This window comes from Actinomadura rupiterrae (assembly GCF_024172125.1).
In the GTDB taxonomy this organism is placed as follows: Bacteria; Actinomycetota; Actinomycetes; order Streptosporangiales; family Streptosporangiaceae; genus Spirillospora; species Spirillospora rupiterrae.
Genome location: NZ_JAMZEA010000002.1, coordinates 228,544 through 682,109 on the forward strand (window position 1 = coordinate 228,544; position 453,566 = coordinate 682,109).

The 453,566-nt window shown below is 72.2% G+C and carries 416 protein-coding genes, 2 tRNA genes, 3 rRNA genes, 2 pseudogenes and 1 riboswitch (1 of these 424 running past the window's edge); of the genes and pseudogenes, 212 read left to right on the forward strand and 211 right to left on the reverse strand.

Annotated elements, in window-relative coordinates:
• Positions 1–164 precede the first annotated feature (164 nt).
• On the reverse strand, positions 165–611 hold the full coding sequence (locus FHU30_RS05560) for a group II truncated hemoglobin (protein WP_253872397.1): 447 nt from the start codon (positions 609–611) through the stop codon (positions 165–167).
• Positions 612–838: 227 nt separating this feature from the next.
• On the opposite strand from FHU30_RS05560, the gene FHU30_RS05565 reads away from it, so the two are divergent.
• Entirely contained in the window at positions 839–1,054 is a 216-nt protein-coding gene (locus FHU30_RS05565; protein WP_253872399.1) for a hypothetical protein, read from the forward strand.
• Between the two features lie 44 nt (positions 1,055–1,098).
• On the opposite strand, the gene FHU30_RS05570 is transcribed toward FHU30_RS05565, so the two are convergent.
• From FHU30_RS05570 to FHU30_RS05580, 3 genes are all read right to left on the reverse strand, one after another.
• Positions 1,099–3,342 carry a SulP family inorganic anion transporter gene (locus FHU30_RS05570; RefSeq protein ID WP_253872401.1) on the reverse strand — a complete coding sequence of 748 codons (2,244 nt, stop codon included), beginning with the start codon at positions 3,340–3,342 and terminating at the stop codon, positions 1,099–1,101.
• 507 nt (positions 3,343–3,849) lie between these two features.
• The gene (locus FHU30_RS05575) at positions 3,850–6,204 is read right to left on the reverse strand and encodes a hypothetical protein (RefSeq protein ID WP_253872402.1); all 2,355 of its coding nucleotides are present in this window, start codon (positions 6,202–6,204) and stop codon (positions 3,850–3,852) included.
• Between the two features lie 272 nt (positions 6,205–6,476).
• The gene (locus FHU30_RS05580; RefSeq protein WP_253872405.1) at positions 6,477–7,211 is read right to left on the reverse strand and encodes a YbhB/YbcL family Raf kinase inhibitor-like protein; all 735 of its coding nucleotides are present in this window, start codon (positions 7,209–7,211) and stop codon (positions 6,477–6,479) included.
• Positions 7,212–7,592: 381 nt separating this feature from the next.
• On the opposite strand from FHU30_RS05580, the gene FHU30_RS05585 reads away from it, so the two are divergent.
• Together FHU30_RS05585 and FHU30_RS05590 are read left to right on the forward strand one after the other, a co-directional pair.
• Positions 7,593–8,954, forward strand: coding sequence for an NAD(P)/FAD-dependent oxidoreductase (locus FHU30_RS05585; protein ID WP_253872407.1), 1,362 nt, complete (start codon positions 7,593–7,595; stop codon positions 8,952–8,954).
• A 125-nt stretch (positions 8,955–9,079) separates the two neighbouring features.
• The gene (locus FHU30_RS05590) at positions 9,080–13,111 is read left to right on the forward strand and encodes an AfsR/SARP family transcriptional regulator (protein WP_253872409.1); all 4,032 of its coding nucleotides are present in this window, start codon (positions 9,080–9,082) and stop codon (positions 13,109–13,111) included.
• Here the strand turns inward: FHU30_RS05590 and FHU30_RS05595 are convergent.
• Positions 13,108–14,604, reverse strand: coding sequence for an Lrp/AsnC family transcriptional regulator (locus tag FHU30_RS05595; RefSeq protein ID WP_253872411.1), 1,497 nt, complete (start codon positions 14,602–14,604; stop codon positions 13,108–13,110). The genes FHU30_RS05590 and FHU30_RS05595 overlap by 4 nt on opposite strands.
• A 114-nt stretch (positions 14,605–14,718) precedes the next feature.
• Here FHU30_RS05595 and FHU30_RS05600 point away from each other — a divergent pair, with 114 nt between their 5' ends.
• Positions 14,719–16,278, forward strand: a complete 1,560-nt coding sequence (locus tag FHU30_RS05600; protein ID WP_253872413.1) for an MFS transporter — start codon at positions 14,719–14,721, stop codon at positions 16,276–16,278.
• Here FHU30_RS05600 and FHU30_RS05605 read toward each other — a convergent pair.
• Both FHU30_RS05605 and FHU30_RS05610 read right to left on the reverse strand, forming a co-directional pair.
• Positions 16,262–17,071: an ABC transporter permease gene (locus FHU30_RS05605; RefSeq protein ID WP_253872415.1), complete on the reverse strand. Its 810-nt coding sequence runs from the start codon at positions 17,069–17,071 to the stop codon at positions 16,262–16,264. The two genes, FHU30_RS05600 and FHU30_RS05605, sit on opposite strands and share 17 nt — an antisense overlap.
• Positions 17,068–18,057 carry an ATP-binding cassette domain-containing protein gene (locus tag FHU30_RS05610; protein ID WP_253872421.1) on the reverse strand — a complete coding sequence of 330 codons (990 nt, stop codon included), beginning with the start codon at positions 18,055–18,057 and terminating at the stop codon, positions 17,068–17,070. Before FHU30_RS05610 ends, FHU30_RS05605 begins: the two co-directional genes overlap by 4 nt.
• Positions 18,058–18,468: 411 nt before the next feature.
• Between FHU30_RS05610 and FHU30_RS05615 the strand changes: the two genes are divergently transcribed.
• The gene (locus tag FHU30_RS05615; protein ID WP_253872424.1) at positions 18,469–19,002 is read left to right on the forward strand and encodes a PH domain-containing protein; all 534 of its coding nucleotides are present in this window, start codon (positions 18,469–18,471) and stop codon (positions 19,000–19,002) included.
• A 152-nt stretch (positions 19,003–19,154) separates the two neighbouring features.
• Positions 19,155–20,783: a PH domain-containing protein gene (locus FHU30_RS05620; RefSeq protein ID WP_253872427.1), complete on the forward strand. Its 1,629-nt coding sequence runs from the start codon at positions 19,155–19,157 to the stop codon at positions 20,781–20,783.
• A 48-nt stretch (positions 20,784–20,831) separates the two neighbouring features.
• Here the strand turns inward: FHU30_RS05620 and sepH are convergent, their stop codons facing one another.
• Positions 20,832–24,173 carry a septation protein SepH gene (gene sepH / locus FHU30_RS05625; protein ID WP_253872430.1) on the reverse strand — a complete coding sequence of 1,114 codons (3,342 nt, stop codon included), beginning with the start codon at positions 24,171–24,173 and terminating at the stop codon, positions 20,832–20,834.
• A 448-nt stretch (positions 24,174–24,621) separates the two neighbouring features.
• Here sepH and FHU30_RS05630 point away from each other — a divergent pair, with 448 nt between their 5' ends.
• Positions 24,622–25,755, forward strand: coding sequence for a PT domain-containing protein (locus FHU30_RS05630; protein ID WP_253872432.1), 1,134 nt, complete (start codon positions 24,622–24,624; stop codon positions 25,753–25,755).
• Positions 25,756–25,982: 227 nt separating this feature from the next.
• Here the strand turns inward: FHU30_RS05630 and FHU30_RS05635 are convergent, their stop codons facing one another.
• On the reverse strand, positions 25,983–27,293 hold the full coding sequence (locus FHU30_RS05635; RefSeq protein ID WP_253872435.1) for a D-arabinono-1,4-lactone oxidase: 1,311 nt from the start codon (positions 27,291–27,293) through the stop codon (positions 25,983–25,985).
• A 9-nt stretch (positions 27,294–27,302) separates the two neighbouring features.
• Positions 27,303–28,520 (reverse strand): MFS transporter, encoded by a 1,218-nt coding sequence (locus FHU30_RS05640; protein ID WP_253872438.1) that lies wholly within the window; start codon positions 28,518–28,520, stop codon positions 27,303–27,305.
• Between the two features lie 246 nt (positions 28,521–28,766).
• Here FHU30_RS05640 and FHU30_RS05645 point away from each other — a divergent pair, with 246 nt between their 5' ends.
• From FHU30_RS05645 to FHU30_RS05655, 3 genes are all read left to right on the forward strand, one after another.
• Positions 28,767–29,861: a lytic murein transglycosylase gene (locus tag FHU30_RS05645; RefSeq protein ID WP_253872442.1), complete on the forward strand. Its 1,095-nt coding sequence runs from the start codon at positions 28,767–28,769 to the stop codon at positions 29,859–29,861.
• A gap of 94 nt (positions 29,862–29,955) precedes the next feature.
• Positions 29,956–30,957 (forward strand): ferrochelatase, encoded by a 1,002-nt coding sequence (locus FHU30_RS05650; RefSeq protein ID WP_253872445.1) that lies wholly within the window; start codon positions 29,956–29,958, stop codon positions 30,955–30,957.
• Positions 30,954–31,760, forward strand: a complete 807-nt coding sequence (locus tag FHU30_RS05655) for an inositol monophosphatase family protein (RefSeq protein ID WP_253872448.1) — start codon at positions 30,954–30,956, stop codon at positions 31,758–31,760. The genes FHU30_RS05650 and FHU30_RS05655 overlap by 4 nt, the downstream gene beginning before the upstream one ends.
• Positions 31,761–31,991: 231 nt before the next feature.
• On the opposite strand, the gene FHU30_RS05660 is transcribed toward FHU30_RS05655, so the two are convergent.
• On the reverse strand, positions 31,992–32,168 hold the full coding sequence (locus FHU30_RS05660; protein ID WP_253872451.1) for a hypothetical protein: 177 nt from the start codon (positions 32,166–32,168) through the stop codon (positions 31,992–31,994).
• A 208-nt stretch (positions 32,169–32,376) separates the two neighbouring features.
• Here FHU30_RS05660 and FHU30_RS05665 point away from each other — a divergent pair, with 208 nt between their 5' ends.
• The gene (locus tag FHU30_RS05665) at positions 32,377–33,030 is read left to right on the forward strand and encodes a response regulator transcription factor (protein ID WP_253872454.1); all 654 of its coding nucleotides are present in this window, start codon (positions 32,377–32,379) and stop codon (positions 33,028–33,030) included.
• Positions 33,031–33,164: 134 nt separating this feature from the next.
• Positions 33,165–34,430: a sensor histidine kinase gene (locus tag FHU30_RS05670; RefSeq protein ID WP_301322817.1), complete on the forward strand. Its 1,266-nt coding sequence runs from the start codon at positions 33,165–33,167 to the stop codon at positions 34,428–34,430.
• A 326-nt stretch (positions 34,431–34,756) separates the two neighbouring features.
• Here FHU30_RS05670 and FHU30_RS05675 read toward each other — a convergent pair whose 3' ends face one another.
• The gene (locus tag FHU30_RS05675; protein ID WP_253872459.1) at positions 34,757–36,472 is read right to left on the reverse strand and encodes a serine/threonine-protein kinase; all 1,716 of its coding nucleotides are present in this window, start codon (positions 36,470–36,472) and stop codon (positions 34,757–34,759) included.
• A 656-nt stretch (positions 36,473–37,128) separates the two neighbouring features.
• On the opposite strand from FHU30_RS05675, the gene FHU30_RS05680 reads away from it, so the two are divergent.
• Both FHU30_RS05680 and FHU30_RS46885 read left to right on the forward strand, forming a co-directional pair.
• Complete coding sequence (locus FHU30_RS05680; protein WP_117404125.1) at positions 37,129–37,425, forward strand: DUF4193 domain-containing protein; 297 nt, start codon at positions 37,129–37,131, stop codon at positions 37,423–37,425.
• Between the two features lie 35 nt (positions 37,426–37,460).
• Positions 37,461–38,825, forward strand: a complete 1,365-nt coding sequence (locus FHU30_RS46885; RefSeq protein WP_308211205.1) for a hypothetical protein — start codon at positions 37,461–37,463, stop codon at positions 38,823–38,825.
• 315 nt (positions 38,826–39,140) lie between these two features.
• Here the strand turns inward: FHU30_RS46885 and FHU30_RS05690 are convergent, their stop codons facing one another.
• Both FHU30_RS05690 and FHU30_RS05695 read right to left on the reverse strand, forming a co-directional pair.
• Positions 39,141–39,773: a maleylpyruvate isomerase family mycothiol-dependent enzyme gene (locus FHU30_RS05690; RefSeq protein WP_253872462.1), complete on the reverse strand. Its 633-nt coding sequence runs from the start codon at positions 39,771–39,773 to the stop codon at positions 39,141–39,143.
• Positions 39,774–39,860: 87 nt separating this feature from the next.
• Positions 39,861–40,148, reverse strand: a complete 288-nt coding sequence (locus FHU30_RS05695; RefSeq protein ID WP_253872464.1) for a DUF4235 domain-containing protein — start codon at positions 40,146–40,148, stop codon at positions 39,861–39,863.
• A 128-nt stretch (positions 40,149–40,276) separates the two neighbouring features.
• Here FHU30_RS05695 and valS point away from each other — a divergent pair, with 128 nt between their 5' ends.
• The 3 genes from valS to FHU30_RS46890 all read left to right on the forward strand — a co-directional run bounded on the left by valS (position 40,277) and on the right by FHU30_RS46890 (position 45,196).
• Positions 40,277–42,829 carry a valine--tRNA ligase gene (valS, locus tag FHU30_RS05700; protein ID WP_253872467.1) on the forward strand — a complete coding sequence of 851 codons (2,553 nt, stop codon included), beginning with the start codon at positions 40,277–40,279 and terminating at the stop codon, positions 42,827–42,829.
• 103 nt (positions 42,830–42,932) lie between these two features.
• Positions 42,933–44,114: an acyl-CoA dehydrogenase family protein gene (locus FHU30_RS05705; RefSeq protein ID WP_253872469.1), complete on the forward strand. Its 1,182-nt coding sequence runs from the start codon at positions 42,933–42,935 to the stop codon at positions 44,112–44,114.
• Positions 44,111–45,196 carry an acyl-CoA dehydrogenase family protein gene (locus tag FHU30_RS46890; protein ID WP_253872472.1) on the forward strand — a complete coding sequence of 362 codons (1,086 nt, stop codon included), beginning with the start codon at positions 44,111–44,113 and terminating at the stop codon, positions 45,194–45,196. Before FHU30_RS05705 ends, FHU30_RS46890 begins: the two co-directional genes overlap by 4 nt.
• A 48-nt stretch (positions 45,197–45,244) precedes the next feature.
• On the opposite strand, the gene FHU30_RS05715 is transcribed toward FHU30_RS46890, so the two are convergent.
• The 11 genes from FHU30_RS05715 to FHU30_RS05765 form a co-directional block, all read right to left on the reverse strand.
• Positions 45,245–46,072 carry an SDR family oxidoreductase gene (locus FHU30_RS05715; protein WP_253872474.1) on the reverse strand — a complete coding sequence of 276 codons (828 nt, stop codon included), beginning with the start codon at positions 46,070–46,072 and terminating at the stop codon, positions 45,245–45,247.
• Between the two features lie 16 nt (positions 46,073–46,088).
• A complete protein-coding gene (locus FHU30_RS05720; RefSeq protein WP_253872487.1) occupies positions 46,089–47,369 on the reverse strand; it encodes a cytochrome P450 in 1,281 nt (426 codons plus the stop codon).
• A gap of 73 nt (positions 47,370–47,442) precedes the next feature.
• Positions 47,443–48,114 carry a YidC/Oxa1 family membrane protein insertase gene (locus FHU30_RS05725; protein WP_253872490.1) on the reverse strand — a complete coding sequence of 224 codons (672 nt, stop codon included), beginning with the start codon at positions 48,112–48,114 and terminating at the stop codon, positions 47,443–47,445.
• Positions 48,115–48,538: 424 nt separating this feature from the next.
• The gene (locus FHU30_RS05730) at positions 48,539–48,952 is read right to left on the reverse strand and encodes a PIN domain-containing protein (RefSeq protein ID WP_253872493.1); all 414 of its coding nucleotides are present in this window, start codon (positions 48,950–48,952) and stop codon (positions 48,539–48,541) included.
• Complete coding sequence (locus FHU30_RS05735; protein WP_253872497.1) at positions 48,949–49,263, reverse strand: CopG family transcriptional regulator; 315 nt, start codon at positions 49,261–49,263, stop codon at positions 48,949–48,951. The genes FHU30_RS05730 and FHU30_RS05735 overlap by 4 nt, the downstream gene beginning before the upstream one ends.
• A 44-nt stretch (positions 49,264–49,307) precedes the next feature.
• Positions 49,308–49,859 (reverse strand): hypothetical protein, encoded by a 552-nt coding sequence (locus tag FHU30_RS05740; RefSeq protein ID WP_253872500.1) that lies wholly within the window; start codon positions 49,857–49,859, stop codon positions 49,308–49,310.
• Between the two features lie 18 nt (positions 49,860–49,877).
• Positions 49,878–50,051: a hypothetical protein gene (locus tag FHU30_RS05745; protein ID WP_253872502.1), complete on the reverse strand. Its 174-nt coding sequence runs from the start codon at positions 50,049–50,051 to the stop codon at positions 49,878–49,880.
• Positions 50,039–50,596 carry a hypothetical protein gene (locus tag FHU30_RS05750; protein WP_253872505.1) on the reverse strand — a complete coding sequence of 186 codons (558 nt, stop codon included), beginning with the start codon at positions 50,594–50,596 and terminating at the stop codon, positions 50,039–50,041. Before FHU30_RS05750 ends, FHU30_RS05745 begins: the two co-directional genes overlap by 13 nt.
• Positions 50,593–51,063, reverse strand: coding sequence for a hypothetical protein (locus tag FHU30_RS05755; protein WP_253872508.1), 471 nt, complete (start codon positions 51,061–51,063; stop codon positions 50,593–50,595). Before FHU30_RS05755 ends, FHU30_RS05750 begins: the two co-directional genes overlap by 4 nt.
• A gap of 25 nt (positions 51,064–51,088) precedes the next feature.
• Positions 51,089–51,619, reverse strand: coding sequence for a MauE/DoxX family redox-associated membrane protein (locus FHU30_RS05760; RefSeq protein WP_253872511.1), 531 nt, complete (start codon positions 51,617–51,619; stop codon positions 51,089–51,091).
• Positions 51,619–52,314, reverse strand: coding sequence for a hypothetical protein (locus FHU30_RS05765; RefSeq protein ID WP_253872515.1), 696 nt, complete (start codon positions 52,312–52,314; stop codon positions 51,619–51,621). The genes FHU30_RS05760 and FHU30_RS05765 overlap by 1 nt, the downstream gene beginning before the upstream one ends.
• Before the next feature lie 143 nt (positions 52,315–52,457).
• Here FHU30_RS05765 and FHU30_RS05770 point away from each other — a divergent pair, with 143 nt between their 5' ends.
• Genes FHU30_RS05770 through FHU30_RS05780 form a run of 3 tightly spaced genes read left to right on the forward strand, consistent with a single transcriptional unit; the run spans position 52,458 to position 54,359 of the window.
• Positions 52,458–53,015, forward strand: coding sequence for a PaaI family thioesterase (locus tag FHU30_RS05770; RefSeq protein WP_253872518.1), 558 nt, complete (start codon positions 52,458–52,460; stop codon positions 53,013–53,015).
• Between the two features lie 45 nt (positions 53,016–53,060).
• Positions 53,061–53,531 (forward strand): dUTP diphosphatase, encoded by a 471-nt coding sequence (gene dut, locus FHU30_RS05775; protein ID WP_372503848.1) that lies wholly within the window; start codon positions 53,061–53,063, stop codon positions 53,529–53,531.
• A gap of 3 nt (positions 53,532–53,534) precedes the next feature.
• A complete protein-coding gene (locus FHU30_RS05780) occupies positions 53,535–54,359 on the forward strand; it encodes a DUF3710 domain-containing protein (RefSeq protein WP_253872521.1) in 825 nt (274 codons plus the stop codon).
• A 56-nt stretch (positions 54,360–54,415) separates the two neighbouring features.
• Here the strand turns inward: FHU30_RS05780 and FHU30_RS05785 are convergent, their stop codons facing one another.
• Both FHU30_RS05785 and FHU30_RS05790 read right to left on the reverse strand, forming a co-directional pair.
• Positions 54,416–55,024, reverse strand: coding sequence for a hypothetical protein (locus FHU30_RS05785; RefSeq protein WP_253872524.1), 609 nt, complete (start codon positions 55,022–55,024; stop codon positions 54,416–54,418).
• Between the two features lie 17 nt (positions 55,025–55,041).
• On the reverse strand, positions 55,042–55,641 hold the full coding sequence (locus FHU30_RS05790; protein ID WP_253872525.1) for a hypothetical protein: 600 nt from the start codon (positions 55,639–55,641) through the stop codon (positions 55,042–55,044).
• Positions 55,642–55,826: 185 nt separating this feature from the next.
• On the opposite strand from FHU30_RS05790, the gene FHU30_RS47600 reads away from it, so the two are divergent.
• Positions 55,827–55,907 (forward strand): 50S ribosomal protein bL37, encoded by an 81-nt coding sequence (locus tag FHU30_RS47600; RefSeq protein WP_372503855.1) that lies wholly within the window; start codon positions 55,827–55,829, stop codon positions 55,905–55,907.
• A 97-nt stretch (positions 55,908–56,004) separates the two neighbouring features.
• On the opposite strand, the pseudogene FHU30_RS05795 reads toward FHU30_RS47600, so the two are convergent.
• From FHU30_RS05795 to FHU30_RS05810, 4 genes and pseudogenes are all read right to left on the reverse strand, one after another.
• Positions 56,005–57,159: pseudogene (locus tag FHU30_RS05795) on the reverse strand (Cmx/CmrA family chloramphenicol efflux MFS transporter); the annotation flags it as partial.
• A 149-nt stretch (positions 57,160–57,308) separates the two neighbouring features.
• On the reverse strand, positions 57,309–58,121 hold the full coding sequence (locus FHU30_RS05800) for an aldo/keto reductase (RefSeq protein ID WP_253872530.1): 813 nt from the start codon (positions 58,119–58,121) through the stop codon (positions 57,309–57,311).
• 77 nt (positions 58,122–58,198) lie between these two features.
• The gene (locus tag FHU30_RS05805) at positions 58,199–58,885 is read right to left on the reverse strand and encodes a flavin reductase family protein (RefSeq protein WP_253872532.1); all 687 of its coding nucleotides are present in this window, start codon (positions 58,883–58,885) and stop codon (positions 58,199–58,201) included.
• Between the two features lie 80 nt (positions 58,886–58,965).
• Positions 58,966–59,454: a nitroreductase/quinone reductase family protein gene (locus FHU30_RS05810; RefSeq protein ID WP_253872535.1), complete on the reverse strand. Its 489-nt coding sequence runs from the start codon at positions 59,452–59,454 to the stop codon at positions 58,966–58,968.
• 126 nt (positions 59,455–59,580) lie between these two features.
• Between FHU30_RS05810 and FHU30_RS05815 the strand changes: the two genes are divergently transcribed.
• The gene (locus tag FHU30_RS05815) at positions 59,581–60,276 is read left to right on the forward strand and encodes a TetR/AcrR family transcriptional regulator (RefSeq protein WP_253872550.1); all 696 of its coding nucleotides are present in this window, start codon (positions 59,581–59,583) and stop codon (positions 60,274–60,276) included.
• On the opposite strand, the gene FHU30_RS05820 is transcribed toward FHU30_RS05815, so the two are convergent.
• Both FHU30_RS05820 and FHU30_RS05825 read right to left on the reverse strand, forming a co-directional pair.
• Positions 60,259–60,783 carry a GNAT family N-acetyltransferase gene (locus FHU30_RS05820; protein WP_253872555.1) on the reverse strand — a complete coding sequence of 175 codons (525 nt, stop codon included), beginning with the start codon at positions 60,781–60,783 and terminating at the stop codon, positions 60,259–60,261. The genes FHU30_RS05815 and FHU30_RS05820 overlap by 18 nt on opposite strands.
• Positions 60,784–60,818: 35 nt before the next feature.
• Positions 60,819–61,451, reverse strand: coding sequence for an alpha-ketoglutarate-dependent dioxygenase AlkB (locus tag FHU30_RS05825; RefSeq protein WP_253872558.1), 633 nt, complete (start codon positions 61,449–61,451; stop codon positions 60,819–60,821).
• Positions 61,452–61,533: 82 nt separating this feature from the next.
• Between FHU30_RS05825 and FHU30_RS05830 the strand changes: the two genes are divergently transcribed.
• Both FHU30_RS05830 and FHU30_RS05835 read left to right on the forward strand, forming a co-directional pair.
• A complete protein-coding gene (locus FHU30_RS05830) occupies positions 61,534–62,427 on the forward strand; it encodes a GNAT family N-acetyltransferase (protein ID WP_253872560.1) in 894 nt (297 codons plus the stop codon).
• Positions 62,428–62,469: 42 nt separating this feature from the next.
• Positions 62,470–63,417 (forward strand): LLM class F420-dependent oxidoreductase, encoded by a 948-nt coding sequence (locus FHU30_RS05835; RefSeq protein WP_253872563.1) that lies wholly within the window; start codon positions 62,470–62,472, stop codon positions 63,415–63,417.
• 58 nt (positions 63,418–63,475) lie between these two features.
• Here FHU30_RS05835 and FHU30_RS05840 read toward each other — a convergent pair whose 3' ends face one another.
• Both FHU30_RS05840 and FHU30_RS45840 read right to left on the reverse strand, forming a co-directional pair.
• Positions 63,476–63,865, reverse strand: coding sequence for a MerR family transcriptional regulator (locus tag FHU30_RS05840; protein WP_253872565.1), 390 nt, complete (start codon positions 63,863–63,865; stop codon positions 63,476–63,478).
• A gap of 11 nt (positions 63,866–63,876) precedes the next feature.
• Positions 63,877–64,869, reverse strand: coding sequence for a zinc-binding dehydrogenase (locus FHU30_RS45840; RefSeq protein WP_308211207.1), 993 nt, complete (start codon positions 64,867–64,869; stop codon positions 63,877–63,879).
• A gap of 259 nt (positions 64,870–65,128) precedes the next feature.
• Here FHU30_RS45840 and FHU30_RS05855 point away from each other — a divergent pair, with 259 nt between their 5' ends.
• The 11 genes from FHU30_RS05855 (at position 65,129) to FHU30_RS05905 (ending at position 80,502) form a co-directional block, all read left to right on the forward strand.
• Positions 65,129–65,479 carry a hypothetical protein gene (locus FHU30_RS05855; RefSeq protein WP_253872568.1) on the forward strand — a complete coding sequence of 117 codons (351 nt, stop codon included), beginning with the start codon at positions 65,129–65,131 and terminating at the stop codon, positions 65,477–65,479.
• A gap of 72 nt (positions 65,480–65,551) precedes the next feature.
• Complete coding sequence (kdpF, locus tag FHU30_RS05860; protein ID WP_253872570.1) at positions 65,552–65,641, forward strand: K(+)-transporting ATPase subunit F; 90 nt, start codon at positions 65,552–65,554, stop codon at positions 65,639–65,641.
• Entirely contained in the window at positions 65,642–67,303 is a 1,662-nt protein-coding gene (gene kdpA, locus FHU30_RS05865) for a potassium-transporting ATPase subunit KdpA (protein ID WP_253872573.1), read from the forward strand.
• Entirely contained in the window at positions 67,303–69,456 is a 2,154-nt protein-coding gene (gene kdpB, locus FHU30_RS05870) for a potassium-transporting ATPase subunit KdpB (RefSeq protein ID WP_301322748.1), read from the forward strand. Before kdpA ends, kdpB begins: the two co-directional genes overlap by 1 nt.
• A 1-nt stretch (position 69,457) precedes the next feature.
• On the forward strand, positions 69,458–70,366 hold the full coding sequence (locus FHU30_RS05875) for a potassium-transporting ATPase subunit C (RefSeq protein ID WP_253872576.1): 909 nt from the start codon (positions 69,458–69,460) through the stop codon (positions 70,364–70,366).
• Positions 70,367–70,383: 17 nt separating this feature from the next.
• Complete coding sequence (locus FHU30_RS05880) at positions 70,384–73,026, forward strand: sensor histidine kinase (protein ID WP_253872579.1); 2,643 nt, start codon at positions 70,384–70,386, stop codon at positions 73,024–73,026.
• Complete coding sequence (locus FHU30_RS05885) at positions 73,023–73,700, forward strand: response regulator (RefSeq protein ID WP_253872582.1); 678 nt, start codon at positions 73,023–73,025, stop codon at positions 73,698–73,700. Before FHU30_RS05880 ends, FHU30_RS05885 begins: the two co-directional genes overlap by 4 nt.
• 165 nt (positions 73,701–73,865) lie before the next feature.
• Positions 73,866–75,686 carry an APC family permease gene (locus FHU30_RS05890; RefSeq protein WP_253872584.1) on the forward strand — a complete coding sequence of 607 codons (1,821 nt, stop codon included), beginning with the start codon at positions 73,866–73,868 and terminating at the stop codon, positions 75,684–75,686.
• A gap of 189 nt (positions 75,687–75,875) precedes the next feature.
• Positions 75,876–77,426 (forward strand): Na+/H+ antiporter, encoded by a 1,551-nt coding sequence (locus FHU30_RS05895; RefSeq protein ID WP_253872587.1) that lies wholly within the window; start codon positions 75,876–75,878, stop codon positions 77,424–77,426.
• 96 nt (positions 77,427–77,522) lie between these two features.
• Entirely contained in the window at positions 77,523–79,499 is a 1,977-nt protein-coding gene (locus FHU30_RS05900) for an APC family permease (RefSeq protein WP_253872589.1), read from the forward strand.
• Between the two features lie 100 nt (positions 79,500–79,599).
• Entirely contained in the window at positions 79,600–80,502 is a 903-nt protein-coding gene (locus tag FHU30_RS05905; RefSeq protein ID WP_253872591.1) for a hypothetical protein, read from the forward strand.
• Positions 80,503–80,512: 10 nt separating this feature from the next.
• On the opposite strand, the gene FHU30_RS05910 is transcribed toward FHU30_RS05905, so the two are convergent.
• Together FHU30_RS05910 and FHU30_RS05915 are read right to left on the reverse strand one after the other, a co-directional pair.
• On the reverse strand, positions 80,513–81,484 hold the full coding sequence (locus FHU30_RS05910; RefSeq protein ID WP_253872594.1) for a L,D-transpeptidase: 972 nt from the start codon (positions 81,482–81,484) through the stop codon (positions 80,513–80,515).
• 260 nt (positions 81,485–81,744) lie between these two features.
• Positions 81,745–82,479, reverse strand: a complete 735-nt coding sequence (locus FHU30_RS05915) for a VC0807 family protein (RefSeq protein ID WP_253872597.1) — start codon at positions 82,477–82,479, stop codon at positions 81,745–81,747.
• A 92-nt stretch (positions 82,480–82,571) separates the two neighbouring features.
• On the opposite strand from FHU30_RS05915, the gene FHU30_RS05920 reads away from it, so the two are divergent.
• From FHU30_RS05920 to FHU30_RS05955, 8 genes are all read left to right on the forward strand, one after another.
• Entirely contained in the window at positions 82,572–83,348 is a 777-nt protein-coding gene (locus tag FHU30_RS05920; protein WP_253872600.1) for a PaaX family transcriptional regulator C-terminal domain-containing protein, read from the forward strand.
• Between the two features lie 36 nt (positions 83,349–83,384).
• Positions 83,385–85,946, forward strand: a complete 2,562-nt coding sequence (locus tag FHU30_RS05925) for a sensor histidine kinase (RefSeq protein ID WP_253872604.1) — start codon at positions 83,385–83,387, stop codon at positions 85,944–85,946.
• A complete protein-coding gene (locus tag FHU30_RS05930) occupies positions 85,943–86,617 on the forward strand; it encodes a response regulator (protein WP_253872607.1) in 675 nt (224 codons plus the stop codon). The genes FHU30_RS05925 and FHU30_RS05930 overlap by 4 nt, the downstream gene beginning before the upstream one ends.
• Positions 86,618–86,765: 148 nt before the next feature.
• On the forward strand, positions 86,766–88,772 hold the full coding sequence (locus FHU30_RS05935) for an APC family permease (protein ID WP_253872610.1): 2,007 nt from the start codon (positions 86,766–86,768) through the stop codon (positions 88,770–88,772).
• A 10-nt stretch (positions 88,773–88,782) separates the two neighbouring features.
• Positions 88,783–89,214 (forward strand): OB-fold nucleic acid binding domain-containing protein, encoded by a 432-nt coding sequence (locus FHU30_RS05940; protein WP_443612886.1) that lies wholly within the window; start codon positions 88,783–88,785, stop codon positions 89,212–89,214.
• 1 nt (position 89,215) lies between these two features.
• Complete coding sequence (locus FHU30_RS05945; RefSeq protein ID WP_253872612.1) at positions 89,216–89,905, forward strand: DUF3159 domain-containing protein; 690 nt, start codon at positions 89,216–89,218, stop codon at positions 89,903–89,905.
• Positions 89,906–90,282: 377 nt separating this feature from the next.
• Entirely contained in the window at positions 90,283–92,715 is a 2,433-nt protein-coding gene (locus FHU30_RS05950; protein ID WP_253873857.1) for a serine/threonine-protein kinase, read from the forward strand.
• On the forward strand, positions 92,715–94,238 hold the full coding sequence (locus tag FHU30_RS05955) for a GlnX family signal transduction membrane protein (protein WP_253872614.1): 1,524 nt from the start codon (positions 92,715–92,717) through the stop codon (positions 94,236–94,238). The genes FHU30_RS05950 and FHU30_RS05955 overlap by 1 nt, the downstream gene beginning before the upstream one ends.
• 239 nt (positions 94,239–94,477) lie before the next feature.
• Here FHU30_RS05955 and FHU30_RS05960 read toward each other — a convergent pair whose 3' ends face one another.
• Positions 94,478–95,137: a potassium channel family protein gene (locus FHU30_RS05960; protein ID WP_253872617.1), complete on the reverse strand. Its 660-nt coding sequence runs from the start codon at positions 95,135–95,137 to the stop codon at positions 94,478–94,480.
• Positions 95,137–95,802 (reverse strand): potassium channel family protein, encoded by a 666-nt coding sequence (locus FHU30_RS05965; RefSeq protein ID WP_253872620.1) that lies wholly within the window; start codon positions 95,800–95,802, stop codon positions 95,137–95,139. Before FHU30_RS05965 ends, FHU30_RS05960 begins: the two co-directional genes overlap by 1 nt.
• Positions 95,803–96,036: 234 nt before the next feature.
• Here FHU30_RS05965 and FHU30_RS05970 point away from each other — a divergent pair, with 234 nt between their 5' ends.
• Positions 96,037–98,103 carry an APC family permease gene (locus FHU30_RS05970; protein WP_253872623.1) on the forward strand — a complete coding sequence of 689 codons (2,067 nt, stop codon included), beginning with the start codon at positions 96,037–96,039 and terminating at the stop codon, positions 98,101–98,103.
• Positions 98,093–99,448, forward strand: coding sequence for a class I SAM-dependent RNA methyltransferase (locus FHU30_RS05975; RefSeq protein ID WP_253872626.1), 1,356 nt, complete (start codon positions 98,093–98,095; stop codon positions 99,446–99,448). Before FHU30_RS05970 ends, FHU30_RS05975 begins: the two co-directional genes overlap by 11 nt.
• Before the next feature lie 49 nt (positions 99,449–99,497).
• Here FHU30_RS05975 and FHU30_RS05980 read toward each other — a convergent pair whose 3' ends face one another.
• A complete protein-coding gene (locus tag FHU30_RS05980; protein WP_253872629.1) occupies positions 99,498–99,887 on the reverse strand; it encodes a DUF2178 domain-containing protein in 390 nt (129 codons plus the stop codon).
• On the reverse strand, positions 99,877–100,068 hold the full coding sequence (locus tag FHU30_RS05985) for a helix-turn-helix transcriptional regulator (protein WP_253872631.1): 192 nt from the start codon (positions 100,066–100,068) through the stop codon (positions 99,877–99,879). The genes FHU30_RS05980 and FHU30_RS05985 overlap by 11 nt, the downstream gene beginning before the upstream one ends.
• Positions 100,069–100,199: 131 nt before the next feature.
• Between FHU30_RS05985 and FHU30_RS05990 the strand changes: the two genes are divergently transcribed.
• Positions 100,200–101,120: an NADP-dependent oxidoreductase gene (locus FHU30_RS05990; RefSeq protein WP_253872633.1), complete on the forward strand. Its 921-nt coding sequence runs from the start codon at positions 100,200–100,202 to the stop codon at positions 101,118–101,120.
• A gap of 69 nt (positions 101,121–101,189) precedes the next feature.
• Positions 101,190–101,600 (forward strand): helix-turn-helix domain-containing protein, encoded by a 411-nt coding sequence (locus tag FHU30_RS05995; RefSeq protein ID WP_253872636.1) that lies wholly within the window; start codon positions 101,190–101,192, stop codon positions 101,598–101,600.
• On the opposite strand, the gene FHU30_RS06000 is transcribed toward FHU30_RS05995, so the two are convergent.
• Positions 101,572–101,925: a hypothetical protein gene (locus FHU30_RS06000; protein WP_253872639.1), complete on the reverse strand. Its 354-nt coding sequence runs from the start codon at positions 101,923–101,925 to the stop codon at positions 101,572–101,574. The genes FHU30_RS05995 and FHU30_RS06000 overlap by 29 nt on opposite strands.
• Before the next feature lie 59 nt (positions 101,926–101,984).
• Entirely contained in the window at positions 101,985–102,257 is a 273-nt protein-coding gene (locus tag FHU30_RS06005; protein WP_253872642.1) for a hypothetical protein, read from the reverse strand.
• 84 nt (positions 102,258–102,341) lie between these two features.
• Between FHU30_RS06005 and FHU30_RS06010 the strand changes: the two genes are divergently transcribed.
• Complete coding sequence (locus FHU30_RS06010) at positions 102,342–102,803, forward strand: MarR family winged helix-turn-helix transcriptional regulator (protein WP_253873859.1); 462 nt, start codon at positions 102,342–102,344, stop codon at positions 102,801–102,803.
• Positions 102,804–103,124: 321 nt separating this feature from the next.
• Here FHU30_RS06010 and FHU30_RS06015 read toward each other — a convergent pair whose 3' ends face one another.
• Positions 103,125–103,541, reverse strand: a complete 417-nt coding sequence (locus tag FHU30_RS06015; protein ID WP_253872644.1) for an organic hydroperoxide resistance protein — start codon at positions 103,539–103,541, stop codon at positions 103,125–103,127.
• 89 nt (positions 103,542–103,630) lie between these two features.
• On the opposite strand from FHU30_RS06015, the gene FHU30_RS06020 reads away from it, so the two are divergent.
• Positions 103,631–104,089, forward strand: coding sequence for a MarR family winged helix-turn-helix transcriptional regulator (locus FHU30_RS06020; protein ID WP_253872646.1), 459 nt, complete (start codon positions 103,631–103,633; stop codon positions 104,087–104,089).
• Here FHU30_RS06020 and FHU30_RS06025 read toward each other — a convergent pair.
• The 3 genes from FHU30_RS06025 to FHU30_RS06035 all read right to left on the reverse strand — a co-directional run bounded on the left by FHU30_RS06025 (position 104,086) and on the right by FHU30_RS06035 (position 108,211).
• Positions 104,086–104,694, reverse strand: a complete 609-nt coding sequence (locus FHU30_RS06025; protein ID WP_253872649.1) for a DUF6461 domain-containing protein — start codon at positions 104,692–104,694, stop codon at positions 104,086–104,088. The two genes, FHU30_RS06020 and FHU30_RS06025, sit on opposite strands and share 4 nt — an antisense overlap.
• A 34-nt stretch (positions 104,695–104,728) precedes the next feature.
• Complete coding sequence (locus FHU30_RS06030) at positions 104,729–107,743, reverse strand: NACHT domain-containing protein (RefSeq protein WP_253872651.1); 3,015 nt, start codon at positions 107,741–107,743, stop codon at positions 104,729–104,731.
• A gap of 156 nt (positions 107,744–107,899) precedes the next feature.
• Complete coding sequence (locus FHU30_RS06035; RefSeq protein WP_253872653.1) at positions 107,900–108,211, reverse strand: hypothetical protein; 312 nt, start codon at positions 108,209–108,211, stop codon at positions 107,900–107,902.
• Between the two features lie 200 nt (positions 108,212–108,411).
• Here FHU30_RS06035 and FHU30_RS06040 point away from each other — a divergent pair, with 200 nt between their 5' ends.
• The 4 genes from FHU30_RS06040 (at position 108,412) to FHU30_RS06055 (ending at position 112,716) form a co-directional block, all read left to right on the forward strand.
• On the forward strand, positions 108,412–108,801 hold the full coding sequence (locus FHU30_RS06040; protein ID WP_253872656.1) for a helix-turn-helix transcriptional regulator: 390 nt from the start codon (positions 108,412–108,414) through the stop codon (positions 108,799–108,801).
• A 186-nt stretch (positions 108,802–108,987) separates the two neighbouring features.
• Positions 108,988–109,236: a hypothetical protein gene (locus FHU30_RS06045; protein ID WP_253872660.1), complete on the forward strand. Its 249-nt coding sequence runs from the start codon at positions 108,988–108,990 to the stop codon at positions 109,234–109,236.
• A gap of 121 nt (positions 109,237–109,357) precedes the next feature.
• Positions 109,358–111,610 carry a hypothetical protein gene (locus FHU30_RS06050; protein WP_253872695.1) on the forward strand — a complete coding sequence of 751 codons (2,253 nt, stop codon included), beginning with the start codon at positions 109,358–109,360 and terminating at the stop codon, positions 111,608–111,610.
• A gap of 179 nt (positions 111,611–111,789) precedes the next feature.
• Positions 111,790–112,716, forward strand: a complete 927-nt coding sequence (locus FHU30_RS06055; protein ID WP_253872699.1) for an LLM class F420-dependent oxidoreductase — start codon at positions 111,790–111,792, stop codon at positions 112,714–112,716.
• Between the two features lie 53 nt (positions 112,717–112,769).
• On the opposite strand, the gene FHU30_RS06060 is transcribed toward FHU30_RS06055, so the two are convergent.
• Both FHU30_RS06060 and FHU30_RS06065 read right to left on the reverse strand, forming a co-directional pair.
• Entirely contained in the window at positions 112,770–114,497 is a 1,728-nt protein-coding gene (locus tag FHU30_RS06060) for an MFS transporter (protein ID WP_253872702.1), read from the reverse strand.
• A 341-nt stretch (positions 114,498–114,838) separates the two neighbouring features.
• Positions 114,839–115,678 carry a TIGR02452 family protein gene (locus FHU30_RS06065; RefSeq protein ID WP_253872704.1) on the reverse strand — a complete coding sequence of 280 codons (840 nt, stop codon included), beginning with the start codon at positions 115,676–115,678 and terminating at the stop codon, positions 114,839–114,841.
• A 118-nt stretch (positions 115,679–115,796) separates the two neighbouring features.
• On the opposite strand from FHU30_RS06065, the gene FHU30_RS06070 reads away from it, so the two are divergent.
• The 3 genes from FHU30_RS06070 (at position 115,797) to FHU30_RS06080 (ending at position 121,311) form a co-directional block, all read left to right on the forward strand.
• A complete protein-coding gene (locus tag FHU30_RS06070; protein ID WP_253872707.1) occupies positions 115,797–117,134 on the forward strand; it encodes a DUF3152 domain-containing protein in 1,338 nt (445 codons plus the stop codon).
• Between the two features lie 137 nt (positions 117,135–117,271).
• The gene (locus tag FHU30_RS06075) at positions 117,272–118,783 is read left to right on the forward strand and encodes a 3' terminal RNA ribose 2'-O-methyltransferase Hen1 (RefSeq protein ID WP_253872709.1); all 1,512 of its coding nucleotides are present in this window, start codon (positions 117,272–117,274) and stop codon (positions 118,781–118,783) included.
• Positions 118,780–121,311, forward strand: coding sequence for a polynucleotide kinase-phosphatase (locus tag FHU30_RS06080; protein ID WP_253872712.1), 2,532 nt, complete (start codon positions 118,780–118,782; stop codon positions 121,309–121,311). The genes FHU30_RS06075 and FHU30_RS06080 overlap by 4 nt, the downstream gene beginning before the upstream one ends.
• A gap of 85 nt (positions 121,312–121,396) precedes the next feature.
• On the opposite strand, the gene FHU30_RS06085 is transcribed toward FHU30_RS06080, so the two are convergent.
• The 4 genes from FHU30_RS06085 to FHU30_RS06100 all read right to left on the reverse strand — a co-directional run bounded on the left by FHU30_RS06085 (position 121,397) and on the right by FHU30_RS06100 (position 126,450).
• Positions 121,397–121,636, reverse strand: coding sequence for a TFIIB-type zinc ribbon-containing protein (locus FHU30_RS06085; protein ID WP_253872714.1), 240 nt, complete (start codon positions 121,634–121,636; stop codon positions 121,397–121,399).
• A gap of 51 nt (positions 121,637–121,687) precedes the next feature.
• Complete coding sequence (locus FHU30_RS06090) at positions 121,688–122,515, reverse strand: phosphotransferase (RefSeq protein ID WP_253872717.1); 828 nt, start codon at positions 122,513–122,515, stop codon at positions 121,688–121,690.
• Between the two features lie 88 nt (positions 122,516–122,603).
• On the reverse strand, positions 122,604–125,288 hold the full coding sequence (locus tag FHU30_RS06095) for a PQQ-dependent sugar dehydrogenase (RefSeq protein ID WP_253872719.1): 2,685 nt from the start codon (positions 125,286–125,288) through the stop codon (positions 122,604–122,606).
• A 430-nt stretch (positions 125,289–125,718) separates the two neighbouring features.
• A complete protein-coding gene (locus tag FHU30_RS06100) occupies positions 125,719–126,450 on the reverse strand; it encodes a TetR/AcrR family transcriptional regulator (protein WP_253872722.1) in 732 nt (243 codons plus the stop codon).
• A gap of 60 nt (positions 126,451–126,510) precedes the next feature.
• Between FHU30_RS06100 and FHU30_RS06105 the strand changes: the two genes are divergently transcribed.
• The 6 genes from FHU30_RS06105 to rrf all read left to right on the forward strand — a co-directional run bounded on the left by FHU30_RS06105 (position 126,511) and on the right by rrf (position 135,827).
• A complete protein-coding gene (locus FHU30_RS06105; RefSeq protein WP_253872724.1) occupies positions 126,511–127,992 on the forward strand; it encodes a carotenoid oxygenase family protein in 1,482 nt (493 codons plus the stop codon).
• 153 nt (positions 127,993–128,145) lie between these two features.
• Positions 128,146–128,544 carry a spore-associated protein A gene (locus FHU30_RS06110; protein ID WP_253872727.1) on the forward strand — a complete coding sequence of 133 codons (399 nt, stop codon included), beginning with the start codon at positions 128,146–128,148 and terminating at the stop codon, positions 128,542–128,544.
• 196 nt (positions 128,545–128,740) lie between these two features.
• Entirely contained in the window at positions 128,741–129,952 is a 1,212-nt protein-coding gene (locus FHU30_RS06115) for an FAD-dependent oxidoreductase (RefSeq protein WP_253872730.1), read from the forward strand.
• A gap of 562 nt (positions 129,953–130,514) precedes the next feature.
• Positions 130,515–132,043 (forward strand): 16S ribosomal RNA (locus tag FHU30_RS06120).
• Between the two features lie 407 nt (positions 132,044–132,450).
• Positions 132,451–135,563, forward strand: a 23S ribosomal RNA gene (locus FHU30_RS06125).
• A gap of 147 nt (positions 135,564–135,710) precedes the next feature.
• Positions 135,711–135,827: ribosomal RNA gene (gene rrf, locus FHU30_RS06130) — 5S ribosomal RNA — on the forward strand.
• The 16S, 23S and 5S rRNA genes sit together here, the layout of an rRNA operon.
• 103 nt (positions 135,828–135,930) lie before the next feature.
• Here the strand turns inward: rrf and FHU30_RS06135 are convergent.
• Positions 135,931–136,914: an aldo/keto reductase gene (locus tag FHU30_RS06135; RefSeq protein ID WP_253872733.1), complete on the reverse strand. Its 984-nt coding sequence runs from the start codon at positions 136,912–136,914 to the stop codon at positions 135,931–135,933.
• Between the two features lie 104 nt (positions 136,915–137,018).
• On the opposite strand from FHU30_RS06135, the gene FHU30_RS06140 reads away from it, so the two are divergent.
• Together FHU30_RS06140 and FHU30_RS06145 are read left to right on the forward strand one after the other, a co-directional pair.
• Positions 137,019–137,864: a helix-turn-helix transcriptional regulator gene (locus FHU30_RS06140; RefSeq protein WP_253872735.1), complete on the forward strand. Its 846-nt coding sequence runs from the start codon at positions 137,019–137,021 to the stop codon at positions 137,862–137,864.
• Positions 137,865–137,939: 75 nt separating this feature from the next.
• Complete coding sequence (locus FHU30_RS06145) at positions 137,940–138,761, forward strand: alpha/beta fold hydrolase (protein WP_253872738.1); 822 nt, start codon at positions 137,940–137,942, stop codon at positions 138,759–138,761.
• Here FHU30_RS06145 and FHU30_RS06150 read toward each other — a convergent pair.
• Positions 138,758–139,186 (reverse strand): ATP-binding protein, encoded by a 429-nt coding sequence (locus FHU30_RS06150; protein ID WP_253872739.1) that lies wholly within the window; start codon positions 139,184–139,186, stop codon positions 138,758–138,760. The two genes, FHU30_RS06145 and FHU30_RS06150, sit on opposite strands and share 4 nt — an antisense overlap.
• 214 nt (positions 139,187–139,400) lie before the next feature.
• Here FHU30_RS06150 and FHU30_RS06155 point away from each other — a divergent pair, with 214 nt between their 5' ends.
• The 3 genes from FHU30_RS06155 (at position 139,401) to FHU30_RS06165 (ending at position 141,010) form a co-directional block, all read left to right on the forward strand.
• Positions 139,401–140,141, forward strand: a complete 741-nt coding sequence (locus FHU30_RS06155; protein WP_253872741.1) for a DUF5753 domain-containing protein — start codon at positions 139,401–139,403, stop codon at positions 140,139–140,141.
• Between the two features lie 8 nt (positions 140,142–140,149).
• Positions 140,150–140,329 (forward strand): DUF397 domain-containing protein, encoded by a 180-nt coding sequence (locus FHU30_RS06160; protein WP_308211238.1) that lies wholly within the window; start codon positions 140,150–140,152, stop codon positions 140,327–140,329.
• A 123-nt stretch (positions 140,330–140,452) separates the two neighbouring features.
• Positions 140,453–141,010 (forward strand): dihydrofolate reductase family protein, encoded by a 558-nt coding sequence (locus FHU30_RS06165; RefSeq protein WP_253872744.1) that lies wholly within the window; start codon positions 140,453–140,455, stop codon positions 141,008–141,010.
• Here the strand turns inward: FHU30_RS06165 and FHU30_RS06170 are convergent.
• From FHU30_RS06170 to FHU30_RS45845, 3 genes are all read right to left on the reverse strand, one after another.
• The gene (locus tag FHU30_RS06170) at positions 141,007–141,570 is read right to left on the reverse strand and encodes a GNAT family N-acetyltransferase (protein WP_253872747.1); all 564 of its coding nucleotides are present in this window, start codon (positions 141,568–141,570) and stop codon (positions 141,007–141,009) included. The genes FHU30_RS06165 and FHU30_RS06170 overlap by 4 nt on opposite strands.
• Before the next feature lie 70 nt (positions 141,571–141,640).
• Positions 141,641–142,582, reverse strand: coding sequence for a hypothetical protein (locus tag FHU30_RS06175; protein WP_253872749.1), 942 nt, complete (start codon positions 142,580–142,582; stop codon positions 141,641–141,643).
• A 189-nt stretch (positions 142,583–142,771) separates the two neighbouring features.
• Positions 142,772–143,569 carry an AraC family transcriptional regulator gene (locus FHU30_RS45845; RefSeq protein ID WP_301322750.1) on the reverse strand — a complete coding sequence of 266 codons (798 nt, stop codon included), beginning with the start codon at positions 143,567–143,569 and terminating at the stop codon, positions 142,772–142,774.
• Between the two features lie 143 nt (positions 143,570–143,712).
• Here FHU30_RS45845 and FHU30_RS06190 point away from each other — a divergent pair, with 143 nt between their 5' ends.
• From FHU30_RS06190 to FHU30_RS06235, 10 genes are all read left to right on the forward strand, one after another.
• Positions 143,713–144,912 carry an MFS transporter gene (locus FHU30_RS06190; protein WP_253872751.1) on the forward strand — a complete coding sequence of 400 codons (1,200 nt, stop codon included), beginning with the start codon at positions 143,713–143,715 and terminating at the stop codon, positions 144,910–144,912.
• Between the two features lie 531 nt (positions 144,913–145,443).
• Positions 145,444–146,835 carry an iron-containing redox enzyme family protein gene (locus FHU30_RS06195; protein ID WP_253872753.1) on the forward strand — a complete coding sequence of 464 codons (1,392 nt, stop codon included), beginning with the start codon at positions 145,444–145,446 and terminating at the stop codon, positions 146,833–146,835.
• On the forward strand, positions 146,832–147,287 hold the full coding sequence (locus FHU30_RS06200; RefSeq protein ID WP_253872755.1) for a Rieske 2Fe-2S domain-containing protein: 456 nt from the start codon (positions 146,832–146,834) through the stop codon (positions 147,285–147,287). The genes FHU30_RS06195 and FHU30_RS06200 overlap by 4 nt, the downstream gene beginning before the upstream one ends.
• The gene (locus FHU30_RS06205) at positions 147,284–148,372 is read left to right on the forward strand and encodes a 50S ribosomal protein L11 methyltransferase (RefSeq protein WP_253872758.1); all 1,089 of its coding nucleotides are present in this window, start codon (positions 147,284–147,286) and stop codon (positions 148,370–148,372) included. Before FHU30_RS06200 ends, FHU30_RS06205 begins: the two co-directional genes overlap by 4 nt.
• Positions 148,369–149,757, forward strand: coding sequence for an iron-containing redox enzyme family protein (locus tag FHU30_RS06210; RefSeq protein WP_253872760.1), 1,389 nt, complete (start codon positions 148,369–148,371; stop codon positions 149,755–149,757). Before FHU30_RS06205 ends, FHU30_RS06210 begins: the two co-directional genes overlap by 4 nt.
• A 57-nt stretch (positions 149,758–149,814) precedes the next feature.
• Positions 149,815–151,047 carry an ATP-grasp domain-containing protein gene (locus tag FHU30_RS06215; RefSeq protein WP_253872762.1) on the forward strand — a complete coding sequence of 411 codons (1,233 nt, stop codon included), beginning with the start codon at positions 149,815–149,817 and terminating at the stop codon, positions 151,045–151,047.
• The gene (locus FHU30_RS06220) at positions 151,044–152,351 is read left to right on the forward strand and encodes an MFS transporter (protein ID WP_253872765.1); all 1,308 of its coding nucleotides are present in this window, start codon (positions 151,044–151,046) and stop codon (positions 152,349–152,351) included. The genes FHU30_RS06215 and FHU30_RS06220 overlap by 4 nt, the downstream gene beginning before the upstream one ends.
• Positions 152,348–153,613 (forward strand): ATP-grasp domain-containing protein, encoded by a 1,266-nt coding sequence (locus tag FHU30_RS06225; protein WP_253872768.1) that lies wholly within the window; start codon positions 152,348–152,350, stop codon positions 153,611–153,613. The genes FHU30_RS06220 and FHU30_RS06225 overlap by 4 nt, the downstream gene beginning before the upstream one ends.
• A 7-nt stretch (positions 153,614–153,620) precedes the next feature.
• Complete coding sequence (locus FHU30_RS06230) at positions 153,621–154,991, forward strand: hypothetical protein (protein ID WP_253872770.1); 1,371 nt, start codon at positions 153,621–153,623, stop codon at positions 154,989–154,991.
• A gap of 72 nt (positions 154,992–155,063) precedes the next feature.
• Positions 155,064–155,297, forward strand: coding sequence for a sigma factor-like helix-turn-helix DNA-binding protein (locus tag FHU30_RS06235; protein ID WP_253872773.1), 234 nt, complete (start codon positions 155,064–155,066; stop codon positions 155,295–155,297).
• A 64-nt stretch (positions 155,298–155,361) separates the two neighbouring features.
• Here FHU30_RS06235 and FHU30_RS06240 read toward each other — a convergent pair whose 3' ends face one another.
• Positions 155,362–156,243 carry a LysR family transcriptional regulator gene (locus FHU30_RS06240; protein WP_253872775.1) on the reverse strand — a complete coding sequence of 294 codons (882 nt, stop codon included), beginning with the start codon at positions 156,241–156,243 and terminating at the stop codon, positions 155,362–155,364.
• Positions 156,244–156,325: 82 nt separating this feature from the next.
• Between FHU30_RS06240 and FHU30_RS06245 the strand changes: the two genes are divergently transcribed.
• The 9 genes from FHU30_RS06245 (at position 156,326) to FHU30_RS06285 (ending at position 164,542) form a co-directional block, all read left to right on the forward strand.
• Complete coding sequence (locus tag FHU30_RS06245; RefSeq protein ID WP_253872778.1) at positions 156,326–157,165, forward strand: oxidoreductase; 840 nt, start codon at positions 156,326–156,328, stop codon at positions 157,163–157,165.
• Between the two features lie 195 nt (positions 157,166–157,360).
• Positions 157,361–159,241 (forward strand): glycoside hydrolase family 3 protein, encoded by a 1,881-nt coding sequence (locus FHU30_RS06250; protein WP_253872780.1) that lies wholly within the window; start codon positions 157,361–157,363, stop codon positions 159,239–159,241.
• Positions 159,242–159,586: 345 nt separating this feature from the next.
• The gene (locus FHU30_RS06255) at positions 159,587–160,834 is read left to right on the forward strand and encodes an MFS transporter (RefSeq protein ID WP_253872783.1); all 1,248 of its coding nucleotides are present in this window, start codon (positions 159,587–159,589) and stop codon (positions 160,832–160,834) included.
• A 22-nt stretch (positions 160,835–160,856) separates the two neighbouring features.
• Positions 160,857–160,929: transfer RNA gene (locus FHU30_RS06260), tRNA-Met, on the forward strand.
• 26 nt (positions 160,930–160,955) lie between these two features.
• Positions 160,956–161,028, forward strand: a tRNA-Arg gene (locus tag FHU30_RS06265).
• 94 nt (positions 161,029–161,122) lie between these two features.
• Complete coding sequence (locus tag FHU30_RS06270; RefSeq protein WP_253872786.1) at positions 161,123–161,584, forward strand: hypothetical protein; 462 nt, start codon at positions 161,123–161,125, stop codon at positions 161,582–161,584.
• 135 nt (positions 161,585–161,719) lie between these two features.
• Positions 161,720–162,460: a DUF6073 family protein gene (locus FHU30_RS06275; RefSeq protein ID WP_253872789.1), complete on the forward strand. Its 741-nt coding sequence runs from the start codon at positions 161,720–161,722 to the stop codon at positions 162,458–162,460.
• 5 nt (positions 162,461–162,465) lie between these two features.
• Positions 162,466–163,179 carry a hypothetical protein gene (locus tag FHU30_RS06280; protein WP_253872791.1) on the forward strand — a complete coding sequence of 238 codons (714 nt, stop codon included), beginning with the start codon at positions 162,466–162,468 and terminating at the stop codon, positions 163,177–163,179.
• A gap of 22 nt (positions 163,180–163,201) precedes the next feature.
• Entirely contained in the window at positions 163,202–164,542 is a 1,341-nt protein-coding gene (locus FHU30_RS06285; RefSeq protein WP_253872794.1) for an ABC1 kinase family protein, read from the forward strand.
• Here the strand turns inward: FHU30_RS06285 and FHU30_RS06290 are convergent.
• Complete coding sequence (locus FHU30_RS06290) at positions 164,509–165,720, reverse strand: aminotransferase class V-fold PLP-dependent enzyme (protein WP_253872797.1); 1,212 nt, start codon at positions 165,718–165,720, stop codon at positions 164,509–164,511. The genes FHU30_RS06285 and FHU30_RS06290 overlap by 34 nt on opposite strands.
• A 652-nt stretch (positions 165,721–166,372) precedes the next feature.
• Between FHU30_RS06290 and FHU30_RS06295 the strand changes: the two genes are divergently transcribed.
• Complete coding sequence (locus FHU30_RS06295; protein ID WP_253872799.1) at positions 166,373–168,223, forward strand: tetratricopeptide repeat protein; 1,851 nt, start codon at positions 166,373–166,375, stop codon at positions 168,221–168,223.
• Here the strand turns inward: FHU30_RS06295 and FHU30_RS06300 are convergent.
• Complete coding sequence (locus FHU30_RS06300) at positions 168,220–169,119, reverse strand: hypothetical protein (protein WP_253872801.1); 900 nt, start codon at positions 169,117–169,119, stop codon at positions 168,220–168,222. The genes FHU30_RS06295 and FHU30_RS06300 overlap by 4 nt on opposite strands.
• A gap of 46 nt (positions 169,120–169,165) precedes the next feature.
• Complete coding sequence (locus FHU30_RS06305) at positions 169,166–169,585, reverse strand: pyridoxamine 5'-phosphate oxidase family protein (RefSeq protein WP_253872804.1); 420 nt, start codon at positions 169,583–169,585, stop codon at positions 169,166–169,168.
• Positions 169,586–169,723: 138 nt separating this feature from the next.
• Here FHU30_RS06305 and FHU30_RS06310 point away from each other — a divergent pair, with 138 nt between their 5' ends.
• Both FHU30_RS06310 and FHU30_RS06315 read left to right on the forward strand, forming a co-directional pair.
• Complete coding sequence (locus tag FHU30_RS06310) at positions 169,724–171,079, forward strand: protein kinase domain-containing protein (RefSeq protein WP_253872806.1); 1,356 nt, start codon at positions 169,724–169,726, stop codon at positions 171,077–171,079.
• Positions 171,080–171,182: 103 nt separating this feature from the next.
• Positions 171,183–171,392, forward strand: a complete 210-nt coding sequence (locus FHU30_RS06315) for a hypothetical protein (RefSeq protein ID WP_253872809.1) — start codon at positions 171,183–171,185, stop codon at positions 171,390–171,392.
• A gap of 279 nt (positions 171,393–171,671) precedes the next feature.
• Here FHU30_RS06315 and FHU30_RS06320 read toward each other — a convergent pair whose 3' ends face one another.
• From FHU30_RS06320 to pdhA, 3 genes are read right to left on the reverse strand one after another with little or no spacing between them, the layout of a single operon-like run.
• Positions 171,672–172,991 (reverse strand): dihydrolipoamide acetyltransferase family protein, encoded by a 1,320-nt coding sequence (locus FHU30_RS06320; protein ID WP_253872812.1) that lies wholly within the window; start codon positions 172,989–172,991, stop codon positions 171,672–171,674.
• Positions 172,988–174,004, reverse strand: coding sequence for an alpha-ketoacid dehydrogenase subunit beta (locus FHU30_RS06325; RefSeq protein ID WP_253872814.1), 1,017 nt, complete (start codon positions 174,002–174,004; stop codon positions 172,988–172,990). Before FHU30_RS06325 ends, FHU30_RS06320 begins: the two co-directional genes overlap by 4 nt.
• A gap of 16 nt (positions 174,005–174,020) precedes the next feature.
• Positions 174,021–175,163: a pyruvate dehydrogenase (acetyl-transferring) E1 component subunit alpha gene (gene pdhA, locus FHU30_RS06330; protein ID WP_253872817.1), complete on the reverse strand. Its 1,143-nt coding sequence runs from the start codon at positions 175,161–175,163 to the stop codon at positions 174,021–174,023.
• A 157-nt stretch (positions 175,164–175,320) separates the two neighbouring features.
• On the opposite strand from pdhA, the gene FHU30_RS06335 reads away from it, so the two are divergent.
• Positions 175,321–175,992: a GntR family transcriptional regulator gene (locus FHU30_RS06335; protein WP_253872820.1), complete on the forward strand. Its 672-nt coding sequence runs from the start codon at positions 175,321–175,323 to the stop codon at positions 175,990–175,992.
• 60 nt (positions 175,993–176,052) lie between these two features.
• On the opposite strand, the gene FHU30_RS06340 is transcribed toward FHU30_RS06335, so the two are convergent.
• The 17 genes from FHU30_RS06340 to FHU30_RS06420 all read right to left on the reverse strand — a co-directional run bounded on the left by FHU30_RS06340 (position 176,053) and on the right by FHU30_RS06420 (position 197,068).
• Positions 176,053–177,885, reverse strand: coding sequence for a caspase, EACC1-associated type (locus FHU30_RS06340; protein WP_253872822.1), 1,833 nt, complete (start codon positions 177,883–177,885; stop codon positions 176,053–176,055).
• Positions 177,878–178,228, reverse strand: a complete 351-nt coding sequence (locus tag FHU30_RS06345) for an effector-associated constant component EACC1 (RefSeq protein ID WP_253872824.1) — start codon at positions 178,226–178,228, stop codon at positions 177,878–177,880. The genes FHU30_RS06340 and FHU30_RS06345 overlap by 8 nt, the downstream gene beginning before the upstream one ends.
• A gap of 131 nt (positions 178,229–178,359) precedes the next feature.
• Positions 178,360–180,060, reverse strand: a complete 1,701-nt coding sequence (locus tag FHU30_RS06350; protein ID WP_253872826.1) for an ATP-binding cassette domain-containing protein — start codon at positions 180,058–180,060, stop codon at positions 178,360–178,362.
• Positions 180,057–181,025 (reverse strand): Nif11-like leader peptide family natural product precursor, encoded by a 969-nt coding sequence (locus tag FHU30_RS06355; RefSeq protein WP_253872828.1) that lies wholly within the window; start codon positions 181,023–181,025, stop codon positions 180,057–180,059. Before FHU30_RS06355 ends, FHU30_RS06350 begins: the two co-directional genes overlap by 4 nt.
• Positions 181,025–184,240 (reverse strand): type 2 lanthipeptide synthetase LanM family protein, encoded by a 3,216-nt coding sequence (locus FHU30_RS06360; protein ID WP_253872831.1) that lies wholly within the window; start codon positions 184,238–184,240, stop codon positions 181,025–181,027. The genes FHU30_RS06355 and FHU30_RS06360 overlap by 1 nt, the downstream gene beginning before the upstream one ends.
• A 148-nt stretch (positions 184,241–184,388) precedes the next feature.
• Complete coding sequence (locus FHU30_RS06365) at positions 184,389–184,634, reverse strand: cinnamycin family lantibiotic (RefSeq protein ID WP_253872833.1); 246 nt, start codon at positions 184,632–184,634, stop codon at positions 184,389–184,391.
• Between the two features lie 43 nt (positions 184,635–184,677).
• Entirely contained in the window at positions 184,678–185,067 is a 390-nt protein-coding gene (locus FHU30_RS06370; RefSeq protein WP_253872836.1) for a DurN family substrate-assisted peptide maturase, read from the reverse strand.
• A 293-nt stretch (positions 185,068–185,360) separates the two neighbouring features.
• Positions 185,361–186,371, reverse strand: a complete 1,011-nt coding sequence (locus FHU30_RS06375) for a LacI family DNA-binding transcriptional regulator (protein WP_253872840.1) — start codon at positions 186,369–186,371, stop codon at positions 185,361–185,363.
• A gap of 157 nt (positions 186,372–186,528) precedes the next feature.
• On the reverse strand, positions 186,529–187,902 hold the full coding sequence (locus FHU30_RS06380) for a GH1 family beta-glucosidase (RefSeq protein ID WP_253872842.1): 1,374 nt from the start codon (positions 187,900–187,902) through the stop codon (positions 186,529–186,531).
• Positions 187,899–188,810: a carbohydrate ABC transporter permease gene (locus FHU30_RS06385; RefSeq protein ID WP_253872845.1), complete on the reverse strand. Its 912-nt coding sequence runs from the start codon at positions 188,808–188,810 to the stop codon at positions 187,899–187,901. The genes FHU30_RS06380 and FHU30_RS06385 overlap by 4 nt, the downstream gene beginning before the upstream one ends.
• Entirely contained in the window at positions 188,807–189,775 is a 969-nt protein-coding gene (locus FHU30_RS06390; protein ID WP_308211209.1) for a carbohydrate ABC transporter permease, read from the reverse strand. The genes FHU30_RS06385 and FHU30_RS06390 overlap by 4 nt, the downstream gene beginning before the upstream one ends.
• Before the next feature lie 88 nt (positions 189,776–189,863).
• Entirely contained in the window at positions 189,864–191,156 is a 1,293-nt protein-coding gene (locus FHU30_RS06395; RefSeq protein WP_253872847.1) for an ABC transporter substrate-binding protein, read from the reverse strand.
• Positions 191,157–191,339: 183 nt separating this feature from the next.
• Positions 191,340–192,359 (reverse strand): LacI family DNA-binding transcriptional regulator, encoded by a 1,020-nt coding sequence (locus FHU30_RS06400; RefSeq protein WP_253872850.1) that lies wholly within the window; start codon positions 192,357–192,359, stop codon positions 191,340–191,342.
• Positions 192,356–193,954: a glycoside hydrolase family 13 protein gene (locus FHU30_RS06405; RefSeq protein WP_253872852.1), complete on the reverse strand. Its 1,599-nt coding sequence runs from the start codon at positions 193,952–193,954 to the stop codon at positions 192,356–192,358. The genes FHU30_RS06400 and FHU30_RS06405 overlap by 4 nt, the downstream gene beginning before the upstream one ends.
• A 41-nt stretch (positions 193,955–193,995) precedes the next feature.
• Positions 193,996–194,811 (reverse strand): carbohydrate ABC transporter permease, encoded by an 816-nt coding sequence (locus FHU30_RS06410; RefSeq protein ID WP_253872855.1) that lies wholly within the window; start codon positions 194,809–194,811, stop codon positions 193,996–193,998.
• Entirely contained in the window at positions 194,808–195,779 is a 972-nt protein-coding gene (locus FHU30_RS06415) for a carbohydrate ABC transporter permease (RefSeq protein WP_253872858.1), read from the reverse strand. Before FHU30_RS06415 ends, FHU30_RS06410 begins: the two co-directional genes overlap by 4 nt.
• Positions 195,776–197,068, reverse strand: coding sequence for an ABC transporter substrate-binding protein (locus FHU30_RS06420; RefSeq protein WP_253872860.1), 1,293 nt, complete (start codon positions 197,066–197,068; stop codon positions 195,776–195,778). Before FHU30_RS06420 ends, FHU30_RS06415 begins: the two co-directional genes overlap by 4 nt.
• 180 nt (positions 197,069–197,248) lie before the next feature.
• On the opposite strand from FHU30_RS06420, the gene FHU30_RS06425 reads away from it, so the two are divergent.
• The 5 genes from FHU30_RS06425 (at position 197,249) to FHU30_RS06445 (ending at position 200,115) form a co-directional block, all read left to right on the forward strand.
• Positions 197,249–197,923, forward strand: coding sequence for a nucleotidyltransferase domain-containing protein (locus FHU30_RS06425; protein WP_253872862.1), 675 nt, complete (start codon positions 197,249–197,251; stop codon positions 197,921–197,923).
• Positions 197,920–198,678 (forward strand): nucleotidyltransferase domain-containing protein, encoded by a 759-nt coding sequence (locus FHU30_RS06430; RefSeq protein WP_253872865.1) that lies wholly within the window; start codon positions 197,920–197,922, stop codon positions 198,676–198,678. Before FHU30_RS06425 ends, FHU30_RS06430 begins: the two co-directional genes overlap by 4 nt.
• 18 nt (positions 198,679–198,696) lie before the next feature.
• Positions 198,697–199,491: an SAM-dependent methyltransferase gene (locus FHU30_RS06435; RefSeq protein ID WP_253872868.1), complete on the forward strand. Its 795-nt coding sequence runs from the start codon at positions 198,697–198,699 to the stop codon at positions 199,489–199,491.
• Positions 199,492–199,555: 64 nt separating this feature from the next.
• Positions 199,556–199,831 carry a motile sperm domain-containing protein gene (locus FHU30_RS06440; RefSeq protein ID WP_253872870.1) on the forward strand — a complete coding sequence of 92 codons (276 nt, stop codon included), beginning with the start codon at positions 199,556–199,558 and terminating at the stop codon, positions 199,829–199,831.
• Complete coding sequence (locus tag FHU30_RS06445) at positions 199,828–200,115, forward strand: hypothetical protein (RefSeq protein WP_253872873.1); 288 nt, start codon at positions 199,828–199,830, stop codon at positions 200,113–200,115. Before FHU30_RS06440 ends, FHU30_RS06445 begins: the two co-directional genes overlap by 4 nt.
• On the opposite strand, the gene FHU30_RS06450 is transcribed toward FHU30_RS06445, so the two are convergent.
• Together FHU30_RS06450 and FHU30_RS06455 are read right to left on the reverse strand one after the other, a co-directional pair.
• On the reverse strand, positions 200,116–200,724 hold the full coding sequence (locus FHU30_RS06450) for a Uma2 family endonuclease (RefSeq protein ID WP_253872875.1): 609 nt from the start codon (positions 200,722–200,724) through the stop codon (positions 200,116–200,118).
• Positions 200,725–200,821: 97 nt separating this feature from the next.
• Positions 200,822–201,235 carry an ATP-binding protein gene (locus FHU30_RS06455; protein WP_253872877.1) on the reverse strand — a complete coding sequence of 138 codons (414 nt, stop codon included), beginning with the start codon at positions 201,233–201,235 and terminating at the stop codon, positions 200,822–200,824.
• A 102-nt stretch (positions 201,236–201,337) separates the two neighbouring features.
• Here FHU30_RS06455 and FHU30_RS06460 point away from each other — a divergent pair, with 102 nt between their 5' ends.
• From FHU30_RS06460 to FHU30_RS46900, 4 genes are all read left to right on the forward strand, one after another.
• The gene (locus FHU30_RS06460; protein WP_253872879.1) at positions 201,338–202,165 is read left to right on the forward strand and encodes a Scr1 family TA system antitoxin-like transcriptional regulator; all 828 of its coding nucleotides are present in this window, start codon (positions 201,338–201,340) and stop codon (positions 202,163–202,165) included.
• Entirely contained in the window at positions 202,162–202,350 is a 189-nt protein-coding gene (locus FHU30_RS06465) for a DUF397 domain-containing protein (RefSeq protein ID WP_253872882.1), read from the forward strand. Before FHU30_RS06460 ends, FHU30_RS06465 begins: the two co-directional genes overlap by 4 nt.
• A gap of 80 nt (positions 202,351–202,430) precedes the next feature.
• Positions 202,431–202,679: a DUF397 domain-containing protein gene (locus tag FHU30_RS46895; RefSeq protein WP_308211210.1), complete on the forward strand. Its 249-nt coding sequence runs from the start codon at positions 202,431–202,433 to the stop codon at positions 202,677–202,679.
• On the forward strand, positions 202,676–202,870 hold the full coding sequence (locus FHU30_RS46900) for a DUF397 domain-containing protein (protein WP_308211211.1): 195 nt from the start codon (positions 202,676–202,678) through the stop codon (positions 202,868–202,870). Before FHU30_RS46895 ends, FHU30_RS46900 begins: the two co-directional genes overlap by 4 nt.
• A 193-nt stretch (positions 202,871–203,063) precedes the next feature.
• Here the strand turns inward: FHU30_RS46900 and FHU30_RS06480 are convergent, their stop codons facing one another.
• Complete coding sequence (locus FHU30_RS06480) at positions 203,064–203,480, reverse strand: nuclear transport factor 2 family protein (protein ID WP_253872885.1); 417 nt, start codon at positions 203,478–203,480, stop codon at positions 203,064–203,066.
• A 132-nt stretch (positions 203,481–203,612) separates the two neighbouring features.
• Here FHU30_RS06480 and FHU30_RS06485 point away from each other — a divergent pair, with 132 nt between their 5' ends.
• The gene (locus tag FHU30_RS06485) at positions 203,613–204,257 is read left to right on the forward strand and encodes a helix-turn-helix transcriptional regulator (RefSeq protein WP_253872887.1); all 645 of its coding nucleotides are present in this window, start codon (positions 203,613–203,615) and stop codon (positions 204,255–204,257) included.
• Positions 204,258–204,268: 11 nt separating this feature from the next.
• On the opposite strand, the gene FHU30_RS06490 is transcribed toward FHU30_RS06485, so the two are convergent.
• Entirely contained in the window at positions 204,269–204,553 is a 285-nt protein-coding gene (locus FHU30_RS06490; RefSeq protein ID WP_372503849.1) for a DUF6968 family protein, read from the reverse strand.
• A 171-nt stretch (positions 204,554–204,724) separates the two neighbouring features.
• On the opposite strand from FHU30_RS06490, the gene FHU30_RS06495 reads away from it, so the two are divergent.
• From FHU30_RS06495 to FHU30_RS06510, 4 genes are read left to right on the forward strand one after another with little or no spacing between them, the layout of a single operon-like run.
• A complete protein-coding gene (locus FHU30_RS06495) occupies positions 204,725–205,714 on the forward strand; it encodes a glycoside hydrolase family 6 protein (RefSeq protein WP_253872891.1) in 990 nt (329 codons plus the stop codon).
• Positions 205,715–205,719: 5 nt separating this feature from the next.
• Entirely contained in the window at positions 205,720–206,436 is a 717-nt protein-coding gene (locus tag FHU30_RS06500) for a response regulator transcription factor (RefSeq protein ID WP_253872894.1), read from the forward strand.
• 3 nt (positions 206,437–206,439) lie between these two features.
• Positions 206,440–207,828, forward strand: coding sequence for a sensor histidine kinase (locus FHU30_RS46905; protein ID WP_253872895.1), 1,389 nt, complete (start codon positions 206,440–206,442; stop codon positions 207,826–207,828).
• Complete coding sequence (locus FHU30_RS06510) at positions 207,825–208,862, forward strand: TAXI family TRAP transporter solute-binding subunit (RefSeq protein ID WP_253872896.1); 1,038 nt, start codon at positions 207,825–207,827, stop codon at positions 208,860–208,862. Before FHU30_RS46905 ends, FHU30_RS06510 begins: the two co-directional genes overlap by 4 nt.
• Before the next feature lie 344 nt (positions 208,863–209,206).
• Here the strand turns inward: FHU30_RS06510 and FHU30_RS06515 are convergent, their stop codons facing one another.
• A complete protein-coding gene (locus tag FHU30_RS06515; protein WP_253872899.1) occupies positions 209,207–209,881 on the reverse strand; it encodes a TetR/AcrR family transcriptional regulator in 675 nt (224 codons plus the stop codon).
• A gap of 91 nt (positions 209,882–209,972) precedes the next feature.
• Here FHU30_RS06515 and FHU30_RS06520 point away from each other — a divergent pair, with 91 nt between their 5' ends.
• Together FHU30_RS06520 and FHU30_RS06525 are read left to right on the forward strand one after the other, a co-directional pair.
• A complete protein-coding gene (locus FHU30_RS06520) occupies positions 209,973–210,761 on the forward strand; it encodes an SDR family oxidoreductase (protein ID WP_253872901.1) in 789 nt (262 codons plus the stop codon).
• An 83-nt stretch (positions 210,762–210,844) separates the two neighbouring features.
• Complete coding sequence (locus FHU30_RS06525) at positions 210,845–211,438, forward strand: DivIVA domain-containing protein (protein WP_253872904.1); 594 nt, start codon at positions 210,845–210,847, stop codon at positions 211,436–211,438.
• A gap of 145 nt (positions 211,439–211,583) precedes the next feature.
• On the opposite strand, the gene FHU30_RS06530 is transcribed toward FHU30_RS06525, so the two are convergent.
• From FHU30_RS06530 to FHU30_RS06555, 6 genes are all read right to left on the reverse strand, one after another.
• Entirely contained in the window at positions 211,584–212,219 is a 636-nt protein-coding gene (locus FHU30_RS06530; RefSeq protein WP_253872907.1) for a class I SAM-dependent methyltransferase, read from the reverse strand.
• Positions 212,220–212,281: 62 nt separating this feature from the next.
• A complete protein-coding gene (locus tag FHU30_RS06535; RefSeq protein ID WP_253872909.1) occupies positions 212,282–212,641 on the reverse strand; it encodes a hypothetical protein in 360 nt (119 codons plus the stop codon).
• Positions 212,642–212,744: 103 nt separating this feature from the next.
• Positions 212,745–213,749, reverse strand: a complete 1,005-nt coding sequence (locus FHU30_RS06540) for a WXG100 family type VII secretion target (RefSeq protein ID WP_253872912.1) — start codon at positions 213,747–213,749, stop codon at positions 212,745–212,747.
• Between the two features lie 2 nt (positions 213,750–213,751).
• Positions 213,752–214,093: a hypothetical protein gene (locus tag FHU30_RS06545; RefSeq protein WP_253872915.1), complete on the reverse strand. Its 342-nt coding sequence runs from the start codon at positions 214,091–214,093 to the stop codon at positions 213,752–213,754.
• On the reverse strand, positions 214,093–214,467 hold the full coding sequence (locus FHU30_RS06550; RefSeq protein ID WP_253872918.1) for a YbaB/EbfC family nucleoid-associated protein: 375 nt from the start codon (positions 214,465–214,467) through the stop codon (positions 214,093–214,095). Before FHU30_RS06550 ends, FHU30_RS06545 begins: the two co-directional genes overlap by 1 nt.
• 88 nt (positions 214,468–214,555) lie before the next feature.
• Positions 214,556–215,689 (reverse strand): ROK family transcriptional regulator, encoded by a 1,134-nt coding sequence (locus FHU30_RS06555; RefSeq protein ID WP_253872921.1) that lies wholly within the window; start codon positions 215,687–215,689, stop codon positions 214,556–214,558.
• Between the two features lie 238 nt (positions 215,690–215,927).
• Here FHU30_RS06555 and edd point away from each other — a divergent pair, with 238 nt between their 5' ends.
• From edd to eda, 3 genes are read left to right on the forward strand one after another with little or no spacing between them, the layout of a single operon-like run.
• Positions 215,928–217,754 (forward strand): phosphogluconate dehydratase, encoded by a 1,827-nt coding sequence (gene edd, locus FHU30_RS06560; protein WP_253872923.1) that lies wholly within the window; start codon positions 215,928–215,930, stop codon positions 217,752–217,754.
• A 25-nt stretch (positions 217,755–217,779) separates the two neighbouring features.
• On the forward strand, positions 217,780–218,739 hold the full coding sequence (glk, locus tag FHU30_RS06565) for a glucokinase (RefSeq protein WP_253872926.1): 960 nt from the start codon (positions 217,780–217,782) through the stop codon (positions 218,737–218,739).
• 28 nt (positions 218,740–218,767) lie between these two features.
• The gene (gene eda / locus FHU30_RS06570; protein WP_253872929.1) at positions 218,768–219,391 is read left to right on the forward strand and encodes a bifunctional 4-hydroxy-2-oxoglutarate aldolase/2-dehydro-3-deoxy-phosphogluconate aldolase; all 624 of its coding nucleotides are present in this window, start codon (positions 218,768–218,770) and stop codon (positions 219,389–219,391) included.
• Between the two features lie 73 nt (positions 219,392–219,464).
• Here eda and FHU30_RS06575 read toward each other — a convergent pair whose 3' ends face one another.
• Together FHU30_RS06575 and FHU30_RS06580 are read right to left on the reverse strand one after the other, a co-directional pair.
• Positions 219,465–220,100, reverse strand: coding sequence for a DUF1707 SHOCT-like domain-containing protein (locus FHU30_RS06575; protein WP_253872931.1), 636 nt, complete (start codon positions 220,098–220,100; stop codon positions 219,465–219,467).
• Between the two features lie 2 nt (positions 220,101–220,102).
• Positions 220,103–220,747 (reverse strand): PadR family transcriptional regulator, encoded by a 645-nt coding sequence (locus FHU30_RS06580; protein WP_253872933.1) that lies wholly within the window; start codon positions 220,745–220,747, stop codon positions 220,103–220,105.
• Positions 220,748–221,139: 392 nt separating this feature from the next.
• Between FHU30_RS06580 and acnA the strand changes: the two genes are divergently transcribed.
• Both acnA and FHU30_RS06590 read left to right on the forward strand, forming a co-directional pair.
• A complete protein-coding gene (acnA, locus tag FHU30_RS06585; protein ID WP_253872936.1) occupies positions 221,140–223,884 on the forward strand; it encodes an aconitate hydratase AcnA in 2,745 nt (914 codons plus the stop codon).
• A gap of 164 nt (positions 223,885–224,048) precedes the next feature.
• Positions 224,049–225,452: a pyridoxal phosphate-dependent decarboxylase family protein gene (locus tag FHU30_RS06590; RefSeq protein WP_253872939.1), complete on the forward strand. Its 1,404-nt coding sequence runs from the start codon at positions 224,049–224,051 to the stop codon at positions 225,450–225,452.
• Between the two features lie 3 nt (positions 225,453–225,455).
• Here the strand turns inward: FHU30_RS06590 and FHU30_RS06595 are convergent, their stop codons facing one another.
• Complete coding sequence (locus tag FHU30_RS06595) at positions 225,456–226,142, reverse strand: TMEM175 family protein (protein ID WP_253872940.1); 687 nt, start codon at positions 226,140–226,142, stop codon at positions 225,456–225,458.
• Positions 226,143–226,189: 47 nt separating this feature from the next.
• On the opposite strand from FHU30_RS06595, the gene FHU30_RS06600 reads away from it, so the two are divergent.
• The 4 genes from FHU30_RS06600 (at position 226,190) to FHU30_RS06615 (ending at position 229,360) form a co-directional block, all read left to right on the forward strand.
• The gene (locus FHU30_RS06600; protein WP_253872943.1) at positions 226,190–227,128 is read left to right on the forward strand and encodes an aldo/keto reductase; all 939 of its coding nucleotides are present in this window, start codon (positions 226,190–226,192) and stop codon (positions 227,126–227,128) included.
• Between the two features lie 70 nt (positions 227,129–227,198).
• Positions 227,199–227,921, forward strand: coding sequence for a sulfite exporter TauE/SafE family protein (locus tag FHU30_RS06605; protein ID WP_253872945.1), 723 nt, complete (start codon positions 227,199–227,201; stop codon positions 227,919–227,921).
• Positions 227,921–228,502, forward strand: coding sequence for a G/U mismatch-specific DNA glycosylase (mug, locus tag FHU30_RS06610; protein ID WP_253872947.1), 582 nt, complete (start codon positions 227,921–227,923; stop codon positions 228,500–228,502). The genes FHU30_RS06605 and mug overlap by 1 nt, the downstream gene beginning before the upstream one ends.
• A 198-nt stretch (positions 228,503–228,700) precedes the next feature.
• On the forward strand, positions 228,701–229,360 hold the full coding sequence (locus FHU30_RS06615; protein ID WP_253872949.1) for a hypothetical protein: 660 nt from the start codon (positions 228,701–228,703) through the stop codon (positions 229,358–229,360).
• A 61-nt stretch (positions 229,361–229,421) separates the two neighbouring features.
• On the opposite strand, the gene FHU30_RS06620 is transcribed toward FHU30_RS06615, so the two are convergent.
• From FHU30_RS06620 to idi, 7 genes are all read right to left on the reverse strand, one after another.
• The gene (locus FHU30_RS06620; RefSeq protein ID WP_253872952.1) at positions 229,422–229,856 is read right to left on the reverse strand and encodes an ASCH domain-containing protein; all 435 of its coding nucleotides are present in this window, start codon (positions 229,854–229,856) and stop codon (positions 229,422–229,424) included.
• Positions 229,857–230,034: 178 nt separating this feature from the next.
• The gene (locus FHU30_RS06625) at positions 230,035–230,631 is read right to left on the reverse strand and encodes a class F sortase (RefSeq protein WP_253872955.1); all 597 of its coding nucleotides are present in this window, start codon (positions 230,629–230,631) and stop codon (positions 230,035–230,037) included.
• A gap of 38 nt (positions 230,632–230,669) precedes the next feature.
• Positions 230,670–231,548, reverse strand: a complete 879-nt coding sequence (locus FHU30_RS06630) for a GVDTG sorting domain-containing protein (RefSeq protein WP_253872958.1) — start codon at positions 231,546–231,548, stop codon at positions 230,670–230,672.
• Positions 231,549–231,720: 172 nt separating this feature from the next.
• Entirely contained in the window at positions 231,721–232,590 is an 870-nt protein-coding gene (locus tag FHU30_RS06635) for a carbohydrate ABC transporter permease (protein WP_372503850.1), read from the reverse strand.
• A gap of 88 nt (positions 232,591–232,678) precedes the next feature.
• Positions 232,679–233,638, reverse strand: coding sequence for a carbohydrate ABC transporter permease (locus FHU30_RS06640; RefSeq protein ID WP_253872962.1), 960 nt, complete (start codon positions 233,636–233,638; stop codon positions 232,679–232,681).
• Positions 233,635–234,960 carry an ABC transporter substrate-binding protein gene (locus FHU30_RS06645; RefSeq protein WP_308211213.1) on the reverse strand — a complete coding sequence of 442 codons (1,326 nt, stop codon included), beginning with the start codon at positions 234,958–234,960 and terminating at the stop codon, positions 233,635–233,637. Before FHU30_RS06645 ends, FHU30_RS06640 begins: the two co-directional genes overlap by 4 nt.
• Positions 234,961–235,132: 172 nt before the next feature.
• The gene (gene idi, locus FHU30_RS06650) at positions 235,133–235,714 is read right to left on the reverse strand and encodes an isopentenyl-diphosphate Delta-isomerase (protein WP_253872965.1); all 582 of its coding nucleotides are present in this window, start codon (positions 235,712–235,714) and stop codon (positions 235,133–235,135) included.
• Between the two features lie 187 nt (positions 235,715–235,901).
• Here idi and dxs point away from each other — a divergent pair, with 187 nt between their 5' ends.
• On the forward strand, positions 235,902–237,842 hold the full coding sequence (dxs, locus tag FHU30_RS06655) for a 1-deoxy-D-xylulose-5-phosphate synthase (protein ID WP_253873874.1): 1,941 nt from the start codon (positions 235,902–235,904) through the stop codon (positions 237,840–237,842).
• Between the two features lie 23 nt (positions 237,843–237,865).
• On the opposite strand, the gene FHU30_RS06660 is transcribed toward dxs, so the two are convergent.
• The 9 genes from FHU30_RS06660 to FHU30_RS06700 all read right to left on the reverse strand — a co-directional run bounded on the left by FHU30_RS06660 (position 237,866) and on the right by FHU30_RS06700 (position 248,363).
• Positions 237,866–238,231, reverse strand: coding sequence for a hypothetical protein (locus tag FHU30_RS06660; RefSeq protein WP_253872967.1), 366 nt, complete (start codon positions 238,229–238,231; stop codon positions 237,866–237,868).
• Between the two features lie 175 nt (positions 238,232–238,406).
• A complete protein-coding gene (locus tag FHU30_RS06665) occupies positions 238,407–239,747 on the reverse strand; it encodes an FAD-dependent oxidoreductase (protein WP_253872970.1) in 1,341 nt (446 codons plus the stop codon).
• A gap of 49 nt (positions 239,748–239,796) precedes the next feature.
• On the reverse strand, positions 239,797–241,275 hold the full coding sequence (locus tag FHU30_RS06670; RefSeq protein WP_253872972.1) for an amino acid permease: 1,479 nt from the start codon (positions 241,273–241,275) through the stop codon (positions 239,797–239,799).
• A 257-nt stretch (positions 241,276–241,532) separates the two neighbouring features.
• Positions 241,533–243,623, reverse strand: coding sequence for a 3-hydroxyacyl-CoA dehydrogenase NAD-binding domain-containing protein (locus FHU30_RS06675; protein WP_253872975.1), 2,091 nt, complete (start codon positions 243,621–243,623; stop codon positions 241,533–241,535).
• Positions 243,620–244,822 carry a thiolase family protein gene (locus FHU30_RS06680; protein ID WP_253872978.1) on the reverse strand — a complete coding sequence of 401 codons (1,203 nt, stop codon included), beginning with the start codon at positions 244,820–244,822 and terminating at the stop codon, positions 243,620–243,622. Before FHU30_RS06680 ends, FHU30_RS06675 begins: the two co-directional genes overlap by 4 nt.
• 199 nt (positions 244,823–245,021) lie before the next feature.
• Positions 245,022–245,624 (reverse strand): phosphatase PAP2 family protein, encoded by a 603-nt coding sequence (locus FHU30_RS46910; protein ID WP_253872980.1) that lies wholly within the window; start codon positions 245,622–245,624, stop codon positions 245,022–245,024.
• 155 nt (positions 245,625–245,779) lie between these two features.
• On the reverse strand, positions 245,780–246,865 hold the full coding sequence (locus FHU30_RS06690) for a M56 family metallopeptidase (protein ID WP_253872984.1): 1,086 nt from the start codon (positions 246,863–246,865) through the stop codon (positions 245,780–245,782).
• Positions 246,866–246,908: 43 nt separating this feature from the next.
• Complete coding sequence (locus FHU30_RS06695; RefSeq protein WP_253872986.1) at positions 246,909–247,277, reverse strand: BlaI/MecI/CopY family transcriptional regulator; 369 nt, start codon at positions 247,275–247,277, stop codon at positions 246,909–246,911.
• Between the two features lie 210 nt (positions 247,278–247,487).
• Positions 247,488–248,363 (reverse strand): NAD-dependent epimerase/dehydratase family protein, encoded by an 876-nt coding sequence (locus FHU30_RS06700; RefSeq protein WP_253872988.1) that lies wholly within the window; start codon positions 248,361–248,363, stop codon positions 247,488–247,490.
• Between the two features lie 150 nt (positions 248,364–248,513).
• Between FHU30_RS06700 and FHU30_RS06705 the strand changes: the two genes are divergently transcribed.
• The 3 genes from FHU30_RS06705 (at position 248,514) to FHU30_RS06715 (ending at position 251,450) form a co-directional block, all read left to right on the forward strand.
• Entirely contained in the window at positions 248,514–249,077 is a 564-nt protein-coding gene (locus FHU30_RS06705; protein WP_308211215.1) for a MarR family winged helix-turn-helix transcriptional regulator, read from the forward strand.
• Positions 249,078–249,167: 90 nt separating this feature from the next.
• The gene (locus FHU30_RS06710) at positions 249,168–250,940 is read left to right on the forward strand and encodes an AMP-binding protein (protein WP_253872991.1); all 1,773 of its coding nucleotides are present in this window, start codon (positions 249,168–249,170) and stop codon (positions 250,938–250,940) included.
• A gap of 147 nt (positions 250,941–251,087) precedes the next feature.
• The gene (locus FHU30_RS06715) at positions 251,088–251,450 is read left to right on the forward strand and encodes a hypothetical protein (RefSeq protein WP_253872993.1); all 363 of its coding nucleotides are present in this window, start codon (positions 251,088–251,090) and stop codon (positions 251,448–251,450) included.
• 39 nt (positions 251,451–251,489) lie between these two features.
• On the opposite strand, the gene efeU is transcribed toward FHU30_RS06715, so the two are convergent.
• The 4 genes from efeU to FHU30_RS06735 all read right to left on the reverse strand — a co-directional run bounded on the left by efeU (position 251,490) and on the right by FHU30_RS06735 (position 255,032).
• Positions 251,490–252,356 (reverse strand): iron uptake transporter permease EfeU, encoded by an 867-nt coding sequence (gene efeU, locus FHU30_RS06720; protein WP_253872996.1) that lies wholly within the window; start codon positions 252,354–252,356, stop codon positions 251,490–251,492.
• A 220-nt stretch (positions 252,357–252,576) separates the two neighbouring features.
• Positions 252,577–253,833 carry an HRDC domain-containing protein gene (locus tag FHU30_RS06725; protein ID WP_372503851.1) on the reverse strand — a complete coding sequence of 419 codons (1,257 nt, stop codon included), beginning with the start codon at positions 253,831–253,833 and terminating at the stop codon, positions 252,577–252,579.
• A 112-nt stretch (positions 253,834–253,945) separates the two neighbouring features.
• A complete protein-coding gene (locus FHU30_RS06730) occupies positions 253,946–254,551 on the reverse strand; it encodes a DUF3000 domain-containing protein (RefSeq protein ID WP_308211239.1) in 606 nt (201 codons plus the stop codon).
• A 79-nt stretch (positions 254,552–254,630) separates the two neighbouring features.
• Entirely contained in the window at positions 254,631–255,032 is a 402-nt protein-coding gene (locus tag FHU30_RS06735; RefSeq protein WP_253872999.1) for a hypothetical protein, read from the reverse strand.
• A 413-nt stretch (positions 255,033–255,445) separates the two neighbouring features.
• Between FHU30_RS06735 and hemE the strand changes: the two genes are divergently transcribed.
• Positions 255,446–256,471: a uroporphyrinogen decarboxylase gene (gene hemE / locus FHU30_RS06740; protein ID WP_301322859.1), complete on the forward strand. Its 1,026-nt coding sequence runs from the start codon at positions 255,446–255,448 to the stop codon at positions 256,469–256,471.
• A gap of 136 nt (positions 256,472–256,607) precedes the next feature.
• On the opposite strand, the gene FHU30_RS06745 is transcribed toward hemE, so the two are convergent.
• Positions 256,608–257,537, reverse strand: a complete 930-nt coding sequence (locus FHU30_RS06745) for a DUF4349 domain-containing protein (protein ID WP_253873001.1) — start codon at positions 257,535–257,537, stop codon at positions 256,608–256,610.
• Positions 257,538–257,711: 174 nt separating this feature from the next.
• Between FHU30_RS06745 and hemG the strand changes: the two genes are divergently transcribed.
• Both hemG and hemQ read left to right on the forward strand, forming a co-directional pair.
• Complete coding sequence (hemG, locus tag FHU30_RS06750; protein ID WP_253873004.1) at positions 257,712–259,172, forward strand: protoporphyrinogen oxidase; 1,461 nt, start codon at positions 257,712–257,714, stop codon at positions 259,170–259,172.
• On the forward strand, positions 259,132–259,830 hold the full coding sequence (gene hemQ / locus FHU30_RS06755; RefSeq protein WP_253873007.1) for a hydrogen peroxide-dependent heme synthase: 699 nt from the start codon (positions 259,132–259,134) through the stop codon (positions 259,828–259,830). The genes hemG and hemQ overlap by 41 nt, the downstream gene beginning before the upstream one ends.
• Before the next feature lie 61 nt (positions 259,831–259,891).
• Here the strand turns inward: hemQ and msrB are convergent, their stop codons facing one another.
• The gene (msrB, locus tag FHU30_RS06760; RefSeq protein WP_253873009.1) at positions 259,892–260,293 is read right to left on the reverse strand and encodes a peptide-methionine (R)-S-oxide reductase MsrB; all 402 of its coding nucleotides are present in this window, start codon (positions 260,291–260,293) and stop codon (positions 259,892–259,894) included.
• 82 nt (positions 260,294–260,375) lie between these two features.
• Between msrB and FHU30_RS06765 the strand changes: the two genes are divergently transcribed.
• Entirely contained in the window at positions 260,376–261,053 is a 678-nt protein-coding gene (locus FHU30_RS06765) for an alpha/beta fold hydrolase (protein ID WP_253873011.1), read from the forward strand.
• 516 nt (positions 261,054–261,569) lie between these two features.
• Here the strand turns inward: FHU30_RS06765 and FHU30_RS47605 are convergent.
• A complete protein-coding gene (locus FHU30_RS47605; RefSeq protein ID WP_372503852.1) occupies positions 261,570–262,031 on the reverse strand; it encodes an ATP-binding protein in 462 nt (153 codons plus the stop codon).
• Between the two features lie 148 nt (positions 262,032–262,179).
• Between FHU30_RS47605 and FHU30_RS06770 the strand changes: the two genes are divergently transcribed.
• The 3 genes from FHU30_RS06770 to FHU30_RS06780 are packed head-to-tail and all read left to right on the forward strand — an operon-like array spanning position 262,180 to position 263,362.
• The gene (locus FHU30_RS06770) at positions 262,180–262,950 is read left to right on the forward strand and encodes a helix-turn-helix domain-containing protein (protein ID WP_253873014.1); all 771 of its coding nucleotides are present in this window, start codon (positions 262,180–262,182) and stop codon (positions 262,948–262,950) included.
• Entirely contained in the window at positions 262,950–263,150 is a 201-nt protein-coding gene (locus FHU30_RS06775; protein ID WP_253873017.1) for a DUF397 domain-containing protein, read from the forward strand. Before FHU30_RS06770 ends, FHU30_RS06775 begins: the two co-directional genes overlap by 1 nt.
• Positions 263,151–263,164: 14 nt before the next feature.
• Positions 263,165–263,362, forward strand: coding sequence for a DUF397 domain-containing protein (locus tag FHU30_RS06780; protein WP_253873020.1), 198 nt, complete (start codon positions 263,165–263,167; stop codon positions 263,360–263,362).
• Between the two features lie 91 nt (positions 263,363–263,453).
• Here the strand turns inward: FHU30_RS06780 and FHU30_RS06785 are convergent, their stop codons facing one another.
• Positions 263,454–264,023 carry a PadR family transcriptional regulator gene (locus FHU30_RS06785; protein WP_253873022.1) on the reverse strand — a complete coding sequence of 190 codons (570 nt, stop codon included), beginning with the start codon at positions 264,021–264,023 and terminating at the stop codon, positions 263,454–263,456.
• A 125-nt stretch (positions 264,024–264,148) separates the two neighbouring features.
• On the opposite strand from FHU30_RS06785, the gene FHU30_RS06790 reads away from it, so the two are divergent.
• Complete coding sequence (locus tag FHU30_RS06790) at positions 264,149–264,973, forward strand: SDR family NAD(P)-dependent oxidoreductase (protein WP_253873024.1); 825 nt, start codon at positions 264,149–264,151, stop codon at positions 264,971–264,973.
• Positions 264,974–265,049: 76 nt separating this feature from the next.
• Complete coding sequence (locus FHU30_RS06795; RefSeq protein WP_253873026.1) at positions 265,050–265,331, forward strand: hypothetical protein; 282 nt, start codon at positions 265,050–265,052, stop codon at positions 265,329–265,331.
• Between the two features lie 10 nt (positions 265,332–265,341).
• On the opposite strand, the gene FHU30_RS06800 is transcribed toward FHU30_RS06795, so the two are convergent.
• Together FHU30_RS06800 and FHU30_RS06805 are read right to left on the reverse strand one after the other, a co-directional pair.
• On the reverse strand, positions 265,342–266,088 hold the full coding sequence (locus tag FHU30_RS06800) for a phosphotransferase (RefSeq protein WP_253873028.1): 747 nt from the start codon (positions 266,086–266,088) through the stop codon (positions 265,342–265,344).
• A 254-nt stretch (positions 266,089–266,342) separates the two neighbouring features.
• Positions 266,343–267,191, reverse strand: coding sequence for a TIGR03619 family F420-dependent LLM class oxidoreductase (locus tag FHU30_RS06805; protein WP_253873031.1), 849 nt, complete (start codon positions 267,189–267,191; stop codon positions 266,343–266,345).
• Between the two features lie 65 nt (positions 267,192–267,256).
• Between FHU30_RS06805 and FHU30_RS06810 the strand changes: the two genes are divergently transcribed.
• Entirely contained in the window at positions 267,257–267,736 is a 480-nt protein-coding gene (locus FHU30_RS06810) for a MarR family winged helix-turn-helix transcriptional regulator (RefSeq protein WP_253873034.1), read from the forward strand.
• An 18-nt stretch (positions 267,737–267,754) separates the two neighbouring features.
• Here the strand turns inward: FHU30_RS06810 and FHU30_RS06815 are convergent, their stop codons facing one another.
• From FHU30_RS06815 to FHU30_RS06825, 3 genes are all read right to left on the reverse strand, one after another.
• The gene (locus FHU30_RS06815) at positions 267,755–268,288 is read right to left on the reverse strand and encodes a dihydrofolate reductase family protein (protein ID WP_253873037.1); all 534 of its coding nucleotides are present in this window, start codon (positions 268,286–268,288) and stop codon (positions 267,755–267,757) included.
• A gap of 73 nt (positions 268,289–268,361) precedes the next feature.
• A complete protein-coding gene (locus FHU30_RS06820) occupies positions 268,362–269,213 on the reverse strand; it encodes an alpha/beta fold hydrolase (RefSeq protein WP_253873040.1) in 852 nt (283 codons plus the stop codon).
• A complete protein-coding gene (locus FHU30_RS06825) occupies positions 269,204–269,803 on the reverse strand; it encodes a sigma-70 family RNA polymerase sigma factor (protein ID WP_253873043.1) in 600 nt (199 codons plus the stop codon). Before FHU30_RS06825 ends, FHU30_RS06820 begins: the two co-directional genes overlap by 10 nt.
• A gap of 97 nt (positions 269,804–269,900) precedes the next feature.
• Between FHU30_RS06825 and FHU30_RS06830 the strand changes: the two genes are divergently transcribed.
• Both FHU30_RS06830 and FHU30_RS06835 read left to right on the forward strand, forming a co-directional pair.
• Positions 269,901–270,287 carry a nuclear transport factor 2 family protein gene (locus FHU30_RS06830; RefSeq protein WP_253873046.1) on the forward strand — a complete coding sequence of 129 codons (387 nt, stop codon included), beginning with the start codon at positions 269,901–269,903 and terminating at the stop codon, positions 270,285–270,287.
• An 84-nt stretch (positions 270,288–270,371) separates the two neighbouring features.
• A complete protein-coding gene (locus FHU30_RS06835) occupies positions 270,372–270,803 on the forward strand; it encodes a hypothetical protein (RefSeq protein WP_253873049.1) in 432 nt (143 codons plus the stop codon).
• 58 nt (positions 270,804–270,861) lie between these two features.
• Here FHU30_RS06835 and FHU30_RS06840 read toward each other — a convergent pair whose 3' ends face one another.
• The 5 genes from FHU30_RS06840 to FHU30_RS06860 all read right to left on the reverse strand — a co-directional run bounded on the left by FHU30_RS06840 (position 270,862) and on the right by FHU30_RS06860 (position 274,269).
• Complete coding sequence (locus FHU30_RS06840) at positions 270,862–271,380, reverse strand: hypothetical protein (protein WP_253873051.1); 519 nt, start codon at positions 271,378–271,380, stop codon at positions 270,862–270,864.
• Positions 271,381–271,585: 205 nt separating this feature from the next.
• On the reverse strand, positions 271,586–272,065 hold the full coding sequence (locus tag FHU30_RS06845) for a hypothetical protein (protein WP_253873053.1): 480 nt from the start codon (positions 272,063–272,065) through the stop codon (positions 271,586–271,588).
• Positions 272,066–272,185: 120 nt separating this feature from the next.
• Positions 272,186–273,067 (reverse strand): 3-hydroxyacyl-CoA dehydrogenase NAD-binding domain-containing protein, encoded by an 882-nt coding sequence (locus FHU30_RS06850; protein ID WP_253873055.1) that lies wholly within the window; start codon positions 273,065–273,067, stop codon positions 272,186–272,188.
• A 62-nt stretch (positions 273,068–273,129) separates the two neighbouring features.
• Complete coding sequence (locus FHU30_RS06855; RefSeq protein ID WP_253873057.1) at positions 273,130–273,993, reverse strand: CbtA family protein; 864 nt, start codon at positions 273,991–273,993, stop codon at positions 273,130–273,132.
• Between the two features lie 15 nt (positions 273,994–274,008).
• Entirely contained in the window at positions 274,009–274,269 is a 261-nt protein-coding gene (locus tag FHU30_RS06860) for a CbtB domain-containing protein (protein ID WP_253873060.1), read from the reverse strand.
• A 35-nt stretch (positions 274,270–274,304) separates the two neighbouring features.
• Positions 274,305–274,424, reverse strand: a riboswitch (cobalamin riboswitch).
• A 113-nt stretch (positions 274,425–274,537) separates the two neighbouring features.
• Here FHU30_RS06860 and FHU30_RS06865 point away from each other — a divergent pair.
• Positions 274,538–275,617, forward strand: coding sequence for a DNA polymerase domain-containing protein (locus tag FHU30_RS06865; protein WP_253873062.1), 1,080 nt, complete (start codon positions 274,538–274,540; stop codon positions 275,615–275,617).
• Between the two features lie 28 nt (positions 275,618–275,645).
• Here the strand turns inward: FHU30_RS06865 and FHU30_RS06870 are convergent, their stop codons facing one another.
• Entirely contained in the window at positions 275,646–276,458 is an 813-nt protein-coding gene (locus FHU30_RS06870; RefSeq protein ID WP_253873065.1) for a helix-turn-helix domain-containing protein, read from the reverse strand.
• A gap of 149 nt (positions 276,459–276,607) precedes the next feature.
• Here FHU30_RS06870 and FHU30_RS06875 point away from each other — a divergent pair, with 149 nt between their 5' ends.
• From FHU30_RS06875 to FHU30_RS06890, 4 genes are all read left to right on the forward strand, one after another.
• A complete protein-coding gene (locus tag FHU30_RS06875; RefSeq protein ID WP_253873066.1) occupies positions 276,608–277,324 on the forward strand; it encodes an alpha/beta fold hydrolase in 717 nt (238 codons plus the stop codon).
• A 327-nt stretch (positions 277,325–277,651) separates the two neighbouring features.
• The gene (locus tag FHU30_RS06880; RefSeq protein WP_253873069.1) at positions 277,652–278,374 is read left to right on the forward strand and encodes a helix-turn-helix domain-containing protein; all 723 of its coding nucleotides are present in this window, start codon (positions 277,652–277,654) and stop codon (positions 278,372–278,374) included.
• A gap of 99 nt (positions 278,375–278,473) precedes the next feature.
• Positions 278,474–279,400, forward strand: coding sequence for a hypothetical protein (locus tag FHU30_RS06885; RefSeq protein ID WP_253873072.1), 927 nt, complete (start codon positions 278,474–278,476; stop codon positions 279,398–279,400).
• Positions 279,401–279,412: 12 nt separating this feature from the next.
• Positions 279,413–280,381, forward strand: a complete 969-nt coding sequence (locus tag FHU30_RS06890) for a DUF3761 domain-containing protein (RefSeq protein WP_253873074.1) — start codon at positions 279,413–279,415, stop codon at positions 280,379–280,381.
• A 38-nt stretch (positions 280,382–280,419) separates the two neighbouring features.
• Here the strand turns inward: FHU30_RS06890 and FHU30_RS06895 are convergent, their stop codons facing one another.
• Positions 280,420–281,121, reverse strand: coding sequence for an ankyrin repeat domain-containing protein (locus FHU30_RS06895; RefSeq protein ID WP_253873077.1), 702 nt, complete (start codon positions 281,119–281,121; stop codon positions 280,420–280,422).
• A gap of 7 nt (positions 281,122–281,128) precedes the next feature.
• Entirely contained in the window at positions 281,129–281,809 is a 681-nt protein-coding gene (locus FHU30_RS06900) for a glycoside hydrolase family 25 protein (RefSeq protein WP_253873079.1), read from the reverse strand.
• Between the two features lie 127 nt (positions 281,810–281,936).
• Between FHU30_RS06900 and FHU30_RS06905 the strand changes: the two genes are divergently transcribed.
• From FHU30_RS06905 to FHU30_RS06975, 15 genes are all read left to right on the forward strand, one after another.
• On the forward strand, positions 281,937–284,396 hold the full coding sequence (locus FHU30_RS06905; RefSeq protein WP_253873082.1) for a helix-turn-helix transcriptional regulator: 2,460 nt from the start codon (positions 281,937–281,939) through the stop codon (positions 284,394–284,396).
• Positions 284,397–284,607: 211 nt separating this feature from the next.
• Positions 284,608–286,026, forward strand: coding sequence for an MFS transporter (locus tag FHU30_RS06910; protein WP_253873085.1), 1,419 nt, complete (start codon positions 284,608–284,610; stop codon positions 286,024–286,026).
• A 72-nt stretch (positions 286,027–286,098) separates the two neighbouring features.
• Entirely contained in the window at positions 286,099–287,625 is a 1,527-nt protein-coding gene (locus FHU30_RS06915) for an FGGY family carbohydrate kinase (RefSeq protein ID WP_253873088.1), read from the forward strand.
• A 93-nt stretch (positions 287,626–287,718) separates the two neighbouring features.
• The gene (locus tag FHU30_RS06920) at positions 287,719–289,392 is read left to right on the forward strand and encodes a glycerol-3-phosphate dehydrogenase/oxidase (RefSeq protein WP_253873884.1); all 1,674 of its coding nucleotides are present in this window, start codon (positions 287,719–287,721) and stop codon (positions 289,390–289,392) included.
• Positions 289,389–290,945, forward strand: coding sequence for an FAD-binding oxidoreductase (locus FHU30_RS06925; RefSeq protein ID WP_253873092.1), 1,557 nt, complete (start codon positions 289,389–289,391; stop codon positions 290,943–290,945). Before FHU30_RS06920 ends, FHU30_RS06925 begins: the two co-directional genes overlap by 4 nt.
• Positions 290,946–290,979: 34 nt before the next feature.
• The gene (locus FHU30_RS06930; RefSeq protein WP_253873094.1) at positions 290,980–291,675 is read left to right on the forward strand and encodes a glycerol-3-phosphate responsive antiterminator; all 696 of its coding nucleotides are present in this window, start codon (positions 290,980–290,982) and stop codon (positions 291,673–291,675) included.
• The gene (locus FHU30_RS06935; protein WP_253873097.1) at positions 291,672–291,962 is read left to right on the forward strand and encodes a putative quinol monooxygenase; all 291 of its coding nucleotides are present in this window, start codon (positions 291,672–291,674) and stop codon (positions 291,960–291,962) included. Before FHU30_RS06930 ends, FHU30_RS06935 begins: the two co-directional genes overlap by 4 nt.
• 135 nt (positions 291,963–292,097) lie before the next feature.
• On the forward strand, positions 292,098–293,087 hold the full coding sequence (locus FHU30_RS06940) for a DUF1702 family protein (RefSeq protein WP_253873101.1): 990 nt from the start codon (positions 292,098–292,100) through the stop codon (positions 293,085–293,087).
• Between the two features lie 245 nt (positions 293,088–293,332).
• The gene (locus tag FHU30_RS06945) at positions 293,333–295,291 is read left to right on the forward strand and encodes a CRTAC1 family protein (protein ID WP_253873104.1); all 1,959 of its coding nucleotides are present in this window, start codon (positions 293,333–293,335) and stop codon (positions 295,289–295,291) included.
• Positions 295,288–296,292 (forward strand): enediyne biosynthesis protein, encoded by a 1,005-nt coding sequence (locus FHU30_RS06950; RefSeq protein WP_253873108.1) that lies wholly within the window; start codon positions 295,288–295,290, stop codon positions 296,290–296,292. Before FHU30_RS06945 ends, FHU30_RS06950 begins: the two co-directional genes overlap by 4 nt.
• 301 nt (positions 296,293–296,593) lie before the next feature.
• Positions 296,594–297,550: a DUF1702 family protein gene (locus tag FHU30_RS06955; RefSeq protein ID WP_253873110.1), complete on the forward strand. Its 957-nt coding sequence runs from the start codon at positions 296,594–296,596 to the stop codon at positions 297,548–297,550.
• On the forward strand, positions 297,547–303,351 hold the full coding sequence (locus FHU30_RS06960; protein ID WP_253873113.1) for a type I polyketide synthase: 5,805 nt from the start codon (positions 297,547–297,549) through the stop codon (positions 303,349–303,351). Before FHU30_RS06955 ends, FHU30_RS06960 begins: the two co-directional genes overlap by 4 nt.
• Positions 303,348–303,815, forward strand: a complete 468-nt coding sequence (locus tag FHU30_RS06965; protein ID WP_253873116.1) for an acyl-CoA thioesterase — start codon at positions 303,348–303,350, stop codon at positions 303,813–303,815. The genes FHU30_RS06960 and FHU30_RS06965 overlap by 4 nt, the downstream gene beginning before the upstream one ends.
• Positions 303,816–303,820: 5 nt before the next feature.
• The gene (locus FHU30_RS06970) at positions 303,821–304,348 is read left to right on the forward strand and encodes a flavin reductase family protein (RefSeq protein ID WP_253873886.1); all 528 of its coding nucleotides are present in this window, start codon (positions 303,821–303,823) and stop codon (positions 304,346–304,348) included.
• Positions 304,345–305,763, forward strand: coding sequence for a cytochrome P450 (locus tag FHU30_RS06975; RefSeq protein ID WP_253873119.1), 1,419 nt, complete (start codon positions 304,345–304,347; stop codon positions 305,761–305,763). The genes FHU30_RS06970 and FHU30_RS06975 overlap by 4 nt, the downstream gene beginning before the upstream one ends.
• A 96-nt stretch (positions 305,764–305,859) precedes the next feature.
• On the opposite strand, the gene FHU30_RS06980 is transcribed toward FHU30_RS06975, so the two are convergent.
• The 5 genes from FHU30_RS06980 to FHU30_RS07000 all read right to left on the reverse strand — a co-directional run bounded on the left by FHU30_RS06980 (position 305,860) and on the right by FHU30_RS07000 (position 311,714).
• Complete coding sequence (locus FHU30_RS06980; protein WP_253873121.1) at positions 305,860–306,633, reverse strand: helix-turn-helix transcriptional regulator; 774 nt, start codon at positions 306,631–306,633, stop codon at positions 305,860–305,862.
• Positions 306,634–306,933: 300 nt separating this feature from the next.
• Positions 306,934–308,028 carry a ParB/RepB/Spo0J family partition protein gene (locus FHU30_RS06985; protein WP_253873123.1) on the reverse strand — a complete coding sequence of 365 codons (1,095 nt, stop codon included), beginning with the start codon at positions 308,026–308,028 and terminating at the stop codon, positions 306,934–306,936.
• Between the two features lie 361 nt (positions 308,029–308,389).
• Entirely contained in the window at positions 308,390–309,448 is a 1,059-nt protein-coding gene (locus tag FHU30_RS06990) for a carboxymuconolactone decarboxylase family protein (RefSeq protein ID WP_253873126.1), read from the reverse strand.
• A 14-nt stretch (positions 309,449–309,462) separates the two neighbouring features.
• The gene (locus FHU30_RS06995; protein WP_253873128.1) at positions 309,463–311,148 is read right to left on the reverse strand and encodes an FAD-dependent oxidoreductase; all 1,686 of its coding nucleotides are present in this window, start codon (positions 311,146–311,148) and stop codon (positions 309,463–309,465) included.
• Entirely contained in the window at positions 311,145–311,714 is a 570-nt protein-coding gene (locus tag FHU30_RS07000; RefSeq protein WP_253873131.1) for a DUF5987 family protein, read from the reverse strand. Before FHU30_RS07000 ends, FHU30_RS06995 begins: the two co-directional genes overlap by 4 nt.
• Positions 311,715–311,918: 204 nt before the next feature.
• Here FHU30_RS07000 and FHU30_RS07005 point away from each other — a divergent pair, with 204 nt between their 5' ends.
• Positions 311,919–312,560, forward strand: a complete 642-nt coding sequence (locus FHU30_RS07005) for a ScbR family autoregulator-binding transcription factor (protein WP_253873133.1) — start codon at positions 311,919–311,921, stop codon at positions 312,558–312,560.
• A gap of 18 nt (positions 312,561–312,578) precedes the next feature.
• Here the strand turns inward: FHU30_RS07005 and FHU30_RS07010 are convergent, their stop codons facing one another.
• Complete coding sequence (locus FHU30_RS07010; RefSeq protein WP_253873136.1) at positions 312,579–314,171, reverse strand: tryptophan halogenase family protein; 1,593 nt, start codon at positions 314,169–314,171, stop codon at positions 312,579–312,581.
• A 193-nt stretch (positions 314,172–314,364) separates the two neighbouring features.
• Here FHU30_RS07010 and FHU30_RS07015 point away from each other — a divergent pair, with 193 nt between their 5' ends.
• Positions 314,365–319,704, forward strand: a complete 5,340-nt coding sequence (locus FHU30_RS07015; protein WP_253873138.1) for a type I polyketide synthase — start codon at positions 314,365–314,367, stop codon at positions 319,702–319,704.
• 83 nt (positions 319,705–319,787) lie between these two features.
• On the opposite strand, the gene FHU30_RS07020 is transcribed toward FHU30_RS07015, so the two are convergent.
• Positions 319,788–321,284 (reverse strand): MFS transporter, encoded by a 1,497-nt coding sequence (locus FHU30_RS07020; RefSeq protein WP_253873140.1) that lies wholly within the window; start codon positions 321,282–321,284, stop codon positions 319,788–319,790.
• A 178-nt stretch (positions 321,285–321,462) separates the two neighbouring features.
• Positions 321,463–322,008, reverse strand: a complete 546-nt coding sequence (locus FHU30_RS07025; RefSeq protein WP_253873143.1) for a dihydrofolate reductase family protein — start codon at positions 322,006–322,008, stop codon at positions 321,463–321,465.
• A gap of 164 nt (positions 322,009–322,172) precedes the next feature.
• Between FHU30_RS07025 and FHU30_RS07030 the strand changes: the two genes are divergently transcribed.
• Positions 322,173–323,393, forward strand: coding sequence for an RNA polymerase sigma factor (locus tag FHU30_RS07030; RefSeq protein ID WP_253873145.1), 1,221 nt, complete (start codon positions 322,173–322,175; stop codon positions 323,391–323,393).
• A gap of 28 nt (positions 323,394–323,421) precedes the next feature.
• Here FHU30_RS07030 and FHU30_RS07035 read toward each other — a convergent pair whose 3' ends face one another.
• From FHU30_RS07035 to FHU30_RS07045, 3 genes are all read right to left on the reverse strand, one after another.
• Positions 323,422–323,967 carry a dihydrofolate reductase family protein gene (locus FHU30_RS07035; protein WP_253873148.1) on the reverse strand — a complete coding sequence of 182 codons (546 nt, stop codon included), beginning with the start codon at positions 323,965–323,967 and terminating at the stop codon, positions 323,422–323,424.
• A 149-nt stretch (positions 323,968–324,116) separates the two neighbouring features.
• On the reverse strand, positions 324,117–325,148 hold the full coding sequence (locus tag FHU30_RS07040; RefSeq protein WP_253873152.1) for a methyltransferase: 1,032 nt from the start codon (positions 325,146–325,148) through the stop codon (positions 324,117–324,119).
• On the reverse strand, positions 325,145–326,314 hold the full coding sequence (locus tag FHU30_RS07045) for a cytochrome P450 (RefSeq protein WP_253873155.1): 1,170 nt from the start codon (positions 326,312–326,314) through the stop codon (positions 325,145–325,147). The genes FHU30_RS07040 and FHU30_RS07045 overlap by 4 nt, the downstream gene beginning before the upstream one ends.
• 209 nt (positions 326,315–326,523) lie before the next feature.
• Between FHU30_RS07045 and FHU30_RS07050 the strand changes: the two genes are divergently transcribed.
• The 3 genes from FHU30_RS07050 (at position 326,524) to FHU30_RS07060 (ending at position 329,933) form a co-directional block, all read left to right on the forward strand.
• Positions 326,524–328,170: a (2,3-dihydroxybenzoyl)adenylate synthase gene (locus tag FHU30_RS07050; RefSeq protein WP_253873158.1), complete on the forward strand. Its 1,647-nt coding sequence runs from the start codon at positions 326,524–326,526 to the stop codon at positions 328,168–328,170.
• Positions 328,171–328,228: 58 nt separating this feature from the next.
• Positions 328,229–329,470 (forward strand): cytochrome P450, encoded by a 1,242-nt coding sequence (locus tag FHU30_RS07055; RefSeq protein WP_253873162.1) that lies wholly within the window; start codon positions 328,229–328,231, stop codon positions 329,468–329,470.
• Positions 329,471–329,552: 82 nt separating this feature from the next.
• Positions 329,553–329,933 (forward strand): YciI family protein, encoded by a 381-nt coding sequence (locus tag FHU30_RS07060; protein ID WP_253873164.1) that lies wholly within the window; start codon positions 329,553–329,555, stop codon positions 329,931–329,933.
• Positions 329,934–330,057: 124 nt separating this feature from the next.
• Here the strand turns inward: FHU30_RS07060 and FHU30_RS07065 are convergent, their stop codons facing one another.
• On the reverse strand, positions 330,058–331,218 hold the full coding sequence (locus FHU30_RS07065; protein WP_253873167.1) for an epoxide hydrolase family protein: 1,161 nt from the start codon (positions 331,216–331,218) through the stop codon (positions 330,058–330,060).
• 232 nt (positions 331,219–331,450) lie between these two features.
• Between FHU30_RS07065 and FHU30_RS07070 the strand changes: the two genes are divergently transcribed.
• Positions 331,451–333,379 carry an acyltransferase family protein gene (locus FHU30_RS07070; protein ID WP_253873170.1) on the forward strand — a complete coding sequence of 643 codons (1,929 nt, stop codon included), beginning with the start codon at positions 331,451–331,453 and terminating at the stop codon, positions 333,377–333,379.
• 54 nt (positions 333,380–333,433) lie between these two features.
• Here FHU30_RS07070 and FHU30_RS07075 read toward each other — a convergent pair whose 3' ends face one another.
• Positions 333,434–334,783 (reverse strand): NAD(P)/FAD-dependent oxidoreductase, encoded by a 1,350-nt coding sequence (locus FHU30_RS07075; RefSeq protein ID WP_253873172.1) that lies wholly within the window; start codon positions 334,781–334,783, stop codon positions 333,434–333,436.
• Positions 334,784–334,826: 43 nt separating this feature from the next.
• Positions 334,827–336,245, reverse strand: coding sequence for an FAD-dependent oxidoreductase (locus tag FHU30_RS07080; RefSeq protein ID WP_253873175.1), 1,419 nt, complete (start codon positions 336,243–336,245; stop codon positions 334,827–334,829).
• A gap of 226 nt (positions 336,246–336,471) precedes the next feature.
• Between FHU30_RS07080 and FHU30_RS07085 the strand changes: the two genes are divergently transcribed.
• Complete coding sequence (locus tag FHU30_RS07085; RefSeq protein ID WP_253873177.1) at positions 336,472–336,681, forward strand: hypothetical protein; 210 nt, start codon at positions 336,472–336,474, stop codon at positions 336,679–336,681.
• Positions 336,682–336,775: 94 nt separating this feature from the next.
• Here FHU30_RS07085 and FHU30_RS07090 read toward each other — a convergent pair whose 3' ends face one another.
• On the reverse strand, positions 336,776–337,189 hold the full coding sequence (locus tag FHU30_RS07090) for an enediyne antibiotic chromoprotein (protein ID WP_253873179.1): 414 nt from the start codon (positions 337,187–337,189) through the stop codon (positions 336,776–336,778).
• Between the two features lie 52 nt (positions 337,190–337,241).
• Positions 337,242–337,700 (reverse strand): SgcJ/EcaC family oxidoreductase, encoded by a 459-nt coding sequence (locus tag FHU30_RS07095; RefSeq protein WP_253873182.1) that lies wholly within the window; start codon positions 337,698–337,700, stop codon positions 337,242–337,244.
• 188 nt (positions 337,701–337,888) lie between these two features.
• Between FHU30_RS07095 and FHU30_RS07100 the strand changes: the two genes are divergently transcribed.
• On the forward strand, positions 337,889–339,070 hold the full coding sequence (locus tag FHU30_RS07100) for an acyl-CoA dehydrogenase family protein (protein ID WP_253873184.1): 1,182 nt from the start codon (positions 337,889–337,891) through the stop codon (positions 339,068–339,070).
• Positions 339,071–339,211: 141 nt separating this feature from the next.
• Here the strand turns inward: FHU30_RS07100 and FHU30_RS07105 are convergent, their stop codons facing one another.
• Complete coding sequence (locus FHU30_RS07105; RefSeq protein WP_253873187.1) at positions 339,212–340,267, reverse strand: alpha/beta fold hydrolase; 1,056 nt, start codon at positions 340,265–340,267, stop codon at positions 339,212–339,214.
• A gap of 229 nt (positions 340,268–340,496) precedes the next feature.
• Here FHU30_RS07105 and FHU30_RS07110 point away from each other — a divergent pair, with 229 nt between their 5' ends.
• The 4 genes from FHU30_RS07110 to FHU30_RS07125 all read left to right on the forward strand — a co-directional run bounded on the left by FHU30_RS07110 (position 340,497) and on the right by FHU30_RS07125 (position 346,077).
• A complete protein-coding gene (locus tag FHU30_RS07110; protein ID WP_253873190.1) occupies positions 340,497–341,759 on the forward strand; it encodes a cation:proton antiporter domain-containing protein in 1,263 nt (420 codons plus the stop codon).
• Positions 341,760–341,809: 50 nt separating this feature from the next.
• Positions 341,810–343,486 carry an MFS transporter gene (locus tag FHU30_RS07115; protein ID WP_253873193.1) on the forward strand — a complete coding sequence of 559 codons (1,677 nt, stop codon included), beginning with the start codon at positions 341,810–341,812 and terminating at the stop codon, positions 343,484–343,486.
• A gap of 111 nt (positions 343,487–343,597) precedes the next feature.
• Positions 343,598–344,410: a TIGR03084 family metal-binding protein gene (locus FHU30_RS07120; protein WP_253873196.1), complete on the forward strand. Its 813-nt coding sequence runs from the start codon at positions 343,598–343,600 to the stop codon at positions 344,408–344,410.
• A gap of 125 nt (positions 344,411–344,535) precedes the next feature.
• Positions 344,536–346,077 (forward strand): acyl-CoA carboxylase subunit beta, encoded by a 1,542-nt coding sequence (locus tag FHU30_RS07125; RefSeq protein ID WP_253873888.1) that lies wholly within the window; start codon positions 344,536–344,538, stop codon positions 346,075–346,077.
• 127 nt (positions 346,078–346,204) lie between these two features.
• Here FHU30_RS07125 and FHU30_RS07130 read toward each other — a convergent pair whose 3' ends face one another.
• Complete coding sequence (locus FHU30_RS07130; RefSeq protein ID WP_253873198.1) at positions 346,205–346,858, reverse strand: TetR/AcrR family transcriptional regulator; 654 nt, start codon at positions 346,856–346,858, stop codon at positions 346,205–346,207.
• A gap of 155 nt (positions 346,859–347,013) precedes the next feature.
• Here FHU30_RS07130 and FHU30_RS07135 point away from each other — a divergent pair, with 155 nt between their 5' ends.
• Entirely contained in the window at positions 347,014–347,853 is an 840-nt protein-coding gene (locus FHU30_RS07135; RefSeq protein WP_253873201.1) for a maleylpyruvate isomerase N-terminal domain-containing protein, read from the forward strand.
• A 51-nt stretch (positions 347,854–347,904) separates the two neighbouring features.
• Positions 347,905–348,450, forward strand: a complete 546-nt coding sequence (locus FHU30_RS07140; RefSeq protein WP_253873203.1) for a flavoprotein — start codon at positions 347,905–347,907, stop codon at positions 348,448–348,450.
• Here FHU30_RS07140 and FHU30_RS46915 read toward each other — a convergent pair.
• From FHU30_RS46915 to leuA, 7 genes are all read right to left on the reverse strand, one after another.
• On the reverse strand, positions 348,447–349,415 hold the full coding sequence (locus FHU30_RS46915) for an AraC family transcriptional regulator (RefSeq protein ID WP_253873206.1): 969 nt from the start codon (positions 349,413–349,415) through the stop codon (positions 348,447–348,449). The genes FHU30_RS07140 and FHU30_RS46915 overlap by 4 nt on opposite strands.
• A gap of 35 nt (positions 349,416–349,450) precedes the next feature.
• Positions 349,451–350,590: an LLM class flavin-dependent oxidoreductase gene (locus tag FHU30_RS07150; protein ID WP_253873209.1), complete on the reverse strand. Its 1,140-nt coding sequence runs from the start codon at positions 350,588–350,590 to the stop codon at positions 349,451–349,453.
• Between the two features lie 129 nt (positions 350,591–350,719).
• Positions 350,720–351,031, reverse strand: coding sequence for a hypothetical protein (locus tag FHU30_RS07155; RefSeq protein WP_253873212.1), 312 nt, complete (start codon positions 351,029–351,031; stop codon positions 350,720–350,722).
• The gene (locus FHU30_RS07160; RefSeq protein WP_253873215.1) at positions 351,031–351,399 is read right to left on the reverse strand and encodes a hypothetical protein; all 369 of its coding nucleotides are present in this window, start codon (positions 351,397–351,399) and stop codon (positions 351,031–351,033) included. The genes FHU30_RS07155 and FHU30_RS07160 overlap by 1 nt, the downstream gene beginning before the upstream one ends.
• A 695-nt stretch (positions 351,400–352,094) precedes the next feature.
• A complete protein-coding gene (locus FHU30_RS07165; RefSeq protein ID WP_253873217.1) occupies positions 352,095–354,083 on the reverse strand; it encodes a Xaa-Pro dipeptidyl-peptidase in 1,989 nt (662 codons plus the stop codon).
• A 130-nt stretch (positions 354,084–354,213) separates the two neighbouring features.
• Positions 354,214–355,761 (reverse strand): MFS transporter, encoded by a 1,548-nt coding sequence (locus FHU30_RS07170; RefSeq protein WP_253873220.1) that lies wholly within the window; start codon positions 355,759–355,761, stop codon positions 354,214–354,216.
• A 160-nt stretch (positions 355,762–355,921) separates the two neighbouring features.
• Positions 355,922–357,571 carry a 2-isopropylmalate synthase gene (gene leuA / locus FHU30_RS07175; RefSeq protein WP_253873222.1) on the reverse strand — a complete coding sequence of 550 codons (1,650 nt, stop codon included), beginning with the start codon at positions 357,569–357,571 and terminating at the stop codon, positions 355,922–355,924.
• Between the two features lie 305 nt (positions 357,572–357,876).
• Between leuA and FHU30_RS07180 the strand changes: the two genes are divergently transcribed.
• The gene (locus FHU30_RS07180; protein WP_253873224.1) at positions 357,877–358,584 is read left to right on the forward strand and encodes a FadR/GntR family transcriptional regulator; all 708 of its coding nucleotides are present in this window, start codon (positions 357,877–357,879) and stop codon (positions 358,582–358,584) included.
• Positions 358,585–358,692: 108 nt separating this feature from the next.
• Positions 358,693–359,175 carry a tetratricopeptide repeat protein gene (locus FHU30_RS07185; RefSeq protein ID WP_253873227.1) on the forward strand — a complete coding sequence of 161 codons (483 nt, stop codon included), beginning with the start codon at positions 358,693–358,695 and terminating at the stop codon, positions 359,173–359,175.
• A 137-nt stretch (positions 359,176–359,312) separates the two neighbouring features.
• Here the strand turns inward: FHU30_RS07185 and FHU30_RS07190 are convergent, their stop codons facing one another.
• On the reverse strand, positions 359,313–360,680 hold the full coding sequence (locus tag FHU30_RS07190; protein WP_253873230.1) for an aldehyde dehydrogenase family protein: 1,368 nt from the start codon (positions 360,678–360,680) through the stop codon (positions 359,313–359,315).
• Between the two features lie 100 nt (positions 360,681–360,780).
• Here FHU30_RS07190 and FHU30_RS07195 point away from each other — a divergent pair, with 100 nt between their 5' ends.
• Positions 360,781–361,332: a TetR/AcrR family transcriptional regulator gene (locus FHU30_RS07195; protein WP_253873232.1), complete on the forward strand. Its 552-nt coding sequence runs from the start codon at positions 360,781–360,783 to the stop codon at positions 361,330–361,332.
• 97 nt (positions 361,333–361,429) lie between these two features.
• On the forward strand, positions 361,430–361,723 hold the full coding sequence (locus tag FHU30_RS07200; protein ID WP_253873235.1) for an ATP-binding cassette domain-containing protein: 294 nt from the start codon (positions 361,430–361,432) through the stop codon (positions 361,721–361,723).
• A 182-nt stretch (positions 361,724–361,905) separates the two neighbouring features.
• Here the strand turns inward: FHU30_RS07200 and FHU30_RS07205 are convergent, their stop codons facing one another.
• Complete coding sequence (locus FHU30_RS07205) at positions 361,906–362,166, reverse strand: hypothetical protein (protein ID WP_253873237.1); 261 nt, start codon at positions 362,164–362,166, stop codon at positions 361,906–361,908.
• 111 nt (positions 362,167–362,277) lie between these two features.
• Between FHU30_RS07205 and FHU30_RS07210 the strand changes: the two genes are divergently transcribed.
• From FHU30_RS07210 to FHU30_RS07245, 8 genes are all read left to right on the forward strand, one after another.
• Positions 362,278–362,688 (forward strand): DUF6011 domain-containing protein, encoded by a 411-nt coding sequence (locus FHU30_RS07210; protein WP_253873239.1) that lies wholly within the window; start codon positions 362,278–362,280, stop codon positions 362,686–362,688.
• A gap of 81 nt (positions 362,689–362,769) precedes the next feature.
• On the forward strand, positions 362,770–363,207 hold the full coding sequence (locus FHU30_RS07215) for a DUF6907 domain-containing protein (RefSeq protein ID WP_253873241.1): 438 nt from the start codon (positions 362,770–362,772) through the stop codon (positions 363,205–363,207).
• A complete protein-coding gene (locus FHU30_RS07220) occupies positions 363,204–363,428 on the forward strand; it encodes a hypothetical protein (protein WP_253873244.1) in 225 nt (74 codons plus the stop codon). The genes FHU30_RS07215 and FHU30_RS07220 overlap by 4 nt, the downstream gene beginning before the upstream one ends.
• 73 nt (positions 363,429–363,501) lie before the next feature.
• Positions 363,502–364,032, forward strand: coding sequence for a hypothetical protein (locus tag FHU30_RS07225; RefSeq protein ID WP_253873245.1), 531 nt, complete (start codon positions 363,502–363,504; stop codon positions 364,030–364,032).
• Positions 364,029–364,799, forward strand: a complete 771-nt coding sequence (locus FHU30_RS07230) for a DUF2637 domain-containing protein (protein WP_253873247.1) — start codon at positions 364,029–364,031, stop codon at positions 364,797–364,799. Before FHU30_RS07225 ends, FHU30_RS07230 begins: the two co-directional genes overlap by 4 nt.
• Before the next feature lie 141 nt (positions 364,800–364,940).
• Positions 364,941–365,207 (forward strand): hypothetical protein, encoded by a 267-nt coding sequence (locus tag FHU30_RS07235; protein ID WP_253873249.1) that lies wholly within the window; start codon positions 364,941–364,943, stop codon positions 365,205–365,207.
• A complete protein-coding gene (locus FHU30_RS07240) occupies positions 365,204–365,560 on the forward strand; it encodes a TraA-like protein (protein WP_253873251.1) in 357 nt (118 codons plus the stop codon). Before FHU30_RS07235 ends, FHU30_RS07240 begins: the two co-directional genes overlap by 4 nt.
• Before the next feature lie 2 nt (positions 365,561–365,562).
• Positions 365,563–367,536, forward strand: a complete 1,974-nt coding sequence (locus tag FHU30_RS07245) for a hypothetical protein (protein WP_253873253.1) — start codon at positions 365,563–365,565, stop codon at positions 367,534–367,536.
• A gap of 164 nt (positions 367,537–367,700) precedes the next feature.
• Here FHU30_RS07245 and FHU30_RS07250 read toward each other — a convergent pair whose 3' ends face one another.
• Both FHU30_RS07250 and FHU30_RS07255 read right to left on the reverse strand, forming a co-directional pair.
• Entirely contained in the window at positions 367,701–368,192 is a 492-nt protein-coding gene (locus FHU30_RS07250) for an NUDIX hydrolase (protein WP_253873255.1), read from the reverse strand.
• Positions 368,182–368,919 carry a helix-turn-helix domain-containing protein gene (locus FHU30_RS07255; protein ID WP_253873257.1) on the reverse strand — a complete coding sequence of 246 codons (738 nt, stop codon included), beginning with the start codon at positions 368,917–368,919 and terminating at the stop codon, positions 368,182–368,184. Before FHU30_RS07255 ends, FHU30_RS07250 begins: the two co-directional genes overlap by 11 nt.
• A gap of 425 nt (positions 368,920–369,344) precedes the next feature.
• On the opposite strand from FHU30_RS07255, the gene FHU30_RS07260 reads away from it, so the two are divergent.
• From FHU30_RS07260 to FHU30_RS07275, 4 genes are read left to right on the forward strand one after another with little or no spacing between them, the layout of a single operon-like run.
• Positions 369,345–369,908, forward strand: coding sequence for a hypothetical protein (locus tag FHU30_RS07260; protein WP_253873258.1), 564 nt, complete (start codon positions 369,345–369,347; stop codon positions 369,906–369,908).
• Entirely contained in the window at positions 369,905–370,114 is a 210-nt protein-coding gene (locus tag FHU30_RS07265; RefSeq protein ID WP_253873261.1) for a hypothetical protein, read from the forward strand. Before FHU30_RS07260 ends, FHU30_RS07265 begins: the two co-directional genes overlap by 4 nt.
• Positions 370,111–370,338, forward strand: a complete 228-nt coding sequence (locus tag FHU30_RS07270) for a hypothetical protein (protein ID WP_253873263.1) — start codon at positions 370,111–370,113, stop codon at positions 370,336–370,338. The genes FHU30_RS07265 and FHU30_RS07270 overlap by 4 nt, the downstream gene beginning before the upstream one ends.
• Positions 370,335–370,547: a hypothetical protein gene (locus FHU30_RS07275; RefSeq protein ID WP_253873265.1), complete on the forward strand. Its 213-nt coding sequence runs from the start codon at positions 370,335–370,337 to the stop codon at positions 370,545–370,547. The genes FHU30_RS07270 and FHU30_RS07275 overlap by 4 nt, the downstream gene beginning before the upstream one ends.
• Before the next feature lie 102 nt (positions 370,548–370,649).
• Here FHU30_RS07275 and FHU30_RS07280 read toward each other — a convergent pair whose 3' ends face one another.
• The 9 genes from FHU30_RS07280 to FHU30_RS07320 all read right to left on the reverse strand — a co-directional run bounded on the left by FHU30_RS07280 (position 370,650) and on the right by FHU30_RS07320 (position 377,314).
• The gene (locus FHU30_RS07280; RefSeq protein WP_253873267.1) at positions 370,650–371,354 is read right to left on the reverse strand and encodes a hypothetical protein; all 705 of its coding nucleotides are present in this window, start codon (positions 371,352–371,354) and stop codon (positions 370,650–370,652) included.
• A 4-nt stretch (positions 371,355–371,358) separates the two neighbouring features.
• Positions 371,359–371,907, reverse strand: coding sequence for a helix-turn-helix domain-containing protein (locus FHU30_RS07285; protein ID WP_253873269.1), 549 nt, complete (start codon positions 371,905–371,907; stop codon positions 371,359–371,361).
• The gene (locus tag FHU30_RS07290) at positions 371,904–372,134 is read right to left on the reverse strand and encodes a hypothetical protein (RefSeq protein ID WP_253873271.1); all 231 of its coding nucleotides are present in this window, start codon (positions 372,132–372,134) and stop codon (positions 371,904–371,906) included. Before FHU30_RS07290 ends, FHU30_RS07285 begins: the two co-directional genes overlap by 4 nt.
• 77 nt (positions 372,135–372,211) lie before the next feature.
• Positions 372,212–372,670 carry a hypothetical protein gene (locus FHU30_RS07295; protein WP_253873273.1) on the reverse strand — a complete coding sequence of 153 codons (459 nt, stop codon included), beginning with the start codon at positions 372,668–372,670 and terminating at the stop codon, positions 372,212–372,214.
• Between the two features lie 90 nt (positions 372,671–372,760).
• Positions 372,761–373,537: a hypothetical protein gene (locus tag FHU30_RS07300; RefSeq protein WP_253873275.1), complete on the reverse strand. Its 777-nt coding sequence runs from the start codon at positions 373,535–373,537 to the stop codon at positions 372,761–372,763.
• Positions 373,538–373,595: 58 nt separating this feature from the next.
• Complete coding sequence (locus FHU30_RS07305; protein ID WP_253873277.1) at positions 373,596–373,940, reverse strand: hypothetical protein; 345 nt, start codon at positions 373,938–373,940, stop codon at positions 373,596–373,598.
• On the reverse strand, positions 373,927–374,553 hold the full coding sequence (locus FHU30_RS07310) for a hypothetical protein (protein WP_253873279.1): 627 nt from the start codon (positions 374,551–374,553) through the stop codon (positions 373,927–373,929). The genes FHU30_RS07305 and FHU30_RS07310 overlap by 14 nt, the downstream gene beginning before the upstream one ends.
• Positions 374,550–376,724, reverse strand: coding sequence for an AAA family ATPase (locus FHU30_RS07315; protein ID WP_253873281.1), 2,175 nt, complete (start codon positions 376,722–376,724; stop codon positions 374,550–374,552). The genes FHU30_RS07310 and FHU30_RS07315 overlap by 4 nt, the downstream gene beginning before the upstream one ends.
• Positions 376,725–377,029: 305 nt before the next feature.
• On the reverse strand, positions 377,030–377,314 hold the full coding sequence (locus FHU30_RS07320) for a helix-turn-helix transcriptional regulator (RefSeq protein ID WP_253873283.1): 285 nt from the start codon (positions 377,312–377,314) through the stop codon (positions 377,030–377,032).
• 96 nt (positions 377,315–377,410) lie between these two features.
• Between FHU30_RS07320 and FHU30_RS07325 the strand changes: the two genes are divergently transcribed.
• Positions 377,411–378,058, forward strand: a complete 648-nt coding sequence (locus FHU30_RS07325; RefSeq protein ID WP_253873285.1) for a helix-turn-helix domain-containing protein — start codon at positions 377,411–377,413, stop codon at positions 378,056–378,058.
• On the forward strand, positions 378,058–379,401 hold the full coding sequence (locus FHU30_RS07330) for a tyrosine-type recombinase/integrase (RefSeq protein WP_253873287.1): 1,344 nt from the start codon (positions 378,058–378,060) through the stop codon (positions 379,399–379,401). The genes FHU30_RS07325 and FHU30_RS07330 overlap by 1 nt, the downstream gene beginning before the upstream one ends.
• A 45-nt stretch (positions 379,402–379,446) precedes the next feature.
• Here FHU30_RS07330 and FHU30_RS07335 read toward each other — a convergent pair whose 3' ends face one another.
• On the reverse strand, positions 379,447–380,898 hold the full coding sequence (locus FHU30_RS07335; protein WP_253873289.1) for an aldehyde dehydrogenase family protein: 1,452 nt from the start codon (positions 380,896–380,898) through the stop codon (positions 379,447–379,449).
• A 144-nt stretch (positions 380,899–381,042) separates the two neighbouring features.
• Positions 381,043–383,433 (reverse strand): HelD family protein, encoded by a 2,391-nt coding sequence (locus FHU30_RS07340; protein WP_372503856.1) that lies wholly within the window; start codon positions 383,431–383,433, stop codon positions 381,043–381,045.
• Between the two features lie 438 nt (positions 383,434–383,871).
• Here FHU30_RS07340 and FHU30_RS07345 point away from each other — a divergent pair, with 438 nt between their 5' ends.
• Positions 383,872–385,614: an alkaline phosphatase D family protein gene (locus FHU30_RS07345; RefSeq protein WP_253873291.1), complete on the forward strand. Its 1,743-nt coding sequence runs from the start codon at positions 383,872–383,874 to the stop codon at positions 385,612–385,614.
• Positions 385,615–385,864: 250 nt separating this feature from the next.
• Complete coding sequence (locus tag FHU30_RS07350) at positions 385,865–386,428, forward strand: hypothetical protein (RefSeq protein ID WP_253873293.1); 564 nt, start codon at positions 385,865–385,867, stop codon at positions 386,426–386,428.
• A gap of 70 nt (positions 386,429–386,498) precedes the next feature.
• On the opposite strand, the gene FHU30_RS07355 is transcribed toward FHU30_RS07350, so the two are convergent.
• The 3 genes from FHU30_RS07355 to FHU30_RS07365 all read right to left on the reverse strand — a co-directional run bounded on the left by FHU30_RS07355 (position 386,499) and on the right by FHU30_RS07365 (position 389,866).
• Positions 386,499–387,332, reverse strand: a complete 834-nt coding sequence (locus FHU30_RS07355) for a hypothetical protein (RefSeq protein WP_253873295.1) — start codon at positions 387,330–387,332, stop codon at positions 386,499–386,501.
• Positions 387,333–387,432: 100 nt separating this feature from the next.
• Complete coding sequence (locus tag FHU30_RS07360; RefSeq protein ID WP_253873297.1) at positions 387,433–388,656, reverse strand: SUKH-4 family immunity protein; 1,224 nt, start codon at positions 388,654–388,656, stop codon at positions 387,433–387,435.
• 109 nt (positions 388,657–388,765) lie between these two features.
• Positions 388,766–389,866, reverse strand: coding sequence for an ATP-dependent DNA ligase (locus FHU30_RS07365; protein ID WP_253873299.1), 1,101 nt, complete (start codon positions 389,864–389,866; stop codon positions 388,766–388,768).
• Positions 389,867–390,235: 369 nt separating this feature from the next.
• Here FHU30_RS07365 and FHU30_RS07370 point away from each other — a divergent pair, with 369 nt between their 5' ends.
• Positions 390,236–390,652 (forward strand): hypothetical protein, encoded by a 417-nt coding sequence (locus FHU30_RS07370; RefSeq protein ID WP_253873301.1) that lies wholly within the window; start codon positions 390,236–390,238, stop codon positions 390,650–390,652.
• An 18-nt stretch (positions 390,653–390,670) separates the two neighbouring features.
• Here the strand turns inward: FHU30_RS07370 and glgX are convergent, their stop codons facing one another.
• From glgX to FHU30_RS07390, 4 genes are all read right to left on the reverse strand, one after another.
• Positions 390,671–392,782, reverse strand: a complete 2,112-nt coding sequence (glgX, locus tag FHU30_RS07375) for a glycogen debranching protein GlgX (protein WP_253873303.1) — start codon at positions 392,780–392,782, stop codon at positions 390,671–390,673.
• Between the two features lie 383 nt (positions 392,783–393,165).
• Complete coding sequence (locus FHU30_RS07380; RefSeq protein ID WP_253873305.1) at positions 393,166–393,669, reverse strand: GNAT family N-acetyltransferase; 504 nt, start codon at positions 393,667–393,669, stop codon at positions 393,166–393,168.
• Positions 393,670–393,679: 10 nt separating this feature from the next.
• Positions 393,680–394,240, reverse strand: a complete 561-nt coding sequence (locus FHU30_RS07385) for a DUF4262 domain-containing protein (RefSeq protein WP_253873307.1) — start codon at positions 394,238–394,240, stop codon at positions 393,680–393,682.
• A gap of 15 nt (positions 394,241–394,255) precedes the next feature.
• A complete protein-coding gene (locus FHU30_RS07390; RefSeq protein ID WP_253873309.1) occupies positions 394,256–395,476 on the reverse strand; it encodes an ROK family transcriptional regulator in 1,221 nt (406 codons plus the stop codon).
• Between the two features lie 141 nt (positions 395,477–395,617).
• On the opposite strand from FHU30_RS07390, the gene FHU30_RS07395 reads away from it, so the two are divergent.
• Complete coding sequence (locus tag FHU30_RS07395) at positions 395,618–397,060, forward strand: carboxylesterase/lipase family protein (RefSeq protein WP_253873311.1); 1,443 nt, start codon at positions 395,618–395,620, stop codon at positions 397,058–397,060.
• On the opposite strand, the gene FHU30_RS07400 is transcribed toward FHU30_RS07395, so the two are convergent.
• The 7 genes and pseudogenes from FHU30_RS07400 to FHU30_RS07430 all read right to left on the reverse strand — a co-directional run.
• The gene (locus FHU30_RS07400; protein ID WP_253873313.1) at positions 397,048–398,358 is read right to left on the reverse strand and encodes a phosphatidylethanolamine N-methyltransferase family domain-containing protein; all 1,311 of its coding nucleotides are present in this window, start codon (positions 398,356–398,358) and stop codon (positions 397,048–397,050) included. The two genes, FHU30_RS07395 and FHU30_RS07400, sit on opposite strands and share 13 nt — an antisense overlap.
• A 398-nt stretch (positions 398,359–398,756) precedes the next feature.
• Positions 398,757–399,881, reverse strand: a complete 1,125-nt coding sequence (locus FHU30_RS07405) for a hypothetical protein (protein WP_253873315.1) — start codon at positions 399,879–399,881, stop codon at positions 398,757–398,759.
• A 23-nt stretch (positions 399,882–399,904) separates the two neighbouring features.
• Complete coding sequence (locus FHU30_RS07410; protein ID WP_253873317.1) at positions 399,905–400,480, reverse strand: SigE family RNA polymerase sigma factor; 576 nt, start codon at positions 400,478–400,480, stop codon at positions 399,905–399,907.
• 179 nt (positions 400,481–400,659) lie between these two features.
• Positions 400,660–401,091 (reverse strand): DUF3224 domain-containing protein, encoded by a 432-nt coding sequence (locus FHU30_RS07415; protein WP_253873320.1) that lies wholly within the window; start codon positions 401,089–401,091, stop codon positions 400,660–400,662.
• Between the two features lie 27 nt (positions 401,092–401,118).
• Positions 401,119–401,856, reverse strand: a complete 738-nt coding sequence (locus tag FHU30_RS07420; RefSeq protein WP_253873322.1) for a type 1 glutamine amidotransferase domain-containing protein — start codon at positions 401,854–401,856, stop codon at positions 401,119–401,121.
• A 36-nt stretch (positions 401,857–401,892) separates the two neighbouring features.
• Positions 401,893–403,389: a UbiD family decarboxylase gene (locus tag FHU30_RS07425; RefSeq protein WP_253873324.1), complete on the reverse strand. Its 1,497-nt coding sequence runs from the start codon at positions 403,387–403,389 to the stop codon at positions 401,893–401,895.
• Positions 403,390–403,446: 57 nt separating this feature from the next.
• Positions 403,447–404,010: pseudogene (locus FHU30_RS07430) on the reverse strand (UbiX family flavin prenyltransferase); the annotation flags it as partial.
• 83 nt (positions 404,011–404,093) lie between these two features.
• Between FHU30_RS07430 and FHU30_RS07435 the strand changes: the two are divergent.
• A complete protein-coding gene (locus FHU30_RS07435) occupies positions 404,094–405,104 on the forward strand; it encodes a LysR family transcriptional regulator (RefSeq protein WP_253873328.1) in 1,011 nt (336 codons plus the stop codon).
• On the opposite strand, the gene FHU30_RS07440 is transcribed toward FHU30_RS07435, so the two are convergent.
• The gene (locus FHU30_RS07440; RefSeq protein ID WP_253873330.1) at positions 405,097–406,125 is read right to left on the reverse strand and encodes a glycoside hydrolase family 113 protein; all 1,029 of its coding nucleotides are present in this window, start codon (positions 406,123–406,125) and stop codon (positions 405,097–405,099) included. The two genes, FHU30_RS07435 and FHU30_RS07440, sit on opposite strands and share 8 nt — an antisense overlap.
• Before the next feature lie 104 nt (positions 406,126–406,229).
• Here FHU30_RS07440 and FHU30_RS07445 point away from each other — a divergent pair, with 104 nt between their 5' ends.
• Positions 406,230–406,814: a TetR/AcrR family transcriptional regulator gene (locus FHU30_RS07445; RefSeq protein ID WP_253873331.1), complete on the forward strand. Its 585-nt coding sequence runs from the start codon at positions 406,230–406,232 to the stop codon at positions 406,812–406,814.
• On the opposite strand, the gene FHU30_RS07450 is transcribed toward FHU30_RS07445, so the two are convergent.
• Positions 406,807–409,785, reverse strand: a complete 2,979-nt coding sequence (locus tag FHU30_RS07450; protein ID WP_253873332.1) for an AfsR/SARP family transcriptional regulator — start codon at positions 409,783–409,785, stop codon at positions 406,807–406,809. The two genes, FHU30_RS07445 and FHU30_RS07450, sit on opposite strands and share 8 nt — an antisense overlap.
• A gap of 97 nt (positions 409,786–409,882) precedes the next feature.
• Here FHU30_RS07450 and FHU30_RS07455 point away from each other — a divergent pair, with 97 nt between their 5' ends.
• The gene (locus tag FHU30_RS07455; RefSeq protein ID WP_253873334.1) at positions 409,883–410,761 is read left to right on the forward strand and encodes an NAD(P)-dependent oxidoreductase; all 879 of its coding nucleotides are present in this window, start codon (positions 409,883–409,885) and stop codon (positions 410,759–410,761) included.
• A 106-nt stretch (positions 410,762–410,867) separates the two neighbouring features.
• Here the strand turns inward: FHU30_RS07455 and FHU30_RS07460 are convergent, their stop codons facing one another.
• The 3 genes from FHU30_RS07460 to FHU30_RS07470 form a co-directional block, all read right to left on the reverse strand.
• Positions 410,868–412,322 (reverse strand): sensor histidine kinase, encoded by a 1,455-nt coding sequence (locus FHU30_RS07460; RefSeq protein WP_253873336.1) that lies wholly within the window; start codon positions 412,320–412,322, stop codon positions 410,868–410,870.
• Positions 412,323–412,495: 173 nt separating this feature from the next.
• Entirely contained in the window at positions 412,496–413,227 is a 732-nt protein-coding gene (locus tag FHU30_RS07465; protein ID WP_253873338.1) for a hypothetical protein, read from the reverse strand.
• A 69-nt stretch (positions 413,228–413,296) separates the two neighbouring features.
• Positions 413,297–414,481 carry an MFS transporter gene (locus FHU30_RS07470; RefSeq protein ID WP_253873340.1) on the reverse strand — a complete coding sequence of 395 codons (1,185 nt, stop codon included), beginning with the start codon at positions 414,479–414,481 and terminating at the stop codon, positions 413,297–413,299.
• Positions 414,482–414,600: 119 nt separating this feature from the next.
• Between FHU30_RS07470 and FHU30_RS07475 the strand changes: the two genes are divergently transcribed.
• Positions 414,601–415,446, forward strand: a complete 846-nt coding sequence (locus FHU30_RS07475) for a helix-turn-helix transcriptional regulator (protein ID WP_253873342.1) — start codon at positions 414,601–414,603, stop codon at positions 415,444–415,446.
• A 49-nt stretch (positions 415,447–415,495) separates the two neighbouring features.
• Here the strand turns inward: FHU30_RS07475 and FHU30_RS07480 are convergent, their stop codons facing one another.
• Both FHU30_RS07480 and FHU30_RS07485 read right to left on the reverse strand, forming a co-directional pair.
• Entirely contained in the window at positions 415,496–416,368 is an 873-nt protein-coding gene (locus FHU30_RS07480; RefSeq protein WP_253873344.1) for an SGNH/GDSL hydrolase family protein, read from the reverse strand.
• A gap of 281 nt (positions 416,369–416,649) precedes the next feature.
• Positions 416,650–418,278 carry an acyl-CoA dehydrogenase family protein gene (locus FHU30_RS07485; protein WP_253873346.1) on the reverse strand — a complete coding sequence of 543 codons (1,629 nt, stop codon included), beginning with the start codon at positions 418,276–418,278 and terminating at the stop codon, positions 416,650–416,652.
• A gap of 187 nt (positions 418,279–418,465) precedes the next feature.
• Here FHU30_RS07485 and FHU30_RS07490 point away from each other — a divergent pair, with 187 nt between their 5' ends.
• Positions 418,466–419,089, forward strand: a complete 624-nt coding sequence (locus tag FHU30_RS07490; protein ID WP_253873348.1) for a DUF1707 SHOCT-like domain-containing protein — start codon at positions 418,466–418,468, stop codon at positions 419,087–419,089.
• Between the two features lie 64 nt (positions 419,090–419,153).
• Here FHU30_RS07490 and FHU30_RS07495 read toward each other — a convergent pair whose 3' ends face one another.
• Genes FHU30_RS07495 through FHU30_RS07505 form a run of 3 tightly spaced genes read right to left on the reverse strand, consistent with a single transcriptional unit; the run spans position 419,154 to position 421,850 of the window.
• Positions 419,154–419,414, reverse strand: coding sequence for a DoxX-related protein (locus tag FHU30_RS07495; protein ID WP_253873350.1), 261 nt, complete (start codon positions 419,412–419,414; stop codon positions 419,154–419,156).
• Positions 419,415–419,428: 14 nt separating this feature from the next.
• A complete protein-coding gene (locus FHU30_RS07500; protein ID WP_253873352.1) occupies positions 419,429–420,925 on the reverse strand; it encodes a flavin-containing monooxygenase in 1,497 nt (498 codons plus the stop codon).
• Positions 420,918–421,850 carry an SDR family oxidoreductase gene (locus tag FHU30_RS07505; RefSeq protein WP_253873354.1) on the reverse strand — a complete coding sequence of 311 codons (933 nt, stop codon included), beginning with the start codon at positions 421,848–421,850 and terminating at the stop codon, positions 420,918–420,920. The genes FHU30_RS07500 and FHU30_RS07505 overlap by 8 nt, the downstream gene beginning before the upstream one ends.
• Positions 421,851–421,947: 97 nt before the next feature.
• On the opposite strand from FHU30_RS07505, the gene FHU30_RS07510 reads away from it, so the two are divergent.
• Together FHU30_RS07510 and FHU30_RS07515 are read left to right on the forward strand one after the other, a co-directional pair.
• Entirely contained in the window at positions 421,948–422,580 is a 633-nt protein-coding gene (locus FHU30_RS07510) for a TetR/AcrR family transcriptional regulator (RefSeq protein WP_253873356.1), read from the forward strand.
• Between the two features lie 183 nt (positions 422,581–422,763).
• Positions 422,764–423,936: a beta propeller repeat protein gene (locus FHU30_RS07515; RefSeq protein WP_253873358.1), complete on the forward strand. Its 1,173-nt coding sequence runs from the start codon at positions 422,764–422,766 to the stop codon at positions 423,934–423,936.
• Here FHU30_RS07515 and FHU30_RS07520 read toward each other — a convergent pair.
• From FHU30_RS07520 to FHU30_RS07540, 5 genes are all read right to left on the reverse strand, one after another.
• Positions 423,908–424,615: an esterase/lipase family protein gene (locus tag FHU30_RS07520; RefSeq protein WP_253873360.1), complete on the reverse strand. Its 708-nt coding sequence runs from the start codon at positions 424,613–424,615 to the stop codon at positions 423,908–423,910. The genes FHU30_RS07515 and FHU30_RS07520 overlap by 29 nt on opposite strands.
• Before the next feature lie 147 nt (positions 424,616–424,762).
• Positions 424,763–425,515: a sirohydrochlorin chelatase gene (locus FHU30_RS07525; protein ID WP_253873362.1), complete on the reverse strand. Its 753-nt coding sequence runs from the start codon at positions 425,513–425,515 to the stop codon at positions 424,763–424,765.
• The gene (locus FHU30_RS07530; RefSeq protein WP_253873364.1) at positions 425,515–426,225 is read right to left on the reverse strand and encodes a phosphoadenylyl-sulfate reductase; all 711 of its coding nucleotides are present in this window, start codon (positions 426,223–426,225) and stop codon (positions 425,515–425,517) included. The genes FHU30_RS07525 and FHU30_RS07530 overlap by 1 nt, the downstream gene beginning before the upstream one ends.
• Positions 426,222–426,407: an Insertion element protein gene (locus FHU30_RS07535; RefSeq protein WP_253873366.1), complete on the reverse strand. Its 186-nt coding sequence runs from the start codon at positions 426,405–426,407 to the stop codon at positions 426,222–426,224. Before FHU30_RS07535 ends, FHU30_RS07530 begins: the two co-directional genes overlap by 4 nt.
• A 76-nt stretch (positions 426,408–426,483) precedes the next feature.
• Positions 426,484–428,163, reverse strand: coding sequence for a nitrite/sulfite reductase (locus tag FHU30_RS07540; RefSeq protein ID WP_253873368.1), 1,680 nt, complete (start codon positions 428,161–428,163; stop codon positions 426,484–426,486).
• A 713-nt stretch (positions 428,164–428,876) separates the two neighbouring features.
• On the opposite strand from FHU30_RS07540, the gene FHU30_RS07545 reads away from it, so the two are divergent.
• The 3 genes from FHU30_RS07545 to FHU30_RS07555 all read left to right on the forward strand — a co-directional run bounded on the left by FHU30_RS07545 (position 428,877) and on the right by FHU30_RS07555 (position 431,772).
• Positions 428,877–429,866 carry a YihY/virulence factor BrkB family protein gene (locus FHU30_RS07545; protein WP_253873370.1) on the forward strand — a complete coding sequence of 330 codons (990 nt, stop codon included), beginning with the start codon at positions 428,877–428,879 and terminating at the stop codon, positions 429,864–429,866.
• Positions 429,867–430,032: 166 nt separating this feature from the next.
• Positions 430,033–430,992, forward strand: a complete 960-nt coding sequence (locus FHU30_RS07550) for a phosphotriesterase family protein (protein ID WP_253873372.1) — start codon at positions 430,033–430,035, stop codon at positions 430,990–430,992.
• 120 nt (positions 430,993–431,112) lie between these two features.
• Positions 431,113–431,772: a phosphoribosyltransferase gene (locus FHU30_RS07555; protein WP_253873374.1), complete on the forward strand. Its 660-nt coding sequence runs from the start codon at positions 431,113–431,115 to the stop codon at positions 431,770–431,772.
• Positions 431,773–432,042: 270 nt separating this feature from the next.
• Here FHU30_RS07555 and FHU30_RS07560 read toward each other — a convergent pair whose 3' ends face one another.
• The 4 genes from FHU30_RS07560 to FHU30_RS07575 all read right to left on the reverse strand — a co-directional run bounded on the left by FHU30_RS07560 (position 432,043) and on the right by FHU30_RS07575 (position 435,758).
• Positions 432,043–432,339 carry a WhiB family transcriptional regulator gene (locus FHU30_RS07560; protein ID WP_253873376.1) on the reverse strand — a complete coding sequence of 99 codons (297 nt, stop codon included), beginning with the start codon at positions 432,337–432,339 and terminating at the stop codon, positions 432,043–432,045.
• A 190-nt stretch (positions 432,340–432,529) separates the two neighbouring features.
• Positions 432,530–433,450 (reverse strand): ferredoxin family protein, encoded by a 921-nt coding sequence (locus FHU30_RS07565; RefSeq protein ID WP_308211223.1) that lies wholly within the window; start codon positions 433,448–433,450, stop codon positions 432,530–432,532.
• 116 nt (positions 433,451–433,566) lie between these two features.
• Positions 433,567–435,117 carry a glycerol-3-phosphate dehydrogenase/oxidase gene (locus FHU30_RS07570; protein ID WP_253873891.1) on the reverse strand — a complete coding sequence of 517 codons (1,551 nt, stop codon included), beginning with the start codon at positions 435,115–435,117 and terminating at the stop codon, positions 433,567–433,569.
• 35 nt (positions 435,118–435,152) lie between these two features.
• A complete protein-coding gene (locus FHU30_RS07575) occupies positions 435,153–435,758 on the reverse strand; it encodes a TetR/AcrR family transcriptional regulator (protein ID WP_253873380.1) in 606 nt (201 codons plus the stop codon).
• 65 nt (positions 435,759–435,823) lie between these two features.
• Here FHU30_RS07575 and FHU30_RS07580 point away from each other — a divergent pair, with 65 nt between their 5' ends.
• From FHU30_RS07580 to FHU30_RS07615, 8 genes are all read left to right on the forward strand, one after another.
• The gene (locus FHU30_RS07580) at positions 435,824–437,473 is read left to right on the forward strand and encodes an FAD-binding oxidoreductase (RefSeq protein ID WP_253873892.1); all 1,650 of its coding nucleotides are present in this window, start codon (positions 435,824–435,826) and stop codon (positions 437,471–437,473) included.
• A 6-nt stretch (positions 437,474–437,479) separates the two neighbouring features.
• Positions 437,480–438,364: a diacylglycerol/lipid kinase family protein gene (locus tag FHU30_RS07585; protein WP_253873382.1), complete on the forward strand. Its 885-nt coding sequence runs from the start codon at positions 437,480–437,482 to the stop codon at positions 438,362–438,364.
• 482 nt (positions 438,365–438,846) lie between these two features.
• The gene (locus FHU30_RS07590) at positions 438,847–439,245 is read left to right on the forward strand and encodes a YccF domain-containing protein (protein WP_253873384.1); all 399 of its coding nucleotides are present in this window, start codon (positions 438,847–438,849) and stop codon (positions 439,243–439,245) included.
• A 183-nt stretch (positions 439,246–439,428) separates the two neighbouring features.
• Positions 439,429–439,986: a DUF485 domain-containing protein gene (locus tag FHU30_RS46920; RefSeq protein ID WP_308211224.1), complete on the forward strand. Its 558-nt coding sequence runs from the start codon at positions 439,429–439,431 to the stop codon at positions 439,984–439,986.
• Positions 439,983–441,641, forward strand: a complete 1,659-nt coding sequence (locus tag FHU30_RS07600; RefSeq protein ID WP_372503853.1) for a monocarboxylic acid transporter — start codon at positions 439,983–439,985, stop codon at positions 441,639–441,641. The genes FHU30_RS46920 and FHU30_RS07600 overlap by 4 nt, the downstream gene beginning before the upstream one ends.
• Before the next feature lie 181 nt (positions 441,642–441,822).
• Positions 441,823–443,337, forward strand: coding sequence for a metallophosphoesterase family protein (locus FHU30_RS07605; RefSeq protein ID WP_301322757.1), 1,515 nt, complete (start codon positions 441,823–441,825; stop codon positions 443,335–443,337).
• Positions 443,338–443,436: 99 nt separating this feature from the next.
• The gene (locus FHU30_RS07610) at positions 443,437–444,129 is read left to right on the forward strand and encodes a hypothetical protein (protein WP_253873386.1); all 693 of its coding nucleotides are present in this window, start codon (positions 443,437–443,439) and stop codon (positions 444,127–444,129) included.
• 50 nt (positions 444,130–444,179) lie between these two features.
• Complete coding sequence (locus tag FHU30_RS07615) at positions 444,180–445,838, forward strand: bifunctional 3'-5' exonuclease/DNA polymerase (RefSeq protein WP_253873388.1); 1,659 nt, start codon at positions 444,180–444,182, stop codon at positions 445,836–445,838.
• On the opposite strand, the gene FHU30_RS46925 is transcribed toward FHU30_RS07615, so the two are convergent.
• On the reverse strand, positions 445,820–446,206 hold the full coding sequence (locus FHU30_RS46925; protein ID WP_253873390.1) for an ATP-binding protein: 387 nt from the start codon (positions 446,204–446,206) through the stop codon (positions 445,820–445,822). The genes FHU30_RS07615 and FHU30_RS46925 overlap by 19 nt on opposite strands.
• Before the next feature lie 450 nt (positions 446,207–446,656).
• Here FHU30_RS46925 and FHU30_RS07625 point away from each other — a divergent pair, with 450 nt between their 5' ends.
• The 4 genes from FHU30_RS07625 to FHU30_RS07645 are packed head-to-tail and all read left to right on the forward strand — an operon-like array spanning position 446,657 to position 448,696.
• Positions 446,657–447,508 carry a helix-turn-helix domain-containing protein gene (locus FHU30_RS07625; RefSeq protein WP_253873392.1) on the forward strand — a complete coding sequence of 284 codons (852 nt, stop codon included), beginning with the start codon at positions 446,657–446,659 and terminating at the stop codon, positions 447,506–447,508.
• Positions 447,505–447,708, forward strand: coding sequence for a DUF397 domain-containing protein (locus FHU30_RS07630; protein WP_253873394.1), 204 nt, complete (start codon positions 447,505–447,507; stop codon positions 447,706–447,708). The genes FHU30_RS07625 and FHU30_RS07630 overlap by 4 nt, the downstream gene beginning before the upstream one ends.
• On the forward strand, positions 447,705–448,109 hold the full coding sequence (locus tag FHU30_RS46930; protein ID WP_308211226.1) for a DUF397 domain-containing protein: 405 nt from the start codon (positions 447,705–447,707) through the stop codon (positions 448,107–448,109). The genes FHU30_RS07630 and FHU30_RS46930 overlap by 4 nt, the downstream gene beginning before the upstream one ends.
• Positions 448,110–448,141: 32 nt before the next feature.
• A complete protein-coding gene (locus FHU30_RS07645; RefSeq protein ID WP_253873396.1) occupies positions 448,142–448,696 on the forward strand; it encodes a hypothetical protein in 555 nt (184 codons plus the stop codon).
• On the opposite strand, the gene FHU30_RS07650 is transcribed toward FHU30_RS07645, so the two are convergent.
• The 3 genes from FHU30_RS07650 to FHU30_RS07660 form a co-directional block, all read right to left on the reverse strand.
• Positions 448,697–449,341 (reverse strand): hypothetical protein, encoded by a 645-nt coding sequence (locus FHU30_RS07650; RefSeq protein WP_253873398.1) that lies wholly within the window; start codon positions 449,339–449,341, stop codon positions 448,697–448,699. It abuts the gene before it with no gap.
• A gap of 274 nt (positions 449,342–449,615) precedes the next feature.
• Positions 449,616–450,503: a methyltransferase domain-containing protein gene (locus tag FHU30_RS07655; protein WP_253873400.1), complete on the reverse strand. Its 888-nt coding sequence runs from the start codon at positions 450,501–450,503 to the stop codon at positions 449,616–449,618.
• Between the two features lie 109 nt (positions 450,504–450,612).
• Positions 450,613–451,050, reverse strand: a complete 438-nt coding sequence (locus FHU30_RS07660; protein WP_253873402.1) for a nitroreductase family deazaflavin-dependent oxidoreductase — start codon at positions 451,048–451,050, stop codon at positions 450,613–450,615.
• Between the two features lie 80 nt (positions 451,051–451,130).
• Between FHU30_RS07660 and FHU30_RS07665 the strand changes: the two genes are divergently transcribed.
• Both FHU30_RS07665 and FHU30_RS07670 read left to right on the forward strand, forming a co-directional pair.
• A complete protein-coding gene (locus FHU30_RS07665; RefSeq protein ID WP_253873404.1) occupies positions 451,131–451,466 on the forward strand; it encodes an ADP-ribosylglycohydrolase family protein in 336 nt (111 codons plus the stop codon).
• Positions 451,467–451,692: 226 nt separating this feature from the next.
• Positions 451,693–452,406, forward strand: a complete 714-nt coding sequence (locus tag FHU30_RS07670; RefSeq protein WP_253873406.1) for a hypothetical protein — start codon at positions 451,693–451,695, stop codon at positions 452,404–452,406.
• Positions 452,407–452,457: 51 nt separating this feature from the next.
• Here the strand turns inward: FHU30_RS07670 and FHU30_RS07675 are convergent, their stop codons facing one another.
• A protein-coding gene (locus FHU30_RS07675) for an alpha/beta hydrolase (RefSeq protein ID WP_253873408.1) crosses the window boundary here: on the reverse strand, positions 452,458–453,566 show its 3' portion. Its footprint extends 367 nt past the window's final position; 1,109 of the gene's 1,476 nt are visible here — the last part of the coding sequence; its start codon lies beyond the right edge, outside the window; its stop codon occupies positions 452,458–452,460.

Sequence of the window (453,566 nt, forward strand, 5' to 3'; positions counted from 1 at the left end):
AGCCGGGGTGGTTCGCCCCTTGAGCTGGCCCTTCTCCGCAATGCTGCTGGTACGCACGATGGCTGTTCCGGGTGATCACACTCCCCGGCTTACAGGCCGACTCGTCCGCCCCATCCCTCCCCGACCTGTGCCGCAGCCACGGTTGCTGCGTTGATGGCCGCTGCCTAGTCGTTGTCGCCTTCCCAGGTCCAGTGGGGGACTTCTCTTAGGGGGTGGAGGTCGGCTTCGGTTTTGGCTTGGGAGTTTTGCTGGGCTACGTGGGTGCCGAAGTCGATGTGTTCCTGGATGGCGCGGCGGAAGGGTTCGTCTTTGGGGAGGCCGGCTTCGTCCAGGGATTCCAGGTAGAGGTCGGCGAAGCGCTGGCGTTGCTCGTCGGTGATGTTCAGGCCGCGGTGGACGCGGATGAGGTGGTCGAAGCCGAGCTCGCGGGTGAAGCGGTCGGGGCCGCCGAAGCTTTCGGCCGTGAACCAGGTCAGGTTGCGGACATGGTGGGGCTGCCGCTTGGGGAACAGCGGGCGCAGGACGGGGTCGGCGAGGGCCTTGGAGTAGAAGAGCTCCTCCAGGCGGTGCAGCGCCTCGTCGCCGCCCGCGTGGTCGTAGAGGCTGGTCACGGGCTTGGTCCTCCGAGGGGTCGGGGCATGCCGGACGAGCCGACCGTAGGACGGTCCGGCGGTGTTGGGAAGGGCCGTCCGGCGTGGGTTCCGTGACTCAGGGAGATCGGGTCATGGGACACAGAGCGGGGCGATCGGGGCCTTTAACGTCCGAATTACGCAGCCTGATCTGGTTGGGGATCGGCGTGGCGGCGGGGCCCGGGAGGGTTCCGCGGAGAGGGGCGCTGATGATCATCGTGCTGGTGGCGGTGGTCGCGCTTTTCATGATCGTGGTGGCGCTGCTCTACCTGGTGGAGTTCGCCCGCGCCAGCAGGCGCGACTCGCTGTTCGCGCCGGCCGGGAGCCGGAGCGCGCGGCGGGCCCGCCGGGTGACCGGGATGTACATCAGGGGCAGCGACGACCTGGACGCCCGCGGCGGCGATGAGGAGCTGGTGGGTCGCTGACCGGCGGGACGGGCCGCCCCCTCGCCCGGGGGCGGCCCACCCGGTCAGACCGGCGTGCGGGTGTCCCCGGGGACGGGGGAGAAGCGTCCGGACGCCCTGTCCAGGTAGTGCACGTCGGCGGTCTCCAGGTCCAGGTAGAGGCCGACGAGTTCGAGTTCACCGGAGTCGACCAGGGCGCGCAGCCACGGGTAGGTCTCCAGGTTCTCCAGCTGCTGGACGACGTTGAGCTGGCAGAGCCGGGTCAGCGGCGCCTGGTCCGGTTCGGGGTCGGCCGCGACGAACCGGGCGAGGGTGGGTTTTCCGTGCTGGAGCCACTTGGTGAGGGAGGTCAGGTGCTCGACCTCCTTGCCGCCCGCCAGCAGGGCGGCCATCGCACCGCAGTTGGAGTGGCCGCAGACGGTGATCGTCCGGATGCCGAGCACCTCCAGCGCGTACTCGACGGTCGCGGCGACCGAGTCGTCCGGCAGGCCGGCGTGGTACCGCGGCACCATGTTGCCGACGTTCCGGTTGATGAACAGGTCGCCGGGGCCGGACGCGGTGATGATGTTCGGCACCACGCGCGAGTCCACGCAGGTGATGAACAGGTGCTCGGGCTTCTGCTCGAACGCGAGCTCGGCCATGATCGGGCGGACGAGGGCGGCGGTCTGCCCCTGGTACTCGCGGATCCCGGAGAGCAGCGCGGCGCTGGGCGTGCCCTGCGCGGCGGCCGGGACGGACTCGGGCGGACGGCGGCGGCGGTTCGCCCAGGGCGCCCACCAGCGGGAACCCGGGGGAGACTTGCGCTGACCAGACAAATCACCTGTCACGGCTCTTTCATACCAAGTCTCGTGAACCTCGTCGATGTCGACCCGGCCGCCGAGCCGCTCGTGCGCGAGCCGCCACTGGTGGACGGCGTCGAAGGCGGCATGGTCCATGAAGTCGACGTTCAGGTCGAGGTCGACGCCCGCGCCCGCCGGGACCGTCCCCAGCGCACGGGACAACCTCGGCACCCCGAGGAACGTCAATGTCCCCTCCACGACCACATGCCAGGTCGCCTGCCCGGGCCGCTCGTCGGGGCTCGGCACCGCCTCCTCGACCCGGACGGTCAGCGCGGTGAGCCGGCGCAGCGCCAGCACGCCCGCGAGCGCGATCCCGACCAGCACGCCCTCGCCGAGCCCGAGCAGGACCACGCCCGCCGCCGTCGCCAGGTGGACGGGGAGCTCCCGGTGGTCCCACAGGTCCCGCAGCCGGGCCGTGTCCAGCATCCGGAAGCCGAGCACCACCAGCAGCCCCGCCAGCGCGGGCAGCGGGATGCGCTCGACGACCGACGCGCAGCACACCGCCGCGGCCAGGATCCAGACCCCGTGCAGGACGGTGGACGCCCGCGACCGCGCGCCCGCCGCCGCGTTCGCCGTGCTCCGGACGATCACCCCGGCGACCGGCAGCCCGCCGAGCAGCCCGGACAGCGCGTTCGCCGCGCCCTGCCCGACCAGCTCGCGGTCCAGGTCGGCGCGCGGCACCCCGGCGGGACGCCGCCGGTCCATCGCGACCGCGCACAGCAGTGACTCCACCGCCGCGACGACCGCCACGGCCGCGACCGCCCCGACGATCTCGTGCACCGGCGCGTCCGGGAAGGCGGGCGGGCGCCATCCGGCGAGCAGCTGCCGCGGCATGTCCACGTGCGGGACGTCCCACCCGAGCGCCCACGTCCCCGCAGAGGCGATCAGGATGGCCGGGACCGCCGCGGGCATGCGCAGCACCCCTGCGAGCCGTCCTCGCCCGCCGTAGCGGCGCGCCGCGTACATCCAGAGCAGTAGGACGGCGATCGTGCCGAGGGCGACCAGCGTGGACGGTGCGTGCGCGCGCACGAGCTGCCTGGGCAGTTCCATCAGGTTCGTGACCGCCGACCCCTGCGGCCTGCCCCCGAGCACCACGTGCAGCTGCGACAGGACGAGCACCAGCCCGACCCCCGCGAGCATGCCGTGGACCACCGCGGGCGACACGGCCAGCGCCGCCCGCGCGACCCGCGCCGCGCCGAGCAGCGCCTGCACCAGCCCGGCGAGCAGCGTGACTCCGCAGGCCGCGCGCCACCCGTACGCGTGGACGAGCTCGGCGACGATCACGGTCAGCCCGGCGGCCGGCCCGCTGACCTGCAGCGGCGCCCCTCCCGCCAGCCCGCCGACCACACCGCCGACGATCGCCGCGACCAGCCCGGCCGCCACCGGCGCCCCGGAGGCCACCGCGATCCCCAACGACAGCGGCACCGCGACCAGGAACACCACGAACGAGGCGCCCACGTCATGGCGCACAACATCAGCATTGCGTGACGATATTCTCACGCTCCGCATCCAACCAGTTTCCGATCACCCCCGTCCCCGGAACGAGCCAGCCGCCCGAACAGCCCGCTCCCGGCGGTGGGCGAGTTGCGCGGGTTTCGCTGGCGCGCCGCGCTGCACGACCCGGAAGGGGATACGCGCGCGTCACTGGGAAGCCGGAGGCTGCGCGTCCCGGACGGGGAGCGTGCGCCTCTCTGGGAGCCGGAAGGCGCGCGACGCGGAAGCGGAACGCGTGTGTGTGCCCGCAAGGCGAAAGGTGCGCAACGCGGAAGGGGGGAGCGTACGCGTGTCGTGATGGCGGGGTGCGCGACCCGCAGAGCGGAAGCCGCGTGGCTCCGGAGGGGTGCGTGGCTTCGGGAGGACGTGTGGTTCCGGGAGGGTGCGTGGCTTCGGGAGGACGCGTGGCTTGGGGAGGGCGCGTGGCTTTGGAAAGCGGAAGAGGCCGCCCCGGGTGGTTGGGGCGGCCTCTTCGAGGTGGAGCTAGCGGCGGTAGTCGCGGTGGCTTTGCCAGTCGTCCTGCGCCTGGTCCTGGTTGTTGCCGTTGCCGTTGCCGTTGCCGCCGTAGGACGGGTTGTACGAGCCGTTGCCGTTCCCCGAGTCGTTGCCGGGGAAGTAGCCCGAGCCGTACGCCTGGGTGGAGTTCGGGTCGCTGAAGCCGCCGGTGGGGCGGGGGCCGGTGTCGTGGGACGGGAGCGGGTCGCTGGCGTTGTAGCTGCTGCCGCTGAAGCCGCCGTACCGTCCGGGTTCGCCGGTCGAGCCGGTCGCGGACTGGCCGCCCGCACCCGCGCCCGCGCCCGCGCCGAACGAGCCGTAGGAGTCGCGCCCCGAGGTCAGCGGGTCGTCATAGCGGGCGGACGAGTCGTTGAACGTCGGCGCGGCCTGGTAGCCGCCGGTGCCCTGGTCGCTCGACCACTGCCCGCCAGACGGCTGGGCGCCCGTCGAGCCGGTGTACGAGGGCGGCGCGCTGAGCGGGTCGCCGAGCGGGTCGCCGAGGGAGTTGCCGAACGGCTTGTCCGCGCCGATTCCGGAGCCGGACGCGCCGCCGGAGCCGCCGCCTTGCGCGCGCTGCCGGTCGCTCTGGATGCGCTGGAGCAGCTCGTCCACGGTCGGGAGCTTGGCCTCGCCCGTGTCGCCGCCGGACGCGCCGGTGGCGGCGGGCTGCGGCGCGGCGGGCGGCGGAGCGGCCGGCGAGTCCCAGCCGCCGGTGGCGGAGTCGGCGGACGGCGTGCGGTAGCCGGACGTGTCGTCGCCGAGGCCGCCGAGCGGCAGGCCCAGCGGGTCGGCGCCGGACGCGGCCGCCGGACGGTCGTAGTCGAAACCGTCGCCGGACGAACCGGTGCGCGATGCCAGCGGGTCGCTGCCGAACGGCGAGGTGTGCTCGGAGGTCCCGCCGTACGACGGCTGCTCCGAGGTGCCGTACGAGGGCTGGTCTGACGTCCCGTACGTGTCGGACGTCCCGTACGAGGACGTGTCGGACGTGCCGTACGACGGCTGCTCGGACGTCCCGTACGACGGCTGGTCGCCGGACGAGCCGAACTGGCCGTAAGAGGACGGCGTGTCGCCGCCCTGCCCGAAACCGGACCCGTCGTGCTGCCCGAAACTTCCGTCGTTCTTTCCGAAGGACGAACCGTCACCGAAACCGGAGCCCGCGCCCGAGGTGTCCCCGAAGCCCGATCCGTCGCCGAAGCCTGACGTGTCGCCGAAGCCGGAGCCCGGGCCCGCGCCGGGCGCGGCCGGGGTCTCGCCGTAGACGCGCGGGTCAGGAACGCCGGAGCCGAACGGCTGGTCGCCGGACGGTCCGAACGGCGACTGCGGGCCGCCGAGGTCGACCACCGGCAGCGGGTCGTTCGCGGTCGCGGACGGGTCGGACCCGAACGGTCCGCCCTGCGGCTCGGCCGACAGCGCGTTCGCGCCCGGCCCGAACGGGGACGGGAGGCCCTGCGGCCCGGTGCCCGCCGGGGCGCCGAACCCGCCGTCCGCGCCGAGCGTGACCGTCTGGTTCGGCTCGGCGGGCTCGTCGTAGCGGTCGCCCGCGAACTGGTCGTTCCCGAACTGGTCGCCCTGCGCGGGCGGCCCGTGCTGCGCGCCGGTGGCGTGCAGCGGGTCGGCGGACGGGTCGGGGACGTCCTCGCCGTCGCGCTTGTTCTGCCAGGGGAACTTGGGCTTGTCGAAGGTGATGGTCGCCCAGTAGTCGTCGTCGCCCATCTCGTCGCCGGACTGGCCGGACGGCGGGGGCGGGGGCGGCGCGGGCGCGGCCTGCGGCGGCGGTCCCTGCTGGACCTGCGGCGGCGGCCCGCCCATCCCGTTCGGACCACCAGGGCCGCCAGGGCCGCCGGGCCCGCCAGGCCCGCCCGGCCCGCCGGGGATACCAGGGCCACCAGGCCCACCCGGTCCGCCAGGGCCGCCGAGGCCGGGACCGGCCATGCCTGAACCGGCCATGCCCGGGCCCGCGAGGCCCGGGGCGCCGGCGAGGGCACCGGGCGGCGGGCCGGCCTGCGCGGCGGCGGGCGCCGCCATCGGGCCCGGGGCCGCGCCCGCTACCGGCATGTCGGCGTCGGGACCGGCCACGCGGCGGTCGAAGCCGGGCTCGAAGCCCTGCTGGCCGGCGCCGGCGCCGTCGTAGCCCTGGTCGTAGCCGTCGTCGTACTCGTTCTGGTGCGACTCCGGCGCGGCGCGGCGGCGGCCGCGGCCCCGGGCGCGCGGCTGCTCGTCGTCGGCCATCCAGTCGTCTCCGTCGCCCCCGCCGTCGCCGCGGGCCCGCAAACCCAAGACGACCAGGACGACCACAAGGACCACGACCAGCACGAGGCCGAAGACCACGATTGTAGAAGTCATGCCACCACCCAATGTCTTGGCCCGGCGTTGGTCGCCAGCGCGGACCGCGGGTCGGTCCCGATCATCGTGCGCGGTCGGTACCCGGCGGACCTCAACCGATTCTGTCCGACCGCTATGACCGTTGTCACACCTTTCGCGCACATAATCCCTCACCCGATGCGTACCGAAGGGCCGATGCGGACCGTCCGGTATGCCCCTTTATCTCGGCCCCCCGCGGGGTCCGCACTCCTCGGCGCCGCTCCGGCGACCCGGGGGTCTCCGTGGGAACGCCTCTACTTGTCGCCGAAGTTCCCCGTGATCCTGCCCCGGCCGACGGTGTGCTTGGCGATGTCGCCCAGCGCGTCCCGGAGCGAGATCCCTGTCGTGAAGGGAACCCTGGTGTCGAGCGCGTAGACGGTGAACCGGTACCGGTGCCTCTCGCCCTTCGGCGGACACGGCGGCGTGTAGCCCACCTTCTTCGCGGTGTTGCGCGCCTCGACCATGGTGCCGAGGCGTCCACCCTCGACCAGCTCGTGCTGCGCCTGGTCGATCCCGGCGACCACCCAGTGGACGTAGGTGCCGCCGGCGGCGTCCGGGTCGTCCACGACGATCGCGTAGGACTGGGCGGTCCGGATGCCGCCCGCCGACCAGCGCAGCGGCGGAGTCTTCCCCAGCGCGGCGGAACCAGAGTACGTCGCGCACGCGTACCGCGCGGGCAAGTCGCCGCCATCGCGGAACACGGGGCTGGTCACGGTGAACCACTCGGCCAGCTCGGCGCTCTTGTTCTGCGGCTGACCGATCAGCCCGCAGCCCGACAGGCCCGTGACCAGCACCGCCGCCGAAGCGGCCGCCCCGATCCCGCGCACCCGCGTCCCGGGCGTCCGCGTCCCGGGCACCCGCGTCCCGCGCACCCGCGCGGCGCGCCCGCCTACCGGACGCGCGCCAGTGCGCCGGTCCGCGTGCGGGTTGTGGTCCGTTAGAGGGCTCTGGTCCATAAGGCTGCGTCGCTTCGGAGAGATGCTGTTCATCGTCGATAGGCTCCCGGGCGAGATGCTACGCCGCGCTCCACCGCTTTTCCCTTCGTCTCGGCGGTGCGCGAGCCCAGGCCGGCGCCCCCTTCCACGTCCGGCCCCAACCCTAGGGGTTCCGGCGGGGTGGATCGGGTCTTTCGGCGCCGCCGGGACGGCGGGCCGCCGGCGCCGCCGGTGTGATCCCGCTCATGTGAGATGAGTCCCACGGGCACCAGCAGAGCGTAAAGACGTGACGAGTTTCACCACGTTACAACGCTCCAAGTTTGACTCCAGGGAAACAAACGACCTTCTTGCCGGGGTTGGACCTTCATGGCAGTGCAAACTCGGAGGTAGCTTGTGAATGTCTTCACAAGCCGACCGTGAAAGTAGGAGGCCGCGATGGCCAGGACAGCCGAGGGCACCCCTGGCGCTCCCCACATCCTGATCGTGGGCGGCGGCTACGTGGGTATGTACACCGCTCTGCGCCTGCAGAAGAAGCTCAAGCGGGAGCTGAAGCGGGGCGAGGTCAAGATCACGATCGTCGACCCCAACTCGTACATGACCTACCAGCCGTTCCTTCCCGAAGCCGCGGCGGGGAACATCTCCCCGCGGCACGTCGTCGTCCCGCTGCGCCGGGTGCTCCCCAAGTGCACCGTGCGCAAGGCGCGGGTCACCGAGCTGAACCACGACGACGGCTGGGCCATCGTGCAGCCGCTCGCCGGTCCCCCCGAGCGGATCAACTACGACTACCTGGTGATGGCCGCCGGCGCCGTCCCGCGGATCCTGCCCATCCCCGGCCTGGCCGAGGAGGGCTTCAGCCTCAAGACCATCGGCGAGGCCATCCACCTGCGCAACCACGTGCTGGAGCAGCTGGAGATCGCCGAGTCCACCGACGAGGTGGCGATCCGCCGCAAGGCGCTGACCTTCGTGTTCGTCGGCGGCGGGTTCGCCGGCGTCGAGGCGATCGCCGAGGTCGAGGACATGGTCCGGGACGCGACGAAGTACATGCGGAAGATCACCCCGCAGGACCTGCGCTTCGTGCTCGTCGAGGCCGCCGACCGGATCCTGCCGGAGGTCGGCCCCGACATGGGCAAGTGGACGGCCGAGCAGCTGCGCGGCCGCGGCATCGACGTGAAGATGAACACCTTCCTGCAGTCCGCGGTCGGCGGCGACGTCGAGCTGTCGGACGGCAGCCGGTTCGCCACCGGGACGCTGGTGTGGAACGCGGGCGTCAAGCCGTCCCCCGTGGTCAAGCACACCGACCTGCCGCTGGACGAGCGGGGCCGCGTCAAGGGCACCGAGTACCTCACCATCGAGGGCATGGTCCGCGCGTTCACCGCGGGCGACAACGCCGCCATCCCGGACCTCACCCAGGAGGGCATGTTCTGCCCGCCGAACGCCCAGCACGCGCTGCGGCAGTCCAAGGTGCTGGCGGCCAACATCGTCCGCTCGCTGCGCGGCAAGTCCCTGAAGCCGTACGTGCACGGCAACCTCGGCGCGGTGGCCGGACTCGGCCTGCACAAGGGCGTCGCGAACCCGCTCGGGTTCAAGCTCAAGGGCTGGCCGGCGTGGCTCTTCCACCGGACCTACCACGGCATGATGGTCCCGACCGTCAACCGGAAGATCCGGGTGCTGGCCGACTGGACGCTGGCGCTGTTCCTCAAGCGCGAGACCGTCTCCCTGGCCACCGTCGAGCAGCCGCGCGCCGACTTCGAGCTGGCCGCCCTGGACGACGCCAAGCCCAAGGAGAAAGCCTCCTGACCTCTCCCTCGACACCCCCGGCGCGACCCGCGCCGGGAGTGTCGCCGTTCCCGGACGCCTCGGTTGAGGCGCCGGTGCCGGGCGCGCCTTTCCCGGACGGCGCGTCGATCGGGGACAATCGGGGCGTGCGGATAGCGATTCTGGGGCCGGTCGAAGTCCGGAGCGACGAGAGCGGCCCCGGCGCGGACGTCCGTCCCCCGGCAAAGCCGCGGGACGCGGCGGCAGGGCGTCCGGCGGGGTCGTGGGACGCGGCAACGGAACGTCCGGCGGGGGCGTGGGACGCGGTGGCAGGGCGTCCGCTGGAGTCGTGGGACGTGGCGGCGGGGCGTCCGGTGGAGTCGTGGGACACGGCGGGGCGTTTGGTGGAGATCAGCGGGGCGCGGCTGCGCGTGCTGCTGACCCGGCTCGCGCTGGAGCCGGGCCGGATGATCCCAGCCGAGCGGCTGATCGACGACCTGTGGGAGGACGAGCCGCCCGCCGGGGCCCCGAACGCGCTGCAGTCGCTGGTCTCCAGGCTGCGGGCGGTGATCGGGCGCGAGGCGATCGAGTCCGGGCCCGGCGGGTACCGGCTCGCCGTCCCGCGCGAGGCCGTGGACGCGCACGTGTTCGAGACCCGCGTCCGGGCCGCGCGGACGATCACCGACGCGCGCACGCGGGCGTCCGCGCTGCGCGCCGCGCTGGGCCTCTGGCGCGGTCCGGCGCTGGCCGACGCGGCGCACCTGCCGTTCGCCGCCGCGCCGTCCGCCCGCCTGGACGAGCTGCGCCGCGCCGCCATCGAGGACCGCGCCGCGGCCGACCTCGAACTCGGCCGCCACCTGGACCTCGTCCCCGAGCTCCAGGCGCTCGCGGCCGCCGACCCGCTCCGCGAGCCGCTGCGCGCCCTGCTGATCCGCGCGCTCTACGCCGCCGGACGCCAGGCCGACGCGCTCACCGAGTACGAGTCCCTCCGGACGGCCCTCGCCGACACGCTCGGAGTCGACCCGTCCCCGGCGCTGGAGGAGCTCCACCTGGCCGTCCTGCGCCAGGACCCGTCGCTGAACGGCGTCCGCCCCGAGCCGGACCCCGTCCTTGAGGACGGTCCGACCCCGCCCGCCGGCAACCTCCGCGCCCAGCTGACCAGCTTCATCGGACGCGACGACGACCTGCGCCGTGTCGCCGGAATGCTCGCCCGGGGGCGCTTCGTCACGCTCACCGGCCCCGGCGGCGCGGGCAAGACGCGCCTGTCGCAGGAGGCGGGACGGCGCGCGACGGGACTCGTCCCGGACGGCGTCTGGTTCGTCCCGCTGGCCTCGGTGACCGACCCGTCCGAGGTGCCGTCCGCCGTCCTGTCGGCGCTGGGCCTCCGCGAGGTGACCTTGGTGGCCACCTCCTCCGGCTGGCTGACCGCCCACGACCCTCCCGAACCCACCCCCGACACCCCGCCCCGCCCCGCGGACCCCGCCGCGTCCCCTGCCGGCAATGCCGGGTTCTCTGCCGCAGGCGACGCCGCGCCCGGCCACACGCCTGCGGAAGCTGCGGGTCGTCCTGCGGGGGACGCGGCGCCCCGGTCGGCGGCGGATGCGACCTCGCGGCTCGCGGTGGCGCTCGCGGGGCGGCAGACGCTGATCATCCTGGACAACTGCGAGCACCTGCTCGACGCGGCGGCGCGGCTCGCGGACCGGCTGCTGGCCGCGTGCCCCGGCGTGCGGATCCTCGCGACCAGCCGGGAGCCGCTCGGCGTCACCGGCGAGGCGCTCTACCCCGTCGAGCCGCTGGAGCAGCCCCCGCCGGACGCCAGCGCGGAGCTCGCCATGGAGTTCCCGGCCGTCCGGCTCTTCGCCGACCGGGCCGCGGCGGTCTCGCCCGGCTTCGCGGTGACCTCGGAGAACGTCGCGGACACCGTCCGGATCTGCCGTGCCCTGGACGGCATGCCGCTCGCGATCGAGCTGGCGGCCGCCCGCCTGCGCGCGCTCACCCTCGGCCAGGTCGCCGACCGCCTGGACGACCGCTTCCGCCTGCTCCGCGCGGGCAGCCGGACCGCCCTGCCCCGCCACCGCACGCTCCGCGCCGTTGTCGAATGGAGCTGGGACCTGCTCGACGCCCGCGAGCGCGCCATCTGGCGCCGGCTGGCCGCCTTCCCCGGCGGCGCCGACCTCGAAGCGGCCGAAGCCGTCTGCGCCGACCAGGACGACGTCCCGCAGAGCCGAACGACGTCCCCCGACCGACGCGAGCCCCGGACCGTCCGGGACGAGGACATACGCGGCGTGTCGGCCGGCAACGGCGCGTCCGCCGCCGATCCTCGGAACGAGAGCGCGCCCGCCACGGGCCCCCGGCGCGAGAGCGCGGCTTCGACGAACCTTCCTCGCGAAGGCGAGCGCGCACGGCACCTACGCGACGAGACCGTCCCCGCGGGCCTGCGGGACGAGAGCGTCCCCGCGGACCTGCGGGACGCGGGCGTCCGCGAGGACCTGCGGGACGCGGGTGTGCCCACGGAGCGGCGGGACGAGAGCGTCCCCGCGAACCTACGGGGCGAGGGTGTGCCCACGGGCCTGCGGGGCGAAGGTGTGCGCGCGGGACTGCGGGGCGAGGGTGTGCCTGCGGCGGACGTGCTGGACGTGCTGGCCGCGCTTGTGGACAAGTCGCTCGTCGTCGTCACCGACGGCCCGGACGGCTCGCCCAGGTACCGGATGCTGGAGACGATCCGCGCGTACGGGCTGGAGCGGCTGGACGAGGCGGGCGAGGCGGAGCGGGTCCGGCGGGCGCACGCCGAGTACTTCGCGGGCTTCGCCGAGACCGCCGAGCCGCACCTGTTCCGGGCCGAGCAGCTCGAATGGGTGGCCCGCCTCAACGCCGATCAGGACAACATGCACGCCGCGCTCCGCTGGGCGGTCGACGTCGGCGACGCGACGCTCATGGTGCGGTTCGCCGCGGCGCTCGGCTGGTACTGGTTCCTGCGCGGCCGGGTGAACGAGGCCGTGGACGCGGTCATCGCGATCACCGAGCTGCCCGAGCCGCCGCCCGGCCAGACGACGGCGCGGGCGCTCGCGCTCGGCGTGATGGCGGTGTTCGACGGGGCTTCGCGCCCGGACGCCGACGCGACGCGCTGGCTGCTGCTGTCCCGGTCGCTCACCCAGGCCGTCCCGCCGGACGAGCCGCTGCACCCCGTCCTGCGGCTGATGCTGATCACCGTCGAGATGTACGTGGACGGCTGGAGCGAGCGGATGCTGACCAGCCTGGACCCGCTGCTGAACGACCCGGACCCGTGGGTGCGCGGCCTGGGCCGCTTCATCGCGGGCCACATCGAGCTGAACTTCGGCCGGAGCGAGGCGGGCGAGCGCTACTTCGCCGCCGCGCTGACCTCGTTCCGGGAGGCGGGCGACCGCTGGGGCCTGTCGTTCACCCTCACCGGGCAGGGCGAGCTGCTGGCCCGGCGCGGCGAGCACCGCGCCGCGGTCGCGCTGTACGAGGAGGCCGTCCGGCTGAACCACCAGTTCGGCGGCGGCCCGATGGTCGTCCTGCAGACCGAGATGCAGCTCGCCAACCAGCTCACCCTGCTCGGCGACACCGACCGGGCCGAGCGCATCCTGCGGACCGCGCGGCGCGAGGTCGAGCGGATCAACGCCGCCGAGGGGACGGCCGCCCTGAACCACGCGTCCGCCCTGCTCGCCCGGCGGCGCGGCGACCTCGCCGAGGCCGTCCGGCTCCTGGACGAGGCGGTCGACCTGACCGTCGGCCTGCCCGGCGCGCCGCAGTTCGGCGCCATGGTGATGGCGGCCCGCGCGTCCTGCGACCTGGCCGCGGGCGACCCCGACGCCGCCGGCCCCCGGCTCCTGGAGGCGCTCGGCCGCGCGGCCGAGGCCCCCGACTTCCCGATCGTCGCGACCGTCCTGTGCGGCCTCGCCGGTCTGGCCTGGCACGAGGACGACGCCGTCCGCGCCGCCGAGCTCCTCGGGCACGCGGACGCCCTGCGCGGCGGCCCCGACCTCTCCAACAGCGACGCGGTCGAGCTCACCGAGACCCTTCGCGACGCGCTGGGCGAGCCGTCCTACGAGGCCGCTTACGCACGCGGCCGCGCCCGGACGTTCGACGACCTCCGCGCCATCTACGACCTTCCTGACCCGAGACCCCTGGTCCGAGCCGCCCTCCAGCCCACCGACGCCCCCTCCGCCGGAAGTTAGATAGGCAGGGCCGTACCCGCGCGTTTCACCGTCCGGATGACCGGTGCAGTCTCGATGTCCCGGATGTCCTCCAGCGAGGCGACCCGTTCGGTGAGGTAGCGCGCGAGGTCGGCGGCGTCGCGGCACAGGACGGCCGCGACGAGGTTGGTCGGCCCCGTCGTCATCGCGACGAAGGACGACTCGGGATGCGCGGCCAGCTCCTCGGCGACATGCCTCAACCTGGACGGACGGACCGACATCCACAACCGCGCCTCCGCACGGAACCCGACGCGCTCGTAGGCGAGATCAAGCTGGTACGCGAGGATTCCCAGCTCACGAAGCTGGGACGCCCGACGCCGAGCAGTCGCCTCAGACCACCCGGCCGCGGCCGCGATCTCCGCATACGAAGCACGCCCATCCAGCGCAAGCACCCCAAGCATCGCCCAATCCGCCCCACCCAACACCCCCACACCCCCAGCCCCACCCGCCCGCCCCGGACCCGACGCCCGCTCCGCCGCGCCTGCGGGGGCCGCAGCGCTTGCAGAGTCCGCCGCGCCTGCGCGGTCCGAGGCGGTTGCCCGGTCCAGGCCGCGTGCGGAGCCCGCGGCGCTTGGGGGGGCCGCGGCGCTTGCAGGGACGGTCGCGCTTGCGCGGTGCGAGGCGGTTGCCCGGTCTGGGCCGCTTGCGGGGTCCGCGGCGCTTGCGCGGTCCGCGGCGCTTGCAGGGACGGTCGCGCTTCCCCGGTCCGCGGCGCCTGTGTGGTTCGGGGTGTCTGCGCGGTTCGCAGCGCTTGCCGAGTCCGCCGCGCTTGCGCGGTCGTAGTCGCTTGCCCGGTCCGGGGTGCTTGCCTGGTCAGCGGTGCTCGTGCGGTTGGCCGCGCTTGCGCGGTCTGAGGCGCTTGCGCGCTGCGGGGTGTCTGCGCCGCTTGATGTAGCCGTGCCTATGTGGTTCGGGGCGCCCGGACGGTCCTGGGCGCCGGTGCGGTTCGGGGTGGGTTTGTGGGGACGTGGGGGTGGTTGGTCGGGGTGGAGGGCGGTGGTCTGGTCGGGGGTGAGGATGTCCAGGCCCGTCCAGTCTTTGGGGAGTTTGGGGGAGCCGAGCAGCATGTGGGCGGACACGCCGAGGACGCGGCGGGTGCGGGGGAGGCGTTCTAGGAGCAGGGCGTCGCGCTCGCCCGCCGTGCCGGTCTGGGTGTTGCAGGAGATCTCCGTGCCGCCGGACAGCAGGTACACGTACGAGACGTCCGGACGGGTGGCGAGCGCGGAGGCGATGGCGCCCGCCGCGTCCGGGGTGCAGCGCAGCCGGATCGTCCAGGGCGTGTAGCCGAGGGACGCGCCGTTCACGGTGCCCGCGACCCGCAGTGTCCCGGCCGAGCGGAGGCGCCGGTAGCGCCGCGCGACGGTGTTCTCGGACACGCCGAGCACCTCGGCGATCCGCGCGAAGGGCGCGCGCCCGTCGATGCGCAGGGCGTGGACGAGTCCGCGATCGACGTCGTCCAGCGTGACGGATTCCATCACTTGAGCGTAGCCATTGACGGATTCGCGCGGTATTCGCGCTGTGGATGGAGGTGCAGGCCGCTCCGGCGCGAACTTGAGGGGCGTCCGAAAACCTCTTGAAGGAGTTGCTCAATGCGCGGATGGCTGCCGCTCGCCGCGGTCTGCCTCGGCTCGCTGATGTTCCTGCTGGACACCACGGTCGTCGCCGTGGCGCTGCCGGACGTCGCGCGCTCGTTCGGCGCGTCCCTGCGGGGGCTGCAATGGGTCGCGAACGGGTACACGCTCGTCCTCGCCGTCGCGATGCTGCCCGCAGGCGCGTACGCCGATCGCCTCGGGGCCCGGCGCGTCTACCTGACCGGCCTCGCGGTCTTCGCGCTCGCCTCGCTGGCCTGCGGATTCGCGCCGGACACCGGCGCGCTGATCGCGGCCCGGGCCGTCCAGGGCCTTGGAGGCGCGGCCCTCGCGGTCACGGCGTTCGCGCTGATCGCGCATATCTACCAGGGCCGCGCGATGGCGTCGGCGATGAGCGTCTGGGGCGCGGTCACCGGCCTCGGCGCGGCGGCGGGTCCCATGGTCGGCGGCGTCCTCACGCAGTACCTGGACTGGCGCGCGATCTTCTTCATCAACCTTCCGCTGACGCTCCTTGCCGTCGTCCTCACCCTGAAGTGCCTGCCGAACCCGTCCTTCGCCGAGGTCGACTCGCAAGACGGCCGCAGGCCAGGGGCGGAAAAGCGCGTCTCGAAGGCTTCCGGGCCGGTCGGGGCCACCTCGCGTGGACGGCTCGGGCCGATCGGGGCTGCCTCGCGTGGACGGGTTGTCGATCCGCTCGGGACGTTGCTGTTCGCGGTCGTCGCAGCTGGCCTCACGGATGCGCTGACCACGGCCGGGGCGGACGGCTGGGATCGGACGCGCGTCCTGCTCGGCCTCGGCGCCGCGTGCGTGGCGCTCGTGCTCTTCGTTGCCGTCGAACTGCGTCAGGAGCGTCCGCTTGTCGATCTCCGGTTGTTCACGCGGCCTCTGTTCGGCGTGGTTCTGGCGTGCGTGCTGGCGTCGTCGGTCGCGTTCGCGTGCCTGATCTACACGTCCGTGTGGCTCCAGACGGGGCTGGGATTGTCGCCCGTCCGCACCGGCCTGGCCCTCATGCCGATGGCGCTCGCGACCTTCGTGACCTCGACTGTCACGACGCGGCTGCCGCGGAGCCTGCCGCCGCGGTACGGGATCGCGGTCGGGCTGGTGCTCTGCGCGGCGGGCTGCGCGCTCCAGTCCGGGCTGGACGCGGGGTCCGGCGCGTCCTCGATCACGCTCGGGCTGGCGGTCACCGGAGTGGGTGTCGCCCTGCTGGTCCCGGCGTCCGGCGTCGTCCTCACGGTCGTGCCCGCGACCCGCCGGGGCATGGCGGCCGGTGCGTCCATGACCGCCCGCCAGCTAGGCCAGACGCTCGGCGTCGCGCTGCTGGGCGTCCTATACGCCACCTCAAGCAGGACGAGCGGGACGGCCACATCGAGCGGGTCGCACGCGTCGTGGGGCGAGGCGGCGGGCGGCGGCGGGAGCGCGTCCGCCGCCCATGCCCTCGATCACGTCTACCTCGCGGCGTCCGCCGTGAGCCTCCTCGGTGCCGCCCTGGCCCTCGCCGCACTCAACCCCATGCCGACACGGTCCCGTCTCGCGCGGTGGGTCAGGCGCGCTTTTTGAAGGCGCGGAGGGAGAGGGGGGCGAAGATCAGCGTGATGCCGAGTCCCCAGGCCAGGGCGACGACGGCGTGGCTCAGCACCGGGCCGCCGAGGAGCAGGCCGCGCATGGCCTCGACCAGCTGGGTGACCGGGTTGTTGCGGATCACCCAGGCCAGCCAGTCCGGGATGCCGCGGGTGGACTTGATGAACGCGGTGCTGAGGAAGCTCAGCGGGAAGATCACCACGAACCCGAAGATCTGCACCTTCTCCGGCTCGTTCACCTTCATCGCGATGAACACCGACGTCCAGGAGAACAGGATGGCGAAGCCGAGCAGCAGCAGGAACGCGCCGACCACCGCGATCGGGTTGGTGTGGATCCGGAAGCCGATCAGGAAGCCGACCGCGAGCAGGATGAACATCGACCACGCCTGCTTGGCCGTGTCGGCGATGATCCGTCCGGCGAGCGGCGCGGAGCGGGCGATCGGCAGGCTGCGGAACCGGTCGTACACGCCCTTGGTCAGGTCGCTGTTCAGCCCGAAACCGGTGCTCATCCCGGCGAACAGGGCGTTCTGCGCGATGATCCCGGGGATCACGACCGGCAGGTACGCCTTCACGCTTCCGGTCATGGACGGGCCGAACACGTAGGCGAACAGCAGCACGAACATGATCGGCTGGATGGAGAGGTCGACCAGCTCCATCGGGTTGTGCTTGATCTGCACCAGGTTGCGCCACGCCAGGGTGGCGGTGTGGCGCACCGCGGCGGCGGGGGACACCCGCTTGGTGAGCTGCTCCGGTGCGATGGCGGCGGTGGTCACGCGCGGGCTCCTTCCTGCTCGGCGCGGACGAGCTCGTCCGCTTCGGCGTCTACGTCGTCGGTGTGGTGGCCGGTGAGGGCGAAGAACACCTCGTCCAGGCTGGACCGGCGCAGCGACAGCTCGCCGACCGGCACACCCGCGTCGTCCAGCCGGCGGACGACCGCGGGCATCAGCGCGGCGTCGGTGATCGGCACCGTGACCAGGCCCTCCTTCACCTCGGGGACGGCCTCCGCGAGCTCGGCGACGATCGCGGTGACGGTCTCGGTGTCGTCCGCGCGGACCGCGCGCACCTCCAGCACCTGCCCGCCGACCTGCGACTTCAGCTCGTCGGACGTGCCGTGCGCGATGACCTGCCCGCGGTCGATGACGACGATGTCGTCGGCGAGCTGGTCGGCCTCCTCCAGGTACTGCGTGGTCAGCAGGACGGTCACGCCGTCGGCGGTGAGGCCGCGGACGATGTCCCACAGGCCGCCGCGGCTGCGCGGGTCGAGGCCGGTGGTCGGCTCGTCCAGGAAGAGGATCTGCGGGTGCCCGACCAGGCTCGCGGCCAGGTCGAGCCGGCGCCGCATGCCGCCGGAGTAGGTCTTGGCGGCGCGGCCGGCCGCGTCGGCGAGGTCGAACCGGTCGAGCAGCTCGGCGGCGCGCGCCTTGGACGAGCGCCGGGACAGCCCGAGCAGCCGGCCGATCATGACCAGGTTCTCGGTGCCGGTGAGCATCTCGTCCACCCCGGCGTACTGGCCGGTCAGGCCGACGAGCTGGCGCACCTGGTGCGCCTCCCGCACCACGTCGTAGCCGCCGACCGTGGCGTGCCCGCCGGACGGCTCGATCAGGGTCGCGAGGATCCGCGTGGTCGTGGTCTTGCCGGCGCCGTTCGGGCCGAGGACGCCCAGCACGGTGCCCGCCGGGGCGGTCAGCGACACGCCGGACAGCGCCCGCGTCTCACCGAACCGCTTCTCCAGGCCTTCGGCCTGGATGGCATAGGACATTTGAGATCTCCTTTGTTCTCGCATGCCGGACGTTCCGGGCCGAAAACCGCGGGATGGACCGCGGGCGAACAAGGTAGGCGGAGTCCGGGTCGATGCGCATCCAGTTTTTCCGGGCCCGCTGTCAGGACGCTGATCTCCCGCTGACAGCGCGCTTGTCGCCAAGCCGACCAAGTCCACCCTCGCATCCGGGTACGACAAAAGCCGAATCAGCCTCTGACCAGCCCGAACCCCGTGCATCCCTCCCAAGCCCCCCGCCTGCCCGGGACCGGAGCTTGAGGCGGATGCGCGCCGGGGGCGGGTTTGTCCCGGTGCTTCCGGTTCGGGGAGGGCTGTGCGGACGTGCGTGCCGGAACGGGGGGTTGGGGCGGGCGTTCCGCGGCGGGGGGACGTGCGGGCTCTAGACTGCAAGACGTGACGGCGCGGAGCACTTCGGCGGTGCGGCTGAGGGAGCCCGCGAACCGGGTGTCACCGCGCGCGATCGCGCACTGGGCGATCGAGTACCTGCTGTTCTGGGGCCTCGGCTTCGGCCTGGCCTGGGGCGTCGCCGCCTGGCTCGGTGACCGTCCGCGCGACGGCGTCCCGCGCTGGATCACCGCGCACGTCGGCTGGCTGCCCGTCCTGATCGGCACGATCGGTGTCCTGACCGTCACCGTCGCGCCCGTCTGGCGCTACCGCGTGCACCGCTGGGAGGTCAGCGCGGACGTCGTCTACACGCGGACGGGCTGGTTCAGCCGCGAATGGCTCCTCGTCCCGATCAGCCGCATCCAGAACGTCCACACCGAGCAGGGATGGCTCGAACGGCTGCTCGGCCTCGCGCGCCTGCGCGTCCACACCGCGTCCCACACGGGTTCGTCCGAGGTGTCCGGCCTACGCGTCCAGGTCGCCACCCGCCTCGCCGAAGACCTCGCCCACCGCGCCCACGACCTGAGCGACGACGCCACATGACCACCCCCGCCGAAGACCCCCCGCAAACCCCACCCGAACCCCCGGCTACGCCCGCCAACACCCCGACCGAGCGCCCCGGTACGCGCGCGAATGCTCCGACCGAGCGTCCCGGTACGCGCGCGAATGCTCCGACCGAGCGTCCCGGTTCGCGGGTGGACGCTTCGACTGAACTCCCTGCCCCGCCTGCGGACGGCTCGCCTGAGCGTCCTGTCCTGCGCGGGGCGGCTGGGGCCGAGCGTCCCGTCCCGCCTGCGGACGGTCCGGCGGAGCGCGTCGGGCCGTGGGTGGAGGACGGCGGCGAAGGCGGCGTTCCGCTTCAGGGGGAGGAGTTGCGGGGGCTGGTCGTTAGCGCGGGTGAGGAGGCGCGGCCGGACGGGCGGGTTCGGCGGTTGCATCCGCTGACGTTCGTCGTCGGGGCGGCGCGGGAGATGGCGGCGCTCGTCGGAGCGGGCGCCACGGGACTGCTCGTGGGCGGTATGTCCACGGCGTTCTACTTCGCGCTGATCGGGCTCGCGTTCGGGCTGGCATGGCACGTCGCGACGTGGGCGATCTTCACCTACCGCGTGCACGAGGACCGGTTCGAGTCGCGCAGGGCCCTGGTGGGACGGACGGTCAAGAGCATCCCGCGCGAACGGATCCGGGGTGTGGACATCTCGTCCACCCTGGGCCACCGGCTTCTGGGCCTCGCGATCGTGCACGTGGACGCGGGCGCGGACGGTGGGGAGATCGTCCTCAACGCCGTGTCGCTGCGCGAGGCCGAGCGGCTGCGGCGCGTCCTGCTCGCGCGCGCACGCGTGACGCCCTCGTCCGGACCGCGACGGCGCAGGCTCGCGCGCATCAGACGGCGGTGGTTCCTTTACGCGCCGCTGAGCGGTGCGTACCTGCTGACGCCGTTCGCGCTGGCGGGAAGCCTCCTCGGCACGCTCTACAACCTCGGCGACGACCTCGGCCTGATCACTCGCGACCGCGTGGAGCACCTCGGGCGGGACGCGGCGGGCCTTCCGACCGGCGTGGTCGTCCTGGTGATCCTGCTGTTCCTGACCGCGATGCCGATCGCGTCCGTGATCGTGTTCACCCTGTTCAACTGGGATTTCACCGTCTACGAGCGGGACGGGTCGATCGTCGCCGAGCGCGGCCTGGTCACGCGCCGCAGCGTCGCGCTGGAACGCCGCCGGGTGCGCGGCGTCGAGCTGTCCGACAACCCCTTCGAACGGCTCGCGGGGGTCGTCCGGCTGGGGGCGCTGGTCACGGGCCTGGGGGACGCGGCACACCGCGGCCGCCTGCTACCTGCCGCGCCGCGGGAGGTGGCTGTGGCGCTCGCTTCCGGTGTCCTCGGGCCGGTGCCGGGGCCGCTGATCACCCATCCGCAGGCCGCCCGCGACCGCCGGCTAGTGCGCGCGACGATGCCGCCGCTGCTGGCCGCCGCCGTATGGCTGGCCGTCGGGAACCTGTGGTTGACGGGGTTGTGCCTGGTCGCCGCCGTCGCGGCCGTCCCGTTGGGGCTGGACCGTTACCGGCAACTCGGACATGCGGATGACGGTGTCCGGCTGACCGTCCGGTCCGGGTCCTTGCGGCGGCGGCAGTACGTCGTCGAGCACGGCGCGATCGTCGGATGGCGCGTCCGCCGGACGCTGTTCCAGCGCCGCGCGGGCCTGGCCACCCTGCACGCCGCCGTGGGCGCGGGCGAGGGCGGCTGCGCGGCGGTGGACATGTCCGAATCGGACGCGCTCGCGCTGGCCGCGTCGATCACGCCGTCCTGGATCACCCCGTTCCTGGACTGAGCACACGAACGCCCGGCCCCCGCGGGGGAGCCGGGCGCCGATGCCGGACTATTCGGGCCGGCGGGCTCCGAACATGATCTCGTCCCAGGACGGCACGGAGGCCCGCTTGCCCTTCGCCTTCCGCCGCGCCCGCGCCGGACGCTGCGCCGCCGGAGCCTCGGCGGACTTGTCGGCCTGAGCGGCGGCGGGCATCGCCGGACGCGCCGCCTTCTTCGCCGCCGGACGATGCGCCCGAGGCGCCGGACGCTCGTCGTCGTCCTCCTCCTCGGCCTCCGCCTCGCGGGCATTCGCGGACGCCGCCGCAGCCGCCTTCCGCGAAGCCTCCTCCTGCTCAGCGGCCTGCTCCTCAGCGTCCCGAGCGGTCTTCCCCCGCCCCTCGGACGCCCTCAGCTCCTCCGCGTCCTCGCCGCGCGCACGCCCGTCGCCATCAAGACGCTCACCCCGCCCAGACGCCCCGCGGGAGCTTTCACCCTGGCGGGACGCCCCGACGGCCTCACTACGCTCGCTCGCACCGCCGCGCGCTGTCTCCCCATCGCGCAGCTCATCGTCGTCCGCGCGCGAGGACTCAACGTCGCTAGCGCGAGCACCCGCCCCGTCATGAGACCCCGCGCCCACACGCGCACTGTCCCTGTCACGAAGCTCGCCGTCCGCACGCACATCCTCCCGGTCGTCCCCGCGAGAACCCGCCCGCACGCTCTCACCGCGCCGGTCGTCCTCCGCGTACGCGTCGCCCCGGCGCCCCTCGCTCCCACGAGCACCCTTGCCGACGCGCACGTCCTCGTCACGCAGCTCGTCGTCGCGGTCGCGCCCCGCGTCGTCGCGAGAACGCCCCCCAACGCGTGCGCTGTCGTCGCGCCGCTCGTCATCCGCGTACGTGTCAGTGCGGCGGTTCTCGCTTCCGCGAGCACCCTTGCCTGGGCGCGCGTTCTCGTCGCGCAGCTCGTCGTCCGCGTGTGCGTCGTCGCGGTCGCGCCCGTCGTCGCCGCGAGAACCCGTTCCTGCCCGCACGCTGTCGTCGCGCCGGTCGTCGTCCGCGTACGCGTCACCCCGGCGGCCCTCGCTCCCGCGAGAACCCTTGCCAGCGCGCGTGTTGTCGCGCAGGTCGTCGTCGCTCGCGCGCACGTCGTCGCGGCCCCGACCCGCGTCGCCGCGAGAAGGCGCCCCAGCGCGTGCGCTGTCGTCGCGCCGGTCGTCGTCCGCGTACGTGTCAGTGCGGCGGCTCTCGCTTCCGCGAGAACCCTTGCCCGCGCGCGCGTTCTCGTCGCGCAGGTCCTCTTCCGCGCGTGCGTTGTCGCGGTCGCGGGCCTCGCTCTCGCGAGAATGCGCCCTCGCTCCCGCGCTGTCGTCGCGGAGGTCGTCCCCCGCGTAGGCGTCGTTGCGGCGGCCCTCGCTCCCTCGGGAGCCCTTGCCGACGTTGGTGTTGTCGCGCACGTCGTCGCTGCGAGAACGCGTCCCGGCGGGTGCGCTGTCGTTGCGCCGTTCGTCGTCCGCGTACGCGTCGGTGCGGCGGCCCTCGTTCTCGCGCGAACCCTCGCTCACGCGCGCGTTCTCGTCGCGCCGTTCGCCGTCCACGTCGCCGCGGCGGGCCTCGCTTCCGCGAGAGCCCTTGCCCGCGCGTGCGTTGTTGTCGCGCAGGTCGGTGTCCGCGTACGGGTTGTCGCTGCGGCCTTCGCTTCCGTGGGGGCCCTTGCCGACGCGGGTGTTGTTGTCTCTTAGGTCGTCGGCGTTTTCGTCATTGCGAGCGTCGCTCAGGCTGGAGCGTGCGCCCGAGCGCGCGTCGTCGCGTAGGTCATCTGCGCGCGAGTCGTCCTCGCGAGTGCTGCTCAGGCGGGTGCGTGCGGTGTCTCTGTCGCGCTGGTCCGCGCGCGAGTCGTCGCGGGTGTTGCTCGTGCCTGCGCTGGTGGTGTCGGTGTCGCGCTGGTCGTCCGCGTACGCGTTGTCGCGGCGGGCCTCGGTCCCGTGGGATCCCTTGGCCGCGCGCATGCTTTCGTCGCGCTGGTCGTCTGCGCGCGCGTTGTCGCGGCGGCCTTCCGTCCCGCGGGAGCTCTCGCCGGTGCGTGTGTTGTTGTCGCGCAGGTCGTCTGCGTATGCGTTGCTCGGGCGGGGGCTTGTGCCCGCTGTGGTGTTGTTCGTGCTTGTGCGCGAACCTGCGGGCGTGCGGGAGGGCTCGTTGCTCCGGCGGGGGGTGTTGGGGTCGGCCTCGCTGGCGCGGGAGGTGCCGGACGAGTCCGGAGTGTCGCGGTCCACCCGGTCGCGGGGGGCGGGGGTGCGGTCTTCGCGGGACGGGTCGCGTAGGGGCTCGACCGGGCGGGTGCGGCGGGACTCGGGGGCTTCGCGCATGCTCCCGGATGCGCGGCGGCCCTCGAAGGCGCGCGGGGGCTCGGACGTGCGGGACGTCTCGGCGTCCAGGTCGCGGGGCGCCGGCGGGCGGCGGACGGGGGCGTCGCGCTGGGACGTGAGGGAGTCGCTGTCGTGCGAGATCGCGGTGTCGCGGAGGATCGCGGCCTCGCGCGCGACGGCCTCGCGGGCGGCGATGTCGCGGGACGCGGCCTCCTGCGGGCGGCCGGGCAGCGCGGCCGGGGTGTCGGGCCGGGCCGGGAACTCGCGCGGGGCGCCGTCGAGGGAGCGCGGGGCGTCCTCGGTGAAGGCGGGGTCGAAGCGGCCGGCGGCGCGCAGCGGCTCGGCGTCGTCGGCGGCGGGCAGGCCGCGGCCGCGGGTGGGCGGGACGGGCACGGCGGAGTCGGAGACGACCTTCATCGCCGGACGCCGCGGGACGAGCGGGGTGACGGTGTCGGACAGCGCGTCGTCGTCGTCCCACTCGACGGACGTCAGCCGCGCGGCGACCTCGTCCAGCGGGGTGAGGAGCCGGCGGCGCGGGTCGAAGGACCACTCGGCGGCGTGCGGGCGGCCGCCCTCGAAGAACGACAGCCGGACGCGCCAGGTGCCGTCCTCGCACTTCCAGGAGTCCCACTCGACCTCTTCGAGGTCGACGCCGCCGCGGCCGAGCCGCTCCTCGACGGTCTCGCCGAGCGGCGGGCCCGGTGTGGACTCGCCCGGCCGGCGCACCGCGACCCGCTGCGCCTGCTGGGCCATGTACTCGCGCTCCTGCAGGACGGGTCCCTCGAACCAGCGGACGCGCTCGACGGGGATGCCCGCCGACTCGGCGATCTCCTCCGCGGTCTCGCCGGACCGGATGCGAGCCTGGATCTCCTTGGGACGCAAGGGACTCTCCACTTCGATCTCGAACTGGCCGAGGCGGGAGAAGTGCCCTCGCACGGCTGCGCGCAGCCGGTCGTCGACGGGCAGGGTGAACCGGGTGCCTCGGCCCGCGGTGGCCAGGACGAGGTACGTACCGTCCTCGCTGACCGCGACGAGGCGCAGCTCCTGCATGCGTGTCCTTCCTGCCCTGTCCCTACGGCACCGGAGGGGTGCCGAACCACACGCCCGATATCGAGTCCGCCTCCCCGCGCTCGCATCGGCCGGTCGTTCGGTCCCCACCAGGGGCGCATGCGTGCCCTTCCCCCGGATTCCCGAGTCTCTCTTTCGGACACACCTGCTGCCAGCACCGTACCCGGCATGTCCGAACATCGCCGCTCTCGAAGCCCTCGCCACCCGGGGTGAAGAGGGCACCCGACCAAGCTTGCCCGTCCCGTGCGCCCGCCGGGGGCGGACTACCCGATTCTTGTGGATCCTTTTCCACACTGTGCCTGACCGCGCCGCAGGGCTCCAGTCCTTTCGCGTTGCCAGCGTCACGTCCCGGATCGGAACAACGCCCGAGTTGCGGTGAGTTCCTGTTGTGGGGGTTTTCGGGATGTCACGGGACGAGGGGGAAGAGTCGATGGCGCAGCGGAAGCTGCCGGACCTGAGCGCCACACAACTGATCGCGAGCGGGGCGGCGACCATGATCGCCGCCTACGGGGCGTCCTACCTCGGGGTGTACGGGACGATCCTCGGCGCGGCGTTCATGAGCGTGGTGTCCACGGCGGCCTCCGTGGTCGGCAAGCACTACCTCGACGAGGGAAAAGAGCAGATCAAGGAGCGGACGGCCCTGATCCACGGCGAGCACGTCGCCGGGGTGGCGGCGGACGCGGCGACGGGCCTGGACGCGACGCGCGCGGCCGGGGCGTCCCCGATGGCGAACACCCGCGTGGCCGGGGCGCCGTCCGGATGGTCCCCGCCGCCGGGCCGCTGGGCCGGGGGTGATCCGAACCGCACTCGGGTGGAGGGCCCGTTCGGCCCGCTCGCCAACCGCTCCGGCGGCGGCGACCCCAACGCGACCCGCCTGGACCCGTCCACGCAAACCGCCCGGAACGCCCAGTCCGCCGCGAACGCGCAAGCTACCCGGAACGCCCAGAGCGTCCAGGGCATTCCGGATGCGCACGGAGATCCGAATGCGACGCGGTTCGACGCGTCCGCGCTGGATGTGACGCGCCTCGACCGGACGCCCGCCGAGACCGTCGCCGACGAGCTGGCGGCGGCGCAGGCGGGCCGCACCGGCGTGTCCTGGCGGGACGCGGTGGACGAGTCGCTCGTCTGGGCCCAGCAGCGCTGGAAGATGCTGACCGCCTCGGCCGTCGTGGTGTTCGTCGTGGTGATCGGCGGCATCACGCTCTACGAGTCGCTCACGGACAAGACGTTCGGCGGCGTGAAGGGCGGCGGCGGGACGATCGGCAACGTGTTCAAGGGGCAGAACGAGGGCGGGCAGCGGATGCCGTCGCACGCGCCGTCCCACACCCCGAGCGAGACGCCGACCACGCCGACGACCGGCGGCCCTGGGACGGGCAACCCGACGAACCAGCCGTCGAACCAGCCCTCCGGGGGCCCGACGGAGAAGCCGACCCAGACACCGACGACGCCGCAGTCACCCACACACGAGCCGACCAGCACGCCCACGCACGAGCCGACCACCGCCCCAAGCACCGGCGGCGCAACCGGCAACCCCGGAGGCCAGGCTCCCCCCAAGGCCAACTGAAGCCCCGCGACCACCCCGGCCACGCACCCGAACGCGTTACCAACGCCGGTGCCGCGAAGCCGAAGGCGAGCGGCACCGGCGTTGATCGCGAAGCGATGCCGCGTTCGCCCAGGCACGGTCACGGAGCGAGCCGCTAGGCGAGCGGAGTGGGCCGTGACTGCTTAAACACGCCGTGACTGCGTAAACACGCCGCTAGGCGAGCGCAGTGGGCCGGGATTTCAATGAGTTCAGTCGCCGAACACCTGGCGGGTGTAGGGGTTGGCGAAGCGGCGGTCCGGGTCGACGGCGTCCCGGACGGCCTGGAAGTCCTTGAAGCGCGGGTAGACCGTCTCCAGGTAGGCGGCATCGCGGGTGTGCATCTTGCCCCAGTGCGGGCGGCCGCCCATCTCGGTCAGGACGTCCTCGACGCCGCGGAAGTAGTCGGCGTGGTCGTCGCGGTGGTAGACGTGCACGGCGATGAACGCGCTGCGGCGGCCGTACGCCATCGACAGCCAGGCGTCCTCCTCCGGCAGCAGCCGGACCTCGATCGGGAAGCTGATCTTCCAGTCCCGCCGGTCGAACAGCCCGCGGACCTCGCGCAGCGCGTCCACCAGGTGCTCGCGCGGGATGGCGTACTCCTGCTCCTTGAACCGGACGGTCCGGGGGCTGGTGAACACCTTGTAGGAGGTGTCGGTGAAGCTGCGCGCGCCGAGCGCCCGCGCGGACACCTGGTTGACCGCGGGGGTGAGCGCCGGGACGGCGTGCGTGACCTTGTTGATCACCTCGAACAGCGAGTTGGACATGAACTCGTCGTCCAGCCAGCCCTTGAACCGCGACAGCGGCTTGGCCGGGCCCTCGACGCGGTTGTTGCGCTTGGTGAGGCAGCCCTCGGTGTGCGGGAACCAGTAGAACTCGAAGTGCTCGTTGGCGGCGTCGAACTCGTCCACCCGGGCGAGGACCTCGTCCCACTTCATCGGCTGCTCCTGCGCGTGCAGCAGGAACGCCGGGACGGTCTTCCAGGTGATCGCGGTCACGATGCCGAGCGCGCCGAGGCCCGCGCGGGCGGCGTCGAACAGGTCGGGCCGCTCGTCGCGCGAGCAGGTGACTACCGAGCCGTCCGCGAGGACGAGCTCCAGCGCGTGCACCTGGGACGCGAGGCCGGCGGCGTCGCGGCCGGTGCCGTGGGTGGCGGTCTGCAGGGCGCCGGCGACGGTCTGCTCCTGGATGTCGCCCATGTTGGCGAGGGCGAGGCCGTGCTCGGCGAGCGTCCGGTTGAACGCGTGCAGCGGCTGGCCCGCCTCGACCGTGACCAGGCCGCTCGCGGTGTCCACGGAGCGGACGGCGGTCAGCCCGGTCGGCCGGAGCAGCACGTCCTCGGCGACGGCCGCGCCGGTGAACGAGTGGCCGGTGCCGGTCATCCGGACGGTCTGCCCGTCGCCGGCCGCCGCGCGCACGGCGGCGGCGACCTCGTCGGTGCTGGTCGGGGTGGTGACGCGGCGCGGGGTGGCGGTCTGGTTCCCGGCCCAGTTCCGCCACGTCGGGGTGCTCACGGGGGACATGGCCGAACTCTACTCGGCGATTGTTTGTGAGGAAAGTTCACGTTTACTGATCGCCCGGATCCCGGCCGTGGCGACGACCGCGGCGACGGTCGCCGAGACCAGCGGGACGCCGAACGAGACCTTCGCGCCGTAGGTGTCCACCACCCGTCCCGCGAGCGACGCGCCCGCCGCGACGCCGATGCTGACCGACGTCGACACCAGCGCCAGGCCCTCGGTGAGCTGCCCCTCCGGGACGAGCCGCTCGACCAGCCCGTACCCCGGGATGATCGTCGGGGAGATCGCCAGCCCGGCCACGAACACCACCGGGAGCATCGGCCAGAACCCGTCCACCAGCAGCGGCGGGATCAGCAGCGCGGCCAGCAGCGTGATCCCGATGAGGAACCGCCGGTCCAGCGGCGACCGCCACTTCCGCGCGCCGTACCAGAACGCCGCGGACGCGCTGCCCGCCGCGTAGCAGCCGAGCAGCACCCCGGCGAGCGGCTTGTGCCCCTGCGACTCGGCGTAGGCGACGCCGCTGACGTCGATCGCGCCGAACACCACGCCCATGAGCAGGAAGATCGGCGTCATGATCCGGATCGCCGGGTTGGTGAGCACGCCGCCCCGGGGCGCCGCGCCGGGCGCGGGCGGACGCGGCGGAGGCTCGGTCCCGCGCAGCCGCGCGAACGCCAGCCCGCCCACCAGCGTGCAGGACGCCGCGACCGCCAGCCCCGCCGCCGGATGTACCCCGGTCGCCAGCGACGTCACCAGCATCGGCCCGGCGACGAAGATCAGCTCGTCCATCACGGCCTCGAACGAGTAGGCCGTGTCTATCGGGATCGCCGTGGCCCCCAGCACGTGCGACCAGCGCGACCGCACCCACGCGCCCATGGACACCTGGGTCAGCCCGGCGAGCGCGCCCGCCGGGTAGAGCGTCCACAGCGGCGCCTCGAACACCGCCGAGCCGATCAGGAAGCTGAACGCGACCGCGTTCGCCGAGACCAGCGGGACGAGCACCCGGCGCTGCCCGTAACGGTCGGCGAACCGGGCGCTGAGCGGCGCCCCGACCGCGTACGCGACCGACATCGTCGCGGAGACCGTCCCGGCGATGCCGTACGATCCGGTCACCGCGGAAACCAGGAGGACGATCCCGATTCCGACCATGGACATCGACATGCGCCCGACGAACCCCGCCGTGACGAACGCCCTGGCCCCCGGTACGGCCAGCAGCGTCCGGTAGGGACTGGCCAACGTGCTCCTTCCGGCCGCGACTGAATAGCCTGATCACGTTTGAATAGCCTGATCACGTTACCCGCGTGGTACGACAGAAATTTTCGGGTAACCGCCCCTTGGTGACGTTCGTTGGGAATGGTTGTGGTTGCACCTACACCTGAGCCGGCGCAGGCCCCGGAGCCCGCTGCCGAGCCCGCCCCGCAGGGCCCGCGGCCGAGTACGCCCAAGAAGCGGGGGCGAGGGGCGCGGCTCGCCATCGCCGGGGTGGGCGTGCTGGTCGCCGGGAGCCTCGCCGGAGGCGTGTACGGCGCGGTGACCGTCGCCGACCACGGGACCGACCGCAAGGACCCCGCCGCGGCCGTCCAGCCCGACCCGCTGCGGAACGGCCCGACCAACCTCGACACCTCGGGCGGCCAGGTCGCGCCGCTGCGCCGGGTCGTCCCGCCGGACGTGCTGGCCGTCGGCGGCAGGTCGATCACCCCGGCGCAGGTCGCGAAGATCTCCAGGATCGGGCACGTCAAGGACGTGATCGCGGTCTCCGGCGGCGCCGTCCAGCTCCAGGGGCGCCAGGTCAACGCGTTCGCCGTCGACCCGTCGGTGTTCCGGTCCTGGACGCCGCCCGGCACCGCCAAGCGCACCGAGCTGTGGAGCGCCCTCGCCGCCGACCAGTTCGTGGTGTCGGCCAACGCCGCCGACCAGCTCCAGCTCAGCCGCGGCTTCCAGTACCCGGTCGTCGGACGGACCGTCCCGAACCTGGTCCTCGGCGGGTCCGGAAGCCTCGGCCTGCCCGGCATCGACATGCTGGTCAGCAAGAAGTCCGGCACCGCGATGGGGCTGGTGGAGAGCATCGCCGTGCTGGTCAACGCGCCCGGCGCCAACCCCGGCAAGGTCGCCGCGCAGGTGAAGAAGATCCTCGGGGCGGGCTCCAGCTCGGTGAACCTGCACGAGAGCAAGTACCAGCCGTCCGGGCAGGGCGGGAAGCCCGGCAGCTACCTCGACCTCTACAAGCAGGCCGCCACCACGTGCCCCGGCCTGTCCTGGACGGTCCTCGCCGCGATCGGGCAGGTCGAGAGCGACCACGGGCGCAACCCCGGCCGGTCCAGCGCGGGCGCGCTCGGGCCCATGCAGTTCCTGCCGTCCACCTGGGAGACCTACGGCGTGGACGGGGACGGCGACGGCAAGGCCGACATCATGAACCCCTACGACGCCATCCCGGCCGCCGCCAAGTACCTGTGCGCCAACGGCGCGGGCAAGGGCGGCCAGTCCCTCTACCGGGCGATCTTCGCCTACAACCATGCGGACTGGTACGTGCAGAAGGTGCTTTCGCTGGCACGCGCGTACGCAGCTCAGTACCACTAGCCCGAACCCCAGCCCGAGATCACTGGCTCGACCCCGGCCCGAGAGGAGCAGGGCTCATCCCGACCATCCGCCGCCGCCTGGTTGGATTGACGGCATGAGCCAGGCGACGACGGCGGGCTATGACGCGCTGCTGCTGATCTCGTTCGGCGGCCCCGAGGGCCCGGACGACGTGCTCCCCTTCCTGGAGAACGTCACGCGCGGGCGCGGCATCCCGCGCGAGCGGCTCGCCAAGGTCGGCGAGCACTACCACCTGTTCGGCGGCGTGAGCCCGATCAACGGCCAGTGCCGCGACCTGAAGGCGGCCATCGAGGCCGACCTCGCCGCGAACGGCCTCGCGGACCTCCCGGTCTACTGGGGGAACCGCAACTGGGAGCCCTACCTCGCTGACACCGTCCGGCAGATGCGGGACGACGGGATCCGGCGCGCCGCCGCGTTCGTGACGTCGGCCTACGACGGGTACTCCTGCTGCGGCCAGTACCAGCAGGACATCGAGCGCGCACGAGCCGAGGTCCCCGGCGCGCCCGAAATCGACAAGCTGCGGGTCTACTACAACCACCCCGGGTTCGTGGAGCCGTTCGTGGAGGCCACCCGCGACGCCCTGGACAGCCTCCCCCGCGCGCTCGCGGACGAGGCGCACCTGGCGTTCAGCGCGCACAGCGTCCCGCTGTCCCAGCCGGGCCGGGAGCTGTACGTGGCCGAGCTGGAGGACGTCTCGGCCCTGGTCGCCGAGACCGCCGCACCCGGACGGCCCTGGAAGCTCGTCTACCAGAGCCGCAGCGGCCCGCCCACCCAGCCGTGGCTGGAGCCCGACATCGCCGACCACCTGGAGGACCTGCACGCCTCCGGCGTCCGGGCCGTCGTGAACGTCCCGATCGGCTTCGTCTCCGACCACATGGAGGTCAAGTACGACCTCGACGTGGAGGCCGCGAGGACCGCCGCCAAGCTCGGCCTGGAGTTCCGCCGCGCCAACACCCCCGGCACCCACCCCCGCTTCGTCGCCATGGTCCGCGAGCTCCTCCAGGAGCGCGCCGGGTCGCAGCGCCCGGCGCTCGGCTCGCTCGGACCCCGTCCCGACACCTGTGGAGAATGCCGATGACCGACCCGTCCGAGCTGCTGGACCTCGCGCTGGAGACGGCCCGCGAGGCGGCCGCGCTGCTGGTGGACAAGCGGCCCGCCGACCTCGGCATCGCCGCCACCAAGTCCAGCCCGACCGACGTGGTCACCGAGATGGACCGGGCGTCCGAGCGGCTGATCACCGAGCGGATCCTGGCCGCCCGGCCGCGGGACGCGTTCCTCGGCGAGGAGGGCGGCTCCACCGGCGGCGACAGCGGCGTCCGCTGGGTGGTCGACCCGATCGACGGCACCGTCAACTACCTGTACGACCTGCCCGACTGGGCGGTCAGCATCGCCGCCGAGCAGGACGGCGAGACCGTCGCGGGCGTCGTGCTGATCCCGCGCCGCGGCGAGACCTTCACCGCCGTCAAGGGCGGGGGAGCGCTGCTGCACACCGCCTCGGGCGTCCGCGAGCTGCGCGTCAACGACGGCGTCCCGCTCGACCGCGCCCTGGTCGCCACCGGCTTCGGCTACTTCGCCGAGCGGCGCGTCCACCAGGCGGACGTCCTGACCGGCGTCCTCCCGCGCGTGCGGGACATCCGGCGCGGCGGGTCCTGCTGCGTCGACCTCTGCTCCCTCGCCGCCGGACGCGTCGACGCCTACTACGAGCGCGGCGTCCAGGCCTGGGACATCGCCGCCGGCGCCCTCATCGTCCGGGAGGCCGGCGGACGCGTCCAGGGCCTCGCAGGAGCCCCCGCGGGCCCGGACCTGTGTATCGCCGCGGCCCCCGCCCTCTTCGACGCCCTGCACGCCGTTCTGGAGCCCCTGGACCCGGCCCGCGACTGACCCCCGGCCCCACACCGGCCGTCCGCCCGGCACGAGCGCTTGCTCGGGACGGGCTCCGGCGCGGCAGGGCCCTGAGCGGTCGCTCGGGCTCGTGCGAGTGCTTGCTCGGGGGGCGGACGTCCTGGGACGCGGACGTCCTGGGACGTTTCCGAGGGCCCGGGGACGCGGAAGGCCCCGGACGACGACGGGACGTCCGGGGCCTGGGTGCGTTCGTTCTCGCAGCGGGGGTTCTTACCGACAGCCGGACGCTTCGATGCCGATGTCGTTGTTCGCCGCGATCCGGCGCAGTTCCCTGATCTCCTCCTGGCGGATGTCCACCAGGTAGACGTCGCCTTCTGCGTGGGCGTGGCGAAGCGACTCGTAAGCATTGTCGAGACGCTGCTGGATCTGCCGTGACAACTCGCCCATGGGCCTCCTCCCGGATCGGACCGTCCTTACCCACGCCTACGCTGGACTCAAACCTGTTTCCGAGCGCGACTTCGCCGCGCGGCCCGGGGGCGGCAGGGGACGGGGCGGATCCGGCGCGATCCGTCCCCGGCGGCCCCTTACAGGGCTCTTACGAGCCGTGTGGCATACCGGAGGGGTAAGCGGCGGGCGCACAGCCTAGGGGGAGTTCGTGAGGGTTCTGGTCGTCGAGGACGAGCGGGTGCTCGCCGACGCCATCGCCACCGGCCTGCGCCGGGAGGCGCTGGCGGTGGACGTGGCCTACGACGGCGCCGGCGCGCTGGAGCGCACCGGCGTCAACGAGTACGACGTGGTCGTCCTCGACCGCGACCTGCCCAGGGTGCACGGCGACGACGTGTGCAAGCAGCTGGTCGCGCAGCGGTACCCGGCCCGGATCCTGATGCTGACCGCGTCGGGCGAGCTCGACCAGCGCGTCGAGGGGCTGTCCATCGGCGCCGACGACTACCTGCCGAAGCCGTTCGCGTTCACCGAGCTGATCGCCCGCGTCCGGGCGCTGGGGCGGCGCGCGTCCGCGCCGCTGCCGCCGGTGCTGGAGCGGTCCGGGATCACCCTCGACCCGTCCCGGCGGGAGGTCACCCGGGACGGCCGGCCGATCGAGCTGACCCGCAAGGAGTTCGCCGTCCTGGAGGTGCTGATGGGCGCCGAGGGCGCGGTCGTCAGCTCCGAGCAGCTGCTGGAGAAGGCCTGGGACGAGCACATCGACCCGTTCACCAACGTGGTGCGGGTCACGATGATGACCCTGCGCAAGAAGCTCGGCGACCCGCCCGTCATCGAGACCGTCCCAGGGGTGGGGTACAGGCTGTGAGCGCGTCGGAACCGGTCCATGACGAAGTGGCGGACGGATCGCAGCGGAAGGCGCGGGACGGGTCGCCCGTCCGGGAGCCGCAGGGCGAGCCGGCGGTGCGCCCGTCCGTGACGCCGCCCGGCGCGGCCGCGGGCATGCCGCCGGGGGACGGCCCGTCCGGAGGGCCCGCCGGGCCGTCCGGCACCGGGCCCGGCGGGCAGGTCGGGGTGGTGACCACCGGGTCGTTCGCGATGCCGGGGGAGCGGGGCGGCGACCGGAAGGACGGCGAGCCGTCCTCGCTGCTGGCCGACCTGCGCTCGCTGCCGAACCGGATCAGCGTCCGGCTGCGGCTGACCGTCCTGTACGGCGCGCTGTTCTTCCTGGCCGGGGTGCTGCTGCTGTTCGTCACCTACCTGCTGCTGCGGTCGGTGCTCGACTCGGTGTTCCCGGCCGGCACCGGCATCCGCTACCCGAACGGCAGCTACATCACGTCCGAGGACATCCGCGACCTGGCCATGCGCCGGATGCTGACCCGCTCGGTGCTCGCGCTGCTCGGCGTCGGGATCATCGCGGTCGTGATGGGCTACTTCGTCGCCGACCGGGCCCTGTCGCCGCTCCAGCGGGTCACCCAGACCGCCCGCCGGCTGTCGGAGTCCACCCTGCACGAGCGGATCGCGCTGGACGGCCCGGAGGACGAGATCAAGGAGCTCGCCGACACCTTCGACGCCATGCTCGAACGGCTCAGCGACGCCTTCGACGCTCAGCGCCGGTTCGTCGGCAACGCCTCGCACGAGCTGCGAACACCCCTGGCGATCAACCGGACGCTGCTGGAGGTCGCGCTCACCGATCCGGAGGTCTCCGACGACCTGAAGACGGTCGGGAAGACGCTGCTGGCCAACAACGCCCGGCACGAGCGGCTGATCGAGGGCCTGCTGCTGCTCGCCCGCAGCGAGCGCGAGCTGACCACCCGCACCCCGGCCGACCTGTCCGAGGTCGCCGCGACCGTCCTGACGAACGTCTCGCGCCGCGAGCAGCCGAACGAGGTCACCGTGCACCGCGAGCTGACCACCGGCACCACGCTCGGCGACCCCGTCCTGCTGGAGCACCTGGTCGGCAACCTGGTCGACAACGCGATCAAGCACAACTCCGACGGCGGCGAGGTCTGGGTCCGCACCGGCGTGCTGTCCGGGTACGCGACCGTCCAGGTGGAGAACACCGGGCCGCTCGTCCCCGCGTACGAGATCGAGCGGCTCTTCGAGCCGTTCCGGCGGCTGAACGCCGACCGGCTGGAGTCCGCCAAAGGCGCGGGGCTGGGCCTGTCGATCGTCCGGTCCGTGGTCCTGGCGCACCGCGGCCGCGTCTACGCCGCCCCCCGCCAGGGCGGCGGCCTGGTCATCACCGTCCGCCTCCCGCTCGCCTGAGCCGTCCGCCTCCCGCTCGCCTGAGCCGTCCGCCCGGACGGGCCAGGGGGTGTCCGTCCCGCGCTGAGCGTGGCCGCGCCGGGGGCGACCGGGCCGGCCCACACGCCGAGCGGCGCCGCCCGCCGGATCGCCCTCCGGCCGGCGGCGCCGCTCGGACCAGCCGCTCGGCGGCCGGGCTCGCGTGCCCCTGCGCTGCTCTCGCTCACCGCGTCCGCGCGCTGATCCTGCTCACCGCGTCCGCGCGCTGATCCTGCTCACCGCGTCCGCGCGCTGATCCTGCTCACTGCGCCCGCGCGCCGATCTTGCTCGGCGCGCGGGCGCGGCGCCTACTTGCTGACGGTGCCGAAGGCCGACGGGCTGCTGTCGGACAGCCTCTGCCGCCAGTCCCAGCGCATCGTCTTCAGCGACAGGATGTCGGAGCTGGTCGGGTAGAAGGTGACGTACCCGGCCGCGCACTTGGTCGTGTCGCTCGTCATCGGGGTCTCCTGGAAGACCGCCTTGCCGCTGGCCGCGTTGCCGGAGATCGCCGACAGCCGCGTGTAGCAGGTGTCCTTGCCGTCCGGGTAGGTGTAGGTGGCCGTGCCGGACGAGTAGATGATCGCGAACTTCGCCTGGAAGTTGCGCCGGCTGGAGTCGGTCACGGTCGGCTGCTGCGCCGGACCGGACCACACGCCCACGATCCCGGTGTTCACCGACCCGCCGGACGTCGGCGGCGTGTCCGACGTCGGAGGCGTGTAGGGCGAGTAGCTGAAGGTCGGCCGCGGGGTCGGGTCGTGCTTGCTGGCCGCCACCGCGACGATCACCACGACGATGATCGCGATGATCGCGAGCGCGCCGCAGCCGATACCGATGATGACCGGCGCGTTCGAGCCGCCCGACTTCGGCGGCGGGCCGTACGCCGGGGGCCCGCCGGCCGGTCCGGGCGGGCCGTAGGACGGCTGGCGCTGCGCCTGCTGCGGCGGCATACCGCCCTGGTACATCGGCATGGGCGGCGGCGTGATCGGCTGCGGGGGAGGCGTCACCGGCCCCGCACCGCCCTGGCCCTGGTAGCCGCCCTGGTGCATCGGCATGGGCGGCGGGGTGATCTGCTGCCCGCCGCCGTACGGGGACGCCGCCGGGCGCATCGGAGCCGGCGGCGGCGCCGGGGCGTCCAGCCGCGCGGCGATCCGGGTGCCCTGGTCGAGCAGCGCGCCGCCGCCCGCGGCGCCCGCGGGGGTCGCGTTGACGGACTGGAGCAGCTGGAGCAGCAGCTGCGGCGCGGGCGGGCGCAGCCCGGCGTCCTTGGACAGCGCGCGGCTCACCATGTCCCGGACGGGCCCGGCGGGCACCCCGGTGAGGTCGGGGTCCTCGTTCAGGATCCGGTTGATGATCACCGGCAGCGTGTCCGCCTCGAACGGGGACTGCCCGGTCGCGGCGAACACCATGGTCGCGCCCCAGGCGAAGATGTCCACCGCGGGTGTCAGCGGCGCGCCGGTGAGCTGCTCCGGGGCCAGGTAGCCGGGGGTGCCGACGACCATGCCCGTGGCGGTGACCGCGCTCTCCTGCGAGTTGACGGTGCGCGCGATGCCGAAGTCGACCACGCGCGGGCCGTCGCTCGCGAGCATGACGTTGTTCGGCTTGAAGTCGCGGTGCACGATCCCGGCCTCGTGGATCGCGGCGAGCGCGGTCGCGGTGCCGATCGCCAGGAGCAGCAGGTCCTGGGCGTTCATCGGGCCGTTGTGCGCGATCACGTCGTGCAGCGAGGCGCCGTCGATGAACTCGCTGATCACGTAGGGCTGCTCGCCCTCGACGTCGAAGTCGATCACCCGGGCGGTGCACTGCGGGTCGACCTTGCTGGCCGCGGTGACCTCGCGGGCGAACCGCGCCCGCGCCGCCTTGTCGTTCGCCATCTGCGTGTGCAGCAGCTTGACGGCGACGTACTCTCCCCCGGGGGCGCGGCCGAGGAAGACCGCGCCCTGGCCGCCTGCGCCGAGCCGTCCGACGACCTCGTACTGTCCCAGTGCCCGGGGATCGCCTGGCTCCAGCGGAGCGGCTTCCGGCATCAGACCCTCCCGTGACCCGCTAGTGCGGTGCGCTCGTGTGTGTGCTCATGTGCTGCGCTCATGTGGTGTGCCGCCGCACGATATCGCGTTAGTTCAGACGTTTCATCGACACGCTGGGTTCAGTGCCCGATCGCGGCTTTCCTGGCGATATGTGGCCGCCACTCCCGCCGCAGCGGGCACAGCGTCCCCAGTCCGGGGGCGGCGGCTTCCGTGGGCAGGGCGCGGCGGCTTCCTTGGGGCGCGGAAGGTGGCGTGGGCGGGTGGGAATTTACCTCCGGAACGGGATGTTGTGGGGCATCCGGAACGGGGTCCGGCGGCGTCCGGGAACGGTTCCGGAAGACGCGCCGGGGTCGCGCAGGGGCGGTCTGTGCGCGAGCGGCGGCGGGATGAGGATATGATCCCGCCGCCGTGGGTAGCGTCCCTGGGCGTCACGGCTCTGTTCCGTTGCGTATCAGCCGGCGGCTGGGTGACGTGCGCCACAACTTCGCGAGCCGGTGCGGGTGATCGGTGTCACTCGTGGGAACCGTCGCGCCTTGTGTGGCACAGCTCACCGCACGTGACAGAATTTCCCGCCCGGATCGGGCACAAGAACGGCCCCCCGAGCGTTAGATCCGCGCGACGGGGCGCATAAAGCATCGAGGGGGATGGAGACGAAGATGGCGACCGACTACGACAGCCCGCGCAAGACCGACGACGACCTGAGTGAGGACAGCCTCCAGGAGCTCCAGGCGCGCCGCGCCGACAAGGCCGCGAGCATCATCGACGAGGACCTGGACGCCGGCGAGGTCGCCGAGCTGCCGGGCGCCGACCTGTCCAACGAGGAGCTGACCTTCCGGGTCGTCCCGCGGCAGGCCGACGAGTTCACGTGCACCCGGTGCTTCCTGGTGCACCACCGCAGCCAGCTGGCCACCGAGAAGAACGGCCAGCCGGTCTGCCGCGAGTGCGCGGCCTGACCGAGCGGGACAGTTCCGACCCACGGGAGCCGCCGGTGAACGAGGTTCCGGAGTTCCACGAGCGGCGCGGTCCCTCCGGGGACCCCGCCGCCGAAGAAGTGCCCGTGCCGGGCGCGGCCTCCGCCGCGCCGGGCGCAGACCCGTCCTCATCCTCGTCGGCGCCGGGCCCGAGACCCGGCGCCAAGCACGACAGCAGTGAACCGGCTCCGGGTGGGACGCCCGGAAAGGCGTCCACCGCCACGCCCGGAGCCGGCGCAGCAACCCCCGACACGCCCGAACCGGAACCCGGTATCCCGGACGCGCCCGGCACGCCCGAAGCCCCGTCCGCCACCTCTGGACCGTCCGCCACCTCTGGACCGTCCGAGACCTCCGGACCGTCCGAGACCTCCGGACCGTCCGAGACCTCCGGACCGTCCGAGACCTCCGGACCGTCCGAGACCTCCGGACCGTCCGAGACCTCCGGACCGTCCGAGACCTCCGGACCGTCCGAGACCTCCGGACCGTCCGAGACGCCAAGTACCTCTGGGACGCCCGGTAGCTCCGAGGCGCCCGGTACTTCTGGGACGTCCGGTACTTCTGGGACGTCCGGTACTTCTGGGACGTCCGGTGCGGGGGCGGACGTGGTCGGTCCGGGGACCGACCGCGAGATCGGCGAGCTGGTGGGACAGCTGGCCGCCGACGACGGCATGGACCGCGAGACCCGCGGCCGCCTGCTCGCCCGGCTCGCCAAGCTGCTCGCCGCCAGCGCCCGCACCGCGGGAGCGAAGGGCGTGGCGCGCGGCCGCTGGCTGGCCGACCTGTTCACCGCGATCGTCCCGCACGTGCCGATCCGCGACCGCGCCACCCTGTCCGCGCACCACCGCGGCCTCACCGGCGAGGCCCTGGCCGACAACCTGGTGAAGGTCGCCGCCAACGCCACCACCGCCGTGGGCGCGGCGGGCGGGGCGCTGGCGGCCGTCGAGTTCGCCGCGCCGCCGCTGCTGCTGTCGGCGCCCGCCCAGATCGCCGCCGAGACCCTGGTGGTCGCGGCGATCGAGGTGAAGATGATCGCCGAGCTGCACGAGGTCTACGACGTGCGCGTGCAGGGGTCCGGCACCGCCCGGGCCGCCGCGTTCGCCACCGCGTGGGCCAAGCAGCGCGGCGTGAACCCGCTGGAGGCCGGCTCGCTCACCGGCGCGCTCGGCGCGGCCTCCAAGGCCGCGCTGCGCAAGCGGATGCTGCGCACCCTCGGCCGCAGCATGTCCACGATGGGCCCGTTCCTCACCGGCGCCGCCGCCGGTGCCGCGCTGAACCGCACCGCCACCAAGAAGCTCGCCGCGTCGATCCGCGACGACCTCCGCAACCTCGGCGGCCCCGCCCCCGAACTCCCCGGCGACCACCACCCCGGCATCGAGAACTGACCCCCGCCCCTCGGCGTCCAGCCCCCGCCTCGGGCATCGAGACCTGCCCCTCGGCGTCCAGCCTGGCCTTGGGCATCGAGACCTGACTCCGCCCCCCGACGTCTCGCCCGGTCTTCGGTATCGAGACCTGACTCCGGCCCCGGCGTCCAGCCTGGCCTTCGGTATCGAGAGCTGACTCCGGCCCCGGCGTCCAGCCTGGCCTTCGGTATCGAGAGCTGACCTCGGCACCGGCGTTCAGCCCTGCCTTCGGTGTTGAGGGGTGGCGTCCGTCCGGGTGTTCGGCGTCGTGAGGTGGACGAGTCGGGCGCGGCGGGGTCAGGAGAATTCGAGTTCGCCGGTCACCGCGTCGCGGCCGCAGAGCCACAGGCCCAGGGCCTCGCGGGTGCCGCGGACGGTGGGGCCGTTCTTGGCGCTCGGGAGGGCCACCGGGCGGTGGCCGTCGGTGGGCTCCAGGCGGTGCCGCAGGACGCGCCGGTTGAGCCACAGGCTGAGCTGCAGGCCCTCGCGGAAGATCGCGGTGGCCGTCCGGTCCGGGACGCGCCGGGTGAGGCCGAGGCCGCGCACCACGTCCTGGTGGTGGACGCCGAGGTCGCCGAGCAGGATCGGCGCGCCCACCCGGCTGGTGGCGGACGGGTTGTCGGCCCAGTGCCGGGCCCACTGCATGAGCCGCTCCCGGGAGACCGCGCGCGCCCGGTCGGCCTGGTTCTGGTTGGCGGCGTTGATCCGCGGCCCGTACGGCAGGTACGAGCTGAGGAAGTAGTCCAGCCCGATCACGTGCCCGAGGACGTCGCGCGGGGCCCACTCGCTGCACAGCGTGGTCCCGGCGTCGAAGTCGTCGCCGGACAGGCCGTCCAGCGTCTCGATCAGCCGGTGGCGCTCGGCGCGCAGCTCGTCCTCGAAAGGCAGGCGGATCCGGTCCAGCAGCATCGTGGTCGATCCCTTCGTCACCCGGGGACCGACCACGATACTGGACGGATCGTCCAATGCCCCGCCGGGGCCGCCCCGCCGAACCCGCCCGGTCCGGGCGGGCGGGTGTCAGGCGTCGACGCGTAGCTGGGCGGGGAGCTGGCCCGTCCCCTTGGCCCACTGCTGCGCCGCCGCGCGGGTGGCGAGCAGGCGCGCGACCTCCATGCCGACGCCCATGACCACGGCCCACGCGATCGCCTCGGTCAGCGCGACGTCCGGCGACTCGGGGTTGGTCGGCGGCTCCTTGCCGGTGCTCTTCTTCCACGCCATCGTGATGGCCTTCTTGGCGGCGAAGCCGCCGGCGAACGCCGCGGCGCCCGCCATCACCCGCCAGCCGATGTCGCCCTTGTCCGCCATCGAAACCTCCCAGTTCCTTGCCTCCCCCGACGCTATCGGACGGGCCGCCGCGCGAGGACGCCGCACGGCGCGACGCGGCGGCCGGAAAACCGAACCGATCTGCGCCCGGCTGTCAATAGGCTTGGGGGATGGACAACCAGCCGCGTATGCCGCACGTTCCCGACAAGCCCTCGCTGGACGGCTTGGAGGTCGCGTGGGTAGAGCGCTGGGAGGACGACGGTACGTACCGTTTCGACCGGACGCGCCCGGCGGACGAGATCTTCTCGATCGACACCCCGCCGCCCACGGTCAGCGGGTCGCTGCATGTCGGGCATGTCTTCTCGTACACGCACACCGACACGATCGCGCGCTACCGGCGCATGCGCGGTTACGAGGTCTTCTACCCGATCGGGTGGGACGACAACGGGCTGCCGACCGAGCGGCGCGTCCAGAACTACTTCGGGGTCCGGGGCGACGCGTCGCTGCCGTACGACCCGGCGTTCGAGCCGCCGGAGAAGCCCGACCCGAAACGCCAGGTCTCGGTCAGCCGCCGCAACTTCATCGAGCTGTGCGACCGGCTCACCGAGATCGACGAGAAGGCGTTCGAGGACACCTGGCGCCGCGTCGGCCTCTCCGTCGACTGGAACCTGCTCTACACGACCATCGGCGAGAACGCGCGCGCCGCGTCCCAGAAGGCGTTCCTGCGCAACCTGCGGCGCGGTGAGGCGTACCTGTCGGAGGCGCCGACGCTGTGGGACGTCACGTTCCGCACGGCCGTCGCGCAGGCCGAGCTTGAGGACCGCGAGCAGCCCGGCGCGTTCTACCGGCTGCGCTTCCACGGGGACGAGCGGCCCGTTTACATCGAGACGACGCGTCCGGAACTGCTGCCGGCGTGCGTCGCGCTGGTCGCGCACCCGGACGACGAGCGCTACCAGGAGCTTTTCGGGACGACCGTCCGGACGCCGCTGTTCGGCGTCGAGGTTCCGGTCCTCGCGCACCGGCTCGCCGAGCCGGACAAGGGCTCCGGTATCGCGATGATCTGCACCTTCGGCGACGTCACGGACGTCACCTGGTGGCGCGAGCTCGACCTGCCGACCCGCGCGGTCGTCGGCTGGGACGGCCGGTTCGTCGCCGAGCCGCCCGCGGGGGTTCCGGCCGACCGGTACGCCGAGGTCGCGGGGAAGACCGTCCACTCGGCGCGCGAGCGGACGATCGAGCTGCTCACCGCGTCCGGCGACCTGGACGGCGAGCCGCGGAAGACCACCCGCGCGGTGAAGTTCTACGAGAAGGGCTCCAAGCCGCTGGAGATCGTCACCACCCGGCAGTGGTACATCCGCAACGGCGGGCGCGGGCCGGAGCTGCGCGCCGAGCTGCTGGAGCGGGGCCGTGAGCTGGAGTGGTACCCGGCGTACATGCGCGCCCGGTACGAGAACTGGGTCGAGGGCCTGAACGGCGACTGGCTGATCTCGCGGCAGCGGTTCTACGGCGTCCCGATCCCGGTCTGGTACCGGCTGGACGCGTCGGGCGAGCCGGTCTACGGCGAGCCGATCGTCCCGGCCGAGGACGCGCTGCCGGTCGACCCGGCGTCCGACGTCCCGCCCGGCTTCACCGAGGACCAGCGCGGCAAGCCGAACGGCTTCACCGGCGACCCGGACGTGATGGACACCTGGGCGACGTCCTCGCTGACCCCGCAGATCGCGGGCGGCTGGGAGCGCGACCCGGACCTGTTCGGCCGCGTCTTCCCCTACAGCCTGCGCCCGCAGGGGCACGACATCATCCGGACGTGGCTGTTCTCCACGGTCGTCCGGGCGCACCTGGAGAACGGGTCGCTGCCGTGGCGCGCGGTTGCGCTGTCCGGCTGGATCCTGGACCCGGACCGCAAGAAGATGTCCAAGTCCAAGGGCAACGTCGTCACGCCGATCGGGCTGCTGGAGGAGTACGGCTCGGACGCCGTCCGGTACTGGGCGGCGAACGGCCGCCCGGGCACCGACACCGCGTTCGACACCGGCCAGATCAAGGTCGGTCGGCGGCTCGCGATCAAGATCCTGAACGCGTCGAAGTTCGTCCTCGGCTTCGCCGAGCAGCCGCTGGACGAGGGGGTGGACGCGGGTCGCGTCTGGTACCCGGGCGACCTGGCGATGCTGGCCGCGCTCCGCGCCCTCGTCACCGAGGCGACCGAGGCGTTCGAGTCCTACGACTACACCCGCGCGCTGGAGCGCACCGAGAAGTTCTTCTGGCAGTTCTGCGACGACTACCTGGAGCTGGTCAAGCAGCGCGCGTACGGCTCGGACGCGAAGGCCGCGTCCGCGCGGGCGGCGCTGAACCGCGCGCTGTCGGTGCTCCTGCGGCTGTTCGCGCCGGTCCTGCCGTTCGTGACCGAGGAGGTCTGGTCCTGGTGGCAGGACGGCTCGGTGCACCGCGCCCCCTGGCCCACGCCGGACGAGCTGCCTGCCGAAGGCGACGCGTCCCTGCTCGACGTCGCCGCCGAGGCGCTGCGCCAGGTCCGCAAGGCCAAGTCGGACGCGAAGCTCTCGATGCGCGCCGAACTCTCCCGCGCGTCCGTCACGGGCGAGCGCGCCGCCGACCTGTCCGAGGTCTCCGAAGACCTCCAAGCCGCAGGCCGCATCGCCGAACTCGCCCTGAACACCCACCCGGACAGCGGAGGATCCGGCCCCCTCAAGGTCACCGTCACCTTCGCCTGACCCGCTCCGACCGGGGTGACCGAATGGGGTTCGGGCGATAGCGTAAGTGAGTCCTGACTTGCGTGTCGCCGCAACCGCGCCGTCCCCCCGGAGGAGCCGCCACGTGACGGATCTCGACGAGTACCGCGACCAGGCCCGCGCCTGGCTGGCGGAACGGACCGCCGACCTGCCGCCCGACCCGGGCCTGGCCGAGTCGCGCGCGTTCATGGCCGACCTGTACGACGCGGGCCACGTGGGCATCACGTGGCCCGCCGAGTACGGCGGGCGGGGCCTGTCGGCGGCGGAGGAGCGCGCGTTCCAGCAGGCCGCGGCCGGGTTCACGCTCCCGGTCGGGGTGTTCGGCATCGGCCTCGGGATGTGCGGGCCGACCTTGCTGTCGCTGGGCACCGAGGAACAGAAGCGCCGGTACATCCGGCCGCTGCTGCGCGGCGAGGAGATCTGGTGCCAGATGTTCTCCGAGCCCGGCGCGGGCTCGGACGTGGCGTCCCTGCAGACCCGCGCCGTCCTGGACGGCGACCACTGGGTGGTGGACGGCCAGAAGGTGTGGACGTCGGTCGCGCGGCAGGCCGACTTCGGGCTGCTGATCGCGCGCACCGACCCGGACGTCCCGAAGCACCAGGGCATCACGATGTTCGTGGTCGACATGCACGCGCCCGGCGTGGACGTCCGGCCGCTGCGCGACATGACCGGCGAGTCGCACTTCAACGAGATCTTCTTCACCAGCGTCCGCGTCCCGGTGGAGAACGTGGTCGGCGAGGTGAACGGGGGCTGGTCGGCGGCCGTGACGACGCTGCTGCACGAGCGCGTCTCGATCGGGATGGGCGCGGCGCGCACCGAGCGCCCGGCGTCGTTCGCGGCGCTGCGCAAGGCCGCCCGGGAGCGCGGGCTGCTCGGCGAACCCGGCGTCACGGACCTGCTGCTCGACCTCTACCTGCAAGAACGCGCCTTCGACCTGCTCAACGCGCGGATGTCGCAGGAGGTCAAGGCCGGGATCATGCCCGGCGCGCGCGGCTCGGTGGCCAAGCTGCTGCTCGCCGACCTGACGCTGGCCGGAGCGGACGTCGCGAGCGAGATCCTCGGCCCCGAGAGCGTCACTGGGGACGGCCCGGTCCCGCGCGCCCTCGCCTGGGCGCCGGGCATGGCGCTCGGCGGCGGCACCAACGAGATCATGCGCAACATCATCGGCGACCGGGTGCTCGGCCTGCCGCGCGAGCCGCAGCTCGACCGGAACATCCCGTTCAAGGCGCTGAAGGTCGGCACGCAGGCGAAGGAGGACGGCGAGTGAGGCTCATCCCGACCGAGGAGCAGCGGGAGCTGGCCGCGACCGTGCGGTCCTTCCTGGCCGACCGGGTGCCGATGTCCCGCGTCCGCGAGATCGCCGAGTCGGACGAGCCGTTCGACCGGACGGCCTGGACGCGCCTCTCGGGCGAACTGGGCCTCACCGGCCTCGCGGTGCCGGAGGAGCACGGCGGCTCGGGCGCCGGGTTCGGCGAGGTCGCGGCCGTCCTGGAGGAGCTGGGCGCGGCGCTGACGCCCGTCCCGTACTTCTCGGCGGTCGTCGCGGCGGACCTGCTCGCCGCGCTCGACGCCAAGGACCTCCTGCCGGACGTCGCGTCCGGCGCGACGATCGCGATCCTCGCCCGTCCCGAGGGCGAGCCGCCGGTCGGGCGGATCATCGACCGGGGCGAATGGGTGCTGGAGGGCGCGGTCGAGCGGGTGCCGGACGCCGTGTCCGCCGACCTGCTGCTCGTCGTCGCCTCGACCGGGGAGGGCCGCCGGGGCGTGTTCGCGGTCGCGGCCGACGCGCCCGGGCTCGTCCGGACGCCGCTGACCACGCTCGACCTGACCCGTCCGCAGGCGCGGATCGAGCTGGGCGGCGCTCCGGCGCGGCTGCTGGGGCCGTCCGACGCGTCCGACGCGATCGACCGCTCCCTGGACGTCGCGTCCGTGCTGCTCGCCGCCGAGCAGCTCGGCGGGTTGCGCCGCTGCCTGGACGCGATCGTCGAGTACGCCAAGCTCCGCGTCCAGTTCGGCCGGTATGTCGGGTCGTTCCAGGGGGTCAAGCACAAGCTGGCCGACATGCACTGCACCCTGGAGCAGGCCGAATCGGTCGTCCGGTACGCGGTGTGGGCGGTGGACGAAGCGCCCGACGAACTCCCCGAGGCCGCCGCGCTCGCCGCGTCCTTCATGGGCCGCGCCTACTTCCAGGTCGCCAAGGACCACCTGCTCCTGTACGGCGGCATCGGGTTCACCTGGGAGCACGACGCGCACCTGTACTACAAGCGCGCCAAGGCCGACGAGGTCATGCTCGGCGCGCCCCGCACCCACCGGGCCCGCCTCGCCGCAGCCCTGGACCTGCCCGATTAAAGCGCCGGACGCCCCCGCCCGCGATCCCTGCGGGCGGGGGCGTCGCGTCTAGAAGGTCAGGGCGGTGGGGTGGGCGTCGGGGCGCATGGCGGCGTCGGTGCCGCCGTCCACGTACAGGACGGAGCCGGTCGCGAAGCGCGCCTCGGGCTTGAGGAACTGGTGCACCCAGAACGCGACGTCCTCGGGCTCGCCGAAGAACCCGAGCGGCATCGGGGTCGGGAAGTCGTCCGGGTCGCCCTCGGCCGCGCCGCCGGTCGAGTCGCGGAGCAGCGGCGTCAGCACCGCGCCCGGCGCGATCGCGTTGAGCAGCACGCCCTGCCGCGCCCATTCGGGCGTGACCGCCGTCCGCCGCACCCAGTGCGCGACGGCCAGCTTGGACGTCGCGTACGCGGCGATGCTCGGCGCGAAGTCGAGGATCTCCTGGGGCGCGGCGGCCTGCTCGGTGCGGGCCCGCTCGCGCGCGCCGTCCTCGTCCCCGGCGAGGGCGAGCGCGGCCAGCTCGGCGTCCACCAGCGGGACGGTGCTGGCGGAGTTGGAGCTCATCACCACCGCCCGGCCCGCCCCGGACGCCGCGAGCGCGCCGCGCAGCCCGGCCAGCAGCGCCACCGGCCCGAAGTAGTTGATCGACATGACCGCCGCGGCGTCCTTCATGCCGGGGCCGACGCCGGCGATCGCGGCGGCGCCGTCGAGCCGCCCGCCGCTGAGCGACAGCACCTCCTCGACCGCCCGCGCGCGCCCGTCCGGCGTGCCGAGGTCGGCTAGGACGTGCGCGTCGTGCAGGTCGACACCGATGACCGAGTGCCCGGCCCGCTCCAGGCGCGCGGCGGTGGCCGCCCCTATCCCGGACGCCGAGCCGGTGACCGCGTACGTGCCCATGCATGCCCTCCCGGGGTCAGTACGTGAAGGGCAGGTGCTTGATGCCGTTGATGAAGTTGGAGTAGAGCCGGTCGGGCTCGCCCACGCTGCGGATCGTCGGGACGCGCTCGAACAGCTCCCGGAACAGGACGGTGATCTCGCGGCGGGCCAGGTTCGCGCCCAGGCAGAAGTGCGGTCCCGGACCGCCGAAACCGACGTGCGGGTTCGGGGAGCGCAGGATGTCGAACCGGTCCGCGTGCTCGAAGACCGTCTCGTCCCGGTTCGCCGAGTTGTAGAACAGCAGCACCTTGTCCCCGGCGCGGTACCGGTTGCCGTTCATCTCGTAGTCCCGGGTCAGCGTCCGGCGGAACTGGATCACCGGCGTCGCCATCCGGACGATCTCCTCGACCGCGCCCGCGATCCGCCCGTCGAAGTCGGCCAGCAGCCGCGCCCGCTGGTCCGGATGCTCGGTGAGCAGCCGCAGCCCGTGCGACATCGCGTTCCGCGTCGTCTCGTTGCCCGCCACGACCAGCAGGATGAAGAACGACCCGATCTCCTGGTCGGTGAGCGACTCGCCGTCCACGTTCGCCGCGGCCAGCGCCGACACCAGGTCGTCGCCCGGCTCGCGGCGGCGCCGCCGGGCCAGCTTCATCGCCATGTGGTTCAGTTCGTACCCGGCGGTCATCGCGGCGGCCAGCCCGTACAGCACGCCGCTGCGGGTGATCCCCGACCGGACGAACTCGCGCCCGCCGGTGTACTCCGGGTCGCCGATGCCGAGGATCACGTTCGTCCGGTCGTACACCATCGCCCGGTCGTCCTCGGGGATGCCCATCATGTCGCAGATGACCTGCACCGGCAGCCGCGCCGCGACCTCGGTGACGAAGTCCCCGGGGCCGTTCGCGAGCAGGTCGTCCACGATCCTCCGGGCGCTGTCGCGCAGCCCGGCCTCGGTGCGGGCGAGCATCCGCGGGGTGAACGCCCGCGACACGATCCGGCGCAGCCGCGCGTGCCGCGGGTCGTCCATGTTGATCATCGAGCCGAAGTAGCGGGCCATGTAGCCGGGCAGGTCGGCGATGCTGTTCGAGCACGGCTCGCTGCTGAACACCTCGGGCGTGCGGCTCGCCTCCACCACGTCCGCGTGCCGGACGAGCGCGTGGTAGCCCGGACCGTGCTTGATGAACGGCAGCTTCAGCTCGGGGAAGAACACCGGCTCGTCCCGCCGCCTGAGCTCGGCGAACGCCGCCTCCCGCTCGCCTGGCGGACGCGCCCAGAAGGCAAGGTCGGACAGGTTGATGCCGGTCCGCAACGCCGTCGTCATCCCGCAACACCCCTGGCACCCGAGTCGCCCGAGTCGCATTCGGTTCTATCGAACTCGGCTGCCGGGGCTCCCGTCAACCGGCCGGGGTGAGGATCGTCCGCCGCAGCACCGCCCGCTCGACCGCCGTCCAGGACGCGGACGCCAGCAGGTACACCCCCGCCGCGAGCGGTACGAACGCCGCGACGGCCACCGTCCCGAGCGACAGCAGCCGCATCCACGCCTGCGGCGCGTGCCGCGACGACCACCAGCCCACCACCGCGAGCGCCACGAACAACCCCGCGAACACCAGCCCCGCCGGCGTCGCGGCCACCGAGACGAAGTTCTGCCCCAGCGGCACGGAGAACACCGCATGCGCCAGCAGGACGTTCTGGTGCCCGGCGATCATGCCCGACCGGAACAGCCGGTACATCACCATGAAGAACGGGAACTGGAGCAGCATCGGCCCGAACCCGGTCAGCGGCGACGCGCCCTCCCGCTCGTACAGCGCGGCCGTCTCCCGCCGCAGCCGCTCTGGGTTCCGGCCATGCCGCTCCCGCAGCCGCGCCAGCTTCGGCAGCAGCGCCGCCCGCGCCTTCTCTCCCCGCGCCGCCCGCACCGCGAGCGGCAGCATCAGCGCCCGCACCCCGAGCGTGAACAGCACGATCGCCAGGACGGCGGAGAACCCGCCCGCCACCGGCTCCAATCCCAACGTCAGCCCCTTGACCAGCGCATACGCACCGGCAACGGGCGCATCAAGCAAACCCACGACAACCTCCAGGAAGGGAACGATCAGTACGAGAACCTGATCGCCCGTCCTGGAGCCCTGGGCCGGGGCCGCCCCGCCGCGTCCGGATCGCACTGCGCGAGGAACGCCGTCCGAAGCGTCCGCTCCCGCAACCGCGTCCGAACCCGCCCGACGGCAACCGCACCGTCCGCGCACACGGCCCGCGTAGCGGCCAGCACCACCAGCCCCGCGACCGCGGCCAGCGAAGCCACCACCACCAACCGAGGCAACTCACCCTGAGCCAAAAGCCCCGGCGCCCCCGCAAACAACAAGGCAGGCAGAACAACCAGCCAAACCGCCCCCCGCGGCAGCCGTCCACCCATGCCAACCCCCATACCCAAACCGACGCCCCACCGCCCCACCCGGTTCCAGCCAATCCCCGCAAGGAGCGGGCGGGCGGCGGGCTTCAGATCTTGATGACGGCCGCGCGGTCCCCGCAGAGGGTCATGAAGTCGTCCGGGTCCGATGTGAGGATGACGGCGGGTTGGGAGGCGGCCAGCGCGGTCGCCGCGACGACGGCGTCGATCGCGTGCTTGTGCCCATGCCGGTCCGCCGCACGGAGCAGGCGGACGGCTTCGAGGGAGATCTCCCGGGTCACCGGGACGATCCGCAGGTGCGAGAGCGTCCAGTCCAGGGACTGGAGCCGGGTCTCGGGGTGGGTCGCCTCGACGATGCTCACGGCGCTGACGACCATCGGGACGTTCTCGTTGCGGGCGCCGGCGGCCCATTCGAACATCTCCCGGTCGCGCCGCACCAGCCGCGACAGCCCTTCGCAGTCGAGGACGACGGTAGGGGACGGCTTCAGGGGGGCACGCGTCATGCGACTCTTCCTGGCGGCTCGTGCTCGGTATGGACGGGTGCGGCGGTGTCCTGCCCCTCTGCGAGCCGGGCTCGGAGGTAGTCGGCGGCGACCCGCGCGATGATCGAACGCTTCTCGTCCACGGCCGCCGGGTCGAGCGGGCCGTGCTCCTCTTCGAATCCGGCGACGAGGTCGCCGAGGCGGTCGCGTTCGAGCTGCCGGGCGACCGCCGCCGTCACGTACGCGGACAGGTTTCCGTCACCCCGGACGCGTGCCTCCTCGGCGACGTCCTCGGGGATCGTGACGCTGTACTTGCGCGTGGTGTCGGCCATGCTTGTGATGCTACTCGCCATGCCACCGCCTGTCTCTCTGCTACTCAGTGGAGTATAGCGAGTGCAAAGAGTAGTGAAAGGGCGGTGAGGGTTTTGGTGGGGGGCATTCGGGTGGTTATTAGGGCGTCTCGGGTTTCTGAGCGGGACCAGTAGGTGAGGGCGGCGCTCAGGGAGCGGCCGGCGCCGAAGGTGGCGCCTGCCAGGAGGGTTGCGGGGGCGCTGAGGTGGGCCAGGAAGAGGCCCAGGGCGAGGACGTAGGGGGAGGACGCGCTGACGTAGGTGCGGACGCCGGTGCCCATTTCGAAGCCGAATTGGAGGGTGCCGGTGCGCAGGCGGTGCATGAGGACTTCTTGCGGGATCTGGCGGGAGTTCTGGGGCAGGGGGATTTTCAGCAGGCCGATGTCGCGGGCGGCGGCGAGTGCGGCGACGGCGATGATCAGTCCCGCGCGGACGGCGTGCGGGAGCGGGGCCGTGAGACCGGACGCGAGCCAGATCACCGCGGCGCTCAGGGTGCCCCCGAGCAGCAGCCCGAGGGAGAAGACGGCCAGGACCTCGCCCTGCCGTATAGGGGCCCGCCAACCTGGCGAGAACAGCACGGATTCGCTGTTGCGCGTTCAAACCGAGCCGGAGAGCGCGAAGCCGGCCAGGGCGCCGACCGCCGCCCAGCACAGGACGGTCGCGTCCAGCGCGGCGGCGGCGACGGCCAGCAGCGCCAGGGCCGCGACCGGGAGCAACGGCTCGGTCAGGGCCCGGCGCAGCTGTCCGGCCGGGGCGGTCAGTTGTAGCACGCGACCGCCTTGCGGCAGATCGTCTTGTACCAGCTGCCGCCGCTGGACTTCTTCCAGCCGTCGTGGCAGCGCCAGGTGACGCCGCGGCGGCAGTTCCCGCAGCTCTTGGACACCTTCCAGATCCAGCCGTCCCACTTGCCGCCGTAGCACTGGTTCGGGCGCAGCTTGTAGCGGTGCGGGTCGGACACGCCGGAGCGGTGGTAGCCCTTGTACTTGCCGCTCGTCCGGCAGCAGGACGAGCAGACCAGGCTCGGCCCGCAGCCCGGCGAGCAGCCGACGTGCGGCTCGCCCGGCGGGCAGTACGGGAGGATGTCGTAGTAGCCGCTGCTCAGGCTGAAGCCCTCGGCGAGGGCCTGCCGCGCGGGCGGCAGCACGCCGATCGCGTTCAGTCCGGCGGTGGCTCCGGCCGCCGCGAGGCCCGCGAGCAGCCCGCGCCGGGCCGGACGGAACCGGGCGCCCTCGTCCTCGGGCGGCCTGCGCCGCACGCGCTCGGTTCCGGCGGGCCTCGGCCCGCGCAGCGGCGGCACGTCCTCTAGTTCGATCACCGACCCACCTCCAGCTCCGGTTCCAGCAGTTCGCGCAGCGACTCCGGTGAGCCGACCGGGGCCGCCGCGGAGACGCGGCCGTCCTCCGTCAGGACGACCGCGAAGGGCGTGGCGGGGACGCGGTAGTCGTCGAAGAGCCCGGCGCTCTCGTGCGCGAGGACGGTCGCGTCCGCCGGGACCGTCCGGGGCGCGGGGCCCGCGAAGACCGCGCGCAGCGGGGTTCCGGCCGCGGCGAGCACCTCGTCGCAGACGCCGCAGTCGCGGTCGAGGAAGAGCACCAGGCCGGGGCCGAGCCGTCCGAAACCGGGTGCGGGGGCGCCGGGCTCCGGGCCCGGCGCGGGGTGCGCGGCGGTCGCGCGGCCCGTCCCGGACAGCGCGTGCACCTGCCGCACCAGGCCCGCGACGACCAGGGCCAGCAGCAGGATCGCCACCCAGGAGAGCAGCAGCGCACTGGTCTCGAAGCTCACCCCGTGCTCCTTTCGGGCTCGAAACTCACCCCATGCTCCTTTCGGGGACGTCCATGGCCCGGGGCAGGATCCACAGCAGCACGCCGAGCGCGGCCCCGGCGACGGCGCCGGCGAGCGTCTCGCCGCCCAGCGCGGGCGGGGACGCGAGCGCCCCGCCGAGGGCCAGGACGGCCAGCCCGGCGGCCCGCGCGGCGACCCACATCGACATCGGCGCGGAGGGATCGCCGCCGCACCCGCACGGCACCCGCCGGGCTCCGGCCTTCCGGGTCACGTAAGCCGCATAGGCGGCGTACAAGGCGAAGATCAGGGCGGCGGTGGCGAGCGCGCCGCGGGTCAGGTCCGTCCGGCGCAGGCCCAGGCCCAGCAGCAGGACGCCCAGCGCGGCGACCTCGGCGGTCACGGCCAGCGATGCCGCGGTCGGGCTCAGCCGGGACGGGATCGCGCCCTGGGCGCGCAGCGCCGCCGCGAGCCCGTGCGTGCGCAGGTGCCCGGCCAGGGACGGCACCAGGACGACCAGGACGGCGGAGGTCCCCGCGAGGGCGGCGAGCCCGCCCATCAGCGGACCGCTTCCACCGACAGCGAGGAGAGCCGCCCCGGGACGCTCCTGACCTGGTCCTCCTCCGGCAGGACGGTCACCAGCAGGCGGCTCAGCGCCAGCAGGAAGTAGGGGCCCTGGCCGTCCACGGTGTCCTGGAAGAGCTCCCCGCCCGCCACGGCCGCGCCGCGCCAGCCCGGCAGCCGCCGGCGCGTCTCGCTCGTCAGCGGCGTGATCTCCAGGAGGCCGAAGCCCGGGACCTCCTTCACCAGCTCAGCGGGTTCGGGCAGCGCGACGCCGCGGGCGGCGGGCGCGACCGTGATGCCGTCGTCGTGCTCGGTCAGGCGCAGACCGGACAGGAACGCCACGGCGTCGGCCGGACGTCCGCCGTACAGGTGGGTGAAGGCGGCGAAGCGGCGGCCTTCCCAGACGGCGGCGAGGACGGTGTCGCGCTGGCCGGTGTCGGGGTCGCGGGTGGACGCCGCGTGCCCCACCCGGAGCCGCCCGCCCTGGACGCGGAACTCCTCCTCGAACCTGGCGACGCCGACGTCCTCGGCCCAGGCCGCGGCGTCCGCGCGGGTGCCGCTGGAGATCTCGTGCAGCCGCGCGCCCGCGGTGACCCGGGCCACCGAGGTGAACGGGCGGCCGAGGTCGTGGTCGCCGCGGAGCCGCACGCGGGTGCCGTCGAGGGAGCGGTGGATGACCTGCTGTCCCATCGGGTGCGCCACCTTTCGCCGGTTGGTCCGTCTCGTGGCGGAACGAGAGACTCGTGACGTAGATCACAGTAACCGGACTCCCCGGCCGGGAGAGGTAAACGCGCCGGAAGTGGTCATGCCTTGGGGGAGGGTAGGGTCACGGCGTGAACCGCTCCAACCTGACCGTCCCGCCGGAGGGCGCGACCGTACCCGCGCCGCACCCGGACGCCCCCGCGGGCGCGCCGCTCGGCACGCACTACGCGCGGTGCTTCGGCTGCGGCCCCGACCACCCGACCGGGCTCCACCTGGAGGCCGTGAGCGAGGAGGACGGGCTCGGCGTCGCGGCCAAGTTCACCGTCGGCGACGTCCACCAGGGCGCGCCCGGTCTCGCGCACGGCGGCGTTTTGGCCACGGCGATGGACGAGGCGCTCGGTATGGTCGTCTGGCTGCTCCGCAAGCCGTACGTGACCGGCCGGCTGGAGACCGACTACGTGCTCCCCGTCCCGGTGGGCACGACCCTGTACATCCGCACCCGCTGCACCGGCGTCGTGGGGCGCAAGGCGTACCTGGAGGCCGAGGCCCGCATGGACGCCGTGGACGGGCCCGTCGCGGTGCGCGCGGCGGCGCTGTTCATCGAGGTGCCGATGGCGCACTTCGAGCGGCACGGCGACGCGGACGCGAGCGGCGGGGGCAGCGACGACGGCCGCCGGGTCAACCCCTGACCCCGGGCCGGCGAACCGACCCGTGACGAGAGTGGGGAGCGCGCCGTGAGCGTGGACGTCCTGTTGAAGCGGCTCGACCCCGGGCTGCCCGCGCCGTCGTACGCGCACGCGGGCGACGCGGGTGCCGACCTGTACGCCGCCGAGGACGTGGAGCTGGAGCCGGGGGAGCGGCGGGTCGTCCCGACGGGGGTGGCGATCGCCCTGCCTGACGGTTACGCGGCCTTCGTCCACCCACGGTCGGGTTTGGGCGCTAAGTTTGGGGTGACCATCGTCAACGCACCCGGTACGGTCGACGCCGGCTATCGGGGTGAGATCAAGGTGACCCTGCTGAACACCGACCAGCGCGCCGCCGTCCGGCTGCGCCGCGGGGACCGCATCGCGCAGCTGGTCGTCCAGCGGGTCGAGCACGCGGTCTTCCACGAGGTCGCCGAACTTCCCGGATCGTCGCGCGGAGCCAACGGTTTCGGCTCCTCGGGCGGGTTCGCGGACAACCAGCACAGTCGAGAAGGAGTGTGAGTCGTGGCTTTTGGACGCCGCCGGCGGGACGACGAGCCCGCGAACGGCGCGGAGAACGCCGCCGAAGAGGCCGTCGAAGCCGCTGAGGCCGAGGCCGAGGAGGCCGCCCCGGGCGGGGAGACCGCCAAGGGGGGCCCGTGGGACTCCGAGGACTCCCCGCCGGAGATGCAGCGCCTCGACTTCGGCGCCATGCAGATCCCGGTCGCTCCCGGGCTGGGCTTCCAGGTGAACTTCGAGGCGACCCAGGTGGACGAGGAGGGCAACCCGCTCGACGGGCGGCCCGTCGCGGTGCTCGTCCAGTACAACGAGAGCGCCATGCAGCTCCAGGTGTTCGCCGCGCCCAAGCGCAGCGGCATCTGGGAGGACGTCCGGCGCGAGACCGCGCAGGACATCACCGAGAACGCGGGCGGCCAGGTCCAGGAGGTCGAGGGCCCGTTCGGCGACGAGCTGCTCGCCATGGTCCCCGCCGCGCTGACCGAGGAAGTCCTGGCCGAGATGCCGGACGAGGTCAAGGAGCAGATCCCGCAGGAGTTCATCGAGCAGGGCTGGGCTCCGCAGATCATCCGCTTCGTCGGCGTGGACGGCCCGCGCTGGTTCCTCCAGGCCGTGGTGCAGGGCGCCGCGATCGAGGACGAGGAGCAGTGGCAGGTCCTGGAGGACGTGCTGAGCGGCGTCGTCGTCGTCCGCGGCGACTCGCCGATGCCGCCCCGCGACCTGCTGGAGCTCAAGATCCCGCAGGAGTTCCAGGAGGCCGGCGAGGACGACGAGGAGAACGTCGAGACGTTCAACCCTTTTGAGCGCGGCCCGGAGATCACCGAGGTCCGCTGACCCGAGCCTCGCGAAGGCCCGCCGAGCACTCCCGTGCCCGGCGGGCCTTCTGCTTGTCAGGCGACGGACGAGCGGAAGGCGGCCCGCAGGGCCTCCCGCGCCGTGTCGGCGTCCTGGGCCAGGTCGGCCGAGCACAGCAGCCGCCCGGGGCGGACGATCCGCCACCACGGCCCGCGCACCCGCAGCACGCCTACCGAGACGTCCAGCTCGTCCATGGGCACGCCGTCCGCGGCGACGTCCTCCGCCGCGTCCCGGACCATCTGCCAGGGGAGGGCGGGCCGGGGTGGGCCGTCGTCGGAGAGCACGTCCTCCCGCACCCGGGACGAGAAGCGCAGCGCCTCATCCGACACCGCGACCACCGCGTCCCGGAGTGCGGGCAGGCCGTCCAGGCTGGACCAGTACGGCGGGTCCAGGGCGTCCCGGACCTGGGACGTCAGGTCGGCTTCGGCGACGATGGCCCGCCACCACCGCGTCCACCCGGCCGCGGCCCCGTCCGGGTCCGCCCACCGATCGGACAGATCGGGCACGGTGAGGGCGAGCGGAGGCGGGACGAGCGGCCCACCCTCGACGGGGAGGCGCAGGACGTCCCGCAGGAACAGCGCGACGTGGGGCAGCCGCTCGACATCCTCGGCGAGCCGCCACGACTCGCCCCCGGCGAACCGCATCCGCCCTCCCCGCCGCGTCAGTGCACGTTCTCGGTGTCGGTCGGCCGGGCGATGGAGCAGATCCTGCCGTCCACGAGCATGACGTCCCCGGTCATGTAGGCGAAGACGGTGCCGGTCTTGGTGAAGTGCTTCTCCGAATGCCGCCAGGCCCAGCCGCCCGTGTTGGCCCACACCGCGAGGTGGAAGGAGCTCCGGCCGCCCTTGGACAGATTATGCCAATGGATGGTCGCCGAACCGTGGGACAGGTGCGAGGGTGTCGGCCATGCCCCGGCCGCGAAGACCGGATGGCCGCCGTTGTTCCAGTTCCGGATGAACAGCCCGGACGTCCCGCAGTTCCCGTGGACGTAGTTGGCGGCGCCCATGCCTCCGGCGGGGGCGGCGACGCCCGAGCCGCGCACACCGAGCCGGTGGCACAGGGCGGCGACGGACGCGTCGTCGGCCAGGTCGGCGGACGTGACGCGGCGCGGATCGGCGACGCGGCATTGGACGGTCATCGCCTGGCGTGCGACCGCCCCGGCGGAATCCGGGGCGGCCGGCGCGGCGGCGGCGGGAAGGGCCGTCGCCGCAGTACCGCCCGCGGCGAACAGGACGGCGAGAAAAGCGCGCTTGGTGAACATTCTGACTCCCAGAATCTCGTGTTCCTCTTCAGCGCGGCAGTGCGGGCTCCTTTCCGTCGAGGCCGCTGATCTTCCTGCCGGGGGACTGTAGGGACCGTGTCCCGTTCCAGGCCATACGGCTGACCGGCAGTGGACACCCGTCGGGAGCCCTTGCCGGAGCGACCGGACGGGCGGTTAATCGGGGCATGTCGAAGCGCACTCGCAAGCGTCGGAGCCGGAAGCGGAACAAGGCGAACAAGGGTCGGCGCCCCTGCGCGCGGCACTGACCGCCCGAGCGCCGCGCCCCGAGGTCAGCCGACCGAGGAGGCTGGTGTCCGCCCGGCCGCCGCGGACCGTGACCAGCCGGACGCCGAGGACCACGGCGGACGCGGCTAGCGCGGTGCTGACCCAGACGGGCGCGCGGTAGCCGAGGTCGCCGTCCATCGCCAGCCCGCCGAGGACGGGCCCGACGACCGCGCCCACGTTCAGCGCGGCCGTGGCGAACGCGCCCGCGAGCGTCGGCGCGTCCGAGGCCGCGTACAGGGCGCGGGCGATCAGCGTCGAGCCGACGCCGAACCCCAGCGCGCCCTGCGCGAACACCAGCGGGACGACCAGGGCCGGGACGTCCGCGAACGCCGCGAGTGCCGCCCACCCGGCGACCAGCGCAAGGCCGCCGCCCGCGAGGACCGTCCGCGGGCGGGTGTCGGCGAGCCGTCCGGACGCGGTGACCCCGGCGAACGAGCCGAGCCCGAACACCGCCAGCAGCACCGGGACCCAGCCGTCACCGAACCCCGCGACCTCGGTGACCAGCGGTGCGAGGTAGGTGAAGGCGCAGAACGTCGCGCCGTTGACGAGGGCGCCGACGGCGAGGACGAGCAGCACGTCCGGACGGCGCAGCACCCGCAGTTCGGGCCGCACACTCGTCCCCGCGGACGGCTCGTCCGGCACGGACGTCAGGATCGCGGCCAGCGCGGGCGCGGACAGCAGCGCCACGGCCCAGAACGCCGCGCGCCACCCCCACAGCCGGCCGAGCAGCGCGCCCGCCGGGACGCCCGCGACGCACGCGAGCGTGACGCCGCCGAGGAGCGTCGCGGTGGCGCGGCCCTTGGCGTCCGGCCGGACCATGGCGACGGCCGCCGCGACGGCGACCGCGAGGAACCCCGCGTTCGCGAGCGCCGCGACCACGCGGGTGCCGAGCAGCACCGCGAAGTCCGAGGTCAGCGCCCCGGCCACGTGGACGGCCAGGAAGGCGCCGAGGAAGAGCAGCAGCGCCCGGCGGCGCGGCCACCGCCGCGCGAGCACCGCCATCAGCGGCGCTCCGACGACCATCCCGGCGGCGAACGCCGAGGTCAGCGTCCCGGCCGTCCCGATCGGGACGCCGGTGTCGCGGGCGAGGTCCGGCAGCAGGCCGGACAGCATGAATTCGGACGTCCCCTGCGCGAACACGGCGAGCGCGAGGACGTAAAGAGCGAACGGCACGAATGACTCCGTCGAGGCTTCACGTAGGAGAAGCGGCCGCGCCCGAACGACGACGGCCACCGCGGAAGGGAAGATGCGCGGTGCCCAACAAGCCGGCGCGACAGCGCCGCTCAATACCCGACGAGCCAGCGGGAGTCGGGTGGGGTGTGGGCCACCGCGCTTGCGGTGGCTAGCGTCTTGAAGCCTCGGGGGAGGACATGCGCGACACCTTACGCGAGGCGTTCGAGTGTCGCCATGTCGTGGTCGTCCAGTTCCAGCCGGAGGGCGGCCATGTTCTGCTCAAGGTGGGTGAGCGAGGCGGTGCCGGGGATCTGGACGAGCGTGGGGGAGCGGGCCAGGCCCCAGGCCAGCGCGACCTGGTAGACCGTGGCGCCGTGCCGGAGGGCGACGCGCCGGAGGCCGTCGTCGGTGAAGCGGATGCGGCCGCCGCCGAGGGACGAGTGCGCCACGTAGGTGACGCCCGCGCGGGCGCACTCGTCCACCAGGGACGCGTCGCTCTGGTCGAGCACCCCGAACCGGTTCTGGACGGCCGATACCGGCGCGACCGTCCGGGCCTCGTCGAACTGGGCGCGCGTGACGTCCGCGACCCCGAGGTTCCGGACGAGTCCCTTGGCGCGCAGCTCCGCGAGCCGCGCGAACCGCTCGGCGAGCGCCTCTCCGGGACGTCCGGCCTGCACGTACACCAGGTCCAGCGCGTCCAGGCCCAGCTCGCCGAGGTTCTGCTCGACGGCGGCGCGGACGTCCTGGCCCGGGCCGACCTTCGTCGCGACGGTCAGGCCGTCCGGGTAGGGGCGCAGCGCGCGGCGCAGGATCTCGTTCGCGCTGCTGGAGCCGCGCGTGTAGAACGCGGCGGTGTCGATGTGCGCCACGCCCAGCTCGACGGCCCGCCGCGCCACCGCGACGGCCGTCGTGTGGTCCACCGGATGCCGCCCGGGCATGCCCGGCAGCCGCATCGCGCCGAACCCCAGCCGCCGGCGGGCCCCCGCCCGCCGGTCGGCCCCAGACCGGAATCCGCCCCCCATGGCAGACATCATCCCAGCATGTCGCCCGTCCGCCCGGACGTCCACCGGCCGCGCCCGCGCGCGGCGCGGCGGCGCGGTCAGTTCGCGTTGGCGGCGGCGGTGCGCGGGGCCCCGGCGGCGCGGGCGATGTCGGGGGTGCGGTAGAGGTGCTCGGGGATCTCGGCGAGGCGGGACGGATGGACCTGGTCGCCGAGGCCGTAGAACTTCTGGAAGCTCATGATCAGCGGGCGCCAGCGGTCCGGGTCGATGCGGTTCTCGTGGCCGTCCATGGTGATGGACGGGTGGACGTGCACGCGCTGCACGCGGGTCTCGAAGATCGTGATGTTGCCGCCCAGCTCGGCCGCGAGGGGACGGGAGTCCTCCACGACGGCCTCCATCGCGACCGGGCACTCGGCGACGCGCGGCGGCCGGACGGTCTCGGACGCGACCGGCGTGAGCCCGGCGACGCCGAACTTGTCGCGGACGTGCCGGTAGCCGCGTTCGAGCTTCGACGGGGAGACGGGGTCCGAGCCCGTGGTGCGGGCCAGCCGGTCGACGGCCCCGGCCTGCGCGGTGGAGGGCAGGTTGATCGTGCACTCGCCGGTGGCCAGCATGTTCTGCGCCGTCTTGGACGAGGTGGACATGCCGAGCACGCACCGCCAGCCCAGCCAGAACGCCGAGGACATCGGCCCGAGGTTGGGGTGGCCGTCGCGGCCGGCGGTGCCGAGGAGGACCACCGGGGTGCCGAAGTAGAGGATGGCGGGTTCGATGCCGATGTGCTCCATGCGTCCAGCCTCGGCGAGGTCCGCCCCCGCCGCTGGCGGGAAACCGACGTCGCGTTCGCCGGCGGCGGCCGCGCACGGCGTCAGTTGATGCGGAAGACGGGGACGCCCGGGGCGATGGCGTTGATCTGCTCGTCGGTGGCGTTCTTGGTCAGGCCGTCCATGAGGGCGGAGACCTCCCAGGCCCACTTCTTCATGTAGGCGCGGATGATCGGCAGCTTCACCGCGTCGTCCAGCTCGGTAGCGGTGAACTCCTCGACCTTGCGGCCGAGGCGCAGCTTGCCGCCGCCCGCGACGCGGATGTTGCGCACCCAGTGGGTCCGTCCGCGCGGGGAGATCAGGTAGCGCTGACCGTCCACGATCAGCAGGTTCACCGGGTTGCTGCGCCATTCGCCGGACTTGCGGCCGCGCACCGACAGCTCGCGGGAGCCCATGAGGCTGACGCCGTGCCGGGCGAGGAAGCCGATGAACTTGTTGAACTGGAGGGTCGCCTTGCTCCCGGGCGGGACGAGCCGGTTCCGCACGTCGTTCTGAGCGGCGTTCGAAACGGCGTTCTCGTGGAGGTCGTTCATCTCGGGCTCCTCAGTTTCGGAGAGCAGTGCTCTCGACTAAGAGCATCATGCGCGCATCGCCGTCCCGATGTCAAGAGCGGTGCTCTCGAAATTGTCTACCGCTCTGCTCCGTGCCAGACTGAGGGCATGAACGCGAGCCGCACCGCCCGCGAGCGGGCCAGGGCAGAACTCACCCGGGAGATCAAGGAGGAGGCGCGCCGGCAGCTGGCCGCCTCGGGCGCGCAGGGCCTGTCGCTGCGCGCGGTCTCGCGGGAGATGGGCATGGTCTCGTCCGCGCTCTACCGCTACTTCCCGAGCCGGGACGACCTGCTCACCGCGCTGATCGTGGACGCCTACGACGCGGTCGGCGAGCGCGCCGAGCAGGCCGACCGGGAGGCCGCGCAGGACGGACCGCGGGCCCGCTGGCGCGCCGTCTGCGCCGCCGTGCGCGGCTGGGCGGCCGAGCGTCCGCACGAGTACGCGCTGATCTACGGCTCGCCCGTGCCCGGCTACGCCGCCCCCGAGGACACGATCGCCCCCGCGACGCGCGTCCCGTTCGTCCTGCTGGGCATCGTGCAGGACGCCGCGACGTCCGGCCGGCTCGACGCGTCCGGCCCCGAGCCCGGCCCGGAGCTGACCGCCCAGCTCAAGATCATCAACGCGGCCGCCGCGCCGGACGTCCCCGCGCCCGCGACGGCCCGGCTGGCCGCGCACTGGGCCCAGCTCACCGGCCTGATCAGCTTCGAGCTCTTCGGCCAGTTCGCCAACACGCTCGACCCGGCCGACGAGTTCTTCGCCTACTCGGTCGAGCGCATGGCCGACGACCTAGGCTTCCCCGCCTGACCGCGGGATCTCGATGCGGTACCGGAGGTCCTGGTACTGCGGGCCCAGCCGGGACGGGACGGTCGTGCCGTCCGGGACGAACCCGTTCCGCTCGTAGAAGCCGCGCGCCCGGGCGTTCCCGTCGAGCACCCACAGCACCAGCGCTGGGACGTGCGTCGGGACGGCCTCGATCGTGCTCCGCAGCAGGGCCGTCCCGACGCCGCGCCGCCACGTGGACGGCCCGAGGTAGATCGCGTACAGCTCCCACGCGCGCCCGGCCACGAGATCCTCGTCCCGCGGCGGCCCGGAACTGGCGAACCCGACCAACCCGCCGTCGTCCTCGGCGACCAGGACGGTGACGGTCGAGCCGGGGGCGGTGCGCTCGCGCCAGTCGGCCACGCGGTCCTGCCAGCGGAGCGCGTCCAGCTCGGCGTCCGGGACGAACCCGCGGTAGGCGGTCCGCCATCCGGCGACGTGCACCTTCGCGATGGCCTCGGCGTCCTCGGGGGTGGCGTGCCGCACGTTCATAAGAACGATCTTGCCCGATCCGGACGCGCCGGGCGCTAGCGGACGCCGCGGGGGCGGAATTGGACGCTTATGCGGGGGCCTAGGGGGCGCGCGGATTTCGGGATGGCGTGCTCCCAGGTGCGCTGGCAGCTGCCGCCCATGACGATCAGGTCGCCGTGGCCGATGTCGTAGCGGAGTGTGGGGCCGCCGCCGCCCGCCGGGCGCAGGAGTAGGGGGCGGGGTGTGCCGAGCGAGATGATCGCGACCATCGTGTCCTCGGTGGCGCCGCGGCCGAGGCGGTCGCCGTGCCAGGCGACGCTGTCGCGGCCGTCCCGGTAGAGGCACAGGCCCGCCGTGCGGAACGGCTCGCCCAGCTCCTCGCGGTAGTACTCGCTGAGCATGTCGCGGGCCTCGTCCAGGACGGGCTCGGGCAGGCGATCGGACTCGCGGTAGTAGGCGAGCAGGCGCGGGACGTCCACGACCCGCTCGTACATGCGCCGCCGCTCGGCCCGCCACGGGACGCCCGCCATCAGCCGCTCGAACAGCGCGTCCGCGCCCGCGAGCCAGCCCGGCCGCAGGTCGACCCACGCGCCGTGCGCGAGCGGCGTGCGGCGCACGTGCCCGGCCAGCTCGCGCGGGCCGCTCTCCGTCCCGACGTCCAGCAGCGAACCCTGGAAAACACCGTCCATGCGTCCATCTTATCGAACCTTTGTTCGAGCGCCGTCGAAAAGTCGGTGGCGTGGCCCGGGGCCGTGACGGATCATGCGTGGAATGGACTCCGTACGGATCAGGCAGATGTTCCCGGACGACGTGCCCGCCGCCGCCCATGCCGAGGCCGCCGCCTTCCTGGAGGTCGACCGGATGGGCAGGCTGTGGAACGAGCCGGAGCCCGCGCCGCCGGACGAGGCGTCCCGCCGCCGCTGGATCGCCGGGATGGGCCACCACCTCGCGACCGACCCCGGCGGCTGCCGGGTCGCCGAGTCGGACGCGGGGGAGATCGTCGGTTTCGCGGTCTCGCAGAACCGCGGCGGCTTCTGGTACCTGGCCTCCTACGGCGTCGTCCCCGGCCTCCAGTCCAAGGGCGTCGGGACGAGGCTGCTGGACGCCGCCCTCGCGCACGCGGACGGCCGTCCCGGGATGATCTCCTCGTCCCCGCACCCGGGCGCGACCCGCCGCTACCGCCGCGCCGGTTTCACGATGCTTCCGGAGATGCGCATGACCGGACGCGTCGACCGCGCCGCCCTCCCCGCGCTTGACGGCCTCCGCGACGGACGCCGCGACGACCTCGAATGGATGGACGCCCTCGACGAGCGCCTGCGCGGCGGCGGACACGGCCCCGACCACGTCCACATGCTGGACGACCTGGGCCTGCGCCTGGTCGTCTCTGCTTCGCCCGCCGAGCGCCCCGGCTACGTCTACATCAACGAGGAGAGCGGCCACAGCGTCCTGCTGGCCGCCGCGGACGTCGAGACCGCGGAGAAGCTCCTGTGGGAGGCCCTCGCGCACGCGCACGAGGAGACGGTCATCAACCGCATCACGTCCGGAAACCAGTGGGCCATCGACGTCGGCCTGGACGCGCGGCTGGACCTCGGCCAGACGGGCTACCTCGCCCTGCGCGGCCTGCCCGAGCCGGTGCCCTACCTCGCCAGCGGTCATCATCTTTAAACTGACCGGAATAGTGGGAATATCGCGCGGGTTGTGCTGATCATGAACCTGGGAGTGGCTTTTCATTCCAGCACGTCCGGCACGGACAGCGCGTCCGGCAACGCGGTGGACCACGCGGTGGCCCTCGGACGGCGGGCGGCCGAGGCCGGCATCCGCTCGGCCTGGCTCGGCCAGCTGTTCGACCACGACGCGATCGGCCTCGCGGGGATCATCGCCCGCGAGGTGCCGGACCTGACCGTCGGGACGTCCGCCGTGCCGGTCTTCGGACGGCACCCGCTGCTGGTGTCCAGCCAGGCGCAGACCAGCCAGGCCGCCGCGCACGGCCGGTTCCGGCTCGGCCTCGCGCTCGGCACCCGGCACCTCACCGAGAGCGCCTTCGGCCTGCCGTTCGAGCGGCCGATCGCGCGGCTGCGCGAGTTCCTCACCGCGCTGCGCCCGCTGCTGGAGACCGGCACCGCCGACTTCCACGGCGAGCTGCTGACCGCGACGACGCCCTACAGCGCCGCCGTGGCGGGCGCGGAGCCGACGGTGCCCGTGCTGGTCGCGGCGATGGGCCCGCAGGCCCTCGACGTGACCGGCGAGCTGGCGGACGGCGCGCTGCCCTTCCTCGCCGGGCCGCGCACCCTCGGCGAGGAGATCGTCCCGCGCCTCACCGCCGCCGCCGAGCGTGCCGGACGCCCCGCGCCCCGCGTCATCGCGGCCGTGGCGGGCGTGGTCACCGACGACGTGGACGCGGCGCGCGAGAAGGCCGCCGAGACGACCGCCCTCTACGACCGCATCCCGTCCTACCAGCGCGTCATCCAGCTCGAAGGCCACTCGCGCGCGGCCGACCTCGTCGTGATCGGCGACGAGGACCACCTGGCGAAGGCGCTCCGCTCCTACTTCGACGCGGGCGCGACCGAGGTCTTCCTCACCCAGTCCGACCTGACCGGCGAGGACGACCGCCAGCGCACCTGGCGCCTCCTAGGCGAACTGACGACCACCGCCTAACCGCCCGCCAGGCCGCCTGGCCGTCTGGCCGCCTGGCCGACCGTCAGGCCGCGAAGACCTAGCCGACCGTCTGGTCGCCCTCCAGGCGGGCCGCGAGCCGGGCGCGGAGGTCGCTCAACCGGGCGATCTCCGCGTCCAGCGCCGCGAGCCGCGCGCTCGCGACCCCGCCGCCCGCCGCCGGGACGTCCCGGGAGCCGCACAGGGTGTCGCCGCCGCGCGCCGCCTCGGCCAGCTCGTCCAGCTGGGGCGCGACCCGGGCGAGGTCCTCGACGGTCAGGCCGAGCGAGAGCAGGTCCCGGACGACCCGGACCCGCTCGACGTCCCGCGTCCCGTACTCGCGCTGCCCGGACGCCGTGCGGACCGGCGGCGGCAGCAGGCCCCGCTCCTCGTAGAAGCGCAGCGCGCGCGGGGTGGTGCCCGCCGCCGCTGCCGCGTCGCCGATCCGCATCCGGGTCCTCCTCAGACGTCGACCACCACCGAGCCCAGGTGCTCGCCGGCCAGCAGTTCGTGCAACGCGCGCGGCGCGGATTCGATGCCCTGGAACCGGACGTGCGGGAAGGCGATCTCCCTTTCGCGCAGCCAGCCGCCGAACCGCCGCGTCCACTCCGCGCGCGTCTCCGCGTCCTGCGCCAGGACGCCGCGCAGCGAGACCCGCTTGCGGATCAGCTCGAAGACGTCCAGCTCGACCGGCGCGGACGCCCCCGACCCGCCCGGCGCGAGTTGCGAGGAGAGCGTCCCGACCAGCGCCACCCGGCCGTCCTGGTTCAGGGCCCCGACCGCCGCGCGCAGCTGGGCGCCGCCGACGTTGTCCACCACCACGTCGATCCCGTCCGGCGCGACCTTGCGGAGCCCCTCGGCCGTCGAGGCCTCCTCCCGCGACAGGGCGGCGTCGTACCCGAACTCCGCGACGAGCCGCTCGCCCTTCTGCGCCGATCCCGTCGTGCCGACGACGCGTCCCGCGCCCAGCAGCCGCGCGATCTGCCCCGCGAGCGACCCCACACCACCGGCCGCGCCCGTCACCAGCACCGTCTCGCCCGGACGCACCGGAGCCTCCCGCGTCAGCGCCGAGTACGCCGTGACGCCGGGCGCGAGGTAGGCCGCCGGATCAGGCAGTTCGCCGTCCAGGCGCACCAACTGCCCCTCGGGCACCAGCGCGTACTCCCGCCACCCGAGGAAGTGCGAAACCAGGTCGCCCGGACGCACCGACGCCCCGTCCGGCGCCGAAACGACCTCGCCCACGGCCGCCCCCATCAACGGGTCGCCCGCCGACAGCCGGGGCCAGGGCGTCTCGCCCTCCCCGTCGCCGACCAGCACCCGCAGCCCCGGGAACACGTGGAACACCGCGTTCCGGACGAGCACCCCGTCCCCCTCGGGCACCGGGACGTCCACGACCTCGAAGTTCTCCGGCCGCGGCAACCCGACCGCCCGCGCCACAAGCCTGATCTCACGCACAGCGCACCTCCACAAAGACGTCGAAAGCGCGCCGACGCTAACCCCTCACCCGCGCGTCAAGGTCAAGCCCCGCGCGGGCTCCCCAGCGCGCTGGAAGCACCGGCGAGCGCGCGCCGCCAGCCGTCCGTTAGGGGTCCGTTAAGCCGGTCGGGGGCCGCGCTAAGGAAGCGTCAATAGGGCCCAAGTAGGCATGTACCAGGCGTTTTACTCCTCGTGTGCCCCCGAAAAGCGGGGCACCCCGGACACGAGGAGGAGCGTGATGGAGCGTTTCGAGGAGGTCGCCTGGCCCGCCGCCGGCGGCGTCCTGGCCGCCTTCGTCCTCGCCGTGGTGCTGAAGTCCGCGCCCTGGCCCTGGGGGTTCGCCGCCGTCGCGGCGGCCGTCGGGGCGTTCGCGGCCCGGCTCCCGCTGCCGGCGGCCGCCGGCCTCGGCGTCGTGGGCTGGGCCTTCGTGACCGGCTTCGACGTGCGGGGGAGCGGCGACCTCGGCGTCTCCGGCCCGGCCGACGCCTGGCGCCTGGCCGCCCTCGCGGCCGCCGGCGCCACCGCCGCCCTCGCCGCCGCGCTCGTGGCTCCGAGATCTTCGATGAAGGAAACCGACAACGATGAGTGACGTCGAGTTCGTCCTGCTGACGCTGGTGGTGTTCGCCGTGCTCGGCCTGCTGGTGAAGGGCGTGGAGAAGCTGTGACCGCCGAGAACGCGGTCGGGCTCGTCCTGGCCGCCGTGCTGTTCGTCTTCCTCGTGGCCGCCCTGCTCTACCCGGAGAGGTTCTAGATGAGCACGACCGTCGCGGGAGTGCTGTTCATCGCCTCCCTCGCCGTCGCCCTCGCGGTCGTCTACCGGCCGCTCGGCGACTACATGTACCGGGTGTACTCGGGGACGCGGCACTCGCGGTTCGAGAAGGCCCTTTACCGGCTGATCGGGGCGCGTCCCGACTCCGAGCAGACGTGGGGTGTGTACGCGCGGAGCGTCCTGGCGTTCTCCGTGGTCAGCGTGCTGTTCCTGTACCTGATGCAGCGGGTGCAGAACCACCTGCTGCTGTCGCTCGGGTTCAAGCCGGTGGACGCCGACCAGGCGTGGAACACCGCGGTCAGCTTCGTCACCAACACCAACTGGCAGTCGTACTCGGGCGAGGCCACGATGGGCCACCTGGTGCAGATGGCCGGGCTCGCCGTGCAGAACTTCGTGTCGGCGGCCGTAGGCATGGCGGTGGCGATCGCGCTCGTCCGGGGTTTCGCGCGGAAGAAGACCGACCAGCTCGGCAACTTCTGGGTGGACCTGACGCGCGGCGTCGTCCGGATCCTGCTGCCGATCGCGTTCGTGGGCGCCATTGTGCTGGTCGCGGGCGGGTTGATCCAGAACTTCGGCTCCGGGCACGACGTCACGACGCTGGCCGGCCAGACGCAGCACATCACCGGCGGGCCGGTGGCCTCGCAGGAGGTCATCAAGGAGCTCGGGACGAACGGCGGCGGCTTCTACAACGCCAACTCCGCGCACCCGTTCGAGAACGCCGCGACGTGGACGAACTGGTTCGAGATCTTCCTGATCCTGTGCATCCCGTTCGCGCTGTGCCGGACGTTCGGCCGCATGGTCGGGCAGAACCGGCAGGGCTACGCGATCGTGTCGGTGATGGCGACGCTGGCGGTCGTCAGCATCGTCCTCACCAACGTGTTCCAGCTGATGCACCACGGGACGGTCCCGACCGCGGTCGGCTCGTCCATGGAGGGCGTGGAGACCCGGTTCGGGGTGTCGAACTCCGCGACATTCGGGGCGGCGACCACGCTGACCTCGACCGGGGCCGTGGACTCCTTCCACGACTCCTACACCAGCCTCGGCGGCATGATGACGATGTTCAACATGATGCTCGGCGAGGTCGCGCCCGGTGGTACGGGCTCGGGCCTCTACGGGATGCTCGTGCTGGCCGTCATCACCGTGTTCGTCGCGGGCCTCATGGTCGGCCGCACCCCCGAGTACCTCGGGAAGAAGATCGGCAGCCGCGAGATGAAGTTCGCGGCCCTGTACTTCCTGGTCACGCCGATGCTCGTGCTGTTCGCGACCGGCCTCGGGCTCGCGCTGGACGCGGGCAAGGACGGGATGCTCAACAGCGGCGCGCACGGCCTCAGCGAGGTCCTGTACGCGTTCACGTCGGCGTCCAACAACAACGGGTCGGCGTTCGCCGGGCTCTCGGCGAACACGCCCTTCTACAACACCGCCACCGGACTGTGCATGGCGTTCGGGCGGTTCCTGCCGATCGTGTTCGTCCTGGCGCTCGCCGGGTCGCTCGCCAAGCAGGGCCACACGCCCGAGTCGGACGGCACGCTCCCGACGCACCGGCCGCAGTTCGTCGGCCTGGTCGCGGGCGTGACGCTGATCCTCGTCGCCCTCACCTTCCTCCCCGCGCTGGCGCTGGGGCCGTTGGCCGAAGGAATCCACTGATGACCACACAGACCCTTGAGGCGCCCAGCCCGGCGCCCGAACCGCCGACCCCGGCGAAGCAGAAGGTCCAGGGCGGGCTGCTCGACCCGAAGCAGCTGCTGAGGTCGCTGCCGGACGCGATGCGCAAGCTCGACCCGCGGACGCTGTGGCGCAACCCGGTCATGCTGATCGTGGAGATCGGCGCGGTGTGGACGACGGTCCTGGCCGTCCTGCACCCGAGCTTCTTCGCCTGGGCGATCGTGGTCTGGCTCTGGCTGACCGTCGTGTTCGCCAACCTCGCCGAGGCCGTCGCCGAGGGGCGCGGCAAGGCGCAGGCGGACGCGCTGCGCAAGGCCAAGACCGACGCGATGGCGCGCCGCGTCCTGGACTGGAAGCCGGGCGCCGCCGAGCTGCGCGAGGAGGAGGTCGGCGCGCCGGAGCTCCGCCAGGGCGACGTCGTGGTGGTCGAGGCCGGCCAGATCATCCCCGGGGACGGCGACGTCGTCGAGGGCATCGCCTCGGTGGACGAGTCGGCGATCACCGGCGAGTCCGCGCCCGTCATCCGCGAGTCCGGCGGCGACCGGTCCGCGGTGACCGGCGGCACCAAGGTGCTGTCGGACCGGATCATCGTGAAGATCACCCAGAAGCCCGGCGAGTCGTTCATCGACAAGATGATCGCCCTGGTCGAGGGCGCGAACCGGCAGAAGACGCCGAACGAGATCGCGCTGAACATCCTGCTCGCGGCGCTGACCGTCATCTTCGTCATGGCCGTCGCGACGCTCCAGCCGATGGCGATCTTCTCCAAGGGCAACAACCCGGGTGTCGCCGACTCGCTCTCGCTGGACTCCCACGGCGTCACAGGTGTCGTCCTGGTGTCGCTGCTGGTCTGCCTGATCCCGACGACGATCGGCGCGCTGCTGAGCGCGATCGGCATCGCGGGGATGGACCGGCTCGTCCAGCGGAACGTCCTGGCGATGAGCGGGCGCGCCGTCGAGGCGGCGGGCGACGTCAACACGCTGCTGCTCGACAAGACCGGAACGATCACCCTCGGCAACCGGCAGGCGTCGGAGTTCGTCCCGGTCGCGGGCGTCACCGAGGACGGGCTGGCCGACGCGGCGCAGCTGTCCAGCCTCGCCGACGAGACCCCCGAGGGCCGCTCGGTCGTCGTCCTCGCCAAGGAGCGCTACGGCCTGCGCGAGCGGACGCCCGGCGAGCTGTCGCACGCCGAGTGGGTGCCTTTTACCGCCCAGACCAGGATGTCCGGCGTGAACCTGGACGACCGGCAGCTGCGCAAGGGCGCGGCGAGCGCGGTGGCGGACTGGGTGCGCGAGCAGGGCGGCGAGGTCCCGGCGGAGCTGGGCCGGATCGTGGACGGCATCTCCGCGTCCGGCGGAACCCCGCTGGTCGTCGGCGAGAGCGCGGACGGCGCGACCCGCGTGCTCGGCGTCATCCACCTCAAGGACGTCGTCAAGGCCGGCATGCGCGAGCGCTTCGACGAGATGCGCCGCATGGGCATCCGGACCGTCATGATCACCGGCGACAACCCGCTGACCGCCAAGGCGATCGCGGACGAGGCTGGCGTGGACGACTTCCTCGCCGAGGCCAAGCCCGAGGACAAGCTCGCGCTCATCAAGAAGGAGCAGGACGGCGGGCGCCTGGTCGCGATGACCGGCGACGGCACCAACGACGCGCCCGCGCTCGCCCAGGCCGACGTCGGCGTGGCCATGAACACCGGCACCTCGGCCGCCAAGGAGGCCGGGAACATGGTGGACCTGGACTCCGACCCGACCAAGCTCATCGAGATCGTGGAGATCGGCAAGCAGCTGCTCATCACCCGCGGCGCGCTGACGACGTTCTCGATCGCCAACGACATCGCCAAGTACTTCGCGATCATCCCGGCGATGTTCGTGGCGCTGTTCCCGGGCCTGGACGCGCTGAACATCATGCGGCTGCACAGCCCGCAGAGCGCGATCCTGTCGGCGGTCGTGTTCAACGCGCTGGTCATCATCGCGCTGATCCCGCTCGCGCTGCGCGGTGTCGCCTACCGGCCGAGCAGCGCGTCCAAGCTGCTCAGCCGCAACCTCTACGTCTACGGCATCGGCGGCATCATCGCGCCGTTCATCGGCATCAAGGCCATCGACCTTCTCATCCAGTTCCTTCCGGGGATGTCCTGACATGCGTATTCCAAGCTGGATCCGGCAGCACCTCGCGGCCGCCCGCGCGCTGCTCGTCCTCACGGTGGTGCTCGGCGTCGCCTACCCGCTCGCGGTGTGGGCCGTCGCCCAGATCCCGGGCCTGCGGGCGAACGCCGAAGGCTCCTACGTCTCGCGCGACGGGCACCGGGTCGGCAGCTCGCTGATCGGGCAGTCGTTCACCGACAAGCAGGGCGACCCGCTCAAGCAGTACTTCCAGAGCCGTCCGTCGGCGGCGGGCGACGGGTACGACCCGACCGCGACGAGCGCGAGCAACCTCGGGCCTGAGAGCATCGTGGACACGCTGCCCGACCCGAAGCTGAAGACCGATGACAACGCCAAGCCCAGCCTGCTCACGACCATCTGCTCGCGCAGCAAGGCGATCGGCGAGCTGGACGGCGTGGACGGCGGCCGCCCGTTCTGCACCAGGGACAGCGGCGTCGGCGCGGTGCTCGCCGTCTTCGGCGACCGCGACCGGCAGGGCAGGGTCCCGCACCCGACCCGCGTGGTCAGCGTGAACGAGCAGGCCGGGGTCGTGAAGGCGCCCTTCCTGCCCACGTACGAAGGCGTCAAGGTCGAGCTGGCCAAGTACGGCGAGGACTACTCGAAGGGCCTGATCGTCCCGGTCAAGGGCGACGCTCCGGCCAAGCCGGCCGTCCCTGCCGACGCGGTCACGGCGTCCGGCTCCGGCCTGGACCCGGACATCTCCCCGGCATACGCCGACATCCAGGTCAAGCGGGTGGCCGCTGCCCGCCACATCAGCGCGGACCAGGTCCGGAAGCTGCTCGACGAGAACAGGATGGGACGCGGGCTCGGGTTCCTGGGCGAGCCGCGGGTCAACGTCCTCCGGCTGAACCTCGCACTGGACCGGCAGTACCCGGTCAAGGCATAACGGAAGCGGGAGGACGCATGGGGCGAGGCCGGCTGCGGATCTACCTCGGGTCCGCGCCAGGGGTGGGCAAGACCTTCGCGATGCTGTCCGAGGGCGCCCGCCGCCAGGCGCGCGGCACCGACGTGGTGGTCGGCTTTGTCGAGACGCACGGACGGCCCCGCACCGCCGAGGCGCTCGACGGGCTGGAGGTCGTGCCCCGCCGGACCGTCGAGTACCGGGGCACGGCCTTCACCGAGCTGGACGTGGACGCCGTCATCGCGCGGCGTCCGGAGGTGGCGCTGGTGGACGAGCTGGCGCACACCAACGTGCCCGGCTCGCGCAACGCCAAGCGCTGGCAGGACGTCCGGGAGATCCTGGACGCCGGGATCGACGTGGTCTCGACCGTGAACGTCCAGCACCTCGACTCGGTGAACGACGTGGTGGAGCAGATCACCGGCGTCCCGCAGCGGGAGACCGTGCCGGACGAGGTGGTCCGCCGCGCCGACCAGATCGAGCTGGTCGACATGACCCCGGACGCGCTGCGCCGCCGGATGGCGCACGGCAACGTCTACGCGCCGGAGAAGATCGACGCCGCGCTCGGCAACTACTTCCGGGTCGGGAACCTGACCGCGCTGCGCGAGCTGGCGCTGCTGTGGCTCGCAGACAAGGTGGACGAGCAGCTCGACAAGTACCGCGCCGACCACGCGATCCGGCGGACGTGGGAGACGCGCGAGCGGGTCGTCGTCGCGCTGACCGGCGGGCCCGAGGGCGACACGCTCGTCCGCCGGGCGGCGCGGATCGCCGCCCGGACCAAGGGCTCGGACCTGCTCGCGGTGCACGTGGCGCGCAGCGACGGCCTCACCGACGCCGACCCCGCGACGCTCGCCCGCCAGCGCGCCCTCGTGGAGAGCCTCGGCGGCAGCTACCACCAGGTCGTCGGGGCGAACGTGCCGGACGCGCTGCTCGACTTCGCGCGCGGCGTGAACGCGACGCAGCTGGTGCTCGGCGCGTCCCGGCGCGGGCGGGTCGCGCAGCTGTTCTCGCGCGGCGTCGGCGTCACGACGACCGCGCAGTCCGGGGCGATCGACGTCCACCTGGTCACGCACGAGGAGGTCAACCAGGGGCGCCGGTGGAAGGCGCTGCGGTCCTCGTGGGGCGTGCCGGCGCGGCGGCGGAACGCGGGGTTCGCGATCGCGGCCGTGCTGTTCCCGCTGCTGACCTTCGCGCTGCTCCGGGCCCGCGGGGAGTTCTCGCTGGCCAGCGACATCCTGCTGTTCCAGGCGGCGGTGATCGGGGTGGCGCTGTTCGGCGGGCTCTGGCCCGCGCTGTTCGCCGCGATCGGCGGGTCGCTGCTGCTCAACTACTACTTCACGCCGCCGGTGCACGAGTTCACCATCAGCGAGCCGGAGAACCTCCTGCAGCTCGTCGTGTACGTCGTCGTCGGCCTGACCGTCTCGACCGTGGTGGACGTGACGGCGCGGCGCGGCCGGGAGGCCGGGCGGGCCCGCGCGGACGCCGAGGTGCTGTCCACGCTCGCCGGGGACATCCTGCGCGGCGCGGACGACGAGGCGCGCCCGCTCCCGGCCATCTTGGAACGGCTCCGTGAGACTTTCGGTCTGACTTCCGTGACGCTGCTGGAGAGGTCGGGGGAGCAGGACGGCCTGGCCGACCCGCGCAGCTGGGGGATCGTCGCGACCGCCGGTGGCGAGCCCTGCACGACGCCCGACGACGGCGAGTCGGACGTCCTGCTGGACGACGGCACGCTCGCGCTCGTCCTGCGCGGGCGGACGCTGCCCGCGAAGGACCGCCGCGTCGTGGAGGCGTTCGCCGCGCAGGCCGCGGTCGCGCTGAGGCAGCAGCGGCTGGCCGAGACCGCTGAACAGGTCCGTCCGCTGGAGGCCGCCGACCGGATGCGGACCGCGCTGCTCAACGCGGTCAGCCACGACCTGCGCACCCCGCTCGCGTCCGCCAAGGCGGCCGTCGAGTCGCTGCGCAGCCCGGACGTGACCTGGTCGATCGAGGACCAGGACGAGCTGGTCGGCACCGCCGCCGAGTCGCTCGACCGGCTGGACCGGCTGGTCGCGAACCTGCTCGACATGAGCCGCCTGCAGGCCGGGTCGCTCGGCATGTCGCCGCAGCCGGTCGCGGCCGAGGACGCCGTCCCGCGCGCGCTGGCCGACCTCGGCGACGTCCCGGTCGACATCAGCGTTCCGCCCGGTCTGCCCGAGCTGCTCGCCGACCCGGCGCTGCTGGAGCGGGTGCTGGTCAACCTGATCTCCAACGCCGTCCGGCACAGCCCGCCGGGCACCCGGGTGCTGGTCACCGCCAGCGCCCTCGGCGACCGGCTCGAACTGCGCGTGGTCGACCGCGGCCCCGGCATCCCGGACGAGGACCGCGACCGGGTCTTCGAGCCGTTCCAGCGGCTCGGCGACCGCGACAACCACACCGGCGTCGGGCTCGGCCTCGCGCTCTCCCGGGGACTGGCCGAGGCGATGGACGGCTCGATCACCATCGAGGAGACGCCGGGCGGCGGCCTGACCATGGTGCTCACCCTGCCCATCGCGCGGACGCACGAGGGGCGGCCCGCGGACGCGTCGGCCGCCGACCCGCTGATGCTGGACCGCGTCGCGTCCTTCCGCGAGGACCTGCGGGATCATTCGAACGAACGGGGGCAACGATGACGCGCGTCCTGGTGGTGGACGACTCGCCGCAGATCCTGGCGACGCTCCGGCTGAACCTGCGCGCCAGGCACTACGAGGTGACCGTGGCGACGGGCGGCGGCCAGGCCCTCACCCAGGCCGCCGACTGGCATCCCGACCTGGTCGTCCTGGACCTCGGCCTGCCCGACCTGGACGGCGTGGAGGTGATCCGCGGGCTGCGCGGCTGGAGCCGCGTCCCGATCATCGTGCTGTCCGGCCGCGCCGGCTCCAAGGACAAGGTCGACGCGCTCGACGCCGGCGCCGACGACTACGTCACCAAGCCCTTCGGCGTGGACGAGCTGCTCGCCCGCATCCGGGCCATCACCCGCCGGGCGCCGCTGGACGAGGACCACCCGTCCGTCCGGCTCGGCGGCCACACGGTCGACCTCGCGCGCAAGACCGTCACCGCCGCCGACGACTCCCGGACGCACCTCACCCCGACCGAGTGGGGCATCCTCGAACTGCTCGTCCGCAACCCCGGCAAGCTCATCCCGCAGCGCCAGCTGCTCGCCGAGGTGTGGGGCCCGAACCATGTCAAGGAGACGCACTACCTCCGCGTCTACCTGGCGTCCCTCCGCCGCAAGCTGGAGACCGACCCGTCCCGGCCCCGGCACCTCATCACCGAGCCCGGCATGGGCTACCGCTTCGAGCCCTGACCGGCTCGGCCCCTGGCCGCTTCCGGCTTCGGCGGGGCGCTGTGAAGGACGTGTCAGGACCGGCGTCCGGCGCGTTCGGAAGCCGTTAAGAACCGCCTCGCGAACCGCCCACCGGGTGCACGATCAGGACGAACCGGCAGAACTGGCCGGTAAGGAGAGTGCACGGTGGAGCTCGGGAGTGACGGTGCCGAAGAGCGGCACCGGCTCGGTGTGGTGGGCGGTCTGGCCGCCCTGTCGCTCGACGCGATGGCCTCGGTGGCGTACGGCCCGGAGGCCGTGGTCCTGGTCCTGGCGCTGGCCGGGGGAGCGGGGATGGGCTTCACCCTCCCCGTCACGCTCACCATCGCCGGGCTGCTGGCGGTCCTGACGGTCTCCTATCGGCAGGTGATCGCGGCGTTCCCCGAGGGCGGCGGCGCGTACGGGGTCGCCAAGCGCTACCTCGGCCGCCGGTCGTCGCTGGTGGCGGCCGCGTCCCTGGTCGTGGACTACGTCCTGAACGTCGCGGTGTCGGTCGCCGCCGGGGTGGCCGCGCTGACGTCGGCCGTCCCGGAACTGCTGCCGTACACGCTGTGGCTGTGCCTGGGCGTCCTCGCCCTGATCACGGCGGTCAACTACCGGGGCATCGCGCACAGCGCCCGGCTGTTCGTCGCGCCGACGGTGGTCTACATCGGCGCGATCCTGGCCGTGGTCGTCGCCGGGCTGTTCCGCGACCACGCGGTGGTGACCGAGCAGACCGTCCACGCGCAGGCGGACGGCCTGAAGACGGTCGGCGTCCTGCTGCTGCTCAAGGCCTTCGCGAACGGCTGCGCCGCGCTGACCGGCGTCGAGGCGATCGCCAACGCCGTCCCGTCGTTCAAGAGGCCGCGCGTGCGGCGCGCGCAGCACGCCGAGCTGGCGCTGGGCGGGCTGCTCGCGGTCATGCTGATCGGCATCGCGGTGCTGATCGAGCGGTTCTCCATCCGCCCGGTCGAGGGCGTGACCGTGCTGTCGCAGGTCACCGAGGCGGCGCTCGGCCACGGCCTGATGTTCTACGTGGTGCAGTCCGCGACCGTCGTGCTGCTCGCGCTCGCCGCCAACACCTCGTTCGGCGGGCTGCCCGTCCTGGCCCGGCTGCTCGCAGCCGACAACAACCTCCCGCACCTGTTCGCGCTACGCGCCCAGCGGCAGGTGCACCGGTACGGCATCGGCTTCCTCGCCGCCACCTCGGCCGCGCTGCTGGTCGCGGCGGACGGCGACATGAACACGCTCGTCCCGCTGTTCGCGATCGGGGTGTTCGTCGGGTTCACCCTGTCCCAGGCCGGGATGGTGCGGCACTGGTGGCACGACCGCCCGCGCGGCTGGCAGGGCAGGCTGGCCCTGAACGGGTTCGGCGCGCTGCTCACCGGCGTCGCCGCCGTGGTGGTCGCCGCGACCAAGTTCCTGGAGGGCGGCTGGCTGGTGCTGGTCATGCTGCCCGTCCTGGTGCTGGTCATGGAGCGCGTCCACCGGGCCTACGACCGGATCGGCGAGCGCCTCGGGCTCGGCCGCGTGCCGGCCCCGCCGCGGCCCGGCCGCGCGCTGGTCGTCGTGCCCGTGGCCGGGGTCAGCACCCTGACGCGGCAGGCGCTCGCCGCCGCGCTGAGCCTCGGTGACCGGGTGGTCGCGGTCCGGGTCGTCCACCCCGGGGAGGAGGACGACCGCGCCCGGTTCGTGGCGGAGTGGGAGCGCTGGAACCCGGACGTGGAGCTGGTCGTGATCTCCGACGCGCGCCGCCGGCTGGTCGAGCCGATCGTGGCGTACGTCCGCGGCGTCCCCGAGTCCCAGGTCTTCGTGCTGATCCCCGAGGTCGAACCCGAGCACGTCTGGGAGCGGGTGCTCCAGAACCAGCGCGGCGCCGTCCTCGCGCACGCGCTGCGCCGCGACACCGACAGCGTCATCTGCCGCATGCGCTTCCGTGTCGCCCCCCTGCCCGGACGGACGGGCCGCGCGGCCCAGCCTGTGCACTGAGGAGGAACGATGGTCGTCGAAGGCGCGGCGCCGGCCCTGGGCGGGCCACGCGGCCTACCGCGACCGCGCCCGCTGAGTTCGCCGGGTTTCTCCGGAACGACCTGCTGATACCGTCCTTGGAGGGGTGCCGGGAAGTCTGGTCGGCGTGTTTCAGCATGTCCGCCGCCAGGGACCGGAGGCTTCACCCGAATGCGCAGCGTCGAGATCGTCCTGGGGCTGGTCGTGCTCGCCACGGTGGTGGCGGTCAGCGCCCGGCGGCTGCGCGTGCCCGCGCCGTCCCTGCTGGTGGTGGCGGGCATCCTGGTCGGGCTCGTGCCGGGGGTGCCGGCCGTCCGGGTGCCGCCGGAGATCGTGAGCCTGGTCGTCCTGCCGCCGCTGGTGTACGCGGCGGGCGAGGAGATGTCGTGGCGGATGCTGCGCGCGGTGTGGCGGCCGGTCGCGCTGCTCGCGGTGGGGCTGGTGCTCGCGTCCGCCGCGGCGGTCGGCGCGGTCGCGGCGGCCGTGACCGGGATGTCCTGGACGATGGCGCTGCTGCTCGGAACCGTGCTGGCCAGCACCGACCCGGTCGCGGTGGCGGCGCTCGGACGGCGGCTGTCGCTGCCGCCGCGGGTCCAGACGCTCGTCCAGGCCGAGAGCCTGTTCAACGACGCGACCTCGCTGCTGCTCTACAAGCTGGCCGTCGCGGCGGCGGTCGCCGGGTCGTTCTCCGCCGGGCACGCCGCGGGGGAGTTCGCGCTGCTCGCGGGCGGGGGCGTGGCGGCGGGCGCGGTGGCCGCGACGGTGGTCTCGCTGGTCCGGCGCCGCACCGAGGACCCGGTGCTGGAGACGGTGATCGCGCTGATCACCCCGTACGCCGCGTACGTCCTGGCCGAGTCCGTGCACGCCTCGGGGGTGACGGCCGTGGTCGTCGCGGCGGTGGTGCTCGGGCGCAAGGCCCCGGCGCTCACCAACGCCGGCATCCGGCTCCAGCTCGAAGCGGTCTGGGGGACGGTCGTCTTCCTGCTGGAGTCGGTCGTGTTCAGCCTGATCGGGCTGGAGCTGCCGACGCTCGTCCGGGAGCTGCACGGGTCCTACCTGGTGCCGGCCGCGCTGGTCGCGGCGACGCTGGTGGCCGTCCGGGTGGCGTGGGTGTTCCCGCTGTCGGCGCTCGCGGCGTGGCGCGGCGGGCGCCGGCCGTCCTGGGAGGTCCCGGCCGTGGTGTCGTGGGCGGGCGCGCGCGGCGTGGTGCCGCTGGCCGCGGCCCTCGCGATCCCGCTGACCGCGGACGCGGGCGGCCCGCTCGGCGACCGGGACCTGGTGGTCGTGCTCGCCACCTGCGTCATCGCGATCTCCCTGGTCGTCCAGGGGTTCACGCTCGCGCCGCTGGTGCGGGCGGCGGGGCTGGTCGTCCCGGCGGCGCACGGCCGGCGCGAGTTCGCGCTGGCCCGGCTGCGGCTCGCGCAGGCCGCGCGCGCCCGGCTGGAGGAGCTCGCCGACCTGGAGGCCGCGCCGCAGGTGGTGATCGAGCGGCTCCGGGTCGGCGTCCAGGACCGGATCGAGCGCGGCGAGCTGCGGCTGGACGGCGACGCCGAGATCGACGGCGTGCTGGCCGACTACCGCCGGTTGCGCCGGGACCTGATCGCCGCCGAGACCGCCGAGCTGCACCGGCTGCACGACAGCGGGGAGATCGGCGAGGGCACCGTCCGGGAGGTGCAGCGCCTGCTCGACCTGGAGGACTCCGCGCTCGACCGCCCGGTCTGATCGCGGATCGCCGGGATCGGTGGGGCGGACGGGGGTAGGAGCCGGAGGTGCTGGATACTTCCCCGGTTGGCCGATCGCGTTGAAGGAGGCGGACCGATGACCGGGACCGACGCCGGGGCCCCGGTGGCCGTGAGGGGGACCGCGCCGCCGCGCGGGTGGCGGGGCTGGCTGCTGGAGGGCCTGACCGAGCGCACCGCCCAGCACCCCGGCCCGCACGGGACGCTGCCCGAGGAGCACCAGGGCCACTCGTGGTGGCGGGTCATGTGCCTGACCGGCGTGGACTACTTCTCCACGCTGGGGTACCAGCCCGGCATCGCCGCGCTCGCCGCCGGGCTGCTGTCGCCGCTGGCCACGCTGGTGCTGGTCGCGCTGACCCTGTTCGGCGCGCTGCCGGTGTACCGGCGGGTGGCGAAGGAGTCGCCGCACGGCGAGGGCTCGATCGCGATGCTGGAGCGGCTGCTGCCGTGGTGGGCCGGGAAGGTCTTCGTGCTGGTGCTGCTCGGCTTCGCCTGCACCGACTTCATGATCACGATGACGCTGTCCGCGGCGGACGCGTCGGCGCACGCGGTGGCCAACCCGCTCGCGCCGTCCGTCCTGCACGGCCAGAGCATGTGGATCACGCTGGTGCTGCTGGCCGCGCTCGGCGCGGTGTTCCTCAAGGGCTTCAAGGAGGCCATCGGGATCGCGGTCGTGCTCGTGGTGGTCTACCTGGGGCTGAACCTGGTCGTGGTCGCGACGGCGGTCGGGCACGTGCTGACCCACCCGGTGAAGGTCGGCGACTGGTGGGACGCGGCGCGCGCCGCGCACTCCTCGCCGCTCGCGATGGTCGGCGTCGCGCTGCTGGTGTTCCCGAAGCTGGCGCTCGGCATGTCCGGGTTCGAGACGGGCGTCGCGGTGATGCCGCAGGTCCGCGGGGACGCCACCGACACCTACGCCAAGCCCGCCGGGCGCATCCGGGGCACCCGGCGGCTGCTCACCACGGCCGCGCTGATCATGAGCGTGTTCCTCATCCTGTCCAGCTTCGCGACGACCGTGCTGATCCCGGCGGACGCCTTCAAGGCGGGCGGCCCGGCGAACGGCCGCGCGCTCGCCTACATCGCGCACGAGTACCTCGGCAGCGCGTTCGGGACGGTCTACGACGTCTCCACGATCGCGATCCTGTGGTTCGCGGGCGCGTCGGCCATGGCCGGGCTGCTCAACCTCGTCCCGCGCTACCTGCCCCGGTACGGGATGGCGCCGGACTGGGCGCGGGCCGTCCGGCCGCTGACGCTGGTGTTCATGGCCGTCGCCTTCCTGGTGACCTGGCTGTTCGACGCGGACGTGGACAAGCAGGGCGGCGCGTACGCGACCGGCGTGCTGGTGCTGATGCTGTCGGCGTCGTTCGCCGCGACCGTGGCGGCCTGGCGCCGCGGGCACCGCGCCGCCGGCGTCGGGTTCGGCCTGATCACCGCGGTGTTCGGCTACACGCTGGCCGCGAACGTGGTGGAGCGGCCGGACGGCATCAAGATCGCCTCGCTGTTCATCGCGGGCATCCTGGTCACCTCGTTCGCGTCCCGGGTGCACCGCGCGTTCGAGCTGCGCACCGGCACCGTCACGCTGGACGCCGAGGCCGAGCACATCGTGGACGTCGCGGCCGCGTTCGGCCCGCTGCGGATCATCGCCAACGAGCCGCAGGCCCGCGACCGCGAGGAGTACGCGCTGAAGGAGTGCGCGCAGCGGGACGACATCCCGCTCCCGGAGGACGGGCACCTGCTGTTCCTGGAGGTCACGGTGTCCGACTCGTCCGAGTTCATGGCGGACCTGACCGTGCACGGCGAGGTGCTGCACGGGTACCGGGTGCTGCGCGTGACCGGCCCGGTCGTGCCGAACACGATCGCCGCGGTGCTGCTGGCGCTGCGCGAGCGGACCGGCACCCCGCCGAACGTCTACTTCAACTGGACCGAGGGGCACCCGCTCGGCCACCTGATCCGGTTCCTGATCTTCGGGGACGGCGAGGTCGCGCCGGTCACCCGCGAGGTGCTGCGCCGGGCCGACTCCGACCCGGCCCGGCGCCCCCGCGTCCACGTCTCCTGACCTGCGCCTCGGCGCTCCTCGGCCGCTGGGGGTTGTGGCTGAGTGGGTGCTCACTCATACTGGGTGAGTACTCACTCAGCGATCCCGGGGGGAGGCGGTCATGAACGGCACGGCCACGCACACGCAGAGCGGAACGCCCGGCGCGTCCCGGTTCCCGCGCCCTGCCGAGGTCCTCTCCGGCCTGCGGACGTTCTGGACGCACGGCCGCCGGGCCGAGCGCATCTGCTACGCGGTCGGGGCGCTGCTGATCGCGTCCGGGGTCGTCCACCTGGCCGTCTACGCGGTGGACGGCGGGCCGTGGACGGGACCGGTGTCCTGGCGCAAGCCGATCACCTTCGGGCTGTCGTTCGGGCTGACCGTGATCTCGCTGACCTGGGTCACCTCGTTCGTCCGGCTCGGCGACCGGGCGCGGGCCGCGCTGCTCGGCGTGTTCGGCGCGGCGTCCGTGCTGGAGGTCGCGCTGATCACCGTCCAGCGGTGGCGCGGCGTCCCGTCCCACCTGAACATGGAGGACGGCCTGGACAGCGCCATCTCCCGCGTCCTCGCGGCGGGCGGCGGCGTCATCGTCCTCACGGTCGCCCTCCTGACCATCGCCGCCTTCCGCACCCCGGCGCGCTCCGACACCGCTTCCGCCGCCGGCACGGGCGTGGGCGCTTCGGAGCGGCCCGCGGGGGCCGGGACGGCGAGCATGCGGCTGGCGCTGCGGGTCGGGTTCGGGGCGCTGATGCTGTCGATGCTGGCCGGGGCGGCGATGATCGCGCGCGGGGTCGTGCTCGTCCAGCAGGGGCACCAGCAGGCGGCGTACCACGCGATCGGCGCGTTGAAGCCCGCGCACGCCGTCCTCATGCACGCCGTGCTGGTGCTGCCCGCGCTGGCCTGGCTGCTGAGCCTGACCGGGCTCCCCGAGGCCCGCCGCTTCCGGGTCGTCGCAGGCGTGTCGCTCGGCTACGCGCTGAGCGCGACCGCCGTCACCGTGGTCTCGCTGATCGACTTCATCCCCTGAACGCGGCGGCTCAGCGCGCGGAGGCGGCCTTCCAGCGCGTCCAGGGGAGTTGCCAGTAGCCGTAGCCGTTGTTCCAGGCCAGTGGACGGCTCGTCCCCGTGACGAGCACGACGTCGCCGCGCACCGACCGGCCGTAGAACCACCGCGCGAAGTCCGGGGACGCGTTGACGCACCCGTGGCTGACGTTCTCGTGCCCCTGCGACGCCACCGACCAGGGCGCGGAGTGGACGTACTCGCCGCTCGCCGAGATCTGCACCGCGTACCGCACCCGCATCTTGTAGTAGCGCGGGTCCTCCGGGTTCGTGACGCCCATCCACGCGGACGACATGACCACTGGGTCGCCCTTGCCCATCACCAGGTGGACGCCGCTGGTGGTGGTGTAGGCGCGCCGCCCGCCGCGGCCCGCGCTGATCGGCGTCCGCCGGACGACGCGGCCGTCCTCGCTGACGCTCATCCGGTGCGCGCGGGTGTCGACGATGCTGACCCGCGCCCGTCCCACCCGGAAGGTCCGGGTCACGTTCCCCTCGCCGGACACCCCGGACGCGTCGCGGAGCCCGGACGTCCGCGCGTCCAGCGTGATCCGCTCGCCGCTCGGCCAGAACCGCCGCGGCCGGAACACCGCCTGCCGCGGCGACGGCCAGAACCACCCGCCGGGGACGGCCCGCGACATCCTCACCCGCAGCGCGCGCTCGACCTTCGCGCGGGACGACACCGCGCGGCTGAACGTCACGATGATCGGCATCCCGACGCCGACCACCTCGCCCTCGCGGGGTGTCACGGCCGCGACCCGGAAGGTCGCGGCGCGCATCTCCTTCAGGTCCGGCGTGGACGGCGTGGAGCCGTCGCCGGTGGGCGCGGCGGCGGGCGTGGCGACCGAGCCGGCGGGGCCGGGGCCGCCGCCGCACCCGCCCAGGGCGAGCAGGGGGACGGCGAGCGCGGCGACCGTCCGGACCGGGACGGCCAGGGCATGGCGGTAAGGCATGCGAACCTCGGGACGACGGCGGACCTCCGGTGACCATCGGGTCACGGAAAGCGATGACCCTCGGGAAAATAGAGGTTGATCGGAACCTGGACGCCGTGGCCGACCGAAGTGCGATGTCTCGATTGGGTGACGGCCCCCGGCCCAGGTCCCGGCCCAGGCCCCGGTCTCGGCCCCGTGCCGCCCCCGGTGGACAGTCCGGAAACGCCGGACGCCGCGCCGTCCCGAGATCGGAACGACGCGGCGTCGGGTGCCCGTGCGGATCAGCCCGCGAATGGGATGCCCGGCACGATGCCAGGCGCCGGAGCCGGGGCCGGGGCCGGGGCCTGGGACGCCTCGCCGGCGGCAGCGGCAGCGGCCTGGCGGGCGGCGGCGCGCGCCCGGGACTGCTTGCCGACCCGGATCGTCCAGGTGACGAGCGCGGCGACGACGGCCATCGGCATCACGGTACTCATCAGGACCATGACGCCGGTCGGCAGCATGTAGGTGAGCGGGATCCGGACGATGGCCTCGGCGAGGAACGCCACGCCCCACACGGCGGTCGTCTTGTACTGGGTGCGGCGGAAGTCCGGGTACTGCCAGAGGCCGTTCCACCAGGCGAGGCGCTCGGGCGAGCCGTCCGTGGCGAACTTGCGGCCGAGGTAGAACATCAGCGGCTTGGGCATGGCAAGGCTGCCCAGGTAGGTGAGGCCGAGCAGGCCGGTGATCGCCGAGTCCTTGATGAAGAACAGCTCGGTGGTGTTGTAGGCGACCGCGCTGAGCGCCCCGAGGAGCATCAGGATCAGCATCATCACGCCGAACTCGTCCACCCGGCGCTTGATCGCGAGGTAGGCGACGGTGTCCGCGGCGGGCCAGAGGGAGATGAGCAGCAGCGCGTTCACCTGGCTCACGCCGTGCGAGGTCAGCAGCGAGTAGCTGACGAACGGCAGGACCACGTTGAACACGATGGCCGGAACGATGTTCTTGATTGGCGAGCCGCCCTGTCTGGCCCCTGCCATGATCAACTCCAGTTGTGTCGGATACACTCACGATCGTGAGCCGGAGCGTAACAGCACGGAGTACGCAGGTAAATGTGTCGAGGGGCACGCATGTGAACCTTGTCCCGTTCTTGTTCGGGCTGGCGGGCACCGAGTCGATGCCCGGAGTCGCGCTCGTCCGCCTCCTGGGCGAGGTCGGCGTGGGTGAGGCGGCCGCGCGGTCGCTGCTCGCCCGCATGCGCAGGAACGGCTACCTGGCCACCGAGCGCCGCGGCAAGGGAGCGGTTTACAGCCTCAGCGGCAGCTTCCTCGCGGCCTTCCGGCGGGCGCGGGACGGCGGGTTCAAGCGTCCGCAGCCCTGGGACGGCTGGTTCCACGCGGTCTTCTACACCGTCCCGGAGGACCGGCGCGCCTTCCGCGACAAGCTGCGCCGCGCCGCGAGCCTCGCCGGGTACGGGCAGATGCAGCCCGGCGTGCTGATCGCGATCGGCGACAACCGGGACCGCCTGGACGAGGAGCTGGGCGGCACGCCGCCCGCCGCGACCGTCCGGTACGGGCGGATCGCGCTGGAGACCGCCGACGCCGCCGAGATCGCCCGCCGCGCCTGGGAGCTGGACGAGCTGGCCGCCCGCTACCGCGAGCACACCGCCCGGCTCGCGTCCGCCCTCGCCGAGGGCGCGCCGGAGACCGTGACGATCCGCGAGTACGTGGACCTGTTCGGGACGGCCCTCACCGACACCCTCCGCACCCCGGCGCTTCCGCCGGAGCTGCTGCCGCCCGACTGGCCGCTCCCCGCCCTCTTCCAGACGGTCGGCCAGGTGTTCGCGCGGCTCGGCCCGCAGGTCGGGGCCGATGCGCGGCAGATCATGGCCGAAGCGGAGCGCGGCTGACCGCTTTGGTAAATTCCGCCCGAGGGGGTGGCTGCCATGGGGAGGCGGGGCGAGCTCCGCATCTACCTGGGCGCCGCGCCCGGGGTCGGCAAGACGTACGCGATGCTCGGCGAGGCCCGGCGGCGCGCCGCGCGCGGCGCGGACGTCGTGGTCGGCTACGTCGAGACGCACGGCCGCGCGCGCACCGCCGAGCAGATCGGCGACCTGGAGACCGTCCCGCGCCGCACGCTGGTGCACCGCGACCGCGAGTTCACCGAGCTGGACGTCGACGCCGTGCTGGCGCGCGCGCCCCGGATCGTCCTGGTGGACGAGCTGGCCCACACCAACGTGCCCGGCTCGCGCAACCCCAAGCGCTGGCAGGACGTCGAGGAGATCCTGGACGCCGGCATCGACGTGATCTCCACGCTGAACGTCCAGCACCTGGAGTCGATGAACGACGTCGTGGAGCGGATCACCGGTGCGCGGCAGCGCGAGACCGTCCCGGACGAGGTGGTCCGCCGCGCCGCGCAGGTCGAGCTGATCGACATGACGCCGGAGGCGCTGCGCCGCCGGATGGCGCACGGCAACGTCTACCCGCCGGAGAAGATCGACGCCGCGCTCGCCAACTACTTCCGGCCCGGCAACCTGACCGCGCTGCGCGAGCTGGCGCTGCTGTGGCTGGCCGACAAGGTGGACGAGGCGCTGGAGCGGTACCGCGACCAGCACGGCATCACCGAGCCGTGGGAGGCCCGCGAGCGGATCGTGGTCGGCCTCACCGGCGGCCCGGAGGGCGACACGCTGATCCGCCGCGCGGCCCGGATCGCCGCCCGCGCCGGACGCGCCGACCTGCTCGCCGTGCACGTCTCGCGCGCGGACGGGCTGGCGTCCGGGACGTCCGCGCACGACCTGGCCCGGCAGCGCGCGCTGGTCGAGGGGCTCGGCGGCAGCTACCACCAGGTCCTCGGCGACGACCCGGCCAAGGCGCTGCTGGAGTTCACCCGCGGCGTGAACGCGACGCAGCTGGTGCTCGGGACCAGCCGCCGCCGGGGCTGGCAGTACGTGCTCGGGCCGGGCGTCGGCGCGACGGCCGCGCGCGAGTCGTCCGACATCGACGTCCACCTGGTCACCCACGAGCATGCCGGGAAGGGCCGCGGGCTGGTCAGCCTCGCGGGCAGCGCGCTCAGCGTCCGCCGCCGGATCGCCGGATGGGTGCTGGCGCTGCTCGGGCCGCCCGCCCTGGTCGTCCTGCTGGACGGCGCGGAGCCGCCCGGCCTCACCACCGACCTGATGCTGTTCCTGGCGCTGACCGTCCTGGTCGCGCTCACCGGCGGGCTGTGGCCCGCGATCCTCGCCGCCGTGCTGGGGTTCCTGGCCGTGAACTGGTACTTCACGCCGCCGCTGCACACGCTGACCATCGCCGAGCCGCGCAACGCGCTCGGCCTGCTGGTGTTCGTCGCGGTCGGCGTCGCGGTGTCCTCGGTGGTGGACCTCGCCGCCCGCCGCACCCGGCAGGCCGCGCGCAGCGGCGCGGAGGCCGAGACGCTGAGCCTGCTCGCCACGTCCGTGCTGCGCGGCGAGAACGCGCTGCCCGCGCTGCTGGACCGCGTCCGCGAGACGTTCGGCGTCCGCGCGGTCGCGCTGCTGGAGCACACCCCGGAGGACGGCTGGCGTCCGCGCGGCGCGGTCGGCGCCGACCCGGCGTCCGACCCGGACGGCGCCGAGGCCACGGCGGAGGTCGCGGGCGGTGCGGTGCTGGCGCTGTCGGGACGGGTGCTGCCCGCGTCCGACCGGCGCGTCCTGTCGGCGTTCGCCTCGCAGGCCGGGGCCGTCCTGGAGTGGCGGCGGCTGGCCGAGGAGGCGGCCCGCGCGCGGCGGCTGGAGGAGGGCGACGAGATCCGCACCGCGCTGCTCGCGGCGGTCTCGCACGACCTGCGCACCCCGCTCGCGTCGATCAAGGCCGGGGTGAGCAGCCTGCGCGCCACCGACGTCCAGTGGGACCCCGAGGACGAGGCGGAACTCCTCGAATCGGTCGAGGAGTCCGCCGACCGGCTGGACGGCCTGATCGGCAACCTGCTCGACATGAGCCGGCTCCAGACCGGCGTGGTGACGCCGCTGGTCCGCCCGGTAGCGCTGGACGAGGTGCTGCCGCGCGCGCTGCTGAACGTCCCGCCGGACCTGGTCCGGCTCGACGTCCCCGAGACGCTGCCGCCGGTCGCCGCCGACCCGGGGCTGCTGGAGCGGGCGCTGGCGAACGTGGTCGAGAACGCCGTCCGGCACGGCCGCGGCGAGCCCGTCCTGGTCACGGCGGGGGAGCTGCGCTTCGGCCGCGAGCCCGACCGGGTGGACCTGCGCGTCGTGGACCGCGGCCCCGGCGTCCCGGACGCGGTGAAGGAGCGGATGTTCGCGCCGTTCCAGCGGCTCGGCGACGCGCCGAAGGGCAGCGGCGTCGGGCTCGGCCTCGCCGTCGCGCGCGGCTTCGTCGCCGCGATGGGCGGCACCCTCACCCCCGAGGACACCCCCGGCGGCGGCCTCACGATGGTCTTCGGCCTCCCCCTCGCGCGGTCCGCGGCGCCGGTGCGCGAAGATCGTCAGCAGGACGGGCGGGAGGACGGGACGTGACACGGGTACTCGTCGTGGACGACGAGCCGCAGATCGTGCGGGCGCTGCGGATCAACCTGAAGGCGCGCGGCTACGAGGTGGACGCCGCGCCGGACGGCCGCGCCGCGCTCGACCTCGCCGCGCGCCGGCACCCGGACGTGATCCTGCTCGACCTCGGCCTGCCCGACATGGACGGCACCGAGGTGATCAAGGGCCTGCGCGGCTGGCTGACCGTCCCGATCATCGTGCTGTCCGCCCGGCAGGAGTCCGACGACAAGGTGGAGGCCCTGGACGCCGGGGCCGACGACTACGTCACCAAGCCGTTCGGGATGGCCGAGCTGCTGGCCCGCCTACGCGCCGCCGTCCGCCGGTCCGCGCCGGTCGAGGAGGCCGCGGTCGTCCAGACCGAGGCGTTCAGCGTGGACCTGGCCGCCAAGCGGGTCGAGCGGAACGGCGCCGACGTCCGGCTCACCCCGACCGAGTGGCACATCCTGGAGCTGCTCGTCCGCAACGCCGGACGGCTCGTCAGCCAGCAGCAGCTCCTCCAGGAGGTGTGGGGGCCGAGCTACGCGAAGGAGACCAACTACCTGCGCGTCTACATGGCCCAGCTGCGCCGCAAGCTGGAGGACGACCCGTCCCGCCCGAAGCACCTGATCACCGCCCCCGGCATCGGCTACCGCTTCGAGGCATGAGCCCTGCCGTCCCTTCCGGCTTGGGGTAGCAGGGGTTATCGGGGCGTACCGGGCCGGGGCGCTAAGAACGCGTTAAGACGGGTCGGGGCGGCGTCAAGACGGCGTTAGCGCGTCCGAAATGGCCGGTTTTCCGCGCTTAGCGTGCAGTGTGCGAATCCCCCTGACCAGGGCCCCGAAGCGACTGCTCGTCGGCCGGCCGCTGCGGAACGAGCAGCTCGGCGACACGCTGCTGCCCAAGAAGCTCGCGCTGCCGGTGTTCTGCAGCGACCCGCTGTCGTCCAACGCCTACGCCACCGAGGAGATCCTGCTCGGGCTGGGGCTCGGCGGGGTCGCGCTGCTGCACCTGGCGCCCTGGGTGGCGCTCGCGGTGATCGTCCTGCTGGCCGTGGTCGTGCTGTCGTACCGGCAGACCTGCCACGCCTACCCGGGCGGCGGCGGCGCGTACGCGGTGAGCCGCGCGAACCTCGGCGTGAACGCCTCGCTCGCCGCCGCGAGCGCCCTGCTGGTCGACTACGTCCTGACCGTCGCGGTCTCGGTCGCGGCGGGCGTGGCGAACGTGACCTCGGCGTTCCCGGCGCTCGTCCCGTACGCGGTGCCGATCTCGCTGGCGCTGGTCGCGGTGCTCGCGCTGCTGAACCTGCGCGGCGTCAAGGAGTCCGGGACGATCTTCGCGATCCCGACCTACGGCTTCGTGCTGGTCGTCTACTTCATGATCCTCTGGGGCGCGCTGCGGGTGGTGCTCGGCGAGACCCCGCACGCCGAGTCGGCGCACTTCGGCATCCACGCCGACCACGGCTCGACCGGCCTGCTCGCGGTGGCACTCGTGCTGCGCGCGTTCTCCCAGGGCTGCACGGCGCTGACCGGTGTCGAGGCGGTGTCCAACGGCGTCCCGAACTTCAAGAAGCCCAAGAGCAGGAACGCCGCGGACACCCTCGCGATCATGGGCGTGTTGACCATCGTGATGTTCGCCGGGATCACGCTGCTGGCCCTGCTCAGCAAGGTGCACATCACCGACGACCCGGCCCGGCTGATCGGCGCGCCCGCCGGGTACGAGCAGAAGACCGTGATCACACAGGTCGCGGCGGCCGTCTCCGGCGGCGACCACACGATCCTGTTCTTCCTGGTCGCCGGGTTCACCGCCGCGATCCTCGTGCTGGCCGCCAACACGGCCTACAACGGGTTCCCGATCCTGGCGTCGATCCTCGGCGCGGACGGCTTCCTGCCCCGGCAGTTCTCCCGGCGCGGCGACCGCCTGGTCTACAGCAACGGCATCGTCATCCTGGCGCTGCTCGCCGGGCTGCTGATCTGGGCCTTCGACGCCAGCACGACCCGGCTCATCCAGCTCTACATCATCGGCGTGTTCGTCTCGTTCACGCTCTCCCAGGCCGGGATGGTCCGGCACTGGACGACCGAGCTGCGCACCTGCCCGCCCGAGCGGCGCGGGCACGTCCGCCGCGCCCGCGTGATCAACGCGTTCGGCGCGGTGCTGACCGGCCTGGTCCTGCTGGTCGTCCTGGTCACCAAGTTCACCCACGGCGCGTGGATCGTGGTGATCGCGATGCCGCTGGTGTTCTGGATGATGAAGGCCATCCACCGGCACTACGAGCGGGTCGCGGCCGAGCTGACCCCGGGGGACGACGCGGTCGCGCTGCCCAGCCGGATCCACGCCGTGGTGCTGGTCTCCAAGCTGCACACCCCGGCGCTGCGGGCGCTGGCGTTCGCGCGGGCGTCCCGTCCGTCCACGCTGACCGCGGTGACCGTGACCACCTCGGACGCCGAGACCGAGGCCCTGCGGGACGAGTGGGGCCGCCGCGACATCCCCGTCCCGCTGGTCGTCCTGGACTCGCCCTACCGCGACATCACCGGGCCCGTCCTGGACTACGTGGGCCGGCTGCGCCGCAAGTCCCCGCGGGACGTGGTGGCCGTGTTCATCCCGGAGTACGTCGTCGGGCGCTGGTGGGAGCAGCTCCTGCACAACCAGAGCGCGCTGCGGCTGAAGGCCCGGCTGCTGTTCCGGCCGGGGGTGATGGTGATCAGCGTCCCGTGGCAGCTCGGCTCCGCGCGGGCGGGCGGCGCGGACGGCGGGGCGGCGTCCGCTCCGGGGGAGTCCGCTTCGGGAGAACGGACCGGTTCTTTCCCGGTTCGGATGCCTTAGGCTTCGAATCATGGACGAGCGAGCGGCCGGCACGACCTCCACCGCCGGAGGCGGCGACTCCACCGGCGGCGGCGGGAACCGGCCCGGTGGCCTGCGGCGATTCCTGCGGCGCATGGCGTCGAGCAAGGAGGAGCTGGAGGCCGAAGAGCTCCAGCGGTCCACCGGTGCGGAGGGCGCGACCCCCATCACCGCGTGCGCCGCGCGGCAGCGCGCCTGCGTGGCCGGTACGCTACGTACCGTGACACTGCGACCGCGAGGCGGGGCCCCGGCCCTGGAGGCCGAGCTCTACGACGGCACCGATGTGGTGAACCTGGTCTGGCTGGGCCGCCGCAAGATCGCCGGGATCGACCCCGGCCGGCGGCTGCGCGCCGAGGGCCTGGTCAGCCTGCAGGACGGCCGCAAGGTGATGTTCAACCCCCGCTACGAACTGCGGGGCGCGTGACATGGCGGCCGAGCCGGTCGTGTTCGAGACGGTCGAGGAGGTCATCCGCGCCCAGCTGACCAAGGTGTTCGGCGGGCGGCGCGGTGTCCTGGAGGGCGCGGTGCCCACGATCGCCTTCACCGTCGGCTGGATCGTCACGCACGACCTGAAGCCGTCGCTGTACGTCGGGGTCGGGTCGGCGCTGGTGCTGCTCGCGGCCCGGCTCGTCCAGCGGTCCACCCCGCAGTTCGTGCTGAACAGCCTGGTCGGCATCGCGATCGCGGCGTTCTTCGCGCTGCGCTCGGGCAAGGCGCAGGACGCGTTCCTGCCCGGCATGCTCTACTCCGGCGGGGTCAGCCTGGTGATGCTGCTGTCCATCGTGACCCGCTGGCCGTTCGTCGGCTTCATGATCGGCGCGGCGAACCCCGACGACCCGCTCGCCTGGCACAAGGACCGCGCCATGGTGCGGGTCTGCATGCGGCTGTCCTGGCTGCTGATGCTGCCCGGCGTGCTGAAGCTGGCCGTCCAGATCCCGCTGTACCTGTCCGGCCAGGTCGTCGCGCTCGGCGTGGCGAAGGTCGTGCTCGGCTGGCCCGCCTACGTCGCGGCGCTGGGCCTGGCGCTGCTGATGCTCATGCGCACCAGCACCCCGCTGCAGCGCGCGGACGCCCCCCAGTCCGACGCGCCCGCGGCCACGCCGGAGCCCTCCTAAGGCTGGCCGGATCGCGCCGTCAAGGTCGCGTTAAAACGGCACGGATACGGCGATTCCCGGACTTACGATCCTTGGCGTTGATCCCGGAGCCAGAGCGGCCCCGGTGGAGTCGAGGTCGGTGACGGCGCCAGATGCTGTGCCTGCGTTCCGGTTGCTCCGGGAGCATCGAGGACGGCTACTGCGATGTGTGCGGATTCCCCCCGGACCCGGCGGCGACGCCGGCGCCCGCGGTGCTCCCCGCGGCACGCGCGAACCACGGAAACGGAACCCTCGGAGTCGGGGCGGGCCAGGCCGCCTCGGGCGGGGGCGCGAGCGCGCGGGCGGGTGCTCCGGGCGGCGCGGGTGGCGAAGGACGTGCCGGATCGTCCGCGTTGGGCGTGCTCAGCTCGTCCGCGCGCGTCCCGGACGAGGTGGCGGCACGCACTCTCAGCGGACGCGTCGCGTCCCTCCGCGCGGGCGGCACCACCGGCTCGGGTAGCGGAAGCCTGACCGGAACAGCCTCCGGTACGTCCGGGACCGGCGCAGGTCAGAACGGCGGCGCGGTCGGCGGCGGCAACGGTTCGGGCAAGGGTGCGAACGGCTCCGGGAAGGGTGCGAACGGCTCCGGGAAGGGCGCGAACGGCCCCGGCCACAGCGGCAAGACCGGACGAGGCGGACGGCACGGCACGTCCGGATCGCGGTCAGCGCGCGGGACGCAGGGCTCGCGCGGCTCCAGGGGATCGCGGGGCTCGCGGGGGAGCGGCGGGTCGTCCGGGGCGTCCCGGCGCGGGCAGCTCGGCGCGGGCCTGGTCGAGATGCCCGCGGTGCCCGAGCGCGACCCGGCCACCGCGATCATGCCGGACCCGTCCGTCCCCGAGCACAAGCGCCGCTGCGGGCACTGCGACGCCGCGGTCGGGCAGGGCCGCAACGGGCAGCCGGGCCGGTCCGAGGGCTACTGCCCCAAGTGCGGCACGCACTTCTCCTTCACCCCGAAGCTCGGCCCCGGCGACCTGGTCGGCGGCCAGTACGAGGTGCTGGGCTGCCTGGCGCACGGCGGCCTCGGCTGGATCTACCTCGCCAAGGACCGGAACGTCTCGGACCGCTGGGTCGTGCTGAAGGGCCTGCTCGACACCGGCGACCCGGACGCGATGGAGGCGGCGGTCGCCGAGCGGCGGTTCCTCGCCGAGGTCGAGCACCCCAACGTGGTCAAGATCTACAACTTCGTCCGGCACGGCGACGCCGGGTACATCGTCATGGAGTACGTCGGTGGCGAGTCGCTGAAGGAGCTCGTCCTGGAGCGGCGGACGGCGGCCGACCCGCTGACGCCCGCGCAGGTGATGGCCTACGGCCTGGAGGTGCTGCGCGCCCTCGGCTACCTGCACGACAAGGGCCTGGTCTACTGCGATTTCAAGCCCGACAACGCGATCCAGACCGAGGAGCAGCTGAAGTTGGTCGACCTCGGCGGCGTCCGGCGGCTGGACGACGACGAGGGCGCCGTCTACGGGACGGTCGGCTACCAGGCCCCCGAGATCGCCGACGAGGGGCCGTCCGTCTCGTCCGACCTGTACACGGTCGCGCGGGCGATGGCCGTGATGAGCTTCGAGTTCACCGGCTACACCAGCAAGCACCGGGTCGGGTTCCCCGACGCAGCGGACGTCCCGGTGCTCGCGGACAACCCGTCGTTCGACCGGCTGCTCCGCCGCGCCGCGCACCCCGACCCGGACGAGCGGTTCTGGTCGGCGCAGGAGATGTCCGAGCAGCTCACGGGCGTGCTGCGGGAGACGCTGTCGGCGGCGGACGGCCGGCCGAGGCCCGGCACGTCGGTGCTGTTCGGGCCCGAGACGCGGGTGGTCGGCGCGCGGCTGGGCCGCCCGCCGACGTTCCGGGAGGCCGCCTCGGCGCTGCCGGTCCCGCTCGTCGACCCGGCCGATCCGGGCGCGCGGAACGTCGCGGCGCTCGCCGCGTCCGCGCCCGAGCAGGTCGTCTCCGCGCTCGACGCGCGCTACGACCTCTCGGTCGAGGAGACGTTCCGGCTCGTCCGGGCGCTGATCGACCTCCGCCGCTACGAGCGCGCGCGGGAGCTGCTCATGAACCTGGACGATTCGGAGTGGCGCGCCTCCCCGTCCTGGGGCACCTCGGCGCTCGCGGAGGGCGACTGGCGGGCGCACTGGTACTGGGGCGTCGCCGCGCTCGCCGAAGGGGACGGCGCGGTCGCGCTCGGCGAGTTCGGCCGGGTCTACGACCTGCTGCCCGGCGAGACCGCGGTGAAGCTGGCGCTGGCGTTCGCCGCCGAGGCGCTCGGCGACGCGGACGGCGCCGTGCACTTCCACCGGACGGTCTGGCGCACCGACCACTCCTTCGAGAACGCGGCGTTCGGCCTGGCCAGGACGCTGGTCGCGGCGGGCGAGCAGGCCGCGGCGGTCGCGGCCCTGGATGAGGTGCCCGCATCGTCCGGCCGGCACCTGGACGCGCAGGTCGCCGCGATCGTGGTGGCCGCGGGCGGCTGGGCGCCGGACGCCGACCCGGCCAAGTGGCGCGGAACCCGCGGGGACCTGCTGGCCGCCGCCGCGCGCATCGACCACCTCGACCTCCCCGAGGAGCGCGGCGCCCGCGTGGTCGCGCTGCTCCTGGAGGCCCTCGTCGCCGAGCTGGAGGAGAACGGCTCCCCGCCGCCGGGCGGGAAGGTGCTGGGGGTCCCGCACGAGGCCAGGGCGCTGCGCGCGGCCCTCGAAGACGTCTACCGGGACCTCGCGCGGCTGTCCACGGTCCGTCGCCGCCGCCGCGCCTACGTGGATCGTGCCAACTCCATTCGACCGAGGACGGCGTTCTGATGGCGACCAAGACGGACCTGCTCCCCGCGGACGAGGACGGCATCCGGCTGCCCGTCCGCGCCCCGGTCGCCCGGAAGCGGAACATCAATCCCCGCCTCTGGACGACCCCGGACCGCGTCCGCCTTCTGGCAGCGCTCGCGGCAGTGCTTGCCGTGCTGTTCGCGGCGCTCGTGGTCGGGCGGGCGTCCGGCGGTCGGGCGGGCCTACAGGAGATCGGACACGACTCCGGACCGCAGGTCGTCGCGTCGTCCGACCTTTACGTGGCGCTGAACGACATGGACGCGCAGCTCGCCAACGTCCTGCTCATCGGGAACGCCAAGGGCCTCGGCATCACACGGGACCAGGCGCTCGGCACCTTCGAGCAGCGCCGCGCCCAGGCCGACAAGGACCTCCAGCAGGCGTCCGCCCTCGCCGGGGGGGACCAGGCGGCCGCGACCGCGCTGCGCAAGGCGCTGGACGGCCTGGGCCGCTACGAGTCGCTCGCCGCGCAGGCGATCCTGCTGGACGGCCAGCACCCTCATTCCGCCGCACTGCCCTCGCCGGCCGCGCTCGCCGTCTACCGGCAGGCCACCGAGACGATGAAGTCCGACGTCCTGCCCGCCGCCCAGAAGCTCCGCGATGCCAACGCCGACCGGATCGAGTCGTCCTACCGCCATCGCGAGTCGTCCCTGAATGCGGGCAGCGGCTACGCCCTCGTGCTCGGCCTCGGCCTGACCGCGGCGCTGGGCTCCGTCCACTACTACCTGACCCGCCGCACCCGGCGGCTCGCCAACCCTGCGCTGCTGGTCGCCATGGCCGTCGCGCTGGCCGGATCAGTGGCCGCCTCGTCGGCGCTCGCCTCGGCCGCGTCCCATTTGCACACCGCTAAGAAGGACGCCTTCGACTCGGTGCTCGCCCTGACACACGCCCGCGCGATCGGCTGGGAGACCAACGCCGACGAGTCGCGAGGCATTGTGGATCGCGGGCAGTGGGCCGCTTACCAAGTCGACTTCTATGCCGGCGCGGGAGCGCTCGTCCGTGTCGACGGGCCGGACGGCAGGGAGATGGACAAGACGCTGGACCCGAAGTACTACCAGAGCGCACTCGACGGCATCGTGAAGAACTACCGGGCGGCGGGGTCGGCCGGCGGGGGCGGGCGGATCGACCTGGGCGGCCTTCTCGGCGATGAGTTCAACAACATCACCTTCACGGGTGAGCGGGAGGCGGCGGAGAAGGCCCTGTACGCCTGGAAGGCTTACCAGGCCGACGACGTCCACCTGCGCGACCTCTACCTGTCGGGGAACCTGGGGGAGACGGTGCGGTTCGACACCTCGTCCGCCCCGGGCGACTCCAACGGCGCGTTCAGCGCCTTCGACAGATCCCTCGCGGACGTGATCGCGATCAACCAGTCGCAGTTCGAGGCGAACATCGCGAGCGGGGACGACGGACTGTCCGGCTGGACCGCGATCCCGCCCGTCCTCGCCCTGGTGATCATCGGACTGGTCTGGGTCGGCGTCCGCCCGCGCCTGTCCGAATACCGCTGATCATCCGTCGACCGGACCGTCCAGCGAACCTGGATGGTCCTGTCGGCATGTCTGGACGTTCTGTCCAGGGCTTCTGCACCGGCCGTTCAGGCGCGGCGCTGAGCGGGCCTGTCGCGGCCGGGAACGCGAACGGGCCCCGCGAACGCCGGGGAGGCGTTGCGGGGCCCGCAGGGCGGATCAGCGGGCGCTGCGAGGCCCGGAGGCGTGCTCAGCGGGCGTTGTGGGGCCCGGGGGCGTGCTCAGCGGGCGCTGAGGAGCTCGGCCAGTTCGTCCTCGACGTCCTGGGACGCGACGAACATCAGCTCGTCGCCGGGTTCGAGCGTGTCGTCCGCGGTCGGGACCAGCACCCGGCCCTCGCGCAGGATCGCGACCAGGGCGGTGTCGCGCGGCCAGGTCACCGAGCCGACCCGCTCGCCGCCGAGCGGCGCGTCCTCGGGCAGGGTCAGCTCGACCAGGTTCGCCTCGCCCTGCCGGAAGGTCATCAGGCGGACCAGGTCGCCGACGCTGACCGCCTCCTCCACCAGCGCGGACAGCAGGCGCGGCGTGGACACCGCCACGTCCACGCCCCAGGACTCGTTGAACAGCCACTCGTTCTTGGGGTGGTTGATCCGGGCGACGACGCGCGGCACGCCGTACTCGGTCTTGGCGAGCAGCGACACCACCAGGTTGACCTTGTCGTCCCCGGACGAGGCGACCACGACCTGGCAGCGCTCCAGCGCCGCGTCGTCCAGCGCGGCGATCTCGCACGCGTCGGCGAGCAGCCACTCGGCCCGCGGCACCATCTCCACCTTGATCGCGCGCGGGTTCTTGTCGATCAGCAGGACCTCGTGCCCGTTCTCCAGCAGCTCCTGCGCGATGGACCGGCCGACCGCACCGGCCCCGGCGATGGCGACCCGCATCAGTGCTCCTCTTCGCTGCGCACCGCGACCGCGGCGTTGATCCGGTCCAGGTCCTCGGCGCGGGCGATCGCGTGCACGATGTCGCCGTCCTGGATGACGGTGTCGGCGTCCGGCACCAGCGCCTCGCCCATCCGGGTCAGGAACGCCACCCGGGTCCCGGCGGCGCCCTCCAGCGCGGCGACCTTCTCGCCCACCCAGGACGCGCCGGTCTCCAGCTCGGCGAGCACGACCGTGCCGGTCGGGTCGCGCCACAGCGGCTCGGCGCCCTCGGGCAGCAGCCGTCGCAGGATCTGGTCGGCCGTCCACCGGACCGTCGCGACCGTCGGGATGCCGAGCCGCTGGTACACCTCGGCGCGCCGCGGGTCGTAGATCCGCGCGACCACGTTGTCCACGCCGAACGTCTCGCGCGCCACCCGGGCGGAGATGATGTTGGAGTTGTCGCCGCTGGACACCGCGACGAACGCGGACGCCTGGTCGATGCCCGCCTCGGTCAGCGTGTCCCGGTCGAAGCCGAAACCGGTGACCCGGCGGCCGCGGAAGCCGCCGCGCAGCCGCCGGAACGCCTCGGGATTCTGGTCGATGATGGCCACCGAGTGGCCTTTGTCCTCCAGGATGTGCGCGAGGGTCGATCCGACCCTCCCGCACCCCATGATCACGATATGCACGGCCGTTCCTTCTCCGGAGCCCGAGGTTTCCGATGATCCTTGCCGGGCTGCAAAACTACACATCCGCCCGGGCGCTTACTACCCAACCCCACGTCACACAACTGTTCTGAGCGGCTCGCCCGCCGCGTTCCCGGAACCCGCCCGGGCCCATGGCGGAGCCGCGCCCGGGCATAGGGAGGAGTCGCGCCCGGGCTGTTGAAGAGTGGCAAAGGGGTCAGGCTAGAGTCTCGTTCCGTGTCGAAGGCTCCGGACCTCGTGAAGCGCCTGCTGCTGGGCCGCGCCCTGCGCAGCGCTCAGCAGCACGAGCAGCTACTTCCCAAACGGATCGCGCTGCCCGTCTTCGCCAGCGACGCGCTGTCGTCGGTGGCCTACGCCCCGCAGGAGATCCTGCTCGCGCTGGGCGTCGGCGGCCTGGCGATGTACCACTACACCCCGTGGGTGGCCGCGGCCGTGGTGGTGATCCTGCTCACCGTGGTCGCCTCGTACCGGCAGAACGTCCGCGCCTACCAGAGCGGCGGCGGCGACTTCGAGGTCGCGACGACCAACCTCGGTGACAACTGGGGCGTGGTCGTAGCGAGCGCGCTGCTCGTCGACTACGTCCTGACGGTCGCGGTGTCGGTCTCGTCCGGGGTGGAGAACCTCGGCGCGCTGCTGAAGTTCCTGCAGCCGCACGAGGTCGCCGTGGCGATCGGCATCGTCGTCCTGCTGACCATCGCGAACCTGCGCGGGCTGAAGGAGGCGGGCGTCGCGTTCGCGATCCCGACCTACCTGTTCATGTTCGCCATCATCTCGATGCTGCTGTACGGGATGGTCCGGATCGGGTTCGGCACCCACCTGAAGGCCGAGACGGCCGACTACAAGCTGGTCGGCAAGGAGGCCGGGATCGGCGGGGCCGCGCTGGTCTTCCTGCTGCTGCGGGCCTTCTCGTCCGGCTGTGCGGCGCTGACCGGTGTGGAGGCGATCTCCAACGGCGTCCCGGCGTTCAAGAAGCCCAAGGGCGAGAACGCCGCCAAGACGCTGCTCGCGCTCGGCCTTGTCGCGATGACCATGTTCGGCGGCGTCACCGCATTCGCCTACTACACCAAGGCCAAGTTCGCCGAGCCGAGCCAGGGCAGCACGATGATCGACCCGGCCACCGGGAAGGTCGTGCACGACGCCGACCCGGTGATCGCGCAGGTCGCGCACACCGTGTTCTCCAACTTCACGCCCGGCTTCGCGCTGGTCACCACGATGACCGCGCTGATCCTGTTCCTGGCCGCCAACACCGCCTTCAACGGCTTCCCGGTGCTCGGCTCGGTACTCGCGCAGAACCGCTACCTGCCGCGCCAGTTCCACACCCGCGGCGACCGGCTGGCGTTCTCCAACGGCATCATCATCCTGGCCACCATGGCCGGGCTGCTGATCTACGCCTACGACGCGTCGGTGAGCAAGCTGATCCCGCTCTACACCGTCGGCGTGTTCGTGTCGTTCACCGTCAGCCAGGTCGGCATGGTCCGGCACTGGAACCGGCTGCTGCGCGGCGAGCGGGACGCGGGGCAGCGGCGCCGGATGCGGACGTCCCGGGCGATCAACGCGTTCGGCGCGACGCTCACCGGGATCGTCCTGGTCGTGGTGCTGGTCACCAAGTTCATGCTCGGCGCCTACATCGTCTGCATCGCGATGCCGGTGCTGTTCCTGCTGATGAAGGCGATCCGCAAGCACTACGACCGGGTCTCGGCCGAGCTGGAGCCGACCGGCGAGGACGTCGCGCTGCCCGCCCGCAACCACGCGATCGTGCTGGTCTCCAAGATCCACAAGCCGACCCTGCGCGCGCTGGCCTATGCCCGCGCGACCCGCCCGTCCACCCTGGAGGCGGTCACGGTCGCGGTGGACGCCGAGGAGGCGTCCCGGCTCCAGGAGGAGTGGGACGCGCTGGACGTGCCCGTCCCGCTGAAGATCCTCGACTCGCCGTACCGGGAGATCACCCGGCCCGTCCTGGACTACGTCAAGAGCGTCCGGCGCAAGTCGCCGCGGGACGTGGTGACCGTGTTCATCCCCGAGTACGTCGTCGGGCACTGGTGGGAGCACCTGCTGCACAACCAGAGCGCGCTGCGGCTCAAGGGCCGGCTGCTGTTCCAGCCCGGCGTCATGGTCACCAGCGTCGCCTGGCAGCTCCAGTCGTCCGACCGGCTCAAGGCCCGCCCCGAGCCGCGCATCGGCTCGGCCTACCGGCGCCCGACCGGGCACTCCGGGCCGTCCGGCGACCAGGAGCGGGACGGGGCGTCCACCGGTGGCGGTATCGTTTCGGAACGTGACAGCTGATCTCGGACCCCACGAAGGCGACCTCCTGGAACTGGAGGTCGGCAACGTCGCCAACGGCGGCTTCTGCGTGGCCAGGCACGACGGCCGCGTGGTCTTCGTCCGGCACGCCCTCCCCGGCGAGCGGGTCCGGGCCCGGGTCACCGAGGCGACCAAGCGCTTCCTGCGCGCGGACGCCGTCGACATCCTGACCGCGTCCCCGGACCGCGTAGAGGCCCCCTGCCCGTTCGCCGGCCCCGGCCGGTGCGGCGGCTGCGACTGGCAGCACGCCTCGCTGCCCGCCCAGCGCCGGCTGAAGTCCGCCGTCGTCGAGGAGCAGCTCGCCCGCGTCGCCGGCATCACCCGCACCGTCCTGGTCGAGGAGGTGCCCTACCCGTTCGCCGGCGAGGACATGACGCCCCCGCCCGGCCTCGGCTGGCGCACCCGCGTCCAGTTCGCCGTCGAGAACGGCACGCCCGGCCTCCGCCGGCACCGCTCGCACGACATCGAGCCGATCGACGAGTGCCTGATCGCCCACCCCGGCGTCGAGATCATGGGCATCGAGACCAAGCGCTGGCAGGGCGCCAACTCGGTCGAGGGCATCACCTCCGCCGCCACCGGCGACCGCCTGGTCTCCGTCCGCGGCCCGAACCCCCGCAAGATCCGCGTCCCCCGCCTGGACGTCCCGGTCCGCCTGGTGCGCGGCAAGCCGGAGCAGGGCACCACGCCCCCGTACGTCCGCGAGGAGGTCCAGGGCCGCATGTTCCAGGTGTCCGGCTCGGGCTTCTGGCAGGTCCACCCCGGCGCCGCCCAGACCCTCGCCGCCGCCGTCGTCGACGCCCTGGATCCCAAGCCGGGCGACATCGCCCTCGACCTCTACTGCGGTGTCGGCCTGTTCGCCGCCTTCCTCGGCGAGCGCGTCGGCCGCGACGGCCTCGTCGTCGGCGTCGAGTCCGACGGCCAGGCCGTCCGCGACGCCAAGTTCAACCTCCGCGACCTCCCGCAGGTCTCCATCGAGCGCGGCCCGGTCGACGAGGTCATCACCGACCTGGAGTTCGGCCGCTCGGACGACTCGTCCGCGCGCACCCAGAACAAGCGCGCCACCGGCCACCGCCGCGGCTCCCGCGTCCGCGGCGCCGACCTCGTCGTCCTCGACCCGCCCCGCGCCGGCGCCGGCCGCGAGGTCGTCGACCGCATCGCCGCCCTCGCCGGCCGCAAGATCGCCTACGTCTCCTGCGACCCGTCCACCCTGGCCCGCGACCTCGCCTACTTCTCCGACCGAGGCTGGACCCTCGAATCCTTCCGAGCCTTCGACGCCTTCCCCATGACCCAACACGTGGAGTGCCTGGCGGTCCTCGTCCGAGGCTGACACGTTCCCGACCCCGCGAGGCCCGGCGCCTCGCGGGGTCGTCGCGTTCTCAGCCGCGGCGCGCGTAGAAGGCGGTGGCGCCGCCGTAGGACAGGGCGAAGATCGCGGCCAGCCACGTCCAGGGGCGTCCGTCGTGGCCGCGGGCGAACTCGTAGAGAACCATCCCGACCATCACCACGACCAGGACGTTCAGCGCGAACGCCGATGCCCGCAGGTTGATCTGCCGCCGCCGCTCGTCCGACACCTCGCCGCGCATCAGCGCCACGGTCTCCGACCGGCGCGACCCGGCGACGAGCAGCGCCGAGTAGACCCACATCACGGCGAGCCCGAACACGGCCATCCAGACCTTGCCCCAGGCCAGGAAGATCCCGAAGTACACCACCCCGATGACCAGCCCGAGCACCGGTGCGCCCCACCGCTGCGCCCGCTCAGTCGACATGAAAGACCTCCTCCACCGTCGTCCCGAAATACCGCGCGATCCGGATCGCGAGCGGCAGCGACGGGTCGTACCGCCCCTGCTCGATCGCGTTCACCGTCTGCCGCGAGACCCCCAGCTCCCGCCCGAGGTCCCCTTGCGACAACCCCTTGCCGGCCCGCAGCTCCCGCACGTCATTCCGCACAAGTGGAAAGTAAGCTTGACACTTGGTGGGTGTCAAGCGTCCTTTACATGGCGGAGGTGGGCGGGGAGGTTGACCTCAAGGGTGGTTGAGGTTTTAGCGTGGTGATCAACTTTCTAGGTGAGGGGATCGTCATGCGGGTTGCGGGGTTCAGTGAGGCGGGCGGGCCGGAGGTGCTGCGCATCCTGGAGGTGCCTACGCCGGAGGCCGGGGTGGGCGAGGTGCGGGTGCGGGTGAAGGCGGCGGGGGTGCAGCCGTTCGACCTGGCCGTCCGGGAGGGGTGGACGCCGCCTTACCTCGCGTCGCCGCCGCCGTTCCCGCGGGTGCCGGGGAACGAGTTCGCCGGGGTCATCGACCAGGTGGGGGACGGGGTTTCCGGGTTCGCCGTCGGGGACGAGGTCATGGGGAACTCGGTGCTCGGGTCGTACTCGGAGTTCGTCGTGGCGCCTGTTGCGAATGTCGTTGCCAAGCCGGAGGGGATGCCCTGGGAGGTTGCGGGGGCGTTTCCGGCGGCGGTGATGACGCCGCATATCGCGCTGGAAGATCTGCGTGTGGGGGAGGGGGACGCGCTTCTCGTGCATGCGGCGGCCGGTGGGGTCGGGGCCGTGGCGGTGCAGATGGCGAAGATCGCGGGTGCGACCGTGATCGGGACGGCCAGCGAGGGCAACCACGAGTACCTGCGGTCGCTTGGGGCCGTGCCCGTTCTCTATGGGGACGGGCTGGCCGACCGGGTGCGGGCCGTCGCGCCCCACGGGATCGATGCGGCCTTGGACGGCGCGGGCGGGCATGCGCTGGAGGTCTCGCTGGAACTCGTCAAGGACCGGGACCGGATCGTCACGCTGGTCGAGCACGGGCGGGCCGGGGAGCTCGGCATCCGGGTGACGTCGAAGGAGAAGCGGTCGATCGCGCGGGTCGCCGAGGCCGCGCGGTGGTACGCGGACGGGCGGCTCGCGCTGAACCTCAAGGGCGTGTACCCCTGGACGCGGGCGGCGGACGCGCACCGCCAGGTGGCCACCGGGCACGGCCGCGGGAAGGTCGTCCTGGTCATGGACTGAATCCCGCGACCTTCCCTATCGCGCTCCGAACCTGAGTATTTTGGGGAGCGATAGGGAAGGTTGGGGATCATGGCGGACGAGCTGTACTCCGTCGACCGGGTGGCCGAGATGCTCGGCCTGCACGTCAAGACCGTCCGGAACTACGTGCGCGGTGGCCGCCTCAAGGCCACCCGGATCGGCAAGCAGTACCGGATCACGAGCCGCGACCTGGACGCGTTCACTGGCGCGGCCACGGCCGAGCGGGACGAGCCGCCCGAGCGGCACGCGCAGGTGTCCGGGGTCGTGCGCCTCGACGGCGTCGGACCGGACGACGCGCACCGCATCGTCGCGTCCGTGACCGGTGCGGCGGGGGCGCGGTCGCTGCTCGTCCAGACCTCGTTCGAGGAGGCGCGGTCCGCCCTGACGATCGTGGTCGTCGGCGACCTCGACCGCACCGCCGAGCTCCTGAAGATCATCTCCCCGCTCGCCCGCAGGCCGTGACGCGGCCGACCGTCGCGAGGCGCCCGGCGTTCGTCCCCACTGCGGGGTAGCGGCGGGCCTGCGCCTCGAAGCCGAGCGCGAAGTGGTCGGTCTCGGACGTCACCGGGTCCGTCCCGGCGTTCGCGCGCGGCGTCCCGAACTCGGCGATCGCCTCGGCCGCGAGCAGCGGTGACGCGCCGTCCACCGGGCTGATCGCCGCCGCGTCCATGCCCGCCACGCCGCGCGCCACGCCGACACCGCCGGACGACGCGGGGCCCAGCGCCCGCACGTGCCGCGTGTTCCCGAATCGGACGAGGAACGTGGCTTCGCCGGCCGGGCCGTCCACGGCCGCTGCGAACGCCGCGCGGACGTCCTCGAACCCGTCCGCCGCGAACCCGTGCGCGCTCAGCGGGCCTCTCCCTGCTCGTCGCTCACAAGGCCGTCGATCGCCCCGAAGAACTCCGCGATGCCCGGACGGTTCGGGCCCTTCGCCCGGGACGCCCGGAAGTCCGCCGCGCTCCGCCACTCCACGATGTCCAGCCACTCGCCGCCCGGCAGCTCCACCAGCCGCGCGCCGAGGAACCCCTCGCGGTCGGCCTCGAAGTCCGCCAGCATCGCGGTGCGCGCCGCGAGCAGCCGCGCCCTGTCGTGCGCCGTGAACCGGGTCAGTTCGATCATCGGAACTCGCCTCCTTCGACGGGACGGGACGGTATAGTCACGCCTGGATATAGTCAAATTTGGTGACGATAATCAGAGGTGACCATGCGGCGCGGTGAGCGCAAGCGCGCGGACCCGGACCTCGGCATCCTCGCGGCCCGGCTGCTCTTCGGCATCCAGCGCGAACTCTTCGCGACCCTGGCCGCGCAGGGCTACGGCGACCTGCGCGCCCAGCACGGCGCCGTCCTCGCCCACCTCGACGAGGACGGCACCCGCGCCACCGACCTGGCGCACCGCTCCGGCCAGCACAAGCAGGTCGTCGGCAAGCTGCTGGACGAACTGGAGGCGCTCGGCTACGTCGAACGCCGCCCCGACCCGTCCGACCGCCGCGCCAAGCTCGTCGTCCCGACCGAGCGCGGCCTCGCCCAGATGCGCGACTCGGACGCGATCATCGCCGCCATCGAGTCCCGCCACGCCGAAGCCGTGGGGCGCGACGCCTACGCCGACTTCAAACGCCTCTACCGAACCATCGCCACCGCCCAGAGCGCCGAGTCCCGAGACACCTGACCACCCCCCGACCACGCCCGACCTGCCTGCACTGGCCCCCCGTGCGTCCGCCCCGCTAACGTGCGAGTCTGCCCTGCTCGCCCGCACGTCCGCCCCCGCTCACGCGCGCGCCCGCCCCGCTTGCCCGCGCCTCCGTCCCGCTCGCGTGCATGTCGGTCCCGCTTGTGCGCGTGTCCGCCCCGCTTGTGCGCGCGTCAGTCCCGCTCGTGCGCACGTCCGTGCCGCTCGCGTGTGTGTCGGTCCCGCTCGCGTGCGGGCTGCTTGGGGGCGGGGCGGTCGTGAGCGGGGTGTGGGGTGCTGGGGCGCCTTGGTGCGGGGCGGTTACTCGATGACGATCTCGAAGGGGATGTTGCCGCGGGTCGCCTTCGAGTAGGGGCAGGCGGCGTGGGTCTGCTCGACGAGCTTCTCGCCGGTCTCGCCCTCCAGGTGCTCGGGCAGCTCGACGTGCATGACGACGCCGATGCCGAAGCCGCCGTCGGACGGGTCCTTGCCGATGCTCACCTCGGCGGTGACCGAGACGTCCTTGACGTCGAGCTTCATCGCGCGGGCGACGCTGCCCATGGCGCTGGCGAAGCAGGCCGCGTAGCCCGCGGCGAAGAGCTGCTCGGGGTTGGTGCCCTGCCCGTTCCCGCCGAGCGCGGGCGGGAACGCGAGCGCGAGGTCGATCTGGCCGTCCGAGCTGACGGCGCGTCCCTCTCGTCCGTTGGCGGTGGCGACGGCGGTGTACAGCGCGTCCATGTCCGGCTCCTCCCAAGAAGTTGTGTCTGATTCGACTGTACACAATTCAGTTGTGCACAACTCAGTTGAGCGAGAGATATCCTGGTCACATGACGACCGACACCCGTGCCGCCGGCGACCTGCTCCGGCTCGACCGGCAGATCTGCTTCTCGCTGCACGCCGCGTCCCGCGCGTTCAACGGCGTCTACCGGACCGTTCTGGCGGACCTGGGCCTCACCTACCCGCAGTACCTCGTCATGCTCACCCTCTGGGAGGACGACGGGCTCCCCGTCAAGGAGATCGGTGACCGCCTTCGGCTCGACTCCGGCACCCTGTCGCCCCTGCTCAAGCGCCTGGAGACCGCGGGCTACATCACCCGCCGCCGCAGCGAGCACGACGAACGCTCGGTCGTCATCACCCTGACCATGGCCGGTGACGACCTCCGCGCCGAGGCCGCAGGCATCCCGCTGCGCATGGCGAAGGCGACGGGGCTCACCCTGGACGAGCTGCAAACCCTCCGCACCCTGCTGACCACGGTGACCGAGAACCTCGACGAAGCCGACCTCTAAGGAATCCGGACGAGCCCGCAGAGGTAGTCGGCCTCCTCCAGAAGCACAGGCGTCACGCGTACCCCGGTCAGCCGCTCGGCCAGCGCGAAGACCCTCGCTCTGTGCAGGGACAAGTCGTCGGACGCGTCGAAGGGGAGCCCGACCGCGCGCATCTCGTCCAGCAGGACGTCCGGTGCGCTCCCATGCCGCTGGTCGGGGATCAGCGGCTCGAAGTAGACCTTCAGGACGCCGTCCTCGGCCAGCTCGAACTGGTCGAACCCATTGACGTTGCAGGAATGCGCGACCACCCGGGTCCCCGTCGACAGCACCTCGCCGATCGAGACCCCGATGTACCCGTTGACCTCGACACTGAGCGCCCAACCGCCGCCCTCGACGTCCTTCACCGAGGTCACACCGGTGAACAGCTCGGACGTCTCGTGATCGGAGATCCCGAAAGCGGGCTCGAACAACGCGCTCAACCCGCGCAGCCTGCCGTAGGGGACAGCATTCCAGCGAGCCAGCACCTCGTCCGGCGACAGCCCTTCAGCCAACGTCAGGCAGTACGCCTCGATCAACCCGGTCTCGTCATCCTCGACCCACAAGTAGTCCTCAGCGGTCGCGCTCATGCAGGCACCATCGCATCGCCCGCCGACACCCGGCTCATTCGGCGTCCTTCTTTCTGTCAGGAAAGGCGAGACCCAGCAAGCGCAATGCCTCGCTCCCGTCAGCACAGAACGGGAGCAGACGGTCGTACAGCTCGAAGCGCCAGTCGGCCGGGAGGCGAGCGGCGTCCCCGACGAGTTGCCGCAGGATGAGGGTCGCCCACTCGGAGTCCCCGCTGCGGGTGAGGTGGGCGAGGCAGCCCTCGTAGAAGTTGACGAGAGAGTCCGGGCTGATGCCCGTCACCAAGGCCGCCCAGCACAGCTGCAGGTAGGCACTGATACCGGAGGTGATTCCCAATGGGGTGCTCACGAAGCCGCTGACGAACTCTTCCATGCCACTGTGCTCCCAGAGAGGCGAACGCAGCGCGTGGACCAAGAGGTCGTTCTCGAGGTGGCACGCGAAATGCGCGGAAGCGATCAGGTAGCCGTCATCGATCACCGGGTTGCGCGACGAGTCCCCGAGCGTCCAGTTGGGGTTCTCGACCGGCACGAAGACGGCAGTGGTGTTGAGCAGGACGATCTCCGGCCTCCCGTCGATCCGCACCCGGTTGAGGCGGACGTTGGAGATCAGGTCCTTCCAGCCGCCGGCGATCAGATGGGAGTGCCAGAGGCCGGTGCAGCGCTTCCACTCCTCGATCGGGTGGGCGGAGTCCGGGAAGAGTTCGCGGCCGGTGAGTTCCGCCTTCGCCGCGACGAGCAGGAGGAGCAGGTTGGCCGAATGTACGGCCACGCGACTCGGGACAGACCGCCGGACGGGCTCGTACTCGCTCAGCGTCCGGCCGACGCGCGTGCCGAACGCCTCGTGGAAGAAGCCGTGGAGGAGTTCGGCCATCACCTCGCGATCCGCGGAGCGCCCGATGAGCGTACGCAGGAAGGCGATGACCGATTTGCGGCCGGTCAGCGGTGCGAACGACAAGAGCGCGTGTAGGAAGGCATCGTCAAGGACCTGGTGACGGCTTCGGGAAAGTCGTGCGACCGAAGCCAGCGCCGACACCTCGTGGACCACGAGCCGTGCCACCAGGTATTCACCGAAGGTCGCATGCAGGAACTCGTAGGTTCCCCGGACCTCGCCGTCCTGCACCGCCTGCGACCGGTGGACGAAGAAGAAGCGGCCGACCACCACCTGTCCCGGTGACAAGGCTGCGCGGAACGAATTGCGGTGTGTCGTGTGGGAGGCGGGAAGCAGCGCTGCGAGATCGCTGGTGAGCTCGTCCTCGTTGACCCACTGGCGGCCTCGGTTGAACATCGCGAAGGCAGTGATCGAGAGCCGTTGCAACTCGTCCTCGACAGCATCGGCGAGCGGCCGACCGTCCAGTTCGGGGTGGAGTTTGCGCACCTCCCGCTCAGCGAAGCGGGTCAGCAGGCGCTCGTACAGGTCTGCTGAATCCAGGTCGTCCCCGTTGTTCTGAAGGGCGTTGCCGTCCGAGTCGTACAGCGCCAGCATCAGCAGGAGCAGGGGTTGTGACGCGAGGTCGGGATGGCGCAGCGCGACTTCGGCCGGCAGGGGGCGAAGGCCGCGGGCGGCGAGAGCGTTGGCGTTCGCGGTGTTCCAGACGTCGAGCCAGCGGGTGGTCTGGAATTCTGAGAAGGGTTCCAGCCGGACGGCCACGACGCCGCTCGGCGGGAGGCGCATGCGGTCGGCCACCGATGTCCGGCTGGTCACGAGCACCGCGACCGGACGGCCCTGGGCCGCCTCGCGTTCCTGGAAGCGGACGACCTGCTCCAGGTAGTCCGACTGGCTGATGCCCGTGGCTTGAAGCAGCTCGTCGAAACCGTCCAGAAGGACGACCGGAAGCGCGTCTCCAGCGCTGCGCGCGAGGTCCGGCCAGCTCACGGACTCGCCCGTCGCGGCACGGATACCGGCCTCGATCTGCGTCTGGAGGTCGGCGTCCGCCGGGACCTCGCGCAGCGCGACCCGCACGGCCATGAAGTCCTCGGGCGGCAGCGACGCGGCCAGCATCTCGGTGAACCGGGACTTGCCCGATCCCGGCTGGCCGAGCAGCAGCAGCGGCTCGTCGACCGTGGCGAACGACGTCAGGTATCCGACGAGGAACGCCTGGAGATCGTCGTGGACATCGCCCCACTGCCACGTCTCCTCCTCGTTGAGCCGGACGCCGCTGCGAAACGCCTGCACGACCCGGTAGCGCGGGTTCACGTAGATCTCGGCGAGGCTCGGGAACGTCAGGGCTCCGGGCGACTCGGCGCTCAGCGTCACCGGACGGTCCAGCCGGGCGCGATGGGCGCGGGCGAGCGCCGCGCGCCGTTCGTCGGGGGCCACGCCGGAGGAGAGACGTTCGAGGACGGTCCGGAGCCCTTCCAGGCCGGTGCGCAGCGCGGCCAGTTCGGTGCGGGTGGCGTGGTGGTCCATCCGGTCCGTCCAGAACGCGAGTTCGGGGAACTCGGTGGCCAGCCGCAGGTACAGCTCCTCGTACCGCCTCATCGCGGCGACCGGGACCTCTTCGTGCAGCGTGACCTGGACGTCCTCGTCCAGCTCGTGGCCTGCCCAGGCCAGTTCGGCGACGGCCATGCCCAGGCCCAGGAAGAAGGGAAGCCCGTCATGGTCGGGCGAGCCTTCGTAGTGGAACAACGCGTCCTGCTGGACGAGGGTGGTCCGCGTCAGGTAGGAGACGACGCGGTGCAGGCGGCGGGACGCTTCGGCGCCGACGAGAGTGAGCTGTTCGGCGCGGGTGAAGTGGCGGAGCTCGTCCGGGAGGTCGGCTTCGGCCAGGGCGTCGAAGAAGGCGGCGAGCATGATGACCTGGCGGGCGGCCTCCAGGCGTTCGGTCCTGGAGAAGCGGGAGAGGCCGCGCAGGCGGTCGCTGAGGCCGGAGACCAGTTCGCGGCTCAGGGAGCCGAGTTCGCCCTTGGCGTCGAAGAGGCTCAGGGCGAGCTGGCTGCCGCCGGCGGTCGCCGTGAGCAGGATGCCGCCCATGAGGCGGTCCAGGGTCTCGACGATGGGGCTGTCGCCGCCGAGGATCTTGACGGCGTCCTTGTAGCTGAGTCCGCGGGCCATACCCGTGAGACGCCCGAATGGGGTGTCGCGTTGCAGAGGGGCCGGGCGCCTCACGGGAGCGGTGGTGCCTCCGGCCGGCGCGGGGGTGGGGTGCGCCGGGCCACGGGGCCCGAAGGACCCGCGCCGGCCGGAGGGTGCCCGCGGGAGGGCGGGCGGTCAGCGGGCCAGGTAGGCCGCGACGACCGTGGCCAGCACGGCCGCCGCGGCGGTGATCAGTGACAGCAGGGCGACGGTGTGGCGGAAGCGGGCGTCGAGACCGGCCCTGGTGACCTGTTCGCGTTCGGCCCGGGTGAGCCGGTCGTCCAGGTCCTGGAGCTGCCGGGCGAACTCGTCCCCGCGGCGGTCGTGCAGGTCGTCGCGCTGGTCGAGCAGGGCCAGCCTGCCCTCCAGCTCGATGCTCCGCACGTCGATGCCGCGGCGCAGCTCGGCCAGCGCCAGTTCGACGGTGATGGATCCTTCCTCGGTCAACGGCTTCAGCCTCTCGTCGGTGTTGAGCGGGCCGCGCCGGTGTCCGGGGGAGGTCCGTTCCGCGGACCCGTACTTTCACCATAGGAACGTTCCGGCAAGGTGACAAGGGTCTGTCTGGTAATAACCGGAAATAGTAAGGTAGGAAATTTTCCACTCCCGATTGCTGGATGTTCCTTACTGTTTCCGCCATGCTGGAAGGCATGGGAAGCGGACCCGACCGGGAACGGGTCGCCAAGTACGTGGTGGCGCGGCGCGGCACGCTCGGGCTGACGCAGGAGGCGCTCGCCGAGCGCGCGGGCGTGACGGTGAAGACCGTCTACAACCTGGAGGCGGGCGGACGCTGGCCGCAGGCGCGCACCCGCGCCGCGATCGAGGCGGCGCTGCTGTGGCGGTCCGGTGACCTCGCACGCGTCGGGGACGGCGCGGAGCCCGAGGAGGCCGACCGGAGCGGCCCGCGCGGCGACGCGGCCGTCCGCGAGCTGGCCGAGCTGGACGCCTACTTCGCCGACCTGCGCTCCGGCGACGGGGACAAGCGCCGCATGGCCATCGCCTTCCTGCGCGCGCTCTACGGGGAGCCCGACGGCCGCTGACACGCGTGGCACGGCACGGGACCTGCGGGATTCCGGCTGCTGAAAATTTCTCGTACTGACCGGTTGTTGCGGCCTTGACACCGGGGCACACTAGGGATGCCGGACCGGGTCAGACGGCCCGGCGGGCGCCGCCCCCGCGCGCGCCCCGGGATCCCCGCTCCCGTCGGATGAGGAAGTGGCCAAGCGATGCTCGTCCTCGCGATCGCCGCCGGCGCCGGTGTGCTCGGCGCGCTCGCCCTGGTCCTGGCGGTCGAGGCGGTACGGCTGGCCCGCGACGTCCGCGCCGGGCAGCGCCGCATCGCCCACCAGGTCGAGCTGCAGACCCGCGTGATGGCCGCCGCGGCCCGGCTCGCGGCCGCGGCCACCGCCGCCGCGGCCGCCGACTCCAGGCCGCCCGAGGTGGACGGCCGCCCGGACGGATCTTCCTCGCGTTGACGGAAGGTTGATATCACCCTGGGTAACGACACGCCTGCGCAGTGCTAGCAGAACCCCCGTTGCCGGGCTAGAACGGATCCGATCAACGTAGGCGTCCGGCCAGGTCACGGGGGGACCATTGATGATCCAGAAGGGAACGGGGCGGATCGGCGTCCGCGGCTTCGCCGTGCTGTCGGCGGCCCCGCTGCTCGGCGTCGTCCCGCTGCTCGCCCAACCCGGCGCGGCTCACGCCGACGGACCGGTGGACGTGGGCGCGCGCAAGCACCACAGGCACCACCACCACAAGGCGGCACCGCACGCCCACCCGGCCGTGCGCCCGGAGCAGCCCAAGCCGGGCGGCCGGCCGGAGCAGGCCCAGCCGGGCGGCGCTCCGGAGCAGGGCCGGCCGGGCGGCGGTCCGGTTCAGGCTCAGCCGGGCGGCGGTGCGGAGCAGGGCCAGGCGCCGGGCGGACGGCCGGAACAGACCCGTCCAGCCGTGCGTCCTGAGCAGGACAAGCTAGCCAGGCTGGAGATCGAGACATCCGGCCCGACCATGGAACTGCTGCCGGGCCGCACCTACAACTGGCCGTTCGCTGTGACGAACCGCAGCACGCTCAAGTCGAGCCCGGCCATCCTGAGAGCGCCGCTGCCGCGCACGCTGGAGTACGTCTCCGGCTCGCAGACCTGCTCGTTCGCGATGGCGCCCGACGGCTCGGCCGCGTCCGGCGCCTCGGGCTCGTCGCCGTCCCAGCCCGCGGGCGGCGCGCCCAACGGCACCGCATCCGGCGGCACGGCGGACGGCGCGTCCGGTGGCACTTCGGGCGGCGCGTCCGGCGGGGCGCCTTCGGGTGGGACGTCCGGTGCCGGCGCGTTCGGTGCCAACGCTCCCGCTGCGCCGGGGACGGCGGCGAGCGGCGGCAGCGCGGTCTGCGCGCTCGGCCCGCTGCGTCCGGGGCAGACGGTCGCCGGCGTCCTCACCGCGAAGGTGTCCGCGCAGGCCAAGCCGCGCGACCGCGTGTCGAGCACGGCCACCGTGACGTGGGGCTCGTCCTCGGTGTCCAAGGCGTTCCCGGAGACCAGCATCGCGGAGACCGCGGACCTCTCGGTCACCGAGAAGGCGCCGGCCTCGTCCCGTCCGGACGAGGCCATCCCGTACATCACGACCGTGACGAACGGCGGCCCGTCGCCCGCGCAGAACGTGAAGGTCGAGGGGGAGGCGGCTCCCGGCGCGGTGCAGAACGACCTGTCCTGCACCACGAGCGGCAGCGGAGCCCCGTCCAACGCGAGTGCCCCGTCCGGTACGAGCGCCCCGGCAACCGGGAGCGCGCCGTCGGGGACGAGCGCCCCGTCCACCACGGGGACGCCGTCCACGACGGGCACCTCGTCCAGCACGGGGACGTCGTCCGGCAACGGCGGGCCGTCCGGCGCGGGCGCGACGCCCGGTGCGGACGCGGCGGGTAGCGCGGCGACCGGCGGCGACGCCGGGGCCGCGAGCCGCCCGAACAAGGTCCTCTGCGACCTCGGGACGCTCGCTCCCGGCGAGAAGAAGACGATCCGCACCGTCCTGCGGCCGAGCGCACCGAAGCCCGGGGACATCCTGGAGGCTCCGGTCCGCGCGACCACCTCGACGCCCGAGGTGAACCTCGACAACAACACCGCGACCACCAGGACCCGGATCCTGCGGGCCTCGGCGGCTCCGGCGGAGATGCAGGGGCACTCGGCCGACGCGTCGAGCCGGCCGGTGAAGGCGCCGCCCAAGAGCCCGGACGAGGGCCCGATCGTCGCCCCGGCCCCGGCTCCGGCCACCGGTTCGCACTCGTCCACCAGCGGGACGGACGGAACCGCCAGCGGCTCGCACTCCGCCGATGGTTCGCACGCGTCCACGGGCGGGACGGACGCGGGCACGAGCGGTTCGCACAACGCCGACGGTTCGCACACGTCCACGAGCGGATCGGACGCGACCGCGGGCGGCGCCCACTCGTCCACGTCCGGTGCCCATTCGTCCGCGTCCGGTGCGCACTCGTCCACCAGCGGCTCGGGCGTCGCCACCTCCCGCTCGGAGGCGGCGGACGACTCGCACGCGCCGGCCGGCAACTCGCACACCGGCGCGAGCGGCTCGCACACCACGACCGGCGGTGCGCACAGCGCAGGGGGCGGCGGTTCCCACAAGCCGACCGAGGGTTCCAAGGTGCCCACCCCGGACAGCGGCGCGCAGGTGCCCGGCCCGGGCAACGGTCCGCGGGCCCACCAGCACGGGTCCGGCGGGACGCACCTGCTCCCGCGCACGGGCGGCCAGACCGGCCTGATCGTGGACGTGTCGCTCGGCCTGCTCGCCGGCGGCCTCGTCCTCGCCTACGTCGGACGCCGCCGTCGCACCATCCGCTCACGCGACTAGCAGCGATGAACAGGACGAGGCCCGGACGGCATGCGGCTGTCCGGGCCTCGCCCTGTTTCCGCGAGACGCCTCGTCCCGTTTCCGCGAGACCGTGCGGCCCCCGTCCTGTTTCCGTGGGACATCGCCGCGCGCCCCACCCCAGCCGCGCATCCGGCGGCGGAAAGTATGAGGATGGGACCATGCGTCTTCGGATCTTCACCGAGCCCCAGCAGGGGGCGAGCTACGAGACATTGCTGGCCGTGGCCAAGGCCGCGGAGGACCTGGGCTTCGACGCCTTCTTCCGGTCCGACCACTACCTGAAGATGGGGGACGTGCCGGGCCTGCCCGGGCCGTCCGACGCGTGGATCACGCTCGCCGGGCTGGCGCGGGAGACCGACCGGATCAGGCTCGGCACGCTGGTGACCGCCGCGACGTTCCGGCTGCCGGGGCCGCTGGCGGTCGCGGTCGCGCAGGTGGACCAGATGAGCGGCGGGCGCGTCGACCTCGGCATCGGCACCGGCTGGTTCGAGCAGGAGCACACCGCCTACGGCATCCCGTTCCCGAGCCTCGGCGAGCGGTTCGACCGGCTGGAGGAGCAGCTGGAGATCATCACGGGTCTCTGGCGGACGCCGGAGGGCGAGACCTTCACCTTCGAGGGCGGCCACTACACCGTCAAGGACTCGCCCGCGCTCCCGAAGCCCACCCGCCCGGACGGCCCGCCGGTGATCATCGGCGGCGTCGGGGCGAAGCGGACGCCGCGCCTCGCCGCCCGGTACGCCGACGAGTTCAACGTCCCGTTCCACCAGGTCGCGGACACCGCCGCCGCGTTCACGCGGGTCCGCGCCGCGGTCGAGGCCGAGGGGCGGACGCGTCCGATGGCGTACTCGGCGGCGCAGGTCGTGTGCTGCGGCCGGGACGACGCGGAGATCCGGCGCCGCGCCGAGGCGATCGGCCGGGACGTGGACGAACTGCGCCAGAACGGCCTGTGCGGCACACCCGCCGAGATCGTCGAGAAGATCGGGACGTTCGACGCGATCGGCGCGGAGTGCCTGTACCTCCAGGTCCTCGACCTGAACGACCTCAACCACCTCGAACTGCTGGCCTTCGAGGTGCTGAACAAGGTCTGACCGGACGGCGCGGTCCCGTGGCCCGCGAAGAGCGCGGGCCACGGGAGCGCAGGTCAGGCGGCCGCAGCGGCGGCGGCGTCCGGCTCGTCCTCGCGGGCGCGCGGCGGGAGCAGGAAGGCGATCAGGAAGGTCAGCCCGAGCATCCCGGTGACGATCCACAGCGTGATCTTCATGGCGGCGCCGAACCCGCTCTTGGCCGAGTGCCGCCCCGAGTCCTGGACGATCTGGACGACCTTCCCCGCCGACTGCGGGTGCGCGGCGACCGCCGTCCGCACGTCGGACTCCAGCCGCGCGCACGCCGCCGGGTTCTTCTCCTGGTCCTTGGCGGTGGCGCGGTCGTGCCCGCAGGCGCGCAGCCCGGCCGCGATCCGGTCCTGGTCGGGCGCGGCGACCCCGGCGGACGCGAGGCTCGCCCGCAGCGCCGGCGCGTCGCGGTCGGCGGCGGTCGCGACGTGCCCGCCGAGCAGCCCGAAGAACACGGTGCCGAGGACGGCCGCGCCGAGCGCCGCGCCGAGCTGCTGGATCGCCGACAGCGTGCCGCCCGCCGACCCGGTCTCGTGCGGCTCGACCGCCGCGAGCACGATGTCGAAGAACGGCGCCATCAGCAGGCCCATCCCGAAGCCGGTGACGACCAGGGACGGCGCGAGCTGCCACGGCGTGACGCCGACCCCGGCGAGCTGGAGGCTGAGCACGAGCCCGGCCACCCCGGCGGCCATCACGACCGCGCCGGTCTGGAGGGCCGTCCGGCCGCGCTTCTGCATCGCCATCGCGGCGGGGAACCCGAACACGGTCCCGGCCGACCAGGGGATCTGCGACAGGCCCGCCTTGAGCGGCGAGTAGCCGAGGCCGATCTGCAGGTACAGCGAGTAGGTGAGGGAGAACCCGATCATCCCGGCGAAGAACACCAGGCCGACGGCGAGCCCGCCGGAGAAGCCGCGCTTGCGGAACAGCGACGGCGTGATCAGCGGGTCGCCGCCGCGCCGCTGCCGGCGCAGCTCGTGCCAGGCGAACACGGCGAACACGACACCGGACGCGGCCATCATCGCGAACATCCACGCGGGCCAGTCCAGCTCGCGGCCCTGCACCAGCGGGTAGACGACCAGTGCCGCGCCGAGCGCGGCGAGCAGCGCGCCGACCAGGTCGAGCCGGGAGCCGTGCCCGTCCCGCCCGGACGGCAGGAAGACCAGGCCGAGGACGACCGCGGCGAGGCCGAGCGGCAGGTTGATCAGGAAGATCATCCGCCAGCCGGTGCCGAAGAAATCGGCGTCGATCAGCCAGCCTGCCAGCACCGGCCCGGCGACCGAGGACAGGCCCATGACCGGCCCGAACGCGCCGAACGCCTTGGCCATCTCCTGCGGCGGGAACATCCGCCGCATCATGCCGAGTCCCTGCGGGATCATCATCGCGCCCGCCAGCCCCTGCAGCAGCCGTGCGCCGATCAGCATCCCCGGGGTGACGGCGACGCCGCACAGCAGCGAGCCGAGCGTGAACCCGGCCGCGCCGATGAGGAACATCCGCTTGCGGCCGTAGAGGTCGCCGAGGCGGCCGCCGGTGAGCAGGCCGATCGCCATCGCGAGCGTGTACCCGGCGGCGAGCCACTGGATCGTGGCGGCCGAGCCGCCGAGGTCGCCGCGGATGGTCGGCGCCGCGATCGTGGTGACCAGCGCGTCCAGCATGTCCATGATCTCGCCGAGCAGGATGACGGCGAGCGCGGCCCAGCGCCAGCGGAACAGGGCGGGCTCGGTGTCCGGCGGGGTGGCCGCGCCGGTGGTGTCGATCATGATGGGCCCCCAGGGGACGAGAACGGTGCAGTGAAGACGAACGCTGTTCCCTCGCAGAACGACGTTCGCGACAGGTACGATGTTCGTACGCGGAGCGGCGGGACCCGGCCGGGATAACCTCTCTCCGATAGAGACGATATATCTCGTTCGCGCCACGTCAAGATGTATCGCGAAATTTTCTGGCGCTTGGGTCGCCTGGAGCCCGTCCGGGCGCAGGTACGCGAAAGCGCCGCCGCCCCGCCGCAATCGCGGGACGAACGGCGCTGATCCTGCTGCTGACCTGCTAGACCCCTCGCGAAGACGCGTTAAGAACCCCGCGCTAGAACCCTCGCGAAGACGCGTTAGAAGCCCGCGAAGGCGCGCTCGAACGGAGCCAGCCGCGGCGACCCGGGCGCGGTGTCGTAGACGGCGAGGACGACCGTCTCGAAGCGGCGCGCGAACGGGCCGCCGTCCGGACGCAGCGCATCCGCGAACGCCTCGGCCACCTCGGACGGGTCGTTGCGGAACACGCCGCAACCCCACGCGCCGAGCACGATCCGCCGGTGCCCGTGCGCGACGGCCGCCGCGAGCACCTTCAACGCGCGCCGCCGCAGCACGCCGGGAAGCGCGGCGAGCTTGTCCGGGTCCCGCGTCGCGCCCCGGTTCGGGGCGGGCGAGGTCAGGAACGCGACGGAGTACGGCTCCTCCAGCAACTCGCCCGCGTCCGTGCGGAACACGGGCACACCGGGGGAGTAGATGATGTGGTCGGTGTAGAGCGTGTCGCGCAACTCGCGGTGCACCGCGTAGTACTCAGGTGCCATGCGCTGCGACGCGTACAGACCGGACGCGCGCGCGAGCCCCTCCTCCTGCGCGTGCGCACCGTTGAGGAACCCGCCGCCCGCGTTCTTCGCCGACGCGAAGTTCAACGCCACCGGCACGTCCTCGCCGGTCAGACGGCGGGCGGCTTGGAGGGTGGTCTCGGTGGTGACCTCGATGCGGGTCGGCGGCGCGTCGTCCGGGACGGGCGGGAGGTCGCGCAGGAGCGCGTCCAGTTCGTCCGGTCGGTGCAGCACGGTTCCCGTGGTGGACGCGTGTAGCGCCGCGGACAGATCCACGTGGCGTCCGGAGGGCGCGCGGTAGCCGCCGTCGTTGAGGATCTCGACGGTCTTCCGGGCCTGTGTGCGCCTGCGTTCTTTGCTCATCGGGACGGATGATTTCGGACACGACCCGCGTCCCGCCAGCCCTTTTACGGCCGACCCGACCCGCCGATCAGGCCAAAAGGATCGATTCCGGTCGGGTTTCTGGCATGCTTGCACCGTCATGGAGCCCCCTCGCCCCCGCCGGGGACGGCGCGATCCGTACCCGCCGCAGAACCCGTACGGCCAGCAGCCCTACGAGCAGTCGCCGTATGGACCGCGGTACGACGAGCCTCGCTATGACGAGCCTCAGTACGACGAACCCCGGTATGACGAGCCGCGGTACGACGAGGCCCGGCCCGAGCAGTACCCGCCGCAGCAGCAGCCCCCGCAGCAGCAGCCTCCCCAGCCGCGGCACGCGCAGCGCTCGCCCCAGCCCCAGCAGCCGTACCAGGCCCAGCAGCCTCCGCCGCAGCAGCCCGGCCGTCATCACGCGCAGCAGCCCGGCGGTCCGTTGTCGGCGCAACCGCCCGGCCAGCCGCCCGCGCCACAGCAAGCACCTCCGCAGCAAGCGCCTCCGCAGCAGCCTTACGGCGGTGACGGCTTCTTCGACGACGAACCGCCCGAGGCCAACGGCGCGTTCCTCCCCGACGGCACCTACGACCCGACCGGACGCGTCGGACGGCCCGTCCTCGACGAGCGCCTCTCCGCCGACCTGGACCGCGACTTCGCCGGAGCCGACCGCGGCCGCACTGCCACCTACGTCCTCGGCATCGGCGCGCTCGTCCTGATCGCCGGGACGGGCATCGCCGCGATGGTCGGCGCGACCACGCTCTCCGGCGGCAAACCGCCCAAGCCGCAGCTCGAACCCCAGGTCGTCCCGACGATGGGCGCGAAACCGGGCGACGTCCCGGCGGACCCGCCGACCGTCGCGCCCGCGCACCCGCCGTTCATCCCCGACCACGGCACCGGCAAGTTCACCCGCGCCGAGGGCGAGACCACCGCCGTCGGCCGCGGCAAGGTGCGCCGCTACGCGGTCGAGGTCGAGGGCGGGACGAAGCAGAGCGCCTCCACGTTCGCGCACTACGTGGACCGGATCCTCACCGACTCGCGCGGCTGGACGGCCAGCGGGAAGGTCGCGTTCAAGCGGGTGGGAACGGGACAGCAGGCCGACTTCGTGGTCCGGCTCGCGTCCCCGGAGACCACCGACAAGCTGTGCGCGACGCACGGCGTCATGACGGCCGGGCGCGGCAACTGCTCGTCCGACAAGGAGGTCGTTGTCAACCTCAAGCGCTGGCTGTTGACGACGACCTACTACCAGGGGCAGACCGGCTCCTACCGCGCGCAGATGGTGAACTTCGAGGTCGGCCGCCTCCTGCACTACACGCGGATGGGCTGCCCCAGCTCGGGCAAGCCGGCGCCGGTGATGATGCAGCAGCTCGGCGGCCTGGACGGGTGCCGTCCGAACGCCTGGCCGTACGACCGCAAGGGCCGCTTCGTCTCCGGCCCCGAAGTCCCCTGACCCGGTAGCGTCCCTGTCCCGGCCCGTAGCGTCCCTGTCCCGGCCCCGCCTTCCCTTCTGCTCCTGCCAACGGCTCGGCGACCGCGATACCGGCTAATCCGGTGGTCGCTCCGGGACGTCTCGGGCATCCTGGGCGGGTGCTGCTGACGATCACGACGACCCGTGCCCCCGCGACCGACCTGGGCTTCCTGCTGCACAAGCATCCCGGCAAGGTGCAGCCGTTCGAGCAGGCGTCCGGCGTCGCGCACGTGTTCTACCCCGAGGCGGACGAGACGCGCTGCACGGCCGCGCTGCTGCTGGAGGTCGATCCGGTCAAGCTCGTGCGCACGCGCGGGAAGAGCAGCCCGGACTTCACCCTCGGCCAGTACGTGAACGACCGTCCGTATGCGGCGTCGTCGCTGCTGGCGTCCGCGATGGCGGGCGTGTTCCGCACCGCGATGCGCGGACGCTGCGACGCGCGCCCCGAGCTGCCGGACGTCCCGCTCCCGCTGGAGATCAAGCTGCCCGCGCTGCCGTGCCGCGGCGGGCCCGAGCGCGCCGAGCGGTACTTCGCGCCGCTCGGCTGGCGCGTCGAGGCCGTCCCGGTGCCGCTGGACGAGGGCTTCCCGGCCTGGGGCGACTCGCGGTACGTGAGCCTCACGCTGACCGGCGAGCTCCGGCTCGCCGACGCGCTGAACCAGCTGTACGTCCTGCTTCCGGTGCTGGACGAGGCGAAGCACTACTGGATGGCCCCGGACGAGGTGGACAAGCTCATCCGCGCGGGGGAGGGATGGCTCGCCGCGCACCCGGACCGCGCCGGGATCATCCGCCGCTACCTGGCCAACCGCCGCCCGCTCGTGCGCGCCGCGCTGGGCCGCCTCGCCGACTCCGACGACGCCCCCGAGGACGCCCTGGCCACCGCGTCCCTCGACGAGGAACTCGCGCCCGAGGGCGCCGCGCCCGAAGGCACCGCGCCAGAGGCGCCGGCCCAGGAGCAGGCGGAGGAGCCGAAGGCGTCGCTGGCCGAACAGCGCGCCGAGGCCGTCCTCGCGGCCCTGCACGAGCAGGACGCCCGGACGGTCATCGACCTCGGCTGCGGCGGCGGCAAGCTGCTCGCGCGCCTCAAGCGCGACCGGACGTTCGAGAAGGTCACCGGCGTGGACGTGTCGTACCGCGCGGTCGAGATGGTGCACCGGCGCGGCATCCCGGACGATTCGGGCAACCCGCACCGCCCGGCCCGGGTGTCGGTGTTCCAGTCCGCGCTGACCTACGCCGACCGCCGGTTCGAGGGGTACGACGCGGCCGTCCTGATGGAGGTCGTCGAGCACATCGACCCGCCGCGGCTCGCGGCCGTGGAGGGCGTGGTGTTCGGCGCGGCGCGCCCGGCGTCGGTCGTGGTGACCACGCCGAACGCCGAGTACAACGCGCGGTACGAGGGCCTCGCGGAGGGCGCGATGCGGCACCCCGACCACCGCTTCGAGTGGACGCGCGGGGAGTTCGCGTCCTGGGCCGTCCGGGTGGCGGCCGAGCACGGCTACGGCGTCCGGTACGTCCCGGTCGGCGACCTCGATCCCGAGCTGGGCGCCCCGACCCAGATGGCCGTCTTCACCAGGAAGCCGCCGATGCAGCAGGAGCCCGCGAACGACGCGGCGAAGGAAGGCGAGCGATGACCGAGATCAGGCTGCCCGAGATGGGGCTGGTCGTGCTCGTCGGCGTGTCCGGGTCGGGCAAGTCGTACTTCGCGCGGCGGCACTTCAAGGAGACGCAGGTCGTGTCGTCCGACCGGTGCCGCGGGATGGTGTCGGACGACGAGAACGACCAGTCCGCGACCGGCGACGCGTTCGCGCTGCTGCACCACATCGTCCGGACGCGGCTGCGGCGCGGTCTGCTGACCGTCGTGGACGCGACGAACGTGCAGTCCGGCCCGCGCCAGCAGCTGCTCCAGATCGCCAAGGACTGCGACGTGCTGTCGGTGGCGATCGTCCTGGACGTCCCGGAGGGCGTCGCCGCCGCGCGCAACGCCGGGCGCCCCGACCGGGACCTGCCCGAGCACGTGATCCCGAGGCAGCGCCGCGAGCTGCGGCGCGGCATGCGGTCGCTGCAAGGGCGCGAGTTCAAGCGCGCCTACGTCCTCAACGGCGTCGAGGAGATCGACGCCGCGACGATCGTGTACGAGAAGGCGTGGCCGGACAAGCGCGAGCTGACCGGCCCGTTCGACATCGTCGGCGACGTCCACGGCTGCCGCGCCGAGCTGGAGGAGCTGCTCGGCAAGCTCGGCTACACCATCACCCGCGACAACGAGGGACGCGCCACAACCGCGAGCCACCCCGAAGGACGCACAGCTGTTTTCGTAGGCGACCTCGTCGACCGAGGGCCCGACACCCCCGGCGTACTGCGCCTGGTCATGGGCATGGTCGAAGCGGGCACCGCCCTATGCGTATCCGGCAACCACGAGCAGAAGCTCGTGCGCGCGCTCAATGGCCGCAAGGTGAAGGTCGCGCACGGCCTGGCCGAATCGCTGGAGCAGCTCGCGCGCGAGCCGGACGACTTCCGCGAACGCGCGCGCCTGTTCATGGACGGTCTCATTAGCCACTACGTCCTGGACGGCGGGAAACTCGTCGTCGCCCACGCCGGACTCAAGGAGGAGTACCAGGGACGCGCGTCCGGACGCGTCCGCTCGTTCGCGCTCTATGGCGACACGACCGGCGAGACCGACGAGTACGGGCTGCCCGTCCGGTACCCGTGGGCGCGCGACTACCGCGGTAAGGCGATGGTCGTCTACGGCCACACGCCCGTCCCGGACGCCGAGTGGCTCAACAACACCATCTGCCTGGACACCGGCGCGGTGTTCGGCGGCAAGATGACCGCGCTGCGCTACCCGGAGAAGCAGCTCGTCCACACGCCCGCGCACGAGGTCTGGTACGAGCCGGCGCGTCCGCTGAAGGCCGAGTCGCGCGACCACGACCTGCTGAAGATCGAGGACGTGATGGGCGCGCACGGCGTGGAGACCGCGCTGATGGGACGCGTCGCCGTCCGCGAGGAGAACGCGCTCGCCGCGCTGGAGGTGATGAGCCGGTTCGCCGTCGATCCGCGCTGGCTGGCGTACCTGCCGCCGACGATGGCCCCGGCGGACGCGTCGTCCCTGCCCGGCTACCTGGAGCACCCGGCCGAGGCGTTCGCCGCGTACCGGGACCTCGGCCTGGAGCGGGTGATCTGCGAGGAGAAGCACATGGGCTCCCGCGCGATCGCCGTGGTCGCGCGCGACCAGAGCGTGGCCGAGACGCGGTTCCGTATGGACGACGGCACGTCTGGGGCGCTCTACACCCGCACCGGACGGTCGTTCTTCAAGGACGCGGCTCGCACAGAGGCCGTCCTCGCGCGCCTGCGCGATGCGATCGGCGAAGCGGGCCTGTGGGACGAGCTGAACACCACCTGGCTCGTCCTGGACTGCGAGCTGCTGCCGTGGTCGGCGAAGGCGATGGACCTGATCCGCACGCAGTACGCCTCGACCGCCGCCGCCGCGCGGGCCGCGCTCCCGGCCGCGTCCACGGCCCTCGCCCAAGCGCACGCACGAGGACTGGACGTGGCGGACCTCCGCGAGCGCACCGAGCACCGCGCCGCCAACGCCGCCCGCTTCCGCGACGCGTTCGCCCGCTACTGCTGGGATGTCGAGGACATCGGCGACCTGCGCGTCGCGCCGTTCCAGCTGCTCGCCGCCGAGGGGGAGACGCTCGCGGCGACCCGCGGCCACGACTGGCACATGGCGGTTGCCACGCGGCTCGCCGCCGCCGACGGGTCCGGGCTCGTCCGCACCACCGCGACCCGGGTCGTGGACCTCGCCGACCCCGCGTCCGAGGCGGCCGCGACGTCCTGGTGGGAGAAGCTGACCGCCGGGGGCGGCGAGGGGATGGTCGTGAAGCCGCTCGGCCCGCTCCCCGAGGACCGCAAGGTGCAGCCCGGCCTCAAGGTGCGCGGGCGCGAGTACCTGCGGATCATCTACGGCCCCGACTACACCGACCACCTGGACCGGCTGCGCGGCCGCTCGCTCGGCCGCAAGCGCTCGCTCGCGATGCGCGAGCACGCGCTCGGCCTCACCGCGCTCGACCGGCTCACCGCCGGGGAGCCGCTGTGGCGCGTCCACCAGGCCGTGTTCGCCGTGCTGGCCCTGGAGTCCGAGCCGGTCGACCCGCGCCTCTGACAGCGCCGCTCAGGGCCGTCCGCGCAACAGCGAGAACGGCCCGCGTCCCCTCCTCGGGGGCGCGGGCCGCGTCGCGTGGGGTGGGTCAGGTCGTGAAGAGCGCGTGGAACAGGCCGCCGTGATGGCCGTGGTGGCCGTGGTGGTGGCCTCCGTGGTGGCCCCAGGCGGGCGGCGGAGGGGCGGCGTGGTAGCCGGCCTCCATGCGGCCGAGGGCCTCCAGCTCCCCGTAGTCGAGGAAGACGCCGCGGCAGTTGTCGCACTGCTCGATCTGGACGCCGCTGCGGTTGTACGTGCGCATGTAGCCGTGGCACTTGGGGCAGTGCATCGCCTATGTCGTCCTTCCGGTCCGGAGGCTCAGGGTTAGCAAAAGGTAAATCTAAGGTAGTTCGGGCAGGTCCGCGATTCTGACGCACGCGGCCACGAGTCCGGTTTCCTCCGGCGCGAGATCCCGTCCCTCCTCGGCCGCCAGCCGCAGGGACGTCGCGGCGATCTGGACGACCAGCGCGCGGGACGGGACGTCCAGCACCGTCCACTCGGAACCCTCGTCCGGCGGGACGGCCACGCCGCCAGCTTCCCGGTACGCGTAGAGGAAGCGGCCCCACGCTTCCGGCGGCAGGATTCCGGCGGCGAACAGCGCGGCGAGGCGGGCGAGGTCCCATGCCGGGTCGCCGCACCCGATGTCCTCGACATCGATCATTCGCCACGTGCCGCCCTCGCCCGCGCGCACGAGCTGGCCCAAGTGGAAGTCGCCGTGCAGCAGGCATTCGTGCTTCACGACAGGGACGGGCGCGTCCCCACGCACCCACGCGGGCAGAACCGCGAACGCCCTACGGACCGCGTCAGCCACCTCGCCGTCGCCTAGGCGCGACACCGCGCGGGCTACGCGCGTAGGACGTCCGAAGGGCGGCGTGTCCTTCGGCACCGGGACGGCGTGCAGCGCGGCCAGCAGGCGCGCGGCGTCCTCCCACGGCGGATCGAACGGATCGACAGGCGTCCCGTACCGCTCCAACGTGACCGTCCGGCCCTCCACGTCGAGCGGCGGGCTCAGCGGGGCGCAGAACAGCTCCGGCAGGGACGCGGCGATCTCGGCGCGGCGGGCGAACTCCGGCCCGGTGGCCCGGCCCGGACGGTGCGCCTTCGCGACGACGTCCCCGGACCGGACCACCAGCACACCATTGCGGTCATAGATGACTTGCGCGGACACCACGCAAGTATCACCTGTTGACGACCACCCTCGGCTCGGCGGGCGCTGACACTGCTCAGCGGCCGCAGACCGGCTCGGCGGCCCCGGCTCACCTGTTGTAGACCTCCATCTCCCACAGGGAGTAGCCGTACCTGGTGCCCCGCTTCGTCCCGTACATCCGGACGTACCGGGCCTGGACGGGCGTGAACGGCAGGAAGTCCGACGCGCCGTTCCCGCCGGCGCGGGTCGCCACGGTCGTCCATGTGCGGCCGTCCGCGGAGACCTGGATCTGGTAGTTCGACGCGTACGCCGCCTCCCAGCGCAGGATCACGTAGCCGACCTGCCGCAGCGAGCCGAGGTCCACGCGGAGCCACTGCGGGTCGCTGCGCTTGCCGGCCCAGCGCGTCGTCCGGCTGCCGTCGACCGCGCGCCATGGCGCGTAGGACGAGCCGTCCGTGCTCGACGCCGCCGCCGGACGCTTCAGCGCGAGGTTCGTCTTGAGCCGGTAGGTCGCGGTCAGCGTCCGGTCGGCTCCGACGACGACGTTGTGCGCCGAGGCGCCCTTGTCCGACCAGCCGACGAACTCGTACGCCCGGCCGCCGATGATCTGCGTCTTGGTCGGCGCCGCGACCGAGACCGTCGAGCCCTTGATGACCGTCCCGGTGTACGGCGCGTTCGCGGTCTTCTGCCCCTGCGTCAGCGGGATTCCCGCCGGGCTGCTCGCCAGCGTCAGCTTCGCCGTCTTCGGGTGCAGCTCCACGCTCTTGGTATCGGACAGTCCGGACGAGTCGGTCGCCGTCAGCCGCAGCTCCAGCCAGGACGGGTACTCGTGGTCCGGCGCGACGAACGAGCCGGACGTGCCGTCCTGCCGGGTGATCTCGTGCGTGTGGCAGTTGCTCGGGCAGTGGTGCATGATGATCTGCCAGCTCAGGGACGTGCCGCCGAGCGTGCCGTCCTCGGCGTCGGTGCCCGTCCCGGAGAACGGGATCCAGTCGCCGACCTGCCAGGTCAGCGCGGACGACGGAGTGGTGATCTTCGCGACCGGCGGGGTCGACCCGGCGGTGATGTCGAGCGTCGTGGCGTCGGTCGCGCCGCGCGCGTCGGTCACCCGCAGCCCGACCCGGTACCTGCCGGCGGTGGTGTAGGTAAACGCCGGCTTAGCGTCGTGTGAATCGCCGAAGGTGCCGTCGCCGTCCAGGTCCCAGTCGTAGGACAGCGGCAGGTCGCCGTCCGCGTCGGACGAGGTCGAACCGTCGAAGTGGACGGTCAGCGGCAGCTTCCCGTACAGCACGTCCGACTTGATCGCCGCGACCGGCGGGTTGTTCGTGCCCTCGTACACCCACCGGACGACGCGTCCGCCGATGATGTCCACGCCGAACAGGTCGCCGCCGGGCCCGGTCTCCAGGTCCACGATCGGACCCGCGTCGGAGTCGAACGTCTCTACCGACTTCGGGTCCGGCAGGCCGTTCGCGCCCGCCTTCATAGCCCAGACGCACTTGCGCGCGTAGTCGGTGAAGAACAGCGCGTTCTTGTACCGCGTCGGGTACACGTTCCCGGTGTAGAAGGTGTCGCCGCTGATGGCCGACGAGCCCGTCCCACACGACTCGCCCGGAACCACCTTGTCGCTGTGCTTGTAGGTGAAGTACGGCGTGACCACGGCGGTCGCGCCCGCGTTATAGAGCTTCTGGCATGCGGTCAACCCGACCGCGTCGTAACCGGTGTTGTGGCCCGTCCCCTCGTAGCAGGGCCAGCCGTAGTTCCCGACCTTGCCCGCGTCGGAGATCCGGTCGATCTCCTCCCACGTGCTGAGGCCGACCTCGCCCGCCCACACCTCGTTCGTCCCCGGCCGGACGGTGAACCTGAACGGGTTGCGGAAGCCGTGCGCGACGATCCGCCTGGCGTTCTCGTCCGGGCCGGTGGCCGGGTTGCCGGACGCGGCCTTCCCGGTGTCGGGGTCGATGCGGATGATCGAACCGTCCAGGCCGGTCGGGTCGCCCGGTGTGTTCACGTCCTGCGCGCGCAGCGAGCCGCCCTCGGCGCTCGGCGCGGTCAGGTTCTCGCCCGCCTTTCCGGGCGGGTCGCCGCACGGGTTCTTGGTCTGCCCGTAGTCGGCGTAGGTGTAGCTCGCGCCGTCTCCTGCGCCCGCGTAGAGCATGCCGTCCGCGCCGAACTGGAGCGTGCCGACCGAGTGGCTCGGGAACTGCTGGCACCAGTCCTCCAGCAGCACCGTCTCGGACACCGGGTCCGCCTTCGCGCGCGGTGCGAGCGCGCCCGCCGCCTGCACCGCCGGCGTCAGCACCGAGATCCGGCCCGACACCACGCAGCCGTCCTTGTTCGCGCCGGGCGGGTCCGGGCACTGGTCGTCGCTGCCGTTCGCGGACGGCCACTTCGGGAACGTTCCGCCCAGCTCCCCGTTGTAGGTGTACATCACGTACACCCGCGGGTCCTGCGGGAAGTTCGGATGCAGCGCCAGGCCCAGCAGCCCGCGGTCCCACCCGTTGAACACCTGCTGCCGCAGGTCCGCGTACACCACCGGGTTCGTGTCGGTGAGCGACTGGAACACCTTCACCAGCCCGCTCTTCTCCGCCACGAACACCCGTCCGTCCGGCGAGAACCGCACCGCCGTCGGGTTCGTCAGCCCCGACAGGACGGTCTGCTGGCGGAACCCGCCGGGCAGCGCCGCCCGCGCCGTCCCCGGCAGCGACGCCCCGGTGAGGAGCGCCGCGCCCAGGACCACTGCCGCCAACAGCGCCACCGGACGCCGCGCCCGCCCGGAAAGATCGTGATTCCCCACGGCCGCTTCCTTCCCGATCTTGTAGGAAGAGCCACATGATCAGCTGCTCTAGCAGGGAACGATGAACGAAAATTGCGTTCTCGTGGAGCGCGGGACCGAACCTGGCCACCGGCCCCCGCCTGTCAACCGCCCCCCATGGTCACGCGACGCCCCCCGTGCTAAAGCCCACCCCGCGCCCTCCCAGTCACCCACGCGACGCCCGCACGCGATTGATGCGCCTCGCGCACGCGAGGCGCATCAATCGCGTGAGCCGCCTCGTGCGCGTGGGTCGGCCCGCGCGTGTGCGGCGGGTCGCGCGCATGGGTCGGCTCGCGCATGTGAGGCGGCTCGTGCGCGTGCGGTGGGTTCGCGTACGCCGGATGCATCGTGCGCGTGCGGTGGGCTTGCGCGTGTGGGGTGGGCTTGCGCGTGTGGGGTGGGCTTGCGGCGGCTAGGGGTTGTGGCGGTAGTGGGTGAGGGATTCGGGGAGGGTGGTGCGGACGGTCTCGACCAGGGTCTCGGGGATGGACGCGCCGAGGCCGAGGGCCATCGTGCGGAGGAGGGGGATGAAGATCGTCTCCTCGTCCGCGGGGGTGAAGTGGCCGCCGAGCTCCAGCATCACGTAGCCGTGCAGGGCGCTCCAGAGCTGCGCGGACACGTTGGCCGGGTCCTCGTCGCCCGCGCCCGGTAGCTGCCCGGCGGCCATGGCGCGCTCGGTCGCCGACACGAGCACGCCGAAGGTGCCGGCGCCCGCCGTGAAGCGCTCCTTGCGGACGTCCTCGTCGTCCGGGCGGTACTCGCCGAGCGCGGCGGTGCCGAACATCACCGAGTACAGGTGCGGGTTGGCCAGCGCGTTCGCGCGGTAGGCGACGGCGAGGCGCGCGAGGTCGGCGAGCGGGTCGCCGCTGGGCGGCACCTCCGCCAGCATCTCCGACAGGCGCTCGAACCCCTCGTCCACCACCGCGCGCACCAGGTCCGGCATCCCGCCGAAATGCGTGTAGACGACCATCGTGGACGCGCCGACCTCGGCCGCCAGGCGGCGTGCGGTCAGCGCCTTCGGCCCCTCCTGCGCGAGCAGCCGCGCCCCGGCCTCCAGCAACCGCGTCCGGACGGCCCCCGCCGCCCGCCCGCCCGCGGGGGCGTTCGATGCCGGTTCGGTCCCAGGTGTTGACGGCGTGCTCATAACAGCGTTATATCTCAAATAACGCTGTTATTTTTCATGTCCGGAGACTCGGGAGGACCGATGGCGAACGGAATCCTGGACGGCCAGTACGCCCCCGTGCGCGAGGAGCTGACCGTCACCGACCTGGAGATCACCGGCGAGATCCCCGCCCACCTCGACGGCCGGTACGCCCGCATCGGGCCCAACCCGTTCGGCGATCCCGACCCGGGGACGTACCACCTGTTCACCGGCGACGGCATGGTGCACGGCGTCCGGCTGCGCGACGGGCGCGCCGAGTGGTACCGCAACCGCTGGGTCCGGCACGAGGACCTCGCCCGCCGGATGGGGGAGCGCCCCCGCCCCGGCGGCAGGCACGCGGGCATGGACTACGCCGTCAACACCAACGTCGTCGCCCACGCCGGACGCACCTTCGCGCTCGTCGAGGCCGGGTCCCGCCCCTACGAGCTGACCGACGAGTTCGAGACGGTCGGCCCCTGCGACTTCGACGGCACCCTCCCCGGCGGCTACACCGCCCACCCGCACCGCGACCCCGACACGGGCGAGCTGCACGCCGTCTCGTACTTCTTCGGCTGGGGCAACAAGGTCCGGTACACCGTGCTCAGCCGGTCCGGGCGCGTCCGGAAGGTCGTGGACATCGAGGTCACGGGCAGCCCGATGATGCACGACTTCTCCCTGACCGACCGCTACGTCGTCCTGTACGACCTGCCGGTCACCTTCGACGTCCGCGGCATCACCGCCGGCGCGCCGTCCGCGCTGGCCGGCCCGCTGAACTCGGTGCTGTCGCGCGTCATCGGCCGCCGCACGCTGCCCGAGCCGGTCGTGGCCGCCGCCATCCGCAGCCGCCGCGGCAGCAGCCCGCAGGCGTTCCCCTACTCGTGGAAGCCCGACTACCCCGCGCGCATCGGCCTGCTGCCGCGCGAGGGCACCGCCGCCGACGTGCGCTGGTACGACGTCGATCCCTGCTACGTCTTCCACCCGCTCAACGCGTACGAGGACGGCGACACGGTCGTCCTGGACGTCGTCCGGCACCCGCGCATGTTCGCCACGACGACCGTCCCGGGCGAGGGCGCGCCCTGCCTGGAGCGCTGGACCGTCGACCGCGCGGCGGGACGCGTCCGCACCGAACGCGTCGACGACCGCCCGCAGGAGTTCCCCCGCCACGACGAACGCCTGGTCGGGCGCCCCTACCGGTACGGCTACAGCGTCGGCATCGACATCGCCGGCGCCGACTTCGGCGAGGGCGAGCACGCCGACCTCGCCGTGTTCGAACCCGACGCGCTCCTCAAGAACGACCTGCTGAGCCGCAAGACCGAAGTGCACCGCTTCGGGACGGGCCGGATCGCGAGCGAGTTCTCCTTCGTCCCGTCCTCCCATGCGTCCGCCGAGGACGAGGGCGTCCTCATGGGCTACGTCCTCGACACGAGCACCGACCGCAGCGACCTGGTCTTCCTGGACGCCGCGACCCTGGAGCAGATCGGGGCGGTGCACCTGCCCGCCCGCGTCCCGAGCGGCTTCCACGGCAACTGGATGCCCACTGCATGACAGGTGGAGGCGCGCTGGTCGGACGGTCCGTCAGTCACCGCCCGCGGCCCGGTCCGCCATTCCAAGATCATTTGTGGTTCACCCGCGGGTCGGGGGCCGCAGACCATGATCACTCCGGACGCCGGCGCGGGTCGGCGTCCGGAAGGAGTGATCGTGAAGCGCATCGCCGTGCTCTCCCTCGCCGCCGCGGCGGCCACGACCGGTCTCGCGGCCGTCGCCGCGGCCCCGGCCTCGGCCTACTCCGCGTCCGCGATCTGCGGATCCGGATACTCGGTCATCGACCACAAGGACCTCGACGGCACCACCGTCTACCTGGCCTACAGCTCGGGCTCGGGCAAGAACTGCGTCGTCACCATCAAGACCAAGGACGTCGGCACCCCCACCCGTACCGGCACGTACCTGTACGTCTCGGGCAAGACCCCGGTCACGGAGGCCGACAACTTCTCCTACTACGCGGGGCCGACCTACGCCTCCGCCGCCGGCAAGTGCATCCAGTGGGGCGGCGGCTCCAACCACCAGTGGTGGTACAGCGGCTGGTCGCACTGCGGCTGAGCCTGGTAGCCGCGGAAGCCGGGCCTGCGACCGCGGAGGCCGAGCCCGGTAGCTCCGGCGGCCGAGCCTGGTAGCGCCGGGATTCGGCGGGGCCCGGAGGCGGAACGACGCCTCCGGGCCCTTCCGGCGTTGTTGGGACTGGCCGTTCGCGCGGCGATGTACTACAACTGGTAGTACTACTCATCGTCGGAGGTGCATGGTGCACGCTCTCGTCATCGGCGCCGGCCTCGCCGGGCTCGCGACCGCGCGCGGACTCCTCGCCGCCGGACACGAGGTCACCGTCCTGGAACGGGCGCCCGGCCCGCGCACCCGCGGCGGCGCGGTCACGGTGTGGCCGTTCCAGAACGCGATCCTGTCCGTCCTCGGCGTCCACCCCGAGACCGCCGGGCAACCCCTGGACGTCGTCCAGCTGCGCACGCCCAGCGGCCGGACCGTCATGCGCCACGACCTGGCGGACGTCATCACCGAAGCAGGCGGGCCCGCGGTCGCCATCGCGCGCCGCGCGCTCCTGACCCAGCTCGCCTCCGGCATCCCCGTCGAGTACGGCGCCCGCTTCTCCCAGGTCACGCCCGCATCCAACGGCGGCGTCACCGTGAGGACCACCGACGGTGCCGAGTACCACGCGGACATGCTCATCGGCGCGGACGGCGTCCACTCGCGCGTGCGCGCGCAGCTGGTCGATGACACGCCCGCGCGCACGACCGGGATGGCCACCTGGCAAGGGCTCATCCCGGCACCCGTCGAACTGGGTGCACAGACGGCGCTGATGCTCGACCGCACGCGCGAATGCGGCTACCTGGGCGCCGGGGACGGCAAGGTCGCGTTCTTCTTCGACGTCCCGTGGTCGCCGGGGGAGAAGCCCTGGGCGCACCCCCTGTCCGAACTCCGCAAGCGCTATGGCGACTTCACCTGGCCCATCCCCGAACTCTTCGACGCCCTGACGGACGACGACCTCGAACTCTTCCCGCACACCCGGCACCGCATCACGCGCGCATGGGGACGAGGCCCGTGCACCCTTGTAGGGGACGCGGCGCACGGCATGCCACCCGTCCTCGCGCAAGGACTGAACCAGGGCCTTGAGGACGTCGCCGTCCTGATGACCGAGCTGGCATCCGTCCGCGGACGCGCCGACCTGCCCGCCGCCTTCCGCGCCTACGAGCGCACCCGACGCCGCCGAGCCGTCCTGGCCAGTGCCCTGGCGACCGACTTCATCCGCCTGGACGGACCGACCGCCTGGGCGCACAGCCTCCCTCTGCTGAACCTCACGTCCCGGGTTTCGGGGATGGGACCCGCTGTGCTCGCCAGCGTGCTCCGCGGCCTCAGCCACCGGCGCCACGACGAGCTGTCCGCGCTGGCCCTCGGGACGCCACCCGCGGCCCTCCACGTCGTCCGCCCGACCGGGGCCTGACATCCGCCGGACGACCGGGACTTGACGCCCACGGGACGACCGGGTAACGTTCTTCCTCGCGCCTTGAGGGATGCAGGACGCCGCTGAGCGGTGGCCGGCCCGGTGTGCGCCACCATCAACGATCATGCGGATTCGATCCGTCGTGCCCGCATTTCTTTTGGTGCACCGGAAAGCGCCGATTTTGCGAATCGGTGCGGGTCTGGTGAAATAGCAGGGCCACGCAGAACGGCCGCGAAAGCGGACGGGAAGCGCGGAATCGGAATCGCCCGGAAATTGACAAGCCGGACGGAACTGATAAAGTAAGCGAGTCGCCACGGAGCGAAGCCGCAGAGGGATCTGCGGGGGAGCGCGTGGGTGTCCGTTTCTTGAGAACTCAACAGCGTGTTAAAAGCCAGTGCCTTTATCGATCAGGCAGGTTTGCCTGATCGCCCCGCACTCCGAGCCTCTGGTTCGGGGTGGGGATTTCTTTGAGGCAAGCGATCTTTGGATTGCTTTGCTGGGATCTTCGGATCCTTCATGAGGTTTGGCGGTGCGGGTTCGCCCCCGTGTCCGTCGTTGGACCTTGATGGAGAGTTTGATCCTGGCTCAGGACGAACGCTGGCGGCGTGCTTAACACATGCAAGTCGAGCGGAAAGGCCCCTTCGGGGGTACTCGAGCGGCGAACGGGTGAGTAACACGTGAGCAACCTGCCCCTGACTCTGGGATAAGCCTGGGAAACTGGGTCTAATACCGGATGCGACCGCCCACCGCATGGTGTGGTGGTGGAAAGTTTTTCGGTTGGGGATGGGCTCGCGGCCTATCAGCTTGTTGGTGGGGTGATGGCCTACCAAGGCGACGACGGGTAACCGGCCTGAGAGGGCGACCGGTCACACTGGGACTGAGACACGGCCCAGACTCCTACGGGAGGCAGCAGTGGGGAATATTGCGCAATGGGCGGAAGCCTGACGCAGCGACGCCGCGTGGGGGATGACGGCCTTCGGGTTGTAAACCCCTTTCAGCACCGACGAAGCTAACGTGACGGTAGGTGCAGAAGAAGCGCCGGCTAACTACGTGCCAGCAGCCGCGGTAATACGTAGGGCGCAAGCGTTGTCCGGAATTATTGGGCGTAAAGAGCTCGTAGGCGGCTTGTCGCGTCGGGTGTGAAAGCCCACGGCTTAACCGTGGGTCTGCATTCGATACGGGCAGGCTAGAGGCAGGTAGGGGAGCATGGAATTCCCGGTGTAGCGGTGAAATGCGCAGATATCGGGAGGAACACCGGTGGCGAAGGCGGTGCTCTGGGCCTGTACTGACGCTGAGGAGCGAAAGCGTGGGGAGCGAACAGGATTAGATACCCTGGTAGTCCACGCCGTAAACGTTGGGCGCTAGGTGTGGGGTTCTTCCACGGATTCCGCGCCGTAGCTAACGCATTAAGCGCCCCGCCTGGGGAGTACGGCCGCAAGGCTAAAACTCAAAGGAATTGACGGGGGCCCGCACAAGCGGCGGAGCATGTTGCTTAATTCGACGCAACGCGAAGAACCTTACCAAGGCTTGACATCGCCCATGCCCCCCTGGAGACAGGGGTTCCTTTAGTGGGTGGGTGACAGGTGGTGCATGGCTGTCGTCAGCTCGTGTCGTGAGATGTTGGGTTAAGTCCCGCAACGAGCGCAACCCTCGTTCCATGTTGCCAGCACGCTCCTTCGGGGGTGGTGGGGACTCATGGGAGACCGCCGGGGTCAACTCGGAGGAAGGTGGGGATGACGTCAAGTCATCATGCCCCTTATGTCTTGGGCTGCAAACATGCTACAATGGCCGGTACAGAGGGCAGCGATACCGTGAGGTGGAGCGAATCCCGTAAAGCCGGTCTCAGTTCGGATTGGGGTCTGCAACTCGACCCCATGAAGTCGGAGTCGCTAGTAATCGCAGATCAGCAACGCTGCGGTGAATACGTTCCCGGGCCTTGTACACACCGCCCGTCACGTCACGAAAGTCGGCAACACCCGAAGCCCGTGGCCCAACCACTTGTGGGGGGAGCGGTCGAAGGTGGGGCCGGCGATTGGGACGAAGTCGTAACAAGGTAGCCGTACCGGAAGGTGCGGCTGGATCACCTCCTTTCTAAGGAGCACCAACTGGCCACACCGTCTCCCTCGGGAGAGTGTGGTCGGTGGCTACTATCAGCGGCGAATGTTCGCTGGGTGGCTGCTCATAGATGTGGAGCACTGGCTACTCAACCCGGTGGGGTTGTCTTCACTGCTAGTACTGCGACCTGGTCGCGTGGAGCGCAGTGGAGAGGGTTCCACCTGGTTGGACACGCTGTTGGGTCCTGAAGGAACGGGCACGTTGAGTGTCCGGGACTTCTGGACTGCGGGACTAGATGACGGCCGAACGGGATCCGTTCGGCCGCGCTAGTAGGCCCGGTTGTTTTTTGAGAACTACACAGTGGACGCGAGCATCTCTGAACGAGACTCGATCATTTTGATCGGGTTTTGTTCTCTGTTGCGATTTGTTTGATCGTTTTGTGTGTTCAAGTTTTTAAGGGCATACGGTGGATGCCTTGGCATCAGGAGCCGATGAAGGACGTGGGAGCCTGCGATATGCCTCGGGGAGTCGGCAACCAGACTTTGATCCGGGGATTTCCGAATGGGGGAACCTGGCACTCGTCATGGGGTGTCGCCGCCGGTTGAATGTATAGGCCGGTTGGTGGGAACGCGGGGAAGTGAAACATCTCAGTACCCGCAGGAAGAGAAAACAATAGTGATTCCGTGAGTAGTGGTGAGCGAAAGCGGAGGAGCCTAAACCGTGCGCGTGTGATACCTGGCAGGGGTTGCGTGTGCGGGGTTGTGGGACCATCCGATCAGGCCTGCCAGCCTGGTAAGGAGTTACAAACTGCTGGGATAGTTGAACGGCTTGGGATGGCCGACCGTAGACGGTGAGAGTCCGGTAGACGAAATTCCAGTGGCTTCTGGGTGTGTTCCCGAGTAGCACGAGGCCCGTGAAATCTCGTGTGAATCTGCCACGACCACGTGGTAAGGCTGAATACTTCCTGATGACCGATAGCGGACCAGTACCGTGAGGGAAAGGTGAAAAGTGCCCCGGTGAGGGGTCGTGAAATAGTACCTGAAACCGTGTGCCTACAAGCCGTCAGAGCGTCCTACAGGGAGACTTGTCTTCTTGTTTCGTGATGGCGTGCCTTTTGAAGAATGAGCCTGCGAGTTATGGTGTGTGGCGAGGTTAACCAGTGGTGGGTAGCCGTAGCGAAAGCGAGTCTGAAGAGGGCGTTTGAGTCGCATGCTGTAGACCCGAAGCGGGGTGATCTAGCCATGGGCAGGGTGAAGCGCCGGTAAGACGGTGTGGAGGCCCGAACCCACCAGGGTTGAAAACCTGGGGGATGACCTGTGGTTAGGGGTGAAAGGCCAATCAAACTCCGTGATAGCTGGTTCTCCCCGAAATGCATTTAGGTGCAGCGTTGCGTGTTTCTTGCCGGAGGTAGAGCTACTGGATGGCCGATGGGCCCGACAAGGTTACTGACGTCAGCCAAACTCCGAATGCCGGTAAGTGAGAGCGTGGCAGTGAGACTGCGGGGGATAAGCTTCGTAGTCGAGAGGGAAACAGCCCAGATCATCGGCTAAGGCCCCTAAGCGTGTGCTAAGTGGTAAAGGATGTGGAGTTGCCGTGACAACCAGGAGGTTGGCTTAGAAGCAGCCATCCTTGAAAGAGTGCGTAATAGCTCACTGGTCAAGTGATTCCGCGCCGACAATGTAGCGGGGCTCAAGCACACCGCCGAAGCCGTGGCATTCAAGACTTTGTCTTGGATGGGTAGGGGAGCGTCCTGCATCCTAAGAAGCCGTCGAGTGATCGTGCGGTGGAGGGTGTGGGAGTGAGAATGCAGGCATGAGTAGCGAATCACACGTGAGAAACGTGTGCGCCGGATGACCAAGGGTTCCTGGGGCAGGCTAATCCGCCCAGGGTAAGTCGGGACCTAAGGCGAGGCCGACAGGCGTAGTCGATGGACAACGGGTTGATATTCCCGTACCCGCTGGTACGCGCCAACGCCGAGCCCGTTGATGCTAACCACCCGAACCACCTTGTCTGCCTTCGGGCGGGCTTGGTCGGGGAGCGTGGGGCCCGAGACGGTAGTAGGTGAGCGATGGGGTGACGCAGGAGGGTAGCTCAGCCCGGGCGATGGTTGTCCCGGGGTAAGCCCGTAGCCCGGACCGTAGGCAAATCCGCGGTCCATTGAGGGTGAGAGGTGATGCCGAGCCGTTTTTGGTGAAGTGAGTGATCCCATGCTGCCGAGAAAAGCCTCTAGTGAGTGTGCCGGCGGCCCGTACCCTAAACCGACTCAGGTGGTCAGGTAGAGAATACCAAGGCGATCGGGTGAACTGTGGTTAAGGAACTCGGCAAATTGCCCCCGTAACTTTGGGAGAAGGGGGACCATGCCCGGTGACCGGTCTTGCACCGTGAGCTGGGGGTGGTCGCAGAGGCCAGGGGGAAGCGACTGTTTACTAAAAACACAGGTCCGTGCGAAGTCGTAAGACGCTGTATACGGACTGACGCCTGCCCGGTGCCGGAACGTTAAGAGGACCGGTTAGAGCCTTTCGGGGTTCGAGGCTGAGAATCTAAGCGCCGGTAAACGGCGGTGGTAACTATAACCATCCTAAGGTAGCGAAATTCCTTGTCGGGTAAGTTCCGACCTGCACGAATGGCGTAACGACTTCCCCGCTGTCTCAACCACAGGCCCGGCGAAATTGCAGTACGAGTAAAGATGCTCGTTTCGCGCAGCAGGACGGAAAGACCCCGGGACCTTCACTATAGCTTGGCATTGGCGTTTGATGTGTCTTGTGTAGGATAGGTGGGAGACTGTGAAGCGGGCACGCCAGTGTTCGTGGAGTCGTTGGTGAAATACCACTCTGGTCGCCTTAGACGTCTAACCCGCACCCGTGGATCCGGGTGGGGGACAGTGCCTGGTGGGTAGTTTAACTGGGGCGGTTGCCTCCCAAAGAGTAACGGAGGCGCCCAAAGGTTCCCTCAGCCTGGTTGGTCATCAGGTGGTGAGTGCAAGGGCACAAGGGAGCTTGACTGTGAGACCGACAGGTCGAGCAGGTGCGAAAGCAGGGCCTAGTGATCCGGCACCGGCGTGTGGAAGCGGTGTCGCTCAACGGCTAAAAGGTACCCCGGGGATAACAGGCTGATCTTCCCCAAGAGTCCATATCGACGGGATGGTTTGGCACCTCGATGTCGGCTCGTCGCATCCTGGGGCTGGAGTAGGTCCCAAGGGTTGGGCTGTTCGCCCATTAAAGCGGCACGCGAGCTGGGTTTAGAACGTCGCGAGACAGTTCGGTCCCTATCCGCTGTGCGCGTAGGAGAATTGATGAGGGTCTGTCCCTAGTACGAGAGGACCGGGACGGACGAACCTCTGGTGTGCCAGTTGTCCCGCCAGGGGCATGGCTGGTTGGCTACGTTCGGTCGGGATAACCGCTGAAAGCATCTAAGCGGGAAGCCTTCCTCGAGATGAGTTCTCCCACACCTTCGGGTGTGTAAGGCCCCCAAGAGACGATTGGGTTGATAGGCCGGGGATGGAAGCGCGGTAACGTGTGGAGTCGACCGGTACTAATAGGCCGAGTGGCTTGAACACACATAGCGTTCAAACCAATCGCATCCTGCTAACGATGTTCGCGTCCCTGTGTGGTTCCCAGAAAACAAACGGGAACCGTACAACCGAATATGCCGAGCCTGGCTCGGACGAGACTTGCCGCACCCCCGTGGGTGTGTGCGTTGATCGTTCGGTGGTTATGGCGAGGGGGAAACACCCGGTCCCATCCCGAACCCGGTAGTTAAGCCCCTCAGCGCCGATGGTACTGCATGGGAGACTGTGTGGGAGAGTAGGACGCCGCCGGACATATATTGGGTGAGGCCCCGCCAGAAATGGCGGGGCCTCACTTCTTTTTCAGGGCCCGTACGCCTCGACCATTAGGCCGTGGCGTACGGGCCTTTTCGCTTTGTCAGGAGCGGTCGAGGTTGGCGAGGTAGGCCTCGTTGCCCTGGGCTCCGGCGGCGGCGCCGGGCGGGACGAGGTCTTCGAGGCGCTTGAAGACCGAGTCGTCCAGCGTGAGGTCGCCGGCGGCCGCGTTGGCGAGGGCGTTGCTCACCTTGCGGGTGCCGGGGATCGGAAGGGCGCCGCGGTGGATCAGCCAGGCGAGCGCCAGCTGCGCCGTGGTGATGTCCTGCTCGGCGGCGAGCGTGGCGACCTGGTCGGCGAGGGAGACGTTGCGTTCCAGGTTCTCGCTCTGGAAGCGCGGGTTGCCTCGCCGCCAGTCGCTCTCCTCCAGGTCGTCGAAGGTGCGGACCGCGCCGCCGAGGATGCCGCGTCCGAGCGGGCTGTACGCCACGAACGCGACGCCCAGCTCGTCGCACGTCGGGATCAGCTCGTCCTCGGGGCTCCGCTGGAACAGCGAGTATTCGGTCTGCACCGCGGTGACCGGGTGGACGGCGTGGGCCCGGCGGAGCGTCCGTGCGGAGACCTCGGAGAGGCCGTAGCCGCCGATCTTCCCGGCCTGGACCAGCTCGGCGAGCGCACCGGCCGTCTCCTCGATCGGAGTCGTCGGGTCGAGCCGGTGGAGGTAGTACAGCTCCACGTGGTCGGTCTGGAGGCGGGTGAGGCTCGCGTCCAGGGCTTGCCGGACGTATTCGGGACGGCCCATGCCGGGAATGAGGATGCCGTTCTTGTCCTGGTTGCCGCCGAACTTGGTCGCCAGGACGATGTCGTCCCGCCGGGCCTTCAGCTCGCGGCCGATCAGGGATTCGCTGCTGCCCATCCCGTAGATGTCGGCGGTGTCGACGAACGTGATGCCGGCGTCCAGGGTCGCGAGGAGCGTGGCGACGGCGTCGCTCTCCTCGACACCGCCGTAAACGGGCGCGAGGGTCATCGCGCCGAAGCCGAGGACGGACACCTCCGGCCCGTTCGCACCGAGATTGCGGAAGCGCATGGAGTTCCTTTTCGTCGTTTGGGATCATGTCCAGCCTGCCCGCGGGGGCGCGGCCCGAAAAGGGCTCGGCCTTGCCTAGGCCCGGGAGGGCTAGCCTCGGAGGTATGGCGATTCGGGAGATGGCGGACTTCCTGCGTTCCAGGCGCGACCGTATCGGCCCCGCGGCGGTCGGGCTGCCGGAGGGCGGGCGCCGGCGGACGCCCGGGCTGCGGCGGGCCGAGGTGGCGATGCTCGCCGGGATCAGTCCGGACTACTACATGCGGTTGGAGCAGGGGCGCGGCACGCGTCCGTCCCCGTCGGTGCTGGACGGGTTGGCGCGGGCGCTCGTCCTGAACGAGCACGAGCGCGATCATCTGTACCGGCTCGCCCTGGAACTGCCCTCCCCGCCGCCCGCGAACGGAGCGCGCCCCGCGGACGACCGGGTCGAGCCCAACGTCCTGCACCTGCTGGACGCGATCGGGTCCGTCCCGGCGTATGTGATCAACGGGCGGCTGGACGTCCTCGCGTGGAACCGGGCCGCGGCGTTGCTGATGTGCGAGCTGGCGGAGCTGCCGGAGTCGGAGCGGAACATCCTGCGCTACGTCTTCGGAGATCCCCGGGCACGGTCGTTCTACGCGAACTGGGACGAGGTGGCCCGGCACGGTGTGGCGCAGCTCCGGACGGCCACGGGACGCGATCCGGGCAACCCGAAGACCGAGGCTCTCATCCGCGAGCTGTCCAGCGACCCGACGTTCCGCGCCTGCTGGGCCAGGCAGGACGTGCAGGGCCCCGCGACGGGCATGAAGGCGTACTGCCACCCGCTGGTCGGCCGGATTTCCCTGGAATACATCGGAATGCTGCTCCCCGGCGTGCCCGAGCACCAGTTCATCACCTTCACGGCCGCCGATCCCGCATCCCAGGTCGCGCTGGAAGAAGTGGTCGCCCCACTGTCCCAGTCGGCCGGCAAATGACGGTGGACTAGGATCGCCGATCCCAGGAAATGCGGACCGATTCACGGCGAGGCCGCGCCCGCACAGAATCGTGGCATGACTTCTACGACGTCCTTCGCCGAGACCGCCCGAGAGCACTCCACCGAGCTGAAGGTCGGGCGGGCCACCGTCCGATACCGCGTCCGGGGGACGGGGCCCGGGCTCGTCCTGGTCCATGGCACCGGCAGCGGGTCGGTCAGCTGGGACGCCCTGGCGAAGCGTTTCACCGATCGGTACACCGTCGTCCTGCCCGATCTGTCGGGAAGCGACCCGGCCATCGACGACGGTGCGCCGCTCACCGTCGAGATGCTGACCGCGCAGCTCGCCGCCGTCATCGAGGACAGCGGACTCGGCCGGGTGGACGTGGTCGGGCATTCGCTCGGCGCCGTCGTCGTCCTGTCGCTGGCGGCGACCCGTCCCGATCTGGTGCGCCGGCTCGTCCCGTATGCCGTGTATAGCAATGTCGAGGACGAGTACCTGCGCAACACCCTGCAGATGCTCCGCTCGCTCGCCGGCAGCCCGGCGGACTTCGCGCGGTACGCGATGCTCAGCGCGTTCAGCCGCCAGTACCTCAACCGCATCGGCCGGGACGCGGTGGAGAAGCTGGCCGGTTCCTTCCTGCCGACCCCCGACCGCGTCCGCCAGCTCGACCTGGACCTCCGGGTGTCCATTCACGATCTGCTTCGCCTGATCGAGGCCGAGACCCTCGTCATCGGCTGCGCCCACGACGCCATGCTCCCGGTCGAGAACGCCCGGGCCGTCCACGCGGCGATTCCGGGCAGCCGATACGCCGAGCTGGACAGCGGACATGTCGCGCGGCTCGAACGCCCGGACGAGCTGGTCACCCTGATCCGCGATTTCCTCGACGCGCCCGCTTAGGCCGAGCGCGGGATGGCGAGGAGGGCGTACACGGTCTTGGTCCCGCCGCGCTCGGGCCGCTGCCCCCAGTAGGCGGACAGCGCCTCCACGATCATGAGCCCCCGCCCGCCCTCGTCGTCGGGTTCGCGGTGCGCGGCCCGCTTCGGCGAGGGGTCTTCGACCTCGATGAGGACGAACGCCGCCAGCAGGACGACCCGGAGCCCGATCACCTGCCCCGGCGCGGCCTGCGCGGCATTGGCGAACAACTCGTCCGCGACCAGCACCGCGTCGTCCACCAGCGCGTCCATCCCCCACGAGTTGAGATGCGCCTCCACCAGGTTCCGGACGAGCACGGCCGCCGAAGCCACCCCCGTCACCGCCTGCTCGAAGGACGGGGCAGCCTCCGAAGTCCGGGGAGACGCGGGCGTGACGGGGCGGGGCACCATGTGATCACCTTCGGGCTCGTCGCGGAGACTGCGCGGATTTCTGTTTTCATCCGCCTACACAGCGTGGCCGCCGCGTCCTAGGGTGGGAACACATTCCATTGCCGGACGGCGGAACCACAATGGAGGCGGCCCCCCGATGTCACGCCACCCGAACCCAATTGACCCCAAAGGGTCCTTGCGTAAGCAATTCGCCTACACGCTCCGCTTCTTTCGGATGGCGCACGACCCCTCCCTGTCCCAGGACGCGCTGGCGAAGGAGCTGTACCTGACACGGGGCACCATCCAGGCCGTGGAGGCATGCAGCCAGGCTCCGGACATGGGCCTCGCCATCGCGTTGGACGGCTTCTTCGGAACGGGGGAGCTGTTCCAGGGACTCGTTCACCACATGCAGCGCGAGCACTTGAGCGAGTGGCTGCAGGAGTACCTGAGCCTTGAGGCGGAGGCGCTCCAGGTCCGTACCGTCCACTCGTACGTCATTCCCGGCTTGTTCCAGACGGTGGACTACATGCGGGCACTGATGAAGGACGCGCGCCACCCTGACATCGAAAAGGGGATAGCGCAGCGTGTGGCCCGCCAGGCGATCGTGACGCGCGAAGAGAACCCCCCGCTGTTCTGGGTCGTCCTCGATGAGGCGGTCCTGCTCCGGCTTGTCGGCGGACGAGCCGTCATGCACGCGCAGCTCGGTCATCTCCTTGATCTGATGGAGTTGCCGAACGTGTCCATCCAGGTCGTCGAGATGTCGGCCGGTGAGTACGGTCAGGTGGGCAGCTTCATCCATCTGGACCTGCCGGGACGGCAGGTCGCCTACACCGAAGCCGCGGCGGGCGGACGCCTCCTCCAGGAACCGAGGGAGGTGAGCGAGCTGCATGTGTGGCACGATCGGATCAGGCTCAAGGCTCTCAACGAGAAGGCTACGCGCGACCTGATCATCAGGAGACGGGAGAGCGTGACGTGACGGACTCCGTGTGGCGCAAGTCCAGCTACAGCACGGGCATGGAGGATTCGGAATGCGTTGAGCTGGCGTCTTTGCCGGGTGGGGTGGGTGTTCGTGACAGCAAGGCTCCGCGGGACGGGTTCCTGTCCCTCTCGCGGGGCGAGTTGGCGGATGTTGTGGCGCTCATCCGGGCGTGCGATCTGGGTTGAGCGTCCCCCGAAGCTTTTGAAGCCCTCGCCTTGTGCGGGGGCTTCTGTTTTGCGTGGTGGTCGGGCGATGAATCGGCGGTGGGGCGGGAGTCCACTCTCCGTGGGCAGGAGACGGAGGGATTCATGGACGGTTTCGTACCGCAGACCGCGACCGGGAAGGTGCTCTGGCATTTCGAGATGTCGCTGGACGGGTTCGTCGCGGGGCCGGAGCACGACATGGGGTGGATGGCGGGGATGAGCGTCCGCCCGGGGCTGCTCGACGAGTACGTCCGGACCACGGGGGCCGTACTGGCCGGACGGGACGGGTGGGACGCCGTGATCGGCGGCGCCCGGCCTTACGGGGGTGCGTGGAAGGGGCCCGTCTTCGTGCTCACGCACCATCCCGAGGACGCCGAGCCGGCGGCGGACGTCACGTTCCTGGACTGCGACGTGGCCGAGGCGGTACGGATCGCGCGGACGGCGGCGGGCGGTAAGAACGTGGAGGTGTTCTCGCCGTCCATCGGGCGGCAGTTGCTGGAGCGCGGGCTGATCGATGAGATCGATCTGCATGTCGCGCCCGTGCTGCTCGGTGACGGGATCCGGTTGTTCGACCGGCATGGCGGGGTTCCGGTCCGGCTCGAAAGGGTCGGAGGGGAGGGGCCCAGGGCAGTGGTCGACGTCCGCTACCGGCCGGAAGGCTAGGCCGGTCCGAGGTGGTCGGGGGCGGTGATGCGGTAGAGGACGTGGCGGCGCTGGGGGTGGTCTTCGGCGAGGTAGGGGTGGTCGAAGTCGTCCGCGGGGTCGTGGGTCATGCCGATGCGGCGCATGACGGCGCGGGAGCGGTCGTTGTCGACGGTGGTGAAGGCGACGACCTCGGGAAGCTCCAGGTCCGCGAAGGCGAAGTCGAGGCAGCGGCGGGCCGCCTCGGACGCGTAGCCGCGGCCCCAGGCGTCCCGGCCGAGCCGCCACCCGATCTCGACGGTCGGGGTGAAGTGCGCGGTGAAGCGCGGCACGGACAGGCCGGTGACGCCGACGAACCGTCCGGTGTCGGCGACTTCGAGGGCCCAGAAGCCGAAGCCGCGCTCCTCGATCGCCGCGTCGAACCGGTCGAGCTGCGCGTCGCTCTCCTCGCGGGTCATGACGTCCGGGAAGTGCTTCATCACCTCGGGGTCGGCGTTCAGGGCGGCGTAGGGGGCGCGGTCCTCGTCGCGCCAGCGGCGGAGCAGGAGCCGTTCGGAGCGGAGTTCGGTGGATCTCGTCATGAATCCGACGATATCCACCGGTGGCCGGGGACCGCCGGGCTCCGCTGCAGCCCGGCGGTCCCCGGGGTCCTCACTGCCGGACGATCCAGTGGTCGTCGGCCCCCGCGCGGACGAAGGTCAGCGTCGGGCACAGGTAGTCGGACGGGTCGGGGTTCGCGACCGGCTCCCACGGGCTGTTCGACGGGCTCGCCGCCGTCCACGCGCCGTTCCGGCGGAGCTTGATCGAGCTGCTTTCGAAGACGGTGTTCTTGGCGTCCGCGCAGTAGTAGGCGTTGCCGGTCGAGGGGTCGCGGCTGGCGTAGATCTCGAAGATGTCCCAGCCGTAGGGGAGTCCGCTGGTGTCGCGGCCGGACTTGCTGAAGGACGAGCTCCAGGACTTCGTCGTGTAGTTGTACAGGTAGGCCGTCCAGGCGTTGGCCGACGCGTTCGTCCGGACGAGCTGGACGGTGTAGGCGGCGTGCCCGTTGACCTGCGTGGTGTAGGTCCGCTGGAACGCGGCGTCCATCGGGACCTCGACGGCGGGGCCGTCGCCGCCGCACCAGTCCCACGCCCACAGCTCGTTCCCGACGGCCTGCGAGTAGACCGTGGTGACCTCCATGCAGGACGAGGCGGCCTTGGTCGTCGGCGCGTAGGTGAAGTCGTCGGCGAAGGACACCCGGTAGGACGGGTCGATGCTGTGCGTCGCCATGAGCCCGTCGTGGGTCCCGGCGGCGGGCTCGACGCCCCAGAACTCGTGCACCTGCTCCCGGAGCGCGGGGCCGGCGCCGCCGTTCTGGAGGCGGGCGCGGTGCAGCTCGCGGAAGGCGCGGGCGGCCTTGTCGGTGCCCGCATTGTGCGGGACGGGACGGGCGTGGGCGACGCGTCCGGACTTGGGGGCGTTCGGGTCCGGAGCGGTGGCGGAGGCGGGTGCGGGGGCGGTGGGTGCGGGGGAGGCCGCGGCGGGGACGGCGGCGGCCAGGGAGCTGAGGAGGACGGACGGGCGCAGGCACGCGAACAGGGTTCGTCGCTGCATCACACGACTCCTTGTGGGAGGCGGGGGACGGAGGTCGGCGTGCGCGCGCGGGCCGGGCCGCAGGGGGCGGGGAGCAAGATCGCCCCTGCTGCCGACCCATAGAGTGCGATCAGTTCGGACGCCTGTCAATGCCCTTTTCAGGGATTTTTCAGGTGATTCAGAAGCGCCAGGTCAGGCGGGGTGCGCGACCTAAGTCGGCCACCCCTCGCGGCGGGCGGGGCCGGGGCGTCCGGCGCGGCGGGTCTCGCCCGGCGTGTGGCCGAAGGTGCGGCGGTAGGCGTCGATGAACGCGCTCGCGGACGACCAGCCGCACCGGTGCGCGACGGCGGTGACCGGCTCGCCCCCGGCCAGCAGGATCAGCGCGTGCTGCAGCCGCAGCGCGGCCCGCCAGCGCTGGAAGCCCATGCCCAGCTCCCGCGCGAACAGCCGGGACAGAGTCCGCTCCCCGGCGCCGACGCGCGCGCCCAGTTCGGCGAGGCCCGCCTGCTCGGCCGGGTCGTCCAGCAGGATGCGGCACACCGCGACCAGCCGCGGATCCCGCGCCGCCGGCAGGTACTGCCCCGCCATCCGAGGCGCCCGCCGCACCCGGTCCAGCAGGACCCCGACCAGGCGGTCATACTCGCCGCCGTCCGCGATGGTCTCGCCGGTGACGGCCAGGAGGAGTTCGCGGAGCAGGGGGTCCACGCCGAGGACGGCGGGTGAGGTGGCGCCGACCGGGTCGTCCGGGACGGGGATGCCGACCAGCCGGAGGTCGGCGGCGCCGAAGGACCAGTGCTCGTGGACGGTCCCGGCCGGGACCCACAGGGCGCGGCCGGGGAAGGCCAGCCAGCTTCCCGCGTCGGTCGTCACGGCCACCACGCCGGACCGCGCGTAGATCAGCTGGGGGTTGTCGTGCCGGTGCGCGCTCAGCCCGCCGCCCGGCCCCAGCGCCCGGATCCCGGTCGTCGCCTCCGGCAGATGGCGGGTCGGCGGGCGGTCTGACGGCATCACGGGCTCCGAAGGGCGGCGTGGCGGGTTGGCGGACGGTCTGACGGCATCACGGGCTCCGAAGGGTGGCGTGGCGGGTTGGCGATACATGATGGCGTGATGTCGGAAGCGCGACAAGGCCCGGCGACGCCACGCTGGACGACATGAGACGTTCGGTCCTGCTCCTGTCCACCGGGCACGCCTGCGTGGACGTCTACCAGGGCGCGGTGCCCGCGCTCGTGCCGTTCCTGATCTCCGAGCGGCACTACAGCTACGCGGCCGCGTCGGCGGTGGTGCTCGCGGCGACGCTGCTGTCGTCGGTCGTCCAGCCGGTGTTCGGGCTGCTGACCGACCGGTGGCGGATGCCGTGGCTGATCCCGGTCTCGATGCTGCTCGGCGGGACCGGCATCGCGGCGGCCGGGACGTCCGGGGACCACGCCGTGGTGTGGGCGCTCGTCGCGCTGTCCGGGCTGGGCGTCGCGGCGTACCATCCGGCGTCCGCGCGGCTCGCGCGGGTCGTCACGCGCGGTGACCACGGCGGGATGAGCTGGTTCTCGCTCGGCGGCAACGTCGGGTTCGCCGCCGCGCCCCTGCTGGTCACGCCGCTGCTGGCGGCGGGCGGACTGGGCGCGACGCCGTGGCTGGCGGTGCCCGCGGTGGCGGGCGCGCTGATGACCGTCCTGGTCGCGCGCGCTCCGGCTTCCGCGAGCGCCGCGTCCGGGACGTCCGCCGGACGCCGGGACGACTGGCGCATGTTCGCGCGGCTGTCGCTGATGGTGACCTGCCGCTCGGTGGCGTTCTTCGGCGTGAGCACGCTGCTCGCGGTCGTCGCGAAGCAGCGGATGCACGGCGGCTCGTCGGTCGGCGCGGCGGCGCTGTTCCTGCTGTTCGCGGGCGGCGCCGCCGGGACCATCCTGGGCGGACGGCTCGCCGGGCGGTTCGGCCGCGTCCGCTGCACCCGCGCCGCGTACGCGCTGGCCGTGCCGTCCGTCGCCGGCGTCGCGTTCCTGCCCGGCCCGCTGGTGTTCCTCGGCATCGCGGCGACGGCGGCCACGCTGTACGTCCCGTTCTCGCTCCAGGTCACGCTCGGCCAGGACTACCTGCCCGGACGCGTCGGAACCGCCGGCGGCGTCACGCTCGGCCTCGCGGTCAGCGTCGGCGGCGTCGCCAGCCCGGCGCTCGGCGCGCTCGCCGACCGGACCTCGCCGTCCGCCGCGCTCGTCCCGGTGATCGCCGTGCCCGCCCTGGCCTGGCTCCTCGCGCGGACGCTGCGCGAGCCCGAACCGATCGAGACCGCCTCCGGCCAACCTGACCCGGCCCGTGACCGAGAGTGCGGCGAGGCGTCCGCGCAGGCTCCGGCCTGAGTCGCCGGAATGGCCGCGACCTGGGGATTCTCCGCCCGGTTTCGGACCGCCTGGGAACCGTTGGCCGCGTTCGCGCGGTCCCGGCCGCCGTTCCGTACATGATCACGCTGCGTCAATTGTCGTAGACCGGCCGCCGGGCTTTCCTGGGAAGATCACCGAGCGTGACGGGAAGGTCGGGAAAACAATCTGGACCTCCCTCTCGAAATCCGCTTATCCTACGGTCGTCGTTCGCGGGACCGGCGGTATCTGTCGCCCTTCCGTCCCCCGGGCGGACTCTCGACTTCAACGCGCAACGGATCAATGCCGATTCAGCTGCCCAGGGGGGGGACGTGTAGATGTTGGCCGCGTGCTGCACTCTTTCGGACGGAATCTCGGTCCCGACCTGAACGCTCGCTGAGCAAGGCCCCAGTTTTTCCTGAAAACACTTCCAGCCGCTTCGCCTAAAGGCGGATCCGGGTGTCTCGCCATGCCGCAAAACGGCTGAGAAGGAATCACGACCATCGCTCCACCCCACGGGATGGTTTGCCTTACATGACAATCCAGGAACAAAGCCTGCCCGTTTTCGCATCGGACGGGGAGGTCCTGCGCGACCGGGTTGCGTCTTTCGCGGCGAACCAGTTGTTCGGCGGCCGGCCGGACCTGCTGCACGGGCCCAACCCCTACCGGCGCACGCTGGTGCCGGAGGCGCTGGCGGAGGTCGACTTCGACCGGCCGCTCGGGGCGCGCGAGTTCGCGTCCTCCCGGGCGCTGACGGTCCACCGGATCCTCGGCACCTACTACGAGTCGGAGACCGTGCTGCTCCCCGAGCAGGGCCTCGCCGGCCTGCGGCCCGACTTCGAGGCCTTCTACGGCGAGGAGCTGCGCCGGATCAGGGAGTCGTCCCTGTCCGACCTGGAGCGCTTCGCCTTCGGCTTCCTCGACGGGGAGGTGGAGGTCAGCGGCGACTGCACGCCGGAGGTGCTCGACACCTACCTGCGCCACCTGGTGGACGAGGCCGCGCGCGGCGACTCGCCCGCGCTGGACGCGATCGCGACCGCCGCCGACCGGCCCGCCGCCGCCGACACCTACCTCGTCCAGCTCGCCCTGGACGGCCTGACCGAGGCCTCGGCGATGTCGCGCAACCTCGGCGGCGCGTACGGGCCGGAGCAGTCGGCGCTGTTCAAGGTGTTCATCGACGAGTTCGGCTACGGCGTGCACGAGTCGAAGCACACCACGATCTTCACCAAGATGCTGGGCAGCCGGGGCATGGCGTCGCACGTGCACGCCTACTGGAACTTCTACCTGCCCGGCCCGATCGCGATCAACAACCACTACTACCTGCTGTCCCGGGACCACGCGAAGTTCTTCCGGTACGCGGGCGCGGTCGCCTACGCCGAGGCCGTCTTCGCACCGGCCTTCGTCAAGATGATCAAGGTGTTCCGGGACGTCTTCGGCGACGACGTCGACCTGCACTACTGCGACGAGCACGCGCACATCGACGAGCACCACGGCCGGATCACCCGGGAGGAGATCCTGCTCGCGCTCGCCGAGCGGCACGGGAACCACGTCGTCCCCGAGCTGATGCGCGGCATCGCGGAGGCGCGGATGCTCGGCGGCTGGTTCGAGGACGACACCGCCGCGCAGATCACCTGGTCCGACACCATCCCCCGGCACCGGGAGCTGGCCGCGGACGCCACGCTCGACGGCCCGCCCGAGCGGGCCGAGCGGACCCGCGGAGCGGCGTTCCACACCCGCAACCACGACCACGCCGTGGTCCTGGAGATCGAGGACGGCGAGGCCGAGCTCGTGACCAGCGCCACCGGCACTCCCACGCCCCTCGCCAAGGGCGACGCGGTGCTCGTCCCGGCCGGACGCGTGTACGGGGTCCGCGCGCTGTCGGACGCCTCGTCCCACCTCCTGCACCCCGTCCGGACGAGCGCATGAGCCGCATCGTGGTGATGGACCTGCGCGAGCACAACACCGTCCTCGCAGGTCACGACCGCTACTTCGTGCTCGTCGGCCCGGACGGCGACTCGCACCTCGTCCGCGACTGGTGCCCGCACCGCGGCGGGCCGCTCAGCCTGTCCCGGCTGACGCCGGACGGGCGCCGGCTGACCTGCCCGTGGCACGGCACCAAGGTCGGCGTCGCCGCCGTCCGCCGCACCGGCCTGCCCATGGTGCGCAGCGGCGACGAGGCGATCGTGCTGCTGCCGGACACCCCGGACGACGTGCCCGTGACGCTCGTCCACAAGCGGATCCTGGCCAACCTCCCGCCCGAGGACCCCGACCGTCCCGGATCGGACGGCCCGGACGGTTCGGCCGGTCCGGCCGGTCCCGCCGGGACGGTCGAAGACTGCGCGGAACTCCCTGCCCTGCCCTGCGAGGAGCAACGATGAGCGAAGATCTGCACGAGGTCGTCCTCCCGGCGGACGCGAGCGGCGCCGTGGACCGGGTCGTGGCCGAGTTCATCCGGCGCGGCCATGCGCTGCACGAGTCCGGCATGTACGACAAGGCCATCGAGGAGTTCGAGCTCGCGCTGGCGCTGGACGGCGACAACCGCGAGGCCATGCTCGGGCAGAACCGGGCGATCCGGCGGCACGTCCCGCGCTGGCACTGGGAGATGCTGCACGACCGGGAGCGCGCCGACCTGTACGACCGGGCCATCAGCCAGGTCGTCCGGCCGGACCGGCGGGTGCTGGACATCGGCACCGGCACCGGCCTGCTGTCGATGATGGCCGCCCGCGCCGGGGCCCGCGAGGTGACCGCCTGCGAGGGGCAGCCCGCCGTCGCGGCCGTCGCGAAGCAGATCATCCGGGCCGCGGGGCACGAGCAGGTGATCACCGTGGTGTCGAAGCGGTCGACCGCGATGCGGGTGCCGGCCGACATGCCCGCCCGCGCGGACATCCTCATCACCGAGACGATCGACTGCGCGCTGCTGGGCGAGGGCATCCTCGGCACGATCGCGCACGCCCGCGAGCACCTGCTGACCGACGACGCGCTGATCCTCCCGTCCGCCGGGCGGGTGTTCGCGCAGCTGGTGGAGAGCGACACGCTGTTCCAGAAGAACCACGTCGGCAAGCTCTACGGGTTCGACCTGTCGGAGTTCAACAGCCTCGCCTCGCTGGAGTACTTCGACTCGCGGCTGCGCAACCACCAGTGGCGCCCGCTGTCGGAGCCGATGGAGATCTTCGCGTTCGACTTCTACAAGGACGGCCCGGACGAGCGCCGCGCCGAGTTCGTCGTCTCGCCGACGGCCGAGGGGCGCGCGCACGCGATCGTGTTCTGGTTCGAGCTCGACCTCGTCCCCGGGATCGGGCTGACGAACTCGCCGAGCAACCCGCAGTCGCACTGGAAGCAGGCCGTCCAGTGCCTGCCGGACCCGCTCCAGGTGCGGCCCGCCGAGCCCCTTCTCCTGGACGCCCGGCACGACGGCATCTCCATCCACTTCACCGCCGTCAGCATGGGGGAGACGACGCCATGACCGACCCCACGACCCAGAGCGATCTCGACGAGTACGGCGCGCTGCCGATCTTCCGTCCCGGTCCCGAGCTGTACGTCGAGGCCAACCCCTACCGGCGTCCCCTCGGAGAGACCGGGAAGGCCGAGTTCGCGGAGCCCGCGACCGAGGCGGAGTTCCTGAGCCACCGGCACCTCATCGCGAGCCGCATCCTCTGCAACGTCTACGAGAGCGAGATGGTCCTGCTCCCGGAGGACGGGGTGGGGCCGGTCAAGGGCGACTTCGACCAGTTCTACGGGCCCGAGGTGCGGCGGCTGCACGACGCGATGCGCCCGTCCCTGGAGCGCTACTCCTTCGGCCTGCTGGAACGGCTCGAAGCGCCCCCGGTCCGGACGGTCGAGGAGCTGGAGGCGTACTTCCTCGGCGAGGTCGAGGGCGCCGGAGCCCCGCCGGACGCGTCGGGCAACAACCCGGCCGTGGACGCAGCCGCCCGGCTGACCGGATCGATGCGCGCCATCGTCGAGTGCCCCGAGCCCGAGGACGCGGCCCGGCTGAACCTGATCCAGCTCGCCCTGGACGGCCTGACCGAGGCGTCCGCGATGGCCGGCAACCTCGCCGGCTTCTACGGCCCCGAGCAGTCGGAGCTGTTCAAGGTCTTCACCGACGAGTTCGGCTACGGCGTCTACCGCGCCAAGCACAGCACGCTGTTCCGGGGGATGGTCTCCAGCATCGGGCTGCGCACCGACGTGCACGCCTACTGGAACTTCTACCTGACCAGCTCGCTCGCGGGCGCGAACTACTTCAACTACCTCACCAAGAACCACCGGGGCGTGTTCCGGTACATGGGCGCGGTGAGCTACCTGGAGTGGCTGTTCGCGCAGGGCTTCGCCGACATGGGCACGATGCTGCGGACGGTCTTCGGCGACCGGGCCGACACGAGGTACACCGACGAGCACGCGCACATCGACATCCACCACGGCCGGATGACGTTCGAGAACCTGCTGCTCGGGCTGGCCCGGCGGCACGGCGAGGCGGTCGTCCCCGAGCTGGTCCGCGGCATCGTGGAGACCAAGGAGCTGCTCCGGCTCGGCGACGCCGACTTCCAGGCGCAGATCGCCTGGGCCTCGTCGCTCGACGAGCACACCCGGCTCGGCACCAAGCTCGCGTCCTCGGCCGCCGATGACGGCACCGCGACCGTGCTCAAGCCCGGCGACCCGTTCAGCACGCGGGTGCACGACGGCGACCGGCTGGTCGAGGTGACCGGCGGCGAGGCCGAGGTGCACGCCTGGGCCACCGACACCCCGCACCGCCTCGGCGCGGGCGAGACGCTCCTGGTCCCGGCGGGCCGGCTGTACGGCCTGCGGGCCGCCGCGCCGCGCGCCGAGGTCGCCGTCCGCCCCGTCCGATGACGGCGCCGCACGCCGTCCCGAGGCGGCACCGCACGCCCCCCACCCGATGAAGGACCGATGGAAAAGCCACTCCTGATCGTCGTCGCGAGCAGCTACGCGGCGTACCGCTCCTACATCTTCCGGACGGTGTCGTCCCGGTACCGGTTGTGGCTGCTCAACCCGGCCCCGCCCACGTGGGAACTGCCCTACATCGAGGGCTGCACCGTCGTGAACTGCCTCGACCAGGACGCGCTGACCGAGGCCGCCGCGGCGGTCGCCCGCGAGCACAAGGTGGCGGGCTTCTACTGCTACGACGAGGTGTACATCGAGACCGCGGCGTGGGCCGGCGCCGCGCTCGGCCTCCAGACGCTCGACCCGGCGGCGGTCGCCCGCTGCCGGGACAAGACCGCGACCCGGCAGGCGCTGGAGAAGGCCGGGATCCCGCAGCCGGCGTCCCGTCCGGTCGCGACGCTGGACGAGGCGCGCGAGTTCGCCGAGCGGACCGGCTACCCGGTCATCCTCAAGCCGCGCAACCTCGGCGGCAGCCTCGGCCTGCGCAAGGTCGAGCGTCCCGAGGACCTCGCGGCCGCCTTCGAGGTCACCAAGGGCGCGGTCGTCCCGGGCATCCAGCGGTTCGAGGACCAGGTGATCATCGAGGAGTTCCTGGACGGCCCCGAGGTCTCCATCGACTCGGTGGTCTTCGAGGGCGAGTGCACCCCGATGATCGTCGGACGCAAGGTGCTCGGCGAGTCCGAGTCGATGGCGTTCGAGGAGATCGGCCACGACGTGGACGGCAACGACCCGCTACTGGACGACCCGGGCGCGGTCGACCTGGTCCGCCGCACGCACGAGGCGCTCGGCTTCGACAACGGCTTCACGCACGCCGAGTACAAGGTCACCCCGAAGGGCCTGTACGCGATCGAGGTCAACGCCCGGCTCGGCGGCGGCATGATCCCCTACCTCGGCATGCTGACCTCCGGCACGGACGCGGCGCTCGCCGCCGCCGACGTCGCCGCCGGACGCCGTCCGACCGTCGCGTTCCCCGACCCGCGCCGCGCCGCCTCGGTCCGCTTCGCCTACCCGGCGTACGACATGCAGGTCGAGACCGCGCGGGCGCGCGAGGAGCTGCTCGTCCCGCCGATCCACGAGATGGGAATGAGCGCGGTGCCGGGCATGACGGTGAAGCTGCCGCCGCACGGCCTCGCCCGCTCCGGCTACGTCATCGCGATCGGGGCGACCCTGGAGGAGTCCCGCGCGGCGGTGGCCGACCCCGCCCGGTTCTTCGAGATCACCGGGAAGCCCCTGTCGTGAGCGCGAAGACAGGGGGCGGCGCGCAGGCGGAGGGCGGCGCGAAGGCCGATGTGACCGTCCTGCGGACGCTCCGGGAGATGCCGAGCACGGTCCGCGTGCTCATGATCGGCAACCTGGTCAGCAACCTGGCGGCCTTCCTCAACGCGTTCCTGGTGCTGTACCTGCTGCACGAGGGCTTCACCGCGTGGGAGAGCGGGGTGGTGCTGACCGCGCTGATGGTCGGCCGCATCCTCGGCAGCGCCGCCGGCGGGACGGCCGCCGACCGGTTCGGCTACCGCTGGACGATCATCGGCTCGACCGCCGCCACGGCGGCGCTGACCGCCGCGATCGTGTACGTCCCGAACGTCTGGGTCGGCGTGCTGGTCGCGGGCGGCGCGGGCCTGACCGCGACCTCGTTCCGTCCGGCCGCGATGGCCCGGGTCGTCGAGCTGACGCCGGACGAGCGCCAGGTCATGACGTTCTCGATCTGGCGCGCGACCTTCAACATCGGGTCCACGCTCGGCCCGCTCGGCGCGGCGCTGCTGCTGACCTGGTTCGGCTCCTACGTCCCGCTGTTCTTCGCGGACGCGGCGACCTCGCTGTGCTACGGCCTGGTCGCCCTGCTCGTCCTGCCCGCCGACGCCGCGCGCACCGGACGCAAGAAGGACGGCCAGCAGGCGGAAAAGGCCGCGAAGCAGCCCGCGCCCGGCTACCGGAAGGTCTTCGCGGACGGCCGGTTCGTGCTGGTCGTCCTCGGCCTCTTCCTGACCTCGGTCGCCTACATCCAGATGAACTCGTCGCTGCCGCTGTTCGTCACCGACTCGGGCTTCGACAGCCGGATCTACGCGGTGATGCTCGCGATCAACGGCGGCATGGTGATCGCGCTCGAACTCTGGCTGTCCAAGTGGACCCAGAAGGCGCCGATCGGCATCCCGATGGCGGCGGGCATGGCGCTGCTCGGCCTCGGCTACCTGACCTACCTCGGCCCGTCCATGACCTGGGTCCTGATCGCCGGGACGATCGTCTGGACCTGCGGCGAGCTGGTCGCCGCCCCGTCGATGCTCGCCTACCCGGGCCTGGTGGCCCCCGCCGAGCTGCGCGGCCGCTACATCGGCCTCGCCACGCTCGCCACCCAGATCGCCTACAGCGCTGGCCCGGTCGTCGGGGTCACCGCGTGGCACTGGTGGGGCACGAAGCTGTGGGTCCTCACCGGCGCCTGCGCCGGGGCCGCGGCGGTCTGCGTGGCCCTGGGCGCCGGGTTGCGGACCCGGCCCAAGCCGCGCGAGTTGCACGTCTCCAAAGAAAGAGAAAGTGAGCCAGCATGAGCAAGCCAGTCGTCGCGGTCGTCCAGCCGTACAGCTCGGGGGCGATGCTCGCCCCGCTGCTGCGCGCGGCGGGGCTGAGCCCGGTGGCGGTCATGGACTGCGTCGGGCCGGCGCTGGAGCCGCTGCGGGCCGCGCACGTCCCGGAGAACTACGACGTGGTGGTCAACCACCACGGCGACACCGCGCAGACGATCGCCACCCTCGGGGCGCTGAACCCCACCGCCGTCTTCACCTCGGTGGACATGGCGCTGCACCTGACCCAGGAGCTCGCGGAGGCGCTCACCCCGGACGAGGCCAACGTCCCGGAGCTGATCGACGCCCGCCGGCACAAGTACCTGATGCACCAGGCGCTCGCCGCCGCCGGGCTGCCCATCGCCCGGCAGATCTGCACGACCGACCCGGCCGAGGTGGAGGACTGGATCGCGCGCGAGGGCCTCGCCGGGCGCGACCTGGTGATCAAGCCGTCGTCCAGCGCCGGGATCGTCAACGTCGGCCGCGCGCCCGGCGGCGAGGGCTGGCGCGAGCACTTCGACGCCATCCTCGGCCACTACGACAAGAACGGCGTCCTCGCCGAGGACGTGCTGGTCATGGAGCACCTGACCGGCACCGAGTACGCGGTCGACACCGTCAGCCACCACGGCCGCCACTCCATCACCGACATCATCCGGTACGACCGGGCGCAGTACGGCGACGGCATCGCCGTCTACAACGCCGTCGAGTGGATGCCGTACGCGCCGGACGACGCCGTCCTCGGGCCGCTGATGGAGTACGCGCTCGCCGCGCTGGACGCGGTCGGCCTGCGGCAGTGGGCCGCGCACACCGAGATCATGATGACCGAGGACGGCCCGCGGCTGCTGGAGGTCAACGCGCGGCTCGCCGGGATCGGCCACCCCACCCTGACCGAGATCGGCACCGGGGAGAGCCAGCTCACCCGGACCGTGGACGTCTGCGCCGGCCGCGGCGACCAGATGCCGGACGGGTTCACGCTGAAGCGGAAGGTGCTGGCCGTGTTCGTCAAGGCTTACACCTCCGGTGTCGTCCGCAACGCCGAGATCCTGGACGAGGCGCGCTCGCTGCCGAGCTTCCACTCCACCTTCCGGCTGGTGTCCACGGGCGACCGGGTCGAGGCCAGCACCGACATCCACACGAGCATGACGATGGGCTACATCACGCTCGCCCACGAGAGCACCGAGCAGCTCTACGCGGACCGGGACGTCATCCGCAAGCTGGAGCAGCAGCTCATCATCGACCCCGAAGGGTGAACCCGAAGTGACCCGTGAGTCCCTGACCGAGGCGTACCTCAAGGAGAGCGCCGGGCTGCCGCTGAGCGAGCTGATCGGCGACCTGCCGAAGTCGGAGTTCCTGAACTCGCTCTACCGCGAGCGCTACCTGTCCCGTCCGGTGTTCCTCGGGCGCGAGGAGCAGCAGCAGCTCGCCGCGGACCTGGAGAACTTCCGGTCCGCGCTGCTCAGCCTGCCGGACAAGCTGTACGGCGGCGACCTCGCGGCGTTCGCGCGGGCCGTCGGGATGTCCGAGGTGCAGGTCTCGGCCGTCCTGCGCAGCCGCGGGCCCGAGCCGACCCGCGTCGGACGGCTCGACATGTACGCCGACGCGACCGGCCTGAAGGTGCTGGAAGTGAACATGGGCGGCTCGCTCGGCGGGCTGGACAACCCCGACATGAGCCGTCCGCTGCTGGCGCACCCGGTCCTGTCCTCGTTCGCCGAGCGGCACGGCCTGACGTACGTGGACACGCTGCAGGAGCTGGTGGACAGCGTGTTCGCCGAGACCGGGTTCGAGCCGGGCTCGCGTCCGGTGGTCGCGATGTGCGACTGGCCCAAGAGCTTCGACAAGCTGCGCAACTACATGACGCACTACTGCGAGCGCTGGCAGGAGATGGGCCTCGACGCGCACCCCTGCCACATCGGGCACCTGGACGTCCGCGACGACGGCGTCTGGCTCGGCGAGCGCAAGGTGGACATCATCTACCGGATGTTCCTCATCGAGGACCTCATGGAGTCCGACGAGGCGCCCGCGCTGATGAACCCCGTCCTGGACGCGGCGCACCGCGGCCAGGTGAAGATCTTCACCCCGATGGACGCCGAGGTCTTCGCCAGCAAGGGCGCCCTCGCGATGCTGTCGGACGAGCGGAACCGCGGGCTGTTCTCGGCCGCCGAGCTGGCCAGCCTGGACCGGATCCTGCCGTGGACGCGGATGGTCCGCCAGGACAAGGTGACGCTGGAGACCGGCGAGAGCGTCGACCTGGTCGACTACGCGCTCGCCAACCAGGAGCACCTGGCGCTCAAGCCCACCCAGCTGCACGGCGGCACGGGCGTCGTGCTCGGCTGGCTCCCCGAGGTCTCGGCGGAGGAGTGGCGCGAGCAGATCACGGCCGCCGTGGACGGTCCCTACGTGCTGCAGCGGCGGGTCGTCCCGGTGCCGGAGATGTTCCACGACGAGAATGGCGACCTGCACCCGTGGATCGTCGCCTGGGGCATCTTCACGATGGTGAGCGGCTACGGCGGCGGATTCACCCGGGCCATCTCGGTGTCGTCCGGGTACGAGCTGATCAACCTGGCCAACGGCGCGAACATCGGCGGCGTGCTGCACGTCGGCGCCGACGCCGCGCCCGCGGCCGGGTAGGGGTGCTTAGCCAACGGTTAACAGCGGCATAAAGGGGTGCCGGGGGCCGCGAGTGGCTGCGAGGTTCGGAACGTGGCCGTACGACGTGGCGAATTCCCCGGCGCCCCTTCGCCATCCGGGCGTCCGGGCGCCGTGGCGCGGGCGTTCCGGGCGCTGCCCGCGGCGCACCGGGAGATTCTGACCGAGACCTGGTTCCGGCGGCGGACGGTCGACCAGGCCGCCGCCGTCCTGGGACTCCCTGTCGAGGACGTCAAGCTGCGCGTCTACCAGGCGCTCCGCGCGCTCGCCGTCGCGCTCGACGGCTGAGGGCGGGCCGGGGTGGCTGAGGTCGGGCCGGGGCGTTGGGTCGGCTGAGGGTCGGCCGTCCGGATCAGTCGTCCTGGTGGACGAGGTCGCGGACGACCTGGACGAAGTCGTCGACCAGCGGGCCGGGCGCGGCCCAGGCGAGCGCGACGCGCAGCGGCTCGACGTCGGTCAGCGGGATCCAGGCCAGGTCGGGGCGCGTGTAGTAGTGGCCCATGCTGGCGGGCGCGAAGCAGATCGCGGCGCCTTCGGCGACCTGTTCGAGCATCTCCTCGACGTTGTCGTTGGTGGGTCCCCAGACCGGGGACGAGCCGTCCGGGCGGGGGTTCACCGCCCACCAGTCGACCCAGGCGCGGGGTGCGCGTTCGGTCCACATGAGCGGTTCGTCCGCGACGTCCATGATCGACAGGCCCGGACGGGACGCCAGCGGGTGCGCGATCGGCAGGCCGACCACGCGCGGCTCGGTGTGCACGATCTCGGAGTCCAGGCCGGACAGGTCGGCGGGCAGCCAGGCGAATGCGACGTCCACCCGGCCGTCGCGCAGTGCCGGGACCTCGCCGCCCCAGTCGAACCGCTTCGGCTCGACCCGGACGCCCGGATTGCGGCGGGCGAACTCGGCGCGGGCGCGGGTCGTCAGCTCGCCCGCTCCGGTCGCCTCGAACCCCACGCGCAGCACGCCCGAAACCGCGCGGCGGTGCCGTTCGGCCACGGCGAGCAGGCCGTCGGCAGCGGCGAGCGTCCGGCGCGCCTCGGCGACCACGTCCCGTCCGGCGGCGGTCGGGGCCATCCCGCCCGGACGCCGCTCGAACAGCCGCAGCCCGAGTTCGGTCTCCAGCCTGCGCAGCGCGTACGAAAGCGCGGGCTGGCTCACGTACAGGGACGCGGCCGCCCGTCCGACGTTGCCCGCGTCCGCGATCGCGACCAGGTACCGCAGCTCCCGGAGTTCCACCCTGGGATGATAAACGCCCTTTATGGCGTGAGTTGATCTCTGTCTTGGACGTCCGGCCGCGCCAGGGTGGATAACTCTGGTCATGAGCGAACAGCGAGTGTGGTTGATCACGGGTGCGACGTCGGGGTTCGGGCGGGCGATCGCGGAGGCGGCGCTCGGCGCGGGCGACGTCGTGGTGGCGGCGGCGCGCCGTCCCGAGGCCCTGGACGACCTGGTGGCCGCGCATCCCGACCGGGTGCGGGCGATCAGGCTGGACGTCACCGACCAGGCCGCCATCACGGCCGCGGTCGCCGAGGCGGTGCTGTGGCACGGCCGGATCGACGTCCTGGTGAACAACGCGGGACGCGGCATGCTCGGCGCGGTCGAGGAGACGACCGACCGGGAGCTGCGCGAGCAGATGGAGCTGCACTTCTTCGGGCCCGCGGCGCTGGTCCGGGCCGTCCTGCCGCACATGCGGCGGCAGGGGACGGGCGCGGTCGTGCAGATGAGCAGCATGGGCGGCCGGATGTCGTTCCCCGGCGCGGGCGCCTACTCGGCGAGCAAGCACGCGCTCGAAGGGCTGACCCTGGCGCTGGTCGGCGAGGTCGCCGGGTTCGGGATCAAGACGCTGATCGTGGAGCCGGGCGCTTTCCGCACCTCGTTCGCGGGGACGGGCGCGCTCGCGCAGACGGCCGAGATGCCCGAGTACGCCGACGTGGTCGGCCCGGTCCGCCGGAACCTGCCCGCGAGCGACGGCAACCAGCCGGGCGACCCGGCCAAGGCCGCCGCCGCGATCCTCGCCGCGCTGGACGCGGACGAGACGCCGCTCCGCCTCCCGCTCGGCGCCGACGCGCTGGACGCGATCGAGGCCGCCGCCGCCCGCGACCGCGCGGACGCCGCGGCCTGGGAGAAGGTCGCCCGCGGCACCGACTTCGACGCCTGACCTGCATGGTCATTCCGGACGCCCCGGGGGTCCGTCCTCCGGGGCGTCCGCATGGCGTCGGCATCGCGTCCGCATGGCGTCCGGATGTGGACGGGGTGGGAAGGGAGGGGTTGCCGGGGCGGGGTGGTCGGCTTACCGTGCGCTTGTCATGGACTTGTTGTCGGGGGCAACAAATCGAACCGCGCGGAGGTCTCTGTGCGCAGCTTCCCACCCCGGACCCTCGTCCTCGGCCTCGTGACGGCGCTCGGCGCTCTCGGGGCCGCCACCCTCCCGGCGCACGCCGCGCCGGTCACCGGACGGCTCGCCGAGCGGGCCGCACCCTCGAACGCTCCATACCTGGACGCTCGACGACCTGTTCGAGAACGCGTCGAGGATCTGCTAAAGCGGATGACCCTGGACGACAAGCTCGGCCAGATGACCCAGGCCGAGCGTGGCGGGGCCACCCCGCAGGACGTCACGACGTACCGGCTCGGCTCGATCCTGTCCGGTGGCGGCTCGGTCCCCGACCCGAACACCCCGCAGGCCTGGGCGGACATGGTCGACGGCTACGAGCGCGGCGCGCTGGCGACGCCGCTGAAGATCCCGATGGTGTACGGCGCGGACGCCGTCCACGGGCACAACAACGTGTACGGCGCGACGGTCTTCCCGCACAACATCGGGCTTGGCGCGACCCGCGACCCCCGGCTCGTCCGGAAGATCGGGCGGGCGGTCGCCGAGGAGGTCGCGGGCACGGGCGTGCAGTGGACGTTCGCGCCGTGCCTGTGCGTCGCGCGCAACGACCGCTGGGGCCGGACGTACGAGTCGTTCGGCGAGGTGCCGGACCTGCCGGCCGCGATGACGACCGAGATCGTCGGGTTCCAGGGCGAGCGGCTCGGCGCCGGGCCCGCGTCCATCCTCGCGACCGCCAAGCACTACGTCGGCGACGGCGGGACGACCGGCGGCAAGGACCAGGGCGACACGCAGGTCTCCGAGGCCGAGCTGCGGCAGGTCCACCTGCCGCCGTTCCGCGAGGCCGTCCGGCGCGGTGTCGGGTCGGTGATGGTCTCGTACAGCTCGTGGAACGGCGTCAAGATGCACGGCAACAAGTACCTGATCACCGACGTCCTGAAGGGCGAGCTGGGGTTCCGGGGCTTCGTGGTCAGCGACTACAACGGCATCGACCAGATCGGCGGCGGGGAGCCCGGCCTCACGCCCGAGCGCGTCACGGCGGCGGTGAACGCGGGCATCGACATGTTCATGCAGCCGTGGGACTGGAAGCAGTTCATCGACACGCTGCGCGGTGAGATCGCCAACGGGCACGTCCCGATGTCGCGGATCGACGACGCGAACCGCCGCATCCTCACGGTGAAGTTCCAGATGGGGCTGTTCGAGCACCCGTTCGCGGACCGCTCCTGGCAGCGCACCTTCGGGTCGGACGAGCACCGCGCGCTGGCGCGGAAGGCCGTCGCCGAGTCGCAGGTCGTGCTGAAGAACGCCGGGAACGTGCTGCCGCTGCCGCGCGGCGCCGGGAAGATCTTCGTCGCGGGCAGGAACGCCGACGACATCGGCAACCAGACCGGCGGCTGGACGCTCACCTGGCAGGGCCAGTCCGGGCCGGTCACCAAGGGCACCACGATCCTCCAGGGCATCCGGAACACCGTCCGGCCGGGGACGACCGTCACCTACAGCAAGGACGGCTCGGGCATCGACAAGTCCTACAAGGTCGCGGTCGCGGTCGTGGGGGAGACCCCGTACGCCGAGTTCATGGGCGACCGCCCGGACGGCATGGGCCTGGACGACCAGGACCTGAGCACGCTCGCGACGCTGCGCGCGTCCGGCGTCCCGGTCGTGGTGGTGATGGTGTCGGGTCGTCCGCTGGACATCGCCTCGCAGCTGTCCGGATGGAACGGGTTCGTCGAGTCCTGGCTGCCGGGAACCGAGGGCCAGGGTGTTGCGGACGTGCTCTTCGGAACCGTCCGGCCGTCCGGAAGGCTGCCGGTCAGCTGGCCGCGCTCCGCGTCCCAGGAGCCCGTGAACAGGGGCGATGGCAAGTCGCCGCTGTTCCCTTACGGGTTCGGCCTCACGTACCGCCACTAACTGGCCTATAAAGGTCATATGTCGGCTTGACCGTGGCCGTGGGGAGAGGTCAACGGTATTAGTGGAACGGTCAAGCACAAAAGTGACTGAAGGGGCGGGAACGATGAAGAAGGTCGTCATCCACAAGTCCGGACCGGTCGCGCTGCGCGGCTCCGCCAGCGCCAAGCACGCGGGCTGACGCCGCTGAGCGGCACCGGCGACGGCGGCCCGGCGGACGCGGAGGGCGTCCACCGGGCCGCCGCATGCCAGCCTCCCGAACAGTCGCCGTCCGACGCTCTGTCCGAGGCTCCGCCCGGCGCCACCCCGCCCGACGGGACGCCGGTCGAGGAGGCGTCCGGGGGCGGGATGGGCGCGCGGTACAACCTGCTGCTCGCCGCGTACCTGACCTCGTCGCTCGGCAACTGGATCTACAAGGTCGCGCTGCCGCTGCTGATCCTGCACCGGACCGGCTCGGCCGTGCAGACGGGCGCCGTCTACACACTGGAGTACGCGCCGTTCCTGCTGCTGTCGATCCCCGGCGGGGTGCTCGCCGACCGCTTCCCGCGCCGCCTGGTGCTGGTCGCGGGCGACCTCGGCGCGGGCGTCGTCGCGTCCGTGCTGGCGTTCATCGTGATCGCGCACGGCCCGATCTGGACGATCTACATCGCCGCGTTCGTGCTGGCCTGCGCCGAACCGGTCTACCACCCGGCGTTCCAGAGCATCATCCCCGAGATCGCGCCGCCCGGACGGCTCGGCGCCGCCAACGCGCGCCTCTACGGCGGCGACAACCTGCTGAACCTGCTCGGCCCAGTGGCGGCGGGCGGCATCGTCACGCTCATCGGCCACGGCCCCACGATCTTCCTGGACGCGGCGACCTTCCTCATCTCGGCGGCGCTCATCGCCTCGATGTCCCGCTTCCGCGCCGCGTCCGCCGCCGTCCCCGAACCGCGGTCGGCCGCACGGACGCGCGTGCGGGACGAGATCCGGGAGGCGGCGCGGTACGCGGCGAAGTCGCCGACGCTGCGCGCCGGGGCGCTGATGTTCGCGATGAGCAACCTGCTCATCTGGTCCGTCCAGGCGAACTTCGTGTTCTACGTGTCGCACTACCACGGCTTCGGGCCGACGCTCGTCGGCGTGATGATCGGCCTCCAGGGCGCGGGCGCGCTGCTCGGCGCGATGCTCACGCAGCGGCTGCTGTCGCGCGGGCGCGCGCCGGGGCGGCTGCTCGTCCTGCTGACCGGCGTCCAGGGCGTCACGTTCCTGGCGCTGGTGCCGGCCCGGCACGTGGTCGACATCGGCGCGGCGTGGATGGCCGTATTCGTGTGCGGCGCGATCGTGAACGTCTCCTGGTTCACGCTGCGCCAGCAGATCACCCCGGCCCGGCTGCTCGGACGCGTCGTCGCGACGACGCGGATGGTCGCCTATTCCACGATCCCGGTGGGAACGCTCGCGGCGGGCCTGCTCGAATCGTCCTTCCACGATATGTACGCCGTTCTCGCGACCGTCGGATGCGCGGCCATCGCGATGGCATTGGTCGCGTCCCGGACGGCGCTGGCCCGTCCTGCCGAAACCGACGCGGGCCCGGTGGGAAAAGAAGTTGCGGACGCGGAATGAGAACGCCAGAGTAATCCCCGATGGCGGATAGGAAAGCTGGCGCTTTCGACGGTCTCATAAGCCGTTCAAGGTGGGTTCGATTCCCGCATCCGCTACGCGTTCGCACGCAATTGCATAACGAGTCTCCGTGGCGCAGGGGAAAGCGCGTCGGGTTGCGGACCCGAAGGCCGCAGGTTCGAATCCTGCCGGAGACACCTCGACGGCCGGGCGGGGAGAGCAATCTGGGCGATGTCGCGCCCGTCCGCCGCGTGCTCCACTGACGGCTACACCGACGGTGGGGAGGACCCAGTGACCGTCTCGAACCCGAAGTCCGCGGACGGCGCGCGTGCGTCCGCCCTGCCGGACGTGACCGGGCTCCTCCGGGAGTACCGGGCCGTGGTCGTCCCGGCCGGGCGGCTGTTCCTGGAGCGGGAGATCTCCGCGGACGGCCTGCGCGCGCTCTGGCGGCCCTACTACTACGCGTCCTTCCACGCGTTCGACCTCGCGGTGGAGCGGGCCTGGCGGGAGGCCGCCGGGTCGAGCGGGCTGCTGGAGTCCGGGCACCCCGCCGCCGACCCCGCGCTGGAACCGCAGCTGCGGTTCTTCCCGGTGTCGATCGCGCACAACAACCTCGACCGGCTGATCGAGGTGCTCGCCGTGGAACTCGGCGACGGCACCGCCGACCGGACCGGCACCCCCGAGCGCATCGTCGACTTCGCGCACGTCGTGGACGCCCTGGACGCCCTGATGGCGTCCCTCGCCGCCGCCTAGCCGCGGCGTCCCTGGCCGCGGCCTAGCTGCGGCGTCCCTCGCCGCCTAGCTGCGGCGTCCCTCGCCGCCTGGTCGTGGCTCCGGCCGCCCGGCGGCCGAACACCGGCTTCATCGCAAGCAGAGAAAGGCCCAGCAGTGGAACACCGCGACATCCTCACCGCCCTGGTAGACCGGGGGACCGCCCCCGGCGCCGCCGGGGCCGCGCTCTCGGCGGCCGGGGTCGTCAAGGGCCACGCGTCGGCGTGGGGCGGCGCCGGAAACCTCTACCCCATCCGCCCCTACACCCTCACCCCCGCCGCGCTGGAGGCGTTCACGGTGCGCGAGCGCATCCACGTGAGCGTGGACGGCCTCGGCGAGGACCTCGTCGACCTGCACGGTATGGCCATCTACCGGCGGCACGACCCGGTCGCCGGCGACGGGCACGGCCTGGACTGGGCCGGGTCGGTCATCACCGCGCAGTTCCTGGCGCTCCAGGTCACCGGGCACAGCGAGGTGTTCGGCCAGGTCAGGGTGTCCAACACGCCGTCCCGCCCGGAGGGCGCCCGGGTCCGCCCGACGCCGCCGCCCGGCGGTCCGGACGTCGGCGTGATGCCGATCAAGGACTGCGTGACCATGATCTACCCGCGGTTCGAGATCGAGCGCCTCGGCCGGACCGTCGACACGGGCGCGCAGGTCGTCCGCCTGGAGTCGCGGGTCGCGATGGTGCCGCCGATCGGCGACGTGTCGCGCACGTCCCGCCGCTACCCGCTGTACGACGAGGACGGCCGCCGCGTCGGCGAGCTGGTCGGCGCCGACATCGAGATCGGCGCGCTGCTGCACCACGTCCCGGTCGACAGCGCCGTGATCCCGGAGGCGGTCGCGGCCGCCATCGCCTGACCGTCATGGACGACGTGCGCGTGCGCGGGCCGGCCCGGGCCCGGCTGGGAGCGGGCCGGCTCGCGTGCTACGGGTTCGCCGTCGAGGCGGTGATCGGGCACCGTCCCGCCCGCTACCTGCTGGCCCGCCGCTTCGGCCCGGACGGTGCGCTGACCGTCCTCTTCGTGACCCGCCCCGAGCCCCTCACCGGCACCTACATCCGGATCGCGGAGGCGGGTGGCGGGTGCGAGATCGAGACGTTCATTCCTACGATGCGGCGGCCCGTTGCGATTCGCGGACGGTTCGTCCTCGACACCTTGCCGCTCAGCGATGTCGGCTACCTCGACCTGATGGCCTGGCCGCATCCGTGGCTGGACGAGTGCGAGAGCCCGCCGGACGCGCTGCCCGGCCCGCTCGCGGGCGGTGATGCGTGGACGCGGACTTTTCGCGGTCCGGGCGAGTTCGGCGACCGTTACGTGACCGAGGCGGACGATGACGGCTGCGTGGTCGAACGCGCCGTCTGGATGGACGCCGTGCTGCCCGTCCGGCGCTGGAGGGTTGTGGAGGAGTCGGGGCCGGATCGGCTGCCGCTGCGGATTGAGGTGGCCCGTCCGCGAACCGGGCATAGCACCGAGTTCGTCCGCACGGGCGAGCCGCGGCCTCTTGACCCGGCCGTGCTCGACCGGCCGCCGGGCGACCTCCGCGCTTATCTGGACGACGTGCTGGCCGCGTCTGTGTGAGCGTCTAGTTGGGAGCGTCCGTATGGGCGTCAGGTTGCGGAGCGCCGGTGTGAGCGTCCGGCGGCTCGTCGTGGTTCCGGCGCTTGTCGCGTTCGGGCTGGTGAGGATGGCGGTGCTCGTGCTCGTCGCGCGCCGTGGCCGTCGCAAGGCGGTGGCGGCGGACGAGACGGCGCGGCTGCTGGAACGGCTCGGCGGGACGTTCATCAAGGTCGGCCAGATCCTCGCGACGCGCGTCGATCTCGTCGGAGAGACGCTCGCGGACGGGTTGGCTCGGCTGCATGACGATGTCCGTCCGATGCGTCCGGATGCTGCGGCGCGTGCTGTGCGAGCGGCGCCCGCCGAGCTGGCCCCGGGGTTGGCGCGGGCCATCGTGGATCCGCCGGTCGCGAGCGGTTCGATCGCGTGCGTCTACCGCGTTGAGACGCCGTTGGGTGTCGTGGCGGCGAAGGTTCGGCGGCCTGATGTCGGCTTGGCGATGGCGGCTGATCTGGCGTTCATGCGCCGCTGCGCGCGCCTTGCCGGAATGCTTCCGCCGCTGCGCCGCATCCCGCTCGCCGAGATGGTCGAGCAGGTCGGCGCGTGCGTGATGCGGCAGCAGGACTTCGCCGCCGAGGCGTCCAACCTGCGGTTCCTGCGCGAACGCCTCGCCGGGCGGGACGGTCTGCTCGTGCCTGGTGTGCTGGACGAAAGGTGTGGCCCCGGGATCATCGCCATGGAGTTCATCGACGGCCTGGACCGCGAGACACCGGACCGGCTGCCCGCGCCCGTTCGCGAGGCGGCCGTCGGACGGCTCGTCCACGCCGTCTACGAGCTGCTGTTCCTGCACGGCTTCGTCCATGTGGACCTGCACCAGGGCAACGCCTACTTCCTCGCGGACGGACGCGTCGTGCTGCTGGACGCGGGCCTGTGCTTCCAGCTCGGCGACGTCGCGCGGGACCGCTTCACCCGGTTCTTCGCCGGGATGGTCACCGGCGACGGCAACGGCTGCGCGGACGTGCTGCTCTCGACCGTCCGGAGCGCCGCCCCGGACGCCGACCTCGCCGCGTTCCGGGCCGCGGTCGCGGATCTGGTCGTCCGGAACGCCCGCCGCCTCGCGCGCGACTTCAACCTCTCCGCGTTTTGCATCGAGCTGTTCAATATCCAGCGGCGGCACCGGCTGGTCGCCGATCCGGAGTTCGTCTTCCCGATGCTGTCGCTGCTCACGCTCGAAGGGACCGTCCGGCGGCACCACCCGGACATGGACTTCCAGGTGGAGGCCGCTCCGTACGCGATGCAAGCGCTCCTGTTCAGCGGAGAGCTTGAGGATCAGCGCAGCGGGGAACCCGGAGGTCAGCGCAGTGCGGCGAAGGCGCGGACGGCCTGATCGACCTCGTCCGGCGTGGTCACGATGCTCGGCCCGACGCGGACGTAGGACTCCCGATACGGCGTGTCCCCGGTGGATACACCGTGCTCGTCCAGCAGCCGCGCGACCGCTTCGCGCGGTTCCATGCCGTCCACGGCGCAGCACACGATGCCGGACGACACCGCCGGGTCCCTCGGCGTGACGACCCGGACGTGCGGGATGCCGGCCAGCCCGTCCTTCAGCTGAGCGGCCTGCGACCTCGTCCGCTGCGCGACTCTGTCTCGTCCGATGGCGTGATGGAACGCGAACGCGGCCGGGAGCGCCCAGCGCGCGCTGTAGGAGTGGTAGCCGCCCGGGCTGTTGAGGTCGCCCGGAGGCCCGTCCGGCGGACGTCCGGAAAGCGAACCCCTGAGCGCGGGCATCGAGAAGCTCGGGATCAGCGGGTCGAGCGCCGTCCACGCGTCCCGACGGCCCCACACGAACCCCGTTCCGCGCGGGCCGAAAAGCCACTTGTGCGTCGCCGTCATGAAGAAGTCGCAGCCGAGCGCGGCGACGTCGGCGTCCTCGACCGCGAACCCGTGCGCGCCGTCCACGCAGACCAGCAGCCGCTCACCCCGGCGCGCGCTCACCTCCGCGGCCATCGCGGCGATCTCGGGCAGCGGGATCATCACGCCGGTGCAGGAATGCACCCAGGTCAGCGCGAGCACCCGCGTCCGCGGGCCGATCGCCGCGCGGAGCCGTCCGACGATCTCGTCCCGCGACGCCAGCGCCGGATCGTCATAAAGCCGGACGGTCCGGACGCGCACCCCGTCCCGCACCGAACGCAGCCGCAGCGACTCATGCGTCGAGTAGAACTCGTGCCCGGTGGTCAGCACCTCGTCGTCCGGGCCGAGCCGCAGCCCCGCGTAGACGAGCCCGATCCCCATCGTCGTGCTGTCGGTCAGCGCCACGTCCCCGGCCTCACCGCCGACGTACGCCGCGACCGCCTGCCGGGCCTCTTCGCCGCGCCGGAAGTCGTCCGCGCCGAGCCCGTACCGCTGCGGCTCGGCGTCCAGGCCCGCCTCGAACTCCGCGATCGCCTCCCGCACCGGACGCGGATGGGACGCCAGCATGAACGCCGAGAAATGCGCGTACCGCCGCGTCAGCGCGAACGCGTCCCGCACCTCGCCCCAGCCGAGCGGCTCGGATCCAGCAGCCATCCCGCCCTCCAAGGCCAGACGGAACCCCGACTCCGTTGAACATGTACCAGCGCCGCGGCCCGCCGGTAAGACCTCCGGCCTCATTCCGCAAGAACGGACGAACCCGTCCGGACGCGGGTTGACCGCATCAGGACACGAAGCGTCCGGACATTGTGAACCACGGGCCCGCCCGTGTACCGATTGATGCGTTGGATAACTCCGGGTGAGGGCGGGACCATGAAAACGATTCTCGTGCATAGAACCGGGCCGGTCGCGCTGAGCGGCGTGGCCAGCACCAGGCACGCCGGCCTGTGAGGCCGCGGACACGACGAACGGCAGCCAGCACCGCGACGCGACCCGATTGGGCGGCGACGACAGCCAAGCGCCCGGCAACGCGACACGAGCACGCGGTGGCGAGGGCCGGGCGCGCGGTGGCAAGCGGCGGGCGCGCGGCGATGCGGCGCGGGTGCGCGGCGACGCGACACGGGCACGCGGCGACGACAGCCGAGCGCGCGGCGACGCGACGCGAGCGCGCGGTGGCGAGGGCCGCTGGCGCGTCGATGCGGCGCGGGCGCGCGGTGGCGAGGGCCGCTGGCGCGTCGATGCGGCGCGGGCGCGCGGCGATGCGACGCGATTGGGCGGCGATGGCGGCCGAGTGCGCGGGGGGTGCTGGATGAGCGACGTGGACGAAGTGCGCATTTCGGCGGATCGGCGGGTCGGTGGACCGTACACGGCTGGCGCCGCGCTGCTCGATGTGCTCGCGCGCGAGGCCGTTGCCGAACGGCCCGAGCTTCTGGCCGCCTATGACATCGAGCTCCGGGCGGTCGCGCCTGACCTGGGCGATCTGGTCCCGGCGCGGCGCGTTCCGCTGGTCGATCGCGTGGACCGGTCCGAACGCATTCTCGTCCCGGCCGCGCGCCGGACGCTGCGCATCGCGAACGGCGTGGCCGAGTTCGTCCGCGCCTGGCTTGAGGCGTCCGGCCGTCCGCGCACGGTCGTGCTGGACGGCTACGCGGAGGCCGATCCCGCCGATGCCGAACTCGTCGCCGTCCTGCGTCGCCGCGTTGACTCCGCGCTGCTCAACGTCCAGGTCGAGGACGCGCCATCGGCACTCCCCGGCGATGACCTCGATCCCGCCGGACATGCGGCGTGCGCCGACGAGCTGGAGGCGTCCGGCCGGATCGGGCCGCGCCTCGGGCTCGTCCTGCACCACCGCGACCGCGCCGGGGACCCGGCCCGCGCCGCCGCGTCCTACGCGTACGCCGTCTCCTGGTGCCTGGACCACGGCTGCCACGACGCCGCCGCCGAACTCGGCCGCCGCGGCATCGAGCACGCCGAGTCCGCCGCCAAGGCCGGCGCCGGGAGCCGTGCGCCTTCGGGGGTGTGGTGGGAGCTCGTCCATGCGACCGCGATGGCGCTGTCGGCGCTGCGGCGCGAGGACGAGGCCGAGCACCTCCTGCACCACGCCCGCGCGACCACCGACTCGCCCGTGTGGCACTCCACGATCGCCTACTCGCTCGGCATGCTCGCCGTCCGCCACCACGACCCCGGGCGGCGCGACCTGTCCGCCGCGCTGGCCTGGACGAACACCGCGATCGCGATCTGCGGGCTGCTGCCCGACCCGGCCGAGCGCGCGATCAAGCTCGGCTTCGACCTGAACGGCCGCGCCCTCGTCGAGTCCCGCCTCGGCCGGGACGGCGAGGCCCTCCGGCTCGTCCAGGACGCGATCGACCTCGCCGACCGCGACCTGCCGCCCGGCGCCCAGCCCGTCCACCGGATGGTGCTGCTCGCCAACCGCGCGATGGTGCTCGACCGCCTCGGCCGGACGACCGAGGCCCTCGCCGACTGGACGGCCGTGATCGACGCCGACCCCGTCCACCCCGACTACTACATCGACCGCGGCAACCTGCTGCTGCGCCTGGGCCGCCCGGACGACGCCGTGGCCGACTACGAGACCGCGATGGCCGCAGGCCCGCCGTTCCCTGAGCCGTACTTCAACCGCTCGGAGATCCGGTTCGCCGAGGGCGACCACGAGGGCGCGCTCGCCGACCTGGACCACGCGCTCGACCTCGACCCTGCCTTCGCCGAGGCGCGGACGAACCGCGCCGGCCTGCTCACCGCCCTCGGCCGCCACGCCGAGGCCCGCACGGACTGCGAGGCCGGCCTCGCCCACCACCCCGGCGACGCGCACCTGCTCAGCGTCCTCGGCCAGATCGAGGCAGCCGAGGGCCGCGCCGACCGCGCCCGCGCCGCCTTCGACCAGGCCCTCGCCGGCGACCCGACCCTCGCCGCCGCCTGGGCGGCCCGTGGCGTCCTCGCCTACGAGACCGGCGACCCGGACATGGCCGTCGCCGACCTCACCCAATCCCTGGTCCTCGTCGAAGACCCGGCCGTCCTCTTCAACCGAGCCGTCGTCCTCCGCACGCTCAACCGCATTGACGAAGCCCGAACCGACCTGGAGCGCGCGCAAGCCCTGTCCCCGGACGACCCGGACATCGAAAAGGCCCTGGCCGACCTCGACTAAGCGTCGGCGTTCTGGAGGGTGGTGAGGGCGCGGACGGTTTCGTAGCCGCGCCAGTCGAGGGCGCCGGCGGGGGAGATCTTGGCGTACTCGACCGTCCAGCCGCCGTCGTCCTGCTGGGCGGCGGCCAGGCGGGCCAGGTCCGCGGCGACGACCTCGGGGGTGAAGAGGCCGCGGGGCGGACGGCCCGGGACGGCGGCGAAGTCGAGCGGACGCAGGTACTCGTTCTCGGTGCCGCCCTCGACGTGCACCCTGCCGTCCTTCGGGACGTAGGCCGCGAGGCGTTCGAGCAGGTCGGCGGCCTCGGGGCCGTCGTCGCGCAGGGCGTCCAGGACGCGGATCGAGAACGCCAGGATGTAGGCGTGCGGCTGCCCGTCCAGGGCGTCGATCGCGTTGAGGCAGTAGCGGGTGGCGCGCGGAAGCCAGGGGTGCGCGGCCACGGCGGGGTCGACCTTGGCGGTCTGGAGCGCGGCGACCAGGGTGAACGCGGTGATCTGGAGCGAGGACGCGGCCGTGTCGGCCCCGGCCCACCAGGGGGCGTTCCCCGCTTCGCTCGTCTGCGGCATCGCGAACGGGATGCCGCCGTCCGGCAGGGTCACCTCGTCGAGCCAGTCGCACACGCCGACCGCGTGCGGGTGGCCGCCGACCTCGGCGAACACCTCGAACGCGTGCCCGGCGGCGGCCGTCTGGCTCTCCGGGGAGCGCAGGTCGGGCTCCAGGCCCCAGCCGTACCCGCCGTCCGGGTTGCGGTAGCCGTCGAGCGCGGCGACGACGGCGTCCCGACCGGGGCGGCCGCCGAAGAGGTGGTCGAAGCGGCGGCGGTCCAGGACGCGCGCGTGAGTGGCCATGAAGGCGGCCGCCCGGTTCAGGTCGATGCCCGCGGTCTTGTCGATGTCCATGCGTTCATCCTGGTCGGCGCCGGTCCGGGTGTCTTGTAGGTTCCGGTCATGCCACGGTGAGGCGGCGGCCGGTGATCTCCTTCGGGTTGAGCCGGATGCGGGCCGGGCGGGCGTCCGCGGGCCACGGCTCGACCGGCGCGGAGTCCTCCTCGTCCCCCAGCTGGCGCGCGCCGCCGCGCAGCAGGACGCTCCAGCCCTCCCGCATCTCGGAGTCGAAGTCGTCCACCTCGAAGGCGATCCGCACCTCCGCGCCGGACAGCAGGCCCGCGAGCTTCTGGTTCAGCCGCCCGGCGAGCGAGGTGCGGAACACGACCTCCTCGCCGTCCATGACGTAGTTCACCGGCAGCACCGACGGGCCCTCGCCGTCGTCGAACGCCACGCGCCCCACGCCGCCCGGCGCGATCAGCGCCAGGCACGCCTCGCGGTCGAGCTCCGACAGCGTCGGACGTCCCTGCGGTTCGCTCATGGCGGGTGCCTTTCTGCTGGTAGGTCTCGGTTTTCCCCTTCCCCGATCTCGCCCGGGCCACCCCGTGACGTCGATCGCGTCCGGCCGGACGCCCCCGGTAGGGTCAAGGACGTCCCAAGGGAGAGGTGGGAGCGCCCGGTGGACGATCCGCTGCGCCCCGGACTGCTGCTCGGCGGCAGGTACCGGCTGGAGGCCCGCGTCGGCGACGGCGGCATGGCGTCGGTCTGGCGCGCGTTCGACGGCGTCCTGTCCCGCCCGGTCGCGGTGAAGGTCCCGCGCGCGGACGGCCTGCCCCTGGACGGCCCGGGACGGTCGGCGCGGCGGCTGCGCCGGGAGGCGACGGCCGCGGCCCGCCTCACCCATCCCGGCATCACCGGCGTCTACGACTACGGCGAGGCCGAGATGCCTTCCGGCGGGCGCCTCCCGTACGTGGTCATGGAACTGCTCGACGGCGAGACCCTCGCCGCCCGGCTAGCCCGAGGCCCGCTGGAGCCCCGCGAGGCCGCGGCCGTGGGCGCGCAGATCGCCCGCGCGCTGGCTGCGGCGCATGCGGCCGGTGTCGTCCACCGGGACGTCAAGCCCGCGAACGTCATGCTCACGCCGTCGGGTGTGAAGGTCGTTGATTTCGGCCTTGCCTTCGGGGCCCGTCCGGCCGATGCACCGGCGTCTCGCGCTCCCGGCGGCGCGGTGCTCGGCACGCCCGCGTATGTGGCGCCTGAGCTGCTCAGAGGCGACGATCCGACCCCCGCCGCCGATGTCTACGCGCTCGGCGTCCTGCTGGGGGAGGCTCTCCCGTCGCCCGTTCCGGACGGCCTGTCGGCGCTCGTGGACCGCTGCCTGGACGCCGATCCCGCGCGCCGTCCCTCCGCCGAGGAGGCGGGCGAGATCCTGGCAGCGGCCGGGGGCCTCGCTCCGCTCACGTCCGGCTTCGCCGCCTCACAGCCTCCGGCGGACGCGGAGACCGGCGTGATCGATCGTCCGCCCAACCCGACCCGGATCCTGGACGAGCCGCCGCCCGCCGGGGCGTCCCGCAGGCCGCTGATCATCGGCGCGGGAATCGCCGCCGTCGTGCTCGCCGTCACCGGCTTGATCGCCGCCCTTCCCGCCGAGAGGAAGCCCGCCGCATCGTCCAGTCCGGCGCCGCCGAGGACGTTCGCGCCCGCCGAGCCGTCCTGCGCGGTGGCGTACGCGGTGACCGGCCAGTGGCCCGGCGGGTTCCAGGCCCAGGTGCGGATCACCAACCTGGGCAAGCAAGCGCTCGCCGACTGGCGCCTCGCCTGGACGTTCTCCCGCGGCGAGCGCATCACCCAGATCTGGAACGGCACCCAGCAGCAGAGCGGCGCGGACGTCACCGTCACCCCGGCCGACTACGACCGGAGCATCGCCCCGAACGGCAGCGTCGACTTCGGCTTCCTCGGGACGGCCCGGAGCAGCGCCCCCGAACCCCGCCCGGAGTCCTTCGCCATGAACGGATCGCCCTGCCGCCAGGCGTGAACCCCTTGTCTCGCCCTGCCGCCAGGCGTGAACCCCTTGTCTCGCCCTGCCGCCAGGCGTGAACCCCTTGTCCAACGGGCCGTCCGAACTGCACGATGAGCCCATGCGGATCTCCTCGATCGTGCTGGTCCTCTGGCTCGTCATCGGCGCCGTCGCCGCGGGCCAGCGCCACTACTACGACCGTCCCGTCAAGGACAACCTCAAGGACTGCAGCCGGAGCGGCACGATCGCGGTAACGGTGATCGCCGGGCCGCTCAACTACATCGGCCTCAACCCCAAGATCTCCTGCACCATGCCCGAACCCAGCAAGTAACCCGGCCACCGGCAAAAATGACGCGACCCCGCGTCCCGCCGGGATCACCGGACGGGAACGCGGGGCCGTACGCCGCCCCACGGGGTGCGCCATGGGCGGCGGCTCTGTTGATTGAGCCTCCGGCTCCGCGCCCTCGCCTAGCGGCTCGGGCGCGGCCCGGAAACTCGTGCGAGCGCGGCATTGCTTCGCGATCAACCGCGCGGGGCTCGCCTCCGGCGTCGCCCCGCACGGTTGGTAACGCGCTCGCGCGGGTTGAGGTCTGCGAACGGCTCAGCCACGTTATGCGACGATCAGGAGTGGGTTCTCCAGGAGCTCGGCGAGGCGGGCCAGGAACTGGGCGGCGGTGGCACCGTCGGCGGCGCGGTGGTCGACCGAGAGGGTGATCGCCATGCGCTTGCCGGGGACGACCTGGCCGTCCTTGACCACCGGCTCGTCCCGGACCGCGCCGACCGCGAGGATCGCGGCCTCCGGCGGGTTGATCACCGCCGAGAACGAGTCGACGCCGAACATGCCCAGGTTGCTGACCGAGAACGTGCCGCCGGTCATCTCCGCGGGGGACAGCTTGCCGTCCCGGGCGCGGCCCGCCAGCTCGCGGGTCTCGGCGCCGATCTGGGAGACGGACTTGCGGTCCGCGTCCTTGATCACCGGGACGAGCAGGCCGTCCGGCACGGCGACGGCCACGCCGACGTGGACGCGCTTGTGCACGAGCAGCGCGTCCTCGGTGTAGGAGGTGTTGACCTGCGGGTGCTCGCGCAGCGCCCGCGCGGACGCCTTGACGATCAGGTCGTTCACGCTGACCTTGGCCGGGGCGAGCGCCTCGTTCAGGGTCTTGCGGAAGGCGACCAGCGCCTCGGCGTCCACGTCGCGGTTCAGGTAGAAGTGCGGCGCGTTCTGCTTGCTCTCGACCAGGCGGCGCGCCGCGACCTTGCGGAAGCGGTTCAGCGGGACGCGCTCGACGTCCTCGTCCGCGACCTGCGGGGCGGCGGCGGGCTTCGGCGCGGACGCGGCCGCCGGAGCGGGCTGCGCGGCGGCCGGAGCCGGAGCCGGGGCAGCGGGCGCCGGGGTGGCGCCGCCGCGGATCGCGGCCTCGATGTCCGCGCGGATGATCCGTCCGCCCGGGCCGCTGCCGGTGATCGTGTGCAGGTCGAGGCCGTGGTCGCGGGCCAGCCGCCGCGCCAGCGGGGACGACGGCGGGCGGGTGCCCGACACGCCGTTCGCCGACGGACGCTCGGCCACCGCACCTACCGCCGCCGGAACCAGCTCCGCCTCGGCGGCGGGCTCAGCCTCGACCGGAGCAGGAGCAGCGGCAGCGGCGGGCTCGGCCGGGGCCGAAGCCTTGGCCGGGGCCGCGGCCGGAGCGTCGCCCTTGCCGCCGATGACCGCGATCGGCGCGCCGATCGCGGCGGTCTCGCCCTCGCCGACGAGGATCTCGGTCAGCACGCCGGCCTCGTAGGCCTCGTACTCCATGACCGCCTTGTCGGTCTCGATCTCGCAGAGCACGTCGCCGACGGCCACCTCGTCCCCCGGCTTCTTCTGCCAGGCGGCGATGACGCCCTCCTCCATGGTGTCGGAGAGGCGGGGCATCAGGATCTCGGTCATCGGGCGGTCTCCAGGGTCGGGCGGCCGGTCGCGCGGAGGGTTTCGCGAACGGCGGTGAGCAGGGAGTCTGCGGACGGGAGCGCGGCCATCTCCAGCGGCTTGCTGTAGGGCAGCGGGACCTCGGCCATCGCGACCCGGCGGACCGGGGCGTCCAGCCAGTCGAACGCGCCCTCCTGGATCGTCGCGGCGATCTCCGCGCCGATGCCGTAGGTGAGCCAGTCGTCCTCGGCGACGACCGCCGAGCCGGTCTTGCGGACCGACCTCACGATCGTCTCCCGGTCCAGCGGGCGGAGGCTGCGCAGGTCCACGACCTCGGCGGACACACCCTCGGCGGCCAGCTTGTCGGCCACCTCGGACGCCACGTGCGCCATCCGCGAGTAGCCGATGATCGTGATGTCGGTGCCCTCGCGGGTCACGGCCGCGCGGCCGATCTCCGCGGGCTGGACGTCGGCGATGTCGTCCGGCACCTCGCCCTTGGTGTTGTAGAGCGCGAGGTTCTCCAGGAACAGCACCGGGTCGTCGTCCCGGATCGCGGCCTTGAGCAGCGCGGACGCCTCCAGCGGCGTGGACGGCGCGACGACCTTCAGGCCCGGCACGAACGAGTAGTACAGCTCGACGTTCTGCGAGTGCGTCGCGCCGAGCTGCTGCCCGCCGCCGCCGGGCGTGCGGATCACCAGCGGGACGGGCTTCTGCCCGCCGAACATGCCGTAGATCTTGGCGGCGTGGTTGACGATCTGGTCCAGCGCCAGCAGCGAGAAGTTGATCGTCATCAGCTCCACGACCGGGCGCAGGCCCAGCATGGCCGCGCCGATCGCGGCGCCGACGAAGCCCTCCTCGGCGATCGGGGTGTCGCGCACGCGGCGCTCCCCGAACTCCTTCAGCAGCCCCTCGGTGATCTTGTAGGAGCCCTCGAAGACGCCGATCTCCTCGCCCATCAGCAGGACGTTCTCGTCGCGGAGCATCTCGGCCCGCAGCGTGTCGCGCAGGGCCTGGCGGTAGGTGATGGTTGCCATGGGATGTGGTGGTCTCTCAGACGGCGAAGAGCGGGTCGGCGGGCAGCCGGTGGGAGTCGTTCGGCACCGGGGTGGCGTAGGTGTAGTCGAACAGCGTCGACACCTCCGGGTGCGGCGACTCGTCGGCGAAGGACGCGGCGTCGGCGACGATCTCGGCGATCTCCGCCTCCAGCCGCTCGACGTCCTCGGCGGACAGCAGCCCGGCCTCCTGGAGGTCGAGCTGGGCCTTGGCGAGGGGGTCGGCGGCCTTCAGGGCCTCCTTCTCCTCCTTGCTGCGGTACTTGGCCGGGTCGACGACCGAGTGGCCGCGCAGCCGCGGGCTGGTGCACTCCAGCAGGTAGGGGCGGCTCTCCGCGCGGGCGCGCTCGACGGCCTCGCGGGCCGCGTCGCGGACGGCCACGACGTCCGTGCCGTCCACCCGGGCGCTCGCCATCCGGTACGCCGCGCCGCGCTTGTACAGCTCGGGCTCGGCGGCGGAGTGCTCGACCGTGGTGCCCATGCCGAGGCCGTTGTTGATGATCACGAAGACGACCGGCAGGTTCCACAGCGCGGCGATGTTCAGCGACTCGTGGAACGCGCCGATCGCGGCCGTCCCCTCGCCCATCTGGACCATGACCACGTCGTCCCCGCCCCGGTAGGAGACGGCCAGCGCGGCGCCGGTCGCGAGCGGCAGCTGCCCGCCGACGATCCCGTAGCCGCCCAGTAGGCGGGCCTCGGTGTCGAACATGTGCATCGACCCGCCCCAGCCCTTGGACACGCCGGTGGAGCGGCCGTACAGCTCGGCCATCACGCGGCGCGGCTCGATGCCCTTGGCGATCGCGTAGCCGTGCTCGCGGTAGTTGGTGAACAGGTAGTCAGTGGGGCGCAGCGCCGCCATCAGGCCGACGACGGTCGCCTCCTCGCCGAGGTTCAGGTGGCAGTAGCCGCCGATCTTGGCCTCGGTGTAGGCCCGGGCGGTCCGCTCCTCGAACCGGCGCACCAGCAGCATCTGCCGGAAGTACTCCACCCGCGCCTCGTCGTCGGCCCTGCGGCGGGCGACGGCGCTGGCGCGGTTGTCGGCGGGCTTGGGGGTGCCCTTGCCCGCCGTGCCCCTGGTGTTCGCGGCGCGCGCGGTGGTGCGGCGAGCGCGGCCCGGGGCCGCCTTCGTGGTCTCAGCCATCGGCGTTATTCCTCCGTACGTGGAGCGTGCCGCGGGGTCGCCGCGCCACTCATCACCGATCATCATTGATCAATGATCGATCATATGCCCTCGGTCAAGAGGTCTGGACCAGTGCCGCACCGGTGTACATACCGGCACTCCCCGTACCATGGGGGACGTGAACGCCCCGCCCGTCGCCCCGTCCGAGGACCGGCCCGCGCCCCTGCAGCGCACCGGTCTGGTCGAGCAGGTCCGCGAGTTCATCGTGGACGGCATCTCCAGCGGCCGCTGGCAGCCCGGTGAGCGCATCGTCGAGCGCCGCGTGGCGGTCGAGCTGGGCGTCAGCCAGGGCCCGGTCCGCGAGGCGTTGCGCCTGCTGGAGACATTGCGGCTGATCGAGTCGCTGCCGAACCGGGGCGCCCGCGTGCGGCCCTTCGGGGAGCGCGAGCTGGCCGAGATCTTCCCCGTCCGCGCGGGCCTGGAGCGCACCGCCGTGGAGCTGGCGCTGCCCCGCCTGGCCGGCCACCTGGACGAGCTGGAGGCGCAGAACGCCCGCCTCGCCGAGGCCGCCAGGGCCGGCGACCTGGACGAGCAGATCCGCGAAAGCATCCACTTTCACCGCCTCGTGGTCGGCCACAGCGGTAACCAACTACTTACCTCGGTCTGGGAGGGCCTCGGCATCGAGGTCTGGACGACCCTCTCCCTCCGCCTGCACCGCACCGAGATCTACTCCAAGTCCGCCGAGCACGCCCGCATCATCGACGCCTTCCGCCGCCAGGACCCGTCCGCCGCCCAAATGCTCCACGACCACGTCATGAACTACGCCCCCCTGACCTGCCGCCCGTCCTAGCCGGCGCCCGTCCTAGCCGGCGCCCGCCCTAGGCAGCGCCCGCCCTGGACGGCGTCCCTCCTAGGCAGGCCGCCACAGCCGCACCGGCCACTCGGCGTCCCCCACGGCCAGCGAGCCCCCGCCCGGCGCGAACGCCACCCCCTTGGTCTGCCCGCTGAACGGCATCGCCGACCCGATCTGCTCGAACCGGTGGAGATCCCACACCCGCAACGGCTCACCCGGCGACCAGACCGCCGCGGCCTGCCCCTCCGGACCCACGACCACGGACGTCGCCGTCGAGTTCATGGCGAGCGTCGGCTGTTCGGGAAACCCGTTGCCGGTGGCGTGCCACACCCAGCTCCAACCGGGGTCCACCGCGACGATGGTCCGCCCCTCCGGCGAGAACGCCGCCGACCTGATCCGGTGGAGCGAGCCGATCCTGGAGCGCGGCCCGTCGTGCCGGGACTCCCCGCCGTCGTCGAACCGGTAGGCCATCACCGCGTTGACCGAGTTCCTGTGCTGGAGGACCTGGAGCCGCCCGTCCGGCAGGAACACCAGGGCCTGGTCGTGGGGGTGGAGCCAGAGGGACGGGGTGTCGGCGGCCGGTTCGGGGTCTCCGAGGCGCTCGCCCGTCTCGGTGTTCCAGACGAAGCACCGGCCGGGATGGGACTCGTCCGCATGGCCGCCCGCGAGCAGCAGCCCGTCCGGGCTGAAGGCGAGCGAGACGACCCGGCGCTGCCGCAGGACCGAGAGGTCGGTGAGGATCCGGTGCCTCGGGACGGGCCCGTCGAGCCACCACAGCGCGACGTGGTCCTTGGGCACCGCGTACGCGATCCGCCGCCCGTCCGGCGCGACGGCGAGCGCGCTGACCGGGCCGCTTCCGGAGACGCGGCCCGGGCTCGCCGCCAGTTCCTTGCGCGGGACGGGCGGGAGGGTCGTCGTGCAGCGCAGGTGCTCGTCCCACAGGCGGACGCTGCCGTCCGCGTGGCCGGTGGCGAGGAGGTCGCCGCGCGGGCTGAACGCGACGGCGGTGGCGCCCGCGCTCTCCTCGGGCAGCAGGCCGGGGACGCCCGCCTGGACCCACCACGGTCCATGCCGTTCAGCCGGTGTGAAGCGGGGACGCGCCACGATGCCGGGCTGCGGCCGGAGCCGCGGGTACGGGTAGGGCGCCGCCCCTTGCCGGTGGGCGGGGTTGCGCGTGAAGGGGTGGCGGTCGGCGGTGTCGGTGCCGCGCTGGTTGGGGGACGGGAGGCCATGCGCGGTCAGGCGGCGGCGCAGGTGCAGGTAGAGGTCGCCCAGGGTCAGGGTTTCCGGGCCGTCCTGGACGCCTTCCCTGATCAGGGCGAGTAACTGGGCGGTGAAGGACGTCGCGACCTCGGCCTGCTCCGCCAGCGGGACGACGTGGGCGGTGTGGTCGCTGGCGGTGAGGGTGTAGACGCCGCGGACGTCGGTGGTGTCGGCGACCTCGTCCAGGGCGGAGAGGGACTCGATCGCGCGACCGGAGTAGCAGCAGTCCAGGATGACGATCTTGGTGGCGGCGGGGCTGTCGCGCAGGAGGTCGCGGACGCGCCGGTACTCCAGGCCGGTGAGGTCCGGGTCGTCCAGGCCGGTGTCGGAGACGGCCAGGCACAGCTCGCCGTTCGGGAGCATGACGCCGTGGCCGACGAAGTACAGCAGCAGGACGTCCTCGGTCTCGCGCGCCAGGGCGCGCAGGCGGCGGGCCAGCGGGCGCCAGTCGGACGGGTCGGGCTCGACGGTCACGCGGTCGTCCGGCCAGCCGCACAGGGACGGGTCGGTGAGGACGTCCCGTAAGCCGGTGAGGCTGTTCGCGGCGGCCGGGAGCTGGGGGAAGGCCGGGTCCTCGTACTTCGCGGTGCCGATCAGGATGGCGCGGGAGCGGGAGAAGTCAGGCATCGTCGTTGTGCAGGGCCTCGCGGAGGAGGGGCAGGACGGCGTCGGCGGGGAGGTCCTTGGTGTCGATCTTGACGCTGCCGCGCGGGGTGGTGACGGTGACGCTGACGTCGGGGCGGCGGGTCTTCACCCAGGCGACCAGGACGTTGGTCAGCGCGGCCGCCGCGCCGCCGGAGCCGAGCGCGACGACCAGCACGTCCGTCGCGCCGCCGAGCTCGCCCTCGCGGGGCGGCGCGGGCTCGGCGCGGACCCGGCCGGTGAGCGCGCGGTCGCCGCGCAGCAGCTCGAAGAGACCGGCCGTTTCCTGCACCGTGTCGCCGCCGTTGACCTTGATGCGTGCGTCCATGGCCAATATGGGAGCACGGAAACGCTTGGCGGGCGAGGGTTTCGCGGGGCCCGGCCATCTTGAGCCACAAGGGCACGGCGTCTTGTCCCAGAGCGGCTGGGCGGGTTGTCCCGGGGCGGCCGGGCGGGTGATCAGTCGGCGCGGGAGAAGCGGCGGGCCGACCAGACCAGCGGGACGGTCGCGAGCAGCGCGAGCAGGATCCACTCGGCGAGGATCGGCGGGTGCCACGGCCCGACCGCGAGGGGGCGGAACAGCTGCGGTGGCGCGTCCGGCAGCCGGGACGCGACCGTGCGGCGCAGCGCGTCCACCGCGTAGGTGAGCGGGTCGGCGAGCGCCAGCGTGGCGAGCCAGGCGGGCGCGGCGGCGAGCGGGAACATCGCGCCGGACAGGAACGTGAGCGGTGCCATCAGCACCGACACGGCCGTCCCGTAGGTCTGCGGCCGCCGGACGAACGTCGCGACCAGCACGCCGAGCGCGGTCATCGCCAGCGACGTCAGCGCGAGCTGCGCGCTGAGCTCCAGGACCAGCACCGGTTCGGCCGGGACGCCGATCAGCGGCCCGGCGGCCAGCAGCAGCGTGCCCTGGACGGTCGCGATGGTCGCGCCGCCGAGGCACTTGCCGAGCATCAAAGACTCGCGCCGGACCGGCCCGGCGAGCAGCTCCCGCAGGAACCCGGCCTGCCGCTCCCACAGCAGGGACGCGCCGACCGAGACGGCGGGTCCCAGCGCGGCGGTGACCAGCGCGCCGGAGAACACGAACAGCTGGTACGACTCGCGCCCGACGCCCGGCATCAGCCCCGACAGCCCGACCCCGAGGACGAACAGGAACAGCAGCGGCTGCACCATCGACAGCGTCGCCCCGAGCCGGTCGCGCCGGAAGTGCAGCAGGTCGCGCCGCCACACCATCCGGACGGCCCGGGCCTCCGCCCCCACCGGCCGCGCCCGCCGTGCACACGCCTCGGCCGCCTCGCGCGGACGGGCCACGGGTGCGGACGCGGGCAGCGGAAGGGACGGGTTGTCGTGCAGCGGACGGCCCGTGTAGTGCAGGAACACCTCGTCCAGCGTCGGCGCGGACGCGTCCGGCGAGGTCAGCTCGGCCTTGAGCGCGGCGGGGGAGCCCTCGGCGACGATCCGCCCGGCGTCGATGATCGCGATCCGGTCGCACTGCTCGGCCTCGTCCAGGTAGTGCGTGGTGAGGAAGACGGTGACGGCCTCGCGCTCCCGGACGGCCCGCAGGTGCTCCCACACTCGTGCGCGCGCGTGGGGGTCGAGGCCGAGGGTCGGTTCGTCCAGGACGAGCAGCCGCGGCCGGTGCAGCAGCGCGCGGGCGATCTCCAGCCGCCGCCGCATGCCGCCGGAGAACGTCCCGGTGATCCGGTCGCGCTGCCCGGTCAGGCCCACGAGATCGAGCGCGTGGCCGACCCGGTCGGCGACCAGCTCGGGCGGGATGTCGAACAGGTCGGCGTGGAAGCGGAGGTTCTCGGCGGCGGTCAGGCCCAGGTCGAGCGTGGTCTCCTGGAACACCAGCCCTATGTGCCGGCGCGCTTCGAGCGGGTCGTCCAGGGTGTCGTGCCCGGCGATCGCGACGCGCCCGGCGGTCGGCCGGGTCAGCGCGCACAGCATCGCGATCGTCGTGGACTTGCCCGCGCCGTTCGGGCCGAGGAACGCCAGGCACTCGCCCGCCGCGACGGCGAGGTCCACGCCGTCCACCGCGACGACGTCGCCGTAGCGCTTGCGCAGCCCGGACGCGGCGATCGCGAGCGGCGCCCCCGGAGCCGCCCCCGCCGGACCGGGGACGGTGCGGGGCGCGGTCACGCGGCGGGGCGCGGTCACGCGGCGGCCTCCAGCGCGGCGCGCCAGCCGTCCGGGACGACGAAGCCGAAGCTCCACCGGTGCCGCAGCGTCGGGTTCACGATGCAGTGCCAGAACAGCCGCGCCGGGTCCTGCTCGATCCGGAAGAACCGGGCCATGCGCGGCCGCTCCCGCAGCGTGACCAGCTCGTCCGAGCCGGGCCGCTGGTACCGGAAGAACGAGGTCGCGGACGGGTCGTCGAACGGGCCGTCGAAGTCGATCAGGTACATCCGCCAGCCGGGCTGGTCCTCGTTGGTGTGCCAGAGCCGGTAGGAGGACGGCGGGTACCACATGCTCCCCGAGAACCGGACCTCCGGCCCGAACACCTCCTCCAGCGCCCGGACGAGCCGGACCTTGGCGTCCAGGTAGTCGTCGTAGCCGGGGTGGACGACGTGGTCGTCCAGGTTGACCAGGTGGAAGTCGCGGCGGCCGCCGCCGGACGCGGACGGCAGCCCGGCCTGCCAGCTGCGGTAGCCGGGCCCGCTCGGCGCGAGGTCGGTGGACGCGAGGTCGACCGGGTCGAACGCGTCCGCGAACGCCGCCAGGTCCACGGTCGGCGGACGGACCTTGACGCGCGGCAGCAGGTCCAGGACGGCGCCGAAGCCGGGCAGCCGGTCCAGGTCGTACTCGGCGTGCAGCACGGTCGTCCCGGCAGGCGGCACCGCACCGCCAGGCCGCGGCGGCACCGCACCTCCAGGCCGCGGTGGCACCGCACCGCCGGGCCGCGGTGGCGCGGACGGCGGCGGCGCGGGCGGCCCGGCGGCGGTCTCGGCGGACGCCTGGGACACCGCGGCGAGGTCGAGCGCGGAGAACTCGTACCCGTGGCCGCGGGCGAGCCGGAGCAGCTCCCGCACCCCGGTCATGGCCCGCATCCGGATCCGCAGGTCGGGGTCGGCGTCGGCGACGTGCATGAACTCCGCGCAGGCGTCCACGGACATTCTCGTCATCACTCCTCGGGTCGGGACGGCGGGTCGAGCAGCAGGACGGACGGGACGCGCCCGGGATGGGCGAGCCGCAGGAAGTGCAGGCCGAACCCGGCCATGCCGAGCATCAGTCCCGGGAAGAACCCCGACTCCGGCCCGGGCCGGGCGTCGGCGAGGTTGCGCCACTGGTTCTGGGCGTGCAGGTTGGCCTCGACCCGGAACGCCGGCTCCTCGGCCAGCAGCGCGTGCCGCAGCAGCAGCTCGGCGTTCCCGGACCGGCCGTGGCAGAGCGTGTCGTTCATCAGCCGAGGGAAGTTGCGGACGGTCGCGGCGAGCGCGCAGCGGGCGTCGCGGAGCACGTCGTCGTCGGTGCGTCCGAGGACGTCCCAGGTGGCGAGGCGGCTCAGCCCGATCCCGGCGGCGCCGTTGCACCAGGCGTTGGCGAAGTGCCGTCCGCGCCAGATCGGGCCGCCGGGCGAGGACCGCAGGTCGTACCAGTCCTGGACGACCTCGTCGAAGTGCCGGGCCTCGTACGCGAACGCGCGGTACGCGGCGTCCGTGTAGGCGTCGCGTCCGATGCGGCGGCCGAGCGTGGCGAGGGCCCAGCCGATGCCGCCCGCGCCGTGCGCGAAGCCGGTCAGGTCGGCCATCGCCGCGCCGTCGTCGCCGCCGGACCAGGACAGCGCGTCCCCGTCGGCGTTGCCGTTGCGCATCAGGTGCTCGGCGCAGCGCAGCGCGAGGTCCGTGCCATGCCCGCCGGTCGCGTCGGCCAGCGCGAGCAGGACGGGGATGAGCCCGGCGACACCGTGGTAGACGTCCAGGTGCAGGTCCCGCTCGATGTCCGGCGCGAGGCCGTCGGCGAGGGCGGCGGCGTGGTCGAGCAGGTCCCGCTCGTCCCAGAGCCGGTGCAGGTGGACGAGCGTGTAGATCAGCCCGCCCCGGCCGGTGTAGGCGCCGATGCGCGCGGCGTCGGTGGACTCCAGCGCGTGCGCGAGGGCGAGCCGCGCGGTCCGCTCGAACTCGGGACGCGGGCTCAGGTCGTTCAGGTAGGCGAGGAACAGCGCGACGCCCGCCGACCCGTTGTAGAGGTCGGCCTCGATGCCCACGGCCTCGTGGCCCTCCATGCCGACGATGTAGGACGTCCAGGGCGCGCCGTGCGGGCGGGCCTCCGCGCACAGCCGCAGCGCGACGCCCTCGGCCTGCTCGACGCAGGTCGCCGCGAAGTCCTCGTTCGCGACGTCGCCGCCCGCGAGCCCGGCGGCGATGTACTGCCGCTGGCGGCGCCGGTCCTCCTCGGTCAGGCCGCGGATCCGCTCCGCCGCGACGTCCAGCGGCGACGCCGCGAGGCGCAGCTCCACGTGCGCGCCGCGGTCGTGCGTCACCCGCACGCCCTCCGCGGGGACGTCGAACAGCGGGATGTCCATCCGCCACATCGACGCGGCCTCGCGGTCCGGGAACGCCATGTCGTGGTCCCAGACGCGCGGGAAGTGCCGGACGGTGTCGATCAGCAGGTCCACCTCGACCGGGTCCATCAGGCAGCGCGGGTGCCGCGCGGCGCTCAGCAGCTGCCCGTAGATCTGCGTGCTCCAGTTCAGGAACCGGACGCGCGCCCCTGCGAACAGGTCGCGGACCAGCTCCGCCGCGCCCTCGCCCTGCCGGACGAACCACCGGTACACGGCGTCGAACCCGGCGGCGACGTCCGTGGCGAAGTCCTCGGCGTGGGTGAGCTCGCCGGCGGCGAACACCCGGTTGGCCGCGCCGGGATCGACCCGCACCCCCGCCACGTGCCGGACGGACGCGGCGAACGACGGGCCCCGCTCGTCCAGCCGGGGGACGCGGACGGGCAGTTCGTACGCGCCGCCGCCCGCGTAGCCGCTGAGCCGCATCGAGCCCTCGGCGCCGGCGCGCCCGGAAGGCCACTCGATCAGGCCCGTCCGGAACACCGAGTCCATCACCGTGCCGGACGCGTCCGGACGCTCGTCCGGGACGGCCCCGAGCACGGTCTCCCCATCGCACACGAACGCGTGCCCGTCGGCGACGAGGATGTTCTCGAAGTGCAGGTCGCCGCCGCCGAGCACGAAGAACAGCGCCAGGTACCCGCCCAGCTCGGCGTACACGGCCGCCGCGCCCGCGCGGTCCGGGACGTCGTTGCGGCCGGGCGGGATCAGCGCCTCGTACCCGTAGCCGTCCTTCGGCAGGACGTGCCGGGACGCGAAGCCGAGCACGCCGTCCCTGCGCAGCCGCTCCAGGAGCCGCTGGAGCGCGGCCTCGCCCTTGAGGCAGCGCGGCTTGTAGACCAGCTTCTCCGGGCGGTCCCCGGTGGCGACGTCGAGGACCACCACGCCGCGCGATCCGGCGTGGTCGTCGCCGCGTCCGAGGTCGGCCCCGAGAACGTTGGTGACCGGACGGCCGAAGAACACTTCGCCGACCTCGTCCGCGTCCGCGCGGAGCCGGGTGACCAGCTCGCGGCCGTGCTCGGCGAGCAGCGCGGTCACGTGCGCGAGCCAGCGCGCGAGGACGGGGAAGTCCAGGAAGAACCGGTGGTAGCCGTCCGCGTCCGCGAACGTCGCGTCCAGGTGCGCGGTGAAGTCGGCGGTGGACGCGGCCTCCGGGTCGATGCCGTGCTCCGCGCAGTACGCCTTGGCGTCGGTCTCGACCGCCCAGGCCATGGCCAGCGCGAACCGGTCGAGCAGCCGGCCCTGGAAGTCGTCCGCGATCCGGGCGTCGAACTCCGGCCCGCCGCCCCCGTCCTCAGCCAGGACGGCGTCCATGCGCCGGCCCAGCTCGGCGAGGAACGGCGCGCAGACGATCGCGTACCGGCCGTGGAACACCTCGGGCGCGCGCCACCACGGCTCCGGGCCGGACTCGTCCTGCGGGTCGCCGGCCTTGTCGGGAAGGGCGTCGAGCGCGGCCCGGTAGGTGGGGAGCCATCCTGCGTGCTGCTCGTCCAGCAACCGGCCGAAGGACGAGTCGGGGCCGGTCAGCAGCAGCTCATGCCCGCGGTAGGCGGTGAGCAGGGCGGTCAGGGCCTCACGGTCGGATCCGCCGCGTCCGGCCCGCGTCCGCGCGCGCGGCCGGGCACCGCGTTCGGCGAGCTTCGCCGCCTGCCGCGCGATGAGCCAGGTGTCGAACTCGGTGAGGTCCGGAGGGTCCTGCGGGGGGCCGAGCGCGTGCACCGCGCGCCGCCGCTCCTCCAGGTTGGCGGCGCGGGCCGCGAGGTCGAGACGGTGCGGGTTCACAAACGGACGCTCCTCGGCAGGGACGTGGCGGTGGGGGCGGTGGGCCGGACGGGCCGGCCCACCGCCGTCGTGCACGGCCCGCGGGTCGCCCGCGCGGGCCCCCGGCGGGCCCGCCCGGCACGTCACCGCGGGGCGCGCCGGGACGGCGTCAGTGGTGGTGGTGCTTGGTGGTGCCGTCGCACAGGAACGTGATCGGGCCGGCGCTGCAGGTCGAGGCGCAGGCGTAGACGTCCACGGCCGCGATGCCCTCGGTCCAGTAGCCCAGCGCCTCGGCGTCGGGCTGCTCGACGGACTCGGGGACGGCGGTCACGCCGAAGTCGGCGGGCCGCTCCAGCAGCTCGGCCCGGAAGCCGGCGTCGGCCGCGGCGTACCGCAGAATGGTCGTGGGGGGCATTTCTGTTCCTCCTTGCGAACTCACGAACTCACGTTTGCGTGCCTCACGGAACGTCCGGCCGGTCGGACATCTCGGTGGCCAGCCGAATTCCGATGAGCCGTTCTATCGCGTGGATCTCCTCCACGGCGGTCACCATTTCGGTGGCGTTGTTCTGCCAGGCGACGACCTCCACTTCGTCCGGGGTGAGGGCGGCCGGGGCCCACAGCGACTCCAGCCAGTGCTTGGTGACCTGCGGGTGCAGGCCGGGCGCCCGCGTCGCCCGCTCGGCGAGCGGCAGCGGGTCGAGCGCCAGCGCGTCCGCCAGCACCCTGGCCAGCGGTCCGTCCGGTCTGAGCAGCGAGCACAGCACCGCCAGGTGCTGGATCCGGCGGACCGTCTCGATGTTGCGGTGGGTGGTCAGATCGCTGGGCGGCTTCGGCCCGGTGCTCCACATCGCGCCTCCCGTGATCCACCGGCCGTGGTCCCGGCGGTCATTCCGGCCGGGCGTTCCCGGGCCGGGGCCGCCCAGATTAACAACGGTTAATGACACCGGTGAAGTACTGAGTGGGGAATGCTTGTATCCCGCGCGACCACGTTTCGCGCTCGAATTGTCAAGCGGTATACCGAAAAGTTGGTCTGCGTCGTTGGATCCGCCTATTTCCAGACCCTTCGGGACACCCCGGCGCCCCTGGCGGCCGAGGCGCGCCAGTCCGCCGCACCGGCCTCGGGGACGGCGGGCGCGGGGGGTTAGCTGGAGGCGCGGACGACCAGGTGCGGCGGCAGGATGACGACCGGCTCGGCCAGCGGCTCGCCGTTGATTCGGGCGAGCAGGAGCCGGGTCATCTCTCGGCCCATCTCCTCGGCCGACTGGTGGACGGTGCTGAGCGGCGGGTCGGAGAGCGCCGCGGACGGCGAGTCCTCGAAGCCGACCACCGCGACGTCGCCCGGCACGTCCCGGCCGTGCCGCCGCAGCACCCGGACGGCGCCGAGCGCCATCGGGTCGTCCGCGGCGAAGATCGCGTCCAGCTCCGGGTCGAGCGCGAGCAGCTCCTCGGCCGCGGCGATCCCGCTGGCCTCGCTGAAGTCGCCGTAGGCGACCAGCTCCGGCAGCCCCGCCTCGGCGAGCGCGGTGCGGTAGCCGGTGAGCCGGTCGATGCCGACGCCCATGTCCTGCGGACCGGCGATGGTCGCGATGCGGCGGCGGCCCCGGCCGACCAGGTGCTCGACCGCCAGCCGCGCGCCGCTGCGGTTGTCCACGTCCACGTACGACACCGGCTCGACGCCGGGCGGACGGCCGCCGAGGACGGTCGGCACGCCGCTCGCCTCCAGCCGTCCGGGCAGCGGGTCCGCGGCGTGCAGGGAGGTGAGCAGCACGCCGTCCACGTGCTGCGCGGTCAGGTACCCCTCCAGCCGCGCGTACTCGGCGGGGGAGCGGGCGAGCGCGAGCAGCAGCTGCAGCCCGGTCTCGGCCAGCGCCGCGCTGACCCCGCGGATCATCCCGGCGAAGAACGGCTCGTCGAACAGCCGCAGCTCGGACTCGGCGATGACCAGCGCGACCGTCTCGGTGCGCCGGGTGACCAGGGTGCGGGCGGCCCGGTTCGGCACGTAGCCGAGCTCGTCGATCGCGGCGAGCACCGCGTCCCGGGCGCGCGGGCTCACCCGCGGCGAGCCGTTGATCACCCGGGAGACCGTGCCGCGGCCGACCCCGGCCAGCGCGGCGACCTCCTCCAGGGTGGGGCGTGTTCCCCGTCCGGCCATCCGCCCGCCTCCCGCTACCGCGCCGCCTGCACCCGCTGTCCCCGCGCGCCGTCCCGCCGAGGCGGCCACCCGCCGGGACGCCCCCGGCGAACGAGCCGCCCGCCGAGGCGGGCGCCCGCCCGGACGGTCCCGGCGGACGAGCCGCCCGCCGGGGCGGTCACTCGCCGGGGCCGCCGCGGCGGATCACCTCCGCGTACCAGCGCGCGCTGTCCTTGGGCGCGCGGCGCAGCGTGGCGTAGTCCACGTGGACCAGCCCGAAGCGCCGTGAGTACCCCCACGCCCACTCGAAATTATCCAGCAGCGACCACGTGAAGTAGCCGCGAAGCGGCACGCCGGCCCCGATCGCGTCGTGGCAGGCGCGCAGGTGCCCGTCCAGGTAGCCGATCCGGCCCGCGTCGTGGACCGTTCCGTTCGCGGGTTCCTCCTGGTAGCCCGCGCCGTTCTCGGTGATGTACAGGTCCACGGCCGGGTACTCGCGGTGCAGCCTGACTAGCACCTCCGCGAGCCCGGACGGGTCGATCTCCCAGCCCATCCCGGTCGTCGGGCGCCCGGTGGACGGGAACCGGACGTGCTCGCTGCCCACCCACGGCGAGTGCTCGGCGAACGGCGACGACGCGGCCTGCGGCGCCGAGTCCGGGTCGCCGCTGACGGTGTGCCGCGAGTAGTAGTTGATGCCGAGGTGGTCGACCGGCTGGTTGATCAGCGCGAGATCGGCGTCCGGCGGCGCGAACCCGTACCGCTCCACGTCCGCGAGGACGTCGCCCGGATAGCGGCCGAGCAGCAGCGGGTCCAGGAAGAACCGGTTCTGCAGGCCGTCCACGCGGCGCGCCGCGTCCACGTCGGCCTCGGCGTCCGACGCGGGCGTCACCGCGTACAGGTTCACGGCCGCGCCGAACAGGTTGTCCGGACGCTGCGCCCGCATCGCCTGGACGGCCAGCCCGTGCGCCAGCATCAGGTGGTGCGCCGCGTGCAGCGCCGCGGCCGGTTCCCGCCGTCCCGGCGCGTGGTCGCCGGACGCGTACCCGAGGAACGCCGCACACCACGGCTCGTTCACCGTCAGCCAGTTCCGCACCCGGTCGCCCAGGACGGCGTGCACCTCGGCCGCGTAGTCGGCGAACCGGTGCGCGGTGTCGCGGACGGGCCATCCGCCCGCGTCCTCCAGCGTTTGCGGCAGGTCCCAGTGGTAGAGCGTGGGCCAGGGCTCGATGCCCGCGTCGAGCAGCGCGTCCACGAGCCGGTCGTAGAACGCCAGGCCGCGGCCGCCGGGCGCCTGCGCGCGCGTCCACGACACCGAGAACCGGTAGGACGTCAGCCCGAGGTCGCGCATGATCGCCACGTCCTCGCGGAACCGGTGGTAGTGGTCGACCGCCACGTCCCCGGTGTCGCCGCCCAGCACCGCGCCCGGCCGCCGGACGAAGGTGTCCCACACCGACGGCGCCCGGCCGTCCGCGCTGGTAGCCCCCTCCACCTGGTACGCGGCCGTCGCCGCGCCCCACCGGAACCCGTCCGGGAAGATCGCCGCGCCGCTCATGCCTTGACCGCGCCTTCCATGATCCCTCCGATGATCTGGCGGCCGAACACCACGAACACGACCAGCAGCGGCAGCACCGCGACCGAGGTCCCGGCGAACATCAGCGTGTAGTCGTCGAAGTGGCCGTTGGCCAGGTTGTTGATGGACAGCTGGACGGTCGGGTTCTCCGGGTTCAGCACCGCCAGCGGCCACATGAAGTCGTTCCAGGTCTGCATGAAGGTGAACAGGCCGAGCACGCCGGCGGCCGGGCGCAGCGCCGGCAGGACGACCCGCCAGTACACGCCGAACGTCGTGCAGCCGTCCACGCGCGCGGCCTCGACCAGCTCGTCCGGGACGGCCTGCGCGGCGTACTGCCGCATCATGAACACCCCGAACCCGGTCACCAGGAACGGCACGACCACCGCCTGCAGGTGGTTCTGCCAGCCCAGCCTCACCATGATCATGTAGAGCGGGATGATGCCCATCTGGACCGGGATCATCATCGTCGCGACGATCGTCAGCAGCAGCGCGTTCCGGCCGCGGAACCGCAGCTTGGCGAACGCGAACCCGGCGAGCGAGGCGAAGAACACCGTCGAGACCGTCACGCAGGACGCCACGATCGCCGAGTTCAGCAGGCCCTTGGCGAAGTAGGCGTCCTGGTTGGCGAACAGCCGGTGCACGTTGGAGCCGAGGTGCCCGCCCGGCAGCACCGGCGGCGGGACGTCCGCGACCACGTCGTTGGTGCGCGTCGCCACCACGAACATCCAGTAGATCGGCGCGACCGACAGAGCCGCCGCCGCGAGCAGCGTCAGGTAGGTCAGCGGACTGGCCTCCCACAGCCCGTGCAGCTTCCGGGCAGGCCCCTGCAGCTTCCGGGCGGGCCCGTGCAGCTTGCGCGCGGGCCGGGTCAGGGGAGCGGGGATCGTCATCGGGTGCCTCCCGCGCGCCGGACGAAGGCGAAGTTCAGCAGCGAGAAGGCGATGATGAGCAGGAACAGCGCCCAGGCGACCGCCGCGCCGTAGCCGTACCGGTCATGCCCGAACGCGCTGTCGTACATGTACATGGTCAGCGTCTGGAACTGGTGCGTCGCGCCGCCGTCCATCTTGTTGGACGTCCCGCTGCCGAACAGCACCGGCTCGGTGAACAGCTGCAGCCCGCCGATCGTGGAGATCACGACCGTGAACAGGATCGTCGGGCGCAGCAGCGGGACGGTGATCTGCCAGAACTGCCGCGTCCGGGACGCGCCGTCGATCGCCGCCGCCTCGTACAGGTCCTTCGGGATCGCCTGCATCGCGGCGAGGAAGATCAGCGCGTTGTAGCCCGTCCAGCGCCAGTCGACCATCACCGAGATCGCCGTCCAGGACCAGGCGCGGTTCGCGTGCCAGTCGACGTGGCTGTGCAGCAGCCAGTTCACGAACCCGAAGTCGGTGTCGAAGAGCTGCCCGAACACGATCGCGACCGCCGCCATCGAGGTGATCAGCGGCGCGACGACCGCGATCCGGAACACGGTCGCGCCGCGCATCCGCCGGTTGAGCGTGTTCGCGAGCAGCAGCGCCAGCAGCAGCTGCGGGACGGTCGAGAGCGCGAAGATCCCGACCGTGTTCACCAGCGCGTGCCAGAACTGGTCGTCCCCGAACAGGTAGCTGTAGTTGCCGAAACCGGCCCACTTGCGCGTCCCGGACGCCAGCCCCCAGTCGTGCAGCGACACCCACAGCGTGTAGACCAGCGGGTACGCGCCGAAGACGAGGAACACGACGAAGAACGGCGCGACGAACGCGTACGGGCTCGCCTTCAGGTCGAGCTTCGCGAGCCGCGACCGCCAGGCGCTCGGCTTCGGCGGCGCCCCGCCCGCCCGGGAGGCGGAACGGACGGGACGCGCGTCCAGTGCGGTCACCGAAGCACCTTCGCGCCGGCCGTCGCCGCCCGGCACCGCTTCGCGGCGGGCCGGGCGCCCTTCAGGACGGGATGCCATGGGACGGCGCTCACCGGGCGGCCTTCTTGGCGGCGTCGACGGCCTTGCCCCAGGCGTCCTCGGGCTTGACCTTGCCCTGCCCGACCGCGATCAGGACGTTCTCGACGGCCTGCCGGACGTCCTCGTTCTTCGGGCCGAGGTACACCGGCTTCACCGACGCGACCAGCTGCCCGAAGATCTTCCCGGTGGGCGCGTTGCCGAAGTAGTCGTTCAGCGCGCCGGATACGGCCGGGTCCTGCTCGGCCTTCACGTTGGACGGGAAGGTGTCCTTGGCCTTGAACGCGCCGACCTGCCCCTGCGCGCCGGTCAGGAACTTCGCCAGCTCGGCGGCGTCCTTGGCGTGCTTGCTCTGCTTCGGCACCGCCAGCCACGAGCCGCCCCAGTAGCCGGACCCGCCGGGCGTGGTCGCGACGTCCCAGCGGTCCTTGCCGAAGTCGCCGGAGAACTGCTTGATCCCGCCGAGCATCCAGGACGGGCAGGGCACGGTCGCGAACGTGTCGCGCTTCAGCGCCGTCTGCCACGGCGGCGTGAAGATCGACATGTCGGCCGTCATCTTGTTCTGCTCGAACTTCAGCGCCGTGTCGAACGCCTGCTTCACGGCCGGGTTCGTGTCGAAGACCAGGTTGTTGCTCTTGTCGAAGTAGCTGTAGCCGGGCCCCGCGCCCGCGTTCTGCAGGACGGTGGCGCGCAGGACGGCGGTCGGACCGTCCAGCCACTTCGTCCCGGACACCTTGCCCTGGAACCTCTGGCCGGTCGCGAAGAACTGGTCCCACGTCGGCCAGAGCTTGCCCACCTGGTCGCGGTCGGTGGGCAGCCCGGCCTTCTTGAACAGGTCCTTGCGGTAGCACATGGCGAGCGGCCCGACGTCCGTGCCGAGCCCGACGAGCTGGCTCCCGTCCGGGCTGAGCCCGAGCTGCCACTTCCACGGCAGGAAGTCGCCCTGCATGCTCCGCGCGCCGTAGTCGAAGAGGTTCACGAACTTCGTCCGCTGCTGCATGTAGGTGGGGAGGATGCCCTCCTCCAGCGCGACGACGTCGCCCGCGCCGCTGCCGGTCGCGATCCACTGCTGGAGGCGCGGCTTGTAGTCGTCCAGGGACGAGACCTTGCGCTGCCGGACCGTGACGCCGGGGTGCGACTGCTCGAACTGCTGGTACAGCCCCTCGTAGCCGAACTCGCCGAACACGTCGACGGTCAGCTGGATCTTCTTGTCGGACTTGGAGTCGCCTCCGCCGCCGCATGCCGCCGCGAGCACGCCGGCCGCCGCGAGTACGGCGACGGCCCTCAGCCGGTTACCCCTCATCATGGGTCCCTCTCTAGACGATGCTTTCTGGACCGATATATGTGGGAGCGCTCCCACGAAGGAAAGAACGTGACCCGGCTCACTGTCAATCCCCGCAATCCAACCGTTACCAAGCCAGACGCCCCGACCTGCGAGAGGTCGGGGCGCGCACGCGAAGGGACGCTACGAAACGGCCGGTACCGCCGGTTACGGGACGGCGGGCACCGCCACCGGGGCCGTGGACCGGCGGACGACCAGCTCGGGCCGGTAGAGCAGCTCGGTGCGCGGCGGCCGCCCGCCGCCGATCTCCTCCAGCACCGTGCTCACGGCGGCGAGCGCCATCTCCCGCACCGACTGCCGGATCGTGGTGAGCGGCGGGTCCAGGTAGGCGGTCAGCGGCGAGTCGTCGAACCCGACGACCGACACGTCCTCCGGCACCCGCAGTCCGCGCTGCCGGGCGGCCCGGATCGCGCCGAGCGCCATGATGTCGTTCCCGCAGCAGATCGCGGTGCAGCCCCGGTCGAGGAGCTTCTGCGCCGCGGCCTGCCCGCCCTCGACCGTGTACATCGTGTTCACGACGAGCTCCTCGGGCGCCTCGCCGAGCAGCGTCTTCAGCCCGCGCAGGAAGCCCTCGGTCTTGCGCCGCGTCGGGACGTACACGTCCTGCCCGATCGCGAGCCCGATCCGGCGGTGCCCGAGCGAGCCGAGGTGCGCGACCGCCGCTTCCAGCGACGCGACGTCGTCGTTGGAGATGAACGGCGCGTCGATGTCCGGGCGGTGCCCGTTGACCAGCACGATCGGCAGGCCCTGCTCGGTCAGCCGCGCGTACCGGGCGCGGTCGGAGTTGGCGTTGGCGTGCAGGCCGTTGACGAAGATGATCCCGGCGACACCGCGTTCGAGCAGCATCTCCAGGTAGTCGTCCTCGGCCACGCCGCCGGGTGTCTGCGAGCACAGCACGGCCATGTAGCCGTGCCGGGCGAGGGCGCTCTCGATCACCTCGGCGAACGCCGGGAAGATCGGGTTGGTCAGCTCGGGGATGATCAGCCCGATCAGCCCGGCGCGCTGCTGCCGGAGCCGCGCGGGCCGCTCGTACCCGAGCACGTCCAGCGCGGCGAGCACCGCCTGCCGGGTCGCCGCCGACACCCCGGGCCGCCCGTTCAGCACCCGGCTGACCGTCGCCTCGCTGACCCCGGCGTGCCCAGCGATATCGGCCAGACGCGTCGTCATGACCCTGAACTTACCTTCCACCAGGCCGCGGTGTCGGGCGGGAGGACGAGGCCGGCGCCGTCCTCCCACGCCACCGGGCCGCTGGTCAGGATCGGTTCGCCGGCCGCGGGGACGACCACGGGCGCGTCCCCGGTGTTGACCGCGCAGCCGACGGCCGTCCCGTCCGGCGCCGGACGGACGAACGCGAGCGCGCCGTCCGGGGCGTCCAGCCAGGTCAGCGGCCCGTCGCCGAGCGCGGGCTCGGCATGCCGGATACGCAAAGCCGCCTTGTAGAGCGCGAGCATCGACTCCGGGTCGGCCTCCTCGGCGGCGACGGTCAGCGCGCGCCAGGCGGCCGGAACCGGCAACCACGAGGACGGCCCGTCCGAGAACCCGAACGGCGGCTCGTCGCCCTCCCACGGGATCGGGACGCGGCAGCCGTCGCGGCCCGCGTCCTCGCCGCGTCCGGCCTGCGGGTCCTTGCGGAACTCGGCGGGCAGGTCGAGAACCTCGGGCAGGCCGAGCTCCTCGCCCTGGTAGACGTAGGCGGAGCCGGGCAGCGCGAGGGTCAGCAGGGCCGCGGCGCGGGCGCGGCGCAGCCCGGTCTCGCCGCCGCCGAAGCGGGTGGCATGCCGCTTGACGTCGTGGTTCGACAGCACCCACGTCGCCGGCGCGGACCGGGCCGTGCGCAGGGTCTCCTCGATGACGGCGCGCAGCTTTGCCGCGTTCCAAGGCGTCCCGAGGTAGTGGAAGTTGAACGCCTGGTGCAGCTCGTCCGGGCGGGTGTAGGCGGCGAGGCGCGCGGTGCTCGGCGCCCACGCCTCGGCGACGCCGACGCGGTCGCCCGGGTAGGAGTCGAGCAGCTTGCGCCAGGCGCGGTGGATCTCGTGCACGCCGTCCTGGTCGAAATAGGGCAGTTCGGCGTGGCCGAGCATCTCGGCCTGGCCCGCGCGGCCGACGTCGGGGAGCCCGGCGGCCTTGACCATGCCGTGCGCGACGTCGATCCGGAAGCCGTCCACGCCGAGGTCGAGCCAGAACCGCAGGATGTCGTCGAACTCCGCGCGGACCTCGGGGTTCTCCCAGTTCAGGTCGGGCTGCTCGGGCGCGAACAGGTGCAGGTACCACTGGCCGTCCGGGACGCGCGTCCAGGCCGGCCCGCCGAACACCGACTCCCAGTCGTTCGGCGGCAGCGCTCCGTCCGCGCCGCGTCCCTCGCGGAACATGTACCGCTCGCGCTCGGACGACCCGGGCGCGGCGGCCAGCGCGTCCCGGAACCACGGGTGCCGGTCGGACGTGTGGTTCGGGACGATGTCGACGATGACGCGCAGCTCGTGCGCGTGCGCGTCCGCGATGAGGGCGCGCGCGTCGTCCAGCGTCCCGAACAGCGGGTCCACGTCCCGGTACCCGGCCACGTCGTAGCCGAAGTCGGCCATCGGCGAGACGTAGAACGGGGTGACCCACAGGGCGTCCACGCCGAGGCGCGCCAGGTACGGCAGGCGGGACCGGATGCCCGCCAGGTCGCCCACGCCGTCGCCGTTCGCGTCGGCGAAGCTGCGCACGTACACCTGGTAGATCACCGCGTCCCGCCACCAGCCGGTGGTCGGCGATTCGGTCATGGTTTCCTTTCGGGTCGGAGAACCGGTCACTGGGCCGGGGGTCACTTCACGCCGCCGGCCGTGAGGCCCGCGACGATCCGGCGCTGGAAGACGAGCACGACGGCGATCAGCGGGACGGTCACCACCGCGCCCGCCGCCATCTGCGTGCCGAACGGCTGGTCGAAGCCGGACACGCCGGTGAACTTGGAGATCGCGACCGTCGCGGTCTGCATCTCCTTGCGGTTGACCATCGACAGCGCGATCAGGAACTCGTTCCATGCCGCGATGAACGTCAGGATCGCGGTGGTGAACACGCCGGGCGCGGCCAGCGGAACGATGATCTTCCGGAACGCCTGGCCGCGGGTGCAGCCGTCCACCATCGCCGCCTGCTCCAGCTCGAACGGCAGCTGCCGGAAGAACGCGGTGAGCAGCCACACCGACAGCGGCAGCGCGAAGCCGAGGCTCGGCACCACCATCGCCTGGTAGGTGTTGATCCAGCCGATGTCGGTGAACAGCTTCAGCAGCGGGACGAGCTGGGAGACGCCCGGGAACATCGTCGTCGCGATAACCAGGCCGAGCACCGCGTTCTTGAACCGGAACTCCAGCCGGGCCAGCGCGTACGCGGTGAACACGCCGACGACCAGCGTGAGGACCGTGGTCGTCCCGGCGACGATGACGCTGTTCAGCAGCGCCCGTCCGAAGCCGTTGTGCCCGCCGAACACCGCGCGGAAGTTCTCGGTCGAGACCGGCGACGGGACGGGCGAGTTGTCGAACTGGTCCTGCGGGCGGCGCAGCGCCGACGCGACCATCCAGTAGAACGGCGCGAGGCAGTACACGGCGACGGCCGCGAGCCCGAGGTAGGAGAGCGCGCGCTTCACCGCTTAGCCCCCTTCGCCGAACGCCGTGCTTCGCCGATGATGTCGGCGCCGAGCAGCTTGACGAACAGGTAGGCGATCAGCGCGATGTAGCCGAACAGGATCGTCGCGTACGCCGCGGCCGAGCCGTACCGCAGGTTCGTCGCCTCGAACCAGGCGAGCATGGTCAGGGTCTCCACCGACTTCTGGTTGACGCCGACGAGGACGGCAGGCAGGTCGAACATGCGCAGCACGTCCAGCATCCGGAACAGCACGGCGACCAGCAGCGCGGGCTTGATCAGCGGCAGCGTGACGTAGCCGAACCGCTGGAGCGCGCTCGCGCCGTCCACCTTCGCGGCCTCGTGCACCTCGCGCGGGACCATCTGCAGCCCGGCGAGCACGAGCAGCCCGATGAACGGGGACGTCTTCCAGACCTCGGCGATGACCACCGCGATCTTCGCGGCGAACCCGTCGGCCGTCCAGAGCACCTGGTGGCCGAGGACGGCGTTGGCCGCGCCGTCCGCCTGGAAGATCCAGCGCCAGAGCAGCCCGGAGATCGCGGTCGGGATCGCCCACGGCACCAGGATGCTCGCCCGCACGACCGCCCGGCCGCGGAACGCCTGGTGCATGATCAGCGCCATCCCGACGCCGATCACCGTCTCCAGCGCGACCGTGGTCACGGTGAAGAACGTGGTGTTGGTGAACGCGTTCCAGAACGCGTCCGCGCGGTCGCCGTGGAAGATCGAGGTGTAGTTGTCCAGGCCGACGAACTTGTCGCCCTGGACGACGAAGCCGTCCGCGTCGAGGCCGTTGCCGCGCGCGTACAGCGACTCGCGCAGCCCGGCGAGCACCGGGTAGCCGACGACCAGCGCCAGGACGAGCAGCGTGGGGGAGAGCAGCAGCGCCGCCATCCGCCGCTCACCGCGCCTGCCGCCGCTCGGGCGGGGCTTGCGGGCGGTGCGGACGGCGGCGCTTCGCGAAACCGTGCTCATTGCGCGGCGGTCAGCGTGGTCAGCTTGCCCTGGAGGTCGGTGACGGCCTGGTCGACGGACGTCCGGCCGTTGACCGCGTCGTACACCGAGCCCTGGATGGCGGCCGTCACGTCGCCGTACTTCACCACGACCGGACGCGGCTTCGCCGTCGTGATCGCCTGCTTCAGCACCGGCAGGTACGGGAACTGCTTGGCGAGCGCCGGGTCGTCGTACAGGGACGCGACGGTCGGCGCCTGCGAGGTCGCGAGGAGGTTCGCGCGCTGCGCCTGCTCGCCGGTGAGGTACTTGATGAAGTCGAACGCGGTCGCCTTGTTCTTGGCGAACGCCGAGATCGCGAGGTTGTGCCCGCCGAGGTTCGCGACGCCCGGGCCGTTCGGTCCGGGCAGCGGCGCGACGGCGAACTTGCCCGCCACCTTGGACGACCCGTCCGACTTGCCGGCCAGCGCGTACTGGTACGGCCACTGCCGCTGGAACAGCAGCTTGCCGCCCTGGAAGTAGCGCCGCCCGCCCTCGGTGTCGAGGGTGACGGCCTCCTTGGGCATGTGGTCCTTGCGCGCGTCGGCAAGGAACTGGATCCCGGCCTTGACCTGCGGGGTGTTCACGGCCGGCTTGCCGCTCGCGTCGAGCAGCGAGCCGCCCTGCGCCGCGACCGCCTCGACCGCGCTGATCGTCAGGCTCTCGGTCTTGTTGACCTCGGTGAAGTAGCAGTCCACGCCCTTGCCCTCGGGCAGCGCCTTCACTTTGTCGCAGTCGGCCCACATCTCGGCGTAGGTCTTCGGCGCTGCGGAGATCCCCGCCTTGTCGAGCAGGTCCTTGCGGTAGTAGAGCATCCCGGCGTCGGAGGTGGACGGGACGGCGTACAGCTTCTCCCGGTACTCGCCGGTCGTGACCGTCGCGGGGAGCATCTTCGACAGGTCGATCTGGTCCTTGGGCAGCGGTGTCAGCCAGCGGTTCGCGGCGAACTCGGCCGTCCAGACGACGTCCAGGTTGAGCACGCCGTACGCGTCCGACTTCGTCTGCGCGTTCTGGATCATCTGCTGGCGCTGGTCGTTCGGCTCGTCCGGCAGCTCGACGACCCGGACCTGCTCCTTCGGGTGCGCGGAGTTCCAGCCGTCGATCTGCTTCTGCAGGTTCCCGGACCGGTCCTTGCCCGTGACGAAGGTGATCGGGCCGCGTCCGTCCAGGGCGCCGGACGGTGCCTTGGCCTTGCCGTCGCCGCCTCCGCCGCAGGCGGTCAGCGCCGCGAGCGCCAGGCAGGTCACCGCGCCGGCCGTGATGGTACGCCGCATGGGGGGTCCTCCTCCGCGAAACGGGATGACGTGGAGAGCAGCCCGTTTCACCTGTTCCTCGTGGGGGTGGTGCGGTGACGCTAGCAACGCGCCGCAAGCGACGTAAAGAGCTTGCAGAAACTTTCTGCAAGCCGACAAAGCGCTCGACTCGGCCGTTCCGGGTGCGGCACGCTGCTCGACGTGACCGCATTCGACCGGCTCGTCCCCGACCACACCGTCCTGGCCGTGGTCGTCGGCTCGCGCGCCTACGGCCTGGACACCGCCGCCAGCGACACCGACCGCCGCGGCGTCTTCGTCGCGCCCACCGAGCTGTTCTGGCACTTCGACAAGCCGCCGACGCACCTCACCGGCCCGCTGGACGAGCAGTTCTCGTGGGAGTTCGAGCGCTTCTGCGAACTGGCGCTGGCCGCGAACCCGACCGTCCTCGAATGCCTCTGGTCACCCCTGGTCGAGACGGCCACCCCGATCGGCGAGGAGCTCCTGGATGCCCGCGGCGCGTTCCTCTCGCGCCACGCGCACCGGACGTTCCTCCGCTACGCCGACGGCCAGTTCCGCAAGATGGAGAACCACGGCGCCCGCAACCCCAAGCACGTCATGCACATGCTGCGCCTCCTGCTTAGCGGCCTCCACCTGCTGGAACACGGCGAACCGATGGTCTCGGTCGGGGCGCACCGCGACCGCCTGATGTCCGTCCGGCACGGCGAGATGCCCCTGGACGAGGTGGACGCCTGGCGCCGATCCCTCTCCGCCCGCATGGACTCGGCGCTCTCGTCCTCGCCCCTCCCCGCCGAGCCTGACCGCGCGCGCATCGACGCGCTGCTCCACTCCGTCCGCCGAAGGAGCCTGAGCGGATGAACCTGCCCGACGGCCTCATCGCCGACGTGGACGCCTGGCACCCCCACCCGCGCGCGTTCCTCACGATCTCGGGCGCGCACCTGTACGGCTTCCCGTCCCGCGACTCCGACATCGACCTGCGCGGCCTGCACGTCCAGCCGCTGCGCGAGGCGATCTCCCTCGAACCCGGCCGCGACACCCACTCCCGCATGTGGTTCCGCGACGGCATCGAGGTGGACGTCGTCACCCACGACGTCGCCAAGTACTGCCGCCTACTGCTGCGCTGCAGCGGCGAGATCCTGGAACAACTCACGTCGCCGCTGGTAGTCGAGACGTCCCCGTTGCACGCCGAACTCCTGTCGCTCCTGCCTTCGCTGGTGTGCACCGGCTACGCCCGCCACTACTTCGGCTTCAGCCGAGGCCAATGGAACGAGTTCGGTAAGGAAGACCGCCTCAAGCCCCTGCTCTACACGTTCCGAACCCTGCTCACAGGCATCCACCTCATGCGCGCGGGCGAGGTCGAGACCAACCTGACGCGTTTGGCCGCCGAGTACGGCCCGTCCTACCTGCCATCCCTGATCGAGGCCAAGCTGAACTCCGAACACGGCGGCACCCCCGCAGACCTCCTGGACCGCGCCCGCTTCACCTCTGACTTCGAGGCCCTGACCGCACGCCTCGAATCCGAACGCGACGCGTCATCCCTGCCGGACGCTCCGTCATGCAAGGACGCCCTGAATGCCCTGGTCGTCCGAACCCGCCTCGCCGCGAATCAGTAAAGCCTTATGCTCAGCGGCATGGCGGACGGATGGGCTCCCGGCGGGATCGACACGAGCGTTCCCAGCCCGGCCCGGATCTACGACTACCTCCTCGGCGGCAAGGACAACTTCGCCGTCGACCGCGCGGCGGCCGACAAGATCCTTGAGGCCCTGCCGGACGTGCTGACCGTCGCGACCGAGAACCGCGCGTTCCTCGGACGGGCCGTCCGGCACGTGGCCGAACAAGGAGTGCGGCAGTTCATCGACCTCGGCGCCGGCCTCCCGACGAACGGCAACGTCCACCAGGTCGCGCACGAGGTCCACCCGGACGCCCGCGTCGTCTACGTCGACAACGACGCCATGGCCGCCGCCCACGCCCGAGCCCTGCTCCGCGACGACAAGGTGGCGGTCGTCCACGCCGACATAAGGGAACCGTCTGCGATCCTCGCCGACGAGGCCGTGACCCGCCTGATCGACTTCGACGAGCCGTTCGCCCTGGTCGCCACCGCCGTCCTGCACTTCATCTCGGACGCCGACGACCCGCACGCCATCCTCGCCGCCTTCACCGCGAAGATGGCGCCCGGCAGCCACCTCATCCTCACCCACGGCTCGGTACCCGACCCGTCCCACGAGGACGAGCTGGTCAACGACGCCTACAAGGGCTCGGGCACCGACCCGTCCGGCCGCACACCCGCAAGCATCCGCGCCTTCTTCAATGGCCTGGACTTCCTCGCACCAGGCGACCTCGTCCAACCCCGAGACTGGCCAACCCCCACAGGCGCCCCGGCCCCGAAAACCCTGACCGTCCTGGCCGGCGTAGCCCGCAAGCCCTGAGAAACGTCGGCGGCCTCCCGTACCGTGGGTCCACGTCCGTCCCACGCGTCCCGGAAGGCTCCGCATGGCCGCGCCAGACCGCCCGCTCCTGCCCGGCCAAACCCGCGCCATAGAGCGCACGGTCACCGCGATAGCCGAAGCCCTGCCCCCGGCCAAACGCGACCGCTTCCTAGCCGAAACGAGCCAGGCCGAAGACGGCGCGCTCGACGCCGTCCTGGACCACTGGTGGCCGGACGCCATGCTCGACCAGGTCCCCGGCCGCGAGCGCCGGGTGGACGACGCACTAGCCGGACGCGGGCTGGTCTCCCTGGACGACCTGGCCGAACGCCGCCGCCGGTGACCGACCCCGACCGCGGCTGGACCGTCTTCTGCCAGGAAGAAGCCGCCGCCGACCTGCACGCCATGCCCAGCCCCCTCTTCGAAGCCGTCCTGACCTACTTGGTCCACTTCGCCACCCAAGCCGGCGCCGCCATAAACGCAGGCGCACAACCACCCGGCACCCCCAGAGACAACGCAGGCCACCGCTACGACCTCTGCATCCCAGGCCACCCGGTCATCATCGAGTACTTGGTGGTCCAGGACATCAAAGAATTCCGAATAACCACCGTCCTCTGGCTCGGCTGACTACATCTCTTCGAGCTCGGCGAACGACACGTCCAACTTGACGCCCTCGGGCAGCTCGGCGGTCAGCGCCCCCCGGTGGACGGTGAGCAGCCGATAAGAGCGCCCTGCCCAGTCAAGCCGGTACTCCTCGACCGAGTGGATACGCGTGTCCTCCATCACGACGATGAGGAACACCGGAATCCGCTGGAAGGCGTACTCCGCCTTCTTGTCCACGAAGTCGGTGTCCTCGTTGGTGCTGGTGATCTCGATCGCCACCAGCACATCGGCCGAGGTCAACCTGCTGCCGCGCTCAATGCAGCGCAGCACGCTGACATCCGGCCGCCGCACCGTAAAACGCCTACGCTCGTCAGTGATGTGCAGATTGACGTACGCGTACTTCATATCGGTGTCCTGGAACACCTGAATGCAAGGCTGTGCGGGCCTCGCCGCAATCAAGGCGCTCTGAAGGCGGAAGGCGACCATCTGGTGCTCTGGAGTCGGCGAGGCGCAGAAGATGACATTGCCGGCGACGACTTCGATGCTATGCGCCACGTCTTCGGGCAGCGCGTCGTATTGCTGCTCGGAGATGAGCAGGCTGGACGGGTCCGTGGCCCAGACCGGCTGTGTCATGCGCTCCCCTTGGCGAGTGCTGTCGAATGCGCCGAGGTCAGCCTATGCGTCAGCGGTGACTGGAGTTGGTTCTCCGCGCGAGTCGCGGGCCGTCCGGTCAAGGGTGTGCGGGCATGAGGGCCCAGACGACCTTGCCCTTGCCGTTGGCGGACGGCCGGACGCCGGTGTCCTTGGCGTAGGCGGCGACGATCAGCAGACCCCGGCCCGACTCGGCGTCCGGACTGGCATTCCGCTGCTCGGGAAGCGTCGGGGACGGATCCCAGCATTCGAGCAGGGGAGCACTCTCGTAGATCGCCACCCGGACGCGGACCTCGTCGCCGGCCGCGACGTTGAGCGCGTTGGTGACGATCTCGCTCATGACGAGCGTCGCGTCCTCGATCGCCGCCTTGCCGAAGCCCCAACTGACGAGCGCGTAGCGGACGAGTTCCCGCGCGAGGACGACCGAGCCCGGCGTCGCGAGCAGCGTCATGCGGATCTCCGGGTGCCCCGGAGCCATCGTCTGAACATTCATCGCCATCACCGTCCATGAGTTCTGTGAACTGGCTCACAGCCTCACGTTCGGTGAGTTAGCGTGCACGCATTGACAGACCTGCAATACACCTGTGGGTGAGCGATGAGTGTCAGGGAGTCGATCGATCCGAAGTCCTCGATGTGGGGCTGGCTGGCCTTTGACCTGTGGTTCTGGCGGACGCAGCGGGAGTTGTCACTCGCCCAGGTCGGACTGATCGCGAAGGTGACGCGCGGCAGCGTATGCAACTGGGAAGCGGCCCGGGCCCGTCCCACCAAGGAGCACATGCAGCGGCTCGACGCCGCCTGGAAGACCGGCGGCCACTTCGAACGGCTGCTCCATTACGCCAAGACCGGCCACGACCCCGACTGGTTCAAGCAGTACCTCCAGTACGAGGCCGCCGCCAAGGTCATCAAGCTCTTCCATGGGAAGACCATCCCCGCGTTGTTCCAGACCGAGGCGTACATGCGCGAGGTGCTCACACGCGCCGGGAGGACCGAAGACCTGGAAGAGACCATCAAGGCTCGCCTCAAGCGGCAGGCGCGGTTGCTCGCCGTGGACTGCCCCTACGTCTGGATGCTGCTCGACGAAGAGGCTCTGGAGTGCCCGGTGGGCCTGCCGGAGGTCATGAGCGAGCAGCTCGGCAAGCTGCTCGAACTGGCCGCGCTGCCGCGTGTCAGCGTCCGGATCATTCCGAGGGCGGCGGGGTGGCATCCGGGCCATGACGGGCACTTCCAGGTGCTCAAGGTGGGATCGGAGCGTCTTGGTTCTCGCGAGGTCGCCTATGTCGGTGCCCAGATCGGAGGGCGGCTGATCGAAGGCGGGGAGGAGACCGGAACCCTGGCGATATGGTTCGACCAGATGGCTGATATCGCCCTATCGAAGGGCGATTCCCGGTTGCGGATCGAACAGGCCAAGAGGTGTTTCGAGTGATCCGGTGGCGCAAGAGCTCTCATAGCGGGGGTGGAAGCGATGAGGCGTGCGTGGAGGTCGCGCATCTGGCCGAGGGGATCGGGCTGCGGGACTCCCGGGATCCGGACGGGCCGGAACTGGCGGTGACTCAAGGGGTGTTCGCGGGCCTGCTGGCCGAGGTCCGACACCGGACGCCTGACCGATAACGGTCGGATTTTCCGAGTTCGGATTCGACGGTCGGTGCCCCTCGTAGCCTCATGCCGGATGACTCGTCACGGAGGTTCGAGTGACTCGCTGGCACAAGAGCAAGTTCTCAGGCGGTGGGAACGACGACGCCTGCGTGGAGATCGCGCATCTGGCCGAGGGGATCGGGCTGCGAGACTCTCGGGACCCGGACGGGCCCTGCCTGGCAGTGAGTCCTGCGATGTTCGGCGAGTTCTTGGCAGTGGTGCGACACGCGTCAGCGGCGAGGCCGAGTCGCCCCGCTGTCCCTGTGCCGACTTCCGGGCGTCCGGCTGGGAGGAGCCTCGCGTGATCCGGTGGAGGAAGAGCTCTTACAGCGGGGGATCGAGCGACGAGGCGTGCGTGGAGGTTGCGCGGCTGGGCGGGGTGGTCTTGGTGCGCGACTCCCGGAATCCGGACGGGCCCTGGCTGGCGGTGGGCTCCGCAGAGTTCGGCGGACTGGTGATGCGGGGACAGCGCGGAGAGTTCGACGTCAGGCGATGAACCTCCCGTTCGGATGGACGGCCGGATGCGGCTCGGGTTGTTGAGGGACTTCGGCTACGCGGGTGCCTCCTCGCGCCTTGATCATGCGTCTGGCTCATGCCCGGCGAGCGTCCGCCGGGGGCCATCACCGCTGGGAGGGTTGGTGGTGATGTTGCCGGCACTGCTCCGTGCCAGCGGTGATGGGTGTCCGGGGCTATTGCTCTACTACGAAGACCGGTTTGACGTTCAGGGTGGTGATTCGCCAGCCGGCGGGGGTTCGGGCGGCTTTGGCGCGGAGCAGGCCGTAGCCGCGGTGGGTCGGGACGAAGGTTTCGGCGTGGCCGGATAGGGCGGTGATGTAGGCGCGGATCGTCGCGGTGTCGCCGTCGATCTCGATCAGGACGCTGCTGAAGCGGTGGAGTAGGCGGGCGTAGTCCTTGTTGCCGGCCTCGATCTGGGCGATCAGGACGTCGCGGCCGGAGCCGGTTCCGTTGCGGGTGACGCCGGTGGCGTCCTCTGTCAGGACGTCCTTCAAGTCGTTGAAGCGGTGCTCGTCCAGGGCCCGGCCCAGGTGCAGGAGCAGGTCGTTCAGCTCGGCGCGGTCGGACAGGGTTCGCAGGTCGTAGTTCATGACAGGGACGATGCGGGGTGGAGGGGACGGGGCGCACTGGTCCTGGGCTGTTCTTGCGCAAAGTCGCAAGGGTGTCCGCGGAGCGTTGTCGGCGCGCGGGTTGTGGGACAGGATGCGGGGTCAGGGGGTGCGATGTCTGAGGCGGCGTGGCTGAAGTCGCTGCGGGCCGGGCGCGGTGTTTGCCCGCTGTTCGGGGCGGACGCCGTGGTGGCCCGGTTCGCCGAGATCGTGTCCGTCGAGCGCAGCGAGCGGCTGGTCATGATGCCCGCGTCGTCCCAGCGTCCGGTGCTGGGGACGCTCCCGATGCCGCCGGACGTGCGGACGCGCTGGCTGGGGTCGGCCTCTGCGAGCCATGACGCGCGCCTGATCGCGGCGGGCGCCGAGCATCGGATCCTGCCGGGACTGCCGGCCAAGATGGTCATCATCGACCGGGCGGTGGTCATGACGCCCATCGATCCGGAAGATCCGATGAAGGGCGTCTGGCAGATCACCGCCGAGCCGCTCGTGCGCGCCCTGGTCGGGATGTACCAGCGGCTTTGGGGGCAGGCGGCCGAGCCGGTGCGGTGGCCGGCGGGCCTGTCCGCCCGGGAGCGTGCGGTGGTGACGCTGCTCGCCGAGGGCTGCACCGACCAGACGGTGGCCGAGCAGCTGGGTCTGAGCCGGCGCACTATCGCCTACACGGTCGCGAACCTGATGGCGAGGTACGGCGCACGCAGCCGGTTTCACCTGGCGCTCCTGCTGGCCACGTCCGACGTCCCAGGCGGACGGGGTGCCTGACGGGTAGCGGGTCAGGAGTCGAAGCCGAGGTTCCTTTCGCCGTTCCAGGTCAGCGAGGCTCCGGGACGGTCGAAGGCGTCGAGGACGGTGCCCGCGGTCTTCAAGGCGAGCTGCAACGCCTGGATGCCGTCCACCCCGTGCGCGGCGTATCGGTGCTTCTCGCCGAGCCCGGTGATCTCGACCAGGCAGGCGAAGTCGCCGTGCTCGTCCTGTTGCGGGGGCCCGAGGGTGACGTTCACGTCACTGCGTTCTCCATGTTCCTCAAGGAGGAGCTTCCGTGCGGCCATCGGTTCCATGAAGCGTCATTTTCATGGGTGGGTGGTGCGGGTGGGCCGTGGACGCGCCGGGGTTTCCGTGGTGTTCGCCGGGCCGCTGGGCTGTGAGATGTCGTGGTTTGGGGGACAGGGGTGGGGGATTTGCGCCAGAATGTCGGCCGTTCGAGTCGATCATGAGGGGCGAGGAGAGCGATGATGCGCGGCACGATGGTGGCGATGGCGGTGACCGCGGTCGCGGTGGGTGCGGCGGGGTGCTCCTCGGGCGGGGCGGACGCGGCCAAGGTCAGTGCGGATCAGGTGGACGCGGCGGCGACCAGCCCGTTCTACGTGGATCCCGGGACGAACGCGGCCAAGTGGGTGAAGGCTCATCCGGGCGATGCGCGGGCGTCGAAGATCAAGGCTTCGATCGTGGCGCGGCCTGGGGCGCGGTGGTTCGGGAACTGGAGTGGGGACATCTCTCGCGCCGTTTCCGGGTATGTCGGCGCGGCCAAGGCCAAGGGGAAGACGCCCATTCTGGTCGCCTACAACATCACCGATCGGGACTGCGGTGGCGCGTCGCATGGCGGGGCCGGGTCGTCGGCCGCGTACAGGACGTGGATTTCCAAGTTCGCGGGTGCGATCGGGAATCGGCCTGCGATCGTGGTCATTGAGCCCGATGCCGTGGCGCAGCTTGACTGCCTGCCTGCGGCGGCGCAGAAGACCCGGACCGGCCTGCTGAAGTACGCGACGGAGCAGTTCAAGGCCAAGGCGCCGAAGACGCGGGCTTACCTGGACGGCGGGAACTCGCACTGGGTCGCCCCGGCGACGATGGCGAGCCGGTTGAACGCGGCCGGAATCAAGAATGTCCGCGGGTTCTCCGTGAACGTCTCCAACTTCTTTGCGACGGCTGAGTCGGCGACCTATGCGAAGAAGGTCAATGCGGCGCTTTCGTCCAAGTACCACTACACGCGCGGGTTCGTCATCGACACGAGCCGGAACGGGCATGGCGGGACGCCCGGCAAGTGGTGCAACCCGGCGGGCGCGAAGCTCGGGACCGTCCCGCAGGTGGGCGGTTCGGGGGCGGACTACCTGCTCTGGGTGAAGACGCCCGGCGAGTCGGACGGTCCGTGCGGTGTCGGTCCCGGCGTCCCGGCGGGGACGTTCAGCCCGGACCTCGCCATGCGGCTGATCAGCGGGCGCTAGGCCGGATGCCGAGGGCGCTGCTGGTCGAGGACGACCGCCGGTTCGCGGCGGCGCTGGTCAAGGCGCTGGGCCGGTGCGGGTACGAGGTCGAGCACGCGGCGGACGCCGCCGCGGCGCTCGCCGCGCCGCCGTGCGACATCGTCCTGCTGGACCTCGGGCTGCCCGACGCGGACGGCCTGGAGGTCTGCCGCCGGCTGCGCGAGCGCGGCGAGGTCGGGATCATCGTGCTGACCGCGCGCAGCACCGAGCGCGACCGCGTCACGGGGCTGCGCGCGGGCGCGGACGACTACCTGGTCAAGCCGTTCGGCATGGCCGAGCTCCAGGCGCGGATGGAGGCGGTGCTGCGGCGGGCGCGTCCCAGGCAGGACGGCGTGCTCGTCCTCGGCCGCCTCACCGTCGACCTCGCCGCCCGCACGCTCACCCTGGACGGCTCGCCCGTCAAGCTGACGCCCAAGGAGTTCACGCTGCTCGCGCGGCTGATCCGCGAGCCGGGCGCGGTGGTGGAGCGCGAGACGCTGCTGCGCGAGGTGTGGGGGACGTCCTGGCAGGGCCGGTCCCGCACGCTCGACGTGCACGTCTCGACCCTGCGCGCCAAGCTCGGCGGCGCGGCGCGGATCGAGACCGCCCACGCCGTCGGCTACCGGCTCGCGACCACCGACACCACCTCCGGCGGAAGCGGGGACACCACCTCCGGTGGTGGCACCGCAGGTGGCGGGGGTTAGCGGGTGCGGCGGCGGCTGTATCTGACGTATTTGCCGCTGCTCGCGGCGGCGCTGATCGCGCTGGCGGTGCCGCTCGCGATCGGGACGGCCGCGCGCGACTCGCAGGACATGTACATCGACCGGGCCGGGGACACCGCGCGGTTCGCGTCGCTCGCCGAGACCGCGCTGCGCACCGGGCACACGTCGGCGCTGCACTACGAGCTGGAGCAGTACGACGCGCTGTTCGGCATCCCGGCGGCGGTCGTGGACCGGGACGGGACGGTCGCGATCAGTTCCCGGACGAACCTGGACCTCGGTTCCGGACAGGTCCAGGAACGCGTCAAGGAGGCGCTGTCCGGCGAGGCGTCCCGCAGCAGCCCGACCGTGTGGCCGTGGCGGACGGGCCCGATGGTGGTGGTCGAGCCGGTCGGCAGCAGCGGCGAGGTGATCGGCGTCGCGGTGACGGTGTCGCCGACCGGGCGGCTGCGGCAGGGCCTGGTGGACGCCTGGACGCGGCTGCTCGCGGGCATGCTGCTGGTCGTCCTCGTCGGGGTCGTGGTGGTGGCGCTGGTCGCGCGGTGGGTGCTGCGGCCCGTCGCGGAGCTGGACCTCGCCGCGCACGCGCTGAGCGAGGGCCGGTTCGACGAGCGCGTGGCGAGCCGCGCCGGGCCGTCCGAGCTGCGCAGCCTCGCCGAGTCGTTCAACGCGATGGCCGGCCAGATCGCGGTGCTGCTGGAGCGGCAGCGGTCGTTCGTCTCGTACGCGAGCCACCAGATGCGGACGCCGCTCGCCGCGCTCCGGCTGTGGCTGGAGAACCTCGAACCCGAGGTCGGCCCCGACGGGCGCTCCGACCACGCGATGGCGCTCGAAGAGGTCGACCGGATGGCGCACCTGTACGACGCGCTGCTCGCCTACGCGTCCGCCGAGGCCAGCGCGGTCAAGGCGGTGGACGTCGACCTGGTCGCGCTCGCCCGGGCCCGCGCGGACGGCTGGCGGGACGTCGCGGCGCGCCGGGGCGTGGAGCTGACCGGCCCGGACGCCGGCGAGCTGCCCGCGCACGCCGACCCGGCCGCGCTGGAGCAGGCGCTGGACGCGATCATCGACAACGCGGTGAAGTTCTCCGGCGAGGGCGGACGCGTCCGGATCGGCGCCGAACCCGTCCCGTCGGACGGAGCGGCCGTCGTGGTCACCGACACGGGCCCCGGCATGACCGAGGACGAATCCCGCGACGCGTTGCAACCTTTCTGGCGCCGCCCCGCCGACCAGAACATCGAGGGCTCCGGGCTCGGCCTCACGATCGCGCACGCCCTGGTCACGGCGTCCGGCGGACGGCTCGAACTCACCGCCGCCGACCCGTCCGGCCTGCGCGTCCGGATCGTCCTGCCCGTCCCGGCCGAGGAGCCGGACCGATGACCCCCCGACCGAGCGCCCGCGCGGTGGGACGGCGGGGCGGAGCGGAAGCGTCCCGGCCGAGCAGCCGCGGGGTGTGGCGGCGGTGGGCGGGCGTGGTCGCCGTGCTGTGTTTCGTGTTCGCGGTGCCCGGGTGCCGGTCGGACGGGACGTCGCTGCCACCGGTGGTGATCGCGACCGGCGGGGCGGGCGGGGTGTACCACGCGCTCGGCGAGGCGTTCGCGGCGACGCTGCACGACCGGTGGAAGGTGCGCGCGACGGTGCTGACGACCGCCGCGTCCATCGAGAACCTGCGGCTGCTCGCCGCCGGACGCGCCGACCTCGCGTTCACGACCGTCGACTCGGCGGACCTCGCCGCGCGCGGCGCCGGGCCGTTCGCGGGGAACGTCCGGATCGCCGCGCTGTCCGGGCTGTACGACGACTACCTGCAGATCGTCGTGCGCGCCGACGCGCCCTTCCGGACCGTCGCGGACCTGCGCGGGCGGCGCGTCTCCACCGGCGCCGCCGGGTCCGGCACCGAGATCCTCGCGGGCCGCGTCCTGGCGGCGAGCGGCCTCGGCGGGCGCCACGCGATCGTCCGCTCCCGGCTGGCCGCGAACGACTCGGTGGAGGCCCTCCGCGCCGGACGGATCGACGCGTTCTTCTTCAACGGCGGCCTCCCGACGCCCGCCGTCGCCGACCTCGCGCGGACGGTCCGGGTGCGGCTGCTGCCGGTCGGGTCGCTGGTCGCCGACCTGCAGCGCTCCTACGGGGAGGTGTACCTCGCCCGGTCGATCCCGGCCACGACGTACGGGACGGGACGCGAGGTCGCGACGGTCGTCACGCCGAACGTCCTGGTGGTCCGGTCGGACATGCCGCTCGCGGAGGCGCGCGAGCTGACCGCGCTGCTGTTCGCGAGCAGGTCGCGGCTGGCGGCCGTCCACACCGAGGCGCGGCGGCTCGACCCGCGCGCCGCGCTGGCCACCTACCCGCTGCCGCTGCATCCGGGCGCCGCGCTGTTCTTCCGCGAGACCAAGCCCTGGGCCGCCGCGGGCTAGGAGGTCGGAGGGCCGGGAGGCGTCCTTGAGGGAAGGACGCCTCCCGGCTTCGGGCTCGCCGGCGGGGGCTGAGCGTGCCCGGGGGAGCGGGACGGCCGGGGGAGGGCCGTCCCTCGGGAGCGGGACGGCCGGGGGAGACCGTCCCTGCGTGGTCGGCGGAGCTTCCTCCGCTGCGCGCCGCCGACCCGGATCGGCACGCACGCGACGTGCCGGAAGCCGCGCCACCACGCTAAGAAGGCCGGACGGGCGCGGGCGAGCGTCCCGGGCTTTCTCTTACAAATCATTTACATGCCCGGACCAGGCGATCCGGAAGTGAAATACCGACCCCTCCGCGAGCGGACGGCTCAGGTGGACGAGGTGTCAGCGGTCCGCGGCGAGGGTGCGGACGGCTGCGGTGCGGGCGTGCAGGCCGACGGTGTGTGCGGGCGGGCCGCGGCGAGGGTGCGGACGGCCTCGACGACGGCTTCGCGGCGGCGGGCGAGGGCGGCCTTCGGGTCCGTCTCGTCCAGGACCATGTCGCGCAGGTGCGGGACGGCGAAGTTCCACGCGACCAGGCCGAGCAGGGTGAACAGCCAGTTCTGCGCGGCCCGGGTGCGGTCGGCGGGGTCGGGGAGGCCGGCGCCGACGCCCGCCTGGACGAGCGAGTCGACGTGGCCGCGGTAGTGCCCGCGGCGCTCGTCCGCGCCGCTGACCTCGCTCCCGCAGGTCTCCAGCGCCTCCCACAGCAGCAGGCGCATGAGCTCGGGGTTCTCGGCGTACCAGTCGAACAGGGCGCCGACGGTCTCGGCGACGGCGTTCGGGTCGAGGACGCCCTCGTGGCACACCTCGTCCATCTTGGCGCGCAGGACCGCGCCGAACAGCGCCTGCTTGTTGCCGAAGTAGAGGTAGATCGCCTGCTTGTTGGCCTTCGCGGCGGCGGCGATCCGCTCGACCCTGGCGCCGGCGAGACCGCACGCGGCGAACTCGTCGGCGGCCGCCTCGAAGATCCTCCGCCGGGTGGCGTCCGCGTCGTAGCTCATACGGAAATTAAACCATCCGGTTGACAAGGTCGCCGGGCCCGCACCATGATCTAAACCAACCGGATGGTTTATTTTCGAACGGAGAACCCCCATGGCCGACATCACGACCGCGCCCGTGCCCGTCCGCTCGCCGCTGCCCGAGAGCCTCGCCGGATCCACCGTGCTCATCATCGGCGGCTCGTCCGGCATCGGCCTCGGCGCCGCCCGGCTGCTGCACGGCCTCGGCGCCCGGGTCGTCCTCGCGGGCCGCGACAAGGCCCGGCTGGACGCCGCCGTCGACGACCTGCGCTCGGCCGGCGGCGACGCCGAGGTGCTCGGCGCGGTCGCCGACGCCGCCGACGAGGACGCCGTCCGCGCCGCCTTCGACCTGGCCGGGACGGTCGACCACGTCCTGCTCACCGCGGGCGGCCTCACCGGCGCCGGGCCGATCGAGACCGTCACCGCGGACGCGGCGCGCCTCGCCTACGAGCAGCGCGTCTGGGGGGCGCTGATCACGGCCCGCATCGCCGCCGAGCGGCTGCCCGCCGGCGGTTCGGTCACGCTCACGTCCGGCGTCCTGGTCACCCGGCCGCGTCCGGGCGTCGCGGGCGCGATCGGCGTCGCCGGGGGTGTCGAGACCCTCGTCGGCGCGCTCGCGGTCGAGCTGGCGCCGCGCCGCGTGCGGGTCAACGCCGTCCGCTACGGGCAGTTCGACACGCCGCTGTTCCGCGGAGCCGGCAACCTCCCCACGGACGACGCGGTGGCGGCCGCCGGGACGAGCGCGCCGCTCGGCCGCTTCGGCACCGCCGAGGAGGCGGGCGCCGTCCCGGTCGTCCTGATGGCCAACCCCTACCTCAACGGGCAGATCTTCACCGCGGACGGCGGCCAGTCACTCGCCTGACCGGTTTCGTCCCAAGCCGTTTACAACCAGTGGTCACGGGGATGCCAAATGTGACGAAGTGCTGGTAGGTGGAGGGGGCGACCGTGCTGACTCCGTCCGATGTGTCCCGGAAGATCTTCACGACGGTCCGGCTGCGCGAGGGCTACGACCAGGCCGAGGTGGACGCCTTCCTCGCCGAGATCGAGACCTCGCTGGCCGAGCTGCGGGACGAGCTCGACGCGCTGCGGGCGCGGCCGTCCGAGTCGTCCGAGAGCGCGGCCCGCGTGATGGGCATGGCCCAGCAGACCGCGGACCGGGTCGTCGAGGCGGCGCAGCGCGACGCCGCCGAGATCGTCGCGCGGGCGCGCGAGCGCGCGTCCGCGCTGGAGGCCGAGGCCCGCGCGGCGGCGGCCGAGCTGCTGGACGACGCGCGCGCCCGGCACGTCGAGGCGGTCCGCTCGGCCGAGGAGGTCGTCCGCTACGAGGCCGAACTGCGCACCGGCCTGGACGACCAGGTCACCGGCCTCCGCGACCTCCTCCGCGACCTCGAACGCCGCCGCCGCGCCCTCCCGCCGCTCAACCAGCCCCGCAACCTCCTGGTCCCCGTCCAGAAACCCCAGCCGACCCCGGAACCCGTGACCGCCCCCGTCCCACCCCCGGACCCGGCCAAACCCGCCAACGCCCAACGCGTCAGCTGACGCGCCGGCTACCCGGGCCCGACGAGTCAGCTGACCTGAGCGCAAAGCACAAATCCGGCGCGGGAATGGGTCAGCGAGCTCAGGGCAGGCGGACGTCAGAATGTGGGGCGACCGCGGGCGTCAGAGGGTCGGGCGGCGGCGGGCGTCAGAGGGTCGGGCGGCGGCGGGCCTTGACGGTGCAGTCCAGGCGGGTCATGACGGTGCCGTCCGGCGCGGCCTGCGCGCGGTCGTGCTCCTCGGCGCGCAGCACCTCCCACTCGTCCGCGTCCAGGTCGAGCGTGACGACGACCTCGGCGGCCGTGGGCAGGACGTAGGGGGAGTCCGGCTCCCACGGCGGCGGGCCCGCGTGCCCCTCGACCAGCAGCGTCCCGCCCGGCGCCACCGCGTCCCGCGCCGAGCGCAGGATCCGCTCCGAGATCGGCTCGGACGGCGAGTGCAGGAACTGCGTCGTCACCAGGTCGAAAACACCGTCCGGGAACGACTCGGACAGATCGCGGCGCTGGAAGTCGATCGCCTCGGCCAGCCCGGCGTCCTCCGCGTGCTCCACAGCGCGGCCGATGGCGACGCCCGAGACGTCCACGGCCGTGACCTTCCACCCCTGCCGCGCGAGCCACACCGCGTCCGCGCCCTCACCGCACCCGAGGTCCAGCGCCGTCCCCGGCGTCAGCCCGGAAACCTCTTCGACCAGGGCCGCATTGGGATTCCCGCTCCAGATATGGCCATGCCCGTGCCCGCCATAGCGCTGGTCCCAGAACTCTTCGTTAGTCAGTTCTTCTTCCATGGACCCAGCATCACCGCACCCCTGCAAAAGAGGCAAACATTGTTGCCGGTTCAGCAACAACCTCAGCGAGCCGGCGTCTCCTCGTCCTCATAGGCCATCGGATCGGCGCCGCTCGCCTGTATGACCGCATCCCGGATGGTCTGGACGATCGTCTTGTAATCCCGTCCCAGGTTCCAGGTGGTCCGCGAGTTCCCAGTGCTGTCGGAGATCGACAGGCGTGCCCATCGAGGTCCGCCGGCCCCGGGAAAGACCTCTGTGAGGGACGTGATCTCGCTCAACGGGAAGACGTACGTCCGGAACGACTTGCGGACGACCAGCTTGTCCTGCGTCAGCATGATGCGACGGTGGAAGGCCGCTCGCAGCGGCAGGCCGACCAGCAGAACGAAGCCGACGAGGAGGCGCGGGAGGTCGGTGACGTCCACACCCCAGTCGTAGACCTCGTACACGAGACCGAGGAAGGGGACGACGAAGAGCAAGGGGAGTTGGCGGAGCCCTGTCCACGTGTGGAGAGGCGGACCAAAGGACTCAGACACCGAAATTCAGCTTCCTGTTGATGTCGCCCGGAGGCGGGACGTTGCTGTGCTCGTCTTCCTGCTGTTGTCCGAAACCCGCGCCCAGCTTGGTGCCGCTGGCTACCGCAGGATCCTTCGCACCGTACTTGAAGGACTCGACCGGGCCCTTCCCGTCCTTGATGGCCTTGCGCGCACGCTTGCCGTCCTCGACGAGGTCCTTGCCCAGCCCTCCCTTGCCGAGCGCCGTGCTGCCGCCCTTGCCGGTGAGCTTCCACACCGACGCCGCGCGCAGATCCTTCATCTTGGCCAGGATGCGGCGCAACGCCGTCGACATCTTCCTGAAGATGGCCAGGACCTTCTGAATGATCCTGGCGCCTCGTCCGACGGCGACGGCCGCCTCAGCGGTCGTGGCGCCGGCTGCCGCCACCTCACTGCTGCCAAGCGACGGAATCGCGGCTGCCTGCGCTGCCAGCCAGGTGATGATCAGCCACTCGACGAACTGCGAGATCAGGTCCTTGATCAGCGACATCGCCGTATCGCACACTGCGGCGGTCAACGCCAGTAGGCCTTTGACGTCGCCAATGGCATTGGCGGTGTCGCGGGTGCCTTGGATGAACTCCGCGATGCGCTGCTTGCCCAGCTCGCTGGCCGGTCCCGCCCAAGCCACCAGATCGGCTTCGAGGGACTTGGACATGTCGTCGGCCAGTCCGTTGAGATCCTTGGCCACCTTGTCCCACTCGCCGCGGTGGTCGCTGATCTTGCCGTCGTCGCCGGTCACCCAGGTGAGCATGTCGTGCAGCGGCTTGACCACATCGATCAGGAACCCGACGCCCGCGGAGACGAGTGCGCCGAGCGGGTCCAGCCACGCCGTGTACCCGGTATAGCCGAGATCGGCGATATCGCCTGCCAGCGAGCTGAAGTCTTCGTTCTTGTAGTGATTGATGCCCTTGGCGACTTGGCTCCAGCCCGGGACGTTGCCTTCCCCGGCCTTGTACGGGTCGTCGAAGATCCCACCCATGATCACGCACCTGCCGGTTTGGGAGTGTCCTTCAGATCGTTCTCCAGCGCCGAGATCCGGTCCAAAATCGCTTGGTTCGCGCCGGCGTAGGTCTTGGCGGTCTCCTCCATGCCGCTTTCAATGGCCGTGAGAGTCCCATTCAGCAAGGTCAGATGCTCGTTGATCTGGCCTACCGCGTCGCTGTAGTCATCGGAGAAGAACATGCCTCCGACCGCGCCCCATTCGTGGCCGCTGATGTGGATGGCTTTGGCCGCGGACTGGATCTCGCGCCCCTTGTCGCTCATCTTGTCGACGTTCTCAGCCGCCTGGAGAAGCTTCTCGACGTTGTGCACGGTTTCTGTCATCAGGCGTCCTCGCGGGGCGGGGTGGGGAGGCGGGACTCCACGAGGGCCTGGACGTCCATGCCGGCGGGGGCGAGGGGGGCGACGGCCGCGGCCATCCGGCGGGACACGTCGGCGCTGGCGGCGGCGATGGTGCTCATGAGGGTCGCCGACAACTGCTGCGCGCTCTGCCGCATCGCGCGTTCGCTGAGGTTGATGTCGGTGATGGCGCCACCAGGGGCGACGGTGACTGTGACGTTTCCATCCGCTGACTGCGCCGTGCTGCGCATGGCGGCTACCTGCTCACGCATCTCCGCATAGCGTTCCAGCTTCTCTTTGGCGTCCTTGGTCAGGTTCTCCAAAGCCTTCTCGATGGCTTCGGGAGACTGATCGAACACAGTTCGCCCCCGGGGGGAAGGTAAGGGTGAGGCGTGAGAGCGTAAACGATCGGTTTACCTGAGTGCAAGGTAGTGATGACCTTGAGTGTCAGGCGGAGGAGAGGGCGGCGTCGATGGCCTCGGGGGCGAGGGTGTGGTCGAGGACCATGGCGGCGCAGCCGGTGAGGCCCGCCAGCTCGCCGAGGCGGCTCGGCTCGATGCGGAGGGTGCGGGTGGCGAGGGCGGTGGCGCGCCGGTAGACGACCTCGCGGACGCCCGCGACCAGCGGTTCGTACGCGGCGGTGAGGTCGCCGCCGAGGATGACGACGGCCGGGTTCAGGATGTTCACGGCGGCGGCGATGACCTCGCCGAGGCGGCGGCCCGCGTCCCGGACGAGCAGGACGGCCTCCGCGTCGCCCTCCTGCGCGCGCGATACGAGGGTCGGCAGGTCGGGGGCGCTGGACAGGGCGACGAGCGCCGCGCCTCCCGCGACCGCTTCGACGCAGTCGAGGTTGCCGCAGCGGCAGGTGACGCCCGGGCCGTTCGCGACGGGGATGTGGCCGAGCTCGCCCGCGGCGCCCTGCGCGCCGCGCTGGATGCGCCCGCCGGAGACCAGGCCCGCGCCGATGCCGGTGGAGACCTTGACGAGCAGCATGTCCGCGACGTCCGGGTGGTGGACGCGGTGCTCGCCGAGCGCGGCGACGTTGACCTCGTTGTCCAGCAGGACGGGCACGCCGAAGCGCTCCGACAGGGGACCGGTGTCCCAGAGCGCGAAGTCGGCCGGGTCGGGCGCGCCGATCCCGACGCCGCGCACGGCTGATTCGGGCAGGCCGCAACCGGCGAGGAGGTCCGTCCACTGCTGGACGAGGGCGGGCAGCGCCACCTCGGGAAGCCGTCCGGGCGGCAGGTCGGCGTCGGTGCGGCGCAGGATCGTCCCGGCGAGGTCGCAGACCGCGAGCTGGCCACGGGATTGGCCGAGATTGGCCACCAGGATCGCGCCGCCCGCCGCGTCGAACGCCAGCCGCGCGGGCGGACGCCCGCCCGTGGACGGCCCGTCGGCGTGCTCGACCAGCAGCCCGTGCGCGATCAGCTCGGTGACCCGCGCGGCGACCGCCGGACGGGACAGCCCGGTCACGCGGGCCAGCTCGGCGCGCGTGGCGACCCCGTCCTCGCGGACGAGTCGCAGCACGTCCCCGCAGGTGGCGGGGCGACGCGCGGTCGGGTAGGCGGGCCGGTGGGACATCGGATCATCCAAGCATGGACGCGGGACCGCGGCGAGCGCGGCCGGACGGAAGCCGCGACGAACGCGGCCGGACGCGGGCGGACGCGGTCGCCACGAGCGCGTTCCGGGAGTTCTGCACGTCGATTTCGTGCCGACGGGAAACTTCTGTAAAGATTACTGCGTAAGTATGGTGACTTGGATGACCTATCACCGCTAGGTTGCGTGTGTCGATGTACGTCCCCCTCGGCTGGAGCCCCTGATGAGCGCCTCCCCGCATCCCGTCGTCGCGCGGGTCACCGAGCGGATCGCCGCACGCAGCGCCGACCGCCGCGCCGCCTACCTGGCCCGGATCGCCGATGCCCGCACGCAGGGCCCGGCACGCGGCGGCCTCGGCTGCGCGAACCTCGCGCACGGCTTCGCCGCCTGCGCCCCCGACGTGAAGCTCCAGCTCCGCGGGGACGTCGCGCCGAACATCGCGATCGTGTCGTCCTACAACGACATGCTGTCCGCGCACGCGCCGCTGAAGGACTACCCGGACCTGCTCAAGGCCGCCGTGGCCGGGGCGGGCGGCACGGCGCAGTTCGCCGGGGGAGTGCCCGCGATGTGCGACGGCATCACGCAGGGCCGCGCCGGGATGGAGCTGTCGCTGTTCAGCCGGGACGTGATCGCGATGGCCACGGCGGTCGCGCTGTCCCACGACATGTTCGACGGCGCGCTGCTGCTCGGCGTCTGCGACAAGATCGTCCCCGGCCTGGTGATCGGCGCGCTGTCGTTCGGGCACCTGCCCGCGGTCCTCGTTCCCGCCGGGCCGATGGCGTCGGGGCTGCCGAACGCCCAGAAGGCCGCGATCCGCAAGAGGTTCGCCGCCGGGGAGATCGGCCGGGACGAGTTGCTCGCCGCCGAGGCGCAGTCGTACCACTCGTCCGGGACCTGCACGTTCTACGGCACCGCGAACTCCAACCAGCTGCTCATGGAGGTCATGGGCCTGCACCTGCCGGGCGCGAGCTTCGTCCCGCCGCACACCGGGCTGCGCGACGTGCTGACCCGCGCCGCCGGACGCCGCATCGTCGAGCTGACCGACCTGCGCGGCCGGGAGTACGCGCCGATCGGCGAGCTGCTGGACGAGCGCGCCTTCGTCAACGGCGTCGTCGCGCTGCTGGCGACCGGCGGGTCCACCAACCACACGCTGCACCTGGTCGCCATGGCCGCCGCCGCGGGCATCGAGCTGACCTGGGACGACTTCGACGAGCTGTCCCGCGTCACGCCGCTGCTGACCCGGCTGTACCCGAACGGCACCGCCGACGTGAACCACTTCCACGCGGCCGGCGGCACCGGCTTCCTCATCCGCGAGCTGGTCGCCGCGGGCCTCGTCCACGGCGACGCCCGGACGGTCGGCGGCGCGTCCCTGGCCGAGTACGCGGTCGTCCCGAGCCTCGGCGACGACGGCGAGGCGACCTGGACGGACGCGCCCGAGACGTCCGGCGACGCGTCCGTCCTGCGCCCGGTCGCCGAGCCGTTCGACGAGCACGGCGGCCTGCACACCGTCAACGGCAACCTCGGCCGCGCGGTCGTGAAGGTGTCGGCGGTCGCGCACGAGCGCCGCACCGTCGAGGCGCCCGCGCGCGTCTTCGGCTCGCAGGACGAGCTCCAGGCCGCGTTCGCCGCCGGCGAGCTGGACGGCCGGGACGTCGTCGCGGTCGTCCGGTTCCAGGGGCCGAGCGCGAACGGGATGCCGGAGCTGCACAAGCTCACCCCGCCGCTCTCGGTCCTCCAGGACCGCGGGCAGAAGGTGGCACTCGTCACAGACGGGCGGATGTCCGGCGCGTCCGGCTCCGTCCCTGCGGCGATTCACGTGTCCCCGGAGGCCGCGGCGGGCGGTCCGCTCGCGCGCGTGCGCGATGGGGACGTGATACGGCTGGATGCCGACAAGGGGCTCCTGGAAGTCCTGGTCCCGGACGCCGAGCTCGCCGCGCGCGAGCCCGCCGCCATGCCGTCCGAGACGGTGTCCGGGACGGGCCGGGAGCTGTTCGGGGCGTTCCGGCGGACCGTCGGCCCCGCCGAGCGCGGCGCGGGCGTGTTCGGCTGAGCCGCCCGCAGCGAGGAGGATTCTGATGACGACGCCGTGGCTGGTCGCCGACGTGGGCGGCACCAACGCGCGGTTCGCGCTGGTGGACGGCCCGGGCGCCGCGCCCGAGCGGGTCGTGTCGCTGCCCACCCGGGAGCACACCGGCCTCGCCGAGGCCGCGGCCGCCTACCTGGCCGGGCACGCCGGGGGAGCGCGGCCGTCCGCCGCCTGCCTGGCCGTCGCCGGGCCGGTCGCGGACGGACGGATCCACCTGACGAACGCGGGCTGGGCCGCCGACACCGTCGAGCGCGCCCGCGCCCACCTCGGCATCGACCGCCTCACCGTGATCAACGACTTCGAGGCGCTGGCCTGGTCGCTCCCCGGGCTCGGGCCGGACGACCTGCTGGCCGTCGGCGGCGCGCTCCCGCCCGCCGACGGACCGCGCGCCGTGCTGGGACCGGGCACCGGCCTCGGGGTGGCGGGCCTGGTCCCGGTGCCGGGCGGCGGCTGGGTGCCGGTCGCCGGCGAGGGCGGCCACGTGGACGTCCCGGCGGGCACCGACCGCGAGATCGAGATCATGCGGCTGCTGCGCGCCGAGCTGGGTGTCGCGAACGCCGAGTACCTGCTGTCCGGCGACGGCCTGGCCCGGACGTACCGGCTGCTGGCGATGCTGAACGGCGCCCGCGTCCAGCCGCTGACCGCCGCGATGATCGTGGAGCGCAGGGACGACCCGGCCTGCGCCGAGGCGCTCGCGCTGTTCTGCGGGCTGCTCGGCTCGTTCGCCGGGAACGCCGCGCTGACCCTCGGCGCGCGCGGCGGCGTCTACCTCGCGGGCGGCATCCTGCCGCGCATCCCCGGCGTCCTGGAGGCGAGCGACTTCCGCCGCCGGTTCGAGGACAAGCCGCCGGTCACCGACTTCCTCAAGGCGATCCCGACCGCCCTGATCGTCCACCCGTATCCGGCCCTGGTCGGCGCGGCCCTCCGCCTGGCCCACGAGACCTCCTGACCACCACCCCGCCCCTAGTGGAGATGGCATGAACGCCCGCGAACTGCTCGACCTCGCCCCGGTCGTCCCCGTCGTCGTGCTGGACGACGCGGACGCCGCCGTCCCGCTCGCCCGCGCGCTGGTCGCGGGCGGCCTGCGCGCGATCGAGGTGACGCTGCGCACGGACGCCGCCATCGCCGCGATCGAGCGGATCGCCGCCGAGGTGCCGGACGCCGTGGTCGGCGCGGGCACGGTGGTCACGCCGTCCGACGCCCGGCGCTCGCTGGCCGCGGGCGCGAAGTTCCTGGTCAGCCCCGGCTGCACGCCTGCCCTGCGGGACGCGATGACCGAGACCGGGCTGCCGTTCCTGCCCGGGGTGTCCAGCGCGTCCGAGGCGATGGCGCTGCTGGAGCACGGCATCACCGAGATGAAGTTCTTCCCGGCCGAGGCGGCCGGAGGCACCGCCTACCTGAAGTCGCTCGGCGGGCCGCTGCCGCAGATCCGGTTCTGCCCGACCGGCGGGATCACGCCCGAGTCGGCGTCCCGCTACCTCGCGCTGCCGAACGTCGGCTGCGTCGGCGGCAGCTGGCTCACCCCGGCGGACGCCGTCCGCGCGGGCGACTGGGACCGCATCGAGTCCCTCGCGAAGCAGGCCGCCGCCCTGGCGGCCTGACAAGGACCCGCGGCCTCCCGGCCCACGGGGGTGGGGACCGGGAGGCCGCGTACTACTTCCCGTCGAAGCCTCGTCAATGGGACGTGCGGCGGTGCCGGCGCGTGCGGACCAGCAGCGCCAGCGCCCGCACGATCCACAGGATCATCACCACGTGGAACACGGCGAGCAGCGCCGTGCCGACGCCCGCGCTGAGCGCCACCACGCCGAACAGGACGGCGAGCACCGGGAAGACCACCGGCCGCCGGTGGTGCCCGCGGAACGCCGGATGCCCCGCGCCCACCCACACGGGCGGACGTCCCGGAACCCACATCGGCGCCGGCCCCCGCCGTCCGCGGTGGCCGTGCGGACCGCGGCGCCCGTGCCCGAACGGGCCGGGCCCGAAGGACACCGGAACCGCGACGGGCTCCCGCTCGGGGGCGGGGAGCCCGTTCGGTTCCGGCAGGTCCCGGACGACGTGCCGCAGGTCGGCGAGCGTCCTGGCGGCGAGCGCCGCGCCGAGCCGCTCGTCCAGCTCGCCGCGGTCGATCCGTCCGGCCGCGAAGTGCTCGTGCAGTGCGAGCGCGACCGCGTCCCGCTCGGCGTCCCCGACCCGCAGCGCGTCCCGCCCGGACGCCCGCGCACCTGCGGGCTGCGCGGGCTGCGGTGTGCCTGCGTTCCGCGCGGGTGGCGGTGCGCCTGCGTTCTCGGGGTGGGGGGTGTTGGAGGGCACGGTCACTCCTCGGGGGTGGACGGGGCGCCGGGGGCGTCCTCGGCGAGGATGCGGTAGAGGTCGCGGCGGGCGGTCGTGAGGATCTCGACGGCGCGCCCGACGCCGTCCGGCCCGCCGGAGCGGAGCACCTCCATGGCGGCCGCGCCGGTGCCGGCGACGGCCTTGAACAGCTCCGGGACGCCCTCGCCGAACTCGGGGGCCATCCGCGCCCACGGCTCGGCCAGCTCGTCGGCGTGCTCGCCCGCGTACGCGCGGCCCTCGTCGGTGAGGTGGAAGACGCGCCGGCCGCCGTCCTCCTCGGACGCGACCAGGCCCTCGTCGGCGAGCTGCTGGAGCGCGGGGTAGACCGCGCCCGGGCTCGGCCGCCACGCGCCGCCGCTGCGCTCGGCGATCTCCTGGATCACCTGGTAGCCGTTGCGCGGCTGCTCGGCGAGCAGCGCCAGGATCGCCGCCCGCACGTCGCCCTTGCGGGCCCGTCCGCCGGGACCGCCGAACCGGCCGCGCTTCCAGGGCGGTCCGCCGGGGCCGAACGGCCCGGGCCCGCCCCAGCGGCTGAAGTCCTCCCAGGACCGCGGGTCGCCGCCGAACGGCCACCCGCCCGGGCCTCCCGGGCCGCCGTGGCCGCGGAAGCCGTGTCCCCAACCCATGTTCACCACCGCCTTCTGAGAGATCTCTTTGAACTCTCGCGATACGACAACGATATATCGAAGACGTTCGGCGGTCCAGGGTGGTTCCCGGCCCCGACGGACGATCAAGGTCCCGGACCGAGGTATGTTGATGTCGAGATAAATTCCAGATAGCTTGATGTCGAGAGAAAATCGGCGGAAGTTAGGCGAGCCTGAGTCCCGGGCGGGTGGCGGGGTACGGCAGGATCAAGGGAGGGGCGGACGAGCCCGTCCGACCGGCCCTGAACCGGCCCCGGGTCGCACTCCACGACCGGCCGCTGCCGGCGGGGCGGCCCCGCCCTACAGAGACGAACATTGAATTCCGCCGCACTCGCGTCCCGGACCGGACGTGCGGCGGTACGGAGGAGGAGTCCGTGTCCGCGAACAGCTTCGGCGCCCGCAGCGAGCTGCGTGTCGGCGAGAAGTCCTACGAGATCTACCGGCTGGACGCCGTCGAGGGCTCGGCCCGGCTCCCGTACAGCCTGAAGGTGCTGCTGGAGAACCTGCTGCGCACCGAGGACGGCGCCAACGTCACCGCCGACCACGTGCGCACGCTGGCGGGCTGGGACTCCCAGGCCGCGCCCAGCCACGAGATCCAGTTCACCCCGGCCCGCGTGATCATGCAGGACTTCACCGGCGTGCCCTGCGTGGTGGACCTGGCGACCATGCGCGAGGCCGTCCGCGACCTCGGCGGCGACCCGACCCGGATCAACCCGCTCGCGCCGGCCGAGATGGTCATCGACCACTCCGTCATCGTCGACTACTTCGGCAGCCCCGAGGCGTTCGAGCGCAACGTCGAGGTCGAGTACGAGCGCAACAGGGAGCGCTACCAGTTCCTGCGCTGGGGCCAGACCGCGTTCGACCAGTTCAAGGTCGTCCCGCCCGGCACCGGCATCGTGCACCAGGTGAACATCGAGCACCTGGCCCGCGTGGTGTTCGACAACGAGGGCACCGCCTACCCCGACACCTGCGTCGGCACCGACTCGCACACCACGATGGAGAACGGCATCGGCGTGCTCGGCTGGGGCGTCGGCGGCATCGAGGCCGAGGCCGCGATGCTCGGCCAGCCGATCTCCATGCTGATCCCGCGGGTCGTCGGCTTCAAGCTGACCGGCCAGCTCCCGGCGGGCACCACCGCCACCGACCTGGTGCTGACCGTCACCGAGATGCTGCGCAAGCACGGCGTGGTCGGCAAGTTCGTGGAGTTCTACGGCGAGGGCGTGCACGAGCTGCCGCTCGCCAACCGCGCCACCATCGGCAACATGAGCCCCGAGTTCGGCTCCACCTGCGCGATCTTCCCGATCGACGACCAGACCCTGTCGTACCTGCGGCTCACCGGCCGCTCCGAGGAGCACATCGCGCTCGTCGAGGCGTACGCCAAGGAGCAGGGCATGTGGCTCGACCCGTCGGTCGAGCCGGAGTTCTCCGAGTACCTGGAGCTCGACCTCGCGACGGTCGTCCCGTCGCTGGCCGGCCCGAAGCGCCCGCAGGACCGCATCTCGCTCTCGGCCGCCAAGGAGACCTGGCGCCGCGACGTGCAGAACTACGTCAAGCAGGGCGACGAGGCGGGCATCGAGTCCTTCCCGGCGTCCGACGCCCCGGCCGAGCACGACCACGGCAACGGCGACCGCCCGCACCGCCGCACCCTCGTCCGGATGGACGACGGCAGCGAGTTCACCATCGACCACGGCGTCGTCGCGGTCGCGGCCATCACCTCGTGCACCAACACGTCCAACCCGTACGTGATGGTCGGCGCGGGCCTGCTCGCCAAGAACGCGGTCGAGAAGGGCCTGACCCGCAAGCCCTGGGTCAAGACCTCGCTCGCCCCCGGCTCCCAGGCGGTCACCGACTACCTGGAGCGCGCGGGCCTCACCCCGTACCTGGACAAGATCGGCTACAACCTGGTCGGCTACGGCTGCACCACCTGCATCGGCAACACCGGACCGCTGCAGCCGGAGATCTCCAAGGCGATCAACGACAACGACCTCGCGGTCACCGCGGTCCTGTCGGGCAACCGCAACTTCGAGGGCCGGATCAGCCCCGACGTGAAGATGAACTACCTGGCCTCGCCGCCGCTGGTCATCGCCTACGCGCTCGCGGGCACGATGGACATCGACATCCTGAACGACCCGATCGCCGAGGACGCGCAGGGCGAGCCGGTCTACCTCAAGGACATCTGGCCGTCCACCGACGAGGTCGCCGAGATCGTCGAGTCGTCCATCGGCCAGGAGATGTACATCCGCACCTACGCCGACGTCTTCAAGGGCGACGACCGCTGGCGCGGCCTGGACATCCCGACCGGCGGCACCTTCGAGTGGGACGCCGACTCCACCTACGTCCGCAAGGCCCCGTACTTCGACGGGATGGCCATGGAGCCGGCCCCGGTCTCCGACATCAAGGGCGCGCGGGTGCTGGCGAAGCTGGCCGACTCGGTCACCACCGACCACATCTCCCCGGCGGGCTCGATCAAGGTCGGCACCCCGGCGGCGCAGTACCTGCAGGAGAACGGCGTCGCGGTCAAGGACTTCAACAGCTACGGCTCGCGCCGCGGCAACCACGAGGTCATGATCCGCGGCACCTTCGCCAACATCCGGCTGCGCAACCAGCTGCTGGACGGCGTGGAGGGCGGCTACACCCGCGACTTCACCCAGCCCGGCGCGCCGCAGGCGTTCATCTACGACGCCGCGCAGAACTACGCCGCCGAGGGCACCCCGCTGGTCGTGCTGGCGGGCAAGGAGTACGGCTCCGGCTCGTCCCGCGACTGGGCGGCCAAGGGCACCGCGCTGCTCGGCGTCCGCGCCGTCATCGCCGAGTCCTACGAGCGCATCCACCGCTCGAACCTGATCGGCATGGGCGTGCTCCCGCTGCAGTTCGCCGAGGGCGAGTCGGCGACCTCGCTGGGCCTGACCGGCACCGAGACCTTCGAGATCACCGGTGTCGAGAAGCTCAACGAGGGCGAGACCCCGCGCGAGGTGACGGTGAAGGCGACGGACCCGGCCGCGCACGGAGCTGGCAAGGAGTTCAAGGCCGTCGTCCGGATCGACACCCCCGGTGAGGCCGACTACTACCGCAACGGCGGCATCATGCAGTACGTCCTGCGCAACCTGCTGCGCAAGTAGGCGCCACTGCTCGTCCGGACGGGCCGTCCCCATTTCGGGGGCGGCCCGTTCCGCGTTTCCGGACGTCCGGAAGCGGCGAATTTCCTTTGAGGTCAAACGAGGGGTATGTGGCCTCATAGGATGTATGAGGCATTTGTGATCACTGTGTCAGCGATGGAGGTGGCATGGCCCGCCAGACGAGTCACGGCGCGAAGCAGGCTCTCGCGAGTCAGGCTCTGGGGTCCCCGTGGGGCGACGAGACGGCCGTGGTGGACGCGCTGCTGGACTGGACGCGCCGCCGGGTCGTGCGGTCGAGCGACCCGAAGAGCACCGCGCGGCCCGCGTCCGAGCTGGCCGACGCGGCCGGCAAGACCGTGACGCCGTCCGGCATCGGCGCGCGCGAGGCGATGCGGGTGTTCGAGGACGTCCTGCTGCCCGCCACCCGCGCGATGGACGACCCGATGCACCTGGCCTACATCGCCGCCGCGCCGTCCCGCACCTCCATGGCCTTCGACTGCGTGGTCAGCGCCGCGAACGTGTTCGGCGGGCACTGGGAGACCGGCGCGGGCGCGATCCACGCCGAGAACGAGGCCCTCGCCTGGCTGGTCGGGCTGCTCGGCTGGCCCGAGACCGCGGGCGGGACGTTCGTCTCCGGCGGCACGACCGGCAACCTGTCCGCGCTCGCGACCGCCCGCGAGACCGCCCGGCACCGGCTCGGCGGGCGCCCCGAGGGCGGCTGGCGGCTCGCCTGCACCGGCGAGGCGCACTCGTCGATCAAGTCGGTCGCGCGGCTGCTGGACGCCGACGTCGTCGAGGTCCCGGACGACCGGGGCCGGATGACCGGCGCGGCCCTGCGCGACGTCCTCCAGGCCGAGCGGGACGCCGGACGGACCCTCTTCGCCGTCGTCGCCACCGCCGGGACGACCAACGGCGGCATCATCGACGACCTCGCCGGCGTCGCCGACGCCTGCGCCGAGTTCGGCGCCTGGATGCACGTGGACGGCGCGTACGGCGGCGCCGGGCTCGCCGCCCCGTCCGTCCGGGACCGCTACGACGGCATCGAGCGGGCCGACAGCTTCATCGTCGACCCGCACAAGTGGCTGTTCTCCACCTACGACTGCTGCGCGCTGATCTACCGCGAGCCGCGCTACGCCCGCGCCGCGCACACCCAGCACGCCGGGTACCTGGACGAGGTCGACCGCGAGCAGTGGAACCCGTCCGACCTGGCCGTCCAGCTCACCCGCCGCACCCGCGGCCTGCCGTTCTGGTTCGGCCTCGCCACGCACGGCACCGACCGGTACACCGAGGCCGTCGAGACGACTCTCGCCACGTCCCGCCGGGTCGCCGACTACATTCGCGACTCGGGCCACCTGCGGCTGCTGCAGGAGCCGGACCTGTCCGTCCTGCTGTTCGAGCGGACCGGCTGGACCGAGGAGCAGTATTCGGCCTGGTCGCGGCAGAACGCGGCGGATGGCGTCATCCTGTGCGTCCCGACCAGGTTCGAGGGCCGGAGCGTCCTGCGGCTGGCCTTCGTCAACCCGATGACCCGCGCCGACAAGGTCATCCCCGTCCTCGACACCCTGGTCTAGGCGCTACTCGGGTTCGGCGGGCGCCGAAACGGGCGCGGTTCCGGGGATGCGGGTGCGGGACGCGGGGTTGCGGCGTCCGACCACGAAGTACAGGACGATCAGCGAGCTGAGCATGAGCGCGCCGATCGGGCTCGCGAGCGCCACCAGCGCCGCGACCAGGTAGCCGACCGGGCCGAGCAGCGACTGCCGCCGCGCCCGGGCGGCCGTCCCACGCGCCGCCTCGTGCATCAGCTCGGGGTGGCGCGCCAGATGGTGCCAGAACAGCGTGAACCACCCGGACGACACCGCCATGGACACCGCGTAGAACACCGCCGCGTCGGCCGCGTGCGGGCGCGTGAGGTGCTCGCCGAGGGTGGCCGTCGGCAGCGGCAGGAAGCTGATCGTCGCCAGCAGGCCGAGGTTGAGGAACAGCAGCGTCCGGTCCACCCGGACGACCCGGTGGAACAGGTTGTGGTGGTGGATCCAGGCGATCCCGATCACCAGGAACGTCACCGCGTAGGAGTCCAGCGCCGGCCACTCGTGCCGCAGCGCCGACCACACCGGCTCGTCCCGGCCCGGCCGGTGCACGTCCAGGATCAGCAGCGTCGCGGCGATCGCGATCACGCCGTCGCTGAAGGCCTGCAGCCGGGCCGGGCTGATCGCCAGCTCGGCGTCGGCCTGCTCCGGGGGAGAGGTGAGGGGTTCGGACATGGGGGCTCCCGGGGAATGAACGTCGGCGTCCTTGGAAGGATCAAACTATGGCTGACACGAAGAGAATCGGATCCCTGGACGTCTTCCCGCTGTGCCTGGGCGGCAACGTCTTCGGCTGGACGGCCGACCGGGACGGCTCGTTCGCCGTCCTGGACGCCTACCGCGCGGGCGGCGGCAACTTCCTCGACACCGCAGACGGCTACTCGGCCTGGGTGCCCGGCAACAGCGGCGGCGAGTCCGAGACGATCATCGGGGAGTGGCTCGCGTCCCGCCGGAACCGGGACGAGGTGATCGTGGCGACCAAGGTCGGCGCCCACCCGGACCGCAAGGGCCTCGCGCCGGACAACATCCGCGCCGCCGCCGACGACTCGCTGCGCCGCCTCCAGAGCGAGTACATCGACCTGTACTACACCCACTTCGACGACGAGTCGGTGCCGGTCGAGGACATCATCGGCGCGATGGACGAGCTGAAGCGGTCCGGCAAGGTCCGCGAGATCGCCGTCTCGAACATCTCGCCCGAGCGGCTGGAGGCGTCCCTTGCGGCCAGCGAGAAGGAGGGCCTGGCCAAGTACGTCGCGATCCAGCCGCACTACAACCTCGTCCACCGGGACGACTACGAGGGCGCCCGGATGGACATCGCGCAGCGGCACGGCCTCGCCGCCGTCCCGTACTACGCGCTCGCGTCCGGCTTCCTGACCGGCAAGTACCGCCCGGGTGAGAAGGTCGACAGCCCGCGCGCGCAGGGCGCGGGCAAGTACCTGGACAGCGAGCGCGGCCAGAAGGTCCTCGCCGCGCTGGACGCGGTCGCCACCGAGCGGGACGTCCCGCACGCCACGGTCGCGCTCGCCTGGCTCGCGGGCCGTCCGACCGTCGCCGCGCCGCTCGCGAGCGCCCGCACGGTCGAGCAGCTCCCGGCCCTGATGCGGGTCGCCGACGTCACCCTCACCGAGGACGAGACCCGCCGCCTCGACGAGGCCTCCGCCTAGCGGACGGCCCGGCTCCCGCAAAGGGGATATCGCTTCGCATAGCGGATCTTGGTGGTTGTAGCGTTCCGGCGTGCTTCCGTCCACCTTGTTCCTCGTCGTCGGCGGCCTGGCCGTCCTGGTCGGCGCCATCGTGCAGAGCAGCATCGGGTTCGGCGTCGGGGTGGTCGCGACACCCGTCGTCGCGCTGCTCTTCCCGAACCTGATGCCGGGCGCGCTGCTGGTCGCGGCTACCGTCACGCCGATGTTCACGCTCGTCCGCGAGGTCCGGCACGCCGACCTGTCCGGCCTCGGCTGGGCCTTCGCCGGACGGCTCGCCGGGACACCGCTCGGCGTGTGGGTCGTCGCCGTCCTGTCGGTGCGCGGGATGGGCCTGGCGGCGGGCTCGCTGGTGCTCGTCGCGCTCGCCGTGACCGCCTACTCCGGCTCCGTCCCGCGCAACCCGGCCACGCTCGCCGCGGCCGGGATGTTCGCCGGGCTCGGCGGCACCGCCACCGCCATCGGCGGCCCGCCGATCGCGCTGCTCTACCAGCGCGAGAGCGGCCCCCGGGTGCGCGGCACCCTGGCGATCTTCTTCACCCTCGGCACGCTGATCTCGGTGATCACCCTCGTCGCGCTGCACCAGATGCCCGAGCGCCAGCTCGTCGCCGGGTTCGCGCTCACCCCGTTCGTCGCCGCGGGCTTCTTCGCCGCCGGGCCGCTGCGCCGCTACCTGGACGGCGGACGCACCCGCACGGCCGTCCTGGCCCTGGTCGCCGTCTCCGCCACCGCGCTCATCGTGCGTAACCTGATCTGATGCCGAAGCCCACCTCCCCGCGCCCGTTCCCGCGTCCCACGAAGGACGACTTGGAGGCCGCGAAGGACCGGGTGATCCCGGACGTCCTGCCGCCCGAGGACGTCCCGCTGCGGGTGCTGTTCACCGGGATCAACCCCGGGCTGTACTCGGGCGCGACCGGGCACCACTTCGCGCGTCCCGGCAACCGGTTCTGGCCCGCGCTGTACCGGTCCGGGTTCACGCCGCGGCTGCTGCACCCGTCCGAGCAGGACGAGCTGGGCGCGCTCGGCCTCGGCATCACCAACCTCGCGCCCCGCACGACCGCCCGCGCCGACGAGCTGACGCCCGAGGAGCTGCGCGAGGGCGGGAAGCGCCTCGCCGAGCTGGTCGAGCGCTGCCGTCCGCGGTTCCTGGCCGTGCAGGGCGTTACCGCGTACCGCACCGCGTTCGGGCACCCCAAGGCGCAGATCGGCCTCCAGGACGACATGATCGGCCCGGCCCGCGTCTGGGTCCTGCCGAACCCCAGCGGCCTCAATGCGAGCTGGCCCCTCGACCGCATCGCGGGCGAGCTGGCGCGCCTGCGCGAGGCCGCCGGCGCCTGACCCGCCGGGACGGCCCGCCAGGACGGGCCGCCGGGACGGGCCGCCGGGACGGGCCGCCGGGACGGGCCGCCGGGACGGGCCGTCGGGCAGCGGCCGTGTCCGCATCCGGACGGCGCCGGAAGGCGGTTCTGGCTTATCCGCCCGCATCCGGATAGGCGACAATCCCTCCGGGGTTACGACAAGTCACCGGGGGCGGCGATGGCCGAAATGGTGTTCTTCACCGACAACTACCAGGATCACTCGACCCACGAGGGATACCAGTTCGAGTTCTTCTGCGAGCGCTGCGGCAACGGCTACAGCTCGCCGTTCCAGCACTCGGTGACCGGCTTCGGGGGCCGGCTGCTGCAGCTCGGCGGCGACCTGGTCGGCGGCGAGGTCGGGGACAAGGCGTCCCGCTTCGGATGGGACGCGCAGTGGCTGCGCTCGTCCACCCGCGGCCGGACCCGCGACCGCGCGCTCGCCAAGGCCGTCGAGGAGATGGCGCCGCACTTCGTCCAGTGCCACCGCTGCGGCGACTGGTCCTGCAAGGCGATCTGCTGGAACGCCGAGCGCGGGCTGTGCACCCGCTGCGCGCCGAAGCTCGACCAGGAGATCGCAGGCATGCAGGCCGCCGCGCAGGTCGACCAGCTCAACGACAAGATCCGGCAGCAGGACTGGACGGCCGGCGTCGACTACAAGGCGCAGGCCACGGCGCGCTGCCCGTCCTGCGGGGGCGACTGCGGCACCGGCAAGTTCTGCCGCGAGTGCGGCCACGCCCTGGCCGCCGCGCCCGCCGAGAACAAGAAGTTCTGCACCAACTGCGGGACCGACCTCGGCGACTCGAAGTTCTGCGGCGGCTGCGGCTGGCCCGCCGGCTGACCGCGGCCCACGGCGCGGGCCCGGAGGTGCCGCCCGCGGCGCGGGCTGGGGCGCAGAGAGGTCAGCCGGGGCTGGACGTCGTGGAGGCGAGCATCGTGCGCACCTCCGTGACGAGGGTCGCGGACGGTTCCCAGAGGCCGACCTTGCCGAGCGCCACCACCGGGCGGGGCAGCGGGGTCACGTCCGCGAGCCGCCAGTGGTAGGTCTCGGCGTCGGCCCACGGGCCGCAGTCGCATGTACCGTCCAGGACGGCGCCGTCGCAGACGTCCTCGATCTCGGCGACCGCGATGACCGCGCCGACGGTGGCGAGGGGGTCGCCGGGGTCCCACCCGGCGGCGAGGACGAGCGGCGAGTCGCACGCGCCGAGGTCCACCCGCAGGGAGGCGTACACCAGGACCGGGCCCCGGTACGCGGTGGGCGACGGCTGGTTGAACACGCCCTTGCCGCCCCGCGCCATCGCGAACGCCCACGGCTGCTGGACGCTGATCGCCCTCAACCCGTCACCTCCAGTTCTCGCCCGTCCCTCCATCCTGTCCGGTGGAGGCGGCGGGCGTCGCACGGTCGCCGCGAGTACCCGTCCCCGCCGAACGTATCCGCACCGCCGCGACAGGCGGAGGTGTCCGCAGGGACAGCCGTCCCTGTTGTTCGGACAACGAGCGGGTGGGGCGGATGGTTCAGCTCTGCACCAGTCGTGTGTAAGCGATGACGTTGTCGACGTAATGGCCGGTTTCGCGGTCGAAGTCGCCGCCGCAGGTGACCAGGCGCAGGGCCGCGTAGTCGAGGTCCTCGGCGTAGATCTTCTCACCCGGGAAGGCGGACTTGGCAACCCGCTCCACCCGCTGGACGGCGAACTCGGCGGTCCTGCCGTCCTTCCGGACGACCTGGACGCGGTCCCCCTCGCGCAGCTCGGTCAGCTTGTTGAAGACGGCCGCCGCGCCGCGCGCGTCCACGTGCCCGAGGACCACCGACGGGCCGGTCTCGCCGGGGGTCGGGCCGTCCTTCCACCAGCCCGCGAGGTTCGGCTGGTCGAGCGGCGGGACCTCGATCGTCCCGTCCGGCTTCAGGCCCAGGCCGGTGACCGGCGCGGACACGCCGAGCTTCGGGATCTTGATGGTCGCGGGCTCCGACCGCGGCAGCGCGGACGTCGCATACCGCACCGGCCCCGCCGGACGAGGCCGCGCCCGCCCACCGGGCGTGCCCGGCCCGTCCGCATAAGGCGAGTCATCCCCGCACCCGCCCGCCAGCAAGCCCGCGACGAGCACCCCGCTCACCAGAGCGAGGTGTCCGAGCGTGGTGCGACGGCGGGGGATCAGGATCGTCCCTTCGTCGCGCGGCGGCGGAGGGCCAGGCCGGTGCCGGCGAGGACGACGACCGCGGCGCCGGTGCCGATCAGCGGCGTCCGGTCGGCGGGGCGGCGGGCGGTGCTGCCGTCGCCGGTCTCGGGGGCGCCCTTGGGGATCTGCGGGCCGGGCGCCACCTCGTCCTTGCCCGGACGGGTGCTGAACACGACGTGCCTGTAGCCGGCGCAGCTGATCGTGACGCGGACGATCGAGGGCAGCGACTTCTCGAACGTCGCCGTCGCCTCCCAGGAGTCCTTGTCGGTCTCCTTGAACCGCGGTTCCTCGACGAAGGACGACGAGGACGCGCTCGCCTCGGTCGGGCAGTGCACCTTCATGCCGAGCGTCCCGCCCGGCATGACCGTCCGGGTGGAGAGGTCGACGTCGTCGAAGCCGAAGTGGAACCCGCCGTCACCGCCGTGGCCCTTGCCGGGCGGCGGCGGGGGAGGCGTGGTCGTCTTCTCCGGGACGGTCGCGAACAGCGTGAGCGTGCGCGGCCCGCTCGCCGTCATGCAGCCGAACTTGGTGAGGTAGGAGTTGCCCGGCTTGAGCCCCGGCTGCGTCGCGCCGATCCCGCTCCAGGACGTCCCGCCGGACTTGTCGAAGTGCGCCGGGTCACCCTTCACGAAGATCTCGTTCTGGTCGCCGACGGACGGCTCGGTCACGCACCCGTCGATGTGGACGGTCACGTCGTCGCCGGGCGCGAACCGCTTGGGCTCGATCGAGACCGAGGGGGCGCCGGGGGCCGGGGCCGCCAGCGCGGGCGCGGCCCCGGCCGCCAGCGACCCGATCAGGACGGCCCCGGACGCGCCGCCGGCGGCCGCGATGCGTCGGACGGTGCTGCTGCCCATGGGAACCCCCTGAGATCGTGCGCGTGCCAGGTCACGAGGCGACTCGTAACGGGGCAGTGTAGAGACAGAGATCACTCCTGTGCGCTCTCTCACAGAAGTGATCACTTATTGACCGGATCCGGCCACCTCTCTTGTCACTTTCGGACAACGTCCACTACGCGCGGGACGAGCGTCAGCCCTTGAGCGCGCCCGCCATGAGGCCGCGCATGAAGAACCGGCCGAGCAGCAGGTACACCAGCAGCGTCGGCAGGGACGCGAGCAGCGCCTCGGCCATCTGCTGGCTGTAGTTCACCGCCGCCGCGCCCGACCCGGCCGTGTTGTTCAGCAGGACGGTCACGGGCCAGCTGTCCGGCGCCCCGAGGAACACCGCGAACAGGAAGTCGTTCCACATCGAGGTGAACTGCCAGATCAGCACCACCGCGAACGCCGGTCCGGACACCGGCCGGACGATCGACCAGTACGTGCGGAGCATGCCCGCGCCGTCCACCCGGGCCGCCTCGATCAGCTCGTCCGGGATGGTCACGTAGTAGTTCCGGAAGATCAGCGTGCAGATCGGGATGCCGTAGACGACGTGCGCGAGGACCAGGCCCCGGATCGTCCCGACCAGCTCCATGTGGGTGAGCAGCCCGGCCAGCGGGATCATCACCGCCTGGTACGGGATGAACATCCCGAACAGGAACAGCGTGAAGACCGCGTCCGCGCCGGGGAAGCGCCACTTGCTCAGCACGTAGCCGTTCAGCGAGCCCAGCACCGCCGAGATCAGCGACCCCGACACGGCGATCTTGAAGCTGTTCTCCAGGCCGGGCCGCAGCGAGTCCCAGGCCGCCCGCCATCCGCCGAGGCCCCAGTGCTTCGGCAGGTTCCACGCGGTCGCCGGATCGGCCTCCGACAGCGACTTGAAGCTCGTCACCACCAGCACGTACACCGGGATCAGGAACAGCAGGACGAACGCCAGCAGCACGGCGAACCGCAGCGCGCGCATCGCCCGCGCCCCCGCCGTCCGCGACCGCGGCGCACGGGCGACCGCTCCGGTTGCGCTCATCTGCTCCGCTCCGTCCACAACGTCCGCACCTGAAGGACCGGCCCGGTCGCGCTCATCGGCTCCGTCCATGCGGACCGGACCGGCGCGCTCATCGGTTCCGCTCCGTCCGCACCGACCAGACCAGGTAGGGGATGACCAGCACGGCGACCGCCAGCAGCAGGTACGTCGCGATCGTCGCGCCGTTCGCCGGGTCGTGCCGGTCGAACACCTCGACGTAGGTCGCGATCGCCGGGACGTAGGTGATGATCTGCTTGCCCGCGATCGCCATGATCAGGTCGAACACCTTCAGCGAGATGTGCCCGAGGATGATCAGCGCGGACAGCGTCACCGGCCGCAGCTGCGGGAACACCACGTACCGGTACACCTGCCACTCGGACGCGCCGTCCACCCGGGCCGCCTCGCGCAGGTCCTCCGAGACGCTGCGGAACCCGGCCAGGTAGAGCGCCATCACGTACCCGGACATCTGCCAGATCGCGGGGATCGCCATCGCGGCCATGCCCCACGACTTGTCCTGCCACCACGAGTTCGCCAGGTCGCCGAGCCCGGTCTTGTGGAACAGCTGGTTCAGCCCCACCGCGCGATCGGCCGGCGCCGGGTTCATCAGCCACCGCCACACCACGCCGGACGCGATGAACGAGATGGCCATCGGGAACAGGTAGATGATCCGGAACCCGGCCTCGCCCTTGATGCCCTTCTCCATCAGGAACGCCAGGAACGCGCCGAGGATCAGCGCGCCGCCGACGAACACGACGGTGAACAGCAGCGCGTGCCGCACCGCCCCCGGCCAGGACGGCTCGTGCCACAGGTCGACGAAGTTCTTGCCCTTGTCGAACTTGTAGGGCGACACCTCGTCGTGCTTGCCGCTGACCGCGACCCGGACGTTCCAGAAGATCAGCCCGTACACGAACAGGCCGATCGCCGCGATGGACGGCGCGACCAGCAGCAGACCCGGCAGCCAGCCCGCCCTTCGGAGCCTGCGGAGCGGACCGGGCGGGCCGCCCTGGGGGCGGGCCCGCCGGTCCGTGCCGCGCGTAGAGACAGACGTCACTGCGCGTCGTTCTTGGCCGCGTCCGCCAGCGCCTTCTGCAGCTTCCCGGCGTCCTTGCTCTGCAGGAACAGGCCCACCGCGGTGTCGATGTCGGTGTGCCACTTGTTGTTGGCGACCACGCCGTGCCACATGGACCCGGCCAGCTTGGTGGACGGGTTGTTCCACTGGGCGAACGCGTAGGCGAGGTAGCCGGTGTAGAGGCTCTTGTCGCCGTCCGTGCGGGCCGGGACCGAGCCCTTCTTCGGGTTGAACAGGTCCTGGCCCTGCTTGCTGCCCGCTTCCTTCAGCCACGCGAGCGCGCCCGCGCGGTGCGGGGCGCCCTTGGGCAGGGTGAAGGCGTCCGACAGCCACATGTACGTGCCGTCCGTGCCGGGGGAGGGCGCGTAGTTGAAGTCGGTGCCGAGCTTCTTGCTCAGGCCGTTCGGCGCGTCCCCGGTGAAGTAGCCGTAGGCCCAGTCGCCCATGATGTTGAACGCGGCCTTGCCGTCCACCACGGCCTTGGCGGCGCCCTGCCAGTCGGTGGAGGCGGCCTCCACCGAGGTGTACTTCACGATCTCGGCGTAGTCGGTGATCGCCTTGGTCATCTGCGCGCCGGACCAGTCCGCGCCGGGCTTCCACAGCGCGTTGTAGCCGTCGGTGCCGAGGTCGCCCAGCAGGACGCTCTCCAGCAGGTGGTCCGCGGTCCACTGCGCGCCGAGCGACAGCGGCACCTTCTTGGTCTTGCCCTGCACCTGCTTCAGGTCGGCGATGAACTCGGCGACCGTCTTCGGCGGCCCGGCGATCCCGGCCTCCTTCAGCACGGCCGGGTTGTACCAGAGCATGTTCGACCGGTGGATGTTCACCGGCACCGAGTAGATCTTGCCGTTGTAGCTGATCTGGTCGAGCAGCTGCTTGGGGTAGACCTTGGTCATCCCGTTCTCGTCGTAGAACGAGTTCAGCGGCTCGATCTGCCCGGCCTTGATGTAGTCCTGCAGCTCGGCGCCCGCGTGGCCCTGGAAGGAGTCCGGCGGCTTGCGGTTCTGCAGGCGGCTGGCGAGCACGGCCTTGGCCTGCGTGCCCGAGCCGCCCGCGATGGCCGCGTTGACGAACTGCGTGCCGGGGTTGTTCTTCTCGAAGTCGGCCTTCATCGCGGCCAGGCCGTCCGCCTCGCCTGGACCGGTCCACCAGGAGAAGACCTCGACCTTGGACTTGTCCGTCGATCCCTTGCTGCCGCCGCCTCCGCAGGCGGAGAGCGCCATCGCGCCGCAGAGCGCGACGGCCGTCATCGCGGTGAGACCGCCGCGCCCGCGAACCCGGTGGCCGCGCACACCTGAACCCAGCATCGCTCGTCCCTTCGGTTACCCGAAGAACAAGCGTCCGTTCGAGAGTGTGATCAGGTCAACACTCTGCCCCGAATAGTGATCTTCCGGTGATCTGAGTCACTCGCCGTGATTCAGGACGACTGCCGTGACGAGGGACAACTGGGGAGGTAAGGGAGGGGCTGGGAGGGGACGGCTACCAGGAGATGGCGGGGGGAAGGTCGCCGGTGCCGGCGTCCGGCCAGTCGAGGGGCTCGCCGAGGGGCGCGAGCTCGGCCATCTGCAGCCGGTACCAGGGGGACGACTCGGGCCGCTCGGCGAGCGCGAGGCACTCCGCCCACGTCCACCACTCCGCGTCCTCGACCTCGCTCGGGTCCGGGCTCGGCGAGACCTGGGTCACGGTCGCGCGGACGACCGGGCAGCGCTCGTACTCGACCGTCCCGTCTTCGGCGGACGCCCGGTACCGGAACCCGGGCAGGACGGAGGTCAGCGCGTCCGCGGCCAGGCCGAGCTCGGTGTCCAGCCGCCGCCGGACGGCGTCCCGCAGGTTCTCACCGGGCGCCGGGTGGCCGCAGCAGCTGCCCGTCCAGACCCCGGGGAAGGTCTTCTTGTCCAGCGCCCGCCGGGTGATCAGCACCCGGCCGTCCGGGGCCACGGCGTAGCAGGAGAACGCCAGGTGGTAGGGGGTGTCCCGGTGGTGGCTGGCGAGCTTGGGCGCCGTCCCGATCGCCTCGTCGGCGGCGTTCAGCAGCACGATCTCCTCGGTGTGAACGGACACGCGGTTCCTTTCGTTGAGGGTGGTGAACCCGGTCGGGCGTGGTGGACCGGTAGAGGTGTGTGGCGATTCGGTGCGGAAATGGTCCCAGGTCGCGGGCCGGGACGCCGGGTCGGTCAAGCCGCACTAAACTCGGTACGGCCCGACGACCGGGGGCCCAGGTAAGCCCCTGATGGAGGAGTTGACGAGCGTGACCCTGCTGGAGTCGATCACGGGTCCTGAAGACCTCAAGCGACTGGACGCCACGCTGCTGCCCCGCCTGGCCGGGGAGGTCCGTGAGTTCCTCGTGGACGCGGTGTCCAAGACCGGCGGACATCTCGGGTCGAACCTGGGCGCCGTCGAGCTCACCATCGCGCTGCACCGCGTCTTCGACTCGCCGCGCGACCGGATCCTGTTCGACACCGGTCACCAGGCGTACGTCCACAAGCTGCTGACAGGGCGGCACGACTTCTCCGCGCTCAAGCGGCGCGGCGGCATCTCCGGCTACCCGAGCCAGGCCGAGTCCGAGCACGACGTGATCGAGAACTCGCACGCCTCGACCGCGCTGTCCTACGCCGACGGCATAGCCAAGGCGTTCCAGCTGCGCGGCGAGTCCGAGCGGGCCGTGGTCGCGGTGGTCGGCGACGGCGCGCTCACCGGCGGCATGTGCTGGGAGGCGCTGAACAACATCGCCGGCGCCAAGGACCGTCCGGTCATCATCGTCGTCAACGACAACGGCCGCTCCTACTCGCCCACGATCGGCGGGCTCGCCAGCCACCTCGCCGACCTGCGCGTCACCCAGGGCTACGAGCACGCGCTCGACCTGATCAAGCGGACGGTGCCGCGCGCGCCCGTCGTCGGCCACGTCGCCTACGAGGCGCTGCACGGCATCAAGAAGGGCATCAAGGACGTCCTCCAGCCGCAGGCCATGTTCGAGGACCTCGGCATGAAGTACGTCGGCCCGATCGACGGGCACGACGCCGAGGCCGTGGAGCACGCGCTGCGCAAGGCCCGCTCGTTCGGCCGCCCGGTGATCGTGCACGCGATCACCCGCAAGGGCCAGGGCTACGAGCCCGCCCTCGCCGACGACGAGGACCACATGCACGGCGCGGGCGCGTTCGACCCCGCCACCGGCAAGGCCCCCGCCAAGCCCGGCGCCGCCCCCGGCTGGACGAAGGTGTTCGGCGACGAGATGGTCGCCATCGGCGCCGAGCGTCCCGACGTGGTCGCGATCACCGCCGCGATGCTCTACCCGGTCGGGCTCGCGCCGTTCGCCGAGGCCTACCCGGACCGCATGTACGACGTCGGCATCGCCGAGCAGCACGCCGCGACCTCGGCCGCCGGGCTCGCGCTCGGCGGCATGCACCCGGTCTTCGCCGTGTACGCCACCTTCCTGAACCGCGCGTTCGACCAGGTGCTGATGGACGTGGCGCTGCACCGGCTGCCCGTCACGTTCGCGCTGGACCGGTCCGGCGTGACCGGCGACGACGGCGCGTCCCACAACGGCATGTGGGACCTGTCGCTCCTGTCGCTGGTGCCCGGCATGCGCATCGCCGTCCCGCGCGACGGCGCGCGGCTGCGCGAGCTGCTGCGCGAGTGCGTCGCCATCGAGGACGGGCCGTCCGCCATCCGGTACCCGAAGGGCTCGGTCGCCGCCGACGTCGAGGCCGTCGACAAGGCCGGCGAGATGGACGTCCTCGCCCGGCACGCCGGCGCGAACGGCACCCGCGTGCTGCTGGTCGTCGCCGGGGCGCTGGCGGGCACCGCGCTCGCCGCGGCCGAGCTGGTCGCCGCGCAGGGCATCGGCGTCACGGTCGTCGACCCGCGCTGGGTGAAGCCGCTCGACCCGGCGCTGGTCGAGCTCGCCGCCGACCACACCCTGGTCGCCGTCGTCGAGGACAACGGCCGCACCGGCGGCGTCGGCGACGCCGTGGCGCGCGAGCTGCGCGACCACGCCGTGGACGTCCCGGTCCGCACCTACGGCATCGAGCAGGAGTTCCTCGACCACGCCTCGCGCGCGCAGATCCTCGCCGACCTCGGCCTCACCCCGCAGGACCTGGCCCGCGAGATCACCGCCGCCACCGCCCGCATAGCCGGCCACGGCAACGCCTCCGCCGCCGCCGAACACCACGCCGAAGCCGCCACCGACTGACGCTGCCTGGACGCCGGGGGTGGTCACACGCCCTCGGCGGAGAGGAGGTGCCAGGAGTGGTCGATGGAGGCGGAGGCGGTGCCCAGCTCGCGGCCGGAGTAGGTCCAGCGGCCGCGCAGGCGCCAGGGGCGTCCGGCGCCGTCGGAGACGAAGACCTGGAGCGGGAACGTGGCGTCGTGGGCGCGGATCACTCCCGCCGGGTCGACGGTGGGGAGCAGGTCGGGCTCGCCCTCGCAGCGCACGCCCATCACCTGGGTGCCCGCGTCCTGGCGGAGCAGGCCCTGCGTCAGGTCGTACACGAGCACGGAGACGTAGTCGGGGCCGAGCCACCGCAGGTCGGGCACCGAGGCTGGCGGGGGGAATCCGAACAGCTCTGGACCACCGGTCACACACGCACGGTAGCCGCTGGCTCACCCCGCCGTCACCGGTTCGGCGGCGGATGTCCGCTCGGCCTGGCGTTTTGCCGGTCTCGCCCCGGAAGTTCGCCTGATTCGGAAGACCGGAACCCGGATTTCCGGATCACCGAGTTTCGGTCTGGATCTGAGCCGGATTCGGTCGGCGGGATCAGGCGCCGCGGCAGGCGGAGCGCATGGCCTCCCAGCGGGCCAGCTTGACGCGCTCGCCGCGGTCCAGGGAGCGGGCGAGGGCGATCTCGGCGGCGTCCAGGTTGAGCCAGTCGGCGTACTGGACGGCGGGCAGCTCGCGCGCGTCGAGGAGGTCCTCGATGGGCCCGGCGGGCTCGATGCGGGCGTCGCCGAGATCGGCGAGCAGGTTGCGGACGGTCTCGGCGGCGTCCGACTTGTTCGTCCCGACGACGCCGGTCGGGCCGCGCTTGACCCAGCCGGCGACGTACTCGCGGGGGAGCGGGCCGTCCGGGCCGAGGACGCGGCCGCCGTCGTTCGGCACCACCTTGGTCCGCTCGTCGAACGGCAGCCCGGCCAGCGGGACGCTCTGGTAGCCGACCGAGCGCAGCACCATCCCGGCGGGGATGTCCTCGAACTCGCCGGTGCCGGTGACGCGCCCGGACGCGTCCAGGAGGGTGCGCTCGACGCGCAGCCCCTCGACCTTGCCGGAGCCGAGGATCTCCACGGGCGCGCGCCAGAACCGGACGTCGATGCGGCGCGGCCGGTCGCCGGGGGAGCCCGTCCACCCGGCCATGACCTTGACGTTGCCGCGGACGTGCCGGTCGGCCTCGGCGAGCGCCGCGCTCGCCGCGTCCAGCTCCATGTCCTCGGGCCGGACGTGCACCGTCGCCTCGGCGAGGGTGCCCAGCTCGCGCAGCTCCTTGGTGGTGAACTTGGCGTGCGCCGGGCCGCGCCGCCCGATCATGTGGACGCGCTTCACCCTGCTGTGCGCGAGCGCGTCCAGCACCTGCTCGGGGACGTCCGTAGTGCGCAGCTCGGCGACCGTCCGGGAGAGGATGCGGACGACGTCCACGGCGACGTTCCCGACGCCGATGACCGCGACGTCCTCGGCGTCCAGCGCGAACTCCAGGTCGGCGGCGTCGGGGTGGCCGCAGTACCAGTTGACGAAGTCGGTGGCGGCGAAGCTGCCGGGCAGCTCCTCCCCGGGGATGCCGAGGTGCCGGTCGACCATCGCGCCGGTCGCGTACACGACGGCGTCGTAGCGCTCCAGCAGCTCGGCGCGCGTGATGTCCCGGCCGAGCTCGACGCACCCGAAGAACCGCACGCCCGGACGCTCCAGGACGCCCTGGAGGTACCGCGCGATCGACTTGATGGACGGGTGGTCCGGCGCGACCCCGTACCGGACGAGCCCGTACGGAGACGGCAGGCGGTCGAACACGTCCACCCGCGTCCCGTCACCGGCCTGCTTCAGCAGGGCCTCGGCCGCGTACAACCCGGCCGGACCGGAACCGACGACCGCGACCCGCAGGTGTCCCGTCATGCGGGCCATTGTGCCCACGCCGGACGCCGGAGCGACAGCGTGAGCGCGGTCACACCTGGGAGTCGGCCCGCGCGATCCGCGAGTGCCTGCGGCCGTACGCGAAGTACAGGACGAACCCGATCACCATCCACGCCCCGAACCGGTACCAGGTCTCGACCGGCAGGTTCAGCATGACGAACAGGCAGGCCAGGACGGACAGGACCGGCACCACCGGGACGAGCGGGGTCCGGAACGCGCGGGGCAGCTCCGGACGCGTCCGCCGCAGGATCACCACCCCGATCGACACGACCAGGAACGCGAACAACGTGCCGATGTTCACCAGCTCGGCGAGCTTCGCGAGCGGGATGAGCCCGGCGAGGACGGCGACGATGCAGCCCATCACCAGCGTCGAGCGGTAGGGCGTGCCGAACCGCGGGTGGACGGCCGACAGCCACGGCGGCATCAGGCCGTCCCGGCTCATCGCGAAGAACACCCGGCTCTGCCCGAGCAGCAGGATCAGCACGACCGTGGTGAGGCCCGCGACCGCGCCGATGCTGATGACCGTGGCGAACGCGGGGTGCCCGACGGCCTTGAACGCGTCCGCGAGCGGCGCCTTGGCGCTCAGCTCGGTGTAGTGCTGCATGCCGACGACCACCAGCGACACCGCCGCGTACAGGACGGCCGTGATGAACAGCGAGCCGATCAGCCCGATCGGCAGGTCCCGCTGCGGGCGCCGCGCCTCCTCGGCGGCCGTCGCGACGATGTCGAACCCGATGTAGGCGAAGAACACGATCGAGACGGCGGCGAAGATGCCGAGCCAGCCGTAGGACACCGGCGTGATGCCGAACAGCACCTGCATCAGCGGCGCGCCGGCCCCGCTGACCGAACCGTTCGACTTCGAGGCGGGGATGAACGGGTGGTAGTTGGCGCCCTTGACGAAGAACAGCCCCGCGAAGATCACCAGCAGCACGATCGCGACCTTGACCGTCACGATCACCGCGTTCACCCGCGAGGACACCTTCACGCCGAGGACGAGCAGCCCGGTCACGGCCAGCACGATCAGCATGGCCGGGACGTTCAGCACCCCGCCGCCCTCGCCCGGCGGGTTCAGTATCGCGTCCGGCAGGTGGACCCCGGCGGACGCCAGCAGCGAGTCCAGGTAGCCCGACCAGCCGACCGACACCACCGCCGCGCCGAGCGCCAGCTCCAGGATCAGGTCCCAGCCGATGATCCACGCCGGCAGCTCGCCGAGCGTGGCGTAGGAGAAGGTGTAGGCCGAGCCCGCGACCGGGACGGTCGAGGAGAACTCGGCGTAGCAGAGCGCGGCGAGCCCGCAGACGACCGCGGCGAGGACGAACGAGAGCGCCACCGCGGGTCCGGCCCGGTCCTTGGCGACCTGGCCGGTGAGCACGAAGATGCCCGTGCCGACGATCACGCCGACACCGAAGACCACCAGGTCCATCGCGCTGAGGTCCCGGCGCAGCCGGTGCGTCGGCGCCTCGGTGTCACGGATCGACTGCTCGACCGTCTTGGTGCGGAACAGGTCCACGGGGCATCCCTTCAGGGTGACAACTGTATTACTCATGGTTGCCTTACTTAGGTGTTCGCAGGTAAGGGCCTGTCGAAACACCGGCCCGTCCGGGATGCCCGATTAAGACGCGAAAATGCCGCCCCGATCACTCGGGACGGCATTTTCCGTAACCATACGGAACGAAGCGCCGCCTTGGCCGGGCGGCGCACCGCTCAAGCGGCCGCCAGGCCGGTCAAGCGGCCGCCAGGCCGGTCACGCGGGCGGCGGCGCGCCGCCTAGGCGGGCAGGGAGGCGACGCCGGGCTCCAGGAACCGGCGGCCGGTGACCTGCTCGGCGATGCCGCTGCGGTCCAGGTACGGCGTGATGCCGCCCAGGTGGAACGGCCAGCCGGCGCCGAGGATCATGCACAGGTCGATGTCCTCGGGCGCGGCCACGACGCCCTCGTCCAGCATGAGGCGGATCTCCTCGGCCAGCGCCTTCAGCGCCCGCGCGAGCACCTGCTCCTCGGTGGACGGGCTGTCCCCGCCGCCGAAGATCTTCGCCGCCTCGGGGTCGATCGAGAAGTCCGGCAGGTAGACGCCGCGCTTCCCGGCCGCCACGAACTCGCCGAACTTCGCCGACAGCGGGAACCGCTCCGGGAACGCGCCGTGCAGCGTCTCGTTCACGTGCAGCGCGATCGCCGGGCCGACCAGACCCATCAGGACGAACGGCGGCATCGGCAGGCCCAGCGGCGCGGCGGCGCGCTCGGCCACCTCGATCGGGGTGCCCTCGTCCACGGTCTGGATGATCTCCGCCATCAGGCGCAGCAGGATCCGGTTGACCACGAACGCCGGCGCGTCCTTGACCAGCACGCAGGACTTCTTCAGCTGCTTGCCCACCGCGAACGCGGTCGCCAGCGCCGCGTCGTCGGTGGCCTCGCCCCGGACGATCTCCAGCAGCGGCAGCACCGCGACCGGGTTGAAGAAGTGGAAGCCGACGACCCGCTCGGGGTGCTTCAGCTTGCTCGCCATCTCCGACACCGACAGCGACGAGGTGTTGGTCGCGAGGATCGCCTCGGCGGAGACGTGCTCCTCGACCTCGGCGAACACCTTCTGCTTGACCGACATCTCCTCGAACACGGCCTCGATCACGAAGTCCGCGTCGGCGAAGGCGTCCTTGGTCAGCGAGCCGGTGATCAGCGCCTTGAGGCCGTTGGCCTTGTCGGCGGAGATCCGGCCCTTGCCGAGCAGCTTGTCGATCTCGGCGTGCGCGTAGCCGACACCCTTGTCCAGGCGCTCCTGGTCCAGGTCGGTGAGGACGACCGGGACCTCCAGGCGGCGCGCGAACAGCAGCGCCAGCTGCGAGGCCATCAGGCCCGCGCCGACGACGCCGACCTTGGTCACCTTGCGGGCCAGGGCCTTGTCCGGCGCGCCCGCGGGGCGCTTGGCGCGCTTCTGCACCAGGTCGAACGCGTACAGCCCGGCGCGCAGCTCGTCGCTCATGATGAGGTCGGCGAGCGCCTCGTCCTCGGCGGCGAAGCCCTCGTCGCGGGTGCGGTCCTTGGCCGCGGCGACCAGGTCCAGCGCGCGGACGTAGGACGGGGCGGCGCCGTGCAGCTTGCCGTCGAGCGTCCAGCGGGCCATGTTGACCGCGTCGTCCCAGGCCTTGCCCTTGTCGACCTCGGGGCGCTTGACCTCGATCTCGCCCGTCAGCACGCGGGCGGTCCAGATCAGCGACTCCTCCAGGAAGTCGGCCGCGTCGAAGATCGCGTCGGCGATGCCCAGGTCGTACGCCTGCTGGCCCCTGAGCTGCTTGTTCTGGGCGAGCGGGTTGTCGATGACGACCTTGAGGGCCTTCTCCGCGCCGATCAGGTTCGGCAGCAGGTAGGTGCCGCCCCAGCCGGGGACCAGGCCGAGGAACGCCTCGGGCAGGCTCAGCGCCGGGACGCCGCGGGAGACCGTCCGGTACGAGCAGTGCAGGCCGATCTCGACCCCGCCGCCCATCGCCGCGCCGTTGTAGTAGGCGAACGACGGAACCTTCAGCTCGCCGAGCCGCCGGAACGCGTCGTGGCCGAGCTTGCCGATGGCGAGGGCGTCCTCGCGCTTCTGGATCAGCGGGACGCCCTTGAGGTCCGCGCCGACCGCGAAGATGAACGGCTTGCCGGTCACGCCGACGGCGACGATGTCGTCCCGCTTGGCGATCTCGTCCAGCGCGGCGTTCAGCTCGGTCAGGCCCGCCGGGCCGAACGTGCTGGGCTTGGTGTGGTCGTGCCCGTTGTCCAGCGTGATCAGCGCGAGCGTGCCCGCGCCGAACGGGAGCTGGACGTCGCGGACGCGGACGTGCGTGACGACCTCGTCGCGAAAGATCTCGGTGATGTCGGCGCTCACTTGTCGCCCTCCCAGTTCACGTTCTCCCAGAGGACGGTGCCGCCCATGCCCATGCCGACGCACATCGTGGTCAGGCCGTAGCGGACGTCGGTCCGCTCCTCGAACAGCCGCGAGAGCTGGTTCATCAGCCGGACGCCGGACGAGGCCAGCGGGTGGCCGAGGGCGATCGCGCCGCCCCACGGGTTCACGCGCGGGTCGTCGTCGGCGATCTTGAAGTGCTCCAGGAACGCCAGCACCTGCACGGCGAACGCCTCGTTGATCTCGATGAGGCCGATGTCGTCCATGGTGAGGGAGTTGCGGGCGAGCAGCTTCTCGGTCGCCGGGACCGGGCCGACGCCCATCACCTCGGGCTCGACACCGGCGAAGGCGAAGTCGATCAGCCGCATCCGCGGCGTGAGGCCGAGCTCGCGGGCCACGTCCTCGGCGGCGAGCAGGCAGGCCGTCGCGCCGTCGTTCAGGCCCGCCGCGTTCCCGGCGGTGACGTTGCCGTGCACCCGGAACGGGGTCTTGAGCTTGGCCAGGTCGTCCAGGGTGGTGCCCGGGCGCGGCGGCTCGTCCTCGGTGGCGAGGCCCCAGCCCTTCTCCACCGAGCGGATCGCGGTCGGTACCAGGTCCGGCTGGATCTTCCCGGCCTTGTAGGCGGCGGCGACCTTGTCCTGGCTGCGGACGGCGTAGGCGTCCGCCCGCTCCTTGGTGATCGACGGGAACCGGTCGTGCAGGTTCTCCGCGGTCGAGCCCATGACCAGCGCGGACGGGTCGACGAGCTTGTCGGCCAGGAAGCGCGGGTTGGGGTCGACGCCCTCGCCCATCGGGTGCCGGCCCATGTGCTCGACGCCGCCGGCGACGACGACGTCGTAGGAGCCGAAGGAGATCCCGGCGGCGGTGGTGGTGACGGCCGTCATCGCGCCCGCGCACATCCGGTCGATGGCGTAGCCGGGGACGCTCTTGGGCAGGCCCGCCAGCACGGCGGCGCTGCGGCCGATGGTCAGGCCCTGGTCGCCGGTCTGGGTGGTGGCGGCGACGGCGACCTCGTCCACCCGCTCCGGCGGCAGGGACGGGTTGCGCCGCATCAGCTCGCGGATCGCGCGGACGACCAGGTCGTCCGCGCGGGTCTCCGCGTACAGGCCCTTGGGGCCCGCCTTGCCGAACGGCGTGCGGACGCCGTCCACGAACACGACGTCACGTGCGGTACGAGGCACGGGTCGCCCTCCCTGTCACGGTGGTACTGAACGATGGTTACTCGCTGGTAACTCATCATCCTACTCGCCGGTAACGGGCATCCGGGTCACCGACACCGCGCCGCACCCGCGATCGTGGCGCGAATCTCAGTCGGAGCGTCCGGGCGCGGGCCGCCGCGCCGCCCGGAACGCCGACGCGGGCGGGCCGTCCGGGCGGGAATCAGCCCCGTATCGCGACGCCGGGGACGACCCGGGCCATACCCTTCGTCAGCAGGTAGTACCCGGCCGCCGCGACGAGCGCGCCCAGCAGCAGGCCGACCGCCACGTCATGCGGGTAGTGGACGCCGATGTAGACCCGCGAACCGGCGATGACCAGCGCGTTCACTACGGCGACGGCGCCGAGGACGCGTCTGGCCGCCAGCCACACCGCGATCGCCGCCGCCCCGGCCAGCACGGCGTGGTTGCTCGGGAACGAGTAGTCCGACGTGCCCGGGCAGGAGACCGCGATGTGCACCGAGGGCATGGCCCGGCACGGCCGCTGCTCCTCGACCATCAGCTTCAGCACGCTGCTGACCGCGAACGCGAGGATCATCGCGGCGGGCACCCACAGCGCGCTGACCGCGGCCCGCAGCCCCTTGTCCCTGGCGTGCCACCAGGCGACCCCGGCGAGGACGACGAACAGGGCGAGCCCGTAGTCGCTCCACCAGTTCACCAGGCCGTTCAGCCATCCGGTGTGCCCGGACACGGCCACCACGTCCCGGTACAGCCCCGCGTCGAACGCCTGCCCTCCGGCGAGCCGCGCCGCCGCTGCCACATCGATCACTCGGCCCCTCGTTCCCCTGACCTTCCGCGAACGTCCGGCGACATCCCGCGGAACGAAAATCTACGGCAATGTAGAATTTCGATGACGCCAGGGTAGTCGAGAACGCCGCGTCCGGAATCCGGCGGCGGTCCGGCCGGCGAGGGGGATCGGCGGGGTCAGTCGGCGGCCTGTGCGTGCTCGACCAGGCTGTGCAGGTCGACCACCGCGTCCTGGGCGGCCAGCAATGCCAGGACGACCAGCGCGGCCATCGCCGCGATCAGCAGCGGACGCCGCGCGGGCGGCGGCTCCAGCAGCGCCTTCACCCGCCGAGGCAGCGGCCCCGGCCGCCGAAGCCCCACCAACCCGCGCCCGGCCCCCGCGTCACCGCGTCCGCTGAACCCGGCGATGCCGCGTCCGGCGAGGCGAGCGCGTCCGCGTCCGGCGAAACCGGGGAGGGCGCGTTCGGCGAGGCGGGCGAGGCCGAAGCCGCGGCGGAGGTTGTCGCGGGCGATGCCGATGCCGAGGGCGGCGGCGTGGCCCAGGCGCGGGCGGCGGTTGTGCGCGAGGGCGGCGCGGCCGATCGCCTGCGCGGTCTGCTCGCGGTCGTCGATGCTCGCCGCCGCGCGCTCGTCCGCCCATCGCTCGGTGGCGAACACGACCGCGCCGCGCAGCGGCCAGAGCAGCGGGTTCGCCGCGGCGGCGACGGTGGTGACGGCGCGGAACAGGTGGTGCCGGTCGGCCAGGTGCGCCCGCTCGTGCGCGATCAGCGCGTCCCGCTGCGCCGGGGTGAGGACGGCCAGCATGCCGGTGGTGACCATGATCCGCCCGGGACGTCCGGGCAGGGCGAACGCCTCGGCCTCCGGATCGTCCACGACGGCGACCGGGCCGCCGCCGGGCAGGGCCCGCGCCGTCCGGGCGGACGCCACCAGCCGGTACCCCTGCCGGACGGCCGCGCACGCGGCGCTGATCAGGCACATGAGCAGCAGGACGGTCGCGACGGTGCCGACCACCGGATCGGTCTGCGGCGCGTGCCGCAGGACGCGTTCGGACATGTGCCCCAGCGCCGCGATCGGCGGCAGCCGCAGCGCGCTGCCCATCGCCGAGACCGCCAGCGTGGCGAGGCTTGCCACGGCCAGCCCGGCCGCCGTGCCGGTGAGCAGCCAGGTCGCCGCGCGCGGCCCGAGCCGTCCGGAGACCGGCCGCGCCGCGAGCGCCGCCACGACCGGCAGCACCAGCGGCAGGTAGGTGTCCGGATCCCTCATCCCGAGCCCCCGGGCATGGCGCTCCGGTTCGCGGGCTCCGCGGTCATTCGGGGCGGCCTTCGAGGAGGTCGCGGAGGAGGCGCTCGTCCTGGTCGGAGAGGGTGTCGACGAAGCGGGCGAGGACCATGTCGCGGTCGGCGCGCTCCTGGAGGGCCTGGTGCATGCGCCGCGCGACGAGCCCGGGCTCGTCGCTGACCGGCGCGTACTGGAACGCCCGCCCGGCCTTCGCGCGGACGAGCAGCCCCTTGTCGTGCATCCGGCTCAGGATCGTCACGACCGTGGAGTAGGCCAGCTCGTCGGTCAGCAGCCGCTGCACCTCGGACGTGGACAGCGGCCTGCCGGCCCGCTGGAGCACCGCCATGATCTCGGTCTCCAGCGCACCCGACGCGCGCCGTCCGTCCGCACCCGCCACCGCGGCCACCTCCCGGGATCGCTCCGACGACCTTGCCGTTCCAGTTTGCCATGCGTCCCGGGAGGTGCCGCCGCACGCGCGACCGGCGGAAGGAGCCCGCACGCGGCAGTTGCAGGGTGCCGCGCGCGGCAGCTGCAGGGCGCCCACGCGGCAGCTGCAGGAGCCCTGCGCGCGGCCGTTGTAGGGCCCGTGCGGGGTCAGGTGTAGCGGTCAGGTGTAGGAGCCTTCGCGGAGGTCGGAGAGCGAGTCCGGACGGGACGGGCGCCAGCCGAGCCGGTCGCGGGACGCCGCGGCGCCGACCGACTGGTGCAGGGCGAGGGCCTGGGCGAACGGCTCGCCGAGCGCTCCGGCCGCGTCCTCCAGGGGCCAGGTGCGCGGCTCGCCGCCGACCCCGGCGGCCTTGGCGGCGGCGGTGGCGAGGTCGCCGACGGCCACGGCCTCCTCGGCGACGCCGTGCCAGACCGTCCCGGCGGGGGCGTCGGCGAGGACGGCGGTGTAGAGGTCGGCCAGGTCGTCCACGTGGACCATCGGCCAGCGGACGGCCGGGTCGGCGACCACGCGCGGCGCGCCGTCCTCGCGGGCCCAGCCGACGAGCATGGCGGGGATGCCGCCGCCGCGCCCGTACACGATGCCCGGGCGGATGACCGTGGCCCGGACGCCGTCCTCGGCGGTGGCGAGCACCCGGCGCTCGATCTCCGGCCGGTAGCCGACGATCGGGATCGGGTCGGTCGCGGCCGTCTCGTCCGCGGTCGCGTCGCCGGTGGCGCCGAGCACCCAGACGCCGCTGGTGTAGACGAAGGCGCGGCCGGTACCGCGCAGGGGAGCGGTGAGGGCGTCGATCGCCGCCGCGTCCACGGCCGCGTCGCCGGTCGGCGTCCCCGCGTGCACGACGGCGTCGATGTCGGGCGTCACGGCGGCGGTGAGGGCGGCGGGGTCGGCCAGGTCGCCCGTCCGGACCTCGGCGGCGCCGGGGACGGACGCCCGGCCCGGACGCGCCAGCGCCACGACCTCGTGCCCCTCGCCCGCCAGCCGCTCCGCCAGCGCGGACCCCACGTAGCCGGTCGCTCCGATCACCAGAACACGCATCTCGAACCTCCATCAAATATTTCGACATCGAAAATTTAGACCCAAGAATGCTCCGGCGTCAAACTTTTGGACGGTGAACGGTTAGCCTGGGAGACCGCACCCCGATCCGCCCCGTCCCGTCCCGTCCGCGCCGAGCCCGAGGAGCCCGCAGTGCCCGACACCACCACCGCGTCCACGAACACCCCGGCGTCGTCTACGAACACCCCGGCGTCCGCGCGCGACGGGGTCGACGTGATCCTCGACCAGTGGAAGGCCGCCCGGCCGGACCTCGACTGCGCGTCCATGGGCGTCGTCGGACGGATCTCCCGCGCGTCCCGTCTGCTGGAGCGCGCCCTCAAGGACGAGTTCGCCCGGCACGGCCTGGAGCCGTGGGAGTTCGACGTCCTCGCCACGCTGCTGCGCTCCGGCCCGCCCTACCGGCTCTGCGCCGGCGACCTCAGCGCCGCCGCGATGGTCAGCTCGGCCGCGCTGACCAACCGCGTCGACCGGCTGGTCGCCAAGGGCCTGGTCGAGCGCGGCGTGGACCCGACGCACCGGCGGCGCGTCCTGATCAGGCTCTCGGACGAGGGCCTCCGGCTGACCAACCAGGTCCTTGAAGCGCACGTCGCCAACGAGACGCGCCTGCTCGCCGCCCTCTCCGGCGACCGCCAGGACCAGCTCGCCGGTCTCCTCCGCGCGCTCCTCACCTCCCTCGGCGACAGCGGAACGGAGTAGGTGCCCGACCAGTCGGACATCGAGGGGTCTGCTCTTGTTCACCTTCACCACCGTGGGTACCTTGGCGGAGACGCACCGAGGAGGACGCCGGTGACGCATGCCAGGCCCGCCTACCGCCCCGGGCTGCGCCGGAGGCTGGGGCACGCGCGCGATCTCACCGGCCTGCTGCTGCGCACCGGGCTGGTCGCCGGTCCGCCGAACCGCGTGCTGTCCCAGATCGGGGCGCTGCGCACCTGGGGCACCACCCTGGCCGGGCTGCTCGTGGCCGCCGCCGCCCGCGTCCCCGATGGGCTCGCCATCGAGGACGACGAGGGCCCGCTGACCTTCGCCGAGCTGGACGAGTGGTCCGCGCGCCTCGCCGAGGGCCTGCCGATCGCCGGGCCGCGCCCGCGCGTCGGGCTGCTCTGCCGCAACCACCGGGGCCTGGTGCTGTCGCTGGTCGCGTGCAGCCGCCGGGGCGCCGAGGTCGTCCCGCTGAACACCGGCTTCGGGCCGGGGCAGCTGCGCGCCGTGCTGTCCGAGCTGCGGATGGACCTGATCATCTCGGACGCGGAGTTCGCGCCGCTGCTGTCGGCGCTGCCGGTGGCGCTGCGCCGCCGGGTCATCTGGTCCGACCACGCCCCGGCCGACCCGCTGCGCGGCAACACCCTGCCGCCCGGTGTCGAACCGCTCTCCGCACCCGTCCCGGCGGACGTCGCGGCGCCCGCCTACGCGCCGCCGCCCCCGCCGCGTCCGGCCGGGGGGCTGGCGACGACCCCGGCGGCGACCATCGGACGGATCATCTCGGCGACCGCGTGCCGCCCGGCCGGCCCGCCGCAGGTGCAGAGCCGGACGATCATGCTCAGCTCCGGCACGATGGGACGGCCCAGGGGAGCGCGCCGCCCGCCGCGTCCCGGCCTGTGGCCGCTGGCGTCGATGGCGTCCCGGATCCCGCTGCGGTCCCGGCAGACCATGGTCGTCGAGGCGCCGCTGTTCCACGTCTGGGGCTACGCGGGCCTCCAGATGGCCTGGGCGCTGCACGCGCCGGTCGTCCTGCACCGCCGGTTCGACCCCGAGCGGACGCTCGCCGCCCTCGCCGGGCACCGCGACGTCGTGCTCTTCGCCGTCCCGGTCATGCTCCAGCGCATCCTGGACCTGGACGCCCGGACGCGCGCCCGGTACGACACGTCCACCCTGCGGATCGTCGCGGTCAGCGGCTCGGCCCTGCCCGGCGACCTCGCGGTCCGCTTCATGGACGCGTTCGGCGACCGCCTCTACAACGTGTACGGCTCGACCGAGACGTCCTGGGTCTCCATCGCGACCCCGCGCGACCTGCGGCTCGACCCGCGCACGGCGGGCCGTCCCCCCGCCGGGACGACGCTGTCCATCCTCGACCCCGACGGGCGGAACGTCCCGCGCGGCGAGATCGGCCTCATCCACGCCGCCAACGAGCTGATGTTCGAGGGCTACACCGGCGGCGAGCCGCTGCCCGTCCACGACGGCCTGCTCGCCACCGGCGACCTCGGCAGCATCGACCGCCGCGGGCTGCTGTTCGTCGCCGGCCGCGCGGACGGCGTGATCGTGTCCGGCGGCGAGAACATCGTCCCCCGCGACGTCGAGGACGCCCTGCTCCGGATGCCCGAGATCCACGAGGTCGCCGTCGTCGGCGTCCCCGACCCCGAGTGGGGGCAGCGCGTCGCCGCGCACATAGTCCCGCGGCCGGGCGCGCGCATCGACCCCGCGGCCGTCCGCGCGCACGTCCACACCGAGGTCGCCAGGTACGCCGTCCCGCGCGACGTCCACGTGGTGCCTGACCTGCCCCGGAACGCCACCGGCAAGGTCGTCCCGGGACGCCTCGCCCCGCCTCCGGGCCGTCCCGCCTGACACCCCGCGGCCGGTGCCCGCCGACGGCCCGGACCGCGCCGGACGACGAGCCGGGGCGAACTGGTCAGGGGGCCTGGGAGGCGGGCATGATTGGGGCGGTCGGAGCCTCCGGCCTTCACCGCTTCGTGCGAAGGGTCTGACGTCGCCATGCCGCTGCCGGGTCCGCTGCGCCGGCGCTGCCGGGAGTTCCTCGGCGGCGCGGCGGAGATCCGCTACGCGTTCCCCGCGCTGAGCCAGGGCGGCGGCGCGGGCTTCCTGTTCGTGGTGACCGACGAGCGGATCACCGTGCTGTGCACCGGCGCCCTCAGCCGGACGAACCCCAGCAGCGTGTGGGGCAGCTACCCGCGCGAGCGCCGGATCGGGCCGGTGGAGACCGGCGCGGGCGCCAGCTTCGAGTTCGCCGGCGCGTTCTTCGAGGTGGACGACGAGTACGTGCCGGTGATCAACGCGGCCGACGCCGAGGTCTTCGACCCCGCCAGCCTCCCGCGCGACCCCCTCCCCGACCTGTAGCCCGCCGTTGCGGGCGGCGGGCTAGCGCGGCGCGTCCGGTCAGGCGGAGGCGGGGGACTTGGGAGCGGGCTCGGCCGGGGCCTTCTTCGGCGAGCCCTGCGGGCGGAGGAAGAAGAACATCACCACGGCCAGGTACAGCGCCCACATGACCAGCTGCAGCGCGGTGATCTGCGGCGTGACGTTAAGGACGCCCTGGAACGCGGTCTGCAGCCAGTCGCCCGCCGAGCCGAACTTCGCGAAGAACTCGTGCGGCTCCAGCCAGACGGTGTGCAGGCCGGGGACGACGTCCGCCTCCTGGAGGTCGTGGAAGCCGTAGCCGAACACGCCCGCCGCGACGACGATCAGCGCGCCGCCCGTCCAGGTGAAGAAGCGCTTGAGGTTCAGCTTCAGCCCGCCCCGGTACAGCAGGTACCCGAGGACGACCGCGCAGGCCAGGCCGAGCAGCGCGCCGAGCACCGGCTGCGTCGACCCCTCGGACGAGCTGGTGATGTTCGTCCAGAGGAACAGCGCGGTCTCCAGGCCCTCCCGGCCGACCGCGAGGAACGCGACGGTGGCGAGCGCGGCCGGGCCCACGTCCAGGGCCCCGGCGAGCTTGCCCTCCAGCTCCTTCTTCATGAACCGGGAGGTGCGCCGCATCCAGAACACCATCCAGGTGACCAGCCCGACCGCGATGATCGACAGCACCCCGCCGAACAGCTCCTGGGTCTTGAACTGCATCTCCGAGGACGCGGCGGTGAGCGCCAGCCCGAACCCGACCGCCAGCGCGACCGCGAGCCCGATGCCGATCCACACCGGCAGCAGCGCCTCGCGCTTCCCGGTCTTCACCAGGTAGGCGATCAGGATGCTCACCACGAGGGCCGCCTCAAGCCCCTCCCGCAGTCCGATGAGGAAGTTGCCCAGTAGCATCGCCACGCTCCTCGGGGGTCGGGCCACGGGGACGGTTCCACGCGGCGGAGAAGGATGCTTAGGCAAACCTAACCTAAACCGCCGCGTGCCCCAACAGCGAGTCCCTGTGATGTGACCCCGAGGTTCGGTGCCCGAGCCGCCAGAGCTGCCCGAGCCGCCGGAGCTGCCGGAGCCGCCCGAGCCGTCGGAGCTGCCAGAGCCGCTAGAGCTGCCCGAGCTGCTAGAGCTCGGACCAGGCGCGGGCGAGGGGCGGGACGACCAGGCCGATCTGCCACTCGCGGGCGCCGAGGGCGCGCAGCGCGTCCGCGATCGCCTCGGCCGAGACCGGGCCGGACGGCGGCGACCACGACAGGCGGCGCACCGCGTCCGGCTGCATCAGGTTCTCGGCCGGGACGTTGTGCTGCTCCGACAGGGTCGTCACGACGGCGCGGGCCGCGGTGAGCCGCGCGGCGGCGGCCGGGTCGCGCTCGGCCCAGCGGTGCGCGGGCGGCGGCCCGTCCCCGGGGACGTTCGCCTCCGGCAGGCCGCGCTCGGGCAGCCCCCGGGCCTTGGTCACCGCGCGCAGCCACGCCGACTGGTGCCGGCGCGCGCCGCGGCCCTTCATCGACGGCAGCGCGAGCAGCTCGGCCGGGGTCTTCGGGGTGTTCAGCGCCAGCTCGACGATCGCCGAGTCCTGCAGGACGCGGCCGGGGGACAGGTCGCGCTCCTGCGCGATCCGGTCCCGCGTCTCCCACACCTCGCGGACGACCGCCAGCGCGCGCCGGTTCCGCACCCGGTGGATGCCGGACGTCCGGCGCCACGGGTCGGCGCGCGGCGCCTTCGGCGGTGTCGCGAGGATCGCGGCGAACTCCTCCAGCGCCCAGTCCAGCTTCCCGGAGCGCTCCAGCTCGGCGAAGAGCGCGTCGCGCAGCTCCACCAGCAGCTCGACGTCCAGTGCCGCGTACTTCAGCCAGTCCTCCGGCAGCGGGCGCGTGGACCAGTCGGCCGCCGAGTGGCCCTTCTCCAGCGCGTACCCGAGGACGGTCTCCACGATCGAGCCGAGCCCGACCCGGGGGTAGCCGAGCAGCCGCCCGGCCAGCTCGGTGTCGAACAGCGACTCCGGCACGATCCCGACCTCGGCGAGGCAGGGCAGGTCCTGGTTGGCGGCGTGCAGCACCATCTCCACGCCGTCCAGCGCCGCGTTCAGCCCGGACAGGTCGGGGCACTCGATCGGGTCGACCAGCGCCGTCCCCGCGCCCGCCCGGCGCAGCTGGATCAGGTAGGCCCGCTGCCCGTACCGGTAGCCGGACGCGCGCTCGGCGTCCACCGCGACCGGCCCGGTGCCCTTGGCGAACGCCTCGACGACCCGCGCCAGCCCGGCCTCGTCCGCCACCACCGGCGGCACGCCCTCGCGCGGCTCCAGCAGCGGCGTCGCCGCCGCGTCCTCTGCCACCGCCTCGGCCACGCCCGCCTCGGCCGCGCCCGTCTCAGAACTCACGCTCGCTCCTGAACCGCTCTGCGGTGTGTCGGACGCTCCCACGGTCTCGGTTTTCTCCCCGGCGGTCTCGGTGCCCGGCGCTGTGCTTCCCACGCCACCTACCGTACGTCGCTCAGCGGGCGGTGCCGCCGGGGCCGTCCGGCAGGGCGGTCACCCCGGCGGGCGGCAGGCCCGCGGTGGCGCTCATGACCTCGCACCACGCGGCCACGTGCCCGGCCATGTCGATGCCCGAACCGGTGTCGGTCGGGGACCAGGACGCGCGCAGTTCCAGCTCGGTCGTGGACGGTTCGTCGCTCTTGTCGCCGAAGCTCTCCGACACCGCCCGGGTGATCGTGCCGGACACCGCGGTGAACCCGGCGGGCTCCAGCGCCTCCAGCAGCCAGCTCCAGGCGACCGAGCCGATCAGCTCGTCGGCGGCGAACTCCGGCTCCAGATCGGCGCGGACGTAGGCGACGACGCGGAAGCCGCCCGCCCACCCGTCCCGTCCGGCGGGGTCGTACAGGACGATCAGCCGGCCGGACGCCACCTCGGTGTCGTCGTCGCGGTAGACCGAGCCGGACAGCGCGGCCGCGTAGGGCGCGAGGCGCTGCGGGGCCGGCATGTCCTCAAGTTCGAGTTCGGGGCGCGGCGAGGGGCCGTCCAGCACCGCGCGCAGCGCGTCGCGGGCGCGCTGGAACGGGGGCGGCACGTCGCCCGCGGGGTCGTGGTCGCCGGTCACGGGCGCACCGGGGAGTCCGCCGGTCGCGGCGAACGGGGTTGGGGGCACAGCACAGGTCTCGTCTTCGGGGCGGCGCGGATCAGGCCACGGCCCGCACGGTGGCGGGCGCCGCGCGGTCGGGCCCGCCGGACGCGGGGTCGGAGGGCATGGACACGGGAGCATCGGAGGGGGCGGAGGCCGCCGGGACGGCGGCTCCGGCGGTGGAAGCGCCGGGGTTTCCGGCGGCGGGGCTTGCGGAGGTTCCGGGGTTTCCGGTGGCGGAGGTCGCGGGGGTTTCGGCGGCGGCTGCGGCAGGCGCCGGGGGCGCGGTCCGCGCGGGGCGGGGGAGGGGGGTCTCGTCATCACCCAGCGTGGCGTCCGGTCCGACGAGCACCGCGGCGCCGCATTCGACGCAGGCGCGCTCGGGGCAGTCGGGACCGTGCCCGTCGAGGCACGGCGTCCGCTCGAAGCGGCGTTCGTCGCCGCAGGTGGAGCAGTACACGGGGGACCTCCTCGGCTATGACACGCATCACGCTCGCACGTGCCGGTGACAGAATGCGGGACTTCGCTCGGCGTGTCCGGAACTTCATCCCGCCCGTGAACGTTGCCGCACGTTCCGTGTCCGCGCGGGGACCCACCGCACCCGAGCCCGGTTCGGGACGTCCGGCCGCCGGGGCCGTCCGGCGGGGCGCGAGTCAGTGTGCACGCCCCGGCCCGGTGGTCCGGTCGGCGGCGTGCCGGACGTCCGGCTGGACGTCGCATCCGATAGCGCCCCGGACGTCCCGCCGGACGGCCCGGAAAGGCAGGCCGGTTCGGCCACCCTGCGCACGCGGACCGGGGGAGGCGTGGGACGATCGGGGGGTGGCTGTAGACGACGTTGTCCCACCCCATGCCGATGCGCGGGCCGCTTCCGGCCTGGCCGAAAGTCCCTTCCTGCTGGCGGCCCGCCGCAAGCCCGTCCCGCACACGCCCGTGTGGTTCATGCGGCAGGCGGGCCGGTCGCTGCCGGAGTACCTGCGGGTGCGCGAGGGCGTGCCGATGCTGGAGGCGTGCGCCCGCCCGGACATGATCGTCGAGATCACGATGCAGCCGGTGCGCCGGTACTCGATCGACGCGGCGATCTTCTTCAGCGACATCATGGTGCCGCTCAAGGCCATCGGCGTGGACCTGGACATCAAGCCCGGCGTCGGCCCGGTCATCGCCGACCCGATCCGCGACCCCTCGGGCATCGACGCGATCCGCGAGCTGACGCCGGACGACGTCCCCTACGTCACCGAGGCCGTCCAGGGCCTGGTCGGCGAGCTGGGGAGCACGCCGCTGATCGGGTTCGCGGGCGCGCCGTTCACCCTCGCGTCCTACCTGATCGAGGGCGGGCCGTCGAAGAACCACGACCACACCAAGGCCATGATGTACGGCGAGCCCGAGCTGTGGAACCGGCTCATGGAGCGGCTCACCGACCTCACCATCGCCTACCTGAAGGTGCAGGTCGAGGCCGGTGCGAGCGCGATCCAGCTGTTCGACTCGTGGGTCGGCGCGGTCGCCCCGCAGGACTACCGCGACTCCGTCTTCCCGCACACCAGCCGCATCTTCCGCGCGGTCGAGGACCTGGGCGTCCCGCGCATCCACTTCGGCGTCGGCACCGGCGAGCTGCTCGGCCTGATGGGCGAGGCCGGCGCGGACGTCGTGGGCGTCGACTGGCGCGTCCCGCTGGACGAGGCCGTCCGGCGCGTCCCGCCCGGCAAGGCGCTGCAGGGCAACCTCGACCCGTCGCTGCTGTTCGCGCCGTGGGAGACCGTCCGGGCGCGCGCCAAGGACGTCCTCGACCGCGGCCGGACGGCCGAGGGCCACATCTTCAACCTCGGCCACGGCGTCCTGCCGTCCACGAACCCGGACGTCCTGGCCCGCCTCGCCGACTACGTCCACGAGGCCTCCGCCACCTGACCCCGCCGCCTGCGCCGCGCGGCGCCGTCCCGTAGGCGCCGCGCCCCGCGGGGCCGTGCTCTGCGGGGCGGCGCCCTGCGGGGCCGTTCCGGCTACTCCGCGCCCACTGGGCTGGGCGCGGAGCCGGGGGCGCGGGTCATTCGGAGCCTGGACGGGTGCCTGGACCGGCGGGCGCCGGGCGGGCGGCCGGGCGCGTGCTTCGGGCGCGGACGCGGCGGGTGAGCAGCAGCGCGGGCACGCCGACCACGGCGAGGCCGGCCACGAACGGCAGCAGCCAGCCGACGACGATCAGCAGCGCGGTGACGATCGCGACCAGGCCGCGCCAGCCGGACTTCAGGCCGCCGACGAACCCGTGCGGCCCGCTGCTCTTGGCCTTGGCGACCTGCGCGACGGGCGGCGCCTCCATGCCGATCGTGACGGTGCCGTAAGAGGTGCTCTCGTCCAGGTTCTTCTGCCGGGACTGGAGCGCCTCCAGGTCGGACTCGCGGCGCGCGATCTCCTGCTCGACGTTCATCACGTCCTCGACGGACCCGGCGCGGTCGAGCAGCTTGCGGAACGAGGCGAGCGTGGCCTGCGCCGACCGGACGCGGCTCGCGGTGTCCGCCACGTCCCCGGTCTGGTCCTGCGCCTGCTGCCGCAGTGAGAGCCGGGTGCCGAGCTGGCTGGACAGCTGGTCCAACGTCGGCGCGAACTTCGCGCTCGGGATCTTCAGGACGAGCGTCTCGGCCGGCGCCGGCTCGGTCGTCCCGTTCTCGGAGTCGACGTAGCCGCCGACCGCCGCGACGAGCTGCTTGGCACGGGACGCGGAGGCGTTCACGTCCCGCGTCCGGATGCGGAGGTCGGCGGAGAAGACCACGGCCCGGGCCTTGGCCGCCTGCTGGGGAGCCGCGGAGGCCGCCCCGCCCTGGGCCCGTCCGGGCGCCGCCGCGCCGCGGTTGTTGGTGGCCGCGCTGTCGTTGCGGCCGTTCGTCCCGGAGCAGGCGGCCAGCAGGGCTCCGGAGAGCAGGAGGAGGATCGCGCAGATCACGAGTCGCGGTGCCTGCGCCGTGCGTGCGAGAAGTCTCATAGGACTGGGATGGTGTGATCTGCCGCACTGTTCCGCGCCGCGCATCGCGAAACCAACACATTCCGGACGCGCCGACATCACGGCCCCACGCTGCGGTGCCTCGGCGCCTGCGGAACCGGGGTCCTGAAGCCACCCCTGGAGCGGATCCCGCAGGGGATCTGGGAAAGTGGAGGCATGAGCGCCAACCCCACCACCCCACGCGTGGCGGTCGTCGGCGGAGGAGTCGCGGGCCTGGTCGCCGCGATGCGGCTGGCCCGGGGCGGCGTGCGCGTCACGCTGCTGGAGGGCTCGCCGCGGATCGGCGGGAAGCTCCAGGTCAGCGAGGTCGCCGGGCTCCCGGTGGACGAGGGCGCGGAGGCGATGCTGGCGCGCCGTCCCGAGGCCCTTGAGCTGGTCCGCGAGCTCGGCCACGGCGACGCGCTGGTGCACCCGGGCACCACCTCGGCCGCGATCCTGAGCCACGGCGCGCTGCGCCCGCTGCCGTCCGGGCAGGTCATGGGCGTCCCGTCGGACCTGCGCGCGCTCGCCGCCGCGCAGGTGCTGTCGCCGACCGGCCTCGCCCGCGTGCCGCTGGACCTCGTCCTGCCGGAGACCCCGCGCGGGGACGACGTGTCGGTGGCCGACTTCATCGGCGCGCGGATGGGCCGCGAGGTCGTGGACCGCCTGGTCGAGCCGCTGCTCGGCGGCGTCTACGCCGGACGCGCCGACCGCCTGTCCTTCGAGTCGACCCTGCCCGCCGTCGCCGCCGCCGCGCGCGGCGAGCGCTCGCTGATCAACGCGGTGAAGGAGATCCGGGCGAAGGCGCCCGCCGACCCCGGCCCCGTCTTCGCGACGCTGAACACCGGCCTCGGCACCCTCCCGCACCTGATCGCGGACGCCGTGACCGGGGCGGGCGGCGAGATCCGCACCGCCGCGACCGTCCGCGAGCTGCGCCGCACGCCGTCCGGCTGGCGGCTCACGGTCGGCTCGGCCCGCGACCCGGAGGCGCTGGACGCCGACGCCGTCGTGATCGCCTGCCCGGCCCCGCCCGCCGCGCGGCTGCTCGCGCACGAGGTCCCGGCGGCCGCGCGCGAGCTGGAGCGGATCGAGACGGCGTCCATGGCGATCGTGACGCTGGCCTACCCGGCGTCCGCGTTCCGCCGGGCCCCGCGCGGCAGCGGCTACCTCGTCCCGGCCGTGGAGGGACGGCAGGTCAAGGCCGTCACGTTCAGCTCGGTGAAGTGGCCGCACCTGCGCGACCGCGACCCCGGGATCATCGTGGCGCGGGCGTCCATCGGGCGGATCGGCGAGGAGCACACGCTCCAGCGGTCCGACGACGAGCTGAAGGCCGCGGCGATGACCGAGCTGGCGGTGACCTGCGGCGTCGCCGAGCTGCCGGTCGAGTCGCGGGTCACCCGGTGGGGCGGCGCGCTGCCGCAGTACGACGTGGGGCACGCCGACCGGGTCGCGCGGATCCGGTCCGCGGTCGCCGGCCAGCCCGGCCTCGCCGTCGCCGGCGCGGCCTATGACGGTCTCGGCGTCCCGGCGGTGATCGCGAACGCGCGGTCCGCGGCCGGACGCATACTGGAGTATCTGGAGAGTCGGGGAGAGACGAATGACGGACATGCCCGCGAAGCCGAAGGCGCGCGACCTTAACCAGGTGATCCGGTACACCATGTGGTCGGTGTTCCGGGTGTCCCGCCCGGGCCAGGTGACCGAGAAGGACGCGGCCGAGGTGCAGGACCTGCTCGACCAGGCCGCCGAGAAGGACGTGGTCACCCGCGGCCTGTACGACGTGGCCGGGCTGCGCGCGGACGCCGACTACATGTTCTGGTGGCACGCGCCGTCCTCGGACGACCTCCAGGAGGTCTACTCCCGGTTCCGGCGCACCGCGCTCGGCCGCGCGAGCGAGCCGGTCTGGTCGCAGATGGCGCTGCACCGGCCCGCCGAGTTCAACAAGAGCCACATCCCGGCGTTCCTCGCCGAGGAGGAGGCACGCGCGTACGTGTGCGTCTACCCGTTCGTCCGGTCGTACGAGTGGTACTTGCTGCCAGACGAGGAGCGCCGCGCCATGCTCGCCGAGCACGGCAAGATGGCCCGCGGCTACCCGGACGTCCGCGCCAACACGGTGTCGTCGTTCGCGCTCGGCGACTACGAGTGGATGCTGGCCTTCGAGGCGGACGAGCTGCACCGCATCGTCGACCTGATGCGCCACCTCCGCGGCGCCGAGGCCCGCCGCCACACCCGCGAAGAGGTCCCCTTCTACACCGGCCGCCGCAAGCCGGTCACCGAACTGATCGCCTCCCTGCCGTAGCGAGGTCTTGAACGCGAATCCGGCCCGTCCTTTGTGGACGGGCCGGACGCATGCCGGAGCTCTATTCGGCGGGCTCCAGCGTGAGGCTGACGGAGTTGATGCAGTACCGGTCGTCCGTCGGGGTGTCGTAGCCCTCGCCGTGGAAGACGTGCCCGAGGTGCGAGTCGCACGTCGCGCAGCGGACCTCCACCCGGACCATCCCGAGCGACCGGTCCTCGACCAGCGTGACGGCGTCGGTTTCGGTCGGCTCGAAGAACGACGGCCACCCGCAGTGCGAGTCGAATTTGGCGTCGGACCGGAACAGCTCGGTGCCGCAGGCCCGGCACCGGTACACGCCGACGGTCTTGGTGTCGGTGTACTCGCCCGTGAACGGGGCCTCGGTGCCCGCCTCGCGCAGGACCCGGAACTCCTCGGGCTTGAGGACGGCCCGCCACTCGTCCTCGGTCTTGCGGATCTTCTCCATCCCTCGACGTTACCTCGCGTCCCCGGGAAGTGTCCGAGCAGGCCGGTAGCGTGCGCTGGAGAGGGATGAGGGGGACTTGCACATGGCCACATACGCACTGATTCCGGGCGGCGCGTGCGACCCGTGGTACTGGCACCTGCTGGCGGACGAGCTGCGCGACCGCGGCCACGACGTCGTGCCCGTAGACCTGCCTTGTGAGGACGACACCGCAGGCCTGCCCGAATACGCGGACGCCGCCGTCACCGCCATCGGCGACCGCCGAGACCTGATCGTCGTAGCGCACTCCCTGGGCGGCTTCACGGGCCCTTTGGTCTGCGACCGCCTGCCGGTGGACCTCCTGGTCATGCTCCAGGCCATGATCCCGAAGCCGGGCGAGTCCCCAGGCGAGTGGTGGTCGAACACCGGCCACGAAGAGGCACGCCGACGCCAGGACGAACGCGACGGCCGAGACCCCGCCGACAACAACGCCCTCTTCTACAACGACACCCCGCCGGCCCTGGCCGCCGAGGCGCTCAACCACGCCCGCGGCCAGTCAGCCACCCCAATGCTGAAACCGTGGCCTTTGGATGCCTGGCCGAACGTCCCGACCCGCTTCCTCCTGGCCCGCGACGACGTGTTCTTCCCGGCCGACTTCATGCGCCGCGTCGTCCGAGAGCGCCTGGGCATCGTCCCGGACGAAATGCCAGGCGACCACATGCTCATGCTCGGCCACCCCAAAGAACTGGCCGACCGCCTGGAGGCCTACCGAGCAGCCCTGTAACCCCGGCTCATCGGACGCTCCGAGCCCGCTCACCTCTCCCGGGACGCCGCGCATCCCGAACCAGCGGCACGATAAGCCCGGCCCGCGGCCCCGTCCGAGGATCATTGAGGAACGCGCTGATCAACTCCGGCTCCCGCCTCCGCCCCGCCGCGAACGGCCACGGCCGCCCGATCAGCGTGATCATGAACCGCCGCTGCTCCAGCATCGAGGCGACCAGCCCACCCGGCACAGAATGCCGCTCCCGAACGTCCCGATACCGGACGACCAGGCACTCAGCCCCGCCAATAGACGCCCCGACAGGGAGGCCGTCCGGATCACTAACCGAAACGATCATCCCAACCCGAACCCGAGGATGCTCAAGAAGCACCCGCATCCCCTCCGCCGCGTCCGCCGCAAACCGCGGATCGGACGGCACCGCATACACAAAAACCTGCGGAAGGCAGTCAGCAGGATTCGCAGAACCAGGATCGAGCGGCAAGCACCCAGCCACCCCAAGCACATAAGCGGACATCGCCCTCACCCCGCCCGCCGACAGCAAGGGATCAAAGCGGCGACCCACTTGCCGCACGGCTCAGTAGGCCGAATCTCCTGCCGACTGGACAGGGACGCGACGATCCCAAGCCCCCACCCCCCGATGACTTCGTCGCACGGCAGCAGGTCGATGTCGTCGAGCGAGTGAACGACCGGACGCGGAACAGGTGCGGCGTCCTGGTCGTCCCACACCTCGACCCACACACCCCCGCCCTCATCCCGCACAGGCCGAAGCCGCACCCTGACCGCCTCCCCACAAGCCACCCGCACAGCGTTGGAGGCAAGTTCGGTAACGACGGTCCCCGCACTCTCAACCAACTCCTCGCAGTACCCGGCCCCCCGAAGCGCCCGCCAGACCCCCTTCCGCGCAACCCCCACGGCCGCGACCTCCGCGACCAACGTCTCGTCGAACAAATAAGGGGCGCGAACACTCGTAACGGGACCCATGCTCTCTCCTGGCGAGGAAGGATGTGCTGTGAGTCACAGGGTGACCTCGCTAGGTGTGCATTGACCAGGTGAACTCAGCAAATTCACCGGGGTGCCGATGGGAGATCAGATGCCCGGAGCTGGACGCGCTCTCGACCCGGACCACGACATGTACGACTGGGCTGCTTATGACCTGCTGCAATTCAGGACGGTGCGCGGTGCCTCGACCCGTGAGGTGGCGGAGATCATCGGGAAGCATCGTTCGCTGATCTCAAAAATCGAGGCCGGTGAATCTAAGCTCCAGCTTGAGGACGCGAAGAAGATCGACAAGAGCTGGCAGACGGGTGGCCACTTCACGCGGATCATCAATTTGGCCAGGTCACGCCACAAGTCGGAGTGGGGAGCCGAGCGAGATGCCAGCGAGTTCAGCGCGATTCACATCCGTGTCTGGTCGCTGGGCTGGGTGCCGGTGCTGGCCCAGACGGAGGACTACGCCCGCGCCGCGCTCACCGAAGCTGGACGGCAAGACGTGGAGGACGCCGTCCGGGCGCGTATGAAACGTCAGGAGACTCTCAAGCGCGAAGCTCCTCCCTTGATTTGGGCGCTCATTGACCAGGACGCGCTGGAGCACCAGGTTGGTGATCGAGATGTCCATGCGGCTCAGCTTGCCCACCTGATCGAGTTGGCTTCATCGCCGACTTGGGTGATTCGCACCGTTCCGCGGACCGCGGGCGGACACGTGGGGCGAGATGGCTCAATTGAGCTGTATACAGTGGGAAGCGAGGTCATCCCGTACACGGAGACAGTCGGCCCGGGGCGGCTCATTACGGATCCGTCGGAGACCTCTCAATATGAAGTATGGTTTCGCCGGATTGGCGATGTGGCCGAATCGAAGCAGGCCACGTTGCGCCGACTTCGTGAGACCGTGGAGGAGTTCTGATGGCCCGTTGGCGGAAGAGCAGCTACAGCGAGGGCAGTGCCAATGGCGCGTGCGTTGAGCTAGGCGACTTGGAGCGCGGCAGGGTCGGGGTCCGCGACAGCAAGGCTCCCGAGGCTGGTCACCTGGCGTTCTCGACCGTCGAGCTTGCGGGGTTGTTGGCCCGGATCCAGCGTGGAAGCGTGGAGGCTCCCAGCCGTTGACGTCGGGAGGCGCCATGCCCACTTGGCGCAAGAGCAGCTACAGCGATGCTGGTGGTCAGAACTGCGTGGAGCTTGGAGACCTCGAAGCCGGTGTCATCGGCGTCCGTGACAGCAAGGCGCCGGACGCCGGTCACCTCACCATCGCGGCGGACGAGCTGGGCCTGCTGTTGAGGCGCGTCCGGCGGGACGAAACGGGCCCCGGCGGGCGTTGATCGACGGGCCGTGGCGGTCGGGCTTTGGAGCGGTGAAGCTGTGTGCGGCGGTGGTGCGCGCGTTGGGTGGCGGTCGCGCGCGCTCGGTGGGTCAGGCTGGGGTGGGGGGACGGGGGGTGTCGGCGTCCTCTTCTGGGGTGGCGGGGGGGACGGTTTGGGCCCATTCGGCCCAGTCGGCTAGGGATTGGTAGACCCTGATGGCGGCCTCCAGGGCTACGCGCATGGACTTCGTCTGGGGGGCCGTTCCGTACTCGCCTCGGTCCTTGGCGGCGGCGTAGCCGCGGGCCAGGTCGGCGATCTCCGTGAAGTACCGCTGCTCGCGGCGCAGGTGTTCGTGCAGGTCGTCCGGGTCCATGAGCCAGAAGAAGAACGAGCGCAGGACGGACTCGGAGCGCAGCGTGTGGTCGACCGCGTCCTCGCTCAGCCAGCGGCGCACCTCGGCGCGGCCGGCGTCGGTGATCCGGTAGGCCTTGCGGCCGCGCGGGCCGTGGCTGTCCACCTCGATCATCCCGGCCTTGGACAGCCGGGACAGCTCGGCGTAGATCTTGGGGTGCTGGGCGGGCCAGACCGGGCCCAGGTGCTCCTCGAAGCGCCGCGCGAGGTCGTACCCGCTGGCCGGTCCCTCCGCGAGCAGCCCGAGCAGGCCATGCCTCAGCGACACACCATCACCCCTCACACGTCGGCGACGTCCATCTTGACATGTCCCCTGGACCACCTTGATGATGATCGTGTCCCTAGGGACATGTCCTCAAGTACATGTGAGGCCCGATCACCGAAAGGGAAGGCATGACGAACGCTCCGACCGCCCTGGTCACCGGCGCGACGGCGGGCCTCGGCTGCGCCGTTGCCCGAGCCCTCGCTGACCAGGGCATGCACGTCCTCGTCCACGGCCGCGACGCGGACCGGGCCGCCGCCGTCGTGGACCAGATTCGCAAATCCGGCGGAAGCGCCCAGCCCTACCTCGCCGACCTCAGCTCGCTCGCCGAGACCCGCGCGCTTGCCGACCGCATCAGCGTTGACCACGAGGCCATCCACCTCCTCGTCAACAACGCCGGTGTCGGTGCGGGCCGCCCGCCCTTCCGTCGCCGCAAACTCAGTGCGGACGGCCACGAACTCCGCTTCGCGGTCAACTACCTGGCCCCGGTGCTGCTCGCCCGAACCCTGGCCCCCGTCCTCGCGAAGGACGGCCCGGCGCGCATCGTCAACGTCGGCTCGGTCGGCCAGGCGCCGGTCGACTTCGACGACCTCCGCATGGACGCCCACTACACCGGCATGCAGGCCTACTTCCGCAGCAAGTTCGCGCTCGCCGCGTTCACCTTCGACTTCGCCGAAGAACTCGCGGGCACCGGAATCACCGTGAACTGCCTGCATCCGGCATCGCTGATGAACACCCACATGGTGCGCGAAGCTCTCGTCCCGCCCATGTCGTCCGTCGCGTCCGGCGTCAAGGCCGTCCTGAACCTGGCCACCGGCCCGGACGGCGCCGACCACACCGGACGCTACTTCGACGGCACCCACCAGGCCAGAGCCCACGAAGGCACCTACCACCCGGCCACCCGCGCCCGCCTGCGCGACCTGACCGCCGAGATCCTCTCCCCCTTCATGTCCTGACGATGCCAGTATTCACTGGCGTTTTTGTGACGGTCGTGACAAGAAACCTGGGGCGCGGACGGGGAGCATCGTCCCCATGAGGAAGATCTCGGCCGCTGCGGCGGCGCTGGCCATGTCCGGAACCCTCGTCCTCGCCACCGCGCCCGCCGAGGCGGCCCCCAAGCCGCGGCACCAGATCCCCCAGAGCGTCCTCCGGCAACTCCCCGCGCCCCTCCGCGCCGCCGCCGAGACCCCCGGCACCCTCGGCTGGGACGCCAAGGGCCCCTACATCGTCTGGGGCGACATGGCCTGCCGCATCCACCTCCTCGTCCCCGAAGAGTGGTCCTGGGCCTGGGGCACCGGCCCCTGCTGGTTCTGACCCCAGCGCTTCAGAAGCGGTGGGCGCCCCGGTGGTCGGCCCACCGCTTCCCCAGCGCAGCGAGTTCGGCCTTCCAGGCCGTTGCCGAGTCGGCGAAACTGCGCTGTCGCCACGTCTCGGCGAACGCCCACGCGAACTGATCGAGCGTGTTGGCATCGGCCTGCGTCCAGGAGGGGAAGCGGGCGAGCCAGGCATCCACCGCTCCGGGGGAGTGGCCGGCCTTGAGCAGCCAGGGGATGAGAAGACCCAGCTCCACCCACGCGGCTCCGCGCGAGGTGAAGGCCCAGTCCACGACGTAAGGACGCCCTGCCGGAGTGATCAGCAGGTTGGCCGGGTTCAGATCCGCGTGCAGCAAAGTGCCGCCTGCCATCGCGCTCACGTCGTCCAGGACGGGTTGCCAGCGCCGTTCAACCTGGAGCGTGACCACCTCGGGGGCGGGCATCGCCTGGAGCGCTTCCAAAACCTTGGTCAGTCGGTCCAGGTCCGGCGAGCCGGGCGTGTAGTCGGCGTGCCTGGCCCGGACGTGTTCGAAACCCAGCAGCAGCCACCCCGCCTCCTCGACGGTCCAGAGGAGGCGGGGCGCGTAGGGCTGCACGTACGGGTTGATCCGGGCTTCGTTGCGCAGCGTCCGGACTTCGAGCCCGTCCCGGTCGTCCTCCTTGCGCGCACCTTTGACGAAGACCGGCCCATGGTCCGCGTGGAGGGTACCGGCGATATGAGCGTGATTTCCCGAGGGCGCCGCCTCCAACCCGACCACGGGCCCAGTGTGCGCCCGGACGCCGTCCCTGACCGGCCAGGGCATGTCGGACCAGGCGCAACGTCGCACAGCAGCCCCCTCGCTCAGGTCACACGCACGGGTTGGCAGGGCAGCAGCTCTCCCCGGTGCTCCAGAATTCCATCTCCACCCGATAGCCGGTGGCGCGCAGCGCCGGGTGACAAGAAACCCTGAGCGTGGACGGGGAGCATCGACGCCATGAGGAGGATCTCGGCCGCTGCGGTTGCGGGGTGTGGTCAGGCTGGGGTGGCTTCTAGGTGGGACGGTGCGTTGGCCTTGACGAAGGCTGCGAGGTCGGGGAGGGGGGCGTTCAGGGGTGGGATGATCACTAGTCGGTCCGCGCCGGCCTTGGCGTAGGCGTGGACGGCGTCGGGGGTGAGGGGGCCGCGCGGGGTGATCTGGACGCGCAGGGGGCCGCGTCCTTCTTCCGCCTCGATGGCACGGAGCGCTGCGACGCGTTCCGCGGTGTCCTCCGGGGTGAGGAGCCAGCCGTACCAGCCGTCCCCGTAGCGGGCCGCGCGGCGTAGGGCCCGGTCGCTGTGCCCGCCCACGATGACCGGGACGGACGCCTGGGCCGGACGCGGGTGCGCGTCGATTCCGGCGAAGTGCACGTACTGGCCCTGGAAGGCCGGTTTGTCGTCGTACCAGAGCGAGCGCATGGCCTGCAGGTACTCGTCCGTGCGTGCGCCTCGTCCTGCCAGAGGGACGCCGACCGCGTTCAGTTCGGCCTCCAGGTAACCGGCGGCCAGGCCGAACGCGAGTCGTCCGCCGCTGAGCACGTCCAGGCTCGCCAGCTGCTTGGCCAGGATCAGCGGGTTGCGCTGCGGCAGCACGATGCAGCCCGTCCCGAGCGAGATCCGGTCGGTGCGGGCGGCCAGGAGCGCCAGCGCGATGAGCGGGTCGAGGACGCGGGCGGCGGGCTCCAAAGGGGAGTGCTCGTCGCGCGGATCCGGCAGGACGACATGGTCGCCGACCCAGAGGGAGTCGTAGCCCAGGTCTTCTGCGAGGGCGGCGATCCGGGCGGCGCCTTCGCGATCGGCGCAGGTGGAGATGTTGAGGCCGAACAGGCCGAGAGTAGGGGTCACTGATGGATAATCGAACTTTTCTACGATTGAGTCAATAGACGATCGTGGGGTCATATCCTTCCGGCATGGCCGAACCGACCGGCGAACTGCCCGCAGGGCTCGCCTCCGTGCTGGGCTTCCAGCTGTCCAAGTGCGGCTGGTGGCTGGAGCAGCGGCTGGAAGAAGAGCTGGAACCCCTGGAGATCCGCGTCCGGCACTTCCTCGTCCTGGCGATGCTGGCGTCCTCCACCACCCTGTCGCAGCAGGAGATGGCCTCCTACCTGCTGCTCGACCCCACCCTGATGGTCGGCCTGGTGGACGACCTGGAGGCGCGCGGCCTGTGCGAGCGCACCCGCGATCCCGGCGACCGCCGGCGGTACGCCGTGCGCATCACCCCGGCGGGACGCGACGTCCACCGCCGCGCCCGCGCGCTGGCCGACGAGGTCGGCGCCGAGATCTTCGCCCCCCTGGAACCCGGAGAACTCCGCCTCGTCGCCGACGCCGTCGGCCGCGTCATGCAGCCCTTCTGGGCGACCCAGGCCGTCCGCCCACGCCGCAAGCCCTGACCGCGCTCCCTGCGCCGATCAGGCTTTCGCGTAGGAGAGGGTGATGGCGCCGTTGCGGCGTTCGGTGGCTGACACCAGGCGCAGGTCGGTGCGCTTGCCGGGACGGAACAAGGGTGTGCCGCTGCCTGCCATGACGGGGTTGACGACGAAGTTCAGCCTGTCGACCAGGCCGTCCTCAAGGAGCGTCTGGGCGAGGCGGCCGTAGCCGTAGATCATCAGGTGGCCGTCGCCCTGCTCCTTGAGTTCGCGGACGGCGGCGGCCGGGTCGCCCGGGACGACCGTCGTGTTGTTCCAGTCCGCCCTGGTCAGCGTGGACGAGAAGACGTACTTGGGCATCTCGTTGATGCGCTCAAGGTACGGGCCGGACGCCGTCGACCAGTTGGGGGCGAAGTAGTCGTAGGTGTTCCGGCCCATCAGCATCGCGTCGCAGTCGAGCAGCGTCGCGAGCGACTCCTCCACAGCCTGCTCGTCGAAGAGGTCGCCGATCCAGGACTGCGGGTCGCCGTGGACGCCGTCCAGTGAAACCAGGCTGCTCACGATCAGGCTGCGCATGTCGCCTCCAAGGGATGCCGGGCGGACGCCCGGGAAAATTCCGTCCCTATGAAGACCAGCCGCACCGCCGAAATCAGTCGCTCCCCGGCCAGCCAATTACTTGGGCGGCCTTGCAGGGTGGGAGCCAGGTGCGGAGTTCGTTGGTGAGGGGGATGGGGGAGTCGTTGTGGACCAGGTGGCCGGCGTTGTCGATCAGGGTGAGGGTGGCGCCGGGGATGAGGGAGCGGAGGCGTTCGGCCATTTGCGGCGGGATCCAGGTGTCGTCGGTGCCCCACAGGATGCGGACGGGGATGTCGATCTGGCCTAGGTTGCGCTCGTTTTCCTGTAGGAACGTCTCGTTGTAGTCGGCGATCTGGCGGTAGAAGGCGGGTTGGCCTTCGGGGCCGGTCCAGGGTTCGACGAGTTTGTCCAGGTCGTCCGGGCGGATGCCGCGGTGGCTGGCGCCCTCGATATAGGCGCGGACGATGGCCTCGTGGATGTAGGCGGGCAGTTCAGCGAGCAGGTCCGGGTGTTCCTGGACGAAGCGGAAGAATGGCGAGCCGCTGGGTGGGATGGCGACGACGTCAACGAGCATGAGGGACGCGTACGGGACGCCGCCGACCAGGTGGGTTCGCAGGGAGACGGCGCCGCCGAAGTCGTGGGCTACGACGTGCGGACGGTCGAGGCCCCAGTGGCCGAGGAGGGCGGCGAACGTTTCGGCCTGTGTGCCGAAGTCGGTTGATTGACCGGCGTGTTTCGACGACCGGCCGTAGCCGGGCATGTCCCACAGGTGGACGGTGTAGTCGGAGGACAGCGCGTCCGCGAAGGGGCGCCACTCGAAGGACGAGAAGGGCGTCCCGTGGCAGAACACCACGGGTGGACCGTTCCCGGCGCGTCCCCACGCGACCTGTCGCCCCTGCCACTCGAACCTCTCCGTCAACTCCATGCGGCACGCCTACCCTGATCCCCTTCGGCGAATCCCGCGCAGGCCCTGCCGAGGGCCGGGAAGTCGGCGCCCAGCGTCGCGGCGGCCAGGAAGCGGGCGGTGGTCGCGTCCTGTTCGTCCAGTGTTGGGTGGAAGCGCGGACGGCCCGAACGGACGTGCTGCCGGGCCCGATATGCCATCTGCTGGACGGCCCTTTCGGTGCGTCCGACGATGTCCGCGATCTCCGCGTGCGAGAAGCCGAACACGTCGTGAAGGAGGAACACCGCGCGTTCGGTCGGGGAGAGGGCTTCAAGGACGATCGACAACGCCGTTGCCACCTCGTCGGCGGCCCGAGGGGCCGTGGCCTCCTCCTTAGTGGACGGGACCTCGCGGCGTGCTCGGGTTCGGCGCAGCTCGTCTATCGCCTGGCGGGTGACCAGGCGGAACAGGTAGGCGCCGGGGTCGGCGACCGCGGTGAGGTCCACTCGGCTCCAGCGAAGCCAGGCCTCCTGGAGGACGTCATCGGTGTCCGGTCGGTTGCCCAGCATCCGGTATGCCGCCGCCGCAAGCGCGGGCCGGTGCTTCTCGAAGAGCTCGCTCGCCTCGTCCATCACAAGGGAAGACGGATCAGGAGGCGTCGGCGTCACGCGTGACGCCAGCGGATTTCTGTCCGTCTGAAGGGTGGTTACGGACGACGGAGGAGATGCCATGACTTCGAGCGAACAGAATCGGCGGCTCGTTCTGGAGGCCGTCGCCCGCTTCGGTGCGGGCGACGTTGAGGGGTTCGCCGAGTTGCTGGACGAGGATTTCGTCTCGCATAACCCGCGGGTGGCGCATGATCCCGCGTTGCAGTCGGGCCGGGAGGCGTTCGCGGACTTCCTGAAGGTCAGCGTGCATCTGCGCGATGCGAAGGTGGTCGCCAAGCACGTGCTCGCGGATGGTGATCTGGTCGCGGTGCACACGCATGTCGGCACGGCGCAGGGCGACCTTGCCACGGTCGATCTCTTCCGCGTCGGCGAGGGCAGGATCGTCGAGCACTGGGACGTGGTGCAGCCCGTGCCGGATGAGCTGCCGCATCCGCACGGGATGTTCTGATCACCGGATCGCGCGGCATGTACCGGACGTGTTCCAGGGGGGTTCATACTCGTCCGTCCTAGGGCTTGGCAGAGGGAGGGACGAGTGCGGGTTCGGCTGGCGTGGGGTGTTGCGGTGCTGGTGGTGGCCGGATGCGGGGGTGGGGCGGGTGGGCATCCTGCTGCGGTGTCGTCCTCGTCCGCGCCGGTGAGCACATCGCCGCCGCCGGTGCCGAGCGTGACATCGTCGCCGTCCAGCAGTAGTGCGAAGCCGGGGCTTGGGGATGATGCGATCACGCTGACTGTTACCGGGAGCGGGCGGGCCGATATTCGGTACTCGTTCGGTGACCGCTATGAGGAGGCGCGCAACGTGCGGCTGCCCTGGAAGAAGACGGGCTACCCGCAGACGCCGGACGCCTACAACATCCAGGCGTCGCTGATGGACATGTCGGAGCCCGTGACCTGCAAGGTGTACCGGGGGACCACGAAGGTCGCGTCCAACACGGGCAACGTCGCGCTCTGCATGCACGTCCCCTGACGCGCGCGGCGCGCGGCGGCATCGGGTGGGCCGGTGCCGCCGCGCGCCGTCCGGCGGGTCAGGCGCCGTGCATGACCGGGCCGATGAGGGTGCCGGGGCCGACGACCAGCACGCCGTGGGCCTTGGACCTGAAGAAGAACAGGCCGTTCGGGCCGCGGAGCCTGAAGGTCACGTGGTTGGCGAGGACGGTGGCCCCGAAGTTGGGCACCTGGATGTCGAAGTGGACCGGGTGCCCCGGGCCGAACCACACCTTCTTGGACTGCGGGCCGTAATGGCCGGCGGAGAACGGGAGCAGGTGGCTGCCGAGGTAGAAGCGGACGATGCGCGGTGAACCGGCCAGTACGCACGCGAAACCGTGCTTGGCGACCAGGGAGACGCGGAAGTGGAGGTGGCCCGCGCTCGCCGAGGTCCTGGTGATCTTGCCGGCGTGGTTCTTCGGGTTGCAGGCCGTGTGCCGCTTGATGTGGGTCGGCCCGGCGTCCGCGAGCGACGGTGCCTGGGTGACCCCCACCAGCCCCCCGGCCAGCGCCGTGGCGGCGGCGCCGGTGGCGAGGAGCTTCCGCATGGCAGTGTGCATTTCGTACCTTCCATCCCTGTTCGGAAACGACCAGGGCCCCGTCCGGAGCCCTGGTCAACTGCGCTGTCCCTACCCTCTGACCAGCGCGGATTTCGGTCCGTGATCATCTGCGGACCGGTCCTTGGCGAGAGTGGGAGGGAACGGCTCCGAAACCGGGATACGGGCCGTCCGCCAACTGGGAAACGGACGGCCGGAAGGGGGACGGTCAGGGCATGCGGGTCAGCTGCATCGTCCAGTTGGTGCGCCAGGTCGCGCCGCCGTCGTAGGAGAACGCCTGCTCCCAGCGCGGCGCGTCCGGAGACGGGATCGTCCACTCGAAGCGGACCTTCACCTCATGGCCGCCCAGAACGTCGTCGCAGTAGAACAGGCCGCGCCCGTCCTTGAAGGAGCCCTCGACGGGCGGGTCCAGGTGGCCCGGCCGCGAGGTGGCCGCCCACCAGATCCGCCAGACCCGGGCGTTCGGGTCGAACTGCCGGAGCGTGAAACCCTCGAAGGTGTCGGTCCAGATCCGGTCGATATGCCCGATGCCGGCCAGGATCGGATCGGCCTCCGAGCGTCCCTCGAACTCGGTCCACTCCTCGCAGGACGGGTCCGTGACGTCCACGAGCTTGCGGTTGTGCACCCGCCAGCGCCCGTAGATGAAGTCGAAGTCGCTGCGCCCGTCGTCGGGGGCGTCGGTGTCCATGGCAGGTCCTCAAGATCGGTCGCCCGCGCCCGCGCGCCGGCGACGAAACACACGTCGGCGCACCAACCTAGGACCCGCTTCTGACAACCCGGCTCCGGCAACCCGCTTCCGACAACCCGGCTACTTTCCGGCGGACGGTCCGGAAGGCCAGCCCAGGGGCTTGAGGATGGCGCGCGTGCGGTCGTCGCGGATCTTCACCAGCCGCTCGTAGGCCTCCTTGCCCGTCCCGTACGCCTGCTCGACCTGGTCCAGGGTCTCGCCGAGATCGTCCGGGTCGGGCGTGCCGATGTCGAAGGTCATCTGCGAGCCGACGTGCTCGACCAGGTGCCGCATCCCGCCCGGCCCGCCGCCCAGGACGCCGCTCTCGAACGGCCCGACCGTCGCCCAGCGCAGCCCGAGGGACGCGCGGACCAGCTCGTCCATGTCCGCCACGTCGATCACGCCCTGCTGGACGAGGTACATGGCCTGGTCGTTGAACACCTTCTGCAGCCGGTTGCCGACGAAGCCCGGAACCTCCTTCTTCAGCCTGATCGGCGTCTTGCCGAGCGCGCGGTAGACCTCGACGGCGCGGTCGACGGTCCGTTCGGCGGTGTCCGGGCCGGGGACGACCTCGACCAGCGGCATCAGCTCCGGCGGGTTGAACGGGTGGCCGACCAGGATCCGCTCGGCGACCGGGTTCCCCTTGGCGATGGCGGACGGCAGCAGCGAGGACGACGAGGACGCCAGCACCACCCCCGAGCCCGTGTTCAGGGCCAGGATGCCGAACAGCTCCTCCTTGAGCTCGATCCGCTCGGGCCCGCACTCCTGGACGAAGTCCGCGCCGGGCGCCGCCTCGGCGAGGTCGTGCGAGGTGGACACGGAGAGGCCGCCGAGGTGCTGGTCCACGACGTCCTTCAGGTCGGGCCGGGGGTCGCTGATCCGGACCTCCCATCCGGCCTGGCCGAAAAGCCGCGCCCAGGAGAGCCCGATGACACCCGCCCCCACGATCGTCACAACCGCCATGAACCTCACCCCGAAGTCGTGCGAGACCCGGCCCGCGCCCCCTGCGCGAGCCGCTTCCGGCTTTATACCCAGAGTGATCGTTTCTTCACGTTCCGGCCGTCCGGGCTCGGGGACGGCGCCAGCAGGCGATCGGCCAGCGGGGCGAACGCGATGCCGATCGTGGCCCACAGGACGGCCTGCGCGGCGACCGAGTACAGGCGGAACTCGAACAGGACGTCCGCCGGGAAGCCGGGATAGACGATCTGCCCTTGGGCGTTCCGCAGCGGCGGCGGTGTCTCGGTGGCCTGGCGCCCGTACTGGTGGACGTTCGCCGGCAGATGCCCCACCGAGGGCAGCGCCCACATCACCGCGCCGAGGACGATGACGCAGGCCAGAGCGGCGAGGAGGGTGGCGTTCCACGTCCCGAACCGGGGCCGGAGGCGCTGGCCGAGCCAGACCCCGGCGACCAGCACGACGATCGACGTCCCGACCATCAGCAGGTACAGGCCGCTGCGGTCGCGGATCGTCGCCTCATGCCCGATCGCGGGCGGATCGGCCGGGTACTTCAGGAACGGGATCAGGTACAGCGCCAGGAAGCCGCCCAGCGCGACGAGCAGGGCGAGCTGCCGCGGGCGGACGCCTCCGGTCCGTCCGCAGGCCAGGATGTAGGCGACCGAATACAGGGCGCCGACCGCGAGACCGAACAGGACCATCCCGATGCCGAGCCCGAGGTTGCCCTGGACGGACCGGCTGAAAAGGTCCGGACCGGGCGTCTCGACCGGCAGCCCGGCGGCCCTGTCGAGCGCGTTCTGCGCGGCCTCGCGTCCGCTCTCGTAGTCGGCGGCGCGCCGGATCGGCGGCTCGGCGAAGATCCGCGCGAACACGAAGGCGAGCAGGCCGCCGAGCACGCCCACGAGCATGCCCCGGGCGACGAACCGCCCCTCCACGGCGTCCGCCCGCGCTCAGTGGCAGGGGAAGCCGATGAGGTGCCGCGCGTCGTGCACGAACTCGTGGATGTACATGTTGTCGCCGAACACCGAGGTGGCGCCCTGGTCGATGCCGATGAAGTAGTACAGCACCACGCCGAACAGGGCCGTGCCGAACAGCCACAGCAGCGCGCGCGACCCGCCGAGCACGACCGGCGTCGCGCCGGTCCGGGAGGTCGGGGCGGTCCGGGTGGACGGGGCGGTCGGGGCGGGGCTGTGGACGGTCGATGCGCTCATCTGCGGGGCCTCCCTGGGATCACGCGTCCCGACTCGATGGACCTGGGAGGACGGCGAGGGTCTGACTCCCCGGACCGCGTGGGCCCGGAACACAGTGGCGCGACCGTGCCGGAGTTGCACCGGCTTCCCCAACCGCCTTCCGCCGTGACCGTAAGCTCCGCGCGCCCGCCCGTCAATGAACCGGACACGACTGTGTCCTCCGGGGCGAACCGGACACCGTCCCGGGCTCGGGCGGGGGAGTGTCGGACGGGTGGGTTAGCGTGCCTTTATGGCCTCGCCTTATATCGAGATCCCGGTCGGAGAGCGGCTCGTCAAGGTCTCCAACCCGGACAAGGTCTACTTTCCGGAGCACGGGTACACCAAGCGGCAGCTCGTGGAGTACTTCATCGCGGTGGGGGACGGCATCCTGCGCGCCACGCGCGACCGCCCGACCACGCTCGAACGCTGGCCCGGCGGTGTGTTCGAGGGCGCGAAGATGGCCACCCGCGAGGACTACGCGCGCGGCCAGGCCGGGTTCGGCGCGGGCAAGTCCGACGCGTTCTACCAGAAGCGCATCCCCAAGGGCGCGCCCGAATGGGTGCAGACCGCCCGTATCGCCTTCCCGAGCGGGCGGTCCGCCGACGAGGTCATGCCGACCGAGGTCGCGACGATCGCGTGGGCGGCGAACCTCGGCACCCTGACCTTCCACCCCTGGCCGGTCCGCGGCGCCGACGTCGACCACCCCGACGAGCTGCGCATCGACCTCGACCCGCAGCCCGGCACGGACTTCTCCGACGCCGTCCGGGTCGCGCTCGGCCCGGCCCGCGACCTGCTCGGCGAGCTGGGCTACACCGGGTACGTCAAGACGTCCGGCAAGGGCGGCGTGCACATCTACGTCCGGATCGAGCCGCGCTGGACGTTCACCGAGGTCAGGCGGGCCGCGCTCGCGTTCGGGCGCGAGGTCGAGCGGCGCGTCCCGGCCGAGGTCACCACCAAGTGGTGGAAGGAGGAGCGCGGCGAGCAGGTCTTCGTCGACTTCAACCAGAACGCGCGCGACCGCACGATCGCGTCCGCCTACAGCGTCCGCCCGCTGCCGTACGCGCCCGTCTCCGCCCCGCTGACATGGGACGAGCTGGCCGACGCCGACCCGCACGACTTCACCATCGCCACCATGCCGGCCCGCTTCGCCGAGGTCGGCGACCTGCACGCCACCATCGACGACAAGTCCTTCTCCCTGGAGCCGCTCCTGGAGATGGCCGACCGCGACGAGCAGGACCACGGCCTCGGCGACGCCCCCTACCCGCCCAACTACCCGAAGATGGAAGGCGAGCCGAAGCGCGTCCAGCCCAGCAAGGCCCGCAACGACTGAGCCCAGGCCCACGACGCGCGAGTGCAGGTCAGGCGGCGGCCGAGGTGGTGAGCAGGGCCAGTTTCGCCTCGCTGCCGGTGCCGGGGTCGGGGTGGAAGACGACGAGCTTCTGGCCCGCCGTCCCGCTGACGCCGAGCCGCTCCCGGTTCAGCTGGAGCCGTCCCACGCGCGGGTGGTCCAGCCGGATCGGCGCGCCCTCGCAGACGGCGACGTCGTGCAGCGCCCACAGCCGGGCGAACTCGGGGCTGGCCTGGGACAGCTCGTCCACGAGCGCGGGGAGCCCCGGGTCGCCGGCGTCCGCGCCGGCGGTCTCGCGGAACCCGGCGACCAGGCTGGACGCGGCGTGCTCCCAGTCCGGGTAGAGCGCGCGCTCGGCCGGGTCGAGGAACGCGTCCCGCAGCCGGTTCGCCCCGACCACCAGGCGCGGTGACAGCGCCGTGGCCGCCGGGTTCGCGGCGAGGACGTCCAGGTGGCGGCTCTCGACGATCGCGGGCAGCCCGAGCGCCGCGACCAGCTTGGCGACGCTCTCCGGGACGTCCTCCCCGGCGGGACGGCGTTTCGGCCGGTTCGGAGCGGCGAGGCGCAGCAGGTACGCGGTCGCGTCGGCGTCCAGGCGCAGCGCCCGGGCGAGCGCCTCCAGCACCTGGACGGACGGGTTCCGGTCGCGCCCCTGCTCCAGGCGCAGGTAGTAGTCGGCGCTGATCCCGGCCAGCAGCGCCACCTCCTCGCGCCGCAGGCCCGGCACCCGCCGGATGCCCGACGCGGGCAGGCCCGCCTGGTCCGGCGTGACCAGCTCCCGGCGCGCCCGCAGGTACTCGCCCAGCACGTTCGGTTGCCTCACCCCTCCACCGTATGCGGCCCGGAGGGCGCCTGCCTGGTCCTGCCACCCCCAGGATCGGCGGGGTTCTGGCTGGTCCGAAATCCCGGACGCACCGTGGGCTCAGAACCGCGGCAGACCGACCGCGGACGAGCACCCTCGGGAGTCTCCCCATGACCACATACCTGCTGGTGCACGGCGCCTGGCACAGCGGACGCGCCTGGGAGCGGGTCGTCCCGCTGCTGGAAGGGGCCGGGCACCGCGCCCTCGCGCCCACCCTGACCGGCTACGGTGACAAGATCCACCTGGCCGGCCCGGACGTCGGCCTCGGCACGCACGTGGACGACATCACCACCGAGATCCTCGCGAACGGCCTGACCGACGTGGTCCTGGTGGGCCACAGCTACGCCGGGATGGTCATCTCGGGCGTCGCGCACCGCGTCCCGGACCGGATCGCGCGCCTGGTCTTCCTCGACGCGATGGTCCCCGTGGACGGCGAGACCGCGATGGACGTCATGCCCGCCGCCCGCAAGGCCGCCGAGCACGCCGCCGACGGCTGGCGCGTCCCGCCGCCGCCCGAGCAGCCGCCGCCCCTCGGCCTGTTCGGCGTCACCGACCCGGACGACGCCGCCTGGCTCCGCACCCTCCTCTCGGACCAGCCGATCCGCTGCCTCACCGAGCCCGTCCGCATGGACGACCCGGCCGCGAACACGATCCCGAGGACGCACATCCACTGCGTGGGCCCCGCCCCGAAGGGCATCACCCGCCGCCCCGTCCCGGACACCGAGCCCGACGGCACCCCGTCCCGCGTCCTCCGCCTCGACACCGGCCACGACTGCATGATCACCACCCCGAGGGCGCTCACCGACCTCCTCCTCACTCTCGCCTGACCCCTCGCCCATCGGGTTCGCCGCCGTCACGCGGAGCCCGATCCACTGGTATCCGACGCGGGATCCGCCGTCGCCGCAACGCCATTCCGCATCCGTTTCGCGTCCGTTTCGCGGGCGTTCCGGTGGGCTTTCGAATTTCGGCCATGAGAACCTCCCGATCGCGGCCGGCAGCGAGAATGCCGCGGCTCTGATCAGGTAGGCGCCAAGTGGTCACGGCCGATTCGGGACACGATCGGGACGCCCCGCGCGGCTCCGTGCGGTAATGCGGGTAGCGCGGGACGTCCCGGGACGGGCCGGGGCGTCCGGACGACTCGTACGGGGGCTCCCATGACCACCACCCGTGACCGGCTCGCGACCGAGCTCCGGCGGCTTCGCGAGGTCTCCGGCCGAAGCCTCAAGGATCTGGAGTCCGACCTGCACGTCAGCGACTCCAGCCTGTCCCGCTACCTGTCCGGCAAGACCGTCCCGCCCTGGGACGTCGTGTCGGCCCTGTGCAGGGTCGCGGGCCGCGAACCGGAGCAGCTCCAACCGCTCTGGACGGCCGCGCGGAATGAGCCGGAGCAGAACGGCCGAACGGTCCAGGAACCGGCGCCGAAATCCCGCCCGCCGTGGCTGATCCCTTTGATCTGCGTCGCATTCGGCATTCTGGTGGGCGGTGCCATTGTGCCCGCAGTGAACGCCGTGACAAGCCGGCACCACTCCGACTCCGGCACCCGTGGCCCGCATTTCTCGGTAACCCTGCTGGAAGGGCGGAATCCAGAGAGTTCCAATGCGGCCATCTGGTCGTTCAATGCCCGCTGCGGCAATGCCGACGAATACCGTCTCGTCTATGACCTGCCCATCCCCATCCAGCACCGCGCCACCGCCTACCGCCTCGAACACTCCGACTGCACCGTCAAGCTCTTCGACGGCATAGGCGGCACCGACGTCGGCATTCCCCTGACCAACGACGCCAGGGTCCACACCGTCCCGCCCGAACTCCTCCGCCGCGGCTCATCCGTCGTCGCCTATTCCTGCTGCAACGGCACGATCCTCCCCACCCGCAGATAACCCCCCGCTCAAGATCATTCAGCTGCATATCTGGACGTTCCACACGATCCGTGTATCCTCCGTAACAGCCGCCCCCCGCCATGGCCGAGCGGGGGAGTCATGGGGTTGGGAGCCGGCTTCAAGGTCTCGCAGCTCGAACGGCAGGTTCGGGAGGCCGAGCGCCTGCAGCAGGTCGCGGAACTCGCCCGGATCGAGCGGGCGCTCGTGACCGTCCACCACCAGAACTTCGCGCCTGCCACGCGGGCGTTCGTCCCGCTGCCTCCGCGCACCGATCCCGCGCCGATCGAGGGCCGTCTCAGGGAGATCCATATCGGCGCGCTCGGGCTTTTCGAGTTCGCCAAGCGGAGGCAGGTCGCGGAATGGGCGCGCCAGGCCGCATTCGGACAGGCGCAAGAGGCCGATGCCCGGATGCAGGCCGAGTATCAGCGGCTGATGCGTGACGCCGATCTGGAATGGCGCAAGCTCGTCGACCACGATCCGGTCGCTGTCAGGGCCGCGCTCGAAGCGGCATTCGACGACGACCGGGCGCCTGCCGTGTGCCTCGACGTGGACGACGAGGACGGCGTCCGGTACGCGACCGTCGCCGTGCTGTTCCCCGGGCTCGGGCTCGTCCCCGAGAAGTGCGCCACGGTCACGCCCGCGGGCAGGCCGACGCTGAAGCCGCGCACCAAGACCGACCGCAACCAGGTGTACCTCGCGGCGCTCGGCTCGACCGTGCTGGCGGCCGTGAAGGAAGGGTTCGCCGCCGCGCCGAGCGTCCAGGAGTTCCGCGTCGTCGCGGTCCGCGTCGCGGCTCGCCAGGTGAACGGGTTCGAGGCGGTCTTCGCGGGACGGTTCGACCGCGAGCGCTGCCAGGCGACGCCGTGGACGCGGATCGACCCCGCCGAGGCACTGGCCGGCGTGCCCGGCGGGCTGCTGCGCAGGACCGGCCGCACGCGCGAGGTCGCGGCGCTCGATCCGTCCGCCGAGCCGGGGCTGGCCGCCGTCCTCGCGGCGCTGGCCGACGGACTTGCCGCGGACGTCTGAGGAGGACTTTCGATGGGACGCCGCTTCAACCCACCGCCCGGATGGCCCGACCCCGGGCCCGGCTGGACGCCGCCGCCCGGCTGGCTGCCGAATCCGGCGTGGCCGCCCGCTCCACCTGGATGGGATTACTGGAGCTATTCGGACCCGACGCCGATCCGGCAGGTCAAGCGGGTCGTCCTCGGGCCGGTCCGGACGCATCCGGCGCGCAAGCTGGCGCGGAGCGGCGGTTTCGGGTTCCTCGCCTTCCTGTTCGTGCTGGCGGCGGTGACCCCCGCGTCGCCCCCGCGCGACGACGGGACTGCGACGGCCGCGTCCGTGCCGTCCTCGGCCCGCCCCAGTCCCAGCCCCACGCTGCCCGCCGGGGTTCCCGCGCAGGCGCAGCGCGTCGTCGTGGACGAGGTGGTGGACGGCCAGACCGTCCGCCTGCACGCGCTGGACGACCGCCGCGGCGGCTTCCGCAAGGGGACGAAGACGACGGTCGCGCTGCTCGGCCTGGCGTCCCCGCGCGGCAAGCAGTGCCACAGCGGGGAGTCGAAAACGGCCCTGGAGGCGCGGCTTTCGGAGACCACGCCTGTCTACGCCGCTGCGGCGAAGGGCGGCGTCCTGCTGTGGGCGAACCGCGGCGAGTCGATCAACCTGCGGCTCGTCCAGGACGGCGACGCGCGGGCGGTCAAGTCAGCCGATGCCGGGATGAAGCAGGCCGAGGTCACCGCGAAGGCGATGCAGTCGGGCGTGTGGTCCTCGGTCTGCGTCAAACCCAAGCCGACGCCGTCCCCGACGCCGACGGCTCCGCCGACCTCCGACACACCGACCGAAGCGCCACCCGACACGCCGACCGACGAGCCGTCCGAACCCGGCGACGGCGGCGGGGACCACGCGCCGTCAGGAGCCACGGCGCTCTGCCGCGACGGCACGTACTCGTTCTCCGCGCACCGCCGCGGCACGTGTTCGCACCACGGCGGTGTCGCGCAGTGGCTCTAGCGCGCGGGCTCTAGCGCGCGGGCTCTAGCGCGCGGGTTCTAGCGGGCGCCGGCGGCGCGGAGGATGTCGGCGATCTCGCGCTGGTGCTTGCGCGTGGCGTTCTCCAGCGGTGACACGCCTTCGCCGTCCGCGAGGTTCACGTCCGCGCCGCCGCTGATCAGGAGGCGGACGATCTGCTGGTACGGCGGGGAGCCGTCGCCGAGGACGATGGCTTCGAGCAGTCCCGTCCACCCGAGGTTGTTGACGTGGTCGACATTGATGCCGGTCTTCAGCACCTCGCGGACGTAGTCGACGTGCCCGCGCTCGCAGGCGGGGATCAGGGCGACGCCGCCGTAGCGGTTGGTCAGGGTGAGGTCGGGCTTGGCGGGGAGCAGGGCGCGCAGCATCGCGACGCTTCCGGTCACGCCGGTGACCAGGAAGGCGCTGTCGCGCTGGTCGTCCTGCGCGTTCGGGTCGGCGCCGGCGGCGACCAGGACCTCCGCGGCCTCGACATGGTCGGCGGCGGACGCGAGCAGCAGCGGGGTGCGGCGGCGTCCGTCGCGGGTCTCGGTGTCGGCACCGGCGGTCAGGGCGTCCCGGACGGCGGCGGCGTCGCCTTGCGCCGCGGCCTTCAGCAGGGATTCGTTGGGCATGGCTCCGGCTCTCTCGGTGGGCGGGCTGGCGCACGCGGCCAGGGTGCCGCAGGCGGCCAGGGCGCCGAGCGCGAGCACGCCCAGCGCCCCTCTCCGGTCGATCATCATGCCGCCATCAGCGCTGGTGGTATCCCAGCGCCTTCAGCTGGTCGGTGCTCAGCCGCGACACGTTGTGGTCGTGGTCGGTGGACGCGTACTGGTGCAGGGTCCAGGACGTCCAGGGCGCGGGCGGGGTGACCTGCCCGGCGTCCTCGCCGTAGTGCGCGACCCAGAGCGGGTAGTCGCCGAGGCCCGCGCCGTACTGCTGCGCGAACGACCAGGAGCTGTAGAAGAACGGCTTGACGCCGGTCTGCTGCGTGACGCGTTCCAGCCACGTCTTCGCCCAGGCGTTCACGGCCTGCGTGGACCGCCCGTCGCTGTCCTCCAGGTCGAGCATGAGCAGGTCGCCGTCCTTCAGGCCCTGCTGCTGGACGACCCGGACGAAGTGGTCGGCCTCCTGCACCGGGTCGTTGTCCGGGTGCGCGTAGTGGTAGGCGCCGCGCACCTTGCCGTACTGGCCGAGCTCCTTCCAGTTCTGGGCGAAGCCGGGATCGTCGAGGGTCCGCCCCTCGGTCGCCTTCGCGATGCCGAAGGCGAGATCGCCGCTGCGCCAGTCGATGCCCTGGTCGAACGACGAGACGTCGATGCCGTGGGGCAGGCCGGGGTTGCTGGTCTCCGCCTGCGCGGGCAGGGCGAGGCCGAGGGCGGCCGCGGCCCCTGCGAGCGGCAGGGCGAGGAGACGGGAGATGCGGTTCATGCATCCAACCTCGCCGCGGACGAGCGGAACGGGTGCCAGCGATCGGCTGAAGCACGCATCAACCGTTCGGACGATGGCTCACCGTTCCAGTACCGTCCGTGGCCGATCAGATCTACAGTGTTATGCGATGAGCATCACACCGCCGGGCACCGCGCCGCCGGGGGACGCCGTCCCGCCGACCCCCGGTCGGGGTTCCTCGCTGGCGCGCGGCTCCGGGCTGCCGCAGGAGACGACGGGGTTCGTCGGCAGGCGGGACGAGGTGGCGCGGCTGACGGCGCTGCTCGGCACCGAGCGCCTGGTCACGGTGGTCGGACCGGGCGGGGTGGGCAAGACCCGCGTGGCGGTGCGCGCCGCGGCGGGCGCGGAGCGGGATTTCGGCGGCTGCCTGGCGTTCCTCGAACTGTCCGGGATGCGGGAGGCGGAGCTGCTGCCCGGCGCGCTCGCCGCCCGCCTCGGCATCCCCGACAGCGACACCCGCGCCCCGCTGGACGCGGTGATCGGCTTCCTCGCCGACCGGCCCGCGCTGATCGTCCTGGACACCTGCGAGCACCTGGCCCGCGGCTGCGCCGAGCTGGCGGACGCGCTGCTGTCGGCGACGCCGGGCGTGACGGTGCTCGCGACGAGCCGGCAGTCGCTCGGCGCGCCCGGCGAGCGGCTGTTCCCGATCGCGCCGCTCCCGGTCGGGCCGGACGGCGGCGACGCGGTCGAACTGTTCGAGCAGCGCGCCGCCGCCGTCGCGCCCGGCTTCAGCGTGACGCCCGAGAACCGGGACGCCGTGGTCGCCATCTGCCGGACGCTGGACGGCGTCCCGCTGGCGGTCGAGCTGGCCGCGGCCCGGCTGCGCGCGCTGCCGGTGGACCGGCTCGCCGCCGCGCTGGACAGCCGGTTCCGGCTGCTGACCGGCCGCAATACCCAGGTCGAGCGGCACCGGACGCTGCGCACCGCGATCGAGTGGAGCCACGACCTGTGCACCGGGGCCGAGCGGCTGTTGTGGGCGCGGCTGTCGGTGTTCGCCGGCTCCTTCAGCCTGGCCGCCGCCGAACGGATCTGCGCCGACGACGCGTCCGCCATACCGTCCGGCGCCACAGCCGTTGCGCTGACCGACAGCCCGGATGCCGGGGACGGCGTGCTGGACGGGATCGGTGTCGTCGAGGCGCTGATCGGCCTGGTGGACAAGTCGGTCGTCCTGCGCGAGGGCGGTGACGGCGCGAACGCCGAGGACGCCGAAGGCGACGACCGCTACCGGATGCTCGACACGATCCGCGAGTTCGGCGCGGAGCGGCTCGCCGCGCTCGGCGACGCCGACCGGATGGCCGGACGGCACCTCGACCACTTCATCGCGCTCGCCACCGAGTTCGGCGAGCGCATGTTCGACGACGACCAGCTCGACCGCACCCGCCGGATGCACCAGGACCACGGGAACCTCCAGGCCGCGCTGCGGTACGCCACGTCCGCGCCTCAGCCCGCCGGGGCGGCGGCGCTGAGCAGCGGCCTGTGGGGCTACTGGCACATGATCGGACGGCTCGCCGACGGGCGCGTGTGGCAGACCCGCGTCCTGGAGCACCTGCCGGGCGCGAGCGCCGAGCGGTCGTGGGCGCTGAGCGTCCGGTCGCACATGGCGGTCTTCCAGGGCGATGCGGACGTGGGCGTCCGCGATGCCGAGGAGGCCGCCGCCGTCGCGCGGCACATCGGCGACACGTGGCTGGAAGGCCGCGCGCTGATGTTCGTCGCGCTGGGACGCACGTTCCTCGGCGACTTCGAGCAGGCCGCGGCGGCGGACGAGCGGTGCGCGCGGCTGGTCGAGAGCGGCGACAACCGCACCGGGCTGCTGCTGTTCCACTGCATCCGCGCCTACCTGCGGCTGCTGCGCGGCGACCTGGACGAGGCGGTCGCGTCGGCACGCAGGTCGCTCGACGTCGTCGGCGAGGGCAGCGGCGAGCGCTGGCTCCAGAGCTACGCCCACTTCATCATGGGCGTCGCGTCCTTCCTCCAGGCGCGCCGCGAGCACTGCTTCACGGCCGGATGCACCGGCCTCCGGATGAAGTTCGAGCTCGGCGACCCGATCGGCACCGCCTACTGCCTCGAACTGCTCGCCTGGCTGGCCGCCGAGCAGGACCGCTTCGAGCGCGCCGGCTGGCTCCTCGGCGCGGCGGACGTGCTGTGGCGGCGCTCGGGGCAGCGGCTCAGCGCGCAGGCGATCCTGGAGACCTTCCACGCCGACGCCGAGCGCCGCGCCACCGCCGCGCTCGGCGAGGAGCGGTTCCGCGAGCTGTGGCGGGCGGGCGCGTCGCACCCGCTGGACGAGGTGATCGCCTGCGCCGAGTCCGACACCGACCGGCTCGCCCGCGTCCGGGTGCCCAGGCCGTCCGGGCCGGGGGACGGGCCGGACGGGACGCCGCCGCTCACCCGCCGCGAGCTGGAGGTCGCCGCGCTCGCCGTGGAGGGCCTGTCGAACCGCGAGATCGCCGAGCGGCTCGTCATCTCCAAGCGCACCGTGGACGCCCACATGGAGCACATCTTCGCCAAGCTCGGCGTGACCCGCCGCGTGAAGCTCGCCGCCCGCCTGCGCACCCTGAACACCGACTGACCGGCACCGCCCGCCCCGCCGCCCAGCGCGGCGCCCGGCCCGCCGGCCGTTGATCCGGAAGTAAGCGGGGCTTGACATGGGCGTTCGCGCTTTCCTAGCCTTCGGGCATTGTTTGACAGGCACAGACGAAGACCACCTGTCGGTGGCTTCGCCGTGCCCTCATGCAGCGCCGACGTACCCCCGACGGGCCTCCACCCCGAAGGCAGGTCGTATGGCGCACCACCCCCTCGTCCGCGGCGTCCGTGACGTCGCAGCGCTCATCGACGGACACGGCAGGATCACCGGGCGCGCCCGGCTGGTCTGGATCCTGGTGTTCGGCGGCCTCTTCCTGGACGCCTACTCCAACGCCGCGCTCAGCGCCGGCCTGGCGCCCATGACCAAGCAGATGCACCTGAGCAGCGACCAGGTGTCGCTGCTCACCGCCACCGCTCCCGCGCTCGCCATCGTGTTCAACCCGGTCGGCGGATGGCTCGCCAGCCGGATCGGGCGCGTCCCGCCGCTGCTCGCCGCCAAGCTGTTCGCGCTGGCCGGAGCGCTGCTCGCGGCGTTCGCCGGCGACTTCACCACCGTCTGGTTCGGCCGCGTCCTGGTCGGCGTCGCCTACGGCATCGACTTCGCGGTGGCGATGGCGCTGCTCGCCGAGTACACGCCCGCGAACCTGTCCGGACGGCTCAACCTCTGGCAGGGCGTCTGGTACATCGCCTCGACCGGCAACCTCGTCCTCACCCTGCTGTTCTTCGAGTTCGACACCGGCGCGGACATCTGGCGCTGGTCGGTCGGGTCGGCAGGCGTGTTCGCCGCGGCGCTGTTCGTCCTCCAGCTGAAGTTCCTGGTGGAGAGCCCGTCCTGGCTGGCGACCCGGGGACGCCTGGCCGACGCCGTCCGCAACCTCGACCGGCTCTACGGGATCAAGGCGCAGCCGGGCGAGCCCGAGCGGCCGGCGGACGTCCCGGCGGCCAAGCCGGTCGGGTTCCGGCAGGCGGGCGTGCTGTTCAAGGGCCGCTACCTCAGCCGGACGGTCCTGTCGTCGGTCATCTCGCTCGACCAGGCCATGCAGTACTTCGCGGTGGGCTGGTACCTGCCGGTGATCAGCCTGGCGATCTTCGGGGAGTCGTTCGAGAAGGCCACGATGGGGTCGATCGTGTTCAACGCGTTCGGCATCGCGGGCGGCCTGCTGTCGGCCTACGCCGGGCGCCGGATGGGCCTGCGGCTCAGCTCGGCGGCGGGCTTCGCGATCGTGCTCGTCGTGCTGGTCGTCATGGGCCTGACCTTCGGGCACGTCCCGACCTGGTTCGCGTTCATCCTGCCGGTGCTGTTCATCTTCGGGCACTCGGCCGGGCCGGGCGCGAACGGCAAGTCGATCGCGGCGCTGTCCTACCGCAGCGAGGTCCGCGCGCTCGGCACGGGGGTCACGGGCATGATCGGCAGCTTCGGCAGCGTCGCGGGCCTTTACCTGTTCCCGCAGATCAAGGACGGTCTGGGACTCGGGCACACGTTTCTTGTCCTGGCCGTGGTGCCGCTCAGCGGGCTCATTACCTGCCTCCTGATCAAGTGGGAGCCGACCCGTGCGGCCGCCGAGGACGAGCAGCCCGCCGTCGGCGATCCCGCCCCGGCGCCCGCCGCGTCCTGAGCCGCGGCCCGTTCCCAAGCCGCCGCCGGTCCCTGCCGGGACCGGCGGCCCCACCCCACGAAGGAGGAGCCCATGGCGCCGCACAGCGACAGCCGCGGCCCCGGCGTGCTGGCCGTCGACGAGGGCACCACCGGGACGCGGGCGGGCGTCGTCCGGCAGGACGGCTCGGTCGCGCACGTCGCCTACCGGCCGATCGGCGTGGACCACCCCGACCACGACTCGGTCGAGCAGGACGCCGCCGAGATCTGGACCGCCACCCTCGCCGTCTGCCGGGACGCGCTGGCCGCCGCGCACGCGGACGGCATCGAGGTCACGGCCGTCGCGCTGTCCACGCAGCGCGCGACCGCCGTGCTCTGGGACGGGGTCTCGGGCCGTCCGCTCACCCCGGCCGTCGTCTGGCAGGACCGCCGGTACGCGGGCGACCTGCTCGCCCTGGAGGACGAGTGGGACGCCGACCTGCTCGCCCGGACGGGCCGTCCGGTCGGGAGCCGCTCGCCGTTCCTGTGGGCGGCGCGGCAGATCGCCGAGAACCCCCGGGTGGCCGAGGCCGCCAAGGACGGCCGCCTCCGCTTCGGCACGGTCGACACCTGGCTCGCCTGGAACCTCACCGGCGGCGCGGTGTACGCCACGACCGCCACCAACGCCTGCGCCACCGGCGGCTACCTGCTGCTGGAGCACGCCTGGCACACCGACTGGATCGAGCGGCTCGGCTTCCCGGCGGGGCTGCTGCCCGAGCTGCGCGCGGACGACGACGTCCTCGGCGTGACGGACGCGGACGTCCTCGGGGCGGCGCTGCCGGTGGCCGCGTCCCTCGGCGACCAGCACGCCGCGCTGATCGCGCTCGGCGGCCTCGACGCGGGCGACGCGATGTGCATGTACGGGACGGGCACGTTCGCCGACGCCGCGACCGGCACCGAGATCTTCCCGCCCGTCCCCGGCGCGGACGGCGTGCTCGCCCAGGTCGGACGGCGCGAGGGCGGCACCACGCAGTTCAGCCTGGAGGCGTACTGCTCCACGACCGGCTCGGCGCTCCGCTGGCTCTGCGAGGACCTCGGGTTCTTCGGCTCCCCGGCCGAGATCGGCGAGCTGGCCGCTACGGCGGAGTCGTCCAAAGGCGCGTGGTTCGTGCCCGCGCTCGCTGGGGTCCGCACCCCGGCGTGGCGCCCGCGCGCCACCGCCGCGCTCAGCGGCCTGACCCTCGCCACCGGACGCGCCGAACTGGCCCGTGCCGTCCTGGAGGGCATCGCGCACTCCGTCTGCGACCTGGTGGACGGCGTGACCGCGACCACCGGCTCGCCGCTGCGCCGCATCCGGATCGGCGGCGGCGTGGCGGGCAGCGACACCCTCATGCGGATCCAGGCCGACCTGATCGGGCTGCCGCTGGAACGCGTCGCCGACTCGGCGACCGCGAGCCTGCGCGGCACCGCCTACCTCGCCGGGACCCGGCAGGGCCTCTGGCCCTCCCTCGCGGACATCGTCGAGGCGCAGCCCGCGGGCCGCGTCTTCGAACCCGCGCTCGCCCCGGCGGAGCGGGCCGCGCGGCGGGACGCGTGGCGGACCGTCCTCGCCCCGCACCTCACCGGCCCCCCGCCCGCCTGAGCGGTTCGGCCGTTCGAGCGAACCCCCCGAACCTCCCCGGAACCCCCGGCCCTCCCCGGAACCACGGAAACACCAGGAGTCAATGTGATCACCATGCCCGCCCGCAGGCCGAGCCGGAAGGCGGCGGCCACCCGCGCCCGCCCGCTGGCGCTGGACCGCGCGGCCGCGCTGCGCGCGCTGGCCGGCGAGCGCTTCGACGTGCTGGTCGTCGGCGGCGGCGTGACCGGCGCCTACACCGCGCTGGACGCGGTGTCGCGCGGGCTGCGGGTCGCGCTGGTCGAGAAGGACGACTTCGCGTCCGGCACCTCGTCCAAGTCGTCGAAGATGGTGCACGGCGGGCTCCGCTACATCGAGCAGGGCAACCTCGGGCTCGTCCGGCACTCGCTGCTGGAGCGGCAGCGGTTCCGGCGGAACGCGCCGCACCTGGTGCACCGGCTGCCGTTCCTGTTCCCGCTGCTCAAGCAGGACGGCGTGTTCGACCCGCGGCTGGCCAAGGCGTTCGAGGGCCTGCTGTGGACCTACGACCTGCTCGGCGGCTGGCGGATCGGCAAGCTGCACCAGCGGCTCACCGTGAACGAGGTGCTCGCGCACGCGCCGACGCTGCGCGCCGACCACCTGACCGGCGGGCTGCTGTACTTCGACAGCCGCGCCGACGACGCCCGGCTGACCCTGACGATCGTCAGGACGGCCGCCGCGCTCGGCGCGACCGTCCTGAACGGCACGAAGGTCGAGCGGATCACCACCGACGCGTCCGGCCGGGTGACCGGCGCGCGGGTGAACGCGGACGGCGAGGAGTTCGAGATCCGCGCGTCGGCCGTCGTGAACGCGACCGGCGTGTGGAGCGACACGCTCGACGCGATGGCCGAGTCCGGGCACGCGCCGCAGGTCAGGCCCGCCAAGGGCGTCCACATCGTGGTGCCGTGGTCCAAGCTGCGCATCGACTGCACGGTGACCGTCCCGATCCCCGGACGGGCCCGCCGCGCGACCTGCACCCGCTGGGGGGACGCCGTCGTCCTCGGCACGACCGACAACGACTACAAGGGGTCCGTCGAGGACGTCCTGTGCACGCGGGAGGAGATGCAGTTCCTCCTGGACGGCGCGAACACGGCCTTCGACGTCCGGCTCACCCCGGACGACGTGCTCGGCAGCATCGGCGGGCTGCGCCCGCTGGTCGGCGGCAAGGAGGGCGCGACGCTCGACATGAGCCGCGACCACCGGATCACCGTCGGCGCGGGCGGCATGGTCACCGTCACCGGCGGCAAGCTCACCACCAGCCGCCACATGGGCGAACTGGTCGTGGACAGGGTCATGGACGTCCTCGGCCACAAGGGCCGCAGCCGCAGCCGCACCGCGAACCTGCCGCTGCTCGGCGGCGCGGGCTACGACGCCGAGGCGGTCGCCGCGTCCGGCGGGACCGCCGCGCACCTGGGCGAGCGGTACGGCACCGAGGCCCGGTTCGTGCACGACCTGATCGCCGAGGACGGGACGCTCGCCGAGCCCGTCGTCCCCGGCATGCCCTACACCAAGGCCGAGGTCGTCTACGCGGCCCGGTGCGAGCTGGCCCGGTCGGTGGACGACGTGCTGTCCCGCCGCACCCGCGCCCGGCTGTTCGGCCGGGACGCGTCCGCCGAGGCCGCGCCCGCCGTCGGCGCGCTGCTCGGCGCCGAGCTCGGCCTCACCCCCCGGCAGATCGACGCGCAGGTCGCGGACTACCGCGCCGCCGTCGCCCACGAGAAGTCCGTCCTGCTCGAAGGAGTCGCAGCATGATCAGCCGCCAGACGATCACCCACCCGTTCAACCGCGGGGACTACGTGGTGGGCGCGCCCAGCCCGTCCAAGTGGGCGCGGACGACCGCGGCCGGCGACGGCCCGGCGGCGCTCCAGGGCGAGGTCGTGGCCGTCCCCGAGGACGTGCTGGCCGAGCTGCGCGGCGCGGCGAGGTGCGTGCACACCGCGCGGGACGAGGTGGTCCGCCGCACCCGCGACTGGTGGGCGGGGTCCATGATCGGCGAGACCGAGGGCCGGCCGGCCACGCCGGACGCGGTGATCGTGGAGGCCGCGGACGCCGACCAGGTCGCGGCCGTGCTGCGGATCTGCCACGAGCACGGCATCCCGGTCACGCCGTCCGCCGGGCGCAGCAACGTGACCGGCGCGGCGCTGCCCGTCTTCGGCGGCGTCGTCCTGGACCTGTGCGCGCTGAACCAGATCACCGACTTCGACAAGGAGTCGCTGGTGGTCGAGGTCGAGGCGGGCATGTTCGGCGACCTGTTCGAGAAGGAGCTCCAGGAGGTCCACGGCGCGACGACCGGGCACTGGCCGTCCGCGTTCGCGATCTCCACGGTCGGCGGCTGGATCGCCTGCCGCGGCGCGGGCCAGCTGTCCACCCGCTACGGCAAGATCGAGGACATGGTCGTCGGCATCGACGTCGTGCACGCCGACGGCACCCGCGCCACCTACGGCGACTACCCGCGCGCCGCGACCGGCCCCGACCTGCGGCAGCTGTTCATCGGGTCCGAGGGCACGCTCGGCGTGATCGTCTCGGCGCGGCTGCGCGTCCACCCGCTGCCCGAATACGCGAACGCCGTCGCCTACGGGTTCCCGACGTTCGCCGAGGGCCTGGACGCCTGCCGCAAGATCCTCCAGCGCGGCGCGACCCCGGCCGTCCTGCGGCTCTACGACGCGCTGGAGAGCGGCGTCCACTTCGGCCACCCGGACACCAACCTGCTGCTCATCGCGGACGAGGGCGACCCCGAGCTGGTCGACGCCGGGCTCCGGATCAGCGCCGAGGTCTGCCGGGACACGAACGGCACCGAGCTGGACGGCCAGGCCGTCTTCGAGCGCTGGCTGGACGAGCGGATGCTGGTCGGCAAGTCCGCCGACGGCTTCAAGCCCGGGCCCGGCTTCGTCGCCGACACGCTGGAGATGGCCGCGTCCTGGACCGCCCTCCCGGCCGTCTACGACGACGTGGTGGCCGCGATCCAGGGCGTCCCGGGCACGCTGGCCGCGTCCGCGCACCAGTCGCACGCCTACACCGACGGCGCCTGCGTCTACTTCTCGCTGCGCGGCGACGTGGACCCGGACAAGCGCCGCGACTGGTACCGCGCGGTCTGGGACGCCGCCAACCGGGTGCTGATCCAGCACGGCAGCGCGATCAGCCACCACCACGGCTGCGGGCTGCTCCGCGGCCCCTACCTGGAGGACGCGCTGGGCGCGGGCTTCGCGACGTTCGCGGCGGTCAAGGCCGCCCTGGACCCCGCCGGGATCCTCAACCCTGGCAAGCTGGGACTTCCCAGCCGTTTCGGCACGTCACCTCTGGCCTGACGTGCCGACCGAAACCCGCCACCGGGGGCAGACCATGAACACAGGCAGACCGTCCGGCGCGTCCGCCGGGCCGTCCGGGAGCGCCGCGAGGCCGTCCGGCGCGTCCGCGGTCACCCGCAGCCTGCCCGCCCTCGCGCGGGCGCTGCACGAGGTGCCGGTGATCGGCTCGGTCGTCGGCACCCAGCGGGTGCGCGGCTTCCTGGACGCGCCCGCGCGGGTGTGCATCCTGGCGTCGGTCCCGGTCGGGCAGCTCGGCGGCGTGCTCGCCACGCTGCGCGGCGCGGACAAGACCGTCTTCGTCAACGTGGACAGCTGCCCCGGGCTCGCCCAGGACCGCGGCGCGCTGGAGTTCCTGCGCGACAACGGCGCGCAGGGCGCGGTCAGCACCCGGCTCTCGCTGGTCGAGAAGGGCCACTCGCTGGACCTGTTCACGATGATGAAGGTCTTCGTCACCGACCGGTCCAACCTGCGCCGCAGCCTGGACGCCGTCACCCGCGGCCGGCCCGACCTGGTCGAGGTGATGCCCGCGCCGATCGCGGCCCGCCTGGACCCCGAGGCCAAGCGCCTGCTCAGCCCCTATGTCGCGGCGGGTTTCGTGGAGGACGAACGGGACGCCGCCGCCGCGCTCGCGCTGGGCGCGGCGGCCGTCGCCACCTCCGACCCGCGCCTCTGGCGGCTCCGCCGGGAGGAACTCCTGGCCGCCGCCCCTACCAAGGGAACCCCTTCATGACCTTCGTCGTCGTTGCCCGCTACCGCACCAGGCCGGGGGAGCGGGACGACCTGCTCCCCCTGCTGGACGAGATGGCCCGCGAGTCCCGCAAGGAGCCCGGCAACCTCGCCTACCGCGCCCACACCGGCACCCAGGACGAGCAGCTGATCGTCCTGTACGAGGAGTACGTCTCCGAGGACGCCTTCCAGGCCCACTGCGACTCCGAGCACTTCCAGCGGATCGTCCTCGGGCGGATCGTCCCGCGGCTGGAGAGCCGCGAGGTGCACCGCCTGAACCCCCGCGCGTAGCCCCCGAAAGGGCGCCGTCAACTCCCTGCGTGCCCCGGCCGGACGAATAAACCGGCAAATGGGGAGATGTCGGACGATCTTCGGACGTCGCAGGATGGGGGAGCGGCGGCCCGGGCCGCGGACGAGGAGGCGACCATGCCCACGACCATCGGCTCGCTGCGCAGGCTCATCATGGCGCCGTCCCTGGCGAAGGTGAGCTTCGCCGGACGCGGCTTCCCCGTGACGCCCTCGCCGTCCACCGAGCGCCTGGAGGCCATCCCGCAGGCGGTCGTGTGCGGCTTCGAGTGGGGGATCGACGCGCGCAGCCGCTGGGAGCTGGAACGCAGGCTCGCGCTCGTGGACCCCGAGCAGCGCGGCTTCGCCTACGAGGGCGCGACGATGGCCTGCACCATCCTGGATGCGATGGGCCCGGGCAAGGGCGGCCGCACCCGCGCGCTCCTCGAAGGCGCCGGCGCCCCGCACCTCTTCCTCGCCTACATCGGCATCGGGTTCGCCATGGCCCGGCTGCCGCGCCCGCTGTGGAAGAAGGTGCTGCCCGACCTGTCCGGCACGCCGTACCACCCGACGATGAGCTGGCTCGCCGTGGACGGCTACGGCTTCGACCTCGCCTACTTCCACACCCGCCGCTGGGTGGACGAGCAGCGCGTCCCCAAGCCCTACCCCTGGCTCGGGACGCCCGGCTACTTCACCCGCGCGGTGGACCAGGGCATCGGCCGCGCGCTCTGGTTCATCCACGGCGGCGGCGTCCCCGAGGTGGCGGCGGCCGTCGGGCGGTTCGCCGCCCACCGGCACCCCGACCTGTGGAGCGGTATCGGCCTGGCCTGCGTGTTCGCGGGCGGCTGCGGCCCCGCCGACCTGATGCGGCTGCGCGCCGCGGCCGGTGAGCACGCGCCCGACCTCGCCCAGGGCGCGGTGTTCGCGGCCAAGGCCCGCGACCACGCCGGGTTCGTCCCGGAGCACACCCGCGAGGCGACCTCGATCCTCACCGACCTGACCGTCGAGGACGCGTCGGTGCTCGCCGACGACGCGGCCGTGGACCCCGAGGCGGGCGGCCCGCGGCCGCCGTACGAGCAGTGGCGGAAGGGCGTCCGCGACCGCTTCACCGCCGGCGCGCCCCGGCGCTGACCGGAAAAGGGAAGAACAATTCGGCACCCGGCCCGGCCGCTTCCGGCCGCGCCGGGTTCCGGGCATTTCCGGGAATGCATTGATCGATTTCCCCGAGCACGTTCGAAGTGGACCGGCCCGAAATTGCTCGCCTACGTTGTGGACGGGTCGGCGCGCATGGAATGAACGGCGCGCGGAATTGTCGGTCCAGTCCCTCTAGGGAAAAGGAAACAATGTCATTCTCGAGCGCCCGGATGAGAGGATCGGTGCCCGGTGTCGTCGCCCTGGCCGCGGTCCTGGTGCTGTACCTGGTCGCCCGGCTGCCCGCGGCGTCCGGCGCGGAGCGGGAGCGGATCGCGAGCCGCTACTCCTTCGCCGAGCTGCCCATCGCGATGCCGCCCGGCTACCGGCCGGTCCAGACCGTGCGCCGGGTGAACCCGGCCTACCAGCACATCAGAACCTGGATCTCCTCGGTGGGCGCGGGGGTCGCGCTGACCGACCTGTGGGGGCGCGGCCGCGCGGACGCGCTGTGCCTGGTCGACCCGCGCAGTGACCAGGTCGTGGTCACCTACGCGCCGACCGCCCCGGCGCAGGACCGGTTCACCCCGTTCGCCCTGGCCGGCGCGCCGCTGCCGATGGACGCCGCGATGGCGCCCATGGGCTGCGCGCCCGGCGACTTCAACGGCGACGGCCGGATGGACCTGATGGTCTACTACTGGGGCCGCACCCCGATCCAGTTCCTGGCCAAGGCGGACGCCAAGGCCCCCGGACCGGCCGCCTACGAGCCGGTAGAACTCGTCCCGAACCAGTCGCCCGACGGCCGCTACCACGGGCCCCGCTGGAACACCAACGCGGTCAACGTCGCCGACTTCGACGGCTCGGGTCACCCGAGCGTCCTGGTCGCGAACTACTTCCCGGACTCCGACGTGCTGAACCCGCACGCCGACAACAACGTCACGATGAACGCGTCCATGTCGAACGCCAAGAACGGCGGCGGCTCGCACGTGCTCCGCTGGTACGGCGCGACGGCGGGCCCGCACCCGGCGGCGCGGTACGTGGAGGAGCCGAACGCGATCCCGCGCCGGGCCGGGACGGGCTGGACGCTCGCCGCGTCCAGCGCCGACCTGACGTCCGACGGGCTGCCCGAGATGTACCTCGCCAACGACTTCGGCAAGGACCACCTGCTCTACAACACCTCCACGCCGGGGCACATCAGCTTCAAGGAGGCCAAGGGCGACCGCGGCCCGACCACGCCCAAGTCGTTCGCGATGGGCTACAGCTCGTTCAAGGGGATGGGCGTCGACTTCGGCGACATCGACGGCAAGGGCCGCTTCGACATGCTGGTCAGCAACATCACGACCGCGTGGGGCCTGGAGGAGAGCAACTTCACCTGGATCAACCAGGCGAAGAACCCCGCCGATGCCAAGAGCCAGCTGGCGGACGGCAAGGCGCCGTTCGCGCAGAAGGCGCAGCAGTACGGCCTGGCCTGGACGGGCTGGGGCTGGGACGTGAAGACCGGCGACTTCCGCAACGACGGCAACCTGGAGGTGCTGCAGGCCGAGGGGTTCGTCAAGGGGAAGATCAGCCGGTGGCCGTGGCTGCAGGAGATGGCCATGACCAATGACCAGGTCTACACGAACCCGAGGATGTGGCCGCACATGCGGACGGGCGACGACGACCTGGCCGGCGACCAGCCGATGGCGTTCTACACGCGCCGCGGGTCCACGCCGTCCGGCAAGTACGTGAACGTGTCCAAGCAGCTCGGGATGGCGGCGCCGATCCCGACGCGCGGCATCGCGATCGGCGACACCCGCGCGAACGGCACGCTCGACTTCGCCGTCGCGCGGCAGTGGGGACCGCCCGCGTTCTACGTCAACAACACCCCCGGACGCGGCAACTTCCTGGAGCTGAACCTGTTCCGTCCGGTCCCGGGCATCAAGCCGGGCACCGGGTTGCAGGGGACGGGCTCGCCCGCGTACGGCGCGACCGTGCAGATCCGCACGGCCGACGGCCGCACGCAGATCTCCCGCCTGGACGGCGGCGGCGGGCACAGCGGCAAGCGCAGCTTCCAGGTCCACTTCGGGCTCGGCGCGGAGACCCGCCCGGTCAGCGCCGTCGTCCAGTGGTGCCAGGACGGCCGGATGTACGAGCAGAAGCTCACGCTGGCGCCCGGCACGCACACCCTGCTTCTCGACCACACGGCCCAGGAGGTCGCGAACCGATGACCACCACCGTCCAGTCGCAGAGCGGCACGCCCGCGCCGGCGGAGAAGGCCGGCGCGCCCGCGAAGAAGGGGCCCGATCCCCGCTATACCGCGCTGCGCAACTTCGCGATCTCCCTTACCGTCTTCAACATCCTCGGCTACACCGTGCTCGGCTTCGAGCAGCCCTGGCTCTGGCCGTTCCTGGCACTGGCCACCGGCTACTCGACCGAACTGATCCTTGAGACGGTCGGCGCGTGGGCCGAGCGGCGCCCGCCGCGCTACCGCGGGCACGGACCGCGCGGCCTGTACGAGTTCCTCCTGCCCGCGCACATCACCAGCCTCGCCGCGAACATGCTGCTGTACGCCAACGACCAGTGGTGGCCGATCATGTTCGCCGTGGTCGTCGCGGTCGGCCAGAAGCACGTCCTCAAGGCGCCGGTGGCCGGGCGGATGCGGCACTTCATGAACCCGTCCAACCTCGGCATCTCGGTGACGCTGCTGCTGTTCGGCACGTGGGTCAGCATCGCCCCGCCCTACCAGTTCACCGAGTACGCCAACAGCCTGTTCCGGATCCTGATCCCGGTCGTCATCGCGACCGCGGGCACGGTCATCAACGCGATGCTGACCCGCCGGGTGATGCTGATCACCGGCTGGATGGGCGGGTTCGCGATCCAGGCCGTCGTCCGGCACTGGATCTACGACGTCGCGCTGTTCTCCGCGCTCGGCGCGATGAGCGGCGTCGCGTTCATCCTGTTCACCAACTACATGGTCACCGACCCGGGGACGACGCCGTCCAAGCCGCGCGCGCAGTTCATCTTCGGCGCGGGCATCGCGACCGTCTACGGCGTGCTGATGGCCTTCAACATCACCTACACGCTGTTCTACGCCACCGCCATCGTCTGCGGGATCCGCGGGCTGGGCTGGTGGGTCGCGCACTTCCGGAACAGGTCGCGGACGCCGCAGCCGGTGGCCGCCGCGCCCGCGCCCGGCGCGTCCGGCGGCGGGCAACCCGCCCCCGCCTGATCCGCGACCGGCACCCCGCACCTCCGACCCTGACCCTGCCCCTGACCGGCGGCCGCGCCGCTCGACCCGACCCGAACCGAACCGACCCGTTTTTGCCACGGACCGGCGGAACGCGCCTCTCTCGCCCGGGAGGCGCGTTCCGCCATGCCCGGGCGTCTTCCCGAATGCCTTCCTGGATCGTGCCGTGCGGGCCTCAAGCACGACCGAAGTGGCACGTCCGGCGGGGCGCGCGGGAGATTCGAATGAGTGAGCTGATCGGCACCGAATTCAGGAGCACGCATTGCCCAGTCAGTGGCGCAAGATGCGCAGTCTCGTTCTGACGCCGAAAGAGTCGGCCGTCCGTCTCGACGTGCGCGGATTCCACGAGAAGGACCCCGAGGCGCGGGAACTGCTGGAAACGGTCGGCCGCACCTTTCTCTCCGGTTACGCCGCCGCGACGGCCGCGTCCTCGCCGGTGGAGGCGGCGGCGCGGCTGGACCGGATCCCCGTGCGCTTCCGGGGCTTCGCCTACGAGGGCGCGGCCATGGGCCTCGCCGTGATGGACGGCCTGCCCGCCGGGGGCAACGGCCGCGTCGAGGCGTTCCTCGCCGGCCCCGGCGACCCGCACGCCTACATGGCGTACGTCGGGGTCGGCTGGGCCATGGCGCGGCTGCCCCGGTTCCGGTGGCGCGCCCTCCACGCGCCCGACCCGCTGCTGCGCTGGTTGGCGCTGGACGGCTACGGCTTCCATCAGGCCTACTTCCGCACCGAGCGGTACGTCCGGCAGCAGTACCGGGACGCCGCGTTCCCCTGGCCGGACCGGAAGCTGTCCGGCTACGCGGCCCGCGCCATCGACCAGGGCATCGGCCGGGCGCTGTGGTTCGTCTGCGGCACCGACGCCGAGCTGGCCGCGAGCACGATCGAGGGCTTCGCGCCCGCCCGCCACCCCGACCTGTGGAGTGGTGTCGGGCTCGCCGCCACCTACGCCGGCGGCGCGGCCGAAAAGGAGCTGACCGTCCTGAAGGACCGGGCCGGGACGCACCGCCGCTGGCTCGCGCAGGGCAGCGCGTTCGCCGCCGAGGCGCGGCTGCGCGCCGGGCTGCTCGTCCCGCACGTCGAGCCGGCCGTCCGGGTGCTGTGCGACAGCACGCCCCAGGCGGCGGCGCTGGTCTGCGCCGAGCGGCTCCCGGACGACCCGGACCGCGTGGACGACGGCCCGGACGGCCCCGTCCCCGCCTTCGAGACCTGGCGGGACCGGATCGCAGGGGAGTTCGCATGAACCGGATCGCCGTCGTCGGGATGGCCTGCCGCTACCCGGACGCCGCGTCGCCGCGCGAGCTGTGGCAGAACGCGCTCGCGGGCCGCCGCGCCTTCCGGCGGCTGCCGGACGAGCGGATGCGGCTGGAGGACTACTGGGACGCCGACCCGGCCGCCCCGGACCGGTTCTACGCGTCCAACGCCGCCGTCATCGAGGGCTACGCGTTCGACCGCGTCGGCCACCGCATCGCCGGGAGCACCTACCGCGCCACCGACCTCACGCACTGGCTCGCGCTCGACACCGCCGGGCAGGCGCTGGACGACGCCGGGTTCCCGGCCGCCGAGGGGCTGCCGCGCGACCGCACCGGCGTGGTCGTCGGCAACACCCTGACCGGCGAGTTCACCCGCGCGAACCTGCTCCGGCTGCGCTGGCCGTACGTGCGGCGCACGCTCGCGGCGGCGCTGCGCGACGAGGGCTGGCCGGACGACCGGATCGGCCCGTTCCTGGCCGAGCTGGAGGACCGCTACAAGAGCCCGTTCCCGCCCGTCGACGAGGACACCCTCGCGGGCGGCCTGTCCAACACCATCGCCGGGCGGATCTGCAACCACTACGACCTCAAGGGCGGCGGCTACACCGTGGACGGGGCGTGCTCCTCGTCGCTGCTGTCGGTCGCCACCGCCTGCCGCGCGCTGCTGGAGGACGAGCTGGACGTCGCCGTCGCGGGCGGCGTGGACCTGTCCATCGACCCGTTCGAGATCATCGGGTTCGCCAAGACCGGCGCGCTCGCGCGCGGCGAGATGCGGGTCTACGACCGCGGCTCGAACGGCTTCTGGCCGGGCGAGGGCTGCGGCATGGTCGTGCTGATGCGCGAGGCCGACGCCCGCGCGCAGGACCTGCGCGTGTACGCGTCGGTCGCCGGGTGGGGCATCTCGTCCGACGGGCGCGGCGGGATCACCCGTCCCGAGGTCGGCGGGTACCGGCTGGCGCTGCGCCGCGCGTACGAGCGCGCCGGGTTCGGCGTGCACACCGTCCCGTTCTTCGAGGGCCACGGCACCGGCACCGAGGTCGGCGACCGCACCGAGCTGACCGCCCTGTCGGAGGCCCGCGCGGCCGCGGGGGCCGGGGACCGGGCCGTGATCGGGTCGGTCAAGGGCATGATCGGCCACACCAAGGCCGCGGCCGGGGTCGCCGGGTTCATCAAGGCCGTCATGGCCGTGGACGCGCGCGTGCTGCCGCCGAGCATCGGTTCGGTGGAGCCGCATCCGGTGCTGGCCGGGGACGGCGCGTCGCTGCGCGTCCTGCGCAAGGCCGAGCCCTGGCCGGACGGCGCGCCCGTCCGGGCCGGGGTCACCGCGATGGGCTTCGGCGGGATCAACACCCACCTCGTCATCGAGGGCGCTCCGGCCGCCGGGGACGCCTCGTTCGACGACGAGACGCGCGTCCTGGCGTCCTCGCCGCAGGACGCCGAGCTGCTGATGGTCGACGCGTCCACCCCCGATGAGCTGCGCGAACGGCTCGTGGAGCTGGCCGGGTGGGTAGCGCGCGTCTCGTACGCGCAGCTCGCCGACGCCTCGGCCGCCGCCCAGCGGAAGCTCGCCGACCTTCCCTACCGGGCCGCCGCGGTCGTCACCTCGCCCGCCGACGCCGAACGGAAGCTCCGGCGCCTCGCCGAAGCCCTGGACGCGGGCGAGACCTCGCTGCTCACTCCGGGCGGCGCGACGCTGCTCGGCCACGTCACCCGCCCGGCCCGCATCGGGTTCCTGTTCCCGGGCCAGGGCTCGGGACGCGGCACGACCGGCGGCGCGCTCCGCCGCCGGTTCGCCGAGGCCGAGGACGTGTACGCCCGCGTCGCGCTGCCCTCGGACGGCGACCCGTCCGCGACCGAGGTCGCCCAGCCGCGCATCGTCACCGGTTCCCTCGCCGGGCTGCGCGTGCTGGACGGCCTCGGCATCGCCGCGGACGTCGCGGTCGGGCACAGCCTCGGCGAGATCACCGCGCTGCACTGGGCCGGGACGATCGGCGCGGACGAGCTGCCCGCGATGGCGGCGGCCCGCGGCCGGGCGATGGCCGAGCGCAGCGAGCCCGGCACGATGGCGGGCCTCGCCGCCCACCCGGACGCCGTCGCGTCGCTGATCGCGGACCTGCCCGTCGTCATCGCCGGGTACAACGGCCCGAACCAGACCGTCGTCGCCGGCCCGGAGGACGCGGTCGCCGAGACCCGCCGCCGCGCAGACCGCGCCGGGATCGGGTTCTCCGCCCTCGCGGTCTCGCACGCGTTCCACTCGCCGCTGGTCGCGCCCGCCGCCGACGCGTTCGGCGCGTGGCTCGACGGCCGCCCGCTGCGTCCGGTCGGACGCCGCGTCGTGTCCACCGTGACCGGCGAGGTGCTGCCGCCCGACACCGACGTCCCGGTGCTGCTGCGCCGCCAGATCACCGGCCCGGTGCTGTTCGGGCAGGCCGTCCAGCTCGCCGCCAAGGACGTGGACCTGTTCGTCGAGGTCGGGCCCGGCCGGGTGCTCAGCGGCCTCGCCGCGGGCATCGCCGACGTCCCGGCGGTCGCGCTCGACACCGACGACGAGTCGGCGTCGGCGCTGCTGCGGGTCGCGGCGGCCGCGTTCGTGACGGGCGCGCCGCTCGACACCGCCGCGCTGTTCCGCGGCCGGTTCGTCCGGCCGCTGGAGCTGGGCGCGGAGTTCTCGTTCTTCGCCAGCCCGTGCGAGCAGGCGCCCGATCTGACGATCGCCCACGAAACGGTCAAGGTGGACACCTCGGCCGAGGCTTCCGAAGGCGGGCCGTCCGGGGAGTCCGGGCTGGAGATCCTGCGGCGGCTGGCCGCCGAGCGCGCCGAGCTGCCGCCCGAGACCGTCCGCGACGACGCCGGGCTCCTGGACGACCTGCACCTCAGCTCCATCACGGTCGGCCAGATCATGAACCAGGCGGCGCTCGCGCTCGGCGTCCAGCCGGGCAGCGTGCCCGCCAACTTCGCCACCGCGACACTCGCCGAGCTCGCCGGCGTGCTGGACGGCCTGGCGGGCAGCGCCCCGGCCGCGCCGGTCGTGGAGGGCGCGGCCTCGTGGGTCCGCGCGTTCGCGATCGACCTCGCCGAGGAGCCCCTGCCCGAAACCGTCGAAACGGACGAGGCGCCCGGCACCTGGCGGGTGTTCGCCCCCGACGGCCACCCGCTCGCCGAGCCGCTGCGCCGCGCGCTGGAGACCGCGCGCGTCGGGGACGGCGTGCTGGTCTGCCTCCCGACCGACTGCACCGAGGCGGACCTGCCGCCGGTGCTCGAAGGCGCGAAGGCCGCGCTGGACGGCGGGCGGTTCGTCCTCGTCCAGAACGGGCGGGGCGCCGCCGGGGTCGCCAAGACGCTCAGGCAGGAGAACCCGCACGTGAAGGTGACGGTCGTGACCGTCCCGCCGCGCGCGGAGGCGGTGCCGTGGATCGCCACCGAGGTCGCCGCGACCACCGGGTTCAGCGAGGCGCGCTTCGACACCGCGGGTGTCCGGCGGGTGCCGACGCTGCGGGCGCTTCCGGCCCGGCCGGAAAGGACGGCCGCGCCGCTCGGCCCCGGCGACGTCGTGCTGGTCACCGGCGGCGGCAAGGGCATCACCGCGGAGTGCGCGCTGGCCCTCGCCACCGATACGGGCGCCGCGCTGGCCCTGATGGGACGGTCCGACCCCGCCGACGACGAGGAACTCGCCGCCAACCTCGCCCGGATGGCGGAGAAGGACGTCCACGTCCACTACGTCCGGGCCGACGTCACCGACCCCGAGCGGGTCCGCGAGGCCGTCGCCGAGGCGGCGCGCGAGCTGGGCCCGGTCACCGCGATCCTGCACGGCGCGGGACGCAACGAGCCCGCCTCGCTCGCCAACCTCGACCTCGACGCGTTCCACGCCGCGCTCGCGCCCAAGATCGGCGGGCTCCGGGCCGTCCTGGACGCCGTCGACCCCGGCCGGCTGCGGCTGCTCGTCACCTTCGGCAGCATCATCGGACGCGCCGGGCTCGCGGGCGAGGCGCACTACTCCCTCGCCAACGAGTGGCTCGCCGAGCTGACCGAGGCCGTCGCGGGCTGGCACCCCGACTGCCGCTGCCTGTGCCTGGAATGGTCGGTCTGGTCCGGCGTCGGCATGGGCGAGCGGCTGTCGGTGGTCGACTCGCTCGGCCGCGACGGCATCACCGCGATCCCGCCCGGCCCCGGCGTCGAGGCCATGCGGCGGCTGCTCGCCGACCCGGACGCGCCGCGCGTCGTCGTCGTCGCGGGCCGCACCGGACGCGTCGACACCGTCCGCCGGGAGCGCGCCGACCTGCCTCTGCTGCGCTTCGTCGGGCAGCCGCTCGTGCACTACCCGGGCGTCGAGCTCGTCACCGAGGTCGTCCTCGACCCCGGAACCGACCACTACCTCGCCGACCACCTGCTGGACGGCAACGCGCTGTTCCCCGCCGTGTTCGGCATGGAGGCCATGGCGCAGGCGGGCGCGGCCGTCCTCGGCCGCACCGGGACGCCGGTCTTCGAGGACGCCGAGTTCGCGCGTCCCGTGGTCGTCCCGCCGGACGGCTCGACCACGATCCGGATCGCGGTGACCGTCGCCGAGGACGGGACCGTCGACGCCGCCGTCCGCAGCGCCGAGACCGGCTTCGCCGCCGACCACTTCCGCGCCCGCCTCCGCTACTCCGACGAGCCCGTCCCGCCGGATCGCGCGCCCACGGGCGGGCTGCCGCCGGTAGCGCTCGACCCGGCGTCCGACCTGTACGGACGCGTGCTGTTCCAGGGCGAGCGGTTCCACCGGCTGCGCACCTACCACCGCGCGGCGGCCCGGCACGTGGACGCGGACGTCGCGACCGGCCCGGCCGACTGGTTCTCCGGGTTCCTGCCCGGCGACCTGCTGCTCGGCGACCCCGGCATGCGGGACGCGCTGATGCATGGCAACCAGGTCTGCGTCCCCGACGCGACCCTGCTGCCGACCGGCATCGAGCGCCTCTACCCGGCGGGCCCGCGCGCGTCCGGGACGGGCGAGCTGCGGTACCGCGCGACCGAGCGGTACCGCGACGGCGACACCCACGTCTACGACATCACCGTCCAGAACGCGGACGGCGAGATCGTCGAGCGCTGGGACGGGCTGCGGCTCCAGGCCGTCCGCCGGTCCGACGGCAGCGGCCCCTGGGTGGCGCCGCTGCTCGGGCCCTACCTGGAACGCGCCGTTGAAGACGTCCTCGGCGTGCAGGTGGCCGTCGCGGTCGAACCGCACCCCCCGGCCGGCATGGACCGGCGGGAGATGACCGCGCTGGCCGCCGGACGGGCGCTCGGACGGCCCGTCACCGTCCGGTACCGCCCGGACGGGCGGCCCGAGGTCGACGGGGTCCGGTCGGTGTCGTCCTCGCACGGTCCGGGGCTGACGGTGTTCGCGGCGGCCGAACGGCCCGTGGCCTGCGACGCGGAGCAGGCCAAGGCGCGTCCGGCCGAGGTGTGGGACGGCCTGCTCGGCGCCCGCCGGGCCCTCGCCGACCTGGTCGCGCGCGACCTCGGCGAACCGTTCGACGTCGCCGCCACCCGGGTCTGGGCCGCGGCCGAATGCCTGCAGAAGGCCGGAGCGCCGCCGGACGCGCCGCTCACCTCGGCGGCCGCCGGCGCTGCGGCCGGCGCCGCGTCCGGCGCGGCGTCCGGCGGCGCGGGAGGAGCGCGCGGTGCGGTGTCCGGGAAGCCGGGCTGGGCGGTGCTCGCCTCCGGCGGCCTGCGGGTCGGCACGTTCGCCACGGCCGTGCGGGGCGTCCCGGACCCGGTCGTGTTCGCAGTCCTCACCGGAGAAGGGCGGTCCACAGCATGAGCGACTACTACGAGTACCGGCACACCGTCGGGTTCGAGGAGACCAACCTCGTCGGCAACGTCTACTACGTCAACTACCTGCGCTGGCAGGGCCGCTGCCGGGAGATGTTCCTCAAGCGGCGCGCGCCCGCCGTCCTCGCCGAGCTGCAGGCCGACCTGAAGCTGTTCACGCTGAAGGTCGACTGCGAGTTCTTCGCCGAGATCACCGCGTTCGACGAGCTGTCGGTGCGGATGCGGCTGGTCGAGCTGGCGCAGACGCAGCTGGAGTTCAGCTTCGACTACGTCCGGCTGGACGCCGGGGGCGGCGAGGCCCTCGTCGCCCGCGGGCGGCAGCGGGTGGCGTGCATGCGCGGCCCGAACGGGCGGACGGTCCCGGCGCGGGTGCCCGAGTCGCTCGTCCGGGCGCTCGCGCCGTACACGCCGTCCGCCGTGGCGAGCCCGGCCGGCGCGGGGAGGACGGCGTGAACGCGATGCCCGGACCGTCCGCCGAGGTGTACGACAGCGGCCTGCTGCGCCGCGCGTTCGGCACCTTCGCGACCGGCGTCACCGTGGTGACCTGCGGCGGGCCGAACCCGCACGGGATGACCGCCAACTCGTTCAGCTCGGTCTCGCTCGACCCGCCGCTGGTGCTGGTCTGCGTCGGGCGGGACGCGACGATGAACCGGATGCTGCGGCGCAGCGAGTACTTCGGGGTGTCGGTGCTGAGCGCCGGGCAGGAGCCGGTGGCGCGGCACTTCGCCGGCCGCCGCCGCGCGCTCGGCGCCGCCCAGTTCGACCCCGTCGACTGGATGCCCGGCGAGCTGACCCGCGTGCCGCTCATCGACGGCGCGCTCGCCTGGTTCGAGTGCCGCCGCTGGCGCGACTACGACGGCGGCGACCACACCATCTACACCGGGCGGCTGCTGTCCATGCGGCGGCAGGAGGCCGGCGACGCGCTGCTGTTCTACGATGGGCGCTTCCGGAGGGTCAGCCCCGAGCCGACGGAGGTGCCGCTGTGAGCCGCGCCGCCGAACGGGCCGCGCCCGCCGGGCTCGTGCCGCCGGGCCCGCCGCGCCGCGCCATGCCGGGGATCTTCGCCAAGCTGGTCCGCGACCGGCTCGGGCTGATGACCTCGGCGGTCAACGGGTACGGCGACGCCGTCCGGGTCGCCGCCGGGCCGAAGACGCTCTACATCTTCAACCACCCCGACCACGCCAAGCACGTCCTCGCCGACAACAGCGCCAACTACCACAAGGGCATCGGCCTCCAGCAGGCCCGCCGCGCGCTCGGCGACGGCCTGCTGACCAGCGAGGGCGAGCTGTGGCGCAAGCAGCGGCACACGATCCAGCCCGCGTTCCAGCACGCCCGGATCGCCTCCCTCGCCGATGTCGTCGCCGAGGAGGCGGCGGGCCTGGTCGCGCGGCTCCGCACCCATTGGGGACGCGGCCCGGTGGACGTGACGCACGAGCTGACCGGGCTCACCCTCGGCGTCCTCGGCCGCACCCTGCTGGACGCCGACCTCGCCGCGTTCACCACGATCGGGCACGCCTTCGAGGCCGTCCAGGACCAGGCGATGTTCGAGATGGTGTCGCTGAGCGCGGTGCCGATGTGGGTGCCGCTGCCCCGCCAGCTCCGCTTCCGCCGCGCCCGCGCCGAGCTGCACGACGTCGTGGACCGCCTGGTCGCCGCCCGCTCGTCCGCCAACCGCCATGGGCGCGCGGATGCTGCGGGCGGGGACGCGGCGGGTGGGGACGCGGGGATCGGGGACGATGTGATCTCGCGGCTCGTGGCGTCCGTGCGGAAGGAGGCCGATCCGGCCGTCGCGGACCGGCGGCTGCACGACGAGCTGGTCACGCTGCTGCTCGCCGGGCACGAGACGACCGCGAGCACGCTCGGCTGGTCGCTGTACCTGATCGACCGCGCGCCGGACGTGCGCCGGCGGCTGCACGAGGAGGCCGTCGCGGTGCTCGGCGACCGGCCGCCGGTCTACGAGGACCTGCACCGGCTCACCTACACCGCGACGGTCATCCAGGAGGCGATGCGGCTCTACCCGCCGGTCTGGATCCTCACCCGGGTCGCGCAGCAGGACGACGTGGTGGGCGGGTACCACGTGCCCGCCGGGTCGGACGTGCTGATCAGCCCGTACACGCTGCACCGGCATCCCGGCTACTGGTCCGAGCCCGACCGGTTCGACCCGGACCGGTTCGACCCGGCCCTGCCCAACGAGCGGCCCCGGTACGCCTACATCCCGTTCGGCGCGGGCCCCCGGTTCTGCGTCGGCAACAACCTCGGGATGCTGGAGGCGACGTTCGTGCTGGCGCTGCTCTCCCGCGACCTGCGGCTGTCGACCGTCCCGGGGTACCGGGTGGTGCCCGAGCCGATGCTGTCGCTGCGCGTCCGCGGCGGCCTCCCGATGATCGTCCGCCCTGCCTGACCGCCCCTGCCCGCACGGCGAAGGCCCCGGGGTCCGGAAGCGTCCGGAACCCGGGGCCATCGCCGTGCCGTCCGGGGGGCCGGACGGCACGGGCGGTCAGCTCCCGACGGCGTCCGCCGGGGCGGCGCGGGTGTCGAGGAGGGCGAGGAGCAGCGGCGGGTCGATCAGCCGCATCGGGCGCAGGGCCAGGTCGGCCGAGTGCACGGCGAGCCCGCCGTCCACGCTGAACGGGCCGTGCGAGCCGACCCGCGGGGCGGGGCCGGGGTCCAGCGGGTGCGCGGCGACCGCCTCGTCGCCCGGCGCGACCGAGTGGGCCAGCACGAACCAGGTGCCCTGCGGCACGTTGGACAGCTCGTACGGACCCGGCTCGGGCAGCACCGTGCAGCGGACCGGGGACCCCTGCGGGAGCGGCTCGGGGAACAGGCCGACGAACACCGGGCCGGGCTGCTCGTCCGGCGGGGCGAAGATCTCGCCCTTGACGGTGACCGACCGCGTGCCCCAGCCGTTGCGGCGGTCGTCGGTCGGGATGAAACGCCGGTAGCCGCCGCTCTGCCGGTACAGCGTGGGCGCGACCCCGACGCTGCTCTTGAACCGCGAGCTGAAGGTGCCGACGCTGGTGTACCCGACCCGGTTGCTGATCTCGGCGACGGTGAGCGTGGTGGAGACGAGCAGCCGCTTGGCGGCCTGCAGCCGGACCGCGGACAGGAACCGGCCCGGCGAGATCCCGGTGATCTGCCGGAAGACCCGGGAGAAGTGGAACTTGCTGAACAGCGCGGTGCGCGCCATGTCGTCGATGGTGAGCTCCTCGCCGAAGTTCTCGTACATGCTCCGGACGACGCGTTCGACTGCCTGCTCGGCGATATCTGCCATCTGAGCATTCCCTTCGACAGTGGACGGAACGCCTTTAAGCGGGGTCGTTATCGGCGTGTGATCTGACCGGAATAGCGGTGGCGCGCCAGTTATTCGGTCAGCATCACTCTAAGTCGCTGTTCTGGGGCGGTCAATTGTGGAGAGCTGAACAATAACGCCGTGATTTGGCGGTTGAATGAGAGTCCGGACCCTTGTTGATGGTCATCGTTACGCGACGAATTCCCCTACATCACACACGGGTTTCCGGGGCGCCCGGTTCACGGCCGGGAGGCGGCGGTCAGGCGCGCCGGAGGATGGCGGTCAGGCGCGGTCGCCGCCGGGGCCCGGGCGCTCCACCGCGTCCGCGAACCGCTCCCACGCCGTCGCGAACTGGCGGGCCAGGTCGGTGACGGCCTCGCGGCAGTGCTCGGGCACCAGGTCGGCCAGGGCGTCCCGCTCGTCCGGGCCGGGGACGTCCGCGCGGAGCATGCGCAGCAGCTCGCGGCCGGTGGCGGTGTGCCGCAGCGACGGGTCGCGCATCAGCCGGCGCAGCAGCTCCGGGCGCTCCTGGCCCTGCCCGGCGGTGCGGCGCGCGGCGGCGGGCAGCGCGACCGGGACGGGCCGCTCGGCCCGCTTCGCCCGCTGCGCCTGCTCGGACCTCTCCGGCCGCTTTGGGCGCTCAGGCGGCGCCGGGACGGCCCGGGCCGGCGGCGCCGGGCTCTCGCCGTTCAGCAGCCGCCTGCGCACGTCGTGCGCGGTGGACAGCGAGATCCCGGCGGCCTTGGCGACCTCGCGCAGCGGCGTCTCCGGCCGGGCGGTGATGATCTCGGCGGCGCGGCGCCGGCCCTGCCCGCCGTCCAGCGGGCGGATCCGGCCGTCCGCGCCGACCCGGCTGTTCGACCTCGGCAGGTGCGCGGTCGAACGCCGGACGGCGGCGACGGTGTGGTCCGACAGCCCGGTCCGGGCCGCGACCACCCGGTCCGACAGCCGGGGCTCGGCGGCCATGATCCGCGCGGCGGCGGCGCGCCGGTCGGCGTGCGACAGCGGCAGCCCGTGCGTGACGTTCAGCTCGACCGCGCGGGCGAACGCCTCGGCCTCGGTGCCGTCGAAGAACACCACCTCGATGCTGGTCTCGCCGCGCAGGATCGCGGCGCGCAGCCGGTGCATCCCGTCGATCACGCGCATCGCCGGGCGGTGCACCAGGATCGGCGGCAGCGGCGTCTCGATCTCGCTGAGCCGCAGGATGTGCTCGCGGTCCTCGCCGTGCAGCCGGGGCGAGTCGGCGGGCAGCAGCGAGCCGATCGCGATGCGCCGGACCTCGGCGGCGGGGGTGGTCGGCGGGTCGGGCGCGGTCGCCGTGTCGGCGGCCGCGTCGCCGGGTGCTGGGCGGGGCAACGGCGTGGCGCCGGCCTCCATCTGTCGCCTCCACCTCCGTCGAAGGTTGGCAGTCTTCGCCCCGAGGTTCGCCCCAGTGCAGGCGAAAGAGGCCCACCTTCGCCGTCCCCTCCGATGGCCTCTGCGCTCAATGCAAACCGGAGAACCGGTTTTCTGCAACCCTTGTTCTGCGGCCCTGACCGGTGGAGTAATTCGAATGGGTGTTCGAGTTTGGAGTGGGCGCCGAGCGCGTCGCTCACGCTGGGGAATAGGACGTGCCCGACCGGTCACGGATATTGGGGAATTGTCGCTCAGGGTGCTGCGGCCGCTACCCGGATAAACCCGTTCCGTGCCCGGGCGCGCCCCCTGCGTGAGAGCGCGCCGCGTGTCCGGCCGAGCACTCTCAAAGAAGTCCGCCGGCCGGCCCGCAGGCCGCGCCGGCCCGCCGGGCGGCGGCCAGGGCCGCCCAGGCGGTCAGCTCCACCAGCGCCCGGTCGGCGGGCTCGGCGGCCCGGAAGGCCGCCACGTCGGCCGGTCCGACCTGGTAGGACGCCAGCGCCGTGAGCAGCGCCAGGCGGCCCGCCGGACGCCGCTCCGGCGGGAGGGCGGCCACCGCCTCGTCCACCCAGGCGCGGGACGGCCCGGGCGGCGTCCCGTCCCAGCCGTCGAGCCGCGCCGCGACCAGGTCCCGGACGTCCGCCGGCACCGCGCGGCGGCCCGCCGCGTCGATCGCGGCGGCCGCGCGGGCGAACGCGTCGGCGAGCACGGGGTCCGCCGCCGCCCAGCCGAGGTCGGCGGCCGGGGGAGCGGCGGGCAGCAGGTTCGGCGCGTCCCCGGGCGGGACGCCGCGCCGCGCGATGGGACTCATGATCCGGCCGAGCAGGCGCCGCATCGGCGCGTGGACGCGCGCGGGCACCCGCGACGGCACGGGCGAGTCCTCAAGGAACACGTTGACCATGCGGTTCAGATAATGGAACGTCACCGCCACGCCGACCAACTGCGCGTTTTCCGCACCCGGTACGGCCTGCCGGGGTTCGGGAGGCGGTCCGGCGTCCTTCCGGCCGGTGGTCTCGGCCCATGCGGCGAGCCTTTCCAGGCGCGGCTCGTCCGCCTCGTGCGGACGTCCCGCCGGAAGGACGCCGTGCAGCGCGGCGTCGTGCACCGCGACGCAGTACGGGCAGGTGTTCGCGCGCGAGACCGCCGCCGCGACCGTCTCCCGGTCGGGGCGCCCGGCCGGGCTCCCGGCGACCAGCGACTCGCGCAGCATCACCCAGGACGCCGCCAGCACGCCGGGGGCGGGCGAGTGCAGCGCCACCGGCGGCGCGAGCATCCCGAAGTCCCGCTCGACCCGGTCGTAGACCCGCGCGACCAGCCCGTCCGCCTCCCGCGGGCGGACGGGCGACACGTGGCGCACCTCGTCCAGCGAGCGGCTCAGCGCCCGCCGGACGATCCTCGACGTCACCGTCCCGGCCCGCGTCAGTCGCGGACCAGGTCGCGGACGAGCGGCAGCGCCGCGCGCCGGGCGCTGGTCTCGCCCTCGGGCGAGGGCGCGCCGTAGGTGACCTCCACGCCGCGTTCCCGCGCGGCGGCCACGATGCCCGGCATGGCCCGCTCGGCGAGCGCGGCGAGCGTGAAGGCGGGGTTCACGGTCAGCGCGCCCGGCACGGCCGAGCCGTCGGTGACGAAGATCCCCGGGTGGCCGCGCAGCTCGTGCCGGTCGTCCAGCGCGGAGGTGGACGGGTCGTCGCCGATCCGGCAGGACGCCAGCGGGTGCACGGTGTACGCGCCGACCAGGTCGTTCGTCCACGGCAGGACGCGGGCGAGGCCGTCGCGCTCCATGATGTCCTTCACCGCGGCGTCCGACTCGGCCCAGCCGCGCATGGTGTTGATCGACGGCTCGTAGCGCAGCGTGCCCCGGCCGAGCATCTGCTGCGAGATCCGGGTCGCGTTGCCGGTGGGCGGCGGGGCGCCGAACACGCCCTCGTTGTCGTCCTCGCTCATGGTGAAGATGGTGAGCCAGGACTGCCAGTGCCGCAGCAGCTCCTTCTTCTCCGGGCCGAACCAGGTCGTCCGCCCGTCCGCGCCGGGGACCTGCGCGAGGATCGTGCCGAACCCCGGCGGGAAGTAGAGCTGCTCCAGGGTGAAGCGGGAGTACTCCGGCAGGGCCGGGTCGAGCCGGTCCCAGCTCGCCACGCAGGGACCCTTGCCGATCTGGGACGCGGCGTAAGCGGCCTCGCCCCGGTCAAGCCCGAGGACGGTCCGCACTTTCTCCTCGTCGAAGACGGCCGTGTTCAGCCGCTCGCCATTTCCGGAGAAATAGCGTCCGACCGCATAGGGCATGGGACCGAGCGCCGGTTCGGAACGCCGCAGGATGACCGGTGTCGCGCCCGCGCCCGCCGCGACGACGACGAGCTTGGCGTCGATCGCGCCGCTGCCGACCGTGACCCGGTAGTCCTCCTCGTCGATGACGTTGTAGTGCACGCGGTAGCCGCCGTCGGCGTTCCGCGAGAGGTGCTGCACCTCGTGCAGCGGGCGGATCGTCGCGCCGTGCGCCACGGCGGCGGGCAGGTAGTTCAGCAGGAGCGACCGCTTCGCGTCGAAGCGGCAGCCGGACATCATCCAGTTGCAGTTGGTGCAGAGCGCGCGGTCGATCGCGGCCGGCGCGGGGTTGGCGGTGAGCCCGGCGTGCGCGCACGCGGCCGCGAACACCCCGCCCGAGTAGGTGACGTCGTTCCAGTCCTGCTTGATGATGGGCAGCGCCTCGGCCACCCGGTCATACCAGGGGTCCAGCCGGTCCCGGTCGATGGACGACGGCCACATCCGGCGGCCGATGTTGCCGCGCCGCTCGAACACGAACCGCGGCGCGCGCGGCATCGCGGCGAAGTAGACCACGCTCCCGCCGCCGACGCAGTTCCCGCCGAGCACGCTCATGCCCTCGCCGACCACGAAGTCGAAGATCCGCGTGTAGGACGAGCCGAGCAGGAAGTCGTGCTCGAACTCGTCGCTGGCGACCCACGGGCCGCGCTCCAGCACCGTGACGTCCGCGCCGCCCGCCGCCAGGTGGTAGGCGGCGATCGCGCCGCCGAACCCGCTGCCGATGACGAGCACGTCGGTCCGCTCGGCCGTCCGGCCCTCGGACGCGTTGTTCGGATGGTTCGTCATGCCGGGCTCCCCGTGGAGGTCGTGTTCGGGTGGCGGGGCGCGAGCTCGCGCCGGTAGGAGAAGTCGGGGAAGCGCCACAGGCCGTCGTCGTCCGGCGACGAGAACCCCATGGTCGCCAGGCCCGGGTGGCCCGCGGCGATCGCCTCGGTGGTGTGCAGGTGCGCGCCGGTGTCGAAGGCCATGTTGCAGAACAGCGCGAGCAGCACCCAGAGGTCCTTCTCCGGGTGGCCCGGGGACGTCAGCCACCGGACGATCGCCGTCCGGTCCTCGAAGTCCAGCGCCACGAAAGGCGGGACGGAGTCGTCCGGCTTCAGGCCGTGCTGCTCGGCGTAGGCGGTGGCGTGCTCGTCGAGCGCCTCGCAGTAGCCGTCGAGCCCGTCGGTGACGCCCGTCGCCGGGGTCTCCAGCAGCTCCAGCGCGCCGGCCTCCACCGCGCCGGGGCCGGGCGCGGCGCCCGCCACCGTGCGGTCGCCGGGGAAGCGCTTCTCGCCCGGCACGATGGTGTCCGCGAACGCCTCCAGGGTCATCGTCCGCCGGGACCGCCCGCCCGGGTCAGCCGTTTCCATGATGTGCTCTCCCTGCCGCCGCCGGTGAATTCAGAGAAAATGATCCGGCCGGTGCGCGTGCGGGCGCATCTCTGGAATTGCCGACCGAAGTCGGACCGACAATTGACGCTCCGGAGCGGGCCGCCTAAAATGAGCGTCCCGACGAATTCGCTGAGCTTTTCCGAACAGGATTGGTCGCCGCCTGATGCAGGAACGAGCCGCCTGATGCAGGAGAGGGCACGGCGCACCCGGCAGGCCGTCGTACGGGCCGCCGCGGCCGCCTTCGAGGTCAACGGTTACGGCGCCACCACGCTCCAGGACATCGTCGCGCGGGAGGACGTCAGCCGCGGCGCGCTCTATTTCCATTTCCCCACCAAGGAGGCGCTCGCCGTCGCGATCGTCCGGGAGTACGGCGCGATGTGGGACGAGCTGGTCGCCACCCTCCGGCCGGGCCAGCCGCGCGCCGTCCGGCTGCTGATCGAGTTCTCCTTCGCGGTCGGCCGCGCCTTCGGCGGCAACGTGATCGCCCGCGCCGGGACCCGGCTGCTGCTGGAGACCCGGCTCTACGAGTCGGAGCTGCCGCCGCCCTACGCCGGCTGGATCGGCACGGTCGAGGAGGTGCTCGCCGACGCCCGCCGCCAGGGCGACCTGGCGTCCGGCGCCGACACGGCGGAGCTGGCAAAGTTCCTGGTCGCCGCGTTCACCGGGCTCCAGCAGATCGTGATGACCGGCGGCGGCCCCGAGGACACCGATTCCTGCATCGCGACGATGTGGCGGTGCGTGCTGCCCGGCCTCGTGGCCCCCGAGCGGCTGCCCGACTTCACCGATCTCGTCGGGCTCCCGGAACCCGGCGCACGAGGCCGCTAGCGGCGCCCGCCCGCCCGGTCAGCCGAAGTCCGGATCGTGCGCGCCGTGCAGCGCGCGGACGTACTCGTAGTGGCCGGGCAGGGTGGCCGAGTACAGCTCCCGCTCCCGGTCGACCTCGGCGAACATCTCCATCGCGGCCGCGTCGTCCATCCACTGGACCGAAGGCGGGGCCTTGGTGAACTCGAACTGCATGCCGGTGAGGATGGCCCAGATGCTGCGCGTCTCGAACAGCCGCAGCCTGCTGCCGTCCGGGGTGACGACGCTCTCGGCGTACTCGGCGAACTTCTCCTGGAGGCTGTCCGGGAGCGGCGCCTCGCGGACGTTGCGCCAGAACTGGCTGTCGTCCCGGTTCGTCAGCGCGTAGTGCATGACGATGAAGTCGCGCAGGTCCAGGTACGCGCCCTTGATCATCTCGTTGTAGCGGTCGCGGCGCTGGTCGTCGAAGTCCATGTCGGGGAAGTGCAGGACGAGCAGCGCGAGCTGGTACTCGATCAGCGCGATCGTGGTGGACTCCAGCGGCTCGACGAAGCAGCTCGACAGCCCGACCGCGCAGCAGTTCCCGACCCACGAGCGCTCGTTGTAGCCGACGCGCATCTTGATGTGGTTCGCCGGGACGTCCATCGCCCGCCCGCCGAGGAACCGGCGCAGCTCCTCTTCCGCGTCACCCGGGTTGGTCGTCTTGCCGCAGTACACGTAGCCGGTGCCGTCGCGGTGGTAGAGCGGGATCTCCCAGATCCAGCCGTCCTTGCGCGCGTTGGCCGAGGTGTAGGGGCGCAGGCCGTCCCGCTCGGGGTCGTTGCGCGCCGGGAGCGCGACCGCGCTGTCGCACAGCAGGTGGTCGTTCTGGCTGATGAACCGCTCGCCGAGCGCGCCATTGATGATCATGCCGCGGAAGCCGGTGCAGTCGAGGAAGAAGTCGCCCTCGATCGTGCCCTCCTGCTCGGTGACGATCCGCTCGACATGCCCGCGCGGGTCCACCTCGACGTGCTTGACGTCGGCGAGGACGTGCTTGACGCCGCGTCCGACGGCCAGGTCCCGCAGGTAGGCGGCGATGAGCGCGGCGTCCAGGTGGTAGGCGTAGCGGTAGCGCGGGTCCGGCGCGTCCGATCCGGGCAGCGGCTTGGGCGCCTTGTTCAGCTCGCACAGCCGCTGCAGCGCCATGCCCGCGTCGCCGAACGTCGGGCGCAGGCCCGTGTCGCCTTCCAGCTTGCGCTTCACGTAGAAGTGCGCCAGCGAGATGCCTTTGCCGAAACGTGTATGGAATGGCTTCTCGTACATCCCGACCGGCGGCTCGGGAACGTGGAAGAACGGATGGTAGTAAGTGTGCCGCGTGCCGTCCGCGGCCGGTTTGCGCCAGTCGTTGAAACGCACCGCCGACTTGTAGGTGGCGTTGCAGGCGGGCATCCACTCCTCCTCCTTCATGCCGAGGAAGGCGAAGGTGGTGCGCAGCGTCGGCACGGTGGCCTCGCCCACTCCGATGCGTCCGACCCGTTCGGACTCGACCAGGGTGATCTGCACCTGCGACCCGAACGCGCGGTTGAGATAGGCGGCCGACAACCAGCCGGCCGTCCCGCCGCCGACGATGACGACGCGCTTGATCGGACGTGCCACGGAAACCTCCTGGGGACGTCGTGATTCGCGTTTCCCAGGCTCACCCCGGAATCGTCCCGCCGCATCTCTGCGATTGCCTTCCGGCCGCTTCCGAACCGCAGTTCGCGAGATGCCCCGGCAGTTCACCGGTGGAAACACTGAATGCGCCCTATGCGCCGAGAGACCGGTGCTTGTTCAGTGGACGGAGCAGAACGTGACCCAGGACTCGGAATCGGCCGGCGCGGTGGCGGTCATCGGGATGAGCTGCCGGTTCGCGCCGGACCTCGACTCCCCGGACCGGCTGTGGGAGTTCCTGCGGGAGGGCCGGAGCAGCGTCCGGCCGATGCCCGCCAAGCGGTGGGACCCCTACGCCGCCGGCAGCCCCCGGGCCACCGCGATCATGCGCGGCACCACCCGGCTCGGGTCGTTCCTCGACGACATCGAGGGGTTCGACGCCGAGTTCTTCGGCATCACCCCGCGCGAGGCCGACTTCCTCGACCCGCAGCAGCGGATCATGCTGGAGCTCGCCTGGGAGGCCCTCGCGGCCGCCGGCGTGCCGCCGCTGGACCTGCGCGGCACCGAGACCGGGGTGTTCGTGGCGGCCAACTCCAACGACTACGGCCGCCGCCTGCTGGAGGACATCCCGCGCACCGGCGCGTACGCGGTGAACGGGACGACCTACTACGGCATCGCGAACCGCATCTCCTACTCCCTCGACCTGCGCGGGCCGAGCGTCGCGGTCGACACCGCGTGCGCGGGCTCGCTCACCGCGCTGCACCACGCCTGCCAGGAGCTGCGGCTCGGCGGGACGGGCCTGGCGATCGTCGGCGGCGTCAACGTCATGTCCACGCCCGCGCTGTTCGTCGCGCTGGACGCGGCGGGCGCGACGTCCCCGGACGGCCGCAGCAAGGCGTTCGACGCCGCCGCCGACGGCTACGGCCGGGGCGAGGGCGCGGGCGTCGTGGTGCTGAAGCGGCTCGAAGACGCCCGCCGCGACGGCGACCCCGTCCTCGCGGTCATCATGGGCAGCGGGGTGTTCCAGGACGGACGCTCCGACGGCATGATGGCGCCGAACAACGAGGCGCAGGAGCACATGCTCCGGCAGGTCTACCGGCGCGCGGGCATCGACCCGGCCTCGGTGGACTACGTCGAGGCGCACGGCACCGGCACCCCGACCGGCGACCGTGAGGAGGCGCTCGCGCTCGGCGCGGTCTTCGGCGCGGACCGGCCCGCCGGGAAGCCGTGCCTGATCGGCTCGGTCAAGCCCAACATCGGGCACATCGAGGGCGGCTCCGGCATCGCGGGCCTGATCAAGGTCGTGCTGGCGCTGCGGAACGGCGAGATCCCGCCGAGCGTGCACACCGAGCCGCACCCCGGCATCGACTGGGACGCGACCGGGCTGCGCCTCGTCGGCGAGCCCCTCCCGTGGCCGGACGCTCCGGGACCGCGCCGCGCGGGCGTCTCCAGCTACGGCGTCGGCGGCACGATCGCGCACCTCGTCGTCCAGGAGGCTCCGACGGCCCCCGCGCCCCCGAAGAAGGCCCGCCGCCCGAAGCGCGGCACCGCCGCCGCGCCGCTGGTCTTCCCGGTGTCGGCGATGTCCGAGAAGGGGTTGCGCGGCATCGCCGCCGCGACCGCCGACCGGCTGGGCGAGGAGCACCCCCCGCTGGCGTCCATCGGACGGACGCTGGCCGTGCACCGCTCGCACCTCGCCTGGCGCGCGGCCGTCGTCGCGTCCACCGAGGACGAGCTGGTCGAGCGCCTCCGCACGGTCGCGGACGGCGAGGAGGCCCCCGGCGTGCTGCGCGGGCGGACGGCCTCCGGCGCGTCCACCGGGCCGGTCTGGGTGTTCTCCGGGCACGGCGCGCAGTGGTCGGGCATGGGCCGCGAGCTGCTCCGCGACGAGCCGGTGTTCGCCGCCGCGCTCGACGACCTCGCCGAGGTCTTCCGCGAGGAGATGGGCTGGACGCCGCGCGAGGCGCTGGAAGAGGGCGGCCCCTGGACCGCCGCGCACGTCCAGGCCCTCACGTTCGCCATGCAGATCGGCCTGGCGGAGGTCTGGCGGGCGCGCGGTGTCGCGCCGGCCGCCGTCATCGGCCACTCGGTCGGGGAGATCGCGGCGGCCGTCGTCGCGGGCACCCTGGACCGGCACGAGGCCGCGCGCTTCGCCTGCCGCCGCGCCACCGCGCTGCGCCGCATCGAGGGACGCGGCGGGATGGCGCTCGTCGGCCTGACCGCGGACGAGGTCCGCGAGCGGCTCGGCGACCGCACCGACGTCGTCGCCGCGATCGACGCCGCGCCCGCGTCCACGGTCATCTCCGGCGACCACGATCCGGTGGCCGAGCTGGCCGAGACCTGGAAGGCCGAGGGCATCCCGGTCTGGAAGGTGGACAGCGACATCGCCTTCCACAGCCCGCACGTCCTGGACGTCCTGGACGAGGTCGCGCACGCCGCCGGGCAGATGCTGCCCCGGCCCGCCGAGATCCCGCTGTACTCGACCACGCTCGCCGACCCGCGCGGGCCGGACGAGCGCGACGCCGGGTACTGGGCCGACAACCTGCGGCGGCCCGTCCGGTTCACGCAGGCCGTCGCCGCCGCCGTCGAGGACGGCCACACCCTGTTCCTTGAGATCTCGTCCCACCCGGTCGTCGCGCACTCGATCACCGAGACGCTGGACGACCTGGGCGTGGAGGACGGCGCGTCCGTGCCGAGCCTGCGCCGGGACAAGCCCGAGCGCGAGACGCTCGCCCGCGCCCTCGCCGACCTGCACTGCCGCGGCGGCGCGATCGACTGGACGAAGGCCCAGCCGGGCGGCGCGCTCATCGACCTCCCCGCGACGGCCTGGCAGCACCGGCCGTACTGGATCTTCCCGGAGGAGGCGGGCGGCGACGCCGGGTCCGGCACCGGCCACGACCCCGACAGCCACCTGCTGCTCGGCGGCCGGTCCACGGTCAGCGGCGCGCCCGTCCGGCAGGTGTGGCAGACGCACCTGGACCTGACCTGCCGCCCCTACCCGCAGAGCCACGAGGTGGTCGGCGTCGAGATCACGCCCGCCGCGTGCCTCATCGACACGTTCGCGACCGCCGCCGCGATCGGCGGCGTGCCCGGCTCGCTCTCCGACATCGTGCTGCGCACGCCGGTCGCGGTCACCCCGCCCCGGACGCTCCAGATCGTCCTGTCGGAGAACTCCGTCCGGCTCGCCACGCGGCTCGCGCACGAGGGCCCCGCGCACGAGGACGAGCAGCACGAGTGGATCACGCACTGCACCGGCATGCTCGACACCGACGTGCCCGCGCCGTCCGGGCGGCTCGACGTGGACGCCGTCCGCGCGCGCTGCACCGAGCCGATGACCTGGGAAGCGGTCGACGCGATGTTCCGCACGATGGGCGTCGGCGGCTACGCGTTCCCCTGGGACCCGACCGAGCTGCGCCGCAACGGGCGCGAGCAGCTCGCCGTCCTGACCATCGAGCCGGACGCCGACCGCGCGCGCAGCTGGGCGCACGTCATCGACGGCGCGCTGACCCTCAGCGCGGTCGTCGTGACACCCGAGGACGCGCGCCGGCTGTGGATGTCCTGCCACATCGACTCGGTGGCGTTCCGCGGCGAGCCGCCCGCGCGGATCACCGTCCACTCGGCCCGCTCCGCCCGGTCCCCGCAGGACACCGTGGACGTCCGGGTCGCGGGGGAGGACGGCGAGGTCGTGCTGGAGGTGCTCGGGCTGAAGTTCGCCGCGCTCCAGGACGAGTTCGGCGTCGTCGCCGCGCCGCGCGACCTCGTCCACGAGATCGCCTGGCGGCCGCTGGAGCCGGAGAACGCCGGGCCCGCCGTCACGTCCGTCCTGCTGGTCGGGGAGGGCGATCGCGCCGACCGGGTCGCCGGGCAGATCGCGCGCTCCGGCGTCCGGACGCGCCGCGTCGCGTCCGCCGACGAGCTGCGGCCCGAGGATCTCCCCGGATCGGACGTCCTGCTGGTCGTCCCCGACGTGACCGGCGCGCCGCCCGAGGACGAGGCCGAGGGGACCGCGTGGTCGCTCGTCCGGTCCGCGCAGCGCCTCTCGGCCTCCTACGCCGCCGCCCGGGAGGGGGACGGCCCGCTGCCCCGCCTCTGGTGCCTGTCCGAAGGCGTCCGGGACGCGGCGGGGGAGCGGGCCCTCGCCCAGGCGCCGCTCTGGGGCGTGTCGCGGATCATCGCCGGCGAGCACCCCGAACTGTGGGGCGGCCTCCTCGACGTCCCGGCCCTGACCGACACCACCGGCGCCGACCTGCTCGAAGTGATGTCCGCCGCGCCCGGCACCGAGGACGTCCTCGCGCTGGCCGCGGACGGCGTGGAGGTGCCCCGGCTCGTCCGGATCGAGCGTCCGGCGGACGGCGCGCCGCAGCCCTGCACCCCGGCGGGCACCTACCTGGTCACCGGCGGCCTCGGCGCGCTCGGCCTCGCCGTCGCGCAGTGGCTCGTGGACCGCGGCGCCCGCCGCCTGCTGCTCGCGGGACGGCGCGGGCTGCCGCCGCGCGAGGAGTGGGACGCCGTCACCGACGTCCGCACCCGGCGCGGCATCGACGCCGTCCTCGCCCTGGAGGCGCAGGGCGCGACGGTCCGGGTGCCGAAGCTCGACATCACCGACGCCGAGCAGGTCGCGACGGCGCTCGACCCCGCCACGCACGGCCTGCCCCCGATCCGCGGCATCGTGCACGCCGCCGGCGTCGTCATGGACGCCATGGTCGACAAGGTCGACCGGAACGGCCTGCGCGAGGTGCTCGGCCCGAAGGCGGGCGGCGCGATGGTGCTGCACCGGCTGTTCCCGCCCGGGAGCCTGGACTTCTTCGTGTTCTTCTCATCCTGCGGGCAGTTCGCGCGGCTCACCGGCCAGACCAGCTACGCCGCGTCGAACTCCTTCCTGGACGCCCTCGCCGCGCACCGCCGCGCGGGCGGCGAGAAGGACACCGTCAGCCTCGGCTGGACGTCCTGGCGCGGCATGGGCATGTCCGAGACGCTCACCGGCACGCTGCGCGAGGCGAACTCCCGCGGCCTGGACGTGGTGTCGGCGGACGAGGCGTTCCGGTCCTGGTCGTTCGCCGACCGGTTCGACGGGCACTACAAGGCCGTCGTCCGGGTGCTGCCGCTGCCGCGCGGCGCCCGCCGGGTGCCGATGTTCCGCGACATCACCGCCGTGGACGCCGCCGGCGCCGACGGCGGCGCCGGATTCACCCTCGACTGGGAGACCCTGGACGAGGCGGCCGTGCTGGAGCGGCTCGGCACCGACGTGCGGGAGCAGGTCGCGGCCGAGCTGAACCTGGCGGTCGAGGACGTCGAGCCGCGCCGTCCGCTGGTCGAGTTCGGCGTGGACTCGGTGATGACGGTGGCCCTGCGCGTCCGGCTCCAGCTCCGGTACGGCGTCGACCTGCCGCCGAACATCCTGTGGAACAAGCCGAGCGTGGCGGCCCTCACCGAGCACCTCGCCGAGGAGCTGCGCCCCGAGGGCGGCGGCGAGCACGGCGACGGCGCCGACGACGAAGCCGGTGGCGAAGCAGCGGAGCAGGCGGGTACGGCGGCCTGACCACACCATGGCCCGGCGGCAGGACCGCCGCCGGGCACGGATCGGCCCCGGGCGAACGGCCCGGGGCCGATCCATCACGGGGCTCAGTCAGCGGCCTCGGCCGGCGCCGGAACCGGCGGCAGCGGCGAGGTCGGCTCGACCTTCACGTGCTCCAGCAGCAGCGCGACGGCGATGCCGGACAGCACCAGCAGCACCGCGCCGATCCGGAACGACAGCACGTAGCCGTCCACCAGGGCCTGGAAGGGCTGCGCGCCGTGGTGCTGCACCTGCGTGGCGGCGTGCCGCAGCGCCAGCGTCACCAGCGCGGCGAGGCCGAGCGCGCCGCCGACCATCCGGGTGGTGTTCTGCACCCCGGACGCCAGGCTCGCGTCCTGCTCGGTGACCGCGTGCATGGCCGCGTTCGTCATGGTCGGGAAGCAGATGCCGAACGACAGCCCCAGCACGATCATGCCGGGCAGGATGCCGGTGGCGTACGAGCTGCCGGTGCCGATGAAGCTGGCGATCAGCAGCGCCGCGCCGGAGCCGACCAGGCCCACGGTGAGCAGCGGCTTCACCCCGAACTTCGGCGTCATGCCCGTCCCGATGCCCATCCCCGCGCCCATCGCGAGGCCCATCGGCAGGTACGACAGCCCGCCGACCAGCGGCGAGTAGTCCAGGATCTGCTGCTCGAACAGCGTCAGCAGGTAGAAGTAGGTGAAGAACGCCGCCGCGAGGAAGAGCCCGGTGACGTTGGCGACCGTCCGGGTGCGGTTGGCGAAGAACGACAGCGGGAACAGCGGCTCGGACGCGCGGGTCTCCCAGCCGACCATGACCGCGAGCAGCACCACGCCGCCGATGAGCGGCAGCAGCACCTGCCACGCGCCCCAGGTGTGCGTGGCCGCCTGGAGCAGCCCGTACACGATCGCGGTCAGGCCGCCCGCGGCGAGGATGCCGCCGGGGTAGTCGAGCCGCGCCCCGGCCGCGCGGGTCATCCGGCTCTCCGCCATCAGCCGCGGGACGAGCGCCAGCACGACCAGCGCCACCGGGACATTGATGTAGAAGATCGAGCGCCAGGTCACCAGGTCGGTGAGCAGGCCGGAGATGATCGTGCCGAACGTCCCGGCGATGCCGGCGACACCGCCCCAGATGCCGAGCGCCTTCGCGCGCTCCTTCGGGTCGGTGAACATCAGCGCGATCAGGCCGAGGGACGCGGGCGCGGCGAGCGCCTCGCCGACACCCTGGCCGAACCGCCCGACGAGCATCATCGGCGCGTCCACGGCGGCGCCGCAGACCGCCGACGCGAGCGCGAACAGGGCGGTGCCGATCAGGAAGACCAGCCGCCGCCCGTACACGTCGGCGAACCGGCCGCCGAGCAGCAGCAGCGCGCCGGCCATCAGCACGTAGCTGTTCACCACCCAGGCCAGCCCCGGCCCGGAGAAGTGCAGGCTGTGCTGGATCTTCGGCAGCGCGACGTTCACCACGGTCATGTCGAGGACGAGCATGAACTGGATCAGGGCCAGCGCGATCAGCGCCTTCCAGCGGCGCGGGTCGGGCTCGGCCGCCGGACGCGTGGGCCCGGTCTCGGAGGTCTCGGTGTGCATGGGATTCCCCTCCATCATGGGCTGGATGTCAGTGGGGGCCGGTGTCGGCGAGGGACGGGACGTCCGCGGGGACGCGGCGTCCGCAGGACGGGACGCCCGCGGGGACGCGGCGTCCGCAGGACGGGACGCCCGCGGGGACGCGGCGTCCGCGGGACGGGACGTCGGCGGAACCGGAGCGTCAGGGCTTGACCGGCCGGTACGTGACGGCGACGACGCCGGTGGACAGCGTCGCGGTCTCGGTGACCTCCAGGGTCAGCGGCGGGACGCCGTCGAACAGCCGCATCCCGGCGCTGCGGACGATCGGGTGGATCATCAGGTTCAGCTCGTCCAGCAGGCCGAGCCGCAGCAGCGACCGGACGAGCCGGGGGCTGCCGGGCACCTGGATGTTCTTGCCGGGCTGCTCCTTGAGCCGGGTGACGGCCGCGCCGAGGTCGCCGCCCGTCAGCAGGACCGAGTTCTGCCACTTCAGGTCGCTGAGCGAGCTGGAGACGACGTACTTGGTCAGGCCGTTCATCAGGTCGGCCATCGGGTTCGGCGGCATCGACGTCCACATCTCGGCGAACTGGACGTAGGTGCGCGTGCCCATCAGCAGCGCGTCCGCCTCGGCTACGCCGGAGGTGATGCGCTGCCCGATCTCGTCGTTGAAGTAGGGCCCCTGCCAGTCGTCGGGCGCCTCGACGACGCCGTCCAGGGTCAGGAACAGGCCCGCGGTGAGCTTCCGCATGGCGGACTCCTTCTCTACCAGCCGGAACACGGTCCGGAACGGTGTTCCGGATCCGCCCTCCGGGCGGGGTGCATCGGTCTCTGGAGAAGGTGTCGAAGCCGGCGGCGAGGATTCGACATCATGGGGGGAACAGATCTGTACGGGATGCGACGCCGGGGGAGGATGTGACCGAGAACCTGCTGCGGGAGCTCGCGCCGGTGGTCCTCGGGAACCTGGTGCGCCGCTACGGCACGTTCGAGACCTGCGAGGACGCGGTGCAGGAGGCCCTGCTCACCGCGTCCACCCGCTGGCCGGAGGAGGGCGTGCCCGACAACCCGGCCGGCTGGCTGATCCGGGTCGCCTCGCGCCGCTGGACGGACATGCGGCGCAACGAGGAGGCGCGGGTCCGGCGGGAGCTGACCGTCGCGCAGCTCACCCCGCCCGGCGCGGAGACCGACCTCGGCCCCGGCCAGGACGACACGCTCACGCTGTTCTTCCTGTGCTGCCACCCGGCGCTGACACCGGCGTCCCAGGCGGCGCTGACCCTGCGCGCCGTCGGCGGGCTCGGGAACGCGGAGATCGCGCGCGCCTTCCTGGTGCCGCAGGCGACGATCGCGCAGCGGATCACCCGCGCCAAGCGCATGATCAGGGAGCACGGCGCCGAGTTCACGCTGCCCGGACGCGACGAGCTGCCCGCCCGCACCGCGGCCGTCCTCCACGTCCTTTACCTGATTTTCAACGAGGGTTACACGGCCAGCTCGGGAGCGGCGCTCTACCGGGTCGAGCTGACCAAGGAGGCGATCCGGCTCGCGCGCCAGCTGCACGCCCGGCTGCCCGACGACGGCGAGGTGGCGGGCCTGCTGGCGCTGATGCTGCTCACCGACGCGCGCCGGCCCGCCCGCGTGGACGCCGAGGGCCTCCTGCAACCCCTGCACCGCCAGGACCGGACGCGCTGGGACGCGGGCGCCATCGCCGAGGGGGTCGAGCTGATCACCAAGACGCTGCCCCGCGCGCACCTCGGCCCGTACCAGCTCCAGGCCGCCATCGCCGCCGTCCACGACGAGGCCGCCCGCGCCGAGGACACCGACTGGCCGCAGATCCTCGTCCTGTACGACATGCTCGACTCGATCGCGCCCGGCCCGATGGTCACGCTGAACCGGGCCGTCGCGGTCGCGATGGTGCACGGGCCGCGGACCGCGCTCGCCGAGCTGGCGGACGCCGAGTCCAGCCCGGCGCTGTCCCGCCACCACCGGCTCCAGGCGATCCGCGCCCACCTGTACGAGATGGCGGGCGACCGGGAGGCCGCGCGGGCGCAGTTCGAGCTGGCCGCGCGCAGCACCCTGTCCATGCCGGAGCGCCGCTACCTGGCCGCCCGCGCCGCCGAACTGGCCGAAGACCCGCCCTGACGCGCGGCCCGCGCTGCGGGGCTTGGACCTATTTGGCGGGGGCGTACTGGGCGCCGACGACACCGGAGCTGTAGGTGCCGGAACCGGTCAGCTCCAGGGCCATCCGGCTGGTGCCGTCCTCGAACAGCCGGTTCCCGGCGCCGAGCACGACCGGGAAGATCATCAGGGACAGCTCGTCCAGCACGCCGGCGGCCAGCAGCGACCGGACGAGCCGGGGGCTGCCCGGGACCTGGATGTTCTTGCCCGGCCGCGACTTCAGCTCCTTCACCGCCTCGACCACGTCTCCCTTGATCAGCTCCGACCCGCTCCACTCGACCTTGTCGATCGTCGAGGACGCGACGTACTTGGGAGTCTGGTTCAGGAACGCCGCCATCGGGTTGGAGTCGCCCTGCGGCGGCCACATCTCGGCGAACTCCAGGTAGGTGCGGCGGCCGAGCAGGATGGTGTCGGCGTTGGCGATCCCCTCGGCCATCACCTGCCCCATCTCCGGCACGAAGTAGGGGCCCGACCACTCGTTCGGCGCGTCCGTCACGCCGTCCAGGGTCATCATCAGTCCGGCGCAGACCTTGCGCATGGCAGTCTCCTCCGTCAGCCGAGGCTGGGCACGAACCAGCAACGTACCCGCGCGCCGCCCGCCGGACCCGGAGAACACGCCAGGCGCCCGGAACGCCCGTCCGCACGGGCTTCCGGGCGATTCGGCCATGCCGTCCGGCCGCCTGGGGACTAGGGCTTCCGGGCGATGATCACGCCGTTCGCGGCGGGCGCCCGGAACCGGACGGTCCGGGCCCCGGCGAACCCCGCGTCGGCCAGCCAGCCGCGGTACTCGCCCTCGGTGTAGTTGCGGCCGAACGTCCCGGCGAGCATGTTGAGGCTCATCAGCGCCGCGTCGAGCGGGCCGTCGCCCGAGTCGTCCACCAGCAGCTCGCTGACCACGACCGTCCCGCCGGACGGCAGCGCCCGGAAGCACTTGGCGAGGATCTCCCGGTCCCGCTCCTCGTCCCAGTCGTGCAGGACCATCGACAGCAGGACGGTGTCGTGCCCGCCGGGCAGGTCCGCGTCGGCGAAGAAGTCGCCGGGCCGGACGCCGATCCGGTCGGCCATGCCCTCCGCCACGAGCCGCTCGGCGGTCAGCTCGCACACGTGCGGCAGGTCGTAGACCGTGGCGTCCAGCTTCGGGAAGCGGCGGCACAGCTCGATCGCGAACGCCGCGCCGCCGCCGCCGACGTCCAGCAGCCGCCGGGACGCGCCGAGATCGACGGCCTCGGCGAGCGCGCGGGCGGTGACGGCCGACAGCGGGTACAGGCCGTCCCAGAACAACCGGGTCCGGTTCTCGGCCTCGAAGATGCTCACGTCGCCGTCGGCGACCTTGCGGCTCGGCTTGTTCGTCCGCACGGCCTCGGTCACCCGAGACCAGCCCGGGTACACGTACTTGTTCAGCATGCGGATGTAGTGGCCGAAGTAGTACGGGCGCCCGCGCACGAGGTACCGCTCGGCGAGTTCGGTGTTGCGGTAGGACGAGCCGTCCCGCGTGAGCAGGCCGAGCGCGGCGCACGCGGTCAGCAGGACCACCGCGGGCCGCTCCTCGATGCCCGCGACCGCCGCGAACTCCGCGGGCGTCGCGCCGTCCGACGCGGACAGGACGGTGAACAGGTCGAACTCCTCGGCGGCGACGAGCGCGTGCGACACGAGCAGGCCGTTCGTCAGCTCGACGAGCCGCTCGGCGCCGGGGATCTGCGCTCCCGGGCGATGGCTCATGACCGCTCCCCGAACCGGACGACCAGCTTCGGGAACACGATGTGCCGCCCGTTCTCGAAGTGCGGCTCCGGCGCGTCCACCAGCGTGAACGGCGGATGGTTCAGCAGCTCCCGCAGGACGGTCCGGATCTCGGTGCGCGCGAGGTTCGCGCCGATGCAGTGGTGGATGCCGTGCCCGAAGCTCACGTGGTCGCGGGCGTCGGCGCGGTCGGGGTCGAAGGCGTCCGGGTCGGCGAACCGGCGCGGGTCGCGGTTGGCGGCGTCGAACAGCAGCACCACGCGGGCGCCCTCGGGGATCGTGACCCCGCCGACCGTGACCTCGCGGGTGGTGACGCGGGTGAGCCGGTCGGCCGGGCACCAGCGGCGCAGCGACTCCTCGACGATGCCGTCCGCCAGGTCCGGCTCGGCGCGCAGCCGCTCCTGGAGCGCGGGGTCGCGGGCGAGCAGCCAGAGCGCGCGGGCGATCGAGTTCATCGGGTTGTCGTGCCCGGCCACGCAGTACGACACGATGATCGAGTAGAGCGTGTCGTCGGAGATGCGCTCGCCGCCGATCTCGGTCTCGGCGAGCCGCGCGAGGTAGTAGTCGCCGGGCTCGCGCCGGGCCCGCTCGATCTCGGCGGACAGCAGGTCGCGGAACGCGGGCCAGAACCCGGACGCGTCCGGGTCCTTCGACAGCCGCCGCCACATCTGCACGGTCAGGCCCCTGATCTGGTGCTGCGCCTCGTCCGAGAGGCCGATCGCGAGGCCGAGCGTGCCGATCGCGAACGGCTGCGCCAGCTCGCCGACCAGGTCCCCGGCGCGGCGCGCGGCCAGCGGCTCGACCAGCGACGCGGCGAGCGCCTCGATCTTCGGCTCCAGCGCGCGCAGCGCGGCCCGCTCCATCGGCGGCATCATCAGCTTCCGCAGGACGCGCTGCTCGGGCGGGTCGTGGTCGATCGGCGCGAACTTCGGCATCCCCTCGGCGCGCGGGAAGTGCACGCCCGCGCCCGAGCTGAACGTCTCGTGGTCGCGCAGCGCCTCCCGCACGTCCTCGTACCGGGACAGGATCCACATCCCGCCGTACCGGTCGGACCGGACGACCGGTCCCGTCTCCCGCACCTCGGAATTGACGATCTCGGCCGCCTCCGGCGTGTAGTCGGGATCGTGGTGGTCGAACCGCCTCGTCAACCGGTCAATAAGGTCGCGCCTGGGTGCCATCGTCGCCCTCTTCCTCTCGGAGCACGCCCTTCCGATGGTTTTCGGAAAGGCGGACGCCGGGCAACTCGCTCCTTGCTGCGCCGAACCGCCATGCGCAATTCGGCATTCGGCGAGATGGCATTTCCGGAGAAGCGGCGGGCGGCGCTCGGCAGGAATCGTTCTGCCGTGGAGGTGCCTTGATGAGCCCGAAAACCAGCCCCCGGAGCGCGGACGCCGTCCCGTGGCCCGCCGAGTTCGCCGCCCGCTACTACGAGCGCGGCTACTGGCAGGGCATACCGCTCGGCGCGCACGTCCAGGCCGCCGCGGACGCCACGCCCGACGCGCTGTGCCTGGTGGACGGGGACGTCCGCCTGACCTACCGCGAGTTGATGTCCCGTGCCGACGGAGCCGCGCTGCGCCTGCGCGACCTGGGCCTGCGTCCCGGCGACCGCGTCCTGACGCAGCTGCCGAACTGCTGGGAGTTCGTCGTGCTGGCGCTGGCGTGCCTGCGCCTCGGCACGCCGCCGCTGCTCGCACTGCCCGCCGCCCGCCGCCACGAGGTCACCGCGATCGCGGAAGCGGCCGGCGCCCGCGCCCTGGTCGTCACCGCCGACGACCGCGGCTTCGACCTGGAGGCCATGGCCTGGCAGGTCGCCGGCGACGTCCCGTCCGTGAAGAACGTCCTGGTAGCCGGTGGTACGAGCGGGAGGAGCGCGGACCTGGGGGAGTTGTGCGCCCCCGCCGAGGATGCGAAGGCGGCGCGGGCCGAGCTGGACCACGCGGCGCCGGATGCGGAGCGGACGGCGTTGTTCCTGCTGTCGGGCGGGACGACCGCGCTGCCCAAGATCATCGCGCGGACGCACAACGACTACGCCTACATGGTCGAGCGGTCGGCGGACGTCAGCGGCTTCGGCCCGGACACCGTCTACCTGGCCGTCCTGCCGTTGGCGCACGGGTTCCCGATGACGAGCGCGCTGGGCGCACTGATGTCCGGCGGACGCCTTGTCCTCGGAGCCTCGCCCGCGCCGGAGCGCGCGTTCGCCGACGTCGAGCGGGAGCGGGTGACGGCGACGTCGCTGGTCCCGGCCGTCCTGCGGCGGTGGGTGGAGCACCGCGAGCGGGACGCGCGGCACGACCTCGGCTCGCTGGAACTGCTCCAGACCGGCGGCGCGAGCATGCCGGCGGGGCTGGCGCGCAAGGTCCGGACGGTGCTCGGCTGCACGCTCCAGCAGGGCTACGGCATGTCCGAGGGCCTGCTCTGCTACACCCGCCGGGACGATCCGGAAGAGGTGCGGATCGCCACCCAGGGCCGTCCGGTCTGTCCGGACGACGAGCTGCTCGTCGTGGACGCCGAGGGTGTCCCGGTGCCGCCCGGAGAGCCCGGCCTGCTGCTCACCCGCGGGCCGTACACCGTCCGCGGCTACGTCGGCGGCGGCGAGGCGGAGGCGCGGGCGTTCGCGCCCGGCGGCTGGTACCGGACGGGCGACATCGTGCGGCTGCGCCCGGACGGCAACCTGGTCGTCGAGGGCCGCGACAAGGACGTGGTGAACCGCGGCGGCGAGAAGATCGCGGCGGCCGAGGTGGAGGCGCACGCGCTGCGCCTGGACGGCGTCGCGGCCGCCGCCGTCGTGCCCGTCCCGGATGACGAGCTGGGCGAGCGCGTCTGCCTCTGCGTCGTGCTGCGCCCCGGCCGCGCGCTCGGCCTGGACGAGGTGCGCGCCGCGATGGAACGCGAAGGCGTGGCCCGCTACAAACTCCCGGAAAGGCTCGAAGTGCTTCCCGACATCCCGCTCACCTCGCTGGGAAAGACCGACAAACGCGCCCTCCGAAACACTCTCGGTATATAGCGCCGTGCACGACAACTTCGGAGAAGACGCGTCCGGCGGCCCTTCCTACAGTGAGCCCATGGTCGCCGAAACAGCAGTGCCCGAAGCCGAATACCGCAATCCCCTGAGCGCGGAATTCATGCGCCGTTCCGCCGCCGAGCGGGTGGAGATCCTCGCGAGCCTGCGCGCCACCCGCGGGCCGGTGCGGTTCCGCCAGCCGAGCTCGATGGGCGGCCCGCCTGTCGAGTTCTACCTGGTCACCCGGTACGCCGAGGTGGAGGAGGCGAGCCGGCGCACCGACGTGTTCAGCTCCGAGCCCAACGCCACCACGCTGGAGGACCTGCCGCCGGACAAGCGCCGCGGCGCGCCCTCGATGATCAACATGGACGACCCGCGGCACGCCCGGATCCGCCGGATCGTCGCGCGCGCGTTCACCGTGCGGACGATCGCCGCGTTCGACCACCGCCTCCAGGAGGTCGCCCGCGGCATCGTGGACGACCTGGAGGAGCGCGGCCCCTGCGACTTCGTCGCGGACGTCGCCCGGCCGATGCCACTGAAGATCATCTGCACCATGATGGGCATCCCGGAGGAGGCGCACGACGAGGTCATCGAGCACAGCGAGACCTTCCTCGCGGCCACCGACCCGCTGGCCCGCCCGCCGCGCGACGCCGTCGCGCAGTCGGTGCGGTTCTTCGACGGGCTGTTCCGCGACCTGTCGCGCGAGCGCCGGAGCCGCCCGACCGGCGACCTGACGACCCTGCTCGTCCACGACGACGCCGACGGCGACGCGCTGGACGAGCGCGAGCTGGCGGTGTTCTTCCGCAGCCTCGTCGTCGCCGGGACGGGCACGACCCGCAACAGCCTCTCGCACGCCCTCATCCAGCTCACCGACCACGAGGACCAGCGCGAACTGCTGCTCGCCGACGTCCCCGGACGCATGCCCGGCACGGTCGAGGAGGTGCTCCGGCACGTCAGCCCCGTCACCTACATGCGCCGCAACCTCACCCGCGACTACGTCCTCGGCGACGTCGAGTACGCCAAGGGCGACATGATCGTCATGCACTACGGCGCGGCGAACCGCGACGAGACCGTCTTCGAGCGGCCGGACGACTTCGACATCACCCGCGACCCGAACCCGCACCTGGCGTTCGGCGGCCCCGGCCCGCACCTGTGCCTCGGCGCGAACCTCGCCCGCCGCGAGATGACCGTCCTGCTCGGCGAGCTGTTCACCCGGCTGCCCGGCCTGCGCGCCACCGGCGCGCCCGTCCTGCACGAGACGGGCCTGGTATACGGTGTCGATCGGCTGCCCTGTGCATTCTAGAAGCACCGCGTTCTAGGCGCCGCCTTCCCGCCGCGCTCCAGACGCGCTGCTTTCCAGCGATCCGCTGCCGGAGGCGAGGACCGTGAAGTACCTCATCCTGATCAACAGCAACCCCGAGTCCCGGCGGATCTGGGAGAAGATGCCCGCCGACCGGCGGGCCGAGGGCCTGCGCGCCTACGACGCGCTCACCAAGGACCTCGACACGTCCGGCGAGCTGATCGTCACGCACGCGCTCGCCGACCCGTCGCTGACCGTCCGGGTGCCGGGCGAGCCGGACCTGTCCCTCGCGGGCACCGGCGACGGCCCGTACGCCGAGGCGAAGGAGGTCCTCGCCGGGTTCTACCTGGTCGAGTGCGACGACATCGAGCAGGCCGTCGAGCACGCCAAGCGCATCCCCGAGGCCGCGTACGGCCTGGTGGAGGTCCGTCCGGTGATGGACTCCTACCCCTACCCGGAAGACTGACCTTCCCCCGCTGACCTTCCTCCACGGACATGAATGAGCCGCCCGGCTCCCCCAAGCCGGGCGGCTCGTCCAACGGCCGGCGGCCTCCGAACGCCAGCCGCGTCCCTGCGTCCCCGCGTCCGCGTCAGTCGCGGACGAGGCGGGTGAACGTGCGGAGGTCGGAGACGAGCGCCTCCGGCTGCTCCAGAGCGGCGAAGTGCCCGCCCTTGTCGTACTCCTGCCAGTGCGCCAGCGTCGGCAGCACCCGGTCGGCCCAGGCCCGGATCGGGCGCGTCGCGTCCGCCGGGAACACGGCCGCGCCGACCGGCGCGCGCATCGGCCACGGCCCGCCCCACGTCTTCACGAACTGCTCGGTGAGGTGCGTGGTCTCGTAGTAGATCTGCGCGCTCGGCCCGGCCGTCCCGGTGAGCCAGTAGAGCATCACGTTGGTGAGCATCCGGTCGCGGTCGATGGCCTCCTCGGGCGCGGCGTCGCAGTCGCCCCACTCGCGGAACTTCTCCATGATCCAGGCGAGCTGCCCCACCGGCGAGTCGGTCAGCCCGTAGGCGAGCGTGTGCGGGCGCGTGGCCTGGATCTTCTGCCAGCCGAAGCCGTCCTCGGCGAAGTACGCGTCGTGTGCGAGCTTCGCCTGGTCGGCCTCGCTCAGCCCCGCCATCTCGGACGGGTCGCCGGACGGCATCGTCACGACCATGTTCACGTGCACGCCCGCGACGTGCTCGGGGTCCTCCTGGCCGAGCATCAGCGAGATGACCATGCCCCAGTCGCCGCCCTGCGCGACGTACCGCTCGTAGCCGAGGCGGCTCATCAGCTCGGCCCACGCGCGCGCGATCCGGCGGCAGTCCCAGCCCGCCTCGCGGGTCGGCCCGGAGAACGCGAAGCCGGGGATGTGCGGGATCACGACGTGGAACGCGTCCGCCGGGTCGCCGCCGTGCGCGCGCGGGTCGGTCAGCGGGCCGATCACGTCCAGGAACTCCACGACCGACCCGGGCCAGCCGTGCGTGAGGATGACCGGCGTCGCGTCCGGCTCCGGCGACCGGACGTGCAGGAAGTGCACGTTCGCGCCGTCGATCTCGGTGGTGAACTGCGGGTACCGGTTCAGCTCGGCCTCGGCGGCGCGCCAGTCGTAGCTGCCCGTCCAGTACTCCACCAGCTCGCGCAGGTACTTCTGCGGGATGCCGCGCTCCCAGCCCACGCCGGGCAGCTCGGCCGGCCAGCGGGTCGCGGCGATCCGCCGGCGCAGATCGGCGAGTTGCTCCTCGGGAATGTCGATGCGGAACGGCTGCATTCGCTGTCCTTCGCTTTCGGTTGCTCCGGCCGTGTCGCTCCGGATGGCCAGCGTCGTGCCGTCACTGAATCATTTTCCCGGCGCCGCTTCTTCTTCTCCCGTGCGGTCTTCGAAATCGGCTCTGACCTGCGCCGACGGCGCCGCGCAAGGACGGAGATGCCGCGCCCGGCGCGGCGGGTGATCCTCGAAGCGGCTCATTGTGGATTCGCATCGCTCGAAAGGAGGGAAGCGGATGGGCGTACCCACCGTGCCCGCTTCCGGGAAACGGCATTCACCCTCGATATTCGGGGTCCGGGCGTTCGCCGCGCTCTCGCTGCTGACCGTGCACGTCGCGGTGTTCGCCGGCCTGTTCGGCACCACCGACTTCGGCGAGCACGAACCGGCCGGGAACCCGGTCGCGGTGTTCCTCGTCAGCGGCCTGCCGGTGACGATCGGGGTGCTGTTCGTCCCGCCCGCGATCTTCTTCTACCTGCCGATCGCCCGCTCGGTCATCGCGGGCGGAAAGATGCCGCCGCTGCGGAACACGCTGATCAGGCGGGGCCTGCGGCTGCTGCCCGCCTACTACCTGATGTACCTGACGGTGCTGTTCACGCTGAACCGGGGGGAGCTGAACAACTTCTGGGCCGTGCTGCGCCCGATCCTGCTCCTCCAGGTCTACCTGCCGCACCCGTTCGCGCCGAGCTCGATGAACGGGATGGAGATCATGTGGACCGTCCCGGACATGATCCAGTGGTACATCTTCCTCAGCCTCATCGCCTGGGGGACGCACAGGTACGCCGCGCGCGGCGCGACCCCGGCGGCCCGCGCCAAGCGGCTGATGCTGCCCGCGCCGATCCTGTTCGTCGTCGGCTTCGGCTGGCTGATCGGCGTCAAGGCGCTCGGCGGGGACGACCGGACGGTCTTCTGGTGGCCGTTCGGCATCGCGCCCGCGATGGGCGTCGGCATCGCGATCGCGTGCATGATCGCGCTCACCCGGATCTCCCCGGCGGACACGCCGAAGCTGATGAAGCTGGCCGCCGCGAAGCCCTGGATCTTCTGGGGCCTCGCCGGGGTGGTCTTCCTCGTCAACTGCTTCCGGCCGTTCAGCGTGATCGGGACGGGTTTCACACCCGGCCTGCACCTGCTGGTCACCAGCGTCCAGCTGTTCATGTTCGGCTCGCTGGTGGCGCTGCCGCTGATCGCGCCCGGCGCGCGCCGGCTGAAGCCCGTGGACGCCGTGCTCGGCAACGCCCCGACGGTGTTCCTCGGCAAGATCTCCTACGGGATCTACCTCTGGCACTTCGCCGCCATGCACTTCTACCTGCAACCCCAGACGATCCTGGACGGCAAGCCGAAGAGCATCGACGTGTTCTACGGCAGCAACGGCTTCGCCGAGCTGGAGACGGTCACGATCATCGGGACGGTCATCCTCGCGACGATCGGCTACTACCTGGTGGAACGTCCGGTCGGAGCCTGGGCCGACCGGCGCTTCCCCGATCCGCGCCCGCAGCCGGCGGGGTCGGCGCCGTCCGGGAAGAAGGCCGCCGCGCTGGCGGGCCGTCCCGCACCGGAACCGGCGCGCGCCGACGCGGCGGCCGTCGCCACGGCCGAGTCGCGCCGCGACGCGATCCGCTCCAACCTGAACGACCTGGAGAACAGCTTCGGCTGGCGGCTGCTCGCCGACACCGAGCTGTCCGGACGCAGCCGGACGCGCTGGCAGGCCGCGGCCACCGACCTCACGAGCCTGTGGCAGCTCTTCAACGCCTACTCCGTCGTCGTCCAGGACGCGGCGCTCGCGCTGAGCCGCAACGGGCAGTCGCCGAACGGCCGCTCCGCCGCGGACCTGCTCGACGCGCCCTCGGTCGTCCTCACCGATCCGGTGCCGCCGCTCGCCGAGCGCGACATCACCGATGACGGGCGCGTCGACCTCACGCCGGCCGCGGCGGTCGAGCGGATGAACCGCGTGTTCCGCCGCATCGCCGTCCTGGTGACCGACGTCGAGACCGTCTGGAACGAGGCCACGGCCCGGATCACCGATCTGCGCGACAACCTGGCGCAGGCGGGCGAGAGCGATGCCGCCCTGCAGCGCCTGATGGAGGTCCTGCGCTCCGACCCGCTCTCGCTCTGGCGGGACGGCGCCCTGGACACCACCGAGTTCGACCGCCTGCTGGCTGCAAGCTAGACGCATGAAGAACGGGCGGGACGGTCAGACCGTCCCGCCCGTTCTGTGCGTGCGCTACGAGGCGGCCTGCGCCTCGGCCTGGGCGGCGGCCTGGGAGCCGCGCAGCACCTTGGCCATCACCTTCGGCTTCATCAGCGCGGTCGGCGGGTCGATCAGGCCCGCGACCCGCATGAACGCGTCGGTGAGCGAGGCGTCCCGCGTCGCCGCCGCCTGGAGCTTGGCCATGTAGGCGTTCCCCATCCGGACCTTCAGCGGGCGCTCGCCCTGGACGCCCGGGAAGTCCAGGTCGCCGCTGGTCGAGATGTCCCACGGCTGGTTCACCACGCGCCCGACGGCCCGCAGGAACGTCCGCGCGTCCGGGACGGGCTCGCGCCGCAGCTGCCGGCTCAGCGCCATCGCCTCCATCGCCGCGACGGTCATGCCCTGCCCGTACACCGGGTTGAACGAGCAGATCGCGTCGCCGATGACCAGCAGCCGGTCCGGGAACCGGGTCAGCCGCTCGTACCGGCGCCGGACGCTCGCCGGGAACTGGAACGACACCGGGTCGGTGAGCGGCTCGGCGTCCTTGATGCCCTCGTAGACGTCCGGCACGGGCAGCGTCCGGGCGTACTCCAGGAAGCCCTCCTCGTCGGTCGGCGGGTGGTCGCCGAGGATGCCGGTCAGCGAGACGATGCACTCCTTCTCGCCGACCTGCCCGAAGAACGCGCCGCGTGGGTAGGCGGGCGAGGCGACCGGGTTGATCGACTGCACGCCGTCGAACATCTCGGGCCGGGACCGGTACAGCCGCGTGGTGTAGGTCAGGCCGATCTTCATCCGGTCCTCGGCCGGGCGGTCGTAGCCCAGCTCCTCCAGCCAGACGGGCAGCCGCGAGCCGCGTCCGGTGGCGTCCACGACGAGGTCGGCGGGCAGCTCGTACGGCTCCGCGCCGTCCGCCCGCTCCTGGAGCCGGACGCCGGTGATGCGCTCGTTGCCCGGGGACGCGAGCAGGCCGAGCAGCTCGGTGCGCTCCCGGTAGTCGACGTTGGGCAGCTTGGCGACCTGGGTGCGCAGGTAGTCCTCCAGGACAGGCCGCTGCGCCGTGATCGACAGCAGGCCCGTCCGCGCGGGCTGGATCAGCTTGGCGTTGAAGTACCAGCGCATCTCGCCCAGGTCGCCGACCGGGATGCCCATCGTGCGCAGGTCGTCCATCATCGCGGGGAACAGCCGGTCGAGGATGATCTGCCCGCGCGCGTGCAGGCCGTGCGCGTGCGCGGTGTGCGGCGCGCCCCGGCGCGGCCCGGCCACGCCGAGCACCTCGTCGCGGTCCACGACGACGACCTGGTCATAGTGCTCGGACAGGACGCGGGCGGCGAGCGTCCCGGCGACGCTGCCGCCGAGCACGACCGCTAGCTGTGTGCTGGTCACGGAGTCCTCCTGGAGGGTCGGCCTGGGATGGGGTGTCGGACGGTCATGCCGCGGTGTCCGTGCCGGTGCCGCCGCTGCCGGTGCCAGCGGCGGCGGCGGGCTTGCGGTCGGTGGCGGACGGCTCGCCGCCGCGCATCCCGAAGGCGTCGGCGAGGACGCCGAGCACCAGCTCGGGCCGCATCAGCGCCTGCGGCGGATCGACGAGCCCGGCGACGCGGAAGAACGCGGCGCTGAACCGGCCGTCCCGGGTCGCGGCGGCGTGCAGGCGCTTCATGTAGGCGTTGCCCATCCGGACCTGGAGGTTCCGGGGGCCCTCCACACCGGGGAACGCCAGGTCGCCGCCGGCCGAGATCTCCCACGGGTTGGCGATGATCGGCGCGATCTCCTGGAAGAACTCCAGCGGACGGGCCGGGCCCTTGGCGAGGTGGCCCGCGAGCGCCGCCGCCTCCATCGCCGCGACCGTCATGCCCTGCCCGTACACCGGGTTGAACGAGCAGACCGCGTCGCCGATGACCAGCAGCCCCTCGGGGAAGCGCGGCAGCCGGTCGAACCGGCGGCGCACGCTGCTCGGCACGTGGAAGCTCGTCGCCTCGCCCACCGGCTCGGCGATCTTGACGGCCTCGTACACCTCCGGCGCGTCCAGCGACCGGGCGAACTCCAGGAAGCCCTCGTCGTCGCGCGGCGGCTTGTCGCCGAGGATGCCGGTCAGCGACAGCAGCGCGATGCCGCCGGGGAACTTGCCGAAGAACGCGCCGCGCGGGTTGGCCGGCGACGCGACGGGGTTGATGGCGAGGTCGTCGCCGAACGGGTCGCTGTTCAGCTTGAAGAACCGGGACGTGTAGGTGAGGTCGATCCTGATGTGCTCCTCGGCCGGGCGCGGGTAGCCGAGGTTCTGCACCCAGCCGGGCGCGCGGCTGCCGCGTCCGGTCGCGTCCACGACCAGGTCGGCGTCGAGCGTCTCGTCCGGGCCGGGCTCGCCGTCCGGGCCGAACCGGACGCCGGTGACGCGCGTCCCGCCCGGGCCGGACACCAGCCCGCGCACCGCGACGCGCTCGCGGAAAGCGACGTTCGGCAGTGCGGCGACGCGTCCGCGGACGTGCGCCTCCAGCGCGGGACGCGTCGCCGAGATGCTCAGCAGCCCGGACGGGTGCTGGGCGAGCGGCACGCCGTTGAAGTACCAGCGCAGGTCGCCGGACAGGTCGCCGATCAGCACGTCCGGCGAGGCGTCCAGGTCGGCGGTGAGGCCGGGGAAGAGGTCTTCGAGCACGCCCTGGCCGCGGGCCAGCAGCGCGTGCGCGTGCCGCGCCTGCGGCACCCCGCGCCGCGGCTCGGTCACCCCGACCAGCGCGTCGCGGTCCAGGACCAGTACCTCCCGGTACCGGTCCGCGAGCACGCGCGCGGTCAGCAGGCCCGCCATTCCGCCGCCGAGAACGACGGCGCGGTCCCCGAGGTGTTCGGACACCGGAGGTCTCCCATCTTCAGGTGAAATGGATTCCAGTGCGACAGGAACCGCTTTTCCGCGGTATGGCGCATGGCCTCTCAAGCGAACCATCCGGCCGCTTTCGCGGCTTCTCTCGCAGTGCTTTTCTCCGGTCCCGTTGACCGCAATCGCGGAGATGCCGGGACGGCCGCGTCCCGGCGACGATCGGGAGGGCGTGAAACCGACGCGACCCCGACGAGCGAGAGGCGTGAACGACGTGCCGAAGATCATCACCAATGACGACGGGACCCGCTCCCTCACCCTGGACACCGGCGAGCTGACGCTCGTCACCGGCTTCCTCGGCGAGCAGGCGCCGCGGCTGCGCAAGGCGCTGGACATGGTCGAGGGCCACCAGATCCGGGTGACGCTGGACCTGGTCCGCGCCCGCAACCGCATCGGCGGCGGCGAGGCCGAGTAAGACCGCAAGCGAAGGCGCCGGCGAGGTCGAGGACCTCGCCGGCGCTTCTATCTATCGGCTCGCGACCGGACGGCCGCGCTGTCGCCGCCTCGCTCTATTGGAAGGAGATCGGGGTGCGGGCGCCGGGGTCGAGGTTGAGGTCGCCGATGCCGATCTCGCACTGCTGCACCTTGCAGTCCACCGGGCCCCACGTCGTCCCGTCGAACTTCACGCCCTGGAAGGACGCGCGGACGGTGAGCGGCGTGGCGAAGTTCCCGTTCGCGTCCGCCGTCCCCTGCACGATGTCGGGGAAGCTGCAGGCGAACGTGTTGGGCTCGACCTCGGCGCACTCGCCGACGCGGTAAGTGGTGCCGGGCGTCAGGCCGGTGGCGGAGGTCTGCACGACCTGCCCGTCCGACAGGCCCGACGACGGCGTCACCGTCAGCGCGACGGCGGCGGAGGCGGGGGAGGAGAGCGCCGCGCCCACCGCGAGGGTGAGCACGGACGCCCCGACCAGCTTCGTGAACATGGGGTTCCTTTCGGGAGCCTCCGCGCCGGCCCCATGCCGGCGCGGGCCTTTCTCAGCGGGGGTCGCGCGGGCAGTTCTGGTAGCCCGCGAGCCGCCACTCGCCGTCCTGCCGGACGGCCAGCCAGGTGGCGCGGATGGCCGCCTCGTCGGCCAGCTCGGTCCGGCCGGCGGCGATGACGCCGCCCTCGGTGATGAGCACGCACACGTCCGGCGCGAGGAACCGCATGCTCAGCGGCTTGCCGGTGACGCGGGTGCCCTTGAACGGGCCGGCGAACGCGGCCCGCATGAAGCCGGCGATCGCCTCCCGCCCGGCCTGGTGGACGCCGGGCAGGGTGAGGGTGCCGTCCTCGGTGAACAGGGCGCCGAACCCGTCGGCGTCGTGCTCGGCCCAGGCCTCGATCATGCGCTGCGGCAGGCCGGCGACCGCCGCCTGGTCGGCGGCGCTCGGCCCGGAGCCGGTGGCCTTGCCTGCTGCCTTGCCTGTCGCCTTGGACGACGTGCTCGCTGCCATTTCTCTTCCCTCTCCCGTGCCATTCCTTTTGCGCTCTGGCACTTTCCGACCCTTCCATCCGCGCCCCCGGACGGACATCTCCCGGATTGCTCGGAGCCGTCCGGAAACGCAATCCATCGGATGCGCCGCGCGGTGGTGCCGGACGACCATTGCGGAGATCGCAGTCCATTTCGTCGAAGGAGGACAGGGTGGCCATCGCCCAAGCGCCGACGCGGGCCGAGCTGGTCCGCGCCGCGGCGTCCCTGAAGCCGCAGCTCACCCAGCACGCGGCCTGGCACGAGCAGAACCGCCGCCTGCACGAGGACACCGTCCGGGCCCTGTCCGAGGCCGGGATGTTCCGGCTCCGGCTGCCGGCCCGGCACGGCGGCCTGGAGGCCGACGCCCGCACCGTGGTCGAGGTCGTCGCCGAGATCGCCCGCGCGGACGGCTCGGCCGCGTGGGTCGCGGCGGTCAACGCCATCACCACCTGGATGGCCGGGCTGCTGCCCGACGAGGTCCAGGACGAGGTGTTCGCCGACCCCGACGCGCGGCTGTGCGGGACGCTCAGCCCGACCGGCATGTGCGAGCCCGCCGACGGCGGCCTGCTGCTGAACGGCCGCTGGGGCTTCATCAGCGGCGCGCACCACGCGACCTGGCAGGTGATCGTGGCGATGGCCCCGGCGCCGGACGGGTCGCTCTGGCCGATCATGACCGTCGTGCCGATGTCCGAGCTGTCGATCGTGGACGACTGGGACACCACGGGCCTGCGCGGCACCGGCAGCGTCAGCACGGTCGCCGAGAACGTGCTGGTCCCGCAGGAGCGGGTGCTGCCGCTGCCGCTGGTGCTCACCGAGCGGTACGCGTCCAAGAGCAACGCGTCCTCGCCGGTCTTCCGCGCGCCGCTGCTGCCGACCGCGTCCGCGCTGTCGGTCGGCGCGGCGGTCGGGCTGGCCGCCGCCGCGCGGGACGCGTTCTTCGAGCGGCTGCCCGGCCGCAAGATCACCTACACCGGCTACGAGCGGCAGCAGGAGGCGCCGGTGACCCACCTGCGGGTCGCCGAGGCCGTGATGATGATCGACGAGGCCGCGTTCCACGCCCACCGGCTCGCCGACATGGTCGACGCCAAGGGCGCGGACGGCTCGCCGTGGAGCATGGAGGAGCGGGCCCGCGCCCGCGCCGACATGGGCCGCGCCTGCCGGCTCGCCGAGGAGGCCGCCGGAGTGCTGAACGCGGCGAGCGGCGGGTCGTCCATCTACAACGACGTGCCGATCCAGCGCATCGCGCGCGACCTGCACGCGATCAACATGCACGCGCTGATGCACCCCGACACCAATGACGAGCTGTACGGGCGCGTCCTGTGCGGCATGGAGCCCGACACCCTCTACATCTGACCCGACCGGAAGACCGGTCCTCCGGAATCCGACCCGTCCGGAAGACCGGCCTCCGGGAATCCGACCCCTCCGGAAAAGTGACGGCCGCCGGGAGCAGCTGCCCGGCGGCCGTCACGCGTTCCAGGAGTTAAGGAGCGCAGGTCAAGGAGCGCAGGGGGCGAGGTCGCCGGTCGGCGGGGTCGCGGGCGGCGGGCCGAAGAACAGGTCCGCGCACGCCTTCAGGTAGCTGGAGTTCTCCTCCGGGATCCAGTGCCCGGAGTCGGGCGCGACGGCCTGCCGGACGTCGGTCGCGACCGCCTGGAAGGACTGCGCGACACCCGGTCCGAAGACGTACTGGGCGCCCATGGCCAGAACCGGCATCGTGAGCTTGCGGTCGGCGTTGGCCTTGTTGTCGGCGGCGTTCGCCGGGAACGCCCGGTAGTACTCGAACCCGGCGCTGCGGTGGGTGGGGTCGGAGTAGGCGGCGAAGAACCGCGCCTGGTCGATCGCGTCCGGGTGCCGGGCCGAGCTGAACAGCCAGCCCAGGTACGTCTTCACGTGCGCGTAGTCGTTGATGATGTTCTCGGGGACCGGCTTCGGGCTCTGGTTGAACAGGAAGTGCCAGCTCAGGCTGTAGGCGTTCTCCAGGCCGAAGCCGTTGAGCATCGTCTCCAGCGCGGCCAGCCGGGTCACGTCGGACGGGTAGTCGCGCGCGTAGTCGTAGCCGACCAGCGCGCCGAGGTCGTGCGTGAGCAGCCCGACCTTGCCGAGGCCGAGCGTGGTCACCGCCTGGTGGATCCGCGCGGCGGCGTGCGCCATGTCGAACCCGCCGGACGGCACGCTCGACGAGCCCAGCCCGGGCAGGTCGAACGCCACGACCGTGTGGCTCTTGGCGAGCTCGGGCATGACGTCCCGCCACTCCCACCAGGTCTCCGGCCAGCCGTGCAGCAGCACCAGGACCGGTCCCGTGCCGCCCTTGACGTAGTGCAGGGTGCCGCCGTCCACCGGCACCGTCCCGTGCTGGAACATCGAGAGGTCTGCCGCCGCGGTCGCCGGCCGCGCGCCGACCTGCGCGCCCGCCGCGGTGCCGAACAGCACCACGGCCGCGGCCGCCGCCGCTCCCACCCCGCTCCGCCACCAGGTGCGGTGCCGGGCCCGTCCGGACCTGCCCGCCTTCGCGTGCGCCCTGCCGCTCACATGCGAACCGCTCACGTGCATGCCGCTTCCCTTCGCGTCGAACCGATCGTGTCGAACCGATCGCCGTCGGGTCGCGGGGTTAGACCGGCGGGGCCCGCGAGAATCATCGGCGCGCGATGGCCGGAACCGGAGCAATCTGGAAGAAGGTTCCGGCGCGGGCGCTGACCGACGATGAGGTGGCTGGTTCGGATGCGCGTGCGGGGTGCGGCGGTTCCGCGGAGTGCCGCCCGTTCCCGGGAGAGGCGGGAAGGTGACCGACAGCCAGGTGCTCAGGTTCCTGCTCGCGCTGGCGTTCGTCGTCGTCCTGGCCCGGCTGGCCGGACGCGTCGCGCGGCGGCTCGGCCAGCCCGAGGTCATCGGGGAGATGGCCGTCGGCATCCTGATCGGCCCGACCCTGCTGCACGGCCGCGTCGGCGACCTGCTGTTCCCCGCGGCCGTCCGGCCGTTCCTGACCGCCGTGGCCGATCTCGGCCTCGTGGTGTTCATGTTCGTCGTCGGCCTCGAACTCGACCACCGGACGGTCCGGACCGTCGGCCGCGCCACCGCCGGCGCGGCGGCGGGCGCCACGCTGCTGCCGCTCGGCCTCGGCGCGCTGCTCGGCCTCTATCTAGCGCCGCGGCACGCCGCCGGGCACGAGACCGGGTTCGTGCTGTTCATGGCGGTGGCGATGTCGGTCACTGCGTTCCCTGTGCTGGCCCGCATCATCGGTGACCGCGGGCTCGGCGGGACGCCGCTCGGCACGGTCGCGCTCAGCACCGCCGCCGTCTGCGACGTCGTGGCGTGGACGCTGCTCGCGGCCGTCCAGGCCGCGGTCGGCGGCGCGGCGGCCTGGCAGATCGCGCTGACCGTCCCGTACGCCGCGGTGATGCTCCTGGTCGTCCGGCCGCTGCTGGAGCGGTCGCGGCTGACCGGCGCCCTCGCCGCGCGCTCGCCCGCCGCGCTCGCCGCCGTCCTGACCTGCCTGCTGCTCTCGGCGTCGGCCACGCAGGCGCTCGGCCTGCACTTCATCTTCGGCGCGTTCCTGTTCGGGCTCGTCCTGCCGCGCGGCGAGCGGGACGAGGCGCGCGGCGCGCTGCTGCACGGGCTCCAGTTCGGCACCGTCCTGCTGCTGCCCGCCTACTTCGTCCTGGTCGGGCTGAAGGTGGACCTCGCCCGCACCAGCGGGCGGGACCTGCTCGACCTCGGGCTGATCCTCGCCACCGCCGTCGCGGCCAAGTTCGGCGGCGCGTTCCTCGGCGCGCGGGCGCAGGGCCTGCCCGCGCGGATGTCCGCGCTGCTCGCGGTGCTGATGAACACGCGCGGGCTGACCGAGCTGGTCGCGCTCGGCGTCGGCCTCGGGCTGGGCGTGCTCGACCGCGGCCTGTACGGGCTGATGGTCGTGATGGCGCTGGCGACGACCGCGATGACCGGCCCCGCGCTGAAGCTGCTCGGCGTCGACCGGTACGGCCGGGAGACCCTCGCGGACGACCGGCCGGAACCGGCCGCGACGGCGGCCTCGGGGGAGCCGGGCTAGCTGCGTTACTGGGGGAGTTCGGCTGGGGCTGACTGCGGAGAGGAGCCGACATGAGCGGAGTCGATGGCGAGGACACCGGCAGGGGCGACGCCGGGAGGGGGGACACCAGCAGGCAGGACGCGGACGGCCGGTCGTTCGGGCGGCGGCGGCCGGTGCTGTTCTGGACCGGCACGGCGATGGTCACGGCCGGGGTCGTCCTGCACCTGCCGATGTACATCCAGGCCCGCGACATGAAGTACCACATGGCCGGAATGAAGATGGACGCCTCGATGGTCACCGGCATGGTGCTCATCGTGGCCGGCCTGCTCGCCGCCGGGTACGGTCTGCTGCCGCGCCGGGCCGACTACGGCCGGGCCGCCGGGCTGCGCGTCCGGGCGCTGGACGACGCCCCGCTCGGCGCGACGCACGTCGGGCTGCTGCTCGTCCTCGCGGCGGCGGTGACGATCGACGTGATGAAGCCGACGTCCCTCGCGTTCGTCGTGCCGGGCTTCGCCAAGGAGTACGGCCTCAAGACCGCGCTCAACCCGCACGGCAGCCATCCCGCCGCGCTGCTGCCGCTGTTCGGCATCACCGGGACCGTCCTCGGGTCGCTGATCTGGGGCTGGCTCGGCGACCGGATGGGACGCCGCGCCGCGATGCTGCTCGCCGGGGTGCTGTTCGTCGGGACGTCCATCTGCGGGACGATGCCCGGCTACAAGCTGAACCTGCTGATGTGCTTCATCATGGGCCTCGGCGCGGGCGGCATGCTGCCCGTCGCGTTCACGCTGCTGTCGGAGACGATCCCGGCCCGGCACCGCGGCTGGCTGATGGTGCTGATCGGCGGCGACATCGCGGGCGCGTACGTGCTGACGAGCTGGGCGTCCGAGTCGCTCACCCCGACCTACAGCTGGCGCGTCCTGTGGCTGCTCGGGCTGCCGACGGGGCTGCTGTTCATCCTGCTCACCCGCTGGATCCCCGAGTCGCCGCGGTTCCTGCTCGCGGTCGGCAAGGAGGACGAGGCGCGCCGCGTGCTGAAGCGCTACGGCGCCGAGATCGTGCCGATCGAGACGTCCGAGCTGGCCGTCGAGAAGGACGTCAAGGCCGGGTACGCGCAGCTGCTCCGCTCGCCGTTCCTCGGCCTGACGCTGGTGCTCGCGCTGGTCGGCGGCGGGATCGGGCTCGTCCTGTACGGGTTCCAGCTGTGGCTGCCGACCAACCTGCGGCACCTCGGCTACACCGGCGTCACCGCCGACCGGGTGCTGCGCGACTCGTCCCTGATCGGCTTCCCGCTGAACCTGCTGGTCGCCTACCTCTACCACCGGTCGAGCCGCTGGACGCTGATCGGGCTGAGCGCGGTCGTCGCGGCGGCGCTGCTCGGCTTCGTGGCGATGGGCGACTCGGTCGCCGACGACAAGGCCGTGCTGCGCGTCCTGCTGGTGGTCCCGATCTGGGGTGCCAGTTCGGTCGTGGCGGTGCTGTCGGCGTACGGCGCGGAGGTGTACCCGACGCGGATCCGGTCGCGGGGCAGCGGGCTCGCGGCGGGCATGACCAAGGCGGGCGGCGTGCTGGTGATCGCGATGGTGGTGTCCGCGGTGGCGGTGCCGTCCGTCCGGACGACGGCCCTGCTCGGCGCCGTCCCGCTCGCGCTGGCCGTCGTGCTGGCGATCGCGGTGGCCATCGAGACCCGGCACCGCCGGCTGGAGGACATCACCGGCGCCGAGCTCGGCGCCGAGTCCGCACCCGTCTGACCGGGGAAGAGAGCACGCGCGCGGTCCGCACGTTCGCATAGGGCTCTCCGGTCCGGCCCGGGTGATCCTGGAGTCCGATCCCCAGGCATTCCCAGGAGAGGACTCGGGCTCGTGACGGACCTGAAGACAGTCATCGCCGACCTGACCGCCGAGAGCGAGCAGATCGACCGGATGGTCGCCGGTCTCGACGACGCCCGCTGGGGGCTGCCGACGGCGGCCCCCGGCTGGACGATCGCCGACCAGGTGGCCCACCTGTCGTTCATCTACCGGCTCGCCGGGACCGCCGCGTCCGACGCCGCCGCGTTCCAGGCGCTCGTCGAGCGCGCCAAGGGCGACTTCGACGGCGCCGTCAACGCCGCGCTGGACGACTACCCGCGCGCCGCGCCGCGCGAGCTGTTCGCCCGCTGGAGCGCCGAGCGGACGGCCGGCATCGACGCGCTCGCCGCCGTCCCCGAGGACGGCACCGTCCCGTGGCTGGTCAACCCGCTGCCCCCGGCGATCCTCGCGTGCGCCGGGATCATGGAGACGTTCGCGCACGGCCAGGACATCGCCGACGCCCTCGGCGTCCGGCCCGAGCGCACCGACCGGCTGATCCACCTGGTCGGGTTCGCGATCCTGGTCCGCGACTTCGGCTACCAGGCGCACGGCCTGACACCGCCCGCCGAGGAGTTCCGCTACGAGATCACCTCGCCGTCCGGGCAGGCGTGGGACTTCGGCCCGGAGGACGCCGAGCAGCGCGTCAGCGGCCCGGCCGAGGACTTCTGCCTGCTGGTGACCCGGCGGCGGCACCCCGCCGACCTCGCGATCCGGGTGTCCGGGGCGGAGGCCGAGCGGTGGCTCGGCATCGCGCAAGCGTACCGGGGCCCGGCCGGGCAGGGCCGCCTCCCGGGCCAGTTCGCGCCCGTCCGGGACGGTCGCCGATGAGCGAGGTCGATTTCGTCCCGTTGCCGCTCCCGCGCCCGGGCAACGGGAGCGGGAGCGGCAACGGGAACGGGAAGGCGGGCGCGCGGCTGCGGGTGAACGGCGGGCCGGTCGCGGCCGCCGTGCCGATGGACGAGCTGCGCGAGCGCCGCGACCGGCTCCGGCGGGAGATCGTCCAGGGCCGGGCACCCGCCGTCGAGCGGCAGCACGGCCAGGGCAAGCGGACCGCGCGCGAGCGCCTGGACCTGCTCCTGGACGAGGGCTCCTTCCTCGAACTCGACCTGTTCCGCAGGCACCGGGCGCAGGGCCCGAAGCTGGACGGCGTCCGGCCCGCGACCGACGGCGTCGTCACCGGCTCCGGCACCATCGACGGCCGCCGCGTGTTCGTCTACGCGCAGGACTTCACCGTGTTCGGCGGTTCGCTCGGCGAGGCGCACGCCGCCAAGATCCACAAGGTGATGGACCTGGCGGTGGCGAACGGCGCGCCGCTCATCGGGCTGAACGACGGCGGCGGCGCGCGGATCCAGGAGGGCGTCATGGCGCTGGACGGCTACGGCGGCATCTTCCGCCGCAACGTCCGGGCGTCCGGGGTGATCCCGCAGATCAGCGTGGTGCTCGGCCCGTGCGCCGGGGGAGCGGCGTACTCGCCCGCGCTGACCGACGCCACGTTCATGGTCCGCGGCACCGCGCAGATGTACCTGACCGGCCCGGACGTCATCGAGGCCGTCAGCGGCGAGCGGGTCACGCACGCCGAGCTGGGCGGCGCGCACGTGCACGGCGGCCGGACCGGCGTCGCCACGTTCGTCCACGACGACGAGGAGAGCTGCCTCGCCGACGTCCGCTACCTGGTGTCGCTGCTGCCGTCCAACTACCTGGAGGCGCCGCCCGCCGGCCCGCCCTGCGGCGCGGAGGACGACCTGCGGCCCGCGCTCGCCGAGCTGGTCCCGGCCGAGCCGAACCGGCCGTACGACACGCGCGCCGTCATCGCCGAGATCGTCGACGACGGCGAGTTCATGGAGTGGCACGAGGACTGGGCGCGCAACGTCGTCTGCGCGCTCGCCCGCCTGGACGGCCACGTCGTCGGCGTCGTCGCGAACCAGCCGACCGTCCTCGCGGGGGTGCTGGACGCGGCGGCGGCGCAGAAGGCGGCCCGGTTCGTCCGGTTCTGCGATGCGTTCGGCATCCCGCTCGTGACGCTCGTGGACGTCCCGGGCTTCCTGCCCGGCACCGAGCAGGAGTACGCGGGCGTCATCCGGCACGGCGCGAAGCTGCTGTACGCGTACTGCGAGGCGACCGTCCCGCGCGTCCAGGTCATCCTGCGGAAGGCCTACGGCGGCGCGTACATCGTCATGGACTCGCGCTCGATCGGCGCGGACGTCTCGCTCGCCTGGCCCACCAACGAGATCGCCGTGATGGGCGCCGAGGCGGCCGTGAACGTCGTCTACCGCCGTGAGCTGGCCGCGTCCGACGACCCCGCGCCGCTCCGCGAGAAGTACGTCGCCGACTACCGCGACCGGCTCATGCACCCCTACTACGCCGCCGAGCGCGGCCTCGTGGACGACGTCATCGACCCGGCCCGCACCCGCGCCGAGGTCGCCCGCGCCCTCGCCATGCTCCGCAACAAGGCCGTCGCCCCGCACCCCCGCAAGCACGGCAACACCCCGCTCTGACCGCCCTGCCCCCGCCGGCCGCCGCCCCGGCCGGGGCCGGGCGCGCCGGTCGGGGTCAGGCGCGCGGGCGGGGGTGGACGACCGGCTGGGGTCAGATGAACCGGTCGGGGTCAGGTGAACCGGGCGGTCAGGTGAACCGGGCCATGAACCGTTCCCGCGACACCTGGACGGAGCCCTGGGCCGCCGCGGCGTCGTCGCCGGCGCTGACCATCAGCGCCGTGAGCTGCGTCTCGAAGCAGCGGTCGGTGTCGTACGGGTCGACCAGGTAGCCGCCGAGCTCCAGGCTGACCAGCCCGTGCACGGTGATCCACATGTGGTGCGCGACCATCTCCGGGTCGTCCCAGCCGAGCCGTCCGGACGAGATGCAGCGCTTGGCGCAGTGCACCACGTGGACGAGCGTGTAGCGGCCGTACTGCCGGTCGACGTCCGACAGGGAGAACACCGGCAGCGAGGACGCGCCGAACATCACCCCGTACAGGTGCGGGTTCGCGCGCGCGTTGTGCCGGTAGGCGCGTCCGAAAAGGGCCATGTCGGCGACCGGGTCGGCCGACTCGCCGACGCGCGCGAAGTGCTGCTCCAGCCGGGCGAACCCCTCGTGCACGATCTCCCGGACGAGCCCGCTCATCCCGCCGAAGTGGGTGTAGACCAGCATCGTCGAGCAGCCCGCCTCGCGCGCGACCCGCCGCGCGGTCAGCCCGCGCGGGCCGTCCTCGTGCAGCACCCGGGCGGCGATCTCCACCAGCGCCGGACGCATGCCGGGATCCGATCGGCGTGGACTCACCCGCACCTCCCCGCCGCGTGCGCGCCCCGCCCGGTGGAGCCGACCGCGTCCCGCACCCACGATGTCGATCACCTGCGCCCGAGGCTATCCAACGGCCCCGAAGTCCCTCCCCTTCGAGCTTGCTTTCCGTCGCCGAACCGTGGTCATCTCGGCTCATGGCCCCCGAGAAGTGGAACGCGATCCGCGCGTCGCTGCGCGACACCACCGAGCGGTTCGCCGCGCTGGTGTCGGCCGTCCCCGACCCCTACGTCAAGGCCACCGACACCTGGACGGTCGCCGACACCGTCACCCACGTCACCTCGGTGGGCTGGCTCGACACCGTCCTCATCGACCCGACGGCGCCGCCGCCGCCCGTCCCCGACCTGTTCGAGCGCATGAAGTCCATGAACGTGGAGGACGTGCACGAGCTCAACCGCGTGGTGCTGGGCTCGCTCACCGAGCGCGGCGTCGAGCCGCTGCTCGACCGGTTACGCGAGTCCGTGGCGTTCATGCTGGACCGAACGGCCGACCGGGACCCGGACGAGACCGTCACCTGGATCGGCGGCGCGCAGGTCACCCTCGCCGGGCTGTTCGGCCACATGATCAACGAGCTGCTGCTGCACGGCCACGACATCGCGACCGGCGCCCGCGAGCCGTGGGACATCCCGCCGCGCGACGCCTCCTACTTCTTCGGCGAGTTCATGGTCGGCCTCGCGACCCACGGGCTCGGCCACCTCCTGGACGGCGGCGGCCGACCCCGCGAGCGTCCGATCTCGGTCGAGTTCCGCTCCGCCTACACCGACCCGGTGGTGTTCCGCCTCGTTGACGGCAGGACGACCGCGCACCCGCCGTCCGGCGTGCCCGACGTCCGCCTCACCTTCGACCCGGCCGTCTTCAACATGATGCTGTTCGGCCGGACGTCCCGGGTCAAAGCCGTCCTCACCCGCAAGGTCACCATCGGCGGCCGGCGCCCGTGGCTGCTCCCGGAGTTCCTCCGGACCGTCCGCGTGCCCTGACAGGGCACCCCGGGTCGGGGTGCGGGAGCGGCGGGCGCGGAAGATGGCGGGGTGAGCGATCAACAGCGGGTCCTGTATCTGATGTGCTTCGGTTCGTCCGGCTCCCGGTACGCGCACGAGGGCGTGCGCGCCGCGCAGGACGCGGGCTGGACGGTCTGCGTGATGACCACCCCGAAGGGGCGCGAGTTCGTCGACGTCCCGCGGATCGAGGAGATGACCGGCTACCCCGTCCGCTCGGTCTACAAGCAGCCGGACGAACCGGACGCGTTCCCGGTGGCCGGCGCCTTCCTGGCCGCGCCGATCACCGTCACGTCCATCAACAAGTGGGCCGCGGGCATCGGCGACACCGTCCCCCTCGGCTACCTCATCGAGGGGTACGGCCTGAACGTCCCGACCGTCGCCATGCCCTACAGCAGCCACGCGCACATGGCCCATCCCGTCCTGAACCGCTCTCTGGAGGCACTCGAATCCTTCGGAGTGACCGTCCTTCTAGGGGACGGTACGCAGGACGCAAAGGGCCGTCCTCACTTCCCACCTCCCGAGAAGTTCCCCTGGCAAGCCGGTCTGGACGCGCTGGAACACCTCACGCGCACCTAGTTCCGCCGCGACGCGTGCGTCCGCGAGGCGAGCGTTTGCGACGGGGACTCGCCGAACCTCTCCCGGTAGTGCGTCGCGAAGCGGCTCTTGTGCAGGTAGCCCGCCGCGGTCGCGATCGCCGCGACCGCGCCGGGCTTCGGCTCGGCGGCCAGCAGCGCGGCCCGGGCATGGTCGAGCCGGACGTCCCGGAGGAACTGGACCGGGGTGACGCCCCACTCCGCGCGGCAGACCGCCTGGAGCTGCCGGACGCCGATCCCCGCCGCCGCCGCGATGTCGGTGACGCCGATCGGCTCGGCGTGGTGCGCGCGCACCCAGTCCTCGATGAACCCCGCGAGGTGGTGGCGGCGGCGGTCGCGCGGCGGCTGGGTGAGCGCGTCCGCCGCGCTGTGCGGCAGGCCGAGCAGGACGGCGTTGAGCAGCGACTCCTCCAGCGCCCGGCCCAGCAGCGGATGCGGCGGCCCGTCCGCGGCGATCTCGTCCAGGATGTGGCAGACGTGCCGCCAGGTCCGCTCGACGAGCGGCGCCGGCATGATCGCCTCGCCCTCGTCCGGGCGGATCTCCAGGGGCGCCCGGTCGGGACGGCCGAGGAACGCCGCCAGGTGCCGGGTCAGCCGGTCCGTGCTGGTCGACATGACCAGGCAGCCCAGGAGCGGATGGGGGCTCATCCGCATCCCCTCGTCTTGGGAGAGGACGAGCAGCCCGCCGGCGACGTCCTTGCGGCCGGACCGCCGGTACTCCACGTCCATCGGGGCCTGCGGGGCGCACATCGCGAACTCGGCCTCGACGGGCGGGGTGTCGACGATCACCCCGCCGCCGCCGTACCGGACCCACACGAGGTTCACGTCGCCGATGCCGACGGCGTTGACCATCCCGTCCAGGGGCCGGCCAGGCTCCCTGAGCTGGAGGTCGTGGCCGACGGCGTACGGCTCGACCCGGTCGTGCAGGACCTCGGCGCTCGAACTCACGACGCGCTGGTAGCGGGACAGAGGAGGCGATGGGGTCACGTTGGCTCGCTCTCTGGTCGGGGCGCGGCAGCAGGCGGACGGACGGACGGGCGGGCACCGCCGGCGGACGGGCGGACGCCGAGCGCGGCCAGGCGCGGCAGCACCTCGGCGGCGAAGTGGCCGAGCTCGTCGGCGTAGTCGAGGAAGGACAGGGCGATGCCGTCGAACCCGGCCGCCGCGAACCCGGCGAGCGCCCCGGCCACGTCGTCGGGGTCCCCGACCAGCGGGCAGCTTCCGTGCCCGGCGGCGAAGCGGCCGCGGTAGGTCTGGAGCATCTCGGGCGTGAAGGACTGCGCGTGCAGCCCTTGCAGGCGCATCACCTCGTCCACGGCGGGCCAGTCGGCGTGCCGGTCGGCGTAGTAGGCCAGCCGGTCCTCGGCCTCCGCGCGCGTCGGGCGGCAGACGACATGCCCGAGCGTGAAGACGCCGACGGACCGTCCGAGCGAGTCGGCGTCGGCCTTGATGGCCTTCACGACGTCCGCGCCGTCCTGCGGGCCGCCGACGACGGTGAACGCGTGGTCGGCGTTGCGGGCGGCGAACGACCGTCCCTGCGCGGACGACCCGGCGTTCATGGTCAGCACGCGCGTCCCGTTGTGCGGCTTGGGCGCGCCGACCACTCCGCGAAGCCGGAAGAACCTGCCGTCGTGGTCGAAGGGCTCCGTGCTCGTCCAGATCCGCTGGACGATGTCCCACCATTCCTGCGCGTAGGCGTACCGCGTGTCATGGTCGGCGGGCAGGGTGAGGCCGAACATCTCGTATTCGGGCGCGTGCCATCCGGCGACGATGTTGAGCCCGGCGCGTCCGCTGCCGAGCTGGTCGAGCGTGGCGAGCTGCTTGGCCGCGACGACCGGGTGGTGGAACGCGGTGTGGACGGTGCTGAACACCCGGATCCGCTGAGTGCTGGCGAGCAGGCCCGATGCCCAGACCAGCGGATCGAGGACGCTCCGGTGGAAATCGGTGTCGGCTCCCCAGTCCGTCCAGCGCGCAACGGGAAGCAGGAAATCGAGCCCCGCCTCGTCCGCGATCGTCGCGAGCCGCAGATTGTTCTCCCAGGTCGCATGCCATCGCTCGGGGACGGTGGTGATCGCCAGCCCCGACTCGGTGTTGGGGGAGAACAGACCCAGCTGGAATGTCATGACGCCCGCCTTCCTCTGCGCACAGGGCCTCCAGTATCGGAAGCGGACACGAAGCAGGAAGGCGGGCCGGCCTGGCCGGAAGGTGTCATGGTCGACGCGTTTGAATACGCGTTGCCGGGCGTTCCGTCCTCACCCCGGCACCGGAAAGGTGCCCAGCGCGAGTTCCTCGACCGCCGAACCGGGTCCCTCGGCATGCGCCTCGGCGACCGCGTACACGGTGACATAGGCCGGATCGCGCCTCCGCTCGTATGCGCTGCCCGCCAACCGCTGGATGGTGTCGACGAGATGCGTTCCGCAGGTGCCGGACGTCCGGGTCGCGGCGTCGTCCTGGGCGGGGCCGGTCGTGACCAGGACCCGGAACCGGGCCGGGTGGACGCACCCGGGTTCCGAGCAAGTCGCCCCGTGACCTGCGTCGTCGTGCCGTGTCGTGGCGGCGGACATCAGCCGCGCCGCTTCCGCGCCCGCGCCCGCGCCCGCGGCTGTGTCTGCGCCTGCGGCCGCGCCTGTGCTTGCGCCCGCGCCTGTGCCTGCGGCCGTGCCTGGGGCACCTGCGGGCGCTTGCCGGGCGCCTGGCCGGTGCGCCAGGGAAGCACCCTGACCAGCATTTCCATAATCCGGATATTGCGCTCGATGTCGCCCCGGACGTGCGTCCTCCACGCGATCATTCCGATCAGTGTGACGAGCCCCAGATAGGCCGTGACCGTGCCCGCGGCCGTCCAGATGAGGATCAGCGCCGGCTCGCCTACCTGGAGCGGGAGGAAATGGACTGCGGAGTGGAGACCGGCGGTAAGGGGGTGGGCCGTGACCATGGCGGCGTGACTAGTACACTCACGCATGAACGTACCTCCGTGACAATGCCCTTGAGTGTCGGGTCGCGGCGGTGCGTGGAGGGTCGGCACTCCTTTTCGGCGGCTGTTGCAGCAGGCGCCGGAGTGTCGGCCCTTCTACGTCGGGGCCGCGGAGGTCGCTCTCTCTTGGAGAGACGAACCACCACGATGATGCCGTAGTTGCCCGGTCTCCGCAATCAAGGATCTGCCGGATGCCGAGGGCGGCCTGCGCATTGCGGATATGAATACGTTTGCGCAGCTAAGGAGCTAGGTGCAAATAGTTCTGTATGGGGTACTTGGGGTGGTTTTGCCCGGTCGGGCGGGCCGCGGTGCGCGCGGGCGCCGCGTCCGCGCAGTTCAGTGCGGCCGTGAAGGTGATCATGACGGGCCGAATTCCGGCCGATGACTAGGCATAGTGGGTCAGGTCGAAATCTCGTCCGTAGTGAAATCTGACCCAGTTTCGCCGCGACGAAGATCGCCATTCAGGAATGACCTGATGGTCACGTGGAAGTCGCGGATAGGTCGACCGTTCCAACCGCGCGGCCGCGGCCTGCTCCCGGACATGGCAGGGCCCCGCAAGCCGCCCGCTGCGAGCCCGGGCCGTCCTCGCGGGTCAGCGACTCGCGGGCACGGCCCGGGCCGGAGCGGCGCGCACTTCCAGGGCCCTGGTCAGCCGGTCAGAAGAACTTCTTCTCCTGGCGGGGGAGGTTCGCCTTCGGGCCCTTCCAGGGGGCCGTCGGGGCGGGGGCGAGCTGCGCGCTCATCCCGTCCGGCGCGAGGACGACCGGGACGGTGACGGAGCTGCCCGCGAGGTCCACGGTCACGTTCGCGCCCGTGGGGGTCTCGGTGGTGTTGTCGTAGTCGGTGCCCGCGATGACCAGGCCGAGGCGGTGGCCCTGCTTGAGGACGTACTCCTGGCTGAGCGTCTTCCAGTTGATCGAGTAGTACTTCCCGGCCGCCAGCGGCGTCGGGTGGCTCAGCGACGTGCGGTTCCAGGCGTCCATCCAGCCGCGCGCGACCACGTTCAGCGGCGTGGTCGTGGTGGTGGTCTGGGTGTCGCGGTAGCAGGCGCTGTCGTCCGCGGTGCTCTCGCCGAAGCAGCTGCGGGTGGTCAGCGTCTTGATGCCGGAGCCGGCGCCGAGGTAGTCGACGCGGGTGTCGGTGCCGTAGTCGACGAGCAGGACGGTCAGGTCCGAGGTCGGCTTGTCCAGCTTGACCTTCAGCCGCGCCTCCGGCGTGCCGGAGATCCGGACGGACTTGGGCAGCGCGCCCGACACGTACGCGAGCCGGTACGGCTTCGCCGTCGTCGGGTCGGACGCCAGGTCGGACTCGGTGTACCCGCCCTTGTCCGGGCCGGGCAGGTCGGTGAACGTGCCGGTGCTCCCGGGCGTCGTCGGCTTCAGGCCGAGCGAGCCGTCCTTACCGGGACGCAGCGGGACGGTCCGGGCACCCGGCGCCGGCCAGTCGGCCTGCGTGATCCACTGGTCCGGTCCGACCTCGATGTCCGCGCGCGGCTGCTTCAGCACGTCGTTCGGGATCTTCTGCAGCTCGTGGTCGAACCACTTGTGCAGCGTGTCCACCCAGTACTGGCGGCGGATATCGAACGGGTCGACGTGGCCGCGCTGGTGCAGCCACACCTTCCGGGCGACGCCCTGCTTCTTCAGGCCCTGCCACCAGAGGGCGAACTGGTTGTCCTTGACGTTGAAGTCGTTCACGCCGTGGATGGCGAACACGCTGGCGTGCACGTTCCGGACGTCCCCGACCGTGCCGTTCCGGTAGTTCGTGGTGTTCCAGTAGGCGTTGTAGTTGCCGTTCTCGTCGTCCTGGGCCTTGGCCAGGTGGTCGCGGACGGCGGCGCACTTCTCCGGCGGGTCGCTGTCGATGTCCTTGGCCAGGCCGTCCTGCTCGCCCGTCCAGTACTTGGTCCCGTTCATCCGGCTGTAGTCGTACCAGCCGCTGATGGCCGAGATCGGGACGATCGTGTCCAGGCCCTTGACGCCCGTCGCGGCGACGCCGTTGGCGAGCGTCCCGTCGTACGACTTGCCGATCATGCCGGTGTGCCCGGTCGTCCAGGACGCCTTGACCGGCTTGCCGTCCGGCGTGAACGCCTTCGCCCGGCCGTTCAGCCAGTCGACGACGGCCTTGCCGCCGAGCACGTCGGTCGGGCCGCCGCTGGTCGGGCAGCCGTCCGACTTGGTCGTCCCGACCATGTCCACGGCGAGGAACGCGTACCCGCGCGGCACGAAGTAGTTGTCGTAGAACAGCGGGAACGAGATCGGGTCGCCGTTCGCGTCGTACTTCTTCTTCTGCGACTCGTTGCCGCGCCCGAACGTGTCGTAGTACGGGCTCTCGTCCATGATGACCGGCACCTTGAGCCCGTGGTCGGACTCGCGCGGACGCACGATGTCCACGTTCACCCGGTCGAGCTTGCCGTCGTGGTCGGAGTCGACGCTCGACTGGACGTAGACGTGCTCGCGGATCGCGTCCTTGTAGGAGAACGCCGGCTGCGTCACGCCGTTCCGCACCACGATCTTCGGCGTGGCCGAGCGCGTGGTGGCGTTCGCCGCGTTCGCGGCGGGCAGCGCGCCCGCCGCCACGACGGCTACACCGGTCAGCGCCGCGAGCGTCGCGCTCCGGCGCGTCCTTGCGAGGGGCCGCCTGGCCAATCCGCACCTCCGTGATCAACGTGATCTCTCAGGTGCCACACGCTCCTCGCGGAGGACGCGCAGGTAAACGTCGCCGTCCGACGACTTCCGGCGCGTTTTGGTCATACTTTGCCGTTGCCTGCGGGCCGGTTCAGCCCTTCTCGCCCGGACCGTCCCGCCCGGGCCCTCCGGTGCCCCCGGCCCCGTCGCTGTGGCGGGCGGCCGGCGGCTGGACGGACTGGGCGGCGAGACCCGGCGATTCCGACACCTTCGTCCCGGCTTTGCGCGCCGAGGACAGCGGGGTCGTGACGTCCTCCAGGGACCTGCCCTCGGCGTCCACCCCCAGCGTGAGCTCGACGAACGCGCCGCCGCACATGACCAGCGCGGCGAGCAGGTAGCCGAGGAACAGCCGCCCGCGGTCCGCGCCGTCCCCGATCAGCGCGCCGTACAGCACCGGCCCGAGCGCGCCGACGCTCTGCGCGATCGCGAAGAACACCGCGATCGCCTGCGCCCGCACCTCCACCGGGAACAGCTCGCTCACCGTCAGGTACGCCGAGCTCGCCCCCGCCGACGCGAAGAAGAAGATGACGCACCACAGGACCGTCTGCGTCGCCGCGTTCAGCACGCCCGTGTAGAACAGCCACGCCGACAGCGCCAGCAGCAGCCCCGACAGCAGGTACGTCCCGGAGATCATCTTGCGCCGCCCGACCGTGTCGAACAGCGGCCCGAGCACCAGCGGCCCGGTCAGGTTCCCCACCGCGAACGCGATCAGGTACCACGGCGCGGCGGACGCGGCGATCCCGTAGATCTTCGTCAGCACCAGCGTGTAGGTGAAGAAGATCGCGTTGTACAGGAACGACTGCGTGACCATCAGGCTTGCGCCGAGCACCGACCGCGACGGGTACCGCGCGAACAGCACCCGGACCAGCGTCAGGTACCCGCGGTGCGCGGTCGGGTGGATCGCGATCGCCCGGTCCGCCGGGACGTCCTCCAGCTCCTTGCCCGCGCGCCTGACCTCGCGCTCGATGAAGGAGATGGACGCCTCGGCCTCGTCCTCCCGCCCGTGCATCACCTGCCAGCGCGGGCTCTCCGGCAGGTGCCGCCGGACGAACAGGATCACGACCGCCAGCACCGGCCCCAGCAGGAACCCGAGCCGCCACCCGACGTTCGCCGGAAGCTCGTTCAGGAACAGCAGCGTCCCCAGCGTGCCGAGGATCGCGCCACCCCAGTAGGCGCCGCTGATGCCGATGTCGACCCGTCCCCGGTACCGCGCGGGTATCAGCTCGTCGATCGCCGAGTGCATCGCCGAGTACTCCCCGCCGATCCCCATGCCCGCGATGAACCGCGTCCCGTACATGTAGACCAGCCAGCCCACGCCGGACCCGAGCGTGAGCGCCGTCAGCCCGCTGCCCGCCAGGTACACCCCCAGCGTCACCATGAACAGCTTCCGCCGCCCCATCCGGTCCGCCAGGCTCCCGAACACCAGCGCCCCGACGACCTCGCCGACCAGGTACACCGTCGCCAGCGCGCCCACCTGCGTGGACGACATCCCCAGCGCCGCGGACTCGGTCAACGTCCCCGCCACGGCGCTGGCGACCGTGATCTCCAGCCCCTCCAGCACCCACGCCGTCCCGAGCGCGATCACCATCCGCGTGTGGAACGGCGACCACGGCAACCGGTCGACCCGCGCCGGAATCAAACTCCGAATCGTCCGTCCCCCGGACGCCACCGAAGTCCCCACCCGAATCCCCCCGTCCTCGGCTGCCAACGGGGGGTAAGGCCCTACCTACCCGAAGCACCCCGCTCCTCACTCCCCATCCGGCGGCCCCGGGACCCGGATCCGGGCCCCGGGGCCCCGGTCAGATGGTGAGGCAGCGGTTGGCGCCGGACAGGACGGCCTGGACGGACGCGGTGAGGACCGACGTGTCGCGCCCCGCACCCCAGCAGACGACGTCACCCACCTTGACCTGCGCATATGCGACGGCATGCGCCCCCTGGCCCGGCTCGACCGCGTGCTCGACGTAGTGCAGGACGTCCAGCCCGACGCCTGCCTTCGTGAGCGCGGCGGCCAGCGCGTCCAGGGGGCCGAGTCCGGTGCCGGTGTGCTCGGTCCCGTCGATCACGCAGGTGAAGGTGTGGAAGCCGGGACCGGTGCTGCCCGTCCGCCAGTCCGCGAGGCGGATCGGACCGTCCTCATACCGCGCGAAGTAGGTCGCGCGGAACAGCTCCCACAGTTCCTTGGACGTGGCCTCCTCGCCCGTCCCGTCCGTGTGCCGCTGGACGATCCGGGAGAACTCCGCCTGCATCGGACGCGGCAGGTCGAGCCCGTGGTCCGCCTTCAGCAGGTACGCGACCCCGCCCTTCCCGGACTGGCTGTTGACCCGGATGACCGCCTCGTAGTCGCGCCCCACGTCCTTCGGATCGATCGGCAGGTACGGGACGTCCCACCGGTCCGGGTCGCCGCCGCGCGCCCGGTGCTCGAACCCCTTCTTGATCGCGTCCTGGTGGGTGCCGGAGAACGCCGTGTAGACCAGGTCCCCGGCGTACGGGTGCCGCTCGTGCACGCCGATCCGGTTGCAGTACTCGACCGTCCGGCGGATCCCGTCGATGTCGGAGAAGTCGATCATCGGGTCGATGCCCTGCGCGTGCAGGTTCAGCCCGAGCGTCACCAGGTCCACGTTGCCCGTCCGCTCGCCGTTGCCGAACAGGCAGCCCTCGACCCGCTGCGCCCCGGCCAGCATCGCCAGCTCCGCGCACGCCACGCCCGTGCCCCGGTCGTTGTGCGGGTGGACGGACAGGATCACCGCGTCCCGCCGCGCCAGGTTGAGGTGCATGTACTCGATCTGGTCGGCGTACACGTTCGGCGTCGCGATCTCCACGGTCGCGGGCAGGTTCAGCGTGACGGGCCGGTCGGGCGAGGCGTCCCAGCACGCCGACACCGCGTCGCAGATCTCCAGCGCGTAGTCGATCTCGGTCAGGTTGAACGTCTCGGGCGAGAACTGCAGCCGCACCCCGTCCCCGACCAGCCCCGCCAGGAACCCCGCCGCGTCCAGGATGAGCGCCCGCAACTCGTCCCGGTCCCGCCCGAGCACCACGTTCCGCCAGGTCGGCGCCGTCGCCGTGTACAGGTGGACGACCGCCCGCGGCATCCCCTGAATGGACGCGACCGTCCGCTCGATCAGATCCTTCCGCGCCGGCGTGAACACCACGGGCGTCACATCGTCCGGCACCACGCCGTCCTCGACCAGATGCCGCACGAACGCGAAGTCCGTCTCGCTCGCGGACGGGTACCCGACCTCGATCTCCTTGTACCCCATCGCCACGAGCAGATCGAAGAACCGCCGCTTGCGCCCCGGATCCATAGGCTCGGCCAACGCCTGGTTCCCGTCCCGCAGATCCACCGGCACCCACAACGGCGCCCCCGCCAACCGCCGCGAAGGCCAAACCCGCTGGGCCGGTTCAGGCAACACCACCCGCTCGTGCGCCCCCCGATACCGAAACGACCCCATCCCGCTACTCCGCTGCGGATTCCAACCCCCGGAGACGGTTGCGACTGAGATGGTTGAAGTTGAGAAAGGTGTCACCGAGACGTTCTCAGATGAGATGTTCTCGTCGCGGATGTCATCCGCGGGGACGTTGAAGGTGCTCATGCTGGCTCCTGGGCCGTTCTCTTCGGACGGACCGGCGCGACGACGGACCCCGCGGCGGGGGGCCGGTCTCGGTCAGACCCCGCCGCGGCGGCCGAGGAGAAGCGGCGTCCGCGAGAACATGCCGGTAGGCTAACCACACCTCAGCTCCTCAGACAACCTGACAGGTGGACCCACCGATGTCGCTCGGCCCGCTCCGTCCCAGCCCGCTCGTCGAGCAGGCGGCCGCTCACCTGCGCGAACAGATCACCAGCGGCCAGTGGCAGGTCGGCGCGAAAATCCCCGGCGAGACGACCCTCGCCAAGGAGCTGGGCGTCGGCCGCTCGACCGTCCGCGAGGCGATCCGGGCGCTCGCCGGCGCGGGCCTCGTGCGCGCGCGCCAAGGCGCGGGCGTGTTCGTCATCGCCACCGAACCCGACGAGGACTGGACGACGCGCCTCCGCCGCGCGTCCGTCGCCGACGTCTATGAGATCCGCATGATGATCGAGATCCGTGCCGCCGAACTCGCCGCCGAGCGCCGCACCGACGACGACCTCGCCGAGCTCGACCAGGCCCTCGAAGCCCGGAACACCGCCGCCGCGTCCGCGCCCGATGAGGAGTTCGTGGACAGCGACATCGCCTTGCATCGCGCCGCCGTCCAGGCGGCGCACAACCCCCTCCTGACCGACCTGTTCGACCAGTTCGCCCCCGTCCTCCGGGAGGGGCTGCTCGACCTCGTCCGCCTGATCGACGCGCGGTCCGCCGACGCCGACCACGGACGCGAAGCGCACGCCGCCCTTGTGGACGCCATCCGCGACCAAGACGCCGTCGCCGCGGGCGAGGTGATCGCCGCAGAACTCCGCCGCACCGTCTCCCACCTCGCCGCAGACGGATGACCGGCTGCGGACGGATGGCCGCGTATAGACGTTGGGCGCGGTCGGGCGCACCGCCGGCTCGGTGGATGTGGGGATAAGGCGGGCGTGAGCTGATGAGATGCTGGGGTGATGTCCGCTTGGGAAGATCGGGTCGCTGCGCTCTGGGCCGCCTTTGACGACTACTCCGCTGCCGACTTCGTCGCGAAGATGGAGGAACTTGCTGCGGAGCGTCTTGACGATGATGCCGTCGCTCTTTATGAGCTTGGTGGAGCGCACGACTCCACCGGCGATGAGGTAGCTGCGGCCGAGTTCTACGAGCGGGCGTTCGCCGCAGGACTTCCGGACGAGCTGCGCCGTCCCGCGACCATCCAGTACGCCAGCACCCTGCGCAACCTGGGCCGCGCCGCCGAGGCCGTGACGCTCCTTGAAGCCGAGATGGCCGCCGCCAGCGACGACCTGGACGACGCCGTCTCGGCGACCTTGGCACTGGCCCTCACCGACGCCGGCCGCGAACGCGAGGCCGTCGGCCACGCCCTCGGCGCGCTCGCCCCGCACCTCACCCGCTACAACCGTTCGATGGCCAACTACGCCCGCATCCTCCGCGAGGGGTGACGAACTCGCCCGCGTTCTCGCCACTTTCGCGGTGCTCGCGCGTCGCGTCAGCGGATGGGGGTAGCGGCGCGCTTTGCGTCGGCGGGGTGGGTGCGTTTTGCGGTGGGGGAGCGGCGGTTCGGGGGAGGGGCCGGGGGTTAGGTGAAGGCTCTGATCAGGCGTTGCTTGAGGGGGGTGATTGGGGGGTAGGCGGCGCGCAGGGTGTCGGGGGTCAGGGGTTTGTCGAGGACGGCCTTCGTGTGGCTGAACGTTTCGAAGGAGTGGGGGCCGTGGTAGCGGCCGGTTCCGCTTTCGCCGACGCCGCCGAACGGGAGGCCGGGGACGGTCAGGTGGGCGTTCGGCAGGCCGAAACCGACCGCGCCCGAGGACGTCTCGGCCAGGACGCGCCGTCTCGTCCGCGGGTCGGCGGTGAAGGCGTACAGCGCGAGTGGCTTGTCCCGTTCGTTGATGAAGGCGAGCGCGGTGTCCAGGTCCGGGACGTCCAGTACGGGGAGGATCGGGCCGAAGATCTCTTCGCTCATCACCGGCGAGTCCGCGGGGACGTCGGCGAGGACGGTCGGGGCGATGTACCGGGCATTCCGGTCGTGCTCGCCGCCGATGACCACGCGTCCGCTGTCGAGCAGCGCGGTCAGCCGGTCGAAGTGGCGCTCGTTGACGATGCGTCCGTAATCGGGGCTGCGGGACGGGTCGTCCCCGTACATCGCGCGGATCGCGTCGGCGAGATGCCGTTCGAGTTCGCGGGCTGATCCGATGGCGAGGACGTAGTCGGGCGCGGTGCAGCTCTGGCCCGCGTTGAAGAACTTGCCCCACACCAGGCGCCGCGCCGTTGCGGCCAGGTCGACGCCTTGTTCCACGATGGCCGGGCTCTTCCCGCCCAGTTCCAGCGTCACGGGCGTGAGGTGTCGGACGGCGGCCTGCATGACGATTCGTCCGACGCGTCCGTTCCCTGTGTAGAAGATGTGGTCGAACCGCTGCTCTAGCAGCGCGGACGTCTCGTCCACCCCGCCCTCCACCACGGCGATGGCCTGCTCGTCCAGGTAGCGCGGGACGAGCCGGGCGAGCGCCGCCGACGTCGCCGGGGCCAGTTCGCTCGGCTTGAGCACCACGCAGTTCCCTGCCGCGATCGCGCCCACCATCGGCGCCAGCGCCAGCATCACCGGGTAGTTCCAGGGGCTGATCACCAGCACCACGCCCAGCGGTTCTGGGACGGTCCGGGCGCGCGCCGGCAGCAGCGACCGGGGCACGTGGACGCGCTCCGGCCGCATCCAGCGGTCCAGGTGCTTCAATGCGAAGTCGACCTCGTTGATGACGAATCCCAGCTCAGAGGCGTAGCTCTCGACCGTCCCCTTGCCAAGGTCGGTCCGCAGCGCCGCCGCGAGCTCCTGCTCGCCCTCGACCAGAAGTGTCCGCAACGCCTGCAACTGCGTCCGCCGCCAGCGCGCGGGCTTCGTCCGTCCGGCGCCGAAGCCGTGTCGCAACCGTCCGACCACCGATGTGAGCTCCATCAGCGAACCCCTCCCGAAATGCAACGCCGCGTTGCATTTCGCTCGAACCCTAGCGCGCGGAAAAGTGCACCGCAACGTCGCGTTGCACTATCATGTGTCCATGAGCGGACCCCGGCGGCAGCGCGAGATCTTCGATGCGGCCCTGCGTGACCTGGCCCGATACGGGTTCGACGCGATGACGATCGAGGGCGTGGCCGAGCGCGCCGGGGTGAACAAGACCACGATCTACCGCTGGTGGCCGTCCAAACCGGCGCTGATCGGAGCCGCCCTCGTGGACGCGCCGCTCCTCGACCTCCCGATGCCGGACACCGGCACCCTGCGCGGCGACCTGACCGCCCTGGCGGACGGCCTCATCCGGCTCGTCACCGGCGAGACGGAGGGCGGCGCGGCCCGAGCGGCGCTGGCCGCCGCCGTGACCAACCCCGAGCTGGCCGCGCGCTTCCACACCTTTTTCGCCGACCGGCTCTCCCGCGAGCAAGCCGTGGTCGATCGCGCCGTCGAACGCGGCGAACTCCCCGCCGGCACCGACACCAAGCTGCTCATGGATCTGCTGGCAGGCGCCGTCTGGGTCCGGGCCGCCTTCCGCGGCGAGACCGTGCCTCCGGACTTCGCGGGACGCGTCGTCTCCGCCGTCCTCGACGGCCTCGCCTGACCCCCACCTGCCGACCTCGGACGAGGCCGTCCGGGCCCTGCGCGCGGCCGAAAACCGGATGGTGTCCGGCGAAGCGAGGGCCCTGGACGACCGGTTGATGGCGCAGCCGCTCGGCACGCTGTCCGCTGGTCAGCGCCGCCGCGTCGAGGTGGTGCGGGTGCTTTTCGGCGAGGCCGGAGTCCTGCTTCTGGACGAGCCGACCAACCACCTCGGCGCGGCGTCCCGCGCGGAGGTGCTGCGCGCCGTCGCCGAGTACCGGGGCGCGATCGTCATGGTCACGCACGACCCGGCAGCGGTCGAGGCCCTCCGCCCCGACCGCGTCCTCGTCCTCCCGGACGCGGCCGAGGACCTCTGGAGCCCCGACTACGCCGACATGGTCGCCCTCGTGTGACCCGGTCGGCCCGCGTGATTTCGTGCGTCAGGTCTCGATGAGGCAGGCCTTCTCGCGGCAATATTGCGGTGACCTGCCGCAATGCCTGGAAAACAGGCTCTGACCTGCGACTTCACATGCCATTGGTTGGCAACATTTGGTGCTGTCAACCAGCCTCGGACGGAACAGGGCCGGAACTAGGCTCAGCCGTCGTCAGCCTGCCCCTCGGCTCGTCCTTTCGGTGGCCGGCCGCCCTTGCGGGATCGCCGCTCGGCGAGTTCCTCCTCCGCTCGATCCAGGTCGGCAATGTCTTCCTCGCTTCCGTGTTCGCGGATGCGTGCGCGCATGTGGTCCACAAGGTCTCCGGCCCGATTCACGCCGAGCTTGCTGCAGACGCGGCCGTAGGCGGCCCAGATCCCATCGGGCACGCGTACTTGCCGTACGCGGGTGTGGTCGTCGCTCACGGTTGCCTCTCCCTCGTGTCAGTACAAGGAATCTTCCCACGGGGGTTGTGTACGTACAAGGTTACGAGTTACCGTGTACGTACACAGTTAGAGGAGCGAGGGAGTCGGGACATGGCGAAGCGGCACACCACCAAGACGGCGACCTGCCGCGGCTGCTACGCCACCCTCCGCGCCTCCAAGTCCGTCGCCCGCGGCTTCGGCGATGTGTGTTGGCGCCGCAAGGTCCGTCAGGACGCCGAGCGTCTCGCGCTCGTCACCGCGACCGCTGCGGTCGACGTGTCGGAGTTCAAGGACGCGGCGCCGGTGCTGGCCAAGGCCGAGCAGCTCATCGAGGACGGCGCGATCGTCCGCACCCGGCACGCCGGGCAGTACCTCGCCAGCGGCTCGGACGGCGTGTCCACCTACCTCGTCGACACCATCGAGCGCTCCTGCACCTGCAAGGCCGGGGCTCGTCTCGGCCGCTGCAACCACCTGGTCGCCGCGTCGATCCTCGACCACTTCGCCCTGCTGCTCGCCGCCTGACCCCCGCCAACGAAGCGGGCCCGGCTCAGCGATTCCCCCGCTGGCCGGGCCCTGATCCGACACCCAAGGAGGGCCGATCCGATGACCAGCACTACGACGATCGAGGCTGAGACGGTCCCGGTCACCACCGCGCCGTCCGGCACGGCCACGGTGACGAGCCTCCCGCAGGTCGACTACCCGCTTCCGGCGTGGCTGCCCTACGGCTGCCCCGCCTGGTGCGGGTACGGCGACGAGCACGACGAGGACACGCACTACGACGACAGGAACCACGGCGGGTTCGCCTTCAACCTGGTCCTCACCGCCTTCTCCAGCGCGATCAGCGACGATCGCGACATCGCGACCGAGAGGCCCGAGCTCAACATGAACCTCGTGCAGCACTACCGGGAGGTCGAGCCGCGGATCTGGATCGGTTTCAACGGCACGAACAAGGGCGTTCACGTCACGATCAGCGAGGCGGAGAAGGCGGCGCGGCACCTGCTGGACATGGTCGCGGCCGCGCACGCGGCGGCGGCGCGATGAACGCCGAGAGCAGGGAGGCGTTCGCGCTGACCCTCAAGGACTTCATCCGCATCCGGACCGCCCACGGCAGCGACGCCGCGCTGATGTTCGTCCGGCTCGTCGACGCGGTCCTGCACGAAGTGATCGACGAGGACGAGTTCTTCGAGCTGGCGCTGCCGATCACCGAGCGCGGCGACTGCCAGGCCGCCGCGGCGCGCCTGCCCGAGCCGATCCGCACCTGAACAAGGCGGCCCCCGCCGTGGCGACCTCACCGCCCGGCGGGGGCCTTGACCAGGCCCCAAGGAGGCCCAGCCCATGGAGCACTTTAAGCCCTGCATCGACTTCGATCCCGTGATGCTGTCGGTCGCACAGTCCACCGGCACCGCCTGCGTGCTCTGCAGGACCGACTACTACATCTCCGACATCCCGCACGTGCCCGTGGGCGTCTCGTCCCATGGTGACCAGGTGTTCGCGTGCGAGACCTGCATCCCGACGCCGGCCGCTTCTCGCATGACGCACCGCGCGAACGACCGCATCGGCCAATGCCCCGCATGGTGCGAACTGATCACATGCGCGGGTCGGCATTGGGCCAGGATCGACGACTGGGACGGTCCCGCGCCCCGCTGGTTCGAGATCGGCATTACCGCGCGCGGCGACGTCCGGCCCGAGATCGTCATCGAGGCCGAGGAGTGGAACGAGTACGGAGAGACCGTCCGCCACTGCTGGGAGACGCTGACGCCGCTCGAAGCGTTGGCGACGGGACTGCTCGTCCGGGGCCGCCTCGGCGCGGCCCTGCTCGGGGCGTCCGCGCGTGTCCGCATTCAGCCGTGGCAGGTGACCCGATGACCCGCCCCACATTCCTCGCGCACCGCGCCACCGTTGTCCTGATGGCCGTGGTCGTCCTGGTCGCGACCGGTGATGGCTTCGCCCAGTCGTACGCGGGCCTGTACCGCTGGGCGGTCGAGCACCACTTGGCCGGCTGGAAGGCCGAGAGCTTCCCGCTGCTGGTCGATCTGTTCGTCGCCGTGGGTGAGCTGGGCCTGTTCGCGCTCGCCCTGGAGGGCGTGCGGCTCAAGGGCGACCGGCTCGCGTGGGCCGATGTCGCGCTGCCGCTGGGGATCGCCTCGGCCGGGTGGGGCGTGTCTCTGGTGTTCAACGTCGGCGCCGTCCGGGACGCGTTCTCCGACCAGGCCACGGCCGCCGTGCCGCCGGTCGCGTCCATGCTCGGCCTGCTGGTCCTGCTGCGGACCCTGCACCGCCTCGTCACCCGCTCAGCGGCCCTCGAGCCCGACACCGAACCGGTGGTGTGGGCCGACGCCGTACCCGTACCCGAGCCCGTCCAGCAGGCGTCCGCGCTGCCCTGGTGGCCACTCCCCGAGCTGCCTGCTGGCGAGCAGGACGAAGACGAGGACGACGACGTACCCGTCCCCGACTCGCCCGTACCCGGTGTGCCCGGAGACGTCGTCGAGCGGGCGCTCGAGCTGTTCCGCGAGGACCTGGACGCAGGCCGGGTGCCCACCTACCGGGCCGTCAAGGACGGTCTGAACATCGGCCAGGACCGGGCCCGGCGAGTACGCGAGTACATGCGCGTACTCGCGTACTCACCTCGGTAAATGTGGCCGGGCCCCAGGCGAGCTTTCCAGGGCGTACCTGGGGCCCGGTCCTCCCTTGAGAGGAGTCCCCATCATGACCCCACCTGCAAGTACGGCGCGAGTACGCCGTACCTGGAGCGACGATCTTTGGAGGCGCCGCCCATGACGGTCTCCCACACCCCGCCGCGGCCGGTCAGCCCGGACCCGTCGCTGTGGGCACGTCTGCGGGCCGTGCTGCGCGGCCTGGTCCTGGTCGTCGCCGCGGTCGCCCGGCCGGTGCTGACGGCCCCTGGCGCGCTGCTGTCGGCGTGGCTCGGCATTCCTCCGGGAGGGGCGCGCAGGCTCGGACGGCGCGTCGCCGACACCTACCGGCTCGGCTATCACGGTGCCCGCGAGGGCGACGTCATCGACGAGGAGGAGGACCGGTGAGCAAGGACCGCATCCCCGAGCTGTCTGAGATTCCGTTCACCGGCGCCAAGTCCATCACCGCCTACTCCCAGGCCGGACGCAAGCTCTGCCGGGACCTGACGATCGAGTTCGACATGGCCGCGGACGAGGTCTATGCGGCGCTGGTCGCCTCACAGAAGGGCAATCCGATGCTGCTCGGCGTCGATGTGCGGATCCGCGCCCGGCGTGTGCAGAAGCGCCTCAAGCGCGCATCCGAGCACACCAAGGCCGCTGGCGCGGAGATGGTGCGGTTCCACGCCCAGTTCCGCAAGGAGTTCGCCGACGTCCTCAACCCGCCCAAGAGCAAGCCCAAGTTCAACTTCAAGGACGACTGACCATGGCGAGCAAGCAGATCACCCTTGCGGAGGACTCTTCCTGGGAGCGGGTCAAGGCCGCGCAGGCGTCCAAGGTGATGACGCTCGCACCGCCGTGGGTCCTGTGGCCCGTCATCGGCGCCATCGGGACCGGCCTGCACGCGCTGTTCGGGCACGGCACGGCCGCGGCCTGGTCGGCGATCGGGCTCACGCTCGGGACGGTGCTGCTGACCGGGGTGACATGGCTGGTCGCCCACGAGCGGGGCATCCTCGGCCGCGGCTCGGCGACCACGACCACGGCTGTGGTGGCGATGTGGGTCACGGTGTGCTCGGTCGCCGGGTTCACCCAGCCCGTCATCTTGTGGTTCTGGATCGTCGGCGGCCTGGTCACCGCGGCGGCGTGGAACATCCGGACCGTGATCCGGTCCCGGCAGGGCGCCCCCGGCGTCGTCGACTCGTTGGCGTTCCTGTTCGACCAGAACAAGGACAAGGCCAACCTGGACGGCGCCCGGATGGCGACGGTGAAGGCCGGGGAACGCAAGATCGAGGCCGCGATGGCGCTCCCGGCCGGGGAGAAGGTCGTCGCCGACATCCAGAAGAAGACCGAGCACATCGAAAGCGCGATGGGGCTGCCGCCCGGCACCATCAACGTCGCGCAGAACCTCGACCGCGCCGACCTGGCGCACGTCACCCTGTCCGACCCGCGCCTGATGCGCGCGCCGATCCCGTGGCCGGGCCCGTCCCGGCCGGGCGCCTCCATCGCCGAGCCGCTCCGGCCGGGGGCGTGGCAGGACGGCGACGACGTCACCCACGTCATCATCGGCCACCACGTCCAGGTGATGGGCAAGACCGGTTCGGGCAAGTCGATCGGCGCGGCGTGGGACTACCTCGCCGAGATCATCAGCCGGTGCGATGTCGCGGTCCTGGCAGCCGACATCACCAAGGGCGAGCAGACCCTCGGGCCGCTGCGTCCGGCGCTGCACCGGTTCGAGACCACCAAGGCCGGGGTGCGGTCGCTGGTCGCCGATATGGCCGCCCAGCTCAAGCCCCGCACCGACTACCTGTCGTCGCGGGACCTGGCGAACTGGAAGCCCGGATGCGGCCTGACCTACCAGATCGGATGGTTCGAGGAGGTCCCTGACATCTTCGACGCGCTCGGCGACAAGGGTGTCGAGACGTTCCTGAAGCTGCTCAAGGCGATCCGGTCCGCCGGCGGCACCATCGTGTTGAGTCTGCAGCGGTCGGACTGGACGCAGATGCCCACGATCGCGCGTGGGCAGCTCGCCAAGCTGTGCTTCGGCGTCGAGGACAGCGGAGACGCCACCTTCGGCCTGTCGGAGGCGCAGGAGGAAGCCGGAGCCCGTCCCGAGCTGTGGGGTTCCTCCCAGCCCGGCATGGCCTACCTGGACGCGCCCGGCATCGACCGGGCCCGGATCGCGATGCCGATGCGTACCTTCGCGTGGCTGAAGGCGGACGGCATCACCCCCGACGTCGAGGCCATGCGCGCCTACGCCGCGCAGTGGCCAGCGGAGTCCAAGACCCTGGACGAGTTCACTGCGGCGATCGTGGCCGGGCAGGGTACGACCATGACCATGAGCAGTAGCGACGACGACCAGGACCCCGACGACATCGACAGCGACGACTGGACCCCGACCGTCCCGACCGAGGACCCCGACCCCGACGTCCACGGCGACATCGACGACCCGATCCAGGACGACCCCGACGATAAGGACTACGAGTTCGCCCGGCCCGAGCAGCGGCTCAGCGACGCCGAGGCGCGTACCGCGATCCTGTCGCAGTTGGCGGCGTGGATCGACGAGGGACGCACGGACTTCACCACGGCGGACCTGGCGCCGATCTGGACAGCGGCCGGGAAGTACCGGCAGTGGGCGCAACGCCAACTCACCCAGCTTCGCGACGAGGACGGAGTGATCGGGTACGACGATGAGACGCAGCGGCACACGCTATTGCGGCGCCCCGATCTCGTGTCGGCCTAGCGCGCACGGCTGCGCGTGGGTGACGCGCACACGCGAGTTGATCATGCTGCACAAGGGGTGCACACCACGGGTGCACACGGGGGTGCACACGCGCATGTGCACCTCCGCTGACCTGTGTATCCCGCCCCCAGCCCCCGCCCAAGTGCACACGTTCCGCGGAAGCGTCAGTCCACGTGCGGAAGACCGGTCGACAGGCCGTGGTCGATGCGGCGGCGCAGCGCCGGATGGATCGCATACCCGTCCAGCTCGTCCGGCTCGACCCACCGCACCTCGTCCGCCTCGTCCGTCGTCGTCAGCTCCCCGCCGACCGGCCGCGCGTGCAGGCACACGTTCACCGGCTGCCGGACCTCATCGACCCGGCCGCCCTTCACGTACTCGATCACGTGGTCCGGGGTCGTGAACACGCCGACCAGCTCGCCCGTCTCGATCTCGACGCCGGTCTCCTCCCGGCATTCCCGGACGGCGCATTCGCGGACCGTCTCGCCCCGCTTCAGGCCGCCGGTCGGGATCGTCCACAGCCCGTTATCCGGACGCCGCAGCAGCAGAATCCGCCCCTCGGAGTCGCGCACCAGCGCGGACGCCGAGGGCTTCCGCGAGGTCGGCTTCGGCGCGTCCGGGTCCTTCCAGTGGTCGATCCGCTGCGTTCTACCCGCCATTCCCGTTCGCCTCCAGCGGTCGCGCGCTCGCCCAGATCTTCTCGTAGCTTTCCAGGAAGGTCTGGAAGTACGCCCCGTCCACCCGGCGAATCCGCATGGTCGGGGTGTAGGCGGCGAGGATGCCGTACACGTGAATGTTGACGATCATCTCGTCGTCGAACCGGTAGATCGACGCGTACAGCGGGGTGTCGTGGAGCCGGATGTCGAACAGGTCGGTGAACGGCCGGTAGTACGACAGGACCGCGGCGACCCGGCCGCCGACCCCGCCGCCGATCTCGTTCTCGGCATCACGGGACGCGAGCTGCCGCCCGTCCGGGTCGCCGAACATCATCCTCACGCGGGCGCCTGCCTCGGCCTTGGCGCGCAGCATCGGAATCCAGTCGGGGATCTCCTCGGCCAGGAACAGCCCAGCGAAAGCGATGTAGTCCACATTCCTCTCCGCGCCGCGAAGAAGATCTGTCCACAACTCGCGCGGGACGTCGGCACGCCGAGGCCAAGTGGTCACCAGCTCCGCGCCGGTGAGGCTGGCCTTGTCGACGGAGGCGGGCCACAGGTAGCTCTCGTCCTCACCGAGGGCGGCGGCGACGCGGTAGCGGGTTCGGGGGTAGGGAACCATGTCGCTGTGCAGCCAGCGCTCGACGCTTTTGGTGGATACCTCGACGGCTTGGGCAAGTCCCTCGACGTCGAGGCCGGCGCGGAACATGGCCCGGCGTAGGCGCTCGTTCATGCCGTGAGGGTGTCATCTCCGGACATCTCGCGGCACGCGCTTGGCCGATAGATGTCGGTAGATGTCTTGTGGTGTCGTCGCCGTGGGTTATGCCTCGGGCGCATCGTGTGTCGTGTGCCACAGAGACGGCCTGCCGATAGCAGGCCGCGGGTGGTCGGACGTGGACGCGGCGACTCTTGCACCGGAGGGACGTCGTGTCCGCCGGACGCCGCGCGGCCGTCCGTACGCCGGGAGACGGACGGACGGCCACGCGGTCGAGAGCGACGACGGTTCCCACCCCTGCCGTCCCGCTCACACGTGCCGGCCGTGACCCCCGACCCGTTCCCCGCAGGCCACGACCGGCACGCCCCCGACGACAAGACGGCCCCGGCCGCTGCGCGAACAGCGGAGCCCGGGGCCTTGATCGGACACTGGAGGTCCGACCCGTGAACGATCGTACGAGCAACCCAGGCGAAGCGGGACTCACCGCAGCGGAACAGTCCGACCTTCGGGCCCTCGAACGCGACTTCGCCGGCTGGCACGTGCAGGTCGCCACCGGCCTTCCGTCGCTCCGCTGGAACGCGCAACGCAAGCAGACAACCGCCTGGGACCTCGGTGTAGGCGGCGTCCGCACGCTGAACGCTGCCGATGCGGTCGGCCTGCGGTGGATGCTCGTCCGGACGGCCGTCTGGGACGCCGAGGTCGCCGCCGACTGTCCCCCGCCCGCGCAGTCTCCCCTCGGCCGGGTCGCGGCTGAGCGGCTGACCGAGCTGGCGTGCATCCTGCGTGGGCTCCGCGTCGGGGTCGAGGCGTCGGACGTGAGCGTGCTGGTCACCAACCCCGACGACCGCGGGAAGCAGGTCCGGATCGTGTGTCGTCCGCGCCTGGTCGACGCGGGACAGCTTTGGTTTTTCGACGCGTGGGGCCGTGCTCTCGCCGAGGCCGATCACGTGCAGGACGCCGTGACCGAGATCCGGCGGCTTCTCGCCGGGACGGCGGCCCGGTCGTGACCGCGGTACCGGGGCGGCTCGACGGCGATACCGGAGAACTGCTCGACGCGCTGCACCGCGAGTACCCGGCCGTTATGTCGTGGCGTGGGCAGTTCACCGGGACGTGGTGGGCGCTGCTCGGTGGCCACCTGGTCGAGGCGCCCGATGCGGTCGGCCTCGCGCGGCTGATCCGCGAGCACCTCCCGCACCGGGCGATGTGGTCGTGACGGCGTACAAGCTGCTCCGCGACCGCGGCGGCATCTACGTGGTCCACACCGGTGACATGCCGCGAGCGTGGGTGAGTCCGGGGGAGGACCCGGCCTCCTGGTTCGGGCGTGAGGTCGGATCGCCTCGGGTGCGGGAGTTCCGATTCCCGTTCGGGGCGCCGAAGTCCGAGCGGGACGCGGCGCGGCAGGTCGCGGCGATGCTGCTGGGTGGTGAGGTCCGGTGAAGTTCGAAGACGCCGACGGGTTCTACGTCCTCACCAGCGACGACGGCCGCGAGCGGCTGCGGTGCCGGCCCAACCCGTTCCGAACGGGCTACTGGGAGATCACGCTCCCGGACGGCCGGACCCGGCATCGCTACTACCCATGCGACCTTGACGAGCCGACCGCGAAACATGCGGCGGCGCTGTTCGTCGCCTACACCGAGTTCCGATAGGCCCCGCGGCCCGGGGCTGACGGCGTGCGCCTCGGGTCGCGGTCCAACGGGGGCCGTTCCGATACCTGGGAGGGGGATCGGGACGGCCCTCGGCCTTTTTCGTCAGAACGCGCGCAGCTCGGCGCGTCGGCGGTCCGCCGAACCGAAAATCTCGTCGTACAGCTCGTCCGCCGCGCGTTCCTCGACCGGCTTCGCGGCGGCAGCAATCGCCCTGCGAGCCGCCACGGCAGCATCTCGCGCGCGTTCTCCGGCCGCCGCACCGCCAGCCACCGCCCAACGCTCAACGCGAGCGTAGAAGTCCCTCAGTCCTCTCGCTTCGGCGAACCGGCCATCGAGGGTGTGCGCCGCGATGCCCTCCGCGCTCGAAGCGTCCTGGAGAAGCTCCAGAGCCTCCGGCAGCGTCTCCGCCTCAGCGATAGCGGGCCGCGTCCACCACGGCGCTCCCGACATCACCCGCGGGTCCAGACCGGACGCGGTCGCCAGGGGCAGCACACCGCTCCCAGGGAACAGCTCCGGCGGCGCCGACACCCTCGACGCATCCCGGTACGCGTGATCGCCGCGGGTGGCCTCAGCGAGGAGTTCGCCGGCCGGGTCACCCGCGAACGCCGACACCACGTGGGCGTTACGAGCCGACGCGGCATGCCTCCCAGGCGACGCCTCGACCTGGCCGTCCGGCTCGGACGGATCGAGCACCGACGCGAGATCCTCGACATCGACCTCGGTCACCCGCCCGGCCTTGATTTCCTTACGGTAGAAGTCTCGTCGGGACGCCATGATGCGGCCCGTTCGGACCGCCCAGTCGATCACGTCCTCACCCGGACGCCGCGGCCTGTCGCTCATCTTCCCTCGCCTCCCGTCGCTTCCTGTACGCCCGGATTTCGGGCTCGGGGATCTCCCAGCGACCCCGCACCCGCACCGCCGTAATCCAGCCGTGGACGCATGCACGCCGGACCATCCGATCCGAAATGCCGAGCTGTTCGGCGGCGGCGCGGGTGCTGAGTCCTCCCGGGACCACCGGCCCCGACTCTGCCCCGCGCACCTCGTCCACCGCGACAGCGGAACCCCCAGCGGAACCCCGCAAGGTGGCGCGGAAGACTTGACGCGGCTCCGGTGGCGGCCCCTGCTCGATGAGCTTCAGAACGGTGTACGCCCTGACGAACACCTCGTTCCCCGCAATAGGCGCGCCGCCCTGCCGCATCGCCGCGCCTTTCACCGACACGTCCAAGGCCGCTCGAAATATGCGCGCGCCGTCCTGCGTAATCCAGCCCGGATAGTCCCGATCACGCAGCGGCGACAGAATCACCGGGGGAAGCGGGGGCCGCGCCTTCGGGGATTCCGCCTCGTCCTGGTGCTCGCTCACAGCGACTTCCGCGCCGTCGCCAGGCCGATTGCCGCCAGCACTTCGCGCGGCCCCTCAGCGTCATGCACCGCCCACTCGCCGCCCAGTGTGCTCGCCAACACCACCACCGACGCCGTCACCACGGGCAGGTCAACCGGCGACACGTCCGCAAGCAAGTCGTTCAGGATCGCATGGTCGCCGCCACCAGGCCGGGACGCCTCCACCACGAGTGCGACCGCGGTCCCCATCGCAGGCACACCGGCCGGGGCATGGGGCGTCGGCGCGGCGGGACGTCCCCGCAGGGCAGCCCACGCCGCACGCCACCTCACGCCGCACCCGAGATCTCGACGAGCTTGGCGCGGATCCGCGACGACGCAACCGCCCGCTCGGCCTCCGGCAACGGCTCGACCGCGTAGTCGATCAGCGCGATCAGCGCGGCGACCTTCGCCTCCTCGATGGCGGCGAGCCGCTCGTCGATGTTCAGGCGCGCGATCGAAGTGAGGATCTTCTCGCACCTGTCCATCGCCCGTTCGAACAGGGCGATCTCGGCGCGGAGCTGCTCACCGCCGTCCGTCGAGTACCGGATCGAGGTGAGTTCGTTGACGCGTTCGGCCATCGCGTCCTTCCACGCTTTGGCCTCACCCCCCAGGGCCTTGAGTTCCTCAAGGGCGTTCTCGACGGGCGGCGCATCGAGGCGGGCAAGGGCCTGCTCCGCCTGATAGGCCAGCTTCACCCCCGCGGTCTTTCTCCCGAGGTGCATTCGGCATTTGTCCGAGCCGTTCACCGCCGGCCCCTCGCAGGGCTCGCCGTTCTTCTTCCTGCCTGCACAGTTCCGTCGCATGGGGTTCCTCACCTTCGGTTGATTGCATGGGGGTCAGTTCTCGGTGTCGACGACCGGGCCGCGGCACGCCTGTGCGGCGGCCTGGGCGGGGGTTGTGGACGGCGCGAACATTTCATGTGCCGCCTCGTGTGGCTGCTCCAGCGTCCACTTGTCGGTCAGGGCCGTGACCGGGAGCAGCTCGCCGGGGGCCGCATCGTCGAACGGTGAACGCACCATCGGGACACCGTCCGCGCTGAGCGACTCCACCGGCAGCGTGACGGTCAGATCGTCGCCTTCGACGGTCCGCAGCGTCGTAATCGCCATCACTCCTGTTGATGATCCGCCGATTCGATCGGCTAGGCCGCTGGCGACCATCGCATGCCGGAACACCTGCGACATGTTTTTGCTGAACTCCGGCGCCCAGGGGGAATGGGTGGCGAAGACCCGCATGACCCAGGCGTCGTCGGCCAGCGGAATGACGGTCCCGGAGGCGCCGACGAACCGCAGGAGTTCGGGATCGTCCGGGGGCTGCTCGGCGTACTCGTCCTCGAACACCGCCAGCAGCTCCCGGTAGGACAGGCCGGTCGGCTCGACCAGATCGGGGAGGCGGATCCAGTAGGTGTTGTCGGTGGTGCGGTACATCGGGCGTACTCGGCCGAACCCCCAAAGGTCGATGTCGCCGGCGGCAAGGTACAGGCCGCGTTCCTCTGCGAAGTCGATGATGGCGTCGAGGACGGCGAGGGGCTCGTTGTCGTCGTCGTTGTGCCACAGCTGCGCGGCGGCGTCGCGCATGGCGGCGATGTGCTCGGCGTGGTCGGTGGTGGTGGTCATGGGATCCTCCGGTTGGGGCCGGGCCCGGTACCAGCGGGCCCGGCCTTGGTGGTGGTCGTCAACGGGTGCCGGTGGGCAGGACGCCGTAGTCGCGGTGCAGGCCCCGCAGGACGCCGACCATGTCCGGCGAGCCGTAGCGGGCGCGGAGTTCGGAGGAGCGGCGGCGGGCGCCCTTCTGCCACTCGGCCGGCAGGTTCAGCGACACGACGGTCCCGTCGTCGGTGCGGGTGTCGGCGTACTGCTCCCAGCGCTCGGCGAACTCCTCGATCGACGGGGCGATGAGCAGGGCCATGGCGCGCAGGCCGATGACCATCTCGCCGTGCATCTCGTTGCCGGGGTCATCGAGCAGGGCGACGTGAGGGAACAGGTCTTCGGCTCCGGGGACGGGTTTACGGGTGGACATGGGTGTCCTTCCTGTTGTTGATCCGGTTGAGGGCTGTCTCGTAGCGGGTGCGGGCGGCGATGAACGCCTCGTTGGTGCCGCCTCGGTCGGGGTGGGCGTTGGCCATCTCGTCGCGGAGGCGCTTCACCTCGGCAGTGGCGTCGATCGGCTGGCCGAGCTGGGGCGGCTCGGCGTACACCGTGGCGTCCGGTTCCCACCAGCCGCGGCTAGAAGGCCGCACCTCCCCATCCCGCTCCAGCGGCCCGCGGGGCACATAGCCGATGACCGGGCGGCGGGAATGCCCGACGACCTCACGGACGTAGTAGATGCGCTTGGCCGTGACCTTCGTGACCGGGAACCGCACCACGCGCGGCGGCAGGAGGTAGCCCTCCCCGTCCTCGCCGCGGTTGCTGTCGACGCCGTAGACGTACTTCCTGCTGGCCGCGTCGGCTTCGGTGGGTTGAAGTCGAGCGAGCTTGTTCTTGTGTCGTGCGGCGAGGCCGTGACGTCGTCGCTCGGCGAGTTCGGCGAGGCGCTCATGGCGCCGGTCGCGGGTCTGCTGGGCTCGGGTGATGCGTTCAGCGAGACGCTCCTCAACGGCCGTTCGCATATCGGCCTCGATTTCGTCGCTCATGCGGCGTCACCGCAATTGGCTGCATGGGCGTGGGAGTTTTGCGACCATCCACATCCGCTACAGGTCTGCGCCCCACCTAGCTCACCCTGCGTAGCGGCGCCCTTGGGGTGGTCATCGGAGGCGACTCCAGTCGGCTCACGCACACGCCCCTGAGCCGACTGAGAGTCATCGACGGTGTTTCCGCTGGTAGTTCCAGTTGGCTCAGTCAGCTCACCTCCAGTCAGCTCACCGCCACGTGAGCCGACTGGGATGTCACCATCGGTGACGAACTCCGGGTGTATCCAAAACGACGTTTTGGGAAATCCCAAGCTCTTGTGGGCTACCTTCGCCTTCGCCTTAGCACGCTTTACCGTGGCCTCGGAGAAGCCCTCCTTCTTGGCCTGCTTCATCACCTCTGAGCGCGCCACTTCTCCACGTTTCTCAAGGAGGAATTCCTTGAGCCACTCGGTCGCTTCCTCGACTTCGCTGCGTTCCTCCGCCGAGGTGTGCTCCCGGTTGAGGACGTCGTTGATGCTCTGGTCGGTCTCGCCCAGCAGCACGAACCGGCCCACGTCGGAAGGACCCTCGGAGGTCTGGACGCTGTACGGCTCAACGCGGTACCGCAGGCTCGGCAGGTTACGAGCCGCGATGTTGGTCTTGATCAGCGAGAGGATGCACGATCCGTCCTCAGACTCCCGATCCTCCGCGAACCCGATTGCGGAACGAACGACCTGCCCGAACTCCGACGATCCCGAGATCATGTGGAGCGGGTTGGAGTCGCTGGACTTGCGGAAGTGCGCTACCCCGACGATCGCGATACCGAGTTCCTGCGCGAGGCGCGCGAGCGGTTCGAGGTTCCGGCGGACGACACCCTGTTCGGTGAGCTTGGCGCCCCCGAACGTCGAGAGCAGCGCATCGAGGACGACCAGCCGAGCACCTGTCGTCACGATCTCCTCGCGCAAGGTCTCGAGGTCGACGGCCAGGGTGACGACGTCTTCGTGTTCGGGACTCGTCTCAACGTAGAGCCGGTACACCATGTCGGGGTCGGCATCGGCCGCGTCGAACCGCGGAGCCAGGGTGTACTCCCATGAGTCCTCAGTGCCGAGGTACAGGACGGGAGCCGGTGAGCCCTTCAGCTCTCCGTCCAGCTGGCCGCGCGAGACCTGAGCGGCAAGCCACACCGCGCCCTGCGACTTTCCGATGCCCGCATGACCGACCCAGAGCGTCAGCTCGCCGAGCGGAAGGCGCTGATCCCAGAGGTATTTGCGGCGGCGGCGCTTGATCTGCCGGAGCGGCTGCGACTTCACCCGCCGCGTCGGCGTCGGCTCCTCCGCCACACCGTCCGCCTGCTTGGCATCGCGTGCGACCTCGCCGGATGCGTTCAGGGGCCGCAGCTCGTCCAAGGCGTGGCCGGCGTTGAGGTGGTCGGAGATATCGGCCTTGGGGTGGTCGACCGCTGGCCGCATGACGACCAGGCTCTTGGTGACGGGCCCCAGCAGCTCCGCCGTGCGCTCCGCGTGTTTGACGCCGGCGTCGTCGTTGTCGGCAACGATCACCACGTCGGCGCCGCGGAACCATTCAGCGAACGGCTGAGGCCACGGACTGCCTGTCCCACCACTGTTACAGGTGGCGACCTCGCCCATGCGGACGAGGCGGTCGACGTCCTTCTCGCCCTCCACCACCCACACGCGTCGCCCGGCCTGGACGGCGGCAAGGAGGTCAGGCAGGCGGTACAGCACGCGTCGGATGCCCTGGATCCCACGCGTGCCGTCCGGCCGGTACTGCGCGAAGGACTTGGACTTGCCTTCCCAGCCCGGTTCCCAGCGCTTGACCTTGTACAACAGGACGCCGGACTCATCGTGGTACGGGTACTCGGCGACAGCGGCGGGACGCTGCTTCGTCTCCTCGCGTGGGGCGCAAAGATCGGCCATGGTGAGACCGACCGCGGCGACGATGTCCTCGGCCGGGCATTGTTGGGATTGGCATTTCAAGAGGATCGGTTGGTCGCGTCCAGGCTCGATGCTCAAGGACGGGTCGTGATCTTCATGCGCTGGACACAGCGCCGTGTAGCCCTTGCCGACTCGCCGGACCTGTTCCAGGAGTGGAAGCAGCTTGTCGTGTAGGGGGTCGCTCATCAACGCGCCGCCGAGCCATACGTGCGCGCCGGGATGACCCAGACCAGGCGTCCGCATCCTGCTCGCCGTACTCCTTGCGCGGCGCCTTGGTCGCGGGCGCGGCCGAAGTGCCCAGCTCCGCAATGCGGGCAGCGGAAGGCAATCCACCACATCGTCCGACGTCCAGCGGGGGCGTAGACGGAGGCGTGCGCAGCCGGGAGGCGCTTAGTGCCCTCGCGGGTGTCCGGCGGCTCGGTTACCATCGAATCGTCCTTTGGCGTTGGGACTGGTAGGTCGCTGTGGCGGCGACCAGAGCGTTTGAGCGGCTCGTGGGGCGGTGACCTGCGGGCCGTTCTGCTGTATGCGCTGGAGGACGCGCATCATCAAGCCGCGTCGTTGTCGGTGATGTAGTTCGCGTCTTCCCAGGCGATTACGTCCGCGAGCCTGTACCGGACGTGGCGGCCGAGCTTCATGCGCCGTGGGCCGCCACCCCTGCTGTTCCAGCGGTAGACGGTCTCCAGCGGAACACCGACCCGCTCGGCTAGGGCTTCCGGGGTGAGGTGCTGTTCCGCGGAAGGCGAGTGCTTCTTCGGCCTGGCCGATCGCTGCGGACGCTCGACGGACAGCGCATCGGCCGTCAGTGGCCCAACAGAACTATTCTTGCGCATCGTGCGCTCCTGATTATCCGTATGACAAATGGATGATCGGGGCACAGTCTGGCATGGCCTGGCGTCGCTGTGCAAGCGGATGCTACGTTTATCCGCGTGACAAATTCGAAGAGGGCCAGCGACCTGATCGGCGACCGGATCAAGGAACTTCGGAAGCTGCGCGACCTGACCCGTGACGAACTCGCGGCGAGGTGTGCTGAGCTGGGGGCGGGCCTCTCGGCCGCCATGCTGGTCAACATCGAATCCGGCAGGCCGGACGAAGAGGGGAAGCGCCGGCGAGATGTAAGCGTCGACGAACTACTCATCCTCGCCGTTGCCCTGGACGTCCCTCCCGCGCTGCTGCTCCTCCCGCCCGATCAGGCCGGCGAGGAGCGGACATGGCTGGAGATCACTCCGAAGATGAAGACGTCCGCATGGGGGTTGGCGACCTGGCTGTCCGGCGAAAGCGACCAAATGATCCCAAAAGTGGATGAAGCTGGCGTAGTCAGTGCAGAACGTCGGCGTATGTGGCGGCAGGCCGCACACCCGCTCCGCCTGTACCGGATCTGGATGGAGCGTTTTGAAGCGGTGGCCAAGGGCGAGAACGAGGCGGCCTTGCTGGCGCTCGCCGATGTCCTGGAAGTGATGATTTCGATGGGCATCACCCCTCCGCCTACTCCTGACGACTGGGTTGCAGTCATGCGGGAAAAGGGCTGGCTCAAGCACCCCGACGAAGTGCCCATCCAGCCCAAGTGGAGCGACTGATGGCACGTGTGAAAGACCTCTGGCACTCCGAGGTCAAGGACCCCAACGACCCCGAGAAGACGATCAAGAAGAAGACGGCCCGGCACAAGGACAACGGCGGCAACCCAAAGGCCAAACGGTGGCTCGCCGTGTGGATCGGACCGGACGGCAAGGAGAAGACCAGGGCGTTCCGCATCCAGCCAGATGCCGAGAAGTACGCCCGCAAGATGGAGGAGGACATCGAGCGAGGCGAGTACATCGACCCCAAGGCTGGTCGGGAGCTGCTCGACGCGGTCGCTCGCAAGTGGCTCCGTCTGCAAGCCGTGGGCGCGAACAGCGGGCGCCGCTACGAAAGCGTCTACCGGCTGCATATCGAGCCGACGTTCGGACGACGGAGCATCGCCTCGGTCAAGCCCTCCGAGATTCTGGAATGGCTCCGTGGGTTGGAGAAGACCCTCGGGCTGTCCACTCAGGAGATGGCGCACATGGTGCTCATGGGGGTCTTCTCCCTGGCTGTCGCGGACAAGATGCGCAAGGACAACCCGGTGGGCTCGCCGATCGTTCCCAAGCCCCGCAAGGAGCCGGCAGAGCGCGACCCGTGGGACGTGCCCCTCATCTGGTCCGTCGTCGATGCGCATCCCGCGCCTTATCGAGCAGCGCCGATCATCGCCGCCGGGTGCGGCCTGCGCCAAGGTGAGGCGTTCGCCGTTGCAGAGGAGGACTTCGACTTTGAGAACGGCAGGCTGTACGTCCGGCGCCAGGTCATCCGGATCGGCACAGAGATCGTCTTCAAGCTTCCCAAAGGCGGCAAAGAGCGCATCGTGCCGCTCGCTGATGGCGTCGCCCGCGAGGTCAAGGCGCACATAGAGGCATATCCGCCAGTCTCCGTTTCCCTGCCCTGGATGCAGGAGAACGGCACCCTTGCCGAGGACGAGCACGCTGCCCGGGTGCTGTTCGTCTGGCACGGCAAGAGCAGGAGGACTAACGGCAAATGCCTCCAGACGTCCTCGTACAACGACGTCGTGTGGAAGCCGGCACTAGCCGAGGCCGGGGTCATCGCCAAGCCCGACCGTGGTCCCCGCGGTGGTACGCCTCGCTATGTGTCGAGGCGCGCGAACGGGATGCACAACCTTCGCCACTACTTCTCGACGGCGCTGCTGGACGCCGGAGTCTCGCTCGCTGGCGTCATGGAGTTCATGGGGCACTCCAAGAAGGGGGCGCCGGTCACGCTCGGCGTTTACGGTCACGTGACAGAGGAGACGTTCGAGTCGGCCCGAAAGGCGATCAGCCGGAGCCTGTTCCCGCTGCGCGCCGTCCAAGATCGTTTGTCTGGCGGAACAGTGGCAGAACAGGCGGTCCGGTGATGATCGCCAATCGGACGTTTCCCCTGGTAGACGAAGCATGTGGCCTTATGTCTCAATCAAGCAGGCCTTCTCGCGGGTGTAGGCGAGGACGGAGTCGTGCCCGTAGCCGCTGTCCTTGACGCCTTCCAGCGGGAACATGACCTTGCGGAAGGTGTTGACCCAGACGGTTCCGGTTTCGAGGCGGCGGAACATGCGCTGCGCGGTGCCGAGGTCGCGCGTCCAGACGCCGGCGGCGAGGCCGTAGGACGAGTCGTTCGCGATGGCCACGGCCTCGTCCTCGGTGTCGAAGGGGAGGACGACGGCGACCGGGCCGAAGATCTCCTCCTGGCAGATGCGCAGGCCGTTGTCCTCGGTCGCGAACAGCGTGGGCTCGACCCAGTAGCCGTTCGCGAGCCGCTCGTCGCCGACGGCCTCGGCGCCGGAGCGGCCGCCGAAGACCAGCTCAGCGCCCTCTTTCTGCCCGATCTCCAGGTAGGACGTGACGCGCTCGAACTGCTCGCGCGACACGATCGGCCCCATGGACGTCCCGGCCGACATCGGGTCGCCGAGCCTGATCGTCGCGGCGATCTCCTTCATCCGCCGCAGCATCTCGTCGTGGACCGGGCGCTGGACGAGGATGCGCGAGCCGCCGTAGCAGATCTGGCCCGCGTTGGCGGTGAAGATCGCCTGGGTGGTGACGCCGGCGGCGGCCTTGTCCAGGTCGGCGTCCGCGAACACGATGTTGGGCGACTTGCCGCCGAGTTCGAGCGCGAGCGGCTTCAGCGCGTCGGCCGACGCCTTGGTGATGAGCCGCGCGGTCCCGACCGAGCCGGTGAGGCTGATCTTGTTGACGCCGCGGTGCCGGACGAGCGGGTCGCCGACCTCCTCGCCCAGCCCGGACACCACGTTCAGCACGCCGGCGGGCAGGACGTCCTTGAGTAGCTCGGCCAGCCGCAGCGACGACACCGTGGCCTGCTCGGCGGGCTTGATGATCACCGTGTTCCCGGCCGCGAGCGCGAACGCCGCCTTCGCGGAGAACGTCGAGATGGGGGAGTTCCACGGGATGATCCCGAGCGTCACCCCGTACGGTTCGCGGCGGGTCAGGCCTAGGCTTCCGGGGCCGAAGTCGACCGAGCGCCCCTCCACGGCGGCGGCGCACTCGGCGGCGGCGTTCGTCCACAGGTACGTCATGCCGGGGAGGTCGCGCTTGGCCGTCTCGTTGATCGTCCGGCCGTTGTCCCGCGTCTCCAGCTCGGCCAGCTCCTGGGCGTGCTTGGCGAACACCCCGGCGACCTTGCGCAGGTAGTGGGCGCGTCCGGCGGCGGGCATCCCGGACCATTTCGGGAACGCGGCGCGCGCGGCGGCCACCGCGGCGTCCGCGTCCTCCGGACCGCTCCGGGGGATCCGGGCCCAGACCTCCCCGGTCGCCGGATCCACGCTGTCGAGCGTCCCGCCGCCCGCCGCCGCCCGCAGCTCCCCGCCGACCAGGTTCTGGTACTCCCGCAAACCGTCCACCATGCGCCGTCCCTCCAGATTCGCTCAGCAAACAAGCGTACGCTTGGGCGACCCCCGGAGGAAACCCCACCCCGCCCCGGAGGCCGGGGCGGGGCGTGGCGTGTGCGGGGCGGGGCGGGGCGGGGCGTGCGCGGGGCGGTCGGCGGGCTACTCGTGGAGTCGGGCGAGGCTCTGCGGGAGGTCGGCGTCGTGGACGACCGTCAGGCGGCGCGTCGCGCGGGTGACGGCGACGTAGAGGTCGTGGCCGCCGCGCGGGCGCTCGGTGGTGATGCCCGCCGGGTCGACCACGATCACCGCGTCGAACTCCAGGCCCTTGGACTCCTCGGCCGTGAGGACGACGACCGGCGCGTCCAGGGCCTCGGGCGTCGCGCCGGCCAGCGCGTCCGGGAGGACGGCGCGCACCCCGGCGTGGTGCGCCAGCGACGAGATCACCGCGAGCCGCCCCTCGCCGTCGCGGCCCGTCGCGATCGCCGCGAACTCCTCGGCGACGAGTTCGGGAAGGGTGCCCAGGTCGGGGAGCGGCAGGCGGACGGCCTGGGGCGGCGGACCGTCGTCGCGGACGGGCGCCGGCGGCGTCTGCGACGGGTCGACCGACGCGAGGACGTCCGCCGCGACGTCCATGATGGCGGCCGGTGTCCGGTAGTTGACCATGAGGCGCTGCTCGCGCCACCGCCCCGGGACGTACCGGTCGAGCATGTCGCCCCAGCCGCGCGCGCCCGCCGGGCTGCCGGTCTGCGCGGTGTCGCCGACGACCGTCATCGACCGGGTCGGGACGCGCCGCATGACCGCCCGCCACGCCATTTCGGACAGCTCCTGCGCCTCGTCCACGATGACGTGCCCGTACGCCCACTGGCGGTCGGCGGCGGCGCGGTCGGCGGTCGTCCGGTGCGGGCCGCCGTCGTGGTGGCGGTCGGCGATGTCGGAGGCGTCCATCAGGGACGTCCACCAGCCCTCGGTCATCTGGATCACCTCGGCCGCGTACCGCTCCTCCTCGGCGCGGGCCGCAGCGGCGGCGCGCTGGCGGGCGCGCTCGGCGGGGTCGTCCTGGCCGAGCCACTCGGCCGCATCGTCGAGAAGCGGAACGTCCTCGACCGTCCAAGCGGACGCCCCCGGCTCGCGGTGCAGGAGGGCGGATTCGGTGGGGGTGAAACCGACCTTCCGGCCCAGCCGGGTGAGGCCGTCCAGGTCGGCGAACAGCTCCGTGAGCAGGGTCTCCGGCGTGAGCTCCGGCCACAGGGCGTCGATCGCCTTGCGGACGGGCGGGAGCTGCCACAGCTCCGCCTTGGCGAGCTTCATGTCCGCTTCGTCCAGGAGCGGGGTCTCCTCGGCCTCCTCGTTCAGCTGCTTCAGCCAGGCGGGGACGCCGCCGCTGTCGGCGACCAGGGCCTCCAGCGGCTCCTCGATCATCCGCTCGTACTGCTCGGCGCGGTCGATCGCGAGCGCCTCCAGCATCTCGTGGACGAACACCCGCCGCTGGACGTTGTGCGGCGCGCGCAGCGCCTGCGCCGTCCGCTTCGCCTGGGCGCAGGCCGCCGCGTCCACCTGGAGGGTCAGGTCGTCGAGCGGGACGGACAGGCCCTCGTCCGGCGCGCGCTCGCGGTCGTGGACGGCCGCCTCGATCAGGTCCGCCATGCGATGGTCGCCCTTGATGACCGCGACGTCCGGGGTGTCGTGAATCGTCGCGTGCACTCCGGGGTAGAGCGATCCGACCGTTGTGAGCACGACGTCGGTCTCGCCGAGCCCGGGCAGCACCTGCTCGATGTAGCGCAGGAACGTCGGGTTCGGCCCGACGATCAGGATTCCGCGGCGTTCCAGCACGTCGCGGTGGGTGTAGAGGAGGTAGGCGGCGCGGTGCAGCGCCGCGACGGTCTTGCCCGTGCCCGGCCCGCCCTGCACGACCAGGACGCCGTGCAGCCCCGACCGGATCACCTCGTCCTGCTCCTGCTGGATGGTCGACACGACGTCGCTCATCCGGCCCGTCCGGCCGCGGCGGAGCGTGGCGAGCAGCGCCGCCTCGCCGACGACCGAGCGGCGCGCGTCCTCGCCGAGGCCGTCCAGGTCGAACACCTCGTCGTCCACCCGGACCACCTCGCGGCGCCGCGTGTGCAGGTGGCGGCGGCGCGCGAGCGTGCCGGGGGAGGACGGCGTGGCGGTGTAGAACGGGCGCGCCGCGGCGGCCCGCCAGTCGATCAGCAGCGGCTCGCGGTCCTCGTCGCGCAATCCGATGCGTCCGATGTAGAACGTGTCGGACGGTTCGCCCGGCCTGTCGGGACGGTGGTCGATCCGTCCGAAACACAGCCCGTGCTCGACCCCGAGCAGCCGGGACAGCGTCCGAGCGGCCTCGTCCGTCGCGACCGACTTCTCCAGCTGCGCCTGGAGGCCGGCGCCGCCCCCGCCGAGCGGCCCGTGCCGCAGCGCCCGCTCCGCGCCCTCGCGCTCCGCGTCGAGCCGCGCGTACATGTGGCCGACCCGCGCGCCCTCCTCCTGGAGCGCCCGCCGGACGGCCTCGTCCCCTGCCGACGTGTCCTGGTCGTTCATGCCCGCCTTGTCGCTCACGCCGTTCTCCGCCGTTCCGTACTGATCGTCCGCTGTGCTCATGCTCGCCCCGACTTCCCCGCCACTACCGCTCCCGATCCCGGCACTCCCTTCCGCTCGCCGCCCCCTCTGCTCCTGGCCTCTGCGCGACCGCCATCGCCGACCTGATTCGGATTCGCCGGACGGCTTGACAGGCCGGAGTTGACGTGTCTGCTTTCCCTTGCTATTCTTGTTCTCATGGTGGGATGAGTGCGTTCAGTTGAGCCAAGATCTTTAAGTTTACCACCTCCGGTGGCTCCTGCGCCCGTTTCGTTCCCCGCCTCCAAGATCGTTTCTCGTATCCTCGCCGTACGCCCGCACGTCACCCGCGCGGCACGGCACGGTCACGCCCGCTCGGGACGCTGTCCGACGATCAGCCGTCGGACACTCCGAGAGGTCTCCATGCCCGAAGCGCCTCACACCCGCGCCGCCGCATCGCCCACCACCACCGAGAACGCGTCCGCCCTCGCCCGTCTCGTCGGGCGGCGATCCGTCCTGGCCGGGTCGCTCGCGATCGGGGCCGCGGGCGTGCTGAGCGTGCCCGGCGCGCCGTCCGCCGCGGCCGCCCCGTCGCCGGGACGCCGCCTCCCCGGCGACCCGTTCACGCTCGGCATCGCGTCCGGCGACCCCGACCACCACGGGTTCGTCATCTGGACGCGGCTGGCCGTCGACCCGCACGCCGCCGACGGCCTCGGCGGCATGCCCTCGCGCGCGTTCCGCGTCGAGTGGCAGATCGCCGCGGACGACCGCTTCCGCCGGATCGTCCGCCGTGGCTTGGCGCAAGCACGCCCGGAATCCGCGCACAGCGTGCACGTCGAGCTGAACGGCCTGTCCGCCGGACGCGACTACTGGTACCGCTTCCGCGTGGACGGCCACGTCTCCCCGGCCGGACGCGCCCGCACCGCGCCGCACCCGTCCACCTTCGGCGAGGCCCTGACCATGGGCTTCGTCTCCTGCAGCCAGTTCGAGCACGGCTACTTCACGGCATACCGCCGCCTGGCCGAGGACGAGCCCGACCTCATCCTGCACCTGGGCGACTACCAGTACGAGTACAAGAAGGGGGACTACACGGTCCCCGGCGGCAACCCGCGCGACCACGAGGGCCCCGAGACCGTCACGCTCGCCGACTACCGCCACCGGTACGCCCAGTACAAGAGCGACCCCGACCTCCGCGCCGCGCACGCCGCCGCCCCCTGGCTCGTCGTCTTCGACGACCACGAGGTCGAGAACAACTGGGCCGGGACCGTCCCCGAGGAGGGCTCCGACACGCCCGCCCCGGCCGACTTCCTCAAGCGCCGCGCCGCTGCGTTCCAGGCCTACTACGAGAACATGCCGCTGCGCCGCTCGTCCCTCCCGCACGGCCCGGACATGCAGCTCTACCGGCGGATCCGCTGGGGCCGCCTCGCCAACCTCCACATGCTCGACACCCGCCAGTTCCGCGACGACCAGGCGTGCGGCGACGGCTACAAGAACTGCGCCGCCGCGGACGACCCGTCCCGGACGATCACCGGCGGCGCGCAGGAGAAGTGGCTGGTCGAGGGCTTCCGCCGGTCCGCCGCGCGCTGGGACATCCTCGGCCAGCAGGTCTTCTTCGGCCAGCGCGACCGCGACGCCGGCCCGCTCAAGGTCACCAGCATGGACGCCTGGGACGGCTACACCGCGTCCCGCGAGCGCATCACCCGCGGCTGGGTCGACGCCCGCGTCCGCAACGCCGTCGTCCTCACCGGCGACGTGCACGCGCACTGGGCCGGCGACCTCAAGATCGACTACGACGACCCGTCCGCCAAAGCCGTCGGCAGCGAGCTGGTCTGCTCGTCCATCACCAGCGGCGGCGACGGCTCCGACGGCGACGGCACCCACCCCTGGTTCAAGTACAACCCGGCCCTGAGGTTCTACTCCAACCAGCGCGGCTACGTCCTGACCCGCATCGACCGCGACCAGATGAAGGCCGACTTCAAGACCGTCCCGACCGTCCGCACCCCGGGCGCCGCCGCGTCCACCAAGGCCACCTACGTCATCGAGGACCGCGTCCCCGGCCTCACCCAGACCTACCTGCGCCCCTACACCAAGCCCGAGGGCATGGCCGCCAAGACCGCCCCCGACCTAGACCGCCAAACCGTCCAAACCGAAACCGCCCACCCCTAACCCCCCCGCCCGGCGTCCCCCGGACGCCGGGCACCCCCGGCCCCCGAACAAGCCCGTCAGCGCAAAGTACCCGTGCCGCTGATAGGACCCGGGTGCCTGACAGTAGCTCGGTTCGGGCCGGTCGACACCGGCACCCCTCCTCGCGGCCTGACCGACGTCGCCGGCGCCAGATTCGAGAACGCCAACAGCTGCGACCTTCACCTCGACAAGGTCATCGGCTGGACAGCACCCAACTGGCATCCTGAACGGTGTGCTCTCGCTGAAGATGAACGACGCGGCAGTCCAGACCCTCGGCGTCCTGACCGGACTCGAGAGATTGGAGCCGCCAGGAGGCCTGGCGACCGGCCTCCAAGAGAAGGCTGCCCGCGGCATCATCCGCCACGGACAGGCACTCACCTGGTCCGACTCCCACAACCCGGCGAACGCACAGCTGTACCTCGATGATCTCAACCGGTGGGAATGTGACGACAGCTCCTTCCACCTAGAGGACTTCGTCCCGGTGAAAGTCGCCACCGTTGACAACGCACCAGTGATCGCCGAGCAGGAACAGCGCACCCTGCTCCTCCATGGGCTGGCATTCGCGCTGGAGTTCGCCGAACTCATCTACGCCCTCCAAACGCCCACCCCGGTACGGTGCGTCATCTCCGCCGGCGACACCAACGCAACGTTCAGATTCCACCAGATCCGACCAGATCCAGGTCGGTACACCGACCTGGACGCCTTCCAGCAGGAGAAAATGATCACGGTGGACATCGAGCCCTTCCGAGTTCGAGACTCCGAAGACCGCGCTCAGAGTTCATGCGGAGAAGGGTGATCGCCACGTCCACGCCTTCAGCCCGCGCCCGCCATGAGGAAGAACACCAGCACGGACCCAAGATCACCATTCAAAAACAGCGTCTGAAGGGTGGACGCCGGTGATTCGGTCGGCTGGCATAGAAGTTCTGGTCGCATGCCTCATCAGGTATTTCCGAGCGCATGATGCTCGCCTGCTCGCAGACCTGCTGCAGCTGATTCGCGGTCAGCCTGCGGACGTCCCAAACCAACCTCGCCGTGTCGGCCGCAGCAGGATCCTCGGGCGGCATTCCTTCGGGGAGGGGGATGCCGGAAGCGGCAGCGAGGACATCGGCAGGGACGTCCAGCAGAGTTGCCAGATCCGCGAGCCGCTCCGGCGTCAGTTCGAATCTGCCCGCCGTGATCCCCATGATGGTCGCCGGTGACACGTACATCCGGCCGTTAGAGCAACATGCGAGCGCTACTGCCGCGCCGGACGGCCCGAAATTCCTGTTGCCGTACAGCATGTTGCCGATGACCGCGCCGAAGCCCGCCAGATCCGGCTCGTACACTCTCGACGGGACGTATGGACGCTCACGAGGCTGTTGCGGCAAGCTGCGAACCATCTCTAGCAACTGCGTCCGCTGTTGCGCGGCCAAGCAGATGGCGTCGGGCACCAGGTGCTTGAGGAGCCGACTCGCGGACGCGTCCAAGGGAGCCAGCGCGTCCGGAACGGCCAGCCTGGCCAAAGCGAACAGGTCCGCTTCATGCAGATCCAGTACCGGGGCGAGCGCCCCGAGCAATGCCTGGCCGGCTGGCATCCCGTCGACGACGTCCTGCACCCGGCGTACCGCTACGCCGGACGCATTGGACACCGCATCGACATCCGTGCGCCGATGGTCGAGCAGCCGCGCCAAGACCTCGCCGAACCCGGAAGACACGTTCATCGCTTCAAGGTAATCGCCGTCAACGGACCTGATGCCGCCGCCCAGGACAGCTGGACGAAGCCATCCCGGGCGGCGGCGCGGGGTGCTGGGGGCGGGGTGGCTAGGCGGGGGTTGGTTCGAGGATGAAGGTTTTGGAGGCGTCGTTGGGGACGGTTACGGTTACGCCGGTGGTGGAGAGGGCTTCGGCGATGGTGTCGCGGTCGCCGGACCAGGTGAGGAAGAGGGGGCCGGTCAGGTCGCCGCGGGGGTCGAAGGCTTCGGCGTGGCTCTGGGTGTTCCAGAAGACGGCCTTGGCCTCGGACGGATCGTCGACGAGTTCGGCGACGCGCTCCCAGCAGCCCGAGTTGGTGGGCCAGAGGGCGGGCTCGGCGACGTAGCCCTGCTGGGCGAGGAGGTCGAACGCCTGGGAGATACGGCACAGGTCGGACGATCCGTCGCCCGCTTCGCAGGTCGGGGTGTCGTCGCCCGGGGTCTGGGGGCCGGTCATCTCGGCAATGAGGCGTTCGTACGCGGCCTGGGGGTCCTCGTCGTCCGGTTCGTCCGCCGGGGGGATGACGAGGACGAGGCCCTCGCGGGCGAAGGCGGCCTGGAGCATCGAGGTCTCCATGCCGCGGCAGGAGAAGGTCACGTCGCGGATCAGGGCGCCTTCGGGGGAGAACGCGTCCGAGAAGTCGGCCGGCAGCGTCAGCAGGCCGTAGGCGTCGGTCTCGGCGGCGAACTCGTCGGGGAGGACGAGGCGGGCGCCCTGGTCGTACATGCGGTCGAGCGCCCGGTCGAAGGCGTCGCTCTGCGAGCGGGCCGGTCCGGACTCGCGGTCGCGGCGGGCGAGCATGCGGCGGAGGTGGTCGATGACCATCGGCCACCAGCAGTGCGGGTGCCGGAACGACTCGGGGGAGAGTTCGGTGAGCTCCGCGGTGAGCTCCTGGAGGCGGGCCCGGTCGGTGGGGGACGCGGGTTCGTCCATGAGGTCGCCGAGCCGGCGGAGGAATTCGAGGAACTGGGCGAGCGAGGTGTTGACCATCTCGGTCTGCAGCTCGCCGTCCTCGCCCGGGATGAGCAGCACGACGTTCCCGCCCTGGACGTCGAGGAAGAACCGCATGTCGCCGTCGGTGCCGGTGCCGCCGAGGAACAGGGCGCGACCGGTTCCGTTCAGCGGCTGGACGGCGAAGAGGCCGAACGGCTCGTCCGGCACGTCCGTGTCGAAGTGCAGGCCCTCCTTGGGGAGTCCGGTCCCGGTGAGGATCTCGAAATCGGACTCGGACAGCCCGAGTTCCCTGCCCGTCCCGGCGTCCAGGGTGACGACGTCTTTCCCGCGCTCGGTCATGACCTTCCCAACACGTTGGATATGCGACCGAACGCACCGTAGTGACAGGAACGCGCCCGCGTCCCGAGATCGCCGAAATCGATGATCTTGCGGGACGCGGGGGAGCGGGTCAGGGCTTGCGGTAGGTGGTGGTCTCGGCGGTGTGCGGGGTCTTGAAGATGGCGTCGAGGTCGTAGTCGACGGGCAGTTCGAGCTGCTCGTAGGTGCAGGACTCGGCGGTGCGGTCGGGGCGCCAGCGGCGGAACTGGCCCATGTGGCGGAAACGGTCGCCCTCCATCGCCTGGTAGGCCACCTCGACGACGAGTTCCGGACGCAGCGGAACCCACGAAAGGTCCTTCTTGCCCGTCCAGCGGGAGACCGCGCCGGGCATCCGGTCGACGGTGGCCTCGTCCTGCTCGGCCCAGCCCGCCCACGGGTGCTCGGACAGGTCGTCCAGGCGGTAGGGCTGCAGCTCCTCGACCAGCTCGGCGCGGCGCTTCATGGTGAAGGAACCGGAAACGCCCACATGCTGGAGGCGGCCCTCGCTGTTGTAGAGGCCGAGCAGCAGCGAGCCGACGATCGGGCCGGACTTGTGCCAGCGGAAGCCCGCCACCACGCAGTCGGCCGTCCGCTCGTGCTTGACCTTGAACAGGGCGCGCTTGTCCGGCTGGTAGGGGATGCCGAGCGGCTTGGCGATCACGCCGTCCAGCCCGGCGCCCTCGAACTCGGTGAACCAGCGCTCGGCCAGCTCGCGCGAGTCGGTCGCGGGCGTCACGTGGATCGGCGGCCCGGAGTCGGCCAGCGCGTCCAGCAGCCGGCGGCGGCGCTCGCCGAGCGGGACGTCCATCAGCGACTCGTCGCCCAGCGCCAGCAGGTCGAACGCCACGAACGACGCGGGCGTCTCCTCCGACAGCAGCTTGACGCGGGACGCGGCCGGGTGGATGCGCTGCTGCAGCGTGTCGAAGTCGAGCCGGGTGCCCTTGCGCAGGACGATCTCCCCGTCCACCGCGCAGCGCTCCGGCAGCTCCCGCTTCACGGCCTCGACCAGCTCGGGGAAGTACCTGGTCAGCGGCTTCTCGCCGCGGCTGGACAGCTCCACCTCGGCGCCGTCCCGGAAGATCACGCAGCGGAAGCCGTCCCACTTCGGCTCGTACAGCAGGTCGCCCTCGGGCATCGTCTTGACCGCCTTGGCCAGCATCGGCGGCAGCGGCGGGCTGATCGGCAGGTCCATCCCCCCATCATGGCCCCTCCGTCCGACGAAACGATCGCCCGGGTCGCCGGGCGGTCCTGCCGGGCACGCGCCGGCCTCCGCCCGAACCCGCAGGTCAGGTCAGGCCGGGCAGAGGCGGCGCGGCTTCGCGATCTCGGCGATCGGACGGGCTGCGCGTGCTTGCCGGTCGTCCCGACGGGTTGCGCGTGCTTGCCGGTCGTTCCGCTCGGGCTGCGGTTTACGCGGATGCGGGCGGCTTTTCCTGCGATATCGCGTCCGTTCGGCGCGCTGATCACAGAGTGTGGTGCAATCTTCACGAAACAGTCATGTATCGGCGGTGAACGCGCGACACTCAGGGTGGGGTGGAACGGCACGCGGAGGGGAGCCGGAGTGGAGTTCGCCGCGCTCGTGGCATGGATACTGGCGGCCGCCGCCGGTGCGTACCTGCTGGTGCGCTGGCTGGCGGCGGGCGGGTTGCGCGGTCAGCCGGCCAAGGTCACGCGCTTCCCGAAGGCGGTCCTCATCGGGCACCCCCTGTCGGCGGTCACCGGGCTGAGCGCGTGGATCGCCTTCCTCGTCAGCGGCCGCGTGTGGTGCGCGTGGCTCGCCTTCGGCATCCTGCTCGCCGTCGCGTTCCAGGGCATCATGCTCTTCACCCGCTGGCTGGTCGGCGTCGGCGGCGGCGGACGCCATGCCCGCGGCGCGGACCAGTCCTTCCCGGCCGCGGCCGTCACCCTGCACGGCGTCGTCGCCGTCACCACCTTCGTCCTCGTCCTCCTGACCGCCCTGACCGCCGCCCACGCCTGACACCCCCTCGCCCAGTGCTCAGGGGCGGTGGAGGACGGTCAGGGAGTGTTCGGGGATTTCGATGGTGTCGTGGGGCTTCAGGCGGGGGCGTTCGCCGACGGTTCCGGGGGCGGCGGTGTCGAGCGCCAGTTGCCAGCGCTCGCCGTACTCGGGGGCCGGGACGGTGAAGTCGACCGCGGACGAGTGGGCGTTGATGAGGAGGAGGAACGAGTCGTCCCGGACGCGGCGGCCCCGGGTGTCCGGCTCGGTGATCGCCTCGCCGTTCAGGTAGACCGCGAGCGCTTTGGCGAAGCCGGCCTGCCAGTCGTCGTCGGTCATGGGCTCCCCGGACGGCGTGAGCCACGCGATGTCGGCGTCGTGGCCGTCCGTGCCGGCGCGGACACCGCGGAAGAAGCGGCGGCGGCGGAACACCGGGTGCTCGTGCCGCAGCCGCGACACGATCCGGACGAACTCCAGCTCGTCCGCGGCGTCCTCCGCCGCGGTCCAGTCGATCCAGGCCAGCTCGTTGTCCTGGCAGTAGGCGTTGTTGTTGCCGCGTTGCGTCCGGCCGAGTTCGTCGCCGTGCGAGAGCATCGGCACGCCCTGGGAGAGGAACAATGTGGCGAAGAAGTTCCGCCGCTGCCTCGCGCGGAGTTCGTTGACCGACCGGTCGTCGGTCGGTCCTTCGACGCCGCAGTTCCAGGAGCGGTTGTCGTCCGTGCCGTCGCGGTTGTCCTCGCCGTTCGACTCGTTGTGCTTGCGCTCGTAGGACACGAGGTCGGTGAGGGTGAAACCGTCGTGGCAGGTCACGAAATTGACCGAGGCGAAGGGGCGCCGCGCGCTGTGCTCGTACAGGTCGGACGACCCGGTGAGCCGCGACGCGAACTCCGGCAGCGTCTCGAACGAGCCGCGCCAGAAATCCCGGACGGCGTCGCGGTACTTCCCGTTCCACTCGCTCCACAGCGGCGGGAAGTTGCCGACCTGGTAACCGCCCTCGCCGACGTCCCAGGGTTCGGCGATGAGCTTGACCTGCGAGACCACCGGGTCCTGCTGCACCAGGTCGAAGAACGCCGCCAGCCGGTCGACGTCGTGCAGCTCCCGGGCGAGCGCGCTCGCGAGGTCGAAGCGGAAGCCGTCCACATGCATTTCGAGGATCCAGTAGCGCAGCGAATCCATGATGAGCTGCAAAGCGTGCGGGCTGCGGACGTTCAGCGAGTTCCCGCATCCCGTGTAGTCGAGGTGGTAGCGCCGATCGTCGTCCCGAAGCCGGTAGTAGGACGCGTTGTCGATGCCCCGAAAGGACAGCGTCGGCCCGAGGTGGTCGCCCTCGGCCGTGTGGTTGTAAACGACGTCGAGAATGACCTCGATTCCCGCCTGGTGGAGCGTCCGCACCATGGCCTTGAATTCGAGGACCTGCTCCCCGCGCTGCCCCGACGCCGAATACGCGTTGTGCGGGGCGAGGAACCCGATCGTGTTGTAACCCCAGTAGTTCGTGAGCCCCCGCGCGACCGTCGCGTGCTCGGGCACGAACTGGTGCACCGGCATCAGCTCGACGGCCGTCACCCCGAGCTCGATCAGGTGGTCGATCATCACCGGATGCGCCAGCCCCGCGTACGTGCCGCGCTGCTCCTCCGGGATCCCCGGATGCCGCATCGTCAGCCCGCGCACGTGCGCCTCGTACACGACCGTCCGGTGGTACGGCGTGCGCGGCGGCCGGTCGTCCGCCCAGTCGAAGAACGGGTTGATCACGACGTTCTTCGGCATGAACGGCGCCGAGTCGTCGGCGTTCAGCTCGTCCGGATCCCCGAACCGGTACGAGAACAGCGCCTCATGCCACCGCACCTCGCCCTCGACGGCCTTCCCGTACGGGTCGAGCAGCAGCTTGGACGGGTTGCACCGGTGCCCGTGCTCCGGCTCGTACGGCCCGTCCACCCGGTACCCGTACTGCTGCCCGGGCCCGACCCCCGGCAGGTACCCGTGCCACACGAACCCGTCCACCTCGGGCAGGACGATCCGCTCCTCCTGCCCGTCCGCCCCGAAAAGGCACACCTCAACGCGCCGCGCCACCTCGGAGAACACCGCGAAGTTCGTCCCGGACCCGTTCCAGGTCGCGCCCAACGGATACGCGTCCCCCGGCCAGACCTCCCGCATCGCCGACCCACTCCTCGCCCGCGAACCGCCCGTTCCCGACCCCACCCCTACCCACCACCAAACCACCAGCTCTCCTGATATGGGAGATAATTCGGCAGCCGCCGTCCACCCCGCCATCCTCACCGCGCACGGTCGGCCCACACGTCTCAGCGCGAACTTCCGGAGGACGAGTCGTCCAACGCGCCCAGAAGCCGGACGCCACTGAGCTAGAGTCGTCGCCGTAAGCCCCGGGCCCGCCTCTGCATCGGCAAGCCGCCCGGGGCGCTGTTGTTCACGGCATCAGAGACCCCTTGGCGAAAGACCGCCCGCCTCTACCGCGAGGCCTTGCCGCCCAAGGCGCTGTCACCCACGCGAAGCTCCGAGTGAGGCTTCCGTTCTGCGTCCTAGAGCGGGAGTTGCCAGATGGTTTCTTCGGCGGTGGTTCGGGGGGTGGGGTGCATGCCCAGTTTGGCCGCCACGGATTTGGACGGGGTGTTGTCCGGGTGGATGGAGGCGGTGATGGTGCGGACGTTGTGGGCCTTCAGCCAGGTGATGAGGGCTTCGGCGGCTTCGGTGGCGAAGCCGAAGCCCTGGTAGGGCATGGCGATGACCCAGGCGATGGAGGTCTCGGTCGGGGTGACGGTGGCCTGGACGGTGCCGACCGGCCGGCCGTCGCGGGAGCGGCGGACGATCCAGTTGAGCCAGCCCTCCTGGTGGAAGGGGGACGGGCCGGCGGACAGGCGGGCGTAGCGCGCTCTCAGGTCGGGGAGGGAGAGGGGCTCGCCGCCGATGTAGGTGTGCAGGCGCGGGTCGTCCAGGACGGCGGCCATCTCGTCCGCGTGGTGGACGGTCAGGGGTTCGAGGACGAGGCGGCGGGTGCGGAGGGTCTCCGCCAGCGGGCCGAACATTCCGATGAGCCTACGTCGCGGGGCGCAGGCGGGTGGCCCAGATGCCGTCGGGGTGCTCGCGCGGGGGGAGCCACAGCCAGGGCTGGGTGCGCCGGAAGTCGAGGGTGGTGCCGGGCTGCCAGGGGAACAGGTCGCCGCCGTCCGGCCAGACGACCTGGAGGAACGGCAGCGGCGGGCGGCGGTAGAAGGAGACCGCGCCCGGGAAGGCGGTGCGGTACCAGACGGTCTCGACGGGGCGGAAGGACGCGGGGTGGCCGCGGGCGGCCTCCGGGGCGACCTCGCCCTCCTGCGGCGCGTCGCCTTCGGCGGTGCGGCGGCCGAGGGTGTTGAGGGTCTCCTCCATCTCGTAGACGTCGCCGCCGAACATGGCGAGCTCCGGCGCGCGGAAGCTGTGCCAGAGGCCGATGCTGTAGACCCAGCCGGGCGTCCGCTCCTCGGGCTGGACGAGGACGACGCTGAAACCGTACTGGGCGATGTGCACGATGGTGCGCAGGTTGAAGGTGTCCAGGCGGTCGCGGTCACCGTAGTCGTGGTCCAGTACGCAGTGGCACTCGGGGCGGCCGTCGGACATGGCGCAAGCTTACGATCATTTCCGGGCGGTGGTCGTCCGTGTGCGGTCGGTTTCCAGCACCGGGACGGCGGCCGGGTCGGCGAGGACGGCGTCCCGGCCGGTCTGCAGCGCGCCGCGCAGGGCCGCGTCGGAACCGAGGACGCCGCGCGTCACGGTCGGCTGGAGGCCCGGGACCAGGGCGCGGCGCCCGGCGGTCTGCTCGTCGATGCCGGGGGACAGCCACGGTTCCCAGGACGCGAGGTAGCCGCCGAGGATCACCTCGCCCGCGTCGGCGAGCGCGGAGACGCCGAGGATCGCGGCGCCCAGGGCGCGGCCCGCCGCGCGGACGGCCCCGACGGCGGCGGCGTCTCCCGCGCGGAGGCGGCGGTCCAGCTCGTCCAGGGAGGCGCGGGACCCGGGGGACGGGATTCCGGCGGCCCGCGTCAGGGGTTCCGGACCCGCGTATACGGCCAGGCACCCGCGCGCGCCGCACGCGCAGGGCGGACCGTCCAGGGTGAGGGGCATGTGGCCGACCTCGCCCGCGGTGCCGTGGCTGCCCGAGTGGACGCGGCCGTTCACCAGCAGCCCGCCGCCGACACCGGTGTCGGCCTTGATGTACGCGACCGTCTCCGGGTGCCGCACGCCGCGCGCCGCGAGCGCCCGGTACTCGGCGAGCGCCGCCACGTTCGCGTCGTTCACGATGTCGATCGGGAGCGGCGCGGACAGCCGCGCGTCGACGAGCGCCCGCAGGTCGGTGGACGGCCAGCCGAAGTCGATCGCGGCGGCGACGGTCTCGCCCGTGATCGGCCCGGCCATCGCGATCGCCGCCCGGAACGTCCGTTCGCCATCGCGTGCGGCGTCGATGAGTTCGGCTATCGCCGCTGCCAGGGCGGCGGCGTCGCCGAAGGTCGCGCCGTGCGGGACGGACGTCTGGTGCAGGGTCGGGCCGGCCAGGTCGGCGGTCAGGACGTCCAGCCGCTCCAGCGAGACCCGCACCGCGATCACGCCGACCCGCCCCGGCGCTACGCGCAACGGACGCCGAGGCCGGCCCCGCGCGGCTCCGCCTGTTCCGGTTTCGGTCTCGGTGACGAGCCCTCGGGAGATGAGGTCGGTGACCAGGGTGGTCACGGAGGCGGGGACGAGGCCGGTGGCCTGGGCGAGCTCGGTGCGGGAGCAGGGGCCGTGCTCGTCGAGGTGGCGGAGCAGCAGCGAGAGGTTGTGGCGCCGCACGCCCTGCGTTCTGGCCGGACCGGTCATGCCGAGATTCTCCCCGCTGCTCCGGGTACTCGCGTATCCTTCCTGGTCATCACTATATTTCAAGACTTGAAATAATAGTCGGGCGGGGACATACTCCGAGCGGGCGGCGCCGGTGGACGCGCCGTCCGGGAGGAGGCAGTGATGGCGCAGCAGGTCACCGTCCGCACGAAGGCGGGGGACGTCGCGGGGGAGCGGCGGGCGGACGGTTCGGCGCGGTTCCTCGGGATCCCGTTCGCGCAGGCGCCGGTCGGCGACCTGCGGTTCGCGGCGCCCGTCCCCGTCCGGCCGTGGGACGGGACGCGCCCGGCGACGGCGTACGGGCCGACCGCGCAGCGCAGGCCGTTCGCCGAGGTCACGACGATCCCGGAGCCGACGATCCCGGGCGCGGAGATCCTCAACCTGAACGTGTTCACGCCCGATCCGTCCGCGTCGCTGCCCGTGCTGGTGTGGATCCACGGCGGCGGGTTCGTCGCGGGCTGCAACGCGAGCCCCTGGTACGACGGCGCCGCGTTCGCGCGGGACGGCGTGGTGCTCGTCTCGATCGGTTACCGGCTCGGCATCGAGGGCTTCCTCCACCTCGCGGACGCGCCGGACAACCGTGGCGTCCTCGACTGGATCGCCGCGCTCCGCTGGGTGCAGGAGAACATCGCGAGCTTCGGCGGCGACGCGTCCAAGGTGACGATCGCGGGGCAGTCGGCGGGCGGCGGCGCGGTGCGGACGCTCATGGCGACACCGTCCGCGCAGGGCCTGTTCCGCGCGGCGATCTCGGTCTCGGGCGCGGTCATGGAGCCGCAAAGCCGTGCGGACGGCCTCGCCGTCGCCGAGCGCTTCACCGAGCGGACCGGCCTCCCGGCGACCGCGCAGGCGCTCCGCGACGTCAGCGACGCCCGGATGCTCGAACTCCAGGACGCCCTGACCGCGCCCGAGCCCGGCGAGCCGCCGAAGGTCGAGCTGCTCACCGCGCCCTTCGCGGACGGCGAGCTCGTCCCCGTCCCGGTGCCCGAGGCCCGGGCGGCCGCCGTGCCGCTCATGCTGGGCTTCACCCACCAGGAGTTCAACATGATCCCCGAGCGGGTCATGCCGGACCTGTCCGCCGAGCTGGTAGCGCCGTCCGTGGAGGGCCTCGGGCTCCCCACGGACTCGGTCGCGGACTACCTCGCGCTGCACGAGGGCGAGCGTCCGGCGGCCGTGGTCGGGCAGGCGCTCACCGACGCGCTGTTCCGCGCGCCCGGCGTCGCGATGGCCGAACGGCACATCGCCCGCGACCTGCCCACCTGGCTCTACCAGTTCGACTGGACGGACCCGCACGGCATGGCCTACCACTGCCTCGACCTGCCGTTCGCCTTCGATGTCCTGCACGCCGAAGGCGTCCAGCGCTCGCTCGGGGACGAACCGCCGCAGCGGCTCGCCGACGCCATGCACAGCGCGTGGGTCGGCTTCGTCCGCGACCTCGACCCCGGCGCGAACTGGCCCCGCTACGAGGCGGAACGCCGCGCCACCATGCTCTGGGACGCCGAGCCGCGCGTCGTGGACGACGTCCTCGCCCCCGTCCGCACCCTTTGGTCCGGCCCTCAATACAGGTAAGGGACGATCCGCCACCGCACGCGACTCCGGTACTCGTCCCAGTAAGGCCCGTACTTGGCCGCGCACCGCCGGTCGTCGCGTCCGGTGCGGTCCAGCAGCAGGACGGCCAGGAAGACCGGGTAGAAGTACGGCAGCAGGTGGCCCGGCCCGGCGGGCAGGCTCCAGGTCAGCGCGGCGACGAATTCCGGCAGGTAGTGGAAGTGCCGCGCGAGCCCCCACCAGCCCGAGACGAGCAGCAGGCTGTCGTGCGTCCGCCCGTCGTCGGTGGTGTACCGGGCGCGGATCAGCTCGGGCGGACGGCCCCAGACCCGCGTCTCGCCGCCCGTCCGGCGCGTCCGCTGCCGCTGCCGGTCCGCGTCGTAGTTGACCCAGATCGCGCCGAGCCCCACGACGACCAGCGCCGCGGCCGCCGGCCACGGGATGTCGTGCGGGTTCGCCGTCAGGTACTGCGCCGCCAGGCTGTAGACGCCGGGCAGCCAGGTCGTGACGCCCCAGCACAGGTAGTAGCCGAACCGGTCGTGCATCACGTCCAGGCTCGCGAAGTAGCCGCCCTCCCAGACGAAGAACTTCACGATGTAGACGACCTGGAGCAGCACCGACACGGCCAGCGCGTTCGTGAGGTGCCCGGTGGTGTGGTGCTGGTAGCCGGCGAACGAGACGACCAGCAGGCTCCAGCCCATCATCCCGAAACGGCAGTTGAACAGCTGCTTCAGGTCGATCCCGAACACCGACGGATGGAGTTCGACGCCCCAGAAGTAGTCCATGACGAGGGTGCGGTTCGTCCCGGCGTCCGCGCTGGACGGCGCGAACCGCCCCTTCAGGTACAGCAGCCAGCACAGGACGAGGCAGCTCACGCACATCGTGATGAGCAACTCGCCGAACCGCGCGTACAGGACGCCCGGCGAGAACCACTTCAGCCCGTACGAACCGGCCAGGAAGACCGCGTGCGTGACGACCCACGCGGCGACTCCGTTGAGGCGGTACCGGGGCCGCTGCCCGGCGGGCGTCACCGGGCCGTGGTCGTAGCGTCCGGGCAGGAAGCGCAGCAGCAGCGCCTCGAAGGTCAGGAACCCGACGATGATCCCGGCCGCCGTCCAGGTCGGCGCGGGGAACCGGTCGCCGATGACGTCCCAGCCGTCCGCGCTGGTGAGCCGCCACAGCGAACCGTGCAGGTAGCGGCACGTCTCCCACAGGACGACCACCGTCGGCGGCGTCAGCACGACCAGCGCGAGCGGCCACAGGAAGCCCCGCAGGAACTCGCCCCGGCGACTCTTCAGCGAACCCGTCCAGGCCGGCACCGGCAGCACCTCGCGATCGGGGAGGCGAAGCGATCGTCGTCCCCGCCAGCTTCCACCATCACCCCGGACAGGTCCACCCGTTCCGGACGGGCTGACAGCGCGGTGCACCGGCAGATCGGACAGACTTGACGCGCGGGTCGCCGGATGTGCGCTACCGTACGCCAGCAGGTTGCCGGTAGCCGCCTTCCCACGGCGGCAGGTCACGCGCGGCCAGGGGACGACGGGCTGCCGCGCGGGGCGAACCACGAGACTCCCCGCGCCGGAACGACGCGGCGCGGGAGCGAGCACGCGGCCGGGGCGCTACGTGGGGTGGACGCCCCGGCCGCGGCCGAAACCGCGAACCGCGTCGGCCGCGGCCGAAACCGCACCCCCAAGGCGTGACCCCGGCCGGGTCTCGCCTACTCGAACGGGTTCAGGACGGCCTTGCTCTTCGTGGGGACGGCCAGCCCGGAGATGACCGCCTTGATGCCGCCGGCGCGCTGGAGCCGGGTGAAGGCGTCCGGCGTGCTGGTCACGCGGATCGCGTACCCCTGGACGTCGCTGATCCAGTAGGTCGGGTAGCCGGACGTCGTGTGGAAGACCGTGTGGCCCTCGATCGTCGTCCGGGCGAGGCTGCCGTCGTGCGAGACGTCGTCGGCCTCGGCCTTCGGCGTCACCTCGATCGAGAGCCCCTTGGCGCCCGGCGCCGTACCGCCGTCCAGGTCGCCGCCGAAGGACGAGATGCCGGACCCGGACAGGGTCGCGAACAGGCCGGTGGTCTGGAACGTCTTCGTCAGGCCCGCGATCCGCGCCGGGAACCGGACCGGCCCCGCGTCGGCCGGTTGCATCACGCCCGTGCTCGGCGCCGCGCCCGGTGCCGCGTCCCTGGCGGAGAAGCGGACGTTCAGCGCGATCCGGATGATCGTCGGCACGTCCTTCGACACCTCCGGGCCCACGTCGAGCGTCGCCCAGGCCCCGGACGGGAGCGCCCAGGTGAGGGTGGCGGTGCCGCGGCCCGGCTGGTTGATCCAGTAGCCGTGCATCCTGTTCACCGTGATCCGGACGGCGTCCCGCGGCACGGCGGCGCCCCGCTGCGGCGAACCGACGATGAGGCGCACCGGCGCGTCCGCGGGTCCCATGTGGAAGCCGGGGCCTGCCGCCGACAGCGTCCACCGGTGCCGGTCCCGGTTCGGGGACAGCTGGACGCTGAGGCCGCTCTCCCGGTACCCCGCCGGCAGCCAGCCGAACGACGCGTCGCGCCGCAGGGACAGCACGCCCGCTTCCCGGATATCCGGGCCGGACGAGATGCCGGGGGCGGCGACCGGGTTGTGGCGGTTCGACGGGGAGCCGGAGTCCGTGGCGGCATAGCCGACGCCGGCGATCGCGACGCAGGTCGCGGCCACCGCGGCGACGGCGCCGGCGCGGCGGACGCGCCGGGTCCGCACGCCTCTGGCGCGCGCCGCGGAGATCCGGACGCGGTCGGACGGCGGCAGCGGGGCGGTCGCGAGGTCGTGCAGGGCCTCGCGCAGGTTCGTCTCGTCCATCGGTCCTCCGGGGAGTCGCGCGCTCATCGGTCCTCCAGGGAGCCGCGCAGGGTGGCGAGGGCGCGGGCCGTCTGGCTCTTGACGTTGCCCTCCGAGCAGCCGAGCACCGCGGCGGTCTCGGCCACCGACAGGTCGCAGTAGTAGCGCAGCACGACCGTGGCGCGCTGGCGCGGGCCGAGGCCCGTCAGGGCGTTGCGCAGGTCGAGGCCGCGCTCGGGGTCGGCGGGGGCGGCGGCCGGCAGGTCGGGCGGCGCGACCAGGGACGTCCGGCGCCACCACGCCTTGCGGCGCTCGGCCAGGAACTCCCGGACGAGCACGACCCGCGTGTAGGCGTCCAGGCTCTCCGCCCGGCGGGCCTTCGCCCAGTGCACGTACAGCTTGTAGATCGTCTGCTGGGCCAGGTCGTCGGCGGACGTCCAGTCGCCGCACAGCAGGTAGGCCGTGCGGCGGATCCAGTCGACCCGCCCCGACACGTAGGCCGTGTACCCGTCGTCGCCGTCCTCCGCGGCGGCCCCCGCCCCGGCCGGCGTGAGCCGCTTCGCCAGCGGTTCCCCGGACACCGACGCCGTGGCCGTCATGAGGTCGTCCATCTCGTGCATCGCTTCACACCCACCTGATGCGGGCGGCGCCCCAGGGGGTTGCATCGGGCATCGAGGGAACCTCCGGGAAACACCGGTCCCGCATGGCCGGTTCGGTCAACCAACTATGCGGGACAGATGTTCATGCAGGTCACGCCACGGATATGGGATGCCTCACAGGAAGCGCCCTGCCCTCCGGGTCAGCCCTCGAACCAGTAGTCGAGGTGGACTTTCGCGCCCTCGCCGAGGTCGGCGCGGAAGCCGCCCTCGCCGCGCAGCCCGGCCAGCCCGCCCGTCCCGGAGCCCGGGACGACGAACCAGTCGCCGCTGACGACGCCGTCCGCGACCGTCCCGCTGTCCTGGAGCAGGAACGTGCCGCTGTGGCCGCCGATCGAGCCGGTGACGCGCTCGATCCCGACGAAACTGGCCGTCCCGTCGGCGAAGGACGCCTGGAGGAACTCCACGACGCCCGCGCCCTCGATGTCGCCGGAGAAGGTCTCCTCGACGTGGATGCGGTTGAGCGTGGGGCCGTCCGACGGCTCCTCGTAGGCGGCGGGCTCGTACTTCTGGACGCTGATCTCAGCATTCGCGCGGGTCTTACCGGACGTGCCGGTCTTGCCGTCAGAACTCATAGGGGGTCGCTTTCTGGAAGAGGGAGGTCACTGGCCCAGCGCCTGGATGACGAGCTGAGCGGTGGCGGAACCGGAGTACTGCTGCTGGCCGGTGATGAGCAGCCCGTCGCGGACGGCGTGCGGGCGGAACCGCCCGGCCACGACGAAGTTGGTGTCGGGGAGGGCGCGCGCCTCGTCCTCGATGCGGAACGGCTGGATGCGCTGCCCGACGAACGCGTCCGCGTAGTCCTCCTCGGAGTTGGCGAAGCCGGTCCAGGTCTTGCCCTTGACCAGCAGGTCGCCGTTGGAAAGGCGGGTGCGCAGCAGCGCGGCGGTGCCGTGGCAGAGCACGGCGGTGATCTTCCCGGCCTCGTAGCAGGACGCGAGCAGCGCGTGCACCCGCTCGTCGCTTGCGAACGTGTACATCGGGGCCTGGCCGCCGATGGCGAGGACGGCGTCGTAGTCCTCGATCCGGACGTCCGCCAGCGGCGGCGTCTTCTCCACGAGCGCCGCGTGCTTCGCGGAGGTGACGAACCCGAGGGTGATCAGGTCCTCGGCGGAGTAGCCGGACTCGTCGCGGGGGTCGCTCCAGCTGTCGGCGGTGAGCGGCCCGCCGTCCGGGCTGGCGATGTCGACCTCGTAGCCGTGCTGGGTGAACTCCCAGTACGGGTGGGTCAGTTCGGACCACCAGAACCCGATGGGCCAGCCGGTCTGCTCCGAGACGGCCGGGTTGGACGCGAGCAGCAGGATCCTCCGGCTGCGCAGGGTGTCGATCGTCGCGGTCATGGGGGGATTCCTCCCTATCGCGGAGTGGGGGTGCGCCTAGCGCTCCGGGTAGCCGTACTCGTGCCAGGCGGCGAGGACGCGCCGCTGGACGTCGTCCGGCCAGCCGTTCTCGAAGCTGCCCTTGACCGGACGATCCCCCTCGGGGAACAGGTCGGCAAGGAGGCAGTTGTAGACGACCTTCCCGGCGCGGTAGGAGTGCTGCTCGGCCTCGGACAGGTAGACCGAGAGCGCGGCGGTCGGCTCGGCGGGGAAGTGGACCTCGCCGTGCTCGGGGTGGGTGCGGGTCGCGAACGCCCAGACCACCTCGTTGATGTCGGTGATGTCCACGTCGTCCTCGACGAGCAGCACCTTCGGGACGCCGAACCCGGCCTTCCCCTGGAAGACGATCTCGCCGATCCGCCGCGCCAGCTCCGCCGACGAGGCGCCGAGCGACTCGTGCCAGCCGGACCGGACGGCGACGATCAGCCAGTGGTTCGCCGACTCGTAGGAGAACCAGGTCGAGGCGATCGGCAGCCCGGCGCGGCGGAGCTGGTAGAGGATCTCGGCGGCGTGCATCGTGCCGGTGCCGGTGTGGTCCTCCTCGACCGGCGGCCCGGCCGCGACGACGGGCAGGATCGCGCCGTCCCGGTAGGTGATCGCCGAGACGTGGAAGACCGGCTTCTCCGAGACCTCCAGCGCGTTGTAGCCCGGGTACTCGTTCATCGGGCCCTCCATGACCGTCTCGTCGAAGGCGACGTGCCCCTCGATGACGATCTCGGCGGTGGCCGGGACGAGCAGGTCCACGGTCTCGGCCGGGACGACCTCGATCCCCTCGCCGAACAGCGCGCCGAGGAAGTGCGACTCGTCCGCGCCCTCGGGCAGCGGCATCGCGCCGACGTACGGCAGGCCCGGCTCGACGCCGAGGGCGACCGCGATCGGCATCGGCTCGCCGCGCTCGGCCCACTGCGCCCGGATGATCCCGAGGTGCTGCGGGCCGGGGATCAGGCAGCCCAGCCGGTCCCTCCCGGCGATCATCATGCGGTTGATCGACCAGTTCGTCCAGGTGCCGTCGGGGGTGCGGGCGATGTTCATCCCGTACGTCTGGATGTACCGGCCGCCGTCGTTGCCGTGGATCAGCGGTGTCGGGAACCGGAACAGGTCGATGTCGTCGCCGAGCAGGATGTTCTGCTTGACCGGCGCGTCCTCCTTCGGGACGGTCCGCGGCGGGACGCCCTCCCGGTCGCGCGCGGCGACGACCGCCTCCATGATGTCCTGCCCGGACGCGTCCGCGGGCAGGCCCAGCGCGAGTGCGATCCGGGCGAGCGGGTGCGCCGGGGCGGACAGCCCGCCGGGCGCGCCGAGCACCCGGAAGCCAGTGTCCTGGTACCCGGTGATGTTGGTGAACAGCGGCGCGGCGGCGCGCAGGTCGTAGGAGCGCCGGATGATCGCGCCGATCTCCAGGTTCCAGTCGACCTCGCGCTCCACCCGCTGCAGCTCGCCGATCCTCTCCAGCTCGTCGACGAACTCGCGCAGGCTGCGCAGATGCTTGGACATGTCTCGTGCGGCCTCTCGGAAACTCTCGGAAGTTTGGAAACTCGGAAGAAGTGAGTGTCAGTCGCCCCAGCGGGGCAGGTCGGGGACCTCGATCCCCAGCAGGTCGAGCGCGCGTCCGGCGGTGTGGTCGACGATCTCGTCCACGCTGCCGGGACGCAGGTAGAAGGCGGGGACGGGCGGCATCACGATCGCGCCGGACTCGGTCGCCGCGGTCATCGCGCGAAGGTGCCCGAGCGTCAGCGGCGTCTCGCGGACCAGCAGCACCAGGCGCCGCCGCTCCTTCAGCGTGACGTCCGCCGCGCGGGTCAGCAGGTTGTCGTTCATCGAGTACGCGACGGCCGACAGCGTCCGCACCGAGCAGGGCGCGACGATCATCCCGTCCGTCCGGAACGAGCCGGACGCGATCGCCGCGCCGACGTCCGCCGGGCGGTAGGTGACGTCGGCGAGGGCCGCCAGGTCGCGCGCTTCGAGGCCGGTCTCGTATGCCCGGGTCTGCTGCCCGGCGGGGGTGACGACCAGGTGCGTCTCGATGCCCGCCTTGCGCGCGAGCTCCAGCACCCGCACCCCGTACGCGATCCCTGTCGCCCCGCTGATCCCGACCACGAGCCGCCGCACGCCGTGCCTCCGTTCCGTCCGCCTGCCGTTCGCGCCTCACCTTCGTGGACGGCGCCCACGTGCATCAACGGCGAAGTTCTCGTCGAACGATGAGCCACGCTTCTCGATCGCGGACCGGGCCACCGGGCGGGTGCGGCGGCCGCCGGGTCTGGCAGGATTTCGCCCGGACCAACGGCGCGGAGCGGTCGGGAGGCGGCGCGATGGAGCTGGCCGAGCTGGAGGCGTTCTTCGCCCTGTCGGAGGAGCTGCACTTCGGGCACGCCGCCGAGCGGCTGCACCTGTCGCAGTCGCGGATCAGCCAGCTCATCCGGGCGCTGGAGCGGGACCTCGGCGCGCCGCTGTTCGCCCGGACGAGCCGCCGGGTGGAGCTGACCCCGCTCGGCCGGCAGGCCCTGACGATCCTGCGCCCGCCGTACGAGGCGCTGCACGCCGGGTACGCCGAGGCCCGCGCGGTCGCGCAGGGCGTGGTCGGGCGGCTCAGCGTCGGCTTCCTCGGCGGGGTGAACGGCCCGGCGTTCGCGGGGTTGATCGCGGCGTTCGCCGAGCGGCACCCGTCCTGCGAGCTGTCCACGCTGGAGGTGCCGATCACCGACTTCTACGGCGCGCTGCGCCGGGGCGAGACCGACCTCACCCTGACCCTGCTCCCGGTGGACGAGCCGGACCTCAAGGTCGGCGACCCGATCACGTCGTTCGGCCGGGTCGTGGTGCTGCCGACCGGGCACCCGCTGACCGCCGCTCTCACCGTCGACATCGAGGCGCTCGCCGGGAACGTCCTGCTGTCCGGGCCGCCGGAGCTGCCCGAGGTGTTCCGCCGGTCGTACTTCCCAGCCGCGACGCCGAAGGGCCGGCCGTTGGCGTCCCGGGACGGCGGACGCACCTACCAGGAGACGTTCAACCTGGTCGCGACCGGTCAGGGGCTCACCATCACCCACGCCGGGATCGCCGAGCACTACCGGCATCCCGGCGTGGAGTTCCGTCCGCTGCGCGGCCTGCCGCCCGCCTACGCGGCGCTGGCCTGGCGGGCGTCGGCCGACAAGCCGCAGATCACCTCGTTCGCCGCGCTGGCCCGCGCCCGCGCCGTAGGCGTCGGCCTCACCTGACCGGCGCGTAGAAGTCGGCGACTGCGCCGAACACCTGCTTCGGCTCCCACGGCATGTCCGGGTAGGTCGTGCCGAGGCGGTCCTCGTAGACCTTGACGACGCCGTAGCTGGCCAGGTCCAGGTCGTCGCGCGGGTCGGCCGCGTCCGGCCGGTGCACGTGGTCGTGCAGGGCGAAGGTGAACACGAACGCGCCGTCGACGCCCGCCGCGTCGAAGATCTCCAGCAGCTCGCGCACGTAGGCGGCCTGGCCCGCCTCGTCGCGCTCGCGCACCTCCTTCAGCCGCACGGGCCCGCGCCGCGCGTCGTACTCGACCACGTCCAGCCCGTGCGCGCCGAGGTCGCCGGCGCCGCGGTACCCCGCCGACCCGAACTCGGTGATCGCGACGGGCTTCCCCTGCGCGACCAGGCCCCGGACGCCCTCGGCGAACCGGTCGGCGATCTCCGCGGACCGGTAGAGGTCGACCGAGACGATGTCGAACGCCGTCCAGTCGACCTGTTCCAGCGGCACGGACGCGTACGTCAGCCGCCCGCCGAAGTGCGCGCGGACGACCTCGACCGCCTTCCCGAGGAACGCGTTCACCCGCCCGCCGACCTGCCCGATGTGCTCGCGGAGCAGGTCGGGCCGGAGCAGGACCGCGACCCGCTCCTCAACTCGCTCGCCGGGCAGGAAGCCCCTGTTCATCAAGCTCAGCTCCGCGCCCGCGACGAACACGACGTCCGCTCCGGTGCGGCGCAGCCGCTCAGCGCGCTCGGCGCAGTCGGCGAGCAGGGCGAGGATCTCGTCCTCGTCCAGTTCGAGCGGGTAGGGCGAGAACCAGACCTCCAGCCCGAGGTCCGCCGCGATCCGCGCCGCCGCCTCCAGCCGCGCCGGGTCGCCGCCCATGATCCGGACGGCGTTGCAGTGCAGGTCGTCGCGGATCACGCGCAGCTCGCGCGCGACGGTCTCCAGGTCGAAGCCCCGCCGCGAGTTCCCGCCGTTCGCGACGAACCCCGTGTCGTAACTGATCCCCTTGGTGCGCATGCGCTCATCTCCTTAAGGTACTTGGCGTACCCTAAACATGCTCATGCCGAGGCTGCAAGTGGCCTTGGAAGGTACGCCTGGTACCGGATGCGAGAATGTCCGGCATGACGAGCAGGCCTGCGCGCCGCCGCGGCGCGGCCCTGGAGGAGGCGATCCTCGGCGCCGCCGTGGACGAGCTGACCGAGTCCGGCTATGCGGGGCTGACCATGGACAAGGTCGCCGCGCGCGCCGGGACGAACAAGAACGCGATCTACCGCCGCTGGCCGAACCGGCTCGCGCTCGGCATCGCCGCGTACCGGCGGCTCGCGACGGCCGTTCCCGTTCCGGACACGGGCAGCCTGCGGGAGGACGCGCTGGCGCTGCTGCGCGGCGCGAACCGGCACTGGAGCTCGCCGCTCGGCGCGGTCCTGCGCGAGCTGCTCGCCGCCGCCGGAGGCGCGTCCGAGCTGGTCGCGCAGTTGCAGGACCAGTCCGGGATCGCCGCGCCCTGGCTGACCGCCCTCGGCCGCGCGGTGGCGCGGGGCGAGGCCGCGCCCGAGGCGCTGCACCCGCGCGTCGCGACGGTCGCGGTCGTCCTGCTGCGGAACGAGTTCGTCGTCCGGGGCGTGCCGACCGCGCCGGACGACGTGCTGATAGAGATCGTGGACGAGGTGTACCTCCCCCTCGTCCGCAACCGTGCGCCTAGCTGAGTTGGGTGAGGCGGGCTTGGATGCGGTCGGTGTCGAAGCGTTCGGCGGGCGGTAGGGGAGCGCCGACGGACGTGCGGATGGTCTCGGCTTCGGTGAGCAGGCGGGACGCCTCGGCGGTGTCGCCCGCGAGCGAGCGCGCGCCCGCCAGGCCCTCCAGCGCGAGCGCGACCGCGCGGGGGTCGTCGGTCTCGCGGGCGGCGGCGAGCGCCGTCGTGTGCAGGTCGGCGGCGGCCGTGGCGTCGCCGCGCTGCTCGGCTACGAAGCCGAGCTGGGTGTGGATGAACGCGATGCCGGCCGTCCCGCCGATGCCGCGCAGCCATGGCAGCCGGCCGCGCAGGTGCGCCTCCGCCGCGTCGAGGTCGCCGCGGCGGCGGGCGATCAGCGCGAGGCCGATCGCGGCGAACTCCTCGGCCGACCGGGACGTCCGGTCGCGGGCGAGGGTCAGGGCGCGTTCGTGCAGGTCGTGGGCCTCGTCCAGGTCGCCGTCCAGCATCGCGATGCGGCCCAGCCCGGCGAGGGCGAACGACACCTCCGCCCACATCCCGAGCCGCTCGGCGCGGTCCCTCACCTCGCGCCGCATCCGGACGGCCCGCCCGTAGTCGCCGACGATCTCGGCGTGCCGGGCGACGGCGTCGGCCGCTTCGAGCTCGCCCCACGCGTCGCCCAGCTCGCCGAACAGGCGCAGCGCGCGTTCCGCGTCGCGTTCCATGTCGGCGAGGTCGCCGCCGACCATGCGCAGCTTCGCGCGCGTGCTCAGCGCGGCGGCCTCGCCCCAACGGTCGCCTTCGGCTTTGAACATCTCAAGCGTGCGCTCTAGGCGGGCGTGGCTTGCAGGCAGGTCGCCATAGGGCCAGTGGACGAACGTCAGGAACCACAGCGACCACGCGTCGGCATCCGGGCCGAGGGCCGCTTCCCGTAGGGACTCGGACTTGTCCCCTTCGCCCGACAGCATTGTCAGCCCGTTCAGCCAAACGCGCGTCCGCCGGAGGACGTTTTCGGGCGCATCCTGGGCGAGGGCAAGTGTGAGATAGCGGCGCGCTTCGTTGAGCCGTCCGCGCAGGAACCAGTACCAACCGAGCGCGTTGGTCAAGGCAGGGTCAGCCCTGTACTCCAGCGCCGCCCGGAAGTTCGCGCTCTCCTTGTCGAGAAGCTGGAGCCAGCGCTCCTGCTCCGGCCCACGCAGGTACGGGACGGCCCGCTCGGCAAGCGCGGTGTAGTACCGCGCATGTCGCGCGCGCACGAGCTCTTCCTCGCCGGCCTCCCGGAGCCGTTCCAGGCAGTAGTCGGAGACGGATTCCAGCAGCCGGTAGCGCCCGTCCTCGGTGAAGACGACGAGCGACCGGTCGACCAGGCGCGCGAGGACGTCGAGGCCCGGATCGCCGCACACCTCCTCGGCCGCCTGGAGCGTGCAGCCGTCCCAGTGCACGGCCAGCCGCCGCAGCGCGACCCGCTCCGGCCCGCTGAGCAGCTCCCAGCTCCAGTCGATCATCGCGCGCAGCGTCTGCTGCCGCGCCGGGCCGCCGCGCCGCGTGAGCAGCCGGAACCGGTCGTCCAGCCGGGCCGCGAGGGCGTCCACGCCGAGCGCGCGGACGCGCGTCGCCGCGAGTTCGAGCGCGAGCGGCAGGCCGTCCAGGCGCCGGCACACGGCCGCGACCGCCGCCGCGTTCGCGTCCGTGACGGCGAAGCCCGGCGCAGCGGCGGCGGCGCGCGCCGCGAACAGCCGCTCGGCGCTCCCCGGCCCCAGCGGCGGGACGGCCCGGACCCGCTCTCCCGCGACCCCCAGCGGCTCCCGCGACGTCGCGAGGACGGTCAGCTCCGGCGCCGTCGCCAGCAGCCGTCCGACCAGATCGGCGACGGCGTCCACGACGTGCTCGCAGTTGTCCAGGACGAGCAGCGCCCGATGCGGACGCAGCGCCGCCGCGAGCCGCTCGACCGGCTCGGACGTGTCGGTCTCGTCCCGATGCCCGAGCGCCCCGGCGACCAGGTCCGCCAGCTCGGACGCGTCGCGCGGACGGCCCGCCGCCAGCTCGACCAGCCACGTCCCGTCCGGGAACTCGCGCGCCGACCGCGCCGCGACCTCCAGCGCGAGCCGCGTCTTGCCGACCCCGCCCGGCCCGGTCAGCGTGACCAGCCGCTCGCCGCGCAGCTCCGCCCGCGCGAGCGCGACGTCCCGCTCGCGCCCGATCAGGTCGCCGATCACGGCGGGCAGGTTGGACGTCGGGCAGGCCGGCTTCGGATCCGGTTCCAGGTCCGGTTTCAGCTCGTCCGCCTGCCGGAGGATCGAGGCGTGCAGCGCGGCCAGCTCGGGACTCGGGTCGACGCCCAGCTCCTCGGCGAGCAGCCGCCGCAGCGCCTCGTAGTCGGCGAGCGCTTCGGCCTGGCGTCCCGCGCGATACAAACCGAGGATGTGCGCCGCGCGGAGCCGTTCCCTTAGCGGATGCTCAGCGACCAGCTCGCCCAGCACCGGAAACTCACCGATCTCAAGGCGCGCCTCTGCCTGCTCCTCGATCGCGCTGAGCCGCGCTTCCTCCAGGCCCGTCCTAGCCGGGATGTCGAAATCGGCGAATGCCGACCCACGCCATAGCGCCAGCGCGTCGTCGAACCGTTTCGCTCGTGCGCGCGCGTCCCGTTCACCTCGTGCCTGCGCGACCAGCTCGGCGAACTGCCACGCATCCGTGTGGTCTGCGACCAGCGCATAGCCGGGAGGCTGCGACACCACCAGCTCGCGTCCGCCCGGCTCGGCGTCCTCCAGCACTTTCCGTAGCTGGGACACGCGCGCCTGCAAAGTCCCTAGCGGATTGCGCGGCGGACGGTCTCCCCACAGCTCTTCCACTAGCCGGTCGGTCGAGACCGTCTGTCCCTCGGCCGCCAGCAACACGGCCAGCAGTAGCCGCACCTTGGCCTCGGGCACCCGGACGGCCTCACCGCCGTCCGTCCACACCGCGAGCGGCCCGAGCACCCCGAAACGCATGAACCCACCCTACGGACGAACCCGTAGTGCTCCCGAAGCGATTCCGTAGCGCCGCGTCCGAAGCTGTGGCCACACCAACGAAACAAGGAGAAACAGCATGTCGGTCACCGTCATCGGGCTTGGCGCCATGGGCGCGCGCATGGCCGAGGTCTTCCTGGAGAAGGGCCACGACGTCACGGTCTGGAACCGCACGGCTGGCAAGGCCGAGAACCTCGTCGCGAAGGGAGCGACCCTCGCGCCGACCGCCGCCGACGCCCTCGCCGCGAACGAGCTGGTCGTCCTCAGCCAGACCCACTACCAGGCGATGTACGACTCGCTGGAGGGCGCCGAGCACGCCCTGGACGGACGCGTCCTGGTGAACCTCAGCTCCGGCAGCCCGGACGAGCTGCGCGAGGCCGCGAAGTGGGCCGGGGCGCACGGCGCCCGGCTGCTGCCCGGCGGGATCATGACCCCGGTCCCGGGCATCGGCACGCCCGCCGCCGAGACCTACATCGCCGGGCCCGAGGACGTCCTCGAACGGCACCGCGCCACCCTCGGCGCGATCACCGACACCTCCTACGTCGGCGCGGACCCGGGCCTCGCGATGCTCTACTACAACGCCGGGTTCTACCTGTTCGCGGCGACGATGGCCGCGTTCATGCAGGCCACGGCCCTGGTCGCCAGCGCGGGCGTCTCGCCGCGCGAGTACGGCGCGGTCGCCGCGCCGCTCGTCCGCAGCCTCGGAGAGGACGGCCCGATGGGCTTCGTGAAGATCTGCGCCGAGCACATGGCGACCGGCACCTACCCGGGCGCCGCCGACACCGTCCTGATGGAGGCGATCAGCGTCGGGCACGTGGTCGAGGCGGCCCGCGCCGCCGGGATCGACGCGTCCGGGCCCGCCGCCCTCAAGGCCCTCTTCGACCGCGCCGTGGACGCGGGCTACCGCGACGAGGGCCTCGGCGCCATCTACGAAGTCATCCGCAAGCCGTCCGCCTGACGCGCTGATCGGGCTGATCGGGCTGATCGGGCTGAACGGCGTATACGCGGCCTCATGACCGCCGCCCGCTGAACGTCCGGCGGAGTCGGGTCACCGCCCGCCGCCGTTACGCGGGCGGCTGGTCGCCTGTCGATTGCTCCGCAGGCGGGGGTTCTTCGGGCGGGGGTTCGGCCGGGGCGAGGGGGAGGCGCATGACGAGGCGGGCGCCGCGGGGGGAGTCGGCGGCCTTCAGGTCGCCGCCGTAGATGCGGGCGATCTCGCGGGCGATCGGGAGGCCGAGGCCGGTCCCGGCGGGGTCGCGGCGCTTGGACTCGGCGAGCCGCGCGAACCGCTCGAAGACGCGCTCGCGCGCCTCCGGCGGGATGCCCGACCCGTCGTCGCGGACCTCCAGGACGGCCTGGTCGCCGTCCGCCTCGACGATGACCTCGATGACGTTCTCGGCGTGCCGCTCGGCGTTGCTGAGCAGGTTGCCGAGCACCCGGCCCAGCCGGGTGGTGTTGGCGCGGACGACCACGCCCTCGTCCATCCGGGTCGTGACGGGCACCCGCCACGGCCGGGTGGCGATCTCCCGGTGGGCCAGCTCGGCCAGGTCCACGGGCTCGACGGACGCGTGCGAGCGCGCGTCCAGCCGGGACAGCTCCAGCAGGTCGACGACGATGTCGTTGAGCCGCTCGGCGTCCCCGAGCGCGCCCCGGACCAGCGGCTTCCAGTCGGTGTCGTCCGGCTCGTCCAGCGCGACCTCCAGCCGGGTGTGCAGGCCCGCGATCGGGTTGCGCAGGTCGTGCGACGCCTCGGAGACGAACCGCCGCTCCCGGTTGGTCGCCTTCTCCAGCCGTTCGAGGGTCTCGTTGATGGTCCTGGCGAGCATCTGCAGCTCGCCGCCGGTCGTCGGCTCGGGCACCCGCATGTCCAGGCCGCGGGCGCTGGTGATCTCGGCGAGCCGCCGCCGGATGTCCCACACGGGCCGGAACGCGCTGCCGATCGTCCGCCACGTCCACCAGGCCATGAACGCGAGCAGCGCCAGCATCGCCGCGACCGCCTCCAGGTACAGCCACGGCGTCCGCAGCGGCTCGGCCACCGGCTCGGCGACGTACACGATCGCGGTGCGCGGGTACTTCGGTCCGCCGACCCGCAGCCCGACGAGCTGGACGCAGGACGGCAGGAACCTCGGGCAGGTGGTCTTGCCGATGAGCAGCTCCGCCTGCCGCAGCCGGACGGGGTTCAGCGGCGGGTCGCCCGCGAGGTCCGGGGACGCGGCGACGACCCGGCCGTCCGGCTCGACGATCTGGATCAGGCTCGCCTCGTCCGGCCGCGGGTCGACCGGCATGGCGACGCGGCGCGTGGTGATGTCGTAGACGACGCGCTGGAGCGTCCCGTAGGCGTGCTGGCGCGCCGAGTACCGGCCCGCGCCGACCAGCAGCTGGACGGCCAGCACCGTGCAGAGCAGCAGCAGCGTCCCCGACATCACGACCGTGATGACCGTGGCGCGCCCGCGCACCGAGAACAGCGCGCGCACGGCCCACCGGCGCAACCGGTCGCCCCGGCCGCCCTGCTCGCCCACGCGTCCTCCGCATCCGGCCGGACCGGTCCGGCGACGGCCTCGCGCGGATTCCGGAACGCCCGGCTGCCAGATCTAGTGGATCGGGACGCGGCGCCACGAGCGGCTCACGGCCGACATTGCGGAACCGTTGAGCCCGGTTGACCCGATTCCACCGGCACCCGCCCGCGCGGCGGTCATCCGCCGGACGGTCCGGTGAGCGCCTCGGTGAAGGCGGTCCAGTCGGGGTCGGAGAGGCTGAGCTGCGCCGCGGACTCGGCGAGCCGCGACGCGGCCAGGTCCAGCAGCCACGACGCGTTCCGCAGCACGGCCGCCGCGCCCGCCGGGTCGGCCCGCACGCCGGCGGGGGACAGGTCCAGCCCGCGCAGCCCGGTGACCGCCGTGGCCAGCAGGTGCGCGACCAGGTCGTAGGTCTGCCCCGCCGCGGTCGTGCGGGTGAGCGCCGCGAAGCGGGGACGGGCCGCCTCCGCCGTCCGGGGCGCCAGCAGCGCCGCCAGCCGCGGCCACTCGGCCGCCATGTGCCCGGCCAGCCATTCGGCGAGCCGCCGGTACCGCGCGGCGGCCTCGTCGAACCGTCCGAGCATCGCGGTCAGCTCGGCGGGCGCGGCCGGGCCCTCCATGAACAGCACGCCGGTCGTGGCGACGACCGCCGGCCCGTTCAGGTCCGGGCAGCCGACGGCGCCGTGCGCCGGGTCCGCGTTCGGAGTTTTTCCGGGGTCCAGCGTCGTCCAGTGGTCGGCCAGCACTTTGAGGACGTTCGAGTCGCGCCGGAACGCGGTCGCCTCGTCGAGCTTCAGCATGGAGTGGTACCGCTCGTGCTCGCGGTGGGCCCGCGCCACCTCGATGAACCCCCGCACCTCTTCCGGCGCCGGTCCGTCGCCCATGGACTCCTCCAGACGTCTCGCCATCGCGACGATCATGCTCCCGTGCCACCGCGGGCGCGCGACCGCCCCACCGCGTCCGGGCGGAGCGCCAGGTCAGCCGGACGCGGTGAAGAACCGGCGGCCGACGACCACGGCGGCGGTCAGCGGGACGGTCGCCACGGCCGCCACCCCGAAGATCGTGCCGAAGTGGCCGTGGTCGGCGCTGCCGCCGCCGAGCGCCGCGCCGAGGGCGCTGCCGACGAACAGCGCCGCGACGTACACCGAGACGGCCGTGCCGCGGGCGTCCGGGACGACCGACGTCGCCCACGCCTGGAGCGTCGAGTGCAGGAACGCCCAGCCCGCGCCCAGCAGCGTGGCGACGAGGCCGTACGTCCACACGCCTGGAACAACGGCGGCGGCGGTGTAGCCGGTGGCCACGAACGCGCCGCCGATCGCCGCGAGCCAGTGCGCCGCGACGCGGTGGGTGAGGGGTTTGACCGCGCGGGTGAACGCGAGCGTCCCCGCGCCGTACAGGGCGGTGATCGCGCCCGCCGCTGCCGCAGACAAGCCGCGGTGCTGCAGGGCGGGCGCGACGAAGGTCAGCCCGCCGAGCAGCACCGCTCCCTCGACCAGGCCGAGCGCGGTCACGACGTAGGCGAACCGGGCCCGCGCGACGGCGGCGAGCTGCGCGCGGAGCCCGGCCGCCGGGGCGCGCTCGGGGTCGGTGGCGCGGCGCAGCGCGACGGCAGCCGCCGTGGCCGCGATCGCCGGGACGGCGAACACCAGCCGCCAGCTCAGCCAGTTCCCGATGGCCCCGGCGACCAGGGCGGCCAATCCGCTGCCAAGGCCCAGCGCCGCCATGAGGTCGGCGAGCGCGGCCTGGCGGCGGGCCGGCGCCACCGCGTCCCCGACGAAGCTGATCGAGGACGGCACCACCGCGCCGAACGCGAACCCGGCGAGGACCCGCAGCACGGTGAGGACCACCAGGTTCGGCGCGACCGCCGAGGCCAGCCCGGCGACGGCGGCGAGGACGAGCGCGAGGCGGATGACGCGCAGCCGCCCGAACCGGTCCGAAAGGATGCCCCAAAGCGGCTGCGACAACCCGTAGGCGAAGGCGTAACCGCTGGCCAGGGCCACTGCGGACGCCAGCTGGACGTGCAGCGCGCCCACGACCGCGACCAAAATCGGCCCCACGGCGAACCGGTCGAAGTTGGCGCTGAACGCGGCGGCGGTGAGGGGGAACGGGACGCGGCCGTCCGGACGCGCGTCCGGCTCGGCCGTTCGGGTGACCATGCTCATGCAGCCAGCGTCCGCCCGCCGGACGCGCCCGCCGCCCCTCAGCCGCTCACGGATCATCCTGTGAGCAGCGCCAACAGGGTGCCGGGTGTGAAGCCCGCCGGGCTAGGGTTTCGATCACCATGGACGATCGTGAAGCACAGCGCCGCGCCGCGCTCGGCGCGTTCCTGCGGTCGCGGCGGGAGCGCCTCACGCCGGAGGAGGTCGGCCTGACGGGAGGGCCGCGCCGCCGGACGCCCGGCCTGCGCCGCGAGGAGGTCGCGCTGCTGTCCGGCGTGAGCGTGTCCTGGTACTCGTGGCTGGAGCAGGGGCGCGCGATCGCGGCGTCCGCCCAGGTCCTCGACGCGGTGGCGACCACGCTGCGGCTGACCGGCGCGGAACGCCGGCACGTCTTCTCGCTCGCCGGCGAGGCGGACGCCGCGCCGCGTCCGGTGGCCGAGGGCTGCCCGGCCGTCGGCGACCACCTGCGCGCGACCGTCGCCGCCCTCGCCCCGAACCCGGCCTGCCTGCTGGACCGGCACTGGGACATCCTCGCCCACAACGCCGCCGAGGCGGCGATCTACGGCGGCCTGGACGCGCTGCCCGCCGAGCGCCGGAACATGATCTGGCTGTACTTCGGCTGGCCGCCGATGCGGACGGTCGTGAAGAGCTGGGAGTCGGAGTCCTGGGCTGTGCTGGCGCAGTTCCGCGCCTCGGCCGACCGGCACCCCGGCGACCCGCGCTTCGCGGAGATCGTCGCGGACGTCTCGGCCGCCGACCCCGGGTTCCCCGAGCGCTGGGCCCGCCACGACGTGGCCGGCTTCAACCCCGCGCTCAAGCGCTTCGACCACCCGGACCTGGGGCCGCTCACGTTCCGGCAGGCCAAGCTCATCGCCGCCGAGGACCCCGAGCTCCACGTCGTCGCGCGCTACCCGGCCGACCCGTCCACCCGCCGCGCCCTGGAGAGGATCGCCCCGGCCCCGGCGTAGGCGCCCCACGCCGGGACCGGTGACGGCCCGATCAGCCTCAGCCTCAGCCTCAGCCGAGGCCAAGGCCGAGCTGCTGCATGGCCTGCTGGCCCATCATGCTCTCGCCGAGCGCGTTGGGGTGGACGGGCACGAAGTTCGTGCCGAACAGGGCCGGTTCGACCCACCTGGTTCCGAGCGGCTGGCAGGCGTCGTGCCCGACCGACGCCGCCATGGTGACGTACGTGCTGCCGGTCTGGGCAGCGGCCTGCTGGACGGCCGAGTTGAGCGCCGCCTCGATGTTGTTGACGTACGCGTAGTCGCCCATCGCGATCGGCATCTTGGCGAAGCAGGACGGGTCGGGCTGGTCGGGCAGGATGCGCGGGTACCCGAGGATGGCGACCCGCGCGTTGGGGGCCTTCGCCCGCACCTGCTGCAGCGCGTTCTTGAGCGCGGGCGCGATCGTCGTGTTGACCGTGTTGACGAAGCTGGACCCGTAGAGCGTCTGGCACGGATGGCCCAGGCCGCCGGTGCTCACACCGGCCGTCCCGCAGGCGAGGACGGTGCTGGCGAACAGGTTGCCGTCGTTGCCGCCGATCGTCATCGTGACCAGCCGGGTCGCCGAGCCCAGCGCGTTGAGCTGCGGCGCGACGCCCGGGTACTGCGAGGAGGTGAAGTCGCCGGTCTTCGCGCCGCCGCACGTCACGTCCGTCAGCGTGGCTCCGATCTTGGATGCGATGAGGTGCGGGTAGTTCAGCGTGGAGCGCGCGCACAGCGGATCGGCGGACGGGGCGAGCGGCACCACGCCGGACGCGGCGCTGTAGCTGTCGCCCATCGCGACGTAGTTCAGCGACGGGGACGCCTGCGCGGGAAGCGCGAGCGCGGTGGCGCCGCCGAGACCGAGGACCGATGCGGCCAGCGCGCGGGGGAGGTGGCGAACCTTCATGCGGCACTCCAGGGGGTGGGGACGTCCGCGCCTGCACCGCGTCGCCCGCGAGGTGGGCAGCGGGTTTCGCAGTCAACGGTCCGGAGCTGGGAGCGATACGCCGAGGGGGTGGGGGTGTGACGGATGCCACTGCGCAGATCGTGTTTTCGGCGACCGGATTTGTCAAGAGGGGCGGGACGTCATGGAGGTGCTGCGCGTCCGGTCAGAACCGACGTGCGGCGCGTCCGGTCAGGTGGGAGGTGCGGCGCGTTCGGTCGGGATGGGAGGGGCGGCGCGTCCGGTCAGGGGATCTTGGGGGTGGCGCGGTCGATGAGCGGGGTGAGGTCGAGCCCGGGCGGGAGGGTGCCGAAGGCGACGCCGCCCGTGCCCGCGAGGCGGGTGGCGCAGAAGGCGTCGGCGACGGCCGGGTGGCCGTGCCGGACGAGCAGCGAGCCCTGGAGGATCAGCGCGAGCTGCTCGGCGACGCTGCGGGCGCGCAGCTCGATCGTGCCGAAGTCGGTCAGGGCGTCCTTGGCGCGCCGGACGGCGCCGTCGAGCCGGACGTCCGCGCCGGCGGCCAGCTCGACCTCGGTGAAGAACGCCTCGACGGTCGCGGGCTCCTTCGCCATCGCGCGCAGGATGTCGAGCGCGGCGACGTTGCCGGAGCCCTCCCAGATGGAGTTCAGCGGGCTCTCGCGGAACAGGCGCGGCATGCCCGACTCCTCGACGTAGCCGTTCCCGCCGAGGCATTCGAGCGCTTCGGCGGCGTGCGCCGGCCAGCGCTTGCAGACCCAGTACTTGCTGACGGCCAGGGCGAGCCGCTTGAACGCGGTCTCGGACGCGTCGCCGCGCACGGACCGGTCGGTGGCCCCCGCGAGGCGCAGCATGAGCGTCGTGGCGGCCTCGGACTCCAGCGACAGGTCGGCCAGGACGTTCCGCATCAGCGCGTGGTCGGCGAGGTACTTGCCGAAGGACTTGCGGTGCGCGGCGTGGTGGGCGGCGATCGTGAGGCCCTCGCGCATCCCGGCGGCGGCGCCGATCACGCAGTCCAGGCGGGTCATGTTGACCATCTCGATGATGGTCCGGACGCCGCGCCCCTCCTCGCCGACGCGGTGGGCGACGGCGTGCTCGTACTCGATCTCGGACGAGGCGTTGGACTTGTTGCCCAGCTTGTCCTTGAGCCGCATCAGCCGCAGCGGGCTGAGCGTGCCGTCCGGCAGGACGCGGGGGACGAGGAAGCAGGTCACGCCGGCGTCGGTCTGCGCGAGGGTGAGGAACAGGTCGCACATCGGCGCGCTGGTGAACCACTTGTGGCCGACGAGCGTGTACGTGCCGTCCGGCTGGAGGGTCGCGCGCGTGGTGTTGGCGCGGACGTCCGAGCCGCCCTGCTTCTCGGTCATCGACATGCCCGCGAGCAGCGCGTTCTTGGTCAGTGGCGCGCGCAGGCCGTAGTCGTACTCGCGCTTGGCGAGCAGCGGCTCGTACTGCGCGGCCAGCTCGGGCGTCTGGCGCAGCGCCGGGACGGCCGCGTAGGTCATCGAGACCGGGCAGCCGTGCCCGGCGTCCACCCGCCAGGCGTAGAACTTGGCGGCGCGGGCGACGTGCGCGCCGGGACGGCCGTCCGCCCAGGGCGCGCCGTGCAGGCCGTGCGTGACGGCGACGTCCATCAGCTCGTGCCAGGCAGGATGGAACTCGACCTCGTCGATGCGGTGGCCGTACCGGTCGTGGGTGCGCAGGACGGGCGGGTTCTCGTTGGCGAGCCGCCCCCACTCCTGGGCCTGGGCGGTGCCCGCCAGGCGGCCGATCTCGTGCACCTCCGGGACGGCCCAGGCGGCGTCCTCGCGGATGAGGCCGTCGAGGAGCGCGGCGTCCTCGGCGAGGTCGTGCCCGGTCAGCGGCGGGACCTGGTTGAACACCTCGTGGGTCGGCACTGCGGGCTCCTCGCGGACGGGACGGGCGGCACGGACACCCCCAACCTTACAGAATCGAATCACCTGTAGGGAAGATGTAGTACCAGGCCGGGTCCGCCCCGGGCGGTCCGGGTCCTCCCCGAGGGCAGGGTGGATCTCGTCCCCCCGGTGGATTGTTCGGCGGTCGCGGGGGCATAACGTCGGAAGCATGAGTCAGCCCACCCCGCAGCAGGCGCAGACTCCCGCCTCCCCGCCGCCCGGAAGCACCGCTCCGGCGCAGGTCCGCGCCTCGGACGCCGAGCGCGAGGCGGTCGTCGAGCATCTCCGCGTCGCGTCCGTCGAGGGCAGGCTGACCTTCGCCGAGCTCGCCGGCCGCACCGAGGCCGCCTACTCCGCGGTGACCCGCGCCGACCTGGAGGCCGTGGTCGCCGACCTGCCCGGGATGGGCGCGCCCGGCGCCGCCCCCGCCCCGCTGCTCAAGACCCGTCGGTTCAGCGCCGTCCTCGGTGACTGCACCGAGCGCATCGTCGGCCGCATCGACGAGGAGCTGGAGATCCTGGCCGTCCTCGGCGACGTCAAGGTCGACCTGCGCGCCGCCCAGGTCCCGACCGGCGCGGTGAGCGTGGTCGCGAACGCGGTGCTCGGGGACGTCACGCTGATCGTCCCGTCCGGGGCCGTGGTGGAGCTGACCGGGCACGCCGTGCTGGGCGACCGCCGGGTCTCCGCCCGGGACGTCCCGGCCGGGCCGCACGTCCCGGTCGTCCGCGTCCGGGCCAACGCCTACCTCGGCGACATCAAGATCGTCGACGAGGAGCCCGCCTCCTGGTGGTGAGGCCCCCGAACAAGGAGGCCGGTCCCCGCAACCGCGGGAACCGGCCTCGTCGCTTTCGGCGGTCCTAGGCGTTCTGCCGCTGGTAGGCGACGCGCGCGCCGAGCCAGCCGAAGTACGCGGCCACGCCGATCACGCCGGCCTTCCGGGTCTTCTTGGTGGTGAGGGCGAGGCCGAGGGCCAGCTCGGTCGCGCCGTTCCGCTTGATCCAGGCCTCGGTGTCGTGCGGGAAGCCGACCCGCGAGATCGGCTCGAACAGCTTCGGCGCGGCGAAGTGCGCCGCGCCCGTGGCGGCCAGGGCGATTCCGGCCTTGCGGAGCAGAGCCATGTCGGGACGTCCTCTCATCGGGTGAACTCGTAGTCGTCGAGGTCGAAGGTGCGTGCTCGGCGCCAAACGTACAGACCGGACTGCGGCCGGATGTACGGGGCCTCCCCGCGCTTGTCGAAGTAGTAGCTGTTGGACCGGGCGCAGCTCGGCTGCGCGAGGATCGTGCCGCGCATCCGGCGGCGCATGTCGGCGGTGAACGCGTCGTGCGGGCCGACCCGCACCGCCACCCGCGCCGCCCTGCGCCGCCGCGCCTCGGCCAGCACCCGGACGATGTGCGTCGTGCCCGCCTCGATGATCGAGAACCAGGACGCGCCGGTCACCGTGTACGGGCCGTTCATCATCCAGAAGTTCGGCGCCTGGGGAACCGACAGGCCCTCGTAGGCGTGGTACCGCTCGCGGTCCCAGTGCTCGCCCAGCTCGACCCCGCCGAGCCCGACGACCGGGAACGGCGGCGTCGCGCCCGGCTCCAGGATCTTGAACCCGGTGGCGAGGACGAGCGTGTCGACCGGCCGCTCCACGCCGTCCCGGGTGACGATGCCGGACGCGGTGACCCGCTCGATCGGCTCGGTGACCAGCGCCACGTTCGGCCTGGTGAACGCCGGAAAATAGGCGTTGGAGAACGACGGCCGCTTGCACCCGAACCCGTAGCGCGGCGTGAGCTTGCGGCGCAGCGCGCGGTCGGGCACCTGCCGCCGCAGGTGCGCCCGGCAGAGCAGCTCCGCGCCGCGCACCAGGAACGGCGCCTTGCTGTAGTGGACGATCCCGAGCACCATCACGACCTCGGACACCGCCGTCGTCACCAGCCGGACGAGCCGCTGCACCGGCGGCAGCGCGCGGAACAGCCGCCGCACCCCGCGCGGGATCGCGAAGTCGACCTTCGGGAACACCCAGATCGGCGTCCGCTGGTAGACGTCCAGGTGCGCGGCGCGCGCGGCGATCTCCGGGATCACCTGGAGCCCGGACGCGCCCGTCCCGATCACCGCGACGCGCCGTCCGGCGAGGTCGTGCCCGTGGTCCCAGCGCGCGGTGTGGACGATCTTCCCGGCGAACCCGTCCAGGCCCGGGATGTCGGGGTTCCTCGGCTGGTCGAGCGGCCCGACCGCGCACACCAGGAACCGCGCCGAGTACTCCGTCCCGCCATCGGAGGTCGAGACGCGCCAGCGGTTGGCGCCGCTGTCGAACTCGGCCTTCTCGACGCGCGTGTTCAGGCGCAGGTGCGGGCGCAGCTTGTACTTGGTCGCGCAGTGCTCGGCGTAGGCGCGCACCTCCTCGCCCGGCGCGAACGCCCGCGACCAGCCGGGGTTCGGCTCGAACGAGAAGGAGTAGGTCGCGGACGGGATGTCCACGGCCACGCCCGGATAGGTGTTGTGCCGCCAGACGCCGCCGACGCTCTCCGCCGCGTCCAGGATCACGAAGTCGCGGATGCCGCGCCGCAGCAGCTGGATCCCCGCGCACAACCCGGAGAACCCGGCCCCGACGATCACGACCTCGGGGGACTCGGCCTCAGCCATCCTGGACCACCCGCCCGCGCCCCGCGTCGTTCTGCCCGCCCTCTTCGGAATTCCGGGCGGCGCGCCGGCGGACGGCCTGCTCGGCGACGCGGCGGTCATGGGCGCCGCGCGTGCCGAAGGTCTGCCGGTGGGCGCGGTCGCCGTCCATCAGCTTCCGGACGGCCCGGACCACCCCTTCCGGCGCGACCGCGAGCGCCGGTTCCACCACCGCGAGCCAGCCCGGAACCGGGTATTCGGCCCGCCGCGACACGCAGCTCCGCACCACCGCCTCGGCGACCCTGTCCGGGTCGATGGTCGGCAGGCCGCCGCCGAGCCGGACGCCCTCGGTCAGCCCGGTCCGGACGGCCGTCGGCAGGACGGCGCTGACGCTGACGCCGTGCGCCGCCATCTCCTCCCGCACGGATGCCGTGAGTCCCACGGCCGCGTACTTGCTGGCGTTGTAGACCGCCATGCCAGGAAGCGGCAGCTTGCCGGCCATGGAGCAGATGTTCGCGACGTGGCCGCGTCCGCGCTCCACCATCCCCGGCAGGACGGTCCGCATCCCGTTGACGAGCCCCTGGACGTTGACGTCCATCGTGGTCGCGCTGACCTCGTCCGGTTCGTCCAGGAACGGGCCGAGGGGCATGACCCCGGCGCTGTTGACCAGCACGTCGATCGGGCCGAGGGCGTCCTCGACGGACGCGGCGAACGCGGCGAACGACGCGCGGTCGGTGACGTCCAGGGGTCCGGAGAGGACCGCGCCGGCGGGGCCGAGCGCGGCGGTCAGCTCGGCGGCCGTGCGGGCGGCGGCCCCGGCGTCGAGGTCGCCGACCGCGACCCGGGCGCCGCGCTCGGCGAGCAGCCGGGCGGTCTCGCGGCCGATGCCGCGCGCGCCGCCGGTGACCGCCGCGACGGCTCCCGGACGCGCCACAGCGGGGTATCGCATGGGGGGCTCCTTCGTTCGGATACCGACGGTATGTGAGTGTTGGACTCGACGTCAATAGGCCGCCGGATCCGGCCGTCCGGGCCGTACACTGCACGTCATGGCACGAGAGAGCGGCCTGAGCAGGGCGGCGCGGCAGGCCCGCACGCGCGGGCTGCTGGTCGCCACGGCGCGCCGGCTGTTCCTGCGGGACGGCTACCACGCCACGACGCTCGACCGGGTCGCCGAGGCGGCGGGCTTCTCCAAGGGCGCCGTCTACTCCAACTTCGCCACCAAGGACGACCTCTGCCAGACCGTCATCGACCAGGTGCGCGCCGAGCAGGTCGGCGCGGTCATCGAGGCGATCGGCGGCGAGGGTTCGGCGGAGGACCGGCTCGCCGTCTTCGACGCCTGGGCCGAGCGGACGATCGGCGACCCCGGCTGGACGCTGCTGGAGGCCGAGTTCGCGATCCACGCCACCCGCCGCGACCCCGACCTGCGCGACCGCGTCGCCGAGGGCGGGCGGCACTGGGTCCAGGCGCTCGCCGCCCTGCTGGAAGAGGAGGCGGGCCGCCGCTCCCTGGTCCTGCCGCTCCGGCCGGACGAGCTGGCCGAGGCGCTGCTCAGCCTGGGAATCGGCCTCGGCCTGCGCCGCGCGGTCGACCCGACGCTCTCGTCCCACGCCCTCACGGACGTGATCCGCCTCTTCCTCAGCCCCGAACTGAACGCGCGGGTCGAGAACGCACGGGAGTGAACGCACGGGAGTGAACGCACGGGAGTGAACGCACGGGAGTGAAGCGGCGAGAGTGAAGCGGCGGTTCACCCGGCGCTAACGCTCGGCCGGGCATGCTGGTCGAATTCGGCTGGTTTGTAGGGAACTTTCAGACTTGTCCCGAGCGTCTCACCAGACGGCGGCCGGGAAGCGCAGGGAGCGGCCATGAAGAGCAGGGCGAGAGCGGCGGTCGTGGCGGCGGGGGCGGTCACGACGGTCGCGGTCGCGGTGGCGGCGGTCCTGTTCGGCTCGGGCGCGTTCGGCTCGGGCCCGCCCCTGCGGGCCCATGCCGGGCTGGACGCGCGGACGACCGGTCACGCACCGGTCGCGCGCGTCCTCGGCCGCTATGCCATGCCGTCCGGCGGCGAGACATCCGCGAGTTTCCAGGGCCTCGCCGCCGCGCACGGCACGGTGTGGGTCTCCGGGACGAGCGGCCCGCTCGGCAAGGCGGGCTCGCCATCCGGGTTCGTCCTGCGCTACCAGGGCGGACGGCTCGCGAAGCTGGACGCGCCGCTCAAGCCGGGGACCAGCGAGGGCGGCGACGTGTCGGCGGTCGGCGGGCTGGCCTGGGTGCTGGCGTCCGACAAGGGCGGCGCCGAACTGCTCACCACCGACGGACGCACGTGGCGGCAGGACGTCCGTCCCACGCGGCGCGGCTTCGGCGCCTACGGAGTCACCGCGGTCAGCGAACGCGACATCTGGGTCAGCGGCGCCAAGCCTGACGACCACGGCGACAAGCAGGCGCCCGTCCTGCTCCACTACGACGGCACCGCCTGGCACAGGACGGACAAGGGCGTCGGCGGCGACCACGACGTCCTCCTGTTCGGCATGACCGCACGCGCCTCGAACGACGTGTGGACGGCCGGACAGCGCTCGCTCGGCACCAAGAACCTCGACGCGACCCCGTTCCTGGCGCACTGGGACGGGCGCTCCTGGCGACGCGCGCACACGCCCGTCCGGCTCGGCTTCGTCCGCTCGGTGGCCGCGCTGACCGGCGCCGACGCCTGGGCGGTCGGCGGGACCGACTGCTCCTGCTCGTCCGAGGCCGGGCCGCTGGTCCTGCACTACGACGGGAAGACCTGGCGCAGGACCACCACCTCGGGCCTGCGGCGCGCGCTCGAATCGGTCGTCCAGGACGGGCGCGGCGGGCTCTGGGCCGCCGAGAGCGGCGGACGCGTCCTGCACTTCGACGGCCGCGCGTGGCGACCCGCGACACTGCCGGGACAGGCGTCCGCGACCGCCGTCGCCCGCGACCCGCAGACCGGCAGGATCTACGCCATCGCCGACGAGCCGGAGCAGAACGACAAGGTCACCGGCCTGCTCCTCGAACTGGGCTGACCGGGGACGCCAGGAACCCGCGCACCTCGCGCAGCACCTCCGGATCGGTCAGGTACGCGTTGTGCGTCTCGCAGGCCAGCACGTGGTTGGCGGCCTTGGGCAACTCGGTGCTCGTGTACGGGACGATCGCGCGGTCGCACGGCGAGTACCACGTCGCGTACCTCGTCGGCCCGGGCGCCTCGGGCCCGGACGCGGCGAGCCGGACGAGGAAGGGCGAACCCGGCATCATCTCCCGGCACGAGAGGTCCAGGTCGCAGGCCAGCGCCGCGGACGTCCCGTGGTTGGCCCCGGCCAGGGACGCCACGTGCCGCACGTGCGCCGCGCCGTGCAGCCTGCTCAGGTACCAGCGCGTGACGAGCCCGCCCATCGAGTGGTTCACGATGTCGACCTGCGCATGCCCGGTCCTCGCCGACACCCGCTGGACGAAGGCCGCCAGCTCCTGCGCGCTGACCTCGTTGGACTGCGCCCAGTCGTACTCGAACGCGTACAGGTCGTCCTGGCGGTAGCCCGCGTCCTCGAACTGGGCGATCGCCGTCGCCCAATTGGACGGCTCGCCCCGGTACCCGTGCACGAACACCACCGGAACCCGAGTCGCGGCGTCCGCGGCGGGCGAGGCAAGCAGGCCGAGGAAGGCGACCGCACTCAACAGTGCGATGACGCGGAAACCGGGCCTGCCCATGTGTGCCTCCTCAGAAGGGAAGTCTCACAAAGGCAGAACCGGCTCTGAAGTCTCCGAAGTCACCTGTTTGGCAATGTCAGCGTCATGTGATGGGACAGCGCCATGCGAAGGGCCATGGGAAGGGCCGCCGCCGCCCTGCGATGGCGGTCAGACGGCGGCGGCCAAGCCCAGGCGCGCGTCCATCAGGGCCCGCTCGTAGCGGTACACGACCAGCTCGGCGAGCTCCGGCGCGTCGCCGAGCGCGGGGGAGACGGCCGCCGCGCCCGCCGCGAGCGCCTCGTCCCGCACCTTGTCGGTGAAGAAACCCGGCGCGAGGAAGTAGGACGCCACGACCACGCGCGGCACGCCCGCGTCCCGCAGCGCCGCGACCGCCTCGCCTGGCGTGGGACGCGTCGCCGACGCGTACGCGGCCACCACCCCGCGCCAGCCGCGCCGCCGCCACCGCCGCGCCAGCCCCGCGATCGTCGCGTTCGCCGTCGGGTCGCTCGAACCGGCCGCGGTCAGCACGACCGCCGTGCCCGGATCGCCGATCTCCACGTCGACCTCGCGAAGCCGCCGCTCCAGCGCCGCGGTGAGCAGCGGGTGCGGGCCGAGCGTCCGGGCCGTCACCAGGTCCAGCCGCGAGTCGGCCGCCCGCAGCACGGCCGGGACGTCGTGCTTGGAGTGGTACGCGGCGGTCAGCAGCAGCGGCAGCACCACCGCCGACGCCGCGCCCGCGTCCGCCAGGCCGTCCAGCACCGGGCCCGGCGCGGGCGGGCAGTGGTCCAGGAAGGACGTGTGCACCGGCACGTCCGGACGCAGCGCGCGCACCGCGTCCATCAGCCGCGCGACGGTCGCGGCGGCGCGCGGGTCCCGCGACCCGTGCGCCACCGCCACCAGCGGCGTCCCGCCAGGTGTCATCAGAGGTGGATTCCGCATTCGGTCTTGCCGGTTCCGGCCCAGCGGCCGCTGCGCGGGTCCTCGCCGGGGGCGACCGGGCGGGTGCAGGGCTCGCAGCCGATGGACGGGTAGCCGTCGTGGTGCAGCGGGTTGATCAGGATCCCGTTGTCCTCGATGTAGTTGTCCATCTCCTCCTGCGTCCAGTCGAGGATCGGGTTGACCTTGACCATGCCGCGCCGCCGGTCCCACTCCACGACCCGGCGGTCCCGGCGGGACGCCGTCTCGTCCCGGCGGATGCCGCTGAACCAGGCCATGTAGCCCTCCAGCGCGCGGCCGAGCGGCTCGACCTTGCGCAGGTGGCAGCAGAGGTCGGGGTTGCGCCCGTACAGCCGCGGCCCGAGCGCCGCCTCCTGCTCGGCGACGGTCCGGGACGGCTGGACGTTGATCACGTTCACCGGGTACACGGCCTCCACCGCGTCCCGGGTGCCGACCGTCTCGGCGAAGTGGTAGCCGGTGTCCACGAACAGCACGTCGATGCCGGGCTTCACCTTGGATACCAGGTGGATCAGCGCGGCGTCCGACATCGAGGACGTCAGGCAGATGCGGTCGCCGAACGTCGCCGACGCCCAGCGGATCACTTCGAGCGCGGGCGCGCCGTCGAGCGCGGCCGCGGCGGATTCGACGATGTCCTCGAGGTCGAGTGTCGGTCTGTCGGTCTCCAGCAGCGTCACCGGTGTGACTCCTCGGTCTCCGGCCGGGGGGCTCCGGCCTCCCGGGGCGCACCGACCCCGAGGAACTTCAGGTGGAAGGAGCGGACGCAGTCACGGCAGAACCACGCCCCCTCCCCTTCGCGCGGTTCGAGCCGCTCCTCGCCGCAGTACGGGCAGTAGAACGGCGCCGCGCGCTCGCTCATGCCGCCTCCCGGACGCCGGTGGCCGCGTGCGCGCTCATGCCAGGTCCCGGACGTCGGCCGGTGGCCGCGCGCTCGCTCATTTGAGGTCCGCCTCGTCCGCGCGGCCGACCCACTGCGCGAACGTCTCGCCGTCCGCCCGCTGCGCGTCGTAGTTCCGGACGACCCGCTCGACGTAGTCGGTCAGCCCGGCCGAGGTGGTCTTCAGCCCGCGCACCTTCTTGCCGAACGACTGGCCGAGCGCGCCGCCGAGATGGATCTGGAACCCCTCCACCTGGTCGCCGTTCTCGTCCACGACGAGCTGGCCCTTGAGGCCGATGTCGGCGACCTGGATCCGCGCGCACGCGTTCGGGCAGCCGTTGACGTTGATCGAGATGGGCTGCTCGAACGCCGGCAGCCGCTTCTCCAGCTCGTCGATGAGGTCCATCGCGCGCTGCTTGGTCTCGACGATCGCGAGCTTGCAGTACTCGATGCCGGTGCACGCCATCGTCTGCCGCCGGAACGTGGACGGCCTGACCTGCAGGTCGTGCCGCGCCAGCTCGTCCGCGAGCGCCTCGGTGTTCTCCTCCGGCACGTCCAGGATGACCATCTTCTGCTCGGCGGTCGTCCGCGTCCGGCCGGAGCCGTACCGCTCGGCCAGGTCGGCGATCACACCGAGCAGCTCGCCGTTGACGCGGCCGACGCGCGGCGCGAACCCGACGTAGTAGTTGCCGTCCTTCTGCGGGTGGATGCCGACGTGGTCGCGGCGGGGGAGCGGCGGCGCGGGCTCCGGGCCGTCCGGGAGGGCGAAGCCGAGGTACTCGTCCTGCAGCACCTGGCGGAACCTCTCCGCACCCCAGTCCGACACGAGGAACTTCAGCCGGGCGCGGTGCCGCAGCCGCCGGTAGCCGTAGTCCCGGAAGATCGAGACGACGCCCTTCCAGACCTCGTGCGCCTGCTCCGGCCGGACGAACACGCCGAGGCTCTGCGCGAACATCGGGTTCGTGGAGAGGCCGCCGCCGACGAACACCTGGTAGCCGGCCTCGCCGTCCTCGTTCACCACGCCGACGAACGCCACGTCGTTGATCTCGTGCACGGTGCAGTGCGCCGTGCAGCCCGAGAGCGCCGACTTGAACTTGCGCGGCAGGTTCGAGAACTCCTTGGACCCGATGTACCGGTCGTGCACCTCGCGCAGCTGCGGGGTCGCGTCGATCACCTCGTCCGCCGCGATCCCGGCGAGCGGGCAGCCGATCAGCACGCGGGGCGTGTCGCCGCACGCCTCGGTGGTGTGCAGGCCGACCGCCTCCAGGGCCTCCCAGATCGCCGGGACGTCCTCGATCCGGATCCAGTGGTACTGGACGTTCTGCCGGTCGGTGATGTCGGCGGTTCCGCGCGCGTACCTGGTCGCGATGTCGGCGATCGTGCGCAGCTGCGGGCCGTCCAGCTGGCCGCCGTCGATCCGGACGCGCATCATGAAGTAGCGGTCGTCCAGCTCCTCGTCCGGGAGGGAGCCGGTCTTGCCGCCGTCGATGCCGGGCTTGCGCTGGGTGTACAGCCCGAACCAGCGGAAGCGGCCGCGCAGGTCGGCGGGGTCGATGGAGTCGAAGCCGGCCTTCGAGTAGACCTCGATGATCCGGTTCTTGACGTTCAGGCCGTCGTCGTTCTTCTTGTTCTCTTCGTTCTTGTTCAGCGGCTCGCGGTAACCGAGGGCCCACTGGCCCTCGCCGCGCTTGGGTCTGGCGCTGGCGGGCTTGGCGCTGGAGGTGGTCGCAGGTGGCACGGCGCGTCCTTGGGATGAGCAAGGGGACGCGGACGCACCGGCGGCAGGAAGACGGCCGGCTCGACGCTGAGCGGAAGGTCGGATTCGGGGCGACGCCGATGCGCCACGCGCCCGCGTTCGACAGTTCGGCTACGGCAGGGGCGTGGTCTGGGCGTCACCGACAGATAGCGCTGCGGACCCGCTGAAAGTCGACATGCCGGCGCATGACCAGCAGCGGATCCACGGTAGGCATGCTTGAACTCTGACACGCGCCGCGGCGGCCTGTCCAGTTCCGTCCGGCATGCGGACAGGTGACTTCGGTCATCCCCGCAGGCCCGCCCCCGCCTGTCGATCATGGGCCGGACGCGGCCCGGCGCCGTCGAACCGGAGGCGCGACGCGCCGAGTGGATCACAGGAACGGGTCAAGCGGGAGGTTCCGGATGGGGGACGCTCTACCGTGGAGGGCGGTGAGCAGCGGGGCAGCGGACGGCCCGTCCGGCGGGGGAGCGGTTCCGGCGCGGGCGTCCGCGGACGAGCTGTCCGAAAAGGCGGGGGCATGGGAGGGTGAGGCCACGTCCGGGCGAGAAGCCCCGCCTGGGCCGTCCGGGTGGGAAGCCCCGCTTGAGCGGGAAGGTCTGTCCGGGCGGGAAGGTCCGTCCGGATGGGGAGGTCCGTCCGGGCCGGAAGCGGACCCGTCCCCGATGGACAGGGCGTTGTCGGAGGGAACGGGCCAGGTGTCCGAATTCGAGTCGGTCCCGGCGTCCGTCCCGCGCCCGCGCGCGGGAGGGGACGGTGTGGAGGACGCGCCGCGGCGGCGCCTGGCCGCCTGGCTGGTGAACGCGGCCCGCACGGCGTGGATCCTCGTGCGCGGGACGGTCGTGGCGGCGTTCCGGTACCGGGTGACCGGGCTGGCCGCCGAGGCCGCGTTCTTCGCGCTGCTGTCGCTGCCGCCGCTGGTGATCGGGCTGGTCGGCATGATGGGGCACCTCAAGGGCCTGCTCGGCGCCGAGACCGTGGCCGAGATCCGCACCTGGACGATCCACCGCGCCGAGAACGTGCTGACCGAGCCCGCCGTGAAGGGCCTGGTCGTCCCACTGCTGGACGACGTGATCAAGGGCGGCCGGCCGGACGTGGTGTCGGTCAGCTTCCTGATCTCGCTGTGGGCCGGGTCCCGCGCCACCAACGTCTACGTGGACACGATCACCATCACCTACGGGCTGTCCGGGGTACGCGGCGTGATCCGGACGCGGCTGCGCGCGTTCTTCCTCTACCTGCTCGGCGTCGTCCTGCTGTCGGTGGTGATCCCGCTGCTGGTCGCCGGGCCCGCGCTCGCCCGCAAGGCCGTCCCGCAGAGCTCCGGCTTCGTGGAGATCTTCTACTGGCCGGTCGTGGTGAGCGTCTCGGTGATCTTCCTGGCGCTGCTCTACCACCACAGCATCCCGGTCCGGACGGCCTGGTGGCGCGAGCTGCCCGGCGCGGTCGTCGCGCTGCTGATCTGGATCCTCGGCAGCTTCCTGCTCCGCTTCTACCTCGCCGGGTCGCTGCGCGGGATCTCGGTGTACGGGTCGCTCGCGGCGTCCATCGCGGTGCTGGGCTGGCTGTACGTGGCCGCGCTGGCCGTCCTGCTCGGGGCCGCGCTCAACAGCGAGATCGACCGCCGCTGGCCGAGCGCCGGCACCCTCCAGGCCCGCCGCCGCGCGTCCGACCCGCCCGAAACCCCCTGACCACCGACCGGAGCGCGCCGGTTCGGGTCCGCTTCCTGACTGGTCGGGAGGGGCTCGGGTCAGGGGACCTGTGGGTTTCGCCGAGGACGGGCGCGGCGGACATGTGGGTAAAGAATCCCCAGAGCCCGGCCGGGAAACCGTCAAGTATGTCGTAACCTCGCCAAGTATGGCCCCCAGTGAGCAGACCGGGCGGTTGCGCACCGTCACCGGATCCATCGACGCGTCCTCCGTCAGCGGACCCGTGCTCGCGCACGAGCACCTCCAGCTCGACCTGCGCTGGCCGTCCCACCCGGCCCGGCTGGACTCCGACCCGCGCCGCTGGCTGGACGAGGAGAAGGCCGTCACCGCCGAGCTGACCGGGCTGCGCACCGACCACGGTGTCGGCCTCGTCGTGGACCTCACCTGCTCGGGCATCGGCCGCAACGCCGCCGCGCTGTCCCGGATGGCGGCGGGCTCCCGGGTCGCCGTCGTCGCCGCGACCGGCCTGTTCGCCGGACCGTTCCACCCGTCCTACGTGGACGACGCCGACGAGGTGAAGCTGGCCGAGCGGCTGCTCGCCGAGATCGGCTTCGGCCTGGACGGCACCAGCGTGCTGCCCGGCGTGATCGGCGAGGTCGGCACCTGGGGCGACGTCCCCACCGCCGCCGAGGAGCGCTGCCTGCGCGGCGCGGCCCGCGCCGCCGAGTACTCCGGCCTGTCCGTCGCCGCGCACGGCCGCCCCGGCCTGGCCCTCCTCGAAGTGCTGACCGGCGCGGGCCTGGCCCCCGGCCGCATCGCGATCACCCGGCAGGACCTCTCCGACGACCCCGCCGCGCTCCGCAAGATCGCCGAGAACGGCGCCTACGTCTCCTTCAGCCTGCTGCCGTCCGACCCGGACGCCGCCACCGCGCCCCTGGAGACCCGCATCCGCCCCGTCCTGGACCTCCTGGACGCCGGGCACGCCGACCGCGTCCTGCTCAGCTCCGGCGTCACCCGCATGACCCAGATCACCCGCTACGACGGGCCGGGCTACGCCCACCTGTTCAACACCGTCCTCCCCGCGCTCCGCGCCGCCGGCGCGGACGACGCGACCCTCACCCAGGTCCTCCACCGGAACCCCCTGGCCTGGCTGACCACCGCCTCCTGACCCGGCCCGCCCCGCAAGCGGCGGGAGCCGTTGCGGAGGCGGCGGCGGGGGACTTCGCGGGCGGCGGCGGCCGGCCGATCTAAGCTGGAGACTGCCGGGAGCCTCTTGGGGGAGGACGCCATGTCGCCCGTGAAGTTGCCGTTCGCGGACCGGGCCGAAGCCGGGCGGGTGCTGGCCGAGCGGCTCGTCCCGCTGGAGCTGGACAAGCCCGTGGTGCTCGCGCTGCCGCGCGGCGGGGTGCCGGTCGGGTACGAGGTCGCGCGGCGGCTCGGCGGCAGCCTGGACGTGCTGGTGACGCGGAAGATCGGCTACCCGCCGCAGCCGGAGCTGGGCGTGGGCGCGATCGCCGAGGGCGGCGACCCGGTTCTGGACGCGGGGCTGCTGGCCCGCCTGCGGCTGGACGAGGACGACCTCGCCGCCACCGTCGCCGCCGAGCGCGCCGAGCTGGACCGCCGGGTCCGCGCGTACCGGGGCGACCGCCCGCTTCCGGGGACGGCGGGACGCTCGGTCGTCGTGGTCGACGACGGGCTCGCCACCGGCGGGACGGCCCGGGCGGCGCTCGCCGCGGTCCGGGCGCGCAAGCCGGAGCGGCTGCTCCTGGCGGTGCCGGTCGGCGCGTCCGCGACGGTGCGGGAGCTGACCGAGGACGCCGACACGGTGGTGGCCGTCGCCGCGCCCCGGGTGTTCCGGGCCGTGGGCGAGTGGTACGAGGATTTCGCGCAGCTCACGGACGAGGACGTCGTCCGCTGGCTGGAACGCGCCGGAACCGCGCGCTGGTAGATCTGGTAAGGGCGGGCCGGAACGGATCGGAACCACCCGGGGATGGGGTCGAAAGGATCATGGCCATGGCCCGGCGGTACTAGTCCGAAAATGGTCCGTTCCGTTTTCCGAATGGGCGGCGCAAGAACGTTCCGATGAGGTATCGGGAATGGCGCGGCCCGGACGCGCGAACGGCCCCGCCGGAGCAGGGCCGTTGACGTTTTCAGGTGGCGTGCCGGGGGCTTGCCGTCGGCGACCTTCCGGCGCGGTGGCCGAAGGACGGGGCAATGCCTAGGCGGCGTTGGCGCGGCGCATGCGGCGGCGGCGCTCGGAGGCGCGCTCGTCCTCGTTGAGTCCGCCCCAGGTGCCGTACTTCTCGGGCCGGGAGACGGCGTAGTCCAGACACTCGTTGCGGACCGGGCAGCCCATGCAGATCTGCTTGGCCTTGCGCTCACGGATCTCGCGTTCGGGCTGGCGCTCGCCGTCGGGGCCGAAGAAGAGCACGAGGTCTTCCCCCCGGCACGCCGCGGCGTCCTGCCAGCCCCACGAGGGACGAGGGAGGTTTGCCTGCCGACGTACCTGAGCCATGGAACACCCACCTTGGTTGTTTTTACTGAGCAATTTCGGGACATGGACGCTCGACGTGCCTCAGCCGCTAGCGTCCGAAGCGCCGAATGGTCCAACGTCTGGAGTTGCCGCTCTTGTTCCCCGCCCGGTTCACCGGGTCCGTGGGGACGAGACGACGGGAGACCCTCGAAATAATGGGGCCTCGGAGAGATTACACGAGGGCCGCCTCGTTGAGAAGGGTGAGGTCGGTAACAAGGTGGGTCTGGAGCTTCTCTTGGCACTCCGGACCGCATCCTCCGGACTCTTCGCCGCGTTCCACGACCACTCGGTAACGGTTCCCTCCGGCGGACACCACCGCCTCGTAGGGAGATGCTCCCGAGAGCCTCTCGACGGTCACGCCCGCCACGTCCAGAACACCCGTCCGGGCCCGGACGGCGTGCTCGGCGGCCTGCGCGGGTTCGGGCATTCCGGCCCTTCCTCGCAGGTGGTCGAGGACGACCCGTCCGTTCAGGTAAGCGGAGACGGCGGTCTCGGCCTCGGCGGGACCGAGGTTCCCGTAGTAGATCGCATGCGGAAGGCACACGAGGTTCGCCGCATATCGATCACCTCCGACATGGGTGGTCTCCCATACAAGGCCGCCGAAACGTGATGTGAGGTACCGGGCGAGGGGCGCGCCCGTCCTTGCGCAGCAGGCGTTCCGCCTCCCGTGCGTGCATACGAGGAGGACCGGCTCGTCAACGGCCTCGCCCCATCCGGGACGCTCCCCGGAGGCCACCGCCTCGAAGTCGAGCCCGGCTAGCTCCGCGTGATCGTCCAGCTCGCGCGTCTCAAGCCAGACGTCCGTCCCGTGGGACCACCCGATGTACACCCTGAACGGCGGCGTCGCCCGCCGCCCGCGTCCGGCCCGCCGGATCAGCTGTGGCCGCACACCCGCCGCCTGCGCGCGCTGGACGGCGCTCGCGAGCGCTTCCGGCTCCGCCAGCTGCTCGACCCGCTCGGGCCAGGGCCCGGGGTGCTCGACCAGCACCCAGGCCCGGGGTTTCTGGGTGGCGGTGGCCAGGCACGGATGTGCCGCGGAGTGACTCCCGGGACAGTGCCCGCAACCGCTCTGGCGCTCCACGCCACGCCCCACGCCACGCCCCCCGTCAGCCCGGATGTGAATTAGGCCAGGCTAACCTCACGCCCTGCCCGGGCGCCATGGCAGTGACCCAGCTCATACCCGATCCGATCTTCTGCGATGCCCCGGCTTCACCTGGTAAAGGAGGTGATGTCCGCGGGACGGAGCGCGGCCTCGGCCGCGGGGAGCGCGGCGGCGCGGTCGGCCGGGACCAGGCCCAGGCGGGTGCGGCGGTCGAGGAGGTCGGACGCGTCCAGCGCGCCCTCGTGGCGGACGGCCCAGGCGAGTTCGGCGCCCAGGACGGCGGAGCCCGCGAAGACCGGTTCGAGCAGCGAGGCGTCCTCGCGGGCCATGGCGGCGAGGAGCGGAGCCTCGGTGCCGTAGCGCTGGACGAGCCGGCGCGGCGCGTCGAGGCGGGCGAGGGCGTCCGGACGGGCGGCGCCGACCAGCGGGATCCGGGCCGTCCGGGACGCTCCGGCGCCGAGGCCCTTGGCGGCGAGGACGGCGTCGACGGCGTCCTCGGCCATCCGGCGGTAGGTGGTGAGCTTGCCGCCGACGATCGTGACGATCCCGTCGGGCGAGGTCAGGACGGCATGCTTGCGGGAGATGTCGGCGGTGGAGCCGTGCGCGTCGTCCAGCAGCGGGCGCAGGCCGGCGAACGCGCCGAGCACGTCCGCGCGGCGCACGGGGACGTCCAGCGCGGAGTCGAGGATGTCGAGCAGGAAGCCGATCTCGGCGGGTGTCGGCTCCGGGACGTCCGGGATCGGGCCGTCGGCGGGCTCGTCGGTGAGGCCGACGTACACGCGCCCGTCGCCCTGCGGGATCACCAGGACGAACCGGTTGGTCTCACCAGGGATCGGGATGTGCAGGCCCGTGCCGAGCCCGCCCAAGGCCTCGGCGCGGACGACCAGGTGCGTCCCGCGCGACGGACGAAGCCGGACGCCGTCCACGAGTCCGCCGGCCCACACCCCCGCCGCGTTGACCACCGAGCGGGCGCGGATCGTGAACTCGCTGCCGGTCAGCTCATCCCGGACCTGCGCGCCCGTGCCGTCCAGTTCCAGCGCCCGGACGCGGGTCAGGATGCGCGCGCCGTGCGCGGCGGCCGTCCGGGCGATGGCCGTGACCAGGCGCGCGTCGTCGGCGAGCTGGCCGTCCCAGGAGAGGAGGCCGCCGCGCAGCCCGTACGTCCGCAGCCCCGGGGCGAGCCGCAGCGTCTCCACTGAGGAGAGGCGGCGCGGGCCGGGAAGCACGGAACGCGGAGTGCGGGCACCCAGCCGAAGCGCATCCCCGGCCTGCAACCCCGCGCGCACGAGGGCGGCCTGGGAACGGGACACGAGCGGGGTGAGCGGCATCACGAACGGGAGGGCGCGCACGAGGTGCGGCGCGGTCCGCGCCATCAGCACGCCGCGCTCGACGGCGCTCTCGTGCGCGACGTCCACCTGTCCGGACGCCAGGTAGCGCAGGCCGCCGTGGATGAGCTTCGAACTCCACCGGGACGTCCCGAAGGCGAGGTCGTGCGCGTCGATCGCGGCGACGCTGAGCCCCCGCGAAGCGGCGTCCATCGCCACCCCCGCGCCCGTGGCCCCGAGCCCGACCACCAGCACGTCCACGACCTCGCCGGGCAGCGCCTCCAGCTCCCGCGCCCGCCGCGCGGCGTTCAACGACGACCGGACGGGCGCCATGGCGCGCGCGCCCTCTCCGGGGTGCTGTGCAGGCGTCATGGAGCCAGGGTCCTTTCCAGGATGGTGCGGAGTTCGGCGTCGAGCGCCTCGTAGGTGAGCGCGGGGTCGGCGGGGTCGGCGACCGTCCGCCCGGACAGCGCGAAGGACTGGACGACCAGCAGCAGCGCCCGCGCCTGCCGCGCCGGGTCGCTCCTGCGGACCGAGCCGTCCGCGTGCCCGGCGGCGAGCGCCTCCTCGAAGATCTCCAGGAAGGCGGCCTGGCTCGCGCCGAGCCGGTCCAGCAGGTACGGCAGCAGCAGCTCGGGGTCGACGTCCAGGATCTTGCGCATCAGCGGGTGCTCCCGGAGCGCCCCGACACCGCTCACCAGCCCGTCCACCAGCAGCTCGCGGACCGTCCGGCCGCCGGTGGCGGCGGTCGCGGGCCGGACGGCGGTCCCGACCGCGGTCCACTCGCGGGTCATGAGGTCGGCGACGATGGTCCGGACGTCCGGCCAGCGGCGGTACAGCGTCATCCGGGAGACGCCGGCGCGGCGGGCGATGTCGGTGAGCGTGGTCCGGCGCACGCCGACCGCGAGGACGCAGTCGCGCGCCGCGTCCAGCACGGCCTGCTCGTCCATCCTGTTGTGACGATTCGACGTCATGTGTCACAGTGTAAGCCCGTAGGACGAGTTGAGCCACTTGGAGGAGCGCGGTGGGTACCGGCGACATGCTGTGGAGCGGCTGGGGCGATCCGTCCCGGGCGACGCCCCTGCCCGAGCCCGTCGTCGGGCTGCTGCGCGAGCTGCTCGGCGTGAAGCCGGCCGAGGCCCCGCCGCTCGCCCTGGACGAGATCGTCCTGCCCGCGCCGCGGCTCTCCGACACCGCGCTCAAGGCGCTGCGGGACGCGGTCGGCGCCGAGCACGTCCGGACGGACGCCGAGACCCGCGTCCGGCACACGCGCGGCAAGTCCACGCCCGACCTGCTGCGCATCCGCGCGGGCCAGGCGGACGACGCGCCCGATGCCGTCGTCCTGCCCGGCTCGCACGACGAGGTCCTCGCCGTCCTCAAGGCGTGCGCCGGGCACCGCACCGCGGTCGTCCCGTTCGGCGGCGGCACCTCGGTCGTCGGCGGCCTCGCCCCCACGGATGTGACCTCGTTCATCGCGCTCGACCTGCGCCGCCTCGACGCGCTCGTCGATCTGGACGAGGTGTCCCGCACCGCCACCTTCCAGCCGGGCCTGCGCGCCCCCCGCGCCGAGGAGCTGCTGCGCGAGCGCGGTTACACGCTCGGCCACTTCCCGCAGTCGTTCGAGTGGGCGACGATCGGCGGGTTCGCCGCCGCGCGGTCCAGCGGGCAGGCGTCCGCCGGGTACGGGCGGTTCGACGAGATGGTCGTCGGCCTGACCGTCGCGACCCCCGCCGGGACGCTCGACCTCGGCCGCGCGCCGAAGTCCGCCGCCGGACCCGACCTGCGCCAGCTCGTCCTCGGCTCGGAGGGCGCGTTCGGCGTCATCACGTCCGTCCGCGTCCGGATCAAGCCGGTCCCGGACGCGCACGCGTACGAGGGCTGGCGCTTCCCCGACTTCGAATCCGGGTCCCGCGCGCTGCGCACGCTCGCCCAGGACGGCCCGCTGCCCACCGTCCTCCGCCTCTCGGACGAGACGGAGACGATGATCGGCCTGGCGGACCCGTCCGGTGTCGGCTCCGGACTGTCGGACGCCGCGGGCTGCCTGGTCGTCCTCGGTGTCGAAGGCACCCCGGACGAGATCGAGGCCCGCCGCGCGAAGATCCACGACGTCCTCGCGGGCCTCGGCGGCGAGCCGCTCGGCACGGCGCCCGGCGAGAAGTGGGAGCACGGCCGCTTCAACGCCCCCTACCTGCGGGACGCGCTGCTCGACGTCGGCGCGTTCGCCGAGACGCTGGAAACGGCCGCGTTCTGGACCGACATCCCGGCCCTGTACGCGGGCGTGCGCGACGCCCTTACCGGGACGCTCACCGCGAACGGGACACCGCCGCTGGTCATGTGCCACATCTCGCACGTCTACGCGTCCGGCGCGTCGCTGTACTTCACGGTCGTCTCGGCGCAGGGCGAGGACGCCGTCCCGCACTGGGAGAAGGCCAAGCACGCCGCGAACGACGCGATCCTCGCCGCCGGCGGGACGATCAGCCACCACCACGGCGTCGGCACCGACCACCGCGACTGGTACGCCCGCGAGACCGGCCCGCTCGGCATCGCCGCGCTGCGGGCGGTGAAGGGCGCGCTCGACCCGTCCGGCATCCTGAACCCCGGCATCCTCTTCCGGCCGGAATCCGGCCAGGGGGTGCGGGAGGACGCCTCCTCCGGAGAGAATCAGCTCCCCCCGGCCGCCGAGGAGTAGCCCCCCATGACCACCCGTGTGTTCACCGCCGTCGTCAACCCGACGGCAGGCGGTTCGGCCTCGGCGGCGACGCTGATCCCGCTCGCCCGCGCTTTGCGCGAGGCCGGCGCCGAGCTGGTCGTGGAGTACAGCCGCGGCCTGGAGCACGCCACCGCCCTCGCGCGCGGCGCGGCCGACGCGGGGCACGTGGTGCTCGGCGTCGGCGGGGACGGCATGGTCGGCACCGTCGGCGGCGCGCTCGTCGGCACGGACGCGGTGTTCGGCATCGTCCCGGCCGGGCGCGGCAACGACTTCGCGCGGCAGCTCGGCATCCCGTCCGAGCCGTCCGCGCTGGCCGAACTGCTGCTGCGCGGCGAGCCGCGCGCGGTCGACGCGATCGAGGCGAACGGCGTGCCGGTGCTCGGCAGCGTCTATGCCGGAGTGGACGCCGTCGCGAACCTCAACGCGAACCGCTCGCGCTGGCTGCGCGGCTCGGCGTCCTACTACGTGGGCGCGCTGCGCGCCGTCCTCGCCTGGAAGCCCGCCCGCTACCGCGTCACGGTGGACGGCGCGGAGCACCGCTTCCGCGGCTACACCGTCGTCGCGGCCAACTCCGGCTACTACGGCTTCGGCCGCCACGTCGCCCCGGACGCCTCCGTCGACGACGGCCTGCTCGACGTGATCGTGGTCAAGCACGGCCCGAAGCCGCTGTTCTTCGCCGTCATGCGCGAGCTGGCGGACGGGTCGCACATCCGGCGTCCCCAGGTCGAGGTTCTACGCGGCCGCGAGGTCCGTATCGAACTGGACGACCCGGACCGCGTCCTGCCCTACGGCGCCGACGGCGAGCTCCCCGGCGAGCTCCCCGTGACCGCCCGCGTCCTCCCCGGCGCCCTCCGCGTCCTGGCCCCCTGAAGCCGCCGCCCCCGACCGCCTCCGCCCCCGGCCGCCTCCGCCCCCGACCGCCTCCGCGACCTGAACCCGGAGGGTTGGGACGTCCTGGGAAAGGGGTATCAGGGGGTTGACCTGGGGATTCGAGATTTGGGCCCGGTATTTGGGCCGGTTTACGGGAACATTACGGGCGTCCCCCTAGTCTTCATAGTGCGTCCCGGTTCTGCTGGGACAAGGGTCGTCTGTGGAGGCATCATGAGAAGGCGACACGTCGCCGTTCTGGGGGGACTCATGATGGCCGCAGACGCCCTCGCCGTGGTGGCGCCGGTGTCCATGGGGGTGGCACCGGCGCCCGCCGCGGCTCGGGACACCCCGCCGAACCCCATCCGCAGCGTGGCCTGACCAGCGTCCGGGACGCCCTCTTCCCCTGATGGCTTCCACCTCGCGACGGCGCGGGGCGGCCGGATAGCGGCGGCCCGGCCCGTCCAGGCCCTAGGGTTGGTCCCGTGCGCACGCTGCTGAACATCGTCTGGCTCGTCTTCGCCGGTTTCTGGATGGCGCTCGGCTACGCCGTCGCCGGCGTCATCTGCTGCATCCTGATCATCACCATCCCGTTCGGGATCGCGTCGTTCCGCATCGCGCTGTTCGCGCTCTGGCCCTTCGGGCAGAAGGTCGTCAAGCGCCCGGACGCGGGCACCGGGTCCTGCCTGGGCAACGCCATCTGGCTGGTCTTCGCCGGGATCTGGCTGGCCATCGGGCACATCGTCACCGGTGTCGCGCTCTGCGTCACGATCATCGGCATCCCGTTCGGCATCGCCAACTTCAAGCTCGTCCCGATCTCGCTGACCCCGCTCGGCCGGGAGATCGTCCCGACGGACGACCCGCGCACCTTCACCGTCGCTTAGGGGCCGTCCGCCCGCTTTGTGATCCAGATCACAGGACGGCATCGGTCGCGCATCGGCGCGGTCTCCAGTTCATCTGGTCAACCAAGTTCTTGCTCAACTGGCCCGCACCGGCCACCTCCGTAGGGCATCGTTGCCGCCGATCACGGTGACATTCAGTAAGGGATCTACTCCCGGAGGTGATCAGTGACCACAGAGTCCACCGGACGGCCCGAACCCCCGGGCGGCGGGCTGGACGAGGCGGCGTATCTGAGGATCGACGAGAGCCCTGAGTTCCAGCGGCTCAAGTCCGCCTTCCGCCGGTTCGTCTTCCCGCTGACCGCGGCGTTCCTGGTCTGGTACCTGCTCTACGTCGTCCTGTCCGCGTACGCCCGCGACTTCATGGCGAAGAAGGTCTGGGGCGAGATCAACGTCGCGCTCGTCTTCGGGCTGCTCCAGTTCGTGTCCACCTTCCTCATCGCGCTCGCCTACGAGCGCTACTCCCGCGGCAGGCTCGAACCGCTCGCCGCCGGCGTCCGCAGTGAGGAAGCGTCCCTGGCCGTCCCGGCCCAGCCCTCCGAGCCCGCGGCCGAGTCGACCGAGCCTTCGGCCACGTCCACCGAGGCTGCGGCCACGGAATCCGCGGCCACGTCCACCGAGCCCGCGACCACTCCGGACGCGGTGCCCGGCCAGGCTCCCGCTCCGGACACGGAGGCGGCGGCGGGCGAGACGAGCGCGGCCCCGGGTGAGGAGGAGGGCAAGTGAACGCTCACCACGTCCTCGCGACGGCCGCGGCCGCGGCCAAGAACGAGCACCGCACCTTCTCCCTCGTGCTGTTCGCCGTCTTCGTGGCGATCACGCTCTACATCACGGTCTGGGCGTCCCGGCAGACCCGGACGGCCGCGGACTTCTACGCGGGCGGACGGCAGTTCTCCGGGCTGCAGAACGGCCTGGCGATCGGCGGCGACTACATGTCCGCCGCGTCCTTCCTCGGCATCGCGGGCATCTTCGCGCTGTCCGGTTACGACGGGTTCCTGTACTCGATCGGGTTCCTGGTCGCGTGGCTGGTCGCGCTGCTGCTGGTCGCCGAGATGCTGCGCAACTCCGGCCGGTTCACCATGGCGGACGTGCTGGCGTTCCGGATGCGGCAGCGCCCGGTCCGGGCGGCCGCCGGGATCTCCACGATCGTCGTGTCGATCTTCTACCTGCTGGCCCAGATGGTCGGCGCGGGCGCGCTGGTCAACCTGCTGCTCGGCACGCACGGCGACGCCGCCAAGATCTGGACGATCGTGGTGGTCGGCGCGCTGATGATCTTCTACGTCACGGTCGGCGGGATGAAGGGCACCACCTGGGTGCAGATCGTCAAGGCCGTGCTGCTGATGGTCGGCGCGGTCGTGATGACGGTCTGGGTGCTGTCGAAGTTCGACTTCAACCTGTCCCACCTGCTCGGCGCCGCGGCTGACAAGTCCGGCAAGGGCGACAAGTTCCTGACCCCGGGCCTGAAGTACGGCGCGACCGACGTGTGGTCCAAGCTCGACCTGCTGTCGCTCGGCCTGGCCCTGGTGCTCGGGACGGCGGGCCTGCCGCACGTGCTGATCCGCTTCTACACCGTCCCGAACGCGCGCGCCGCCCGGACGTCGGTCAACTGGGCGATCGGCATCATCGGCGTGTTCTACCTGATGACGCTGGTCATCGGGTTCGGCGCGGCGGCCCTGGTCGGCAGCAAGGCGATCCTGGAGCAGGACAAGGGCGGCAACACCGCGGCGCCGCAGCTGGCCGAGAAACTCGGCGGCGGGGCCGGGACGAACGGCGGCGCGATCTTCCTCGCGATCATCGCGGCGGTCGCGTTCGCCACGATCCTCGCCGTGGTCGCGGGGCTGACGCTCGCGTCGTCCTCGTCCTTCGCGCACGACCTGTACGCCAACGTCTTCAAGCGGGGCAGGACCCAGGAGAAGGACGAGGTGAAGGTCGCGCGGATCTCGGCGCTGGTCATCGGCGCGATCGCGATCGCGCTGTCGATCTTCGCGCGCGGGCTGAACGTGGCGTTCCTGGTCGCTCTGGCGTTCGCGATCGCCGCGTCCGCGAACCTCCCGACGCTGCTGTTCTCGCTGTTCTGGAAGCGGTTCAACACGGCGGGCGCGGTCGCGGGCATCTACGGCGGCCTCGTGTCGGCCGTCGGCCTGGTGCTGCTGAGCCCGATCTGCTGGGGCGGCAAGTCCGCGACCATCCCCAAGGGGAACCCGGACGCGCTGTTCAGCGAGCACACCGTCGCGCCGTTCCACATGCAGAACCCGGGCCTGATCTCGATCCCGGTCGGGTTCCTCTGCGCCTATCTCGGAACGGTCCTGTCCAAGGAGAGGACCGACGAGAAGTTCGCCGAACTGGAGGTGCGGGCCCTCACCGGCGAGGGCGCCCACTGACCCGCGCCGCGTCCTGTGCAGGACGTCACGGACGTAGCGGACGTTGCGGAAGGCCCGGCCGCGGGGTCGCGCCCCGGACCACCGCGACGATCGGCGCGAACAGGACGTCTCGGTGAGCTTGACGGTGGGAGATACCTCCGGGAAAGGTTGGGGACACCCCCAGCCCCCCGGAGGTCTCTTCATGCACGCCGAAGGCCCGTCCCCCAAGGTCGAGAACTCCCGGATGTCCGAGGCCGGGGCCGGCTGGGCGTGCGGGCGGCCCGGCACGTTCCTGCGGCTGATGCCCGAGCACGTGCGGGCGTTCTCGTGGCGGCGGCCGGCCGTCCTGTGGCGGTCGAGGAACGACGTGGTCGCGCGGCTGTGGGGGGACCCGGCCGGGCAGCTGCGGCGGCGGGCGGTGGCGGCGCTGGCCGAGCGCGGCGCGCCCGCCTCGTTCACGATGCACCGCCCCGACCGCGAGTTCTCGTTCATCCTCATGGGCGACACCGGGGAAGGCGACCGGTCGCAGTACGCGGTCGTCCCGCCGCTGCTGTCGGTCGGCTCGGACACCGACTTCCTCGTCGTCGCGTCCGACGTGATCTACCCGACCGGGGACACCGGCGACTACGAGGACAAGTTCTTCCGCCCCTACGCCGGCTACCCGGGCCCGATCTACGCCGTCCCCGGGAACCACGACTGGTATGACGGGTTGCGCGGCTTCCTGAACGTGTTCTGCGACCTGGACATGGACTGCACGCCGTCCTGGAACGGCCCGTTCGCGTGGCTGGCGCGGCGGCTATGGCGCAAGTCGGGCGCTGTCGATCCAGTGGCGCTGGCCGAGATCCGGGCGCGGTACCGGGGCGCGCCGTCGCAGCGGGCCGTCCAGCCCGCGCCGTACTGGGCGATCGACACCCCGACGCTGCGGATCATCGGCATCGACACCGGCATCCGCGGCGGCATCGACGACGAGCAGGGACGCTGGTTGCGCGGTGTCTCGGCCGGTCCGAAACCCAAGCTGCTGGTGACCGGCAAGCCCCTGATCGTGGACGACATGAGACACCCGGACCCGATCGAGGGCGGCGGCACCGTGGACGACATCGTCCGCGACCCGGCGAACCACTACGTGGCCGCGATCGGCGGCGACATCCACAACTACGAGCGGTACCCGGTGAAGGTCGGCGACCGGACGCTCCAGTACGTCGTCTCGGGCGGCGGCGGCGCGTTCATGCACGCGACGCACATCATTCCGAAGACCACCATCGTGGACGAGTCGGACTTCCGCTGCTACCCGCTGCGCGGCGACTCCCTGTCCCGCTACGGCCAGCTGTACGGCCGCTGGTCCCGGATGCCCTGGCTGTTCAACCTGACGCCGAAGGAAGCGACGGCCGCGATCGAGAAGCGCACCGGGATCCAGCCCGCGCGAAAGTACGACGACGGCACGGCCGTCTCGTTCCGGGCGCGCATCGTGGCCGCGATCCTCGGCGTCCCGCGCGGCAAGCGGCGGATGGGACGGCTGCAACGCCTCCCGGTGAAACGCATCCCGCAGCGCTTCCGCTCGGAAATGGCCGACTGGGACACCCCGCCCTTCTTCAAGAGCTTCCTCCGCCTGGACGTCACGGAGACCGAGCTGCGCGTCCGGTGCTATGCGGTGACCGGCTGCGGCGACCACGAAACCGACCCGCCGATCGAGGACGAGTTCGTCATCTCGCTCGTCTGAGTACCTCGTCCGGCACGCATTGAGTAGCGCCGCCCATACCGCCGTCCCCCCGCCGTTCGTAACGTGATCGACGACATCGAGACAAAAGGGATGGCGGCTATGGCGAAGCGTCGGGTGTGGCTCTGGGTCGTGTTCGGCGTCGGCGCCGTCCTGGTGGCTGGAGTGGTCGCGGTGGCCATGGCCGCGGGAATGCTCCACTCCATGGAGAAGCAGTCGTCCAAGAAGCATCCGGACGGCCTCAGCCAGCAGGCGGTCGATGCCCGGTTCCAGCAGATGCGGACGCGCATCGAAGGGGAGATCCACCGGCCGCTGACGCCTTACCGAAGCCGCTCGGGCTCGCACCAGTCCTGCCACGCGGACGGAGACTTCTTCGGTCCGGGTGCCGAAGGCACGGAGACCGTTCTGACCTTCAAAGCGGTGCTCACCCGGGCACAGACGGCGACGACCCCGATCCCTCCCGGTTCGGACCCGAAGGGGGATCTCGTCTCGACCGAATCCGTCCTCACCGCGATCCGGCAGGATTGGCTGAAGCAGCCGGCGGCCTCGGCGGGCTTCGAGGGCGACATGATGGCGAACGGCGGCGGTGTCGTCCCAGGGCTGGGGATCTCCTGGTCTCCCGACGCGAAGTCGTCCGATGACCGGAACGAGGATTTCGGCGCGAAGCTCTACGTCTCCCTCGGCCACGACGGCGCCAGCCGCGACCGCGTTCCCCGGGACGCCCGCGACGGAGACTCCGACCTCCTCTCGGTCGAACTCGACGGCCCCTGCGTCTACCCCGCGACGACCGGATAGGGGCCGCGGCCGCGTGGGACTTTGTCGTACCCGGGCGGCACAATGTGCTGGTGAGGATCGCCGTCGCCGCTGGGGCCCGAGGCGGGGGCACGTTGCAGCCCCTGGCCGACGACGGCACGCCCGCGGCCGAGGCGGTCTCCGTCCCGTCCCTTGTGTCGGCGATAGCCGAACGCGAGTCGCAGACCGGCGACGAACGGCCGCGATGGGTGTGGTCGTCATCGGCACGGCTCTATCCGGAGTTGCTGCGCGCGGGCGTCCGGGTCGAGCGGTGCCACGACCTGGAGCTGGTCGAGAGCCTCCTGTCCGGTTACGACGGACGGTACGGAGAGTCGCGTTCGGTCGCCGCCGCCTGGGCACGGATGCGCGGCGAGCCGGTGCCCGCCGATCGCCGTCCCGCTGCCGAAGCCGGGCCCCAGGCGTCCCTGTTCGACGACGCGGAGGAGGACGAGGCCGAAGACATCGCGCAGATCGTGGCCGTCCACGCCGAGCAGCAGAAACGCATCGCCCGCGTGCCGGGTTTCGCGCTGCTCGCCGCCGCCGAGTCGGCCGGATCGCTGATCGCGGCCGAGATGACGCACGCCGGCCTGCCGTGGTCGGCGTCCGCGCACGACGAGCTGCTGACCGGGATGCTGGGGCCACGCCCGTCCGGCGGCCTGCGTCCGCGCAAGCTCCAGGACCTCGCCGACAAGATCAGCGCCGCTTTCGGACGGCACGTGAACCCCGATTCGCCCGCCCAGATCGTCAAGGCGCTGTCCGCGGCCGGCTACCAGGTCAAGACCACTCGCGCCTACGTCCTCAAGGAGATCGACCACCCAGCCGTCCCCCTACTCCTGGAGTACAAGGAACTGTCGCGCCTCCACACCGCCCACGGCTGGTCATGGCTGGACACCTGGGTGAAGGACGGCCGTTTCCGCCCCGAATACATAGTCGGCGGAGTGGTCTCAGGCCGCTGGGCCACGAACGGCGGCGGCGCGCTGCAAATCCCGCGCATCCTCCGTTCAGCAGTGGTGGCCGACGAAGGCTGGTCCCTGGTCGTAGCGGACGCCGCCCAGCTGGAGCCCCGCGTCCTAGCAGCCCTCGCAGGCGACCGAGCCTTCGCCGACGCCGCGGCCCAAGGCGACCTCTACGCCGCCCTGGCCGACGCCTTCACACCGTCCGCCGATCTGACCGCCCGAGACAAGGCGAAACTGGCGCTGCTCTCAGCGATGTACGGCGGCGGCACAGGCGACGCGGTCCAGCTGCTGGGCGTCCTCAAGAAGCGCTTCCCGGACGCGTTCGGATTCGTCGAAGCGGCCGCGCAGGCAGGCGAGCGAGGACGCCTCGTGCGCTCGCGCCTGGGCCGAACCTGCCCGCCGCCCTCAGCAGACTGGCGCGAACTAACGTCCACGGACGAAGACACCCGCTCAGCCTCAGCCGTAAGAAGCCGAGGCCGCTTCACCCGCAACTTCGTCGTCCAGGCAACAGCCGCCGACTGGGCCCTGACCCTTATGGCCCGCCTACGCCAACGCCTCACCGCTCTAGGCGACCCCGACCTCGTCTTCTTCCAGCACGACGAGGTCATCGTCCACACACCGACCCCTCTAGCGGACGAGGTATCCGCCGCCATCGAAGCCTCCGCAAAGGAAGCAGGCCGCCTCCTGTTCGGGGACACACCGGTCGTGTTCCCGATGGAGGCGGCCATCGTCCACCGCTATTCGGACGCCAAGTAGAACCAGACGCGAAGCCGCCCGTCCTCAAGCACCCGGAAACCCCACTCGGCCGCGAGCGCCCGCAGGATCGGCAACCCGCGTCCACCGACTCCGCAGGGATCGTCAACGTAGTGCGGCAGAGCTCCGCCACCGCCGTCGACCACGGCCACGGTCACCCCGCGCACATCCGGCTCGACCGAAACCTCGACCTGCTCCCCGCCGCCGTGCACGACGGCGTTGGTGAACGTCTCGGACGTGAGCAGAACGCAGTCGTCCACTACGGGATGCCCGTCCCCGATCACCTTGGCCACCCACCGCCGGGCGGCGGCGACCTGCCGTTCGTCGGACGCGAAGACCTGCCGGGCCACGACGTCCGAGCAGTCGCTCACCGCGCGGCCCTGACGCGCTGCCGCCGCACCTGCACGGATTCGCCGACGCGCGGCACGACCGGGTGGAAGACCCGCAGCACTCGGGGACGCTCCCACACCCGCGAGGTCCTCATCCACCCGCGTTCGGCCAGCCGTCCGAGGTGATGGTCCCCGACATCCGCGCGCACCGGCCGAACCGGTGCCGTCCGTCGTATTCTCATGTACGTCCTCCCAGTGAGGATGAGCCGCGCGGCCGGGCAGGCCTGCAATCCAACCCCGGCCGCGCGGCGGCTCTCGTTCACGCCGACGTGCGCCGCTCCACCAGCGATGATCACGTACCGTCGCCGATCCGTCGCACCCGAACATCGTGAACCGCGCCGTCGCGCTCTGTCCATGCTTCGGTGCAAGTCGTTCATGATTCTTTGGTGGAAGCGGTTGCCGCGGTTCGCGCCGCTGATCCATGCTCCGGTCATGACCGGTATCAAGAGCCCTACGGTGCGTCACCGCCGCCTGGCCCGCGAGCTGCGCAAGCACCGCGAGCGCGCCGGACTGACCACCGAGGCCGCCTCCGACCAGCTCGGCTGGTCGCGCTCCAAACTCGTCCGCTTCGAGGCCGCCCGCACCCGCCCCACCGCAGCGGACGTCCATGCGGCCCTCGACCTCTACGGCGCCGACATGACCGAACGCGCCGCACTCGCGGAACTGGCCCGCCAAGCCCGCCAACGCGGCTGGTGGACGGCCTACTCGGACGTCTTCCAGTCCTCCTACGTGGCCCTCGAAGACGAAGCTTCCGCGATCTCGTCATGGCAGACGAGCCATATACCCGGCCTTCTCCAGACCGAGGGATATGCGCACGCTCTGCTTGGGTCGGGAATCCGTCAGGAGAGCGCGAATGACTTGGATCGGCGAGTCCAGGCCCGAATCGCCCGGAAGGCACTGCTCGTACGTTCGGCGGCACCGACCCTCCACGCCATCCTCGATGAGTCCGTCCTGAGACGCGGGCTAGAGACCGAGGTCATGCGCGAACAGCTGCTCGCACTTGGATCTGCGGCCAGGCGTCCCAACGTGACCATCCAGGTGCTGCCGTACTCGACGGGCATGCATCCCGGGCTCACCAGCTCTTTCGTAGTCTTTGACTACGAGGAGCAAGAGGACCTGTCGGTCGGCTATGTGGAGTCGGTAGGCGGCGAAATCTACCTTGAGAGCGCGCCGGATGTGCGAGATATTAAGCTTCGGTTCGACACGATCCGTCGCGCGGCGCTGCCTCCGGAGGAATCGGTGGAGTTCATCGCCGCCGTCATGAAGGAGCGTCCGTCAGTATGAACGCTTACGCGGCAAGCCGAACCATCTGGCGAAAGAGCAGCTACAGCTCGGCGGAGCATTCTGACTGCGTGGAGCTCTCCGACCTGGGTGCTGCCGTATCGGTCCGTGACTCCAAAGACCCTCATGGTCCGAAGCTCGCCGTCGCCTCCGCAGACTGGCGCGCCCTGACAGATGCGATCAAGCGACGCCCGTTCGCATGAGAACCGCCCACTCGCAACGAGGCACCTGGCGCAGGAGCAGTCACAGCACGCCAACCGGCTCCGATTGCGTCGAGGTCGCCAACCTCGCCGGAGCGGCCATGCTCGTCCGAGACTCGAAGGACCCGAACGGGCCGAGGCTGCCGATCCGTCCCGCTGCTTGGGACGCTCACATCCGCGATCAAGCAGCGTCCGACTCCATGAACACCCCTGGCCCGTACCGCATCGCTTGGCGCAAAAGCAGCCACAGCAGTCCTACCGGTTCCGACTGCGTTGAGGTCGGGGTGTTCATCGGGGCTACGGTTGTGCGCGACTCGAAGGACCGGCGCGGTCCGAGGCTTATCGTGCCGGCGCGCGAGCGGCGTGCGTTCGTTGCGGCGATCAAGGAGCGTCTTCGCCCCTGAGCCGGTCAGCGGCGTGGCAGCTTGGCGGGGCTATGAGGATGAAGGCGGTGCGGCGCGCGTCCTTCACTTGGTTTCCGCTGTCCTTCGGAGTGGCGCTCTGGCTCGGCGCTTGGACCGGATTCCTGGTTGAGGGCGCCCAGAACGGAGCGTGGGTCGCGGCCTTGGTCCTCGCGGTCTCGCTGACCGCCATCTGGTCGGTGGGCTGGGGAAACGCCGTCCGGTACAGCGACACTCACGTGTCGGTGACGAACGGCGTGATCACGCGGCGCGTGGCTTGGCAGGACGTGATGCGCGTGCGCGTCGGCAAGCACGAGGGCCTGGTCATCTGGGTCCGGGACGGGCAGGAACTGCATTCCGTCCAGTACGGCAAGTCCTTGATGGGCGACGTCCTCGGCTACCGCACGTACCAACACGCCCGGGAGGTGTTGGAGACCGCGCGCCAAACCGCCATTGCTGAAAACCTCGGCGCGCGCACCAACCCCGTCCGCGTGGAGACGACGCTCTGGTGGCGTCCACCCCTCATTGCCGCGCTCGCCCTAGCGACTTCTTTCGCGCTGGCCCTAGCCCTCTCGACCACTCTCAACTGACTACCAATCGAGAAGCAACATGTAACCCTCGGCCGCGGACTGCTGCATCCAGTTGAGGCACTCGGCGAACCACTGGTCGTCGAGGCCGCGTTGCACGAACTCCTCGAACGTCATCGGTTTTGTGACGCGCCGCTTCTGGCTTCCGGGAACGGCGGCGTTCCAAGCCTTGGCGAGTTCGAGAAGCGGCGGAAGGCCGTCCAACGACACCGGCACCGGAGGCAGGGCACCCCACAAAGGTGCAGCTGGGACGGCTGGAACGGGCGTGGCAAGGATTTGTTCGCGAGTTTCGACCAAGGCCGGCCGCAGTGCCCAAGCGTTGGTCCGCGAACGCGCGGCCGCCGCGCGCTCGCGCAGCTCGGACCAGTCCCCCGCAAACTCCCAGCGCGTCCTATAGGAATGCCAAGCCCGCAGGTAATCATCATGTTGCCCGGCTCGAACCTCGTCCAGATGAGCGCGCCAGGAGCGCACCGCAATCGCCGCCTGCGCAGGCAGGAAGCCACGGTACGCGTCCAACCTCCACTCCGCAGGCAGCAGCGGATGAAGCACGACCGGGTTCACGCGATGGCAGCACCCGTACTCGATTTCAACAAGCGCGTCCAATTCCTGCGTGGCCAGCCGCGCAAGCCCCAGCGCCCCCGCCTCCACAGGACGAACCAGGTGATCGAACTCGCCCTCGTACCGTCCAACCCCAGTCGCCGCGAACGCCGCAGCCTGCCTCTGGACGGCGGAATCAAGCTCACTCCGCCCAACCTTCGGCTTCGGCCGCCCTCGAACCCACTCCACACCCACGCAAACGGACACTAGCCCCGTCGACCGGACGGGCGGTCAGACTTTCCCCGTGCCCCGGCACCCCGGACAGGGGCGTTCTACTTGCCGCTGCCGTTGCACATGGAGCAGGGCGTGCTGAGTCTGCCCATGGTCACTTCCTGAGAGGGGACGAGGGGGAGTCGAGCCAGACGTACTGACCCTGCCGCGTGACGGAGAGGCCGAATCGTTCGGGGCCCGGTCGCCCCCACTTGTTCCAGTGCTGGACGGCCGCTTCCAGCTCGTCCCAGAGGTCGCGTGGACCGCGTTGCTCGACCAGAGCGCCGGTGCCGTCGGGCGGGAACACGGCGAGAGCGTGGGAGTCGTTCCAGCGTGCCGCAACGCGGAGCGTGCCGTCGGGGCCGGTGACCGCGTGGCCCTGGACGTCCGGCAGGAGCCCCGCGATCGCCAGGGACAGCCCCTCGGGCGCGGCTGAAAGTTCGGACGGATCGAGCGTGCTCGTGCCGGTCCGCGGCGCGCCCGTGATCGGGTCTTCGGCCGGACGCTGGGAGCGCATCAGCATGAACCCGGACGTCCCGTGGAAGCGTCCGGACGCGGCCCCGTCCTCGATGCGGAGCCGGACCAGGTGGCCCGTCTGCCAGCCGGGCATCCACGGCAACACGATCACGCCGCCGGGCCTGGCCTGCTCTACCCACGTGTAGGGGACCGTCCGCACGCCGCAGGAGACGTGGACGCGGTCATAGGGCGCGCTCTCCGGATGCCCGAGCGCGCCGTCGCCGACGACCACGTGCGGGGTGAGGCCGAGAGCTTCGAGGTTCGCGCGGGCCTGCGCCGCCATGGCCGGGTCGATCTCGACGCTGACGACGTGCCCGGCCCCGAGGCGCGCGGAGATCAGTCCGGCCGTCCAGCCCGTGCCGGTGCCGATCTCCAACACCGCATCGCCCTCGTCCGGAGCGAGCAGGTCGAGCATCGCGACCACGAGGCCGGGGGCCGAGCACGAACTCGTCGCTACCGCGAACGGCCGCGTGCCGCGTCCGCCCACGCGTCCGGAACGGCCACCCCGTCGAAGTCCACGCCGACATCGTATGCAGGTCGTCACATGCCGTCATGGCTACGAAGTTCAGGCCCCGGGCGGCCTCACGACAGGAGGCTCAGGCTGGGACGAAAGTGCTGATCAGGGCGGTGCGATCCGGAGCACCGGAGACGCGCAGGGCGGCTGGGAGGTCGGGGGAGTCGGCGGGGAGGACGCGCGGATCGCGCAGGTCGTAGCGCTTGCCGCGGTGGACCATCACGGCCGTTCCGGCGGCCTGGATGTTGCGGACCCAGTCCGCGTCCGGGCCGTAGTTCAGCATCACCAGGACCTGGTCGTCCGCGATCAGGACCATGACCGGCGTCTCGTAGACGCGGCCCGACTTGCGGCCCTTGTGCTCGATGACCGCGTAGTTGCGCAGCCGCGGTGCCCAGAGGCGCTGCACCGGATTCGTTGCGTACTTGTTGAAACGCGCGATGGCACGCATGGTGCCCGGGCCCAAGAACGTCGCCGTCCGCCCACCCAGCCTGGCGAACGCGATCGCGAACCTGCTCGGCATGCGTGCAGCCTCCTCCCCGTCCACACCACGGTCAAGTAGACGGCAATGTTCCTTTGCTCACTGCCCCCGCTCGTCCGGCGATGGATACCCACTCCTTGCCGCCCGAGCCGTGGCAGTGGACGGACGACACCGAGATGGCCTGCTCGGTCTACCTGACTCTCGCCGTCCATGGGGGGATCGAGCAGGACGCGCTTGCCGCGTCGTTCGCCGCTCGACACGACTTCGATCGCGGATACGGGCCGGCCACGAATCGGATGCTGCGGCTCGTCCGGGAGGGCGGCGACTGGCGAGCGCTCGCCTCCGAGCTGTTCGACGGCTCGGGGTCTTGGGGGAACGGCGCGGCGATGCGGGTCGCGCCGCTCGGTGCCTTCTTTGCGGACGATCTGGGCTGCGGCTGCGGCGGGCGGCGACATTGATACGAACTGCGCGATTGTCGGCGGCATCGTTGCTTCCGCCCCGATCCAGTTGCCTGCGACATGGTGTGGCGCGGTCGAGTCGCTGCCTGATTGGGCGTCCGGGGGGCCGTTGTCGGGGTGCGGGTGAGTGGAGAATTTTGCTGGGAGGGGGATCTTGGCGGGGCGCTGGTTCGTCTCAGTGCGCATGAGAAACAAGATTGTCGCTGCGGGGGCGGCCACTGCCCTCATGGCGTCTCCGGCGGTGGCCGATGCCGCCGCTCCGGTGCCCTCGGTCGCGGACGCGGCCAAGGTCGCCAATGTGCTCAAGCCCGGTCAGGCGCTGAAGGCCGGGCACTACCTCCGCTCGCACAACCGCAAGTACCTCCTCGCCATGCAGACGGACGGGAACCTCGTCCTCTACAAGGGGAAGTCGCCGCTCTGGTCGTCCAACACGGCGGGGCACAAGGGCGCGTTCGCGGGCATGCAGACCGACGGGAACCTGGTCGTCTACAAGGGGCGGACGCCGCTGTGGGCGTCCAACACCGGCGGGCAGCGCGGGGCGTTCCTCGCCGTCCAGGACGACTCGAACCTCGTGATCTACAAGGGCCGGACGGCGCTGTGGTCGCGGTGGATGTACGTCGGGGTGCTGCCGTCCGGGATGGCGCTGAAGGCCGGGCAGTACGTCCGGTCGCCGAACTCGAAGTACCGGCTGGTCATGCAGACGGACGGCAACCTCGTCCTCTACACGGGCAGGAGCACCGCGCTGTGGTCGACGGTCACCGCGCGGCACCCGGGCGCGTTCGCGGCCATGCAGACGGACGGGAACCTGGTCGTCTACAAGGGCCGGACGCCGCTGTGGAGCAGCGGGACGCAGGGCAAGGGCGCGTTCCTCGCCGTCCAGAACGACGGGAACGTCGTGATCTACAAGGGGCACACCGCTCTCTGGAGCCGTCACCACTGATGAGGTGACGCGAGGGGGTGGACGTTGCGGGGCGTCCACCCCCTCGGCCTTTCACGCCGTGCAGTGGACGGACGGCAGCCTGCCGCTGATGAGGTAGCCCGCCTCGGCGTCGCGGGCGCAGGCGGAGTTGAAGAACGCGGTGTGGCCGATGACGTCGGCGACGAGCAGGCCGCTGCCGGCGATCTCGCGGTGCAGGCCCTGCGCCCAGACCAGCGGCGTGGACGGGTCGTGCCGCGTGCTGGCGACCAGGACGGGCGGGACGCCGGTGATCCTCCGGGCCGTCCACGGGTCGGACGCGGGCAGCGGCCAGGACGCGCACAGGTCCGTCATCAGCCACGCCTCGGACGCGCCGCCCGTGTGCGGGGACAGAGCGCGGACGTGCTTGAGCCTTGCGGCGGCGTCGGCGTAGCCGCGGAGTTGGGGCGGGAAGTCCTGGCAGCCGATTGCGGCGTAGGCGTCCTGGGGCTGGCCTACTGCGGAGTTGTCGGCCATGGCGGAAGCGTCCCCGGCTCGTGCGCGCGCGATGGCATCGCCCAGCGCGGGCCAGGTCGAGGGGAGCACGGTACTGGTCGGGCCGAGAAGCAGCAGGTTCGTCAGGACCATCCGGATCGCCTCGTCGTTCACCCTCGTCGCACCGCCCTGGGCGTGCGGGGCGGGGATCGGTTCGCGGGCGGCGCGGGCGAGCAGGTCGTCCCAGACCTTCGTGACGTTCTGGCCGTGCAGCGCGCAGGACGTCGTGGCGGAGCACCACCGCGCGAAGAGGCCGAACACGCGGGAGACCTCGGACGCCTCCTGGTAGAGGAAGGCGCGCGGGCCGACCGCGTGGTCCATCGCGCCGTCCAGCACCATCGTGCCGACGCGCTGCGGGAACAGCCGCGCGTAGGTCTGGCCGAGGAACGTCCCGTACGAGACGCCCAGGAAGCTGATCTTCTTCTCGCCGAGCGCGACGCGGATCGCGTCCATGTCGCGGGCGGCGCTGGGCGTGTCGACGTTCGCGACGAGGCCGGGCGCGGAGTGCTTCACGCAGGACGTCCCGTACGTCCTGCTCTGTCGCTGGATCGCGGCGAACTGCGTGCCGTTTTTCGGGAAGACCGGAACGCGCGGCGAGAGGCCGGGCCCGCCGCAGGACACGGCGGTGCTCTTGCCGACGCCGCGCGGGT

What these genes read in the sequence shown, in the direction of transcription:
- FHU30_RS07425 (WP_253873324.1), bottom strand. Translation starts at nt 403,389, where the DNA reads ATGTCCAAGCATCTGCGCAGCCTGCGCGAGTTCGTCGACGAGCTGGAG.
- FHU30_RS07055 (WP_253873162.1), top strand. Translation starts at nt 328,229, where the DNA reads ATGGTCGCCGAAACAGCAGTGCCCGAAGCCGAATACCGCAATCCCCTG.
- FHU30_RS07360 (WP_253873297.1), bottom strand. Translation starts at nt 388,656, where the DNA reads ATGACCGAGCGCGGGAAAGACGTCGTCACCCTGGACGCCGGGACGGGC.
- FHU30_RS05565 (WP_253872399.1), top strand. Translation starts at nt 839, where the DNA reads ATGATCATCGTGCTGGTGGCGGTGGTCGCGCTTTTCATGATCGTGGTG.
- FHU30_RS06545 (WP_253872915.1), bottom strand. Translation starts at nt 214,093, where the DNA reads ATGACAGAAACCGTGCACAACGTCGAGAAGCTTCTCCAGGCGGCTGAG.
- FHU30_RS07410 (WP_253873317.1), bottom strand. Translation starts at nt 400,480, where the DNA reads ATGCACGAGATGGACGACCTCATGACGGCCACGGCGTCGGTGTCCGGG.
- FHU30_RS06385 (WP_253872845.1), bottom strand. Translation starts at nt 188,810, where the DNA reads ATGACGATCCCCGCTCCCCTGACCCGGCCCGCGCGCAAGCTGCACGGG.
- FHU30_RS06245 (WP_253872778.1), top strand. Translation starts at nt 156,326, where the DNA reads ATGAGCGAACAGCGAGTGTGGTTGATCACGGGTGCGACGTCGGGGTTC.
- FHU30_RS06145 (WP_253872738.1), top strand. Translation starts at nt 137,940, where the DNA reads ATGACTTCTACGACGTCCTTCGCCGAGACCGCCCGAGAGCACTCCACC.
- FHU30_RS06020 (WP_253872646.1), top strand. Translation starts at nt 103,631, where the DNA reads ATGACGACCGACACCCGTGCCGCCGGCGACCTGCTCCGGCTCGACCGG.
- FHU30_RS06715 (WP_253872993.1), top strand. Translation starts at nt 251,088, where the DNA reads ATGCCGCTGCCGGGTCCGCTGCGCCGGCGCTGCCGGGAGTTCCTCGGC.
- FHU30_RS06825 (WP_253873043.1), bottom strand. Translation starts at nt 269,803, where the DNA reads ATGGACGAGGCGAGCGAGCTCTTCGAGAAGCACCGGCCCGCGCTTGCG.
- FHU30_RS06045 (WP_253872660.1), top strand. Translation starts at nt 108,988, where the DNA reads ATGCTCGTCCTCGCGATCGCCGCCGGCGCCGGTGTGCTCGGCGCGCTC.
- FHU30_RS06665 (WP_253872970.1), bottom strand. Translation starts at nt 239,747, where the DNA reads ATGACGGGACACCTGCGGGTCGCGGTCGTCGGTTCCGGTCCGGCCGGG.
- FHU30_RS07095 (WP_253873182.1), bottom strand. Translation starts at nt 337,700, where the DNA reads ATGGCAGCGAGCACGTCGTCCAAGGCGACAGGCAAGGCAGCAGGCAAG.
- FHU30_RS06205 (WP_253872758.1), top strand. Translation starts at nt 147,284, where the DNA reads ATGAGCGAAGATCTGCACGAGGTCGTCCTCCCGGCGGACGCGAGCGGC.
- FHU30_RS06300 (WP_253872801.1), bottom strand. Translation starts at nt 169,119, where the DNA reads ATGGACATCGACAAGACCGCGGGCATCGACCTGAACCGGGCGGCCGCC.
- FHU30_RS06555 (WP_253872921.1), bottom strand. Translation starts at nt 215,689, where the DNA reads ATGTCCCACCGGCCCGCCTACCCGACCGCGCGTCGCCCCGCCACCTGC.
- FHU30_RS07335 (WP_253873289.1), bottom strand. Translation starts at nt 380,898, where the DNA reads ATGGTGGACGGTTTGCGGGAGTACCAGAACCTGGTCGGCGGGGAGCTG.
- FHU30_RS07465 (WP_253873338.1), bottom strand. Translation starts at nt 413,227, where the DNA reads ATGGCGAGACGTCTGGAGGAGTCCATGGGCGACGGACCGGCGCCGGAA.
- FHU30_RS07670 (WP_253873406.1), top strand. Translation starts at nt 451,693, where the DNA reads ATGGCGTCTCCGGCGGTGGCCGATGCCGCCGCTCCGGTGCCCTCGGTC.
- FHU30_RS06070 (WP_253872707.1), top strand. Translation starts at nt 115,797, where the DNA reads ATGGAGCCCCCTCGCCCCCGCCGGGGACGGCGCGATCCGTACCCGCCG.
- FHU30_RS07065 (WP_253873167.1), bottom strand. Translation starts at nt 331,218, where the DNA reads ATGCAGCCGTTCCGCATCGACATTCCCGAGGAGCAACTCGCCGATCTG.
- FHU30_RS06375 (WP_253872840.1), bottom strand. Translation starts at nt 186,371, where the DNA reads ATGGCCGGACGGGGAACACGCCCCACCCTGGAGGAGGTCGCCGCGCTG.
- FHU30_RS06540 (WP_253872912.1), bottom strand. Translation starts at nt 213,749, where the DNA reads ATGGGTGGGATCTTCGACGACCCGTACAAGGCCGGGGAAGGCAACGTC.
- valS (WP_253872467.1), top strand. Translation starts at nt 40,277, where the DNA reads ATGGACAACCAGCCGCGTATGCCGCACGTTCCCGACAAGCCCTCGCTG.
- FHU30_RS07610 (WP_253873386.1), top strand. Translation starts at nt 443,437, where the DNA reads ATGGCGAAGCGTCGGGTGTGGCTCTGGGTCGTGTTCGGCGTCGGCGCC.
- FHU30_RS06030 (WP_253872651.1), bottom strand. Translation starts at nt 107,743, where the DNA reads ATGGCCCGCGGACTCAGCTACAAGGACGCCGTCAAGATCCTCGGCGGC.
- FHU30_RS07535 (WP_253873366.1), bottom strand. Translation starts at nt 426,407, where the DNA reads ATGAGCGAGCGCGCGGCGCCGTTCTACTGCCCGTACTGCGGCGAGGAG.
- FHU30_RS07315 (WP_253873281.1), bottom strand. Translation starts at nt 376,724, where the DNA reads ATGCGGACGCCTGGTCTGGGTCATCCCGGCGCGCACGTATGGCTCGGC.
- FHU30_RS05785 (WP_253872524.1), bottom strand. Translation starts at nt 55,024, where the DNA reads ATGCGGTTCGCCGGGGGCGAGTCGTGGCGGCTCGCCGAGGATGTCGAG.
- FHU30_RS07515 (WP_253873358.1), top strand. Translation starts at nt 422,764, where the DNA reads ATGAAGAGCAGGGCGAGAGCGGCGGTCGTGGCGGCGGGGGCGGTCACG.
- FHU30_RS06590 (WP_253872939.1), top strand. Translation starts at nt 224,049, where the DNA reads ATGGCCCGCCAGACGAGTCACGGCGCGAAGCAGGCTCTCGCGAGTCAG.
- FHU30_RS06370 (WP_253872836.1), bottom strand. Translation starts at nt 185,067, where the DNA reads ATGTGGAGCACCGGGCCGAAGCCGCCCAGCGATCTGACCACCCACCGC.
- FHU30_RS07570 (WP_253873891.1), bottom strand. Translation starts at nt 435,117, where the DNA reads ATGGCGCCCGTCCGGTCGTCGTTGAACGCCGCGCGGCGGGCGCGGGAG.
- FHU30_RS05885 (WP_253872582.1), top strand. Translation starts at nt 73,023, where the DNA reads ATGACGCGCGTCCTGGTGGTGGACGACTCGCCGCAGATCCTGGCGACG.
- FHU30_RS06315 (WP_253872809.1), top strand. Translation starts at nt 171,183, where the DNA reads ATGCGGATCTCCTCGATCGTGCTGGTCCTCTGGCTCGTCATCGGCGCC.
- FHU30_RS06985 (WP_253873123.1), bottom strand. Translation starts at nt 308,028, where the DNA reads ATGGAGGCCGGCGCCACGCCGTTGCCCCGCCCAGCACCCGGCGACGCG.
- FHU30_RS07525 (WP_253873362.1), bottom strand. Translation starts at nt 425,515, where the DNA reads ATGACACCTGGCGGGACGCCGCTGGTGGCGGTGGCGCACGGGTCGCGG.
- FHU30_RS06615 (WP_253872949.1), top strand. Translation starts at nt 228,701, where the DNA reads ATGGCCGAAATGGTGTTCTTCACCGACAACTACCAGGATCACTCGACC.
- FHU30_RS05630 (WP_253872432.1), top strand. Translation starts at nt 24,622, where the DNA reads ATGGCGCAGCGGAAGCTGCCGGACCTGAGCGCCACACAACTGATCGCG.
- FHU30_RS06880 (WP_253873069.1), top strand. Translation starts at nt 277,652, where the DNA reads ATGACCACCACCCGTGACCGGCTCGCGACCGAGCTCCGGCGGCTTCGC.
- FHU30_RS06600 (WP_253872943.1), top strand. Translation starts at nt 226,190, where the DNA reads ATGGCTGACACGAAGAGAATCGGATCCCTGGACGTCTTCCCGCTGTGC.
- FHU30_RS06790 (WP_253873024.1), top strand. Translation starts at nt 264,149, where the DNA reads ATGACGAACGCTCCGACCGCCCTGGTCACCGGCGCGACGGCGGGCCTC.
- FHU30_RS06950 (WP_253873108.1), top strand. Translation starts at nt 295,288, where the DNA reads ATGACCACCACCGTCCAGTCGCAGAGCGGCACGCCCGCGCCGGCGGAG.
- FHU30_RS05650 (WP_253872445.1), top strand. Translation starts at nt 29,956, where the DNA reads ATGAGCCAGGCGACGACGGCGGGCTATGACGCGCTGCTGCTGATCTCG.
- FHU30_RS05835 (WP_253872563.1), top strand. Translation starts at nt 62,470, where the DNA reads ATGAACCTGGGAGTGGCTTTTCATTCCAGCACGTCCGGCACGGACAGC.
- FHU30_RS07250 (WP_253873255.1), bottom strand. Translation starts at nt 368,192, where the DNA reads ATGGCGGGTAGAACGCAGCGGATCGACCACTGGAAGGACCCGGACGCG.
- FHU30_RS06930 (WP_253873094.1), top strand. Translation starts at nt 290,980, where the DNA reads ATGAACACAGGCAGACCGTCCGGCGCGTCCGCCGGGCCGTCCGGGAGC.
- FHU30_RS07135 (WP_253873201.1), top strand. Translation starts at nt 347,014, where the DNA reads ATGGCCCCCGAGAAGTGGAACGCGATCCGCGCGTCGCTGCGCGACACC.
- FHU30_RS06935 (WP_253873097.1), top strand. Translation starts at nt 291,672, where the DNA reads ATGACCTTCGTCGTCGTTGCCCGCTACCGCACCAGGCCGGGGGAGCGG.
- FHU30_RS07580 (WP_253873892.1), top strand. Translation starts at nt 435,824, where the DNA reads ATGCTGTGGAGCGGCTGGGGCGATCCGTCCCGGGCGACGCCCCTGCCC.
- FHU30_RS07340 (WP_372503856.1), bottom strand. Translation starts at nt 383,433, where the DNA reads ATGAACGACCAGGACACGTCGGCAGGGGACGAGGCCGTCCGGCGGGCG.
- FHU30_RS06895 (WP_253873077.1), bottom strand. Translation starts at nt 281,121, where the DNA reads ATGATGATCGACCGGAGAGGGGCGCTGGGCGTGCTCGCGCTCGGCGCC.
- FHU30_RS07470 (WP_253873340.1), bottom strand. Translation starts at nt 414,481, where the DNA reads ATGAGCATGGTCACCCGAACGGCCGAGCCGGACGCGCGTCCGGACGGC.
- FHU30_RS07385 (WP_253873307.1), bottom strand. Translation starts at nt 394,240, where the DNA reads ATGTCCGACGGCCGCCCCGAGTGCCACTGCGTACTGGACCACGACTAC.
- FHU30_RS05895 (WP_253872587.1), top strand. Translation starts at nt 75,876, where the DNA reads ATGCGCAGCGTCGAGATCGTCCTGGGGCTGGTCGTGCTCGCCACGGTG.
- FHU30_RS06005 (WP_253872642.1), bottom strand. Translation starts at nt 102,257, where the DNA reads ATGATCGAACTGACCCGGTTCACGGCGCACGACAGGGCGCGGCTGCTC.
- FHU30_RS06995 (WP_253873128.1), bottom strand. Translation starts at nt 311,148, where the DNA reads ATGACGAACCATCCGAACAACGCGTCCGAGGGCCGGACGGCCGAGCGG.
- FHU30_RS06435 (WP_253872868.1), top strand. Translation starts at nt 198,697, where the DNA reads ATGGCGGACGGATGGGCTCCCGGCGGGATCGACACGAGCGTTCCCAGC.
- FHU30_RS07490 (WP_253873348.1), top strand. Translation starts at nt 418,466, where the DNA reads ATGAGTCAGCCCACCCCGCAGCAGGCGCAGACTCCCGCCTCCCCGCCG.
- FHU30_RS07575 (WP_253873380.1), bottom strand. Translation starts at nt 435,758, where the DNA reads ATGACGTCGAATCGTCACAACAGGATGGACGAGCAGGCCGTGCTGGAC.
- FHU30_RS05925 (WP_253872604.1), top strand. Translation starts at nt 83,385, where the DNA reads ATGGGGAGGCGGGGCGAGCTCCGCATCTACCTGGGCGCCGCGCCCGGG.
- FHU30_RS45845 (WP_301322750.1), bottom strand. Translation starts at nt 143,569, where the DNA reads ATGCCGTCAGACCGCCCGCCGACCCGCCATCTGCCGGAGGCGACGACC.
- FHU30_RS07290 (WP_253873271.1), bottom strand. Translation starts at nt 372,134, where the DNA reads ATGGGGACCGCGGTCGCACTCGTGGTGGAGGCGTCCCGGCCTGGTGGC.
- FHU30_RS06795 (WP_253873026.1), top strand. Translation starts at nt 265,050, where the DNA reads ATGAGGAAGATCTCGGCCGCTGCGGCGGCGCTGGCCATGTCCGGAACC.
- kdpA (WP_253872573.1), top strand. Translation starts at nt 65,642, where the DNA reads ATGAGCACGACCGTCGCGGGAGTGCTGTTCATCGCCTCCCTCGCCGTC.
- FHU30_RS07390 (WP_253873309.1), bottom strand. Translation starts at nt 395,476, where the DNA reads ATGACCGGTCCGGCCAGAACGCAGGGCGTGCGGCGCCACAACCTCTCG.
- FHU30_RS07505 (WP_253873354.1), bottom strand. Translation starts at nt 421,850, where the DNA reads ATGCGATACCCCGCTGTGGCGCGTCCGGGAGCCGTCGCGGCGGTCACC.
- FHU30_RS05805 (WP_253872532.1), bottom strand. Translation starts at nt 58,885, where the DNA reads ATGGAGCACATCGGCATCGAACCCGCCATCCTCTACTTCGGCACCCCG.
- FHU30_RS06025 (WP_253872649.1), bottom strand. Translation starts at nt 104,694, where the DNA reads ATGAGCGCGACCGCTGAGGACTACTTGTGGGTCGAGGATGACGAGACC.
- FHU30_RS07420 (WP_253873322.1), bottom strand. Translation starts at nt 401,856, where the DNA reads ATGACCGCGACGATCGACACCCTGCGCAGCCGGAGGATCCTGCTGCTC.
- FHU30_RS05955 (WP_253872614.1), top strand. Translation starts at nt 92,715, where the DNA reads ATGGCGACCAAGACGGACCTGCTCCCCGCGGACGAGGACGGCATCCGG.
- FHU30_RS06065 (WP_253872704.1), bottom strand. Translation starts at nt 115,678, where the DNA reads ATGAGCAAAGAACGCAGGCGCACACAGGCCCGGAAGACCGTCGAGATC.
- FHU30_RS06745 (WP_253873001.1), bottom strand. Translation starts at nt 257,537, where the DNA reads ATGAGACTTCTCGCACGCACGGCGCAGGCACCGCGACTCGTGATCTGC.
- FHU30_RS07050 (WP_253873158.1), top strand. Translation starts at nt 326,524, where the DNA reads ATGAGCCCGAAAACCAGCCCCCGGAGCGCGGACGCCGTCCCGTGGCCC.
- FHU30_RS07480 (WP_253873344.1), bottom strand. Translation starts at nt 416,368, where the DNA reads ATGAAGGTTCGCCACCTCCCCCGCGCGCTGGCCGCATCGGTCCTCGGT.
- FHU30_RS06770 (WP_253873014.1), top strand. Translation starts at nt 262,180, where the DNA reads ATGTACGACTGGGCTGCTTATGACCTGCTGCAATTCAGGACGGTGCGC.
- FHU30_RS06100 (WP_253872722.1), bottom strand. Translation starts at nt 126,450, where the DNA reads ATGAGCACGCCGTCAACACCTGGGACCGAACCGGCATCGAACGCCCCC.
- FHU30_RS47600 (WP_372503855.1), top strand. Translation starts at nt 55,827, where the DNA reads ATGTCGAAGCGCACTCGCAAGCGTCGGAGCCGGAAGCGGAACAAGGCG.
- FHU30_RS05875 (WP_253872576.1), top strand. Translation starts at nt 69,458, where the DNA reads ATGCGTATTCCAAGCTGGATCCGGCAGCACCTCGCGGCCGCCCGCGCG.
- FHU30_RS06050 (WP_253872695.1), top strand. Translation starts at nt 109,358, where the DNA reads ATGATCCAGAAGGGAACGGGGCGGATCGGCGTCCGCGGCTTCGCCGTG.
- FHU30_RS05720 (WP_253872487.1), bottom strand. Translation starts at nt 47,369, where the DNA reads ATGACGACGGCGTTGCGGACCGGCATCAACCTGTCCGACCTTGCCTTC.
- FHU30_RS06960 (WP_253873113.1), top strand. Translation starts at nt 297,547, where the DNA reads ATGAACCGGATCGCCGTCGTCGGGATGGCCTGCCGCTACCCGGACGCC.
- FHU30_RS06700 (WP_253872988.1), bottom strand. Translation starts at nt 248,363, where the DNA reads ATGCGTGTTCTGGTGATCGGAGCGACCGGCTACGTGGGGTCCGCGCTG.
- FHU30_RS06290 (WP_253872797.1), bottom strand. Translation starts at nt 165,720, where the DNA reads ATGGCTGCTGGATCCGAGCCGCTCGGCTGGGGCGAGGTGCGGGACGCG.
- FHU30_RS05600 (WP_253872413.1), top strand. Translation starts at nt 14,719, where the DNA reads ATGCGCGGATGGCTGCCGCTCGCCGCGGTCTGCCTCGGCTCGCTGATG.
- FHU30_RS07645 (WP_253873396.1), top strand. Translation starts at nt 448,142, where the DNA reads ATGAGGATGAAGGCGGTGCGGCGCGCGTCCTTCACTTGGTTTCCGCTG.
- FHU30_RS05910 (WP_253872594.1), bottom strand. Translation starts at nt 81,484, where the DNA reads ATGCCTTACCGCCATGCCCTGGCCGTCCCGGTCCGGACGGTCGCCGCG.
- FHU30_RS05825 (WP_253872558.1), bottom strand. Translation starts at nt 61,451, where the DNA reads ATGGACGGTGTTTTCCAGGGTTCGCTGCTGGACGTCGGGACGGAGAGC.
- FHU30_RS06780 (WP_253873020.1), top strand. Translation starts at nt 263,165, where the DNA reads ATGCCCACTTGGCGCAAGAGCAGCTACAGCGATGCTGGTGGTCAGAAC.
- FHU30_RS07230 (WP_253873247.1), top strand. Translation starts at nt 364,029, where the DNA reads ATGACCCGCCCCACATTCCTCGCGCACCGCGCCACCGTTGTCCTGATG.
- FHU30_RS05790 (WP_253872525.1), bottom strand. Translation starts at nt 55,641, where the DNA reads ATGTTCACCAAGCGCGCTTTTCTCGCCGTCCTGTTCGCCGCGGGCGGT.
- glk (WP_253872926.1), top strand. Translation starts at nt 217,780, where the DNA reads ATGACGACGCCGTGGCTGGTCGCCGACGTGGGCGGCACCAACGCGCGG.
- FHU30_RS06970 (WP_253873886.1), top strand. Translation starts at nt 303,821, where the DNA reads ATGCCCGGACCGTCCGCCGAGGTGTACGACAGCGGCCTGCTGCGCCGC.
- pdhA (WP_253872817.1), bottom strand. Translation starts at nt 175,163, where the DNA reads ATGGCTGAGACCACGAAGGCGGCCCCGGGCCGCGCTCGCCGCACCACC.
- FHU30_RS07455 (WP_253873334.1), top strand. Translation starts at nt 409,883, where the DNA reads ATGTCGGTCACCGTCATCGGGCTTGGCGCCATGGGCGCGCGCATGGCC.
- FHU30_RS06455 (WP_253872877.1), bottom strand. Translation starts at nt 201,235, where the DNA reads ATGAATGTTCAGACGATGGCTCCGGGGCACCCGGAGATCCGCATGACG.
- FHU30_RS07605 (WP_301322757.1), top strand. Translation starts at nt 441,823, where the DNA reads ATGCACGCCGAAGGCCCGTCCCCCAAGGTCGAGAACTCCCGGATGTCC.
- FHU30_RS06980 (WP_253873121.1), bottom strand. Translation starts at nt 306,633, where the DNA reads ATGGCAGATATCGCCGAGCAGGCAGTCGAACGCGTCGTCCGGAGCATG.
- FHU30_RS06830 (WP_253873046.1), top strand. Translation starts at nt 269,901, where the DNA reads ATGACTTCGAGCGAACAGAATCGGCGGCTCGTTCTGGAGGCCGTCGCC.
- FHU30_RS06485 (WP_253872887.1), top strand. Translation starts at nt 203,613, where the DNA reads ATGTCTGAGGCGGCGTGGCTGAAGTCGCTGCGGGCCGGGCGCGGTGTT.
- FHU30_RS05760 (WP_253872511.1), bottom strand. Translation starts at nt 51,619, where the DNA reads ATGGGCGGGCTCGCCGCCCTCGCGGGGACCTCCGCCGTCCTGGTCGTC.
- FHU30_RS06135 (WP_253872733.1), bottom strand. Translation starts at nt 136,914, where the DNA reads ATGCGCTTCCGCAATCTCGGTGCGAACGGGCCGGAGGTGTCCGTCCTC.
- FHU30_RS05730 (WP_253872493.1), bottom strand. Translation starts at nt 48,952, where the DNA reads ATGACGCGTGCCCCCCTGAAGCCGTCCCCTACCGTCGTCCTCGACTGC.
- FHU30_RS06520 (WP_253872901.1), top strand. Translation starts at nt 209,973, where the DNA reads ATGGCCGACATCACGACCGCGCCCGTGCCCGTCCGCTCGCCGCTGCCC.
- FHU30_RS07405 (WP_253873315.1), bottom strand. Translation starts at nt 399,881, where the DNA reads ATGGACGAGACGAACCTGCGCGAGGCCCTGCACGACCTCGCGACCGCC.
- FHU30_RS06040 (WP_253872656.1), top strand. Translation starts at nt 108,412, where the DNA reads ATGGGAAGCGGACCCGACCGGGAACGGGTCGCCAAGTACGTGGTGGCG.
- FHU30_RS47605 (WP_372503852.1), bottom strand. Translation starts at nt 262,031, where the DNA reads ATGGGTCCCGTTACGAGTGTTCGCGCCCCTTATTTGTTCGACGAGACG.
- FHU30_RS06060 (WP_253872702.1), bottom strand. Translation starts at nt 114,497, where the DNA reads ATGATCGACACCACCGGCGCGGCCACCCCGCCGGACACCGAGCCCGCC.
- FHU30_RS06215 (WP_253872762.1), top strand. Translation starts at nt 149,815, where the DNA reads ATGGAAAAGCCACTCCTGATCGTCGTCGCGAGCAGCTACGCGGCGTAC.
- FHU30_RS07300 (WP_253873275.1), bottom strand. Translation starts at nt 373,537, where the DNA reads ATGACCACCACCACCGACCACGCCGAGCACATCGCCGCCATGCGCGAC.
- FHU30_RS07395 (WP_253873311.1), top strand. Translation starts at nt 395,618, where the DNA reads ATGGCGCAGCAGGTCACCGTCCGCACGAAGGCGGGGGACGTCGCGGGG.
- FHU30_RS07305 (WP_253873277.1), bottom strand. Translation starts at nt 373,940, where the DNA reads ATGTCCACCCGTAAACCCGTCCCCGGAGCCGAAGACCTGTTCCCTCAC.
- FHU30_RS07025 (WP_253873143.1), bottom strand. Translation starts at nt 322,008, where the DNA reads ATGCGGAAGCTCACCGCGGGCCTGTTCCTGACCCTGGACGGCGTCGTC.
- FHU30_RS06630 (WP_253872958.1), bottom strand. Translation starts at nt 231,548, where the DNA reads ATGGGCAGCAGCACCGTCCGACGCATCGCGGCCGCCGGCGGCGCGTCC.
- FHU30_RS07475 (WP_253873342.1), top strand. Translation starts at nt 414,601, where the DNA reads ATGGACGATCGTGAAGCACAGCGCCGCGCCGCGCTCGGCGCGTTCCTG.
- FHU30_RS05715 (WP_253872474.1), bottom strand. Translation starts at nt 46,072, where the DNA reads ATGGGCACGTACGCGGTCACCGGCTCGGCGTCCGGGATAGGGGCGGCC.
- FHU30_RS07215 (WP_253873241.1), top strand. Translation starts at nt 362,770, where the DNA reads ATGACCAGCACTACGACGATCGAGGCTGAGACGGTCCCGGTCACCACC.
- FHU30_RS06115 (WP_253872730.1), top strand. Translation starts at nt 128,741, where the DNA reads ATGGTGCACGCTCTCGTCATCGGCGCCGGCCTCGCCGGGCTCGCGACC.
- FHU30_RS06910 (WP_253873085.1), top strand. Translation starts at nt 284,608, where the DNA reads ATGGCGCACCACCCCCTCGTCCGCGGCGTCCGTGACGTCGCAGCGCTC.
- FHU30_RS05655 (WP_253872448.1), top strand. Translation starts at nt 30,954, where the DNA reads ATGACCGACCCGTCCGAGCTGCTGGACCTCGCGCTGGAGACGGCCCGC.
- FHU30_RS05830 (WP_253872560.1), top strand. Translation starts at nt 61,534, where the DNA reads ATGGACTCCGTACGGATCAGGCAGATGTTCCCGGACGACGTGCCCGCC.
- FHU30_RS06280 (WP_253872791.1), top strand. Translation starts at nt 162,466, where the DNA reads ATGGACGACGTGCGCGTGCGCGGGCCGGCCCGGGCCCGGCTGGGAGCG.
- FHU30_RS06480 (WP_253872885.1), bottom strand. Translation starts at nt 203,480, where the DNA reads ATGAACTACGACCTGCGAACCCTGTCCGACCGCGCCGAGCTGAACGAC.
- FHU30_RS07345 (WP_253873291.1), top strand. Translation starts at nt 383,872, where the DNA reads ATGCCCGAAGCGCCTCACACCCGCGCCGCCGCATCGCCCACCACCACC.
- FHU30_RS05820 (WP_253872555.1), bottom strand. Translation starts at nt 60,783, where the DNA reads ATGAACGTGCGGCACGCCACCCCCGAGGACGCCGAGGCCATCGCGAAG.
- FHU30_RS07510 (WP_253873356.1), top strand. Translation starts at nt 421,948, where the DNA reads ATGGCACGAGAGAGCGGCCTGAGCAGGGCGGCGCGGCAGGCCCGCACG.
- FHU30_RS05815 (WP_253872550.1), top strand. Translation starts at nt 59,581, where the DNA reads ATGAACGCGAGCCGCACCGCCCGCGAGCGGGCCAGGGCAGAACTCACC.
- FHU30_RS07625 (WP_253873392.1), top strand. Translation starts at nt 446,657, where the DNA reads ATGACCGGTATCAAGAGCCCTACGGTGCGTCACCGCCGCCTGGCCCGC.
- FHU30_RS07070 (WP_253873170.1), top strand. Translation starts at nt 331,451, where the DNA reads ATGGGCGTACCCACCGTGCCCGCTTCCGGGAAACGGCATTCACCCTCG.
- FHU30_RS07550 (WP_253873372.1), top strand. Translation starts at nt 430,033, where the DNA reads ATGGCCCCCAGTGAGCAGACCGGGCGGTTGCGCACCGTCACCGGATCC.
- FHU30_RS06365 (WP_253872833.1), bottom strand. Translation starts at nt 184,634, where the DNA reads ATGCCCCCCACGACCATTCTGCGGTACGCCGCGGCCGACGCCGGCTTC.
- FHU30_RS05995 (WP_253872636.1), top strand. Translation starts at nt 101,190, where the DNA reads ATGGCGGACGAGCTGTACTCCGTCGACCGGGTGGCCGAGATGCTCGGC.
- FHU30_RS07330 (WP_253873287.1), top strand. Translation starts at nt 378,058, where the DNA reads ATGGCACGTGTGAAAGACCTCTGGCACTCCGAGGTCAAGGACCCCAAC.
- FHU30_RS06875 (WP_253873066.1), top strand. Translation starts at nt 276,608, where the DNA reads ATGACCACATACCTGCTGGTGCACGGCGCCTGGCACAGCGGACGCGCC.
- FHU30_RS06690 (WP_253872984.1), bottom strand. Translation starts at nt 246,865, where the DNA reads ATGAGGGATCCGGACACCTACCTGCCGCTGGTGCTGCCGGTCGTGGCG.
- FHU30_RS06595 (WP_253872940.1), bottom strand. Translation starts at nt 226,142, where the DNA reads ATGTCCGAACCCCTCACCTCTCCCCCGGAGCAGGCCGACGCCGAGCTG.
- FHU30_RS06905 (WP_253873082.1), top strand. Translation starts at nt 281,937, where the DNA reads ATGAGCATCACACCGCCGGGCACCGCGCCGCCGGGGGACGCCGTCCCG.
- FHU30_RS06490 (WP_372503849.1), bottom strand. Translation starts at nt 204,553, where the DNA reads ATGGAACCGATGGCCGCACGGAAGCTCCTCCTTGAGGAACATGGAGAA.
- msrB (WP_253873009.1), bottom strand. Translation starts at nt 260,293, where the DNA reads ATGGAGAAGATCCGCAAGACCGAGGACGAGTGGCGGGCCGTCCTCAAG.
- FHU30_RS06400 (WP_253872850.1), bottom strand. Translation starts at nt 192,359, where the DNA reads ATGACGACGCGTCTGGCCGATATCGCTGGGCACGCCGGGGTCAGCGAG.
- FHU30_RS05675 (WP_253872459.1), bottom strand. Translation starts at nt 36,472, where the DNA reads ATGCCGGAAGCCGCTCCGCTGGAGCCAGGCGATCCCCGGGCACTGGGA.
- FHU30_RS06175 (WP_253872749.1), bottom strand. Translation starts at nt 142,582, where the DNA reads ATGCAGCGACGAACCCTGTTCGCGTGCCTGCGCCCGTCCGTCCTCCTC.
- FHU30_RS07210 (WP_253873239.1), top strand. Translation starts at nt 362,278, where the DNA reads ATGGCGAAGCGGCACACCACCAAGACGGCGACCTGCCGCGGCTGCTAC.
- FHU30_RS06965 (WP_253873116.1), top strand. Translation starts at nt 303,348, where the DNA reads ATGAGCGACTACTACGAGTACCGGCACACCGTCGGGTTCGAGGAGACC.
- FHU30_RS06295 (WP_253872799.1), top strand. Translation starts at nt 166,373, where the DNA reads ATGAGCGACGTGGACGAAGTGCGCATTTCGGCGGATCGGCGGGTCGGT.
- FHU30_RS07310 (WP_253873279.1), bottom strand. Translation starts at nt 374,553, where the DNA reads ATGAGCGACGAAATCGAGGCCGATATGCGAACGGCCGTTGAGGAGCGT.
- FHU30_RS05765 (WP_253872515.1), bottom strand. Translation starts at nt 52,314, where the DNA reads ATGGGACAGCAGGTCATCCACCGCTCCCTCGACGGCACCCGCGTGCGG.
- FHU30_RS05960 (WP_253872617.1), bottom strand. Translation starts at nt 95,137, where the DNA reads ATGCGGGTCGCCATCGCCGGGGCCGGTGCGGTCGGCCGGTCCATCGCG.
- FHU30_RS06925 (WP_253873092.1), top strand. Translation starts at nt 289,389, where the DNA reads ATGATCAGCCGCCAGACGATCACCCACCCGTTCAACCGCGGGGACTAC.
- FHU30_RS05945 (WP_253872612.1), top strand. Translation starts at nt 89,216, where the DNA reads ATGGCGGCCGAGCCGGTCGTGTTCGAGACGGTCGAGGAGGTCATCCGC.
- hemG (WP_253873004.1), top strand. Translation starts at nt 257,712, where the DNA reads ATGAGCGCCAACCCCACCACCCCACGCGTGGCGGTCGTCGGCGGAGGA.
- FHU30_RS05900 (WP_253872589.1), top strand. Translation starts at nt 77,523, where the DNA reads ATGACCGGGACCGACGCCGGGGCCCCGGTGGCCGTGAGGGGGACCGCG.
- FHU30_RS06380 (WP_253872842.1), bottom strand. Translation starts at nt 187,902, where the DNA reads ATGAGCGGCGCGGCGATCTTCCCGGACGGGTTCCGGTGGGGCGCGGCG.
- FHU30_RS06405 (WP_253872852.1), bottom strand. Translation starts at nt 193,954, where the DNA reads ATGACCGAATCGCCGACCACCGGCTGGTGGCGGGACGCGGTGATCTAC.
- FHU30_RS07380 (WP_253873305.1), bottom strand. Translation starts at nt 393,669, where the DNA reads ATGTTCGGCCCGCTGGCGGAGACCCTCCGCACCCGCCGCCTCGTCCTC.
- FHU30_RS46930 (WP_308211226.1), top strand. Translation starts at nt 447,705, where the DNA reads ATGAGAACCGCCCACTCGCAACGAGGCACCTGGCGCAGGAGCAGTCAC.
- FHU30_RS06255 (WP_253872783.1), top strand. Translation starts at nt 159,587, where the DNA reads ATGGGCGCGCGGTACAACCTGCTGCTCGCCGCGTACCTGACCTCGTCG.
- FHU30_RS06440 (WP_253872870.1), top strand. Translation starts at nt 199,556, where the DNA reads ATGGCCGCGCCAGACCGCCCGCTCCTGCCCGGCCAAACCCGCGCCATA.
- FHU30_RS06915 (WP_253873088.1), top strand. Translation starts at nt 286,099, where the DNA reads ATGGCGCCGCACAGCGACAGCCGCGGCCCCGGCGTGCTGGCCGTCGAC.
- kdpB (WP_301322748.1), top strand. Translation starts at nt 67,303, where the DNA reads ATGACCACACAGACCCTTGAGGCGCCCAGCCCGGCGCCCGAACCGCCG.
- FHU30_RS07020 (WP_253873140.1), bottom strand. Translation starts at nt 321,284, where the DNA reads ATGCACACCGAGACCTCCGAGACCGGGCCCACGCGTCCGGCGGCCGAG.
- FHU30_RS07660 (WP_253873402.1), bottom strand. Translation starts at nt 451,050, where the DNA reads ATGCCGAGCAGGTTCGCGATCGCGTTCGCCAGGCTGGGTGGGCGGACG.
- FHU30_RS07665 (WP_253873404.1), top strand. Translation starts at nt 451,131, where the DNA reads ATGGATACCCACTCCTTGCCGCCCGAGCCGTGGCAGTGGACGGACGAC.
- FHU30_RS07520 (WP_253873360.1), bottom strand. Translation starts at nt 424,615, where the DNA reads ATGGGCAGGCCCGGTTTCCGCGTCATCGCACTGTTGAGTGCGGTCGCC.
- FHU30_RS07160 (WP_253873215.1), bottom strand. Translation starts at nt 351,399, where the DNA reads ATGGTCACGGCCCACCCCCTTACCGCCGGTCTCCACTCCGCAGTCCAT.
- FHU30_RS07200 (WP_253873235.1), top strand. Translation starts at nt 361,430, where the DNA reads ATGGCGCAGCCGCTCGGCACGCTGTCCGCTGGTCAGCGCCGCCGCGTC.
- FHU30_RS05695 (WP_253872464.1), bottom strand. Translation starts at nt 40,148, where the DNA reads ATGGCGGACAAGGGCGACATCGGCTGGCGGGTGATGGCGGGCGCCGCG.
- FHU30_RS07245 (WP_253873253.1), top strand. Translation starts at nt 365,563, where the DNA reads ATGGCGAGCAAGCAGATCACCCTTGCGGAGGACTCTTCCTGGGAGCGG.
- FHU30_RS06150 (WP_253872739.1), bottom strand. Translation starts at nt 139,186, where the DNA reads ATGGTGCCCCGCCCCGTCACGCCCGCGTCTCCCCGGACTTCGGAGGCT.
- FHU30_RS05980 (WP_253872629.1), bottom strand. Translation starts at nt 99,887, where the DNA reads ATGTCGACTGAGCGGGCGCAGCGGTGGGGCGCACCGGTGCTCGGGCTG.
- FHU30_RS07155 (WP_253873212.1), bottom strand. Translation starts at nt 351,031, where the DNA reads ATGTCCGCCGCCACGACACGGCACGACGACGCAGGTCACGGGGCGACT.
- FHU30_RS06860 (WP_253873060.1), bottom strand. Translation starts at nt 274,269, where the DNA reads ATGAGCGCATCGACCGTCCACAGCCCCGCCCCGACCGCCCCGTCCACC.
- FHU30_RS06865 (WP_253873062.1), top strand. Translation starts at nt 274,538, where the DNA reads ATGGCCTCGCCTTATATCGAGATCCCGGTCGGAGAGCGGCTCGTCAAG.
- FHU30_RS06845 (WP_253873053.1), bottom strand. Translation starts at nt 272,065, where the DNA reads ATGGACACCGACGCCCCCGACGACGGGCGCAGCGACTTCGACTTCATC.
- FHU30_RS06500 (WP_253872894.1), top strand. Translation starts at nt 205,720, where the DNA reads ATGCCGAGGGCGCTGCTGGTCGAGGACGACCGCCGGTTCGCGGCGGCG.
- FHU30_RS07440 (WP_253873330.1), bottom strand. Translation starts at nt 406,125, where the DNA reads ATGCGCACCAAGGGGATCAGTTACGACACGGGGTTCGTCGCGAACGGC.
- FHU30_RS06340 (WP_253872822.1), bottom strand. Translation starts at nt 177,885, where the DNA reads ATGCCTGACTTCTCCCGCTCCCGCGCCATCCTGATCGGCACCGCGAAG.
- FHU30_RS06225 (WP_253872768.1), top strand. Translation starts at nt 152,348, where the DNA reads ATGAGCAAGCCAGTCGTCGCGGTCGTCCAGCCGTACAGCTCGGGGGCG.
- FHU30_RS06325 (WP_253872814.1), bottom strand. Translation starts at nt 174,004, where the DNA reads ATGGCAACCATCACCTACCGCCAGGCCCTGCGCGACACGCTGCGGGCC.
- FHU30_RS07000 (WP_253873131.1), bottom strand. Translation starts at nt 311,714, where the DNA reads ATGGAAACGGCTGACCCGGGCGGGCGGTCCCGGCGGACGATGACCCTG.
- FHU30_RS06530 (WP_253872907.1), bottom strand. Translation starts at nt 212,219, where the DNA reads ATGGAAGAAGAACTGACTAACGAAGAGTTCTGGGACCAGCGCTATGGC.
- FHU30_RS06140 (WP_253872735.1), top strand. Translation starts at nt 137,019, where the DNA reads ATGGCGATTCGGGAGATGGCGGACTTCCTGCGTTCCAGGCGCGACCGT.
- FHU30_RS06200 (WP_253872755.1), top strand. Translation starts at nt 146,832, where the DNA reads ATGAGCCGCATCGTGGTGATGGACCTGCGCGAGCACAACACCGTCCTC.
- FHU30_RS06890 (WP_253873074.1), top strand. Translation starts at nt 279,413, where the DNA reads ATGGGACGCCGCTTCAACCCACCGCCCGGATGGCCCGACCCCGGGCCC.
- FHU30_RS07585 (WP_253873382.1), top strand. Translation starts at nt 437,480, where the DNA reads ATGACCACCCGTGTGTTCACCGCCGTCGTCAACCCGACGGCAGGCGGT.
- FHU30_RS06495 (WP_253872891.1), top strand. Translation starts at nt 204,725, where the DNA reads ATGATGCGCGGCACGATGGTGGCGATGGCGGTGACCGCGGTCGCGGTG.
- FHU30_RS05595 (WP_253872411.1), bottom strand. Translation starts at nt 14,604, where the DNA reads ATGGAATCCGTCACGCTGGACGACGTCGATCGCGGACTCGTCCACGCC.
- FHU30_RS07220 (WP_253873244.1), top strand. Translation starts at nt 363,204, where the DNA reads ATGAACGCCGAGAGCAGGGAGGCGTTCGCGCTGACCCTCAAGGACTTC.
- FHU30_RS07435 (WP_253873328.1), top strand. Translation starts at nt 404,094, where the DNA reads ATGAGCCACGCTTCTCGATCGCGGACCGGGCCACCGGGCGGGTGCGGC.
- FHU30_RS05575 (WP_253872402.1), bottom strand. Translation starts at nt 6,204, where the DNA reads ATGACTTCTACAATCGTGGTCTTCGGCCTCGTGCTGGTCGTGGTCCTT.
- FHU30_RS07235 (WP_253873249.1), top strand. Translation starts at nt 364,941, where the DNA reads ATGACGGTCTCCCACACCCCGCCGCGGCCGGTCAGCCCGGACCCGTCG.
- FHU30_RS07185 (WP_253873227.1), top strand. Translation starts at nt 358,693, where the DNA reads ATGTCCGCTTGGGAAGATCGGGTCGCTGCGCTCTGGGCCGCCTTTGAC.
- FHU30_RS05905 (WP_253872591.1), top strand. Translation starts at nt 79,600, where the DNA reads ATGAACGGCACGGCCACGCACACGCAGAGCGGAACGCCCGGCGCGTCC.
- FHU30_RS07495 (WP_253873350.1), bottom strand. Translation starts at nt 419,414, where the DNA reads ATGGCTCTGCTCCGCAAGGCCGGAATCGCCCTGGCCGCCACGGGCGCG.
- FHU30_RS07630 (WP_253873394.1), top strand. Translation starts at nt 447,505, where the DNA reads ATGAACGCTTACGCGGCAAGCCGAACCATCTGGCGAAAGAGCAGCTAC.
- FHU30_RS05735 (WP_253872497.1), bottom strand. Translation starts at nt 49,263, where the DNA reads ATGGCCGACACCACGCGCAAGTACAGCGTCACGATCCCCGAGGACGTC.
- FHU30_RS06195 (WP_253872753.1), top strand. Translation starts at nt 145,444, where the DNA reads ATGACAATCCAGGAACAAAGCCTGCCCGTTTTCGCATCGGACGGGGAG.
- FHU30_RS06820 (WP_253873040.1), bottom strand. Translation starts at nt 269,213, where the DNA reads ATGGAGTTGACGGAGAGGTTCGAGTGGCAGGGGCGACAGGTCGCGTGG.
- efeU (WP_253872996.1), bottom strand. Translation starts at nt 252,356, where the DNA reads ATGCTACTGGGCAACTTCCTCATCGGACTGCGGGAGGGGCTTGAGGCG.
- FHU30_RS07415 (WP_253873320.1), bottom strand. Translation starts at nt 401,091, where the DNA reads ATGAGTTCTGACGGCAAGACCGGCACGTCCGGTAAGACCCGCGCGAAT.
- FHU30_RS06515 (WP_253872899.1), bottom strand. Translation starts at nt 209,881, where the DNA reads ATGAGCTACGACGCGGACGCCACCCGGCGGAGGATCTTCGAGGCGGCC.
- FHU30_RS06430 (WP_253872865.1), top strand. Translation starts at nt 197,920, where the DNA reads ATGAACCTGCCCGACGGCCTCATCGCCGACGTGGACGCCTGGCACCCC.
- FHU30_RS06305 (WP_253872804.1), bottom strand. Translation starts at nt 169,585, where the DNA reads ATGAGCGAACCGCAGGGACGTCCGACGCTGTCGGAGCTCGACCGCGAG.
- mug (WP_253872947.1), top strand. Translation starts at nt 227,921, where the DNA reads ATGCCGAAGCCCACCTCCCCGCGCCCGTTCCCGCGTCCCACGAAGGAC.
- FHU30_RS06080 (WP_253872712.1), top strand. Translation starts at nt 118,780, where the DNA reads ATGACCGAGATCAGGCTGCCCGAGATGGGGCTGGTCGTGCTCGTCGGC.
- FHU30_RS06285 (WP_253872794.1), top strand. Translation starts at nt 163,202, where the DNA reads ATGGGCGTCAGGTTGCGGAGCGCCGGTGTGAGCGTCCGGCGGCTCGTC.
- FHU30_RS05585 (WP_253872407.1), top strand. Translation starts at nt 7,593, where the DNA reads ATGGCCAGGACAGCCGAGGGCACCCCTGGCGCTCCCCACATCCTGATC.
- FHU30_RS06815 (WP_253873037.1), bottom strand. Translation starts at nt 268,288, where the DNA reads ATGCGCAGCCTGATCGTGAGCAGCCTGGTTTCACTGGACGGCGTCCAC.
- FHU30_RS06345 (WP_253872824.1), bottom strand. Translation starts at nt 178,228, where the DNA reads ATGGACGCACGCATCAAGGTCAACGGCGGCGACACGGTGCAGGAAACG.
- FHU30_RS07090 (WP_253873179.1), bottom strand. Translation starts at nt 337,189, where the DNA reads ATGTTCACGAAGCTGGTCGGGGCGTCCGTGCTCACCCTCGCGGTGGGC.
- FHU30_RS07190 (WP_253873230.1), bottom strand. Translation starts at nt 360,680, where the DNA reads ATGGAGCTCACATCGGTGGTCGGACGGTTGCGACACGGCTTCGGCGCC.
- FHU30_RS05660 (WP_253872451.1), bottom strand. Translation starts at nt 32,168, where the DNA reads ATGGGCGAGTTGTCACGGCAGATCCAGCAGCGTCTCGACAATGCTTAC.
- FHU30_RS06085 (WP_253872714.1), bottom strand. Translation starts at nt 121,636, where the DNA reads ATGCACTGCCCCAAGTGCCACGGCTACATGCGCACGTACAACCGCAGC.
- FHU30_RS07035 (WP_253873148.1), bottom strand. Translation starts at nt 323,967, where the DNA reads ATGCGCAAGGTCTGCGCCGGACTGATGATGACCCTGGACGGCGTGACG.
- FHU30_RS07125 (WP_253873888.1), top strand. Translation starts at nt 344,536, where the DNA reads ATGGACGAGCTGCGCGAGCGCCGCGACCGGCTCCGGCGGGAGATCGTC.
- FHU30_RS06165 (WP_253872744.1), top strand. Translation starts at nt 140,453, where the DNA reads ATGGACGGTTTCGTACCGCAGACCGCGACCGGGAAGGTGCTCTGGCAT.
- FHU30_RS06420 (WP_253872860.1), bottom strand. Translation starts at nt 197,068, where the DNA reads ATGCGGCGTACCATCACGGCCGGCGCGGTGACCTGCCTGGCGCTCGCG.
- FHU30_RS06775 (WP_253873017.1), top strand. Translation starts at nt 262,950, where the DNA reads ATGGCCCGTTGGCGGAAGAGCAGCTACAGCGAGGGCAGTGCCAATGGC.
- FHU30_RS07115 (WP_253873193.1), top strand. Translation starts at nt 341,810, where the DNA reads ATGAGCGGAGTCGATGGCGAGGACACCGGCAGGGGCGACGCCGGGAGG.
- FHU30_RS06955 (WP_253873110.1), top strand. Translation starts at nt 296,594, where the DNA reads ATGCGCAGTCTCGTTCTGACGCCGAAAGAGTCGGCCGTCCGTCTCGAC.
- FHU30_RS06010 (WP_253873859.1), top strand. Translation starts at nt 102,342, where the DNA reads ATGCGGCGCGGTGAGCGCAAGCGCGCGGACCCGGACCTCGGCATCCTC.
- FHU30_RS06850 (WP_253873055.1), bottom strand. Translation starts at nt 273,067, where the DNA reads ATGGCGGTTGTGACGATCGTGGGGGCGGGTGTCATCGGGCTCTCCTGG.
- FHU30_RS05670 (WP_301322817.1), top strand. Translation starts at nt 33,165, where the DNA reads ATGCCGCCGGGGGACGGCCCGTCCGGAGGGCCCGCCGGGCCGTCCGGC.
- FHU30_RS06170 (WP_253872747.1), bottom strand. Translation starts at nt 141,570, where the DNA reads ATGACGAGATCCACCGAACTCCGCTCCGAACGGCTCCTGCTCCGCCGC.
- FHU30_RS05840 (WP_253872565.1), bottom strand. Translation starts at nt 63,865, where the DNA reads ATGCGGATCGGCGACGCGGCAGCGGCGGCGGGCACCACCCCGCGCGCG.
- hemQ (WP_253873007.1), top strand. Translation starts at nt 259,132, where the DNA reads ATGACGGACATGCCCGCGAAGCCGAAGGCGCGCGACCTTAACCAGGTG.
- FHU30_RS05580 (WP_253872405.1), bottom strand. Translation starts at nt 7,211, where the DNA reads ATGAACAGCATCTCTCCGAAGCGACGCAGCCTTATGGACCAGAGCCCT.
- edd (WP_253872923.1), top strand. Translation starts at nt 215,928, where the DNA reads ATGAGCGCCTCCCCGCATCCCGTCGTCGCGCGGGTCACCGAGCGGATC.
- FHU30_RS05915 (WP_253872597.1), bottom strand. Translation starts at nt 82,479, where the DNA reads ATGGCAGGGGCCAGACAGGGCGGCTCGCCAATCAAGAACATCGTTCCG.
- eda (WP_253872929.1), top strand. Translation starts at nt 218,768, where the DNA reads ATGAACGCCCGCGAACTGCTCGACCTCGCCCCGGTCGTCCCCGTCGTC.
- FHU30_RS06645 (WP_308211213.1), bottom strand. Translation starts at nt 234,960, where the DNA reads ATGCTGGGTTCAGGTGTGCGCGGCCACCGGGTTCGCGGGCGCGGCGGT.
- FHU30_RS07040 (WP_253873152.1), bottom strand. Translation starts at nt 325,148, where the DNA reads ATGAGCCATCGCCCGGGAGCGCAGATCCCCGGCGCCGAGCGGCTCGTC.
- FHU30_RS06840 (WP_253873051.1), bottom strand. Translation starts at nt 271,380, where the DNA reads ATGCACACTGCCATGCGGAAGCTCCTCGCCACCGGCGCCGCCGCCACG.
- FHU30_RS06105 (WP_253872724.1), top strand. Translation starts at nt 126,511, where the DNA reads ATGGCGAACGGAATCCTGGACGGCCAGTACGCCCCCGTGCGCGAGGAG.
- FHU30_RS06155 (WP_253872741.1), top strand. Translation starts at nt 139,401, where the DNA reads ATGGCGCACGACCCCTCCCTGTCCCAGGACGCGCTGGCGAAGGAGCTG.
- FHU30_RS06920 (WP_253873884.1), top strand. Translation starts at nt 287,719, where the DNA reads ATGCCCGCCCGCAGGCCGAGCCGGAAGGCGGCGGCCACCCGCGCCCGC.
- FHU30_RS05800 (WP_253872530.1), bottom strand. Translation starts at nt 58,121, where the DNA reads ATGGGGGGCGGATTCCGGTCTGGGGCCGACCGGCGGGCGGGGGCCCGC.
- FHU30_RS07355 (WP_253873295.1), bottom strand. Translation starts at nt 387,332, where the DNA reads ATGAACGTGTCTTCCGGGTTCGGCGAGGTCTTGGCGCGGCTGCTCGAC.
- FHU30_RS05855 (WP_253872568.1), top strand. Translation starts at nt 65,129, where the DNA reads ATGGAGCGTTTCGAGGAGGTCGCCTGGCCCGCCGCCGGCGGCGTCCTG.
- glgX (WP_253873303.1), bottom strand. Translation starts at nt 392,782, where the DNA reads ATGCGGGAGGTCTGGCCGGGGGACGCGTATCCGTTGGGCGCGACCTGG.
- sepH (WP_253872430.1), bottom strand. Translation starts at nt 24,173, where the DNA reads ATGCAGGAGCTGCGCCTCGTCGCGGTCAGCGAGGACGGTACGTACCTC.
- FHU30_RS07555 (WP_253873374.1), top strand. Translation starts at nt 431,113, where the DNA reads ATGTCGCCCGTGAAGTTGCCGTTCGCGGACCGGGCCGAAGCCGGGCGG.
- FHU30_RS06900 (WP_253873079.1), bottom strand. Translation starts at nt 281,809, where the DNA reads ATGAACCGCATCTCCCGTCTCCTCGCCCTGCCGCTCGCAGGGGCCGCG.
- FHU30_RS07365 (WP_253873299.1), bottom strand. Translation starts at nt 389,866, where the DNA reads ATGGACCTGCCGATCAGCCCGCCGCTGCCGCCGATGCTGGCCAAGGCG.
- FHU30_RS05680 (WP_117404125.1), top strand. Translation starts at nt 37,129, where the DNA reads ATGGCGACCGACTACGACAGCCCGCGCAAGACCGACGACGACCTGAGT.
- FHU30_RS06940 (WP_253873101.1), top strand. Translation starts at nt 292,098, where the DNA reads ATGCCCACGACCATCGGCTCGCTGCGCAGGCTCATCATGGCGCCGTCC.
- FHU30_RS06055 (WP_253872699.1), top strand. Translation starts at nt 111,790, where the DNA reads ATGCGTCTTCGGATCTTCACCGAGCCCCAGCAGGGGGCGAGCTACGAG.
- FHU30_RS05880 (WP_253872579.1), top strand. Translation starts at nt 70,384, where the DNA reads ATGGGGCGAGGCCGGCTGCGGATCTACCTCGGGTCCGCGCCAGGGGTG.
- FHU30_RS06450 (WP_253872875.1), bottom strand. Translation starts at nt 200,724, where the DNA reads ATGACACAGCCGGTCTGGGCCACGGACCCGTCCAGCCTGCTCATCTCC.
- FHU30_RS07255 (WP_253873257.1), bottom strand. Translation starts at nt 368,919, where the DNA reads ATGAACGAGCGCCTACGCCGGGCCATGTTCCGCGCCGGCCTCGACGTC.
- FHU30_RS06190 (WP_253872751.1), top strand. Translation starts at nt 143,713, where the DNA reads ATGAGACGTTCGGTCCTGCTCCTGTCCACCGGGCACGCCTGCGTGGAC.
- FHU30_RS06810 (WP_253873034.1), top strand. Translation starts at nt 267,257, where the DNA reads ATGGCCGAACCGACCGGCGAACTGCCCGCAGGGCTCGCCTCCGTGCTG.
- FHU30_RS05610 (WP_253872421.1), bottom strand. Translation starts at nt 18,057, where the DNA reads ATGTCCTATGCCATCCAGGCCGAAGGCCTGGAGAAGCGGTTCGGTGAG.
- FHU30_RS05990 (WP_253872633.1), top strand. Translation starts at nt 100,200, where the DNA reads ATGCGGGTTGCGGGGTTCAGTGAGGCGGGCGGGCCGGAGGTGCTGCGC.
- FHU30_RS05810 (WP_253872535.1), bottom strand. Translation starts at nt 59,454, where the DNA reads ATGAACGACCTCCACGAGAACGCCGTTTCGAACGCCGCTCAGAACGAC.
- FHU30_RS06885 (WP_253873072.1), top strand. Translation starts at nt 278,474, where the DNA reads ATGGGGTTGGGAGCCGGCTTCAAGGTCTCGCAGCTCGAACGGCAGGTT.
- FHU30_RS07320 (WP_253873283.1), bottom strand. Translation starts at nt 377,314, where the DNA reads ATGCGCAAGAATAGTTCTGTTGGGCCACTGACGGCCGATGCGCTGTCC.
- FHU30_RS06765 (WP_253873011.1), top strand. Translation starts at nt 260,376, where the DNA reads ATGGCCACATACGCACTGATTCCGGGCGGCGCGTGCGACCCGTGGTAC.
- FHU30_RS06635 (WP_372503850.1), bottom strand. Translation starts at nt 232,590, where the DNA reads ATGAGCGCAACCGGAGCGGTCGCCCGTGCGCCGCGGTCGCGGACGGCG.
- FHU30_RS06460 (WP_253872879.1), top strand. Translation starts at nt 201,338, where the DNA reads ATGAGTGTCAGGGAGTCGATCGATCCGAAGTCCTCGATGTGGGGCTGG.
- FHU30_RS06210 (WP_253872760.1), top strand. Translation starts at nt 148,369, where the DNA reads ATGACCGACCCCACGACCCAGAGCGATCTCGACGAGTACGGCGCGCTG.
- FHU30_RS07225 (WP_253873245.1), top strand. Translation starts at nt 363,502, where the DNA reads ATGGAGCACTTTAAGCCCTGCATCGACTTCGATCCCGTGATGCTGTCG.
- FHU30_RS07500 (WP_253873352.1), bottom strand. Translation starts at nt 420,925, where the DNA reads ATGGCTGAGGCCGAGTCCCCCGAGGTCGTGATCGTCGGGGCCGGGTTC.
- FHU30_RS06320 (WP_253872812.1), bottom strand. Translation starts at nt 172,991, where the DNA reads ATGACCGAGATCCTGATGCCCCGCCTCTCCGACACCATGGAGGAGGGC.
- FHU30_RS06580 (WP_253872933.1), bottom strand. Translation starts at nt 220,747, where the DNA reads ATGGGTTGGGGACACGGCTTCCGCGGCCACGGCGGCCCGGGAGGCCCG.
- FHU30_RS07005 (WP_253873133.1), top strand. Translation starts at nt 311,919, where the DNA reads ATGCAGGAGAGGGCACGGCGCACCCGGCAGGCCGTCGTACGGGCCGCC.
- FHU30_RS05940 (WP_443612886.1), top strand. Translation starts at nt 88,783, where the DNA reads ATGGACGAGCGAGCGGCCGGCACGACCTCCACCGCCGGAGGCGGCGAC.
- FHU30_RS07195 (WP_253873232.1), top strand. Translation starts at nt 360,781, where the DNA reads ATGAGCGGACCCCGGCGGCAGCGCGAGATCTTCGATGCGGCCCTGCGT.
- FHU30_RS06015 (WP_253872644.1), bottom strand. Translation starts at nt 103,541, where the DNA reads ATGGACGCGCTGTACACCGCCGTCGCCACCGCCAACGGACGAGAGGGA.
- FHU30_RS07560 (WP_253873376.1), bottom strand. Translation starts at nt 432,339, where the DNA reads ATGGCTCAGGTACGTCGGCAGGCAAACCTCCCTCGTCCCTCGTGGGGC.
- FHU30_RS07450 (WP_253873332.1), bottom strand. Translation starts at nt 409,785, where the DNA reads ATGCGTTTCGGGGTGCTCGGGCCGCTCGCGGTGTGGACGGACGGCGGT.
- FHU30_RS06395 (WP_253872847.1), bottom strand. Translation starts at nt 191,156, where the DNA reads ATGATGAGGGGTAACCGGCTGAGGGCCGTCGCCGTACTCGCGGCGGCC.
- FHU30_RS07445 (WP_253873331.1), top strand. Translation starts at nt 406,230, where the DNA reads ATGACGAGCAGGCCTGCGCGCCGCCGCGGCGCGGCCCTGGAGGAGGCG.
- FHU30_RS06355 (WP_253872828.1), bottom strand. Translation starts at nt 181,025, where the DNA reads ATGACGAGAATGTCCGTGGACGCCTGCGCGGAGTTCATGCACGTCGCC.
- FHU30_RS05635 (WP_253872435.1), bottom strand. Translation starts at nt 27,293, where the DNA reads ATGTCCCCCGTGAGCACCCCGACGTGGCGGAACTGGGCCGGGAACCAG.
- FHU30_RS07150 (WP_253873209.1), bottom strand. Translation starts at nt 350,590, where the DNA reads ATGACATTCCAGCTGGGTCTGTTCTCCCCCAACACCGAGTCGGGGCTG.
- FHU30_RS06415 (WP_253872858.1), bottom strand. Translation starts at nt 195,779, where the DNA reads ATGAGCACGGTTTCGCGAAGCGCCGCCGTCCGCACCGCCCGCAAGCCC.
- FHU30_RS07105 (WP_253873187.1), bottom strand. Translation starts at nt 340,267, where the DNA reads ATGCACGTGAGCGGTTCGCATGTGAGCGGCAGGGCGCACGCGAAGGCG.
- leuA (WP_253873222.1), bottom strand. Translation starts at nt 357,571, where the DNA reads ATGGGGTCGTTTCGGTATCGGGGGGCGCACGAGCGGGTGGTGTTGCCT.
- FHU30_RS06510 (WP_253872896.1), top strand. Translation starts at nt 207,825, where the DNA reads ATGACCCCCCGACCGAGCGCCCGCGCGGTGGGACGGCGGGGCGGAGCG.